Here is a 461373-nt window from a genome sequence, read left to right on the forward strand (position 1 = left end):
GTGAGCCAGAACTCATCTTCTTTGCTCGAAACCTGGCGCCAAGTTGTTGCCGATCTCACAACTTTGAGCCAGCAAGCGGACAGTGGATTCGACCCATTGACGCCAACTCAACGTGCATATTTGAACCTGACGAAGCCGATTGCCATCGTCGATGGCTACGCCGTGCTGTCCACACCCAACGCGATGGCAAAAAATGTCATTGAAAACGATTTGGGCGATGCTTTGACCCGTGTGTTGTCGCTGCGCATGGGCCGATCATTCAGCTTGGCTGTCAGTGTGGAGCCTGAGCAGGAAATTCCAGAAACCCCAGCTCAGCAGGAGTTTAAATATCAGCCTGACGCACCTGTGATCTCTTCCAACAAGGCGCCAAAGCAGTATGAAGTTGGTGGTCGGGGAGAGGCGTCGACAAGCGACGGCTGGGAACGTACCCACTCTGCACCGGCTCCCGAGCCGCACCCGGCACCTATCGCCGATCCTGAGCCAGAGCTGGCCACCCCGCAGCGCATTCCGCGCGAAACCCCAGCTCACAACCCTAATCGGGAAGTGTCCCTCAACCCGAAATACACTTTTGAAAGCTTCGTGATCGGGCCGTTCAACCGTTTCGCCAATGCAGCCGCAGTTGCTGTGGCGGAAAGCCCAGCGAAAGCTTTCAACCCGCTGTTTATTTCCGGCGGTTCCGGCTTGGGCAAAACTCACCTGCTGCACGCAGTAGGAAATTATGCTCAAGAATTGCAGCCTGGCCTGCGGATTAAGTACGTCTCAAGTGAGGAATTCACCAACGACTACATCAACTCCGTGCGAGATGACCGCCAGGAAACCTTCAAGCGCCGCTACCGCAACCTGGATATCCTCATGGTCGATGACATCCAGTTCCTGGCTGGCAAAGAAGGCACCCAGGAAGAGTTCTTCCATACCTTCAACGCATTGCACCAGGCAGATAAGCAAATTATTTTATCCTCGGACCGCCCACCCAAGCAGCTGACCACGCTGGAAGATCGCCTGCGCACCCGCTTCGAAGGTGGCCTGATTACTGATATTCAGCCACCTGACCTGGAAACTCGCATCGCGATTTTGATGAAGAAGGCCCAAACCGATGGCACGCACGTGGATAGGGAAGTCCTCGAGCTCATTGCCAGCCGCTTTGAATCTTCGATCCGTGAATTGGAAGGCGCACTGATTCGTGTGTCTGCCTATTCTTCGTTGATTAATCAGCCGATCGATAAAGAAATGGCCATCGTGGCGCTGCGCGATATCCTCCCAGAACCTGAGGATATGGAAATCACCGCACCGGTGATCATGGAGGTCACTGCGGAATATTTTGAAATTTCCGTGGATACACTCCGTGGAGCAGGCAAAACTCGTGCGGTCGCGCATGCACGCCAACTGGCGATGTACCTGTGCCGCGAGCTCACCGATATGTCATTGCCCAAGATCGGTGATGTGTTCGGCGGAAAAGACCACACAACTGTCATGTACGCGGATCGGAAGATTCGCCAAGAAATGACAGAAAAGCGCGATACCTACGATGAAATCCAGCAACTTACCCAGCTGATTAAGTCGCGCGGACGTAACTAAGACCTGTTTAGCGTGGCGCTAAATTACAAAATTTAGCTCTGCTGCTCTTGAAGACCCATCTTCGGATGGGTCTTTTTGTAATTTAGGGGTTGTGCAGGGATTTTGTGGATAACTTCCGATAAAAGCCCAGCTCACAAAGTTATCCACAACCTTATTCACAGCAGTGTAATTACAAACTTGTAATTCAGTGAGCTTTGTCACAGGAAATGTGATTCCGCGGAACTTTCCGCCCTGTGCACAACTCCCCAAAAATTGGGGATAAGCTGGGGATACATCTGCACAGACTGGGGATAAAATCCGTACCTTGAAATCTATCCACAGATAGACAAAGTTATCCACAATCAATTCACAACCCAGTTCACACGCCAGAATTCCGCGACTACCTTGTAAAACAATGGTCTATCCACAGTTTCAACAGGACTTACTGTTATTACCAATTTTTTACCTAGAAATTAACTAAAAGAAAGAGGGGGTGGGGAGAAAGCTTCGTGGGTGAGCTCAATGCTCACGAAACTTCAGCGAAAGCCTCGAGGAAATTGAAATTACAAATTCCAGATCCGCGAGGAACACAGGTAGGTTGGGTTTGTGTAATTCGGACTGAAGCCACCTGGAGGGTGAACCTTCTTCCAAGAAGTTTTCCCTATCGGTAAACGTCCGGGTTTAGTTAAACGATGAACTATATTTGATCTATATTTCCCAAGGAGCTTTAAAACAGCATGGAGTCACAAAACGTGTCCTTCCGTGTGGCCAGGGAAGACCTGGTTACCGCGGTAGCCTGGGTCGCTCGCAACCTGCCCACCAAACCGACTCAGCCGGTACTTCGAGCCATGCTGATCACTGCCGATGATGAGGGTCTTGAACTCGCCGGTTACGACTACGACGTATCCACCCGAGTTCGCCTCTCAGCTGAGGTTTCTCAGCCAGGTCGCATCGCAGTAGCCGGCAAGCTGCTGTCTGAAATCACAGGATCTTTGCCCAACAAGCCCGTTGATTTCCGCATCGACGGATCCAAAGCTTTTGTCACTTGTGGTTCTTCCCGCTTCGAGCTGCCACTGATCCCGCTTGATGATTACCCAATGCTGCCCAAGCTTCCTGCAGGTACCGGTTCCATCAACGCCAAGCTGTTCACCGAAGCAGTCTCCCAGGTGGCATCCGCTGCAGGTAAAGATGATTCTTTGCCGATGCTCACCGGTGTCAGCATGGAAATCGTGGGCAACCAGATCAACTTGGCTGCTACTGACCGTTTCCGCCTGGCGCTGCGCACCTTCGAATGGGAAGCAAACGACCCAGAGCTCAACGTTAAACTGCTGATTCCTGCCCGCACCCTGCTGGACAACGCGCGTTCTTTGGATTCCGGTCTCAACGATTCCATCGACATCGCTGTCGGTACCGGCGATCAGGTTGGCCGCGAAGGACTATTCGGCGTTCACACCGATAACCGCGAAACCACCACCAGGCTTCTCGACGCCGATTTCCCCAACATCGCACCACTGCTTCCCAAAGAGCACACCGCGATCGCATCAGTTGAAATCGCACCGCTGGTCGACGCCATCCGCCGCGTATCCCTGGTGGCAGAACGCAACGCTCAGATCGTCTTGCACTTCAGCGAAGGCCAGGTCATCTTGACTGCAGGCGCAACCGAGGCAGGCCACGCGGAAGAAACCCTGCCGTGTGCATTCACCGGCAAGGAACTGACCATCGCGTTCAACCCTGGCTACCTGAAGGATGGACTTTCTGTAGTTCCAACTTCTCGAGCAGTCTTCGGATTCACTGAGCCTTCCCGCCCAGCGATCATGATCCCAGAGCCTGAAGAAATGCCTTCCGCCAACGAAAATGGCATTTTCCAAACTCCGGACACCTATTTCACCTACCTGCTCATGCCAGTGCGCCTGCCAGGCTAAACACAAAAGTTTCACCCTTTTCGCGCCTGACTTTGTACACTTTTCAACCGACAAAGTCAGGCGCGTTATCCAATCCACTTCCCACCGACTAAAAGGAGGTCAGACCCGATGCACATCCGTTCTTTGGAATTACGTGATTACCGTTCCTGGCCTGAACTCAAAGTGGATTTGGAACCTGGAATTACAGTTTTTATCGGCCGCAACGGTTTTGGTAAAACCAACATCGTCGAGGCCATCGGCTATCTTGCGCATTTGTCATCGCATCGGGTGTCCTCTGATGCGCCATTGGTGCGGGCGCACGCTGAAAACGCCCGAGTTTCGGCGGTTGCTGTTAATCAAGGCCGAGAATTGGCAGCTCACTTGCTGATCAAACCCCATGCTGCGAATCAGGCAAGTTTGAATCGCACAAAAGTCAGGACTCCCCGGGAGCTGCTTGGTGTGGTGAAAACGGTGCTGTTTGCGCCGGAAGATTTGGCATTAGTCAAAGGCGAGCCAGCAGAACGTCGCCGCTATTTAGATGACATTATTGCCACTCGCCAGCCTCGGATGGCGGGGGTCAAGGCCGACTACGACAAGGTGCTGAAACAAAGGAACGCCCTGCTCAAGACCGCCACCATTGCGCTTCGTCGAGGTTACGGCACCGAGGAAGGCGCAGCTGCGCTGAGTACTTTGGATACCTGGGATGGCCAGTTGGCACGCCTGGGTGCTGAAGTGATGGCAGCCAGATTTGCCCTGCTCAATGAGTTGGGGCCGAAAATCTATGAGGCTTACACCACGATCGCCCCGGAATCCCGGCCAGCTGCGGTGAATTACAAAACCACCATCGATCAAGGCCTGTCGCAGTTTTCCGAATTCGATGCCGGCATCATCGAAGCCACGCTGCTGACAGAATTGGCAGCGAAACGTCAACGAGAAATCGAACGCGGCTCAAGCCTGGTCGGCCCCCACCGCGATGATGTCGATTTAATGCTCGGCGATCAGCCCGCCAAAGGCTTTGCCAGCCACGGCGAGACCTGGTCTTTCGCGCTTTCACTGCGAATTGCAGAATTTAACCTGCTGAAATCCGATGGCACCGACCCGATCCTCATCTTGGATGATGTGTTTTCCGAGCTCGACGCCGGCCGTCGCGAAAAACTCGTGGGCATAGCGCAAGAGGTGGAACAGGTGCTCATCACCGCTGCAGTCCACGACGATCTGCCGGAGAATCTCAAGAAAGTGCTCACTGCGCAGCACACCGTCACCGTCCAAGACACCGGCACCGGGCGGATTTCACTCCTGGATGTGCAACCATGACAGATCCAATTGAGCAGGCATTTGAACGCATCCGCGCCGAAGCCATGCGCAGAAATGGATCCGTTCCCGACCTCAATAAAAACGATGCTTTTCGACGCCCACCTGCGCCGAAAGGGGGCGTCGAAAAGCGCAAAAAAGGCCGTGCAAGCGGCCTAGACGGCCGCCAGAAACGATATGTGCGCGGCGCGGAGTCGCTGGGATCGGTGCTGAACAAGGAAATTCAGCGTCGTGGCTGGGGCAAAGACATTGCCGGCGGTTGGGTGACGTCCAACTGGGAAGAGCTTGTTGGCGCGAAGATTGCGCAGCATACGCGCGTGGAAATGATCAAAGATAAGAAGCTTTTTATCACTTGTGATTCCACAGCGTGGGCCACCAATCTGCGCATGATGCAGCGGCAAATCCTGCAGGTAATCGCTGAAAAAGTGGGTCCAAATATTATTACAGAGCTGCGTATTTTTGGGCCTCAGGCCCCAAGCTGGCGCAAGGGGCCGTTGCACGTAAAAGGACGCGGTCCGAGAGACACATACGGATAGTTTGGTGATAAAAACCGTCGAATTGGGGCCTATTTTGCCGTTTCTCGCGTTGTGCGTGGTACTACGTGGGGACCTAAGCGTGTAAGATGGAAACGTCTGTATCGGATAAGTAGCGAGGAGTGTTCGTTAAAAGTGGCAAACACTGAACACAATTATGACGCTTCATCGATCACCATCCTTGAAGGTCTTGAGGCGGTACGTAAGCGCCCGGGCATGTACATCGGTTCAACTGGACCGCGTGGACTGCACCACCTGATTTGGGAAGTCGTTGACAACTCAGTGGATGAGGCCATGGCTGGCCACGCCACCAAGGTTGAAGTGACCCTTCTGGAAGATGGTGGCGTTCAAGTTGTCGATGACGGTCGAGGAATTCCCGTCGATATGCACCCATCCGGTGCACCAACCGTGCAGGTTGTTATGACCCAGCTGCACGCCGGCGGTAAGTTTGACTCCGATTCTTACGCCGTTTCCGGTGGTCTGCATGGTGTTGGTATTTCTGTGGTGAACGCCCTGTCCACCCGCGTGGAAGCCGACATCAAGTTGCACGGCAAGCACTGGTACCAAAACTTTGAAAAGTCTGTTCCAGACGAGTTGATCGAAGGCGGCAACGCTCGCGGCACCGGTACCACCATTCGTTTTTGGCCAGACGCTGAAATTTTCGAAACCACCGAGTTTGATTTCGAAACGATTTCTCGACGTCTGCAGGAAATGGCATTCCTTAACAAGGGTCTGACCATCACCTTGACGGACAACCGCGCCACCGACGAGGAACTCGAGCTCGAAGCACTCGCTGAGCAGGGCGAAACCGCAACGGAACTATCCCTCGATGAGATCGACAACGAAACCGAACTCGTTGAAGAGACCACCGATGCTCCAAAGAAGCCAAAAAAGCGTGAGAAGAAGAAAATCTTCCACTACCCCAATGGCCTCGAGGACTACGTTCACTACCTCAACCGCAGCAAGACCAACATCCACCCTTCAATCGTGTCATTCGAGGCAAAGGGAGATGACCACGAGGTTGAGGTGGCAATGCAGTGGAACTCCTCCTACAAGGAATCCGTCCACACCTTCGCCAACACCATTAACACCCGCGAAGGCGGCACCCACGAGGAAGGTTTCCGCTCTGCGCTGACCTCCCTGATGAACCGCTACGCACGTGAGCACAAGCTTCTGAAAGAAAAGGAAGCAAACCTTACCGGTGACGACTGTCGTGAAGGCCTGTCCGCGGTTATTTCCGTGCGCGTTGGTGACCCACAGTTCGAAGGCCAGACCAAAACCAAGCTGGGCAACACGGAGATCAAATCCTTCGTGCAGCGCATGGCCAACGAGCACATCGGCCACTGGTTGGAAGCAAACCCTGCTGAAGCCAAGGTCATCATCAACAAGGCTGTCGGTTCCGCGCAGGCACGCCTTGCTGCTCGAAAAGCCCGTGACCTGGTCCGACGGAAGTCAGCAACCGATCTGGGTGGACTGCCCGGTAAGCTTGCCGACTGCCGTTCCAAGGATCCAGAAAAGTCCGAACTTTACATCGTGGAGGGCGACTCCGCAGGTGGTTCTGCGAAGTCCGGCCGTGACTCCATGTTCCAGGCAATCCTTCCACTGCGAGGCAAGATCCTCAACGTGGAAAAGGCCCGCCTAGACAAGGTTCTGAAGAACGCCGAAGTCCAAGCGATCATCACCGCACTGGGTACCGGCATCCACGACGAGTTCGACATCAACAAGCTGCGCTACCACAAGATCGTGCTGATGGCCGACGCCGATGTTGACGGCCAGCACATCGCAACGCTGCTGCTCACCCTGCTTTTCCGCTTCATGCCAGACCTCGTCGCCGAAGGCCACGTCTACTTGGCACAGCCACCTTTGTACAAACTGAAGTGGCAGCGCGGAGAGCCAGGATTCGCATACTCCGATGAGGAGCGCGATGAGCAGCTCAACGAAGGCCTTGCCGCTGGACGCAAGATCAACAAGGACGACGGCATCCAGCGCTACAAGGGTCTCGGCGAGATGAACGCCAGCGAGCTGTGGGAAACCACCATGGACCCAACTGTTCGTATTCTGCGCCGCGTGGACATCACCGATGCTCAGCGTGCTGATGAACTGTTCTCCATCTTGATGGGTGACGACGTTGTGGCTCGCCGCAGCTTCATCACCCGAAATGCCAAGGATGTTCGTTTCCTCGATATCTAAAGCGCCTTACTTAACCCGCCCCTGGAATTCTGGGGGCGGGTTTTGTGATTTTTAGGGTCAGCACTTTATAAATGCAGGCTTCTATGGCTTCAAGTTGGCCAATACGTGGGGTTGATTTTTTAAAACCAGACTGGCGTGCCCAAGAGCTGAACTTTCGCTAGTCATGGGCATTCCTGGCCGGTTTCTTGGCCTTCAAACCGGACAGGAATGCCCAAGTTAACGGAAAAACCGAAAGAGGGGCACGCCAGTCTGGTTCTCCCAAACTCAGGACAAATCCTGCCTCGGCGCCTGCGAAAAGTGCCCTCTCCTAAATCGTTTCTAAGGGCTCGTCAGACCCCAGTTGATACAAACATACATTCTGAAAATTCAGTCGCTTAAATGGGCGCAGCGGGAAATGCTGAAAACTACATTAATCACCGATACCCTAGGGCACGTGACCTCTACTGAACCCACCACCACAGCCCATGTTCCACTACCTGATGGATCTTCCACTCCAGTCCAAATTTGGGCGTCAGATAACAAAGACTCCCAACTGGTGATGCTGTGGCCAGGTTTCGGCATGGGTGGCTATTACTATCGTCCGCTTGCGGCAGCGCTAAATAAAGCTGGATTCCATGTGGCGATTGGTGAACTTCGTGGTCAGGGGCAAAGTTCCGCGAAGGCTTCTCGGAAAAGTCAGTGGGGATACCATGATCTCGCATCGGTAGATTTTCCGCTGCAGATTGCCGCTGCGAAAAAGGCGCTTGACCTGGAGGAAGGCCATCCCATGAGGTTTTTGTCGCATTCGATGGGTGGGCAGATTTCTTGTCTTTTCGCAGCGAGGCCGGAGGCTGAGAAATATAATCTTCGGGCGATTTTCGGGGTGGGTGCAGGGTCGCCGTTTAGGCCTACGTTTAGTCCGAAAATGGGGAAGCGTTTGGGATTGGGTGCGGTGCTGCTTGGTGGGATTGGTGGCCACATTGTGGGATTTTGGCCCGGCAAAGTTTTAGGAAAAGACCTGGTGGGTTATGGCCGACAATCGGGAACTCACATGAGGGAATGGCGTCGATTCCATAAGCACAATTCTTTGGACGATCTCACCGCGCAGGACATCAACTATGTGGAGGTGATGAAGAAGGTGAGCATTCCTATTACTTTTAGTCGTTGTCCTGATGATGAGGACTGCCCGCAGGCATCGATTGATGGGTTGGCGAGTTTTGTTCCCGCAGCGCAGATCAAAATGATAGAAATTCCAGAAGCCCTGGGACATAACCGGTGGGCTCGGGAACCTGAATCAACAGTGAAACTCTTCCTGGAACAAGCTCTTTAGTGACCGATGGAGCGGAGGTAGAGTTTGCGCCACTGGCGGACGAAGAATCCGATGAAAAACGCCGCGAACACTGTTCCTTCGCGCACGCCAATAAGTCCACCCATGGTGATCCAGGACAAAATGGCAGCGACGGAGACGAAAGTCCAGTCGACGATTTGTTTCATGGTGCCAAATTCCACGTTGGGAAATTTCTTCACCAGCGCAGAGACAATGCCTTCACCAGCGATGAAAGTGATGTTGGGGAGTACTTGAATAAAAACTCCGATCGACATCAAAATGGTGGACACAATAACCCAGATCCAGGCCACAAAATAATTGTCAGTTTGCGCCCAGGTGGTTAGTTGCAGGCTTAAATCACAAAGAAACCCAAAGAGGAATGCCCACAGGATTTGGACTAACATTTGTGGTTTGAACTGGGAACGCAGCACAATTATTTGGCACAGAATCATGAAGCCATTGAAGTAAATTGTGGTCCAGCCCAGGGATAATCCGCTGGCAGCAGTCCACACCACGGGAAGTGATGAAATTGTGGTGGTTCCTAGTCCTGCGTGGACGGTGATGCCGATGGCGAAGGACATAATAAAGATCCCGACAAAGAACATCGCCCATCTGGTGGGGAGGGAGAATCTTTGTGCGGGATCTAAAGGTTTCTTATTAGGGTTGCTCACCTAATTATTGTGCGTTCTTTTCGATCAACTGGCCAATTGCAGGAAGTTCCTGCTCGATTACTTTGGCAGCCTTGCCGCGCACGCCCTTGTAGACCTTGCCAAGTCCTGGAACGTTGATGCTCTCTGCGTTTTTGTCAGCAACGCTGAGAATCGCGTCGAGTGCGGTGGAGCTGTTGGCCTCGAGGTGGGCGCCGAAATCTGCGGCGGTGCCACCATTTTGGTATTCCTGCCAGAGTCCGTCGAGGGAGTCAGCGATTTCCGGGAGGAGGCGCCTGGAGCCTTTGGCTACGATGTCGGAGTCGATCTTGGTTGCAGCACCCATTGCGCCTTTGAGTGCGATGCCGCTGATGCCGGATTGCTTGCCCACGGTTTCTTCGATAAATGCTGACATATCTGCAATTGCTGCGTCGGCATTGGTGGAAACAAGTAAGTCCCTGAGTGAAGTCATGTTCTACATCTTAAGTGAAATGAGAAAAGACCGGCGTTCGACGCTTCGTTTAAGCGGACGCACGGTCATTCTCTTGAAAAAGCGTTGCAACCCTTCCTCCACAGAAACTGAAAACCACATCAGTCACTGCAATCACAACAGTCACAAAGCTTACATTTAGTAATATCGGCCCCGCAACATGGGTGGTAATTACACAAATGCCAACGGATCTTGACGGATCGGATGCAGCGCCACCTGGATGGCCGCGGTGCGGAGAATGTAGGCGTCTGCGCGTTGGATTCTCAGTTGGCTGCCGGTGTTTGCTCGGAGCTGGGTCACCACAATGCGAAGAGTTTCCGGATCCAGGGTGAAGGCTTCGCCGGCGAAGACGACGGCTTCGGGGTCGACAACATCAACGGCGGTGGTTACGGCGTCGGCAAGTTTGTGGGCGCGCTCGTTGAGGATCTGTCGTGCAAGCGGGTTGGTGTGGGAGAGTTGGACTAAATCGGAGAAAGTTGTTGGTGTGAGTCCACGTCGAAAAGCATCTTTTAAGGTATTTGTATTTCCGAACGCCGTCGGCGTGCGGCCGCTGTTGGGGCGGTGGACAGCGCCGTTGAAAATCCAGGCGTGGGAGACCATTTCGCGGGCGTAGAAATACAGCGTGGACTGCGTGGATTGGGTCAGTGGCGCGTTGATAATTTCCGAACCGGCCATCGCCGCAACACCTGATCCGATGGTGGCGGGGAAGGGGAGGTGTGCCCCAATTTCCACCTCTGACCAGCCATAATCTTCGGAAGTGACGGTTCCGTTGGCGCTTAAGTGGGCAGATAATGCCACGCCCACATTGCGGGGCTCGGGCAAGCCGGCGCTCAATGTTTGTAACCTATGTGCGACAAAATTCAGCGTTTCCGACGGCGTGGAGTGTGAAACTTCATGGTCCACGCGCTCATACCTAATCACTCGGCCGGCTAAATCGCACACCGCAAAATCCGTGCTGCGCAGGCCAATGTGCACTCCCCAGGCGGTGAGATGGCGGCCGTCGATGCCTAATTTTGTGCGCGGTCGCCCCGAGCGCGCCCCGGAATCCACTCGGGTTTCCTCCACGAGACCTGCATCAATAAGCGCTGACACATGCCGCGTGATGCCAGCTTGGGAGAGTTCAAGATCGCGTTGCAGAGAGGTGCGATCGGCGTCTGTGGCGCGAATTTGATGAAATACGCGCGCGACGGGTAGGTGGGGGGCGGTGATGTGAATGGGGAGTGTTCGCTGTGCAAGCATGAACACATGTTAGACCGTATGGTCTATTTGGGAATAGTTTAGATTCAAGAATTTAGCTGCGAAAACGTGAACAAATAGACCGTTCAGTCTATTTGTTGATCTCTAAAAGTACTCTCTGGGTGACTGCCGCGAAGGTCTCGTTTCGACCACTCAATGGCTTTAATGCTCTGATCATTTCAGAAACTTTTCCTGCCATCGCCTCAGCTGATCCAAAAACGCGCACGCCGTGGAAGTTGGCCGTGCTTACTGCTGCGGCGGCTGCAAGCGCTGCGAAATCCCGCACCACAACGCCGTGTTCCGCGCACACCTCATCGGCGATGGCCAGCACATTTTCCGCGCTTAAGCCCTTCATCGGGCTTGCCTAATTCGCTTTTCGACGCCCGCATACTCGTGCAGCATCGTCCGGGCGAGCCCGGCGATCTCAGCGTCGTCGACCGCCCTGCTTGCTGCCGCAATGATTGCTCGCGTGGCAGCTTCCTGTTTGCTGCAGCCTTGGGTCCTGGCAAGCAGGGTGAGGGCGCGGTCCTGGGCGTCGTTAAGCCTTAAAGTCATTGCCATGCCCAAAATGGTATCGCTTTGATACCAATTTTGGGGCATGCAAGGCGTTAAAACGGCCTGTGGACTAAAATCGGTAGGGTTGACACGAAGAAAGGTGATCAGTGAGCGACGACAATACCGGACAATTTGACCGCGTTAATCCCATTGATATCAATGAGGAAATGCAGTCGAGCTACATCGACTACGCGATGTCAGTCATCGTCGGACGTGCCCTCCCAGAGGTGCGCGACGGCCTGAAGCCAGTCCACCGCCGCGTCTTGTACGCGATGTTCGACAACGGCTACCGCCCCGACCGCAGCTACGTGAAGTCTGCAAAACCAGTGGCAGACACCATGGGTAACTTCCACCCACACGGCGACACCGCAATTTATGACACGTTGGTGCGCATGGCTCAGCCATGGTCCATGCGATACCCGCTGGTAGACGGCCAGGGTAACTTCGGTTCCCGCGGCAACGACGGCCCTGCAGCAATGCGTTACACCGAGTGCCGCATGACCCCACTGGCCATGGAGATGGTGCGCGACATCCGCGAAAACACCGTCAACTTCTCACCAAACTACGACGGTAAAACCCTCGAACCAGACGTTTTGCCATCGCGCGTTCCAAACTTGTTGATGAACGGTTCGGGCGGCATTGCGGTCGGCATGGCCACCAACATCCCACCGCACAACCTCAACGAGCTTGCCGACGCCATCTTCTGGCTCCTGGAAAACCCAGACGCCGAAGAATCCGAAGCTCTCGAAGCCTGCATGAAGTTTGTGAAGGGCCCAGACTTCCCAACCGCTGGCCTCATCATCGGTGACAAGGGCATCCACGATGCCTACACCACCGGCCGCGGCTCCATCCGCATGCGCGGTGTCACCTCCATCGAGGAGGAAGGCAACCGCACCGTCATCGTTATCACCGAGCTGCCATACCAGGTCAACCCGGATAACCTGATCTCTAATATCGCGGAGCAGGTGCGCGACGGCAAGCTCGTGGGCATCTCCAAGATTGAAGATGAATCCTCCGACCGCGTCGGCATGCGCATTGTGGTCACCCTCAAGCGCGACGCAGTTGCCCGCGTGGTGCTGAACAACCTGTTCAAGCACTCCCAGCTGCAAGCCAACTTTGGTGCGAACATGCTCTCCATCGTCGATGGCGTGCCACGCACCCTTCGCCTGGACCAGATGCTGCGCTACTACGTGGCACACCAGATCGAAGTCATCGTGCGCCGCACCCAATACCGCCTCGACAAGGCTGAAGAGCGCGCCCACCTCCTCCGCGGCCTGGTCAAGGCCCTGGACATGCTGGACGAGGTCATCGCGCTCATCCGCCGCAGCCCAACCCCAGATGAAGCCCGCACCGGCCTCATGTCGCTTCTCGACGTCGACGAGGCGCAGGCTGACGCAATTCTGGCAATGCAGCTGCGTCGCCTGGCGGCACTGGAACGCCAAAAGATCATCGATGAGCTCGCTGAAATCGAGCTGGAAATCGCTGACCTGAAGGCCATCCTGGCAAGCCCAGAACGTCAGCGCACCATCGTTCGCGATGAGCTGACCGAAATCGTGGAAAAGTACGGCGACGAGCGTCGTTCCCAGATCATCGCTGCCACCGGCGACGTGTCTGAAGAAGACCTCATTGCGCGTGAAAACGTTGTCATCACCATTACCTCCACCGGTTACGCAAAGCGCACCAAGGTCGATGCCTACAAGTCGCAAAAGCGTGGCGGCAAGGGTGTTCGTGGCGCAGAGCTCAAGCAAGATGACATTGTTCGTCACTTCTTCGTCAGCTCCACCCACGACTGGATTTTGTTCTTCACCAACTACGGTCGCGTGTACCGCCTCAAGGCATTCGAACTTCCAGAGGCATCCCGCACCGCACGTGGACAGCACGTGGCCAACCTTCTGGAATTCCAACCTGGTGAGCAAATCGCCCAGGTCATCCAGTTGGAAAGCTACAACGACTTCCCATACCTGGTGCTCGCAACCGCACACGGTCGCGTGAAGAAGTCCCGCCTGCTCGACTACGAATCAGCACGTTCCGGTGGCCTCATCGCCATCAACCTGAACGAGGACGATCGCCTCATCGGCGCCGCACTTTGCGGTGAAGAAGACGATCTGCTGCTGGTCTCTGAATTCGGACAGTCCATCCGCTTCACCGCCGACGATGAGCAGCTCCGCCCCATGGGCCGCGCCACCGCCGGTGTCAAGGGCATGCGCTTCCGCGACAACGACCAACTGCTGTCCATGTCCGTGGTCCGCGACGGCGAATTCCTCCTCGTTGCCACCTCCGGCGGCTACGGCAAGCGCACCCCACTTGAGGATTACTCCACCCAGGGCCGTGGTGGCCTCGGCGTGGTGACCTTCAAGTACACCCCGAAGCGCGGTCGCCTCGTCAGCGCCATCGCAGTTGAGGAAGATGACGAGATCTTCGCCATCACCTCCGCCGGCGGCGTTGTTCGCACCGAAGTCAAGCAGATCCGACCATCCTCCCGTGCAACAATGGGTGTTCGACTGGTCAACTTGGAAGAAGGTGTAGAACTGCTTGCCATCGACAAGAACGTCGAAGACCAGGGCGAAGCATCCGCAGAAGCAGTAGCAAAGGGTGCAGTCGAAGGACCAGCATCCAAGACTGCTGCCGAAGAAACCGACTCCGTTGACAACGGATCCGACGAAAACGGCGAGGAATAATTTATGGCATCCCGAGAAGTATCCATCACCCGAATCTCACCACTAGCAACCTTCCGAGTTGCACTGGCAATGTCCATCATCGGACTCGTGGCGTGGATCATCTGCGTAACCGTCCTCTATTTCGGACTTAACGTGGCTGGCGTCTGGCAGAACTTCAACGATGTCATCGGCGGTGTTGGTGCAGAACAAACCATCACCTTCGGGCTCGTCCTGAGCATTTCCGCACTTCTGGGAGCTATCGGAGCGATTACCGTCGCTGTGCTTGCACCATTGTGTGCAATCATCTACAACTCGATTGTTGACCTCTTCGGTGGACTGCAGATTCAACTGCAAGAAGAAGTAGACTAACCTCTGAAACACAAACCCCTAGACACTGCTAAATATAGCCTTTGAACAGGGGATTTGTTGTATTGTTAACTTGAAGGTAGAGTCTTATCTCGTTCCTAGAGGGGCCTATAGCTCAGTCGGTTAGAGCGCATCGCTGATAACGATGAGGTCGCAAGTTCGATTCTTGCTAGGCCCACCAGGAACAAAAAAGGGGCATTAGCTCAGTTGGTAGAGCACCTGCTTTGCAAGCAGGATGTCAGGAGTTCGATTCTCCTATGCTCCACAGTTTTCCCGGTTCATCTTGTTTAAGGTGGGCCGGGATTTTTGTTTTTTAGTGTTTCTGGGATACCTCGGTGGCACTCCGGCGGCACTCTGGGTCATTGGAAAGCTGTGTGTACTTTCGACAACAAGATTTGGGCAAAATGGTGGTCAAAATCAGGAAATCTTGTTGTCGAAAGTACAACTGGGTCTTCGGTTCTATCCGAGGTGGGTGAGTAGGGTGCCTGCAAGTGCGATACTGGTGACAAGTGTCGTGGATCCGAAAGCCAGAATGAAAGGCTTGACCCCAACATGGATCAGGTTCTGGATTTTTACGCCACACCCGAGACCAAACATTGCTGCAGAGAGCAAGGCTGTCTGTAGGAAACCTCCAGCCGCAATTACCTCGTCTGGGAGCGCAACAGTGGAGCGCAAAACTACCATCGCCAAGAATCCAAGGATAAATAGGGGAACGACCGGTGGTCTCTTTCCATCGGGGGACGTGTAACCCTGGCGGCGCTGGCGAAAACTTAAAATGGCAGCAATGGGTGCAAGTAGGAGTACTCGGGCGAGTTTCACCACAACTGCAACACCTAATGCTCCACCACCAATGACTCCTCCAGCTGCTACTACTTGGGCGATTTCATGGATGGATCCGCCTGCCCACATCCCACCGATTTCAGGGGATAACCCCAAGACTTTGGTTGCGAATGGGATAAAAGGAATCATCAGCGTTCCGAAAATAACAACAAGTGCAACCGCAGTAACGACCTCTTCTTCTTCGGAATCAGTTACTCCTTCAACACCTGCCACGGCCGCAGCGCCACAAATAGAAAAGCCACAAGCAATCAACAGAACTTGGGTTGGTTTCATTCTGAGCAGGTGTCCCATGAGGATGGTCCCAAAAATACCACCGGCAACGATGCACACAATCACCGCCAGCATGGGGAAACCAAGTGACAAAATATCTGAGAAAACTAACTGCAGACCAAGGAAGACGATTCCCAGCCGCAAAAGCTTTTTCGACGCCAACGTGATGCCGGGTGAGGTCGATGCTGGGAGCTGAATCAGGTTGGTCAGGATGATGCCAAGAATGATCGCGACGATAAGCGGACTCACACCAGAGAAAAAGTGATTCACGATCATAGCGATGAGTACCGCAATGGAGCATAAGAGCAGGCCCGGGGTGTACTTCTGGAGGACTCCGGTGCGAAGTTGGGTAAAGGGCGGCGTCGATTCCAGAAGGTTTGTAGACATGCTTCAAGGTTGCGCTAATTGAAAAGAACGCGGTAGACGGTACTTTCATATCCACCCATATAATGTTGATATGGATAATGGGTGGCCGAACCTGCAAACTCTCGCACTCTTTGTGGCGATTGTGGAAGAGGGGAGCCTCGGTGCCGGTGCTCGAAAAGTCGGAATGGCCCAACCTAATGCCAGTCGGGCTATCGCAGAGCTTGAGGCAGACATGAAAGCCGAATTGTTGGTACGTCATCCTCGAGGATCACATCCAACAGCTGCTGGACTTGCGCTTGTTGAGCATTCGCGCGATCTGCTTCAATCTGTACAAGAATTTACTGAATGGGTGACAGAGGGACGAACTGAGCAGCCGCTGAAATTGCATGTTGGGGCCAGTATGACCATTGCCGAGGCTCTACTTCCAGCTTGGGTTGCGGACATGCGCACGCGTTTTCCTGCCTGCCGTGTCGACGTCTCTGTGATGAATTCTTCTCAAGTAATTGAAGCCGTCCAGAAAGGGCACTTGCAACTAGGTTTTATTGAAACACCGCATGTTCCCGTACGGCTTCATGCTCGTGTGGTGCAAGAGGACAAGCTGATTGTGGTGATTTCTCCTAATCATGAGTGGGCTAATCGCACGGGTAGGATCAGTCTTCGGGAGTTGTCGGAAACTCCGCTGATAGTGAGGGAAGTCGGCTCAGGTACCCGAGAAGCATTACAAGAATTACTTGCGGATTATGACATGGCTGAGCCGATTCAAGTGTTAAACAGCAATGCTGCGGTACGTGTTGTTGTTGAAGCAGGGGCAGGTCCTGCAGTACTTGGTGAATTAGCCTTGCGTGATCATCTTGCGCTCGGCAGGCTGTTGAGTGTGCCATTTGAAGGCAGTGGAGTTACTCGTCCTCTTACAGCTGTGTGGAGTGGACCCCGCAGATTGCCGATTCTAGCGGGAGAATTAGTGTCCATCGCATCGAACCACATCTGATTTTGAGCCCTGGCTAACGGATTGTTTTTGACAGATTGGAATGACAATAATGAACGAGATTCCAGAATGGTTGACTCTTGTATCTGTTGAAGCAGGAAAGAGACTTGGGCTGCCTGGGCCATTGGTGTTTCCGCCGGAGTTGGTCACTTTGGCAGTTGAAGGGATTGAGCTTATTGAACTTGAGCCTTCATGGACTTCTGATTTTCCTCTGCCGGAATTCGGGTTCCTAGCTGCGGATATGGTTGATTTCTATGATGATTATGAGTTTAGTGAATGGATTCCGGGTGCGTGGCCTCTTGCTTTAGATGGTGGAGGAGGTTTCTTTTGCCTTGATCTCCGTGCTGCCAACGCTGATGGAGAGATTCCTGTTGTGTGGGTGCATGCCAGCAACTTGGGTTGGGGTGATGATGAGGCAGTACGCGTAGCTGCCTCGTTGGCAGATTTGTTGAGTCCGTCGAAATAGAAGAATTAGCATTTACCGGAATTGACGGTAAATAGTGATGCCGTGGAATTATGGAGAAGTTGGGCGGATGGAAGTTTTTGATCATTTTGCTGAAGTCGTCAAAGCTATGGGGCGCTCGTTATTTTTCCAGCGCTGCCCCTGACGCGAACTAATTCCAATACTGCCTCGCTCCAAAACTAATAATTAGCGAGGGTTAATAACCCATCCACTTTCTTTGGGTCGCTGAGCTTCTTCTTTTCGCTTTTGTCGTTTGTTCCAGAAGTACAAGAACAAGCCAGCGGCGACAATGATCAATGCGATGTCAAAGAGTGGTGACCCGAGTGAGAATGTGGCTTCCTGTAGCCAGATCTGGGTGTCCATTGGAACGAGCTCCGGCATGCTGACAAGGCCGTTCGTGGACCAAAAGAGGATTCCGACAGCGATGATCAGGGCACCGCTAATGACAGAAACAATGTGCCACTGCCTGCCCAAGAAGGTGAATTCCCGGCCGCGGAGCATCTGCTGTCCACGCTGTCCGAGTTTGGCCCAGAGCGCTGCAATAGCCATCAGGGGCAGCACCATTCCCGCACCATAAGCACTCAAAATGAGTGCTGAGGTGATGGAGTTTCCACTGGTGGCAGCCAAAGTAAGAACGGCGCCGAGGATTGGTCCGGAACAAAAACCGGCAATACTACTGGTCATTCCTAGTAAAAAGCTCTTTCCTAGACCTGAGGTCACAGTGGCCTTAGATTGCAGACGATCTAATCCTGGGAGTGCTTTTCCGAAGTCGAATCCGCCGCCGAAGATCTGGACAAAACCTAGGATAATCAGCACGATCGATGAAACCACGATGATGGTCTGGCGTTGGGTGATAAACAGCTCGCCGAGGATTCCCGCACCAAGGCCAAGTGGCACGAGAAGTACTAGAAGTCCTGCGTAGAACACAACACCGTGAAGGATCATGCGCGGGCCAGCACCCACTGAGGATGCAAAAAATGCTGGTAAAAGGAGTGCGGCACAAGGGCTAAGTAGCGCGAGTGTGCCACCGAGAAAAGCTGTAACTAGGCCGACATCCACGGTTTATTCTTTCGCTGCCAGTGCTTGCTCGAAGGCGGCTTCAAATACAGAAGCAGGCTGAGCGCCCATGATTGGCTGGCCACCTAGGAGGAAAGCTGGGGTGGAGTAGGCGCCAAGATCGATTCCCAGCTGTTGATGTTGCGCAATTGCGACTGCAGTTTCAGGGGATTGGAAATCGGCAGTGAATTTCGATTCGTCTAGTCCAAGGTCACCAGCAAGCTTAATAAGTCCCTCTTCGCTGAGCAGGTCTTCGCTGGGTTTTTCACCGTTGGCAAAGAGTGCGTTGTGGTATTCCAAGTATGCGTCCTGCAAACCCGCAGCGTATGCCGCGCGAGCTCCACGCTCAGATGGTTCTCCAAAGATGTTCACTTCACGCCATTCAATGCGGAGGTTTCCATCTTCCACATGCTTCATCATCTGTGGCAGGGTTTCATCGCTCCACTTTGCACAGAACGGGCATTGGTAGTCGGAAAACACCACTAACCCAACAGGTGCATCAACGTCTCCCACCGCAACAGGGTCGGAAGGGTCGCGTGCTTCCACGCTGGTCAGATCGGAGTCCGCAGCACCAGAAGCGGAACCCGAAGCAGCAGTCGAAGCAGCAGCCGAGTCCGAAGTCGCAGCGGCTGAAACGCCCTCGGCCGTATCACTCGCATTTCCTCGGTACATCAACAGAACAACTGCGATGAGGAGCACTGCAATGATGACGACCAGTGTCGGTACGAGCCACTTTTTACTCTGTTGGTTCACTGAATTCTCCTTAACCATCCCTGCTGGGAAGCCCTCAACTAAAAGCCCTCAACTAAAGTCGCCTAGCTAAAAGCCATGAATAAAACTCAACTATGGCGACTATGCCACATAGTCGACTACCTTGCATAGTTGACTATTTGATTGAGTTGAACTGTGTCAGTGTATGAAGAGAAAAATGAAGAGAAAAACAGCTGCACATGGTTTCAAAAGATAAGGAAGTGAAGCATGAGCATCGAGCCAGGAATCCCCACGCTTGGACCGCTTGAAGAACAAGTCATGCACATTCTGTGGGATCACGGAAAATTGACAGTCCGTGAAGTCATCGAATTCCTTCCAGGTGATCCTGCGTACACAACGATCGCAACCGTCCTGCGTCACTTGGGCAGAAAAGGCATGGTCACCACCGTCAAAGATGGTCGGACTGCCCGGCACAGCGCGTTGATGAACAGGGAGCAATACACCGCCGGCATCATGGACCAGGTGCTGTCGACCAGTCGGGATCGCAGTGCATCGATTCTGCATTTTGTGGATACAATCACGGCAACTGATCGCGAGCTGCTTCTGGAGTACCTGCAACAGCAGGAGGGTAGGAAATGACTGCGGCTTCGGCGTTAACTGTAGCGCTCATAATTGGGATTTCACTGGCTGTCATTGGAATTTTTGGTCCTGCGCTTCTTCGCCACGCAGCGCCAGCGCTGGCTAAAACTCCGCACCTAGCAGTGGCGTTGCTCATCGGCGGTATCCTCGTTTGGCCAACCACGCTGCTTGCCTTGAGTCTTGCGTTGGCGTGGGTGTTGGTAGGTCCAGCGCTTCTTCCACAAAAAGCTGCTTTAGTTTGTGAACAGTGCTTGACCGCGGCTAATCCGTTTTCGGTGGAGTCCATTCAGACGACGCTGCCCACCGTGCTGCTCCTGGTTATTCCGACGGTGATTGCGGCGATGTGCACCGTCGGCATCGCGGCGCAGTTTATGGCCCGGGTGCGGTGCTCCCGTTCCACGGCGGCGCGTGTGCAGCATGAAGCTTATCGACGCCCCCTTCTCGGCTACAACGTTTCCGTTGTCCACGATCACCGTCCTTGGGCTCTGACGTTTTCACCTCGTCTTGGAGGAATAACCCTCTCTTCAGGGGCGATTGATCAGTTGGCTGATGATGAACTCGAGGCAGTCCTTGCCCATGAACAGGCCCACATGGATCAACGACACCACATTGTCACCGCATTGGTGGACAGTATCGCAGCACAACTGCGATGGGTACCGTTTATTCGAGAAGCCGCAGAAGTCCTGCCGGACTATTTAGAAATCGCTGCTGATCAACAAGCCTGCAGAAAAGTAAACACCACGGCGTTGGTTCGGGCTCTTTTAGTTTTGGGGGAGAAGAAGATACCGACAGGAACCATTGGATCAGCTGCCGGAACGTTGTTTGCTGCAGGTCCTGGACGTATTCCGCATCTGGTGGGTTCATCCACAGGGCGGAAAGGGTACGTTCCGGCTCTTGCAGCAGGTAGTCAGATTCTACTGTTGGGATTTGTCAGCGTTATTGTGCTGCTGTCCTATGCAATTGCACTACTAACCGGGTGTTCCCTGCCGTAAAACTAGTCCAGCGATTGCAGTCGTTCGAGCATTCGTGGATCACGGTGGGTGAATCCCGCAAGGGGTTGTTGCTTGTCTAGGGCGGCGATACCCGCCATTTCTTCATCTGTGAGTGTGAAATCAAAGACATCGATATTTTCACGTAGTCGTTTAAGAGCCTTTTGAGAACTCATCGACACAAGCACTCACTGTGAAAAATCGATGCCTTAAAACGGCACCGGTGGGTTCTTCAGAACATACGGGGCTAAAACCCACCACACCCTGCGCATGAACTTTTGGTGACCAACCAAGCGGTACTTTTCCTACCCCGGTAGACACTTAAGTATCTGAAAATAATACCTTTAAACAGGAGAAGTAGTGTTTCTATCCGCATACCGCGCACCGATTGCCGCAGGCACCGTCGTCGCCGCTGCTCTGGCAGGGGTTTCTATTGTCCAGGCGCAGGAAAATATCTCATAGTTCAACATCGCAAATATCACCGACTTCCACGGCTATATCTCTGCAACTGCAGCTCACCCCGGTGCAGCAATGCTGAAATGTGCAGTCGATGAAGCCGCTGGCGGACGCGCCCAAGCTTTCGTATCCTCAGGCGATAACATTGGTGGCAGCCCGTTCCAATCCTCCATTCTTGGTGATGAACCCACCTTGGAAGCACTCAACCAAATGGGTCTTGATTACTCAGCAGTGGGCAACCACGAATTTGATAAAGGCTACGCAGACTTAAGCAGTCGAGTCGCTGACCTTGCTGATTTTGATTATCTCGGCGCAAACGTTGAGGGCGAAAACCCAGATCTTGCACCATATGGAATTTCTCACCTTGATGGTGTGAAGGTTGCTTTCGTAGGCACCGTATCCCAAGAAACTCCGATGTTGGTCAATTCTGAAGGCATTGAGGGAATCACGTTTACTGACCCACTTGAAGCAACCAACCGTGTAGCTGATGAACTCGTGGGAAGTGGCGCAGCAGATGTTGTCGTTGCGCTTTACCACGAAGGCATTACCGGCACCGAAGCATGGTCAGAAAATATCGACGTTGTTTTCGCAGGTCACACCCACTAAGTTCGTGATCTAGGAACCGACAACGGTCCACTAATCATGCAGTCTGGAAACTACGGGCACGCACTTGCCGATGTAGATTTCAGCTTCAACCACGACACCGGTGAGCTCACCGTAGATGATGCCCGCATGCTCGGAGTCGACGATATCAACGCGTGTGAAAACCCAGATGACACCATTGCAGATATTGTTGCTCAGGCGGAACTTGATGCTGGTGAAGCCGGCAAAGAAGTAGTAGCGACCATCGATGGCGATTTTCTCCGCGCCAGCGACGAAGGAGCAGAATCTGGCTCCAACTACGGCGCTGAATCCCAGCTCGTCAACATGATTGCCAGTGCTGTGCGTTGGTCCATGTCCACCAATACCGCCACCACCGCAGACATTGGGCTTATGAACGCCGGAGGACTCCACACTGACCTATTCAGCGGCGATGTTACCTACGCCGAAGCTTTTGAAATCCAGCCTTTCTCCGGTGAAGATTCATTTGTCACCCTCAAGGGATCAGACTTCAAAGATGCCCTTGAGCAGCAGTGGGAAGAAGGTTCTGCACGACCAGTGGCAGCACTTGGCGTATCCGACAACGTTTCCTACACCTACGACATCAACCGTCCAATCGGTGACCGCGTCACTTCCGTGACCATTGATGATACCCCACTTGATCCGGAACGCGACTACGTTGTTGCAGCTTCCCTGTACCTCCAGTCCGGCAACGAAGGTATGACCGCACTGACCCGCGGAACCGCACCTGCACAAACCGGCATCGTGGATGTACAGTCCACCATCGGATACTTGTCCAACAACAATGTCACCCCACGTACTGGTCAAGCCCAGATTTCCATCACCCCATCCGGTGAGTTCAATGCGGGTGAAACCATCACCCTTGACATGGCAGGACTCCGCTACACCCAAGGCGACACTGCCACGGAAGTAACTGTCAGCCTTCGAGAAGAAATTGTTTCAGCACCAATTGATCCTCAGCTCGGAGAAGCTGGCTTTGGCGAAGCTGGAACCGCGACAGTGAGCTTGGACATTCCTGCAACCCTTTCAGGTACTCAAAACCTCGTTGTCACCACCGATACCGGCACCCGTATTTCCATGCCAGTTGAGATTGTTGGCGCAGAACAACCAGCACCGCAACCAGCAGGTTCCTCTGTTTTAGGAACTGGAGTGCTCAGTGGACTCCTCGGCATTGTTGTAGGAATTCTAGGAATGGTCGGTCTGGTGAACTGGATTGACCCAAGCTTCATTCAACAGATCCAGCAGCAAATCTTTGCTTAAATTTAGTAAAAAGCATGCATCTAGCTGCGGATTTTTAAGAAACGTAGCCTGGGTGTAAAATTTAAAGAGCAAGTTTTTACAACTTGCTCTTTAGCTCGGGGCATTAGCTCAGTTGGTAGAGCACCTGCTTTGCAAGCAGGATGTCAGGAGTTCGATTCTCCTATGCTCCACAGTTTTCCCGGTTCACCTTTGTTGGTGGGCCGGGATTTTTACTTGCTTTTACGGCGTGTCGTTGTGGCATCGATTCCGGTGTCATAGGTAACCGGGCGCCCGTAGTGGTCGTGTGGTTGTTCTTGTTGGATCAAGTCGGGGACGTTGGCGAGTCCGTCTTGACCCCAGTTTTGTTGCCTGGCAATCGCGACCGGGTTGCTGGGCAACAGCGTGAGGATTAACAGCTAATGGCGGAGTCGAAACGTCTGCATGGTGGGCTAGTTACCCCTTTAAGCTCGCGATTTGGTAGTTGCAACTCCAATCGGTAGAGTTTGGGATTGTTCCTAAAGGGGCCTATAGCTCAGTCGGTTAGAGCGCATCGCTGATAACGATGAGGTCGCAAGTTCGATTCTTGCTAGGCCCACCAGGAACAAAAAAGGGGCATTAGCTCAGTTGGTAGAGCACCTGCTTTGCAAGCAGGATGTCAGGAGTTCGATTCTCCTATGCTCCACAGTTTTCCCGGTTCACCTTGTTGGTGGGCCGGGATTTTTGTTGTTTAGATTTTTGAAAGCACACTTTTGTCCCTTAACTAGTGCGTGTGTACATTCGACACCAAGATTTGGGCAATATGGTGCCCAAAATCAGGAAATCTTGCTGTCTAATGCACAACGGAAAACTGCTCACGGACGAACTAGTTGTAGCGAGCGTATTCTTTGTGTTCTCTCACGACAGGAATACTGCTATGGCGATCGAGTCCATCGCGTACACCAGTGAAGCACTCTCAACCGGCAGTGGCCGGCTGGGGCATGTGCGCTCCACAGATGGTGCGCTCGAATTTGAAATGACACCGCCAAAGGCTTTGGGCGGATCCGGTGAAGGCACCAATCCAGAACAGCTGTTCGCGGTAGGTTACGCAGCCTGTTTCCACTCTGCCATGCACTCTGTCGCACGCAGCCGCAAGATCACTCTTGAAGACACAGCGGTTGGTGCCCGAGTTAGCATCGGGCCAAACGGCGCTGGTGGATTTGAGATTGCCGTAGAACTCGAAGTATCGATTCCTCAATTGCCACAAGCAGAAGCCCAGGAACTTGCTGATGCCGCGCACCAGGTGTGCCCGTATTCCAACGCCACACGAGGCAATATCTCGGTAACTGTGTCAGTCATCGACGAAGAGGCTTAAAACCACAGGATTAACAAAACTCTCAGTTTCTACACTGAGGGTCTTGGTCTTTAGAGCGAGGGACGCGCTACATTGACCTGAAGTGGTGGAGGTAGGCGTCGAGAAGCAAATTCTTTTTGTTCGCTGACACCGGTGAGTTCGTTGGTGGGTCAAGCCTTCAAGTACGCTCGGTTGCGGCTTGATGGTGGAGCAGTTGCAACCACAAGACCTGCTTCAACAAGGCCACGAAGCAGCGGCCGAAGAGACGATGCAGTTTTCCCTGTTTTTGTGGCAATTTCTCGAATTGTGACAGGAGTTGTTTTATTGATTGCATCTAAGACTTCTTGTTCGCTTTGAGTTACATTCACAGACGATGTCGCAAGCTGATATTGGTTCTGTAAGTTTTGGTTTAGAACGCCCCGATCAACCAAAGCGTCAAGTAAGCTGCGCATGTCTTCTGAATCATGACCAGTTTGATTGCGGAGATCTCGAGACGTTACCGCTCCAAGTTCTTTTGCGAGAACAAGAGCAATGCCTTGTGTGTTAGAAAAATCTGATCCGAGTTTTTCTACAAGCCATTCACTTGTTTGGGCATCTAGAAGACCGTGACGGCTGAGTTCGACAGTGACGCTAGAAATATCAATCTTAAAATTCGGTACCGGAAGTCCCGCTTCACGCATCAAATTGAACATTCGGGGAACGCCAGTACCGTTGCTTTCAGCAAGTACTCCTTGTACTTCATGTGTCCATGGAATATCCATTAGGATTCTTGAAAGCACACGATTTCTTGGTTCAGAGTATCCGTCCAGTATTGACTCTGGGCGTTTACCATTGGGTAATCCACCTGGACTCGTGATCTCAACTCGATCCTTATAGATGTCTACATGAATTGCTTCATTTTGAGCTAGCTCAGAATAATCACGGTGAAGTACGGCGTTTGCTAGAGCCTCTCTCAAAACTTCTTCTGGGATTTCTAGAACATCTTTACCTGAGAGTCCTTCAACGACGCGGCGTACACGTAGGTTTCGTTTGATGGCAGACATAGCCTCTTGAACCATCTCGAGAAGATTTCCCTCGCAGATTTTTCGGTCTTCAAAACGAATTGAGGTACCGATTGGTGACTTATGCAGACCTGGATGTACGGCAACATCAATGATCACTCGGGGGAAAAACTGTTGAGGATAGCTTCCGAGAGCCAGTAAGCCAGCAATCGTCAGTTCTCCCTTTGATGTAGTGATATTTTTGCGCAGTAACCAGTTATCGTCTGTTCCAAGGGAGCGACTATTTGACTCAATTAGGCGCTGCTTAAATGACGCCGCGAGCTGATTGTTGAGATCGTCGATGCTTGAATCTGGAACTGGATTTCTATCTGTTTTGGTTTGAACAAACCTATTTTGGAGCTCGTAAATTTCAAGATGACTGAGCTTCCGGTCTTCATCGCCAACGCGTTTGAAGCTGCCATTAGTGATTCCGACGGGAAGATAATAACAGGGCCCGTTCACTGACAACGGTGAGACTGAAACTAAAACAACTTCAGCACCATCAACAGTCATTTCATGAATTTCATGATGGGGCACTGGTTCCACTTTTTGGGCGTCGCGATCTTGTGGATTTAAACCTGCACGAATGAACTGGATACTCGCCTGTGAATCAAATCCTTCAACTGGAGTGAAATCTGGTTCGCTTAGCCCCAATAGGATGTATCCACCGTTGGTGTTTGCGAATGCGCTTAATGATTCCCAGAAGCTTTTTGATCCTTTGCTTAAAGGTAACCGACCCCAAGATTTCACTTCTACGGTTTCATCGTCTTTTCCGTTTTTCCTAAGACGCTCAAGGTCTTTCTCTAATTCGAATGGTTCCACGGTGGCGAGTGCCCCACAATCTATTAAACGTATTAGGTATCCCTGTCAGTCTACTTCACTGAGACCCTCAGTTTCTACACTGAGAGCGTCACTTTATACACTGAGACCCTCAGTTTCTACACTGAGGGCGTCACTTTATACACTGAGACCCTCAGTTTCTACACTGAGGGTCTTAGTTTTTTTAGTGAGGAGCGCGCTACGTTGACCTGAAGTGGTGGAGGTAGGCGTCGAAAAGCAATTTCTTTTTAGCCGCTCACTCCGGTGAGCTCGTTGGGGGTTCCTGGCAGGGTGGCGCTGGCAAGGATGTTGCCGTTGGCCAGGTCAACAACATGGAGTTCGTTGTTTGATGGGTCGGAGACGTATGCGCGGTCCTTGTTGATGAACAGGGTTGGGCGTGCTTCTTGCCATACTTCTGGTTCGGTCCAGGCATCGATGACGGGGTAGGTGTTGGTGATGGCGCCGGTGTTGGCATCGATGATGTGGAGTGCGCCGTCGGTGCCTAGAACTACTGCTTCGCCTGCAGGGCCACGGCCAAGTGAGCGGAAGGAGTAGGAGGTGCCGAGGTCAACGAGGGTGAGCTCGCCGGTCTCGGTGTTGGTGAGGGAAACGCGCTCTGGGCGCTCCAAGTCGGCGTCTTTATCTACCTTGTAATCGCCGAGGACGACAGGAGAGACGTCGCTGCCTGATTGGTTGCCGATGCGACCGTAGGAATCAGGTGCCTGGACCTTGGTGAACTCGCCGTCCTTGTAGATCAGTACACCGTCTTCACAGCCAACTGCGATGGCGTCACCGAGTGCTGCGCTTTCACCGTGAACGCCGGGGCACTGTTCGTTGCGGGCGATTTCTTCACCGGCTGCGTTGAATACGACGGCGCCGTTGCGGGAATCCTCATCGCCCAAAGTGTGCAGCAGGTCGCCGTTTTCGAGGACTACTGCCACGCCGTGGTGGGCTTTGAGGGCGTTTTTGATCTCAGGTTCTACTTCATCGCCCTTGAGGAGGGAAGCGGTGTCGAAGATCTGGATTTTGCCGTCACCATCGCCGAACAGCACGGTCTTGCCGGCGTGGTTCACTACATGACCAGGCTTATCGGTGGAGTAGGTGATGTCGGTGAGTTCTGGGGTGGCGGTGTAGCTGTGGGTGTGATCGCCGTGTGGTTCGGTCCATGCGCCGGTATCAAAGAGCTGGAAGCCGCCACCTGTGGAGACAAATACGTGGCGTCCGTCTCCTGCACTGTTGAGGCGGTTAAAACCTGCTAGTTCGGTGTCTTCCAGGATTTCCAGAGTGTTGGCGTCGAGGGTAATGATGCCACCGTCGTAGGTGGTGACGATGCGGGCCTGCGGGGAGGACACCTCAACGGCAGTGCTGCTGCCTTCGGCTTCGTGGCCATCATGATCGTGTGCCTCGGAGCTTGCTGTTGCAGAGCTAGACGCAGTTGCAGTATCTGCAGAGCTGTCAGTGCCACAGCTTGCCAGCAGGATAGATGCGGTGGATACCGCAGCAATAAGAAGTAGCTTGGAGTTTTTCATGGTTCTCCTTTTAGTAAAACATTTAGTAAAACGGGGACTGTTTAAGACTGTTTAGGACTGTTTAGGACAAAGTGCTTGCAATGCGCTCGGCATTGATTTTTTGCATGCTGATGTAGGTGGGTGCTTCACCATCTGCATCGGTGAGTGATTCCGTGAAAATGGACACCACTTGAACATCAATGCCAGCGTTGCTGGCCAACACTTCAGCTAACCGTTGTGGGCTTGAGGTATCGGTGAAGATTGCGGGAACATTGTTGTCTTCGATGGCGGTGGAGATGTCATTGAGGTCAGATGCTGAAGGCGCCGCCAATGTGCTTCCACCTGGGATGATGGTGTCAATGACGGTGTAGTTAAACCGGCTGGCCAGGTATCCAAAAACATTGTGATTGGTTACCAGCTTGCGGTTTTCTGGGGCCACGCCGCTGAGCAATTCGGTGACTTCCTCATCAAGGGCAACAAGTTCCTCACGGTAGTGCTGGGCTGATTGTGTGATCGATTCAGTCAGGGAAGGATCGAGTTCTTTGATCAGTTCAGCTTCTATAACTTCCGTGGCGGCGATCATGCGCGCCGGGTCTGTCCAAAAGTGAGGATCTGGAACGCCGGGGGAGTAGTCAATGACATCGATGTGTTCGCCGACTTCCAAGACGGGAACCCCTTGGCTTTTGGCATTGTCCACATTGGATTGAAGGCCCTCTTCAAGTCCTAGTCCATTGGCCACGATGAGATCGGCATGTTCCATGGCAGCGGCGTCTTGTGCTGAGACTCCGAAGGAATGTGGATCTGCGTTGGGTTTCATGAGTACTTGGACATCTGCGGAATCTCCCACGATATGGCTTACAACATCACCCAGGATGTTGGTGGTGACCACAATGTCAGGGGTGTCATCTACAGCGGAACAGGCGGTGATACCAAAAGCTAGTGAGGCGGCAACGGCTGGAACAGCTAGTAGTTTTCGGAAATTTTTCGCGGAGGAAGCCCCAAAGAGCTCCCCATTATTGAAAATGTCTTTCAGTATCACGCGGTGAAGTTTAACCTACTAATGGCACTCTTTGTCAATAAGGTGGCAAAAAATATCGCAGCACTTAACAAAGTGATAGTGGCTCCCGCGGCAGTGCTTGCGTGCCAGCTGATTAAAAGCCCGAGGTAAATTTCCGCGCATCCAAGAAGCGACGCGACGATCATGATCAGTGAAATACTTGCTTTGTCTTGCACTAAAAGTGCAGCCGTGGCGGGCGGACCAATGAGAAGTCCAAACACTAAAAGCGTTCCCACCACCTGAAACGACACCACCGTAGCTAATGCGATCAGTGCCAGCATGAGTAGGTGTGCAAAGCGGGGATTGAGTCCTAAGGTGTGAGCTTTACGCTCGTCGAAAGCGAGTGCAGTGAACTGTCGGTGGAAGAGAAAAATAGTCAATCCACCCAACACTGTTGCAATGGCGATGATGAATATATCCGAGGGTCGCACGCCAAGAATGTCTCCAAAAAGGAAACTGGTGAGGTCTACGGCGTGGGAATCGGAGTGGGACACAATAACCACGCCGAGGGAAAGCATGGTAATAAATTGCAGGCCAATGCTGACGTCTTGGGAGAGGCTGGATTTTCTGCTGGTCCACACCACTCCGGCTGACATGATTAATGCGCTGATTGCTGCGCCGAACATGAGATTTCCGCCCAATAGTGATGCCGTGGCTACTCCGGGGAGCAAGCCGTGCGACATAGCGTCGCCGAAAAAGGTTAGCCTGCGCAAAATAACCCACGTTCCAATGAGTGAGCATAAAATTGCGGCCAGGCATCCGGCGACCAGGGCGCGGGAGATGAATGAAACGTCAAAAGGCACTATGAGGGCGTCAGTAAAAAACTTCATTTGAAAATGATAACCGTTATCATTAAGGAATGGCAGAACTCAGCGTCCGGAATCTCACATGCACATACGGCAATCACATCGCGCTCAACAACATCACGGCACGCTTCCCAACCGGAAAAATAACTGCCCTCATCGGCAGCAACGGCTCCGGAAAATCCACACTGTTGGAAACTTTGGCGGGCATGCTGGCACCCCGCAGCGGAAGCATTAACAACCTTGTGCCAGAAATCGCGTTCGTCCCCCAACGCAGCCACGTCTCCCATAATTTGCCCATCACGATCAGACAAACAGTCAGCATGGGGCGATGGTCAGCCAAGAAAAACTGGCAACGACTCACTGCCGCAGATTGCAACATCGTGGACAGCTGCCTCGACCGGCTCGAAATCTCCGGCCTCGCCGACCGCCCCCTCGGCGAAGTATCAGGCGGGCAGCGCCAACGCGCCCTCATAGCGCAAGGTTTAGCGCAACAGGCGCCCTTATTGCTTCTCGACGAACCCCTCGCCGCCGTGGACTCCCACGCGGCAAGTCTTATCGAAGATGTCATTAACCAACAACGCAACCAAGGAACCACAATTATTCTTGCGACTCACGATCTTGATCAAGCACATCAAGCAGATCAGATTATCGCCTTGGAAAAAGGAATCATAAAGCCACAGCGCAAAGCCACTGAATCAATAAAGAAGCGTTAATAAAGTTTGACTTGTGCCTCTGACCTGCGTTGACTTGAGTAAATGAAGCTACCAAGACTCGCCGCAGCGCTCATTGGTGCTGCGCTGTTAATCACGGGTTGTTCAGCTACCGGGGGAGCACCACGGGCAACAGATGGGGCATCAGGCGGAGGAACCGTCGATACGCCTCGGTTGGTTGTCGCGATGGTGAGCCACGGCGCGCCGGGCGATACTTTTTGGGATTTGGTCCGAAAAGGTGCTGAAGACGCCGCCCAAAAAGACAACGTTGAACTCCGCTATTCCTCTAATCCGGAAATCCCTGAACAATCCAACCTCGTGCAAAATGCCATCGATTCACGCGTCGACGGCATCGCCATGACCATGCCTAATGCTCAATCACTAGGACCGGTCGCTCAAAAGGCCGTGGATGCGGGCATTCCTGTGGTTGGTCTCAACGCTGGAATGAACGAATACCAAGATTATGGAATGACAGGATTCTTTGGTCAAGATGAATCCGTCGCAGGAGCATCCGCAGGAGCGCGCCTTGCCGAGGAAAACGCACAAAAAGTTTTGTGTGTGATCCATGAACAGGGCAACTCCTCCCAGGAAGCTCGCTGTGGTGGCGTGTCTGAAGGTTTGGGCAAACAAGTAGAAACCCTGTATGTCAACGGCATGGATCTCACCTCAGTGAACTCCACCCTGCAGGCAAAACTTGCTCAAGACCGCAGCATTGATTGGGTTGTGGGACTCCAGGCTGGTGTATCAATGGCTATTTCTGATGCGGCAGACGCTGCGAACTCAGAAGTAAAGATCGCCACCTTTGATACAAACGCACAGCTCATGACCGCTATTCGTGATGGCAAGATCCAATTCGCCATTGATCAGCAACCATATCTGCAGGGCTACATGGCCGTGGATTCGCTGTGGTTGGCGCACCGAAACGGCACCACTGTTGGTGGCGGACGACCCGTGTACACAGGACCAGCCATTGTGGATGCCACCAACGTTGATGTCATTGCTGAAGCCGTTGGGGAGGGTCTGCGATGACAAAAATCAAGAGTGGGGAGGCGTCGACAAGCATTGTTGAGCGCGCCTTAAAGCGCCCCGAACTGACCAGCCTGCTTGGCGCCGTGCTTGTTTTTACGCTGTTTATGGTGGTCGCGCCGGCATTTAGGTCATGGGATTCGATGGCGACCGTGCTGTATGCGAGTTCCACGATCGGCATCATGGCGGTTGCCGTGGGCCTGCTGATGATCGCTGATGAATTCGACCTGTCCACCGGCGTTGCCGTGACAACTGCAGCGCTGGCGGCCTCGATGTTTAGCTATAACCTGTGGCTGAACACCTGGGTGGGCGCGCTGATTGCATTGGTGATTTCGCTGGCCATCGGCTTTTTCAACGGCTTTTTGGTAGTGAAAACCAAGATTGCATCCTTCCTGATCACCCTTGCCACTTTCCTTATGCTGCAGGGTATTAATCTGGCGGTCACCAAGCTGATTTCCGGCACCGTGGCCACGCCAACCATCGCGGATATGGAAGGTTTTCCTTCAGCGCGTGCGGTGTTTGCCAGCTCGATTCCCATCTTTGGTGTGAATATTCGCATCACTGTTTTTTGGTGGCTGCTGTTTGTTATCGTCGGCACTTTTGTGTTGTTTAAGACGCGCATCGGCAACTGGATTTTTGCGGTCGGTGGCGATGAAGAGGCAGCTCGCGCAGTCGGCGTTCCCGTGCGTGGCGTGAAAATCGGCCTGTTCATGTTCGTTGGTTTTGCCGCCTGGTTTGTGGGCATGCACAACCTGTTCCTCTTTGATTCGATTCAGGCTGGTCAAGGCGTGGGTAATGAGTTCCTCTACATCATCGCTGCGGTGATCGGAGGCATCTCCATGACTGGTGGCCGCGGAACAGTGGTGGGCACAATGATTGGTGCACTCATCTTTGGAATGACCAACCAAGGCATTGTTTATGCAGGTTGGAACCCTGACTGGTTCATGTTCTTCCTCGGCGGCACCCTACTTCTGGCTGTTTTGCTCAATCACCGATTCGAGCGTTTCAACAAGGAGCGATCATGACAGACCTCATTCAACTCCGCGAAGTATCCAAAAAATACGGTGCTTTCCAGGCCCTCAACGACATCAATTTGAACGTCCGCGCAGGCGAAGTCACCTGTGTTCTGGGTGACAACGGCGCCGGAAAATCCACCCTCATCAAGATTCTCTCCGGCCTGCATCCCGCCACCTCCGGCGAAGTAATCGTGGCCGGCGATGTAGTGAATTTTGGATCCCCCCGCGACGCCCTCGACGCCGGAATCGCCACCGTCTACCAAGACCTAGCAGTGGTCGGGCAGATGAGTGTGTGGCGCAACTTCTTCCTCGGCCAGGAACTCACCGGCCGATTTGGCGTTCTGAAACAAGAAGAAATGCGCCGCATCACCGACGAACAACTCCGCGAAATGGGCATCGAACTCCGCGATGTCGACGTCCCTGTGGCCTCCCTTTCAGGTGGTCAACGCCAAGTTGTCGCCATCGCCCGCGCCATCTACTTCGGCGCGCGCGTCCTCATTTTGGACGAGCCCACCGCAGCGCTGGGCGTGAAACAATCTGGCATGGTGCTGCGCTTTATTGCCGCAGCACGCGACCGGGGGATCGGCGTCATTTTCATCACGCACAACCCCCACCACGCCTACCTTGTCGGTGATCACTTCATCCTGCTCAACTTAGGCAAGCAGGTCATGGACAAATCCCGCGCAGAAGTCGAGCTGGAAGAACTCACCCTCGCCATGTCCGGCGGCGGCGAGCTCGACTCACTCAGCCACGAATTGAAGCGTTAACCTACTTCTTCTTTTCGCTCTGGGTGCGCTGAGGTGCATTCTTCTTATCAAACTCAGCCTGAATGGCCTCAGCTTCCGCCTCTTCTGCCGCTTCCTGCTCCGCATCGGCCTCAGCCTCGAGCTCTGCCTCTAGTTCAGCTTCGGTTTTGGCTTCTTCTTCGGTGGTTTCTGCTGGAGTTTCGGTGGCCTCAGCTGGGGCTTCAGTGGTTTCTGGGCTTTCTGTGGAGTACACCAACTCTGGCTCCTCCACAGCAGCCTCAGCCACAACCTCAGGCTCATCCTGCTCCACGGCCTTCTTCAACTGAACCTCAACCCGTGGAGGCTGGGTGCCTGGGGTTTCCTTCTTGGTCTTGTTCAAAAACGCGTAGGCCACCGCGACGATGCCGGAGGTCGCTAGCGCCGCCAACGACAGATTGCGCACCCAGTGCGACTCCTTCTTTTCAGTCGCCTTGCGGGCTGCCTTAGCGGCCTTGTCTGCTTTTCGACGCGCCTTCCGGTTCAATTTCTTGCCCGATTCACGTGCGTCCTTCAACGCAGAAGTGCCCTGCTTGTCAGCCTCAGCGAGCGCCTTTTCCAGACGAGCACGAGCAGCCTTGGTGACATTTCCAGCCTTATCGCGCGACTCAGTATAAAATTCCTTCGCTGATTCCCGCGCAGTCTCTACAGCCTGCTCAGCTTTTGGTGCATATTCACCAGCAGCTTGGGACAACGCATCATAAGTCTCAGACACCTTGCGGTCGCGGTAATCCGCATAAGTTCCATAAGCTTTACGTGCGCCATCCACTACTAACTTGAGGTTGCCAATCGTGCTCATATTCAACTCTCCTTAAATTGGTCGCGTTCTTCTAAGACCCCACATTAGTAAAAGCATGGGACATGTGGTTGGCATTTCGCTCGATGTAGTTATGATGGGCGTTATGACTTCTAAGACCGCAACTGCGATTCTGCATACAAATCGCGGAGACATCACCATCGACCTGTTCGGCAACCACGCTCCAGAGACCGTCGCTAACTTCGTTGGCCTGGCACAGGGCACCAAGGACTACCAGTCCGCAAACGCTCAGGGCGACAGCGAAGGTCCGTTCTACAACGGATCTGTCTTCCACCGCGTCATCGACGGCTTCATGATCCAGGGTGGAGACCCAACCGGCACCGGCCGTGGCGGCCCTGGCTACACCTTCGCTGATGAATTCCACCCAGAGCTGCGCTTCGACCGCGCATACCTGCTGGCAATGGCAAATGCGGGCCCAGGCACCAACGGTTCCCAGTTCTTCATCACTGTGACCCCAACCCCTCACCTGAACAACGCTCACACCATCTTCGGTGAGGTCACTGACGCTGAGTCTCAGAAGGTTGTGGATGCAATTGCAACCACCGCAACCGATCGTTACGACCGCCCAGCTGACGCAGTTGTCATCGAGTCTGTAGAGATCACCGCGTAACAGCCACCTCTACGTACACTAATCTTCAGGTTATGCCGCAAGCCGGTATGACCTGATTTTTTTATGCCACAAAAACCTGTTGAAAGACCAGTTGAAGATTGTTGGATTCATGAATGTAGAACGGATTTATCGACAAGCGCCAGCAAGTACGTTGATCTCTTTAGCCATCATCGCTGTGTACGCAGTGACGGCCATTCAATCGAGATCAGTGACAGACAACCTGGGTTCAACCAGTATCGGTGACGCGTGGATTCTGTACGCACCGCTGATGGATGATGGTGGCTTTGGTCCACTGCGTGCCATCGGAGGAATGTTCCTGCACATTGGCCCCGGGCACATGCTGTTGAACCTTGTGTTGTTGTGGTTGCTGGGAAGAGAAATTGAACGAGACTTCGGTTCTGCGCTTTTCACTGCGATGTACTTTGTGGGCGGTATTGGTGCGTCTGCAGCTGTCATCTGGATGGATCCCTATTCACCGACAGCAGGTGCTTCCGGCGCCATTTACGCCATGATGGCTATTTTGGTGGGGCTTTTTGTGTTAAGAAGCGCGGATATCCGAGCACCCTTGATCCTTATCGCCATCAACATCGCCTATACCTTGATGTCCACCAATGTTTCTCTGTGGGGACACCTTGGAGGTTTGATCACTGGAGCTTTAATTACTTGGCCAATGGTTAAAGCGAAAACTCAAAGAACACGGTGGATTATCGTGCTCATTGGTTTTGCTGTAGTTGTGGCTGCTGTCATTCTAGGAATTGACCGGGTGTAGACACATTCCGCCCATTGCCCTCACCGGGGTCAAAAATTTGACATCCGGTGAGGGTATTTCTGTATCTATCGCTTGACAGGAATTGAACTAAATTACAATTTTGTAATTCACCGAGTGAATTAACCCCGTGTTAGCTTTTCCACAGAATGTGTAATTCCAAGTTTCCTCTTTGTACACATAACAACATTGAGCTTCCCACACGCCTGTGCACAGTTCTGTGGATGAATGTGGATAACTCACAACAGTTCAAGTTATCCACAAAAGTTATCCACACTGTGGATAGTTACATTTTTGTAATTTACCGATACATTGAGCCAATTTATTATTCGAACACGTAGATGGCTTGGAAACACTGACGTCAGCACCTGTACTATTCGAACAAATCACAACCCGGTGGAAACTGTTCACAGAGTTATCCACAGGCTGTGAAATGGTAGGTATACCTGACAGTGTCAGTCTAAAACTGTTCCATTCACAACTTGTTCCACAGCCTGTGGATAACTTGAGGAAAAGCGATTAACACACACTTGTCCACAGATCGATGTGTATAACTCCGAACCCCTGTGGATAACTCAGGGGGTAGGGATGCGCGCACAGTCAGCTTGGTACTGCATCGGTGTGCAACCATGAGTGGCGGTGAAAGCACGGTTGAAAGCAGGTAAGTGTGAGTATCCGAGGTTCCGTGCGACTACCCCCGGGCTTAGCCCTTTGCTTAATTGAATGCGCGCCAAAGTCATTCTTCGCAGAAGTCCCCAGCGCTGCACCGCAATGCCAGTCATGTGTGCAAACTCTTCCGCAATTCCGCCGCGAATAGCAGAAACATTAGTTTCTCGGGAGACTGCAAGATCAACTGCCAAAGAAATTAATTCATCATTGTGATTTTTGGTTGGCGTGTTTTTCGTGGAGCATTTTGGAAAAGGTAGGGAGAAGCACTGATCCGGGGCCGCTTTGTGCGGGTGAAAAGGAGTGTAGGCAGAAATCGTGCATTGCAAAAGCTGCTGAATAGAGCAATCAAACTGAATGATGTCCACATGTTGGGCACTGATTGAATGGGAATCTGGAACTTGGTAGCCCAACGGCAACATGAGTCCGCCCGCAGGAGTGTGAAGATCCAGGCGCATTCCAGCTGGAAGAATTAACCCTTCACCTTGATGAACAGTGAGTTCTCTATCAGCTACTCGAACGGTGGATGTTCCTTGAAAAGCCCACACCATGATGTGAGATCCATTGATCCGAGACCATGTTTCATTTGCTGGAATCTCTAAAGATGCGAGTTGGGGCAGTGGTGGATCAAGATGTTGCGGTTCTGGAAGTGTAAGAATCTGATTGGGTGAGATCCCCATATGAGTGCGAAATGCTTTGGAGAGGTTGCTTGCTCCAGAAAAACCAACGTGATGAGCTGCCCATTCTGCGCTGTCGCCATCGGAAAGATAGGCAACTGCAAGGCTTAACCGGGTGCGTGTTCTCCAGGTGCTGATGTTTAGCCCTGTTTCATCGAGAAAACGGCGCTGTGAAAAGAAACCAGACGATTCGGGTTGCAAAGCTTTCTGTGCAGTTCCGTCCCCGGACACTGATGGTAGTGCTCATCGCGGTTACGTTGGTGGTGATTCTTATTCATTTGAGTCTGACTGTTGGTTCCATCACTGCATCGCAGGCGTGGTCGGCGGTCGTAGGAGTGGGTGATGCTTCTGATATTCGTTCAGTGCAATCACGGCGCTTGCCTCGAGTGCTGACAGCGGTAGGAGTGGGCGCTGCGCTGGGATTATCTGGCGCTTGTTTCAGTCCGTGTCACGTAACAGTGCTGGGCTCACCAGACATCATTGGATTTACCACGGGAGCTGCCACAGCTGCGGCGATCAGCATTATTTTCTTTGATGCAGGTGTGGTCTTAACCGGAGTGGCAGCCATTCTTGGTGGACTTGCGACCGCAGTTTTTGTCTATCTCATGGCCAGACAAAATAGCAATACCGGCGGGTTGCGTCTGGTGTTGGTTGGTATCGGAACAGGTGCATTTTTGGGTGCTGCTCGTGATTTCTTCATGGTGCGCGCAGATATTACGGGTGCTTCGACGGTACAGCTGTGGTCTGCCGGTTCGTTGAGCGGGCGCGACTGGAATCATGCCCTGTTGGTGTTGATTTCGTGTGCAGTGATTGTGCCAGCACTGTGCATTATTGTCCGCCGTTTACGCCTGATGGAAATGGGTGATGATGCAGCTGGGGCACTTGGAATTTCAGTGGAGAGAACACGGTTGATAGCCATTTTGTTGGCTGTGCTGCTGGTGGGGATCGCCACCGCAGCTGCAGGTCCCATCGCTTTTATTGCACTGGCAGCACCTCAGATTGCCCGGGCTCTGGCCCGGGAGGATGGAGTGCTGGTGGCTGCGTCGATAAGCATTGGCTCTGGGCTGTTAGTTGCGGCGGATTGCCTAGAGCAACACGTTGATACTGAGCTGCACACGCCCGTTGGCCTGGTGACCAGTTTGCTGGGCGGGGTGTATTTGATGTGGCTTTTGAGCCGAAAGGAGGCATAAATGCTGCAAGCGCATGATCTCACGCTGAGTTACGGCGGGCGAAATATTGTAGAAGGGCTCAGTCTGGACCTTCCGGAAAGAGGCCTCAGCATCATCATTGGCCCCAACGGATGCGGGAAATCAACCGTTTTGAAAGCGTTGGGCAGACTGCTGAAACCACAATTGGGGAAGATCACGCTAGGTGGGCGAGATATTTCCAGCATGGGCACCAAGCATGTGGCGAAACACATCGGGGTGCTTCCGCAACCCCCATATGCGCCCGATGGGGTGAGCGTCACGGAGCTGGTCAGCCGCGGGCGGTATCCGCACCAACATCTGCTGTCGCAATGGTCAAAAGACGATGAAGCCATTGTGGCGCGCTCGCTGGCGGAAGTCGGCATGCACACCCATGCTGAGCATTTAGTGTCGGAACTTTCAGGCGGCCAGCGCCAACGGGCGTGGATCGCCATGGCGCTCGCTCAGGAAACAGACATTTTGCTTCTCGACGAGCCCACCACGTTCCTCGACGTAGCCCACCAAATATCCGTCCTCGATTTATGCTCCGACCTGCACCAACGTGGTCGCACCCTGGCCATTGTTCTACACGATCTGAACATGGCTGCACGGTATGCCACCCACATCATCGCCATGCGGGACGGCACCATCATCGACCAAGGAAAACCCGAAGAAATACTCACTAAAGCGCTGCTCAAAGAAGTTTTTGACCTCGACGCACTCATCCTCAAAGACCCCAACAACGGCCGACCACTCATCGTGCCCACAGACAGGAGAAACTCATGAAAGAAACCGACAACCTACTGCGCGAAAACTCCCACGACCGCGACATCTCTGAAATCGTCGCCACCATCACTGCCCTTGACCACCCATCACCCTCACTTCTGCGATTCACAGCTTTTGTTCCAGGATCAGCAAACAACCCAGTGTGGGCAGAAGCCAACGTGGCAATCAGGCTTTACCTCAGCGAAGAATTCGACGACGCCACCCGCGTCTACACCGTCCGATCCTTTGATGCCGCAACTGAAAGCATCGTGGTGGATGTGGTTCAACACCACCACGAAAGCCCCATGATGCGCTGGTCAGACACCGTAAAAATCAACGACACCCTCGTGCTCACCGGACCCCGCCCACACTTTGTCATCCCCGAAGGCGAACAAGCAGCACTCTTCCTTGATGACACCGCCATCCCCGCTCTCGCCGCTATTTTGGATCAATGGCCAACAGATCTTCGTGGCAAAGGATGGGTTGTCACTGACGATCCCGCAGCCTTCGATGAACTACCCAGCATCGACGGACTGGAACTGAACCTGCTCGCGCCGGGATCAGATCCAACTGTTCAGCCACTTGCCCAACAGGCATATGACCTGGAAAACCCAGAAACTTACGTGGTGTGGGCAGCCGGCGAGCGAGATGAAATAAAATCCATCCGCAGGCACTTCCGCAAGCAGGTGGGATTGGAAAAAGATGCAGTGGCCGTGTTTGGGTACTGGAAATACAACACCACCAACACTCAGATCGATGCAGTCCGCAAAGAAAACTACATGAAGATGCTCTCTGAAGGGCTACAGCTGGAAAACTTCGACGACCTCTCATTGGAGATTTAAGGGGTCGAGTTTTTAGAATGGGTGTTTGCATTGATTGGCGTCTGATGAGCTCTTAGAAGCGATTCTGGGAGGGCATGATTTTTGGGATTCGGAGCTGAATGTGGACTGATTTTGGGGGAACCAGACTGGCGTGCCCAAATGTCGTGTCTTCAGTCCACATGGGCATGCCTGTCTGGTTTCTCGGCTCTCAAACCGAACAGGAGTGCCCACGGCTGGCAAAAAGTTCAGTTCTTGGGCACGCTAGTCTGGTTTTACCTTTTTGAGTGCCCCGAACTGCCAAACGAGAGTGCCCATGAGGGGCTAAATCTGGATCCGCCCGCACAAAACAACTGCCGCAGCACAACGAATCAACGCTGTGCTGCGGCAGTCACTTTTTTGAAGGATTAACGCCAACCCATGGTCATGAGTAGGCCGATGATCATCAGACCGAAGCCGATGCCATAGTTCCATGCACCAAGATCAGCCATGAATGGGATCTGTGGGCCCACGAGGTAGTTAATGATCAACCAGGCTAGGCCGACGATCATGAAGGCAAACATGATGACCTTGTACCACATTGGGGTTCCGGCGGAATTGATCTTAACCGGGGTGCGGTTTGCGCTTGGGTTGCTTGAAACCGGTGCGGTCTCGTTTTTAGTTACTCTTGCCTTTGGCATTGTTCACACCTTCATAATTTATTGTCTTGGAAAAACCCCAGCAACTGGTACTTATCTTGTTTGAGCTTAACGTATCAGTTGCCGGGCCAGCTACCTTGACGGTTTCCTTGTTGGCTATTGCACGAGTGCAGCGAGATCGAATTCGAAGAGTCGCACTTGCACTTGGGCGTCTTTGCGGAAGAGGGTTGCAGGGGTTGGGGATTGGAATCCGATTTTGTTTTGATCCACGAGGGCTGCGGTGTGGATGGGGTCGCCGACGATCAGGGATTGATCTGGGGCGGTCCAGCCAGCAGCGCGGAGGGCACTGATGGCCTGTTCGGTGGACATGCGGGCGAGATCGGGGGCTTGGATGAGCATGCCGTTGGAGACTTCCACTGTGATGGATGAACCCTTGGGTAGTTCAGTTCCTTGGCTGGAAACTGAGAGGACTTCGCCTTCTGGTTCGCTGCTGTCTAAGTAGGAAGCTGTGGGGTTAAAGCCCATGGAGATGAGGTTTTGTTCTGCTTGTGACCAGTTCATGCCGGTGAGGTTGGGCACTCGGATGCTCTCGGTGCCTGAAGACATGGTTAGAGATACAGAGGAACCCACGACTACTTCTTGGCCGGCTTCGGGGTTTTGGTCGATGACGAGGCCAGATTCGACGTCGTCGGAGGTTTCTTCCCGAACGTTTTGGTTGAGTATGAGACCAACGTCTTCGAGGGCGCGGGCGGCGTCCTCAAGTGTCATGCCGGAGACGTCTGGGATGTTGATCATTTCTCGGCCGGTGGACACGGTGATGGTGACGGTGGCCCCTTGGCGGATTTCGGATCCAACGCTTGGGTTTGCTCGGATGACGAGGCCTTCGGCGACGTCGGCGCTGGCTTCTTCGACGATGTTGACAACAAATCCTGCTGCTTGAAGTTCTGTGAGAGCTTCTTGCTGCGGGAGGCCTTCCACATTGGGGATCGCGCTGGTTGCAGTGGAGGAGCTGTTGGCAAAGTAGTCGTAGGTGAAGGCACCGGCAACGCCGACGACACCTAGGGATAACACGATGGCCAGGGCGGTGAGGCCTCTGGATCCACGTTTACGCGAAGAAGACCCTGACCCCGTACTGGCCGCAGCCACGCCTGCGGCGGGGGCCACTTGGGTGGAGGTGCGCGTCGAGAAGCGAGTTTCGGGCTCTTCTGGGGTTTCTTCTGTTTCTACATGCGCGCGTGCGGCATGGGAGACTGCATTGCGGGATAGCCGGCCCAGGTCAGCGGCCATTTCGGAGGCTGTTTGGTAGCGGTCGGCGGGGTGTTTTGCCATGGCGGTGAGTACCACGGCATCCACGTTGACAGCAGAGGTCGGGGTGAGGTCCGCGATGAAATCCGAAGGAGGGGTGGGGTCTTCCTGGACGTGTTGGTAGGCCACGGCGAAAGGGGACTCGCCTTCAAAAGGTGGCTTACCGGTGACTAATTCGTACATGACGCAGCCGGTGGCGTAAATATCGGAACGCGCATCGGCGGGTTTGCCGCGGGCCTGCTCAGGGGAGAGGTACTGGGCGGTGCCGATGACTGCGGAGGTTTGAGTCATGGCGGAGGTGGAATCGTTGACCGCGCGGGCGATGCCGAAGTCCATGACTTTCACGCCACCGGTGTTGGTGATCATGATGTTGGCGGGTTTCACATCGCGGTGAATAATGCCGGCGTCATGGGATGCCTGCAGCGCTTCACACACAGGGATGAGGATGTTGGCTGCCTCAACTGGGGTGAATACGCCGTCTTCGGTGACAACTTCGCGCAGGTTTCGACCCTGCACGCGTTCCATCACAATGTAGGGAACAGAGGTGCCGTCTTTGTCTACTTCGCCGGTGTCAAAAACAGCGACGATCGAAGAGTGGCTCAACCTTCCGGAGTTTTGGGCTTCCCTGCGGAAGCGTTCTCGGAAATTGGGATCTTTCGCAAGGTCGATGCGCAGCATCTTTACCGCGACCTCCCGACCAATGAGCGTGTCGGTGGCCGCGAACACCTCGCTCATGCCACCGGAGCCGATGACGGCATCCAGTTCATAGCGATCAGCGATCACGAAGGTCACTGCGCTCCTCCTACATCCAATAGGCCATTTACGGCGTCGATTAAATCATCAGCCGGTGCATTAGTCTCAACTGGAACGCTAGCACTCGTCCTAGGTGTAGAGGTAGGGATTTGAGGCACAGTTCGGCTACTTGTTGGAGCTTCCGTGGTTGGTTCCTCGGATGTGCTCTCTTCACTTGTCGTCGGACGGTGTGAAGTTGTTTCAGGTTCGGTGAATGTTGACCGTGTTGGAGGCGTTGGCGGTACCCACTGAGAGGTGGTTTCCTCCACGGTTGGGGTGTATGTTTCCGTAATGGTTTCAGGTGTGGTGGTTTCTTCCGGAGTGTCGTTGAACAAAATTCCGGTGGTGCCCGCATAGATCACCGCGCCAATAATCACGGCAAGCAAAGCTGCGATGAACAGACCAATGCCAATGCCGGAACCGCGTTTCGGGGCCGCTTCTTGGGTGATTGTTGCAGGCCGGGCCACCCTGCCCAGCATCGCCGTTGATTCGCTTGGCGACGGCGCCTCCGCCTGCGCCATCATCGCGCTCGTGCGCGGTTGAGGCGGGCGCTTGCCAAGGCGCACAGCAGAAACAGCTAGCGCCATTTCATTTCCATCAGGGAAACGGCGACCCGGATCCTTGCGCAACGCAATGCCAATCAACTCGCGAGTCTGTGCCGAAATGCTGGTGGGCATCTGCGGCGGAGCTTGGTTGATGTGCGCGATCGCCACAGACACCGAAGAATCTCCAGTGAACGGGCGGCGGCCAGCCATCATCTCATAGCCGACCACACCGAGAGAATAAATATCAGAAGCCGCGGTGACTTCCTTGCCCTGGGCTTGCTCAGGTGAAACATATTGAGCAGTACCCACCACCATGCCGGTGCGGGTCAAAGGCACAGCAGCGGCAGCCTTAGCGATACCAAAGTCCGTGATCTTCACAATGCCATTGGCTGTGATCAGCATGTTGCCCGGCTTGATATCGCGGTGCACCATGTCCATCCGGTGAATCACCGACAAACCATGTGCCGCCTGTTCCATCACATCAAGAGCCAGGTCTTCCGGCAGTCTGCCTTCGCGCTCTAGAAGATCCGCAAGCGATTCACCGCGGACAAATTCCATGACGATGAAGCAGAAAGTATGCCCAGCAGGGTCTGGAACCTCACGGTAGTCATAGGTGGCCACCACGTGTTCAGAATCGATATTCTCAGCCGCTTGCGCTTCATTGCGGAAACGGTTCAAGAACTCCTGGTTGTCGGAAAATTCCGGGCGCAGTACCTTGATGGCTACTTCGCGATCATTGACCACATCATCTGCGAGCCATACGGTGGACATGCCACCGTGTCCGATGATCCACTGCAGACGATAATCAGCGCCGATGAGTTCTTGGAGTCGATCTTTTCCAGTGATGTCTTCTTGACTCATATTTTAAAATCCTCCGGCTGCCTGAAGCACAGCTCGGCCAATTGGGGCTGCGACCTGACCACCAGTTGCACTGGTGCCAAATCCACCGCCGTCTTTCACCAACACAGCAACAGCAATGTCGTTGTTGAATGCCACGTACCAGGTGTGTGGTGGTGTGTTTTCATCACCATGTTCCGCGGTACCAGTCTTGGAAGCGATCTGAATTCCGGTGTAGCCCGAAGTATTGCGCTCTGAGGCTTCCATCAAAGTCTTCAACTGTTCTGCAATTTCTGGCTCGACTCCACCAACTGATTTCGGCTTGTGGGTGCTCAGTTCGCTCAGGTCCTGACCGGTGACGCGGGATACCAAATATGGTTCCATGCGTACGCCACCGTTGGATACGGTTCCTGCCATGACAGCGGCCTGCAGCACGTTCATTTGCACGTCGCGCTGGCCAATGCTGGATTGTCCAAGGGCGGCATCGTCGGGGATTTCACCCAAGCCGCCAGGAACGTTATCTAGTCCCAAGCTGTAGGTTTGTCCCACTCCGAAGTCCTCGGCAGACGCGCGCAAAGCATCCGCGCCAACATCAATGCCGGTCTCCACAAACGCAGTATTGCAGGAGAGCTGGAAAGCGGTGAGCAGGGTAGTGGTGCCACCGCCCGCACATGTCTGACCGCCGTAGTTGGTCAAGGTGGTGTTGGTGCCAGGCAGGGTCACTGCTGCCTCTGCAGTCACGGTGGAATCAGCAGAGTAGCCGTTTTCCAAAGCTGCCGCAGTAGTGATGATCTTGAAAATAGATCCAGGAGGCAGTGATTCCTGCGTTGCATGGTTGAGCAGCGGTGCACCTTCAGTGGAGGTGTACTCAGCCCAAGCGTCCTCTGCGGTTGCTGGATCCACGATCTGGTTGGGGTCATAGCTTGGCGATGACGCCATGGCCAGCACCTCACCAGTGCTTGGGCGAAGCGCCACCACAGCACCCTCGTAGCCGCTTTGGCTCAGCTGTTCATAAGCAGTTTGCTGCGCATTGGGATCCAAGGTCAGCTCAATGTTTGCGCCATGGGTAGGGCTGCCAGAAATGACATCCAGCCACTGGGAGGTAAACAGGGAAGAGTCACTGCCGTTGAGGATAGAGTTGTATCCCAATTCCAGGCCAGCTGCTCCATAAACATCAGAGAGGTAACCAACCACCGGTGCGTAGGCAGTCGGGTTGGTGATGTAGCTGCGCTGGTAAAAACCCTGATCGTCCTGGGAGGACTCTGCGAGTACTTGGCCACCAGTTGAAATCTGTCCACGCGGAGTGGACTTCGCCTCCAGGAAACCACGTGCGTTCAGTGGGTTCTGAGCAAGATCATCGTCCCTAAAAGCCTGAATCCAGGTGAGGTTTGCTACGAGCACCAAGATCAGGAGCAAAGAGAAGAGGGATGTGATTCGAATCGAGCGGTTCACGCAGCCACCTCCGATGCTTGCTTGGACATGACAGGTCGGCGGGCACTGTCAGAAATACGCAAGATGATGGCCATCAGAATGTAGTTAGCCATCAGGGATGAACCACCCTGGGACATAAACGGAGTGGTCAAACCTGTCATGGGCATCAGTGAAGAAATACCTGCCACGACGACGAAAATCTGGATCATGATGGTCATCGACAGACCAGATGCCACGAGCTTTCCGTAGCTGTCACGAGCCAGGGTAGCGGTGCGCATACCGCGGGTGACAAACACACCAAACAGCACGATGATGGCCGCCAGGCCAATCAGACCAAGCTCCTCACCAATGGCTGCGAGAATGAAGTCCGAGTGCACGACAGGGATCATGTTGGGGTAACCCTGACCAATGCCGGTGCCGGTGATTCCGCCCCAACTCATGCCAAACAAGGACTGGGACAGCTGGTAACCGGTGGTGTCATAGTGGGCCACAGGATCCACGAAGTTTTGCACGCGTTCCTGAATCTTGCTTGAAACTTGGTACACCGCGAACGCGCCGACAGCCACCAACACAGCACCAATCAACAGCCAGGAACCACGGCCGGTAGCCAGGTACACCATGGCCAAAACGGTAGTGAAAAGCAGCAGTGCAGGACCGAAGTCGTTGGCGCCAGCCATGATCAAAATAGCCAACGCCCACACCACAAGAATCGGCGCGAGGTCACGCAAACGAGGGAAATCCATGCCGAGGAAACGGTAGCCCGCAACAGTAAACAAAGCACGCTTGGTGGCTAGCAGCTGAGCAAAGAACAGCAGCAGCAAAATCTTGGAGAACTCACCTGGCTGGATGGAGAAAGGTCCAAGCCAAATCCAGATGCGGGCTTCCACGCCGCCTGGCTGCGGCCACACGAGAGGCAGCGCCAGCAGCACGATGCCCACCACACCGAGGAGGTAGGAATAACGCGAAAGCGACTTGTAATCACGCAACAGCAACAACACAGCCACCATCAGCGTGACGCCAACAACCGTCCACATCAATTGGCTATTGACCGTGCTGTAGCCCGTGGCCTCATCAAGGCGATAAATCATCACCAAACCAATGCCATTGAGCACCGCCACCACAGGCAGCATGATTTGATCAGCAAACGGCGCCACCCATGCCATGGCTAGGTGCGCGACGATGAAGATACCGATATATCCGCCCATCAGCATCAAAATATGGGTACCCAACTCATTGCCCATGGCCAGCTCGAGGCTGATGAACATGATCGACACAACGAGTGTGGCAAGTATCAGCAGCCACATTTCCGTGCGACGAAGCTTTAATCGTTCAAGCGTGTTCATGAGACCTCCCTACAATTGACTCCGGGTTCGTTTCTATCGCCACCGGTTGTTACTTCTAAGTTCACGCACACTGGCAAAGCTTGAGCAGCCAGCCGTTGCATTTGCGCCTGGACCTCGTCATACGACCCAGACGGTAATCCTGCGACACTACCGCGAACAGATGCCGGTAAATCATCCAATTTGAAAGACGTACCGTTTTCACAGGATTCCTTGAGTGACAAGGTGCCAGCTTCATTCAGGCACGCCACCTGGAATTGCGAATGTAAATCCTTGCCAAAGATGCGGTAATCCACACCGTGTTCCACGGTGATGGCTTCCTCATCATTGACCGCGACGTAAAAAGTGCTGTCAATACGGGAGTAGCCCCACCATCCTGCGGCAACTACACCGATGAGGATGACCAGGGCTACGATCAATACCGCAAGTTTGCTGGAACTTTTCTCTGGTGGCTCCTCAATTGTGGGAATATCCTCCGTTCCAGCATCAGATATCTTTGGTGCCGGATCAATCACTTGAGCTCGCCGTGTGATCGCCGCAGCGCGTCCCGCAGCGGTATCAGGCCGCGGATCTTCAGGCTGCTCACCATTGAGCGCACCAGCCGTGACAGGCACTGATGCTTCCGCTGCTGCTTCCGCCTCGGTGACTTCTACAACATCGGCCACAATGACCGTCACATTGTCCGGACCGCCAGAACGCAGCGCCAACTCCACCAACTTGGTGGACGCATCCTGCGGGGTGCCTACACGCACTGTTTCTTCAATCGTGGAGTGTGTAACCGGATCTGATAGACCATCAGAGCACAACAACAAACGATCCCCAGGCAAGGCCGGGAATTGCTCCAGAGTGGGCTCCACAGGATGGCCGGTGTAAGCCTTCAGAATCAAAGAACGCTGAGGGTGAGTTGAAACATCTTCTGGATCAAGCTTGCCCTCAGCGACCAACGACTGCACAAAAGTATCGTCGACTGTAACCTGTACCAACTTATCGTCGCGAAGCACATAACCACGACTATCGCCGACGTGGCACATTGCCAGGTCACGCCCGTTAAACATGAACGCCGTCAACGTAGTGCCCATGCCGTCGCGCGCCGGGTCTTCGGCGATGCCCTCAGCAATCGCCGCGTTGGCTTCGCCTGCCACCATGCCCACCAGCGCCAACATATCGTTATCACCAGGATCAACATCAAGCGCACGCAAATGGTTGATCATGGTTTGGGAAGCGATCTCACCAGCAGCATGGCCGCCCATACCATCAGCCAGCGCCAACAAATGCGGGCCAGCGTAAGCGGAATCCTCATTGTTCCCGCGCACTAACCCTCGGTCAGATGCCACCGCATATTTAAGTTTCAACATCAGGGAACAAGCCTCACTGTTGTACGACCAATACGGATATCCGTGCCCACCGCAATCTGCTCAGGCTGATCAATGCGCGTACCACCGACAAAAGTGCCGTTGCGCGAATCCAGATCCTCCACAAACCACTCCGAACCACGCTTAAACACCCGCGCATGCATGCCGGAGGCGTAATCATCGCCCACCACAAACGTGCACTCAGGGCTACGGCCCATCGTCATATCCTCCGACACCTCAATCGAGGAGCCCGCCAACGGGCCCTCGACCACCGTCAAAAGACGAGGCGGGCTGGAGCGATTAAAAGCCCGGGCAAGGCCCTGCGGTGCCGCGACGGAGGAGCTGCTTGTCGACGCTTGACCCGTCACTTTCAAATCTGCCCTCATAGCGCGCAGCGCCATCAAGACGAAAAACCACAACACCACAAGCAAAGCGATGCGAAGCCCAAGAAGGACCAGAGAATCCATTGATCAACCTCTCCCTCTAGGGACTAACAATACGAACTTCGATATTGGAATGACCCACCGTAATGACATCACCATCAGCCAACAACCAATTATCCACAGGAGTGTCATTCACCGTGGTGCCATTAGTCGACTTCAAATCAACCAAAATGGCATCCCGGCCATCCCACGTGATCTCCACATGCTGACGAGACACACCAGTATCCGGCAAACGAAGATCCGCATCATTACTACGACCAATGATGTTCGAACCCTCCCGAACCAAATAAGTCCGGCTCGAACCATCCTGCAGCAGCAAAGTCACCGTAGGGCCCGCGGGCTTCATCGCAGCCTGGCGATTCGCATCAACCTGAGACTGCGGCACACCCTGAACCAAAGGGCGATCCGCTGATTGCGCCGGCAAAAACTCCGTACCAGTGTAAGGGGAACTGTCAGACACGTTCTTAGACTCACTTTCTGCGACAGGCAGGATGCCGTCGCCTTCCAAAGGCAGATAACCGCTACTTAACTCCGGATCCGGATCCTTCTCCGAAACCGACTTCAACTGGCCCGTGTGCAACGAAGAATCCTCTTCAATCAACACAATCACCGGCCCAACCAACGTCCAGCCACTGTTCCTGCAGAACCTCATCATCTGATCACCAAAACGAGCCGGCTGATCAGGAAAACGATCGACAAGATTACTAAAATCGTTCGGGCTCACCGAAACCTTAAAAACATTCGGCGCCTCAACATAGCCAAACTCAGTATGAACCACATTGTCCTCAGCCTCTTGCTTCAAAAGCTCCTCAAGCTCAGCCGGAACAACGCGACCACGGAAAACAAACGCCAACGCATTATCAAGGCCGCGTTGCATAGAACTGTCCAGCTTGGCCAAACTGTTCATAGCATTAGCTATCCGATTCGAAGTAGCCATAACTTTGCGACCTCCTTTTCTCAATAAGTTGGGTGTTCCATAAGTGTCTTCTCCTAGAAAACGCCTAAGGGCATGGCTTTGTCCCTCCCTGTGACTGAAATTCCATTTAGAAAAACCTTCACACGGTCTAAACCAAAGCGCACGATAGCGTCATTATAGAGGTGAACGGCGCCAGAGTTATAGGCCAAACCACCGGGATGCATAAATTTACAACTTTGTTGCCATTCAGGAAACCGCTATTTAGCTGCCGATTTGGTATTCAACGCCAAGTGCGTGCTATCTTTAACAAGTCGCAAAAGACACCCTGCCCGGGTGGCGGAATTGGCAGACGCGCTGGCTTCAGGTGCCAGTGTTCGCAAGGACGTGGGGGTTCAAGTCCCCCCCCGGGCACCAAGAGCGGTTCTCGAACTGCACAGGCCGGAGATCACAAACTCGAAAGAGACTGTGATCTCCGGTTTTGTTTGTCTTTGAGTATGACTGTGAAATGTGATGGATTTATTCGAAAGGGGAGGAGTCTTCTTGGAGGTAGGGGCGCCCTGATTGGAACCGCCAGATGGTGTGGTCGAGGTAGATGTAGTTGACGCACATAATGTCCGCAACTTCCTCAATCAACCGTGAAGCTTCGTGCCTGGAAATCTCTTTCGGACGCTCGAGCACGTGAGTGACGAAACGGACGATCATTCGGTCTGCTTTCACTCCTGGGACACCTACGAGCATAAGGAAGTAACTCCAGGTCAACGCACTACTTTGGCCGGTTATCATCAACCATTCTCTCGCGATATCTGAGTGTTCACGGCTTTCGCGCGAATCGAACCTGCCGACAACATCGCTGATGGATTCGATGGAATGACCCGCAAGTACCTTTGCTGCTTCCAAAGCTGCGTATGCCTTATAGGGTGCGTGAATCTTGGAGGAAGTTCTCCACCGATTATTCGTTTTGAGAACAAATTCGTCGACCCCTCCCCACCGGTAGAATGTCTCGATGAGATCAGTGGCAGTATCGGCTTCAGGGTGTGATCCTTCATTTGCGCGCAGCCCGCAGTATCGATTGACAAGGTTGAGTACACCTGTATAGCGATTACCAGTCGAGTAAATGGAGTCAAGAATCGCTAGGGCAATGCTTTGGTAGCCTTCAGGATGAAACCATCTTTCAGGGTCAACACCAAAGTGTGAAGTGATGTAGTTTAACAGCTTCTGAACGTCTTGCTCATGAATCAACGGAGTTCCTATCTGTGCTAGTGGAGCTAGATAGATAGGATGTACTTTCGTCCCTGATTGACGACGGAAAATCTGCAGGATTTGAGGGGCGGTAAGACCTGAGAAAGATGCTCAATTACCCCTCTGAATGAAGTTTATTTCTGGCTAAGTTGCGTGTCTTGTTTTGCGCTGATGGCTTCGTTTACACTTTGATCGCTTTCGCTTCTAAGAGTGGCGAGTGCAGCAGAAAGGCAAACCTGCTCTTCAAATCCAAAGACCCAAATGAAGTATGGAGAAAAATAATCTTTCTTGGAAAAGTGATATCCCCTAGTAGGTAGCCTCAAGGGGTATTCAAATTTGAAGCTGGCTACATCCACTTTTCAATTTCCGGGTTTAACCACATCGGAATCTCCGCGGCGTAGTCCAATAATTCCTCTAAATCTGCCGGAGCTTTTAGACCATCGAATGCATTTCTCCAATGTATCTTTTGCGGAGCCTTGAGATCGATCTTCCAAATAAACCCATCACCTGCCATCCAGTCGGCATACATTAGCTCTACTGCCCCAAATTCGATATTGTCAGGAATGTATTGGGGGTAAATCTTGCAAAAGTAGCCCACGAAAGTCGCACCATCCATTGGCGCAACTCTTCTTGGATCAGCCCTAAATACAACTATGAGACAGTCGTCCTGTACCCATGTTGCAGCCATGGTCAGAGTCGGCCACGTTGATTTTTTGTATGGGTCGTAGGCGTTTTCTGACGGGATGAGATCTTCAAACAGCTGTGACATGCGGAAGACTACTTTTTCAAAGTCAAGATCATAGTCTGCTTTGTAAGTCATGATTACTGATCTTATCTCAGCACACAGTTGCGTTTGGGAAATACGGCGATGTCAGGTTTTCTCACTGAAGTCGGTGTTAAGAAGTCGAACTTAACGCAGACCTACTCCACAACTGCAGCTCCCAAAACACAAAAAATCCACCACAAACATCCCAGTGTTTGCGGTGGATTTGTAAAGGGGCAGATGCTAGCCGGCGTAAGGATCCCGGATACCGATGTACTGCACGGAGGTGTACTCCTCGATTCCTTCGAGACCACCTTCGCGGCCCATTCCGGATTGTTTTACGCCACCAAAAGGTGCAGCAGCGTTAGAGATGACACCGGAATTGACGCCCACTAGGCCGAACTCGAGACCATCGGAGACGCGGAAAATACGTGAGGTGTCCTGGGTGAACACATAGGAGGCCAGTCCGTATTCGGTGGAGTTGGCTAGACGCAGGGCTTCTTCCTCGGTTTGGAAGGTGACGATCGGTGCGACGGGACCGAAGATCTCTTCGTTCAGGATAGCCGCATCTGTTGAAACTCCCGTGAGCACCGTTGGTTCGTAGAAGTAGCCTGCACCTGTGCCGGCCTTGCCGCCGGTGAGGACGGTGGCACCTTCGGCGACGGCGGCGTCGACAAGCGATGCAACGCTGTCTCGTGCTTTTTCCTCAACCAGGGGGCCCACGGTGACGCCTTCGTCGAGGCCGTTGCCTAGGACTTGCTCTTCAAGGCGGGCAGCGAAGCGACGGCCGAATTCATCGGCGACGGATTCGTGGACTAAGAAACGGTTGGCTGCGGTGCAAGCTTCGCCGATGTTGCGCATTTTGGCACCCATGGCACCTTCGATCGCGAGATCTAGGTCGGCGTCCTCGAAGACAATGAAAGGTGCGTTGCCACCAAGTTCCATGGAGGTGCGCAGAACTTTATCGGCAGCCTTTTTGAGCAGCTGCTGGCCAACTGGGGTGGAGCCGGTGAAGGAGACTTTACGAAGGCGATCGTCTTCCATAATCGGGTTGGAAATCGCAGAGGCGGAAGCACCGGAGACCACATTGAGGACACCTGCTGGAAGACCGGCATCAAGCATGGTCTGAGCAAAATACTGGGAGGTCAGCGGGGTAAGTCGAGCTGGCTTGAGCACCATGACACAACCTGCAGCGATCGCAGGTGCGACCTTGCGGGTAGCCATTGCTAGTGGGAAGTTCCATGGGGTGATCAGGAGGCACGGGCCAACTGGCTTGAGGGCGGTCAGCATCCGCAAGTTGCCTTCTGGTGTGGTTCCGTAACGGCCATACAGACGAACTGCTTCCTCAGAGAACCAGCGCAGGAATTCGTTGCCGTAGGTGACTTCGCCGCGAGCTTCAGCCAAAGGCTTGCCCATTTCCAAGGTCATGAGGGTGGCGAACTCTTCTGCACGTTCTGCTACGAGCTCAAAACCGCGGCGTAAAATATTAGAACGCTCGCGCGCTGGCATCCTAGCCCACTCGGCCTGAACAGCGCATGCAGCATCAAGAGCAGCCAGTGCATCCTCGGAAGTAGCAGACGCGAGCGTTGCGATTGTTTCACCCGTCGCTGGGTTTTCCACATCGAAAGTACCGCCGTCGGATGCTTCCACCCAGGAATCACCAATCAGTAGACCCGTGGGGACTTTGGCAAGTAGTTCGGAGACATTAATAGTCATGATGCGTTATTTTCCTTCACTTTTCGTATCCAGCAGCGTTGAGTTGCTGGACATCGGCACCGACTCGGACAAAGTTGGCGCCGGCGTCGAGGTAGTCCTGTGCTTAGTTCAAATCAAAGGCATTGACACCCACAGGTTTACCAGCATCACGGAAAGTTTGGATGGATTTTTACTCCGGCCACAACGTCTGGCTGGAAGCTCAGCCACGTGCTTTCTGGTCGTGCGCCACGACGAGCACTACCCAGCTGCGGCAAACCTCATTGCTTTCGATAAGGGATGGTCCACCCTCATCGCCCCTCAGCTGGAAGATCCAGAGGCGGAGGAGTTCACCGCCGGATTCCTCACCGAATACCAGGACAATCTGATCACTGCGGGCATGGAGCACCAGGCGCTCGCGAGCGGCTTCCCGGTGGGGCGTCGCTTCAAGTCCGATATTGCTTTACGACGCTGCGATGCGGTGACCACCCACATCGGCCACGAACACTCCGCCGATGGTCACTGGAGGATCTACGTATTCGCTGGCCAAGCCACCCCACAAGATTCCGAGTCTGCACTGAACAAGTGGGCGCAGTGGATGGAGGAAAGCGAAGACTCACCACTCAACCGCTTCACCCCAGAAGCCGGCGACCGCAACGCAGTCTTCGATATCAAGGCTACCTACCAGCAGCATTACCACTCCTTCGACCTGTTCGATGCGCCAGAGGTCTTCTTCCCACGAGTTGGACCATACAAGCTGCAAAACCTCGAAAACGTTTGGACCGCACTGGATTCCCAAGACATCTTTGAGTCCCGTGGCATCAGTCGCGATGGCGCAATTGTTGTCGTTCGCCCAGACCAGTACGTCGCAGCAGTCCTCCCACTCGAAGACACCGCAGCACTGGCTGAGTTCTTCAATGGCAATCTGCTTGAGCCATAAACCCTAAATTCTAGGAACGATTCCCCGGAACCTTGAGTGGTTTCGGGGTTTTGTGCTTTTTCGACAGAATGAGTGAACCTGCGCTTGAACTATACCCCCTGGGGTATTACTGTAGATTCTCAATACCCCGAGGGGTATCTAGTTTTTACGTTGAGAAGGAGAGCTCAGTGCTTATTGAACGCATCTACGACGAAGACCTTGCGCAGGCCAGCTATTTCATTGGCTGCCAAGCCCACAACACCGCAGTCGTGGTTGATCCGCGTCGCGATATTGCCGTCTATCTGGACATGGCCAAGAAAAACGGAATGGAGATTGTTGGAGTTACCGAAACCCATATCCATGCGGACTATTTGTCAGGAACCCGTGAGTTAGCTGCTGCAACTAATGCCACCATGTACGTCTCAGGGGAGGGCGGCGCCGATTGGCAGTATGAATTCGACGCCGAGCGAATATGCGACGGCAGCGAGATTCGCCTGGGAAATCTGGTGCTCACAGCTGTTCACACCCCAGGCCATACCCCGGAACACTTATCGTTCCTGCTGAAGGACGGCGCGTTCGCAGATGAGCCAGGATTCATGCTCACTGGCGATTTCGTTTTCGCGGGTGATCTTGGCCGACCAGATTTGCTCGATGAAGCAGCTGGGGGAGTGGACACTCGTTTTGAGGGGGCTCGCCAAATGTTCAAGAGCTTGAAGGAAAAATTCCTGACATTGCCTGATCACATCCAGATCTTCCCTGGTCATGGTTCCGGTTCCGCGTGTGGCAAAGCCTTGGGTTCGGTTCCTTCAACAACACTTGGATATGAACGTCAATTTGCGTGGTGGGGAAAGTATCTGGAGGCAGATGATGAACAAGGATTCATTGATGAGCTTCTGGAAGGCCAACCTGATGCACCTGCATACTTCGGCAGGATGAAGAGGCAAAATAGGCAAGGGCCCGCAATTATGGGCGCTCGCGAGCTGTTGCCACAGCTGGAAGCTTCTGATCTGCACGACGTCATTGTTGTTGATACCCGCTCAGCCGATGAAGTTCACCAGGGCACTGTAGCTGGTGCAGTGAATATTCCTGCGGGCAATTCGATGGCGAAATTTGGCTCGTGGACCGTTGATCCCGAGAAGGATTCCCGAGCTTTGGTTCTGCTCGCGGCAAGCCAAATTGGTGCCATGGAGATGTGGGACCACATGGTTCGCGTGGGAATCGATAATGTTGCTGGTTTTATCACCAACTTTGATGGGGTGGACCTAGTTGCACCGCAAACTGTGTCCCCAGATCAGCTGGATGAATTGGAATACGATCTACTTCTTGATGTCCGCAACCGCAGTGAAGTCGAAGAAGGCTACATCCCAGGAGCACTCCATATTAATGGTGCATCCGTGCTGTGGAATCTGGAGAAACTGCCACGTGACGGAAAGATCGTGAGCTACTGCAAGAGTGGAACACGCAGCTCAATCGCCGCAAGCACCCTGCGTAATGCTGGTTTTGATGTGGTGGAACTTCAAGGATCCTATGACAACTGGGTCCGGCACAACGCACAATAAACAATAGTAAAAGGAACCCTCACGGATTGTGAGGGTTCCTTTTTTTGGGTTTCGCCGGAGGGAGACGTCGAAAAGCTTATAAAAGCTCCAAGCCGAGCACGAACACGCCCATGACCAGCACGAACACCCCGAACCCTTTGCGGAGCAAAGTCTCAGGCACGCGCCCCGCAAGGCGCGAACCGGCAAGCGAACCGACGATGGCGGCCGCAGTCACCATCAGCACCAGCCCCCAATCCAGCTGCACGCTGGTCAGATACCCGGCAAGCCCCGCAAACGACTTCATCGTGATCACCACCAACGACGTGCCCACAGCCACCGGCATCGACAGCCCGCCGAGCAGCGCCAGCGCCGGCACCACCAAAAAGCCGCCGCCCGCACCAACAAGCCCGGTCACCGCGCCGACCACCAGGCCATCAACAAGGACGCGCCAAAGAGAGCTTTTCGACGCCCCCTTCTTCTGCTTACGCCCCCGCAACATCGCAGTCGACGTGGCGATCATCATGAGCGCAAACGCGATCATCAAAATCGTGCCAGGAATGTAGCCCCCGAGAACGCCACCGCCAAACGCGCCAACCATGCCCGCGGCACCAAACAGCAGGCCAGTCTTCCACCGGACCCGCCCATTTCTTGCGTGACTAATGGCACTGACCAGCGACGTTGTGCCCACAATAAACAGCGAGGCGGCAATAGCTTCACGAGGCTCCAACCCCGCCACATACGTCAGAATTGGAACAGTGAGGATCGAACCACCACCGCCCAACAGTCCTAGCGAAATGCCAATAAAAAGAGATAGAAAAAGAGTGAGGAGCAAAACGGCGGTCATTGGGGACTTCCTACTTAATCGGCAGATTGTTTTGGTACCACGCACTCATTCCGCCAGTCATAGAGTACGCGGTATATCCCGCCTGTTTAAGTGCATTTGCCACCTGTGTACTGCGGTTACCGCTGCGGCACACCACAATGACCGGCCGATTCTGATCTAGCTCTTTGAAGCGAAAGTTGAGCTCACCCATGGGAATATGTACTGCCTCGGGGATTATGCCCTCGGCAATTTCAAAATTTTCGCGCACATCCAGGATCTGATCCAAATTTCGGCGCTTGTTAGTTTCAGTAATGGTGATAGACATTTAGTTCTCCTTAGGGCTTGGAAGCTTGCTCAATGTCTCGGTTTCGGTAGGAACTGGCTTAGTTTTATTCCACGGCAAGGCGGACAGAGCTTTGCCCATGGCACAGGTGTTGGAAACGCCAGAAAATGTCAGACCCGCACCAATAATTCCCGACAGGGTGCGAACTTTTGGTGAAAGGAATTTACCTCCCGCAAGCCCTGCGAGCACCAATGATCCAGCGGCAAAACGCACCTGACGTTCGATATCCCACACCTGGGTTCCGCGGACCACATCACCGTCAGCCTTAGCAAAACTATTGATGCCACCCTCCAAAACAGCCACGGTGGAAATTCCCAAAGGTGCCAGCTTTTGTTGTGCCTGACCTGCTCGAATGCCGGATTGACACACCAAAACAACATGTTCTCCAACACGAGAGGAAATCTCTTCGGAATGCTCAGCAAGTGTAGTTAGAGGCACGTTGTAAGAGCCTTTAATGTGCAAATTTGAAAACTCATGTGCAGTGCGGACGTCAATGACGGTGAGTCCTTCATGCTTATCGATCCACGATTTTAGAGTCTGTGCATCTACGGAAGTAATCGGTTGAGCGGAAGTCATACCTTGTCCTTTTCAATCTCAAAGTGATGGGCGATTCCAAGTGTGCCATATACCCTGGGGGGTATTCAAGATAGGGGTGGGGGTATACTGTGGGATCAACGTTCCAGGGCAACAAAAGGAGAAAAAATGCAACTCAATCCTGATGAGATCACCCCAGTGCTCAACCGACTCAAGCGCGCCCAAGGTCAACTCACCGGAGTAATCCGAATGCTTGATGAAGGCGAAGACTGTAAAGCCGTAGTCACCCAACTTGCCGCAGTCACAAAAGCGCTGGACAGGGCAGGCTTCGCCATCATTGCCACAGGTTTGGAACAGTGCCTCACCAACCCTGATGGCGACATGGACAAAAAGGAACTAGAAAAACTGTTCCTGTCGCTGGCTTAACTATGGCCTAGTTCAGGGCGTTTGGGTGTTTCGGGCGTCAAGGGGCGACTTCACGTGTGCTGACTTCTCATGCTCAACTTCTTATCCTCGGCTTCGCTGGGAAAGCCCGGGTTTACCTAACGAAGTCGGCGACGTGAAGTCGTCCTTTTGATTAGGTGTTTAAGTTCGAGACCTTTAGTTCGATTTCACGGTACCGATTTCGCAAGTTCGATACCTTGGCGCTCAATTTCTTAAGAGCGATTTCGGTCGGTTTTTGGCGTTTTTCCTAGTGGTCTCGAAGGTAAGAAATTGAGGATGCGAAACTGTAAATGCGAAATCGCTGTTGAGAAATCGAACTTTAGGTAACCGGCGGGAGCTGAACCTTTTCAAAACCTCTCAAAACCGGGAGCCCCCGCTCTAACCCCCACTAGGTGCACTGATACCTTTGCACTAATGAGAACTGTTTTTCAATTGGTGCAGGATTTCCACAAGGAAGCTAGGGGAGAGGGGCTTCCAATCAAGTGGGGTCCATCGCGTGGAGAATTTGGCATGCTGGAGTTTCCTGCAGATGTCATTCCCGAGAACATCAAACACATTGCGCAGACAAAGTTCCAGACTGAAGCAACTTCGGTGGAGGATATTCGTCGTGCGATTAACCTGCTGAGTGATCAGGCGGAGCGTGCGGGTGCGTCCTTTAATCCTGGTTTCATTCTTGCGCAGGTGGGCTCCACCATCGTGGAGGTTTATGGCGGTGCTCCGGTTGCTTGGCTGGATGCGGTTGAGCTGTTGATTAGTCCTGATGTGGAGTGGGTTGGGGTTCATGGCTCAAGGAAGCTCGATATTAATGTCAGCGGAGAATTGTCCGGGGTGATTTCTGCTGGTGACAAGTTGGGTGAACTGCTTGGCGATGATTGGACAATCAACATTGTTCACGGCGAGTACAAAATCCAGATCGAAGATGCTCGACCAAGTACTGCATTCCTTGCGGACGCGACTGAACTGATTAATCAGGCAAACTCTGAGATTGTTCCGTTCCATGTTCGGATGCTCAGCAACTCGAAAATTGTGATGTCTGGCTTTAGTGATTATTCACTAGCGGGTGATGCGATTACATCTGCGGGAAAACTGGCTGAATTGGCGAGGCCTTTTGCCCACTGGAAAGAAAACGTCATTCCTACGATAGAAATAGCCATGGACTATGAACCATCACCGGTGGCAGATCTTTGGCAGGGAGATTCTTCGGAGACACCTGAGCCTTTCGACGATTTTGAGCGCTTATTGCGGGAAGAAATGCTTATTCCTGAGATTTAGCTGGTCATAGACCTGCTGTTTTCCTATAAGGGTAGATGGCAGGTAAACAAACTCTTAATTTAATGAGACGTAAGTAGTTGATAGTTAGGGGAAATACTCCCAAATCCTCACAGGAAACGCTCTGAATTCTTTCAAAAAAATGTTTCATGCTTATTGGCATGAGCAATCAAACAGTCAATCAAGCAGTGTCGTCAGGGGTGAAAGCATCCCCGCACAGGTTCAATCGTTTTGAAATCAAATACTTGATTACAGAGCAAGATGTACCTGCACTCCGCGAGCAGTTGGCAACGAGGATGAGCACGGATCCGCTTTCCCCACCCGGAGGCTACCGAGTGGAATCCCTTTACTTCGATTCAGCCGATTTACGGTGCTACACCGAAAAGATCGAGGGTCTGAAATTCCGAAGGAAACTACGGATCCGTACCTACGGTGATGGAGTGCTCACTCCAGAATCCACCGTGTCGGTAGAGATCAAGCAGCGGGTTAACAAAGTAACTCAAAAGCGTCGGCTGGATTTGCCCTTTATATATGCGCTCGCCCTGGGCGATAGCACGGGCGCCGCGGTAGGCGAGCAGGTGGACGTCGAGAAGCTTCTTGAAATCTCTCCGGAAAACCAGCACGCTTTGATTCACGAAATGGCGTCGTTTGCTAAAAATTATCGGCTGCGACCCATCGCCACCACGAAGTATCACCGCGAGGCATTCGTCGGCGCTGATGCGGAGGAAAGTTCGCGAGTCACCATTGACCACGGTGTTTCAGGCCGTGATCGTGATTTTCTGCTTGGCCAAGACCTTGAAGACCGCCCAACGGTGGCGCAAGGATTGGCAGTCGTGGAAATCAAATGCGATGAACGCGTGCCGTTTTGGCTCACTGATATGACTGCTCAACTGGAAATGTCCGTGATTCGGATGTCCAAATACTGCGAAACCATCGAAGCGTTTCACAACCGTCCGGCATCAGCTTTCGGCGCTGTCGACCCCATCTTCTAAACAAGAAAGGCCCCTCCAATGTTGAGCGATCTGAGCTCCATTTTTGACTTCCAAGACCTCTCCGGCACCTTCTCTGTCGTCGACGTTCTCATCACTTTGGTCTTGTCCTTCGTCCTGACCTCCATCGTGGGTGTGGTGTACCAAAAGACCCACCGCCACATCTCCTACAGCCAGTCATTCGTACAAACGTTGGTGCTGGTGGGAATGGTCATTGCAATCATCATGCTGGTGGTCGGCTCCAACATTGCACGTGCATTCGCCCTGGTTGGCGCGCTTTCGGTGATTCGATTCCGCAACGCAGTGAAAGAAACCCGAGATGTGGGCTTCCTTTTCCTTGCCATGGCAATCGGCATGACTTGCGGTACCCGCTTCTACGTTCTGGCGATCGCTGCAACCATCGTTGTCTGTGGCGTTCTGTTCATCATGTACCGCTTCGACTGGTTCAAGGCTGATATCCAGCGCCAGGTCATCAAGGTGCAGGTCCCAGCCGATGGACAAGCTGATTCCGGCAGGTCCTACGCAGAAGAAGTTGAACTGATCCTCGCACAGTACTGCACTTCCTTTGAGATGATGTCCGCTGAATCTGTCCGCGGCGGAGCCCTGACCGAGTTCTCCTACACCGCTCAAATGCGCAAGAACGTGAAGCCACATGAGCTGGTCGCCAAGATGCGCGATGTGAACTACGGCCAAAAAGCGACTGTCCTGACCGGTCACGATCAAACGGATGTATAGAAAATGCCTAGCTTTAAATCTGCTCGATGGAGGATGAACAGACGCCTCTTCCTAGGAACTTCCGCAGCTATCATCGCTGTCGGTGGCGTGCTCGGTGGAGTGCAGGTTGTACCTTATATTTCCTCTGGTGAAATCCAAACGTCAGCATCATCGACTGCCACGATCGATGTCGGTGCAGGCAATGTCGATATTTTTGATACCTCCGTTTCCCATGAAATCAGCCTGCAGGTTTCGCAGGAAAGCCTCGATGAGATGCTCGCGGACTATCAAGAAGACGGTTCCAAAACCTGGGTGAAAGCAACCATCACGATTGATGGCGTGACCATTGAAAACGTCGGCATCCGCCTCAAGGGCAACTCCACGCTGTCCGGGTTGGGTCGAACATCTGAAGAAGGCGGACCTCAGGCACCAGAAGGCGTCGAAGAGTTTACAGATCTCAGTGAAGAGGAAATCGCCCAGTTTGAGGAACAGTTCGCGGCGCAGCAAGAGACTACTGACGCTTCAGAGACCGGTGAAACTGCGGAAAATGAAGAGACTCGCGGCCCCGGCGGTGGCATGGGTGGTGGCGGCATGGGTGGCATGACTTCGGTCGATGCCGACGATGTCAGCACCTGGCCACTTCTGATCAGCTTCGACAAATACGAAGACGGCCGCGTCTACCAAGGCATGACCCAACTGGCACTACGCCCCGGCACCACCGTGGTCAACGAAGCAATGGCGCTGGCCCTGACCGCAGAAACCGGCCAGGTCTCGCAGCAATCCAGCTTCACAACGTTTTCGCTTAACGACGAGCCCTCCACCACTCGACTCCTTTTGAAGCACCCCGATGAAAATTATGCCGACGCGCTCGGCAACGGAGTCCTCTTCAAAGCAGATTCCAACAGTTCCTTCACCTACCAAGGCGAAGACCAAACTGAATACGACGGACAGTTCAAGCAGATCAACGGTGACGGCAACGGAGACATCCAACCGATCATCAACCTGCTGAAATGGCTCGACACCGCAAGCGATGAAGAGTTTGCTGAACACCTCTCTGACTACGTCGATGTGGAAAGCTTTGCTCGCTACGTTGCCACTCAAAACCTGTTGGTAAATTCCGACGACATGGCTGGTCCCGGTAGTAATTACTACCTGTGGTACGACTACGACACCGGCCTGATCAGCGTGATCTCTTGGGATTTGAACCTCGCAATGTCCGGCTCAACTGATGCTGGCCCAGATGATGAAATCTCCATGGGCGGAGGTGGCGGTGGCGGAATGCGTCCTGGTGGAACGACCGACACTGAAATTGAAGGTACTGCGACCGAGGATATGCCTGACATGGGCAATATGCAGCAACGTGAACGCCCTGAAGGAATGCCAGACATGGGTGAGATGCCTGATATGGGTGACCGGGAAGGCGGTGGATCGATGGGAGGAAACCAGCTCAAGGAACGTTTCCTCGCTTCCGATGCATTCACGGAAATCTATGAGCAGGTGTACTGGGAGCTGTATGAAGAAATGTATGGTTCCGGAACTGCCATCGAGTTGTTGGATGAGATTGCAGCGTCAATTCCAGAAACTGATGCGGTGACTGCAGATGAGATCGCTACGGAAGTGGCGTCAATGCGGGAATGGATCACTGCCCGCACAGAAGCGTTGGCTGCTTTGCAAGAGTGATCAAACTAGAAAACCAACAAGCCCTGGAATTTCCGAGGCCTGTTGGTTTTTCGGTTTTTGTCTCACATCCACTTACTGCGTTTGAAGATCCAGTACAAAAGGAGGGTGAATCCGAGCATTGCTAAGAGAGCCAACGGGTAGCCAAACGCCCAGTGAAGTTCTGGCATGATGTCGAAGTTCATGCCGTAGATGGAGGACACGAGGGTTGGGGCGAAGATGATGGCGGCCCATCCGGAGATTTTCTTCATGTCTTCGTTTTGGCGTTGGGCTACAAGGGTGGCGTTGACGTTCAAAATTTGGGATAGGGATTCGCGGTATTCGGAGACGCGGGTGTTGTCGCGGGTGAGGTGGTCGGCGACGTCGTCGAGGTAGGCGCGGAGTTCTTCGGACATGCCACTTCGGATGAAGTCTTTGTTGAGGCGTTGCACCACTTCGGTAACTGAGCTGGTGGTGTGCTGCATGTCGATGATTTCTTGGGACAGGTTGTAAATACGTTCGGCGACGGCGGCGTCGCCGGAGAACACCTGGCGCTCAATCTGTTCCTGGTCGATGGCGATGCCTCTAAGAACGGGGGAGAAGCCGTCGACGATGGCGTCGACAAGCCTATAGGCCACGGCGCGGGGGCCGGACGAGAGTAACTCGGCGTCGGCAAGCAATGTTTTTATGCGCTTATCGATCTCCTCGGGGTTGCTGAAGCTGGCGGCGCTGGTGCCGTCAATCCATTGGTTATCCTGGCACAAAATGGCTATGGCCTGAGGCTTCATGAGGATGTGGAATTCGGAGAAGTCCACCTCTTCGCGGGAGTCGATGTAGCGCGCGGAGCGGATCGCGATAAAAATGATGTCTTCGTAGCGGTCTAGTTTTGGGCGCTGCTGACCAAGGAGCAAGTCTTCTACGATGGTGGGGTGGAGGTCCCAGGCCTCTGCCAATTCCTCGATTGCGGGCTTGGATGGCGCAGGGTACAGCGACATGACCATGCGGTTGGAGGCGCCTTCGGCGAATTTTAAACCGTCAGCAACAGTGGCACCCAGCGGTGGGCGCTTCGGGATGCCGTCGGTGACATAGCGGGTCAGCGGAGAAACCTCTTCAGGTACAGGAGTTGAATTTGCCGAATCAGGAAGGTACCGACGTCTGAGCATATCCCGTCTGCGGATCGCCCCGTTGATGTCGTAATTCTTTGGCATTTTCAACTCCTTCAACAGTTCTGGACAGCAATTTCTACTAAGTCAGTATTGCCGATGAAGTAAGAAATGGCCTATTCGAGAGCTATTCTGACGATCCTTCTAGCTCGGTCAACCTTTCCCGCAGGCCTTCGGGAAGCGAATTAAACCACTTCTCCTCTTCGCCAGGTTCCATGAGGAGACGGCCATATTCCGTCATATTGGAACCAGGAATCTCCGTTATATATACCCATACTTCTTCATTGGGGATCCCAAGAATCAGCGCGATCTCTTGTGTCAGCCGAAGCAGAAGTTCCTCTTTTTGCTTCTCTGTACGCCCCGAACGAATCGTTGCTTGGACCCAAATGTGGTTTTCCGACGCCGACTGCGCCGCAATGAAATAAGAATCAGGCTCCACCTCATTGAAAATCACCTGCACCAAATACTTGGGAGCATGCGCTAATTCATGGTGGGCATCGGTGATTGCCTCAGCGATGCGTTGCTTGGCTTCCCTAGAAATGCGAATTCTTTGCGACCAACAAGTATAAGTAGGCATGTGCGTGAACCTCTTTCATTTTGGAAAACCTGGAAAATTGAGAAGCTATCCCTCATCATAGTTTTAAATCTGGGGCAGAGGCGGGAATTTAAACACCTCTGATACAGCGTTTACTGGCTATAGTGTTGCGCGTGCCAAATCGAGTTCCTGTGTCAACCATTCCGCTGAATCGTCTAGCCGTTATCGCTGCCATCATTGGTGTCGGTACCGGGCTGTTTGTTGCTGCACTGAACTGGTCTGCCATTGGCGTGGAGCGTTTAGTTTATGGCGCTGACCATTTGCATAATTACAATCCGGTGGCCAATGTGTCGCCACTTCGCCTGTCCATCACGGTGATTGTGCTTAGCGTGGTGGCCTCCTGGGCGTGGTTTTTTGTGCACCGCACGGGGCCGAAAGAGGTTTCGATTGTGGGTGCGATCCGGGGCGAGAAGATGCCGATTTTGGAGACCATAGCGTCCGCATTTTTGCAGGTCACCACGGTTGCTGCGGGTGCGCCGGTGGGTGCAGAGAACGCTCCACGTATTGCTGGAGCCTTGGTGGGAGAGCGGTTTAGTCGGTGGTTGCAGCTCGATATTGATGCAAAGCGCATCTTGGTGGCCTCTGCCGCGGGAGCTGGTTTGGGAGCAAGCTTCCACCTTCCCCTAGCAGGCGTGCTGTTTGCCCTTGAGGTCCTACTGGTTGAGGCCTCCACTCGGACCGTGGTTATCGCAATTATCACCACGACCGCCGCCGTTGCCACCACTGGATTTTTCGTGCAAACCCCAGATGTGTTCAGCACTGTCCCGCTGACGGAAAGCCCATGGATGCTGCTTGCCGCGATGGTCACCGGAGTAGTCGCCGGCATGTGCGGGCACTGGTTTTCAGCGGCGGCGCACAAAATGGCGCAGGCCTCGCCCAAGGGTGTGAAGATTTTGTGGCAGATGCCGTTGGGTTTCGTGGTGATCGCTGCGGTGATTTATTTCTTCCCCGAAACCCTGGCGAATCCCCGTTGGCTTGCCGATTCCATGCTCGGCGATGGCCTGATCCTCAGCACCATTTTATTGGTACTTGTTCTGCGCACCGCCATGTTTTTGCTCGCCTTCCGCGTGGGCATGGTCGGCGGTAACCTGATCCCCGCATTCGCACTCGGATCCATGGTCGGTGGGGTAGTGGGTGCTGTATTGGAACCCATCACTAACGTCCCGATCGCCGCTTTTGCGCTGCTTGGCGCCGCCGCATTTTTGTCCACCACCATGGCAGCGCCACTGTTCGGGCTCATCGCCGCAGTGGAATTCACCGACATGGAAGCCCAAGGCTACCTTCCGATTTTCCTCGCAGTAGCCTCCGCGGTCCTCGCCGTGCGCGTGTGGTCTGTCATCGCCAAGCACGAGCTCCGCGCCATCCCGATCACGTACGCGAGCTGGACGGGCGAGCTTAAATAAGCTTGTCGACGCCTCCCTCCACCTTCTATTTAGTAAACGCTTTTCAGACTGTCACAGACTCCTGAGCTTCCAGCGCACGAGCCTTGTCTGCTTTTTGCACCCGCAGCCACACGACAAATCCCCAGCTGACAAACGCACCGTACACCAGGTAAAGCACCGCGGATGGGTAGTAGCCAGCAGTCAAAAGTAGAGGAACGCCAACTATGTCGACGGCGATCCAGATCAGCCAGAACTCTGTCCATCCGCGAGCCATTCCGTAGGTAGCCAGGATTGAGCCGACGAAAATCCACGCGTCGGCCCATGGCCCCCAGGAGCCGAGTGCTTGGAAAATCCAGGCAAAGCTGAGTGTTCCCACAACCGCCGCAATCACAATGCCGGCGCGTTCTTTGGTGCTTGCCCAGCGAGGAACCACTGCTACTGCATTTTCTGGGGTGAGTGCGCGACGTTTTGCGGCCGACCATTGGTACCAGCCATAACCACTGACGATGATGAACATGATCTGGCGACCCGCTTGGCCGTAGAGATCGAGGTTTTGTGGAGTGTGGAAAAGGCCGCCCATAAATACTGTGAACAGCAGCGCGTTGCCTATGATGCCGATGGGCCATGCCCACACGATGCGTCGCATTCCTGCCCACGCGCTAAATAATCCGAAAACGTTGCCGATGATTTCGCGCCACAGAATCGGAACTCCGCCGATCCATAGTGTTGCGTCTAATAATTCGGTTATAGGATTCATGATCTTGTCCCCTTTTCAAAGGATTTAAAAGCATGTAATCCTCGGGGCCTTAATTCCGGGTTCGCCAAAAATCAGCGAAACCACGGTTCTCTTGCATCCGGACTATGACCGTCGGCTCCGGAATTTAACCGGATCTGCTGACCCACAAACCATTGCTAGTTGGTGGCGCTCGCGGGCTCAACTAGTCATATCTGATGATTCGTCTTACCGCCGGTGGGGAATTTCGCCCCGCCCTGAGAACAAAACTCACTATAGCGCTTGACGCGGAAAGTGTGAAGCATATGAACCGTCCTGGTTGAAACTGAACGATTGGTGACCGGCTCATGAAAACTTGACGAGTCCCCGGTATTCGCCAGCGGTGACTACTACCGTGGGCGACAAGCCCACTTAGAGGAGGACTTGTGACAACCACCTATCCAGATTTCCTTGGAAATTCTTCGCTCCAAACAGATACGGAGCACTGGGAAATGGAAGGAGGTGCGCAGGAAGTCTCTGTTACTTATGTTTTGGACACGTCAGTGTTGCTGTCTGATCCGTTGTCGTTGACACGGTTCGCGGAGCACGATGTAGTTCTGCCAATTGTTGTAATTACGGAATTAGAAGCCAAGCGTCATCACCCGGACCTTGGCTTTTTTGCTCGCCAAGCGCTTCGGATGCTGGATGAGCTGCGTGAGATCCATGGGGATTTGTCCAAGCCACTGCCAATTGGCGATGAAGGCGGACACATCCATGTTGAGCTGAATCACCAAAACACGGGGTCCTTGCCCGTGGGATTCCGCCTTGGTGACAATGACACCCGCATCCTTGCAGTGGCCAAGAATCTGCAGGAAGAGGGCCACAATGTGGTTCTGGTGTCGAAGGACCTGCCGATGCGGATTAAGGCGTCGGCAAGCGGAATCGCCGCACAGGAATACCGCGCTGCCCTGGCGCGCGACCGTGGTTACACCGGCATGACCCACGCCAATATCACCGATGACCAGCTCAGCGAGCTCTACGACACCGGCGAGGTGCGCATTGAGGAGCTCGAAAAGCTGCCCGTCAACCACGGCTTCACCCTCAAATCCAACAGCGGTTCGGCGCTTGGTCGTATGAATTCCGACAAGATCATCGAGCTTGTCCCCGGCGACCAGCAGGTATTCGGTATCAGCGGGCGTAGCGCTGAGCAGCGGGTTGCCATTGATTTGCTTAACGACGACGCCGTCGGCATCGTATCCATCGGCGGCCCCGCGGGTACAGGTAAAAGCGCACTCGCACTGTGTGCCGGCCTGGAAGCTGTGATGGAGCGTCGCATTCAGCGCAAGATTATCGTGTTCCGCCCACTCTTTGCCGTTGGCGGACAGGAACTTGGCTACCTGCCTGGCGACCAAGAAGAAAAAATGGGGCCTTGGGCGCAAGCGGTTTTTGACACCCTAAGCTCCATGGTCAGCCAAAACATCATCGATGAAGCCCTCTCCCGCGGCCTCATCGAAGTTCTCCCACTTACTCACATCCGCGGACGCTCACTCCACGATGCTTTCGTCATCGTCGACGAGGCCCAATCCCTAGAACGCAACGTGTTGCTCACCATGCTGTCTCGCATCGGCCAGAATTCCCGAGTAGTTCTCACCCATGACGTAGCGCAGCGCGACAACCTGCGCGTTGGTCGCTACGACGGCATCGTCTCTGTGGTGGAAGCACTCAAGGATCACGAACTGTTTGGCCACATCACGTTGCAGCGTTCCGAACGCTCCCGAATCGCTGAGTTGGTCACCCAAGTTTTGGATGCGCCGTCTCTGTAGTCGCGCAGTCTGTGGCGATTTAAGGGCTTGGGGTCGCTCAATGACCTGTTGCCCTGGTTTGGGAAAGTTAGGGCTTCAGGAGCGATTCTAGGAGGGGTCGATTTTGGGGCCATTGGGGCTGTTGTGAATCCTGGCAGTTTGCAGGGCAAGGATCTACCACGTTTGAGCGGAAACCTCGGATCTGTGGTGGATTCGTGCAAGATTGGCCTCTGAACTTGCAAAAATCCACCACGTTTTGGCTGATCAGAGCGATTTGTGGTGAATCCTCACCATTACTGCTGTCGAAGGTGGGAAAGGTTGAGGAGCGCCAAGACTATCGAGCTCACTAGGGCAGCGCCCGCATATGAACCAATAGCGATGAAGATAAGCCCGACTCCCCAAAGGCCTGTCTCATCAAAGGGGGCCGAGATGGCGGCGAATGCAGCGCCGATGGCAAGTGTGAGGCCAGCCGAAACTCTAGTGATTACCCGCTTCGCAGTTAATCGCTGCCTATAGCCCCAAAAGGTGAGTGCGGCACAAATTAGGACGAAGTTGGTGCAAGCTCCGATAACTTGCATCTGGGAGAACTCATTTGCTCCAGTGAAAACAAGCCACACCGCAGCGAAAATGATGCCAACAATGAAACTGCGGAATCCTAGGCCGTACTCACGATTGCTCATAGTGGGTGATCATATTAGAAAACCCCTCTTCCCCGTGCACAGAACAACACGGGGAGGAGGGGTTTGGCGTCGAAAAGCTATTTTATGCGCTGAGTGGCACGACGCCGATGAAGAGGGCTACGGCGAGCATCGCGATGGACACGATGCAGGCGCGCCACAGAACCTTCTTGTGGTGGTCGCCAAGGTTGACGTTGGCGAGGGAAACCAGCAGGAGGATCGCTGGGACCAGCGGGCTTTGCATGTGAACGGGCTGGCCAGTGATGGATGCGCGGGCCATTTCCACAGGCTCGATGCCGAAGTGGGAAGCACTTTCTGCAAGGACTGGGAGGATGCCGAAGTAAAAGGCGTCGTTGGACATGAAGAACGTCATTGGGATGGACAGCAGGCCGGTGATAACTGCCAGGTGAGGGCCCATTGCGTTCGGAATGACGGTGGTGATCCAGGTAGCCATCGCGTCGACCATGCCGGTGCCGCTGAGGACGCCGACTAGGACGCCTGCGGCGAGAACCATGGAGACAACGCCGACGATGCTGGAAGAGTGCGCCAGCATTTCGGTTGCTTGGTCCTTGACCTTAGGGAAGTTCACTGCAAGTGCCAGTCCGGCGCCAGCCATGAAGACGAAGGCCAGTGGGAAGATATCGGCAACCAGGAGAACCATGACGACCAGGGTCAGGACTGCGTTGAACCAGAACAGCTTCGGTCGAAGTGTTGCGCGGTGTGGATCGAGCAGAGTGTCGGTCATGTTCTCGGTGAGGGTGGAGTCGTCGAGGTTGATGTGCTGCTCGGTTTCAACTTCGCGGTCCTCAACAAGTACGCCACCAGTAGGTCCTGGCTTTGGAGCGTCCTTTGCCTTGCCCAGTCCGCCGAGGCCTGGGAAGCCCTTCTTGTTGGAGCTGGAGCCTGAGCCCGTTCCTGTTTCTGGGGCGTCGAGTCCTGGCCCACCGAAGCGGGAGGAGTCAATCTTGCCCAGGCGCTTGCGCTCGGAGAGACCGAGGAACCATGCGAACAGCAGGCAGATGACAACGCCGGCGATGAGGGAAGGAACCATTGGTACGAAAACATCTGCTGGCTCGAGGCCAAGTGCTGCGGCTGCGCGGACGGTTGGGCCACCCCAAGGAAGGATATTCATGGTGCCGTTGATCAGGCCGGCAGTACAGGTGAGAACCACAGGGCTCATGCCAAGGCGCAGGTAGATGGGCAGCATCGCGGAGGTGGTGATGATGAAGGTGGTGGAGCCGTCGCCGTCGAGGGAGACAACACCTGCAAGTACTGCGGTGCCGATGACGACCTTTGCGGGGTCATCGTGAAGAACGCGGGTGATCACGCGGATCAGGGGGTCGAAGAGTCCGACGTCGATCATGATTCCGAAGAACATAATCGCGAACATCAGGAGTGCCGCGGTAGGCGCCATGTCCTTGATGGCGTCAAGCGCCATGTCACCAAGGCCGAGTCCTGCGCCGGCGATGAGACCGAAGATGGTGGGGACCAACAGCATGGCCACCATTGGGGTGAGTCGACCCAGCATGATCAGGGTCATGAAGGTGAGGATCATGGCGAAGCCAAGGACTACCAGGATGCCATCTGAGGGGGTGTGGCTGAGCGTGTAGTCAGCGGCTAATGCCGTGACTTGTCCTGAAGCCAGGAGAAGTGTTGAGCTGCTCATTGCTGCCCTTTCTGTGTTTCTCGAAACTTTGAGATCCCGAGTGTTCTGTGTTGCTTGTGGGAGTATAAGGTGGCGCGTGTCACGCACAGAAGTGTTTGGTGCATTGCCTGAGGTAGTGCGCAAAATAAGACTTTTGTGCATTATGATCAGAATTGTTGGCCTGGGACTTCGCTTCACGCTCTGCTGATAATCGCCCCCGGGGGTAGACATGTCTGTTGGTGGATCCGACTGGAAAAACTTCAAGGAGGTGGACATCATTCGCTTTGCTACCCGAATACTGGTGATTCAAGTGGCTACCGTCGCGTTGGTGGTAGCTATTTGCACCGGAATTTTCGCAGTTTTGATGATGGATCAGATGAAAACTGAGGCCGAGCACACAGCGCTGTCCATCGGACGTTCGGTGGCATCCAACCCGCAGATCCGCGAGGAAGTAGCGCTTGATACTCAAACAGGAGCAAACCCATCGGCCGAAGAATTAGCCGATGGAGATATCCAAGCGGTTGCACAGGCGGCCAATGAACGCACTGGAGCTTTGTTTGTCGTTATCACTGACGGTTTAGGTATCCGCCTGTCCCACCCAGATGAGGAACGTCTGGGGGAGCAGGTGAGCACTAGCTTTGAGGCTGCCATGCGGGGTGAAGAAACCATGGCGTGGGAGACTGGGACCCTCGGTGCGTCCGCGCGAGCAAAAGTGCCTATCTTTGCGCCGGATTCTAGTGTTCCAGTCGGTGAGGTCAGTGTTGGGTTTGAGCGAGACAGTGTGTATTCCCGCCTGCCCATGTTCCTCGCCGCCCTTGCTCTTATTTCTGTGTTGGGAATCCTTATCGGCGTGGGTGTAGCCATGGGCATGCGACGCCGTTGGGAACGCGTGACCTTGGGTTTGCAGCCGGAGGAGCTAGTGACCCTTGTGCAAAATCAGACTGCAGTCATCGATGGCATTGATGAGGGCGTGCTGGCGCTGAGCCCAAACGGAACAATTGGGGTGCATAATGAGCAGGCGCAATCCATGATTGGTGCAGGTCCTATGAGTGGCAGGACGTTGAAAGAACTAGGGCTTGACCTGGGTCTTGATGGCGTTGTATTGCATGGTCAGCATCCGGAAACCGTTGCCCATAACGGCAGGATCCTCTATCTGGATTTCCACCCCGTGCGCCGTGGGGATCAAGATTTAGGCTACGTGGTAACCATCCGCGATCGTACCGACATCATTGAACTCAGTGAACGCCTCGACTCTGTGCGCACCATGACCCACGCACTCCGCGCCCAGCGCCACGAGTTTGCCAACCGCATCCACACCGCAACAGGGCTTATCGACGCCGGCCGCGTCCACGACGCGGCAGAGTTTCTAGGCGATATATCCCGCAACGGGGGACAGTCACATCCATTGATCGGATCAGCGCACCTCAATGAAGCATTTTTGAGCTCATTTTTAAGTACTGCTTCTATTTCGGCATCTGAAAAGGGCGTTAGTCTGCGCATCAACTCTGACACGCTCATCCTTGGCACTGTTAAAGATCCAGAAGATGTAGCAACCATTTTGGGTAATTTAATCAACAATGCCATCGACGCCGCGGTGGCAGGTGAAGCCCCACGGTGGATTGAGCTTACGTTGATGGATGATGCCGATACGCTGGTCATTTCTGTTGCAGATTCTGGTCCTGGAATCCCAGAGGGCGTGGATGTATTTGCCACAGCCACCCAGATAGGAGACTCTGAAGATAATGAACGCACCCACGGGCATGGCATTGGTCTAAAACTGTGCCGGGCTTTGGCTAGATCACATGGTGGCGATGTCTGGGTGATTGATAGAGGAACCGAAGATGGCGCTGTATTTGGAGTGAAACTACCGGGAGTAATGGAGTAATGGATCAAACACTTAAAGTTTTAGTAATTGATGATGATTTCCGCGTCGCCGGCATTCACGCCTCCATCGTTGATGCGTCCCCTGGATTTTCGGTGGTCGGTACCGCGCGTACCCTCGCAGAGGCAAAAACCCTGATCGCCACATTTTCCCCGGATCTCCTACTTGTTGATGTCTACCTCCCCGACGGCGATGGCATTGACCTCGTGGGCACCTCCAATATTGATGCGTTTGTGCTCAGCGCAGCCGATGACATCAAAACAGTTCGACGCGCCATGCGTGCCGGGGCACTCGGATATCTGCTCAAACCATTTCCCCAAAAACGTCTCGTGGAACGCCTTGACCGTTACGTCCGCTACCGCCATGTCTTATCCGGCACCCAAGGACTTTCCCAAGACAAAATTGACCAGGCAACCGCAATCCTCAACGGCACCCAAGCGCCGGTCACCGTCTCTAGATCCGCCACAGAGCAATTACTTCTCGACGCCCTGGAAGGCCAAGAACTCTCCGCAACAGAAGCTTCCGAAGCTGCCGGAGTTTCACGTGCCACAGCACAGCGCAGGCTGGCAGCGATGGCTAGCCAAGGTGTGATCCAGGTTCGCCTTCGGTACGGACAGTCCGGGCGACCAGAACATCTATATTCAAAGCCACTGCTCTAGTAACCTTTGTGGATGTCCACCTCGGTCAGCATCTTTTCTCCAGCGAGAAACCGTCGGTAGTTTTCTGCCACCACTGGGGCAAGCATGCGATCCATCGAGGTCAACGTGTTGGCTACGTGCGGGGTAATGATCACATTGCTGCGCCCCCACAGTGGATGATCGTCCGGCAATGGTTCAGGATCGGTGACATCTAAGCCTGCCCCGGATATTTCTTGGGCATCTAAGGCGTCAACTAATGCTTCTGTATCTACTACTTCTCCGCGAGCCACGTTGATCAAAATTGCAGTGGACTGCATTGCTTTAAGCTCTGCTTTTCCGATCAGATGATAGGTGTCTGCGGTAAGCGGTACGCACAACACCACATGGTCGGCGTCGGCAAGTACTTGGTGCAGGTTGGATATAGGTTCCGTTGCATCAAAATCTTGGGTGGGTGTACCGGTCCTGCTTACTGCTAAAGACTTTGCGCCAAAAGGTTTCAACATGGCTGCCAGATGTTTACCGATTCCACCAGCTCCCACAATGGCAACTGTTGCACCATCAAGCCATCTGGTCTGCTGATCTATTTGAGTGCTTGGTGCCCAACTATCGGCACGCACCATGGTGGGGTGCATATGAATCAGTCCCAGCAAAAGAGCCATTGCTGCTTCGGCTACCTGTTGGCCATACACCCCTGATGCATTTGACCACCGGCGTTTGTCATCAATCTGCCCAGCTGTGAAATATGCGTTGAGCCCCGCATTGGGAAATTGCACCCACCTCACTCCGTCGGGAAGTAGGGGAAATTCTGTGCCTGGTGTTTGAGTGAAGACAAACCCCTCGGCTTTTTCGAGGGAGTCCACTATTTCTGCGCCTGCCTCCTTAAGGGCCTTGGTGGTGAGTGGATAATCGCCAAAACCAACAAAGATTTTCATGGGCTCCAGGATAGGTTGTTGGTGTGAGGTTGGGTTTTGTCATCCTGAATGCTTCATTTCTACCCTCGTGGGTAAAGTTGGTGCCGAATCAACAATCTCTTTTGGAGGAACTTTAATGAGCATTTCCAACGCAATCCTGCGTGGTGTGTCTGGCGCTTATATTCTGCAGTCCGGCTACGGAAAACTTGGATTGCCTAATGAGGCCGCTGCTGGCATTCAGGGTCTAGCTGCAACGGGTATCCCAGCGGTGGCTGATATGGATTCAGATACTTTCGGTAAGTTTGTTGCCTACTCGGAGTTGGGTATCGGTGGAGCTTTGCTTGCTCCATTTATCCCTAGCCGTCTTGCAGGTTTGGGTCTTGGTGCTTTCTCTACAGGTTTGTTGGCCATTTACTTCCGTAACCCAGCGATGACTCAAGACGACGGAATCCGCCCTTCCCAGGATGGAACCGGATTGTCTAAGGATCTTTTCCTTGCTGCTATTGCGGGTGCTTTGGTGTTCGCACCTGCTAAGAAGCGTAAGAAGGCGAAGAACAAGTCTAAGTAAGCTTGCTTGAACGGCGCTTGTTAGCAAGGCCGTTCAACCGCGCTGTTAATCAGCCATTTTTGAACAGTGTTCAAAAATTCTTGAACACTGTTCAAGTCATGGGTTAAGGTTGTCGTTTAAGGCACGTGTCATTTTGCATGCGCGTGCCCAATTCTTCTTAAGTGTGCTCAATTTTTAAGCGCGCAGTTATTGACAACCAGCCTCTAGGAGATCCATGACCATCCCCGGCACCATCCTTGACACCGCCCGCACCCAAGTTCTGGAACAGGGAATTGGCCTTAATCAGCAGCAGTTGATGGAGGTTCTCACCTTGCCTGAAGAGCAAATCCCAGACTTGATGGAATTAGCCCACCAGGTTCGGTTGAAGTGGTGTGGGGAAGAAATCGAGGTCGAGGGCATTATTTCCCTCAAAACTGGCGGTTGCCCTGAAGATTGTCATTTCTGCTCACAGTCTGGGTTGTTTGAATCGCCGGTGCGTTCGGTGTGGCTGGATATTCCGAATCTGGTTGAAGCCGCTAAACAGACCGCAAAAACTGGCGCTACCGAATTCTGTATCGTCGCCGCAGTCAAGGGGCCTGATGAGAGGCTCATGACCCAGCTGGAGGAAGCAGTCCTCGCGATTCACTCTGAAGTTGAAATTGAAGTCGCAGCATCGATCGGAACGTTAAATAAGGAACAGGTGGATCGCCTCGCTGCTGCCGGCGTGCACCGCTACAACCATAATTTGGAAACTGCGCGTTCCTATTTCCCTGAAGTTGTCACCACTCATACATGGGAAGAGCGCCGCGAAACTTTGCGCCTGGTGGCAGAAGCTGGAATGGAAGTCTGTTCCGGCGGAATCTTAGGAATGGGCGAAACTTTAGAGCAGCGCGCCGAGTTTGCCGTGCAGCTGGCGGAGCTTGATCCGCACGAAGTCCCCATGAACTTCCTTGATCCTCGCCCGGGCACCCCATTTGCCGATAGGGAATTGATGGACAGCCGTGACGCTCTGCGCTCTATTGGTGCGTTCCGCCTTGCGATGCCTCACACCATGCTTCGTTTTGCTGGCGGTCGCGAGCTGACTTTGGGCGACAAGGGTTCCGAGCAAGCCCTCCTGGGAGGCATCAATGCGATGATCGTCGGAAACTACCTGACTACGCTCGGCCGCCCAATGGAAGATGACCTCGACATGATGGATCGTCTCCAGCTGCCCATCAAAGTCCTTAATAAGGTCATCTAAGAAGCACGCGCATGAACGACGATCTCCAAATGGCCATGATTCTGGCAGACACCCCGATCTTTCATCCAAACACCGGCAAGCCCTTCGATGGTGAACATAAGCTGTCGCCCTCTGCGCGAGCAGGTTTGGAAGCACCCCGTTATTGCCAGCTCTGCGGTCGGCGCATGAAAGTCCAAGTCCGCCCCGACGGGTGGGACGCCTTATGCTCCCGCCACGGTTTCGTCGACTCCTCTTATCTAGGGCGCCGATAATGCGTGGCCATCTCATTGACGGTGACGGCCGCTGCATCCACTATCACGGACCCTTCGACGTCGTCGGCAACAAATGCGCCACATGCAACGAGTGGTGGGCGTGTCATCGCTGCCACGAGGAGATTGCCAATCATCCTTTCGGGAAGATGCTTATCGACGCCCCGAGCTCCCTTCAATGCGGCCACTGCGGGGAGCTTATGGCCTACGGGGTGCAAAAATGCCCGCGATGCGGGCATAACTTCAATCCAGGGTGTTCACTCCACACTCCGCTGTACTACGAAATGCCCTCTTGACCTGGGAAGTTGCGGACTGTTGTGCGGATGTGTAAATTAATTCCAGTCAGCGCGACCAACAACGCCCCAACACATAAGAGATTATGTGGACAGTGAGGCGGATCTAGGAAAACAAACGCTCGACAAACCAACAACACTTCATCGAAGTCAACAAACACCGATTTGGTGAAAGTAAACAAGATGAAGTAACGTTGAACAAGCTGCTTACGAGACACCGAGCAAGGTGATCAAGTTAGTGTGCGTATGTTGTTTGAGAACTCAATAGTGTGCCATTTATTATTTTTGTCACTACCACAGATCACCTTGGGTGATGTGTGGTGGGTCATGCCGGGTGGTGGATCGCCAAATTATCCATCACTGTAAACAATAATCTTATTGTTGGCATGATTTTGTGGGTCTGCTTGTTCCCCGTCAAGGGACTAGGCCCACGTTGAAGACACGATGATCCTTATTTGGGTTGTGGTGTTTTTTTAGAATCATTATTTTTTGATAATGCCAGTAACACCCCATTATCTGATCGCACTGTGTGTGGTTGGTGGGGGTGTTGTTGTTTTTGTCAGGTGTTGGGCTTTTCACGGCCTAAACAATCTATTTATTGTTTTTTTGTGGAGAGTTTGATCCTGGCTCAGGACGAACGCTGGCGGCGTGCTTAACACATGCAAGTCGAACGCTGAAACCAGAGCTTGCTTTGGTGGATGAGTGGCGAACGGGTGAGTAACACGTGGGTGATCTGCCCTACACTTTGGGATAAGCCTGGGAAACTGGGTCTAATACCGAATATTCACACCACCGTAGGGGTGGTGTGGAAAGCTTTATGCGGTGTGGGATGAGCCTGCGGCCTATCAGCTTGTTGGTGGGGTAATGGCCTACCAAGGCGTCGACGGGTAGCCGGCCTGAGAGGGTGTACGGCCACATTGGGACTGAGACACGGCCCAGACTCCTACGGGAGGCAGCAGTGGGGAATATTGCACAATGGGCGCAAGCCTGATGCAGCGACGCCGCGTGGGGGATGAAGGCCTTCGGGTTGTAAACTCCTTTCGCTAGGGACGAAGCCTTATGGTGACGGTACCTGGAGAAGAAGCACCGGCTAACTACGTGCCAGCAGCCGCGGTAATACGTAGGGTGCGAGCGTTGTCCGGAATTACTGGGCGTAAAGAGCTCGTAGGTGGTTTGTCGCGTCGTCTGTGAAATCCCGGGGCTTAACTTCGGGCGTGCAGGCGATACGGGCATAACTTGAGTGCTGTAGGGGAGACTGGAATTCCTGGTGTAGCGGTGAAATGCGCAGATATCAGGAGGAACACCAATGGCGAAGGCAGGTCTCTGGGCAGTAACTGACGCTGAGGAGCGAAAGCATGGGTAGCGAACAGGATTAGATACCCTGGTAGTCCATGCCGTAAACGGTGGGCGCTAGGTGTAGGGGTCTTCCACGACTTCTGTGCCGCAGCTAACGCATTAAGCGCCCCGCCTGGGGAGTACGGCCGCAAGGCTAAAACTCAAAGGAATTGACGGGGGCCCGCACAAGCGGCGGAGCATGTGGATTAATTCGATGCAACGCGAAGAACCTTACCTGGGCTTGACATGGACCGGATCGGCGTAGAGATACGTTTTCCCTTGTGGTCGGTTCACAGGTGGTGCATGGTTGTCGTCAGCTCGTGTCGTGAGATGTTGGGTTAAGTCCCGCAACGAGCGCAACCCTTGTCTTATGTTGCCAGCACATTGTGGTGGGTACTCATGAGAGACTGCCGGGGTTAACTCGGAGGAAGGTGGGGATGACGTCAAATCATCATGCCCCTTATGTCCAGGGCTTCACACATGCTACAATGGTCGGTACAGCGAGTTGCCACACCGTGAGGTGGAGCTAATCTCTTAAAGCCGGCCTCAGTTCGGATTGGGGTCTGCAACTCGACCCCATGAAGTCGGAGTCGCTAGTAATCGCAGATCAGCAACGCTGCGGTGAATACGTTCCCGGGCCTTGTACACACCGCCCGTCACGTCATGAAAGTTGGTAACACCCGAAGCCAGTGGCCCAACCTTTTAGGGGGGAGCTGTCGAAGGTGGGATCGGCGATTGGGACGAAGTCGTAACAAGGTAGCCGTACCGGAAGGTGCGGCTGGATCACCTCCTTTCTAAGGAGCTTTATTAACCCACATCAGACTGTGTCTGGTTGGTGGGTTGTTGGTGTTGGAACCCGTATGTGGTTGCCATCAACATATTTTAATCGGGTGGAGATGACCCCTCGGGTGACAACAACAAGACCACATGGTCTTGAACAATGAGTGGCATGCTGTTGGGTGTCTGGAATGACATCGCAAGCATCACCTTTTGGTGGTGTGTGTGGGTTGTTTCTAACATCGAGCATCGTCAACACGGGTAGAGAATGTTGTGTTCTTTGGTTGTGGTGGGGGTGGTGTGTTGTGTGAGAACTGTATAGTGGACGCGAGCATCTTTATTTTTTTGTTTTTTGTTGTGTGATACCGAACGCGCCCGCACTTTGTGTGTGGGTTATAGTATTTTGTTTGTTGTTTTGTAGGGCACACGGTGGATGCCTTGGCATATCAAGCCGATGAAGGACGTGAGAGGCTGCGTTATGCCTCGGGGAGTTGCCAACTAAGCGTTGATCCGAGGATGTCCGAATGGGGAAACCCAGCCGCAGTGATGTGTGGTTACCTGCCAGTGAATGTATAGCTGGTGTGGAGGTTTACACGGGGAAGTGAAACATCTCAGTACCCGTAGGAGAAGAAAACAATTGTGATTCCGTTAGTAGTGGCGAGCGAACGTGGATGATGGCTAAAACTTATGTGTGTGATACCCGGCAGGGGTTGCATGTAGGTGGTTGTGGGGCAATGACGTTCATATTCTGCCGGATGTGGGCATGTGCTGCGTGGTTAGTGGAAGTGGTGTGGAAACACCTGCCGTAGAAGGTGAGAGTCCTGTACACGAAGATCATGGTGGTGTGTGTGGTTGTTGATACCCCGAGTAGCAGCGGGCTCGTGGAATCTGCTGTGAATTAGCCGGGACCACCCGGTAAGCCTGAATACTTGATATGACCGATAGCGGATTAGTACCGTGAGGGAATGGTGAAAAGTACCCCGGGAGGGGAGTGAAATAGTACCTGAAACCGTGTGCTGTCAATCCGTCAGAGCATCCTTTGTGGTGTGATGGCGTGCCTTTTGAAGAATGAGCCTGCGAGTCAGCGGCATGTCGCGAGGTTAACCCGTGTGGGGTAGCCGTAGGGAAACCGAATCCTAACGAGGGTGATTTTAGTGGCATGTCTTGGACCCGAAGCGGAGTGATCTACCCATGGCCAGTGTGAAGCAGCTGTAAGAGGTTGTGGAGGCGCGAACCCACTTAGGTTGAAAACTGAGGGGATGAGTTGTGGGTAGGGGTGAAAGGCCAATCAAACTCCGTGATAGCTGGTTCTCCCCGAAATGCATTTAGGTGCAGCGTCGTGTGTTTCTTGCCGGAGGTAGAGCTACTGGATGGTTTAGCGGGACCAACATCTTAGCGACATCAGCCAAACTCCGAATGCCGGTAAGTTAGAGCACGGCAGTGAGACTGCGGGGGATAAGCTTCGTAGTCGAGAGGGAAACAGCCCAGATCGCCGGCTAAGGCCCCTAAGGGTGTGCTAAGTGGAAAAGGAGGTGGGGTCGCGAAGACAGCCAGGAGGTTGGCTTAGAAGCAGCCATCCTTGAAAGAGTGCGTAATAGCTCACTGGTCGAGTGATTCCGCGCCGACAATGTAGTGGGGCTTAAGTACACCGCCGAAGCCGCGGCAATGATCTTTATAGGATTGTTGGGTAGGGGAGCGTCGTGCATGCGTTGAAGCTTTGGGGTGACCTTGGGTGGAGTGTGTGCGAGTGAGAATGCAGGCATGAGTAACGAATGATGCGTGAGAAACGTATCCGCCGGATGACTAAGGGTTCCTGGGTCAAGTTAATCTTCCCAGGGTGAGTCGGGGCCTAAGGCGAGGCCGACAGGCGTAGTCGATGGATAACGGGTTGATATTCCCGTACCCGAGTATGAGCGACCATGGTGAATCAGTGATACTAACCACCCATAAGCACCCGCGAAAAGGCTTTGCTTTTTTGTGGTGTGTGGTTGCGTGGGACCTGATCTGGTAGTAGCTAAGTGATGGGGTGACGCAGGGAGGTAGCTCAGCCACTTATTGGATTGTGGTGTAAGCGTGTGGCACGCAGTGTTGGTAAATCCGCACTGTTTTTGTGTGAGGCGTGATGCGGAGCCCGTAAAGGGTGAAGTGGGTGATCCTGTGCTGTCGAGAAAAGCCTCTAGCGATGTTGATATTCGGCCCGTACCCTAAACCGACACAGGTAGTCAGGTAGAGAATACTAAGGCGTTCGGGTGAACTGTGGTTAAGGAACTCGGCAAAATGCCCCCGTAACTTCGGGAGAAGGGGGGCCACGGCGTGTGAACAACTTTTCGTTGGGAGCGTGTTGTGGTCGCAGAGAATAGAGGGAAGCGACTGTTTACTAAAAACACAGGTCCGTGCGAAGACGTTTAAGTTGATGTATACGGACTGACGCCTGCCCGGTGCTGGAAGGTTAAGAGGACCGGTTAGGAAAACTTGTTTTTTCGAAGCTGAGAATTTAAGCCCCAGTAAACGGCGGTGGTAACTATAACCATCCTAAGGTAGCGAAATTCCTTGTCGGGTAAGTTCCGACCTGCACGAATGGCGTAACGACTTCCCTGCTGTCTCAACCACAGGCCCGGTGAAATTGCAGTACGAGTAAAGATGCTCGTTACGCGCGGCAGGACGAAAAGACCCCGGGACCTTCACTATAGCTTGGTATTGGTGTTTGATTCGGTTTGTGTAGGATAGGTGGGAGACTTCGATCATATGACGCTAGTTGTGTGTGAGTCGTTGGTGAAATACCACTCTGATCGGATTGGATGTCTTAACCTTGGCCCATGATCTGGGTTGGGGACAGTGCCTGGTGGGTAGTTTAACTGGGGCGGTTGCCTCCTAAAATGTAACGGAGGCGCCCAAAGGTTTCCTCAGCTTGGTTGGTAATCAGGTGGTGAGTGTAAGTGCACAAGGGAGCTTGACTGTGACACTGACAGGTGGAGCAGGGACGAAAGTCGGGACTAGTGATCCGGCACCTACTTGTGGTTGTGGTGTCGCTCAACGGATAAAAGGTACCCCGGGGATAACAGGCTGATCTTCCCCAAGAGTCCATATCGACGGGATGGTTTGGCACCTCGATGTCGGCTCGTCGCATCCTGGGGCTGGAGTAGGTCCCAAGGGTTGGGCTGTTCGCCCATTAAAGCGGCACGCGAGCTGGGTTTAGAACGTCGTGAGACAGTTCGGTCTCTATCCGCCGCGCGCGTTGAAACTTGAAGGAAGGCTGTCCCTAGTACGAGAGGACCGGGACGGACGTACCTCTGGTGTGCCAGTTGTTCCGCCAGGAGCAGGGCTGGTTGGCTACGTACGGGAGGGATAACCGCTGAAAGCATCTAAGCGGGAAGCCTGTTTCGAGATGAGGTTTCTTTTGAGGTTCCCTAGAGATTATGGGGTTGATAGGCCAGATCTGGAAGCACTGTGAGGTGTGGAGGTGACTGGTACTAATTTACCGATAACAACAAACCATTTATGGTTTGGTGTAACGCAACGTAACGAAAACAGAACAATATGTGTTCGCGTCCATTATGCAGTGTCTGACACAGCACAACCAACCTGTTGGTTGGTTTGGTGTGTGGTTGTGTCGGTGGTGATAGTAGCAGGGAAACGCCCGGTCCCTTTCCGAACCCGGAAGCTAAGCCTGGTTACGCTGATGGTACTGCACTCGGGAGGGTGTGGGAGAGTAGGTTACCGCCGACCAAAAACTTAAAATAGTATGGATAAGCCCAGAAACACTGTGTGTTTCTGGGTTTATTCGTGTTTGAGGGGGTGTGGTGGATACACATGGTTGTGTGTTCACTACACCCTCTCTTTTTTGTGTTTGTGGGGGTCTTGGGCCCCTTGTGCACGTGGCACCTGCGCCTGGGGGCAAGCGTCGACAAGCAAAAAGCTCGTACCTTCTTTATTTGAGGAGGTACGAGCTTTATCTGTCCTGGTGAAGTTTTAGATTTTTACAGCGATAGCTGGCTCAGGAAGGGTGATGCTGGTTTGTGAGACTTTGCCAGCGGCTTTTGGAATAAGGACTGCTGCGGTGATGGTGGCTGTTGCTGCGAATACAACGTTGATGCCAAGTGAAACTGTTCCGGCGAGTGCGACGTCGGAGTTGATGGAGGTGCCGTCGCGAAGTGCGAGGAACACTGAAGTGGAGATTGCGATGCCGAGTGCTGCGCCGAGGGAAGAGGACATCTTGAATACACCTGCACCAGCGCCGGTACGGTCTTTGGGAAGTGTTCCAAGCGCAGTATCGGTGACTGGGGTGGCGAAGAGTCCGAGGCCAAGGCCATAAAGGGAGAAGCCGGCGAGGGAGATGACGATGTACGTTGACTCGCTGACCGCGGTGATCATTAGGAGGGCGGTCGCGGTCGCTACCAAGATGCCAGCGGTGATGATCACTGCTCGGGCGCCAACTTTCTGCATGGCCTTTTCTCCAACTCGAATGAAAAGGATGACAAAGGCTGCGAAGCCGATGCTGGTGAGTCCCGAGATTGTTGGGGAGACACCCCATCCCATTTGCTGAACCCACATGACAACGGCAACTACTCCGCCAGTAGCGCTCATAATGAAGTTGGTGATGGTCGCACCGCTGAAGGCGTGGTCTTTGAAAAGGTTGAAGTCGAGAACTGGCCAGCTGGCGATGCGTTCAATGAAGACGAAAACTGCAAGAAATGTCAAAGAAACGGCAAGGAGAGTCCAGGTCATCCAGTGCGTCCAGCCAAGTGATTCACCTTGGGTAATAAACAATTCAAGAGATAGAACACTGAGGGCAAGAACGATGATGCCACTCCAATCCAAATGCATGCCAATGGATTGAGCCGGACGGGATTCCGGGATGTGGCGGGTAAGGGCAATAGCAACGATGGAGACGATCGCGCAGAGGGCGAAGATTCCTCTCCAACCAAAGGGGCTTGCTACAACAAGACCCGCGAAAAGCGCGCAGAATCCGGTGCCACCCCATGAACCAATGGACCAAATGGAGACTGCTCGTTGGCGGTCAGTACCTAACCAATATGTCTTAACTAATGCTAGGGATGCAGACATGATGGCCGCTGCTGCCAGTCCTTGGAGAACTCGGCCGGTGATCACCATTTGGGTGGCTAAAGAAGTCGTTGCCGTGGCGATGAGGAGAGATCCCAGGATGTTAAGGATGTTGCCAATCATCATGATTCGTACTCGGCCAAAGACATCTGCGATGCCGCCGGCTGCGACGATAAATGTTCCACAGAATAACGCGGCGGCCACGACAGCTATGTTCATGGTGCCATCGCTCATCCCTAAATCAGTTGCCATATCTGGGCCGATATTTAGGGTTGACTGAGCAAAAAGCCAAAATGTGAGAACTGATAAAACTATGCCGATGAGGGCTTTATCATCGCCTTTAAAAGATGTGTAAGACATCTAAACTCCCTTTTCTATCAATCTATAGAAACTTGCAAAATCGACTTTAAGTCATACTTTCTATAGATTGATAGAAATGTGGGGAGTGCCACAAAATTTAAGGAGGCCCAACTGGGCTGTTAGATGTTCCAGTCCACCTGTTCGGGCTCCCTGGAGAGCACCTTTTTGCCGCGGTGGATGCTCAAAAGTACGGAAGCTTTTCTCTGTACAGCTTCCTTCTCGCTGCTCGCATCAAGAACCAGCAGGTTCGCCGGGGAGTTTTCTGCAATGTCGTAATTGTCCAGGCCTAGGTTTCCGGCTGGATTGGTGGTGATGAACGATAGTGCATTCTTCAAGTGGCTGGCTGTGAGCATGTGGGACACGTGTAATCCAGAATCGAGAATGCGGAGTAGATCTCCATCGCCCATGGGGTAGAAGGGGTCATTGAGTGAGTCCTGGCAAAAACTTACTGGAATTCCCCATTCGGTAAGTTGCTTTACCGGTGCAACACCTCGGGGGACGGGTCCTTGGAAACCAAGTCCTTGCAGATGGAGGTTTTCATTGGGGCATACTGCAAAACGAACCTTTGATGCTGCGAGCTTGGGTAAAAGTCGCGCCATGTAGCCAGGTGAGTAATAGGCCATCGCCACAGAATGAGACACCACGGTTTGTGCGCCCATGTCACGTTTTGCGGCTTCTGCGGCGAGGACTTCGACAAATCGGGAATGTGGATCGTCAATTTCATCAGTGTGGATATCGATGGGGGCTGAGTGCTTCTCTGCAAGGTCGAACAGCCATTTCACCGACTCGACGCCATCGTCTCGGGTGGGTTCAAGGTGTGGGATGCCACCAACGACATCTGCACCTGCAGACATTGCATCTGAGATTAGCTTCTGGCCACCTTCGTAGGCGTAAATGCCATTTTGCGGGAAGGCGACAATCTGGATATCGCACCACTCGCGGACTTCATCGCGCAGCTCCGCAATTGCTTCGAATCCAGCAAACGTGGGATCGGTGACATCTACGTGAGTGCGGATGAAACCAACGCCGTGTTCTGCTGCCCGACGGGCTGCCTGGAGGGCCTTCGCTTTAATGTCTTCTTTGATGTGGAAGCCTTGGGTCTTGCGGTCGGCCCAGATTTCGATGGCTTCAAAAAGTGTGCCGGAAGAGTTTTCGCGAGGGATTCCAGCGGTGTTTGCGTAGTCAAGGTGGATGTGTGCTTCGGCGAACTGGGGTGCGACCAGTCTTCCTGCGGCATCGTAATCGTCCGCGCGGTGATCTTCTTCTGATCGAATTGAAGAGGGGGTAATCGAGGAAATTTTTTCACCCTCTATGGTGATATCAACTAACTCTGCGTAGTTCTTAACCTGGGCGTTTGTAATGCGCACAAGAACTCCATTTCTACATGTCAAGGCATATTTTCAAACTCTGGAGGATCCAGATGCTATCTATTCTATTGCTTGACAGGTATTAGTGTGGAGTTAAATAAAAATGGTGAGCTGTCGTAGATAGTTTCTCAGCATTGCCTCTGCGTCGGGGACCTCCGCTTAGCCTTGTCCGAGAACCTCGATAGTTTTCATCGGGGTTGAGGTGGTCGAGGTAACTGGTCCGAGGACAGCTGCAGTATCGGTGATGGATGCGTCTGGAGTGTCTCCCGCTCCACTGACCTCAACTGATGATTCTGGGGGCTTCGCCTTCACCAGCCAGTTGCTATCCGTTAGGCTGAGCTTCATTTCCGCCGGAGACATCTGCTCCAGAAACGGCTGACGCATCCCCAACTGTTCCTTTGAGTCCGCAGCTTTCTGCTGCTGTATCCACTTGTGCCAAAGTAGCAAGGGTCTGATTTCCACGATCATGAAATACAGCTAGAGCTTGGGCTTAGGCAACTTTGTTTTGATAATCCGCGTCGTTGGTCCAATAGGCTTCCACTGTGGCACAAGAAATTTCACCTTGAGGGACTTGGCTCAGGAGAGCACCAACTGCGAGTGGGGTAAATAAGCGGGCAGAGAACTTAAGCATGGGAAAATAATGCATTTTGACTAGCGTACTTCTGCCTAGCATGCACAAAGCCCCCACGCGGATCTCCGTGAGGGTTAAGGGATGTGAATAGATTTAGATCTTGATTCCGAACTGTGCCAAGAACTGTTGGACGATTTGGTATAGATCTGGCAGCTGAACCCCGCCAACTCCTGGAACTTCAATGGTGAAAGTTGGTGATCCTGCAGGTGCAAGGTTAACCACAGGGGTAGCTGCTGGTGCTGCTGGTGCTGCTGGGGCAGGGGCAGTCTGAGAAGTGCCGGTGTTATCCTGCGGTGCAGGTGCTGGAGCGGCAGGCGCAGCCTCAGTTGCCTCAGCCTGCGCAGCTACGGTGCCGCCCTTGAGTCCGCAGCGGTTTGCTGCTTCGTCAACGCGTGCGAGAGCTGCCTGGATCTGTGGGCCGCGGGAGTCAAACATTGCCAAGGCGTTGGCCTGTGCAACCTTGCTGTTGTAATCAGCTTCGGTGGTCCAGTACTTTTCAGCCTGGGAGCAGCTGATCTCACCGGATGGGAGGGCTGCGAGGGCGTTGTCGACGATGTCAGCGGATGCGATTGCAGGAGTTGCAAGGGTTGCTGCACCAACGAAGGTTGCGGTGAGGGCTACGGTCTTGGTTTTTGCAGAGTTAAGAAAGCTCATAACCAATAACCATACGGATGTAACTGAAATACACCAGTGTTGCGGGTGAGAATTCACTAACAGTTTAATAAACCGAGATGTGGCTTAGGATAGGGGAGTGTTTGATGAACTCACTGCTCGTGCCCACAATTCAGCGCTGAGGTCTATTGCTCGCGTCGTCGCGGAGACGGTAGAGCCAATGGGGGAGGATGTGGCGAGGGTGGGCGTCGTAAAGCAATTAAAGGCCGGGAACGTGCTGGCGGTGACTGGGGCTGGGGTGTCGACGGACTCGGGCATCCCTGATTATCGCGGCCCGAAGGGCAGCTTGAGCAGGCATCGGCCGATGACGTACCAGGAGTTTCGGCATGATCCGGCGGCGTCGCATCGCTATTGGGCGCGGTCGTTTGTGGGGTGGCGGGTGATGGATCAGGCGCGGCCGAATCGAACGCACTACGCCATGGTTGAGCTGGAGCAGCATGGTTTTTTAAGTGGTGTGGTCACCCAAAATGTCGATGGTTTACACGCGGAAGCAGGCACGAAAAACCTGGTCGCGCTGCATGGTGATCTCGCCCATGTGATGTGTTTGAACTGCGGTTTCGGGGAGGATCGACACCTCTTTGATGAACGTCTCGAAGCCGCCAACCCCGGCTACGTCGCTTCCATTCGCCTGGAACCGGGCGCAGTCAACCCCGACGGCGACGTCTTCCTCGACGAAGAACAAGTACGCCGCTTCACCATGATCGGCTGCTTGCGCTGCGGCTCGCTCATGCTCAAACCAGACGTGGTTTACTTCGGCGAACCCGTGCCCGCCGCGCGCAAAAAAGATTTAAAAAAGCTTCTCGACGCCTCCTCCAGCCTCTTAATCGCCGGCTCCTCCCTAGCCGTCATGAGTGGATACCGGATCGTCATCGAAGCGCAACGTCAAGGAAAACAAGTGTCTGTCATCAACGGCGGCCCAGGTCGGGCGGATTCCCGCGTGGACATTTTGTGGCGCACCCGCGTTGCACCGGCCTTTGATGACATTTTGGACGCGCTGGACCTTTAGACTTTTGGTGGCTTAAGTTCGATTTCACGGTACCGATTTCGCAAGTTCGGTACCTTGCGCTCAATTTCTCAACGGCGATTTCGGTTTTTGGTGGTTTTCCTAGTGATCTCGCTCTTAAGAAATTGGAAGTATGAAATCGAACTTAAGTGCGGAGACCTCCGCCCAGACACGGCTACACGAGTGCTACAGTTCGACTTCACGTGCGCTGACTTCTCATACTCAACTTCTTAACCTCGACTTCACTCGGAAAAGTCCGCAATCCGGAGTGGAGTCAGCACACGTGAAGTTGAGCTTTAGACAACCACCAAAACCCCTAGTTCTCCGCAGTCTCGGAAATCTCCACCAATTTGCTCAAATCCGCCCTGACCAGTGCGCGTACGCGGGGATCGTAAGGCATTGCTTCGTGGAGCACGACTGAATTGGGGTCGAGGTTTTCCACCCAGATGTTTTGGACCCGCTTGAGTTCTTCGGGGTTCCGGGCCTCTAGGAAGCAGGTTTCAGGGGGCTGAATCACGGTGTCAAAGTGGGTGGCGATGCACAGATATGTCACGTCTGGATCCAAATCGCCGCCTTCATTGATGGCGTTGATGGTGTCGTGTCCGCGGATCATTTCAAATCCAGCTTCGCCGAACCATGATTGAACGACAGAATTAACCACACTTTCGCCACGATTGTTACGGATTAGCGGGCTGACGATTCCGCCCATGGTGGTGCCGTGATTGGGGACAGCGAGGGAGACCATGTGTTTGACTTTGGATGCACCACCCAAAACACGCATCCAGTATCTCAGCAACACGCCGCCTTGGGAGTGGCCAACGACAATGACTTTTGAGGCTCCTGTAGCAAGCAATACTGTATCTATATAGGCGCCAATTTGTGCGGATGATTCTGCGACTGAACCGGTGGCGCGTTGGCCAAATTCGGGTGCAAACACTGCCCAGCCGTCGCGGCGTAGATCGGCTCCCAAGTCTTGCCAATCACCTTTTGTTGATCCAGTTCCGTGGACTAATACCACTGGCCAGGGGCGGTCTTCGGTGGGGCGGGCGCGCCAATCGTCTTCAAAAAGTCCACGTGAACGTATGCGCGCGAGCATCGGCAAGGAATCTGTTTTGTCTTCGTTGAGTTTGCCGCGGTTTTTGGGATCACGGTAGAAATTTATCGCAATCTCTTCCACTACATCGTCTGGCAAGGCATCGGCCTGCGGGGCGTTATCAGTGGGGAGGTTTTTCCACACGGACCTTAACGCGTTTGTGAGTTCTCGGCGGAGATCATTGAGGGCGTCAACCATGTCCCCAACTTAGCCGAGGCGTGCCACCCGGTCGAGCTCTGCGCGTACGATTTCGATCACCCTGGGATCGCGCACCATATCGTTGTGGGCAATCATTGCGCGCGGGTGTTCATCTTCGACCCAAATATTGTGGACTCGATTTGGATCATCGTCCTCGTTGACCTCCAAAAAGGCCACCTCCGGAGGTTGGATGAAAGGATCAAAATGGGTACCAATGCAGGTGTAGGTGACGCCTGGATCGAGGTCCCCACCGTCGGCCAAAAACTCGATGATGTCGTGTCCGCGCAGCTGTTCAAAACCAGTGGGCCCGAATAGTCTGTGCATCAGCTTTTCGATCGTTCCCTCTCCCGATTTCACCTTCGTCATCGGGTTTAAAATGCCTCCCATGAGCGTTCCGTGATTTGGCGTAGAGATGGAAATCATGTGCCTGACCTTCATGTATCCGCCGTAGGTGCGCATCCAATACCGCGCCACGACACCGCCTTGCGAATGCCCAACCAGCACAATCTGCGCAGCGCCCGTCACCAACAAAACGGCATCAATATACGCACCAATTTGGGCAGCCGACGCCGCAATTGGCTCGGTGGCACGCGTTCCAAAGTCAGGGGCAAACACGGCCCAACCTTTGCTGCGCAGCTCAGCGCCCATTTCCTCCCATGAACCCTTGCTGGCCCCGGATCCGTGAATTAGCACGATCGGCCACGGTCGCGCACCACTTGGTCGCGCCCGCCAATCATCCTGGAAAAACCCCTTCGGCTTCAGCCGCGCCGTCAGGGGCAGGGTGATATTTGTTGCGTGATCGTAGAGTTCTTGGGTGAATTCCTCCGCAAAATCCTCGCGCGGATTCCGGCGCACCTTAGCCACCCCACGTGTAATCGCGCGCTTGAACAAACCAGAATTTTCCTGGGACATGTGCTCACACTAGCGCCGTAGGCCGGCTTGCGCTCGGCAAGTGTTTTGCTTATCGACGTCTCCCCACATAACAATCCCAACTCGAAGCACCAACGATTCAAGCCTTATCAGTTTTGTACAGGAAAATAGTGCAAAAATGGGGTTTAAGCTTCGTGGAGAGGATTGTCATCATGAACAACGTGCAACAGTTTCATCGATTTTTTGATGATTCCGCAGTCTATTATCCCTGCTTCGTCCCGCTTGACCGAGCCATCGGCGAACACTTTGATCGTCAGAACAAACCGATGTCCAGATTCATCGGAACGCTCATTCTGCCGTTAGCCAAACTGGAAGAAGCCGCCCAATACACCGGCGATGAAGTCCTTCGCGTGTCGGCAGTAATCAGTACTGATGGGCTCGCTGATCTGCGAAGGGATTTTTACGAACTCCCCAACATCGACATCGCCTCGGTGGAAATCAAGCTGGTCGGCGCAGCCCTCACCAACACCGCTTGGTTGGGAGATGTGGAAAAACTCATCCAACAACATCGCAACACTTTCGTATGGGTTGAGATTCCGACAGCCCTGGTCACCGCAGATATTGTCCGAAAACTCCGCCACATGGGAGCTGGCCTGAAATACAGAACTGGAGGTGATAGGGAAGAGCTCTTCCCCTCACCGCAGGACTTGGTCACTGTGCTGCGCACCGCCATCGATGCTGCATTGCCGTTTAAACTCACTGCAGGCCTGCATCGTGCTCTCAGGTATCGTGACGAGAAAACCGGCCGACTTCACTTCGGATTCCTCAACATTGCAGCCGCCGTGGCGACACTTCGTGCTGGAAAAGGCGAGGCAGAGGCACTGAAGATCCTTGAAGGCGATGATGCCGCTCCGCTTATTCACGCACTACAAAGCGGCGAAAACTGGCGGGATTCCTTCCGCAGCTTCAGTACCTGCAATGTTGTTGAACCACTCAACACTCTGATTGATCTTGATGTGTTGGCGGAAGGAGACGTACATCCCTAAGGATCGACGCTAGTTAGATCGGTTTTTACGAACCTTGGATGCGCGGTTGGAGTCGAGCAGTTTCCTGAGCAACGACTCCAATAAATCCTGCTCGATGTCGGTCAGGGTGCCAAACCACTCGGATTCCAAAGCATTTTGGCGGGTGGCTGTTTTCTGAATGTATGTAGTGCCTTTTTCGCTAAGGCTTAAAACCTTTGAGCGTCGATCATTTTCTGCCGTCACCTGCACAATCAGAGATTCAGCGAGCAATGGCTTTAACAGGTTAGAAATCGCAGACTTTTTCATTCCAGTCTTGTCAGTCACCTGGAGTGGACTCATCGGGCCATCAGTCCACAGTGAAAAGAGAATTCTATAGGACGCCAGACTTAGCCCATCAGGCCGATGAATTGAAGAGTCCGCATCATAGGCCAACAGATGTGCCACCTGATTTAGAGCGACAGAAAGCTGGTGTGCGTTTTCATTTCCATCCGGTAAAAGCATGTTGAAATGGGAGTCGGCCTGTCGGGGGTGTTCATCTTGAGTCATCGGTGCAAGCTTACGTCAAAATCAATAAAAGGCCGGTACACGGCGGTTTTATGCTTCATTTTTAAGGGGGTAGATATGCAGATGTAGCGCTACTTTCCTCTCAAAGGAAAGCAGTATATTGTCGGTTTTTTAGAGGCTCTCCCAAATATTGCGTTGGGGGAGCTAAACTAATTTCTGTTACCTGACAGAAAGGGGCAAAATTGCATATCACTCCTCGTGAACAAGAAAAACTGATGATCGTGGTGGCGGCTGACCTTGCACGTCGCCGTAAAGATCGCGGCCTAAAACTTAACCACCCAGAGGCCGTCGCCCTCATCACGTATGAACTGATTGAAGGCGCCCGTGACGGACGCACAGTCGCAGACCTTATGAGCTGGGGAAGCACCATTTTGACTAGGGATGATGTCTTAGAAGGCATCCCAGAGATGATCCCTGACATCCAGGTTGAAGCAACGTTTGATGACGGCACCAAGCTCGTCACCGTGCACAATCCCATCCGATAACCCTTGATGTTTTTAGGAGTTTTGTCATGATCCCAGGCGAGTACATCCTGTCCAGCGAATCACTCACCGGAAATGTTGGGCGCGAGGCCAAAACCATCGAAATCATCAACACCGGTGATAGGCCTGTGCAGATTGGTTCGCATTTCCACTTCGCTGAAGTAAACCCCAGCATCAGCTTTGATCGCAGTGAAGGTTACGGCTTCCGCCTTGATATTCCATCCGGCACCGCGGTGCGCCTCGAGCCAGGCGATGCCCGCACCGTCAACCTTGTTGCCATTGGCGGTGACCGCATTGTTGCAGGTTTCCGAGATCTCGTCGATGGGCCGTTGGAGGACCTCAAAGTCAACGTGTGGGAGGGACGCGAAGACGGTTGGCGTCGTTCCTCAGCTGCTGGTGATGCTCCACAAGAATTGCCACAGGTCGAAGCTGCTGAACGTGGCCGGAAACTAGATGACGCCACTGATGTGGACACAAATGTGGGCACAGAAGAAGGCTTTGAAGAAGGTCGAAATTAAATGAGTTTTGAGATTTCCCGCAAGCAGTACACCGACCTTTATGGTCCAACCGTTGGCGATTCAGTACGTCTTGCTGATACTGAGCTTTTTCTCTGTGTGGAAAAAGATTACGCAGCAATCGGCGAAGAAGTAGCATTCGGCGGTGGCAAGGTCATTCGTGATGGCATGGGCCAAAATGGCACCTTGGTTCGCGATGTAGATATTCCCGATACCGTCATCACCAACGTCATCGTCCTTGACTATACGGGTGTGTACAAAGCTGACGTTGCGCTTCGAGATGGCAAAATCTTCCGAATCGGAAAGGCCGGAAACCCGAATGTCATGGAAAACGTCGACATCGTCATCGGCGTTGCCACCGACATCATTGCTGGTGAAGGCAAAATCCTTACCGCAGGTGGCATCGACACGCACGTGCACTTCTTGGGCACAGACCAGGTCAACACTGCATTAGCATCAGGTATCACCACGATGATCGGTGGAGGCACCGGCCCAAGCCAGGCGTCGATGGCTACAACTGTCACGCCAGGTCAGTGGAATACCTACAACATGCTTAGTGCTTTTGAAGGCATGCCCATGAACTTTGGCATTTTGGGTAAAGGCCATGGTTCTTCCAAATCTCCGCTGGCTGAGCAGGTTCGTGCGGGTGCAATCGGTCTGAAAATTCACGAGGACTGGGGTGCCACACCATCGTCGATCAACACTGCCCTAGAAGTAGCCGATGACATGGACATCCAGGTGGCACTCCACTCCGATACCTTGAATGAGGCCGGTTTTGTGGAAGACACCATTGAAGCCATTGCGGGCCGAGTCATCCATACCTTCCACACCGAAGGTGCTGGTGGTGGACACGCTCCTGACCTAATCCGAGTGGCTGCTCTGCCAAACGTGTTGCCTGCATCCACCAACCCAACGCTCCCATACACCCGAAACACTGTTGAAGAGCACCTGGACATGGTGATGGTTGCCCACCACCTCAACCCAGATATTCCAGAAGACGTGGCTTTTGCGGATTCCCGAATTCGTGCCGAAACGATTGCAGCCGAAGATGTGCTTCACGATATGGGTATCTTCTCTATCACCTCTTCGGATTCCCAGGCGATGGGCCGAGTAGGAGAGACCATCACGCGCACGTGGCAGGTCGCCGACCATATGAAACGCACCCGTGGATCACTAACGGGAGATGCTCCATACAACGACAACAACCGCTTGCGTCGATTCATCGCAAAATACACCATCAACCCTGCGATTGCGCACGGTGTGGATTATGTTGTCGGTTCAGTGGAGGAAGGCAAGTTCGCTGACCTCGTGCTGTGGGATCCAAAGTTCTTTGGTGTGAAACCTGATCTGGTGATCAAGGGTGGGTTGATGGTCAATTCCCTCATGGGTGATTCCAACGGTTCCATTCCAACTCCGCAGCCCCGCACCCTGCGCAATACTTGGGGTGCGTTTGGCCAGGCAGTTTCCAGAAGCTCCATTACATTCCTATCCCAGGACGCTATCGATGCAAATGTTCCTGATCTGCTGAATCTGAGGAAGCAGATCCGGGGCGTTCGAGGTGTAAGGAATCTGACCAAACGAGACATGAAACTCAATGCAGAAATGCCTGATATTCGTGTCGATCCAGAGACCTACCAGGTGTTTGTCAACGGTGAGTTGATCACCAGCAAGCCAGCAGAGACAGTGCCAATGGCACGTCGCTACTTCTTGTTCTAATCCGCCAACAAGGAAGGAAGATCCATGATTATCACTGCGATCGACACCAACATCTACGATCAACCGGAGTTTGTTGAAGGACGCGATGTCATCGGTGTGCGCTTTGAAGATTTAGTTTTGGATAAGCGCATTCAACGGGTTGCACTCCCCGGAGGAGAAGAACTGGGGTTGCGGTTAAACCACGGGCATCCGATTCTGCGTGAAGGTGATGTGTTGAAAGCTGATGATAAGACGGTATTTGTGGTGGAGATTATCCCCACGGATGTTTTAGTTATCACGCCAAGCGATATTCACCAGATGGGATTTGTGGCGCACTCCCTGGGAAACAGGCACCTGCCAGCACAGTTTTCCAAGCCAGGTGAATTGACAGAGAAGGCAGCCATGATCGTGCAATACGATCACACGGTGGTCAGCTTCTTGGATGAGCACGGCATCGAGTATCAGCGCACCGAACTTGTTCCGCCAATTCCTTTCAGGCATAGCGGGCACACACATTGATGGATCTTGACGCTGATTTTCTGCTGTTGCATTTATCGGATTCAGCACTTCCAACGGGAGCGTTTGCGCACTCATTTGGATTTGAAACTTATATGGATGCAGAGCGAATCACCAATGCAGAGGAGTTCCAAGACTGGCTGAAAGTCCTGCTTAAGGTGCAATTGACCAGCTCTGATGCTTTGGCAATGAGGATGTTTTACGCCACCCCGACGGTGTCTGAGCTGAAACGGCTGGATGAGCGCCTTTTTGCTGGAACTCCGGCGAGAGAAATTCGGGAAGCTAATGCTCGAATGGGTACGCGCATGGCAGAGATCGTGGCTGAAACCTACTCCGTGCCCCTGATTGTTGAGTATCTCGAATTGATTCAACATCGAGAGCTATCAGGGCACCCGGCTTTGGCTTTGGCTCTTGCCACCCACAGCGCGGGGATTGATGTGGATCGAGCAATCCACGCTCACCTCACGGCAACGGTGAGTTCGCTGATCCAAAATGCGGTTCGTGGCATCCCACTGGGGCAAATGGCAGGTCAGCGGGTGATGTTCGCCATGCGTGAGCATATCGGTGCGGCCGTGAAACGTAGCGCGAACTTGGATGAGATTGATTTCTGTTCGGGTGATCCAGGCTTGGATATTTCACAAATGGTTCATGAAACCCAACGCGCACGACTATTTATGAGTTAAGAAGGAGAAAAGAAACATGGGTCCAATCAGAATCGGCGTAGGCGGGCCGGTCGGCGCCGGAAAAACGCAGCTGGTAGAGCGGATTACGCGAGCGCTTATCGACGAAGTCAGCATGGCTGCAATCACTAACGATATCTACACCATTGAAGACGCCAAGATTCTTGCCGCCAATGGAGTGCTGCCAGAAGAACGCATTGTTGGCATTGAAACTGGAGGATGCCCACACACTGCGATTCGTGAAGACACCTCCATGAATGATGCAGCGATCAAAGACCTTGTGGAACGCTTCCCAGATCTGGAACTCATCTTTGTGGAATCTGGTGGAGATAATCTCTCTGCAACGTTCTCGCCAGAGCTGGTGGATTTTTCCATCTACATCATCGATGTTGCCCAAGGTGAGAAGATCCCGAGGAAAGCTGGCCAAGGCATGATTAAGTCGGATTTGTTTATCATTAATAAAACTGACCTTGCCCCATATGTTGGTGCCAACCTAGATGTCATGGTGGAAGATGCCAAAGCATTCCGCAAGAACAAACCATTCTGCCTGACTAATCTGCGCACCGATGATGGTTTGGATAAGGTCTTGGAATGGATCCGCCATGAGGTGATGATGCAGGACTTGCAGGAAGCCTAAATGACACAAACCCAACCAGTGGGAACCCTGCGACTGACCATCGATGATCAAGGACCCCAAGGTCAAAGCCGTGCGGTGGAGCAATTTCACCAGGGTGCGCTTCGAGTCATCCGGCCACACTACTTGGATGATTCCGGACAGGTTTGCTACACCATCATTGCCATTGGTGGCGGATACCTGGGCGGCGATGTGTATGAGCAGCAATTCACGATCAAAGACAACGCAAAAGCTTTGATCACCACGCAATCGGCCACCAAGATTTATCGCACACCGCAAGGACCAGCCACGCAGCACACCGAAATCAACGTCGGTGAAAATGCTGTGCTGGAATACTTGGCGGATCAAACCATCGCGTACCGGGAGGCCACCTATCATCAATTCACCAAGGTGGCGCTGCACCCGAGCGCAACGTTTGTGATGAGCGAACAAATCACCCCAGGCTGGCACCCCGACGGCAAACACTTTGCTTACGATGAAATGCGTCTACACACCGAAATCACGGACTCCACCACAGGGCGACTCGTGCTCTTGGATAATTTACTGCTCCGGCCGGACTCCCGAGAGGGAAGTTTTGGGTGGACGGAACAGTACACACATTCAGGGCAGATGATTGTGATGGGGGAAGGCGTCGATAAGCAGCTTGTTGCTGAGCTGAATGAGCAACTTGCCGCGCACCCTGATGTGTACGGCGCCGTCAATTTCTTAAGCGCGCCGGGCACGTTACTGCGCGGATTTATTGCGCGCACGCTGAGCAACCGCACTGAGGAGTTGATTAACCTGCACGAACACATTGCGTCGCTGTTGCGCGGGCGGTGGCGCGGGCAGGAACCGGTGAATTTGCGGAAGTACTAGACGGCGTCGAGAAATCGAAGCACCCTGGCGGCAAGGCCTAAGGGGTGCTCGAAAATTGCGTAGTGTCCGACATCGTGGAGTTCTTCAACGGTCAGATTTTGATAGATCGGGCCGAATGCGGATTCCACGGCAGTTTTAGTGACCGCGGGGTCGAGATCGCCGGTGAGAATGTACACGGGCAAATCTTGGGTGCCTAAATCCGCTGCGAAATTACAATCAGCCCACGCAAAAAAGTACTTTTCAACGGCCTCTGGAGTGGAATTCTGCACCGTCGAGTCGGTGAGATCATCCAACCACGCGGCAGGTTGGCGAGATCCTGAGGTGAAATCGATGATGGCTCGCCTCGAGTCCGGGTTGTGCCCTGCTGAGGTGAAAAGCTTCCGAGAATCCTCATCGAATGGTGTTCCAGCTGCAGCAACGGCAGAAATTCCAACCAGTGAAGCGATGGGGGTGGCGCTGTCTGCAAGGACTTTCTGCATGAACACTCCACCCATGGAATGGCCCAGGATGGAAACCTTTTCTGCCTCAATCGAGTCGATGTATGCAACGATATCCGCTGAAATTTCCTCCAGAGTAAATTCTCCTGCGTCGTCTTTTCTGTTGCCGTAACCTCGGTAATCCCAAAAGTGCCAGGTGTAGTTGCCGAGGTCAAGATAGTCAGCGAAAGCTCCCCAGCCCGCAGCATGACCAAACCAACCATTTAAGACAACCACATGATGAGGTCCTGAACCTTTAATAAGTGCAGACATGTCAGCTCCTGAGAGTGTGAGAAACATGGGACGTGCTACTAGATTTGCATCCCAAAGTACTTGAACTTTTGCGCTGCTGCAGTCGGGGTATTCACTTTGGCTGGTAACCTGTAGACAACATGGCCGGCCCTCCCTATTTAGGGATGGGCCGGTTCTTAATTGGGTTGCTAACTAGAATTTCAGGTCGTAGGTAGAAATCTAAACCACATACCCGCGCTTGATTTGTACGCCGCGGATTACTGCGGAGCCAAGGGCGAGCGCCGCCAGCGCGTACAGCGGAATGGAGGCGCCAAGGTGCGGGAGGAGGGCGTCGAGAAGCACTGGCAGCCCGAATCCCAAATACGTGAACACATAATAGATGCCGATGCCGGTGCCACGTCGGTTGAGTGGCGTGTAAGTTTCGATGCTGAGGAGGCCTTCGCGCAGGCAGAGGCCATATGCGGTGCCGAACAGGATCGAGGCGATAACGAAAAGCCACACTGGAATGGAGTCGCCACCAAAAGCTGCCAGCGCAAAACCCGCGAGGGCACACAGCGCGCCCACGATTCCGGAGCCACGACCCCACGCGAATTTCCTACCTAAAAATTGTGCGATCAGGCCTGCGCTGAAGGCGATCGCCGCGCCGATTCCGGGGAGAAGAATGGCGTTGCCGAAGGTGGAGTCGATGCGCGCGGACATCACGATCAGGGAGGTGGTGATGCAGCTGAACACCCAAATTGCCATCGGCAAGGACACCGCGAGGGCCTTTTTCATGCTTCGTTCGTGTTTGATTCCGCTGGATGCGCCAAGTGCGCTCGGGGTGCTGCGGGCATCGCCAAGCGCAAATCCCACAACCACCGCGATCAGCGAGAGGGCAACGCTTATGGCAAAGGGCGTAATAATGCTTGTCGACGCCATCCCCAACCCACTTGTCACAATCGGCCCCATCATGAAACCGGCGGTCAGAATAATGCCGGCCAATGTCACGCCGCTTGCTCCGCGCAATCTGCCCGCCCATGCGGTGCCCGCGCTGACGACTAATCCAACGCCCAGACCAACGATGAATCGTCCTACCAGGAGGGAAGGACCATCATGAAACGCTAAAAGAGAAAGGTTTCCAAGCGCAGAAAGTACACCTCCGGTGAGTACCACCATGCGGGCACCAAAACGGTCGGCAAGCACACCGCCTGCGAGCAAACTTGGAAGAAGTCCCAGTGCATAAATACCAAAAGCGCCGTTGACCAGCACGCTTGATACGTCTAATTGTTCACGGATCAACACCAACACTGACGCGAAATGATTGGCTGCCCATCCTGCAGTAAACAGCAGGATGGTAACACCTATGAAGACGCGATTGGCGTTTCCTGATCTCATGGGTGCTCACTTTAATTCATAAGCAGCATGTTTTCTTGGGATTTCTTGGGTTCTTGGGCGGTCTGTTTCCCTCAACCAAACCAGGTGACCAAAGGAGTGTATGTCGAGGTTCCCTTGGTCATATGGGCTGGTTCTGAAGTCTGATAACCGTCCCATATGACCAGTGGCGGGCTAGCCGATGCGTTTTCGGTCACCTGGTTTGCTCGGCCCTCAAAGAGGAGAAAAACTGCCCCTCGGTCTAAAGAAAGTGCCCTTCCAGAATCGCTCTCAAGCGCCTAAAGCAGATCTGCCTAGACCGACACCCATTCTGAAACTTCGACTCTTTAAACGGCCGTTACTCCAGAAGCTGCTGCTTTTCCTGCGCCTGCTGCTCCCAGTACTGCGACTTCGCGGAATCGCCGAAATCTTCATAGATGGAAGACAGTGCATTTGCGTAGTACAGTGCCTGCTCAGTGGGGATGCCTTCAACCCTGAATGCAGATTCCAGCAGGCTTGCGCCGTCAGTTTCGTGGCCCAATTGGAACAAGTACTGTGCACACTGCTCCAACTGGGCAGCTGCATTGGAAGGGTCATCGTTTTGCATGGCCAGGGCAGAAGCGTCGGCTGCTCCGCTGATGCAATCTTCAGGGCGGGCAAAAGTGAAGTATGCGCGGTTGAGGGATTCCTGCACGTATAGCTTCTGAGCTGTGGTTTCTGCGAGTCCCATTGCGGTGCCCAGGGTTTCCAGCGCTTCGGTGGAACCGAGGTCTGCCTGGACGATGGCGATGCTGTCCAGCAGTTTCAGTTCAGCTTGGTGTTGATCATCAAGCATTTGAGCATAGGGGAGAGAGTGGTTGAGCTCCTCCAGCAGTTGCTCGTGCATGTTTTGGGTGTAGAGGACATCCGTGATCATGGTCATCGCTTGGACTGCGAGTTCGAAGTTGCCGAACCCTGCGGCGTTTTCGCGAGCGTGGCGCAAAATTGCTGCGGCAGCCTGGGGGTCGTGGATAGCAACGGTAGCACCCAAAGGAAGGAGTGCTTCAGTTTCAAGTTCATCAAGTGTCAGATTCTGCTCGAATTTAGGCAGCAGCAGCTTTTCCAGGATTTCGCGGGCTTCAATTGGTTCAACCTGGGCGAGTTGCATGCCCAATCGCAGTTCTTCCTCACGGTGGGGAAGTCCTGCCGCTTGAAGTTCCTCGAAAGCGAGTCGTGCCATTTCAATGGAGCGTTCCTGCCTGCCCACAAATGAGTAAAGCTGCGCGAACTGGCTGGCGGTGCGGGCAGTGGTTTCACGCATGCCGGCGCCGATCATGTACCCGATAGTTTCATCTAGGATGGCTTCGCCGTTTCCGGTGTCTTGAACAACGGCATGTTGGCCGAAAATGCTGTCCAAGGCGAGTTCTTGAACAAAGTTTCCCTGTGTACGAAGCTCCTGGTAGCGGGCTACGTCGAGGTTCTCCGGGCTTTGAGCAAGCAAGATGGTGAACTCGGAGAACTGGGCCTCGAGGTTTTCGAATCTCAGCTCAGGATGGGAAGCGGTTTCCTCGATGATCTTGCGGGCGATTGCAAGTGGCTCGTCGTTTTCCTCGCCGTATGGAACAAGATCGATGTTGTCCAATGCCATTTGATTGATGACTGCCCAAGACCTCAAGTCATCGCGAATCAGTTCCGCTTCGGTGAGGTAAGTCTGGACATCGGGGTTATTCAGCTGGTCAACAGTCTGGGATTCCAAGAAATCGACAGCGCGGTAGCCCTGGCGGCGAAGCTCCGAAAGGAAAAGTTCGCGTCCTTCTGCTTCTTTTCCAGGCTGATCAAGCAAGGTGATGGCATAAGCCAGACGCTCATAATCAGAAAGCTCCGCGAGCTCGTCGGCGTTGAGCAGGAATCGCTGCGCATCGGAAAATGCCCTCTTACCATTGGCGATGCAGAAACGGTACAGTTTGTCCTGAGCATTCGCAGGCTCAGATGGGGTCGCGGTTTGCGCCTTGAGCAGCAAATTGGAGCCGCCCAATCCCACTGGAATATCCAGGGTGGAATTAGCAATTGAGGCCTCGAAACGCTTCATGAAATTGTCGTTGCCATTGCGGGCGTCATACTCGCGCGCCAGGTTGCGCGCCAATTCCAGGCAGCGTTCTTTAAGCTTTTCGACGTTCAGATCCTCATCGTGGCCAAACACCTCTCCAGTACCGGAGACAACAAGATCCCCGAAACCTGCGCGTTCAGTGGAGGACAGCAACGTGTAGGCGCCCAAGTAAAACTGGAAATGTCCCAGAGTTGCCAAAGGATCCGTGATCAAGCGGTGCTGGTAACGGGTGAGAAAGCCCAAGCCCCTGGAATGGTTTCCAGTGATGCCGAGGAATTCTAGGTGGCGTCCAACGGAATCAAGGGACTGGAATTCTGGGTTTGCCTTCGCACTGACATCTTGCAGGTAGCGGGCATAATCAGCATCGCCGGACTTAAGCACACGCAGCATGAACGCAGCGAGGGTGGTCTCTGGTTCCATGACGCAGCCGATGGATCCGTAGCTGATGATTTGGGAGACGAGGTTTTGGGTTTCGTCGTAATCATCTGCTGCCATTGCGAGTGCCGCTTTTCCTGCAATTTGGCAGGTTGGGCAGTCGTCGAAGGGATCGTCGTGCTGGGAGGCGTCGATAAGCTCTTGCAGCTCTAGCGCACGCTCGAGGGAGCCGTTCATCAGGGCGTCGTCGCGGCGCTCAATATTAATCGCGATGCGCGGGATACCCGCGCGCGTGAAGTGTTCATCCATCTGATCGAGCATGTTGTCCATCTGCTCACGGGTGAACAACACTGAGCTAATGACCAGGTTGAGGGCGTTTTTGTACAGCCAAAAAAGATCCGGGTAGGAACCGTCGCCCTGGCCTGGGAAGCGAGCCGGATCGCGGTCATGCATGCCGACAGCTGCGGAAAAGTGGGTGAGCATTGAGGTGTGATCCTCGTTGATATTGCCCAGCGTGGCCAGAAACAGTCGAGCTTTAAACTCAGTATCTTGATCTTCGGTTTCCTGTGCCACGCTCAATGCAAGTTGAAAAGCTTCCATCTGCTCATCGTTCATGGGCATATCAATTGCACGATCTAGCAGCGCAGTCGCCGACTGCTCAAAGGCATAATCCATGCCCTCGAGATTAGCGGAGGATTGTCTTAGATATCGGATGACAAAGACAAAGAAACCAGATCTGCCAGCGAATCATTAAGCAGCGCGCGTTCCTTCACCCGCAGTGGCCTCTTGCTGGACAACAATGCCTGAACGTAGAGCAAACGCACCGTGCGCGACACCACGGCGGTGTCATCAGTGGACGCCAATTTCCTGACCAGCGAATTGTTCCAATTCAAGCACAACGCCGACAGTCCCTGATCCTGTGGAATGTTGGCTGTTTGACGGCTCAACGTGTTATCCACCGTTGCCAAAATGTCAGCCCAACGATCAGTGGTTGCGCTTTGTGTTTCATTGCGATCCCGTGAGGCCTGCGCCTTGGAATCAATGATCACCACGGCAGGAACATCTGCGGGTTCAAAAACCCTCGTTGCGCCCTTGATCTGAAAATCCTTCAATGATTCCGTGACCTGCGCATCCAGTGCCTTGGCTTTCTCAATGTCCTGCAGCGGCGGAAGCTCCATCAGATCCATGGATTCGCGCAGGTCAGCAGTAGATACCGTAAGCGGTGGGTAGTGAACGGGAATGAGCCGAGCCAGATCGCTGTCGTGAATGTAGCCGCCATTAATAATCAAGGTGTCCGGGCGCGCAATGGTGTTGAGCTGCCTGAAATCATCCAACGTGGTAGCCAGCTGCAGCGACACATCCTCGGTGATGGACAACGTGGTGATCTCACCGATCGAGATGCGACCACGGGAGGTCTCCAAGGTGAGAAGACCCAACATGGTTTCAGCCAGGTCCGCGTCCGATTGGCACAGCTCGCGCAGGGCAAGATCATGAATCGCAGTAAATTCCCGCACGCGGTGAGGCTTGGTCATGGCGAGATTAATCAGCCACGATTTAATGCACTCACCGATATGTTCCCTGGTTGCCGCGAACGCGGTGTCATCCATGAGCGCTTCACGCGATGCGGTGGGTTCCAAATCGGTTGAATTGATTTCACATTCCACAAAGAACGCCCAGTTGGGCAGCACCGTGGAAGGCCCATCAGAGACCAACATGCGGTTGACATAAATACTGTGACGCCTGGACATATGCGGAGCCTGGGCCTCCGGCAATACATAAGCCACACCCTCGATGCCAGGACCGGTGAGATCGATGACATCAAAAGGAGTTTTACCAAGGCGCTCCCGGCCGGCATACAGCCTGTGCTGCTGATCAGTATCCTTTGCAAACACCGGCGATGTAGTGATGGTGGTGTTTTTCTCACCCTGCACCACAATAGGAATCGGCAGGTAGCGGCCATAATTACTAGCAATGGTGACCACGGAATTTTCCGTCAGCAACGTGCGCTCATCAGGGCGCGGAGTCAGGTGCACAGTCGTGCCCACCGGAATGACATCCGTTGCGTCATCCCCAAGAATCTCCAGGTTAAAGGTGCCATCCGCATGACCAGTCCACCGAATCGCCGACGCACCCTCCGCATGCGACACCATGGTGATCTCATCCGCCACCATGAAACAACTAAGCAGCCCGATGCCAAATTGCCCCAGGCGACCTTCCCGCTGCAGACCGAATTCATCGCGTTTCGACGTCCGCCCCACCGTCGCCAGCAATTCCCGCGCCTCCTGCGCGGTCAGGCCCGTACCATTATCAACCAGTGAAAACGTGGCACGATCCTTGGTCACCGGCCGAATACGAATACTCGGCTCGTAGCCCTCCTCACCCTGTTCAGAACGTGCAGTACAAGCATCAACCGCATTCTGCAGCAACTCACGCACATACACCCTCGGACCGGAATAAATGTGGCGACTCAAAAGATCAACAACGCCGCCGAGGTCAACTTGGAAATTATCACGTGAGGATTCTTGCATACGCCTATAAAAGCACAGTTTTGAATCCACAGGGCATCAGGGCGTGCAGAAAGATAGTGTGGTGCGCATGGAAGCAACAACGATCGATGACGCAATCGCGAAGCTCATTGACATCTACGACACCTCGACCAAACTGGCCAAAGAAACCCTCAACAATGAGGACTACGCCGCATACGCCGATGTTGTTTACCCCAAACTCACCGTTGACGTGCTGGAATGGAAACCCATCGACCGCACCGAACCCTTCGGCTATGTGGATCGAGCCGGGCGATACTCCGCCACCTTGTCCAAACCACGCGTGATTGAGCGTTACCTCCGCGAACAACTCGAGCGTCTCACCAGTAATTATCCCTGCAAGATTTACGTATCTGAGTCAGATATCCGCATCCCACCGGAGTACATTCGCGGCGCACCTTCCGCTACCGAAGCTCGCCGTGCTGGTGATGTTGCAGATATCATCCCACGCCCCACCCTGGATGAAGTCCACGACGCAATTATCGACGGCGACTGGCACGCCTTCAACGGCCCCGAACTCCCGCTTTTCCACTTCGGGCCGCAACGCTTCGACATCGCCTGCGCCCGCATCGAGCACTACACCGGCATCAACGTGGAACACGTGCAGAAGTACATTCTGTTCACCAACTACGCCATGCACACCACCGAGTTCGTGCATTTTGCCATGTCCGAACTCACCTCGGAAGACTCCCGCTACGTGGGTCTATCCTTGCCAAACGGGCAGGTAATTGACCGAGAGACCGCCACCAGCCTCGGTACGGAAACCCTTGATCTGACTAGCCGTTTCCAAATGCCTCGTTACGATCTCATCACCGAAGCCGGTGACGGTATTACCATTATCAACATCGGTGTGGGCCCATCCAATGCAAAAACTATCACCGACTGCCTTGCTGTGCTCCGCCCAGAAGCCTGGGTGATGATCGGCCACTGTGCTGGCATGGACGCCCGCATGCGCATCGGCGACCTCATCCTTGGCAACGCCTACCAGCGCGAAGACCACATTCTGAATACCCGCATCCCACTTGGTAATCCGATCCCGGCAATACCAGAAATCCAAAAAGCTCTAGAAGCCAGCGTCGACGAAATCTACGGATCCGACAACAGCCTCATGCGCACCGGTACGGTCTTATCCACCGACGACCGAAACTGGGAATGGCACACCCCAGAAAACCTCTGGAACTGGCTCAAAGGATCCACCGCCGCAGCTGTTGACATGGAATCTTCCACCTTGGCCACCAACGGATATCGATACCGCATTCCATACGGCACCCTGCTGAGCGTCTCTGACCTGCCACTACACGCAGTGCCGAAACTTCCCGCGCAAGCGCAGGCGTTTTACTCCAACTCCAAGGAAGCCCACGTCATGTGTGCTGTTCGTGCAATGGAATACCTGGCAGTAGATCCTGAACGGTTGCGTACCCGTAAACTGCGCAGGACCTTGGGTGAGGTGCCGTTTCGCTAAAGTCTCGGAGAGTTAGGCCAGTTGCGCGGCCATTTTTCAGCCGCGTGACGTGTCGCATCGCCGAAACCTTGGCCCACTGACCTGATCACTCGGTTGAGAGGCGTGGCAATACAAACAGCACCGAGGATGCGTCCGTTAACAATGATGGGTGCACTCGGTGCGAAGGAAGGTGTCGGCGTCGGTAAGCGCCATCATGTCGCCTCCGTTGCCGGTGACAAGCACGGTGAGGCACTCTTGCCCAGCAGCTGTGGCGACACCTACGGCGGTGGGGAAGCCGAGGCCGATGGATTGAAGGCGGTTCCCAAAAGCACGATGCTGTCTCGTGATTCCAGGTCGAAGTAGGTGTTGGCCCCTCCGATGAAGTGTCCGCCATCGGAGGCGACGAACTTGTTAGCTGGCAAAATACCGTTAAGTTGGCGCATGAGGCTGTGTGGATCGAGTCGGCCGTCGGCTGCAAGGGCGTCGCCGCCAGGGCATGTCAGAGGATTATCGTCCAGGTATAGCCGGCGCGGTGCGTGGAAATTTTGTGTACGAAGCTTTAAAAGCACTGCGGCTACAACAGTTGTGTTATCTGCGCTAATGAAATGGTTAATGCGCGGGTTGGTGGTCTGTGTTTCAAGATCCACTTGGAGCACTTCCGCGAGTTCACCGAAAGCCTCCCCGAATGCCATGGTGAATTGGTTCAAACCGGCGCCCAGCACAAGCGCCACGTTGGCTCGGCGTATTTCTGAAGCTGCACCGGTCGCAGCGAAACCTCCACATACGACCAGGTCGCGAGAGTTTCCTGAGGGATGGAAGAATCCTCGGGCGGGCGCGCTGGTGGCTACATCAGCTGCCAAAAGATCTGCTAATTCCAGGATGCTTTGCTGTGCTTCGCGTGTGCCACGACCTGCAAGAGGGAGGGGATTTTGGGCATTGCGTAGAGCTAGGACAAGGTCGGTGACATCGGGAGTTTCTGAAATCCGGGGCGCAGCAGGTATGTAGTCACTGTTGGATCGGTGGCTGTGGCAGCTGCTAGGTCATAGGGGATTTCCAGGATCACGTGTGTGTTTTCCGGCGTATTATTCCAAGCCTGAAGAGTTACCGCAGCAACGTCATCTGCATGCACGGTGAAGGTTTCCACACCTACGGCACGTGCGAGTCCTTGCCGGTCAATGTCGAAACAGCGAGGCCCGGCGCTCGGGGCAGTGCCCACAACTAAAAGAAGTGGGATACGGGAGAGGGCGACGTCGGCAAGCGTGGTCATGGTGTTGGTGAAACCAGCACCATAGGTGGTGGTAGCGACCGCCGGGCGGCGGGTGACGCGGTGGTAGGTGTCCGCGGCGGCCACGGTTTCAACTGTGGGGCGGACGGTGATGATGCCTCGCCCGAGGCGTTCTAGGGCATCGACGAACCAGGCGTTTCCGTTGCCCATCAGGTCGAAAACGTGATCGGTGCGGGGCATAAGAGTTCGGGCGATAGTTTCTGAAATTGAGTACACAGTGGTCTCCAGTAAAAGGAAAATTTTGAGGGCCAGATGTGTCTCTGCCCGCTTGAATTCAACTGGGCTCTTGTTACTGGCACTAATGTTCCTTTTTCAAACACTGGATCAGAGTACTTCGCCAGAAAACTGGATCAGTTGAACCTGACCGCCGACATGTTCAGATTGGAACGCGACAAAAACTGCACAAGTTCTTAGCCTAGTCATCGGGCGAGTGGCTTTCCGTGCGCGTGCTTAAACTGCTGCGATTTCAACGTCAGCAAGATCATTGCCGGAAGTGTCATCGAGGTCTATTTTCCATTTCAGCTGGCCGTCGTCTTCGTCTAATTCAACAGAATCAATAATTCCGTCTGGGTATTGATCCAGCGCTAGGCCAATGGCTTGAGCTGCGGTGACTGTGGCTGCGTGAGCTTCGCGGATGTCGTCATCATCATCGTTGTCGCGGTCGTCGGTATGGATCTGGCCACTGGTGGTGACATCAAGTTCAAGGACTTCTTGGCCAACCACAACATCGACTTCGTATTGATCGGAGGAGTCTTCGCGGTCAATGTCGGTGATGATCCTGTCGGGGTATTGGGCAAGGACGATGTCGATGATGTCGAATACCGGATCGTCATCAATCACGGCAGAGGTGGCGGTACTTGAGGAGGTAGAAGTGGTGGCATCTACTGCAGAAGCAGTTTCGCTGGAAATGGTGGATTCTGCTGTTCCAGTATCGGTGGAGCTGCAGCCAGCGAGGATAAGAGGAGCGGATATGAGCGCGAGGAAAAGTTTTGCGTTCTTCATGTATTCAACCCTATGAAGTGAATATGAAATGAAGATGAGAGGTTGTTTTAGGTGGCAAAACGGGGGTATCAGCAGGCTGAGGGGAAAGCGTGTGCGCTGCGCTTTTAACAATTTCAGCTGCGTAAAAAGGGGTGCGGTGGTTAAAAATCCATATTTGGGATTATGTTGGGGGCCACATCTGAAAATAGTTGCTGGGATCCATCACACCTACGATGCGAAACGGCACCCACACCGCTGATCTTGAAGGAGAACCACCATGACGTCGATGAATCTGCCTATTGAGTTGGCTACGCTGTCTGACCAGGCTGTGGACAAGGTGCGCTCCTGGCTGGAGTACAGCAAAAAGGAAAGCGTGCCCAATGCCGATGCGAAGCGTCTAGCTGCAGTGTTGCAGGATCCTAATGGTTTGGAATTCACGGTTGGTTTCGTGGATCGAGTGGTTCGAACTGAGGATCGTGAAGCGGCAGCGCATGCGTTGTATGAGTTGGGCAAGATTGCTCCGTCGACGATGTCCTTTTTGGATCGGGCGCAGATTCAGGCCGGTTCTTTGGTGGGGCGGGCGTTGCCGCAGGTTGTGGTTCCTGCGGCGCGGGCTCGAATCCGGCAGATGGTTGGGCACATGATTGTGGATGCCCGCGACAAGCAGTTCGCCAAGGCTGTCGCTGAGATTCAGTCGGATGGGCACCGCCTGAACATCAATTTGCTAGGTGAAGCGGTGTTGGGCCGAAAGGAGGCAGCGAAGCATTTGGATGACACGGTGCGGTTGTTGCGCCGTCCGGATGTGGAATATGTGTCCATCAAGGTCTCTTCGGTGGCATCGCAGATTTCGATGTGGGGTTTCGAAGACACCGTTAATTATGTTGTGGAACAGCTGACACCTTTATATATAGAGGCCGCGCGGGCGCCGAAAGGCACGAAGTTCATCAACCTGGACATGGAGGAATACCGCGATCTGCGCCTGACTATGGAGGTGTTCAAGCGGCTGCTCTCCAATCCAGAGCTGCATGAACTAGAAGCCGGAATTGTGTTGCAGGCGTACCTTCCCGATGCCCTCGGTGCAATCCAGGACTTGGCGCAGTTCGGCCGCGAGCGCGTCAACACAGGCGGGGCGGGCGTTAAGGTTCGCCTGGTCAAGGGTGCTAATTTGCCTATGGAGCACGTCCACGCGCAGATCACCGGCTGGCCAGTTGCCACAGAACCTTCCAAACAAGCCACCGATGCCAATTACAAGCGCGTCCTCTATTGGACGATGCGCAAAGAAAACATGGAGGGCCTGCGCCTGGGCGTTGCCGGCCACAACCTTTTCGACATAGCATTCGCACATTTGCTCTCTGTGGAGCGTGGGGTAGCGGACCGTGTGGAGTTCGAAATGCTGCAGGGCATGGCGTCCGATCAGGCGCGCGCCGTCAGCGTTGACGTCGGTGAGCTGCTGCTTTACGTACCAGCCGTGCGCCCACAAGAATTCGACGTGGCCATTTCTTACCTCGTGCGCCGCCTCGAGGAAAACGCCGCGAGCGAAAACTTCATGTCCGCCATCTTCGACCTCGACGCCGACAACCCGTCCTTCAAGCGAGAGGAGAGCCGCTTCCGCGCCTCCATATCTGACCTCGCCACGCTCATCGACGTGCCCGCGCCCGGCCCCAACCACACACAAGACCGCAGCAAAGAGACGCTTCTCGACGCCCCCCTCGTCCCATTTATCAACGAGCCCGACACCAACCCAGCGCTCATCCAAAACCAACAGTGGGCCACAAAAGCCGTCGCCACCGCAGCAGAGCCCGGTTGGTTGGAAAAACAAACAAAGCCGGAGGTGTTGGAAGAGGGGGACGTCGACAAGCTAATTAACGATGTGCGCGACGCTGCTGAAGCGTGGGCAGCGCGCCCAGCCCGTGAACGCGCTGAGATTTTGTACAAGACCGCCGAGATTTTGCGCGTGCGACGCGGACACCTGATCTCAGTGACGGCCGCGGAGGTGGGCAAAGCTGTGGAACAAACCGACCCGGAAATCTCTGAAGCCATTGATTTCGCCCGCTACTACGCGCATTTGGCCCTGGAATTGGACGACGTAGACAATGCGGAATTCACCCCAGATCGCGTCGTTGTGGTGACCCCGCCCTGGAATTTCCCCATCGCGATCCCCGCTGGATCGACTTTCGCAGCACTCGCGGCGGGCGCTGGCGTGATCCACAAACCCTCAAAGCCTAGCCAACATTGCTCCGCTGCAGTGGTCGAAGCCCTCTGGGAAGCCGGCGTTCCCCGCGAGGTTCTGCATTGCATTTACCCAGCTAATCGCGATGTTGGATGTGCGTTGATCAGCCATGAACACGTCGACCGCGTCATTTTGACCGGCTCCTCCGAGACCGCCGCGATGTTCTCCTCCTGGCGACCAGAACTCACCATCAACGGCGAAACCTCCGGCAAAAACGCCATCGTGGTCACCCCATCTGCCGACCGCGACCTCGCCGTCGCCGACCTGGTGAAATCCGCCTTCGGCCATGCAGGACAAAAATGTTCCGCAGCCTCCCTCGGCATCTTGGTAGGCAGCGTCTACGAATCAGAACGCTTCCGGAAACAGCTGGTAGACGCCGCATCCTCACTCATCGTCGACTGGCCTACCAACCCCTCCGCAACCGTCGGACCACTCACCGAACTCCCCAGCGATAAACTCCACCACGCCCTAACCACCCTCGAAGAAGGAGAAAGCTGGCTGCTGAAACCCCGACAACTCGACGACACCGGCCGACTCTGGTCACCCGGCATCAAAGAAGGCGTCAAACCAGGAACCTTCTTCCACCTCACAGAAGTATTCGGACCAGTCCTCGGCCTGATGAAAGCCACCGACCTCAATGAAGCCATCGAATTCCAAAACGGCAACGACTTCGGACTCACCGGCGGACTCCAATCCCTCGACGCCGACGAAGTCCGCACCTGGCTTGACCACGTCGATGTCGGAAACGCCTACGTCAACCGCGGCATCACCGGCGCCATTGTCCAACGCCAATCCTTCGGAGGCTGGAAAAAATCCTCCGTCGGCCTCGGATCCAAAGCCGGAGGACCCAACTATGTCATGCTCATGGGAACCTGGGCCGACGCGCCAAGCCACCACGCCCCACGCGAAACAAACCCGCTGATCAGCAAACTGGATCTCCCCGGAGAAGAGCTCGAATGGCTCGAAAAAGCCAACGCCAGCGATGAAACAGCATGGAACACGGAATTCGGCAGCCCACGCGACCCCTCCGGCCTCGATGTAGAAGCCAACATTTTCCGCTACCGACCAGCAGAGGTAGTACTCCGACTCGACGATTCCGCCACACCCCGAGAAACTGCCCGCGCATTGTTGGCAGCCCGTCGCGCCGGGGTTACTCCGCGAGTTCTTCAAACACCAGGTGTTTCAGAGCAAGTCCGCGAAGTATTGTCCGCTGCTGGAGTGAGTGCAGAAACAGTCGATGATTCGGTATTTATTTCCAACGTGTTGCGCGGCGAATACGACGAGAACTCCAGCGTCCGAGTCCGCTACCTGGGCAAAGTTAGCGACACTGTCCGTGAACGCCTATCTGTACGGCCCGAAGTTGTTCTGCTTGACGATGCAGTAACTGCCTCCGGTCGAGTTGAATTACGTTACTGGCTCAAAGAACAAGCAATTTCCATGACGTTGCACCGTTTTGGAAACCCAGTTGCGGCCTTCCACGAGTTGGCGGAGGAACTTAAACGTTGATCGTTTTGCGCATGGGTCGCTGCGTGCCGATTTAAGGGCTTCGTCAGTCGCAGCGACCTGTTGTCCTGATTTCAGTTCTGAAGGCTCTTAGAGGCGATTCTAGAAGGGGTCGAATTTGGGGCCATTGGGGCTGATGCGATTCCTGGCAGTTTGCAGGGCAAGGATCCACCACGTTTGAGCGGAAACCTCGGATCTGTGGTGGATTCGTGCAAGATTGGCCTCTGAACTTGCAAAAATCCACCACGTTTCGACTGATCAGAGCAATTTGTGGTGGATCCTAACCAATCTGGCAGTGGGGTCGGTGAATTCATTATTGGCGGGCTTTTCAAAGGTCATATGTCGATTTTGGGGCGAAAAATCGACACGTTTTCTCGATGTGTTTAAGACATCAACATATGGCTTGTGCTACTGAAAGATTTTTCTTCTGAAATTCTGTAGAAACGCTCCTATGCTCGGGGCAGTAAGTTGTGAGCATAGGAAATGGAGCACGGCGTGACCGTTATTAAAGGCACTGAATTTGATGTTTTCCCACTAAACCTCGGTGGAAATACCTTTGGCTGGACCTCGAATAGGGAACAGACCTTCGCGGTTTTGGATGCATTCGTGGCAGCGGGAGGAAACTTTGTTGACACCGCCGATTCTTATTCTGCATGGGTTGAAGGCAATGAGGGTGGCGAGTCGGAGCGGGAGCTCGGCGCGTGGATTAAGGAACGTGGCGCAGACAAGCTGATCATTGCTACCAAGTCTGGTGCGTTGGAGCCTGTTGCTGGTCGTTCCCGTGAGGCAACTTTCAAGGCTGTCGAGGGTTCCCTGGAGCGTTTGGGCGTGGAATCGATCGATATTTTTTACTACCACTACGACGATGAGGCAGTCAGCATTGATGAGCAGGTTGCTATCGCTAATGATCTGATTGCACAGGGCAAGATTAAGCACCTCGCATTGTCTAACTACAGCGCGGAGCGTTTAGCTGAGTTCTTTGAGAAGTCTGTAGGCACTCCAGCGCAGCCGGTTGCTCTGCAACCGCACTACAACCTGGTGTCGAGGAAGGATTATGAGGAGAACGTGCAGCCACTCGCCGAGAAGCATGGCGTTGCAGTCTTCCCTTATTTCGCGCTTGCCGCGGGTCTTTTGACCGGAAAGTACACCTCCAAGGAGGATATTTCGGGTAAAGCGCGTGCGGGGCAGTTGGATCGTTACGCCAGCGATGAGGCGTTTGCCGTGGTGACAGAGTTGCGTGCTGTTGCCGATGAGTTGGGTGTTGCGCCAACGACTGTGGCGCTTGCGTGGTTGGTTGCGCATGGTGTGACCGCACCGATTGCGTCCGTGTCCAAGGTAGAGCAGTTGAAGGATTTGATGGCTGTGAAGGATGTGGAGCTGAGCGCTGAGCAGCTTGCACGTTTGGATAAGGTTTCGGAGCCTTTCGCTTAAGCTCTCCTCAAAAGTAAGTGATGCAAGTCATAACATTTGCATTACGGTTGCCTTATTTACCGATATTTATTCGGTGAGTTACTTAGTCTGGCTGGCATCGCCGGAAAACCGGACCGAGGTTTTCCGCATGACTGCAAAGGTCTGAGAAATGAGCTCAACAACCTCAAAAACCTCAGAAAGACAACAGCCAGACGCACCGACGAGCAAGCTCAGTAAATGGAGCGATAAATTTCTCAATGGTGTGGAAACACTTGGAAACAAGCTGCCCACACCATTTACGCTTTTCTTGATACTTTTCCTGATCACGGCGCTGGCTTCATCGATCATGGCGTGGATGAACGTATCCGTGATTGTTCCAGGCTCTGATGAGGAACTATTTGTAAAAGGCCTGTTCACCGGTGAAGGCCTAACCTGGTTGACTACGAATCTCGGGGCAAACTACATCGGGTTCCCGCCGTTGCTCACCGTGTTGCCAATTCTGTTGGCAGTGGGTGTTGCTGAACGTTCCGGCATGTTGGCTGCGCTGATTAGGAAACTTTTTGGTTCGGCGAAAAAGATCGTTTTGCCATATGCAGTCGGTGTGATTGGCGTGACCGCGTCGATCATGGCGGACGCTGCCTTCGTGGTGGTGCCACCTTTGGCCGCGATGGTGTTTAAAGCTGCTGGTCGGCACCCTGTGGCTGGGCTATTGGGTTCGTTTGCAGCTGTGGGTGCAGGATATTCCACAGCGATTGTGCCCACCAGCCTTGATGCACTTTTTGCGGGAATTACCAACGCCGTGATGGAGACACTTCCAGGCATTGCGACAACTGAAGTCAATCCGGTTTCTAACTATTACTTCAATATTGCATCCTCGATTGTGTTGGGTCTGTTATGTGGTTTCCTCATTGATAAGGTGCTGGAACCTCGGATGTGGCGTCAGAAAATCGCTACGGAGTATGCAGAAAGCATTGAACCCACCAGCGCAGCAGATGATGAGGAAATCTCTGCAACCCTAACCGCACAGGAAAACCGCGCGCTGACAATTTCCATGTGGACCACCCTGGCGACGGCCATCATCGTGCTGGTTGTGGTGCTGATTCCGGGATCCCCATGGAGAAATGAGGATGGTGGATTCTTGCCTACCTCGCCACTGCTGAGCTCTGTGGTGTTTATTGTATTTTTGTTTTTCATGGTGATGGGCCTGGCCTACGGCATGGTGGTGGGCACGATCAAGAACATGGATGATGTCGTGAACATGATGGGCGAAGCAATCAAGGACATGATTGGTTTCTTGGTTTTGGCCTTCATTTTGGGACAGTTTGTGGCGCTGTTTAACTGGACGGGCATCGGTACCTGGACTGCTGTTCAGGGTGCTGCGGGATTGGAAGCGATCGGGCTTACCGGATTCCCTGCGATCATTGCATTTATTATTTTGGCGTCATGTTTGAACCTGCTGATTATTTCCGGCTCTGCGATGTGGACGCTGATGGCTGCGGTGTTCGTCCCGATGTTCGCTCTGCTTGGCTATGAACCATCATTCATTCAGGCAGCATTCCGCGTGGGTGACTCGGCAACTCAGGTGATCACACCGCTGAATCCGTACATGATTGTGATCCTCGGTTTGCTCCGTCGATACGAACCGGATGCAGGTTTAGGCACCTTGATGTCAAGGCTTATCCCATTTGTGATCCCTTTCTGGCTAGCCTGGGCTACATTGTTGGCAATTTGGTTCTACGCCGATTTGCCGCTTGGACCTGGCTCTGCGATCTTCCTCGAAGGATAAGTTTTCATGAGTACTGACAATTTTTCTCCACAAGTTCCGTCGACTGTGTATTTGGATTACATGGAGCAAGGGATTGCCGCGCGCAAAGCGGAGGCAGAATCTAACGCCAGCACGAAGGGGGAGAGCCCGGATTATCCAGGCCAGCAGGTTATTTGGCGCCTGATCCAGGAAGCAGGGGAGTCGTTGCGTGATGAACTGCGCACACTGGCTTTCACGCTGCACGACCATCCGGAAGAAGCGTTCGAGGAGGTGTTCGCCACCGAGGAAATCACAAAACTTCTGCAAAATCATGGTTTTGAGGTTCAGAGTGGAGTTTATGGTGTTAAAACCGCTCTAGAAACTAGTTTTGAAACCCCTGGTTATGATCCAGCGCAGCACCCAAGCATTGCGATCTTGGCGGAATACGATGCCCTTCCAGAGATCGGCCATGCATGCGGGCACAATATCATCGCAGCAGCTGGTGTTGGCGCATTTTTAGCTGTCACCAACATGATCAAAACTGCCGAAGTGAAAGGCGTGGATCACCTCGACTTTGAAGGCCGGATCGTGCTGTTGGGAACACCTGCTGAGGAGGGGCATTCCGGCAAGGAATACATGATCCGAAATGGCGCATTCGATGGCATTGATGCGTCGATTATGATGCACCCCTTTGGCTTCGATCTGGCGGAGCATGTTTGGGTGGGCAGACGTACCATGACGGCGACGTTCCACGGTGTCTCTGCACACGCGTCTTCGCAGCCTTTCATGGGTAAAAATGCCCTCGACGCTGCAAGTTTGGCGTACCAGGGCTTCGGAGTTTTGCGTCAGCAAATGCCACCGAGCGACCGCCTTCACGCCATTATTACGGAAGGCGGAAACCGGCCAAGCATCATTCCAGACACTGCAACGATGTCGCTGTACGTGCGTTCTTTGTTGCCGGAAGCACTCAAAGACATATCGAAACGCGTGGATGATGTGCTCGATGGGGCGGCCTTGATGGCGGGGGTTGGCGTCGAAAAGCAATGGGATGTGCACCCAGCTAGCTTGCCCGTGCGCAACAATCATGTGTTGGCGCGGCGTTGGGCAAAAACGCAGAATCTGCGTGGTCGAACGGCGCTTTCGGAGGGTATTTTGCCCGACACTCTGGCAGCATCGACTGATTTTGGCAATGTCTCGCACCTGGTTCCGGGCATTCATCCGATGGTGAAAATTTCTCCGGAAAACGTTGCGCTCCACACCAAGGAATTCGCCGCTTATGCGCGCACGGAAGAGGCCATCGACGCAGCCGTCGACGCCGCAATCGGGCTGGCGCAAGTCGCCGTTGACGCGCTTGCAGATCCGCAAATGCTTATCGACGCGACCCTCGAGTTCACCAACTCCGGCGACGTACTTAAAGTAGGGGACTATTTGGCTTAGGCAACGACTCCGAAACCTTCAAGAACGTGTGGCACTAACAATTGCGGACTATCCTTGGGAACTGTTTTAGATTTTATTCAGGGTAGGGAGATTGTTGTGGATGAACGAAGCCGGTTTGCGCGCAGCGTTTTCCCGGACGGTGAAGAACCAGATCCACGTTTCACTTTGGCCAATGAGCGCACGTTTCTAGCATGGACGCGTACGTCTTTGGCGTTTCTTGCCGGTGGTATTGCTTTTGAGGCGTTCCAGATCAGTGGACTATCGGATACTGTCCGTACAACAATCGCGGTTTTTATCATTGCGGTTGGCATGATCATTGCCGCTGGTGCTGCGGTGAGGTGGATGAATGTGGAGCGTGCAATGCGTAAACAGAAGCCACTTCCCGTACCTGCGATTATTCCGTTTCTGTCTATTGCGGCTTTGGTGGCCTCTGCGGCTGTCTTGGTTCTGATTATTGTTCAGTAGCTATGCGCATTCATGAGGATCCAGGTTTGCAGCCTGAACGGACTGTGTTGGCATGGAATCGTACGACGGTGTCCTTGGCTGTGTGTTCGGCAATTTTGCTGAGGTGGACTAATTTCTATGGGATTTTTGCACTGCTGCCGGTGGTGATTCTCAGCGGAATGGCGATTTTCATCTTGTTTACGCAGCGGGTTCGTTATGAACGTCAGGCTATCGGGCTTGCGGATAATAAATTGCCACCTAATATAGTTGGGGTTGTTTCTTTAACGGTGACACTTTTGGCGTTCGGGGCCGCTGGAATTGTATTCGTCTTCATTGATTAAAACGTTTGTGTTGCAAAGTAGTAACAGGTCTATAACTTTTGTAATGAGGGGTTTCTTCTTTGCGATATTGATGCGATTATGGCAACTAACGCCCAAGGGATTGGGTTGGTAAGGCTTCTGGTTGGTGTCGCGATTCTTGCTAGCGTATTGGATGAGCAATGAGCCCATTGTCCTCCAGTCAGAAGAAACCCCTCACCGGGTTACACCTAAACCCGGTGAGGGGTTTTTGCTGCGTCAGTTTGGGTCTAGTTTTAAGCCCTCAGCAGTCTATGAGCAGTTTAGGACAGTTCCGCTGGAGCTTCCTGTAGCGGCATAGTCGTCCAGGTGCCATTGTCATAGGTGGCAACGGAAGTCGGGACAATCGACATTGAATTGTTCGGGTTGCGCCGGTAGATAAGCACGATGCTCTCTGAAGAAGTTGCTGACATAACCTCGCCCTGGTGTCCCTCGGCGATACCCAGGCTGGGAAGCTCGGCCCCGCTGACCTGGTCGAAGAAACATATGTGAGTGTCTTCCGACAGATAAGCAACCGTCCCCTTGCTCTTCCATCCGGATGCGGAGATATCTAGCTCTTTGGTAGAAATGACCTCCAGTTTGGAGTTGAGCCGGTATTCCTCTACCCACCTGCCCACGATGTATTCATCACCGATCTGAACCACAGAACTGATGGTATAGCCGTTGGGCGGGAGTTCACCGATGTCGACGCCACCGGTCGCATTAACTCGACCGAGGGCGGTGCGTCTACTAGTTTCCACCTGCAGCTCAAACAGACCTTGGCCACGGACAGCGACGATCTCCCAGGGGGAGGGGACCTGAGGCAGATCGGTTGCCCGGGTGGGAGGAGTCCAATCAGGAGCTTTAGTGGCTACTGCTTGACCAGGTGTGAGAATCCAACCACTCTTCCCACTTGCCGCTACGGCTCCTAATTGTTGGTCGCTGTGCAGCTCAAGGACGTACGATCGATCTCGCAGTGGTGCTGGGACTAAAGTCTGCCCCAAGTATCGGCCGGTCGTGGTCTCCCAGCAGCGGGCTACCGGAAAGTGCACGTCACACAGCCACAATTTGTCACCCGCCACAATAGGATCGACAGCAGTGAAGACGTCACGTCTAAGCGGAGGCGGAACAGCTCCATCCAACGTGACGTCTAAAACGACATCGCGGATCCACCAATCTTCCGAGTGATAAGCCGAAGAAGTATTGTCTATCTCCTGCCACAAACGCTCGTTGGTGCCACTTGTGCCGATACCAGCGAAAATACGCTCTACCCGTAGATCTGTGGGAACATCAACAATTCCGTAGGCGGAATAATAAAACCACCCCTGGATCTCTGCATCTCCACGTTTTGGGATGGGAGTGTAGGCCAGCGCCGTCCACCCATCACCAGTGAGCAGGATTGGCCACTGGGGCATACCGTCATCGCCTGGACTAGCTTCTTCCCCAAGGTTGCGTACCCGGCCCCGGCGTCTGGTTGTCATTCCTTCGAGTGGCACAGGGGAGGAGCTAATTCCCAAAGTAAGTCGCACAGATTGTCCTTGACGGTAGTCAGGGAAATCACCTTCGAGTGCTATCTCATTGACGAAGACTCGTAGTCTGCGAGGATCTTCAGACTGCGGCGGCAGTGACTGAATGTAACCGGGTATTTCAGCAACATCAGGGGCAGTGTGTGGTGTCGAATCTGGATAATGGAATGGTTCCCAGGCTCCGTCCCAGGAAGGATTAGGAAGAGTGTCAGGAAAAGAAATCTCCGTGGCTTCGAGTCGTTCTTGTCCAGTCTCCACTGCAAGGATGACACCGTGTTCCTGGTCGATTTCAAGACTGACCAATCGACTTGGGTCCTGCCCTCCTGAAGTAGGTTCCTCACGGAGGATCCAGGTGGGGCGTCCAGCAATCTCTCCCGCAGTGATCTTATCCGCGTGAAGGTGGTGGGATAAGGACCGGGAGATGGAATGCTGTTGAAGAACCCAGGCCAAGGCGCTCGGGCAGATGATATCCCGAGGACCCAATCGAACAGGTGGGTCAATGGGTTTATTGAAATTCTCAAATACCCAGCAATGATGCTCGTTGCGGCGCAGAATATCGCTACCGTTACGCAGGACGTGGAGGCTGTTAGGGCTGCGTCGTATCTCGACTTCATCGGGATCGACGAGGAAGATCATCGTCTCGCCCACGATATACCCGCCACTAAAAGACATTTTCCCGGCCTCCAAGGAAGAGGCAGTGAGGGTCATGATCACTGATTGTCGCTCACCGCGACGAAGCAGAACATGGATGTCGGTGATCGTTGGTGCCATGCTGCACAGTATAGAGAGTTTTCTGGCCAGGACTTTTAGCAATGGTTGGTCGTGTGACGTGATGGTTTCCCGCAGTGTCAGAGCCTAGCGTGGGCCCAGTGCCTCTAAATTTAAGAAGTAGCCTAGAAGTGCCTGATTATTGATGCAGCCTGTTAGGGTCTGCCCCGAGTTGGAGAAATTTTTTTAACAATCCTTTCACTTGGGCAGGCCTTTTGGGGATGTTTAGAACTGCTCAGCAACCATGAAGAGTTAACTTCGTTGCTCGTCAGGGGCGGGAACAGTAATAACCTGCACGCCGAGATCCCGGATCTCGGCGAGAATCTCCCGTGGCGCATCGGAGGTTGTGACCAGCTGGTGTAAGTCCGCGACGTCTGCGAAACGGAAAGTGGAAACGTGGTTGAGTTTACGGGCGGACACCACAAGGATTCGTCGGGTGGCAGCATGGATGGCTGCGCGCTTGTTTTCCGCATCGTCGTAGGTAGTGGTGGCCAACCCGTGCTCCAGTGATGTAGAGCAGGAACCGAGGATCACGACATCGGCGGAGAAATCTCGTAACGCGGTGATCACAGCCGGGCCAGATAAGGCGAGTGAGTCGTTTTCCACGGGGCCGCCGGGGATGAAAACGTTGGTGCCAGCTCGGCTTCCCAGGGCGACCGCCGAATGTAGAGACAGACACAATGCCGTGATGGGACGCCCCGCCAACTCTTGGGCCACTGCCTGGCAGGTGGTGCCGTTGTCGAAAATTACTGCTTCATCATCAGCGATTAGTTGGGCGGTGGCCTGGGCCAAAATGCGTTTGGCCTCTCGGTCCTCAGCCTGGCGCACGGCAAACGGTTGGGGAGTACCGCGTTTGGGCACACGTTTCGCTCCACCGTGGGTGCGGGCGAGGAAACCTGCTTGCTCTAGCTCGACGAGATCCCGGTGAATGGTCACCGCGGAAACCCCAGTTAGTTCAGTAAGAGCATCAATGCGTGTGATTCCGGGGCGGTCGATCGTTCGCATGATCACTTTGTGTCGTTGTTCGCGCTCCATGTGATCAGAATTCGCTAATTCCTAAAGAATGTCAACCCTGACCTAACCGAATGAACACTGGTTAAAATGCCTTTTCGTGCAAATTCTGGGGTCACGGGACAAGTGGGAATACCCCGCCGTATAGGGGTTTAAATGATCATTTTTAGTGACCGAATAATCATTTACACTGTGGCCTATGAACAACCAAGAAGGCATTCAGAAGTCGATGGTGACCAGCACAGTTACCAGTGGGAAAGTGGTTCCTACCAGTCAGTCGGATAAACGGTGGGCCCTGAGGTGGGAGTGGTTTCAACGCACCGGCCTGAAGATAACTGGCCAGTTTTTGGAGAGATAAAAACGCCACTTTGGTGTCGATAACACCGAACTTCCGAACATAAAAGATGCGTTGGTGCTCTCTGCACAATGTTTCTTTCGGAACTATTCTGGCGACCATGCGAATTGAAATCACAAGCGTATTTGTTGATGACCAGGCCAAAGCACTCGATTTCTACACCACGAAGCTCGGATTTGAGCTCAAACACGATGTAACTGCTGGTGACTACCGCTGGTTGACTGTTGTTGATCCAGAAAACCCAGATGGTGTGCAGCTTTTGTTGGAACCAAACCAGCACCCAGATGCAGCGACTTACCAAGCTGGAATTAAACGAGACGGTATTCCCGCTACACAGTTTTATGTTGATGATGTGCAGGAAGAATATGACAGCCTCAAGGATAAAGGCGTGGATTTCATCATGGAACCAACCGATGTGGGCCCTTCAGTGATTGCCATTCTCGATGACACCGTAGGAAACCTAATTCAGATTGTTCAATTGAAGCAGAACTAACCCCGTGGAATGACAAAATCTGTCAACCGAGCAGAGTTTCTCTCAAGTTTTGACCAAGGGGTGTTAAATTCCAACACCGCAATGGCGCTGGTGGGAAACTTTTCTTCCATCTGATCCCAACCGGGATGTTCATCGCGGATGCCAAAATAATGGGCTAGTTCTTCCACGCCTGGCCAGTGCCCGATGAGTAGGGCGGTACCAACTACATCTGGGAGCCCTGTTATTAAATGTTTAAATTCAGACACTTGGTTTTCATAGATGTCATTGTGGAAGCTAGAGCCTTTGGCGGTTGCGCCACCAAGCTGGACGCGTTCCCACGTTAATTGTGTGCGGGTGGCATCTGAACACAGCACATGATCAATTTCGCCGATGTTGCCAGCTAGCCATTGGCCAGCTGCCACGCCATCGCGAAGCCCACGTTGATTAAGTGGGCGTTTATGGTCGAGTACTCCGGTGGACCAGGAAGATTTGGCGTGTCTAAGGATGACGAGGCGATGTGTGGGAGACATGCCTCAACCCTAGCGCGCAACGGATTTAGACAGTTACCTGCGTAAGAAGTGCATCGATGGTTGCTTCCGCGCCACGGTCATGAAGGGAGGACAGTGTCTCGGAGTATGCCTTGGTGAATGGTTCAGCATCGACCAAGTCTCCGAAGATTCCACGGTCGCGGATGAATGACAAAATATCGGTGCGATTTCCTGATGCGTTTTCTTGGACGCGCTCACTCAAACGGTCAACAATCTTTATTGGGTTGCCCTGCTCGTCGGTGCCTTCTGCGTAGCGCGCCCAGGATGCGACGATGGCTGCAGAAAGTGTGACGTCGCGGCCTGCTGCGAGGTTTTCGCGTACGACTGGCAACAGCCACTTTGGAATGCGGTCGGAGGATTCCGCACACAGGCGCGGTACGGTGTCTTTGACTGCGGCGTTGCCGAATCGCGCGATGAGTTGGCGTCGATAAGCATCTAGATCGACACCTGGAAGTTCCTTGAGGGTAGGGGTGGCTTCGCGCTCCATGTAAGCCAGGAGGAAATCCTGGAAGCGGGTATCCGCCATGACGTCGTGGACCATGTGGTGGCCAGCCAAGTGGCCGAAGTAGCAAAGTCCCTGGTGGGAGGCGTTGAGCAGGCGCAGCTTCATTAATTCATAAGGCTCCACGTCGGAGACGACCTGCACGCCAACCTCCTCGTACGCGGGGCGGCCCTGGGTGAAGGCATCCTCGAGGACCCATTGGGTGAAATCTTCAGAAACCACTGGCCACGCATCGATGTAGCCGATTTCCTTGATGTCATCGCGGTCGCCGTCGGTGGTTTCAGGGGTGATGCGGTCCACCATGGAGTTGGGGAAGGCCACGTTGTTTTCCACCCATTCGCCGAGCTCAGAAGACACGGAATGTGCGAAGGCGAGGAAGAAACGCTTAGCCAGATCGCCGTTGCCTTGGATGTTATCGCAGCTCATGATGGTAAATGGCGTAGATCCTGATTCTTTTCGGGAAATCAATGCGGCAGTGATCAACCCAAAGAAGGTCTGCAAAGTGGAAGTATCGCCCGCCTGCAGGGCTTCGCGGTCAGCAACGATTCGAGGGTTGGTGTGGTCGAAATCTTCTGTCGCCGGATCGATGTTGTATCCGCCTTCAGTCACCGTGAGGGAAACAATGCGGATGGAGTCCTGCGCGAGGGTTGCAACGGCCCGTGCTGGGTCCTCGGGAGCGAACACGTAGTCAATGATGGATCCGATGATTTTTTGATCAAGAGTTCCATCAGGAGCTTTAGTGGTCAGGGTATAAAGGTGATCTTGGCTGGCCAGGGCATCGCGCATGCGCACATCGGAAGGCATGACACCCATGCCGATGATGCCCCAATCCAAGGCCTTGCCCTCATTCATCAATTCATTGAGGTACATCGCTTGGTGAGCGCGATGGAATCCGCCAACACCGAAGTGGACAATGCCCGGGGCGACGTCAGCGCGGTTGAACGCTGGGATCTGCACTCCGGAAGTCGAAGCGATTTCCTGCAGGTTTTCAGTGTTGAGCTGGAGTGGGGTGTTCATGGTGGAAAAGATCCTTTCAAGGATGGGTTTAGCTCGAAAAACAGTTAGGCGTTTGCGTTTACATCTGCAAGGTCTTCGATGTGGGCGTCTTCAGCAAGTGCTGGCACTCCGTCGAATCCTGGTTGGGTGCCGCGAAGTTGAAGAGTCATCCAACCGGAGAGCAGGTAGAGGGCGATCATGACCAGGATCAATCCGGTTGGACCAATCAGTGGGTGGAAGACTGCAACCAGGAGCGGTCCCACAGCTACAGCGCCACCAACGCCGAGGTTGTATGTGGCCATCGCTGCGCCGGGGTGCTTGGGATCAAGGGAGACAGCGATTGCGGAAAGTGGCACGAAGCCCGCGAGGGACACACCAAAGAGTGCGCCGGCTGCGATGGTGATTCCGAAAACGACACCGTTGGACATGCCAGCCTGAACGCCGAACATCGGAATGAAGTAAACCAACGCGAGGGTGACTGCGCCACCGATTGATCCGCCCCAGAACACAGTTCGTGCCCAACCGTGGCGGTCGCCGAAGCTACCGAAGAAAGGATTGAACGGCAGGTTGACTGCGTAAATTACAGTGGTGAGGATGAGGAACCAGCTTAGCTGCCACTTCAGATCGTCAGTGAAAAATGATGGGAAGAACACAGCCATCGCGTAGGTCGGAATGGAGTTGATGGTGCGGATGTAGGTGACAAAACGTGCACGTCGATCATTGCGCAGAAGTTTGAAGCCCTGGCCAAGTGTTTGCTTCACATCGTCGGGGTTGGCAACCAGTGGGTGGCGTCCGCGACGTTCCTTCACTCCCAGCAGTGCGATGAGCGATCCGATGACCACCAGCACGAGGGAAACCCACAACGTTTCATAGAAGGTCAAGTTCACGTACTGCATGGAAATGGTGGCAACCAGCGCACCCAAGGTAGGAAGACCTGCAGAGAAGGCAACGTAGAACCAACCCACACCGGTACCCAATTGCTTAGGTGAGGCAGTTGCGGTGATCCACACCAAGAATCCGTAGGCGAAGAATGGATAACCAAAGCCGCGGAGACCATAAGCAAGGAAGATCAACCAAGTATGGTCGGTGGTCAGTGCCACGGTGAGGAAGATCAGCTCAAAGACGATCCAGATTGAAGCACCGAGGATCATCACTTTTCGTGGACCCCACAGGTCCGAAAGTGCCGCCGCGAAGAATGCTGCGATCGCCACGGCAACACCGTAAACAGTCACCAGGGTTCCCGCGAGGGAAACGCTGAAACCATGTTCGGAACTGAGGAAAGGTTCCAAAATGTTGGTTTCGACACCGTCACCGATCATGAAGATGGTGAGGCCGATAAATCCGAAAATCAAGGGTCGGGGAATGCCGAGACGTTCGAGCAACCCGCTTTGCTGTACTGACATGTGTTCACCTTTGTTTTAAATGTTGAGTCCAGCGCTAAAGCATCAGAAGCCAAAAGCCAGAAGCTAAAAACACTGAGAAACCGTCACGTTAAATCCGTGTTAGATTCAACAAAATCTGGCTTAGCTTCAGCGCTGAACTCACAATTCCGATTAGTTCGTGGTGCGAATCACGTGAAACTAACAACAATCTAACGCCATCATGTTATAAAAAAGCAAGACCTAACATAAAAATGTTAGAAAGTGCTGGATCTAACAACATTTCCGTGGTAACTTTTTCACATGTCCCAAGTGATTCCCGCCAGCTCACAAGAAAAGCGTCGTGAGCGCATCGTTTCTTATGTCACCCGTCATGGATTCGCTCGTGTTGAAGCATTAGCTGAGCTTTTTGAGGTCAGCGCAATGACCATTCACCGTGATTTGGAGGCGCTGGCTGCAGACAATTTGGTGGAGCGCATTAGGGGTGGCGCGCGTTCGGTGTCGCCGTCGATGAGTGAGTTGGCAGTGGAGCAGCGTCGGCATTTGCATCGCACTGTTAAAGAGGCGTTGTGTACTGCAGCAGCACGGTTGATTCCGGAGGGCGCTGTGGTGGCGATTGATGATTCCACCACGTTGGAGTCTTTGGTTGAGAAGTTGCCGCAGCGGTCACCATCGGCGTTGATTACGCATTCTTTGAAGACAATGGCGGATCATCGTGTGCGCGCCGGGATGAGCGATATCCGTTTGATTGCGTGTGCGGGATTGTATTTCGCGGAGACTGATTCTTTCTTGGGCAAGGCAACTTCAGCGCAGTTGAATGAGCTGTCGGCGGATATTTCTTTTGTTTCTACGACTGCGGTGCGCGCTACGGGGGAGGTTCCGGCGCTGTTTCATCCTGATATGGAGGCTGCTGATACGAAGCGGGCGTTGATTGGGATTGGTAGCGTGCGTGTGTTGGTGGTGGATTCTAGTAAATTTGGTTCGGCTGGTGTGTTCAAGGTTGCTTCGATTGAGGAGTTTGACCACATCATCATTGATCAGCAGTGCACCCGTGAGCAGCGGGATCTTTTGCGTAATTCGCGCGCGCAGATCCATGTGATTGACCACAATGGTGATGAAATTTTGGATACCCCAACGGAAGAGGATTTTTAAGATGGCTTTGGTTCTTGGAATCGATAGTTCCACCCAATCCTGCAAGGCTTTGCTTGTCGACGCCGCCACCGGCCAGGTTATCGACGAAGGCCGCGCGAGTCACCCGAGCGGGTCGGAGGTAGATCCACGTGCGTGGATCGCTGCGCTGGATCAAGCTACCGAGGGGTTGTTAGAACGCGCGGACGCTGTATCTATTGCAGGCCAGCAGCACGGCATGGTGGCGTTGGATGAAAACGATGAAATCGTTCGCCCGGCGTTGTTATGGAATGACACTCGTTCTGCCCAGGCTGCGTTGGATCTCAATGAGGAGATCGGCGGCGATCAGGCTGCGGTAGATGCCACGGGAAGTGTGTATGTTGCTTCTTTAACTGCCACCAAAATGCGGTGGATGCGTGATCATGAACCAGAAAATGCAGCGCGCACGGCGTCGGTGATGTTGCCTCATGATTTCCTCACCTGGCATTTGATGGGACGCGGACGCAAAGTCACCGACCATGGTGATGCTTCTGGAACGGGCTACTACAGCACGCGTGATCGTGCGTGGCGCACCGATCTAGCTGCCTTGGCGCTGGGCCATGAGGTGGAACTTCCTGAACTCCTGGCCCCAAATGCGATTGCGGGAACAACTCCAGGTGGAGTGAAAGTTGCTGCAGGCACGGGAGATAATGCTGCGGCTGCGCTTGGCCTTGATTTGCAGCCTGGTGATGTCAGCGTGTCGATCGGCACCTCTGGCGTTGCCGGCATGACCGTTCAACATAGCGTCCACGATCCATCTGGTTTGGTCACTGGTTTCGCCGATGCCACGGGTGCGTATTTCCCGCTGGCCTGCACGCTTAATGGCGCACCGGTGTTGGAATTCGGCCGCCGCATTCTGGGCGTGGAATGGGAAGAGTTCGATGCGCTTGCACTGGCTGCTCAACCCGGTTCAGGTGGCGTGACGCTCCAGCCTTATTTGGAGGGCGAGCGTACGCCGAATCGTCCCGCAGCACGTGGCGTTTTGGCTGGACTAAACTGTGCAACGACCCGCGAGGACTTTGCCCGAGCAACTGTTGAAGGCTTGTTGTTGGCATTGGATGATGCTGTAACGGCGCTGGTTGAGGCCACGGGAGTGCCCGTTCAGCGCATCCAGCTCATCGGTGGCGGCGCGCGTTCACAGGCGGTTCGTGAGATTGCCCCTGAGATTTTCGGCCATGAGATTGTGGTTCCAGAACCCGCTGAATATGTGGCGTTGGGTGCAGCTCGTCAGGCGGCATGGGCGCTGTCGGGTGAGGCCACGCCACCGCAGTGGCCAACTCCCGGTTCCGATCCGCACCGCGCACCTAAAAACACTGAGCTGAGCACGCGTTATGCGAAGCTGCGTGCTGCAACGCAGGGTTGGTACTAGAGCTCGATATTGTCGATCAACCGCACCGGCCCCACGAAAATCGCGCCGACCACCAACGCTGGTTGGGTGAGCAGGCCGTCGATTTCTAATGGTTCGAGGGTGGCTGGATCGACAATTTCCAGGTGATCCAAGCGCACGCCGTCGGCGCTGGCCAAGGTGTCGCGCGCACCTTGGATATCTAGCGCTTCACCAGCTGCTTTTCGACGCTGCAACCCACTCAACACCTGCGGCAGCACCAGAGCTTGCGCTCGCTGATCCGCAGAAAGACGTTGATTGCGGCTGGATTCGGCTAAGCCATCGGCGCCACGAATAATCGGAACGGGACGAATCTCCACGGGAATGTCTAGATCGGCAACCAATCGCCGAATCACCGCAACCTGCTGAGCATCTTTTTGTCCAAAATATGCACGATCAGGGCGCACCAAATTGAACAGCTTCGCCACCACGGTAGCCACACCATCGAAATGGCCAGGCCTGCTGGCACCCTCCAATTTTGTTCCGATGGAACCGGTGCGCGCCCACACTAGTGGCAAGCCACCGGGGTACATTTCCTCCACATCGGGTGCGAACACAATATCCACACCTGCCTCTTCAAGCAGTGCTAAATCGGCGTCGAGTTGGCGGGGATAGTTGCGGTAATCATCGCAATCACCGAGTGCTTCAAACTGCAGGGGATTGACAAAAATACTGGCTACAACAGTGTCGTTTTCAGCGCGTGCTGCTTTAACCAACGAGGCGTGTCCGCTGTGTAGCGCACCCATGGTGGGGACGAGCCCGACGGATTTGTGGTGGAGGAGGGCGTCGATAAGCGCCTGCTTTGTGGTTGCTACCTGCATTAAAAGGACTCCGCTTCGCCTGGGAAGGTACCCGCGTGGATATCGGCGATGTAGGCCTGCGCGGCGTCGTGCAAGGAATCGCCCAAGGTGGCGTACTCGCGGACGAAGCGTGGCTTCTTGCCGCGGTTGAGGCCGAAGGCATCCTGCCACACCAAAACCTGCCCATCTGTGCCATTGCCGGCACCGATTCCGATAGTGGTGATGGAAAGATCCTCGGTAACCTCGCGCGCTGCCTCTGCTGGAACCATCTCCAACACAACCGCAAACGCACCCGCCTGCTCCAACGCGCGGGCATCGGCGATGAGCTTTCCAGAACTCGCGCCACGACCCTGAACCACGTGGCCGCCCAAGGAATGCTCGGACTGCGGGGTGTACCCGATGTGGCCGACAACCGGAATTCCAGCATCAACAATGCGTCGAATCGTCTGCGCGATCTCCACGCCACCCTCGATCTTCACCGCAGCCGCACCCGTTTCACGCATGACCCGGATCGCGGACTCCACCGCCTGATTTGGGCTCACCTCATAGGTACCAAACGGCAGATCAACCACCACAAGCGCACGCTTCGTAGCGATCGTCACCGCCTTGGCCAGCACAATCATCTCATCCAAGGTGATCGACAAGGTGGTATCGCGACCCAGCACAACGTTGGCAGCGGAATCACCAACAAGGAGCATATCGACGCCAGCCTCATCAAAAATGCGCGCCGAAAGCGCATCATAGCTGGTGAGAACCGAAACTTTCTGGCCGTTTACTTTAGCTTCGCGGAAATGACGGGTGCGGATTTTCTTTGCATCAATGCCTGACATGGGCATGAGTATAGATGTGATGACCAGCTCAGAATAAATAAATTCCGATTTGATTCACTGTTCAGGGGTGTTGCTCGATTAAGTTCTCGTTATGGAGTCAAATTTTTACCTCAAGACCTACTATCTCACGACCTTTATCCGTGAGCGCAAACCGCAAAGGGCGTTTGCTGACCTCGTGAACTAATTCCATTTCTCGGAGAGTTCTAAAATACCTCGTTGCAGTTGCCTTAGAAACTTTAAGAAACTTTGCTGCCGATTCAAGTGAAAGTGTTTCGTCCTTACCGAAAAGCTGAATCTGGCCGAGAATGTACAACAGATTGATCTGATGGTTCTTAAAGGAATTGGTACCCCGAAGCGTTTTAATGGCGTCCTCAAGGCTTGCCAAAAAGTCGATTCTTTGTTTTATATTCTCAATGAGACCTTCTTGCGCTGCAATTAACAGCTCAAGCATGGAAATAACAAACGGTGTTCCGTCTCCGCGATTTAATCGGTGTTCTACGGCATGAAACGCTTTGTAGTACTTGTTTCGAAATTGATTAATTGCCGAAGACATTGTCAGTGCTGTAGCAGGGGAGAGAATTTTGCTTAATTGTATCCCGAGAAGGTAGCGCCCAGTTCTTCCGTTTCCATCATAAAACGGGTGAATTGATTCAAACATGAAGTGTGACATCATGATGCCAACAAGGTTGGATTCCTCTTCTGAGTGCGCCAGCTTAATAATTGCGTTGATTCCTTCGATGATCTGTGATTCTGGAGAAAAACCTGAATGAATCACTTTTTGCCGACTATCGCGGATTTCCACGGGTCCTTGGCGGAAAATCTCACCATCTAATTCATTTTCTTTACCTAGCTCGCCGTGCATTAAATGGTCATAGAGTTCTCGAAGTTCACTTGGGCTTTCCGGAAAGGATATTTTACCTTCGGCAAGTGCGAGGTAAAGGTGTGAAATTTCCGAAAATCTCTTTGGCTCACTAGTGGAAGATTCATCAAGCGCTATTTCAATATCCCGACGAGTTGAGTGAATATTTTCAATCTCATTTGTTGAAATCACTTCATCGATTGTGAGTGAGCGGTAATAATGTCGAATGACACCGGGTGGGAGCCTTGACCAATAGTAGAGAATTGTCCTCTCTAAATTATGGCTTCTTTCGGTTAGTCGATAAACTTCCGGGGTAATAAGACAAAACAGTGGGTTATTTTTAACCTTAAATTCCCATTTAAGTGCTGCTTCGGAATTGAATCGACTTTGATATAGCGTCTCTGCTGCGGATTGATGTAGAGCTTAGTGATCCTTCTCCAGAGTCCTGTAGTCCATGTCAAATCCTTTATAAACAAAAATGGCCAATTTGCAGTTTAGAAGTTGCCTTAACCGTTCTTAATTGACAAAAGTTGTCATTTTGTCAATTAAGGTATTTAAGACTTTATCTTTAATTTACAAATTAAGCTTGTTTGTTAAATAGGAAACTTACCGGAATTAGTGGATTGAGTTACTCCTTCGGATACCCTCGGCGACCACTGACTGTTGGATCATTGGGAATCCAAAATCTTAAAAGTGCTTCGGTGTTCTTGCTGATGCCAATGCGGGGGCCTCGCACAATTTCGGGTGTTTCAACACGGTCAGAAATTAAAAATGAGGGACCAAAAACTGAAGCATGGTTGTCGCTGATTTCTAAACCGAGCGCTTGTCCAAAATTTCCTGGGCCTTGCGCAAGACGTGCATGAGGAATTCCTTCCCCTCGTCGGCTCTGTGCAATTGATTCCCCTGAAACCACTTCACCAGCACGAAGAAGTACGCCTTGACCTGTTCCTTCTGGCCCGCACACAATATTTCCCGCTCGGTGAATCCCATAAGAAATATAGACGTACATGTGACCACCGGGGCCAAACATCGCGGCATTCCTTGGGGTTTTGCCACGGTAGGTGTGTGCAGCTTCGTCGGTCGAATCTAAATATGCCTCCACTTCGGTGATACGAATACCAACGCCTCCATGTGTGAGTGTGCATCCCAGAAGTTGTGGGGCAACAATATCGGCGGGTTGGAGGAAGTCGATAGGCATGGCGCCGATTCTAGGTCGAACTGATCTAAAGTCCCACCACGCAAAAGTAACCAAGGCGTACATCTACCCGGCACTTTAAGATCAGTGGCATGAGCACTTCTTTTGAGTCCATTCCCGGAGTTACTATCTCCGCTCGAAAAGCCTTGAGCACTGCGGGGTTTAAAGATCTGGAATCGCTTGCAGGTACCAATTACGAAGAAGTGGCTGGTCTGTCAGGAATTGGCGCACGTACTTTGGAGCGATTGCAAGCAGCGCTGGTGGAGAAGAGAATGAGCTTTGGCGGTAAAGTGCCAGAGGCAGAACAGCGCACCGCGACGTGGACAACGCTAGATTCTGCAGCACCAGAGGCAACAGAAACCTCAGAATCCCCAGAGTACTTCATTCAAAACCTAGACATTCCTCGCAGAATTACCCACGGCCGGTTGTTGTTGGAAATTTTCAACAGAGCGACAGGCCAGAAACCTTATGTAGCAGGGTCTTCGATTGTTGGTTATGGGCGAGTTCATTATCGCTATGCCACGGGTAGGGAAGGGATCACTATTCGTGTGGGTTTCAGTCCGCGAAAGGCAAAGATTTCACTTTATGGACTAACCAGTGCGCCTGCGTCTCGAGAACTTCTGAAGAAATTGGGTAAGCATTCTGTTGGTGTGTCCTGCCTATATATCAACAAACCAGAGGATGTTGATCTTGAGGTGCTTGAGGAAATGATCCGTATTTCTTGGGAAGCGGAACCTGGCGAATGTTAAATCTCAACCTTTAACAAAGTGCTGCTTCCAATTCGGCGCGGATGAGTCGTCGAGCAGCCCGCGCATCGGAACTGATTCCCCCTAGGTTAATAAAGGCGTGGATCTGTCCTTTGAATTCAGTCATCGTCACGGAATTTCCAGCCTCTAGTAGAGCTTGTCCATAGGCTCGCACTTCATGGGCTAACACGTCGCATTCGCCGTACACAATGGTGGTGGGTGGGAGGTCGCTCAAATCAGATGCCAGTAGCGGTGAGAGTCGAGGGTCGGTGCGGTCGTGCCCATCGGCATATTGTTCGATGTAGCGTTCCATCGCGTCCTTTGTCAGGTAGCAATCTTTGCCAAATGTGAGATAGCTCGGCGTAGATGTAGTGGAAACATCAGTTACCGGAAAAATAAGCACCTGGTGAGCCAATACAGGAGTAGAACCCACAGCCCGTTCACGCAGCTGTTGTGCAGTAACCGCGGCAATATTTCCACCGGCACTGTCACCGCCAATTGCCACTCGGGAAGTATCAATACTCAGCCCAGACACCCCATCCAATACGGCACTGACCACTGCAAACGCGTCGTCGATAGCCGCTGGAAATGGGTGTGCGGGTGCAAGTCGGTAGTCCACGCTGATGGCGATGATCGGCAGGCCAACCACTAGAGAGTGAACCGTGGCATCGATCATGTTGAGGGTGCCGCCGGACCAGCCACCGCCGTGGAAGTACACCAAACACGGCAAATCCCCAGCCCCAGATAAAGGCGTATAAACCCTCACCGGCACCCCAGCAATATCTTGATCTGTCGCCACATGGGTTGCATCAGCCTCTGAAACAGGAGCGTCTTTACCAAAACTCACCTGCTCCTCCGCGCTGAGAGTGGGCAAGGTATCGATATAAAACTGCGCATCTGGGTGAAGGAGCATAACGACAATCCTAGAAGCCTTAGGCAAGAAATTTGGTTGAGTTTTCGATCTCTACGACGCGTCATCTCAATTCCACCTAGGCTTGGATGCAGGTTAGAAAGGAGCCTTCGATGTCTAAGACTCGTACTTTTCTGTTTGATCTTTATGGTGTTCTCATCAAGGAGCATGGTGCGGCGCAGTTTGAGCGGGTTGCGCGTGCGGTGGGGGAGCCGTCCAAGAACGACAAGCTGCATGAGGTTTATGAGTCGCTTCGTCTGGATCTGGATGCCGGCCGCGTGAGTGAGGTGAATTATTGGAATCAGATCAAACTATTGGTGGGTTTGGAGTTTTTGGATATCCAGGAGGTCATCGCGGCTGACTACAGGGGCCTTTATGAGCGTGATCAGGACATGGTTGATTATGTGTTGTCGTTGAAGGCGAAAGGCCACCGCATCGGAATTTTGTCGAATATTCCGGAGGGGTTGGCCAAGCTGTTGAAGGAGCACAATTCGGAGTGGCTTGATCAGCTTGATGCGGTGACTTTGTCGTGCGATATTGGCGCGGCGAAGCCGGAGCCGAAGTCTTTCCATGTGGCACTTGAGGCCCTTGGTGAAAAAGCTGAGGATGTGACCTTTATTGATGATCGCGTGCGTAACATTGAGGCAGCGCGCGAAGAAGGTCTCAGCACAATTCACTTCACTGGCTTAGATTCCTTAAAAGAAAGCATTCAGGAATGACACCTCAACCACTGATTTTGCCTTTCGGCGATAAAGTTCCGCGGATCCATGAAAGCGCATGGATTGCCCCGAATGCCACGATTATCGGGGATGTCGAGATTGGCCCGGATGCGTCCATTTTTTATGGCGTTGTCCTGCGCGGTGACGTCAACAAAATCACCATCGGCGCCCGCACCAACGTCCAGGACAATTGTGTTCTCCACGTCGATGGCGATGCGCCGTGCACCCTCGGCGACGATGTCACGGTCGGCCACATGGCGCTTGTTCACGGCGCGACGGTGGGCAACGGCACGCTTGTCGGCATGAAATCTGCGCTGCTTTCCGGCAGCCACGTCGGCGCCGGCGCACTCATTGCCGCTGGTGCGGTGGTGCTGGAGGGCCATGAAATCCCGGCGAAAGCTTTAGCGGCCGGGGTTCCGGCCAAAGTGCGCAGATTGCTTGACGACGCCCAGTCCCAGTCATTTATCCCCCACGCGGGCCGCTATGTAGAAACATCAAAAGCCCAGGCTTCCATCGCGGAAGCACTGAGCTTAGATGAGGTTAGGGTACGAGAGTAAGTGGCTCGTTGAGTAGTCGATCAAGTGCGACTGCTCGAGCTGCTGCGCGGACGTTTTCCCGGTGGGTGGGGATCAACCGGAGCTCAATGTCTGCGTCGTATTCCTTCTTCAATTGGGAAGCGAACACCGACCGACCTTGTGGATCTTCGGAAAACGCCGATCCCGAGAGAACCAGGGTGGATGGCTTAACTGTTTCGGCAGCTTCTGCGGCAGTGTGAGCCAGCAGGGTCGCGCGATCGTTGAGGAATTCCCGTGCGGTTTCATTGTCTTTAGCAATGGTGACTAGCTCACCAAGGCTGTTGGCAAAGATACCCTGATCAGAAACCCTGCTTAAGAAACCTTGGGTGCTCAGCGCATCTTCGGCAGCCATGCCCAAAGTATCCAAACCTGATCCACGAGTTGTAGCCAGTGGTCCAATGACATGTACTCCCAAATCATTGCTGTAGGCCGCGCCCACAGAGTCATCGGCGTAGAAGGTCAAGGTGATGGGAGTTGGCTGCTCAGGGTGGGGAAGTGGGGAAGCCTGCAGTTCAGAAGCTGCGATGGCAGGAATTGCTGATGCCACGGTTGCTGGAACGCTGAATTGGTAGTTCAGGCGGCCAGCGATATCAACGCCATCCCAGCCCAAGTTGCTTGCGGTGACAACGCCTGCGTTGGTGACTTTTCCTGAGGTGGCAACACCAATACCTACCAGTGGTAGATCAAGACCAGTGGTGAGGCGGTTGACACCAGCAATGAGGTGTTCGATGAAAGTGTCTGGATCTAAATCAGCTGCTGAGATTTCCAGCATGGCATCACGAAGGGTGCGACCCTTGGTATCAAACAAAGCGACGTAGGAAGACTTGGTGCCGATTGCCACGCCTGCATGAATCCATGGACTTGGAGCGAGTTCTAGAGGAATATTGGGACGACCAGGGCCCGATGAGAGTGTGAGATCAGGGCGTTCACGAACCAAACCTGCCTGCATTAAAGCGGTGACTGCGCGGGTGACAGTCGGTTGGGACAGACCTGTGGCCTCGACCAGCTCATTTCTAATGAGTTGCTGGCCGAGGCGGATATGGTGCATGCACTTTGCAGCCGGGGTAGAGGGGCGGGCAAAGGACGCAGAGAAGTGGGCCTGATTGGGCATAGGTAAACCATAGCCAATCATAGACAACGCTGTCTAATAGGGGTCTTGTTATCTAGACCGCATTGTCTGTAAATGGGCATGGATAAGTATTTAGATGCCGGTAATTTTTGGTTTCTCGTATTTCCAGAATTTAGGCACCGCCACCATACAAATTGCAGTGAGTACAACCACCGCTACTCCGCCCCATAATACCGTCCAACCTGCGCCGAGGGGCTCAGCGGCCCAACCGTGAAGGACGTCAGCTAAACGAGGTCCACCCACCACGACGATGATCCACACACCTTGGATTCGGCCCTGCACATGTTCCGCAGCAGACTGCTGCAAAATAGCGTTTCGAACTGCCGAGCTGAACATGTCAGCCATGCCACCAATGACCATCATGATGATGAACATCCACGCCCACGCAGTCACCGCGCCGGGGCTGACAACAATTGCCACACCACCCAAAGCAACGGCTGCGCCCCAGGCGATGATGCACCAATAAACTGCAACACCCTGGCGGCTAATCCGGGCCACCCAACCAGACAGCACGCCGCCAAGAACTGCGCCAACAGCCATGGATGAGTACATGAACGCCAGCATCGTTGCACCGGCGTCACCCCCACCGAAGTTCACTTCTGCGATCTCGGGGTAAAGCGCACGTGGCATGCCGAAAATCATGGCGATAAGATCCAGCACCATCACCATCAACAACACGGGTTGGCCAGCCAAATACTTCAGGCCATCCACCACACTGGCGAAACCAGCCTTCATCACCTTGCCGGATGGCTTGATCGAAGGCAGTGACCATACAGCCCACAGTGTGGGGATGATGGAGACAACATCAAGGAAATACAGCCACCCGAAACCGATCAGCGGAATCAACGCACCTGCGATCAGCGGGCCAACGATTGCGCCGGTCTGCATGAGCAGCATATTCAGTGATGTTGCCGACGCTAATTGATCAATCGGCAAAATACTTCGAAGGATCGCCGTTCGGGTGGGTTGATTCACCGCGAAAAATGCCTGCTGTAAAGAAAAGTTTATTAACAGGAGCCAAATATTCTCATTGCCTAAAATGGTCAGCACCCAAAAACCGGCAGTGGTGACACACATGCCGATCGTGGTGCAGATCAGCACGATGCGTTTATCAAAAGCATCCGCAATGGATCCACCATAAAGGCCAAAAATAACCAAAGGAATAAGGCCAAAAAGCCCGGTCAAGCCCACATAGCCGGAGGACCCAGTCATTTGGTAAATCTGCACCGGAACGGCAACAACAGTTAATTGGGCACCAATGACGGTGGCAACATTGCCAAGCCAGAGGCGTTTGAAGGCCGGTTCTTTCAGCGGTCTGGTGTCAGCGAAAATATCTCGGAAACTCACCAGGTAGAGCTTAGACCTCTTTGTTGGGCCTATTTGTTAGTAACCTCGGCGATCCTCCACAGACCAAGCGCCGCTGACAACGGCTGTGGTGTCACCGCGCAGCAGATCCTCAATTTCTGAGGCGGCGTGTAGAACAACATCTAGTCGGAAACCAGCAGGAAGTGGCGTCCCCTCTTTGAGAAGGGCATCGCCGAAGAAGGAACCACCTCGACGGGTCGGGCCGCCGACGCGAGCGATGGCCAATGCCCCCGCGGTCTCGGCTTCAATGAGCATCGTGGTGGAATCAGCGTCCTGAGATGCGCAGGTTGTCGACCATACCTGGGGGACATGATGGCAAAACACGTGGCCAAGGCACATGACGATTTCCGCGAACGCATCGCGACCAAGATGCTTGCCGACGCGAAACTGGTACCAGGCGTTGTCCGGCGTGACAGTCGAGGGCGGGGTATCCCCGACGATGACTGGTGGGTGGGGGAGTTCGGCCCAGCTTGCGGCGTCGACAAGCGTCTTTTCCCAGGTGGCAACCGCGCCAATTTTGGCTAGGTTGCCCAGCATGCGGGCGGTGTCGTCGGTAAATGAGGGGTGAAAGCCTGCGTAGCTGGGAGTGGCGTGGAAGGGACCGCGGTGGCGCCTGGAAGCGTCAATGTGTGGATCGGTGAGCGGAGCGTGGCGTGGATTGAGGTGGCACAGCAGTGGTGGCGTAAGGGGGGTCGCGCAGGTCACTGAGCAAAATGGGCAGCGTGTCGGGGGATTCGGGAAATCCCATGATGTCCCATTCGAGGGCGGGGCGAAGATCGATGTGGTGGAGTGCGTGCTTGACGCCTTCAAAGCTCTGGAGCTCAAAAACCCGCATTGGCCTGGCTAATTGCACCGCGGCCTGGGCTGCGTGGGCAATGGGGTAGTGGGGCCAGGCGCTGGCGGTGGCGTAAATGAGCTGCTCGAGGCGGCTTTTACGGCGCGGATTGGTTTCGGTGCTAACCATGTCAGAGATGGAGCGAAGGACGGTTGCGGTCTCAGGGTGGTTCATGGCGGTGCGGGCTCCCAACTGTTGATTCACATTCATTGGAAATAAGGTTAGCCTAACCATTTTTTGCAGTCTAGGGATTTATTGAAGTTTCGCCGCGTGTGCGGTTTTTATTGTGTTTTTATGTATAAATAAGTTAATTACGCCTTTTTTACCTAGGCGGACTAGCTGGTGATTCAGTAGGATTTCATTTCGAATAGATGTGGCTGAAGACAAGAATGAATAGCATTCATCTCGTCGAATTTCATGTAGAAATTTGTCCCCCTTTTTTTTGATGTGAAAGTTGAATCGGTAAGCTCCTGTGAAAATTAAATCCGTATTTTTGAGCACCGCTTTAAGCGCTTCCTTACTGCTCGGGATCACCCCACCCGTGCTGGGAGCAACGATCAACCCCAGTTTGCCTCTTTCTGCGTTGAGCTCCTCGGACGATATCGCCGTACCCAACTTCGCCAAAGAATTACCGTTAGCTTTTGATGTACCAGCAGGCACTGTTCCCCAAAGCTTGAGTGGAACGCTGCAGATTCCTGCCGAGTTTTCTGGCGGCGTCGTGGAGTTTTATGACGGTGACCGGCTCTTTCACACCCTGCGCCTAGAAGTTAATGATTCCCGAGCACACATTGAGGTTCCGCTGCAAAGCGTTCCTGTCGAAGACGGCCGCGCCACCTTTTGGTTGCGCGCCATGTTGGATCCTGTAAACAACCAGTGGTGCTACGAGGAGCAGGAAGTCCGCTTCTTAGACGGAAACGTCACCTTTGAAGGGGCGACGATTAACCCAGCTGTGGTGGCTGATTACTTCCCGTCAGTGCTGCGCGCGTTGACAATTTACGTCCCGGAAAACCCCTCTGAGGCAGTACAAGAAGCCACGTTAGAGGTTGCGACCTCCCTGGATTCGGTGTACCGAAGATCAGGTCTGGATGTCAACGTAGAAACGCTTCCAACCGGCACCGATGCTCCTCCTACACGTCCTCAAGATTTTGAACGCCAGATTGTGCTGGTTGACGAGGCAACAGAAAGTAACACGCAAAAAACCGAATTGGTCAATCCCGGCCAAGACAATGCATTCTTGCGCCTGAACGGCAACGCCGACGAGCTTTACGATCAAGCGCGCTTGCTTACCGACGCAACCCTGCCACTTGCCGTAGACACCGAAGTAACGGCCTCAGGTTTTGGTGATGTGCCCAACCTTTCTACAGATGTGGCCACCCTCCAAGAACTGGGTATCACGCAGCTCACCTCTGAATCAGTTGCGCGCACAAGCGTCACCTTGGGCATTGAACGCTCCCGCCTGCGGACCTACTCGCAGTCCATGGACCTGCACATAACGGGAACCTACACCCCATTGCCACCCCAAAATGCAGGACAGATCACGTTCTCCATTGGTGACACCGTGTTGGACTCCTTGACCACCGATGACACTGGCATCATTGACCGTGAGTTCAACGTTCCTGGAGACTTGGTCAACCGCTACACGGCGATCGTCGTGGAATTCACCAGCACCGGCGACGTTAATTGTGGGGTCACCCAGCCCGTAGGCCTCAACATTGATTCCGACAGCCTTGTCACCTCCCAACATTCAGATGTTCCTGTACTCAACGGCTTCCGGTCCCTACCGCAGTCCTTCCAACCTCGTGTGGACGTGGCGTTTGCTGATCCCAGCGTGCAGGAACTCTCCCGCGCTGTCAGCGTAGTGTTGGGAATTCAATCTATGAGCTCCCAGCGCATCCGCCCACACCTGGTTAACTGGGATGAAGCCGTAGCCAGCGAGCGCCCAACAATTTTCATTGATGCTGCGGGCGCAAAGACTGATCAAGTGCCAAGCTACCTCGCCCAACAAGGCCAAACCCTAGAGATCACCAGCAAGAACGACCAAAATGCGGACGGCGAACAACTCACCCGATCCCTGCAAACCAACGCTGCGCTTGTTGTCGGTTCCATTCAGGCCGTGTGGGATGCCGATAAGAAGCGCACGGTGATTGTGGCAAGTTCCCAGGACAACCCCGCCGATTTGGATGCCTTGATTTCGTGGATGGGAGAAGACCGCGAACGCTGGAGTGATCTCAACGGCGACCTGATTGTCAAAGTCCGAGACCGCGAACCTGTGCAATTGACCACCGTGGAAGCCCCAGATCAGCCTGGTCGATCGGCCACAGCCTTTATTGCGATCGGCGTCAGCCTTGTGGTCATTGCCCTGATTGTCGCAGCCGTGGTGTCAGTGTCCAGGCGTTCGCAAAAAGGATACAAATGATTTCTTCTTTACCCAGTAGAACGCAGGGGAGGAGGTTGGGTCCATGAGTAACCCGTCGCTAGAACCTCTAGAACCGATCGAGCTTTCTGACGGTACTGAAATTGAAGTTTCAGACGTTGATCCAGAACCGCAAGCTGGCAATGCGCAGATGGAAGTACCCAGCTTACGGACATATGTTTTTCGCGGAATCATTGCCATTGCCTGTTTGATCATTGGTTTTTATGAGAGCTTTGTGCTGATGTGGCAAAACCTCCGAATCGGCGTGGCCAACTACTCACTACTTGTGGTGCTCATGGCGATCGTGTTGTTTATCGGACTGGACCGCAAGCGTGCTCGTGCATTGAACATTCACGACCGCGAAGTCGACTACATCATTGGTGGCATTGTCGTACTGATAGCCATCACGATTAAGAGCCAGCTTCTGCCACGTTTTGTGGACTGGGAAACTCTGCTGCGCTTGGATATGTTCGCACTGTTATTCTTTGCGTTTGGTATTTCCGGCCTGGTGTTTGGCATGCGCTCTACCTTTTCTTTTGCACCCGGCTGGATTTTGCTGTTTGGCTACAACGCGGTGGCACACCTGATCATCTCGGTGATTTTCGGTGGTGGCTTTTGGGGCCCGGTGATGGCAAACATCATTGGACTGTCTCTTGCGGTGTTGGTGTCCTCCAACAGGGACCTGGTTCAGGCCACCTATTTGGCACTGATGACGGTGTTGTTTGGCGTCATTATTGCCATCATCGTGTGGGCGCTGACCGATGGCAGTAAGTTCCTCACCTTGGTCCCAGCAGTGCTGGCAACCATCACTGTGGTGTTGGTGTCTTCGCGTTGGAGGCTTGGTCAGTGGAAAATTCGTCGTAGACAACCCACGGTGGAAAAAGCCGGACCCGCGCTTATCGCGGTCGTGGTTGCGACAGCACTCTTGGCGTGGATTCCTACTCCTTATGTGGAGCGCGTCAACAACCTCCCCGGGCTTCAAATGCTGGCAAAGCCTGCCCCAGGTGTTATCGCACCTATTGGTTGGCACATCGACGATGTGCAGTATTACAACTGGGCTTCGCGCTACTTCGGCCCCGGTTCCTCTCTGCTTAGGCAGACGATGACGGCAGATCATTACAACGAGGCGTGGGATCCAGATGGACTCGACCGAACTGTTGTGGTGGATACCCTCCAATCGGCGGAACGGTTCCAGCAGCGTGCCTTTGGTGACGAGACGCTGTATTCCACTCTGAGAGGTCGAAAGTCAGATACCGTCCAGGTGGATCTGGGATACGGCGTGGACGGACGCGCCTACACGGTGCTCGATGAAACTGACTTCTTGACGTACACCAAGCTGGTTTTTGAATGGCAGACCACCAACAACACCGTGGAGAAGATCTCCGTCATCGCGGTGGATGATCACCGCGCAGAAGCGAAGTTCCCGGAGCTTGCACCATCGGTTACCAGAATGTTTATCCAGGTGGCTACCATTTTGTTCCGTGGAAATGACGTGACCATCGATACCAATACCCAATTGAAAGATCTTGACCTGGTCAGCCAAGTTGGCCGTCAGATCGTGGCAGAACAACAGGTGGGGAGGTCATGATGGAACAAGATCTCAGCTACCGTGAAATTCTTCCCCTCAACGCGAGTGAGGAGAAGAAAAAGGCTGCACTGATTGATGCCATTGAAGGGTTAAGGGTGCGCGATCCGCTACTCTCTGCCTCGATTGCATTTACTAGAGGGCAGAAAGTCGCCTTCATTGCTGTGGTGGTGGGCTTTATCTTGATGCTCATTTTTGCTCGGCAAGCAGCACTTATTGGACTGTCAGCAACGTGTACGTTCATGTACCTCATTACATTGTTGGACAGATTTATCATGTTTTCCAGAGGTATCCGCGCGGAATCCATCATCCAGGTATCGGATGAAGATGCGCTGGCTTTCCCTGAGGACAAGCTGAAAACCTACACGGTGTTGGTGCCCGCCTATGGCGAACCTGAGGTGATTGCGCAGCTGCTGGCATCCATGCACGCTTTTGATTACCCCAAGCATCTTCTGCAGGTATTGCTCATGTTGGAGGAAGATGATCTGCCCACGATCGCCGCGGCAGAGGCAGCGGGAGTGGATCAGGTGGCAACGATCATTAAGGTGCCGCCAGCGCAGCCCCGCACCAAGCCGAAGGCCTGTAACTATGGATTGCACTTTGCCACGGGGGAAATTGTCACGATCTTTGACGCGGAAGACATGCCAGATCCCCTCCAACTGCGTCGCGTGGTGGTGGCATTTGAACGCTCGGCTTCCAATACGGTGTGCGTCCAGTCAAGGTTGTCGTATCGAAACGCCAGGCAGAATCTGCTAACTGCGTGGTTCACCATTGAATATGACGTGTGGTTTAACTTCCTGCTGCCAGGCGTCATGCGCATGAACGCACCTGTCCCATTGGGCGGTACCTCCAACCATCTGCTCACGGGTGTCCTGAAAGATCTCGGCGCGTGGGATCCTTTCAATGTCACAGAAGATGCGGACCTCGGCGTACGCATCGCGGCAAAGGGATATTCCACCGCGGTGTTGGATTCGGTGACGTGGGAGGAAGCAAACTCCGACACCATCAACTGGTTGCGCCAGCGTTCTCGCTGGTACAAGGGCTATCTGCAAACATGGCTTGTGTATATGCGCAGGCCAAAGTGGTTAGTCCAAGAGCTTGGCATCATTCCTGCTGTGCGTTTTACCTTCCTCATGGCAGGCACCCCGATCATTGCGGTGCTCAATCTGCTCTTTTGGTACTTGTCGCTCACGTGGATTCTGGGCCAGCCCGGCACCATTGAGCAGATGTTCCCACCTGCGGTGTACTACCCAGCGTTGGTGTGTTTGGTGGTGGGCAATGCTGCGACCATCTTTATGAATCTCATTGGCTGCCGGGAAGGCCGCGACCCCTTGCTGCTCATCGCGGTTCTCACGTTCCCGCTGTATTGGCTGCTCATGAGCATTGCAGCGTTGAAAGGCACGTGGCAATTGATCACGCGACCATCCTATTGGGAGAAAACTGCCCACGGATTGGAGGCGTAAGCGGTGCCCATCGTCAAACCAATGCCGGCACTGCCCAGGCGCGCGCCCGTCCTGGCGAGTTCGCAGATCGAAGGGTTTGAACACCGTAGAGGGTGGCGTCGACAAGCAAATTTCTGGTTTGCTGCAAGCCTTGCCCTGTACTGGTGCGCCGCGCTGTGGATCGCGCTGGACGTTGGGTATTTCTGGGGCGACGCGCTCTCGCGCACCCAGGGCGCCCTATCCGCGCTGTACTCGCGCAACCCCACGTTGTCGGCGATCGGTTACGTGTTTACCCCTCTGACCACCGTGTTGCAGATTCCATTGGTGGCGCTGAGCCCCTGGGTCCCGGAATTCACGCGCGCCGGGTTGGCAGGCGCATTGGTGTCATCAGTGTTCATGGCGGCTTCAGTGAGGCAATTGTGGTTGATTGCCAGCGAGCGTAACATCCGGTATTGGCTCGCGGTGGTAGGCCTTCTGTTGTATGCACTTAACCCAATGATCATCCTGTACGGCGCGACGGGAATGAGCGAAGCTCCGTTCATTTACGCCACTCTCTGGGCGGTGCGCAGGCTGATTCGCTGGACTTCTACCGACGACGTCCACGACCTCATTACCTGTGGTTTTGCGTTGGCATTGGCGTTTTTAGCGCGCTATGACGCCCTCATCATGGCCTTCGTAGCCATGTGGACTGTCGGATTTATGACATGGCGCGCACGATACCGCCGTGGCTTCCGCGACCGCATCGGATTCGCACTTGTCGACATGCTGCTCCTCGTCTGGCCGATCGGCTTCGCCTTCGTCGCCTGGACTGGCGCCAGCTGGCTCACTACCGGCGAACTCTTTGCCCAATTCACCTCCACAGACGGCAACGCTGCGATCATCGCAGCATCCGGCGGCGGCGCCATAGGGCCCCAAGCGCTTTTCGACGCCTCCGTCCGCACCTTCCTCATCTCCCCAGCTCTCCTACTCGTCGCAGTAGTTGCAGTCTTTTTTGCTTATCGACGCCGCGACCCCGAACCCATCATCCCCTTAGCTCTCATCGGCTCTGTGGTGTTCTTCCAAATCATTACCTACTCACTTGGATCTACCTTCGGCCTGCTGCGCTTTTTCCTCACCGCCCTGCCGCTCACCATTATCTTGCTGTTCCAAATTATCCCGCCCCGCCACCGATTCCCCTCACTGCGACCAGGTGCGTGCTACCGCGATCGCGTCACCGGCAAGTACGTGCCCAAAACAATCACCGGTGTTTTAGTTCTCGCGATCTTCGGCGGCACCGGCATCACCCTGTACGGCATGAGCAGTGCTAACTGGGCGCCCCAGGAATATGCCATCCAAGAACTAGTTTTCAACATGGGATCGCCATCGCAGGACGCCGTCCACACCCTGAACACCTTCTCCACTGAAATGGATGTCGCCGATTTCGTCGACTCCCTAAACCTTGGAGACGGCGAAGTCCTTCTCTCCACCACCTACGGCTTCGCCGTCCTCACCGCATCAAACAACCAAAAGCAATTCATCATCCCCTCCGACGAAGACTTCATCACCACCCTCAACGAACCCGCTGAGCACGGCGTTAAGTACATCCTCGCCCTCCCACGCGAAGGTCGCGGCGCCACCGACCCGATCAACCTGCGCTACCCAGACATGTATGAAACCGGCAGCCACATCGCCACGATGGAAATCGAATTCATCAATCAAGGCCAAGGACAACCAAATTGGCGCCTCTATCGGGTGCTCACCACACCTGAACAGTCGTAGACTCTTTGTAACTACCGTTGTTGTTTTTCCATATCCAGGAGAGTCATGGCCCGCAAGCTGAAGGACAAACTTCCCCGAAGTTTTGACAAAATCGTCGAATCGGGCGATTTTGACGCTTTCAAAGAGGTCTTCACCGAGCGCGCCCTCGACGCCAAAAACCGTCATGGCAACACTGCCCTCCACATGCGTGGAGTACCTGAAGAATTCAAGATTTGGATGCTTGACCAGGGCCTCGATGTGGATATCCGCAACGAAGACGGCGACACCCCGCTGCACGTGCACTCCCATGACTGGAACTTAAGCCCCGATTTTCTGCTCAAACGCGGCGCCGATGTCTGCGCAGTCAACAATGAAGGCGAATCGGTTGCCTACTCCGCTGCCTTCTTCCCAGAAAACCTCAAAAAGCTTATCGACGCCGGCGCCGACCCCTACTCGCGCGCCAACGACGGCACCACGCCGCTGATGCGTGTCATTCGAAGCGCCGACACCGGACAAATCATCGAACTAGCAGAAATAACCAAGCTACTTTCCGGCACAGAATTCACCGACGCAGAATTCCGAGAAACCCAAGAACGCATCATCGCAATGGGTGAAAGATTCGAAGATGTCCGGGAAGTCTACAACGAAGAATCCGTCGACCAAGCATCTGCGGACATGATCTGGCTCTACGATCGTTTCGACATCCCCGAAGAACTCCGCGCCAACACACCAATTTTGCACGACGGAGTAAGCCCAATAGAACTGCCTGGGGATACCTGGCAAGAACAATTCATCGAAGGCTACGATCTCCTCGTTCCCGCAATGGGCAAAGCGAAATCCCTGCAAGGCGAAGCCATCCGAATTGCCGGACGAGTATCCAACGAATTTCACGGCAACGGTGGCGTCAACTGGGACAAAGACTTCAAACGCATGGCCAAATCTCTCAACCACATTTGTGAGCAGGGCGTTCCTTTGGGTGAGCCAGAATTAGAAGAACTGGCTGCGGCCGTTAAATCAGTGCGCAAAGGAGAACCCACCGAGGAGGAGATCGACACCCTTCCACGGTTGGCCACCAAATGGGTCGCACAAAACCCACAACCGCTGCCACTGGGAGAGGTTGACTACAAGCGCTGAACGTTGAGTTTGAGTTTGGTCCATTGAGGGGTAAAGGCTTACCTCTCGACTAGGTGGGGTGGGCGTAGAGCGCCTATTCTGATTGATCGTGTTAACCATCGCTATTGTACTTCTCGCGTCAGTCCTCATCGGTGCTCTTCTCCAACGCATGACAGGATTGGGCGTCGGTCTAGTTACCGGCCCAGTCCTGACTTCTTTGTTAGGGCCGCTAGCAGGCGTGACCATGGTGAATGGTCTGTCCATCATCAACGCGGTGAATAATGCGTGGTCGGTGCGCAAACGCACTGACTGGGCCAAATTCCGAATTCTTGCCGGCGCTTTGGTGCTTGGTTCTGTTCCTGCTGTTGCAGTGGTGTATTTCCTTAACGGACCATGGCTGTTGATTTTCGTTGGTGCGATGGTGCTGCTCGCGTTGGGTGTTTCCCTGTTCCCAACAGAGAAATTCGCACTCAAGCAAGAAGCTAAACTGCCTATGGTCATCTTCGGCATGATTGGTGGATTCATGTCCACTGTTGCAGGCATCGCAGGGCCATCCCTGACTGTTTATGCGCGCCTGAGCCGCTGGGATTACCGCGACTTTGTGGCCACCTTGCACCCAGTTCTACTCGTGGCCAACACCGTATCGTTCCTGCTCAAGGTTATCTTGATCGGTGGACTCGATTTCGGTGGCGCACCCGCATGGCTCTGGATCGGTGCCGTAGCGATGATCTTTGTCGGTGCTTGGTTGGGTGAAATCGTCAACGCTAAGGTGTCCACCCCAATGGCCAAGCGCATCGCTACGCTCCTGGCAGCAGCTGGTGCCGCAGTGGTGTTGTTCCGAGGCATCATGGAATTGGTTTAGCGGTCTTAATTGGTGGGAAGTTGAGCAGAAGTTAATCGGTCTCGAGGTTTTTTCGAGACCTTCGTATCCCATCAAATCCCAGTAACGCCAGGGCGCACGCCAGTAGTGAGTAGACAATGGCGTCGCTGAGATTCAACGTTTCACCAAGTAATAGTGCTGCAACAAACAGCAAGATTGGTTCACCATAACTGAGCAGGCCAAACATCGGCATACTAAGCAGAGTTGAGGCGGCTAGATACAACGCCATAGCTAATGCGCCAGCGAGGCCCGCCAGAATAACCATTGACAACATGGCGTTAGACAGCGGATCCTCGACAGTGGCGAGCATGAAAAATGCCAGGGGACTTAACGCTAAAACTTCTGCGCCGTAAGCAAAAGCGTTGTTCAGCCCCGAGTATTTACGAAGCGCAAAATACAGTGCATAACCCGCAGCGATGGCAAAAGTTACCCACGATAATTGCGCACTAATGACAAATTTCAAGGTTACTGCGATCAGCGCGATTCCCACCGCAATCCACTGCAGCCTGGTGATGTAATCAGCGAAGAAAAACCGCCCCACAATTACTAGGAAAATGGGCAGTAACAGGTAACCAAGTGAGGCATCTAAAGCATGACTCTTAGGCGACCAAGAAAACAGCCACAGCTGAAGCGTGATGAGTACAACGAGGAAGATAAAGTACAGAATTTGACGAGGTTGGGACCTTAGTGTGTCCCAAAATTCCTTAAACACCTTCCGACCAGCAGGGTGCAGAAGGGCAAGCAAATAGCATGCCGCTGTTAGAAGGACACGCCAAGCAACAAGTGTTTCCGCCTTTGCCTCAATCGCCCCAGAGATGAAAAAGATCGCTCCGAACAAAGCGGATGCGAGAACAGACGTGATGACACCAGCGGAAGATGTACGATTTGTTGCCACTATCAGCTCCTCGTTTCCTTCATTAGCTTCGCATATGTCTGGATCTTATTGGATGTATGAGTCAGAGATCAGGGAGATCGCGCACTAACCGAACCTGGCCAGTGCAACAGGATTATGTTTAAAGCATGGATCTTGCACTGGCTCAGGTTGATTCCACCGTTTCGGGGCTTTATGACGCCCTCGATCTCATCGGCGTGCTGCTGAACGGAATAATCGGTGGAACGATCGCCAGGCAACGAGGCTATGACATCATTGGCTTTCTGTTCCTGGCGTTATTTTCTGCGCTGGGTGGCGGAATGATCCGTGACATGCTGATTCAGCAGGGGACTGTCGCGGCGATCGATAATCAGATCTACCTTGCGCTCGCGTTTTCTGGCGCGCTGATTGCCATGGCGGTGAACTTTAAAGGCAGGGTGTGGGAGCTGTTTAAAGTTCACGGCGATGCCATTGTGTTGGGCGTCTGGGCGGTGACGGGTTCCGTGAAGGCGATGAATGCGGGGGTGGCTCCGCTGCCGAGTATTTTCATGGGCGTGCTCACCGCGGTGGGTGGTGGCATGGTGCGTGATGTGGCTACTGGCCAGACGCCGACGATTTTTGGTGGCGGAACTCTTTACGCTGTGCCTGCGACGCTTTCTGCCACGTCAATGGTTATTTTTCATAGCTTTGACCAGGTAATTCTGGGTATGATTATTTCACCGTTCTTGGGTATCGCGTTGGCGGTTACTGCGTATTGGTGCGGTTGGGTCATTCCGGTGAACACGGATTTCGCGCCGGTGAATCTGACGGTCAGCCAATTGCGGGCAATGCTGTCCAAAGCGGAGCGTAAAGATAAGGATCAGAAATGAAAACTTATGCAGTACTAATTGCGGTGGCAGGGTTGGCACTTGCTGGGTGTAGCTCGTCGGCTCCTGGAATCTGGCGTGCCACTGAACCCGCAGATGCCTACCTTGAAATAGCCGATGACGGCACGCTGTCCGGAACCGACGGCTGCAACAGACTTTTTGGTGGCTGGGAAAAAGACGGCTCTACCATCACTTTCGGCGCCATCGGTATGACAGAAATGTACTGCGAAGGCGTCAACGATTGGCTGTCCCAGATGCACACCGCCACCGTCACCGATGCCACCATGACCATTTTCAACGAGGCCGGCAGCAATATTGGCGAGCTAAAACGCTAAATGCTTCTCGACGTCAAAAGCCCGGATCCAGGTAGTGCTTCCGCAAGATCGTTGCCGAGCGCAACGATGCGGTTGTCGGCGTCCACGTGCACAATCTTTGGCTCATACGCCTTGGCTTCCGCATCAGTTGCCTGAAGGTAGCTCATGATGATCACAAGATCGCCAGGATTAATAAGGTGTGCAGCGGCACCATTGATGCAAATATTGCCCGTTCCGGCGTCGCCCACAATGACATAAGTTTCCAGACGAGCGCCGTTGGTGATGTCTACGATGGCAACTTTTTCGCCTTCGATCAATCCGGCGGCGTGAACCAGGTCGGCGTCGATGGTTACAGAGCCAACATAATCTAGATCAGCTTGAGTGACAGTGGCTCGGTGAATCTTACTTCCGAGGATGGTGCGCAGCATGTCCTGTGGTGTCCTTATGGGGGTTGTCCTGCAAGTTTTAGAAATCATAGCGTGAGATGACAAGGAAAGGAATATTTCGATCCGGCAACAACCCCCGCGTCAGGTGGGATTATGCCGAAAAAATCGCTACGATAGCCACTTATGACTCTTCAGAGTTCTGATAAACGTTCTCCTTCACTGTTAGACGCCTCCTCCGAGGTCTTTGTCCATGATTTGGCAGCTTTGTCTCCCACTGATGCCACTGCATGGGGTATCTCAGGCTTCGAAGGTGATCTTCAGGATTTCTCTCCTGACTATTGGAATGCCATCGCCGAACGCAACCGCGACATGGTTGCCGATGTTGATGCTTTTGATGACGGCACTGATGACAACGATGACGAAGAAGATTTCGATGACGTTGACCGCGTCACCGCTGATGTTCTCCGTGATCGCGTATGCCTGGATCTGGCCCTGCACCACCAGGGCGAAACCTTAGCGAATCTCAACAACATTGATTCCCCAGTCCAGACCATCCGCGATACCTTCCTCATCATGCCCCGCGAGACGGACGATGATGTGGAAAATCTCCGCGAACGTCTCTCCCGCGTCCCCGACGCTCTCCACGGATACTGTGAATCACTCGCTGAGGCTGCCAGCCAAGGCCATGTTGCAGCGGTCCGCCAGGTGGAAGAAGTGGTGTCGCAATGTGAGGACCTCGCTGATGAGGACTCCGTTTTGCAGCACCTTGGCTTGGATGAAAATGATCCAGTAGTTGTAGAGGCCCAGGAAGCTTTTGCACGAGTTGCCGGTTGGTTAGCAGAGCAACTGGCTCCGCATGCTCCTCATGTGGATGCGGTTGGCCGGGATCGCTATGAAATGTTCTCCCACCTGCACGTCGGCGAGTTTGTAGATCTGGATGAGGCTTACCAATGGTCCCTGGAACAGCTGCGTGACATTGATGCTCAGCAGCTTCAGGTAGCCCAGCAGCTGTACGGCCCTGGCACCACGATCCGTGAGGCCATGAAGAAGCTCAATGCTGATGAGCGCTACCTCATCCGAGGCACTGATGCTCTGCAGGAGTGGATGCAAAAGACCGCTGATCAGGCAATCGCTGATCTAGATGGCGTTTCCTTCAACATTCCAGAGCAGGCTCGACAGGTTGAGTGCCTCATCGATCCTGCTGGAACTGGCGGCATTTTCTACACCCCACCAAGCGATGATTTCTCCAGGCCTGGCCGCATGTGGTGGTCTGTGCCTAAAACCCAGGAAGTCTTCCACACCTGGCAAGAGCTCACCACCGTGTTCCACGAGGGTGTTCCTGGCCACCACCTGCAGATCTCCCAAACTTTGGTGGAAAAGGATCTGAACCTGTGGCGTCGAGTCGCTTGCTGGAACTCTGGCCACGGTGAAGGTTGGGCGCTGTACGCAGAATCTCTCATGAAGGAATTGGGATACCACGAAGATCCAGGCAACCTCATGGGCTACCTTGATGCTCAGCGACTCCGTGCAGCCCGCGTGGCCATTGACATCGGAATTCACCTGAACAAGAGGAACCCAGAGTGCACCGGCCTGTGGGATGCGTCTTATGCGCGCAGCTTCCTGCGTGAAAATACGTCCATGAATGAAGATGCGCTGTACTTTGAGCTCAACCGTTACCTTGGTTGGCCAGGTCAGGCCGCATCGTATGCCATTGGTCAGCGACTCTGGTTGAACCTGCGCGATGAGGCCATTAGCCAGGGGCAAACCTTGGCGCAATTCCACAGCAAGGCATTGTCCTATGGCAGCATCCCGATGGGCATTTTGCGCGATCAGGTGCTGAACTAGAAGGCCTTTAACGATCCCTACGCAAAATGCGTCGCAGTAGCGTGGGGATCAAACCGGCGATGGTCAAGATTGCCAGTAGTCGAATGATCTGGATCGTGACCACCACCGGGCCTGCAGATCCTTCCGAGGACAGCGCCAACACCGTCTCCAGAGCTCCAGGGCTGGTTGCTAGGTAAGCCTCGAAGAAGCTGATATCCAACCACCAGGTGAGCAGCCCCGCCGCACCTGCGCACACCGCAAGCAGCGCGAAAATAAACAAGAACGTGGCCGGAAGCTGCTTAGAAAACACCTTCAGCGCGGTCATATTCAAGGCACCGCCACACATCCAACCGATCGCCATGAACGCGATAATCTTAAACACGGTTGGCGGTTGCAGGCTGAGATCATCTGGAATCACAAAACTCACCAGCACGGTCAGGATCAGCGGCCCCATCACCGCAGGGGCAGGCAAGCGCAGCAACCTGCCGAGAGGTTCGCCGGCCAGCACAATACCGAAGAGCACCAGCAGCGATAAAACGCTTATCGACGTCCCGAACTCTCCCAAACTCAACACGTCCAACCATTTCTCAGGCGGCGATCCCAAATCCGCCCCGCCAGGGACGAAAAAGTGCGTCACCAGCGGCAACGTCATGGACACAACCAACAACCTGAGGTACTGCGTCAGCGCCACATAGCGGAAATCAGCGCCCAACTCTCGGGCCAGAATCGGCATCACCGACGCGCCACCCGCCAGCATGGACAGCACACCAGTTTCCGGCAAAATCTCCGGCCTGGATCTTGCCAGCAACAAACCACCAACGATGCCTACCGCGATGGTGAAAAAGGAAATCACAAGACCCGGGATGAGGAAACGAACAAGTTCCGAACCAGAAGAACTAATCAAAGGCAGCGCCGCCAGCATCGCCACGATTGAGCGACCAAAAACATGCACCCCCTTGGCCATCGGAAGATCTTGCCCTGTGGTCAGCGCACATACACCGGCAACAAGGATCGCCCCGAGGATCCATGCGGCTGGCACACCCCACATAGTAAAAAGCCACCCCACGGCTAGCGACAGCGGCGCTACGATGCACCAACGAAGTGCAATAACCTTGCGGGATGGCTTCTCTGGAATTTGTTCGTGGGGGTCTGGTTCTTTATCGCTCAATTGGGCACCGGACTCCTTGATCCACGTTTATTTCATAATGTCGCTTTCACTTTAGCAGCGGAATCGGTCAACACTTCATAGGAGTCAGGCGTGATCAGCACTGGTAAAACATCAGGATCGGTAGCATAAAAGCGAACCTCATTCTCACCAGGAACAACCACAAGCCTATTGACAGTGATGGGCTTAGTGATGCTGGTGGGCGCAATCATCGTGGTGATCAACGGCTGCTTGCTGGCTGTCACCGAGAGTTCACCGTCTTGAGCCTGGGTGATTTCAAGTTTCGCGGCTTGTTCGTGAGCGCCGTCGAGAAGCTTCCAGGTCACCGGGAAAGTCGCAGCACAGCTGGCGACGACGTGCGCTTCGGTGGAGGGCTCATCGAAAAGCACGCAGGTAAGCTTTTGCTCGTCGCCCATGTCAATGGAATAGAGTCCGTTTCCAGCTGTCGCCGGGGTGGCAGCGATCGCGGGCGTGGCGGCGGTGAGCAGGACCAAAGCTGCGACCGCAGCGATTGTTTGATTACGCATATGAATCATCCTTAACCGTCCAGAAATACTGGTGATTCCCATGCTAATCCGCGAAAATGGCACTTCAACAGCCATATACTTTAAACAACACAAATGATGCAAGACTGATACCGGGATGTGATAGGAGCGCACCACATGGGGTTGGAATTAGCAGCTAGCGGGTGGGGCATCCTCATCGCAGGCGCCGCCGTAGCCGGATGGATCGACGCAGTAATCGGCGGTGGCGGACTCGTCCTCATCCCGCTGATCCTCGCGGTCATGCCGCAACTCGCACCTGTGACAGCGCTGGCCTCCAACAAACTGGCAGCCGTCACCGGCACGGCATCGGCGGCATTCACCCTGGTCAGGCGCGTCAAACCCGACAAAAAACTGCTTGCGCTCTACGTTCTGGTGGCAGCTGTGTGCTCCGGTGCAGGCGCCCTGGCTGCGAGTCTCATTGACAAACAAATCATGCGACCGCTGATCATCGTGTTGATGCTGGTCGTTGGCCTGATCGTGGTGTTCAAACCAAACTTCGGAACCGGCGAAAGCAAAGCCCTGCCCACCGGATGGAAACGCTGGGCCGCCATCGTTGCAGTCGGACTCATCGCAGCCTACGACGGCATCTTCGGACCCGGAACCGGCATGTTCCTCATCATGGCGTTCACCGCACTGCTCTCCCAAAATTTCCTGTCCTCCGCAGCCATGGCGAAGGTCGTAAACACCGCAACAAACCTGGGTGCGCTAATTGTATTCATCATCGGCGGCCACATGTGGTGGACCCTAGGACTCGTGCTGGCAGTCGCCAATGTCGCAGGCGCACAACTCGGTGCCCGAACGGTGCTTGGTGGCGGTACCAGGCTAATTAGATACGCACTACTAACCCTGGTTGTCGTCATGAGCGTCTACCTCACCTGGCAACAAATCCAAGGAATGTAGATAAGTCGGGGCAAACTCTAAGAAATCATCCTGGTTTGTGGCAGGGAACATTCCTAGGATGGGAGGCATGGCAAAGACAAAACTAGAAAGCATCTCCGAGCGCAACTCGGATGATCCGCTTAGTTACCCCGACCTGACTCTTGCACCAATATCCACAACAGTCACAGTCGTGGTCGCCGAAGACACCCCAAACGATAACTTCTCAGAACTTCTCCTCGGCGCAGCAGAATCAACCCGTCTTTTAGGACTCGACGAGCTCCACATCATCGCTCCATCAGTCCACCTACCCGCTCTCGCAGTAGCAGCCGCCGACATCGCACACCATCTGCCAGAGAAATTCCAATTCTGTGAAGCCGAAACCTGCACTCATCTCCACCCCGACGATGACACCTATCTCACGGCTGAATCCGTTGCTCAATTGGGTACGAAGCTGAAGTCTGCGTAGTTGTTAGGAGCCACCACAGACCCGTAGATTCTTGGGCGGTGTGGTGAATCCTTGCCCTGGAACCTTGCGGGAGACTCTCAGAAATGAGTCATTGGGGCTTGGGGTGTGGTGAAACGCAAACATCCGTCCCCGGACCGCGGTAAAAGGCCGATTTTGATCGAAAATTCCTGCTAATCCGACATTGAAATACAAATACTCGTTCGCTTTTAAGTTTTCTCGGTGATCCGTAACGAGAAGTTGAACAGCAAACCCGCAGCAACTGTTCAGAAATCACAACAGTCCCAATGACCTCAAAATCGGCCCCTTCTAGAATCGCCTCTCAGGGCCTTTGAGCGCTAAATTGGGGCAACAGGTCACTGCGTACAAAGAGGGCCTTAAATCGGCTCACATCAAGTCGTGCCAAAACTACATGCGATTCTTGGTGCGCGCAGTGGCAGGAGCGGTCCATGGATCCTCCGGCCACGGGTGTTTGGGGTACCGGCCCCGCATTTCTGCACGGACTTGGCTGTACGGGCCAGACCAGAAACTACGCAGGTCATCGGTAACTGCAAGAGGTCTTCCCGCAGGTGACAGGAGATGAAATTGCACCGGGATTCCGCAGAGCTGCGGGGATTCTTCTAATCCGAAGCATTCTTGTAATTTCACTCGTATAACTGGCCTGCCTGATGAATAATCTAGTCGGTGCTGATTCCCGCTGGGTACGGATAGGTGGGAAGGAGCGAATTCTTCAAAGTTGGTTGCTTCAGGCCAGGGGAGAAGTCGCTGGAGTGCGGGATACATATCGATATTGTTTAGTCGTGTTCCGTGGCTGAGCGCCTCAATTTCTGGAGATAACCACAGGTGCGGGTCCGCAGTTTCAATATCTGGCCAGGGTTCGCCACGGTGTTCGTGGATGAATTTCAGTCGGTCACGCAAGGATGCCGCTTTGTCGGAGAAGTGGAATAGGTCGATTCCGCCTTTGGCAAGGGCTGTGGCGATTGTTTCCGAGGCTTCGGCGGGTGTTGGTTTTGTCGGAGTGGAACTTAATTCGATCGCGCCTGCTGCTTTGACCTTCCGGGCTTGGACTTTTCCGTTGACAAAAATCGCGCGGGTTTCTTCCACGACTCCGATGATGTCTATGGCATCGTCCTCTGAAATGCGGGCGGCGGCGCGGATGATGGCAGAATTTTGTGAGCGGTTAATTGCAGCAACGGAGATCCATTCGGCATCTTTGAGATCTGAATCCATGAGGCGTGCGCGGGTTCCACTGGCTAAAAGGTATTCTCCATTGTCTATTTTTCGGCCGATGAGCTGCGGGAATGCAGCGCCTACGATTTGCCCCGCACTCGCTTTTCCAACCGACGCAGGTGCCAAACGGCGAAGGCGTTCCACTTCACGCTTGTCGGGTTGTTGCTTTTCGACGTCCCCCTGCGGGTTTTCGGACACCACCGCCAAGATTTTTGCGGATTGTTCACCGAAGCGGAGGAGAGAAGCGCTGAGTTGAGGGCAGAGGGGAAGCGTCGATAAGCGATGTCCCAGGCTCGTGATAGCGTCACCTTCAAGCGCGCCGATGAGGCGCAGGATCTGTTGTGCAGCCGTCCAGGCTGCGTGAGGGGGTTGATCAAGAAGCGGTAAATCCGCAGGTGACGTTCCCCATTGGGCGAGCCAGAGGGCTGCTTGGGTGAGGTCAGCGGAGCTGATTTCTGGTGTCACAAATCGTGGGAAGTGGGAGAAGTCTTCTTCGGAATAGCATCTGATTATTTGTCCTGGTCCTTCACGGCCAGCGCGACCTGCGCGTTGGCCTGCTGAAGCCTGCGCGCAACTGCTGGTGATCAGTCCTGTCATGCCGCGGGCAGAGTCTCGTTTGGGGCTTCGTGAGAGGCCGGAATCCACCACGATGCGAACTCCAGGCACAGTTAGGGAGCTTTCCGCAACGGGAGTGGAGACAATGATGCGCTGCTGTTGTGACGGTGCGAGGGCGCGGTCTTGTTCGGTCGGGCTGAGTTGGCCATGAAGTGGGAAAACATTATTATGGCCGAGCGATTTGAGCGTGCTCATTACTCGATCAATTTCACGCACACCTGGGACGAAAATGAGTGCAGAGTGCTCTGAATGTGTCACCGCATCGTGAGTTTTCTGCGCCATGTGGTCGAGGAAATCCCAGTCGACACCTTTTGCATTGAGGCGAGGCGCGCGGGCTGGAGCATAAGAAATGTCTAAGGGGAAAATCGGTGCTTCAACACTAAGGACCTGAGCGTCTAATAAGTTTGCGAATTTATCTGAATCTAAGGTTGCGGACATGGCGATGAGGGAGAAATCGTCGCGCAGTTGACTGAGTTCAGCAAGCATTCCTAGCAGTAGATCGGAATCGAGTTGACGTTCGTGGACTTCATCGATAATCACAGCGCCGATGCCGGGTAATTCTGGGTTGTTTAAGAGCTGGCGGATTAACACACCGGGGGTCATAAATTGCACGTGGGAGCCTGAAATATGTTCACCACGCACGCTGAATCCCACTTTTGTTCCGAGCTGGCTATCATCTAGTTGGGCGAGTCTGCGAGCTGCTGCTCGGACGGCCACACGACGAGGTGCCGTTACTAAAACCTTGGTTGGGGTGGCATTTCCCGCTCCTTCATTACATAAGATGTTAGCTACTAATGGGGGGAGAAGTGTCGTTTTTCCTGTGCCGGGAGGGGCCTGAATGACAAGGTTTTTAGGTCCGGCCGAAAAAGCTTCTTGCAGGTGAGGGATAATATTTTCTACGGGCAGGCCCGTGGAAATGCGATTTATAAGAAAATTGCCAATTCTTGAACTCATCAATTGCCTGTACATTAAGAATTTGCTGAGTGAACACATCTTTTTCCTAACTTCTACAGAGAAACCTAAGGCGATGATGTGTTTTCTAGCGGGTTGTGGAAAGTAAATTTTTCCTTCGTGGCGAAGCGGATATCCCCACAAAGAGATGTCATTTTCTAACGTAAGGGCACTGTCCTTTCAAGAGTTGCGCCAGGGGTTGTGCTCTTATATCTAACCGTATCGACAAGATTCATTATGGAATGGAAAGTAGGAAAGTCATTGTGGGCTGTGCTGAGAAACAAGACTTCACCAAACTTTTATCAAAACAAAAGACCAGGTGGACTCCCACAGCACTGATTTCTCTCGGTTGTATCGTTGTCGCTATTTTAGCTTTAGTAGTTTTCCATGGTTCTTCCAGGTCGTGCATCTTTCACCAAGTAATTTGCCCTTTGATTCTGGGAATTTCTGGAGCAATTGCAGGAATCGTCGCAAAGAAACCACTGCTGACTGGCATTAATCTCGGCTTCGCATTCTTCTTAGTGCCTGCGTATTTAATATTTTTCGGCAATATTTTCTGACAGCCTAGGTGATTTTGTAGGAAGAATCCCCAACGCATCCACGGAAGCACCTTCTGGCAGCTGCGAACGTTCGAGCCGGCTATCATCACGTTTCCGCACTACTCGCGCAGGGTTGCCCACAGCAATAGAATCATCCGGAATATCCTTGGTCACCACGGCCCCCGCGCCAATCACACACCTATCGCCAATGCTCACGCCACCAACGACGGTGACATTTCCACCCAGCCACGTATCCTCGCCAATGGAAATGGGTGCGCCATTTTCCCACCCACCGGAGCGCATTTCCCAGTCATCGACCGGGTGACCTGCGGTGAAGAGCTGACAGTTTGGCCCGAGCATGCTGCGTGCCCCGATGCGAACCGGTGCGATATCTAAAATGGTGAGGCCAAAGTTGATGAACACATGCTCGCCGATCGTGGTGTTGAAGCCGTATTCAATGATGGCTGGCGCTTTGATCGTGCAGGTTCCGCTGGCAGGATTTAGTACAGTTCTTAGTATTTCGGCAGTTCGTGCGGGGTCTGTAGGTCCAATTTGGTTGTATTCGTGGAAAAGTAACGCTGTTTTTTGTGCCACTTCTTCACGTTCCGCGCCGGTAGCCACGTACCAATCGCCGCTGCTCATTTTCTCGATAGATTCAAAGTCATTGTCCATATCCTCCATTGTGCAGGAGAACTTTAGTGCCTACGCTTTTCGACGATCCCCTCCACCAACTTCCCAGACCACCGCGCAGGGTTGCAGCTGGCGTGGTGCACCTGCCCAACTTCCTCGGCTTGGCCGAGCAAAAGGCACTGGTCGCCCAGGCTCGAGACCTTGCGCGTGAAGTTGTGGGCACACCGTTGGCGATGGTCCGACCCAAGCTGAAAAGTGGTCAGATGAGTGTCCATATGTTGCATTTAGGAAAGTACTGGGCATCCAATCCTTATCGCTATGTGGATGTCGTTGATGGTTTTCCAGTGCCACCACTGCCGGATTCTTTCGTGGACTTGGCACACCGAGCATTGCTGTCTGCAGGATCTTTAAGCAATTCACTTCAGTCTTGGTCGGAGGCATATCGAGCAGAAGCGGCATTGGTGAATTACTACTCGCCAGATGCTTCAATGGGCATGCACCAAGACGCTAATGAAGAATCGGAAGCCCCTGTGATCTCCCTATCGATCGGTGATACCGGAATCTTTCGACTGGGCGGCACTCTAAACCGCAATAAACCGTGGACAGATATCCCACTAATGAGTGGTGATCTCATCGTTTTCGGAGGTGCAAACAGGCAAGCATTTCATGGCATTCCCTCTATTGAGGCCAATACTGCACCTGCAGGATGCGGGTTGAAAGAAGGGCGAATCAACATCACGATCCGCCAACTTGCACTATAAAACTCCAGGTAGAGGTATGTCTCGGGGGTGAAATAGCCCCGCAATGTCCCATGCTCAAATTATGGTTCGCGCCATGACAACAAACAAAGCTAATCCAAATGAACTTGTAATCTGCGCTGATGAAAAGTCACGGCCCCGCTGGGCATCTAGAAGTGAGCTGTGTTGGGAGTATTTCGACAATGAGTGGGGCAGACCTCCGGTGGATCTCAATGCTCTTTTTGAGATCTTGACGTTGGTAGTTTTCCAAGTGGGTGTCACCTGGCATGCTGTGCTGTCCAAACGGGAAGGGTTCCGTCAAGCATTCGCCCAATTCGATGTTGCAAAAGTAGCCGCCTTCAATGAGGACGACGTGGAACGCCTACTTGATGATCTACAGATTTTTAGAAACCGAAGAAAAATCAACGCTGCCATCACCAATGCCAAAGCGTTGCTGGAGTTAAACGATGAAACAGGCACCTTTGACTCAATTATTGCCGACCACTCAACTGACGCCACAGCCATGGTGAAGCATCTCAAAGCCTTGGGCTTTACCCATATCGGACTGACCTCCTTGAGCATCCTCCAGCAGGCCATTGGGGTCACAGAGCTGAAGGCTGCCTAAGATATAACTCCGATGACAACAGCACAGTTTCTAGCGCTTTTTCTGGTGTGGATCGCAGCAATTGCATCCCCTGGGCCAGACCTTTTCCAGATCATCAGGCTAAGTGCCAAAAACCGCCGTGATGGCGTACTGACTGCCGTAGGCATCATGGTGGGAAACTCCATCTGGATCATAGCCAGCCTCCTTGGGCTCTCGGCACTGATCTCCACGTATCCAGCAATTTTGAACCTGTTGCAGCTCGTCGGTGGCGGTTATTTGACCTGGATGGGCATCGGGGCGGTGAGGTCATGGTGGACGAAACGCTCCACACAGCAAGCTGCAGCGGATTCTCAAGCTGTAGAGAATACGTTGGTGACAGCCACGGCTGCATCTGTCGGAGTGTGGCCAGCTATTCGATCTGGCATTGCTACCAACTTGTCCAACCCCAAAGCTGTGCTGTTTTTTGGTTCCGTTTTCGCCCAATTTGTTAGACCTGACATGGGAATCGGGTGGAGTATTTTCATTGGAGTCTTCCTCACCCTCACTGGCCTGCTGTGGTTTGTGGGGTTCGCCGTCTTGGTCCGCAAACTAGCCGCTGGCCTCACCCGAAATGGAGCCATCATCGACCTGCTAACGGGGGTGATTTTCATCGGGCTGGGAATGTTCATGATCTTCGAGGGGGTTGTAGGAATCGGTGGCAGGGTAGTGGGTTAGCCCCGCCCCCAGGACGTCACTAGACTTAGGCACTATGCAACCTGAAGAAGTGCACATCAAGGACGAGACCATCAAGTTAGGTCAGTTCATCAAATTGGCCAACCTTGTCGAATCAGGCGGAGCGGCCAAAGATGCCATCGCTAACGGTGATGTCACCGTCAATGGTGAAGTGGATACCCGAAGGGGTAAGACACTTCGCGATGGCGATGTGGTGTGCATCGGCGAGGTATGCGCGCAGGTGTCTACTGGTGACGCAGCCGACGACGATTATTTTGACGAAGCCACCGCAAACGATGACTTCGATCCCGAAAAGTGGAGGAACATGTAATGCCAGCCTTTGAGGCAATGCCAGGAATGCCGTATTGGATCGACCTGTCCACCTCGGACATTGCAAAATCTGCACACTTCTACGAAAACGTTCTCGGCTGGGAAATTGAAGAAGTCAACGATGGCTACCGCATGGCTCGTCTGCAGGGACTACCCGTGGCAGGGCTGATCGATCAGCGCGGTGAATCAAGCATCCCGGATACCTGGATTACCTACTTCCTCTCCTACGATCTGGATGCCACTGCAAAGAAGATCGCAGAACTGGGTGGACGAATTCTGGCCGAGCCAACTGACGTGCACTTGGGACGCATGATCCTAGCTGTTGATACTGCCGGCGCACTGTTCGGCGTTATTGAGCCAGGCAGCGAGGAATCATTCGTCGCTGCTGGTGAACCAGGCACATCCGTGTGGCATGAACTCACCACTGTCTCCAAATATTCCGAAGCTATCGATTTCTACGGTGAGCTGTTCACTTGGACAACCTCTGAAATGGCTAGTGCTGAAGACGATAGTTTCCGCTACACCACCGCATTGGCTGACGGTTCCGCCTTTGCTGGAATTTTTGATGCCAAAGGCCACTTCCCACCTCAGGTTCCAAGCTTCTGGCAGTCCTACCTTGGCGTGCTCAACGCCGATGATGCTGCAGCGAAGGCCAAGGAATTTGGTGGCGATGTTATTCGTAAGCCATGGGACTCAGAATTTGGCCGCATGGTTCTCATCTCTGATTCCACTGGTGCCACAATTACCTTGTGTGAAGTAGAGGAATACGTCGAGGAAGCAGCAGAAGGCGATGATCTCTTCGACATCGATCTCAGTGCTTTCGAAGAGCAGTTCCGCAAGCAAGAAGGACAGTAATCCTACAGCGCCATGGAGGAATTAGAATTTGATGAGCTCACCTCCATGGTGCTCGACTGCGCAGACCTCATTCCGCAGGGAAAAGTAGCAACCTACGGGGACATTGCCAAAATAGTAGGAACTGGTCCGCGTCAGGTCGGCCGGATCATGGCGACCGCTGGGCAATTCACATCTTGGTGGAGGGTGGTTCGCTCTGATGGTGGCTCCCAGGTAGCGGGCACCGCGCGGTCTAAATGGGCAGAGGAAAATATTGCGTTTTCAGAGCTCAGCGCACCAAAAGTGAGAATGCAGCAGCATCGTCTTTCTGAAGAAGAACTAGAAACTATCGCAGGGAAGCTTCAACAAATAGCTGACTAGCCATCATTGGTAGTTCCTAATTGTTTCCGTACAGTATAGCTCCAGCACAACTTCTGAGTGCAAGTTTTTTATAACAGGGCAGTAACGTTTACTGGTATGAAAACTCCCCGTCTGCTGAAGATCCTCAGCGCGATGGTGGCTGTCACTGGACTTCTCATTCCAACGGTGGTCCCCATGGCCGCCGCTGATGCTGCTGAACTGTCCGACAACGTTCCCGATCGCACCCAAATTGCCATCATCAACCCTGATGGCAGCGTGCAAGAATCTGACAACGCCGAAGAATCCCGCCCGGCATTATCCCTGGCCAAGCTGTATTTGGGTTATTATGTGTTGGCTCAAGGCGCGGAAGAAGATATTGAACTAGTCCCAGATATGATCCGCTACTCTGATGATTTCACCGCGGATTATTTGGAGAGCGAATACCCGGAAGCAATTCCTGAGGTTATTGATGCCTTCGATTTGGAAGACACCGAATGGGCTGGTTTCTGGGGCAATGCAACTACCAGTGCGGTGGATATTGCGACGTTTGTAGCAGCACTCATCGACGATCCCACGGCGCAGCCCTTGCTTGACGCAATGTCTGACACCGCTGAGTATGCGGCGGATGGCTACGCCCAGAACTTTGGCACTTTTACATTGTCCGATGTCACCGGTACTAAATTTGGTTGGTCTGATTCCCTCGATGTGCATTCATCGGTCAGCTTTGGCCCTGGTTTTGTGATCGCTGCCAACACCTACGGTGACGCCGAAACGCTCACCGAAGATGTCCAAGATTCCGTGTCTTCGCTGTATCCGGAGGAAGTAACCACCGCGATCGAGGAGCAGGTGGATCAGCTGTGTGAGTGCGCTGCAGAGACTACGCATTTGGGAATGCACACTGGCGCGGAGCTGAAAGCACAGCTTGAGGGCACTATTTATGGAAAAACCCTCAGCTTTTTACCTAATTCAGCCCCAGCGCCAGCGTTTATTTACAACCTGCTGGCACATTAGCAAACAGTTTTAAGGAACTCCGCCACGTCGGTGATTTTTTCGCGCGCGACCTTCGGTGTGGAAATACGGTGGCGGGAAACGTATTCCTTCACGGTCGCGTCGCCAAGCTCTCCTGGCCGCTCCGCGATCTCATCCTGCGCCGCGATCTGCACAAAGGTCGTCGGCCACGCAGCCGCCGCGGGCACTACAGCGTCTCCACGAATTTCGGCAGGGAGCTTCTCGACGCTACCCAGGTCCGGAAAGGTGAGGACCAGGGCGTCGAAAAGCGATGCATTAATCGCGGCTAACGCCGCGCCCGAGGAATAACCCCAACCCGTGATCGACACCGGATTATGGTGGCGGGCGTAACCGACCGCCTTGCCCACAACCTCATTCATATCGTGGAGGTTATGGCCTGGGGCCAGCGGATAGTCCAGGTCAAGGATGGTTGTGCCGGACAATTCCGCAGCTGCCGCGACCTCTGGACGCCACTGGAACTCCAACGCATCACCGGAACCGCGCCACCAACCACCGCTGTGGAACGATACAGCCCAGCGGCCCGTCGGATTCGACGGGTGGAAAATCGCGCCTCCGACCTCCGGGACGTCATCGACGCTCACACCACCGATAAATGCGACACCCGGCATGGAATGATCAAGGCCAGAACCCAACATGATCATCGCAGTATGCGTGGTGCGATCGGGAAGATGTGCAATATAGCGGTCTGCTGGATCAGGATCGCCGGCGCCACCTGCCCAAGGGGGCGTGAAATCTGGAACAGGGTAGTGCGCATCAATATACGATCCGAGCTGCTCCAGCTGTTCTTCTTCAGAAAGCTGACGATCCTTACCGCCAACCTCGAACTCCTCACGGAAGCGTGCTTCCTGATCTTGTTCAGTTTCTTGTGGGGTGTTGTTTTCAGCCATGGGCACAACCTTAGTGCGTGCGCTCACGTCGCTGGTTGGAAAGTGAAAATATCAACAGTGTTTTGGGTGGGGGTGAGATTGGAATGATTTCGGCCCGGGCGCTCGAAAACCGTGATAGACACAATGAACCGAGCAAATCCGCCAGGAAATAAATTAAGTAAGGAATATCCATGAGTGAAACCCAGTCGAATTCAGTGTCAGCGGTAATGCCTGCGCAGCTCCCTCCAGGGCCTGCCGAGCGTACTGTGTACTCCTACGGTGTTCGCGCAGGGGATCAGTTGCACATTTCAGGAATGGTGGCTTTTGATTCTGACGCGAATATTGTCGGCGAAGGGGACATTGAGGCGCAGGCTGAACAAGTCTTTAAGAACCTGCAAGCAGTAGTCGAGGAGGCAGGAGGAACGATCAACAACATTGTTTCCACCACTACTTATCTTGCCGATGTCACCGATGCTCCCGTTGTTAACGCTGCTCGCTCCCGCTATTTCACCGGAGAAGTATTGCCCACCCACACCGTAATTGGAGTTGCTGCTCTTGCTCGGCCACAGTTTCTAGTCGAGATCTCAGCGGTGGCCTATTTGGGGGACCTTTCAAAAGACTAGATACATGATTATTTTTGCATTAACCCCAGGTAGGGGCATTGTCGCAAAGCCCAACTACAGCAAGGTGCGTACGCTGGTGGCCAACTGAATACGTTTGAGGAGAAGGTTTTCTATGAGTGGCACCGCCATCATGTACGACACGACAGTTGTTCCATCGAAGAAAGAAATCGCGCAGGCTTGGACTGGTTATGTGGATCTTCAGGGAAGCTACCGCCTGGTAGATACGGTGGATGGGGAAGTTGGCGTTGAGGTGCTGATTTCCAAGGATCGGGAGGGGCGTTTACTCCAGATTCCGTTTAGTTATCGTTCGGCAGAGATTAACCCAGAGCAGACACTTTCCACATTGGAGCATGGTGTGTTGGGCAAGCGTTGGGTGACTAATGCGTTGGGTGACCCGGTGGCAGTGCGGGAGTTTATTCGCACTATTTTGACGGGCGATGATGGTGCAGCTCGTAGCGATGGCGTGAAGGGCTATCTGGATATTAAAGGTTCCGGCGATGCTGAGTCGGTGGATTTACAGGATGTAAAGCTTACTGAGGTTACAAGGCAGCGTGCGATTGGTTCGGTAACCATCAACGGTGAGCGAAAGCAATTCTCGCTGCGGTTGCCTCAGTTGCTGAAGAATTTCAGGGAGACAGCGGCGGGCCATACAGCTACGACTCTTCGTATTGTGGCGACTCATCCGGAAAAGGACGATGTTGAGCTGCTGGTCGCTGAGTTCAACTGGATGGAATAATCCGAGACAGCTCCTGAAAGCTAAAAAGCCCTCGCCCCGAAATCCATCGGCGCGAGGGCTTTTCAATACCAACTAACAACTACCAGATAGCTAGGCGCTCTTCTGGCTTGATGTACACAGGTGCATCTTCGGGGACGTCGAATGCTTCGTAGAATTCAGCGACGTTTCCGGCGATGACATTGCAGCGGAATTCTGCAGGGGAGTGTGGGTCGATGGCCAGGTATTGGACGGCCATCTGTGGGCGGATTTTGGTGCGCCACACGCGAGCCCAGGACAGGAAGAGGCGTTGGAGACCGTTGAATTCTTGCTCGGCCAGGCCTTCCTCGGCGCCTTCTGCTTCGAATTTTTGGACTGGTGAGGTTTCAAAGGTTTGGCCACGGTCTGCGAGGTACTTTTCGTAGGCAACGACAGCGATGCCCAATCCGCCGAGGTCACCGATGTTTTCGCCGAGAGTGAATTCACCGTTGACGCCGTCGGTGTCGATTCCTTCAGAGGTCAGGACGGCAGGGACGAGTCCGCTGAATTGGGTGACCAGACGTGAGGTGAGCTGCTCGAATGCGGAGCGGTCTTCGTCGGTCCACCAGGAGTTGAGGTTGCCGTCGCCGTCGTATTGGCTGCCTTGATCGTCAAAGCCGTGGCCGATTTCGTGTCCGATCACAGCACCGATTGCACCGAAGTTTTCTGCGGCTTCTGCTTCGGGGTCGAAGAATGGTGCGCGCAGGATGGCTGCGGGGAAGGTGATGTCGTTGACCACGGGGTTGTAGAAGGCGTTGACGGTTTGTGGGGTGGTGACCCATTCGTCGCGGTCGGCTGGTTTGCCGATCTTGCCCAGCTCATAGTCATGGAGGAACGCGGAGCCCTTGCGGGAGTTGTCCACCAGGTCGGAGCCGAATTCGAGGCCTTCGTAGGAGCGCCACTTGTCGGGGTAGCCGATTTTCGCGTTGAATTTGCCCAACTTTTCCAGGGCACGCTCGCGGGTGGCGGGCGTCATCCATTCGAGGTTGGAAATGCGATCACGGTAGGCGGCAACCAGGTAGTCGACGAGCTCAAGCATGTGCTCCTTGGAGCTTGCAGGAAAATGCCTTTCGACGAATCGTTGCCCGATTTCCTCGCCCACCATGCGCTCTGCCAGGCCGACAGCACGCTTCCATCGATCTTTTTGCTCGGTGGCGCCGGACAGTTTGGTGCCATAGAAGTCGAAGTTTGCTTGGCTAATTTCCTCGGTCAACAGTCCTGCTCGAGACCTCAAGATGTGCCAGGTTGCCCATAGCTGCCAATCGGGGAGGCGGTCGTCGACAAGCAAGCCGTTGAGGTGGTCGAGGTATGACGGCATCATCGATACCAGGCGCTGGTCCGGGAGGCCTGCGGAACTGAGCAGCGTGCGGACCTTTGGTGGCAGCGCGCCGAGTTCGGTGGGGTTGTAGGTGGCTACGGCGTCGCGGGTCTTCACGACATCCCAGTGGCCAGCAGCGATTTCCGTTTCCAGGGCGACAATTCGTGCGGCAGCGGAAGCAGCCGACAGACCGAAGAGGCGGCTGTTATCCAAGTAGCCGAGCATGCGCTCAACGTGCTCTTTGTAGGCCGCGAGAGTTTCGGCGTGTGCCTCCTCGCGGTAATAAGCCTCATCGGGCAGGCCGAGGCCGGACTGGATGACATAGGCGACGGATTCGTTGGAGGAAGAATCCTTCTCCACCCAGAAACCTACTGGCGCGCCAACGCCTTCACGGTCCAGTTCGCCGAGAGCAGCTGCGAAAAACGATGAGTTAGCAACAGACAGCCTGTTCAGATCCGCATCGAGCGGTGCAACACCAGCAGCGTTGATGGCGTCAGTATCCATAAATGAGGCATAAAGTGTGCCTGCGCGTCCAGTGTCTTCCTTGACGATCTCATGGACGTCTTCTTCAGCATCATCGCGCAGCTTGTGGAACGTGCCGTCCACCGCGCGATCGTCGGGAATGATGTGGGTGTCAAGCCACAGGCCATTGACAAAGCGATAAAGATCCTTCATGTGGCCTACTCTAGGGGATTTACCGCCACAGGGTTTGTGGTTGGTGCCACAAGTGGGTTGAGCGTTGGGGATCATGTCCACCCCAGAAGGTAGCCTGTCAGTGTGAGCGTAATCGAGGGCAAGTACCAGCTGAAACCTCAAGGCCGAGGTGGCCTGTGGTGGTCAATCGTGGGTGTGGCAGTTGTTTTGTTGCTGCTTCCAACGTTGATCAACCTGGTGGTTCCGGATAAAGCCAATGACTACAAGCAGCTAGAAATCGATCTTCTGGGTGTGGATTGGTCAGTGCCAATCACCACGGAGGAATCCGCTGCGGTGCTGTGTGAGGAAACATCTGATGAAATCACACAGAAGTATTGGGACTGCAACGGGGACACCACGGTGGTGACCATGATCGTCGAGGGCGTGAAAGATCCGTCCAATACGTTGCGTCGCATGGTGGGTTCATCGCTGATAACCAGTGTGGATGACAGCCTAGAGGCAGTATCTAGCGAAGATGGCCGTGCGCATGCGTTGTATGTGCCAGGTCAGCAAGAAGGATCTTTGTGGACGCTGCCTATCGTGGCACTGAGCGTGCAGGGTTCGGGTGATTATGAAGACCTCACAGCGATCGCAATTATCAACGGCACCTCGTTGGATTATTACAGCACCCACATTTGGTCCAGCATGGCCGCTGACCGCGGGTTGCCGTACCAGCAGGACTTCCCCCTGATGCTGGAAGAGGAGCCATGGCAAGACACCCCCGGCGGGGATCGTCCCTTCGAGCTGCCCAATGATTTCTTTGATCAGTACCCCGATCTTTTTGGCCCAGGCTCCGTCATTCCCAACCTTGAAGGAGAATCCCTATGAGTCGCATGTTTAGCATCACCTTGTGGGTTGCCATCCTCCTCTCAACCCCGGCGCTGTTTTTGAGCTTGGCCACGTTCATCTTCGTGGATGGCATCTCTGTCCTCGTGAATATAGTGTTCGCGGTGCTCTACTTGGTAGTCATTGTTTTCCTGTTAAGTCGCACCCCGCTGTGGCCACGTTTTAAAGGCTCCGGCAGCAAGAAGGGAGGCGGATTCGCGTGGGCGGCGTCATCATTGTTGTGGGGCGCGTTCGTTGGTTTCGGCATCGTCATGTTGTTTGCCGGTCCGGTCATGGATCTCACGGACAAACTCGGCTGGGATTTCGTTGCCATGAGTTTCACCGGAGCGTATCCAGAAGAAATCGCCAAAGCGTTAGGCGTTGCCATCATCTTGTTGAGCTTCCGCCAACTCAACCGTCCGTGGCATGGATTTATCACCGGCGCGCTAGTGGGCTTAGGTTTTGAGGTCAACGAAAACCTCCTCTATGGCGCCACCGGTGCAATCATGGACCCCAACGCTGACCTCGACGGCGTCCTTATGATGTGGCAATACCGCACCATGTTGGGCCCACTCATCCATACGTTGCTCACCGGATTCGCAGGTTACGGCATCGCGTTGGCATTCTTCCGCGCACGAAAAACAGTCGCCTGGCGCTGGGGCGTGGCGATCGGTTGGACTCTCATCGCCTTCGCACTGCATTTTTCATGGAACCTGATGTGGGAAAACGTAATCGGTTCCTATGTCACCATCATCGTGGTCAGCGTTGTCATGTACGGTCTGGCTATCTACATCCTCTGGAGTAATTGGGCCGAAGCCCGCAACGACTCCAGCTACGCTTTCGTCCCGGGAATCATCACAAACACCAAAGATTTATCGCTTCTTGACGCCCCCATTCCAGTAGGCGCTGAGGTTCCCGAGTCGCGCATTCCCCAACAGATAGAGGAACCCAAGGCGGAGAACTAGCTTTCACTCGCTCTCCATCCGCTGGACCAAACCAGGTGACCGAAGATCCCATTTTCTTAAGTGGGTCGGTCACCTGGTTTGGTTTTACAGTCTAGAAACCAGCCCATGTGACCGAAAATCCAAAGAACCCCACTCCGTTGGCCGTATGGTCTGGTCGGGGCACCTTCACGTAAAAAACTTGCACTCAAACCCTGGGAACTCGACCTCACAGAATCGCTTCTAAGGGCCTTTCAGGGTGTCATCGATACCAATGCTCGTTTGAGAAACTCGACGCCTTGGAGCGCTGCTGCATATCCAGACCAAAGACCCTGAAATTCAGCATCCGTTTGGTCTGATAGAGCAGTTTTCCAGCCTTGAAAATGCCATATCAGACCAAGAGCTCCAGTTCAGAAGGGCTCTTTGGTTTATTTCTTACCTGGCCACCAGAGTGGTTTCAAAGTTGTACATATCTGGGCGGTAGCAGTGGCTTCCCAACTCGATTACTTGGCCGGAATTATCCAATGCAACGCGTTCGACGGTGAGAAGTGGTCCGCCGTCTTCGATGTCGAGGAGGGTGCTTTCTTCACCGACTGCTCGGCGCGCACCGATTTTCTGGTTGGCGATTTTTAAGACAACACCTCGGCTGCGCAGCGCATCGTAGAGTCCACCCTTTTCTAGTTCGTCGAGGGAGACGTCGTTGAACGCTGGGGGGAGGTAGTTTTCCAGGATCGCTACGGGGATGTCTCCGGTGGAGCGGAGGCGGCGGATGAGGAGGACTTCGTCACCTGCGGAAACTCCGAGTTTTTCTGCGATGGCGGAACTTGCTGCAAGGAGGCGGTGCTCGAGGACTCGGGTTTTGGGGTCCAGGTTGGCGTTTTTGAGGTCGTTGAAGAAACTGGTCAGTTCGACTGGGCGGGTGACGTGGCTTTGGACGACCTGGGTGCCAACACCGCGGCGGCGAACTAAGAGGCCTTTGTCTACGACTTCTTGGATGGCGCGTCGGACGGTGGGGCGGGATACGTTGAGGTGTTTCGCCACGGAGATCTCGTTTTCTAGGCGTGCTCCGGGTGGGAGGACTCCGCTGCGGATGCCGTCTTCGAGGCGTTGGGCTACTTGGAAGTAGAGGGGGATTGGTCCGTTGCGGTCGAGGTCTTCGAAGAGTTCGGCTGGCCAAATGGGAGCTTCGGTGGTCATGATGTCTCCTTTCGTTGCCCACCCAACAAGCTCATGTAAATGTGTTAGGACATTTGAACAATGTAACTGAGTTGCGGGTGGTGGTCTTGGTAAATCCGTGTTCATGCAGGACTTTTGTGTCATCCAGGGCTTTTATTGATCTGACATTATCACTTGCATTAGGGAATGAGTAGCGAAACTTAGTGAAAAGGGCAGAGTTTGCAGGTCATAACGTGCAACTTTGTTAACCCCGCACCTTCCAAAGCGAGGGGGTTTTCGTCGACAAGCAAAATCTTTGAATGAAAACCGGGGCGTTGCCCTGGGGTTTTGCGCGTTTTCGGGAATCGTTTTAGAAAATTTTCGGAAATGTATTGCTTTGTCAGGACAATGTGTTATTGTCATGACATGCGATCGTGAGGGTCGCCACATTCCATCAAAAATGAGTGAAGGGTTGCATCGCCACATGACTAACTTGACGAGCACTCACGAAGTCCTAGCTATCGGCCGCTTGGGCGTAGATATTTACCCACTTCAAAGTGGAGTAGGACTGGCCGATGTTCAATCTTTCGGCAAGTACCTCGGCGGAAGCGCAGCAAACGTTTCTGTTGCAGCCGCCCGCCATGGACACAATTCCGCACTGCTGTCCCGTGTGGGAAATGATCCTTTCGGCGAGTACCTGCTTGCTGAGCTGGAGCGTTTGGGCGTGGACAACCAGTACGTTGCCACCGATCAGACTTTTAAGACCCCAGTGACCTTCTGTGAAATTTTCCCACCGGATGATTTCCCACTGTACTTCTACCGCGAACCAAAGGCTCCGGATCTCAATATTGAATCCGCAGACGTCAGCCTGGACGATGTGCGCGAAGCCGATATTTTGTGGTTCACACTCACTGGTTTCAGTGAAGAGCCAAGCCGCGGCACACACCGCGAGATCTTGACTACTCGTGCGAACCGTCGCCACACCATCTTTGATCTGGACTACCGACCAATGTTCTGGGAATCCCCAGAAGAGGCCACCAAGCAGGCGGAATGGGCGTTGCAGCATTCCACGGTGGCGGTTGGCAACAAGGAAGAATGCGAAATCGCAGTGGGCGAGACCGAGCCAGAGCGCGCGGGCCGAGCACTGTTGGAACGCGGTGTGGAGTTGGCCATCGTCAAGCAGGGACCTAAGGGTGTCATGGCGATGACCAAGGACGAAACCGTAGAAGTTCCTCCGTTCTTCGTCGATGTCATCAACGGTCTTGGTGCCGGCGATGCATTCGGCGGCGCGCTGTGCCACGGTCTGCTCTCTGAATGGCCGTTGGAAAAGGTTCTCCGTTTTGCCAACACCGCGGGTGCGCTTGTGGCGTCCCGTCTTGAATGCTCCACCGCAATGCCTACTACCGATGAGGTGGAAGCCTCCCTCAACCAGAAAGTCTGATATGACTCCTCCGATTATCTCCCCAGAGAGCTTTGAAGCCCTAAGGCGGATGCGTGCGGCTGAACCCACGATGGTGGCGGAACGTTTCAAGCAGCGCCGTAAGCGTGAACTGCTCGGTGAGGACGGCAAGCTGTTTATCGTGGCTGCCGACCACCCAGCGCGCGGCGCACTTGCTGTTGGCGACAATGAAACCGCCATGGCTAACCGCTATGAACTGCTCGAACGCATGGCTATCGCACTGTCTCGCCCGGGTGTGGATGGTGTGCTGGGAACTCCAGACATCATTGATGATCTGGCGGCGCTCGGACTGCTCGATGACAAGATCGTGGTTGGCTCCATGAACCGTGGTGGCCTGCGTGGCGCTTCCTTTGAAATGGATGATCGCTACACCGGCTACAACGTGTCCTCCATGGTTGATCGTGGCGTGGATTTCGCGAAAACCCTAGTGCGCATCAACTTGAGCGACGCCGGAACCGCCCCGACCTTGGAAGCCACCGCGCATGCAGTCAATGAGGCTGCAGCAGCACAGCTGCCCATCATGCTCGAGCCGTTCATGAGTAACTGGGTAAACGGCAAGGTGGTCAATGATCTTTCCACCGATGCAGTTATCCAATCTGTCGCCATTGCTGCTGGTCTGGGCAATGATTCTTCCTATACCTGGATGAAGCTTCCAGTGGTGGAGGAGATGGAGCGCGTCATGGAATCCACCACCATGCCAACCCTGTTGTTGGGCGGCGAAGGCGGCAACGATCCAGATGCCACCTTCGCATCCTGGGAGCATGCACTCACCCTGCCGGGTGTGCGTGGCCTGACCGTGGGACGCACTCTGCTGTATCCGCAAGACGGCGATGTCGCCGCCGCTGTTGATACCGCAGCGCGACTTGTTCACACAGATATTCAACAATTCACTTCGCAGAGCATTTAAGGAATTTACACACATGTCTGAACCACAAACCATCTCGCACTGGATTGACGGCGCGATTTCCCCATCCACTTCCGGCAAGACCGCTCCTGTCTACAATCCTGCAACTGGCCAGGTCACCGCCAATGTTGCGCTGGCTAGCCAGGAAGAGATCGATGCCACCATCGCTTCTGCCACCAAGGCTGCTAAGACGTGGGGCAACCTGTCTATCGCTAAGCGCCAAGCTGTGCTTTTCAACTTCCGTGAGCTGCTGAATGCTCGCAAGGGTGAGCTGGCGGAGATCATCACTGCAGAGCACGGCAAGGTCTTGTCCGATGCCATGGGTGAAATCCTGCGCGGCCAGGAAGTCGTGGAGCTTGCTACCGGTTTCCCACACCTGCTTAAAGGTGCGTTCAACGAGAACGTCTCCACCGGCATTGATGTGTATTCCTTGAAGCAGCCACTGGGTGTTGTCGGTATCATCAGCCCGTTCAACTTCCCTGCGATGGTGCCGATGTGGTTTTTCCCAATCGCAATCGCTGCAGGCAACGCAGTTATTTTGAAGCCTTCAGAGAAGGATCCTTCGGCAGCGCTGTGGATGGCTCAGATCTGGAAGGAAGCTGGTCTTCCAGACGGCGTATTCAACGTGCTCCAGGGCGACAAGCTGGCTGTTGATGGTTTGCTGAACAGCCCTGATGTCTCTGCGATTTCCTTCGTGGGTTCCACCCCAATCGCAAAGTACATCTACGAGACTTCCGCGAAGAACGGCAAGCGCGTCCAGGCGTTGGGCGGCGCGAAGAACCACATGCTGGTGCTGCCAGATGCTGATCTGGATCTGGTTGCCGATCAGGCAATCAACGCAGGTTACGGCGCTGCCGGTGAGCGTTGCATGGCTGTTTCTGTGGTCTTGGCTATTGAATCTGTTGCCGACGAGCTCATTGAGAAGATCAAGGAGCGCATCGACACCCTGCGCATCGGCAACGGTGCCGGCGACGAGCAGGGCGAGCCGCACCTGGGCCCACTAATCACCGACGTCCACCGCGACAAGGTCGCTTCTTATGTCGACATCGCTGAGGCCGACGGCGCCAAGATCATCGTGGACGGGCGTAACTGCGCCGTAGACGGGCACGAGGAGGGCTTCTTCTTCGGCCCTACGCTTATCGACGACATCCCACTCACGTCCCGCGCCTACACCGAAGAAATCTTCGGCCCGGTCCTCTCTGTCGTTCGTGTCGCATCCTTCGACGAGGCAATTGAGCTGATCAACTCCGGTGAATTCGGCAACGGAACCGCAATCTTCACCAACGATGGTGGAGCGGCACGCCGCTTCCAGCATGAGATCGAAGTGGGCATGATCGGCATCAACGTACCAATCCCAGTGCCTGTTGCGTACCACTCCTTCGGTGGTTGGAAGAACTCCCTCTTCGGTGACGCCAAGGCATATGGCACTCAAGGTTTTGATTTCTTCACCAGGGAAAAGGCGATCACCAGCCGTTGGCTCGACCCAGCAACCCACGGTGGCATTAACCTCGGTTTCCCACAGAACGATTAATTGAAGGAGAGCACAGGACTATGCGTTGGTTCCATAAGAAGGGCGAACTGGCCCGAGATGGTTGGCAAAGCGTTGTCGATGCCACCACCCCAGGTTGGGAATATACCGGCATCCGCATTGCCGAACTGGGCAGTGGTGAATCGCTTGAACTGAATGACACTGGTGTGGAACGCATCTTCATTCCACTTCAGGGCAGCTTCGATGTTGCCCACCATGGTCAGGTGACCCATCTTCACGGAAGAAAGTCAGTCTTTGATGGACCAACCGATGTGCTCTACCTCCCCACTGGACAAACAGCAACGCTCAGTGGTCAGGGACGAGTCGCCGTGGCGGAAGCTCCCACTCAGGAACCCAAGGAGTGGAAGTACATCGCTCCAGCAGAAACTCCTGTGGAGTTGCGTGGAGCTGGCCGCTCGAGCCGACAAGTCCACAACTTTGGCACCCCGGAAGCTCTCGATGCTGCTCGACTAATCGTGTGTGAAGTAATCACCCCAGGTGAAAACTGGAGCTCTTACCCTCCACACAAGCATGATGAGCACATCCCAGGACACGAGTCCAAGCTGGAGGAAATCTACTACTTCGAAAGCGCCCCATCGCGAGTTGGTGGCAGGGCCGAAGCAGCAGAAGGAGCTTTCGGAATGTTTTCCACCTACTCCTCACCAGCGGGGGAGATCGATATCAACGCCATGGTGTACAGCGGCGATATCGCGCTAGTTCCTTTCGGATACCACGGCCCTGCCGTGGCAGCACCTGGCTATGACTTGTACTACCTCAACGTCATGGCAGGACCTGATCCGGAGAGAATCTGGCTGATTAACGATGACCCAGCGCACGCCTGGGTTCGAGATACATGGACCGGGCAAGCATTTGATGATCGCTTGCCATATGAGAACGCAAACAAGGAGGGATAAAATTTCATGGCTGAAACGAAGAGAATGACAGTTAGCCAGGCACTGGTTGAATTCCTTGGTCACCAGTGGACTGTCGACGGCGATATCCGCGAGCGCACCATTCCAGGCATGTTCGGAATTTTCGGACACGGAAACGTTGCTGGCATTGGCCAGGCACTCAAGCAGTACAACGTTGAACAACCTGAGCTCATGCCGTACTACCAGGCTCGTAATGAGCAGGCGATGGTGCACCAGTCTGTTGGATATGCACGCATGCACCGCCGTCGTGGCACATACGCATCTGCCGCATCTGTTGGACCCGGCGCGACCAACCTGTTAACCGGTGCGGCTCTTGCTACCACCAACCGTTTGCCAGCGTTGCTGCTGCCTAGTGATACTTTTGCCACCCGCGTGGCGGATCCAGTGTTGCAGCAGTTGGAGCAGCCATGGGATATCGGGCTGACGGTTAATGATGCTTTCCGCCCTGTGTCTAAGTTCTTTGATCGGGTGCAGCGCCCGGAGCAGTTGTTCTCTATTGCGTTGGCTGCGATGCGTGTGTTGACTGATCCCGCAGAAACCGGTGCGGTCACCATTGCGCTTCCAGAAGATGTGCAGGCTGAAATGCTCGATGTGCCGGTGGAGTTCTTGCAGGATCGTGAGTGGCACATTAGGCGCCCACGTCCAGAGCGTGCTGCGTTGGCTCGTGCGATTGAAGTCATCAAAAACGCTAAGAATCCGATGATCATTGCTGGTGGCGGAGTGTTGTACTCCGATGCGGAAACGCAGCTGCAGGCACTTGTGGAGCAGACTGGCATTCCAGTGGGTACCTCCCAAGCTGGTGGTGGCGTGTTGGCGTGGGATCATGCACAAAACTTAGGTGGTGTGGGTGCCACCGGAACGTTGGCTGCCAACCGCATTGCGGGTGATGCTGATGTGATCATCGGTATCGGTACTCGTTACAGCGATTTCACCACCGCATCTCGCACTGCGTTCCAAAACCCTGATGTCACCTTCATCAACATCAATGTTGCTTCCTTCGATGCTTACAAGCATGGCACTCAGTTGCCTGTGATTGCAGATGCACGCGAGGCAATTGTGGAGCTTGCTGAAGCCCTGCAGGGATTCACCGTGGCAGAGGATTACGCGCAGCGCATCGCGAAGGAAAAGGCTGCGTGGGACGCAGAAGTAGATAAGTCTTTTGCCCCCTCCGGTCTTGCGCTGCCTGGACAGCCGGAGATCATCGGCGCGGTGCAGGCGTCGACAAGCGAAAAAGACGTCATTGTGCAGGCCGCTGGATCCTTGCCTGGTGACCTGCACAAGCTGTGGCGTGTGCGCGATGCGCTGGGCTACCACGTGGAATATGCGTTCTCGTGCATGGGCTATGAAATCGCGGGCGGTATCGGCGCGAAGCGTGGACTTGATGCCGCAGGCGATGACCGCGACGTGGTGATCATGGTTGGTGATGGGTCCTACCTCATGCTCAACACTGAGCTGGTCACGGCCGTGGCAGAAGGTATCAAGGTGATTGTGGTGCTCATCCAAAACCACGGTTATGCCTCCATCGGCCACCTGTCTGAAACTGTCGGTTCGCAGCGTTTTGGTACTTGGTACCGCGAATATGACGCTGAGGCGAAAAACTTCCAGGGCGAGCAGATTCTGCCTGTTGACCTGGCGATGAATGCACGCAGCTACGGCATGGATGTCATTGAAGTGGAACCAAGCGCGAATGCGATCGAGGATCTCAAAGCAGCGATGGCAACCGCGAAGGCTTCGGAGAAATCCACCTTCATCCACATCAACAGCGATCCGTTGATCTACGCACCAGACGGTGCTGGTTGGTGGGACGTGCCGGTGTCGGAGACGTCCACTCTGGATAGCACCAACGCGGCTCGTGAAGATTACCTGAAAAACCAAGCCCTCCAGCGTCCGCTGCTCGGCTAAACCAGTTGGCTAAACCAAAACGTATTTAAGGAGAAACACCATGACCACTTCTGTACCTGCATCCACCAAAGCTTCATCTGTGGCTGGCGAAAACCCAGGCCTGCGCATCGGCACCGCACCTGACTCGTGGGGCGTGTGGTTCCCAGAGGATCCAAAGCAGATCCCTTGGGAGCGTTTCCTCGACGAGGTCGTCAAAGCTGGCTACACCTGGATCGAGCTTGGCCCATACGGCTACCTGCCAACCGATGCCAACCAGCTTGAAGATGAACTGGGCAAGCGCGGCCTGAAGCTGTCCGCTGGCACCGTGTTCACCGGATTCCACAAGGGTGAAGAGCAGTGGAAGCGCGCCTGGGATCAGGCTCTCGACGTTGCTGGTCTTGCTTCCAAGCTGGGTGCTGAGCACCTCGTTGTTATCCCTGACCTGTGGCGCTCCGACGCAACCAGCGAAGTACTGGAAGCTCGCACCCTTGATGATGAGAAGTGGGCAAAGCTTGCCGCCGGTCACGACCGCCTGGGCAAGGCGCTGCTGGAAGAGTTCGGCATGAAGCAGCAGTTCCACTCCCACGCTGACAGCCACATCGGCACCACCCGCGAAGTACTGCGTTTCCTGGAAGAAACCGATGCGCGCTACACCAACCTCTGCCTCGACACCGGCCACTTCGCCTACTACGGCGGCGACAACGTCAAGCTCATTGAGCAGCACCCAGAGCGCATCGGTTACCTGCACCTCAAGCAGGTCGATCCGACTTTGCTTTTCGACGTACTAAAGAACGACACCCCATTTGCCGAAGCCGTAGCCCAAGGCATCATGATCGAACCACCACACGGCATCCCAGACTTGGCCCCAATCATCGAAGCTGTCTCCAAGATCGACTCCGAGATCTTCGCCATCGTGGAACAAGACATGTACGGCTGCGACATCGATTACCCATTCCCAATCGCTGAGCGCACCCGCAAGCACATCTTCGGCTGCACCCACTTCGCACGCGTCAACTAACCACTTAAATCATCTCAAGGAGTACAAAAATTATGAGCAAGAGCCTTCGCGTTGGAGTTGTCGGTGCAGGAGCCATGGGTGCTGACCACATCGATCGCATCAACAACCGCACCTCTGGTGCACACATCTCTGCCATTATTGAGCCCGACGCAGCACGTGCCGCTGCAGCTGCAGAAGACGCGCCGGGTGCACAGGCCTTCACTCGCATTGAAGATGCTATCGCAGCCGATGCTGTCGACGCAGTGCTGATCGCCGTACCAGGTCAGTTCCATGAGCCAGTACTTGTCCCAGCACTAGAAGCAGGCCTTCCCATCCTGTGTGAAAAGCCACTGACCCCAGATTCTGAATCCTCACTGCGCATCGTCGAGCTGGAGCAGAAGCTGGACAAGCCACACATCCAGGTTGGTTTCATGCGCCGCTTCGACCCTGAGTACAACAACTTGCGCAAATTGGTGGAATCCGGCGAAGCTGGCGAACTGCTCATGCTCCGCGGCCTGCACCGCAACCCAAGTGTTGGTGAGAGCTACACCCAGTCCATGCTGATCACCGACTCCGTCGTCCACGAATTCGATGTCATCCCATGGCTCGCAGGCTCCCGAGTTGTCTCCGTTGAAGTGAAGTACCCAAAGACCTCCTCACTGGCGCACTCCGGCCTCAAGGAACCAATCCTGGTGATCATGGAGCTCGAAAACGGCGTGCTTGTCGACGTAGAGATGAACGTAAACATTCAATTCGGATACCAGGTAGCAACCGAAGCGGTCTTTGAAAAGGGACTTGCCCGCATCGGCCAGCCATCCGGAATGCAGCGCTGGCGCGACGGTGAATTCCTGATCAACGAACACACCGATTTCACCACCCGTTTCGCTACCGCCTACGACCGCCAGATCCAGAGCTGGGTCGACGCAGTCCACGAAGGCACCCTGGTCGCAGGCCCTAACGCATGGGATGGTTACCTGGTTGCACTGTCATGCGAAGCTGGTGTCAAGGCACTCGACGGCGGCGTCATCCCAGTTGATGCGGCACCTCGCCCAGATTTCTACGCTTAAGGAGTTTTGAACGTGGTTCGTATTGCTCTTGATCCCACCCCCTTCCACCATGATTACGATCTGTTGGATTTCCCCGACGTCACCGCACGTTTGGGGTATGAATACATGCAGCTGACCCCTCATGTAGATTTCGGTCCTTTCTTCCGCCACCCCAAGGCAGACGATGATCTCGTGGCAGCCCTGAAAAAGCGTGCCAAGGATGCCGGAGTCACCATTCCTGCACTGTTGCCAGTGCAGCGTATTTCCTGGCCGGAGGAAACCCAGCGTGTTGCAGCAGTACGCAACATCAAGCGCATCATCCAGTTGGCCGTTGATCTGGAAGTAGACACCCTCAACACGGAGTTTTCTGGACGCCCAGAACGCTCCGAGGATTCCGAAGATGCCTTCTACCGCTCCATGGAAGAACTCCTGCCAATCCTGGAAAAAGAGGGCATCAAGTTCAACATCGACCCACACCCTGATGATTTCGTGGAAAACGGTATTGAAGCATGGCGAGTCATCCGCGGTCTGAACTCCAAGCAGGTGGGCTTTGTTTACGTGGCACCTCACTCATTCCACATGGGTGATCAGGCTGAGGCAATCCTGCCAGCAGTAGGCGATCGCCTTGGGGCTGTGTACCTGTCAGATACCTTCGACCACCACAAATCCCACGGCCTGCGCTACATCACTAACCCTCCAGGCAACGCAGTGCGCGTGCACCAGCACCTAAAAATCGGTGATGGCGATGTGAACTTTGAAGAGATCTTCTCACTGCTGCGCTCTACCGGTTACCTTGACCGTGAAGATGCACTGTTGGTCTCCAACGTGTTTGCAGAAGATGAAGCAGCAGATGAAGTATCCCGCTACCAGCTGGAGAAAATCCGCTCACTCATCGAAAACGCATAGAGTTATCTCGAAACTACCAAGACGGTTTCTTTTCTTTAGATCTAAGGAGGAGAGACCGTCTTTCACCCTTTCATCTGATTGGACATCGACGCCATGCGCAATGATCGGTCCTTTAGCGTTCCCATTGCGCTACTTGCCGCGGGAGCACTGTTTCTAGAAATCCTCGACGGCACCATCCTGACAACCGCAGTGCCAGCTATTGCTCGTGACTTCGGTATTGACGCCGTGGATGTCAGCATTGCACTGGTTGCTTACTTGGCAGCCGCAGCAGCTGGCATTCCGGCTGCAGGGTGGCTAGCGGATCGATTTGGTGTGCGCAAAGTCCTGTTGCTGGCTTTAGCGGTGTTTACTGCAGCCTCCTTGGTTTGTGCAGTGGCGCCGGGGCTGACTGTGCTTACCGGTGCTCGCGTTATCCAAGGTCTTGGTGGTGCACTACTCGTCCCAGTCGGGCGATTAGCAGTAATCCGGGGAACGGATCCCAAAGATCTCCTTGATGCCATCGCGTTTTTAACCTGGCCAGCTCTGGTTGCCCCAGTGATCGCCCCACTTCTGGGAGGTCTTCTTGCCGATACCATTGGTTGGCGATGGATCTTCCTCCTCAACGTGCCCTTAGGAATCATCGCGATCATTGCTGGACTATTCATCCTGCCCAAGAACACTGCCGTGAATGTGAAACGATTTGATCTTCCAGGTTTCCTCGGCGCAATGCTGGTGATGGTGGCGCTGACCGTGGCTGCGGAGTTAATTTCCAGGGGAAGTTCGGCTGAACTTACTATCGCTGCATGCCTCGTCTTAAGTGCTGCGGTGGTATGCGGTTTTGTAGTGCGCTGGCTGCGAGTTCCAGGCCGACTTTTTGATCTCAGCATCATGCGCATCCCAGGTTTCCGAGTGGGTAATTCCTCCGGAAGTATCTACCGCTTGGTAATCACCGCAGCACCATTCATGTTCACTTTGCTCTTCCAAGTGGCGTTTGGGTGGTCTGCAACATTAGCGGGTGCCATGGTGGTCGCACTATTCGCAGGCAACGTGGCAATCAAACCTTTCACCACGCCGATCATTAAACGCTGGAATTTCAAACCAGTACTGGTCTTTTCTAACGCTGCTGGCGCCTTGGTATTGGCAACTTTTTTGTTCGTTCGTGCAGATACCCCACTGGTTCTCATCGTGCTGCTGCTCTTTGTTTCGGGCGCATTAAGGTCCCTCGGTTTCAGCGCCTACAACACCTTGCAGTTTGTCGATATCTCACCAGAACAAACCAGCAACGCCAACGTGTTATCAGCAACCCTGCACCAACTAGGCATGTCTTTGGGTATTGCGGTAGCAGTCATCGCCATGTCCCTTGCACCCACCGCCAACTGGGCATTCCCACTGGCAGCAGCGTTGTTCCTCATTCCTCTAATCGGCGCACTATCTTTGCCTCGCGACGGCGGTGCCCGAGCCTTTTCCTCCTCTTAGAAACCCACTTCTGAAAGGTATAAAAACATGACTATTCGAATCGGACTCGTTGGCTACGGTGTCGGCGGCAGGCTCTTTCACACCCCTTACATCCAAGCTTCTACGCACTGCGAATTAGTAGGCGTAGTTGCTCGTTCCGAAGGCACCAAAGCAGCCGTTGCAGAAGATCTTCCAGATGTTGCCATCGTGGGATCGCTGACAGAACTCCTCGAACTGGGCGTCGATGCAGTGGTGATCTCCACCCCTCCAGCCACGCGCCGGGAACTGGCCTTGGAAGCAATCAACGCAGGTGTCGCAGTGGTTGCCGATAAACCGTTTGCACCATCAGCCGCAGATGCCATGGAACTTGTCGAAGCCGCCGAAAAGGCTGGAGTGCTGCTCAACGTCTTCCACAACAGGCGCAACGACACCCACATTGTCACGGCACTGGGAATCCAAGAAGAACTTGGTGCGATGCGTGGACTGGACCTGCGACTAGACCTGATCGAACCTGATTCCTTGGAGGCAGGTCCTGAAGGTGGTTTGCTGCGCGATCTGGGCTCACACGTAGTCGATCAGACCCTGGTTCTCATGGGGCCGGCTACCTCTGTCACCGCCCAACTTGGATCCATCGACCTTCCAGAAGGCCCAACCAACGCAAGGTTCCGCATCGTGTTGGAACATGAATCGGGCGCCGTATCGCACATTTCTGCCAGCAAGATTGACCGCTTGGAGTCCTGGGAAATCCGCTTGGTGGGCGAGCGCGGCTCCTACGTATCCAACTACACCGACGTGCAGACCGTGGCGATCAAACAGGGACTTCGACCAACCAATGACCGCGAACACTGGGGCTACGAATCGGAGGAGCGGTGGGGCACCTTGGTTACCGATGAAGGCTCAAAGGTGATTCCTTCAGCACAAGGCGATTACACCCGCTTCTACGATGCCTTTGCCTTGGCTGTGGAAAACGGTGGCGCAGGGCCGGTGCCTGCACGTGAAGGTGTTGCAGTGCTCAAGGTGTTGGATGCTGTAGCCCAGAGCGCTGCGGAAAAACGCACCATTGAGTTGAGCTAAGGAGAAGTGCTGCTGGCTGCTAGCGGTAATTAGACGTCTGTCTCTAGGGATGCCGCATCCCGCCGGCGCTCCTAGAGTCCGTTTGTAAAACCTAGAATTCCGAATACGTTCCGAATAGGGTGGGGGTATGAGTAAGATAGTTGATCTGCGCTATGGGACCCGGCGTTCCTCGGAGTTGAGCAAACGCTCTGCTGAAGTCTTTGCCGAAGCTGAAGAACATCCCATTACTGTGACACGTCGTGATGGTGAAGCGTTGGTATTGATGTCGCAGCGCGAAGCTGACGGGCGAGCCCGCCTGCTGGAGTTGGCTGCACAGTTAATTACTGTGGCCACTGATCATCAGGGCACGTTAGCCGAACGTATGGCGAAAGTATTCCCGTGGATGCTGGCCCTGTCAGTGGCGGATCGTGAGGCGTGTGCCCGTGAGATTCTTGACGCTGCACGAGCATCGTTTGCAACCGAACAACCTCACCTCGCTCTTACTGAACTGACCTCATGGAAAGAAACAGCAGCAGCTGTTGCTGCTGGATTGAGTAACACTGATCTGCAGTGGTACGACGATCCGCATCTGGTGGAGCGTCCCTAAGCGTGGCTGGAAAGAAAAGCGAGTTAGTTCCTCGCCCGCGCAAGAAAAACGAATTCGAAAGCCGCTTTGCTACCACTCACGCAGCAAAAGGGTGGCGAGATTTAGTGGCAAGCATCCGTAACCCCATGGCAGAGACGTGGGATTTTTTGACCGTGACGCCGCTGTTGACCACGCCGACGAACTACCGACTTAAAGGTGAATTGGGTATCGTTCACCATAATGGGAAGGCGCATGATCGGTGGCAACATAAATCTACTGCGAAAGGGTCTGCTCGAATCTGGTTTTATGTTGAGAAGAACACTGTGTTCCTCGAGCAGGTCCATACCCATCATCCTAATGAGACGAAGTAATCCCTCATTAGGAAGTCCAAGTATTTGGGGTAGCTATCCACGTGGCGCGCACGTGCCCCGTTCAATCAGCGAGGGCTGCAACGTATGCATGATCTCCGGGTGGGGTGCCTCGGGATCAAGCATGCTCAGCAACAAGAGAGCGGCGTTGTAGCCGACGCCGATGCTGTTGTCGTCGATGGTGGTGAGGTTGATCAGTCGGGTTTGGGCGAGGGGAGTGTTGTCATATCCGATTATTGATAGATCTTCAGGTACGCGTAAACCTAGTTCACGGGCGGCACCGAGTGCTCCGATGGCGGTGATGTCGTTTGAGGAGAAAATGGCGGTGACCTCCGGGTGCTCTTTGAGTAGTGCGAGGGTTTCGGTGTACCCGGCGTGCTCAACGGCGGGGCCGAGGTAATCGTTGGAAAGCGGCTCCAGGCCATGTGCACGCATGGTTGCCTCAAAGCTTTCGAAGCGTCGTAAGCCAGCGCCGCTTCCCACGCGTAGGTGGGCGATGTGGGTGTGTCCAAGATCGATGAGGTGTTTTGTGGCTATTTCTGCGCCCCGGAAGTCATCGTTGGCCACTGAATCATGGGTGCTGGCTTGGGTGATTCTGGTGCCTGCGATGACAAATGGGGGTAGGGAATCGGGGACAGTGAAATCGGGGATGTCTTGGGCGATGATGATTCCATCGGGGCGCATTGATAGTGCACTGGTAATGGGATCGGTGCCGGCTTGAGAGGTTAATGAGTCAATGACGGACAGTCGGTACCCCTTGGGGGTGAGCACATCGCTGAGGCTTTGAATCAGGTCGATGAACCACGGGTTGGAGTAGTCGTCGATAAGCACTGCAATGAGCTGCGTGCGCTTGGCCGCAAGGTCTGATGCGGCGCGATTTGGCTGGTAGTTGAGCTTTTTTATCGCGGTCTTGACCGCGGCTTCGGATTCTTTGCTCACGTTGGGGGAGCCGCGAAGCACGAGAGAAACCAAGGATTTGGAGACGCCTGCGGCTTTGGCGACGTCATAAATTGTGGGGCGGGATGTGCTCATCTTCTGTGATTTTCTCTTGAACTATTGACAGGACATTTAAACAAATATAGCTTGTGTTGGAGCGCTCCAATTGCGTAGTGGATCACAATACCGGATCCACATGGTCTAACAACACATCATCTTTTTCGAGGAGGTCATAGTGACTCAGCAAGAACTTCGCGTAGCTGTCATTGGTGCAGGCATGGCAGGCAAAGCACACGCAGCGGGCTACCGCACCGCATCCAGCATCTACTCCACCACTCTGCCCAACATCCGTTTGGTTTCCATCGCGGATGCCAACGTGCAGCTAGCTGAAGAAACCGCAGCACGCTTTGGCTTTGAGCGCTTTGATACCTCTTGGCAGGCGATCGTTGAGGCCGATGACATCGATGTTGTCAGCGTCGTGGTGGCTAACTTCCTGCACCGCGAAATCGTGGAAGCACTTCTGGCATCCGGCAAGCATGTGCTGTGCGAGAAGCCACTGTCAGACACCATCGAAGATGCAGAAGCCATGATTGAGGCAGCCGGCCGTGCAGCAACAAATGGCACCATCGCCCGCATCGGACTGACCTACCGCCGTTCCCCAGGCGTGGCACACATCCGTGATCTCGTGCAGTCCGGCGAGCTTGGCAAGGTTCTACACGTCACCGGCCACTACTGGACCGACTACGGATCCAATGCACAGGCACCAATCAGCTGGCGTTACAAGGGGCCAAACGGCTCCGGCGCACTGGCAGATGTGGGAAGCCACCTCACCTACCTGGCAGAATTCGTTGCAGGATCTGACTTCGCCGCCGTCCGTGGTGGCCAGTTGTCCACCGTGATCACCGAGCGCCCCAAGCCACTCGGCGCGATTGTCGGCCACGAAGGCGGCGCAGTTTCCGATGAATACGAAGCAGTGGAAAATGATGACATTGCATCATTCTCCGGATCCTTCATCGGTGGCGGAACCGCAACCCTCCAGGTCAGCCGCATTTCCCAGGGACACCCAAACACCCTAGGTTTTGAAGTGTTCTGTGAAAAGGGCTCCGTGCTCTTTGATTTCCGCAACTCAGGCGAATTCAAAATCTTCACCCCAGCAACCTCCGGTGACATCAGCCAAGAAGCCGGCTACCGCACCATCACCATCGGACCAAAGCACCCATACTGGCGCGGCGGCCTTGCAATGGATGCACCAGGCGTGGGAATTGGCCAAAACGAAGGCTTCGTTTTCCAGGCGCGCGCATTCCTCGAAGAAATCGCAGGAATCTCCGAAGCTGAAAGCCTGCCACGCTGCGCAACTTTGGAAGAAGGGCTACACAATATGCAGCTCATTGATGCTGTATCACAGTCAGCTGCAGCAGGTGGCGAAACCGTTGCGGTCCCAGCGGCTGCTCTGATCCCTGCAAACAACTAGAAACTATTCAGAAAGCATCACCATGAAACTCGGTCTCTACAACGCGATCTTCCACGACCGCACCCTGCCAGAAGCGCTCGCAGCCATCAAAGCTGCAGGTCTCACCGGAATTGAACTCAACACCGGCGGATTTTTGCCTGCAACCCACATCCCGACCATCGATGACATCCTGGTCAGCGATGATGCCCGCGATGAATTCCTCGGGATTTTCGAAGGCACCGGCGTCGACATCTACGGCCTTAACTGCAACGGCAACCCGCTTCACCCCAACAAGGCGATCGGGGACAAGCATGCCGAAGACATTCGACGTTCCATCCGCCTCGCAGAGCGCCTCGGCCAAAACCGTGTGGTCACCATGTCTGGTCTTCCTGGTGGCGAACCAGGCGCGAAGTACACCAACTGGGTTGTCAACGCGTGGAACTCCGCAGCCTTGGATGTCCTTGATTACCAATGGGATATCGCAGCTGAATTCTGGCGCGAGACCGACCGCTTCGCCGCAGATCACGGCGTGAAAGTGGCTCTTGAGCTGCACCCACAGAACATCGTGTTCAACTCCGCTGACGTGCATAAGCTCATCGATCTCACCGGCGCCACCCACGTGGGCGTCGAACTGGATGCATCACACCTGTTCTGGCAGCAGATGGACCCAATCGCTGTGATTGATCACCTCGGCGAGCTCATCTTCCACGCCGCCGCCAAAGACGTGCGAGTTAATAAGGAATGGGCTCAGCTCAACGGTGTGCTGGACAACAGCTTCCGACGCCTTGACCCATCCGAAAACCGCACCAACTTGGGCGGCGACGAGTGGGCGAATGAATGGCCAAAGAACTCTGCTTGGGATTTCGTTGCTCTGGGCCGCGGTCATGACGTTGCTTACTGGACCGAATTCCTCCGCGCACTTCACCGCGTCGATCCAAACATGCTGGTCAACATCGAACACGAGGATGTTTCACTCGGTCGCGAAGAAGGCGTCAACGAAGCCGCTAAGGTGCTGATCGAGGCCAACAAGGCACTCGAAGAGTCCCTGGTTTCTTAAAAAAACTACGCCTGCCCCGCAACGCTTGCGGGGCAGGTTGCGCTTTTAAAAAGATGCTTATCGACGCACCCCTCCTTCTGCATATACGATCGAGCACATCTAACAAAAGGCAGGGGTTCAGGCATGTATTCCAACAATTTGTTTCTCTTATCCGTGTCTGAAGATAGTGAAGAATATGAATGCTGCGTCGGCCTATTAGATGGTTCAGATGGACTTGCTTATATCGAGAAGCTTCTCAAAGGAAGAAGGCTGAAGAATCATCATCTAGTGTGGGATCAGATTGATAAGGCCACTATCGCTCGTGAACCAATACACAAAGGGCAATTGGTTCATCTGATATTTTTGACCGCACTAACCACACCTGGCGAATTCTCCTTTGTTTACCCAGGTCAAAACCTTATCGAAGCAACACTTGAAAAAGATTATGCTGCACTTGTACTTGACGAAGAGCGCAAACAATTTGTACCTGAACTGATTCAAATGTGGTCACTCCCCGTCGGGTGGGTCGCTCCTGGGCTTGAAGATTTCTTGTATCGCAATTCGGAGTGGTACTAAATCTAACCTGACTTTCACCATTTTGTTCGGTCCCGAGTTCCGACCTGATCAGAGCATTGATTGCACACTGACCGTTGGACGATACATGTGCTTTAAGTTCGATTTCTCACCGTCGATACCGCTAGGGAAACAGCCAAAAACGGCACGAAATTGGAGTCGAGAAATTGAGTTTGCGGTATTGCTGTTGCGAACTCGATACCGTGAAATCGAGATTAATAAACCACGGCGTTTATCGCTTGTTTAAGGTGTTGATTTTTTCCGATGGGTGCTTGTATCACTCGAGGGCTTAAAGGCCTTGAGAGGCGATTCTGGGAGGTTACTTTTTCGGGGCCTTTTGAGCAGTTTTTCACCGCAGTTCATTTGGAGACCAAGGATGATTGTAGGGGACTTAGTTTTGGTCATATATGACGTTTTATTTGATCTGGTGACCAAGGATCTTTGATCATCCTATGTATTTGGTCGTATATGCCGGTTTTGGAAGATTGCCGCAACCAGATCATTAATTTTTCGCAGCTCAGGAAAAACATTGTGTGTGAGGAGGGGTGAAGTGTGCTGACCTTGCAATACTGGGAGATAAAACGACATAAGTGTGTTAGAAAGTGTGCCGGATTGTCTGCTTTTACACCCCAATTTTGAAAAGAAAGTTTCCCATCAGCGCAGATTCATGGCAGACTAGACGTTAGTCGCGATTTCTATTCGCAGTGTTTAGGCGCTGATAAGAGATATAACTGTGAGCGCCTAGTTTTCCTTTACCCTGCAGCATCTGTGAAGGTAGATGGTTTGACGAGGAGTTCCAACGACTCGGACGCTGGTGAATCATGCTGGCGAACGTAGCATCACCTGATTAGGAAAAGGTACAAATATGGCACAGGGTACTGTGAAATGGTTCAACGGCGAAAAGGGATTTGGTTTCATCGCTCCCAACGATGGCTCCGCAGATCTCTTCGTCCACTACTCTGAGATTCAGGGCTCCGGTTTCCGTAATCTTGAGGAAAACCAGCCAGTTGAATTTGAGGTCGGCGAGGGCGCCAAGGGCCCACAGGCTCAGCAGGTTCGTGCTCTCTAAGCTCTAACTGCTAGCTAAAAATTCCGCTTCGTCCTTTTCGGACGGGGCGGTTTTTTAATGGGTGGATTGTGCCCCTCGAGATCGCTCAATCGTCTTTATTTTCAATTCATTAAGTCGTTGACAATTCGTAAAATTGCGTCTAGAACTAATGCTATAACGGGGAGAATGAAAAGCTTTACGCACACTGCTCACTTGGCGCAGTCTGGAAATCCGAGGAACATTTCACAAGCAGAGGGGTGGTTGCTTGTAGTTCAATCTATGGGAATTGCTGTATTGCTTGCAGTTAGTTTTCAGTCCCATTTGTGGGAGTGGGGTGGGATCATAAGGATGCTCGCCCAAATCGTATTTATTATCTTGATTATCTTGGTGTCTAGAGGGCTTGCGAAGACTAGGCGGGTTCATCCTCGGGGATTTAAATGGCGTCTTACCTGCGCAGGAATCTTACCGGTAGTTGTGGCAGTGATTGGTGGATGGTTCTGGACGGCTCCCACATTTCATGACACATCGTGGATAATTACAACAGCAGTGGCAGTGGGAGCAAGCCTTCCTGGTGCTTTGGTTGGTTTGGAATTAGTGGTTAGAGGAAACAAGTGAATCTCGAAGAAGCACGAATCGCTTTGAATGACACCATTCATTCACCTGTTCGTCTGGCGTTGATGGCCGCGTTAAATTCTGTTGATTCAGCTGATTACCAAAGTCTTCGTGAAGAACTGGGCGTAAGCTACTCGTTGCTTTCTAAACACGCTGCAATACTTGAACAAGCCGGTTATTTGAAAATTTCCAAAGCTTTTGATGGACGAACACCCATCACTCATCTGAATTTAACTCGTGATGGACGGCAGGCTTTTCAAAGTTACCTTTCTGCGCTGGATCGGTTGGTACGGGGGTTAACAACCTAGCTTTGTATCTGAAGGCTTCGGAGATTTCCTGTATACATCAACAATTGCCCTTTAACCAGGAGTATTCTTAGCTTCTATGACTCCTGATCTTGCAGCTTTTCTGGACAAACTTTATGCCGAGGGGCAGGAATTTGATGCAGAGCAACCGGATCGGCTTGATCGCAGGAGAAACCTTGAATCTGAAAGCGCTGCGCTACTTCGCTCGCTCATCTACGGAATTAGTCCAAAGTCAGTTCTCGAGCTAGGCACATCCAATGGTTACTCGACTATTTGGATGGCAGATGTCGTGAATTTAACAACAGTAGACAATGATCCTGAGCGGTCTTTGGATGCTGCAGCAAACCTTCGCGCCGCTGGAGTTGAAGAAAAAGTTCAACGAATCGTCGCCGATGGAGCAACCGTACTTGCCGATTCCGCCGATGAACAATGGGATTTCATTTTCCTTGATGCCGAACAATCACTCTATGTAAATTGGTGGCCTGACCTGCAATGAGTTCTAGCAAATGGCGGCTTGTTAGTGGTTGACAATGTTCTGTCGCAGGCCGATCAGGTTGTGTCATTCCGAGAACACGTTGATCAAACTGAAGGGCTCCGATCCCTGGTTCTTCCCATCGGTGCGGGACTTCTCATTATCGCTAAACAAAGCTAGGTGACGGTGTCCTGCTGAGCGAGAGAGATTACCCGCGCTAGACCCTTTCTTCAGCTCTTTTCCACACGCATGCGTAGCGTTCCCGATCTGGCCAACGAGGATCCCGCTCTTTTGGCGAGATAACAAAACCAAGTTTGCGATAAAAATCCACCGCGTCATCATCGGTCTCTAAATAAACCTCTGGGAAGCTCGTCGCCACAACGTTTAGAAGCTGGCTTCCTAGGCCCATTCCTTGATGAGATTCCAGGACCGCGATGTACTCAATTACCGCCCGAGTTGGTTCATTGAAATAGGACGCAAACGCGATGGGGGAAGCATCCTCAAAGATACCGATGGTGGTCATCTGGGAAATCTCATGCGTGATGGTGTGGTCTAATTGTGCTGCAGAATAGCCGGAAGCAAGCCACAAAAGGTGAGCGAACTCAGCGGATTGCATGGCCTCTGGGCTGAAAATTTCAATTTTCATTATTGTGCGCCTCTACCTTTAAACCTTTGGAGTTGTCCCACGGACAATGAGCTGCCCCGGAATGCTTAAGTGGTTTTCGGGGAGTGGGGCGGCGTCGAGAAGCGTTAAAACCTGCGTGGCAGCTGCGGCGCCCATGGCTGGGAGGTCTGGTGCGAAAACGGTGATGCCAGGGCCCCACACTGCGAGCCATTCGGCGACGCCGTAACAAGCAAGTGCCAGGTCATCCGATATTTTTATGCCGTTTTCTTGGGTTGCTTTGAGAACTCCTAGAGTTAATTGCGTGCTCAGGGGCACCACGATTTGAGGGAGATCATTGCGGAATTCTGCGAATGCTTCATAACCGCCGGTGGGGGAGTAGCGGGAGTGAACTACCCGGAATCGTAGTTCTTCGCGGATTCCGCGTTGTGTGGCTTCGGTTTCGAGGGCGTTGATGAATCCGGCTTTGCGGTCTCGGGCGGTGCTGAGCTCAGCAGGACCGACAATGATACCTATATCTCGGTATCCCTGATCCAAAATATGAAGAGCAAGTTCCTTCAAACCAGTGGCATCATCGCTGGTCACAGTAGGTCGGTTGAGATCGCTACGACGATTAAGCTCGACCACTTTGAAGCCCTTTGGAAACTTCGCTTGGGGATTAACTGGAGCGTGCACCACTGCATCTACCTGGCGGTTGAGCATGGATTCGATAGCTCGACGTTCCTTTTCTGCGTCGTTTCCAGTTGTGGAAACAACTAGTTGGTATCCGGATTTGTCTAATTCATCTTGGAGGACAGTGGCGGATTCGGTGTAGAACTTATTGATAATGCCGGGAACGATCAGGCCAACGGTGCGGGTCTTGTTTTCCCTAAGTGCACGAGCCATGGCGTTGGTTCGGTACCCAAGTTTCTCGGCGGCGGCGAGTACTTTGTCACGGGTTGCTGCATCAACGGAACCTCGTCCAGAAATTGCGCGAGAAGCAGTACCGTAACCTACTCCAGCTTCACGGGCGGCGTCAGTTAACTTCACATTCACACCGTTAAGCCTATGCGTTGGGGTAAAAATTATGGCAGATTGGTGCTTAAGTAATGGACTGTTTTCACCCTTTAAACTTCTAGATTTAAACACGAGGGGTTTCGGTAGCACGGTTTAGTAACTTGTCAAAGGCTTGCAAATACCCACTGCTACTACTCTGATGGCGATTAAGCGAACTTTACTATGACTCGAAAATTTAGAAGACTCCACGATCTCGGATATTTCATCATTCCGTTTGTTGAATTTTTAAGTATTGCGGCAGGATACTTTCTTATTAAAACTGCAGCGGATGAGTTTGGAAAGCTTAATTTTATCGGGACGATTCTCGTAGTCGGAGGGGTCGTTTCCCTGTTTACCGGGTGGCCACTTCTATTCGCAAGAGTGAATGATTTTAGGTGGGATGCAGTTTACCTTGTGGGTGGAGCGGTATTTTTAGCATTCCTTTTTCTGGGGCCAAAGGAAATGACAGTTCTTGGACTGGTGGCGATGTTTGCTGGTCCGGGAATGCTAATAGCAGGGTTTTCATATCTGAGTCGTCGTATTATTGCGTATTTTGTGGAATTGAGGCGGTTGCAACCTAGTGATTAAGAGGCTGTGATCACACCATGGCTTGAAGCAAATGGAGAACAGCTTGAAGCGCCACAAATGCTCATACGGTGTCTGCAAGAAAGACATTTGTAAAGCTGCTGGTAGCCCAGGTAAAAAATGAAATCACTGCAATGCGTGGATAGTCCTGGGAAATATGCTCACAGTGGCGGTTGAATTTAAACAAAAGCGTTGCGCGTGTGGCATTGAAAGCGGTGGAACTACCTATTGGATATGAGTGTGCTTCACTCCCGAATTCGGTGATTTGGAATCCAAACTTTAAAGAAAAACACCGCTGCCCCTCCACCTGCGCGAAGCAGGGGAGGGGCAGCGGCTGAGAAAAATCTGGAGCGTGTTATCTATGCAGTGTCTGGGTTTTTAGTGCACCTTTCCTTTTCGGATGTCCTTGTTGAAAATGACACCGGAAGTAACATCCTCATCAATCTCCTCCAAGGTACGTCCACGAGTTTCAGGAACCTGGGTGTAGATGAAGATCAAGGCAACCACACCGATTCCGGCGAACATGAAGAAGGTTCCGGTTAGTCCTACTGCTTCCATGATGGTTGGGAAGAACAATCCGAGGAACGCGTTTGCGATCCAGAGGAAGAACACTGAGATACCGATTGCGAAACCGCGCATTGCCAGCGGGAAGAGCTCAGAGAGCATAACCCAGGTAGCTACGTTGAGGAAGGTCTGCATGGATCCCACGAAGACCACAACCAGAGTCAAGATAACGTAGGGGCGAAGAGGATCGCCGACTGGGAATGCTACGGATGCGATACCGATCAATACGTGGCTAATGGTGGTGAGAGAATAACCGGTAATGAGGGTGGTACGGCGGTTGATACGATCCATCATCCACAGTGCGATGAATGCACCGACAACTGCGATCACTCCTGGCGCCACGTTGGCGATCAGAGCTGCATTCTCGGAGAAACCAGCCTCAATGAGAACAACCTGGCCGTAGTACATGATGGAGTTGATGCCGGTCAGCTGCTGTGCGACACCCAATCCGATACCTACCAGGAGGATGCGCACAAGCCACTTGCTGGACAAAATTTCCCTTAAGCCCATGGACTTCTCGGAAACGGCGTGCTCTTCTCTTGCTAGGTGTTCAACATCAGCAACTTCTGCATGGGCACGTTCTAGAGGGCGAATGGTTTCAAGAACTGCGCGAGCCTCATCAATGCGTCCTCGCTCAACAAGCCAGCGTGGGGATTCTGGAACTCGGAGCATTCCAAAGAAGAGGGCAATTGCTGGGATTGCGGCAATTGCCAGCATGTAGCGCCACACACCATCGTGGTGTCCAAAAACATTTCCAATAATCGCATTGATGACAAAAGCTGCGAGCTGACCAACAACAATCATCAACTCATTACGGCCAGCCAGTGAGCCACGGATTTCAAAAGGAGCAAGTTCAGCCAGGTAGACAGGGACAACAGTGGAAGCGCCACCAACTGCGAGTCCAAGAAGCACACGTCCGACAACCATTACTGCAAAAGATGGAGCAAACACGCAGATCATGGTGCCGACAAAGAAAGCTACTGCAAGTGAGATGATTGTTTTCCGGCGACCCCAGTTGTCGGAAATGCGACCGAAAAACATCGCACCAGCTGCTGCACCAAACAGCAGGGAAGAAGTTACAACACCCTCGGTGAACGCGGTTAGTCCGAGCTCACGTGTCATTGGGTTGAGTGCACCGTTGATTACTCCGGTGTCATATCCGAAGAGCAGCCCACCAAACGTCGCAACTAGTGCAACGTAGAATAGCCGCTTTCTATACGGACCTTCTGTGAGTGGGGGCAGCTTCTTACTTTTTTCAGGGCTGTCGGCCTGAATGAAGGTACTAGCCATCTTGTCTCCTAAGTTTGTCGTGCCCTTACTTGGAGGTGCAGGGTCACGAAACACGATGTAGTAGGCAGTGATTCACATCACCAATGTCTTTAATCGTGGCAGACACGATATGTCCCGTCAATCGTACATAACAAACTTTTTTTGAATACTTTTGAGTAATTGGTAATACTTAGGGGTGGGGGTGTCTGCTTGGGTATGGTTTTCCATTCGGGATTTTCAGCAGGGGTGTGGCTGTTAGCTGCGGTTTGATGCAGGAGTTATGTGGTTAATGTCAGAAACTGCCCCCTCTGGAAATGTTGGAGCATGGGAGTTTCTGGATAAGGGTGCGGGGGTGGAGGGGGTAGTGATTGGGGCTGTTTGACACCTTTGTTAGGTGACATTGTCACCTCATTCACTGCTTAAAGATCCTAATGTCATTACAAAAAGCGTGCGAGGAGCGGACATCGGGAATGGTGGGGCGATAATCGCCCGTTTAAGCGGCTCGAGACGTCGATCGACCACTTGTGTCAAAGTGGGCACAAATTGCCGTCAGGCGGCGCTCTGGAACGTCATCATTTTGGGACTGGTGGGGCGAATGTGAAACCTGGGTGTTTGCTGATCAATTTTTCACCACAGGCGTGAGGTCTGGCCATAAAGTCGAACGAATTTTTGCATCAAACCCTAGGCGGGTTCAGGGGGTGAATGCACCACGAGCAACCCGAAGGGTGCGAAGTGGGCATTCGTAGAACAATCCCAGAGGAAAGCCGTACGGCTTTCCTCGACATGATCAATCAAGGTATGTCAGGTCTTGCTGCGTCTACAGCGGTCGGGGTCAGTGAATTCACCGGGCGAAAGTGGGCGAAGGCCGCCGGGGTGAAACTGACCCGCGGCCCGCGAGGTGGCAATGCTTTTGACACCGCCGAGAAACTTGAGATTGCAGCCAGCATGCTAGAGAAAGGATGCCTACCCCGAGAAATCGGCGAGTATGTCGGCATGACTCGGGCCAATATATCCCTATGGCGCAAACAAGGCCCAGACAAGCTTCGCCAACGCGCAGCCACCTTGCGCACCGGCAAGCGAGCAGCTGAATTCATCCACGCCCCGGTGATGGGCCCTTATTATGGGCCACGCACACTCCATCAAGTGTTGCGTGAGGACTACACAACACTGTTTGACGAGTTATCTGCGTTGGGGTTGCCAGCACAGGTGTGTGGGGCCTTACTTCATCTTGCTCCACCACCATCATTACGCTTTTCTTATATGTCGTGTGTAGTGCCGTTATTTGCTGATGAAATCAAAGTCGTAGGACAAGGCACACGATTATCGTTAGAAGAGAAAATGATGATCCAACGTTTCCATGACACCGGGGTCAGTGCAGCAGAAATCGGTCGACGCCTGGGTCGGTGTCGGCAAACAATTTCCAGGGAACTTCGACGTGGTCAAGATGATGATGGACGTTATCGTGCACGCGACTCCTATGAAGGTGCGATCAGGAAACTAGCGCGTCCGAAAACACCGAAACTTGATGCCAATCGTAGGCTTCGGGCTGTGGTGGTCGAGGCGTTGAATAATAAATTATCTCCGGAGCAGATTTCTGGTCTTTTAGCCACCGAGCATGCTAACGATAGCTCTATGCAGATTAGTCATGAAACTATTTACCAGGCGTTATATGTTCAAGGTAAAGGGGCGTTGCGTGATGAATTGAAGGTGGAGAAATTTCTTCGTACCGGTCGGAAGGGACGTAAACCGCAGTCGAAGTTGCCATCGAGAGGTAAGCCGTGGGTGGAGGGTGCGTTGATTAGTCAACGCCCAGCAGAAGTTGCTGATCGTGCTGTGCCTGGGCACTGGGAGGGCGATTTAGTAATTGGTGGTGAAAACCAAGCGACAGCGTTGGTGACGTTGGTGGAGCGCACGAGCCGGTTGACGTTGATTAAGCGGTTGGGGGTTAATCATGAGGCGTCGACTGTGACGGATGCGTTGGTGGAGATGATGGGTGATTTGCCGCAGGCGTTGCGTCGGAGTTTGACGTGGGATCAGGGTGTGGAGATGGCAGAGCATGCGCGGTTTAGCGTGGTGACCAAGTGTCCGGTGTTTTTCTGTGATCCTCATTCGCCGTGGCAGCGTGGGTCGAATGAGAATACGAATGGATTGGTCAGGGATTTTTTCCCGAAGGGCACTAATTTTGCTAAAGTAAGTGACGAAGAAGTTCAGCGGGCACAGGATCTGCTGAATTACCGGCCGCGGAAAATGCATGGTTTTAAAAGCGCGACGCAGGTATATGAAAAAATCGTAGTTGGTGCATCCACCGATTGAATTCGCCCTAGGTTGGATGCAAAAATCCACCACAAACATGTGGTCAGTCCACATGAATTGAACGAATTTTTGCATTTGGAACCGGCATGTCCCGATACCATCAAAAAACCTCACCGCGCACCCAAGAATCTCCTTAATGGCCCTCGATTTGGCGTTCCAACTCTTTGATTCGGATCCGCAGGGCCTTTTTCTCATCCCAATTGGCGGTGACATCGCGGAGAAAAGCTGCAACGCCTTCGATTTTTCCGGAATCGTCCTTCAGGATGGTGATGGAGAATTCCAAAGACATTTTGGATCCATCGGCACGAATGCCTGGAACGTTAAGCGGTTCGGAGCCATAGCGAGTTTCGCCGGATTCCATGACGCGATCCCATCCGTCCCAGTGGGCCTTGCGGTGTTTTTCGGGAATGATGATGTCGAGTGATTTTCCAAGGGCTTCGCCGGCCGTGTATCCAAAGAGTTTCTCGGAGCCGCCGTTCCAGAGTCTGATTATTCCATCGCGGGTGGCGTAGATGATTGCTTCTTCTGTTTCGGTGACAAGTCGGGCTGCGATGGTGTCAAAATCGACCATTTTTATCTTCTTTCACGGGGTGGATAGGCGAACATCTTCTACCATATCCTGTGATGTGTAACACAAGAGCGTAATCTGACCTCCCGTTTTCCTATAGGTTGATCGAAAGTAACCCTTTTGTTACTTGCGTTGCAGGTAGTGTCCCTGATTTTCTTATTATCGAACGATTGATAGAAACAGGATTAAAGTGAGGTATCCCGCATGAAACCACAAGGACTCTACAACCCTGCGCATGAACATGACGCCTGCGGTGTGGCGTTTATTGCGGATATCCACGGTCGACCCAGCCGCAGCATTGTTGATCGTGCACTTGAGGCGCTTCGCAACATTGACCACCGAGGTGCCGCCGGTGCAGAGAAGAACACTGGCGATGGTGCGGGCATCCTCATGCAGATTCCGGACGGCTTTTATCGTGAAGTATCTGGCATTGAGCTTCCTGAGGCAGGGGAGTATGCCACTGGTATTGCGTTCTTGCCTCGCGGTCGCATGGCGATGATGGATGCTCAGAAGGAAATTGAGCGCATCGCAAAGCAAGAAGGTGCCGATGTGCTTGGTTGGCGCATGGTTCCTTTTGATTCTCGTGATTTGGGTTCCATGGCTGAGGAGGCGATGCCTAGTTTCGCGCAGATTTTCCTTACTGTGCCTGGAAAATCTGGTGAAGATCTTGACCGTGTGATGTTCTTTATCCGTAAGCGTTGTGAGCGTGAGCTGGGCACCACCAATGGTCGCGATACGGTGTATTTCCCGTCGCTATCTTCACGCACCATCATTTACAAAGGCATGTTGACCACTCTGCAGCTTGAGGGCTTCTTTGAGGATCTGGGTGATGCTCGCCTGGAGTCGGCCATTGCTATTGTGCACTCGCGTTTCTCCACGAACACTTTCCCAAGCTGGCCGCTGGCGCACCCGTACCGTTTCGTTGCCCACAACGGTGAGATCAACACTGTGCGTGGCAATGAAAACTGGATGCGCGCCCGCGAGGCGCTTATCAAAAACGACAAGCTGGGCAATTTGAGCAGCGTGCTGCCTATCTGCACCCCGGAGGGCTCGGATACCGCGCGTTTCGACGAGGCTTTGGAGCTTTTGCACCTGGGCGGATACTCACTTCCGCATGCTGTTGCGATGATGATCCCTCAGGCGTGGGAACACAACAAGACGCTGAGCCCTGAGCTGCGTGATTTCTACGAATACCACTCTTGTCTGATGGAGCCATGGGATGGTCCTGCAGCGCTGGCATTTACTGACGGTCGTTTTGTGGGTGCCGTGCTGGACCGTAATGGCCTGCGACCTGGGCGAATCACCATTACTGATTCGGGTTTGGTTGTGATGGCTTCTGAATCGGGAGTGTTGGACTTGAGGGAGGAGAGCGTCGTAAAGCGTACTCGCGTACAGCCTGGACGCATGTTCCTTGTTGACACTGCCGAGGGCCGCATCGTTGAAGACGAGGAAATCAAGCAGAAATTAAGCGAAGCGCAGCCATATGGTGAGTGGATTCGCGATAATTTTGTGCATCTGGATCGTCTGCCTCAGACACGCTACAACTACATGGCGCACTCTCGTGCTGTGTTGCGTCAGCGTGTTTTCGGAATCACTGAAGAAGATGTGGATTTGTTGCTGCTGCCGATGGCCCGCCAGGGTGCTGAGGCGATTGGTTCCATGGGTTCGGATACGCCAATTGCGGCGCTATCCCAGCGACCACGCATGCTTTATGATTTCTTCGCGCAGCGCTTTGCTCAGGTGACAAACCCACCGTTGGACTCTATCCGCGAAAAGCCTGTGACCAGCATGTTCACTTTGTTGGGTGCGCAGTCTGACGTGCTCAATCCGGGTCCTGATGCGGCGCGACGTATCCGTTTGGAATCGCCGATCATTGATAACCATGAGCTGGCCACCTTGATCAATGCCAACGCGCATGGTGAGTGGGATTCCTTTGGTGCTGCTGTAATTTCTGGTTTGTACCCAGTGGCTCACCATGGTGCCGGCATGAAGGCTGCGATTGCTCGTGTGCGCCGCGAGGTTTCTGAAGCAATCCGCAATGGCAAGACGTTGATCGTGCTGTCGGATCGTGAATCTGATGAGCGCATGGCACCTATCCCTGCGCTGCTGCTGACTTCCGCTGTGCATCAGTACTTGGTGCAGCAACGTACCCGTACCCAGTGCTCCCTGGTGGTGGAATCCGGCGATGCCCGCGAGGTTCATCACCTGGCGATGCTCATTGGTTTTGGTGCCGATGCGATCAACCCGTACATGGCATTTGAAACCATCGATGAGCTGCGCATGAAGGGTCAGTTGGGTGATCTTTCTTTGGATGAGGCATCCCGAAACTACATCAAGGCAGCCACCACTGGTGTGCTGAAGGTGATGTCCAAGATGGGCATTGCAACGGTGTCTTCGTACCGTGGCGCGCAGCTTGCCGATGTCACTGGTCTGCACCAGGATCTCCTGGACAACTACTTCGGTGGTATTGCTTCACCAATTTCTGGCATCGGTCTGGATGAAGTTGCAGCTGACGTAGAAGCTCGTCACCGCAGCGCATTTTTGCCACGCCCTGAAGAGCACGCTCACCGTGAATTGGATTTGGGTGGTGAATACAAGTGGCGCCGCGAAGGTGAATACCACCTGTTCAACCCAGAAACCATCTTCAAGCTGCAGCATGCAACGCGTTCTGGCAGCTACGAGATTTTCAAGGATTACACCCGCAAGGTTGATGATCAATCCACTCGCTTGGGTACTATTCGTGGACTGTTTGAGTTCAGCACGGACCGCAAGCCAATTTCGGTGTCTGAGGTGGAGCCGGTCAGTGAGATCGTGAAGCGTTTCTCCACTGGTGCGATGTCTTATGGCTCGATTTCTGCTGAAGCCCATGAGGTCTTGGCCATCGCCATGAACCGACTGGGCGGTATGTCCAACTCCGGCGAAGGTGGCGAGGACGCCCGCCGATTTGATGTGGAACCCAACGGTGACTGGAAGCGCTCTGCCATTAAGCAGGTGGCCTCGGGACGTTTCGGCGTGACCAGCCACTACTTGAACAACTGCACCGATATTCAGATCAAGATGGCACAGGGCGCAAAGCCCGGTGAAGGTGGCCAGCTGCCACCAAACAAGGTGTACCCATGGGTTGCAGAAGTCCGCATCACCACCCCAGGCGTTGGTCTGATTTCCCCTCCACCACACCACGATATTTACTCCATTGAGGATCTGGCTCAGCTGATCCACGACCTGAAGAACGCTAACCCACGCGCACGAATCCACGTGAAGCTAGTGGCAGAACAAGGCGTGGGCACCGTTGCCGCAGGTGTGTCCAAAGCACACGCTGATGTGGTGCTTATTTCCGGCCACGATGGCGGAACTGGCGCATCTCCTTTGACCTCCCTGAAGCATGCCGGTGGTCCATGGGAGTTGGGCTTGGCTGAAACCCAGCAAACGTTGCTGCTCAACGGCCTGCGCGATCGTATTCGCGTGCAGTGCGATGGTCAGCTGAAAACTGGCCGAGACGTGGTTATCGCAGCTCTTCTCGGTGCCGAAGAATTCGGTTTTGCCACCGCACCGCTGGTGGTTGAAGGCTGCATCATGATGCGCGTCTGCCACCTGGACACCTGCCCGGTGGGTATCGCTACCCAGAACCCGGATTTGCGTTCCAAGTTCACCGGCAAGGCTGAACACGTGGTCAACTTCTTCACCTTCATCGCCCAGGAAGTCCGTGAGTACTTGGCACAGCTTGGTTTCCGCTCTATTGATGAAGCCGTCGGACAAGCCCAGGTGCTGCGCAAGCGTTCCGGAATCCCAGCTGATTCCCGCGCAGCACACCTGGATTTGAGCCCAATTTTCCATCGCCCAGAAACTCCACACTTCCCAACTCAGGATGTGCGTTGCACCAAGACCCAGGAACACAGCCTAGAAAAAGCCCTGGACAACGCATTTATTGATAAGGCTTCGGACACGATCACCCGTGCCGCAGCGGGTGTGGAAACCAGCATTGTTATTGATAGCTCCATCAGCAACGTCAACCGTTCAGTTGGCACGATGCTGGGTTCTGCAGTCAGCCGCGTGGCTGGTGCCCAAGGTTTGCCAGACGGCACCATCACCTTGAATCTTCAAGGCTGCGCCGGTAACTCCTTTGGCGCGTTCATCCCACGAGGCATCACCATCAACCTCACCGGCGATGCCAATGACTTTGTGGGCAAGGGATTATCTGGCGGAAAGATTGTGATCAAGCCTTCCGCTCAGGCTCCGAAGCAGCTGAAGAACAATCCAAATATCATTGCCGGAAACGTGCTTGGATACGGCGCAACCAGTGGTGAATTGTTCATTCGTGGCCAGGTCGGCGAACGTTTCTGCGTCCGTAACTCTGGCGCCACCGCAGTGGTTGAAGGTATCGGAAACCACGGTTGTGAGTACATGACTGGCGGCCGAGTCCTGGTTTTGGGCCCGGTTGGTGAGAACTTTGGTGCCGGCATGTCTGGTGGCATTGCATACCTGGCTAATTCCCCGGACCTAAACCAGAAGATCAATGGCGAATTGGTGGATGTTGTTCCACTGAGCGCTGACGATCTGACGTGGGCTGATGAGCTCATTGCTCGCCACCGCGAACTCACCGGATCCGAGACCAAGCTGCGTGCACAAGATTTGGTGAAAATCATGCCGCGCGATTTCCAAAAAGTACTCAACATCATCGAAACGGCCCACGCTGAGGGCCAAGACCCAGCAATCAAGATCATGGAGGCAGTGAGCTAATGGCCGACCCACAAGGATTCATCAAATACTCCCGACGCGAGCCTGCACACCGCCCGGTCCCGCTGCGCCTCATGGACCACTCCGAGGTCTACGAAAAGGCACCGGCAGGTCAGATCGAGGAACAGGCTGCCCGCTGCATGGATTGCGGTGTCCCGTTCTGCCACGAAGGCTGCCCACTGGGCAACATCATCCCTGAGTGGAATGATCTGGTACGCCAAGGTCGGTGGAAGGAAGCCTACGATCGCTTGCACGCGACCAACAATTTCCCCGAGTTCACCGGCCGTTTGTGCCCCGCACCCTGCGAAGGCGCCTGCGTGCTCGGTATCAACGATGATTCTGTCACCATCAAAAACGTTGAGCTGGAAATCGTCGAAAAAGCATTCCGCGAAGGCTGGGTGCAACCAGTAATCCCATCCATGTCTACCGGGCTGTCAGTCGCCGTCGTCGGTTCCGGCCCCGCTGGCCTTGCCGCCGCGCAGCAGCTCACCCGCGCAGGCCACAGCGTTACCGTCTTTGAACGCGACGACCGCCTCGGCGGCCTCATGCGCTACGGCGTGCCAGAATACAAAATGGAGAACCGCTGGATCGACCGCCGCATCGAGCAAATGGAAGCAGAGGGCACAACTTTCCAGGTAGGCACCTCGCCGCGCGCCGCTGAACTAGCGCTTTTCGACGCGATCCTCCTCGCAACCGGCACCCCAGTGGCCCGCGAACTCTCAGTTCCAGGCCACGATCTCAACGGCATCCATGCGGCAATGGATTACCTCACCGCCCAAAACCGCATCAACGAAGGCGACGGTGAAGTCTCTCCAATCAACGCCAAAGGCAAGAAAGTTGTCATCATCGGTGGCGGCGACACCGGCACCGACTGCTTCGGCACCGCACTGCGCCAAGGAGCAGAATCAGTCACCCAATTTGATATCCGCCCCCGCGCTCCTTTCCAGCGCGCCGATTCCACCCCATGGCCGATGTACCCCAACCTCTTCCGCACCGCAACGGCTCACGAAGAAGGCGAATACATCATCACTGGCGATGAATCAGCCGATGAAATCGCAGCCCTGGGCCTCGCCGAACGTGCCGCAGGCTCCACGCTTGGTGAACGTAAATTTGCTGTCAACACCGTGGAATTCCACGGCAACAACGGCCACGTCACCGGACTCACCGGCAACCAAATCCGAGTTGTCAACGGCAAACGTGAACCAATCGAAGGCACCGAATTCCCCTTCGAAGCAGACCTCGTTCTTGTTGCACTTGGCTTCACCGGCGCAGAACAAGGCGGATTGGCACACGAACTAGGCGTAGGTTTCGACGACCGGGGCCGCATCCTCCGCGATTCCGAATACCGCAGCCCCACCAACTCCCGCGTTTACATCGCAGGCGACAACGGCCGTGGCCAGTCCCTGATCGTGTGGGCAATCGCCGAAGGCCGCGCATGCGCCGCAGCTATCGACGCCGATCTCATGGGTGAAACTGCACTCCCTGTAGCAGTTGCACCACAGGACGTGCCGCTGGCTGTCTAGCTTGGGTAGAAAATGCTAGAAACCACCATCAGTAATTGGTGGTTTCTAGCGTTTTACGGGATGCATCATCGCATAGACAGCACTGGCTAGTCCTAGCAGGGCAAATACTAGATAAACAGCAGCTGATGCCAGCGCAAAAAGAACAGAACTCGACCACACCACAAGTTGAATTGCCGCTGCTCCAAAGAGAATCACGACTGCAAAACCAACAACTGGGGACGTGGTGATTAACCACAAAGGTCGTCGGGCTCTGGTTTCTTCAGAAGATCGGAAGAACCTGGTCAGCACATAAATTGAAATCGTTCCAAGGATTGCTCCCAGTGCTTAAACCTCTCGAATGCTGTCTGGGAACACGGAAGCGGCGGCAAAAGCCCCGAGGAATAAAACGATGAATACCGCCAGGAGAGAACCGATCTTTGTGGTGGCGTTGTACATCATTCCGGGTATTATCTTTCCTTGCCGTTTTACGAACCAATAGCCCATGTGTGGACAGGTTGGCCGCTTTCTTGATTCTGTAAATACTGTTGCAACATTGCTGCAAGACCTGCTTTTCGAGCATCGGAACCCGGCATGCTTCCGTGTGCTTCCAGCTTGTTGAGGCTACGCAACTGCCAGGTGGCACCGTTTTGGCGGGACTTCGCGCGTTCGGTGATGATGCCCAGGTATTGGTCGATAAGGTCTTTGTTTACTTCGAGTCGTTCCAGTCCGATTCTGGCTTGAGGGATGAGGTGCTCTTGGACCAGATTCGCAACGTTGACTTGTCCGAGGGTTGGCCAGGTCATGCGGGCGAACAGCCCTGAACGTGCACCGGATTGGAAGTTCTTTTCCGCATCAGGGAATAGGAGACGTGACCAGACAGGGCGGTTTTCCTCGGCCAGATATTTAACCAAACCGTAGTAGAAAGCGGCATCGGCGGTGATGTCGATGGGGGTGGGACCTGCAGGTAGGAGACGGTTTTCCAAACGCAGATGAGAGCGCTCTTCCCCCGGTGCGTAAATGGGTCGGTTCCAGCGCCACACCGTTCCGTTGTGGAGATTGAGGTAGTGGAGTGCGGGGGATTTTCCCTTCATCATTGGTGTGCCAGACAGGGCGCGGGATTCTGCGATGAGAGGGGAGAAGTAGCGTACGTTTTCTTCGAAAAGATCAAAAACACTGGTGATCCATCGTTCGCCGAACCATACTCTGGGGCGGACTCCTTGATTCACAAGTTCAGGAGTACGCGTATCGATAGCTTGTTGAAACACTGGAATGCGGCTTTCATGCCACACCCGACGGCCTAGGAAAAGTGGGGAGTTGGCGGAAAGAGCTGCTTGAACACCAGCTATTGCTTGCGACGCATTCCACGCTGCAGCAAACTTATTGGGTGCTAATTGCAGGTGCAACTGAATAGACGTGCAAGTTGATTCGGGGGCGAGATCAGTGAAATCGTGGATGATTTGTTCACGGTCGGCGATGTTGATGTGCACTAACTCGCCACGCGATTCCATCACCGCATTGCTCAGCGCACGGTAGCGGTTTTCTTGGGTCATCCATGCCGGATCTTCGAGGAATTCTGGGGTGATGGTGGGCAGCGTGCCGATCATCGCCACGTTCACGTTCTCCGATGTGGCGGCCGCGCGCACGCGACCTAGACGCGAGGTGATGCCTTGCTCGAGGCGTCGTAAAGCATCGCCTTTAACGGATAGTGGCGGGTGGTTCATTTCAACATTAAAGTTACCGATCTCCGACTGGTACTCATCGTCTAAATGGGAAAGCACCGCGTGGCCTGCCAAAGCAGGTTGCATATGCTTATCCACGAGGTTGAGTTCCAACTCGAGGCCGATGGAACCCTGATCCTCAAAATCGGAATGCTGCAAATGCCGATCAAAAATCTCAAGATCTTCCATGAGCAGCTGGCGATAACGCGTGCGCTGCTGCGGAGTGTACCTGTCAGTACTTACTGATTCGCCCATAACTTAGAGCAAACCACAAAAAATGGTGCTGGGTAAGGATACTAATCAGGAAATTTCCGCGCGATAAACCCGGGCGACTAATTGAGTGCGCGATCTGACTTTGAAAATATCCAACAACTGGGACACCGTCTTCTTCACTATCGCCATCATTTTGCAAAAATCTTGGTGTCGTGCTCGCTGGCAGGGGTTAAACACCAATGGATGTTTCCCAACAGACCCCCTAAACCACAAAAATGCGGCCACTCTTCAAAGGAGTGACCGCATCTACTTAAAAACTTCCAGTACTGAAGGTCTTATTCATCTACCTTCATATGCCCTGGATTCCAGAGTCCGGAACGTTGGATGGTTTCAAGGTTGATGTCTGCAACCTTAGGTGCATCGCCGTTGGAGTTGGTGCGCAGCGAGTAGCGTTCGATGGAACCCCAGTCGCGGCCCCAGTCGTTGCGGAGGTAGGACGGGATTTCGTAGGCGTTGTTTACTGCTTCGGCCGTGCCCATGGATCCGCCGCCTGCCCAGTCTTGGAATGGGGAGAGGGTGGATTTTCCGCCGTGGTCTGGGGAGATTCGGTATTCAGGAATCTCGGTGACTCCGGCGTAGTGGTCGAAGGTGCGTTGGCATGGGAATTGCAGGCCAACTGCCCAGTCGAGGAGTCCTGGGGTTTCGGATCCGATGACGTTGTTCAGAGAATCTAGGTTAGGTACGCGTGGTGGCGTCAGTGCTACCCATTGGTCTTCGTCGAGGTTGACGTCGGTGGCGACGATGCGCACGACGTCCGCTTCTTCTGGGAGTTGGTCAAGTGGGTAGCGGAGGTTGCGCCAGGATGGCTCGGGGCCGATGTCGTACATCATGGCTTCGCCGAGGTCTTCAACGTCGCCGTTATCGCGAAGGCGACCGTATTCGAGCATGACGGATTGTCCGGATTGGCGGACGCCGTTGATGTCGTAGTGTTCGATGCGACCTGCTGCAGATACCACGATGATGGGTGCTTCTTCGGTGGCTTCTGGGATTTCGTACCAGTCGGTGGTGATGTTTGCTGGGTTTTGGGTGCCAGCGGACCAGGAGCCGACGACTGGAACTTGGGTGTAGTCCAGGTTGAATGGCAGGCGGGCGTTGGAGCCGTTGATGCCTTCGGAGCCTCGGACACCGCCGGTGTTGCCGGTGGATTGTCCGGATGATTCGTCGGATCCGCCGGTTTCGGTGGAGTCGTCAGTGTTGGCAATGGCACCAACAGCAGACAGGTCTGCTTGGTCCTGGCTGATTGATGGTGGGATGCCGGCAGCACTAAAGCCGCGAATATCTTCGGATTCCAGGGACTCGCCAAGTGTGGAGTTCACTGGAGTGAGGAAGGAATCGTTGGAGTTGGTTTCCAGCATGGCGTCGGAGGCAAGGCCACATGTGTTGCCGGTCAGGGAGCGGAGGTTGCCAAGACCCACGGAGTACGCGGGGTATTGGTCCACAAAGCCTTTGCCCATGGATGCGCAGGTAATCAGCACAACGAGGGCGGACACTCCTGCGATAGGGGAGGCCGCAAGGCCGGTGAACCTGGAGGCACGCTCGCGCTTTGCTTCATCTTCCGCCACGAGTTCGCCCATGGAGTGATTGGTTTCGGCTTGCGCGGTTTTCACATCGTGGACAAAGGATTGAATAACACCGATGATCAGCACGATCACGGCGATCACGAGCACTACGGTGGATGCTTCGATGCCCTTGATCTGGATGGTTTTATCCCACCATGGCACGGCGTAGCTGGAGGTGTACCAGAATCCGTTCACGCCTGCGAGAGCCAGCGCCAGCAGGAAGAGGAACGCACCGATGGAAATGGTGCGCATGCGTGGTGATTTCACCGCAACATAGGACAGCCCCACGGCAGCAAGTCCGGCCAATGCGCCGGCAAGTCCTGCGTAGACACCGAAGTGGTGAGTCCACTTGGTTGGGGTGAACATCATGAAGAACATGGTGCCGAAAATGACCATCATCAAACGCAGTGATGGTCCCTTCGCAGCGCCTGGAATGCGGCCGTAACGCAGGATCGCGATGACCACAATAGCCAGACACGCCATGAGCATCAGCACAGCAAAACGGCGGGTGAAGGAACCATCAACGGTTTGTTCCATGACGGTTTGGTAGCGCACATATTCGTGGTACCAGGTCAGTGCCGGGCCCTTCGCGGAGCGCACGCTGATGGATTCCATGACGGTTGACAGAGTCTGATCGCCAAAAACGGCGATGAGAATCGCGGTGCCAGACGCAAGGAATGGGGCAAGCATAGCCATCGAAGCGCCAAAGACTTTGCTTTTCGACGCCCCCCTCGACGCCCCAATAAGCGGCAAGCGCCTATAAAGAATGCGAATCAACGCGGACAAACTGACCAGCAACGCAGCAACTGCCATTAGACCGGTGGGGCCTGATGCCAGGGAAATGGTGGCGATAATGACACCAATGGCAGCGGGCAACAACCTGGAGGTAGCGATAGCGCGCTCGAAGGAAACCCACGCAAGTAGAGCTCCCATCGCGATGATTGGCTCTGGGCGAGTGCCGTTGTTGTATGGAAGCCAGAACGCCAGGAACACCATGGCTGCAGACCAGTGCGCAACGCGGCGACCGTTAACCAATGAGCCAAACCGTGGCATGACCTCTCTGGTGATCACGAACCACATGATCAGTCCAGCGAGCAATGCGGGTAGACGAAGCCAGATTGATGAGGTTGAGATGTAGGCCATCAGAGCCAGCAAGTCGTAATATGGTGCGCCGAATGGTGATTCTGGGACACCGAACCAGCGGTAGTAGTTGGCCATATAATCCGCGTTCTGGGACACGCGGGCCATGGTCATGATGAAGCCGTCGTCAGAGGTGTTGGCGCCAAGGAAGTGCCAGAACACCAAAATCGCTACGACAACACCATCAAGTGGCTTCAGCTTGTACCAGTTGGCAGGCAGGAAGCGGTGTGCTTTTCGACCATCCAAAATATCCATGCGGTGCAGTGTCCACAGGGAGACCAACACAGACGCAAGGCCAATGAAGATGGCTGCGTACTTTAGAAGGCTGGGGGATGAAGTGAAGCGGGAGTTGATCTCAATATCAACGTTTAAGCCCGCTGAGGCCAGGGCCGATGCGGTGGAGGGGTCGTCGACAAGCTCGGTGTAAACGCCGGTGACCTGAGGCCGCTCATCGCCTTCGGTCTCGCCGCTGAATGCCGTGCCGGTGATTTCCGCGCTGGTGGTTTCCTCGGTGGAGGAAATCTCTAGGATCGCATCATCTGGCAGACGGTTCACCTCTGTTGGTGAAAGATCCAACAGCACCTCACCGCGAACAATCACGTCAAGGTTACCGTCGATGGTGCGCACAAACAGACCACGGTTGGTGGCGTCCGTACTGTCCAGAGGCAACGTGCCCATCACCAACGACTGATTGTCATTGAGACTGTCCAGCGCGGACACAGGGATGGACGCATCCATCGACTGCGGTGCGTAGGAAATCAGCGGGGCGTTAACGCTGGAAAGCTCACCATTTTGTGGCCATGACAGCGAAGACTGCACCTGGTTCACTGGCAGGAAAGGCAACAGCACAAACATCAACAGGCCAAGCAGACCTGATGAGATAGCCAGTTTCTTCAGCCAGCCCGGGGCAACCTGCGGGGGTTCTTGCGCAGAACCCTTTAGTTTCTTCGACTCAACTACATCTGACACGTTGATCGAGTCTAGTTGATGGCCCCCATTACCACCGACTTGGCGCATAGGGCTTGGGTCGTTTGGTGAGGAATTACTCATTGTGCGTTACCACCACGAAAGGTCCCACTTGCTTGGTCTGCCACATCTGATCAAATGACTCCGGGTTAAAGTACACGCCGCGGAAGCGCACGTTTGGATTGTTCGGGTACAGATCTTCAGCCACGTCGTATTTCCAACCGGCGTCAGGATCATCGATGGAGCCACGGAAGATGAACACCTCAGGGATCGTCCATGGAGAGGTGTTCAAGGCGTCGCTGAATTGTTGAGGATCAGCCAACTCATCCCAGCTTCGGATCGCGAGATCTTCGATGAATGCGTTCCTGTTTCCGAACTCACCAAGCGGGTTGGCGTAGTGGGAAGTAAAAGCTTGGTATCCGCGATAAGGGTAGTAGGACATGAAATCGAGTTCGTCTGTCAGCACGACAGTTTCGGAAGGCTCGAATCCTTGATCAAGCAGATGATCGTTGATGTCCTTGTAATAACGTGCAGCTCCGGCCGGATACAGATCCGCGCGCTCGCCGTAGCCATCAGTATCGGTATAGGCCAGATCGATAGCTCGTGCGTTCTTCTGCGGCAGATCTTGCGCGTAGTAGAGGCCGCCAAGCAGCACGAGGACCACAATTAGATTGGTCAGATGGGTGGCCGTGCGCTCTGTGATTTGGGTGGGGTAGAGCTGATACACACTGGCAAGGCGGAAATCTGCAATGCCCAACACTCCAGCCGTGGCAAAAATAAGCACCAGCACCGTATCAAGACGGAATCCAAGCAACGTGTTGCCCAAAAGCGTGATCGCCATGGACATGCCCATCCAGGCATAAAACACTGCGATGCCGACCCACATCGCGCGCACCTCATTGTTGTGGAAACGCACCACCAAATAGATCAGGCCAACAAGACACAACAGTCCCACAACGCTTGATGCCAAGAAAGGAACCGGGAATTGGGTGCCTTCAAGAGGCAGGTAGTGTGTTGCGGAATCGCCAGAGCGCTCCGCTCCGTTGATGGAGGCCAGAAGGTAAGGACCCCAAGAAATCAACGCAATGACAATGGATCCACCACCCAGCACTGCAAGCCACAGCAGTGGTTTGATGGAGCGCTGCACAATAGCCGCCACCACGATGCACACCGCGACCGCAGAAAGCGCGATAGCACCGGTGAACAAAGTATAGAAAGTAGCCGAAACACCCAAGTAAATAATGCCGCCGGCAAGCGCAAACTTATCGCCCTTGGCAATGCGGGAAGCCAGCACGAGCATCGCTGGAATACCCATCGCAACGATTGCAGCGTAGGGCTCTTCGGAATTCATCGCCAAGATAATGCAGGTTGTCACCAACGCAATGCCTGTTGCCACCGGCAGGGAACCGGTGATGCGCTGCCACACTGGAACTAACACAGAAGCAGCAACTGCCATGGACACAATTGCCCATGGCTGGAAAGCTTCCCAACCGGGCAGCCCCAAAAGATTGGCCAAGCGACCACCGAGCCAGAACCATCCAGCAGGGTAGAAGGTAGGCATATCGATGTAGTTCATGTCCGACAAGCCGATATCGTCAGCCATGCGGGTTAAAAACTGAGTTCTAAAGCCCTGGTCAACGCTGATTCCGTCCAAATACAGGCGGGTCGCAGACAGCGGAATAGCCAACACCGCAACCACCAGCGCAGCTGGGCTTAAGTAAGACGCCAGATACGTCAGCGCCGTCCGCCACTTGGGCCTTGGCTTGACGTCCTCCAACTCCCACCGCGGATTGCTCTGATGTTCATCGCGCAGCCACAGCCACGTCAAAAAACCCGTGACAATCAAAACCGCAGCGATGGTGGCAGAAGCAACAGCCCTCGTGACATTCGATGGGCCGAAAGCTGGAAGGTTTGTTTGTTTTAAACCCATCCACAACACCAAAGCAAATGCGAAAGCCAGGATGGCAGCTCCCACAATTGCAACAAGTGTAGCTTTCCTGTTTAGACGATCAGGCCGATACACTTCGCCTTCAGGCACACGTGATGGACCATAAGGATTCAAATCCTCATGAACCACGACTGCACCTTCATCTTCAGAGGTGTTAATCATGATAGAAGTCTTTCATACTCAACGAGCATTGCTGGGATCGAGGAGCAAAATTACAAGTATGTATTAATGAGTCTCACGTGCTATCTGCTTTCAGAGCTTGCCATATGTAAAACCCGCCATCCTTTAAAAATTTTGAGGACGGCGGGTCGCGTAACTTCCGTAACTTCCGTTAGAACGGCAGCTTGCGGAAGATTGCTCGCGGAATGAATTGGAACGCAAAAGAGACGTACTGGAACAGTGGGTGGACAAAGATGATGTCCTTCTTGTTCACCACTGCATCATAAACAGCATCTGCCACGTCTTCGCGGTTGACGGTCAGTGGGGCTTCGCCACCATCTGCGGACATCTTGGTGCGTACCTGGCCTGGGCGAACCACCAATACGTTGGCACCGGATCCACGCAGGGCTTCGCCGAGCTGGGTGTAGAAACCGTCGAAACCTGCCTTGGCGGAGCCGTAGACAAAGTTGGAGCGGCGGACTCGCTGGCCTGCCACAGAGGACAATGCCACGATGGTGCCGTGGCCCTGCTGCTCAAATTTCTGGCCCAGCAGTACACCTACGGAAACGCCGGCGGTGTAGTTCACGGTGGTTGCTTCCACTGCTAGTGCTTGGTCGCGCCACTGTGCTTCGTTGTCGCCGAGGATGCCGAAAGCCACGATTGCTACGTCAACGTCGCCGTTTTCAAAGGCTGCGTCGATGGCTGCAGGGTGGGATTCGGTGTCGAGCGCATCGAAATCAACAACAGCAACGGAAGCAGCGCCAGCTGCTTTGATCTCTGCGACTGCTGCGTCCACGCGTGGGGAATCTTTACGCGCTGCCAAGGTCACATGGGATGGACCCTGCTTGAGGAAGCGGGAGACAATGGAAATACCGATCTCAGAGGTTCCACCAAGAAGGAGAATGTTTTGGGCTTTGCCCACTGCGTTAAGCATTGTTTAGTTCAAGCCCTTTCTTAAGAAAGCTCAAGTCGGCGGGACATGTCAGATGCAAAGACTCCGGTTGGGTCGATCTCATTTCGAGTCTTCAACCAGCCTTCCATACCTGGGTACATGGCGTGGAAGTTCTCTGCGGAGGTGCGGGATTCCTTGGCCAGGTAGAGGCGGCCGCCGAATTCCATGACGCGCTTGTCCAGATCGTCCAAGAAAGCTCCCAGACCTGGGCGGATAGGGAAGTCAACGCAGACGTTCCAGCCTGGCATTGGGTAGGACAGTGGTGCGCGGTTGCCTGGGCCAAACAGTTTGAACACGTTGAGTGCGGAGTAGTGGCCGGACTTTTGCATATCGCGGATGATGTCCTTGAAAGGCTCAACAGCTTCTGTGGGGACCACGAACTGGTACTGCAGGAAGCCCTTGGAGCCGTAGCCACGGTTCCATTCGCCGATCAAATCCAGTGGTTGGTAGAACTGGGTGAGGTTTTTCACCTGGTTTTTCGCTGGTGCACCCATGGCGTAGTAAGCCACACCGACTGCGGAAAGGGTCAGCTTGTTCAAAGTCCAGGATGGGAAGATATCTGGAACCTTCATCAGCTGTGGAGCATTAAACTTCAGTGGATCCTTGGCCAGCTTTGGTGCCAATTCTTCCAGCTGAGCAAGTGTTGCCAGGGAACCACGGGAGATGGTGGAGCGGCCAAGCTTTGGCTCAGGGCTGATGACATCGAACCACGCAGAAGAATAGGTGTAGTTGTGCTCTGATCCGTCGGAGTGGAACGCAACGGTTTCTTCCAAGTTGTTGGTGCGGTCGGTGTCCGCAATGAAGTAGGCGGTTTCCGTCTTGGTCATGCGGATGCGTGCACGGACGATGATGCCGGTCAGGCCCATGCCACCAACGGTTGCCCAGAACAGGTCGCCCTGTGGGTCTTCGGCGGTGCCTTCTGGCTCGAGGTGCAGGATGCGTCCGTCTGCAACGAGGAGTTCCATGGAGACCACGTGGTCGCCGAAGGAACCTGCAGAGTGGTGGTTCTTACCGTGGATGTCTGGTCCGATTGCGCCACCGATGGTGACTTGGCGGGTGCCGGGAAGGACAGGAACCCAGAGGCCATATGGCAGGGCAGCCTTCATGAGCTGATCGAGGGTGACGCCGCCATCTACATCGACGATCGCAGAATCAGGATCAATCGAGTGGATTTTGTTCAGTGGCTGCATGTCAATGACAAGGCCACCGGCGTTTTGGGCTGGGTCACCATAGGAACGACCCATGCCACGGGCAATCACGCCGCGCTTGAGGTAGTCCGGCTTGGAGTCGTTTTGTTCAGCGACTTGGCGGACTGCATCCACAATGATGTCTAGGTCTGGGGTGGTAAGTACCTCAGCGGTGGTGGGGGCTGTGCGGCCCCAACCGTTCAGTTTCTGAGCTTCTAGGGGAAGGGCTCCGTGGGCACCGGCCGAAGCGCCGGAGCTGGACGTGCCGTGAGAACTGTTCATCGCCTTTAAAGGTTACCCCCGAAAATTTTCAGGTGGTGAAGACAAGCGTGAAATCGTCCAATCTCACATTTATTGCCTAAAGATCCATGAGTTCACGAATCTCTGCGGGGATTTCTTCCTGGGAGCTAATTGTTGGGCCGTCGTATTCCCGAAGCAGGCGGTAGACCTCTGAACGTGAGGTGCTATCGAGCAGGGGGAGTTCCTGGGCGAAGAGGCGGGTCATGAAATCGTTAAGCGGAAGGTTGGTGCGTTCCGCCGCGATGTGGACCTCGGGAGCCTTGGCTTTTTTGAATCTTTCAAACATGCCCACCACCTTAATCAGTGAGTAGTCTTGGCAACATGGATACCAGGATGAGATTGCAGGTAGCAGCAGGTTCCGCGCTGATTGGTGCTGGGGTTGCGGTTAATGATTACGTACAAAGCCCAGTCCGCCGGGCCATCAGTTATGGTGCGTTGGCGCTTTCTGGGGCGACGGTGATTGCGATGGGTCAGGACCCGACTGGGGAGCGGTCCATCATTGCGAAAGATTCCGCGACGATGGTTGATCAAATCCGCCAGGAGATCGGCGATTTGGGTGTCACGCCTGGTCCAGAATCTGATGTGGATGCCATCACGGAGCGAGGTCCGCTGGTGACGTGGCTGTTGCTTGCTGTTTTTGTCGTGGCATTTTTCACCTTGGCGTATTTCTCCATGCGCATGGATGTGGCGGTGATGAGAAGGATCGCTAAGTTCTTTGAAAAACGTGGCGCTTCCAGGCCATTCACCTGCACTGGCATGGTGTACGCCGCTTTTATTTACGCAATCTGTGAGCTGGAGGCCCGCACAAAATGACCTATCCCGTGTTGAGTGTTTTGGATAATTCTGGCGATCACAACATCATCTGGCATGTGCAAACTTATCCCGCGGCGCTGCCCACCGGGGCGTGGATTGCCGATGAGCAACAACTGACTGACCTGCTGAAAGACACAGTAGTGTTCCTTACCCCTGGGAGCACCGCTCCGGAAAATGCCCCCGTGGCGACGATAGAAGGGGTGCGGGTTGACGTCGATAAGCAGGTGGCAGAGTACAACAAACATGGGATCCGCCTGCCCAGCTTGGGCGCGCGCACTGTGGAGGCGCAGTACCGCGGCGAGCCGGAGGCAGAGGCTGCGTGGCGCACGGCGATGGAGCTCGTAGAGATCGCAGGCGGCTGGCTAGAAATTGAAGCCAAGCGCCGGGCGCGGAAGGCGCTGGCTGAGGCCTTCGGCGCGGAGGTCCAGCCACTGCCGCTTGACACCGAATAGGACAAATGGGTCTATCCTGGGGCGCATGCCCACGAATTATGCACGCGACAACGTCATTTCCTTGGCGTCTGCCCGCGAGCAGCGTTCCGGGAAACCCGAGCCCAAACCCGAACTAACACTCATCGTCCGCGCCACCAACGTGCAAGCGGACGGCGAGGTCCACAGGCAAATTGGGTTGAACTCGGCGATGAGCCTGGACGAGCTGCACAATGTACTCAACATCGTTTTCGGTGTTGGCGGCGAGCAGTCACCCTGGCGTTTCGAAGACCAATTCCACCAACCCAGCGCCCCCGACACCAACCTCGGCGAACTCCTGCCCGAACCCGGCGACTTCCTGTTTTACTTCTGGGGCCTGTGGCAATTCAACCTGCAATGCGTGGAAATGTACCCGCGCGACAACGGCACCCCGCGCGCGCTGTGCATCGGCGGCTCCGGCGGCCTCGGCGACGACTTCGACCAAGCCACCATCAACGCCGAACTCACCGGCACCGACACCATCCGCGACGTCCTCTCCGGCGTGCGCCCCGAAGTCATCGACCTCGTCGACCGCACCGGCGTCTTCGACTTCATCCCACTGCTCCAAGCGCTCGACCTCAAAAGAGAACCGCTTATCGACGCCACCCGCTACCACACCTGCCGCACGCTGCCAGTGGAAAACAGCGCCGAAGCCTCCGACGCATTCTGGTCCTGCGTACTCGCCCTGTCCTGCCTCGGAAACGACGAACTTTTCATCGAAGTGATCGAATCCACAATGAGCACCCTCGGCTGGGTCGCCGACGACGGCTCCCCACTACGTGCACCAGAGATCACCAGCGCCTGCGAAGCCTCCCTGAAGATACTCGCGGAACTCGGTGGCTACGGCCCAGAGCGGCTTGCCCCCGTGGATCGCCTGGACATTTATAGGGAGCTGCTGTGTTTCTAGGTATTGTGTAACCTCGTGTCCGAAAATCTTGATGTTACGATCGTCCGACCAATGAGCCTGAAAACCCAAGCTTTCCGGTTCATCCTCACCGGTGGCCTCTCAGCCATCGTGGACCTCGGCCTGCTGTCACTTTTGCAGCTAGTGTTCGGCCTTCCCGTACCTGTTGCCCGCACGATCTCCTTCATCGCCGGCACCACCACCGCCTACATGATCAACCGCCGGTGGACCTTCCAAGCAGAAAGCTCCACCTCCAGGTTCCTTGCTGTGGTGGCCCTCTACGGCGTGACCTTCCTGATCAACATTGGACTGCAAACCCTCTGCTCCGCATTGTTTGAGAATTGGGGCTGGAACGAAGCCGTCGCGATGGTGGTCGCCTTCGTGATCGCCCAAGGCACCGGAACGGTCATCAACTTCATCGTCCAAAGAACCATCATTTTCCGAGTGAAGTAAGGTACCCCTCATGAAGACCTTCAATCCCACCATGATTGCCGGACTCATCGGCGTACTCTACTTCGTGCTGCTCACCCTGATTTTCTCCATCCAAGACATGGAACTAGCAGCAGAAATCGCCTTCGGAATCGTCACCATCGTCGGCCTGATCGCGGTGTGGGACAACTTCCGCGACCGCAACAACTCCACCTGGAAAACCTGGACCGGCCTCGTCGGCGGACTGCTAATCGCCGTCCCCGGAATCTGCCTTCTTGTGGGAAACCTCGTGCTCCTCGCAGTCGACGGCAACCCCTCAACCATGGTGAACACCCTGCTCAGCGTCGCAGGGATCGGCGCGATCTTCCTCCTTCCGATCGGCATCATCATGTGCCTCATCGCCGGATTCAACCGCTACTACGCAGCCCTTAAGGTCTAAAATGCCCGGTCTAGTTCTCTCCACAAACGTCGCCCATATCCAACAAGACCCAGGTGGCGATGACCGCATCAGCGGCATCAACAAACTCCCCGTCGCCACCGGCATCGATGTATTCATCCCCGGACCCAACTACGGCGACGGCTCCGGCGTAGTCGGCGACGCCATCGGCGATTCCCTCCACCACGGCGGCGCCCACAAAGCCATCTACGCCTACAGCCGCGAAGAACTCGACTTCTTTGACCCCACCTACCGCAACGGATACTTCGGCGAAAACCTCACCACCAGCGGAATCGTGTTGGAAGACCTCCTGATCAACCAACAAGTGCGCATCGGCACCACGCTGCTCGAAGTCTCCATTCCCCGCCGACCCTGCCGCACGTTCGCCCACTGGCTCGACATCAAAGGCTGGCTAAAAACCTTCACCCAACGCGGCCTCCCCGGCAGCTACTTCCGAGTCATCGAAGAAGGCCACATCAACCCCGGCGACCCCATTGAAGTTCTGCAGGCCCCCGACCACGACATCACCATGTCCATGGCCTTCCGTGCAAAAATGGGAAACAAAGACCTCGCGCGCCGGGTTGTTGCAGCCAACTGTCTCCCAGCGCGCTACCACGAGGAACTACTAAAACTGATCTAGGGCCTATTGAATTTCTCGTCGCGGCCCAGTTTGTGCAGGCGCAGCCACTCCCGGAATCCCTTCACATCCCGTTTCTGAACCAGGAAGAACCACGCAAAGCGCGCATATTCCTGAGGGAGAAGCTTGCGCATTCCCGGCTGGCTCATCAGGTAGCCACGGTTGCGGTAGGTGAAAAACCTCTTGAAATCATTATCCGGATACTGCGTATGCATCCGCCCACCCAGAATCGGCTTGAACTCATCAGAACCATCCGGGTGCAAATACGCCGTGGTCAAACACGTACCAAACGGCAAACCGGAACGCACCAAACGGCGGTGATACTCCACCTCATCGCCGCGAATAAACAGTCGATAGTCCGGCACGCCAATGCGCTCCATTGCATAAGCGCTGATCAGGGCACCATTGAACAAGGAGGCGATGCCCGGCAGCAAATCATCCTCCGGGTTGGCTGGATCAATCAACTCACTGCGCATCCGACGCCACTCCAAGCCCCGACGCAGCGGAAATGCCAACCGCTCCGGATCATCAGCATTGCATACCACCGGAGAAACCTCCTCCAGATTATGCCGAGAAGCGGCGTCGATAAGCGTCTTCAACACCCCTGGCCCCTCCGGCCGGCCGTCATCGTCTGCGCACCACACCGCGTCCGCCCCCAGCGCCAACGCCGTCAAAAAACCAAAAGCAAAACCGCCACCGCCGCCCAAATTGGTGCGCGAAGGCGTGTAAACGGCACGGTCTCCCGCCACCTCTAAAACCAGCTTCTCGACGTCCGGATCCGCCCCATTATCCACCACCACAATGTGTTTCACCGGATAGGTTTGATTGGCAACAACCTCGAGGGAATGCCGCAGCAATTCCACACGATTGTGGGTCACAATGACCGCTGCGACGTTGATGCCCGGCTGGAGGCGGGTAGTGGTTTGTGCCATGGCATACATCTTGCCACGCCATCACAAATCGCTCAGATTAACCCGCCCCTTCGGCGACTCCAACACCAACTCCAACAACGGCTTACCCTCCTGAAAAATTGCAGGCTCTGGCAGCTCATCCGGCTCACTATGGCCATAGACCGTGAAACTGTGAACACTGACCTGGGGTTCTGTGACCTTGGAAGGATGCGGCGACCCCAACCAATCAATCGCAAACGGCACCGGCGCAAAATCCACACCCGGCTCCGGCAAAATCAACCGCCACGTCAGCGTCGTCCCCTCCGGAGTGTGCCTGCTCATCAACTGCGACTGCGTCCCCCGCTTAGCGGCGAGAGCCTCCAAATCATCCGGACGCACACACCACGCCGCCACCCTCGGCTCCGTCGACTGCGTCGTAGCGATCGCGAAATTATCCTGCGTCACCGCGTCCGCCTCAGGATCCGGGCCAATCAACTCCAGGTACGACCCCTTTGGCTCTTTTAGTGGCACCAGCGCGTTCGCCGTCCCCGTATCGTGACGACCACCCGCCACCGCCTTAACCCCCGTCAACTTCTCAAACCGCGACACCAGATCTTTAAGGTTTGGCGCTGCAATAACAATGTGATCAATCTGCGTTCCCATAGGGTCATCCTAGGCGTTTCTTGGCGGTGGCTTTGGTTGCTTTGGTGCGGCGGCGGGCGAAAGTGGGCGGGCTTGTTGCTGGGATCGTCGCTTCGAGTGGCTAACTTGCCCTGTTTGAACCGCCCGATCACAACAGGGCGGGCTTGGTGCGGGGAAGGTCAGTTTTGGCGGGGAGTCCGCCTTGCTTGGTACACCAGCGAACGAAAGTGGGCCAACTTGCCGCCAGGCCGGTCACCTCCAGTGGCTAACTCGTCTTGTTTTGGTGTGGCGGCGGGCACAACGAGGCGGGTTTAGTGCTGGAGTGGTTGGTTTCGGCGACTAACTCGCCTTGTTTGGCGCACCCGCGCAGAACAGGGCCAACTTGCCGCCAGGGTGGTCACCTCCAGCGACTAACCGCCCAACCGCGCAAACCCGAAACGCAGGAGCTACTTTTCTTCTTCCATGCGGGTGAGGAGTCTGCGGACGTGGTCGCCGGCGCCCTTGCCTTCGTAGGCTTCCACCACGTCTGGAACTAGTCCCGCTTCGCGGATTTGTCCGTGGTCGACCCAGAGTGCGGTGTTGCAGAGTTGGGCGAGGAAGTCGTTGGAGTGGGAGGCGAAGACGAGGATGCCGGATCGTTCGACGAGGGCTTGGAGGCGGTCGCGGGCTTTGGCCATGAAGGCGGCGTCGACGGCGCCGATGCCTTCATCAAGAAGCAGAATTTCGGGCTCGATGGAGGTGACCACGCCGAGGGCTAGGCGGATGCGCATGCCGGTGGAGTAGGTTCGGAGAGGCATGGAGAGGTATTCGCCGAGTTCGGTGAAGTCGGCGATTTCTTCCATTTTGGCTTTCATCTGTTTGCGGGTTTGACCGAGGAAGAGGCCGCGGATGATGATATTTTCGTAGCCGGAGATTTCTGGATCCATGCCGACGCCGAGGTCGAAGACGGGGGCGACGCGTCCACGGATGTCAGCGCTTCCGCGGGTGGGTTCGTAGATGCCGGAGAGGAGTCGCAGGAGGGTGGATTTGCCGGCGCCGTTGTGGCCGACGAGTCCGACCCGGTCACCTTCGCGCAAGTGCAGGTTGACGTTCTTCAGCGCTTCGACGACTACGACGTTGTCTTGATTGCGCCCGATTGCTCCGCCGGCTGCGCCGAGGAAGGCTTTCTTCATGGAGCGGGATTTGGCGTCGAAGATGGGGAAGTCGACGCAGGCGTTGTATGTATCGATGGATACCATGTGGTGCTCCTTATACCCAGTAGCTGACGCGGAATCGCCATTGCTTCATCGCGAGGAGAGCAAGGCCAAGGCCGACGAATGTGAAGGCGAGGACGATCCACCAGTGGTAGGCGGGGAGGTCGGCGCCGACCATGGGGGCGCGGACAATTTCGAGGTAGTGGTAGAGCGGGTTGAGTTCGGCGAGGCGTGCGCGGTTGCCGATTTCTGCGCTCTGGGATTGCAGGGTGGAAGTCATCCAGACGATGGGGGTGACGTAGAAGAGGAGTTGGGTTCCGGCTTCTAGCAGCGGGGAGACGTCGCGGTAGCGGGTGGCGATGATGCCGAAGAACATGACTACCCACACGCCGTTGATCACCAGGAGGAACATTGCGGGGATGATCAGGAGGACGTCCCAGCCGAGGGGTCGGGGGAAGATCATCATGAGAATGACCCAGATGACCAGGTTGTGGGCGAGGAAGAGGGCTTGTTTCCACACGAGTCTGTACACGTGGACGGACAGCGCCGAGGGGAGCTGTTTGATGAGTCCCTCGTTATCTATGAAGATGTCGGAGCCTTCTTTGATGCATCCGGAGATGAAGTTCCAAATGATCAGGCCGACGGTGACGTGGGGCAGAAATTCCGCGATGGGGATTTTGAACAGCACGGAGTACAGCAAGCCGAGGGCGAGCGCCATGACACCGGTGGCGATGGTGATCCACAGGGGCCCAAGGACGGATCGCCGGTAGCGTTGCTTAATGTCTTGCCAGCCGAGTTGCAGCCACAACTCATGTTGCTTGAATCCGCGGACGATATCGTTCCAGGCAGCGCCAAAGGTCATTGACTGGGAATTCGGAACTGTGTCCGATTTCACGGCAGTGATTCTGGCGATATCAGCCTGGAGGTCTTTCTGCTTCGATTGTTCCTGCACATAAGACACCCTAGTGGTGGTGGAGTGATTTTTGGGTATCGACGACAGGTGAATTCATGCACGTTTGAGTGTCCCGTGTGTGGGGTAATGTTGTCCAAGAGAGTGGAAGGAAATGCTGTGGCGGTTGAAAGGAGTGCCTTTCGTGGGTTTTGATGTGGCCAGGGTTCGGGGGCTTTATACCTCTTTGGGCGATGGCTGGACGTACCTTAATTCACATCAAATTCCGCAGGTTCCGGAGCGGGTGGCGTCGGGAGTTGCGGCGGCTTTCCGCACGCATGCGCAGATTTCTGAGGTGACGTCGCAGCCGATTGCGGTGGATCAGTTGGAGGCTGCTCGCGAGGCAGTTGCGTCGTTGGCGGGTGTGGATCCGGACTGTGTTGTGCTGGGTCCCACGAGGCAGTTTTTGGCTCATACATTGGCGCGCGGTTTGGGTGGGTTTGTACGTCGAAAAGCGGGCGTGGTGTTGTCGCGCGCGGACGCGGACTGGCTGACCGCGCCGTTCCGCTCCCTCGACGGCGTTTTTAGCTGGGCCGAGCCCGATTTGGGCACCGGCATGCTGCCGGATTGGCAGTACGAGAAGCTTGTTGACGGCTCGACGCGCCTTGTCGTGCTCAGCGCCGCGCACCCGCTGCTCGGCACGGTCGCCCCAGTGGGCAAGATTGTGGATAAAGTGCGGGCGCGTTCGCGTGCCTGGGTGCTTGTCGACGCCACCACCTACGCAGCCTACCGCCCCCTGCGCCTAGACGAGTGGGAAGCCGATATCGTCATGCTTGATCTCGGCGAGTTGGGCGGCCCGCAGATTTCGGCGTTGATTTTCCGTGATACCTCGATGTTCCCGCGCCTGGATCGCACCGTTCCACTCGAACTGCCCGCAAGCTCCCTGCCGCATGGGCTGCTCGGCGGCGTGCCCAACCTGGTGCGGCACCTGGGAAACCTGGATGAAAACGCCCCGTCCGTCGTTGAGGCGATGGGGGAGATGGCGAAATTCCACAAGGGACTTTTTGAGCATCTTGTGGAATCGCTCGAAGGACTTCACGCGGTGCATATCGTGGGAATTTCCGGCGATGCCGCAGGTCAAGACGCCGCGTTCCTGGATCGAGTGCCCCGCTTGACCTTCACCATGGAAGGCGTGCCCGCAGATATGGTGTACCGCCGATTGGTGGACAATCGTTTGATCACTACCGTCAGCCCTGCTGACCCGCTGCTCGAAGCAATGGGTGTGACTGAAGCTGGCGGATCGATCACTATCGGACTAAGCCCGTTTAGCACCTACTATGAAGTGGATCAGCTGACCAGGGTGCTGGCATCGCTTGCCTAAACCGCAAGCACGAGCTTGCCGGTGATGGTGCCGTCTTGAATTTTCTGCAAGGCGGCGGCTGCTTCGGCTAGCGGCAAGGTGTGGTCGATGTGAGGGGTAATTTCCTTCGATTGCAGCAGCGGCCAAATATTTTCGACAGTGCTGCTGACAATCCGAGCCTTATCCGCCTCATCGCGACCACGCAGCGCAGTGGCAGAAATCGTGCCTCGCTTGGCCAAAAGATGACCCAAATTCAGCTCCCCTTTCACGCCACCCTGCATCCCGATGACTACCATGTGCGCGTCCTTGGCCATCGCCTTCACATTCTGTGACAAATACTTCGCACCAATAATATCGAGAATGACATCCGCCTTGTTCTTCAAAACCTCGGCGAAATCTTCCTCCTTGTAATTGATGAGGATATCGGCCCCTAAGTTCTTACAGGTTTTTAACTTTTCAGTTGAACCGGCAGTCACCGCAACCGTCACACCCAGAGCCTTGCCCATCTGAATGGCAAACGTTCCGATACCGCCCGCGCCACCATGAATAAGGAAAGTATCCTCCTTCTGCAAGCCCGCCAGCATGCCGATATTCGACCACACCGTGCACGCAACCTCCACGATCGAGGCCGCTTCCACAAAGCTGTAACCCTCTGGAATTGGCATCAACTGACCTTCCGGAACCGCCACATATTGCGCATATCCACCGCCAGTGAGAAGGCAAGCGACTTCCTGACCCACTGTTTGCCCAGTGTCGCCGGCATCCACGATCACACCCGCACATTCCAGCCCGAGAATCTCCGAAGCCCCCGCCGGCACAGGATAATTTCCCTGCGTCTGCAAAAGATCCGCACGGTTAACGCCCGCAGCCTTCACCTCCACCAGCACCTCACCTGGCTTCAGGGTCGGGACGGGGACTTCCTGTAATTCCAGAGAAGCAGTGACCTTCTCCTCAGTTTGGACGATGGCTTGCATGGTTTGGCGCGTGGTTTTAGTCATGCATTCGAGGGTAGCCGGTTATTCCAGATCGTTGCGCCGATTGACGTCAGAGTTGCCACCACATTTAGCCCCGCACCAACACCAACAATGACCATCACTAAGCCAAACGCCGACAATCCGGTTTCATCCTGAGGAATGGCATCCATGGCCCACGCGAAACTAAACCCCGACGCACCACCCAACGCCGAATAAAACGGACCAGACGCAGTCCACCTAGTCCACAGACCAAGAATCACAGTGACCGCGACCATCGTGACACCACAAGCAACAACCTGCCACGGACGATACGGACCTTGCATCTGCCCAAACTCATTCTCGTAATAACCACCCCAACTCAACCACACAAACCACACGATGAGCCCCGCAACAAAACCAAGCAACAACCCCAACCCAATACCCGGACGACGACCAGACCGCGGCACTTCCTTAGCCAACTTGTGCACCGCAAACACAATGAGGAAAACCACCAGAACCGGCACACCAATCATGGCTGCAGCGATGATGGCGATCTTTAACACATCCATGTAATTCCCCCTGATTAGGTGATTTAGTATGTTCGAGACTATCGGGTATGATTTCAACTTGTCGCAAATATCAATTTTTGATGTTTGAGTCGCTGGAGACGTGACAGAGCGGCCGAATGTACTGGTCTTGAAAACCAGCGATGGGAAACCATCCGAGGGTTCAAATCCCTCCGTCTCCGCAAATAGCCCCCGTTTACGCAGGTAAACGGGGGTTTTCTGATTCTTGGGCGGTCGGGGCTTTATCCGAAAGCACTGTTGCCTAAACTAGGGCACATGGCCCTGCACACGCACAAGATAGACGGCGAGACCTACGCTTTTTCGTGGTCACCCACGCAAACGCTTCTCGACGCCCTCCTCCAGGCCGACCTACCCGCCCGCTATTCCTGCATGGAAGGCCACTGCGGAACTTGCCAATGTACGCTGACGGGAGGGCCCTCGCACATGCTCAACAATGAAGTACTGAGCAACTACGAGATCGTCTCCGAAAACCAAGTGTTGGCCTGCCAGACAATCCGAGACGCTGACGGGCCATACCACTGTTCCTTCGATGACTAGCTCTTCTTGATCACTTCCATCGCTTCGTGATAGTTGGATGTAGCTGCATCTTTGCCGTTCCAGCACGCAATATTACGAACCTCTGGCATCATGTCGCGGTGGAACACAGGATCCAGACCAGCCTTCTTCTGAATGGTGTAATTCTTAAGCAACTTCACTGCAACGCCACCCAGCGGAATGATCGCCGCCAGGTTAATGAGCACCATGATGCCAGCGAAAGTATCACCCAAAGCCCAGATCAACGGCACCGAAGCAACCGCGCCAGAGAACACGCTGAGCAGCACCAAGAGTCGGAAAACAGTCATGACAGTCTTCGAATCGGTGAAGTACTGAATATTCGCCTGTGCCAAGTAGTAGTTACCCAGCACGGAAGAAAACGCCAGGAAGAACATCACTACGGTAATGAAGTGGGTTCCCCAACCACCAACAACGCTAGCCAGCGCGGACTGAGTCAAAGAAGAAGACTGAATATCGCCGGTCGCGTACTCCACTCCAGACAGCAGGATGACAAAAGCGGTAATGCTACAAACGAGCAGGGTGTCGAAATATACGCCCAGAGTCTGAACCAAACCCTGCTTCACAGGGTGAGACACAGTCGCGGTAGCAGCAGCGTTCGGGACAGAACCCTCACCAGCCTCATTGGAGAACAGTCCACGGCGCATACCGTTCATAAACGCCAACCAGAACGCGCCCCACACCGACGCAGTAGCAACCGGACGGAAACCAAAAGCACCAGCAATGATGTCGTTGATCATGGTCGGAACCTGCTGAATGTTAATCACAATCACCACCACACCCACAATGATGTACGCACCCGCCATGAACGGAACCATCCACTGCGTCACGTTTGCGATACGCTGCACGCCGCCAAAAATAACCAGCGCAGACAATCCAGCCATGCCCAAGCCAACAAAAGCCTTTGCAGTGGTAGAAGGGGTGCCGAGTGATACCGTAATCGCCTCAACAACCGCGTTGGACTGCAAAGCGTTGTACACAAAACCAAAGGTCAACGTGATGGCGACACCGAAAACAACCGCAAGCCACCGAGCATTCAAACCAAGCGTCATGTAGTACGCAGGGCCACCGCGATAGCTGTCGCCGTCCTTCACCTTCCACAACTGTCCAAGAGTCGACTCAATGAACGATGTCGCACCGCCAACCAGCGCAATGATCCACATCCAGAACACTGCACCCGGTCCACCCAGAGTGATCGCCAGCGCAACACCCGCAACATTCGCCGTACCAACTCGCGACGCCGCAGAAATCGTGAACGCCTTAAAAGCCGAAATGTCCTGCTTGTCCGCGAACTCCCCATCCTTCGCAGGCTTCTCGACGACCGCTTTGAACATCTCCGGAATCATCCGAATCTGAACCAGCAACGTACGCCCACCGAAATAGAGGCCAGCAGCAACGAGCAAGAAGGGCAAGATCATCCACAAATTGTCATTAATGACATCAGTGATGAAGGTCTCCAATAATTCCATGCGAAAAATACTACGCGCGTGTTACCCGATTTTTAGTAAATCCCTAGCCACTGGCACTGGATTGTTATAGCCCGGAGGTGTAAAGCAAGGCAGATTAGCTCCCTGGGTGGGCGGCTCCGGAGGGGAGTCTGCCCGGCTTCGCCCGCTGTGGTGCAAACAGGGCGGGTTTCAGCTCGGGATGGTCGCTTCGACGCGCGAGCTTGCCTTGTTGTGTGCGCGGCGGGTCAATCAAGGCAGGCTTCGGCCTGGGATAGCCCTTCCCGTCGAGGAACCCGCCCTGTTTTGCCCGGGCGGGAATCCACGCGCGCGAAACCGGGCGGATTAGCCTCCCGAATGGCTGCATTCGCCGACAAGTTCGCCTTGTTTTGCACGGAGCGGGGACAGCCTGCTCGAATTCAGGCGGGTTAGCTTCACAGACGGCCGGTTTCGCCGATGAGTCCGCCCCGTTGTGCACACGGCGGGTCAAACAAGGCAGGCTTTGGCCCGGGACAGCCCCTCCTGCTGAGGAACTCGCCCTGTTTTACACACGCGGCGAACGAAACACGGCGAACTAGCCCGCCAAATGGCACCCCCGGCTGGGAAACTCGCCTTGTTTTGCACCAACAGGGAACCTGGAGCGCAGTTTCGGGGTCTAAGTAGGTATGGGAGAAAAACGGCGGATGTGGACGGCGAAGGAACTGATCGGGATGGGGTATTCGCGGCGGAGGATCAACAGTTTGGTGAAGGAGGGGAAGTTACACCGGGTGTTGAGGGGTGTGTATGCGTTGGATCCGCCGTCGGGGGAGGTTGTGTGGTCGGCGATTCGCCTGGTCAGGCCGGGTGCTCTGTTGGATGGGAAGTCGGCGGTGGAGGTTTATCAGGGGGTGTCGTTGTCGTTGCCTGTGCGGGTGAGGGTGAGTACGTCGAATGTGTTGAGGGGGTCGCGGAATGTGGTGGCGCGGAGGTCTCAGAGGATGGATGGGATTGCTCATCGGGGGTTTAGGGTGGTGTCGTTGGTGGATACGGTTGCGACGTGTCTTGATGAGCGGAGTGTGAATCCTTCTGACCTGCGGAGATTAGTGGAGGAGAGGTATAAGTCGGGGAGCGGGGTGAAGCAGATGGCGCATGATCTGAAGTTGTTGAGAACGCGGAGGAAGGCGCAGCTGCGGGAGTTTTTGGAGGAGTGTATCTATGGTTTGGACAGTGGTCTGGAGAAGGTGATGGTGCAGGAGCTGCGGGATGCTGGGTTTCGGACCAGGCAGAATGTGGTGGTGGAGGGGTATCGGTGGGATATTCAGGTGGTGGGTGTGGCGCTGATTGATGTGGATAGCAGGAAGTATCACCAGGCGAATAGGCGGAATTTCATCATTGATCGCTGGAAGAGCAATGAAGCCGTGGTACAAGGCCATGTGCCGTTGAGGTTTACGGATGATTGTGTGAATTATGCGACGGGGGAGATCATTAAGTTGGTGAAACAGGTGGCGGAGTTCAAACGGAAGCATCCGCGGAGGAGGGTGAAAACGCAAGGCGTTGGGCCGGTGTTTAGGTGGCACAACGCCTTGGTTTTACCCTAGGGAATCTAGCCAGCCTTCGATTCCGCCGTCGAGGCTGCTCATTCCGGTGTAGCCTGCGGATTCTAAAATTGCGATGGCTTGTGCGGAGCGGACACCAGCTGCGCAGTAGACGATAACCTCTTTACCTGCGGAAACGGAGGGTGGGATGGCGCCTTCGCGGATGGCGGACAGTGGGGTGTTGTGCGCGCCGGGGATGGAGTAGGCGGAGAATTCGGAGGGTTCGCGGACGTCGATGAGCGAAACGCCGTCAACCAGCGCGGAAACTCGAGGAACATCGAGCACCTCACCAAAACCGCCAGAAATCCCCGAAACACCAGCAGACCCAAGCACCCGTTCCAGCACCTCCGGCGAACCGACGACGGGGATGTATTCCCAGGTGCCGTCGAGGGAGGAGTAGTAGCCGAGTTTTCCGATCAAGGGTGTGCCCACGCCGGTGATGATTTTCAGGGCTTCCATGGCCATCGCGGAGCCCATTACGCCGACAACTGGACCCAAAACGCCTGCTTGGGAACATGATGGGACGGATCCGGGTGGTGGCGGGGTGGGGAAGAGGTCTTCGTAGATGGGGCCGTGGCCGGCGTGGAAGACGGAGAGTTGGGCGTCGAAACCCAGGATGGATGCCCAGACGTGGGGGATGCCAAGTTTTGCGGCGGCCCAGGATGCGAGGTGTCGGGTGTCGAAGTTATCGGAGCCATCCAAAATCACATCGGAATCTGCCAGCTCAGAAAGTGCATTTGACCAGTCCAGTCGCCTGACAGAAACCGTCACTTTAACGGAAGGGTTCAGTGCCAGCATTGCTTCGCGCGCGGACTCGGCCTTGGGTGTTCCAACGCCAGCGGTGGTGTGAATGACCTGGCGGTGGAGGTTGGAGAGGTCGACGAGGTCATCGTCAATGATGTGGATGTGGCCGACGCCAGCGCCAGCAAGGTAGAGCAGGGCGGGTGACCCGAGGCCGCCTGCGCCGATGACGGAGACCTTAGCGTCGAAAAGCGATTGTTGTTTTTGCTGGCCGATTTCGCCGAGCATAATTTGGCGGCGGTAGCGGGCGATGTCGAGGTTTTTCACAGGCCGACCCAATCGGTGGAGCCGTCGAGGCGCGTTTGCTCTTTCCAGATCGGGACCTGGGCTTTGACGGCGTCGGCGAGGTCGGAGCAGGCGGCGAAGGCGTCGGCGCGGTGGGCGGAGGCGGCGACGACGAGGAAGGCGGCGTCACCGATTTTCAAGGCGCCGGTGCGGTGCGCGGTCCAGAGGCGGGTGCGCGGGTGTTTTTCAACGATGGAGTCCGCGACAGCAGAAAGGACCTGCGGCGCGGTGGGATGCGCGGTGTAGGTCAGGGAGGTCACGCGGGCGCCGCCGTCGTGGTCGCGGACGATGCCTTCGAAGGTGACCAGCGCGCCCATCGCCTCTGTGCAGACGCCGTTTTTGGCGGCGTCGAGCAGCGGTTCGAGGGGGTCGGTGGTGAGGAAAGCGTCGATGAGTTTGCCGGTTTGTTCGGCGACGTAAGCGGGGTCAGTGTTCATGGTGGCCTTGCAGAGTTCCAGTGATGTGATCAATGAGTGGGTCGAGGACAGCGGTGGCATCGCGCGCCGCACCCGTGGAGCCGGGCAGCGCCATGATGAAACTGCCGCCGATGGTGCCCGCGACGGTGCGCGACAATACTGCGGTCGGGACGGCGTCCATGCTGTAATTCCAAAAAGCGTGGGCGATGCCGGGGATTTCTTTGTCGAGGCGCGGGATTAAAGTGTCCACGGTGATGTCATCAGGCGTGAGTCCGGTGCCGCCTGAAATAAGTACTACCTGCGGAAATTCCAGCTCGTCCAGGAATGCGGGCAGGTTGGCGTCCGCCACGATCACGGGGGCGGGTGTGTCAAAACCTTTTGCACGCAGCCACGACACCAAAATTGGGCCAGAGCGATCCTCATACACCCCGGCAGCGGCGCGAGTGGACGCAACGATAACCAGAGCTGTCACTGAACAGACCAATCCCCAGATTTACCGCCAGTTTTCGACAGCACACGAATGCCATCAATCACGGCCATCTTATCCACAGCCTTGATCATGTCGTATACCGTCAGCGCCGCAGTGCTCACGGCCGTCAACGCCTCCATTTCCACACCAGTAACCCCACGCGTTTTCACCGAAGCCTCAATCCGAACACCATCAGTAAGCTCAAAAAAATCCACAGTAATTTTGCCCAGCGGCAACGGGTGGCATAAAGGGATAATGTCCGGCGTCTTCTTCGCACCCATGATACCCGCAATCCGCGCCACAGGTAGCGCGTCGCCTTTAGGCAGACCAGCACTAAAAAGCTGCTTTACGACGTCCCCCCTCATCTTCACAAACCCTTCGGCAACAGCAGTTCTCGATGTTTCATTTTTGCCCGTCACATCCACCATATGTGCGGAACCGTCTGCTCGAACGTGGGTGAGCTCGCTCATTAAATTAACTCCTGTTAGTTGAATGGGTAAATCTTAACGATGTCGTTTTCCTCCACCGTAGTCCGCGCCGGGATCCTGATCAGACAGTCTGCGGTGGCAGCTTGAACCAGCAGGTGGGAACTGGTGCCCAGGAGAGGCGTGGCGAGGACGTGGCCGTTGCGGTAACTGATGGTGCCGCGAAGGAATTGCTCGCGATTGTCTTGCAAGCCCTGGACCGGAGCGGTGATGCGGGCATCGAGGTGGCGGAGCGGCTGGCGGTTGAGCGCTGGCGCGACGAAAAGTGTGAAACTCACCAAGGTGGAAATCGGATTTCCGGGAAGTGAAATGACAGGAGTTTCAGCAAAAGTGGAGATGCCTTGAGGACCGCCAGGCTGCTGATCGACATGTCCAAACCAGGAGTTCGGGGTGCCTTCGAGGATCTGCCTAAACACCTCAAATTTACCGTGGCTGATACCACCAGAGGTGATGATGACATCCGGTTGATACTGGTCAATGGCGTTTTCCAGTTCAAAGCGGAGTCGTTCAGGATCGTCGTTGGTGTGCAGTCCCGCGATGACCTCGATATTGTTGCGGGCGCACAGGGAACGAAGCAGAGGGCCGTTGGCATCAGGGATCGTGGCGGGTCCGTGCTGTTCTGAAATTTCAGACCCGCCGGTGATGATGAGGACACGTGGCTTTGCTGCGACTTCAATGCTCTTGATCGACTGACTAGCCAACACCCCGATGTGCACCGAGTTAAGCTCCGTACCTGCTGGAATGATCTCGTCGCCGGCAGTAATATCCGAACCCTGCAACCGTATGAACTGACCTTGCGGGGTGGCGGGGATTTCTACCTGTGGGGCGTCGAAATTTCCCGGTGTGGTTTTCTCCACAGGAATGATCGCGGCGGTGTTTTTAGGAAGGCGCGCACCCGTCATAATCGGCGCGATGTCTTTTTCGATGCCTCGTGGGTACCACTGATCAGGATCATGACCAGCGGGAATGGTTGGACCGACTGCGAAGGTGCCACCGTTAAGATGTGAGGGGCCAAGCGCGAAGCCATCCATTTGGGAATTATCAAAACGTGGCGAATCCCACTGCGCAGTGACCGCTGAAAACGTGCGGCGTCCCAACGCTTCGCGCAGATTCACGAACGTGGACTTTTGTGGGGGAAGCAGCGCTGAAATTTCTGCCAAATGTTGCTCCGGCGAACGAGACATCAATTAAACCTTTCTCACCTTGGAAAACAATCGTAACGCTCCGATGGCTCCAATGATGAGGACATAGACAGCCAAAAGCATAATCACCGCTCCCAAGGCTTTATCCATGTCATTGGAACTCAAACCAAGCTCAATATGCAACGGAATGGTGCGGGTAACACCTGCAATATTTCCAGCAAAAGTCAGTGTCGCACCATACTCGCCCAAGGCCCTGGCGAATCCCAAAATCATACCGGTGAAAATTCCAGGCATCGCCAGCGGAATGATCATCTTGTGCATGATCTCCCAGCGGGTTGCGCCTTCAGTAGCTGCGATTTCCTCAAACTGTTTTGGAATGCCACGCAGTGCAGTAGTCACAGTGGAAATGAAAAATGGCAACGCTACAAACACCTGGGCAAACACCACAGCCGTGGTGGTAAATGCAATCGGCAATCCAACCTGATCAAGCCAAGAACCTAAAAAACCACGCCTGCCCCACAGAAAAGTCAGCGCCAAACCAGACACCACCGGCGACAACACCAAAGGCGCATAAACCAGCACCGTCAAAACTGATGTCACCCTGGGGTGCGAACGCTCATATAAATGCAGCGCCAACGCTAGCGGGAAACCCACAATTGCGCATAGCGCGGTAGAAAACAGAGCAGTTCCGATAGATAACCGTGCGGTTCCTAAAGATTCCGGCGCGGTAAGCAACTCCCAAGACCGATCCCAGGGGATCTGCAACAGCAAAGCAAAAATAGGTCCAATGATCAGCAGCATGGCCAGGGTGGCTGGGATGAGCAACCACCCTGGGAGGATATGATTCTCGCTTCGACGAGCCTTTTTAGTTTGTGCCAAAACCATAGCTGGCAAGGATCTCCTTGGCACGATCGCTGCTGAGGAACTCTGCGAAAGCCTTCGCTACCTCGTTGTCTTCACCGGTGGTGGTCAATGCCATTGGGTATTCGTTGGCGTCGATACCTTCGAGTTCAATGACAGTGTTGTCCTGAGTTTTAGCCAAAGACTGAGCGTCGGTTTGGTAAACAAAGCCCGCATCAACTGCACCGGTGGAAATCTTCGTGGCGACATCAGCAACATTGGCTTCCTCAGAGCTGGTGTTCAACTCGATGTCTGCGTAGTCCAAAGCCTCGTGGGTGATGGTTCCACATGGAACTTCAGGGGCGCAGATAGCAACGAGGGAGTCCTTGACGTCGGCAAGCTCTGAAATTTCGCCGGGGTTGCCGTCTGCGGTGACCAGCACCAGCTTGTTGGTAGCGATGACCTTCGAGGTTGCGCCGGCAAATTCTGGAAGTGCCAGCGCATCGTCCATGTTGGCGATGTCCGCAGAAATGAACAGATCAGATGGTGCGCCTTCGCTGATCTGGCGAACCAGCGCGGAAGAACCAGCGAAGTTAAACTCCAACTTTGCATCAGGATTGTCTTCGTTGAACGCAGCCGCGAGATCCTCAGCAACGTTGGTCAAAGACGCCGCAGCGAAAACGCTAGCGGTTCCGGAAACCCCAGCTGCTTCGGTAGCAGAGGCATTCTGGGTGGTAGTGCTTGCGGTGTCTGAAGAAGAGCACGCTACGAGTGAGATACCCGCCGAAATAGTGATGAAACTGTAGAGAGCTCGACGGATACTTTTGTTCACCTGAGTGCCTTTCCTACGGTAAGTTCAGTACTTAATCAGCATAACTGTGGGGTGGGAAACTTTCAGTGGGATTGGGTGGAAATTAAACGCTCCTTGTTTAAGTACTGCGCCTTTCCTACGATTAGTTCAGTACTTAATCCAGAGGGAAGTTTCAACAACATGGACATTCATTATTTTGCGGCAGCTCGGGCAGCTCGTGGGGTGGCGCAGGAAACTGTGGCACCAAGTGAACTTACACTCAGCGATCTGCTGAAACAGCTCGGTGAGCAGCACACTGAAACCACCGCAGCGGGCATGACGTTGGCGCAGGTGTTTGATCGCTGCACCTTCCTTATCGATGGCCGTTCGGCTGATTCTTCCGCCTCGCTCAGCGGGGCATCACGAGTGGATGTGCTCCCTCCTTTTGCAGGCGGCTAGAAACTAAACACCTTCTTCTGGGTTAGCGTGACGCTTTCGCCGACGTCGAATTTTTCCTCCGACACGGCGTGCCCCTCGGTGGTTTGTACAAGCCACTCGCGGCCCAAATACGTCACGGCTTCCACGGTCGCAGTGCCACCGCGGGCGAGCTGGGTGTCTTCGGGTCGCCATGCCTCCACGGCGTCCCCACGCCGGCGCACATTGAGCTCGGTGGGGGAGAGGAACTCGGCTATTTCTAGGGTTTTTGGCTTTTCGACGAGCTCCTCCGCCTCACCAACCTGCGCGACTTGGCCATCTACCAGCACGACAATTTGGTCGGCGAGCGCGAATGCCTCGGATTTGCTGTGGGTGACGTATACAAACGTCAGTCCCAACGATTGTTGAATTTTGCGCAGATCGGCCACAATATCGCGGGCTAAGGCTTGGTCGAGGTGGGCCATCGGTTCGTCGAAAAGGTAAACCTCTACGTCTCTGACCAGTGCTCGAGCAATGCCGACGCGCTGTTTTTGCCCGCCGGAGAGTTCGGTAATTTTCCGGCGGGCGAGGGGAGCAATTTCGAGCATTTCCAAAACATCACTCACCCGCTTTTTCACCACCTCATCTGCAGTATTGGTGGCTTTGAGCTTGAGCGGAAATGCCACGTTTTCCCACACATTAAGGTGCGGATACAAAGGCGAATCCTGGAAACACAGCGCAGTGTCACCCAGCTTGGCGATCTTATTCCCAATGCTCACGGTGCCTTCATCGGGTGAATCAAGGCCTGCCAGCAAACGCAGTAACGTGGTTTTACCGCTCCCGGACGGCCCGATGATGGCGGTGATGGAGCCTGAGGGGACGGTCAATGACACATCGTTCAAGGCGATGGCATCGCCGAAAAACCTTGATACGTGTTCAATGCTCAGATCCGCCATGGTTAGTCCTTTTTTGCACCGAGGAGGCCGGTAATGGGGCCAAGAACCCAGTTCACTAACGCCAGCACAATCGCACCCCAGAAGGCCGCACCGAAGGTTTCAATGCGTAGACCGAAACCGATCAAATCTGACACATACTCCGCCAGCAGCATGATTACCGCGTTGATGACCAGCGAGAACAGACCCAAGGTGATGATTGTCAACGGCAAACCAAGCAGCTTCAAGACGGGTTTCACCGTGGCATTCAACACGACAATGATTGCTGCCACCGCCAGGAATGTCAGCAGATTGTCGTGCTGACCGTCCTGATAGAGAGGTGTGGTGGGAAAACTCAGGGAGATGCCGTCGATAAGCTTAATAACCACCCACAACGCCACCGCGCCTGCTGCGGTGCGCACCGCAAAACGCCAAAGACTACCCAGCATTGATGGCCTCCCACGCGCGCAGCAGCTTGTCAGTTTCCTCGGCGTTGGTCACCGAAATGCGCGCACCCTCGGGGAACGCGCGAATCACGATGCCGTGCTCGGCCAATTTAGCCGCCAACTCAGCGGCGCCCTCGCCCGGCAGCCAGACGAAATTGGCCTGCGTCGGCGCAGCACCAAGCGCTGACACCACAGCATCACGCTTTTCGACGGTTTCCTCCACCCGTTCCATCAACTCATCGGCAGAATTCAAACTCGCAAGCGCTGCCGCCTGAGCTGCTGAATTCACCGCGAAAGGAATAGCCACCTTATTCATCGCTGCGATGATCTCTGCGTTTCCGAAGGCGTAACCAACACGCAAGCCCGCCAGGCCATACGCCTTGGAGAACGTGCGCAAACCAATCACGTTGTCGTGGCGGTGGATTTCCTCAGTGGCAACTGGGGTGTCGTCCGCGCGGTTGAACTCAAAATAAGCCTCATCCAGCCCAACAACGACATCGTTTGGAACCTTTTCCATGAAATTATCAAACTGCGCCTGGGTGATGGTGGTGCCCGAAGGATTGTTGGGGTTGCAGATGAAAATGAGGCGGGTCTTATCAGTGATCGCGGCTGCCATCGCATCAAGATCATGATTCTGATCAGCAGTCAGCGGAATGGCAACAGGAGTGGCGCCCGCGACCTGCGCGAAAATTGGATAAGCCTCAAAGCTGCGCCATGGAAAAATGACCTCATCGCCCTGAGCGCACGTTGCCTGAACCAGCTGTTGACACAGCGCAGACGAGCCGCAACCTACCGTGACCTGGTCAAACTCAACCTCTAAATGCTCTGCAAGAGCCTCACGGAGCTCAACCGCACCCATATCCGGGTACCGATTAGCCCCCCAAGTAGCCTCCGTCACCGCATCAACTGCTGCCGGGAGAGGGGAAAAACTAACTTCATTACTAGATAACTTCGTAGCATCAACAAGACGACGGCCAGGGACATAAGTAGGGATAGTTGCCAAATCTGCTCTAATCATGATTTACACAGTACTAGCCCCTATGGACACGCATCCGATTAAGTCATTTACCTGCAGGTTTGCTGAAATTTAGCAAGAGGGGGTACTGTAACATATCGGTTCTATCGGCCAGCCCGAGCGAACTAAGGAGACGTGCCAGAGCGGCCGAATGGGACTCACTGCTAATGAGTTGTCCTCTTAACGGGGGACCGGAGGTTCAAATCCTCTCGTCTCCGCTCTAGCTTGATTTCGGTCAAGCGAGAAAGCGCCCGTAGCTCAACGGATAGAGCATCTGACTACGGATCAGAAGGTTGGGGGTTCGAATCCCTCCGGGCGCACAAGTAAAACCCCAGGTAAACACGCTGTTTGCCTGGGGTTTTGTCATGCTTGTCAAGTATTTGGTGTTTGTAATTTAGGACAGGGACGCGGCGTGGAACTTAAATAAGACGGAACTGATTGCTGTTTGTCTGCTTCTCGAATGCCGTTGTTTTAGAGCAAAAACGATGGGGGTAACCGTGTCACCCGGTCTTGCTAAGGTAAAAATCACGGGTTATTTTAATAGGTGGAAGCGGGGCATGAAATAGGGTCCTCAGCACCAACCGCTAAAGCCCGTGCATTAAGTACGGGCTTTTGTCGTTGTGAGGGGGAATTTTGCTTCTGGGTTATATTGACGAAGTGGGTGAAACTGGGGCATTCGTTTCTCGACAGGATCCTCGATACAAGACATCACCGGCCTTCGGGTATGCCGGCTTCTTGATACCAGCTGAAAACGCTCGGGCGTTTGGTTCTGAATTTACAAAACAAAAGCGAATCCGTTTTTCCACGGAAATAGTTAATGCACCTAATCCTGCAAGGTGGGAAGTGAAAGGAGCCGACCTCTTTCGTCCGGATACTCCAATTGTCCGACCTGAAAACCTTAGAATTTTTGGTTCTCTGGTAGAACGTCTTCAAAAACTGGGTGGACATCTATTTTATTACGTCGATGAAAAACCAATCGGGACTCCACGACAGACGAAACTAGATCAAGTAGGACGTGAACGGGAAGCAATGCGTGAGACACTCAATCGTCTCGCAACTCAGGCGAATCGCGAAGATAGAAATCTAATGGTTCTGGTCGACAGCATCAACGAAAAGTCTAGGAAAGAGCGAATCGCTGAAATGTATTCTCATATCTTTTCTAGATCGGGAGAGCATCCAGAAATGCGTTCAATCGTTGAACCTCCCATGCATGTTGATAGTGCATTGTCGTCGAACATTCAGTTTGCGGACTGGATTGCTGCCTATGTTTCACGTGCTATAGATAGGCAACTAATTGAAGACTCCAGATATCAATGGATAGCGGACGATATAAGTACGTTTAAAGTTTATGGTTCATTCACTTTGGAGTCTAAACTGCATCTCTTACGGAATCGTCCTTGTGAAGATTTCAATACGAGCGACATATTAAAGAGAAATCGACCTATGTTTAGTTTTGATGCAGCTACTGCGATTGGTTCTCGCGTGGGGGTTGCGCGGGCGATGCAAATCAAGGCGGCTTCTGACAGGGCAAACTCTCGTTAGCTTTTAGTGAGGATAACAAGTCCTTCACTTTGGAGTTGTGGCGTCTTATCAGCACAACTCCAAAGCGATGAGCCTGCCACAGCAGTTACGCGACCTGGTAAATACGAATCTCTGGATCAGCCTGCAATAGTGGAGCTAGACCACCGACAACATCGGCCGTGAACAGTTCGCTGACAAGATAATCTTCAGCATTAGCTACGGTGTCACAGCCGTGGAGCACCTGCACGTCTTCTTCTCGGATGAGGAGTTCTTTGCTTGTAGCGCCAGCAATTGAGCTGAGGAATGGTTGCTTGTATTCCTGGTAGACGCCAGCTGCTGATGGGCGGCCTTCGTCATTGATTTTCAAGGTGATCTCTAGAAATGCTGCCATCGTATGACTCACTTTCGTATCAAAAATGCGCTTTTGGGTGCTGCCGGGACTGCCCCGGCACTCACTTCACGTTATGGCGCAGAGGAAAGTTTGAGTAGGTGATTTTGATGAATGTGACCATAAGTAATAGTTATGATCAGCTTTCGGTTTCAGTGAGTAGGCGCGCGAGTTTCTCTATATCTTCGGATAAATTTGTTCCAGGTGACCACACTGCTTCGTAGAAGATTTCCACGTCGAGGCCTTGTTCGCGGAGTGGTCAATGGGGTGCTGTAGGGGAGCTGAGTTTAGAAAGTGGAAGCATTGCAGATCCGAGTCCAAGTGTGGCCCACTGTTCGAGTACTTGGTAGCTGGCTGCTTCGCCGGAATAGGCGTTTAATGCCAGGTCATTTGTTTCAAACAGTTGATTGGTGAAAGTGGTTAAACCGCATGTGTCGGGTACCAGAATGAACGGTTCGTGCTGAGTCTCGCGAAGTTCTATGGGGTCGGTGCTGTCCTGGGTGGATTCGACGATAACGACTGGTTCGGAGTCAATGATGCGGTGTTCAAAATGGGGTAGTGGTTTCACTGCGGGAATGAGAATTACATTAAGTTCACCTGCAAGAAGTCCTTCATGTAGTTCTTTCATGTTTGCTTCGCGGAGTACTAGGTCGTGTGCTGTGGGAAGCTCACGAACCGCGGTATATGTTCGTGCAACCAGTTGAGGGTTGATAAGTGGGGAGATTCCAACTCGAATGCTGCGTGCTTCTGAGTTAATCAAACGGTGCGCTTCCGCGGTGATTGCGTCGATTTCAGTCAGCGCGCGTTGGATCAGGGGGAGGATGTGGAGGCCAAAGGACGTCGGGGTGACGCCTTGAGTAGATCGATCGAAGAGTTGTTCACCGAGCCGATCTTCCAGTTTGGCGATGCCGTTGGATAGCGCAGGTTGGGTGACTCCGTATTCGCGGGCTGCTGCGCTGAATGAGTGAGTTTCTGCGACGGCCTGCGCATAGCGGAGCCCTTCAAGGCTGAGCCGTTTGGTCATAACTATATGTTATCCCCCTTATTCAGAGTGATGGTCTACCGGAGAAGTACCCAGACCAATAGCATCGACCAACGATAGCGCGCTCAGAAGTTCTTTAGTGAAAGCAGAACCAAATGCCCAAATACATTGCCATGCAGGTATCCGAATCCGGTGCACCGTTAGCCGCGAATCTCGTGCAACCTGCTCCGTTGAAATCGAGGGAAGTCCGCGTGGAAATCGCTGCTAGTGGTGTGTGCCATGCAGATATTGGCACGGCAGCAGCATCGGGGAAGCACACTGTTTTTCCTGTTACCCCTGGTCATGAGATTGCAGGAACCATCGCGGAAATTGGTGAAAACGTATCTCGGTGGACGGTTGGTGATCGCGTTGCAATCGGTTGGTTTGGTGGCAATTGCGGTGACTGCGCTTTTTGTCGTGCAGGTGATCCTGTGCATTGCAGAGAGCGGAAGATTCCTGGCGTTTCTTATGCGGGTGGTTGGGCACAGAATATTGTTGTTCCAGCGGAGGCTCTTGCTGCGATTCCAGATGGCATGGACTTTTACGAGGCCGCCCCGATGGGCTGCGCAGGTGTGACAACATTCAATGCGTTGCGAAACCTGAAGCTGGATCCCGGTGCGGCTGTCGCGGTCTTTGGAATCGGCGGTTTAGTGCGCCTAGCTATTCAGTTTGCTGCGAAAATGGGTTATCGAACCATCACCATCGCCCGCGGTTTAGAGCGTGAGGAGCTAGCTAGGCAACTTGGCGCCAACCACTACATCGATAGCAATGATCTGCACCCTGGCCAGGCGTTATTTGAACTTGGCGGGGCTGACTTGATCTTGTCTACTGCGTCCACCACGGAGCCTCTTTCGGAGTTGTCTACCGGTCTTTCTATTGGCGGGCAGCTAACCATTATCGGAGTTGATGGGGGAGATATCACCGTTTCGGCAGCCCAATTGATGATGAACCGTCAGATCATCACAGGTCACCTCACTGGAAGTGCGAATGACACGGAACAGACTATGAAATTTGCTCATCTCCATGGCGTGAAACCGCTTATTGAACGGATGCCTCTCGATCAAGCCAACGAGGCTATTGCACGTATTTCAGCTGGTAAACCACGTTTCCGTATTGTCTTGGAGCCGAATTCATAATGCCAACAGCAAGCCCAATTTATGATGTCGTTGTCGTCGGAGCCGGCATTTCTGGCCTCATCGCCACGCAACTGTTGGACCGCGCAGGTCTAAACATCAAATGCTTCGAAGCCTGCTCAAGAGTTGGCGGCCGAGCAGTGTCTGTCCAACAGTCCGATTTGTTCCTGGACCTCGGCGCAACATGGTTCTGGCTCAACGAACCACTTGTGCAGCAACTCGTCAATAATCTCGGCCTCGGCACATTCCCTCAGGCCATCGAGGGTGATGCGCTTTTTGAGACGCTTGTCGACGCCCCGAGCCGCCTGCGGGGTAACCCCATAGACGCTGCTTCAGGCAGGTTCCAAGCAGGGGCCTCCTCGCTTGCGCTCGGGCTTGCAGCCCAGCTCAAGCCAGGAGTTTTAGAACTCGGGGACCCCGTCCATTCTCTCAGTGAGGAAGATGGGGAAATCGTTGTGAAGTCTTCCAAACAGATTGTGAGGGCAAAGCACGTCATCATTGCGGTTCCACCGGCACTCGCTGCCGAGTTGATTGGTTTCACCCTAGATTTACCAGCTGACGTGCGAAAAGCAGCGCATCCACAACATATAGCTGTGATGAATTGGGCAAAGGAGAAATACACCTTACCCACACAAGCCGCATCGGCTGGGGGTTTTGGGCATGAGCTGTTCCAACAACCACTCGGACATGGGCGAATTCATTGGGCATCAACGGAAGTTGCCACTGAGTTTGGTGGACACCTTGAAGGCGCAGTTCGTGCAGGAATTCAGGCTGCGCTTCAAACAGGATTTAATCTAAAATCTTAAACCTCGTATTTTCCCTGATAGGCTCAGATGCGCCTGAAATCGGGCTTGTTGAGGGGAGAGGTGTGTGACATGAAAGAGTTGGAACTGGGCGAGGCGAGGGACGTCGCTGCAACGTTGGAAGCGATGCCGATCCAGGAGGTTATTGATCAGGTTGAGCGAACTTCTATAACTAAAGGTGCGGTACTGCTGCGTCTGCTCAGTAAAGATCGATCGTTGTTGGTCTTCGATGCTCTTGGTCCGCGACTCCAGGCTGATCTCATTGGTGCTTTTCAGGATGCGGAAGTGCTGGATTATTTCGCTGACCTTGACCCTGATGACCGCGTTTCACTGCTTGATGAGCTGCCGGCGTCGATCGCTGACGAGTTGCTTCGCAGTCTCGATCCGCAGGAAAAGCAGGTCACGGAGCTGGTCTTGGGTTACGCAAAGGGGTCGGTTGGACGTTGGATGTCGCCCCAGGTTTTATTGCTTTTCGACGACATGTCCGTCGCCGAAGTCTTAGATTTTGTGCGCAATCATGCTGCTGAGGCTGAGACGATTTATGCCTTACCTATTGTGAACCGTGCTCGCCAAGTGATGGGCGTGGTGTCGTTGCGAAAGCTGTTCATCGCAGATCCCACTCTAAAAGTCTCGGAAATCATGGTGCGTCCTGTTTCGGTGTTGGCGTCCGCGGATATTGAAGAAACCGCCCGCTGGTTCCTACAGTTGGACCTCGTTGCGATGCCCGTTGTGGATGAATCGAACATGCTCTTAGGAGTGCTGACCTTCGATGATGCGCAAGACATCGTGGAGCAAGCCGACTCTGAGGACTCCGCTCGCAGTGGTGGTTCGGAACCTCTCCAGCAGCCGTATCTATCCACGCCGATTCGGAAACTGGTGAAGTCCCGCATCGTATGGCTTCTGGTTTTGGCAGTGTCAGCAATTTTGACGGTTCAAGTTCTTGATATTTTCGAAGCCACCTTGGTTGAAGCCGTGGTACTGGCATTGTTCATTCCTTTGCTCACTGGTACTGGCGGAAACACCGGAAACCAAGCTGCAACAACCGTGACCCGTGCGCTCGCATTGGGTGACGTCCGAAAATCAGATGTCTTCCGCGTCTTGGGCAGAGAAATCCGAGTCGGCCTCATGCTCGGGGCATTGTTGGGTGCCGTTGGATTTGTGATCGCATCGCTTGTTTACGGCATGCCCGTAGGCACTGTCATCGGTCTGACATTGTTGGCGGTGTGCACGATGGCCGCATCAGTTGGCGGAGTAATGCCAATTATTGCCAAGGCGATCGGAGCGGACCCAGCGGTGTTCTCTAATCCTTTTATTTCAACCTTCTGTGATGCAACAGGTTTGATCATCTACTTTGCAATTGCCAAGTTGGTGCTCGGAATCTAAAAGATTTTTGCTTTTCGACGTCCACTCCCAGTCCTTAACCGTATTGGCAAGCCTGCCAGCTTCGGCATTTCTATGAAGTTTCTCTGTCGCGGTTAATCATCAAATTTGGAGCAAAGTTCAAAAAATTTTACTTCGCGTAACCATTGCACATTGGGGTGGGGCGGGTGTAATGCAAGACTTAGTAATATTTACCTACCGCCAAGAAACTAGTGGTCAGGCCAATCCTTTAAAAAGGTGTGATGATTGACGGGGGAGGGGCTGAACGTGATCTTTCTACCAATTCGCACTGCGAACGTTAATATTCCCTCGTTGGCTTACATGGTCATTGATGACCGGGCTGAATATGTGAGAAAATCCATCCCTTCTTTAAGCAAGGGAGTGAATTACAGAAAAGGATTGTTCAGCAATGAGCACACCTGACATTAAAGAAGGCTCGGCAGAATCACCGGGCGAAGTAATGGTCGTTGGAGACAGGCGAGAGTGGCGTCGACAAGCAACCGGCATCATTGCCGGCCTCGTCTTAGCCGCCCTGGTCTATCTTCTCTTCCCCTCGAACTCCGTGGAAACCGTCATGCAATCCAGTGGCGTCGATCCAGAAACTGAATACACCAACAACGCGATGCGTCTTACTGCTGCAGTCACAATCTTGATGGCAGTGTGGTGGATGACAGAAGCAATCCCACTAGCAGCAACCGCACTTATCCCGTTGGTTGCATTCCCTGCTTTCCAGGTTGTGGACTTTGGGAAGGCAGCAGCTCCGTATGCCAACCCTACGATCTTCCTCTTCTTGGGCGGCTTTCTTATGGCACTTGGCCTGCAGAAATGGAACCTACACCGACGTATGGCTCTAGCGGTCGTGCTAGCTGTTGGTACTAAGCCAAAGCAATTGGTCTTGGGTTTTATGGTGGCAACTGGATTTTTGTCCATGTGGGTGTCTAACACTGCAACGGCCGTGGTTATGTTACCGATCGGTATGTCGGTACTGGCACTGACCGCTGAGACTGTGGGCGGAATGAAAAACCAAAAGAAATTCGCCACTGGACTCATGCTGTCCATTGCTTATTCTGCTTCCATCGGTTCACTCGGCACCTTAATTGGCACGCCACCCAATGCCTTGCTTGCTGCGTATATGTCTGAATCGCATGATATCCACATCGGATTTGGTCAGTGGATGATTCTTGGTGTACCAATTGCTGTCGTCTTCACCATCATCGCGTGGCTTGTGTTGACCACCGTGTTCAAGCCAGAAATGAAAGAAATCCCTGGCGGACGTGAACTGATCAAACGTGAAATCGCTGAAATGGGGCCGTGGACTGCACCTCAGGTCACAGTGGGTGTTATTTTTGCGGCAGCTGCACTGGCTTGGGTCTTCATTCCATTAACTCTAGATTGGACCGGTTCCCAGCTCTCTATCAATGACTCCCTCATTGGCATCGCTGCCGGCCTGCTGATGTTTATCGTTCCCGCTAACTTTAAAACCGGCGAACGCATTCTTGATTGGCGTACTGCAGGCGAACTTCCATGGGATGTTCTCTTGCTTTTTGGTGGCGGGCTTTCACTTTCTGCGATGTTTACCAGCACGGGACTTTCCCTATGGATCGGTGAACTAGCTAAGGGACTTGATGCCCTTCCAATCTTCATTCTCATCTTCGCCATTGCTGTCCTGGTGTTGTTCCTGACCGAGTTCACCTCCAACACCGCAACAGCGGCAACCTTCCTGCCAATCATGGGTGGCGTCGCCGTAGGTATCGGACTGACCGCAGGTGGCGAGCAGAATGTTCTGCTGCTGACCATCCCAGTCGCACTGTCCGCAACCTGTGCGTTCATGCTTCCAGTGGCAACGCCTCCAAACGCGATTGCATTCGGCTCCGGCTACATTAAGATCGGCGAAATGGTCAAGGGTGGTCTGTGGCTGAACATCATCGCAGTCATCCTCATTACGATTTTCACCTACTTCGTAGCGATCCCACTCTTTGGCATCATGCTTTAAAAGTTAACAGGCCCGCAGTCAACGTAAATGGCGTTGAACTGCGGGTTTGTTGTTCTTTCTGAAGCTGTGTAAAGTAATCGTCGTTGCAGAGAACGCCACACGGTAAACAATCTGCACTGCGCCCGTAGCTCAACGGATAGAGCATCTGACTACGGATCAGAAGGTTGGGGGTTCGAATCCCTCCGGGCGCACAGTTTAAAACCCCAGGTTGATTAAAAAGTCAGCCTGGGGTTTTCGCGTGCGCCGGTGTGTACTTTGTGCACGTTCGACACCAAGATTTTGGCAAAATGGTGGCCAAAATTAAGAAATCTTGGTGTCGAATTCACATTAGGAATCGCCTGAGAATCATCAGCCGATAAAACTAGAACACTTCGATCCGTGCGCCGAGGGTTTCAGCGTGGATGAGCTGCTTCTCCCAGTTTGGTGTGCCCGGGTGGAGACGGAGCACTGGCCTGGATGAGGTGATGGTAGGGCTAACGGATTCTTTGGCGCGTCGCTGGCCGGAGCGGGCTTCGTAGCGGATGCGGGATCGGTAGCCGTTGTCGGCAAGTTGCTCGATGTTTGGCTGTTCTGCGGTGAGGCCTTCGCGGGCTTCGTGGAGGATCGCCAGTGCTTCGTCGAGGGCTTTGACCAGTGGGCCGGCGTTGCTTTCACACATGGCGCGGACGAGTCCTGGGTCGGTGCCTGCAACGCGGGTGGAGTCGCGGTAGCTGCCAGCGGCTAAAGAGAGAGACAGTGCGCCACCGTTGTCACCGACGATGGCGAGGGTTTCAGCCAGGATGTGTGTTAAATGAGACACTCGTGCTGCTGCTGCATCGTGTGGGCCAACTCGGGATGGGACAACTTCAGCGCCCACGGCGAGTGCCATTTGGACGACGTCTTTCCAGATGCTGATCCAGGTGGAGTTGATGTCGGTGCCGTCGAAAAGCTGGTCGAAGGTGACCACCCATACTGCTCGTTTGAACAGTCCGTCCATGGATGCGCTCCAGCCGGAGTTGGCGGTGCCTGCCATGGGGTGGGATCCCACATAACGGTGTTGCATGTTGCGGGCTTTTACTGCGTCGTAGACGGCGGTTTTTACGGATACGACGTCGGTGAAGCCGTTGTTTGGTGCGTGGGTGTGGACGGCGTCGAGAAGCGAATCGATTGCGGTCATGGGGACCGCGAGGACGATGAGCGCATCTTCGGCGGCTGCACGCTGGAGGGTTGCTTCAAGATCGGCGGAAACGTCGAAGCCTTCGTCGACGGCTGATTTAGCGCCGGAGCGTGAGCGGTTGTAGCCGAAGACGGAGTGGTTGGCTGCATGGAGGTCGCGGAGGAGGGATCCGCCGATGAGGCCGAGGCCCAGGATGCATACTGGGCGGGAAATGTCTTTGGTAGTCACCTGACAAGTGTGGCACATACCTACTACGGTTATCTCTATGAACACTGAAGAGGATGGCCTGAGCTTTGCAGTTACGGCTACCTTAGTTGAAGGTAAATGGCAGGTACGCGAGTTTGAGGATCACTTCTCCAAGCTCTCTACCTCTATTAATGCGGTTCGCTCGCTGCGTAGCGAGGGGCCGGCGTTTGCGCTGTTGTGCGTTGATGATGAATATTTTGTGATGGTGCGTCCCACCCCAAGTAGGGTATTCCTTTTCCTTTCGGATGCGCCGATGGCTGTCGACGATGATTTCGCCGCCGCGGTGATGGATGAACTCGATGCGGATCTTCCAGATATCAACCCTGATGATTTGGACGACATCGATCCATGGCCAGAAGGTGATTTCGATATTTTGGCGGATTTGGGGCTGTCTGAGGAGGTTCTTTCCGTGATTTGCGATGACATGGATTTGGATCCTTCCGAACAATTGCTGCGCATCGCGGAAGAACTCGGTTTTGATAATGATCTGGCTCGGGTGGTGGGATTCGACTAGTGGGCGTTTTACCTGTGCAGGCGCGCATCAAAGACGATGAGCGCCGCATGCGCCATGCTTTGGATATTGCTCGCCAAACCCCTGAGGGGGACGTTCCCGTTGGCGCCGTCATTTACGCGCCGACCGGGGAGATCCTGGCGACCGCAACGAACCGTCGAGAAGCAGACCGCGATCCCACGGCCCACGCCGAAATTATTGCTTTACGACGAGCCGCCCGCCGTTTTTCCGACGGCTGGCGGCTGAGTGACTGCACCGCGGTGGTCACCTTGGAGCCCTGCAGTATGTGCGCCGGCGCCTTGGTGGGTGCTCGAATCGGACGCATCGTATTCGGAGCATTTGAGCCCCGAACCGGCGCCTGTGGATCTGTATTTGACGTGGTTCGAGACCCCGCGGTGTTGCACAAAGTGGAAGTCAGTGGAGGAATCCTCGAGCCTGAATGTGCTGCCTTGATGACCGAATTTTTCGAACTTCACAGGTAACGGATTTATATCAATTTCAGGGCGTGGCGAGCTTTTAGTGATTCACGCTCCTACGGTGGGTATCACAAATACCTCAACTAGAAGTAGGAGATGAGCACCACATGAGCGATTTTTCCAACAAGGCAGAGGACCTCACAGGTAAGGCTAAAGAAGGATTCGGCGAGGCAACTGATAACGAGTCCCTCGCTGATGAGGGCCGTGCGGATCAGGCTAAGGCAGACATCAAGGATGCTGTCGAAAACGCCGGTGAAAAGGTAAAGGACGCAGCTAACAAGGTTCTGGGTGCGTTCAAGAAGGACGACTAATCCCGTACTTGTTCAGGATTAGAAGCCGAACTCTGGATTTGTTTGGCGCGCAACCATTCCGATAGACTGATCGGCGGTGGCGTGTCCGAGCGGCCGAAGGTGTTCGCCTCGAAAGCGAATGTTGGGTAATCCCCAACCGGGGGTTCAAATCCCCCCGCCACCGCCAGTGTAAGAACCGGCTCTTAAGCAGTTTGTAGCTGCTTAAGAGCCGGTTTTTTTGCATTCTTAACCAATAAGTGCGGATGAATTGCTCTACTCTGTGGTCATGAACCTTGCACTTTTCTTTGCAATTGCTGTGACCGCTTTGGTCGGTGTTTCTTTGCTGCGGAAGCAAGCCTCAGAGGAGCGGGTGTTTCCGTGGTTTTGGGTGTTCTTTCCGTTGACGCTCATGTCGATTTCCGGAATTTTGATGAAGCCTGAGTCGCGGACTTCTTTCGATTTCGGATGGTCAATGTATGAGCCGTCCATTTACTCCAACGAATTCCAGCCAGATTTCTTCGATCTCTTTAATTCCTCCACAATTTCTTTAGTCACTTATGTTGTCACGCTGCTTGTGGGAGTAATTGGTTCTGTGATCGCGTGGAAGAAGCGTCGGATCTAGGAGATTTTCTCGGATTCACAGCTACCGCAGGTAAGTTAGTGGGGCGTGAAAAAATAGCTCATTTAAGAGGAGAAGCAACCCCGTGGCGAAATTGCTATTCAGGTTGGGGCGATGGTCCTATAATCGCAAGTGGATTGTGATTTCGGCATGGCTACTTATTTTGGCCATTGTTGGTGGTCTGGCCCTGACGATGCAGAAGGGGTTCAGTAACTCTTTCACTATTGAAGACACCCCTTCGATTGATGCCACTGTTTCTCTGGTTGAAAATTTCCCTGATCAGACGAACCCGGTGACGGCCGCCGGAGTTAACGTGGTTTTCCAATCCCCGGAAGGAACCACGCTTGATGATCCTCAGATGATGACTGCGATGGATGCAGTCGTTGATTACATTGAGGACAATTTGCCTGATTTTGGTGGGGGAGAGCGCTTCGGCAATCCTGTTGAGGTGTCTCCTGCGTTGGAAGAGATGGTCATCGAGCAGATGACCAGCATGGGGCTTCCTGAGGAAACCGCTGCAAAGGATGCTGCCAATCTGGCGGTGTTGAGCGAAGACAAAACCATTGGCTACACCTCTTTCAACATTGATGTTGAGGCCGCAGAATATGTGGAGCAAAAACACCGCGATGTGATCAACGAAGCGATGCAAATCGGTGAAGATTTAGGTGTCCGGGTGGAAGCCGGTGGACCTGCTTTCGGTGATCCAATTCAGATTGAAACCACCAGTGAGATCATCGGTATTGGCATCGCGTTCATCGTGTTGATTTTCACCTTTGGTTCTTTGATTGCTGCAGGCTTGCCTTTGATTACCGCGGTGATCGGCGTGGGCATTGGTGCGCTGGCAATTGTGCTGGCCACGGCGTTTACTGATCTCAACAATGTGACTCCAGTGCTCGCAGTGATGATTGGCCTGGCCGTGGGCATTGACTACGCGCTGTTTATTTTGTCTAGGTACCGTGCGGAGTATAAGCGCATGCCACGTGCCGATGCTGCCGGAATGGCGGTGGGCACAGCTGGTAGTGCGGTGGTGTTTGCTGGCGCGACGGTGATTATCGCGCTGGTAGCCCTCATCATTGCGGATATCGGATTCCTCACGGCCATGGGTATTTCTGCGGCGTTTACGGTGTTCGTGGCTGTGCTCATTGCGTTGACGTTTATCCCGGCGCTGTTGGGTGTGTTTGGTGGTCATGCGTTCAAGGGCAAGATCCCTGGAATTGGTGGAAACCCAACGCCAAAGCAGACGTGGGAGCAAGCGCTTAATCGTCGTTCCAAGGGTCGCTCATGGGTCAAGCTTGTACAGAAAGCACCGGGTCTTGTGGTGGCAGTGGTGGTCTTGGGTCTTGGTGCCTTGACCATTCCTGCAATGAACCTGCAGTTGTCACTGCCTTCTGACTCCACCTCCAATATTGATACCACTCAGCGTCAGTCGGCTGATTTGATGGCAGAGGGCTTTGGCGCGGGCGTTAATGCGCCGTTCTTGGTCATCGTCGATACGCATGAGGTCAATGCTGATTCCACCGCATTGCAGCCACTGATTGAGGCACAGGAGCCTGAAGAGGGCGAGTTCGATCGGGAGCAGGCGGCTCGTTTTGCTACCTATATGTATGTCACCCAGACCTACAATTCCAACATCGATGTGAAGAATGCGCAGATCATCAGCGTCAATGATGATTTCACTGCGGCGCAGATTCTCGTGACTCCATACACCGGACCTGCGGATAAAGAGACCCCTGAGTTGATGCACGTGCTGCGTGCGCAGGAAGCTCAGATTGAGGATGTTACGGGAACTGAACTGGGTACCACTGGGTTTACGGCGGTTCAGTTGGACATTACTGAGCAGCTGGAAGACGCAATGCCGGTTTACCTCGCTGTGGTTGTTGGTTTGGCTATTTTCCTCCTCATTCTGGTGTTCCGTTCCCTGCTTGTTCCGCTGGTTGCTGGCCTTGGCTTCTTGTTGTCTGTGGGTGCGGCCTTCGGTGCGACGGTGTTGGTCTGGCAGGAGGGCTTCGGTGGCTTTGTGAACACCCCTGGTCCGCTGATTTCCTTCATGCCGATCTTCCTCATCGGCGTGACCTTCGGTTTGGCCATGGACTATCAGGTGTTCCTTGTGACTCGCATGCGCGAGCACTACACCCACCACAATGGCAAGGGACAGCCTGGTTCCAAGTACACCCCGGTTGAGCAGTCAGTGATTGAAGGCTTCACGCAGGGCTCCCGCGTGGTTACAGCAGCGGCACTGATCATGATTGCCGTGTTCGTGGCGTTTATTGATCAGCCGTTGCCATTTATTAAGATCTTCGGTTTCGCGTTGGGTGCGGGCGTGTTTTTCGATGCTTTCTTCATTCGCATGGGTCTGGTCCCCGCGTCGATGTTCCTGATGGGCAAGGCCACGTGGTGGATGCCTAAGTGGCTGGATCGAATTCTGCCAAGTTTGGACATTGAAGGCACCGCACTGGAGAAGGAATGGGAGGAGAAGCAGGCTGCACGTTAGACTTGGCACCTATGTCAGATCTTTCATTCACCCTCAACAACAAGCTTGCCGATGACGCCCCCGGCAAGCATGGTCGTACAGGTGTAATCCACACACCTCACGGTGATATTGCCACCCCTGCTTTCATTCCTGTGGCTACCAAAGCCACGGTGAAAACCCTTACCCCTGAGCAGATTCGGGAGACCGGCGCACAGGCTATTTTGTCCAACGCCTACCACCTGTATCTGCAGCCTGGCCCCGACATCGTGGACGAGGCTGGCGGTGTGTCTGCCTTTGAGAACTGGCACGGCCCCACCTACACCGACTCCGGCGGATTCCAGGTCATGAGCCTGGGCTCCGGCTTTAAAAAGGTGCTGGCCATGGACACCACCAACTTGACGCGCAACGATATCAAGGCGGCTAAAAAAGAGCGCATGGCGCTTGTCGACGAAGACGGCGTGGATTTCAAATCTGTTATCGATGGCTCAAAGCACCGATTCACCCCAGAAGTCTCCATGCAGATTCAGCACCAATTGGGCGCAGACATCATCTTTGCTTTTGATGAACTGACCACCTTGGTTGATACCTATGACTACCAGGTGGAATCTGTGGAACGTACCCGCAGGTGGGCACAGCGCTGCCTCCTGGAGCATGAACGTTTGACTCAGGAACGTGTGGATAAACCACTGCAATCCCTATGGGGAGTGGTGCAGGGGGCGCAGTTCGAGGATTTGCGTCGACAAGCAGTAAAAGGCCTGTTGGACCTGGATCGCCAGGCCGCCGACGAAGGCCGTCGCGGCTTCGGCGGTTTCGGCATCGGTGGCGCCCTAGAGAAGGAAAACCTGGGCACCATCGTGGGCTGGGTGTGCGATGAGCTGCCCGAGGACAAGCCACGTCACCTGCTGGGCATTTCCGAGCCGGACGATCTGTTCGTGGCTGTCGAAGCCGGTGCGGACACCTTTGACTGCGTGGCGCCGACTCGTTTGGGTCGACGCGGCGGTGTCTACACGCTTGATGGACGCATGAATTTGACCGGTGCGCGTTTCAAGCGTGACTTCAAGGGAATCGATGAGGAAGTCGGCGGATACGCCAGCGAGAACTACTCCCGCGCGTACATTCATCACCTGCTCAAAGCGAAGGAATTTTTGGCCGGCACGCTGTGCACCATGCACAATCTGCACTTCATGATCACCTTGGTGGATAAGATTCGTGCCAGCATCGATGATGGCACGTACTACGAATTCAAGGAAGAATTCTTAGGCCGGTACTACGCGTCGAAGGTTTCATAACCTTCGCGGCGTTTCACCCACCTAATGACTGCGTAGGTGATGGGCATGAGGATGACCTCTAGAAGGGTTTTCCACACGAAGCCCACCACAACGTAGTTGATGAAATCCGGGGCGGTGGCAATACCGATCACTGGCGCTGCGATGGCGCAAAACAGCAGGGTATCGACAAATTCTCCGACAACGGTGGAACCAATCAGGCGCGCCCACAGGGACTTTTCACCCGTGCGCTTTTTGATAGCCACCAGAACTTTGGCGTTGAGCAGCTGACCCACAATATAGCCCGCCAGTGATGCCACGATGATCTGTGGAACAAGGCCGAGCGTTGCTTCGAAAGCTTCTTGGCCTTCCCAGAAACTTGCGCCAGGCAGCCAGATGGAAATGTAGAAAGACAGCGCCGCGAGCATCGTGATGCCAAAACCAGTAAGAATGGCACGACGAGTGGATTTGAAGCCGTAACATTCGGCTAGAACATCGCCCAACACATATGAGATGGGGAAGAGGAAGAACGCACCGTCTGTCACCAACGGGCCGATTTCTACGCCCTTGGTTGCGGTGATATTTGAAATTAGAAAGACTGCAACAAACAGCGCCAGCAAAATGGGGTACAAGCTTGGCTGAATGTGAATGAACGTGGAGTTTCCGGACGCAACGGGGGTTTTCTTGGCTGCGCCCTGCCCAGGTTGAGGCTGGGTTTCTGGGGTGTGTGATTGATTTTGCACGTCCACAACCATAGCCAGAAAACGTGGATGAAAAAACTCTCATGTTGGTTTCATCGTGGTTTCATGAGGCGGGATTTAACTAGAGATTGTTAGCCAATCGGCCAGACACTTCCTCCTAGAAAGGTCCCTCCTCATGACCATTGCTCTTGAACACCCAGTACTGCACTCCACGGCGATCGCGTTGCCTGCTCGTTTTCAGGCGAGCTATACGACGCGTTTGGTGGCGGTGGGCGTCGATAAGCGTCCTTCTGATTTTTGGTTGGAAACAGCCGGCACGCCGCAGGCGGGCGATGTGGTGATTGCGCGGGTGACGGCGATTAATAATCACAAGCGGGTGGAGACGCCGGAGTCGCGCAAGGCCATTTTGTTTGAGGGGGTGTTGGTGATGTTGGCGTATGGGCACCGGTATGCGGCGGATCAGTTTTTAGCGCATGTACCGGAGGATTTGGGGCCATGCCATTTGGTGGCGGCTGGTGGCATCGCGGGAACGGTGACGGCGCTGCACGATCGGGTGGATGAACCCACAGAGATTGAACCGTTGGGATTGCTCACCAATGCGCGCGGAACTGTGAATGTACGGGACTTTGCGGCTTTTGATAATCCTTTGAAAGTGGAGGCTCCCAACAAGCGTGCGCAGGTGATCGCGGTGCTGGGAACGTCGATGAACTCTGGAAAATCCACCACGCTTGCCTGCTTGGTCAATGGTTTGGCTGCGGCGGGGCAGAAGGTGGCGGCTGGAAAGATCACGGGCACTGGTGCTGGAAATGACCGCATGATTTATCACGATGCTGGTGCTCACAGCGTTATTGATTTCACCGACTTTGGCTACCCAACTACGTTCAAGCTGAATTTCGCGGAGATTCGTGCGCTGAGCGTCAACATGATTAATGTGCTGGCTGATTCTGGTGCGGATACCGTGATCGTGGAAATCGCGGACGGAATTTATCAGGGCGAAACCTCGCGGCTGTTGCGCGATCAAGTGTTCCAGGAAGCCGTGGATCATGTGGTGTTCTCCGCTGTTGATGCCTTGGGCGCGAAGGCCGGTGTGCAGGAACTGCAGGCGGCGGGGCTTCATGTGGCTGCGGCCTCGGGAGTGATGACGGCTTCGCCGCTGGCCACCGCGGAAGCTGCCGCTGTGCTTGAAGTTCCAGTGGTGCCCACTTTTGATCTCACCAACCCGGAGATCGTCACAGCGGTGCTAACGGATCATGCCTAGCTTATGGCGTGCTCGTCGCAGACTTTTGCTCATTGCCCTAGGTGTACTTGGTGTGCTGCAGGCACTGCTGGCGATCATGGTGTCGTTGAGCGTAGCCGCCATACTTGAGGGAAACCGAGCACTTGTTGGATTGCTGCTTGCTACCACGTTGGGTTTGGGGGTGGCGCAGTGGATTCAAAAAGTAGTGGCAGAAGATCTAGGCCAGCATTATGTGCATGAGGTGCGTCGTGAATTGGTGGGTGCTGCGCTGGTGCCTGGAAATACGGCCTCGTTGGGCGTGACTGTCACCCGAGCCAGCAATGATCTCACCGCGGTGCGCAATTGGGTGGCTTTGGGCATTGTTCCGATGGTCACCGGGCTGCCGTTGATTGCGATTGTGCTGGTGGCGTTGTTTATCCAAGATCTCCGCACAGGCGTGGCTGTTACTGTGCCACTGCTCATGTGTGTAGCCGTGCTGCCGGTGGTGGCGCGGTGGACTTTGAAAAGAGCACGTGAACTACGCAAAAAACGTGGACGCATGGCTGCGCGGATCGCAGATTCTGTCATGGCTGGAGAATTACTGCACGCAACAGGAGCAATAGACCGTGAGCTCAATGCAGTCACCCGAGATTCCGACCGAGTGGTGATAGCTGCTGTAAGACGTTCCTGGGCCACCGGTTTTAGCCGCGCATTGATGGCCATGGCAGCCTCGCTTGGCACTGTCAGCATTGTGATTTCTGGCCACCTGGAAGTAAGTGAGGTTGCGGGAATAATGATGCTTCTTGGCGTTCTTGCCACTCCAGTTGCAGAACTTGGCCGCGTGGTGGAATATCGCCAAAATTATAAAGCCGCGACACGCATCCTGATTCCACTTCTGCAACGAGGCTCAGAATTTAAACACTCCCAACAAAAACTACCCGGGTTGCAAGCAACAGAAGGAATCCCCGGTGTCTATGTCAAAGGTATTTCCGCCCTTCCTGGAGAACGGATCTACCTCCACGGCTCTGCAGATGCGACGAGAAAATGGGTCACCTCGTTGTCTGCAATGGAGGAAGGCACAGATGTAATAGTCAACGGTCAAAGGCTTTCGCAGCTTCCTTTGAAACAACGACGCGCCCTCATCGGAATCGCCTCAGCACACCACCACTTAAGCCGTGGTTCAGTATCGCGCCTGGTTGGTTTGCGAGTGCCGGATGCCACCGTGGAAGAAATTGAGCAAGCACTGGAACAAGTTGGTCTGAACAACACCGGGAAACAACGCTTGAAAAACGGCGGACACCCCTGGAGTACTTCGCAGATCAACAAACTGAAAATTGCCAGCGCCACCCTTCGAACCCCACCGCTTTTGGTACTTGAAGGCATCACCCCTGAAAACCTCCTCAACTATCCCGGAGTGATCATCTCCACCGTTCAGGAGAACCCATCCGAAACATGGCGGCAAGTGAACATCTAATCTAGAAACATGGCAGGACGATACGCACCATCACCAAGCGGCGACCTTCACTTTGGCAACCTCCGCACAGCACTGCTGGCCTGGCTGTTCGCGCGCTCCGAAGGAAAAAAATTCCTCATGCGGGTCGAAGACATCGATGAACAACGCTCATCCAAGGAATCCGCCGAAAGCCAACTCGCAGACCTATCCGCCCTGGGTCTCGATTGGGATGGCGACGTCCTCTACCAATCCACACGCTACGACGCCTACCGCGCAGCCCTTGAAAAACTAGACACCTACGAATGTTATTGCTCGCGCCGGGACATCCAAGAAGCCTCGCGGGCACCCCATGTGGCTCCGGGAGTGTATCCGGGAACGTGTAGGGGATTGAAGGAGGAGGAACGCGTCGAAAAGCGTGCAACCTTGGCTGCGCAAAACCGGCACCCCGCCATCCGCCTGCGCGCGCAGGTAACCTCGTTTGATTTTCACGACCGACTTCGCGGCCCACAAACTGGCCCCGTAGACGATTTCATTCTGCTCCGCGGCGGGCAGGAACCCGGATGGGCATACAACTTAGCTGTCGTCGTCGACGATGCCTACCAAGGCGTTGACCAGGTAGTCCGCGGCGACGACCTACTCGATTCCGCCGCGCGCCAAGCCTACCTCGGCTCGCTGCTGGGCACCCCCGCGCCCGAATACATTCACGTGCCGCTCGTGCTCAACGCCCACGGCCAGCGCCTCGCCAAACGCGACGGGGCAGTGACGCTTAAAGAAATGCTTATCGACGCCCCCCTCCACACCATTTTCTCCCGCCTCGCATCATCGCTCGGCTACGAAGGGGTAAATTCCGCACCCCAATTGTTGGAAATTTTCGACCCCACAACCCTCAGCCGGGAGCCGTTTATTTACTGAGGCTCAGAGGGAGGGGTCATTCCATCTGGAGGAGTCATGCCGCCTGGTCCTCCTTGTCCACCGGGGCCTCCCTGGCCTCCACTTGGCATGTTCATGGACTGATTCTGTTCCGTGGTTGGATCAATCGGCACATCAATCGAGGCAATGAAACCGCTGGTAGCATCACCGGTCAGGTTAGCCATCTGCTGATCCCAACCATCGGAGAAGACATTGTCCGACTCCAACGTGATGTTATTGAGGTTGGTCAAAGAATCTCCATACACATCAAGTGCATACACCGATGCTGCTGATGCTTCATCCAAGGCAATCTGCGACGTCAAAATGTTGTTCGTGGAATCCGTGATGCTGTCTCGATCCGGGAACACCTCGAAATGAATATGCACCCAACGGCCCGCATAACAACCAGGGAAAATGGTATCGAACGTGACCTGGCCATACTTATCGGTAATCTGCACACCGCGTAAATAGGTCTCATCTTCCAGCTCAGAGTCGTACATCGAATATCGACCCGGCGCATCACAGTGCCACACGTACACCGCAGCACCCTCCATTGGCTGATTGTTGTTGTTCATGTCCAAAATGGTCATAGTCAACGTCAGAGGTACGCCCTCTGCCACGGTGTCAGAATCAATCGACTTGGTGATGTCCTGGCGCTCCACACCGGAGACCTCCAACACATCCGGACCATTCGAACCATCGCCCGGGTACGGACCAGCAGTCTCCGACTTCATCTCAGTCAAAGTCTCTGCTGCTGCACTGGTGGTTGCAGCTGCGCTGCTGGACGCGCTTGAGGTGCTCGATGCCGCGGAAGAACCAGAAGGTGAACAAGCAGCAAGTGCCACACCTGCTCCACCAACACCGATGAATCCCAAAACCTTCCTGCGGGAGAAAACGGTTCCCAGGTCAAATCCCAAACCCTGATCTTCCAAGTCCTCGGATTGATTAGGGAGGACCCTGCCTTCAAATTGACGCAACTGCTCAGCCATGGCTTTTCTAGCCTTTCATGTTCGGACGTTTACGCTGATAGAGACATGCTAAGAAAAGATTCTGAATGGTTCCTGAATGCTTACTGGGTAGATTTTTCTAGATTTTTGCCAATTGACCTCTTGGCTGTATGGGGTTGTGGGAATTTCTGTACGTAAGGCGCGTGTCCTGCCATTTGAGTGGGGAAGTTCCGAGGTTGTGCTGGTTTGGCATAATGAAGCTTTGTTTCTCAAGTCACTATTTAATTTAGTTGGGGCGATTTAACGGGTCGAATGCTCGAGGAGGGTATTTGTATGGGTGCTGTGATGTTGGTAGCTCAGGAGCGATTCTGAAGGGTCACTTTCGAAGCCTTCAATTGGGAATTTTGGGCTAGATTCGGCGGGCCGCATATCTAGGCCAAACGGCGGTTGGGGATTGGGACCCTTGGTTCCAAACTGCAGTATTGGCGCGTGAATGCGCTCGCTGCCAGGGGTTTGTGAACCAGGGGGCGATAAGAACACATGCTAACTCAAGCACTTAACAGCGACGCTACACCACCAACCCTCTCCTGTACAGACCCATCATCACGCGCACCATTAAGACGCACCACACCAGCAACTTCCTGAACCACCGGCTGCTCCACATACCGCTGCGGGAACTGCCGGTAATGGGCATCCAACGCCTGCACACGCAACCTATGAGCCGCCCTCCAACTACCATCAAACACCGACTGCGGAGTATGCCCAGCCACACCAGAATGCGGATGAACCGTGTTGTAATACACCACAAACTCCTCCACCCACACCCGGGCCTGATCCATCGATGCAAACACCTTCGGATAAAACGGCCGATACTTCAACGTATGAAACACCGACTCCACAAACGCATTATCATCACTCACCCGCGGCCGAATCAACGACAACGCCACACCATGATCCGCTAACAACCGCCGCACCCTCGTCGATGTCATCGCCGACCCATTATCCGAATGCACCGTCACCACACCCGGATTATCCGCTAACACCTGCGTTAACAACTCCACCGCGGTGGAGGTATTTTCCGTCGGCGCGACCTTCGCCCCAACAATCTTGCGGGAAAACAAATCAATCGCCAGATGCAACGCATAGGTCTTACCACGTACCAGCGACGGCAAGAACGTCACATCCCAACACACCACCTGACCAGGCTGTGTTGCTTCCAACCTCGGCTTAACCCGTGGCGTTGGTGATCGTTTCCCCGGGGACAGGGCACTGACTCGGTCTTTGTGTAACAACTTGTGCTGCTTGGCAACACGCCACCATGTACGTAGTGATGCGCGGTAGATGCCTTTGTTAAACAACATGTTAAACACCCCACTAACGCTCAGTTGTGGGTACGCGGTGATCGCATCAACAATGAACTGGCGTTCGTGTTCTGCCAACGCTTGACGCACCGACGACACTGCTGGCTCCTTCCCCTGCCAAGGCTCTGGTGTGGGTTCCACACCAGGTGCTGTTGGTGCTGGCACGGCCTGCAGGACAGGTTTCGGTGCAGGACGGGGACGCGGCTTGTTGCGGTAATACGCCGTTGATTTCGACAGCTTGATCAGCCGTAATGCCTTGTTATGGCTCAGCCTGGCACAGGTGGTGAGATCTGTGATCAAGGTGTTTTCTTCCTTGAGTCCTTGATCAAAGGCGCGTTGCTCATCCACGTTTAGGTGGCGTCCTCCTCGTCTAAGCCCTCGCCAGGATTGGGCCTGGTCCCAATAGCTTTTCCCAAGATATCGATCACCATTTGATTCTGATGGTCTTTTTGCTTGTAGTGCGCGAGTTCTTTCTTCAGCGCTGCGATTTCTTTGAGGTACTCGTTTTCCATGATCGTGGCTCTTTCTAGTTGTTGGGCAATCATGTGGCGTAGTCGAACGATTTCGACCACGGTTCGGGTGGTCATCAACCCGATCTGGCGGGGTGAGATATCAGCGTCTAAGTCCCCGTCGGTCATAGCGGCGCACCAGGCCATGATGGTGTGCTTACGGAGTTGGTAAAACGTGAGGAATTGCTGGCCCTGACCGTGTGGTTGAGCTAAGTATCCTATGACCAGGTCACGTTTGTCATCAGCCGTTAGTGTGGTGACATCGTCGACTGGGGCTGTACTTATCGATCATCCCGACTACTGGACGAGAATTACCGGCGATGGGGCAAACCAAGTGGCCGAAGAGCCCCTAATTGAGAGATTCTCGGTCATATGGGACCGTTTCCAGACCTCAAAACCATCCCATATGACCGACGGCAGTGAAATTCGGCGTTCATTGGTCACCTGGTTTGGGCTTGCAGGGTATTGCAGGGACTCACCAGAGAAAAGCACACATTTTGTCCCTTAACCACCAAAGAGAATCCCCAATACATGAAAAAACCAGCTCCCCACCGAAGTGAGAAGCTGGTTCAGTTTGCGGAGGATAGGGGATTTGAACCCCTGAGGGATTGCTCCCAACCCGCGTTCCAGGCGAGCGACATAGGCCGCTAGTCGAATCCTCCAGCTAGAACGGCTGCAACGCATGGCTGCTTTGTTCTGGGGATTAGATTACACAAAAGTCGTTTAGAAACTCAAATCCGCTCGCAGTTGGCGTTTTCTGGGGCGGTTCAGCTAGAGTTATGCGAAGGATCCCGTGCGGCGTTTATCTTGTGAACTCCCCCAGGGCAGGAATGCAGCAAGGGTCAGCGAGCTCTGACGGGTGCGCGGGATCCCCTAAAACGTCTAGAGTAGTGGCTTGAGGTCACTGCTCTTTTTTTGTGCCCTTTTTTGGTCCGTCTATTTTGCCACCACATGCGGAGGTACGCAGTTATGAGTTCAGTTTCGCTGCAGGATTTTGATGCAGAGCGAATTGGTTTGTTCCACGAGGACATTAAGCGCAAGTTTGATGAGCTCAAGTCAAAAAATCTGAAGCTGGATCTTACTCGCGGTAAGCCTTCGTCGGAGCAGTTGGATTTCGCTGATGAGTTGTTGGCGTTGCCTGGTAAGGGTGATTTCAAGGCTGCGGATGGTACTGATGTCCGTAACTATGGCGGGCTGGATGGCATCGTTGATATTCGCCAGATTTGGGCGGATTTGCTGGGTGTTCCTGTGGAGCAGGTCTTGGCGGGGGATGCTTCGAGCTTGAACATCATGTTTGATGTGATCAGCTGGTCGTACATTTTCGGTAACAATGATTCGGTTCAGCCTTGGTCGAAGGAAGAAACCGTTAAGTGGATTTGCCCTGTTCCGGGCTATGATCGCCATTTCTCCATCACGGAGCGTTTCGGCTTTGAGATGATTTCTGTGCCAATGAATGAAGACGGCCCTGATATGGATGCTGTTGAGGAATTGGTGAAGAATCCGCAGGTTAAGGGCATGTGGGTTGTTCCGGTGTTTTCTAACCCGACTGGTTTCACGGTGACAGAAGACGTCGCAAAGCGTCTAAGCGCAATGGAAACCGCAGCTCCGGACTTCCGCGTTGTGTGGGATAATGCCTACGCCGTTCATACGCTGACCGATGAATTCCCTGAGGTTATCGATATCGTCGGGCTTGGTGAGGCCGCTGGCAACCCGAACCGTTTCTGGGCGTTCACTTCTACTTCGAAGATCACTCTCGCGGGTGCGGGCGTGTCGTTCTTCCTCACCTCTGCGGAGAACCGCAAGTGGTACACCGGCCATGCGGGTATCCGTGGCATTGGCCCTAACAAGGTCAATCAGTTGGCTCATGCGCGTTACTTTGGCGATGCTGAGGGAGTGCGCGCGGTGATGCGTAAGCATGCTGCGTCGTTGGCTCCGAAGTTCAACAAGGTTCTGGAGATTCTGGATTCTCGCCTTGCTGAGTACGGTGTCGCGCAGTGGACTGTCCCTGCGGGCGGTTACTTCATTTCCCTTGATGTGGTTCCTGGTACGGCGTCTCGCGTGGCTGAGTTGGCTAAGGAAGCCGGCATCGCGTTGACGGGTGCGGGTTCTTCTTACCCGCTGCGTCAGGATCCGGAGAACAAAAATCTCCGTTTGGCACCGTCGCTGCCTCCAGTTGAGGAACTTGAGGTTGCCATGGATGGCGTGGCTACCTGTGTGCTGTTGGCAGCAGCGGAGCATTACGCTAACTAAAAGTGAATACAGCGGAGACAGCACATTGGATTAACCGTCTGCTTCCTGGGACACCGGAATTCCACCAGGTTGGCGCGTTTAAAGTGGCAGGTTACACGCTTGAGGATGAATCAATTGCGTGTTCTGTCAATTTCGGGCGCGTCAACACCGGGCTGGTCACGGAAGGCGGCGCGGAAACGGTCGATGTGCGAAGTGAGATTTTGAGCCTGGCCAGGGCCGACGTGTCCGTGCCTGGGCGCGCCGTCGGCGCTGCTGCAACAATGCTTCTCGACGCCTCCCTCTCCTTCAAATCCGCCACCGATTCCAGCGTCACTCCCATGCATGCCCAACCGGGACAGATCTTGCCGTGCGTAGGAATTATGGCGAATCTTCCCCAAGAGGGTTTTTCTGTGGTGCACGGAATTTTGGCGGATCCCCGCATTTGGGGCCCGGAGATTCCGTATGTTCGTGAAGAAGCAGGTCAAGTAAATGTGGAAGCACCCGACGAGGCTGGCGATCTAGCCCGATTGACGTTGCCTCTGCAGTTGATCCTGCTCACGGAGGAAGAGTTTGCCATCGCTCTCAACGAGGGCAGCGACGTCATGTTCGAACGAATGGCGGAGCAAGAAGTCGATCTTCTGGATCTGAAACGTTAAGACGGTAGGCTCAATTCCGTGGCTTTGTATAGCAAGTATCGACCGGCAAGTTTTGGTGAACTAGTTGGGCAGTCGCAAGTGACTGACCCTCTGTCCGCAGCTTTGGATAGCGGGCGCATCAACCATGCGTACCTTTTTTCGGGTCCGCGTGGTTGTGGCAAGACGTCGTCGGCACGCATCCTTGCCCGGTCCCTCAACTGCGTGGAAGGCCCAACTTCCACGCCGTGTGGGGTGTGTAATTCTTGCGTAGCGCTGGCCCCGGGTGGCCCTGGAACCCTTGATGTAACAGAGCTCGACGCCGCGAGTAACAATGGTGTCGATGACATGCGTGAACTGCGCGAACGCGCGAACTACGCCCCGGCGGAATCTCGCTACCGCGTGTTCATCATTGACGAAGCCCACATGATCAGTACCCAAGGCTTCAACGCCTTGCTGAAAATCGTTGAAGAGCCACCAGCGCACCTGATTTTCATCTTCGCCACCACCGAGCCGGACAAAATGATCGGTACGATCCGTTCCCGCACGCACAATTACCCATTCCGCCTGCTCACCCCAGGGGATATGCGCAAAGTGCTGAAAAATGCGGTCGATGGCGAAGGCGTCCACGTCGACGATTCCGTTTACCCACTGGTCATCCGCGCCGGCGGCGGCAGCCCCCGCGACAGCCTCTCCATCCTCGACCAGCTCATCGCCGGCTCGGGCCCGGAGGGCTTGACATATGAGCGCGCCTTGCCGCTGCTCGGTGTCACAAGCTTCACGCTTATCGACGATTCGATCCATGCCCTTGCATCTAAAGACAACGCAAGCATGTTCACCACGATCGATAACGTCATCGAAGAAGGCCTCGAACCGCGACGCTTCACGATCGACCTCCTCGACCGCCTCCGCGACTTGATGGTCCTCCAAGCCGTCCCAGAAGCACTAAACCTCGGGCTTGTCGACGCCCCCACCGACCGCGCCGACGCCCTAATCGAACAATCCACCCTGTTCAAAGGCAACGAGCTCGCCAACCTAGCCTCCATGGTGAACTCCGGACTCGACGACATGCGTGGTGCCACCTCACCGCGCCTCCTTCTGGAAATCCTCTGCGCCCGACTGCTCCTGGCAAGCAATACCGTGGCAGGTCCAGCGGTCAGTAGTTCGACTGACGCTGCGCCTGCAGCTACTCCGGGTGGTCTCACTGGTATTGCTGCTGCCCGCGCGAAAGCACGGGAGTATGGACAGAAGAAGGCAGCTCCAGCTCCTGCACCAACTCCTGCGCCCGAGCCAGTGCGCGAACAGTCTCTTGCACCAACGCCTGAACCAACGCCAGCGGCTGAACCTACATCTCAGCCCGCGCCGGAACCGGAACCCGCCAGGGAACCAGTGGTGGAAGTGCGGGAGGCGAGCGTCGAAAAGCAGCCTGCAAGCAGTGATCCCCTCGAAACCATTCGAAGCCGCTGGTCAGAGCTGCGCAACATCGTGGAAAAACAAAGTGTGCGCACCTCAATCATGCTGACCGAAGCGCGAGTTTTGGGACTGCGAGGCGATACCCTCGTGCTCGGTCACAGCACCGGGGCGTTGGCTGCGCGTTTGAACGCTGCTGATCACAACGGAATTTTGGTCAAGGTGTTGGCTGAGGAAACTGGTCTGCAGCTCAAGGTCGAATGCATTGTGGGCACGAACCCAGCCGAAGCTGGATTTACCGCCCAGCCTGCTGTGCAAAAGAGCACGTGGAACCCCAACTACGACTCCAAACCAGCCACTCCAAGTGCGCCTGCGCAGCCTCAGACGCCTAAGCAAGAATCCGTGCCCACCGAGCCAGAGGAGCCTGAGAGTTCGGCTGAAACTTCGGGATGGGGGCAACCGGTAAAAATCGGTGGGCCAGCACCTGAGGCACAGACTCCAACGCCTCCGCCTGCTCCGGTGGTTCCGGCTACTCCTGCTGCTCCGGCTGCGGGTGCTGCGAAACCAGCGTGGAAGGAACGCGTCGAACAAGCCGCGGCAAATGCAGCGCAACAACGTCAGCATCGCCAGGGCAGCTCCGAGCCCTTCGAGCGGGGTGTTCCGCTGCCACCAGAACCTGACCTGCCACCGGACCCCTATGGATACCCAGCTGACGAGGGTTTCCCCGAACGAAACCAAGGGTTCCAGCAACAGCCAGCGCCTCCCGTTGAGCAACCAGCTCCTGAGCCTGCGACGGAGCCAGTTCCAGCAGTTGCGCCTGAGCCGGAGGTCAGCCAGCTATCTGAAGAAGAGCAGCTGATCCGCGAAGCAGACGAAGAGCCAGGTGAAATGGATCGTCGTGATGCGAAAACCATCGCGATGGAACTGCTTGCTCAGGAACTCGGCGCGAAACCTTTGTAAGACTCGTTTGTAAGCCGAGAGCGAACCTGCCAAAAGTAAGGGGCGGGTTCGCGGTGACGTCGGTAGGATCGAGCGAAGAAACCAACAAACTTCTTAGGAGCCATTCTCATGACCCAGCCAGATATGTCCCAGATCCTCGCCCAAGCTCAGCAGATGCAGGCTCAACTACAGGCCGCTCAGCAGGAAATCCTGGCAACCACCGTTGTCGGAAATGCAGGAAACGGGCTGGTTACCGTCACTATGGCCGGCAACGGCGAGGTCTCCGCAGTGACCGTTGACCCAAAGGTCGTTGACCCTGAAGATGTCGAAACCCTACAGGACCTTCTGCTCGGTGCATTCAAGGATGCCCATAACAAGGTCGCAAACGTTGCTGAAGAGAAGATGGGCCCACTATCCCAGGGCATGGGTGGCCTCTTCTAATTAGTTGCTAAACGCAGGGCCGGGTTCTCGATGAACCCGGCTTTTGTCATGTATGCGATACTGTTCCTTGTCCAATTTTTAGTTCAGATAGGTAGTGTAAGACGTGTTTGAAGGCCCACTCCAGGATCTCATCGACGAACTTTCTCGTCTCCCCGGCGTCGGCCCCAAAAGTGCCCAACGCATCGCATTTCACCTGCTCAACGTAGATCCTTCCGACATTACCCGCCTTCAGGAAGCCCTCGGAGGCGTGCGTGATGGCGTCCAATTCTGCCGCATCTGCTGCAACATTTCCCGCGAAGAAGTCTGTCGCATCTGCTCCGACTCCGGACGTGACGGCGGAACAATCTGTGTCGTCGAAGAACCAAAAGACATCCAAGTTATCGAGCGCACCGGCGAATTCTCCGGCCGCTACCACGTCCTCGGCGGCGCCCTCGACCCGCTGGCCAACATCGGCCCCCGCGAACTCAACATTTCCACGCTCCTGCAGCGCATCGGCGGCGTCCTGCCAGACCGTGAGCTCGCAGATTCCACGCCTGAAAATAAGCTTTTCGACGCCACCCCCACCGTCCGCGAAGTCATCCTCGCAACAGACCCCAACACCGAAGGCGAAGCCACCGCCTCATACCTCGGCCGCCTCTTGAAAGACTTCCCAGATCTGGTAATTTCCCGCCTCGCATCCGGAATGCCACTAGGCGGCGACCTCGAATTCGTCGACGAACTCACTCTCTCCCGAGCATTGAGTGGCCGCCTGCAGATCTAGCCCCTCCTTTACAGGCTGGCTTTTGATCGAAGTGGCCCGTTTAACGGTCGAGCTTGCCCTGCTTCGCGCGCCGGGTGTAAACAACAAGGCGAACTGCCGCTCCGAACGGTCAGCTTTGACCACTAACTCGCCTAGTTATGAGCCGCGGATGTTCACAAGTGGGTGACCTTCACTCGGAAACGGTCTGTTCGACGGAGAAGCTCGACTTGTTTTGCTCGTGGTGAACACAACAAGGCGAACTGCCGCTCCGACCGGTCGGCTTGAAGAGCTAGTCTGCCTCGATTTGCTCGCGGTGAACACAAGTGGGCAACTTCACCCCGGAATGGTCCCTTCGGTGGAGAAGTTTGCCTTGTTTCGCATACTGGCGATCACAAGTAGTCCAGCTTCGCCTCGAAACGTTCCATTCGGCAGGGAAGTTCGCCTTGGTTGGTACGTGCGTGAAAACCGGGTCCCCTCATTTCGAGTAGACCCGGTTTAGAAGGGGCTACGCCAGGCGTTCGGCGCGGAGGCGGTCGATGACGTCGATGTCCAAAGGCTCCAGGTCTTTCAGCGCGACACCCATTGCTTTTGCGAGCATGAGGTCGGCGAGTTGGGGGTTTCGGGCGAGTGCGGGGCCGTGCATGTAGGTGGCGATGATGCTGCCTTGGACGGCGCCTTCGGCGAATTGTTGGCGTTGGTCGTCGGTGTTTTCGGAGGCTGCCCAGACATCGGTGTTGCCTTCGCCGCGGACGACTCGGCCGAGTGGTTCGGCGTCGGGGCCGAGCAGGGTGGCGCCCATGTGGTTTTCGAAGCCGGTGAGTCGTTCGGTCAGCTCGGCGGTGAATCCGGCGCGGGTTGGTGTCGTTTCGACTTCTCCGATGGCGCGTTTTTGTAAAGAGACGGTGGTGGCGTCGATAAGCCCAAGGCCGTCGATGACACGGCCGGCGGCGCGGAAGGAGTCGCCGAGTACCTGGAGACCTGCGCAGACTGCGAAGATGGGGCGGCCTGCGGCGGCTGCGGTTTGGAGGCCGCCGTCTTTGGTGAGGTGTTCGGTGGCAAGGATCTGTGCGGTGTCCTCGCCGCCGCCGAGGCAGTAGAGATCAAGGGTGGAAGGGACGGCGTCGTCGAGGGTGACGCGCTGGATTTCAGCATTAATGCCACGCATGCGTGCGCGTTGGCGCAGGACTAGTGCGTTGCCGTCGTCGCCGTAAGTTCCGAGGACGTCGGGGAGGATGAGGCCGATGTTGAGGGTGGTCATTATTGTTCGGTCCCTTTCTCCAGAGCCTTTTTGAGGTCTCGGAATGCGGTGTAGTTGGCGAGGACTTCGATGCGGCCAGGAGGGCAGGCTGCGATGGCGTCGACGGGGTTGGAGATGAGTTCGTGGTCGATTTCGGCGTAGGTGAGGCGGACTGCCAGGTCGGTGCCGCGCTCGCCGGAGGCTTTGACGGAGAGGTTTTCGAAGTCTTCGAAGCGGACGTCCCAAAGCCAGGAGAGGTCTTCGCCGTCGGCAACCTGGCCATTGACGACGATGACTAAGCCATCAGCTGTGCGATCAACCATGGAGAGGGCTTCTTGCCAGCCTGCTGGGTTTTTGGCGAGCAGGAGGTGGACCTTGTGTTCACCGACAGTGATGGTGGAATAGCGTCCAGCAACGTTGTTGACGGAGTTGACTGCGGGCAGTGCGGAGGAAACGGGCACATTAAATACGGTGGAGGCTGCGATTGCTTGTGCCGCGTTGCCACGGTTGGCCTGACCTGGGAGGTTGAGATCCAAGGTGAGATCGCCGGATGGTGAATGGATGGTATCACCGTCAACCTCCCATGAGGGGGTGGGGCGTGCGAAGGTGCGGCCGTCGAGAAGCGTCTTTTCGGCGCTCCAGTGGCGTCCGTCGTGGAGGATGCGGGATTCGGTGCGTGGGCAGGTGGCGGATTCACCTTGCCAGCCGGTGCCGGCGCCGACCCAGATGACGTTTTCGGCGTCGAAAGCCACGGAGGTAACGAGGACGTCGTCGCAGTTGGCGATGACGGTCATCTCAGGTCGAGAGCGCACGGCATCGCGCAGGACACGTTCGATTTTGTTAATTTCGCCAACGCGGTCGAGCTGGTCGCGGGAAAGGTTGAGCAGCACGAGGGCGTCGGGCTTGAGGCGTTCGATGGCGGCGGGTACGTGCAGCTCATCGACTTCCAAGACCACGTGTGAGGCGTTTCGGCCAGCGAGCAGCGCAGAAATGATGCCGGCGTCCATGTTGTCGCCGCCTTCATTGGTGGCGACGGTGTAAGTGCTGCGCATCGCGGCGGCCAGCATGCGGGTGGTGGTGGACTTGCCATTTGTGCCCGTGACCAGCACTGTTGGGCGGTTGTTGATGAGGTTGGACATGATGTCCGGGTCTACCTTGCTGGCCACCAGTCCGCCGATCATGCCACCGGATCCGCGACCTGTGGCTTTGGACGCGGATGTCGCAACTTTTGCTGAGATGATGGCGGCAGCGCTGCGTAAACGGCGTAGGGGTGCAGGCAGTGAAAGCTTCATGAAAAACGAGTCTAGTTAAGCAAGTGGCACTAGCGCTTTTCGACGTCCACTTTCTTCCCTTCTTTTACCCTTTTAACAGCTGCTAAGAAGGCAACATCGGACAGCAGCGGAATTCCTTTACGCTGGGCATGCATCGCTTTGCCGTCAATGTCGCGGGTTTGATTGCACACCACCACTGAGGTTTGCCGGGTGAGCTTCTCAGAATAGGACAAATCTGCATCGACGCACGCTTGGATAATGATGTCCGGATCCATCTCAATTTCCGGCGCGACCACAACTTCCATCCCAGCGATCAGCGTCTTTCCCGGCTCATACGTACCAGGGTTGACCAGCGTTGGCGAAGCTTCCTGCGCCTGCACCCGGATGATCGAGCGTTGCAAACCAAACTTATCGGCGCGCAAGGACTGGGGATCGATTTCCGCCAGCGGTCCTGACTGCTTCAACGCACCATAAAGCCGTGCCACAAGCAAAGTTTCTTCGCGGCACAACTGGCGGTGCGACACCTGCGCGCGTTCCACCGACGCCTCCGCTGCAGGCGCGTCAAGGCCGAGGGTGTGTGCGACACCCCGGATGCGCACGTCGTCTAAAGCGATTGCTTGTCGACGCGCCGATGCAAGCGTATCGACGATCACCAGCGGCTTTGGGATGTGCCCCACGCGCTGCCTGCGGCGTCCGCGACCACCACGGCGATTTCCACGATTGCTGTTGCGATTGGCGCGCGCAGCATCATTCATAGCGCGCTTGGCTTCGGAAACAATAAAGCCCCAACTTCGCGCAGCATTGTGGATCAACAGGGTACGACCATCGATGAGGCGGTCCAAGCTTTTCAAAATCTGGCCGAAACGCTTAGCGCTGGCAAATTCTTCCTCTGTCACGCCATGAAGGTGGAAGGGGCCAGGATCAGTTTTGGAATCCAACACGGCATGAAAAGTTTCCACCGGCTCCAAATTAGGGGACAGCGTTACCAAATCAATGGTGACCATGCGTGAAGTCGATGGGTGGATTCCACTTGATTGAATGCTGACGGAAACAAAAGGAGCCGCCTCAATAGCTTCTTGGCGCTCAGCTTCGATTCTTGCGGCGTGATCTTGTGATTCCGAAGTGGTGCTCATTTTTACAACTCTAGTTGCTTAGAGAGGTTTCACAGCATTTCAAGGCATGCAAATGGTCGTTGATGGTTGTAGATGACCAAATCCATAGGATACCCGGGCATTTTCGATCACCTGGTGAAGAAAGGTTTAAAAACTGATGGTTGCACGCCCAGCTTGCGCAATCTAATGGGTGAAAAGCGCCGGGACTCGTTGGTACCAGACATAAGGCCCCAGAAAGCATGTTTTTTCAAGTTTTTGGGTCTCATGGTTTGGTCGCTCTCAAATTTCGACTTTGGCCTGGGTAGGTTATATCCCCCAGAGGTGCTTCTAATGGGTTTTGAGGGCCTTGGGCATACGAAAAATCATTTGAGAAAACTCGAGGCATGAAACAGGCTCTATATTCCTATCACCCACGAAACCGGTGGCAAGAATTTTCAACATCGTGGAATTCTTGCCACCGGTTTGTAGAGCCTAGGGGGAGGCGTCGTAAAGCTTAAACGCCGCCAGCCAGGACTGCCTCGTGGTTGACGTCCAGCGCGCGGTTTACGGCGGAGGTCACTGCCTTCAGCGAAGCGTAGGTGATGGAGCCAGCGATGCCGACGCCCCAGACCTTGCGGCCGTTGACCTCAGCCAGCACGTAGGCGGCTGCTTCTGCATCGTCGCCCGAGGTGCGGGCGTGCTGGTTGTATTCCTGGATCTCAACGTCGATGCCCAGCTTCTCCAGCGCGTTGGCGTAAGCGGCCAGTGGGCCGTTGCCGCGGCCATCGACGGTGACGTCCTTGCCGTTGTGGATGAGCTCGGCGGTGATGGATGCATCCTCGTTTTCGGTCTGAGCGTTCTCGACGCGCAGCGCGATCTGCTCAACTGGTGCGGTGCGCTCCAGGTACTCGGTGGCGAAGATATCCCACATTGCCTTGGAGTTGACCTCGCCGCCCTCAGCGTCGGTGACGTTCTGGACAACGGTGGAGAACTCAACCTGCATGGAGCGAGGGATCTGCAGACCGTGATCGGTCTTCATGATGTAAGCAACGCCGCCCTTGCCGGACTGGGAGTTCACGCGGATAACAGCCTCGTAGTCGCGACCGACATCCTTTGGATCGATAGGCAGGTAAGGAACCTCCCATTCGGTGTCGCGCAGCTGCTCCCAAGAAACTTCAGTGGAGCTAGCACCTGGCTGAACCTTGGCAGCCATGGCGTCCAGACCCTTGTTCACAGCGTCCTGGTGGGAACCGGAGAAAGCGGTGAAGACCAGGTCACCGCCGTATGGGTGGCGCTCAGGAACGCGCAGCTGGTTGCAGTATTCAACGGTGCTGCGGATCTGGCGTATATCGGTGAAGTCCAGCTGAGGGTCAACGCCCTGGGTCAGCATGTTCAGTGCCAGGGTGACCAGGCAGACGTTGCCGGTGCGCTCGCCGTTGCCGAACAGGCAGCCTTCGATGCGGTCAGCGCCAGCCATGTAGCCCAGCTCAGCTGCGCCAACGCCGGTGCCACGGTCATTGTGCGGGTGCAGGGACAGGATAATGGAATCACGACGGTTTAGATTGCGGTGCATCCATTCAATGGAGTCTGCGTAAACGTTAGGGGTGATCATCTCAACGGTGGAAGGCAGGTTGATGATCATTGGGTTCTCAGGAGTTGGATCCATGACCTCAACAACTGCGTCCACAACTTCCTTGGCGTACTCAACCTCAGTGCCGGTGAAGGACTCAGGGGAGTACTGCCAGCGCCAGTTGGTGTCTGGGTAATCCTGAGCGATGGTCTTGATTAGTTCAGCGGCATCGGTAGCCAGCTTCTTCACCTGCACCTTGTCCATGCGGAACACCACGTTGCGCTGCAGGATGGAGGTGGAGTTGTAGAAGTGCACGATAACGTTTTTTGCGCCTTCGCAAGCTTCAAAAGTACGGCGAATCAGGTGCTCACGAGCCTGAACCAGAACCTGAATGGTGACATCGTCAGGGATCATGCCCTTTTCGATGATCTCACGAACGAAATCAAAATCAGTCTGGGAAGCTGAAGGGAAACCGACCTCGATTTCTTTGAAGCCCATCTGAACCAGCAGCTCAAACATGCGGCGCTTACGCTCAGGAGACATCGGATCAATCAGAGCCTGGTTGCCGTCACGCAGGTCAACAGCACACCACTGAGGTGCAACGGTGATTTTTTTATCTGGCCAAGTGCGGTCCGGCAGAGAAATATCTTCTACCTCAACCTCGAAAGGCATGTAGCGGTTAACTGGCATTGAGGAGCCACGCTGCTTATTCCATGCTGGCTGGCCTTCGTTGCGAGGCCCAACTGGGGTTTCGATCTTGGCAGGTGCGGAGATGAATGCATCGTTAGGAGACATTGTGTTCAACCTTCTTAAAAAGTTTTGGGTGGGTCCACGACCGGCAACACCAAACTCCGCGACGGGATGCCGGTCGTGTTAAGACCTCTGGGACCCGCCGCGGCGAAGAAGAAGTAGATTCGCACGCGAAGTCATGTGGTGAAGCATACAACAACTTTGTGGTGTGGGTAGCAACTCGGGGGAGTTTTCTTTTAAAAAAGCTTTTCGACGCCCAGTTCCAGTGCTGTCATGTCTCGGGGGGAACTTTGGAGTTTTACCTTTTCGATCCGGCCGGCATTGTGCTTGTACGAGACAGTGCAATGGTGGAAACAATCATCACCAGTAGTGCGATGCCCATGGCGATCCATTCCCAGTCCACGACTTGGAATTTTTCGCCCAGAACCAAGTAGCCCAAACTGAAGGCAACAATTGGTTCGGCAATGGTCATGGCGGGTAGCGATTTTTGTAGTTCGCCAGCGTTAAAGGAATACTGCTGCACGATTGTTCCAAGTAATGCGGTGAGGATTAGGCCGTAGCCTTCCCAGTTCAAGATGAGTCCCGTTATGCCTTGATGGACAAAAAGATCCACCGCGGCTTTGGACATCACTGCTACGTAGCCAAACAATGCACCCGTCACAAGACCAAGGATGAGGGCTTTGTCCTTCTTTAATACGTATTCCGCAAGCAGCCACATTCCACCCATTACTGCAACGCCGACTAAAAGTACTGGAATCCATCGATCGAGTGGGGGGTGGGGGTTTCCGGGAAGGGGGCGTCCCAAAACGATCATGATGCCCACGGCTACGGTGAGGAGGGTAGCCCAGAAGATTTCAGTTCGGCGTAGTCGGTAGCCATTGAATCGTGCTGAGAGCGGCAGCGTGAACATCAGCGACAGGACAAGCACTGGTTGCACTACCAAGAGGGTGCCGAAACCAAGTGCTACTGTTTGTAAGAAATATGCCAGCATCGCGGTACTCATGCCTGCCCACCACATCGGTGTCATCAGAGCATTGAGTAAAGGTGAGCTCCTTAGGGAGCCATCTTTTGGGGTGCGGAGCGCGATCCGGTGTCTGACCACGGTGCCCCATGCGATTGTTAATGCCGATGCTAGGGCGAAAAGCACGGCGAGCAGATTGCTTTGCACTTGATTCAGGGTAGTTGACTAAAGAGTTGCTCGCGAAGTAGCACCTGTCACTTTTGTCTCAAATATTAAATCGAATATCAATATATGGTCTGTTTATTGGAACGCGTCCCAGTGGCTGAGACGCATCCGCTAAAGCCCCAGGAACCCTGTGCAGAAAGAAAACACTCCTCTGGCTAGGTAGACACAGTTTATAAAGGTAGAGTTGAGCGGGTAACTGTCAGCACGTAGATCGAAAGGTGCACAAAGGTGGCCCTGGTCGTACAGAAATATGGCGGTTCCTCGCTTGAGAGTGCGGAACGCATTAGAAACGTCGCTGAACGGATCGTTGCCACCAAGAAGGCTGGAAATGATGTCGTGGTTGTCTGCTCCGCAATGGGAGACACCACGGATGAACTTCTAGAACTTGCAGCGGCAGTGAATCCCGTTCCGCCAGCTCGTGAAATGGATATGCTCCTGACTGCTGGTGAGCGTATTTCTAACGCTCTCGTCGCCATGGCTATTGAGTCCCTTGGCGCAGAAGCCCAATCTTTCACGGGCTCTCAGGCTGGTGTGCTCACCACCGAGCGCCACGGAAACGCACGCATTGTTGATGTCACTCCAGGTCGTGTGCGTGAAGCACTCGATGAGGGCAAGATCTGCATTGTTGCTGGTTTCCAGGGTGTTAATAAAGAAACCCGCGATGTCACCACGTTGGGTCGTGGTGGTTCTGACACCACTGCAGTTGCGTTGGCAGCTGCTTTGAACGCTGATGTGTGTGAGATTTACTCGGACGTTGACGGTGTGTATACCGCTGACCCGCGCATCGTTCCTAATGCACAGAAGCTGGAAAAGCTCAGCTTCGAAGAAATGCTGGAACTTGCTGCTGTTGGCTCCAAGATTTTGGTGCTGCGCAGTGTTGAATACGCTCGTGCATTCAATGTGCCACTTCGCGTACGCTCGTCTTATAGTAATGATCCCGGCACTTTGATTGCCGGCTCTATGGAGGATATTCCTGTGGAAGAAGCAGTCCTTACCGGTGTCGCAACCGACAAGTCCGAAGCCAAAGTAACCGTTCTGGGTATTTCCGATAAGCCAGGCGAGGCTGCGAAGGTTTTCCGTGCGTTGGCTGATGCAGAAATCAACATTGACATGGTTCTGCAGAACGTCTCTTCTGTAGAAGACGGCACCACCGACATCACCTTCACCTGCCCTCGTTCCGACGGCCGCCGCGCGATGGAGATCTTGAAGAAGCTTCAGGTTCAGGGCAACTGGACCAATGTGCTTTACGACGACCAGGTCGGCAAAGTCTCCCTCGTGGGTGCTGGCATGAAGTCTCACCCAGGTGTTACCGCAGAGTTCATGGAAGCTCTGCGCGATGTCAACGTGAACATCGAATTGATTTCCACCTCTGAGATTCGTATTTCCGTGCTGATCCGTGAAGATGATCTGGATGCTGCTGCACGTGCATTGCATGAGCAGTTCCAGCTGGGCGGCGAAGACGAAGCCGTCGTTTATGCAGGCACCGGACGCTAAAGTTTTAAAGGAGTAGTTTTACAATGACCACCATCGCAGTTGTTGGTGCAACCGGCCAGGTCGGCCAGGTTATGCGCACCCTTTTGGAAGAGCGCAATTTCCCAGCTGACACTGTTCGTTTCTTTGCTTCCCCACGTTCCGCAGGCCGTAAGATTGAATTCCGTGGCACGGAAATCGAGGTAGAAGACATTACTCAGGCAACCGAGGAGTCCCTCAAGGACATCGACGTTGCGTTGTTCTCCGCTGGAGGCACCGCTTCCAAGCAGTACGCTCCACTGTTCGCTGCTGCAGGCGCGACTGTTGTGGATAACTCTTCTGCTTGGCGCAAGGACGACGAGGTTCCACTAATCGTCTCTGAGGTGAACCCTTCCGACAAGGATTCCCTGGTCAAGGGCATTATTGCGAACCCTAACTGCACCACCATGGCTGCGATGCCAGTGCTGAAGCCACTTCACGATGCCGCTGGTCTTGTAAAGCTTCACGTTTCCTCTTACCAGGCTGTTTCCGGTTCTGGTCTTGCAGGTGTGGAAACCTTGGCAAAGCAGGTTGCTGCAGTTGGAGACCACAACGTTGAGTTCGTCCATGATGGACAGGCTGCTGACGCAGGCGATGTCGGACCTTATGTTTCACCAATCGCTTACAACGTGCTGCCATTCGCCGGAAACCTCGTCGATGACGGCACCTTCGAAACCGATGAAGAGCAGAAGCTGCGCAACGAATCCCGCAAGATTCTCGGTCTCCCAGACCTCAAGGTCTCAGGCACCTGCGTCCGCGTGCCGGTTTTCACCGGCCACACGCTGACCATTCACGCCGAATTCGACAAGGCAATCACCGTGGACCAGGCGCAGGAGATCTTGGGTGCCGCTTCAGGCGTCAAGCTTGTCGACGTCCCAACCCCACTTGCAGCTGCCGGCATTGACGAATCCCTCGTTGGACGCATCCGTCAGGACTCCACTGTCGACGATAACCGCGGTCTGGTTCTCGTCGTATCTGGCGACAACCTCCGCAAGGGTGCTGCGCTAAACACCATCCAGATCGCTGAGCTGCTGGTTAAGTAAAAACCCGCCATTAAAAACTCCGCTTGAGTGCTACACTTTAAGCGGGGTTTTAATGTTTGAGGGGCGATGGGGGTCGAGCTTGTGAAGTGGAATTTTCCACAAGTTTTAAGTTTCTTTAGCAGGGGAAACACTGCTGATAGCACTAGCGATAAAGAACATGAAAATGCAACGGAGCTAGCGGCCGAAGCTTTAGCGGATGTCATTTTTCAGTGGAAAAACTGGGTCTACCGACGCGTTGATAGTGTGCATCCATCCGAAGGAGCTCGAGGGAGACTCAGACACTCCATGGATTGCGAACCTCCACCTGACCCACGGCTTGCGTACAACGAAGTTGAACGCCGTTATAACGATATTAATGACGTAAAGGGACAACTAATGGTCCCGCTAGCGTTCATTGAAAAAGGCCCGATGCGTCATCTTGATGTCTGGAGAAATGATGGGACGAGCATTCCTGTCCTTGGTTCGGAAGAAACTGGTGAACTAATGGTGGCTGTCCTCATGCTGTTTTTGAAGAAAAATGGCATCGAGCGAACATCTGAACTTGAAGATGCGATGCGTGCCCTTGTGATATCAAGAGAAAAGGGAAACCTAGCAAAAGCAACGAACCTAATTGAAAGTGGGGTGTGGGAGGGCAAAACATTATGGGATAGTAATGATCCTGCAGTGAGATTTGATGTGGGAACAAAAGACTTGCTTTTGAATCTATCTACTGATTTTTTGTTGATCGGTTTGTTGCCCGCGGAAACTTCTGGAATCAGGCAAGTTTTAAAATTTTCATATCACTGGGTGGTTGAATTACCTGACAGAGGGCTTCTTAGATCATTGTGGGGTAGCGTGTGTGTCGCATTTCGAGCAGCTCCAATGGAAATTGAATTACCAACACATATGCCCACGGATGCGAAATCGTACCATCTTGAATTCCACACACCGCCTGAGTTAGATACTCAAGAGTTATCGCTTCCAGTTGATTCCAAGAATAAGGGCCATCGGGTCGGCTATCCAACTGACTCTAGTAGGACACCTATCGCCCATGTGCACTCGCATTTTTCCGAGATAATGACCACAAATGCAAAAGTAAAATTGGAGGTTCCCAAAAGGGGAATTTGGGTTACTGCACTTTTATCGAATGCACTAACAGCCGGAATTTTTATCCTAGCCTTGTTGCTACCCAATGCAACTGATGCTTTGCGTAGTGTTGGAGGAAATGCAGCGGCCTTGATGCTTGCAGCGCCGGCAGTATTTGTAAGCTTTCTCATCTTTCCTAAAGAACATATTTTTGTATCTTCCATGCTTAATCCGCTTCGTATCGTCGTAGGAATATGCGCACTACTGCTCTTTATGATGGCAGGAAGTCTTGTGGGTGGGTTGGAGCGACCATTTCTTATTCTTCTGTGGTCATTTGGAGCTGGGTTTTCATTGCTAGTTGTTAGCGCACTAGTACTAGGTCCACTCCTAGGAAAGTTTTTTGAGAGGTTGCACCTGCGCCCTAGTACTAAGAACTGATGTAGAGTTTGTGGAAAGATGAGTTAGAAATCCCAGGTTGTAGACGTCGTGGGCGATGCACCATTACTTTTAAATAAGTAAGACTCTTAAGGATAAATATGGGAAAGATTAGAGGAAGCGCACCTCGAAGAGCTGTCGTTCGGGGCGGGGTTATTACTTCCATTGCTGGAGGAAAATCATCTGCGAGCGTAAAAATTAAAGATTCAGTTTTAGATAAAAACAAAGTGTTGATGCGGTCAAAGGATTCTAGGGTGGGTAAGAGTCGCTTTGATCGAGCAGCAAAATAGAACTGTAAATTAGCAATCTGGTTAAGGGATTACGCCGTTGACGTAGCTCATCTGCTAACCTTGGGCGGATTTGCCATCTTCGGCTGAGGAATCACCGGTAGCTGTTGCAGCAATGAGGTCCGCTCTGGCGCGGGCTACGCGGGAACGGATTGTTCCGACTCGGACGTCGGCGATTTTTGCGGCTTCTTCGTAGGTGTAGCCCAACACTTGGGTGAGGATGAGGGCTTCGCGGCGTTCGGGTGGGAGGGCGTCGATAAGCGTGCGCACGTCGATCCACTCGGACCAGATGCCTGCGTTGCTCGCGTCGGTGGCACCGGTGTCTTCGTATTCGACGATGGATTTGCGGGGGCGTGCCATGTCGTGTCGGATGTTGTCGACCCAGACGCGCCGGGCTAGCGATAGTAGCCAGGTGCGCGCCGAGGAGCGCGCTGCGAAGCGGGGGAGGGCGCTCATGACCCGCAGATAAGTTTCTTGGGTTAGATCGTCGGCGATTTCGTGGCCGCCAAGGTGGGCGAGGAGACGCCAGACATCGTCTTGGGTTTCCCGGATGAAATCGGTGAGAGCTGCGCGGTCGCCACGGCCGGCGGCTAGGGCCAGCTCGGTGACGTGGGCGTCGTTACGCTCTTTTGACTTCACAATTGCTCAGAATACCAGTTCAGACCGGGGTCACCATAAAGGTGTGTAGGGGGTGTCAAAGTGGGCAAAAAGTATCATACTTTTGTCTTTTTGCTGGCAGTTTACGTAAGGGCTGATTATTTGGTGGCGCGAAGTGACATTCTGATGTAGACTATCAATCAGACTTAATCCATAGGTAACCCTCATAAAAGGAAGGAATGCTAATGTCTGAGAAGTCAGCAGCAGACCAGATCGTAGATCGCGGAATGCGTCCAAAGCTTTCTGGAAACACTACCCGCCACAACGGAGCACCAGTTCCATCTGAGAACATCTCCGCAACCGCAGGCCCACAGGGTCCAAACGTTCTCAATGACATTCACCTCATTGAAAAGCTCGCACACTTTAACCGCGAGAACGTTCCAGAGCGTATCCCTCACGCAAAGGGCCACGGCGCTTTCGGTGAGCTGCACATCACCGAGGACGTATCCGAATACACCAAGGCAGACCTGTTCCAGCCTGGTAAGGTCACCCCGCTGGCTGTTCGCTTCTCTACTGTTGCTGGTGAGCAGGGCTCCCCAGATACCTGGCGCGACGTCCACGGCTTCGCTCTTCGCTTCTACACCGAAGAGGGCAACTACGACATCGTGGGTAACAACACCCCAACCTTCTTCCTTCGTGACGGCATGAAGTTCCCGGACTTCATCCACTCACAGAAGCGTCTCAACAAGAACGGTCTGCGCGATGCAGACATGCAGTGGGATTTCTGGACCCGCGCACCTGAATCTGCACACCAGGTGACCTACCTGATGGGTGACCGCGGTACCCCTAAGACCTCCCGCCACCAGGACGGCTTCGGCTCCCACACCTTCCAGTGGATTAACGCTGAAGGTAAGCCAGTTTGGGTTAAGTACCACTTCAAGACCCGCCAGGGCTGGGATTGCTTCACCGATGCAGAAGCAGCAAAGGTTGCAGGCGAGAACGCTGACTACCAGCGCGAAGACCTCTACAACGCTATTGAAAACGGCGACTTCCCAATCTGGGACGTCAAGGTTCAGATCATGCCTTTCGAGGATGCAGAGAACTACCGCTGGAACCCATTCGACCTGACCAAGACCTGGTCCCAGAAGGATTACCCACTGATCCCAGTCGGTTACTTCATCCTGAACCGCAACCCACGCAACTTCTTCGCTCAGATCGAGCAGCTTGCACTGGATCCAGGCAACATCGTTCCTGGCGTCGGCCTGTCCCCAGACCGCATGCTCCAGGCACGTATCTTCGCATACGCTGACCAGCAGCGTTACCGCATCGGCGCTAACTACCGCGACCTGCCAGTGAACCGTCCAATCAACGAGGTCAACACCTACAGCCGCGAAGGTTCCATGCAGTACATCTTCGACGCTGAGGGCGAGCCTTCCTACAGCCCTAACCGCTACGACAAGGGCGCAGGCTACCTGGATAACGGTACGGATTCCTCCTCCAACCACACCTCCTACGGCCAGGCTGATGACATCTACGTCAACCCAGACCCACACGGCACCGACCTGGTTCGTGCTGCTTACGTCAAGCACCAGGATGATGACGACTTCATCCAGCCAGGCATCCTATACCGCGAGGTCCTGGATGAGGGCGAGAAGGAGCGATTGGCAGACAACATCTCCAACGCAATGCAGGGCATCTCTGAGGCAACCGAGCCACGCGTCTACGACTACTGGAACAACGTTGATGAGAACCTCGGCGCTCGCGTCAAGGAGCTTTACCTCCAGAAGAAGGCTTAAGTCCTTCTGATTTAAAATGAGGGCCTATCCACCAATGGTGGATAGGCCCTCATTCGACTTTGAAGCTATTGAGAGGAAATTAGCTAGACAGCAGATCCGCAATTCCCAAGGTCACTGCAGTGGAACCAATGGCGGTCGAGCCGAGTCCAACGGCAAAGAAACCAGCGGTGCTCTGAATTGCTCCTTCAACCTGCGCAGCCTGAGCAGCAGGCAGGAAGCTCAACAGATCGGTGGCTTCTTGTGGAAGCTGGATCCCAGAGCTGAGGTTGGAGGAACCAGCAGTCGAGCCAGCTTCCTGTGCGCTAGCGACTCCAGTGCCACCAGCCAGGGCGGCGGTAGCGATTGCAATTGCTGCGATTGATTTCATACGCATGGGATCAGTCCTTCACTAGATGAAAAAGATTCATGCTTCAAAATGCATGCTTCACACCTGGGGGCGAGCTGGTTTCACCACTTTCATAGCAAAACGTGATGAGATCTTTGCAATTCCTGGCACGGTTTGAATGTGACTGGATAAAAATTGCTCATACGCCTCCAAATCAGCAACGCCGATGCGGACAAAATAATCTGGCGAACCAAAAAGCCTGTGCAACTCCAGTACTTCATCATGCTGCGCAACGGAGCTTTCAAAATTGTCTACAGTGGAGCGGTCGAAGTTGCTGAGAGTGACATCCACGGTCACCTCAAATCCACGATTCATCACCGCAGGGTGAATGTCCGCGCTGTAGCCCAAAATGATTCCTTCGGCTTCCAAACGCTGCACCCTCCTCAAGCAAGGTCCCGGAGTGAGATGCACCTTGTCAGCCAGTGCGAGATTTGAGATGCGCGCATTCGCGCTAAGCTCCGCAATAATTGCGCGATCAATGGAATCTAGCTTCATATATTGCACAATAGCCTAGTTGAGGTGCGCAAACTGGCAACAAAACTACCCGGCAATTGTGTGATGATTGTAGTGTGCAAAAAACGCAAGAGATTCATTCAAGCCTGGAGGTGTCGCCATCCAAGGCAGCCCTGGAACCAGATGATAAAGGTTATCGGCGCTACGAAATCGCGCAAGGTCTAAAAACCTCCCTTGCTGCAGGTTTGGGCATGTACCCGATTGGTATTGCGTTTGGTCTCTTGGTTATTCAATACGGCTACGAATGGTGGGCAGCCCCACTGTTTTCCGGCCTGATTTTCGCGGGCTCCACCGAAATGCTGGTCATCGCCCTCGTTGTGGGCGCAGCGCCCCTGGGCGCCATCGCGCTCACCACATTGCTGGTGAACTTCCGCCACGTATTCTATGCGTTTTCATTCCCGCTGCATGTGGTCAAAAACCCCATTGCCCGTTTCTATTCGGTTTTCGCGCTTATCGACGAAGCCTACGCAGTCACTGCGGCCAGGCCCGCAGGCTGGTCGGCGTGGCGACTTATCTCAATGCAAATAGCGTTTCACTCCTACTGGGTATTCGGCGGTCTCACCGGAGTGGCGATCGCAGAGTTGATTCCTTTTGAAATTAAGGGCCTCGAGTTCGCCCTTTGCTCTCTCTTTGTCACGCTGACTTTGGATTCCTGCCGAACGAAAAAGCAGATCCCTTCTCTGCTGCTCGCAGGTTTGAGCTTCACCATTGCTCTTGTGGTAATTCCAGGTCAGGCCCTATTTGCGGCGCTGCTGATCTTCTTGGGTCTGTTGACCATCCGGTACTTCTTCTTGGGAAAGGCTGCTAAATGACAACTGATTTCTCCTGTATTCTCCTTGTTGTCGCAGTATGTGCAGTCATTACTTTTGCGCTCCGGGCGGTTCCGTTCTTAATCCTTAAGCCCCTACGTGAATCACAATTTGTGGGCAAAATGGCGATGTGGATGCCAGCAGGAATCCTTGCCATTTTGACCGCATCAACGTTTCGCAGCAATGCGATAGATCTGAAGACTCTAACCTTTGGTCTCATTGCCGTTGCGATTACAGTGGTGGCGCATCTTCTTGGCGGTCGACGCACCTTGTTGAGCGTTGGCGCTGGCACCATCGTTTTTGTTGGACTGGTGAATCTTTTCTAAAACTGCATAAATAACAAAAATCCGCATGCCCTCAATTTGAAGGGGATGCGGATTTTTTAAGGAACCTAGAAAAGGCTTAAGCAGACAGCGCTGCAGAACCAACAGCTCCCAGACCAAGGAATGGAAGAACGATTGGAAGGATGATTCCAGCGGTACTGTTCAGTGCCACAGAACCAGCGGTGCTCTGGATAGCGGACCCTGCATCGCCGTAAGTCATACCTGGCACGAAGTTCTGCACGGTGTGGACGAATTCTTGAGGGATCTCAATCGTGGAACTAGGGCTAACCTGCTGAGCATTAGCAACGCTTGCGGTTCCACCCCTGATCATTGCGGTGGAAAGTGCGATAGCTGCAACTGACTTGAAACGCATTGGGACTCCTAAAAAATATTGCATGGGAAATATACTTGCCCCTACGAGGACAATGTATGAAACTTGATAATTCCCTGCAATAGAATGTGTTCTATATCTATTTATTTTTATCCGATTTGCAGGATTGTGCGCAGGTTGGTGAACGTTTCTGGCTGGACCTGATGAAAGACGGTTCGTCCTTCGGGGATTCTTACCAATAGACCAGCGTCAGTCATCTTTTTTAGGTGGTGGGAGATGGTGGGTTGACTTAATCCCATGATTTCGGTGAGTTCGTTGACCGTAGTGGGGGTGCAACCTTCTGCTGCAAGATGGGACAGGATTCTTAAACGAACTGGCTCACCGAGCACTTTGAAAATCTCGGCGTAGCGTTCGGCATCGTCCACGCTGAGTGGTTCTGCTGCCAGTGAGCAACACTCTGCGGAGTTAATGAGCGGTAGGTGGATGGGTGCGGTCATGTCCGTCATTATATATTGACGCACATCGATATTGAAGGTATTTTTATATCGGCAAACATCAATATGATTGAAGGCTGGCTCATGACCCTTACTAAAGAGCATTCGACACCTCGAGCGGCTGGCTCAATGTCGTTTCTTGACCGCTGGTTAGCTGCCTGGATTTTCTTGGCTATGGCTGCTGGGTTGTTAATCGGCAAGGTCTTTCCAGGAATTGGGGCGCTTTTGAGCGCGGTGGAAATTGGTGGAATTTCCATTCCAATTGCTATCGGTTTGATCGTCATGATGTATCCACCTTTGGCCAAGGTGCGCTACGACAAAACTAAAGAAATCAGCACAGACCGCGCTCTCATGGTGGTGTCGATTATGTTGAACTGGATCGTTGGACCAGCACTTATGTTTAGCCTGGCGTGGCTGTTTCTTCCAGATCAACCAGAGCTTCGCACTGGGCTAATTATCGTGGGCCTTGCGCGCTGTATCGCGATGGTTTTGGTATGGAGTGATCTCGCTTGTGGTGACCGGGAAGCAACTGCTGTGCTGGTTGCAATCAACTCGGTGTTCCAGATCCTTATGTTCGGTGTGCTTGGTTGGTTTTACCTGCAGATTCTTCCCTCGTGGCTGGGATTAGACACCACGTCGGTGACTTTCTCTGTGGTATCAATCGTGACTTCCGTTCTCGTGTTCTTGGGCATACCACTTGTAGCTGGAGTTTTATCTCGCGTCATTGGTGAAAAAACAAAGGGACGGCGCTGGTACGAGGACACGTTCCTGCCTAAGATTTCACCCTTGGCGCTGATTGGCTTGCTATACACAATTGTTCTGCTGTTTTCGTTGCAGGGGGATGAAATCACAGCGCAGCCTTGGACAGTAGCTCGTCTTGCATTGCCGCTGCTGATGTACTTTGTGGGCATGTTTTTCATTTCCCTGGTGGTATCCAAACTGTCCGGGTTAACTTATGAGCGAGCTGCTTCCGTGTCTTTTACTGCAGCAGGAAACAACTTTGAATTAGCGATTGCGGTATCGATCGGAACCTTTGGTGCGACATCACCGCAGGCATTAGCTGGAACGATCGGCCCTTTGATTGAAGTCCCAGTATTAGTCGGATTGGTTTATGTCATGTTGTGGCTTGGACCAAAAATCTTTAAAAAGGAGAATGCAGGATCATGAAATCAGTTTTGTTTGTGTGCGTCGGTAATGGCGGAAAATCACAGATGGCGGCGGCGCTGGCACAGAAGTATGCATCAGATTCAGTAGAGATCCATTCTGCTGGAACCAAGCCTGCACAGGGGCTAAACCAATTGTCTGTGGAATCCATCGCTGAGGTGGGCGCTGATATGTCGCAAGGAATTCCCAAAGCGATCGATCCGGAGCTGCTGCGCACTGTCGATCGTGTGGTTATTTTGGGCGATGACGCACAGGTAGATATGCCTGAATCTGCACAGGGCGCTCTTGAGCGTTGGTCAATTGAGGAACCGGATGCTCAAGGTATGGAACGTATGCGTATTGTGCGGGATCAGATCGATAACCGAGTCCAAGCTTTGCTAGCGGGATAATTACCGAAAAAGGGGCATGTCAGCAATAACTTGTTGGCACGCCCCTTTTTTTCTAAAAGCAGTTTATTTGGATCGTCTGTTATCCACTACGGTCACACCATAGATGGCGCGTCCCATGTAGTAGGAACCAACGGAACCGATGACCCAGACGCCGATGATGGCGATGATCGCTCGGATGAAATTGTTGGGGTTAAATCCGTCGACGGACCAGGTGTGAATCAGCAGCGCAATGATGAGCAGCGGTATGGAGACACCCACGGTGGTGCCAAGCAGGTTGGCTCGGGTGAGCGGATCCGGTGCGCGCCACAAAGCGATTGCAGTACCTAGAGAAAACAGGCCTGCGAGGATCACGAGGATGGAGACGATGATCTCTGGAATGGTCATTTACCTGCGTCCCTTCGAAATGATGCGAGCCATGGACAGGGTTGGAAGTACGCCGCCGAGGACTGCTGCGAGAAGAGCAATCTCAAAGGCGATTGAGGTTGGGTTGTTGAGCACCCAGATGAGGTAGATCGCGATCATAGAGTAGAAAACCATGTCGGAAAGCACCACGCGGGTGAGGAAATCTTTGGTGCGCAGAATAAGGACCAGGGCAGATAAGAGGGAGAACGCAAACATGCAGATGCCAACTGTGGTGACAATTCCAAAAGCAGTCATGTTGTTTTAAAACTCCCTCTTGTCTTGGCTGACGGTGTTTTGGGCGGTGTCAGCGATCTCGCGACTTGGCCACTCAGCATCGCTGGGGCGGATCTCCTTGTAAGGGCCTTGGCCTGGGACGCCGTGGTCAATTGAAGCGACCGAAGGGACGAGGCGTTGTTCCATATCGGCGATGGATTCAAAAACTTCTACTGGATCGGAACCAAACACTGCTTGGATCAGCAAAATGGTGGGGTCGCCGGGCTTGCGGGGTTCGCGTAGGCCAAGGGACAGGGTGGAAGGAGTCGCGGTGATGCACGTTGACAGGGCTGCGATCTGGAAGTCCGTGGTCACTCGAAGTGGGTAGCGGATAACAACGGGGTTGAAGCCGGTGTCCTTTTTTACCGCAGCGGTGATCACGCTGAAGCCAGAGAGGAAAATCTGGCCGATCAGCCATGGGATGAATTTCAGGGCGTTAAGCATTAGTTTCCTCCCTGGTAGCTAGGGCTTGGCACTCCGATGGCATTTTCACCGAGCACAGCCTGTTGGTATGCATCGGTGTTCAAGAGGCCGTCGGTGGCGGTGAGGGTCGCGTCGATAAGCGGGCCCGCGAAGATGAACATGCCTACCGATAAAATGATCAGGCTGAGCGCTGGGGCGATTTTTGCTGGGCTGATGCGCAGCTGCGGCGAGACGCCGCGCTGGTGCATTGCGCCACCCCAGAAGACTTCACGCCACACGCGGATCATCGAGAGCAGTGCGCCGAGGCTGGCGATGATGATGGCGGCGATTGCGATCCATGCTGCAATATTGCCGACGCGGGCGATCTCGAGCAGGATGAGCGCTTTGCCCCACATACCGGAAAACGGTGGGAAACCGACAACAGAGAAGGCACCTGCAGCGAACACTGCTGCGACGACGGGTTCGCGGCGTGCAAGGCCAGACAGCTTGGACAACATACCGGTGCCGTAGGTTTCTTCGATTGCGCCGGAAGTGAGCACCAATGCGGCGATGGTGATCATGTGGTGCAGGGTGTACAACAGACCAGCGGCAAGTGCGCGCTGTGGATCGTCAGAGGTAAACGCCATCATGATGAGAATAAATGGCATGCCGTTGACCATTTGGTAGGCAAGGACGCGACGGATGGAGTTTTCAGCAAGTCCAGCGAAGCCACCGACCAGCATGGATATCACCATGAATGCGACAATCAGCCAATTCCACGTGGGATCCATGTCAAAAATGTGGACCCAAATGCGATAGAGCATGTATACCGCGACTTTGGTGTGCAAACCGGAGAACAACCCCATCACAGCTGCTGATGTACCAGGATAGGTGCGTGGCAGCCATGTGTGCACTGGGAATACACCGGCTTTAACCGCGATGGCAATAACCACGATGCCCATTGCGCTGGCAACCAGGGGGTTGCCCTCTACGACATCTTGCAGAGCTGCGATGTTGACTGAGCCTATGACACCGTAGACGATTCCCACACCTGCAACCAGCAATGTGGAGGCAGAGAGATTGACTAGTACGAAGATTCGTCCAGAGGCTAGGCGCGCCCACGTTCCGGTCATGGCGATCAAACCATAGGAAGGCAGCAGCATCACTTCGATGAACACAAAGAAGTTGAACAGATCGGCAGTCAGCAGAGCACCGTTGACGCCCGTGATCAGCATCAATGTGAGCGCTGGATAGAAACGCGCGCGGGTTTCACCGACGATGGTGGCAAACCAGTTGGCAGCCACCGCAACGATCGAGGTGGTGATCAACATGATGGCGCTGAACGTATCGGCAGCAAAGGGGATTGCCACGCCACCGACATAAAGGCCCACGTTGTGAGCAATCGGGCCGTGTTCAGCGGTGTGTGCAAACAACCAGATGCCAGCAAAAATACCCGCGAAAGGCACGATGATGTGCAAAATATCGCGGATGAGACGCCACGGCAGAAGCACCGCAATGGCAGAGGCAGCAAGGGGAACTGCAACGAAAATAGGAAGGAGAACATCCATGGCCATTTAAGCTTTATCCTCCTGATCTGTTGGGTTGGTGACTGAACGAGCGCTAGTAGTCAAAGGCGATTGATCGTCATCTGGTTCGATGGACCGGGTGTCGTCGCTGCGTCCCAGTGCTGCCAAGGCCAACATGATGGTTGTGGTGGCCATCGCGATGACGATGGCGGTGAGGACGAAGGCCTGGGGGAGTGGATCGGCGGCGTCGGTAAGCGGGGTCCTGTCGGGGAAGGCTTCGCCGCGCCACGTGGGCACACCGGCGTACAGGATGGTCAGGTTCGCTGCGTGGCCGATCAGTGACATGCCGAAGACGATGCGCACCATTCCGCGTTGCTGAATGAGGTAGACACCTCCACCGAAAAGTATCGCGACTGTCAGTGCGAGAATCATCGGTTTGCCTCCTCTTTGTTATCGCCTGCGGGGTTGATGGGTTCGGGCCAGTCTTCATCGCCTTCTGGTTCGGGTTCAACCGTTGGCGTTGCTGGCAGTGGGCCACTTCGGCGGGCGTAGTCCAGATCTGCAATGTCGGTACCTGGGCGCAGGTATCCGCCCAGGCCGTTGATTGCCATGGACACCATGCCCAACACGGCCAGGTACACGCCGAGGTCGAAGATCATCGAGGTGGTCCAGTGCTGGCCTACGAAGTTGAAGTGGATGGCGTACAGGAAAGAACCGTGGGTGAGTCCCAGTACGCCCGAGAACACTGCCATCAAGATGCCCGCACCAGTGAGAATGAAAGGAACATTCGGGCGGAAAATGCGGCCATCTTTGGCCTTGGACAGGTACAGGAGCATCAGCGCGCCACCGGCAATTAGGGCTGCGATGAAACCGCCTCCCGGATCATTGTGTCCACGCATGAACACCATGAAGCTCAAGAAGCATAGCGCTGGAACCAGCACCTTAAGCAGCATGCGCAGCGGAATGGAGTTCAACTGTGATTGGCCAAAGGGGCGAGGGTGGGTGCCCTTGGCAAACGGATGACGAGGCATGGAAGCCACCATCGCACCGATGACGACAGCTGCCATGCCAAGCACGGAGAGCTCGCCCAACGTATCCAGTGCACGGAATTCCACGAGGATGGTGTTCACCACGTTGGCGCCAGAGGTGATCTCTGGACCTTGGTTGAGGTACCACATGGCCAGCTCAGAACGTTCGTGACGGCCAAGCAATCCCCACACCGCCATGAATGCGGCGAAGGCAGCAAGGACGGCGACAAGAACGGTGCTGCGCCTTCTGCTGGGCTTGATGCGCTTGAAGTTGGCAGGCTGGTGCCGGACAACCATCATGATGATTACCACGACGAGGCCTTCTACCAGGAACTGGGTAAGTGCAACATCGGGAGCGCCCAGAAGTAGCATCTGGAAGGAAACACCCACACCAACGGTACCCACAAGCACGGCTGCGCTGAGGCGGTTTCGGGTGGTGAGCAGGCCGAAGACAGATAGCGCGATGATGGCAAGCGGAATGAGGTCGATCCAACGATCAATTCCCGGTTGCTTTGGTGCAAGCTGAACCGAGGGGTGAATGGTGGCAAAAGCAGCCAGCGCCCAGAGCAGCACGATGAGGCTGACCAAGTGCCTGCGTGGGCTCATCGAATCAGCCATGCGACCGAAGAATTTACCCAGCAAGTTGGCTCGGTAAACCAGCATCGATAGGATGTCGTTGCCTGTGGCGATGGGGAAAGGGCTGGTCTCGGCGATTTTCCACAGCTCTTTGCGGAACAGCACACCAAGGATTCCGGCCACCAGCACACCCAAGGAAATCAACAGTGGGGTGTTGATGCCGTGCCACAATGCCAGGTGCATGTGCGCCGCTTCCCCCGCGGCGGAGGTGGCTGCGGCGGAGACGGGGGCGTCGAAAAGCGAAAGTACTAGGACTAGTGGCAGAGACATAAGTCCAGGCAGGGCGGCCGGAAGCCAGAGGGAGACGGGGGCTTCCTTGACGTGTGACATGTCGCGTGGGCCGTCGACGAATGCGCCGAGCACGAGTTTCGCGGAGTATGTGAAGGTTAGGACCGCGCCGATTGCTGCGCCGACCAGCAGTAATACAACATAGGAGTTGCCGATGGGGGCGTCCATGAACGCTGTGATCATGCCTTCTTTGGACACGAAGCCGAGCAACGGCGGAACCGATGCCATCGACAACGCACCTATTAATACAGACACAAACGTGAACGGCATCTTCTTGACCAGGAAACCGAGGCGACGAATATCGCGCGTGCCAGTCTGGTGATCAATCACGCCAATGAGCATGAACAACGAGGACTTAAACAGCGCGTGGCTGAGCGTGTGCACAATGGCAGCGCCGAGCGCGAAAGGAGTGCCCACGCCGATGGTCGCTACGATCCAACCCAAATGCGACACCGTGGAATATGCCGTGAGCTTCTTCAGATCGGTCTTCTGCACCGCGAAATACGCCGACATGATGGCCGTACCCATGCCGACGATAATCAGCAACCAATTCCAGACCGCAACATCATGGAACACAATGCTAAAGCGCAGCAACAGGTAAATACCCGCCTTGACCACGGCCGCAGCGTGCAGGAACGCCGACACTGGGGTGGCCGCAGCCATCGCCTCAGGCAGCCAGAAGTGGAACGGGAACTGTGCGGACTTAGTGAACGCGGACATTGCAATCAGCACCGCAATAACACCCGTGAGCACTGGCTTCTCCGCCCAGAAATCAGAGTGCAAAATACCATCGAGGCTGGTGGTGCCAGCTTGGGTCGCAGCAATCGCCACCGCAGTAAGCAGCGTGAGGCCGCCGAAAAACGTCAAAATCAACGTGCGGATCGAACCAGATTCACCAGAAGAACCCGAACGCGCAATCAACATGAATGACGCAAGCGAGACCAGTTCCCAGCCGACGAACAACACAAAGACATCATCGGCAAGCACGAGCAGCAAAATGGCAGCGGTAAACGCCGTCATGATGGTGTAAAAACTCGTGTTGCCCTTCTTCCGCGGCAAATATTCCGCCGAATACACAAACACCACAGCGCCGATAACCAGCGCCAACAGTGCAAAGAACAAACTCAACGCATCAGCGCGCAAGGCAAACTTGACGTCGACACCCGAGCCGAGAATATCCCTCACCCACGTGATATCCCAGGTCAGCGCCTGACCATCCAAAATTGGACCAGCCTCACGCACCAAAAAATATGCGGCGACTGCAAAGATTACAGCCAAAGGCCATCCAGCTTTTCGATCAATCACCTTGACCGAAATTGGCGCCAAAAATACTGAGATCACAGCAAGCGCCACAACAAATAGCAAACTCATGCATTATCCCTAATCGCCCATAGAACCCTCGCCACCGCCAAAACGATTTCAGTGACACGGGAGGGCATTTACCCTTTAAATTGACTATTTACAAAACTACTTGATGAGTTAGCAAGAGCACATTTCGGTGCGCCTCCCTGCTAAACCTCGAAACAATAACTAGATTGCACACTATGTCTGCCGCTGCTTCTCGATCAAGAAACATCTTGACTGCCCTCCTGCTATTGGTCCCGCTCATCGCAGGTACCATCTACGCCTCCGCCATGGGCTTGGACGTCTCCCGCGCATGGTCCTCAGCAGATGAAGTAACGGGGGCACCTGCAGCCTCCGTAGCCACCAACAACCAGGAGCTTATCGAAGCCCGTCGCGCCGCCGGAGAAGCCGGCGCCCAAGCGGGGTTCCTCACCTCAGGAACTGAAGAGCTAACCAGCGGAACACAAGAGCTTATCGACGGCGCAGCCCCACTCGAAGAAGGCGTCTCAGCCGCGGCTGACGGTGCAGCGCAACTCCACGATGGCCTCATCCAACTCCAGGCCGGCACTGGACAAATGGGAACCGGCGCCACCGAAATTGCCGACGGCGTCCAAAACGCAGTCGAACAACTTGGCGGTCTTGTCGTTGTACAGCAGCAACTCTTAGGCGCCCTCAACGAAGCAGACAAACAACTCGCCTCGAGCAAAATCCCCGAAGCCGAAGACCTGCGCAAACAAATCACCGAAGTCCGAGGACACCTCGAAAACTTCGGCATCTCCGTAGAAATGACCGACCAACTCGATCAACTACGTTCCGGCACCCGCGACCTGGCTAACCAACTCGCAGTCCCCGGCTACGGATTCCACGATGGTATTTACAGCGCCACCAATGGAGCAGCCGAATTATCTGCAGGTTTGCAAGAGCTAGAAGCAGGCGTTGGGACTGCCGTCGAAGGCTTCACCGCACTCGATGAAGGTGCAAACCGATTAGACTCCATGGCCACCCTCAACGAAGAAAAAACCTCCGCAGTCCAACGAGCCCTCCCGGTACCCCAAGTACCCGCCGGCACAATCGAAGGCACCGCAGACGAAGAACGCACCAGCGCACTAGCGCCCATGTACGCCTTCTTAATTTCAGCATTGGTCATGCTGGCCGGTGCAGCACTTGGATGGGCAACACTAAAAAACAAGTGGCTGATGGCCTTTGCTGTCATTGGTGTCACTGCAATCGGTGGCATTATCTTGTTCACCGTAGCTTTGGGCATATCCATTGGAGCTTTGTTTGGAGCCTTAGGAATTTTGCTTCTTGCCACTGTTGTTGCCGGTATTCTCTCCCGGATTTTGCTTGACGTGTTGGGAACTACCGGGGCTATTGTGGTTTCTGTTCTGGGATGGGTAGCCCAAGCTGCAGTAATTGGCCATGTATGGAGTGTTACCGCTGTATCCGATATCGCACTTGTTTGGCGAGTCGTCGCAGGCATGATGCCACTGCATTATCCAACCTTTGCAGTGACCTCCATTGGTAATGGCGGATCAGCTGCAGCTATCTGGATGTCTGTTGCTGTCTTGTTGGCAATGGGAGCGATCGGAGCTGTTGCGCTTCGGAAGCCAAAGGCGGTTGCGGTTGAGGTTGAAGAAGCTGTTGATGCTGATGCAGACCAAGCAGCCTCGGAATCCTGATGGTTTTGGTCTGATTCGACCTGTTCTAGGCCTAAAAAGTTAAAGAAAAAGACCAAGAGCCCTATGTTTTTATGGTGCTCTTGGTCTTTTTCAGTGATGCCGTTAGCCCACCGTTTGCATGGGTAACCTTCGGCGTCGCTGAGCCTGCTTTCGGCGGAGAGAGCTATTGATCTGTTGTATCAGGTTGTTCCAGGAATTCGGATTCTGCAGAGTTTTTGATGTCACTTCTAGGACATCCCATCCCGCACTTTTCAGAGCATTCTTCCGATGAGAATCTTTCTCTCGCTGCTCAGAGGTGTAGTGCCATCCGCCGTTGTATTCGAGGGCAACCTGCCACAGCGGATCTGCGAGATCTAGAAAATAGGATTGACCGTCGTATTCAACATGAATCTGTGGGATGAAGCCGTGGTAACCCAGTGAATGAAGTCTGACCCGAAGTCGTGATTCTTGCGGAGATTCAGCAAAAGGATTGGCGTATTGAGTGTGTTTCTTAAGTTTTGGCTCTTGTATGAGTTCTTGGAATAATTCGGGGCGCTGCCTGATGAGATGATCGATGAGAGCTACTTGGTCTTCAAAGTCGTTGAGAGAATGCAGGTCGAAGACGTCTTGGATCGCTTGAACATCATTAACGAACCTAATGTTGCCACTGAGCAGGGTGTTTTCTGGTTCAATCCGCCTGAGAATTTCACCTCGTGAGCAGTCCCTCCTGTTTAGATCTCCGGAAACACTGATGATTGGCATCCACTGATCGTCTAAAAGCTGATAGCCACGTTGCTTTAATGCTGCATATCCGCGAAGTACTCCTTCTGGGCATCTTTTGAGCAGTGCTTGGGTCACTAAGTTGGGATCGTTGATTAGATCGTTTTTTAGATAGACGAAGCCAGTAATTTTGGTGAAGAGTTTGTTAAACGTTCTTCTTGAATATTCGTGGGCAAGTTCTTTATATGTGACAGGTTTTTTCGGTTCCATACTCTAGTTAGACTGCGATCTCGAGCAATTGGTTCCGAGGCTCTAGAAGCTCGTATAAGGCGTCGAGTTTTTCGAATGAACGTTCCCCTGGGAGTGCTTGTGTTCGTGCTTCTAACGGCCACACAGCGAGTTGGGATTTTTGGGTTCCGAGCTGGCTTTTTGGTCAGATTGCGGTATTAGGCCAAAAGCCCTTGCGCCTTTGTACTCTTTGGTTCAATACGACACTTTGGAGGGCTAGAAATGTGAAATCTGAACCAAAAGACAGCGTAGGTTTTAGGTTTTTGGTCTCGTTCTGCAGTTAGCGCAGCCGGTAGCCAGATCCTCGGATGGTTTCGACCCGATGGGCACCGATTTTCTTCCTCAACGCGCGGATATATACGTCCACCACGTTTGAGCCGGGGTCCCAATCCATGTCCCACACCAGTCGGAGGAGTTGGACTCGGGAGAGGATTTGCCCTGGGTGTCGCATGAGGGTTTCGAGCAGATCGACTTCGCGGCGGGAAAGGTCGTGCCAGGAGCCGTCGATGAGCACACGCTGGGTACGAAGATCGAGCTCCAAATCGCCGTTTCGTAGCACGCGCGCATCGGTCGGCGTTTCCTGAGGAGTGTGTTTGGCGAGGCGGAGTTTGATGCGGGCCAGTAATTCTGCGAATTGGAATGGTTTGGGCATGTAATCGTCGGCGCCGCCCTCGAGGGTGCGGAGGCGGTCCTCGATGTTGGTGCGTGCCGTGAGCACAATGATAGGTAGCGTGACCTGCAGATTTCTTAATTGCTCTAGGACATCCGTGCCGTCCATGTGGGGGAGGCCGAGGTCTAAAACCATGAGATCGAAATCGCCGGAATGTGCGCGGGCGAAAGCTTCGGCGCCGGATTCGGTGACCTCGCATTCGAAGCCTTCGCGGATGAGGCCACGAACGATGAAATCTGCGATGCCGGCGTCATCTTCAGCGAGCAGGATCTTGCTCATGGGTGTATTCCTTTGATTGTTCTGGTGCGGGGATTTCCAGGCCGAAAATGGATCCTAGACCTGGTGTGGAATTGACGAAAGCTCGGCCGCCGTGGGCTTCGCCGATCGCCTTGACAATGGATAATCCCAGGCCAGCGCCACCGGGACGCCGTGAATTTTTTTGGGAGCCTCTGGAGAAGCGATCGAACAGGGCTTCTTGTTCATCCATATCAACACCGTTTCCTTTGTCACGAACCCAAATGCGAAAAATGCGGTCGGGGCCAGACCCCCTGAAATCTGAACCCAACTCCACCACATCATCGCTGTAGCGCAACGCATTGCCGAACAACTCCAGCACTGCCTCGGTGACCCGCTGCTCGTCGAGGCTGACGAGGCCCTCGGCGGCGTCGACAAGCAAAATTCGGTCGCTGATGGTGCGGGCTTTGTCTTCGATATCGATTGTTAAATCCGTGACATCCGTGGGGTGGGCGTGGATGAAGGTGCCAGAATCGGCGACTGCGAGGGTGAGCAGATCATTGACCATTCGCGACATTCGATCCAACTCAGTGGTGGCCAGCTCAATCGACCGCGCTTGTTCCTCCGGCGGGGTGGTGGCGAGAAGCTCTAACTGGCCACGCACCACTGTGATCGGGGTGCGCAGCTCGTGGCCGGCATCATCAACGAACTGGCGCTGATCGTTATACGCGATTTCGATGCGATCCAACATGGCATTAAAAGTCCTGGCCAGCTGCGCAATCTCATCACGACCCTCCACAGGGACGCGCCAGGTGAGATCCGAATTACTGATCTTTGCGGACACGGAACTCAATTTGCGGATCGGGGCAATGATCTGGCCCGCAATCAACCAAGCAATCAGAATTGAGGCAATCAAACCCCCTGTGCCGATCAAAATAAGAATCTGGATCTGGCCGTTGACCTGGTCTTTAAGATTATCAGCGAAGAATGCGACAACGAACTCACCATCGGCCTCACCGGAAGCAGTTTGGAAATTCACCTTTCCCCAGTGAGTGGTTCCGCGTTCAAGATCGCTGAAAACTCCAGAATTCAGCGTGGTCTGTCGGATTTCCGAAATCAACGGATCGGAGTGTTCCAAAGGAAGCGGATGGGCGCCACTGAGCTGGGAGTAATCAACCTGAATGAGCTCTCCGGGGAAAATGCCGACAATGGCTTCATTTTCATCCGGAATCTGCCTCGACAGGTAAACCTCCATCAGGCGATGACCTGACTCAAAAGGCTGCGCAGTTGTTGGATCAATTCCTTCGGCTGCAAAGCGACGAAACTCCTCAATTTCCTGCTCAACTGCCGAGTTCGCGGTGTTGGTTACCTCTGAAAGCAGCACCGAACGGGTAATGATCACAACGCTGGCTAGGGTCAAGAAAACAACCGCTGTCATCCACAGGACAATTCGCCAGCGTAGCGATGCAATCAAAGGAGTTGATTTAGCCATGAAATAGAAAGTGCCTCAGGGGTTAGTTAGTCGTCGTCCCAGTCGTCGTCGAAGTCATCATCGTCGTCGTCCCAGTCATCGTCATAGTACTGATAATTGAGTGGAACTTGTGGGGCTTGAGGAATTTGAGCGGGGGCAGGAACTGGGGGTTGTACTGGGGATTCTTGAATTTGTGTGGTTGGTTCTTCCGGAGATTCTGTAGCAGGGGGCTCATACGCGGAAGTTGTGGGAGTGGAACGCTGGTTGACCGTGGCGGGTTCACTTTCCACATTAGGGGTAGCACGATTATTTGCCAGTGCAGATCCTCCGATGGCAACGAGTACGAGCAGAGCCAGAATCGTAATCAGTGGGGCGAAACGGGGGAGTGATTTCATTGGGGGTTCTCCTTTGATCAACTCAATCTGTATTCCATTGTTAGGCACCAAGATGAAATGAAGATGAGAATTTTCACTCCAAGTGCGCGAGGTTGCGGTTTGGGGCGGAATCATCAAGAAATTGCCAGGATTGATCATTAATATCGGCTCATTAAGGCTCTTTTTAATGAGAGGGATTCCCATTGAATGATCAGTTGGTGAGTTGGGTGGAAACACTCATGACAGCATCGGTGTTTTATCCGGTGCTGTCAGTTGTGGTGCTCATCGACTGCATTTTGCCGCTTATCCCCAGTGAGACTGTTCTTGCTTTGGCAGGGGCGTGGTCAGGAGCTCGGGGAACTCCAAACTTGTGGTTGGTTATTTCAGTAGCAACGTTGGCCGCGATCATTGGTGACAACCTGTGTTATTTCTTTGGCACGCGGTTGATCAATATGGTGAACAGGATTCCGGGAGAATCGAGGCGCGGAAAAGCGCTGGAGTGGGCGCGGAAGAACCTTAATGAACGGGATGTTTCGACAATCATTATCGCCCGCTTTATTCCGTGGGCTAGGTGGTTTGTCACCATCATTTTGGGATCTGTGGGATATTCCTGGTCGAGGTTTATCGTGTGGGATTCCATTGGAGCGCTAATTTGGGCAACCCAGGCAACTTTGTTGGGTTATGTGGGCGGATGGCTTTTCCAAGAACAACCGTTGATCGGCCTGGTTGCAGGCGCAGCTTTGGGAATCTTCTTCGGGTTCTTTTTGCAGTGGCTCAACAAAATGTGGGAGAGGCGTCGTCTGGCGAAAGTGGCTGCAGAATGAAAATCAGGCCAGACAGTGGGAACACTATCTGACCTGGGTTTTAAGTTGTCGGGATAACAGGATTCGAACCTGCGACCTTACCGTCCCGAACGGCACGCGCTACCAAGCTGCGCCATATCCCGAGTTACTGGAATCAGTACAGGAAATCACTGTAGTCCTGTGGGTTTTTCAGGTCAAAGTGCCTGTTCAGTGATCTTTATTAGGGTGGCGCTGGGTCGGCAGAAGATGCGGAATGGGACGAATTTTGAGGTGCCGAGGCCGTTGGAAACGTGCATCCACATGTCGCCAAATTTGTTGAGGCCGGTGGCGCGTTTGCGGTCGATTCCACAGTTGGTGACAATTGGCTTGCTGCCCGGAAGACAAAGCTGACCGCCGTGGGTGTGGCCGGAGAGGGAAAGCTGGTAGCCGTCGGCTTCGAACTGAGCGAGGACTCGAGGTTCTGGTGCGTGAAGCAACGCTATGGACAGATCAGCGTCCACGTTTGGTGCCCCTGCGATCTCTGTGTAGTCGTCGAGGTCATGGTGGGGGTCATCAACACCTGAGATGGCGAGGCGGACGGAACCTACTTGGAATTCGAGTCGCTTTTGGTTGGCGTCTTGCCATCCGTGTTCGATGAAAGCAGCTCGCATGGCTCGCCAGGGGAGGTCGATGTGGCTCACTTCGCGTTTTTTACCGAAGAGGTAGCCGAAAGGATTGACGGGGCGGGGTGCCCAGTAATCGTTGGTTCCGAAGACGAACGCGCCGGGGCGGTTCATCAGTGGGCCGAGTGCGCGGAGGACGTCGGGGACTGCTTTTTCATCGCTAAGGTTGTCACCGGTGTTGATCACCAAATCGGGGCTTAGTGAATCGAGTGCGGAGACCCATGCTTTTTTGGTTTCTTGGCCTGGGATCATGTGGAGATCAGAGATGTGGAGAAGGCGGAATTCCTTCTTTCCACGGAGCGTTCCAGGCTTCAAAATTGGCAGTTCTACTGTTTTGAGCTCGAATTTTTTGAGCTCTGAGTATCCCCATGCAGCGGTGGCGATACCAGCTCCGAGTAGGGCTGCACTTGAAAAAGTGAGTGTTTTAGCGATAGTTGACACCTTATTCACCCTACCTGGGGAGTACTCTGGGCAAACATGAGTGAACTAAAAGACAAAATCCGCGCAGATCTGACCACCGCTATGAAGGCCCGCGACAAGGACACCACTGGTACCTTGCGCATGCTGCTTTCCGCATTGACCCAGGAAGAAACATCGGGAACCAAGCACGAACTCAATGATGAAGAAGTGTTGAAGGTGATTGCTCGTGAGATTAAGAAGCGTCGCGAGTCCGCTGAGGTGTACACCGAAAATGGTCGTCAGGAATTGGCTGACGTTGAGCTTAAAGAGGCTGCCATTTTGGAGGGCTACCAGCCTGAGCAGCTTGATGATGATCAGCTGAACGCGCTGATCGATGAGGCTATCGCTGAAGTCGGCGGCGAGGCCGATATGAAGAAGATGGGCCAGATCATGAAGGCTGCTACCGCTAAGGCTGCTGGCCGTGCAGATGGAAAACGACTCTCCACCGCAGTGAAGAGCCGTTTGAGCAACTAGGTATTTCTAGCGGAAGAACTGGTTGATGGCGTCATTGATGGCGTCTTCAATGGTTGTTCCGCGGTTGTTTGTTGATGGAGCAGGGGTGTCTCCATCGTCGCTGTCATCATTGTTGGTGGCAGCGGGGGCAGGGCTTGTGCCGTCGGAGATGTCCAAAATGACGGTTCCACCGTCGATAAGCACTGCACCCTGAGGGGTTGCGCTGACTACGGTGCCGCGCGCGCTGCCGGCGCCGGAGACTGAACGCGTGGTGACCTTGTAGCCTTTGGCTTCGAGGGTGCGTCGAGCGGAGGCTTCGCTTTGGCCGACAACCTGGTTGAGGAGTTCGCCGGAAGTGCCGAGGCGGAATGAATCGCTGCTGGATGGCAGTGTTCCTTGCGAAGCTGCGGGGACGTTGCTTGCCATGTTAAACCATGTTTGAGCTGGTTCGTTACCGCCGAAGAGGTTACCGCTGCTGCACTGGCGGACGGGGCCGCTGCACAGTGGGGTGGTGGAGGTGCCGTCATTGTAGATGTATGGAGCTGCGGCAAAGTTGCTGTTGAAGCCCATAAATGCTGAGGACTGGTTGGACTCGGTGGTACCGGTCTTCGCTGCGGTTGGCAAGGACCATCCGTACATGCTGGCTGCAGAGGCCGCAGTTCCGCTGACCGTATCCTTGCTCATGCCGACGGCCAAAGCTGAAGCCGTTTCGGCATCGATGGCGCGCTCACATGCAGGGCGGTCAATGTAGACTTCGTTGCCTTCACGGTCATGGACGCTGGCGATGGGATTGGGTTCGCACCACATGCCACCGGATGCAATGGTTGCAGCAACATTGGACAATTCAAGAGGGTTAACAGCGGTAGGTCCAAGAGTGTAAGAACCGAGGTTGTTGTCCTTCATGTAGTCCGCGATTGAGCTTTCGCCGTCGAAGGAACCTTCATCGGTGTAGCTTCGCAGGCCCAGCTTTACTGAAAGATCCACAACGGTGTCCACGCCAACCTGCTCGATCATTTCAACGAATGCAGTGTTGGGGGACTGCGCGAGAGCGTCCTGCAGAGTCATGCGAGGCGCGTAGGATCCTGCGTTTTCCACGCAGTAAGTATTTGCGGGACAGTTCGCGGCACCGCCGGAGCCCATGCCCTTGACCTCATATCGAGAAGGAACATCCAACATGGTGTCTAGGCCAGCGCCCTGCTGAATGGCTGCAGCGGCGGTAAAGATCTTGAAAATGGAACCGGCACCATTACCCACACGGGACGTTGCCTGAGGCAGCATCGTTTCACCAGCATCCAGGTCAAGGCCGTAGTTGCGGGAAGAAGTAATAGCCAAAATATCGCGGGAGTTCTCGCCAGGCTCAATGACGTTCACAACTTCAGCGACACCTGGGGTGGTTGGATCAACGTGGGAGGACACCGCATTGTGCGCTGCATCCTGAACATCTGGATCCAAAGTCAATTTGATGGTGTAGGAGTCCTTCGCCAGCATATCTTGGGTGATTCCCTGCTCAGAAAGATATTGCAGAGCGTAATCGCAGAAGAAACCACGATCGCCAGCGCCGATACAACCATTGGATAAGCCTTGCGGGGTTTCCAGGACACCCAAAGGTTCCTGCTGGAAAGCCGAAGCCTCGTCTGGGGAAATCGCGCCAGCATCAGCCATAGCGCCCAAAACAGTATTACGACGCTCAAACACAGCATCGTGATTGGTGTATGGATTGAGATAAGACGAAGACTGCACAATGCCCGCGAGCATCGCAGACTGTGGAATGGTTAACTCGGCAGCCGACGTACCGAAATACGTCCGCGCCGCAGCCTCAACACCATAAGCACCATTACCAAAAGGAACAATGTTGAGATAACGAGTCAGAATCTCATCCTTCGACAACGTCTTTTCCAAATCAGACGCCATCTTCATCTCACGGAGCTTACGAGGGATGGAGGTTTCCACAGCAGCAGCCTGCTCCGCCTCATCATCAGCTTCCACCAACAGCAAGAAGTTCTTCACATACTGCTGGTTAATCGTCGAAGCACCCTGCTCCACGCCACCCGCAGCCAGGTTCGTCAGGATTGCACGACCAAAGCCCTGCAAATCCACACCATCATGCTCATAGAACCTGCGATCCTCAATCGAAACGATCGCATCCTTCATCGACGTAGAAATCTGATCACCCCCAACCTCAAACCGCCGCTGCGCATAAATATAAGCAATCGGCTGGTCAGTGGAATCAGTAATCGTCGTGACGCCCGGCCCGCGACCATCCGTCAGATCTGAAAGGTTGGTCTGCATCGTGTCATTGGTACGCGCAACCGCAACGCCAGAAAGACTAGCGAAAGGCACAAGTGCGAGCGCACCAAGGACGCCAGCGGCGACTGTAGATGCAACGAGCTTTGTCAGAGAATTCGTGGTGGACACTCCAACAGCCTAGCGATAACCCCGGGAATCGTGAACCCAAGACTCCAACAATGTCAGCCAATCTTTATTTATTCGACTGTGCGTTACTGCTGACAGTCGGCATGCTTTGGGAATCCACCAGGCAAGCTATAGGGGACTGTAGAGCTGACGTTCGGAAAACGTGCAGAAAACCACGAACTGCAGTCCGGAAAGCGCCCCACTGGCCCTTCGCCGGCAGCCACAGAGGGGTTAGACCATTTATTCGCAACTGTGCTTACACCCAAGAATTCTCCAACAAGAAAAATCCCTCTATCAACATTTTAAGTGAATGACCTTAAGGGTTTGCGGAATGCGATCCATGTTCCAACTCGCCTCAAGCGGTATGTGTGAAGCAGGTTTGAAGCCAGTGATGACCTCTGATGGGGTTAGTTTGTGGCAATTTCGGGGCTGGCTGAAATGCCTAATTTTCCAAAACTGAATTTAATGAGTTGAGCTGTGGTAAGACTAGTGAACTGCAGATATGTTGGACAATTGTAAAGTCCTCTCGTTGGAGGCTTGGCAGTGTGGCCATAAAAGTATTGCCCCCGTTGGTGTGATGCATTCGACAGCAAATTGGCTGTGTGACTACACTTGCGAGTGTATTAAGTATTAGGCCGTGCATATGTAGCGCATTTTAAGGAGATTGTCATGACGTCTGTGATTCCAGAGCAGCGCAACAACCCCTTTTATAGGGACAGCGCCACAATTGCTTCCTCGGACCACACAGAGCGTGGTGAGTGGGTCACTCAGGCAAAGTGTCGAAATGGCGACCCAGATGCATTGTTTGTTCGTGGTGCAGCGCAACGCCGAGCAGCAGCAATTTGCCGCCACTGCCCTGTAGCCATGCAGTGCTGCGCCGATGCCTTAGATAACAAGGTGGAATTCGGAGTCTGGGGAGGCCTGACCGAGCGCCAGCGCCGTGCATTGCTTCGAAAGAAGCCGCACATTACTAACTGGGCTGAATATTTGGCTCAGGGGGGCGAGATCGCCGGGGTTTAATTAATTTCAAGGGCTGGCCATTAACGTGGTCGGCTTTTTTGATTCAGGGCGCACCCCAGGCGCACCCCAGGCGCACCCCAGCGCACCACAGGCGCACCCCAGCGCACCACAGGCGCACCAGCCCAGCACAAGAGCCAACGCAAGTGTCAGGCACGCCAGCAAAGGGGCTAGCAAGAAGCACGCCCCCGAAGCCTTAGAAATGCGTTCCCCGGTAGGATGATTGCCATGACTAAATGGGAATACGCAACTGTGCCTTTGATTACGCATGCAACTAAGCAGATCCTCGATACTTGGGGTGAGGACGGCTGGGAGTTGGTCTCGGTCATGCCTGGTATGAACCCTGAGAACCTCGTTGCTTACATGAAGCGTGAGGTGGCTTAGTTCTTATGGCTTCTAATTCCGAACGCCTTGCAGAGCTGGGCATTTCTCTTCCTTCCGTTGCAGCGCCTGTTGCTGCGTATGTTCCTGCGATTCAGACCGGTAACCAGGTGTGGACTTCTGGTCAGCTGCCTTTCGTTGATGGTCAGCTTCCGGCCACCGGCAAGGTTGGCGCTGAGGTTTCCGCTGAGGATGCGGAGAAGTTGGCTCGTGCGGCTGCGCTAAACGCTCTTGCTGCGATTGATGCGCTTGTTGGCATTGATAAGGTCACTCGCGTTTTGAAGATTGTTGGTTTCGTGGCGTCTGCTGATGATTTCAGTGGTCAGCCTGCTGTCGTCAACGGTGCTTCCAATTTGATGGGTGAGGTTTTCGGCGAGGCTGGGGCGCATGCGCGTTCTGCTGTGGGCGTGGCGGAGTTGCCGCTCAACTCGCCTGTCGAGGTCGAGGTTATCGTCGAGATCGCGCAGTAGCACGCTTTTCGACGCAAAATGCCGGTTCCGCACTTCGTGCGAAACCGGCATTTTTAAATTGACCCTATCGTCCCCTTAGTGTTCGTAAGTAGAAAGATCGTGGTCTTTTGATTCTCTGGTGATTGCGATGGCGATGATGGACACTAGGGACATCGTTGCGAGGAAGACGATGACTGGGGTGACAGAGGTTCCGCCGCCTGGTCCCGCGTAGAGGCTAGCCAGGATGGTTGGGGTGAATCCTGCACCGATGAGCGTGGCCAACTGGTAACCCAGGGATGCGCCTGTGTAGCGCGCGGAGGTTCCGAATTGTTCGGAGATAAACGCTGCTAGTGGGCCGTAAAGCATGGCGTGGAGTGCGAGCGCGATGGTGAATGCCGAGAGCAGGATGAACCAGTTGTCTGAGGTGAGCATCCGGAAGAATGCCGGCAGGTAGGCCACGAACAGTACGAGCGCGATGATCATGACGGGTCGGCGTCCGAAGAGGTCGGATACGCGACCGAAGAGGATCACAAAGAAGACAGAGAACACTGAGGCGACTGCGAAGGCGTAGAGGACGCTGGATCTTTCGATGCCGGATTGTGTTGCGTAGCTGATGGAGAAGGTGGACAAGAGAACTTGAAGTCCGAATCCTGATGCGCCGCCAAGCATGGTCAAGATCAGTGCCTTTGGTCGGCGAAGAACCTGCAAGAGGGGGACTTTACGTTCGGTTGGCTTGGCTTTTTCGGCGGCCGCTGCAGCTGCGAACAGTGGTGATTCGCTAACTTTCGCGCGGATAACCAAGCCGACAATCAGCAGAACGAAAGAGAGCAGGAATGGGATGCGCCAACCCCATGAAAGGAATTGCTCCTGGGTGAGAACAGCAGATGCGGTACCGAGCGCGAAGGTTCCCAGTGCAGCGCCGGTTGGTGCACCAGCGTTGGTGAAGGAGGCGGCGAATCCGCGCTTCTTGGAATCTGAGTGCTCGAGCGCCATGAGGGCAGCTCCGCCCCATTCGCCACCGACAGCGATGCCTTGGCAGATGCGCAGCATGATCAGGATTACCGCGCCCATGCTTCCGATCATTTCAGCGCTTGGGACAAGGCCGATGCATGTGGATGCCACACCCATGATGAGCATGGACAACACAAGCATCTTCTTGCGTCCAAGACGGTCACCGAAGTGTCCGAAGATTGCTCCACCAAGTGGCCTAGCTAAATAACCTGCGGCGAAGGTTCCGTAGGCGGCAATGGTTCCAGCCAGCGGATCGAGATTGGTAAAGAACACTGCGGGGAATACCGTCGCGGAGGCTGCGGCATATAACAGGAAGTCATAGAACTCGATCGTGGAGCCCAAGTAGCTGGATATAATCGCGCGCCGGGATTCTGATTTTCTTTGCTTCGGGCTGAGGTTTTGTAATTCAGCGATCGGCGAAGCTGTGGAAGATGTAGTCATTGCGTTCTCCAAGTGTTTTCAAAGTGACGTTGGGGGGTTTATGAAACGGGGATGGTGAAGTCTCGCAGGATGTTCTTTTGGATTTTGCCTGTGGCGTTGCGGGGGAGTTCTTCGATGATGTGGATTTCTCGTGGAAGTTTGTATCTGGCTAGGACACTGCCTAGTAGTTCTCGTAGTTCCGGTCCGGTTGGTGGGTTGGTCAGGTAGCTTTCTCGGATGGAGACAAAGGCGATGCCAGTTTCGCCCCATCGTTCATCGGGGACTCCGATGACTGCGGCATCAAGGACTGCTTCCAGTTCCTGGAGTGCTTGTTCGACTTCTGCGGGGTAAATGTTTTCGCCGCCGGAGATGTACATGTCTTTGATGCGGTCTTTGATGGTGTAGTAGCCGTCTTCATCTTTGATGGCGATATCTCCGGAGTGGTACCAGCCATTTTGTAGTGCGCTGGCGGTGTCTTCTGGTCGGTTCCAGTATCCGGTCATCACATGTGGTCCGCGGATGAGAACTTCGCCGGCCTCTCCGGTGGGGACTTCTTCGCCGGTTTTCGGGTCCACTAGTTTGATGTCGGTGAAGAAGTGGGCTCGACCTGCGGTTCCAAGGTGTGTGCTTGTGTCTGTTGCCTCGAGGATACAGGCGCCCGGTGCGGTTTCTGTCATGCCGAAGCCTTGGACAATTTTTACGTCGCGTCCTTGCCAGATTCGCAGCGCACGTTCGCTAAGGGGAGAGCCGCCCACCATGATGGCGCGAAGGGAAGAAAGGTCGCGTTCGGCAAATGATGGGTGGTTGGACAACATGTCGATCATCGCTGGCACCATGAAGGATTCGGATACCTTGGAGCGTTCGATTTCGTCGAGGACGTGCTCTGCCCGGAATTCGCGGTGGATGATCACCTTTCCGCCCTTCATCATCACCGGGATGGTGGTCATGTTGAGGCCCGCGATGTGGAATAACGGCGCAGTGGATAAAAGTACCGCGCCTTGTTCAATTTCCTGGCTGAGCAGGGCATTGAAGTAGTTAAAGAAGAGGTTTCGGTGGGATAACATGGCGCCCTTTGGGCGGCCAGTGGTTCCGGAGGTGTACATGAGCAGCGCGATGTCATCATCGCTGACTTCTAGGTCGATGTCGGCGTCGCTCGCCGCTTCAATAAGCGCTTTTCGACGCAAACCTGGACCCTCATCGCCTTCAACGGCCACCATGATGATCTCTGGATGGAGTTCTTGGAGGTAAGTGGCGTGCTCGATGAGGTCGATTCCGTAAAACACGATGCTCGCACCGCTGTCTTGGATGATGTAATCGATTTCGTTTGCCGATAGGCGAGGGTTAACAAGCACGGGTGTTGCCCCAATGAGGTTCGTTGAAAAGAACACTTCTAGCAGGGCAGGGTGGTTGAATCCGACATAAGCTACTCGATCTTGGTGCGCAACGCCGAGGTCTAGAAGAGCATGTCCAAGCCGATTGACTCGTTTGCTGAATTCTCCGTAGGTGATGCTGGTGCCTTCGAATTCGATTGCAGTGGACTCTGGTCGAACAGTTGCCCTGCGTCGTGGGTAGCTTCCTATTCCGAGGTTCACTTTCATTCTCCTTTGTGCTTTAGATCACGTTTGAAGTCATTAAAAGCGTAAACGTTTAAAAAGTCAATCGTTTAAAAAACGTTCTATAGGAAAATTCATCACTCCACAGGGTTTCGGGGGTGGTGATAATCGCTCTTAGCTGCACCTTTGTGGATCCTTGCAATAAGTTTGCCCCCGATCTTCACAATTGTGCCGATCTCTAATTGGCATGAAAAAACCGGCCATGTGAACATGGCCGGCGTGGTTAAGAGACTTAAAAGGCGATTTTGAGCAGCAGTTCCCTTAGTTGTTCTTGCTCGTCGGAGGTGAGGTTTTTTAGAGATTCACCCTCGGCGATGAGGAGGCGTTTGGTGGCTTCGTCGTGAATTTCCAGACCTTTTTCGGTGGCGATGATGATCTTCGAGCGCCTATCCCGGGGGTCAACTTCCCGGGCCACTAATCCGCGCTTTTCTAGGAAATCGACCAAGGCAACAATCTGACTTGGGTCTAGGTCGAGAAATGCTCCCAATTCTCGTTGGGTTGGTTTTAATCCGCTGGCCGCTAGGGACAGTGTGGAGTATTGGCGAACTTTAAGTCCGAGGTCGACTAAGGCTTCGTTTCCTTTGGCGGATCCCTTGGCTCGTGCGCGGGCAGTGAGGAATTGAATCTGCTGGGACAATTCGGCCTCGAGGAATCGTTCTGGTCCGCCAATGATCTCGGCGGTGGGGTTGCTGGTGGTCATAGTGGCTCCATGTGAACTGGCTGAAAAATAGTTTCGATCTTCAATCATTTGAACATGCATGCATTCTGTGCGTCAAGCGAACGATGTAAGTTTTCAAAATTAATAGTTGACATTTTCAACGTTATGAGTTTTCATTGGTATCACGCCCCGACGAAGTGTCTGGGATCACAAACCTTCAAAGGAGTTTGAAATGTCTCTCAATGGAAAAGTCGCCATCGTTACCGGATCTGGTGCAGGACTTGGTCGTTCCTTCGCTCAGGAGCTTGCCCGTCAGGGTGCATCTGTCATCGTCAATGACGTAAACCAGGCAGCCGCAGATGAGACTGTCGCAGCAATCACCGAAGCCGGCGGCAAAGCCGCCGCCGTTATCGCCCCCGTTGGACCCTCTGAAAGCGCCGCATTGCTGGTGCGGGAGGCCGTCGACAAGTTCGGTTCTTTGGACATTCTTGTCACAAACGCGGGCATCCTTCGTGATAGGTCCCTGCTGAAGATGACGGACGATGATTTCGATGCAGTCATTAACGTGCACCTCAAGGGCACTTTCACCTGTGTTCGCGAGGCATTTGGATACTTCAAGGAGAATGGAATCGCGGGGCGCATCGTCACGATTGGTTCTCCCACCGGGCAGCGCGGCAACTTCGGACAGAGCAATTACGCTGCAGCTAAGGCGGGCATTGTGGGTATGGTTCGCACGTGGGCGCTGGAGATGAAGCGCGCAGGTGTCACCATTAACGCGATCATTCCGGAAGCAGCCACCGATATGACCAAGACGGTGCCATATTTCCAGAAGGCTGTAGAGGCCGATGAGCGTGGCGAGGCCATGCCAGCATTCTTCCGCGAGACCCTAGGTTTTGGCACTCCTCAGGATGTTGCGGGACTTGTGGCCTTCCTTTCCTCTGATGAGGCAGCGAATATTTCTGGACAGGCCATCGGTGCAGGCGGCGACCGCATGCAGGTGTGGAAGCACCCAGAGCCAGCAGTTACTGAATTTAACCCAGGTGGCTGGACCTATGAAGCACTGCAGGAACGTGGCAAGAACATTATTGAGGGCAACCTGCAGTCCGTCGGTGTCGTTTTCCCTGAACTGCCGGCAGAGCTTCAGCCACAAATCCCAGTCAAGGCATAACACCGCACACCAAGAATTTTAGGAGGGGTCATGAGCAACAACGTAGTGAAATATGAGTGCGCGGTCGACGCCGACAACATTGTCGCAGTCGATATGCATGTGCACTTGGAAGTCGACAGCTGCGGACACAAATCGATGCCGGCAGACATCATGGCGGCATCCTCGAAGTACTTTAAGACCGCGGAACGAACTCCCTCAGCAGATGCCATTGCTGATATTTATAGGGAACACAAGATGGCGGCGGTGGTTTTCACCATCGATGCGCGGACCCAAATGGGGCATCTGCCGAACTCGATTGATGATTTGGTGGCAAGCTGTGCCCGCAACAATGACGTGCTGATCCCTTTTGGCAGTGTGGATCCTCGTACCGGCGAGGACGCGCTGGTGGAAGCTCGCCGACAGGTGGAAGAACTCGGGGTGCGAGGCTTCAAATTCCATCCATCGGTTCAAGGATTCGACCCATCCGCGCCAGAGTTCTACCCACTGTGGGAATTGCTCGAAAGTTTTGGATTGCCATGCGTGTTCCATACCGGACAAAACGGCATGGGTGCAGGTCTTCCAGGTGGTCGAGGCATTAAGCTGCGCTTCTCCAACCCAATGTTGCTTGATGATGTTGCGGCGGACTTCCCGAACCTGACCATCATCATGGCGCACCCTTCTGTTCCTTGGCAGGATGAGGCTAACTCGATTGCCACCCACAAGGCCAATGTGTTCATTGATCTTTCCGGCTGGTCGCCGAAGTATTTCCCAGAGTCTTTGGTCAGACAGTCCAATAACGTGCTATCCAAGAAGGTGCTGTTTGGCACGGACTTCCCGCTGATTACCCCAGAGAAATGGCTTGCGGCTTTCGCGAATCTGCCACTGAAGGATGAGGTTCGTCCGGGAATCCTCAAAGACAATGCGGTGAAGGTACTTGGCCTAGCCGCTAGCACTGAGCGCGGATCTCAAGCAGAAAAGGTCGTGCAACATGCGTGATCCCATTCAAGGTGCTGTTATTCCTTCTGATCTTTTTGGTTTCGCAGAAGTTCTCACCGAAGCCGAACGCGCAGTTCTTCTGGAAACCCGCAGGGTGCTTGAGGAAGAGGTGAAGCCTTATATTAATGAGGCCTGGGATAAGGCAGTCTTCCCCGATGAGATCGTGCAGCCCCTCCAAGATCTGCAATTGCTTGATCCGCCTGCACTTCGGGAAGCAGGGGAGTCGGTTCGAGACATTTTCACTGGTTTCCGCAATTTTGAACTCGCGCGCTGTGACATCAATGTTGGTACCTATTACAACGCATCTGCTGGTCTCTTCCGAACGGCCTGCATGGTTGGTGGCTCCCCGGAGCAGGCGCAGCGATTGGATGCGCAGATCAAATCTGGTGAGGTCAAGGGCGTTTTTGCACTGACGGAACCTGATCATGGCTCTGATATCGCAGGTGGTCTGGCAACCACGGCCACTAAGGACGCAGACACCGGCGAGTGGATTATCAATGGTGAAAAACGGTGGATCGGTGGTGCTTCCACTGCTGATTTGATCGCTACCTTCGCCAGGGATACAGCCGATAACCAGGTGAAATGCTTCCTCGTGGCACCTCAGGCAGAGGGCGTGTCCATGGAGATTATTGATCGCAAAGCCTCACTGCGCATCATGCAAAATGCACACATTACCTATAACAATGTCCGGGTGTCTGGGGATGCGCGGCTGCACAACATCAATTCTTTCAAGGATGTTTCGGAATGCCTGCGCCGTATGCGTTCCGATGTGGCGTGGATGGCGGTCGGTGCGCAGGCAGGTGCCTATGAAGCAGCCGTGAAGTATGTGCGCAGCAGGGAACAGTTTGGCCGTCCGATCGCGGGGTTCCAGTTGATTCAGGAAAAGCTCGCGCTCATGCTGGGCAATCTCACGGCGTCGCTGGGCATGATGGTCAAACTCACCGATCAGCAGCAGGCGGGAATTTTCAAAGAGGAAAACTCCGCGCTGGCGAAAATGTTTACCTCGCTCAAACTTCGGGAGACCGCTAGTTGGGCGCGGGAAATCTGCGGAGGCAACGGCATCATTTTGGACAACGATGTTGCCCGGTTCCATGCCGATGCAGAAGCCGTCTATTCATATGAAGGCACCCACGAAATCAATGCACTCATCGTTGGTCGCGCCATCACGGGCGTCAGCGCTTTTATCTAACACACTTTTAAGGAGAACATCATGACTACTTCCACCACCCCAAACACCATCGTTTCTTTCGAAGACGCACCAACCCTCACCGGCCAGGACCTGGGCTTTTCGCAGTGGCGCACTGTCACCCAGGAGATGGTGAACACCTTCGCGGACGCAACTGATGATCAGCAGTGGATTCACACTGATCCTGAGCGCGCCAAGGACGGTCCTTTTGGTGGCGCAATTGCCCACGGTTTCCTCACCTTGTCCATGATCATTCCGTTCTGGGGCGAGCTTCTCGATGTCACCGGCGTGACCACCAAGGTGAACTATGGCCTGGATAAGGTGCGTTTCACCTCTCCCGTCAAGGTCGGTTCCCGCATCCGCATGGGCGCTGTGGTCCGTGAGATCTCTGAGGTGAAGGGCAATGGCCTGCACCTGGTCGCCGATGGCACTATTGAGATCGAAGGGCAGGAGCGCCCGGCCGTCGTAGCTACCTTCCTCACCCGCTTCTACGCTTAAAAGCTTGCTTCTCGACGCAAAAACCCATCCGGCGCATCCCTTCAATGTTAGGGGTGCGCTGCTATTTTTCTCCCCAGTTCTACGAAATGACTTATTGTGACTAAGCTTGAGCGCATGGAGCATCCTGCTTACAGCCAATTGCGGCCGGTTACCCCGTCCGCATCTGTTGTTTTGTGCCCTAATCCCGGTTACAGCTCGCTGGAAGGCACTAATTCTTGGGTTATCCGGGCACCAGAAGACCCCCGGAGCATTGTCATCGATCCAGGTCCTGAAGATGAGGGCCACCTTAACGTCTTGCATTCCAAGGCTGAGGAGGTGGGTTTGATTCTTCTGACCCACCGTCACTATGATCATGCTGACGGCGCACAGCGTTTCCGTCAGCTGACCAATGCACCTGTGCGTGCGATGGACCCTTCGTACTGTGCTGGTGCGGAGGAGATTCATGATGGTGAGATCATCACGATCGACGGTGTCACCCCACAGATTGAGGTGGTGGCCACACCTGGTCATACCCGTGATTCTGTGTCTTATTTCATCTGGAGTGGAGTCCCTCATGAGTCCACTTTGGAGGGCATCGTTTCTGGCGACACCATTGCGGGTCGTCACACCACGATGATTTCAGAGACCGACGGCGATTTGGGTGAGTACCTGAATTCTTTGGCCATTTTGGAGGAGCGCGGCAAGGATATTCCGCTGCTTCCAGGACATGGTCCAGATGGACAGGACGTGTCCTCCTTCGCGCGTAAGTACATTGAGCGTCGTGAGCTGCGTCTGAACCAGATCCGTGAGGTATGGGAGACCCGTGGCCGTGACGTGTCCATGAAGGATCTCATCGACGCCATCTACGATGATGTTGATCCAGTTCTGCGTGGTGCAGCCGAGCAGTCCACTCATGTGGCTATTCGTTACCTGCAGGCTCAGGAAGCTTCCGCCTCAAACTAAACACTTTTAACTAAACAACAAAGAAAGCGCCTAATCAGTATGAAACTGATCAGGCGCTTTTTAGCGCTTTGGTGATTATCGAGCGCGACGTGCCAAATGCTCGGTGTCCACAATGAGGACGGACTTGCCCTCGAGGCGAATCCAGCCACGGTGTGCGAACGTTGCAAGAGCCTTATTCACAGTTTCACGGGAAGCACCGACGAGCTGTGCGATTTCTTCCTGAGTGAGGTCGTGGTTCACGCGCAGCGCGCCAGCTTCTTGGGTGCCGAAGCGGTTAGCCAGCTGCAGAAGGGTCTTAGCAACGCGGCCTGGGACGTCGGTGAAGATGAGGTCAGCCAGGGAAGCGTTGGTGCGACGCAGACGACGAGCCAGAACGCGCAGGAGCTGCTCAGCGATAGCTGGGTGGTCAGCTACCCAGTTGCGCAGCATGTCAGAGTTCATGGTTGCTGCATGAACTTCGGTGACACACACTGCAGAGGAGGTGCGTGGGCCTGGGTCGAAGATGGAGAGCTCACCGAACATGTCGGAAGGACCCATGATGGTCAGCAGGTTTTCGCGGCCGTCCGGTGCGTGGCGCGCAAGCTTCACTTTGCCGGAGGTGATGATGTAAAGGCGGTCACCTGGCTCGCCCTCGTCGAAGATGGTTGCTCCGCGTGGGAAGCGAACGGTCTCCATATCCTGGATGAGGTTATTGACTGCCGTTGGGTCAACGCCTTGAAAAATTCCGGCGCGCGACAGGATCTCCTGTACACCTTCCACTGCTTTTCTCCTTCATCTGCACACATCTTGTTTGAGTCCGGATGAGTGGCAACACCTGGGGTGTTAGGGTTTGAGATAAAATCCGGATGACACCTAACTGGAGGCATCTATTAATGTGGCAAAGACCACTCTACTATGCAATTGGTCACCATGTTAGTGCATTTGGCTAAAATGTCACACTTTAGAAACCGTAATTTCAATATTCACAGATTGCTGGCAGCCAAAGTTTATTTTGAATAAATCTTTCAAAATAACCCTTATTTAGGCAGCTGATGCTTCCTGCACGTCACCGTCATTTAAGTTTTCTGCACCGATAGCGTCCTTTGCTAACTTTACCTCAGTGTTCTGCGGAGCGTTGGAGTGCAGGAAAGAAGACTCGATTCGCTCCATCGCAAATGCAAAAAGCATCAGCAAGAGCGGGATGATCACCACAAGCAAACCTGTCATGGGAGTCATTCTAATGATGAATCAAATCCGCGCTAACTTAAGGGTATGGGTTCCATTACTCCGCAGAAGCGGCCTCGCGTGGGGTCTCACATCGCGAACAAGGGTCAAGAGACTGATATCGGGCGAAAACGCCGAGCTCGACGCATCAATCGCACACTCACCGTGGCATATCCGGATGCGCACTGCGAATTAGATTTCACCAATCCGCTAGAACTCACGGTCGCCACCATTTTGTCCGCCCAGTGCACGGACGTTCGCGTGAACCAGGTGACGCCCGCGTTGTTCAAGCGCTATCCGACGGCCACAGATTACGCCAACGCCGATCGCACGGAATTGGAGGAGTTCATCCGTCCGACAGGCTTTTACCGCAACAAGGCCACTTCTTTAATCGGCCTGGGTGAGGCACTAATTTCGCTTCACGACGGCCAGGTCCCCGGTACCCTTGAGCAGCTAGTTGAGCTGCCGGGGGTCGGGCGGAAAACCGCCAACGTGGTGCTGGGAAATGCTTTCGGTGTTCCGGGAATCACGGTGGATACACACTTTGGCAGGTTGGTGCGTCGCCTGAAGCTCACTGATGAAGAAGATCCCGTCAAGGTGGAAAAAGTGATGAACGAACTCATCGAAAAGCCTGAGTGGACCATGTTTTCACATAGGCTGATCTTCCACGGACGTAGGATATGTCATAGTCGACGCGCCGCCTGTGGAGCCTGCATGCTGGCAGCTGATTGCCCATCCTTTGGTTTGGAGGGGCCGTCAGATCCATTTGAGGCGCAAAAACTCATTAAAAGTGATGATAGGGAGCACCTGCTGAAAATGGCAGGAATGTAGAAAACAAATGACAAGCAGTGCAAAGTGGTCCATCGTTGGAGTTGTCGCCATCCTGGCTGTGATCGTTGCGTTAATCCCGCAGCTTGTGGGTGGAGAAAGCGCAGAGGAAGCGCAGGGGGAGACGTCGACAAGCAAAATTACGACGCGTCCTGACTGCGTGGCCTCTGGCGCGGCGGGTGTGGATCTGCCCTGCTTGGGCGGCGCCAACGGCGTCGGCAACGAGCTGGCCACCGTGGTGAATCTGTGGGCGTGGTGGTGCGAACCGTGCCGCGCGGAGCTGCCGATTTTTGATGAATTCGCCACCACCCACCCCGAACTCAACGTCATTGGCGTGCATGCAGACCAAAACGCAGCCAACGGCGCCGCACTCCTTGAGGATCTGGGCGTGAATCTTGCAAGCTACCAAGACGATTCCAACCTGTTCGCAGGCACCCTTGGGCTGCCGGGCGTCGTGCCGATCACCATCGTGGTTTCTCCAGACGGCAATGTAGTGGACACCTTCCCGCAGCCTTTCGAAACCATCGATGACCTCGAAACCGCTGTGGCAGGGGCGCTGCAGAATGCGTAACTACCCTGATTTACCGCATGATTTCCCAGGTCAAAACACAGAGCTCACCCCCGCAAAGGCACCCGTGTGGATGCACCGACTCTTAGACCGCATCCACACCGGCCGCATGGCCAACCCGCTGGACGGTGCGGAAACGCTCGGCGACACAGACTCCGAAAAGCGCGCTGCCGTGCTCATGCTATTTTCTGGCTCGGAAACCTCCTTTGACCTGCCCAATGACGCCTCCGTGCTGCTGACGCACCGCACCCCGACGATGCGTTCCCATGCAGGTCAGATTGCCTTTCCCGGTGGCCGAATCGACCCCACCGATACTAACGCCGTGGACTGCGCCTTCCGCGAGGCCTGGGAAGAAACCGGGCTGGATCGCCGCACCGCAACCCCATTAGCCCAGCTCAACGAGGTGCACATCCGTGCCACCGGATACCCCGTCTACCCAATCCTTGGACACTGGCACACCCCATCACCCGTCGCCGTGGCCAGCCCACACGAAACCGACGAAGTTTTCGACGCCCCACTCTACGACCTCATCGACCCCAAAAACCGCCTCATGGTCGGCTGGCGCGAATGGCACGGACCAGCGTTTCGAATCAACGACTACATCATCTGGGGATTCACCGGCGGACTACTCTCCGCGATCCTCGACACCGCCGGCTGGGCCACCGAATGGGACACCGACCGCATCTTCGACCTGGAAAATACATTGTCAACATCTCGCAACAATGAGCGTATGCGTTAGGCTGACGGGCTCCGGTGGCCTAAAATCGAAGCGATCTAAAAATTTGGCAGTTAATATTATCGATTTTCGAAAGCGTAGAACACCAAACCATTGTTGAGCCCCAGCCTGGTCGTCGATGCCGTCATCGTCCTCGTTATGGCATTCGCCCTGTGGGGTGGTTGGCGTCAAGGCGCCTTCACCTCGCTGCTGTCCACCGTCGGCGTCGTTTCTGGCCTGGTAGTTGGCGCAGCAGCAGCTCCATTTGTCATGGGTCTCACCGATTCCACCGCGCTTCGCTTCCTCCTGGCGATCGGCACCGTGGTGCTGCTGGTTGGTTTGGGAAATCTCATCGGCGCCCACTTGGGTGCTGCGATTAGAGACAACATCAAATTCCGAAGTTCCAGGACCTTAGATTCTGGGCTCGGCGCCATTTTCCAAGTATTGGCCACCTTGATCGTGGTGTGGCTCGTCGCAATTCCCCTGGCCACAGGCCTCCCCGGAACTGTCGCCAGCGGAATTAGAGACTCCCGCATCCTGGGCTTTGTAGACAAATACACCCCGCAAGGCCTAGATACCCTGCCCTCCAAAATCGCTGCGATGCTCAGCGAATCCGGCCTCCCACCACTGATTTCCCCCTTCACCGGCGGATCCTCGGTGGAAGTGGACGCCCCCGAAATCAACGTCACCAACGTTGACCTAGTCGAAGCAATGCGCCCGTCCGTCATCCACGTGATGGGTGACGCCCAAGAATGCAGCCGCCGACTCATGGGTTCTGGCTTTGTGGCATCCCCCGACTACGTTGTGACCAACGCCCACGTTGTTGCAGGTACCTCCACCGTCAGCCTGGATACCATGATCGGAACCCGCTCCGCAGAGGTAGTGTTCTACGACCCGAACCTGGACATCGCAGTCCTTTACAGCCCTGACCTCGGCTTGGATCCACTGCCGTGGGCATCCACTCCGCTAGACACTGGCGATGAAGCAATCGTCATGGGATTCCCACAGTCCGGACCTTTCAACGCCTCCCCAGCCAGGGTCCGCGAACGCATCATGATCACCGGCAGCAACATTTACGCCAACGGCCAGCACGAACGCGAAGCCTATTCAGTCCGCGGATCCATCCAATCTGGAAACTCCGGCGGCCCAATGACCAACGAAATGGGTGAAGTGGTTGGTGTTGTCTTCGGCGCAGCGATCGACGGCTCCGATACCGGTTACGTTCTCACTGCCGAAGAGGTACAGGAGCGGATCGGCGACATCACCGCGCTGACTCAGCCTGTCGATACGATGCAGTGCGCGGTTTCTTAGTCGTCGGGAGCTAGGACCAGACAGGGATGCCCACGATTGCGGTTTTTCCGTTGCGTGGGCAGTGTGGTTTGGTTTTGGGGGCTCGGAACCGGTCACAGATGCCCACGATTGCGGTTTTTCCGTTGCGTGGGCAGTGTGGTTTGGTCTTGGCAGTGAATCGCCCAATCCGAGATAGATACGACCAATCCTGTGTGGCGTTTTAAGGGCCTGGAATAGGAGAGGTGTCTATTGGTATGGGTCGGGGAATCCCAAGCGCTTAGAGGGGCATATAGGGAGTTTTGGTTTTTGAGTGACTAGGGGGAAATCCGTGAGGTTTGCGGTCGAACTAGATGAAACCAGACACACGTGACAAAAATTGCTAAAACATCTAAGTTTTGGCACGCCTGTTTGGTTTCGAGTCGCTCAAACCAGACACACGTGACAAAACCTGGCGAAAATCTTGATTCTTGTCACGCCTGTCTGGTCCGGTCAATGCGCCGGGGTAAAACCAGGGAAAAACCACTAATTCACGCCAAAATCATGCGACCTTCTGACGCCAAATGAGCAGCAGCGCCTCAGCCACAGTGCTTAAAACGTGGTGCGCGCGAACTCTGCGATGGTTGCTGCAAATTCGGAAGGGTTCTCGAGGTAGGGGAGTTCGTAGCCGCCGGGGATCGCGATGGTGGTGAATGGCCCTGTCGTTCGAGTGCGCGCAGTATTGGCTAGATGTTCCCAGCGTCGAGTGTTGGTTCTGAGCAGCCACACCGGTGCGGAGACTGTTTTGCTGGGGATCGACCCAACGAGGTAGCGGTTGGTGCGGATGATCGGGGTGATGGTGTGGTCGATCGATAGTGCTTTTTTGCGGAGGAGCACTGTCTCTGTGAATGCGTTGCTGCGCTGGTAGGACGAGGACGTGTTGTTGACGATCTCACGTCGAGCTTCGCTGGTGATTCCGAAGTGGAAGAGGTTATGCAGGAATGAGGGCAACCGAAAAGGAGCAAGTCGGCTGAGGTCAGAGACGTGTAGGTGGGGTTTTCGTCGGATGGCGCGTCGCATGTCAAGGGGGTGGATCGCGCCGAGGGAAATTAGGCCGCGGACCCGTTCGGGGTACATGGAAGCGATAGCCCAGGCGATGCTGGCGCCGGTGTCGGAGCCGACAAGAAGTGCGTCATCGTGGCCGAGAGCTGCGATAACGCTGCTGAGTTCTCCGGCTGCGTGGCGGAGGTCGTAGCCTGTTGGGGGTTTGTCGGACATGCCGTAGCCGCGTAGATCGATGGCGGCGACGTGGAAGCCGGCATCTGCGAGTGGGCCGATGACTTCGCGGTAGTCGTACCAACCGCCGAAAGCCCCGTGGATCAGAAGAACCAGGGGTTTGGTGGGGGAGCCTGCCTCTGCTAAATGGAGGCGAATGCCACGTACGGAGACGTGATCGTGGGTGAACGGTCCGTCTAGGGCAATGATGCCGGGGGAGCGTTCAATCGACGCGATTGTGCTGCTCAGGCGCCGTTTGGCGCCTGTGGCTTTGGAGCGGCTGCCGGGGATGAGGCGGGTGAGGGGAGACGTCGAAAAGCTAAAAAAGGCCATCGAAGTCTCCTTTTTTAGTGGTCGCCAGTGATGGCGCCGGGGCTGTGGAAGGACGCGGAGGTGTAGAGGCCACGCTTGTTGGCCTTCTCCAGCTTCTCGGATGCCTGACCTGGGACCAGGTTCTTCAGTTGGTTGACCGATTGGATGGTGTTCTTCGGAGCGCCCATCTTCTTCACCTTGCGCCAGCCGAACAGTGCGAGAGCTGCGGCGATGACCAGCATGAAGAGGAACACGATGAGGAATGCTGCCCAAGGCTTAATCCACTCGCTCAGCAGTGCTGCGACGAAGAAGAAAAAGAAGAAGGAGCTGTACAGTGCGATTACGCCAGCAACGCTGAATGCGCCGCCGCCGATGGCAGCTTTCTTGGCTTCGCCTGCGAGTTCAGTCTTCGCCAGCTCAACTTCTGCGCGGAAAAGGCTGGACATTTGGGAGGTTGCGTTGGAGATCAGCGTGCCGATGGAGGCTTCACCGCTAACGCTGGTATCCACATCGCTGAGGGGAATTGAATCCACCTTAGGTGCAAACGTGCTGTTACCGTCAGTAAAAAGGCCGTCTTTGTTGCTCACGTGGAAGCTCCTCCAGTGTTTAAAATTAGCGTTCGTTATTCCCAATCGTGCCACGAAATCTCATCTTGGGTGAAGTTTAGCGTGACTGGACATTCGATATACATATTAAACGATGCTTGTCGACGCCCCCACCCACCATGCCACTAACTGCTGTCAGGTGAGGCTCAGGCCGATCCGCGCCGTGCGCGTTTCATCCACCAGATACTACCTGCTGTAACAGCTGCGATGCCGGCAACAACTCCGGTTCCGATGCCGACGTCGCGGGTGCTGGGCATTTGGAACAGCGGTTCAGGGTTTTTGAAGCTTAAGATTTTCCACCCCTGTTCAAGGGCGATTTTCTTCAGCGCGCGGTCGGGGTTGACGGCGGCCGGGTTGCCGACAGCTTCCAACATGGGCAGGTCCGTGAAGGAATCGGAGTAGGCGAAGCTTAAGGAAAGGTCGTAATTGTTCGCCTCGGCGAGATCCAGGATGGACTGCGCTTTAGCGTCGCCTTTGCAGTAAAACAGCACTTCACCGGTGTACATACCGTCGTGGGCTTCAAGCACGGTGGTGACAGTTTTATGTACACCCAGTTCGCGGGCGATGGGTTCCACCAGTTCTTTCACAGAGGCGGAAATGATGATGACATCGTGGCCGAGCTCCTGGTGGTGCTCGATCAGTTCGCGGGCCTCTGCGTAGATGGTGGGAGTGACCACCGAATGCATGGTTTCCTCCGCGATCGAGCGCACCTGTTGGACTTCCCAGCCGCGGATCATGGCGGTGAGTTGGTCGCGGGTGTTGTCCATTTGTTCACTGGTGTGGCCGGCGAACATGTACGTTGCTTGCGCGAGGCTTAATTGCAGGGCTTCGACAGGGGAGATGAGCCCGCTGTTCATGAACTCACGGCCGTAGGCGTAGGTGGAACTCATGGCGATGATGGTCTTGTCCAGATCGAAAAAAGCAGCCACCTTTGTGGGGGTGGTCGCAGTGGTGCCCTCTACTTTTTGGGCGGGATCTGGGTGCTTCACACCGCATAGTTTAGCGCTTTTTGGCAACTTTCCAAGACTGAGAAAGAAACTAAAGTTACCAATGAGATTGAAGTGACGTGCTGGGGTTGCGCATTGGGAATGTAGAAGGCGTGCGGGAAGTGTCATTTGCCACACTGTTAAGTATTCGTGTTATTCGAATAAATAATCGGGTTTGATGTTGTCTTGTGGCGTTTGATATGCCATAATTTCAGGTGCAAGGCCCCGATATACAGTGTGGCCTGCCCCGGCACAATCCCCCCCCGTTGCCGGGTTACTGACGGCCCGCGCACACCCCCCCCGAGGCGCGGGCCGTCCCTTATTTTCTAAACTAGTGCCCTTAGCAGATTTTCTGTGCCTCTGCATTCGAAAGTGAAAATTATTCACAGGTGAGCGTATCGCGGGCGGTTGAGAGGTGAGTTATCCACAGGCCGCAGAGGGGGTCGTTGAAAGCACGTAAGCCTCAGGCCACAGTAGGTGCCATGAACACCATCACACACCAAGCAATTCTCATCGCAGTGGAAGATCCGGTCCTGCACCCAGAGGCCATGCACGTAGCTGCAGCCACTGGTCGGCCGGTTATTGAAACAACAAATTTGATGGACATCTCCAGGCATTTTCACCGCACATCGGCAGTGCTCATTGATGCGTCGATGGCCTCTCAATTATCACCTGGGAAACGCCGCGACAGGGTGTTTCTTCTCGATTCTGATCCAGGGCCCTCTGATTGGAAAACGGCGATGAAAATCCACGCTGAGCAAGCCATGTTGCTTCCCGCTCAGGCAGGGGAGTTGCTCAGCGCTTTAGGCAGAGATGACAAACAACTGCCGGTGGCTTCGGGCCATGTCATCGGTGTTGCCGGGGTGGTGGGAGGAACAGGCGCGAGCACGTTTGCTGCGGCGCTCGCAAAGCGGCGTGCGGAGTCAGTCACCACTGTGCTTATCGACGCCGACCCTTCCTCTGGCGGCATCGACCTGTTGCTAGGAATCGAAGATGTGCCCGGCGCGCGGTGGCCTGATGTGGGGTTGCGTCGCGGAACTGTCCAGGCTGCTGATGTGTTGAAAGCGCTGCCGAGCACTCCTGATGAGGTCGTGGTGTTGTCTACGGCGCGGTCTAATATTCTGGATCCTTTTGCATTATCCGAGTCTGATGTTTCGGCGGCGATTGATTGTTTCTTAAGCGCCGATAGGTCGGTGGATGTGGTGGTGGATCTGCCTCATGCGAGAGTGCATCCAGATATTGCGGAGCGCTTATCCCACCTGGTGTTAGTCATCCCTGCAGAGGTCCGAGCGGTGGCTGCTGCCAGGGCTCGGTGTCTGGAATTACAACAATTGCATGTATCCATCACGTGCGTGTTGAGGCATCGCGGGTGGTCAGGTTTGGATGTTGCAGAAGTGGAAGAGATTTTAGGTGCGGATATTACCGCGGAGGTTGGCTCGATCCAGCGGCTGGCTAAGTCCGTGGAGATGCATGGGCTGACCGGTTCTTTGCCGAGGGTTTTAAGCTCAGCATGCGACGCGGTCCTCGGGGAGGTGGCGGCATGACTGACATTGATCTGGTGGTGGAAAACGTCCAAAGGATTATCGCCACCAAAGAGACACCGCCGACCTCTGCGGAAATAGCGAGCCTGATTCGGGAACAAGCAGGCGTGATCAGTAACGAGGACATCGTGATGGTGTTGCGTCGACTGCGCAGTGATTCTGTGGGCGTGGGACCGTTGGAATCTCTGCTTGCGCTTCCTGGCGTGACGGATGTGTTGGTTAATGCCCATGACAGCGTGTGGATTGATCGCGGTCAGGGCGTGGAGAAAGTCGACATGGATCTGGGCTCAGAGGAGGCGGTGCGTCGCCTTGCCACCCGGTTGGCGTTGACCTGTGGCAGACGCTTAGATGATGCGCAGCCTTTCGCTGATGGCCGAATCACCAGGGACGACGGCAGCGTGTTGCGCATTCACGCGGTGTTGGCACCCTTGGCGGAATCCGGCACGTGCATCAGTGTGCGAGTACTGCGTCAAGCACGGCTGAGCCTTGATGATCTTATCCAAAGCGGCACGGTGCCTGAGGACATCGCGCCTGCGCTCCGGAACATCATCAATCAACGGCGCTCGTTCCTTGTTGTCGGTGGCACCGGCACAGGGAAAACCACATTGCTGTCCGCGATGCTCACCGAAGTTCCCGCTGATCAACGAATCATCTGCATCGAGGACACCGCAGAGCTTCATCCCGGCCATCCAAGCACCATCAACTTGGTGTCTCGCCAAGCAAACGTCGAGGGCGCCGGCGCCGTGAGCATGGCGGATTTGTTGAAACAATCGCTGCGCATGAGGCCTGACCGGATTGTCGTCGGAGAGATTCGCGGTGCGGAAGTCGTGGATCTTTTGGCTGCGATGAATACCGGACACGACGGCGGTGCTGGCACCATTCACGCGAACTCCATCTCTGAAGTTCCCGCGCGCATGGAAGCTCTTGCGGCGACCGGCGGATTGGACCGCATGGCATTGCATTCTCAACTCGCGGCCGCAGTGGACATTGTGCTGGTCATGAAACACACCCCTTTTGGCCGCAGGCTAGCTCAACTCGGGGTGCTCCGCGGAAATCCTGTGACCACGCAGGTGGTGTGGGATTTGGACCACGGCATGCACGAAGGGAGCGAAGAGGCATGGTTTATGCCCTAGGCCTTCTTAGCGTGGCGGTGTTGATCTCTGGTTCAAGGGGCCCCGGCGCGCGTACCAGGCCACCAACACCTGGGAATGGCGTCCATCTATTCGCCCTAATTGCACTATTTTGCCTGGCCACAGTGCTATTTATCGTCGTTGACGCCTACACGATGATCGCCGGCATCATCATCGCCACAACTCTATTCTGGTATCTCCGCCAGACACACGCCGCAGCCCAACGCACCAAACAATCCCTCCAATTAGCCAGCTTCTTAAGCCTCTGCGCAGGCAATTTACGCGCCGGGGTCACCATGGTCGACGCCATGGACTACGCGCTCGACAACACCACGCCGGACAAATTCTTAAGCCCCACGTTGCAGACCGCAGCCAGGCAGGCGCGCTCGGGCGGCAGCGGGCCGCGAGTGCTTATCGACGCCTCCCTCCCCGATCTTCAACGCCTCGGCCATTTGTGGGAAACATCAGAACGACACGGCATCCCGCTGGTCGCCCTCATTGATCAAATGAGGTCCCGGATTTCATCGAAGCAACGCCACGGCGAATCCACCCGAGCTGCACTCCAAGGACCGCAAGCAACCGCAGTGATCCTTACCGTGTTGCCACTAGCAGGAATGCTCATGGGCACAGCCATGGGAGCAAACCCCCTTGGGCTACTCACCGGTGGTGGGATCGGTGGGTTCCTGCTTGTCATCGGTGTGGGCCTCGATGCTGCAGGGTTTGTGCTCACCCACAAAATTCTCCAGAGCGCGAGCCCCTCATGATTACAGCACTAGTTCTTGCAGCAGTGGCCATGTTCCTCGGTTCACCCAACCCTGGAGTTCGCGGTGGATTGATAAGCCCCAAATCCGGTAAAAGCCTGCGTATCCGAGCTGGCCCAAAAAAGCTGGGCAACGCTGACCCAGTGGATGTCTCTGCAGATATCGAACTGTTTTCAGCGTGTTTGGATGCGGGTTTAAACACACGTGATGCAGCGCAGGTGGTGGCTCATGTTGCAGCCATTACGCACCGCGAACTGTGGACACATGTGGTGGCATTGCTATCGATTGGAGTGAGTGCCCCTCAAGCATTCGCCCTGATGGCAGGAGTTGATGGGCTGGATGAACTAGCCAATTTAGCCACCGTGTCGCACAGGTCGGGCAGTGCATTAAGTGATGGGTGCAGGAACATTTCCACCTCGTTGTTGGCCTCTGCTGGTGACAAGCGCACCGCCGCAGCAGAACGCGCAGGAGTGTTCATCGCCCTGCCACTTGCTCTGTGTTTCCTCCCCGCATTCATGATTGTCGGGCTTGCACCAGTGGTGCTCAGCTTGGGTACGCAACTTATCAATTTCTAGAAAACACACACAGGAGAAAAATCATGTCCAACAATCTCGAACTACTTCGACTTCGCACTCGCGCCATTCTTGCTCAAGACGATGGCCTCACCACCGTTGAATACGCCTTGGGAACTTTAGCTGCCGCAGCTTTGGCCGCTGTTTTATACATGGTGGTCAACAGCGACGCCGTGTCCTCGGCGTTCGAATCAATTATCAGCGATGCCTTGAGCGCACGACCGTAACCGATGAGAACAAAACAGCAGCGTGAACCACCGGAACTGTGCAGCGACGATGGCTCTGTCAGTATCGAAGCAGCTCTCGCATTGTCATCGCTGGTGATCGTGTGCGGGTTGATCATTGCAGCAATGGCCACCTTGGCGGCGTATCTTGCAGCTGTTGATGCTGCCGGCGCTGCTGCCAGGGCGCATGCCATTGGGGAGAGCTTCGAACCGGCACGAGGACACGTCGATATGCATGAAGCAGGGGGAATGCTCACCGCAACAGCCACTATCCCGGCACCGATTGGGCAGGTGAGCGCGAGTGCGGTGTTCCCGGTGGAAAACTAGCTGTGCAAATGACGAAGGCTACATGACCATCGCCAGCGCTGGTGTCGCCTCCATCCTCATTAGCCTGCTGGTGGTGCTGGCCTGGCAGGCGGGAAACCTCGTGGCCAGGGAACAAGCACAGGTAGCGGCCGATGTTTCAGCTGTTGCCGGAGCCTACGCCTTTGCCCGCGGGGAACTACCCGACGCTGCCTGCGCCACCGCGAAACACACAGCCGAAGCAAACAACGCACAACTAGAAAACTGCGCAACAGAAGGGGAGGATCTCACGCTCACCGTCACCGTTCGTGGACAAGAAGCCCACGCAAAAGCAGGACCTTTATGAGGTTCCCAACAAGGTCACCATCGCACCCAGTAACTTGATGGCACCTGCCTTATCCAACGGATTGTTTCCATTGCCGCATTTCGGGGACTGCACACAGCTCGGGCACCCAGATTCACAGCTACAGCTGCGGACGACCTCAAATGTGGCCTCAATCCACTGGGCGAAACGTCGAAAACCAGTATCCGCAAAACCAGCTCCGCCGTCCATACCGTCATAGACAAACACAGTGGGGTAGCCCGTATCCGCATGAAGTGCCGTGGATACGCCGCCGATATCCCAACGATCACACGTCGCAAGCAGCGGCAACATACCAATCGCCGCATGCTCCGCTGCGTGAAGAGCACCGGGAATATCAGCGGCGGGAATGCCCATCGCTTCCAACGCCAACGGATCAATCGTGTACGCCACCGCACGAGTCTGAAGAATTTGAGGAGGAAGATACAACGGAGTCGCATCCAACGTGGTGCCATCACTAAGGCGGGTGACATAGCCAGTCACACGGTCGGTGACCTGCACCTCTACGTTGGCGACCCACAAACCACCACCAGCATCAAAAACCTCGTCCTCCAACGGGGCAGAGGTAATCCTGATGTCCGTGTCACTTCTGGCATAGGTGGTGTAATCAGGCAGCTCAGGCCTGGCCAGTGCCAGATTCTCCTCCAAATCCAACTCATCAATGACAAAGGATTCACCCTGGTGGAGATACACCGCGCCGGGATGAGTCTGCGACATCGCCTTCGCGGAATCGATGGTGCCTAACAACCGGCCGTCAGTGATATCAACAATCATGAACTCCGAACCAGACCCACCACGCAAACTCACCTGCTGGTGTGCCGAATCAGGACTCAGCTCATCCGGATCCTCTGACATGGGCTTTTCCACCGCAAACCAGCCACGCGGACGCTTGCGCAACAGCCCTTCAATCTCGAGCTTCTCCACCACCTTTTGGGCACCAAACGCCGCGACCTCCGCCTCTGTCAGAGGCTTTTCCACCGCAGCGCAATAAACATGACCCCGAATAACATGCGGATTCGTCGGATCAAACACCGCAGCCTCAACCGGCTTCTCCAACAGGGCTGCCGGATGATGCACCAAATACGTATCCATCGGCTCATCACGAGCAACAAGCACCACCAACGAACCCTGCCCACGCCGACCAGCTCGCCCCGCCTGCTGCCAAAACGACGCCACAGTTCCTGGAAAACCAGCCGTGACCACAGCATCCAGTCCACCGACATCAATGCCCAGTTCAAGCGCATTGGTGGAAGCAACACCGAGGAGGGTGCCGTCGTCAAGCAATCTCTCCAACCTACGGCGGTCCTCCGCCAAGTACCCCGCCCGGTAGGACGCGACGCGCCGGGCGAAATCGGGGCGGCCCAGCGTGCTGAGCTCTTCCTGCGCGCGCAGGGCAACGATTTCTGCTTGTCGACGTGAACGGACGAACGTCAACGTGCGTGCACCCTCGGAAATGAGCGTGGCCATAATGTTTGCTGCTTCGGTGCTGGCTGCGCGACGCACCGGCGCGCCGTTCTCGCCCTCGGCGCCTTCGATGAAACCGGGCTCCCACAGCAAAACGGTGCGTTCACCCGTCGGGGCGCCATCTTCCGTCACTGCTTTAACCGGCGCGCCCAACAATCTGGAAGCATGAATTTCCGGATCGGAGCTGGTCGCGGACGCCAAAATGACCGTCGGGTGGGATCCATAAAACGCGGCGATGCGCAGTAGACGACGAAGCACCATCGACACGTTCGCGCCAAACACACCACGGTAGGCATGGCATTCATCAATCACGATGAACTTCAAATGGCGCAACAACCTGGCCCAGCGGGGATGATTCGCCAGCATCGACGCATGCACCATATCCGGATTGGTGAACACAAAACGACTCAAATCGCGGATGCCGGACCGCGCCTCGGAGGGGGTATCGCCATCGTAGGGCGCCGGATTAATCGGGTGGAAATCCGGAATGTCGCGCAGCAACGTGGACGTGGAGGTTAGCTGATCAGATCCCAAAGCCTTGGTGGGAGTTAGATACAACGCACAGGCGGTAGGATCCGTGCCGAGCGCTGACAAAATGGGCAGCTGATAACCCAAAGATTTTCCCGAAGATGTACCGGTGGCAACCACCACATGCTGGCCATTCCACGCCAGATGTGCGGTCTGCTCCTGGTGGGAAAAGAGCTTATTGATACCACGATTCACCAACGCATCGCGCAGGCTAGCAGGTACCCAACTCGGCCAATCGACGTATTTAGCTTTCGATGCGGGCAACGTCACCATATGAGTGAGCGTCGATTCGGAGTAACGTTTGGAAACGATTGCGGCCAGCTCTTCACCAAAGCTGGGCCTCATAGCTTGAGTCTTTTCACTCTCAAAATCGGGGGTAGTCAAGAATTTACCCCCTTTCGCTGGGCTGTATAAATGGGACTGACCTGCCAAAACGTAAAACTAATCCTAATAGACTATCGCTTGGGCTTTAAACGTGAAAGACTTGTTCCCAGGTCGCAGTTTCAGTGCGCAGTGTTCAACGCTCGCAAGGATAGACGTGAGCGTTCGGCATTCATACCGTCGGCGTTCGTTCAAGAAACGGCCAGATGTTGCTGTTCGAGCTCATGCAAGAGTGGAACATCGAACCCGGTAGTAATTCCAATCAGTAAAGGTAAGACAAATGGCACAGGGCACTGTTAAGTGGTTCAACCCAGAGAAGGGCTTCGGCTTCATCGCTCCTTCCGACGGATCCGCTGACGTTTTCGTCCACTACTCCGAGATCGAGGGCAACGGCTTCCGTACCCTCGAGGAGAACCAGCTCGTCGAGTTCGAAATCGGCGAGGGCGCTAAGGGCCTTCAGGCTCAGGCTGTTCGTGCAATCTAATTGCATCTGAGTTCGAAACCGGTAACTTTTGTAAGTTGCCGGTTTTTTTAATACCTAAAACAGGTGGGGCTAGAAGGGCCGTTTTATTCGTCGGCGTGTTCTTCCATGCGTACTTTGGGCACCAAGATTTCGGGAAAATGGGGCCCAAATCGGAGAAATCTTGGTGCCGAATTCACACTCGTGCTGCGATTGGCGGGAATCTGAATTTTTGCCACGGTGCAAAAATGAAATAACCCTCCCACATCCTCCCACGCGGGCTTGAGGTGGGAAAGTGTGCACAAATATCCAACTGGGATTTCTAAGCCTTTAAAACGGCAACTGGAGTGAGCTACGGGGGTAGTGGATTTTCGTCCTGGAGTGAATTGGGGTTGGAATCTGCGCGGAAATCACCCGAATATGGCTAGGGTGTGCAGGAGACCCCATTTATACTGTGTACCGTGTTAGGGAAACGCGTCGTGTAAAACTGTCGTGTACAACAACTTAAGACAGCACACGAAGTGTATGTTCTTCCCCCGCGAAGAGCACCGGATTCAGTGAAAGCTACTCACTTGTGGTTATGCTTTCCAAGAGTGAACGTTTACATGTTCGATAATTTTCGACATAGTGGGCACAGACACGCAATAAGAACAGTGGCTTTCTGAAGTGTTCTAAAAGGAACATGAAGGGGGTCAAGGCAGTTAACGAGAGGGATGCATTCCCGTGGCAGATACCGCAGGCACCACAGGATCGAAAAAGAAGTACTTGGTGATCGTCGAGTCGGCGACCAAGGCTAAAAAGATTCAGCCTTACCTTGGCAACGACTACATCGTCGAGGCCTCCGTTGGTCATATTCGTGATCTGCCACGTGGCGCTGCTGACATCCCTGCAAAGTACAAGAAGGAGCCTTGGGCTCGTCTTGGTGTGGACACCGATCGCGGTTTCGCGCCGCTTTATGTGGTGAGCCCCGATAAAAAGAAGAAGGTCGCTGACCTCAAGGCGAAGCTCAAGCTCGTTGATGAGTTGCTGCTGGCAACAGACCCCGACCGTGAGGGCGAGGCGATTGCGTGGCATTTGCTTGAGGTGTTGAAGCCGACTGTTCCTGTGCGTCGCATGGTGTTCAATGAGATCACGAAGCCTGCCATTTTGGCTGCGGCGGAAAACACTCGTGAGCTGGATGAGAACCTGGTGGATGCGCAGGAAACTCGTCGTATTCTGGACCGTTTGTACGGCTATGAAGTCTCTCCTGTGCTGTGGAAAAAGGTCATGCCGAGGTTGTCGGCGGGCCGTGTGCAGTCGGTGGCAACCCGTGTGATTGTTGAGCGGGAGCGCGAGCGCATGGCGTTCGTGTCGGCGGATTATTGGGATCTGTCGGCGGAGTTTAATGCGCGTGAAAACGGCAAGGCGGATTCGGATAACCCGTCGTCGTTTACTGCGCGTTTGTCCACGATTGATGGAAACCGTGTTGCTCAAGGCCGTGATTTTAATGATCGGGGAGAGCTGACCTCGGAGGCTGTCGTCGTCGATAAGCAGCGTGCTGAGGCGTTAGCCGAGGCTTTGGAAGGCCAGGAAATGGCCGTCGTTGGGGTCGAGGAAAAGCCGTACACCCGTCGCCCTTATGCGCCGTTTATGACCTCTACGCTGCAGCAAGAGTCTGGCCGCAAGCTGCATTACACTTCTGAGCGCACGATGCGTATTGCGCAGCGCTTGTATGAAAACGGCCATATCACTTATATGCGTACTGACTCGACCTCGTTGTCGGAGCAGGGCATGAAGGCTGCGCGCGATCAGGCGTTGGAGCTGTACGGTGCGGAATATGTTTCGCCGAGCCCACGTACCTATGACCGCAAGGTGAAGAACTCCCAGGAGGCCCACGAGGCGATTCGCCCAGCTGGTGAAACTTTTGCGACCCCGGGCCAGCTGCATGGCCAGTTGGATGCGGAAGAATTTAAGCTCTATGAGCTGATTTGGCAGCGCACTGTGGCCTCCCAGATGGCCGATGCCAAGGGCACGTCCATGAAGGTCACCATCGGTGGCACCGCGAAGACCGGCGAGAAGACTGAGTTCAACGCGACCGGCCGCACGCTGACTTTCCCTGGCTTCCTGCGCGCTTACGTGGAAACCACCCGCACCGCCGATGGCCGCGACGTAGCTGACAACGCCGAAAAGCGTCTGCCACTGCTGTCTGAGGGCGATCTGCTCAAGGTTTTGAGCATCGAAGCCGATGGTCACAGCACCAATCCACCTGCGCGCTACACAGAGGCGTCGCTGGTGAAGAAGATGGAAGATCTGGGCATCGGCCGTCCTTCCACTTATGCATCGATCATTAAGACGATTCAGGATCGAGGCTACGTTTATTCGCGTGGCAATGCGCTGGTGCCGTCCTGGGTCGCGTTCGCCGTGGTCGGATTGCTTGAAGCCAACTTCACCTCGCTGGTGGATTACGATTTCACCTCCTCCATGGAAGATGAGCTGGACAACATCGCCGCAGGTCGCGAGGGCCGCACGGAGTGGCTCAACGGTTTCTACTTCGGCGATGCCGAAGCGGATCAGTCCATGGCTGAATCAGTTGCCCGCCAGGGCGGTTTGAAGGCGCTTGTCGACGCGAACCTGGAGCACATCGACGCGCGTTCAGTAAACTCACTCAAGCTTTTCGACGACGCCGAAGGCCGTGCCGTGAACGTTCGAGTCGGACGCTACGGTCCGTACATCGAGCGCATCGTGGGCACCACCGCGGAAGGCGAGCCAGAATTTCAGCGCGCCAACCTACCTGAGGAAACCACGCCTGATGAGCTGACCCTCGAGGTCGCTGAGAAGCTCTTCGCTACCCCACAAGGTGGACGTGAACTGGGCATTAACCCAGCAAACGGTCGCATGGTGGTGGCTAAGGAAGGCCGCTTTGGTCCATACGTGATCGAGCAGGTCACGGACTCAGAGCGCGCTGGCGCCGAAGCCCAAGCAGAAGAAGTCGTTGCAGCGGAACGAAAAGCTGAAGACGAACAACGTGCCACCGATGGAATGCGACCCAAGAACTGGGAAACCAAGACTGCCGCAAACCAGAAGGAAAAGCGCATCAACCAGCTGGTTGAGGAAAACCTCAAGCCAGCGACCGCATCCCTGTTCAGCGGCATGGAACCTGCAACCGTGACCCTGGAAGAAGCCCTCAAGCTGCTGTCCCTGCCACGCGAAGTAGGTGTCGATCCTTCCGACAACGAAGTGATCACCGCTCAAAACGGACGATACGGCCCTTATCTGAAGAAGGGTAGCGACTCCCGTTCCCTCAACAGCGAAGAGCAGATCTTCACCGTCACTTTGGATGAGGCTCGCCGCATCTACGCCGAACCAAAGCGTCGTGGACGCGCCGCTGCTCAGCCACCACTGAAGCAACTTGGCGACAATGACGTTTCCGGCAAACCAATGACCGTCAAGGACGGACGTTTCGGCCCATACGTCACCGACGGCACCACCAACGCGTCACTGCGCAAGGGCGATGTTCCAGAGTCCCTGACCGATGCGCGTGCCAACGAGTTACTTTCCGAGCGTCGTGCCAAGGAAGCAGCAGATGGCGGAGCTCCTGCGAAGAAGACGTCCACTAAAAAGACTGCAGCCAAGAAGACCACGGCTAAAAAGACAACAGCTAAGAAAACCGTGAGGAAGGCTCCGCCGAAAACCACCAAAAACGTGGTGAAGGCCGGCGCTAAGAAGAAGTCCTAAAACATGCTGAACGGGTTCGTGACCAAAACACGCCAAGGTGCATCTGCGCTGGTGAAAGCCGTGTCGAAATCAGGGTCCGAACCCGAGCGGGCCGCCTTCGTGGCAGCGGCTGGTGCACATGTGTGCGCCAGCCTAATGGGGGTTTCCAAAGTAAAGACTCTGAGCAAACCCACCCTCATGCCACTTCTTGCAGGTAGGGTGCTGCGTTCTTCCTGTGGTTCTTTAGAAAAGGGTCTCGGGTTAGTTGGCCTTGCCAGTGGTTGGGTAGGGGATCTAGTGCTGATGAAGCCGGATTCACTGCCTAAAGGTGCGGCTGGTTTTGCCTTCAATCACGCCGCGTACATCGCATTGTTGCTGCGCAGGGGAGCTAGGCCAAGTGCGGTGCGTGCAGGAATCCGGGCAGTTCCTCTCCTGGGTGCCGCAGGTTTTGCAGCTATCCGTGAACCCAAAATGCTCCCCATCGTTCTTGGATACGGAGGCCTGTTAGCTACCACTTCCATGCTGGCCGATGACTCTAAACTTCACGATTCTTCCAACCTCGCGAGCTTTGGAATGGGCCACGGTGGCAACTTATTCTTGATCTCTGATGCGGTACTTTTTGCCCGTGAGCTCTTCCTTGAGGATGGCACTGTTGCTGCACAATTCGCAGATGGAGCAGTGATGGGAACGTATACAATTGCTCAACTTTTGCTAGTAGATGGGTTGTTTTCGGACTAGCTCATTGGTGTTGCCAAGAGAAAAATCCCCCGTCTCACAGTGTGAAACGGGGGATTTTTGCGTCGAAAAGCGTATTAGGACCTATCCGCCAACGTCGGCCGAATAGGCCGCGCAATCTGCGTCATCTGGCTACGTCCGCGCAGCTCCACGGACTTCATGAGCGTCCAGCGAGCCTGCTCCGCCTCGTTGGCCTCACGCAGCGTGGAAGCGTTGGTGACGGTGCGGCCTGGGGTCGTTTTCGCGATCTCCGTCAGGCGCGCAGCCTGGTTCACCGCGTCGCCGATCACAGTGTACTCAAACCTCGCGTGACCGCCGATATGACCAGCAACGACATGGCCAGCAGCCACACCAATTCCGGCCTTGAGCTGGAGATCTTTCAGCTCTGCGCGGAGCTCACGGGCAGCCGCAAGCGCATGACCGGTGGCATCAGACAGGGGCAGGGGAGCGCCGAAAATCGCCAACGCCGCGTCACCCTGGAACTTGTTGATAACACCCTTGTTGCGGTGCACAACCTCCACGACGTGCTCGAAGAACTCATTGAGCGCCTCCACAACCTCTTCAGGAGTGTGGTTGACGGCAAAGGTAGTGGAGCCGATGACATCGACAAACAACACGGCAACCTTACGGTCCTCGCCACCCAGAGTGGGGCGTTCCTCCAGCGCACGCTTGGCCACTTCAGCGCCCACGTAGCGACCGAAAAGGTCACGGACGCGCTGACGTTCACGCAGGCCACGCATCATCTCATTGAAGCCAGCCTGAAGCACACCGATCTCAGAGCCATCATAAATATCAACCTGCACATCGTTTTCACCACGACGAACCCTGTTGATGGCCTCCTGAAGTTCCCGAATCGGATCCACCACAGAGGACACCACAAGCCGGTTGCCCAGGTAACCCGTGACCAACGATGCAAACGCGAGCGCTGCGATGGCAGGCATAATTCCGGAGGCATCAGAGCCGAAAATGCCCTGCGAGTAGCCCCAAATAAGCAGCAGAATTCCCATCACTGGAATGCCCAACGTCAGCAACCACGTCATACGCAAGCGCTGGCTCACAGGTGGTTCCAGCGTGGAATCCTCAAATCGACGCGCCAGGGCAGACGCAGCAACCGGACGCACCAAACGCTCAGCCTCAAGGTAGGTGAGCAGCACGACGATTGCGGCAGCCATCAACGTGGAAAACGCCACGACCAGCGCCAAACTGGTAGACACACTGGCCGAAATCAACGTTGCAATTGCAATGCCGATTAACCACACCACTGCGCACAGAATTGCCTGGTAGATGGGGATGCGCATAACCAAGTTGCGCACCATATTTCGGTCATGATCTTCAGGGCTTCGCTGCCAATCAAGCACCGGGCGGAACATCAAAAATGTCACCAGCATGCCCGCGACAATGGCGAACGCCAGGTATGCGAAACCAACAGCTGGCAGATACGAGATCTCAGCGTTGAAATTTGAAGCATCTGGCTGCGGAATGAGGAAGCGCACAAACAGCATTACTGCGAGCGCACCAAACACATTCGTGCCGAGCACCGTCGCAGCATACAGCGGCCACGATGTGCCCCACAGCCATTTCAATGCTCTAAGCAATCGACTCATGCTCAATACTCTAACGTGCCGGTGCGACATCGCGAGGATGTAGTGAGGAAGTAGTGTAGAGATCGTGACTAATTCGAGTGTGTTTGACAGTCTCGCCGGCTCCAAAACAGTGTCCAAGACGCTTTTCGACGCGGCCTCCAGCGCGCGTGCCCTTGTCCGCGCCCGAACCACAGAACGTGCCCGCGCCCGGGCAGAACACCAAAACCCTGCAATGATCCACGACTCCGGCTTTGCCCAGTCATGGCTGTTTACAGGCCCTCCCGGATCGGGACGTTCTGTGGCAGCCAAGGTTTTCGCCGCTACGCTCGTATGTTCGAATCCGGATGTTGTGGGCTGTGGACAATGCGAGGATTGCCGCGCCGCCATGGGAGGCAGCCACCCCGATATTGAACACATCGTCCCGCAGCAATTGTCTATCGGTGTTGATGCAGCTAGAGAGGTCATCAAAGCCGCAGCGGTCAGTCCTGTTGCAGGAAACTGGCGAGTCGTCATCTTCGAAAACGCCGACCGACTCACCATGCAAGCCGCCAACGCCTTGCTGAAAACCGTGGAGGAACCAACCGAAAGCACCGTGATGATTCTGTGCGCACCCACCACAGACCCCCGCGACATTGCGATCACCCTCCGCTCCCGCTGCAGGCACCTCTACATTCCCACCCCCTCCATCGCGGAAGTCGCACGAATCCTCGTAGCTGAAGGCAACGTCAGCCAAGCGGATGCAGAATTAGCGGCGGCTGCCTCAGGCGCTCACATCGGCAGGGCTCGATACTTAGCGCACAACAACGCCGCCCAACGCAGACGCGCCAGCATCCTCAACCTGGCCGAATTAATCTTCCACGGTGATGTCGCCTTCCGCTCCGTAAACACCTTGGTCAAAATGGTGGAAACCGAAGCCAAAGACAGCAACAAAGAAAAAGAAGAAGCCGAACTCGAAGCCGTAAGAATCTCACTCGGCATGGGGGCCAAAGGCAAAGGTGTCCACAAAGCAGTACGTGGAGGAGCGGGAGATTTCAAAGCACTCGAAGACCAACAAAAACTCCGACGCACCCGATTCCTCCGCGACAGCCTCGACCTCGCACTCGTCGACCTAGCCGGCATCTACCGCGATGCCATCATCATTTCCTCCCAAGCCCAAGTCGGACTCACACACCCCGATATGGAAGGCCTCTCCCAAGAACTCGCAACAAAAGTAAGCCAAGAAGGACTCCTGGCATGCCTCGACGCGATCTCCAAATGCCGCGAATCCTTCGGCTTCAATGTACGACCCATCGTGGCCATGGACGCCCTGGTAGGACGCCTGCGCAAAGCCTACAAAGTGTCCTAAACACCCCAAATTATTGAAGTCAAGAACACATCAGGTAAAGTAGCCAATCGGTAAATAGTGAAGTTAAATTTCTACAGTATTTCCGTGCCGCTTTAGCTCAGTCGGTAGAGCGTCTCACTCGTAATGAGAAGGTCGCGAGTTCGATTCTCGCAAGCGGCTCCACATAAACCCCAGGTCAAACAAGGTTTGAGCTGGGGTTTTCTGAATGGGTGGGCGGAGGCCGCGCAATTTTCGGGTTTTACTGCCTGGATTCCATTTACGATGGAACATTTTTGAAGAATACCTCGTTGAATCTAGTGCAAGTTCCAGCGAAAACCTTCCAAAACTGACCAAGTTTAAGAAGATTCGCTACCCTATGAATCAGTTGTAGGAGTAAGAGGGGAGTTAGAGATGAAGATCAGAAGTGCACGTGAAATCGCGGAGTGGTTCGTTGCCTGGGGAGATGAACTCGATGCTGAAGTCTCCCCTTTGAAATTGCAGAAGCTCCTTTATTACTCCCAGGGTGAGCATATAGCTGCAACAGGGCGAAAACTTTTCTCGGATAAGATTCTGGCGTGGCAGCACGGACCTGTCACTCCGGGCGTTTATTCAGATACAAAATCATACGGCCGAAACCCAATTGATCCTGATGAGTTTGTGTCAGATGAATTTAACTGGGATGACTACTCAGATGTGTCAGATGAGCTTGTAACCGTATGGCGAAAATACGGCATCTATTCGGCGTGGGCACTGAGGGAAAAAACTCACAGTGAATCGCCGTGGCTCGATGCCTGGGCACAAGGGCAAAATATTGAAATTACAGATGCTGCGCTGAAAGATTTCTTCTTGGTGCATTAGAAATTTGAAAAAGAAACGAAGGTATCGCGGCCAACCGCCAACAGATAAACCAAGCATTCCTCCATCAGGGCCACCACGAGATCCTGGTAATCCAAAAATTAGCTTTCGTCTTATTTAACCTCGTTGGGGAGTTGAAGAACTAAATGCAGATCAAGCTAGAGCGTTTCTACTGAAGTGGGAAAAACGTTCCTCAATGACGTGGAATGAAATTATGATGGCCCACAAGCATAGCCTAGGTTCGGAAACGCTACCAGCTAAAAGCATTATTCCCGACTTGCCGGAATGGATGGATTCTAGTGAGAAGTTACTAGTTTTAAGGCATGAAGGTCGCCTACCTCAAGTTGGTATCCGCATCGGAGATACGTTTGAAGTCATTTGGATTGAGCCTGAATTTAATGCTCTTTATTCGCATGATGGCAAGAACCGGCGGTAAGAGTAGAGATGATAGCAAACTGATGTTCGCCTTGCTTAGAGGACTTGAAAGTTTAGATTCGGTGTAGCTGAACAAGCACTTATGCACTTCCTGCAGGGCACCAGGTTAAGGCAGTCAGTCATTATTATCGAAAACCCACGACTAACAAAAGGCCTCCACCATGAAAACTGCTTCTGATCCGATTGACTGGAATCCGCAGCGCATCGCTGTTTCTGGCGTGAGTGGTGTGGGAAAAACGACGTTGTGCAAGCAAATCGCTGCACTTTCAGGATTCCCTCGGGTGGAGTTGGACAGCCTTTATCATGGGGAAAATTGGGTGCCGCGTGAGACTTTCGTTGCAGAGGTACAGGATTTCATCAAAGGTCCACAGTGGGTGATGGAGTTGCAGTATCGGCAGGTTCGTCCACTCATTGTGGAGCGGGCGGATACGGTGCTGTGGTTGGATTATTCGACACCGAGGCAGATGTTTCGGTTGATTAAGCGAACTATTCCGAGAAGTTTGTTTAAGACAAAGCTGTTTAATGACAATATCGAGCCGCCTCTGTGGACGATTTTTAAGGATCCTGACCATATTGTGCGGTGGGGTTGGCAGACTAGGAACTCGTTGAAGAAGGTCACGCCAACCTTCGAGGGACGGTTTGCTCCGCTGACAGTGGTGCGCCTGAGCAGCCCAAAAGAGACAAAGCGCTGGTTGAGGGCATATGGGGAAAGCGTGAAACTCTGATAGGGTGCCATATCCATGGCAGAAAGTTTTATAGAGGTCTCGGCGGGGCATGCGGATCGGCGGATAGATAAGTTTTTGCGGGCACAGCTAAAGGGCGTGCCCGCGTCGTTGATTTTCCGTCAAATGCGTAAAGGCGACATTCGGGTGAATGGTCGTAAAGTGGATCCGAATTACCGGTTGCAAGAAGGCGACCGAATTCGAATGTGGCAGATGGATTTGCTGGCAGATTTGCCGCCACCGGTCGTCGATAAGCATATTTTTAAGGCTGTCGCAGACAGCGTGCTTTTTGAGGACGCCGAATTACTGGTGATCAATAAGCCAGCTGGAATTCCTGTGCACGGTGGCACGGGGCACGGCGGTGGCGTGATTGAGGCGCTGCGGCAGAAGTTTCCGCAGGAACGCGACCTGGAATTGGTGCATCGTTTGGATCGGGACACCTCAGGTTTGTTGCTGGTTTCTAAAACGACATCTGTGTTGCGCGAGTTGCAGGAAATTTTGCGAGACCGCGAAGAGGAGATTTTTCGGGGGTATTTACTCAAGGTCGAGGGGGCTTGGCCTGGCGATTTGCGACAAATTGATGTGCCGTTGAAGCGGACGGAGACAACTGTTGTGCCACATTCGGATGGTTTGCGGGCGCGGACGTATTTTGAGGTTGTAAAGCGTTTGCCGGGTGCGACCTTGGTGAAGGCGCAGTTGGCGACCGGGCGGAAACATCAGATTCGGGTCCATGCGCAGTATGCGGGTCACCCTATTGTTGGCGATCCACGATACGGGTCGCGTGGGGGCAGAGCTGCGACGATGCATTTGCATGCGGCGGAATTGGTGGCGCCTCGTGGGGCGGGGAAGCGTCAGAAATTCACTGCACCGTTGCCGAAGGAGTGGGGTATGGGACGGGTCTGAGTCGGGCCTTCGTGGAATCGCACTTTTTAGGCCAAGAGGCGCTTTTCTGAGGGAGGTTTTGGTCTCTTTTGCACTTTTTAACGCGTCGAAAAGTGAAATAGAGACCAAGGACCGGATTTCTAAGGTCGCGTTTGGTTTAATACGGCATCTGGCCTGAAAGGACAGTGTGGAACCCAAAAATCATGCCCTCGCAGAATCGTGTTTAAAGGGTTAAAACGCCTCGACCCACACTCTGACCCATCCGTGAAACTAGACCTCTTAAAACGACTTCTGGTTGGTGAGGTGTGAAAACCGCACTGCGGGGCCCAATTCACAAAAATCCATACGAGTGTGCACACCCGATTTTCACATCGCTTCGAGACCTCCCTTTTTGACACCTTAATTGTCTAACCCCGTATAGGTGAGAAATGTTGGACAAGTGTCTGTTTTTTGTGGGGGAAATCTGACTACGATGGTAAGAAATAAGGAAAGAGATTACCATTATGTCTCAAGAGCGGCCTCAAATCGGCTCCCGCCTCTCTCGTGTCATTGAACAAGACGGCCTACAATTCCGCGATCTCGACGGCGACGGCGTACTTGCACCTTATGAAGATTGGCGTCTAACCCCAGCAGAGCGTGCCGCTGACCTGGTGAAACGTATGAATGTGGAAGAAAAAGCGGGCCTGATGATCATCGGTTCGCACTACCCCGGATACTCGCCTTTGGCGCCGGAGAGTGAAGGCAAAGACGCGGAAAAGTGCGAGCCTTTGCTGAACCCTGTCGATATGTGGCGTGAGGATAACCCGATCACGGGTGTTCCTTTCACCGAGCCTGTGCTGGCAACTTCTTCCACTGAAAATGCCATTAACCTGCGCAATCAGCGTTACTTAATTGTTCGTGACAACCTGCCAGCTCGTGGGCTTGCTACTTGGACCAATGCTGTTCAGGAAGTCGCGGAGCGATCCCGTTTGGGTATTCCTGTTGCGTTTGCGTCGAATCCTCGTAACCACGTCGCGCTCGTTGCGCAGTTCGGTGTGAACGAGTCCGCGGGTGTGTTCTCTGAGTGGCCTGGCGAGCTGGGTCTTGCTGCGCTTCGCGATGCTGAACTGATGGAGACTTTCGGTACCGAGGCTGCTAAAGAATGGCGTGCCGGTGGTGTGCACAAGCTGTACGGTTACATGGCTGACCTCGCTTCTGAGCCTCGTTGGTCCCGCTTCAACGGTACTTTTGGTGAGGATCCGGAGTTGATCTCTGATTACATCGCTGCTGTTGTGCGTGGTTTGCAGGGCCCTGAGCTGTCCAAGAATTCCGTGTCGACCACCATTAAGCACTTCCCAGGTGGCGGCGTGCGCCTCGACGGCCACGATCCTCACTTCCACTGGGGTCAGACCAATGAGTACCCAACCGAAGATGCGCTGGGCAAGTACCATCTGCCTCCTTTCCAGGCAGCTATCGACGCTGGCTGCGCCTCGATCATGCCTTACTACGCACGGCCAATGAACAACTCCGCCAACCAGCTCGATCAGCAGCTGTGGCAAAACCCGACCACGCAGTTCGAAGAGGTTGCGTTTGCCTACAACCGCACCTTCATTCAGGATTTGCTTCGCGACGCCATGGGCCACCGTGGGTACGTCAACTCCGACTCCGGCGTCATCGACGCCATGATGTGGGGCGTGGAGGAACTCAGCGAGCCAGAACGCTTCGCCGCAGCAGTGCGTGCAGGCACCGACATTTTCTCCGACATGGCTAACCCACGTCGACTGCTCGAAGCAGTTGCTGAGGGACACCTTGATGAGTCAGAGCTGAATCAGCCAGTCCAGCGACTCCTGGAGGAAATCTTCCAGCTTGGTCTGTTTGAGAACCCATATGTCTCTGAAGATGAAGCAGAAAAGATCATTGGTGCGCCAGAGGTTTCTGCATTGGGCAACAAAGCACAGCTTGATTCCGTCACCTTGCTGCGTAACAACCCCATCCGTGCTGCCACTGGATCCTGCAGCAAGCCTGAAGATCTACCCATTGGTTACTGGCCGTACCAAGATCGACGAGGTTCAACTACAGCTGGAAGCAGCCATTCGCGCAGAACTCCCAGGGGTAACCTTGGTGTCTTCCGAGTCAGAAGCAGATCTTGCAATCGTGTGGGCTCGCCCTGAAATTGCACTGTTTGAAGATGACCTCGAAGGTGTTTCCCTCTCTGTTGACCCTCGTGCCAATGGTGTCGATGTGGAACGCGTTCAGGCTGTGGAAGCTGCAGTCCCAACCATCTTGGCTGTGAACTTCACCAACCCTTGGGTGCTGTCTGAGATCGAGCCTGGTGCCGCTGCCGTGGTGGGCACTTTTGAGATCAAGCCAGAGTTCCTTCTCAAGGCTTTGACTGGTCAAGAGGGAGGACCAAAGGGCAAGCTGCCATTGACTGTTCCTGCTTCCATGCAGGCGATTGCTGATTCCCCTCGCGATATCCCAGGCAAGTTCCTCGATGAGTCTTACACCTACGTGGACTCCGCAGGGATGGCCTACAAGTACGGTCACGGACTTAATTTCTAGATTGTAGGTAGTCTCGTGGGCACAACTGAAATCTTATTGAAAAGGAGTGTCCATGAGCACTGTAGTGCCTGGAATTGTCGCACTGTCCAAGGGTGCACCGGTAGAAAAAGTAAACGTTGTTGTCCCTGATCCAGGTGCTAACGATGTCATCGTCAAGATTCAGGCCTGCGGTGTGTGCCACACCGACTTGGCCTACCGCGATGGCGATATTTCAGATGAGTTCCCTTACCTCCTCGGCCACGAGGCAGCAGGCATTGTTGAGGAGGTAGGCGAGTCCGTCACCCACGTTGAGGTCGGCGATTTCGTCATCTTGAACTGGCGTGCAGTGTGCGGCGAGTGCCGTGCATGTAAGAAGGGCGAGCCAAAGTACTGCTTTAACACCCACAACGCCTCTAAGAAGATGACCCTGGAAGACGGCACCGAGCTGTCCCCAGCACTGGGTATTGGCGCGTTCTTGGAAAAGACCCTGGTCCACGAAGGCCAGTGCACCAAGGTTAACCCTGAGGAAGATCCAGCAGCAGCTGGCCTTCTGGGTTGTGGCATCATGGCAGGCCTTGGCGCTGCGGTGAACACCGGTGATATTAAGCGTGGCGAGTCCGTAGCAGTCTTCGGCCTTGGTGGCGTGGGCATGGCAGCTATTGCTGGCGCCAAGATTGCTGGCGCTTCCAAGATCATTGCTGTTGATATCGATGAGAAGAAGCTGGAGTGGGCGAAGGAATTCGGCGCAACCCACACCATTAATTCCTCTGGTCTTGGTGGCGAAGGTGATGCCTCTGAGGTCGTGGCAAAGGTTCGTGAGCTCACCGATGGTTTCGGCACCGATGTCTCCATCGATGCGGTAGGCATCATGCCGACCTGGCAGCAGGCGTTTTACTCCCGTGACCATGCAGGCCGCATGGTGATGGTGGGCGTTCCAAACCTGACGTCTCGCGTAGATGTTCCTGCGATTGATTTTTACGGTCGCGGTGGATCCGTGCGCCCTGCATGGTACGGCGACTGCCTGCCTGAGCGTGATTTCCCAACTTATGTGGATCTGCACCTGCAGGGTCGTTTCCCACTGGATAAGTTTGTTTCTGAGCGTATTGGTCTTGATGATGTTGAAGAGGCTTTCAACACCATGAAGGCTGGCGACGTGCTGCGTTCTGTGGTGGAGATCTAAATGGCTCACGACGGATTGCGCGTAGAAAACATTGTCACCTCAGGCATCTTTGCCCTTGATGGTGGCGAATGGGAAGTCGACAACAACATCTGGGTTGTGGGAAATGATGATGAGGTTTTCATCATCGATGCGGCACACACTGCAGCACCCATCATCGAGGCTGTCGGTGGACGTGCTGTGAAGGGCATTTTGTGCACCCACGCACACAATGACCACATCACTGTCGCACCAGAGCTATCCAAGGAATTTGATGCACCAATCTTCGTGCACCCAGGTGACCAAATGCTGTGGGAGGAAACCCACGGAAACCTGACCCACGAGGATTTGGCAGATCAGCAGAAGTTCCAAATCGCTGGAACTGAACTGATCGTGCTTAATACCCCTGGACACTCACCTGGATCCAGCTGCTTCTACCTCCCTGAAGCAAACGAGCTCTTCTCTGGAGACACTTTGTTCCAGGGTGGGCCGGGAGCAACTGGCCGTAAGTACAGCTCCTTTGACACCATCATTGAGTCCCTCAAGACCTCAATTTTGGATCTACCAGCGGAAACCACCGTGCGCACTGGCCATGGTGATCACACCAGTGTGGGGGCTGAGGCTCCACACTTGGAGGAATGGATTAAACGCGGGCACTAAGCCCCGAACGATTAGTAGGCTTGGGCACCATGGATCTTAAACTTGGTGGCCAAGTCATACTTGTTGTTGGCGGTGCAGGAACTATTGGTTCTGAAGTTGTAAAACTCTTAACTGAAGAAGGCGCAACCGCGGTAGCGGCGTCGAGAAGCACGCCCTTATCTATTGACGCTTCGGATGAAGCGTCCGTCCGTGCGGGCATTGATCAGGTGATCGCAGAACATGGTCGCCTGGATGGGCTGGTTGTTTCTTCTGCACCCGCTGCGCAAACGCTCAGCGCGGAGACAGCAGATGATCCGGACACTGTGTTGGCTGCTATTGAAGGCAAAGCCATCACGTTTATGAAGGCTGCAACCGTGGCGCTCGAGAAGATGCGTGAGGCTGGACATGGGCGCATCGTTGCACTTTCCGGCATGAACTCATACAAAACATTGAGTACTACTGCGTCGGCGCGAAATGCTGCGCTGAATGTCGTGGTGAAAAATTTGGCGGATCGTCACGCGGGCACCGGAATTACAGTAAATGCGATTAGCCCGGGATTCGTGGTAGCTGAGCCAGACGCTGAGGTAAACCGCGCAAATGGTGACACCACGGTGGAGGAGGTCGCGGAGGCGATCGCGTTTTTGTTGTCGCCGCGCACCGCATCAATTTCTGGAGAGATTATTTCGGTGGGACATAAGGCGAAGGGCATCATCCTTCCTTAGCTCGCGTGAGCTTCCCAAGCGTAAGCACCCCCGTGTGAGGGCATAACGGCCGTTCTGTTAAAGATTGGTCTGGCCATTTCCTCCATATGGGGGTGTCCGCGCTTAACATGTCTGACATGGTGGCGAACAAACGGGCACAGCGTAAAGTCTGGCTAGCGGTAGCTTTATCGGTCTTTACGGTCGCGTGGGGTGGCAATGAATTCACTCCCTTGCTGGTGTTTTACCGAGGTGAAGGGTTCTTTAGCAACCTGTTCATCGACCTTTTGCTGGTGTTTTATGCCATCGGAGTAGCGGTAGGTTTGCTGGCAGCTGGTCCTTTATCTGACCGCTATGGCCGACGTGCCGTCATGTTGCCTGCGCCATTGATCGCGATCTTGGGTTCCGCGTTGATTGCCTCGGGTGAAGAAACCGCCATCCTGATTGCCATTGGTCGAGTGCTGTCGGGAATTTCGGTGGGCATGGTGATGACAGCGGGAGGTTCCTGGATTAAGGAGCTTTCATCGTCGCGGTTTGAGCCAGGGGTGAAAACCAGTGCTGGTGCAAAACGCGCATCGATGTCTTTGACCGGTGGTTTTGCGCTCGGCCCAGCGCTTGCTGGTGTGATGGCACAGTGGCTGCCACTACCTGGACAGTTGGCATATGTTTTGCACATTATTCTCACTCTGATTTTGTTCCCGTTGCTTATTACAGCGCCGGAAACTCGTCAATCAGCGCACCTGAAAACTAAGGGATCATTCTGGTCAGATGTGCTTGTGCCATCTGCACTAGACAAGCGATTCTTGTTTGTGGTTGCTCCAATTGGACCGTGGGTTTTCGGTGCGGCCTTCACTGCCTACGCAGTTTTGCCGTCGCAGCTGCGTGACATGGTTTCTGCACCCGTTGCGTATTCTGCGCTGATCGCTTTGGTTACCTTAGGTTCTGGATTTGGTATCCAACAATTCGGTCCTCAAATCATGGGCACCTCTAAAACTCGCGGGCCGATTTTGGCCATGTTCGTCACAGTCATCGGCATGATCGGCGCGGTGATCGTGGTGATGAACCCTCATCCATGGTGGGCGCTAGTTGTCTGCATGGCCCTCGGTCTGTCTTATGGCCTGTGTATGTTCATGGGGTTGGCGGAAACTCAAAACATTGCTCCACCTATTGATATGGCAGGCCTGACGGGTATTTTCTACTGCCTGACGTACGTAGGTATGGTCTTTCCAGCCTTGATGACCTGGTTGAATCAATGGCTCAGTTACCCGTTCATGCTGGGCTTTGGTGCGGTGATGGCAACTATTTGTCTGATCATTGTGAGTTTTAGTGCACGCCGATTCTGAGAAACAACTAAAGTGAGCCACATGCGCACAGTAGTTACCGGCGGTGCCGGCTTCATCGGATCCCATCTCGTTGACCTTTTGATCAAGGAAGGCCACGAGGTCGTTGTGATCGATAACCTCTCCCGCGGACGCCTGGAGAATCTCTCCGATGCGGAAGCCACCGGAAAACTCACCTTTGTGGAAGCCGATCTTCTCGACGTTGATTTCAACGAGTTTCTAGGAACCCACAAGCCTGAGGTTATTTTCCACCTGGCAGCGCAAATCGATGTGCGCCACTCTGTTGTAGATCCTCTTCACGACGCCGAAACCAACATTTTGTCCACCATCCGCATCGCTGACGCTGCCCGCCAGCACGGTGTTCGCAAGGTTGTCTTTACCTCCTCAGGCGGTTCCATTTACGGTGAGCCTTCGGAATTCCCAGTTGATGAAACCGTGCCAGTGGATCCACATTCCCCTTATGCGGCATCCAAGGTGTCCGGTGAAATTTACCTGAACACCTTCCGCCACCTGTACGGCTTAGACTGTTCTCACATCGCACCGGCAAATGTTTACGGCCCACGCCAAGATCCACACGGTGAAGCAGGAGTTGTGGCCATTTTCGCGCTGCGACTTCTGGGAGGCCTGGACACCAAGGTATTCGGCGACGGCGGAAACACCCGCGACTACGTCTACGTCGGTGACGTAGTTCGTGCTTTCTACCTGGCTTCTGGGGAAATCGGTGGGGGAGAGCGCTTCAACATTGGCACCTCTGTGGAAACCTCTGACCGCCAGCTGCACACCCTCGTGGCCACTGCGGCAGGTTCCAAAGATGATCCTGAATATGCACCTGCACGTCTCGGCGATGTGCCACGCAGTGCACTCAGCTTCGGCAAGGCCAAAGAGGTGCTTGGTTGGGAGCCTGAGGTGAACATCGAACAAGGTGTGGCCAAGACTGTGGAGTACTTCCGCACTCACTAGGGGAAAATCCACCACAAATCGCTCTGATCAGTGGAAACGTGGTGGGTTTTTGCATTTTCCGCACTCAAAAACGCAAGGATCCACCACAGATCTCAAGATACTTCAGGGATGTGGTGGATCCTTGCCCTGGAAGCTCACAGCTACCCCGAAGGGATTGATGGGGCGCGCTGACGGGGAAAATTCGTCCCCGTCACGCGATAAAAGGCCGATTTTGGTCGAAAATTTGCGCTAATTCCGGGCTATTATGCAAAAACCCGTTCGATTTAGGGACTCCTGGGCGATTTGGGGCGAAAAGTTGATCAGCAAACCTGCTGCAAATCTGCAGGAATCACACCTGCAACACCAGCCCCAAAATGGACCCCCTCTAAAACCGTCTCTAAGCGCTCAAACGGTCCCGACCTATACAAACACTCATTCGATACAATTCAAGCCCTTAAATTGCCTCCAGAGGCCAAGCGCTTTCCTAAGCGGGGTCAGAACCCTGGGAATCCTCCGGCAGCACCACATTTTGCAAAGCGACAGCGCGGGCCAGCTTGGAATAACGCAGCTCTTGTTCACGGAAACGCACATAACTGGACAGCGTGGTGAACATAAATGCCACAACCAGGGCGTAAAGCATTAGGTCGGTGCCGCGGTCCACGCCCACAAAGTTGGCTAGTTGGGTGAGGTCATCGGGGCGGAGCACTGCCCATACTGCGGCGAAAATGAATACTACGAAGCCGATTTTCACCCATGCTTTGGCGCGGGCTTTGCGGCGGTTTCGGAGGAAATATAGTGCCAGTGCTGCGGTTGCCAGGAGAAGCAGTATCTGGATGATGATTTGGGTGGTGGTCTGCGTCATGGGAGTCTCCTCGCTAGGAAGCCGTCGGCCAGGATGTTTACGCCGTTGAGCAGGGATTGCCCCTTGCTCATGGAGTATTCGGTGTAGAGGATGTCTACGGGTTCTTCTGAAATGCGCCAGCCGCGTTCATCGATTTGGTCGACGATTTCGGATGCATGCGACATGCCGTTCATGCGGATGTTCATTTCCTGCGCCACTTTTTGGTTGAATACGCGCAGGCCGTTGTGGGCGTCGGTGAGCCCAAGTCGGCGGGTTTTCGGTGACAGCAGGACCACGGTGCGCAGCACAAGGCGCTTGATTAGTGGCACCTGGTCATCGGCTTGGCGTGGGCGTCCAAAACGCGTGCCGACGATAATGTCCACGTCCTCGGCACGCAGTCGCTCCACCATGCGGATAACGTCTTTCACTTGGTGTTGGCCGTCGGCGTCGAAAGTTACAAAGTATTTTGCACCGGGTTGCTTGCGGGCGTATTCGATGCCGGTTTGGATCGCGGCACCTTGTCCGAGGTTCACGGGGTGGTTGACCAGGTGTGCGCCGGCCGCATGGATTTCTTCCGCGGAGTTGTCCGGGGAGCCATCGTTGACCGCAACAATATTAGGGAATGTTTTGAGTGCGTTCTCTAAAACTTCCCGGATAACTGTTGCCTCGTTATAACAAGGTACGACTAGCCAGGTGTCTTTAAAGTCGCTGTTTTTTGATGCATCCATGATAGGAATAGAGCCTAGTGCATGATGGCTGATTTTCCTGTTAGGTGCCACCGACCCCAGTGATGATAACTTGATTGTCATGAAATCCATTGATCTTGAGCAGCTGGCGGGCACGCAATCGCGCACGTATCAATCGCGAAAGATCACCGATGAGATGGTCGCCCGGCCGGTGCATGTGGCGATCGCGTTGTGGGAAGTGCCGTGGGAGTCGGCAAAATCCGGCAAGATTGAGGGTTGGGTCATTGCCGTGGATTCGCCGCGTGGGCGGTTTGTGCGCAGCGGGCAGACCAAAAATGGCGACGCCGTCAACCGGACTGTGTCGATGCTGAAATCAGCGTTGAAAGGGGTCCGCGGGAAGGCGTGGATTGTAACTGGGCGTCGACAAGCAGCTTTACGCGCAGCCCTGGTGCGCGAAAACTACCTGGTCACCGGAAGCTTCGCCGAGCAAAATAGGGCCGGCGTGAAGGCGTCGGCGATCTCGCGCCGCGCCGAACAATCCGCGCTCTACAAGGCGAAAAAAATCGGCGAATTCGCCGAGCGCGCCCCACGCGTCAAAGAGCGGCAAGAGGCACATTGGTGGCCACGGTTGTCACGCACGCAAGGCACCGCAGGCGTTTTACGCTTAGCGACGGACGCCTCTACCGATGGGGTCTTCCGCGGCGCCATGTGCTTCGTAGCCTCAAACGGCGACTACCTCCTGGAGACCCAAGACACCACCGCAAGCTCCGACGAATTAGAACTCGAAAGCATCACCCACGCCCTGATCTACCTCAAAACCATCGGCGCGACCCAAGCCATCATCGAATCCGACAGCAAAGCCGCACTTGAAGCCATCGACTTCATCCTCAACAACCGACCGCGCCGGGGCAGGTGGCGCGGCATCACCGCATGCGCCCGCAACCGGTTCCGGGATGCCTGGGAAGCGCTTATCGACGACTGCGTTGTGGAATTATCCCGCGTACTAGGGCACGCCGGGGATCCACTGAACCAAGCAGCCGACCAAATCGCATACATGGGCATGCGCGCCGTAATTTTTGAACAAAAATCCGCACACCCCACATTGCTCAAAGGAATTGACAAGGCGCTTCGCAAGGCCGAGTAAGGTGGGCAACGAGTCGGTGAGAGTATGAGGAATATTTGATGAGCAACAAACGCATCGGTGTAGTGATCGTTTCCTACGGACACGAACAAGATGTTGCCAACCTGGTAGACACATTTGCAGATCAGCTGAAAACTGGTGACCGCGTAGTTGTCGTGGACAACCGCAAACCTTGGGTGTTAAAAGACGCCGTGGGGGAGCGCCTGGAAAAACACGGCGCAGAGATCATCAACCACGACAACGGTGGTTTCGCCGCTGGCTGCAACGTGGGCGCAGCGCACATCGTGGATGACGTTGACCTGCTGTTCTTCCTCAACCCCGACACAGTGATCGACGATCCCACCCTGTTCAATTCGCTGAGACGCGTCGATGAACAGTGGGCAGCATTCATGCCGTACCTGCTGCTTCCTGACAGCACCATTAACTCCGCAGGCAACGCCCTGCATATTTCCGGACTGTCGTGGGTGACTGGTCTGGATGAAAAACCAGTTGAAGGCTCATCTGAAGTTACCGATATTTCCATTGCCTCTGGCGCCTGCCTTGCCGTGCGCGTGGACTGGTGGAAACGCCTCGGTGGCATGGAAGAACTGTATTTCATGTACCACGAAGACACTGACTTCTCCGCCCGCTTGCTGCTGGCCGGCGGTCGAATTGGTCTCCTGCATTCCGCGTATGTCACCCACCATTACGACTACGCCAAGGGTGACTACAAGTGGATTTACATCGAACGAAACCGACACGTTTTGCTGCTCAGCGTGCTGCCGCTTCCATTGCTGTTCGTGCTGATCCCGCAGATCCTCGGTGTGAACCTGGGACTGTGGGCGATTGCCGCAAAGGAAAAGAGGGTCGGACTCAAGGTGAAGTCCCTTCGCCTCCTGATCCGCGATCTACCAGCGATTTTCAAACTGCGTAGGAGCACGCAGGAGCTTGCCGAACTCACACCATCGCAATATCTGGCAAAAATGGAATGGCGCCTAGACAATCCCAACCTAGGCAACATTGGATCCAACAAGATTGTTGCGACTGGATATAAGACCTATTACAAGTTGTGTATGAGTATCCTGAAATTGCTCGCTTAACACCCCATAAAGAGGGTGAAGATTTAAGTTCAGGTGCGATCTGGGTGAACAGTACATAAATATCATCTTTCGCTAATGGAAAGCCCCAGCTCACCGAATTCTCCATTCGTTTTAATTGCTTCGTTAATTAAAACGCCATATAAAAACCGGCGCATTGCCGGTATTTTTCCAGGAGAATTTAATGAAGAGGCTTTCCCGTGCAGCCCTCGCAGTGGTCGCCACCACCGCAGTTAGCTTCAGCGCACTCGCAGTTCCAGCTTTCGCAGACGAAGCAAGCAATGTTGAGCTCAACATCCTCGGTGTCACCGACTTCCACGGACACATCGAGCAGAAGGCTGTTAAAGATGATAAGGGAGTAATCACCGGTTACTCAGAAATGGGTGCCAGTGGCGTTGCCTGCTACGTCGACGCTGAACGCGCGGACAACCCAAACACCCGCTTCATCACCGTTGGTGACAACATTGGTGGATCCCCATTCGTGTCCTCCATCCTGAAGGATGAGCCAACCTTGCAAGCCCTCAGCGCCATCGGTGTTGACGCATCCGCACTGGGCAATCACGAATTCGACCAGGGCTACTCAGACCTGGTGAACCGCGTTTCCCTCGACGGCTCCGGCAGCGCAAAGTTCCCATACCTCGGCGCAAACGTTGAAGGTGGCACCCCAGCACCTGCAAAGTCTGAAATCATCGAGATGGACGGCGTCAAGATCGCTTACGTCGGCGCAGTAACCGAGGAGACCGCAACCTTGGTCTCCCCAGCAGGCATCGAAGGCATCACCTTCACCGGCGACATCGACGCTATCAACGCAGAAGCAGATCGCGTCATTGAGGCAGGCGAAGCAGACGTAGTCATCGCATTGATCCACGCTGAAGCCGCTCCAACCGATCTATTCTCCAACAACGTTGACGTTGTATTCTCCGGACACACCCACTTCGACTACGTTGCTGAAGGCGAAGCACGTGGCGACAAGCAGCCACTCGTTGTCATCCAGGGCCACGAATACGGCAAGGTCATCTCCGACGTGGAGATCTCCTACGACCGCGAAGCAGGCAAGATCACCAACATTGAGGCGAAGAATGTCTCTGCTACTGACGTTGTGGAAAACTGTGAGACTCCAAACACAGCAGTCGACGCAATCGTTGCAGCTGCTGTTGAGGCCGCTGAAGAAGCAGGTAATGAAGTTGTTGCAACCATTGACAACGGCTTCTACCGTGGGGCGGATGAAGAGGGTACGACCGGCTCCAACCGTGGTGTTGAGTCTTCCCTGAGCAACCTCATCGCAGAAGCTGGACTGTGGGCAGTCAACGACGCGACCATCCTGAACGCTGACATCGGCATCATGAACGCAGGCGGCGTGCGTGCGGACCTCGAAGCAGGCGAAGTTACCTTCGCAGATGCATACGCAACCCAGAACTTCTCCAACACCTACGGCGTACGTGAAGTGTCTGGTGCGCAGTTCAAAGAAGCACTGGAACAGCAGTGGAAGGAAACCGGCGACCGCCCACGTCTGGCATTGGGACTGTCCAGCAACGTCCAGTACTCCTACGACGAGACCCGCGAATACGGCGACCGCATCACCCACATCACCTTCAACGGTGAGCCAATGGATATGAAGGAGACCTACCGCGTCACAGGATCATCCTTCCTGCTCGCAGGTGGCGACTCCTTCACTGCATTCGCTGAAGGCGGCCCAATCGCTGAAACCGGCATGGTTGACATTGACCTGTTCAACAACTACATCGCAGCTCACCCAGATGCACCAATTCGTGCAAATCAGAGCTCAGTAGGCATCGCCCTTTCCGGCCCGGCAGTTGCAGAAGACGGAACTTTGGTCCCTGGTGAAGAGCTGACCGTCGATCTTTCTTCCCTCTCCTACACCGGACCTGAAGCTAAGCCAACCACCGTTGAGGTGACCGTTGGTACTGAGAAGAAGACTGCGGACGTCGATAACACCATCGTTCCTCAGTTTGACAGCACCGGCAAGGCAACTGTCACCCTGACTGTTCCTGAGGGAGCTACCTCTGTCAAGATCGCAACTGACAATGGCACTACCTTTGAACTGCCAGTAACCGTAAACGGTGAAGGCAACAATGATGACGATGATGATAAGGAGCAGCAGTCCTCCGGATCCTCCGACGCCGGTTCCCTTGTAGCAGTTCTCGGTGTTCTTGGAGCACTCGGTGGCCTGGTGGCGTTCTTCCTGAACTCTGCGCAGGGCGCACCATTCTTGGCTCAGCTTCAGGCTATGTTTGCGCAGTTCATGTAATAACTTGTAGTAAATAAATCGGGCCTTCCCAAAAGATTCTTTCTTGGGAAAGGCCCGATTTTGGTATTTGAGGTCTTTTAGTGGAGTGTCTTAGACATTTGTCGCAACACTGACTAACTGGCGGTCGTATTTGTCAGTTGTCGCACTTTCAAGCATGACCCACGCAGCATCTTCATATGAGGTGTACATTCCGGTTTCTCGATTTACTCGAACAACACGATTCTCAAGCTTACTGCGTGCCCCTTGAGCATCCATAAGGGAAGTGACGGGAAACTGTCTTTAAGCCCTGAACGTAAGAGATCAACGATGCTAGTGGACAGTCTTTAGATGCCTTTCATCGCATAGATTATTAAAATGCAATTACCAGCCAGATTTGGTTGATGAAGTCACTGTTGTTCGGGGAATATTTCAGCGATAAGTCTCTGTTGTTCTTCTTGTTGTTTTTGTAAGGCTTTCCAAGCGGTACTATTTTGGGCTGTTTTAATGTCCGCAGTGAGACGGTTGGATTTGTCTACTATTTTCATGAATTCTTTAAATTTTATACCTCCTGCAATGAAAGCTGCGACTACAAGTATGAGTCCAAGCACAGCTCGTGTGCCGTCGTCAAAGATAAAGCTGATTGCGTAGGCTAGTAGGGCGACTGCGATGATGTAAATTCCCAGTATGAGAGCTATTTTCTTGCGCACTACTTTTCGGTCTTGCATCAAGCTGTAAATGTGGGGATCGATGGGGGTTTCCATGATGGCTCCTTGGAGGATTGGTTTCCTTGTTTATTGCTTTATGTATTTGCTGCCGTCTCGTGGGTTGTGAAAGTTCAAATATCGATTGAGCACGCGGTCCCATGTGACAATTTTCTGTTTCTGGATTGGTATATGCAATCGGGGGTCATCCCCACTTGCGCGGGGAGGATCCTTGGCTGAAAGCTGGCCGACCCATTCAAAAGGGACCATCCCCACCTGGGTGGGGAGAACGCGTCCCCGACGTTTTTAACAAGCTTGTTGACGGGATCATCCCCACCTGGGTGGGGAGAATGCTAATTAACCAGCAGAAATGTTGAATCCAAAGGCTATTTTACATCACTTAGATTTTGAATCAGAGTGGTACTAATTTCTGAGAAATATAAATGGTTCCAAATTCTTGTATTGAATAATTGAAACCCAAAAGCGGTGCCGGAGGAACCGACACCGCTTAAAAGTAACTCTCCAAAGCCAGGGATAAAGTCTGAACTTCAGTAAACCTAAACCGCCTCAACCTCAGCAAACGAAGCAGTATCAATGACAACGCGGAACTGAACGTCGCCGGCAACAACACGGTCGTAGGCTGCATCAACATCGTTGACGCCGACAGTTTCGATCATCGCACCGAGGCCGTGTTTTGCACAGAAGTCGAGCATTTCCTGGGTTTCAGGGATGCCGCCAATGTTGGATCCGGTGAGGACTTTTCCGCCGCCGATGAGCGCACCGAAGCTCAGTGGCTGCTTCTCTGGTGGCAGACCGACAACAGCCATGACACCGTGTGGCTTGAGAAGGCTCAGGTACTTGTCGACTGGGATGGATGCGCTAATGGTGTTGAGGATGAAGTCGAATTCACCGGCGTGTTCGGTGAAGAAATCCTCATCAGAAGTCGCAAGCGTGCGAGCTGCGCCGAGTTCCTTGGCAAGTTCTGCCTTGCGCAGGGAACGGGACAGAACGGTAACCTCAGCACCCTTGGCTGCAGCGATCTGGACACCCATGTGTCCGAGTCCGCCGAGGCCCATGACTGCTACTTTGTCGCCTTCTTTAACGTTCCAGCGAGCGATTGGGGAGTAGGTGGTGATGCCTGCGCACAGCAGTGGTGCTGCGACATCGAAGTTAAGTTCCTCTGGGATGCTGCACAGGAAACGTTCGTTGACCACTACCTTTTCAGCGTAGCCGCCTTGGGTGATGGTGCCGTCGACGTCGTTAGAGTTGTAGGTTCCGACGTTTCCGCGAAGGCAGTTGTTTTCAAATCCTGCGACGCACTGTTCGCATTCGCCGCAGGAGTTAACGAGGCAGCCGACGCCCACGCGGTCGCCGACTTTCCATTTGGTTACATCGGATCCAACCGCAGAGACAACGCCTGCGATTTCGTGGCCGACGGTGAGCGGGAAGTGCGCCTCGCCCCATTCGTTGCGGATGGTGTGGATATCGCTGTGGCAGATGCCCGCAGCTTTGATATCAATAACCACATCATCTGCGCGTGGGTCACGGCGTTCAATGATCTTGACCTCGAAAGGTGCTTCTGGGCCGGACTTTTGTAGTGCTTTTACTGAGATACTCACCCCAGTTAGCCTACCGAAAAATCAAAAGCGCCTACGAGCGCTTCTCGACGCACCCCTCCACAACCACACCGTAAATTACAAAGCTCTCAGCAGGTAGTTTCCGTAGCCTGATTTCTTCAGTTCCTCACCAAGCACTGTGAGTTCTTCAGCTGTGATGAAACCTTCGCGGTACGCAGCGACTTCGGGGGATCCGATGATGTTGCCGGTACGTTTTTGCAGGACCTCAACATAGGAAGACGCCTCGGACATGGAATCGATTGTGCCGGTATCTAACCAGACATCGCCACGGTCCAGGCGCTGCACAGTTAAAGCACCTTGCTGGAGGTAGGCATCGTTAACGGAGGTGATTTCCAGTTCGCCACGCGAGGAAGGCTTGATTGACTTGGCGATGTCCACCACGCGATTGTCGTAGAAATATAGTCCTACCACGGCAAAGTTGGATTTTGGCGCGGTGGGCTTTTCTTCAATAGACACCGCCTTATTAGCAGCATCAAATTCCACCACGCCATAACGCTCAGGATCGGAGACCTCATAAGCAAAGACAATGCCACCGTCGGGGTTGGAGCACTGCTTTAGTGCGTGGCCAAGTTGTGCGCCGTCGAAGATGTTATCGCCAAGCACCAACGCGACGTCGTCGTCACCGATGAATTCCTCGCCGATGATGAATGCTTGGGCTAGTCCGTCGGGGGAGGGTTGGACGGCGTAGGTGAGGTTGATGCCCCAGGAGGAGCCGTCGCCAAGCAAGCGTTCAAAGGAGGCGCTGTCTTCAGGGGTGGTGATAATCAGGATGTCTTTGATGCCGGCCTGAATGAGCGTGGTCAGTGGGTAGTAGACCATGGGTTTGTCGTAAATCGGCATCAGTTGCTTGGAGATGCCCTTGGTGATGGGGTAGAGCCGGGTGCCGGAGCCACCTGCGAGGATGATGCCTTTCACTTTGAGAGTTCCTTGAGGTAGTCGTTGAGGCGGGTCTGCCAGGTCGGTGCGCTAAATCCGGTGGCTTCGATTTTGCCGAGATCCAAAACGGAGTTCAGTGGGCGGGGCGCTGCGTCTTTGTTGGCGAAGTACTCGGCGGTGCTCACGCCGGTAACTTTGGTGGGGTCGGAAAATACTGCGCGGGCAACATCGGCCCAGCTTGCGGGTTCGCCGGTGTTGGTGAGGTTGTAGGTGCCATATGCTGCACCCACTTCCAAAAGGTGCGCGATGCCGGCTGCGATGTCTTCGGTGAAGGATAGGCGGCCGATTTGATCATCAACTACTGATGGTGCGATGCCGCGTTCGTCGAGGGATTTCATGGTGCGGACAAAATTATTGCCATCGCCAATCACCCAGCTGGTGCGCACAATGTAGTGGCGCGGTGCGGTGGTGGCTGCGATGTCGCCGGCTGCTTTGGATTGGCCGTACACGCCGAGTGGGGAAAACGGTGCGTTTTCATCGTAGGATTCGGCCGCACCGTCGAAGACATAATCTGAGGACACGTGCACGAGGGTGAGGTTGTTGTCGCGCGCGATGGTCGCGAGGTTAGCCACTGCCGCTGCGTTGATGTCCCACGCTGCTGCGCGGTCGTGTTCTGCCTGGTCAACGGCAGTGTAGGCGGCGGCGTTTATGATGGTGGAGTATTGTTTCCACGCGCGAGCCTCGGTGAGATCTGAGGTGATATCGAGTTCTTGGCGCGTGACAAATTCCGCGTCTGGGAACTGCGCGCGTAGCGCGGTTCCCAGTTGTCCGCCGGCGCCGACCACGAGAACCTTGCGGGCGGGCAGGGGGGTGGCGTCGATAAGCGCTGGATGTTTTTTATCTTTTTCGGAGATCTCGGTGATGGGCAGCGGCCAGTCGATCATGTTGAGGTTGACGTTGGCGTAATGCGCGTCGGGGGACCAATGATCGTTGACGAGGTAGGTGTACAGCGTGCCGTCCTCGAGCGCCTGGAAGCCGTTTGCCACACCACGCGGGACGTAAACTCCCACGTCAGGGGTAATTTTTTGCGTTACGACGTTACCGTACGTGCTCGAGCCCGCGCGCAGATCCACCCAAGCTCCGAAAACGGAACCCACCGCGACGGACACAAATTTATCCCACGGCTCAGCGTGCATGCCGCGAGTCGTGCCGGCGGTGGCGTTGAAACTCATGTTGTTTTGGACGGGGCCAAAATCGGGCAGCCCCAGGTTGGTCATCTTGGTGCGCTGCCAATTTTCCTTGAACCAGCCGCGGTTGTCGCCGTGGACGGGGAAATCGAAAACCAGTAGGCCTTCGATGTCGGTGGTGTGGGAGGTGAGTTGTTTACCGTATTCCATTATTGTCCCTGCTTAGCGTAGGTAGCTTCGACGTTGTTCTTGGCAGGGCGCCACCAGGCCTCGTTTTCGCGGTACCAATCGATGGTCTGCTCTAGGCCTTTGCGCATGCCGGAATCAACGTCGGTGTATTTAGGTGCCCAGCCGAGCTCGGTGCGCAGCTTGGTGGAATCCATGGCGTAACGCATATCGTGGCCGGGGCGGTCTGCGACGTGCTCGTATGCGTTTTTGTCGAGGCCCATGAGTTCACAAATAAGCTCGATGACCTGCTTGTTATTCACATGATCGTTGTCGGCGCCGATGATGTAGGTTTCGCCGATCTTGCCCTTACTCAGGATCAGGTGGACGGCGTCATTGTGATCATCGACGTGGATCCAGTCGCGGACCTGCTCGCCGGTTCCATAAAGTTTTGGTGTCAGGCCGGCCAGAATATTGGTGATCTGGCGGGGGATGAACTTTTCAATGTGCTGGTAGGGACCGTAATTGTTGGAGCAGTTAGACATGGTTGCCTGGATTCCGAAGGAGCGGATCCATGCGTGTACCAAGTGATCAGACCCTGCCTTGGTTGCAGAATATGGAGACGATGGCTTGTAGGCGGTGGTTTCAGTGAAGCGGTTTGGATCATCCAGCTCTAGATCGCCGAAGACTTCATCGGTGGAGATGTGGTGGAAGCGTTTGTTGTGCTTGCGGACTGCTTCTAGCAGGACAAAGGTGCCGATGAGGTTAGTGTGAACAAACGGGGAGGGGTCGTTGAGGGAGTTGTCGTTGTGGGATTCTGCTGCGAAGTGGACTGTGATGTCGTGGTCTTTGACCAGGGAGTCGACTAATTCAGCATCGCAGATATCGCCTTCGATGAGGGTTACTTTGCTGTCGGGGAGGCCTTTGAGATTGTCGGCGTTTCCTGCGTAGGTGAGTTTATCCAGCACCGTGATGTGGGTGTATTCAGGGTGCTGCTCTACGGTTTGGCGGACGAAGTTGGCGCCGATAAATCCGGCACCTCCGGTCACAAGCAAAGAAGTCATGCCGTCTACCTTAGTTCGTCCGGGCGAGCTGGCAGAGTTAGTAGCTGTTGTCGATGCGCCTATTCTGCAAACGACCAGGGTGCTCCGGCTGTTCATTAGGGAATCCGGTAGCAATAACAAGGGCGATTGCACGATCCTCACGCCCGCCGAGACCGATTGCTTCCTTCACTTTTTCCTCATCCCAACCAGTAGTCGGGCTGGTACTCAAACCCTCCGCCTGGGCAGCCAGAATTAGAAAAGCCGCCGCGAGGCTGGCATCCCTCAACGTTGCTTCGCGTGCCTGCTGAATGCTGCGACCGTTGATGAATCCCGCGACACGTTCAGCCCTTTCCGTACCAAGAATCTCTTCCAAATCCTCAGGCTCGTTTTCCACGCGGGCAACCGCAATGAAAGTTACAGGTGCGGTGAGGAATTGTTTCTGATGGGAGGCCTCGTAAAGCTTCTGCTTCTGTGCGGGATCAGTAATCACAACAATTTCACGTTGCTGCGCATTGAACGCACTGGGTGCCTCCAGGGCAAGGTCAACGATTTTGTCGATCAGCTCAGGGGTAGGAGCTTCATCGGTGTATTTGCGGGTGGCGCGGCGGTTGGTAATCGCCTCGACGACTGAAAGTGACATTTTTTATCCTTTTTATGTGTTGGAAACAGAGTCATGGTAGGTCGCCTTATTTGTCAGTGCAAGGGTTTTATTAGCTTTTGGAGATAGTTTCTGGCTGGTTGAAATAGTTGACATCTGTGCAGGTTGGGGGCTTTTGTTTCCGACTTGGGGTTATGTGAAGTGGGGTGCTGTGTGGCGTTTTAAGCGGTCGACTGTCTGCGGCGACCTGTTGTCCTAGTTTTGGCGAGTTGGGTGCTTAGAAGCGGTTTTAGCGGGGGTCGAATTTGTGACGATTGGGGCTATTTTGATTTCTGCTGGGTTGCTGTGGGCTTGCTGATCAACTTCTCATTCCAACGGGGCCTCACGCCCTCAAACGGGGACGAGTTTTCGCATTATACCCCGTGATTAGCGCAAATTTTCGATTAAAAATGGCCTTTTCCCTCTGGCTGGGGACGGATTTTCGCAACTTCAGACAGTCACGTGTCGGGTGGGGTGTGGGAGGACCCATGTAGGCGGCGCCTACTGGGTGATGATGGTTAGGATTCTCCATTTTTAGGATGCCACCTCGAAAAAATGGTGAATCGGCACGCTTTTAACCTCTCGAAAGTGTGCCAATTCAACATACTCTGCGCCCACCTTTCGGAAAATGGTGAATCCTAACGGCTTTAGGGGCCTGTAAGGCGAAACTTATTGCGGGGGTACGTCTTGGGGAAAGAGTTAAGGATAACCTTGCCTTAATTATTTGAGTTACAGTAATTTAAGTGAATGCATTTTTGTCTCCTGCCTCTGGCCAAACCTGCCAAAGTTGTGGCCCCGCTCCTCGGCGTCGCACTCCTTCTAAGCTCCTGTTCTTCAACATCTTCCGATGAATCAATCCAACCTGAAGTTGCCAGCACTGGATATTCAGTGGAGCACGCAATGGGCACCACCGAAATCCCTGAAACCCCAACGCGTGTGGTCGTCATTGATTCCCCACACCTCGACGCACTTTTGGCTTTGGGAATTACTCCAGTCGGAGCTACGGAATCTGGATCCGAAAATGGTTTCCCCGCCTACTTGGCTGACGAGCTAAAAGACACCGAATCTGTTGGGCTGACATCTGAGCCAAATTTGGAAAAGATCGCCGCACTGGATCCGGATTTGATCATTGGCGCAAAGGTCCGCCACGAGGCTATTTATGATCAGCTTTCAGACATCGCACCAACCGTGATGTCCGAAGGTTCCGGCACAAACTGGAATGAACAGGCAGAAATCACTGCGGCAGCAGTAAACAAGTCTGATGAGATGGACAAACTGATCTCAGACTTGGACACCCGTGCCACAGAGCTTGGTGAAGAGATCGGTGCTGACGGACAAACCGCTTCAATGGTTCGATTCCGCACGGACAACTTCAGGCTCTATGGTCCCGAGACCTTCTCTGGTTCAGTTCTGGAACAAGTTGGATTTGACCTGGGGGAACGTGATTGGAATGAGTACTCCATGATGGAGCTATCCTCAGAAAACTTTGGGCAGATCGATGGAGACCTTATTTTCTACACCATCCCAGGATCCCCTGAAGCAACCACTTATCCAAAGATTTCCGAACTGTGGGTTGATTCACCAGCAGTTCGGCAAGGTAGAACTTACGAGTTTGAAGACGAAACCTGGATGGTCGGCATCGGTGTATTAGGTGCCAATGAAATCTTGGATGACCTGGAAGAAACTCTGAGCTAGTTTCCTTTAGGCCAAGCAACCCCTCGCCGTTGTCCCTCCGCATATTAGGAGAGTCTCGATGACGAGGGGTTCTTCTTATTCGAAGAACTGTCTTCGAAGCACTATCTACTCAAACTCGAATTCGAGCTCAATCTTGGTGTCTTCGTATCGATCTGTATCGAGTTTCTCGGTGAATTCGTGGAGCAGGTCGTTGTAGAAATCAACCGCTTGATCTTCCAACATTTCCCGGTTAGTGGTTACTTGCTCGACGAAGTTCTCTTGGCTCATGATCTCAGAAACTACTTCTGCAGTATCGATATCGTCAGTGCTGAAACTGATCCAACCGTCATCTTCGGCTATGGTCTTAAACTTTAGATCGTCGTATCCGATGAAGATGAACTCAGGGATAGTGATGGAAAGCTTATTGTCACCTGCGGATTTGATTTCAACATCTGAGGCATCGATTCCGAGTTTTCCGGTGTAGCTGTATTGGACGTGCACGGTCTTTTGCGTGCCAGGAATACGTTTTCCACGAATTGTACGTTCAACGGTTTTCTCATGGATTCCAAGTGCTCCGGCGCTGAGAAGGACGATTTCTTCTTCGCGCTGGAGAGCTCTGATGACCATGGAGTCATTGACTGTTGTGCGAGTTGAAGATGATGTCTGCTCACCGTTTTGCGAGTTAATTAGCAGCAAAATACCGCCAGTTACTACACCGATCAGTGCGATTAGCGCGAAGAGCCTAAGGAATAGCCTGTTTGGAAGCACGTGTTTTGCTTTCTATGAATGTGGTGGGCATTCAGTCTTCCGCGGTCTTCTTGCTATGGAATTGCAGGTGGTGTGTGGAAACTTAATGCGATATTGAGAGGATGTGTGGAATAGTAGCAACTTGTTTAACAAAGTAAAACTGAACTACCACGTTTTTCACAGGGACTTTTGCTCTTCTAAGCAATCGAAATCCCCCAATCAAACCAAACTATCCCGCAGTCAAAACCCGATTCCGATCCCCACCAACAAACGCTCCCATGTGTACCAGCAAACCGCAGAGTGGGCCAACAATGAGCGCAAGGCCAGCAGCGACGCCCAAATCAAAAGGTCCCAGCAAGAATCCGACGGCAACAACAGTGGCAACAACCCATCCGGTGAGATAGATCCCGTGACGTTCAAAGGCGATCGCCGCGCAGCCGGACACCATCAATGAAGCGGTGGTGGTGGCGCCTAAGGTGAGCATCGCGAGTAGCCAGCCAGGGACCGCGAAGAGTTCCTTTTGGAGTACAACGTCCAGGATCCATGGGCCAACTAACCATGCAAGACCAGCTCCAACAAGTCCGACTGCCCACACAATTGCCAACGGACCCGCCAAAGTTTTCAATGGACCGGACGTACCTTTGACAAAACGAACGATGATCGCCGATTGGAATTGCTGCAGCGGAACCAGCAGGGGAGCGCGGGTCAGGATGACGGCGTAGGAAACAGCGGCCATCGAAACCCCTCCTGCAACCGCTGAAGGGTTCGTGAATTTCAGCAGGGTCGGGAAACCAGTAATCAGCACTGCCGTGGCGCCGGATGCTGCCATCGCAAGCAGAGCCTGTCGGATGAAAACGCCCCGTGAAACATCAGCAACCGATCCCAAAACGGAACGCACCGAACCGAAGCACAGCACGATGACCAGCCAGGATATTGATCCCACAACGGTGATGATCAAGAACGCCAGCAATTGATAACCCAGCAACCAGGCGGCAACAGCTAAAACCATGCGCACGCCGGTGTCCAAAGAAATCAGCGAGGCATACTCTTTCCACAATTGGCAGCCGGACAAAATGCCGGAGATTGTCGCTTGGATCGCGTAGCTAGCAAGACCTACAGCAAGTAGCCCAACACCAACACCTTGCAAATTACTTAAAAGCTGGCCGATCCACAGCGGCGCCGAAGCGCCAAGCACCACGAGCACTATCGCCGCAACCACGAAGCTAAACAAAAACGGCCTAAATCCAACAACAGAACCAGCACGCCCACCACGAGAACCACCACGAGAACCGGCCGTCACCGCGCGGGTCGTCTCCTGCGTCAACCCAGTCAGCACTCCGGTTCCTGCAAAGAACAGACCCCAGTAGGCGGTGAATTCTTCGGAAAGTTGGCTGGAATCACCAAGGGCCCAGGCAGCGATGATGATGACGACGAACCCGGAGAGACCTGCGATGATTGTGGCCAGCGTCAGATAGCGCACTAGTCCAAACCACCAGAAGGAAACTCCGGCAACTCCAGATCGCGAAGCCAGGACTGCCACACTGCATCTAAAGCTGCGTGGTCTGTGGAGACTGCGTAGAGGTGTCGTTTCAGGTCGCGGGGTTCAACGAGTCCGTGTCGGCCTTCGGCAACGTAGGAGCGCACAGCTTTGAAGAATGCATCATCGCCAAGCAATTCCCGCAATGCATGGACAGTCAGAGCGCCGCGCTTGTAGACGCGGTCGTCGAACATATCCTTCGCGCCGGGGTTGGCCAGCAAAATATCCTTCGGCAGCGCCTCCAGGCCTCGATAGAATTCCAACGCACTTTCCGCAGCCGACTTAACTCCAGCTGCCTCAAACCAGAGCCATTCCGCGTAACAGGCGAAGCCTTCGTTGAGCCAGATGTCGTTCCATTGGGCGAGGCCGAGTGAGTTGCCAAACCACTGGTGGGAGAGTTCGTGGGCGATGAGTCGTTCCCAGGTTCCTTCGCCGGTGGCGTGGTTGGCTCCGAAGCTGGAGAGGCCTTGGGCTTCGAGTGGGATTTCGAGTTCGTCTTCGGTGATGACTACGCGGTAGCTGCGGAATGGGTAGGGGCCGAAGAGTTTTTCGTAGGCGTCTAACATGTCGACTTGTTTGGCAAAGTCCTCCAAAATCCGAGCCCGCAAGGCCGCATCCCCCACAGGCACATACGCCTCCACCACAACGCCCGATTCCGAAACGCCCAGGGATACAGTGTCGTATTCTCCGACGTGGACGGCTGCGAGGTAGGTGGCCATGGGTTCGCGGGATTGGTAGTGCCAGGTGGTCATGCTGCCACTGACGTGTTTTGAGATTAAATCACCGGTGATAATGGCGGCGTATCCGTTGTCGGTGTGGAAGTGGACGTCGAAAAGCGCCTTCTCGTCGGGCGTGTCGTCGCAGGGGAACCAGCTCGGCGCGCCGTTTGGCTGGGCGGCGACGAGGGCGCCGTTGTCGAGCTCTTCCCAGCCGATCATGCCCCATTCGCTGCGCAGGGGGCGCGGGTTGCCGCGGTAGCGGATGGTGAGTGAAAATTCCTGGTCAACCGGGATTTGGTTGCGGAAGGTGATGCGCAGTTTGCGGCCGGCGTGGCGGAAGCGCGCGACTTGGATGTGGGTGCCGGCGGTGCCTTTGGCGGTGACTTTTTCCACGCGCAGGCTGCCGCCGAGGTCCAGGGTCAGCGCGTCGAGCGCACGGTAATTATCCATGTGCAGCGTTGCGGTGCCCATGAGCAGGTTGGGTGCTACGCGGTAGGTGAGATCAAGCTCGTAGCGTCGGATGTGGAAGCCTAAGTTGAAATCAATTCCTGTGTAGGAATCGCGTGTACCAGGGACCGGGGTGGAGCGCAGCCTTCGCATAATCATAGGTATTAAATGCTACCCTGCTGATCCAAAGTCTTCTCGATCCAGGTGTAGATCAGCGATTCCACAAACGCGGTCTGCTTGTTATCCGCCGCGCCGGCATGGCCGCCCTCGGTGTTTTCGTAGTAATCCACGGCCTGGCCCGCATCAAGCAAAGCTTGAGCAAAAAGGCGCGCGTGCGCGGGGTGGACGCGGTCGTCCCGGGTTGAGGTCGTCACCAATGCGGGTGGATAAATTCGCTTCTCGACGCCCACCACCGCCTGCACCGGCGAGTACTGCTCAATCACCGCCCGTTCCTCCGGATCGTCAGGGTTGCCGTACTCCGCCATCCACGAAGCACCCGCTGACCAGGTGTGATAGCGCAACATATCAGCCAACGGCACCTGCACAACTGCCGCACCGAATGCTTCTGGGTACTGAGTTAACGCGCCACTTGTCAGCAAACCACCGTTGGATCCGCCACGAATCGCAATCTGCTCCGGCGTTGCGTAGCCGCGCTCCACAAGGTCGGCGAGCACCGCGCGGTGATCCTCCCACACCTTCATGCGGTTCAGCTTGGTTGCCTGCGAATGCCATTCCGGACCGAATTCACCGCCACCACGCAGGTTGGCTTCCACAAAGTAGTAGCCCTTTTCCAACCATGCGATGCCGCGGGTCGGGGAGTGGCTTGGGGTAAGGGAAACCTCGAAGCCGCCGTAGGCGTGGACCAGGGTGTTTTGTGGTTCCTCCTCGAAGGCTCCTGTAATAAAGTACGGAATCTTCGTTCCATCCGCCGAGGTTGCCCAATGCTGACGAGTCTCCTGACCAGCATTTTCAAACTGCAACGGCGCCTTCTTCACAGCCTCAAGCGCACCAGGCAGCTCCGCACGCAGCAACGTTGGCGCTTCGGTGAAACTCGCTGCCTGCACCCAAATTTCATCGCCATCCAACGGGGAGGTAGCAACCACATGCGCGGTGACATGCTCTGGGAGGTCAATGTGTTCATGCTCCGTTGTCGGATCATTGAGCGGCACTGTGACGATTTCTGTGGAGACATTATTAAGGAGCGTTAAAACCAGGAAATTCTTTGTCGTGGCCAATCCCTGCAGCGACGTCGACTCAGTAGGCGTAAACACAGGCTGAAAATCGCGCCCGCCCTCAAGGAACTCCTTTAACAGCAGCACTCCCAAGCCACCTGCTGGAATCCCAGCGAAATCCGTCCGAGGACTCACAAAAATCCACTGCTTCTTCACAATGACATCGCAATCGGTCGGCACATCAAGCTTGACCAGGCCACCCTCGGTTTCCAGCGACGTCTCCGAATTATAGAAATCCAACGACCTTGACACAAACGTCCGCTCAAAACCAGGTGTTGAATCCCGCCACGCATGAGTCGCCACATCCTGACGCGACCCCTCAAAGAACAACTCCGCCTGCTCAAGCGGAGTCCCACGCTTCCACGTGAGCACCCGCGCCGGGTACCCAGAATCCGTCAGTGACCCCTCGCCGGTATCCGTGCCCACCAGCAACGTATCCAGATCAACCCACGTGACATCGGACTTCGCCTCCTCCAATTCAAACGGCGAATCATCCACGAAAGCAGCCGTGGCCAGATCAAACTCCCTAATCACCGTCGCATCAGCCCCGCCCCGCGAGAACTTCACCAACGCCCGATCAAACTCCGGCGAGCGCACAACCGCGCCCTTCCATACCCAGTTTTCGCCCTCATCCTCCGCCAACGCATCCACATCAATGAGCACGTCCCACTCCGGCTGGTCACTTTCATACGACTCCAACGTGGTCGTGCGCCACACTCCACGCGGATGCTGCGCGTCCCGCCAAAAGTTGTACAGCTTCTCACCGCGCCGGCTCACGTAGGCAATGCGATCATCGGTGTCCAACGCAGCCAGCAGCCTGGCTTCCAGGGCGTCCTTGGCTGGGCTTTTTAGCTTTTCGACGCTTTCCCCCGACCATTTTTCCGCCCACGCGAGCGCTTCCGGGGTGTCAATGTCTTCGAGGAACGTGTAATCAGTCATGAAGTTCAGGTTAGTGATCTTTTGACCGGCAGGTTTTTTAAGGCGGCTTCCGAGGGCGCCTCCAATTGGATCAGCCGACGTAAACGTGAACCGAGTAGTACCGGCCGTTTTCAAAATCTACGCGCACTCCGATTTCCCCGGTGTCTTTTTCATCATACGGGTTTGGCCCTGAATTGTAACGCCAGCAGAATAAGGAATGTAGATTCGGCTGGTCACAAGTCTGCAATGAAGAGCCCCTAAAGGAGCGCTCCCCGCATCGCGGGATGGACTCTTCTGTGTCGGTGGTTTTGTGTACCCGATTTCTTATACTTTGGGCAGTTAATTGTTTTGATGAATGCGGTGCCCCAAGTAGAGCGATAGTCTCTTTGCAAGCCAGACTCTACGGATAGGCAGCTTAAAATTACATATGAGGCGGTGAGTTTACTCAACTCACCGCCTTAAAAGGCTTAGATCAAGGGACTCATGACCTCCGAGGCCCTAAGAGTCTTAGCAACTCCCGAAGATCCCCAAAACCCAAACTACCTAGGGCGTGATTCGCAGCCGATGCCGTCGCGGTCGCGGTCGAGGTGTGTGCCGTAGCCTGGATCGCTTTGGCGGATGGACCTTCCCAGGACGTTCCATACTTCGGTGCAGTTTTTGTAGGTGCGGTTGGTCTGTACTGGGGCTGGAGCAGGCGCGACAACCTGGGGAGCGACAACCTGGGGCGCGACTGCCTGAGGGGCAGGAGCGGGAGCAGGTGCTGGGGCAGGCGCCTGAGGTGCCAGTGCAGGGGGATTTGGAATGATTCCTGGGAGGGGATTTGGGATCATGCGCTGTTGTACTGCCCAGTGCACACCACTTGCGATAAGTCCGCCGACTGCAGCGATAGCTGCGATGCCGAAGATGATGTCCCGGTTGGAGATGTCAGAATCTTCGGAATCCTCTGAACTTCCTGAGCTTGTGCCGCTGCTCAGCTCAGATGACACGGAGGCGTCAGTGTCTGTGTCCACGGTTTGCGCCTGCACTGGTGAGATGGCGGAAAAGGCGATCGCGGTGGTCGCGAGCATGGTGATGAGGGTTTTACGCATGCCAATCATCTTTGCACGAGCTGTCAAAATTATTACTATTTTCTGTCAGCGCTCCCCTTTTTTTTGGGTGTATAGGAGATGCTATTTTCCGGGCATCTAGCGCGCAGGCACCCCGGTAAGCTACATGTCCGGTGCAAGCTTTTTGCTTATCGACGCCCCCTCAACCACAATCCACCCAGCCCCAATGCAACTTTATTTAGATACCAACCGCATTATATTTACCTCGCGGGGAGACGAAATTAGGTTGGGTTGGATGAAAACGATTTACACACAATGCCACCGGCTGTTCATTATCTATGCAAGATGGAATTAATTTGAAAATCTTTAGGATGAAGTTGATTCGGAGTGTTTATAACTGGCTGGGATAGTGTCAGACCCCGGCAACTGTGACGTGGCCGATTGGTTACCAAACACTCTTGTTCAGAAGCTTCTGGGCTAAAAGAGAGTTGTGTAATGCCACTTTCACACATAGCCGGTGAGTGCTGTAAATGATTACGGGGAATTTAACTATTATGCTCTTTATCTTCCGTTTTTCTGGTGGTCAGAGCATCATCGGCAAGCGCAGAAAGGTGAAACAAACTGGTGAGGAGAGAACCATAGATAGGCCACTTCTTTGAAGTTAATTGTTGATCCTCACTCATCTCACTTGAAAGTTTAGAGAGCCGGTCGCGGATAGGATCTATTTCCTGATTCGGATCTGCGAGCAAAGCTCCGGCATCGTGCATAAGGGATACCCACTGTTGCTGGAATACTGGATCCCAGTCGGAATCTATAATCGGGGTATCACGAAGAGTACGGGCAAGGTGGCGTAAATGAGCGATCCCTTCATCAATGCTGGTGAGGTTTGATTCATAACTTGTTTCCGTAGGCTGGGGGCGGCCCTCTTGGATGCGGATTTTACGAGGATTAACTCGACGGCTTTCGCGAGCGAACCGCACGGAGTGCCACGCTTTTTCTAGGTCATTGTTAATAGAATTAATTTCTTCCAGCCACTCATCTGCATTGTCGATATTCCACTTTTCTGCAAGCTCATCGGCCATTTTTTGTAAAACCTCACCCATCCTCCGATCTAAGTTTCCTACCACCATGTTTGCCTCCTGGTCGCGTAAGGGAGGAAAGATGATGAGGTTGATGGCTATGGCAACAGCCACGCCGAGCAGGATCTCTAAAATACGGTCGTATAGAAGGGGTTGTTGATCATCAAACCCGGAGGCAAGAAGAAAAATGGATGTAGTAGCAATACCTATTCCTTCCGCGCGGAGCTTTGGTACTCGTGCACCTATTAATCCTATGACCATTGCAAGGCCAAAAGTCCACACACTGACGTCTAAGTAAGTGCCTATGACAAAGGAAAGTCCAACTCCGATGACAGAAGCAATTGCAGTCTGAATTCCACTGATAAAGGTGTGGTAGACGGTGAATTGCATCGTCATTAACGCTACCCAGGGAGCTAAAAAGGGTAGTTGGGAGTTAAGGAGGTTAACCGAAATCCACCACGTGACTGTCGCAGCAAGTGCTGATTTAAAAACCTGCAGTGCATCTGATTGGACTGCGGGTGAGCGAATTTTTTCCATTAATGGGGTGGTTATTTCAGCCACGAGTCTCTCTTCAACGGGGATGGTTTTACAGAAGCCTATCCGAGTTCCCGTCGAAAAGGCCGAGCCTAGTATGGCGAGGCAATAAAGATGGCAAAACCGGCTGCCTTTTATATCTAAAAGGCAGCCGGTTTCAATGTTAAATCTGTTTCTAGGCCTCTAGCTCAAACGCACGAGCGAAGGTGGTCCAAGATCCGCGGAGGTCATCTTGCCACCAGCCCCATGAGTGGGTGCCGGTTGGGCGGAGGTTCCAGTCGGCTGGGATGCCGGCGGAGTCAAGTTTTGCCTTGAGGTCGTGGGTGCACTTGTTGGTTGCAGCTTCGATGATGCCGCCGGTTACCACAGTTTCTGCCATTGCGATGGACTGAACTTGTTGGTTGAGTCCTTCGAAGCGTGGGCTGTCGACGGATTCCCATTCACCAGCAAGGCCGGATGCGTTGGAGACGTATAGTTCGGTTCCGCGTAGTTTGTCGGAGTTGATCAGTGCGTCGTTGTAGATGTTGTATTCGCCACCACGTGGTCCCCACATTTGTTCTGGGGTTGCGTTGCCGCGGTCAAGGGTGAGTTTGAGGTATTCCCATGGGAGCAGGCTTGAGGTTGCTGCGCATCCTGAGAAGGATGCTGCTGCGTCGTAGAAGCCTGGGAAGTGTTGTGGGAAGAGTAGGGAAGTAGTTGCGGACATGGACATGCCAGCAATTGCACGCTGACCGTCAGTGTTGAGCTTTTCTTCCAATGGTCCTGGAAGTTCCTTCACCAGGAAGGTTTCCCACATTTGCTTGCCACCGAGGGACGCATTCTCTTCTACCCAGTCGGTGTAGTAGGAAAACTTGCCTTCCATTGGAATAACAACGTTAACGTTCTTTTCTAGGTAGAAATCCAGAACGTCAGTCTGCATAACCCAGTTAGCGGCACCTTCGCCACCGTCGCCACCGTTAAGAAGGTAAATCACAGGACGAGGACCTGCGGACTCATCGGCAGTTATAACTACCAGTGGCACATTGCGGTCCATGGAAGGGGAGTATGCCCACATTTCTTTGACGCGCTCGTCTGCTGCGTTGACGTGTGCGCGCCAGCGAGGTGCAGAGGCTTCATCTGCAGGAGCACTATCGGAGATGGTGGATAGTGCAGTATCGCCAGCAACGTCTGCTGGGGTTACTTCGGCAGCGCCTGCGGTGGATGGCGTGACAATGGTGGACATCGCAATTCCCAGCGCGATGGCTGGTGCAGCGATGCGGCGAAGAAGCTTCATACGTCTTTCCCTCGTGAACTTGTGGTTGGTAGCCCTGACCTCGCCATTACATGACCAGTTAGGGACTGCAGGGCCTAAACCCACTAATCGACAATATAAACCAAAGCTGTGTGTTCAGCCCGTTGTGGGTAAAACTAGCAGCTAAAAGTTGCGCCAAAGATTGTGGTGCACCTTTAATTTACATCTATATTTCAAGCTATTACGTTAACAGGCGCTTTACCTTTTCGAAATAACGAGCCAAAAATCTCTGAACCCAGGCACAACCTCCAATCCCAACAAACCCAGCGAACACCCCCAAATCAAAACCCAGCCCAACCCATACCTTTAAATTCAGATCCTCACCCCTCACAGAGCGTCCAAGCAGCACCCCAACACCACCCCTCTCAAATAGCCCCACACCCCACAAACGCCTTTGGAGTCTAAGAAATGCTAAGGTCAGCCCAAAAACTACCTAAAATCTCCATAAGAGTAACGCCTGCTATGTCTCTTAAATTTCATGTCCTGCCCCACAAATTTGGAAATTGCGCTGAACTAAAATCAATTTCAAGCTAAATTAAGGAACCTGAGCTTCTGACCTATTCAGCGCTGGATTTTTTCTGGCATTTTCTTGGCAGTCAGTGAGTTGCTAACGTTCTATTGGTTAAAAATTGATCTGCAAGAGGACTGCAAAATATGGAATTAAGGGAATACGCGACAATCCTGATGAAGAATTGGGTGTTGATCGTTATCGCATCCATTCTTGGAATTGCAGCGGGCGCTGGTTTTTCCCTTCTAGCTACACCGGAGTATCAGTCACGTACTCAGTTGTATGTATCGGTGCGGTCGGGGGCTGGGACAACCTCTGACATGGTTCAGGGTGCTAACTTTTCGCGTCAGATTGTGAATAGTTATGTTGATGTCATTAAGACGGGTGTTGTTCTAGAGCCGGTTGTTGATGAGCTTGGTCTGGAGTTGACGGCTAACCAGTTGAGTTCTCATATCAGTGCGGCTTCTCCTGCTGATACTGCGTTGATCAACATCACTGCTTCTAGTCCTTCTCCTCAGCAGGCGGCTGAGATCGCCAATGCAGTGGGGGAGAGTTTCAAGAATGTGATTCAGACTGAATTGGAACCAGACTCCGGCGATGGCATGAGCCCGATTAACCTGACTACTACTCAGGTGGCTCTGGAACCATCTTCTCCGGTCAGTCCTAATGTGATGATGAATATCCTCCTCGGCCTACTTGTAGGTCTTGCAATAGGTGTTGGTATTGCAGTGCTTCGCGCGGCTTTGGATACTCGTATTCATTCCTTGCGCGATATTGAAGAGGTTACTGATAAGCCACTTTTGGGCGGAATCATTGCGGATTCTGAAGTTGAGAAGCACCCGTTGATCATTAAGCACAAGCCGCATAGTCCTATTGCGGAGTCCTTTCGTGCGTTACGTACTAACCTGCAGTTCCTTAACGTCGGCGGCTCATCTTCAGTATTTGTTATCTCCTCTGCTAATCCTGGTGAGGGTAAGTCAACCACTTCTGTAAACCTAGCTTTGGCGCTTGCAGAGGCCGGCTCCCGTGTAGCGCTGATCGAAGCTGATCTTCGCTTGCCACGAGTGAGCAAGTACCTCGGAGTTGAGGGCAACGCAGGTCTGACTGACATTCTCATTGGCAAGGCCGAGGTTAATGATGTGTTGCAGCGTTGGGGTAGGACTCAGTTGTACTATCTCCCGGCAGGGCGCATTCCGCCGAACCCGAGTGAGTTGCTTGGTTCAGCTGAGATGGAAAAGGTCATTGCGGAGCTTGAGGAAAGCTTTGATTATGTGATCATCGATGCCCCTCCGGCGTTGGCGGTTACCGATGCTGCAGTTATTGGTCATGGCAAGGCTGGCATCCTGATTGCGGTCTCCGCAGGTTCTACAAAGAAGCCTGAGTTGGAAGCTACGCTGTCCACGCTTGAGAATGCGGATGCCAATGTTGTTGGCGTTGTCGCTACGATGCTCCCGCCTAAGTCTGTGGCTGGTTATGGCTACGGAAATTACGGCTACGGCGACACCTCCAAAATCAATGCCCCTAAGCCCGACAACACCGAACTAACCACCACCGATGCTTCCAAGGCCAACAATGAGCAATAGCTTCACTATTCTCACTGTCTGTACTGGAAACATTTGCCGCTCCCCGTTAGCTAAGCAGCTACTTGAACTTGAGCTTCCGGGGGCAGATATAATCCGCGTTGATTCCGCCGGTGTTCAGGCGATGGTTGATTCGCCTATGCCGGAGCAATCTTTAGAAATCGCACGTAAACAGGGCATAGAAAACCCTGAGGAGCACCGAGCTAAGCAGATTACTGAGGAGCTTGTAAACCAATCTGATCTGATTCTTGCGATGGATCGGGGGCATCGAAAATCCATTGTCCAGCTAAGCCCGCGTGCAACCCGTAAGGTTTTCACTGTTGTTGATCTTGCCAGGTTAATTGAGGCAACAACTGATGCTGATCTGCAGGAAGAGCTCAATCTGGCAGGGGATTCCGTGATCGATAGGCTGCATGCGACAGTTGAGGCTGCTCGTCTTAGCCGCAGTGAATTGAATCCTCTGGATAACCTCGCAGATGAAGATATTGTTGACCCGTACGGAAAGAGTCAATCGGTTTATGAGGCATCGGCGAGTCAGCTAATTCCAGCTATTCGTTTGATTGCTTCTTATTTGAACAAAGCACTGGAGTCTGCGTAATGGCGAGGAAGTATCGGGTGGGTCAACGCCAACGTGGTTGGTCTATATGGTTAAGCATTCTTGTTATTGTCGTGCTTTTGGTTGGGGCTGGAGCGCTTTCGGTTTTTGCCCTTAAAAGCGTAAAAGAAAACGATAAAAACGAAGGCTTTTCGACGACTAAAGCTGCCTCCGTAGAGCAAATAAGCTCTGAAACTTCCGAAGAAAGCCCCGAGGAAGCACCGGCAGAGATTTCAGAGTCGGAAGAAATCTCTGCTGAGCAGGCCTCGTTGCCACTCGTGGCGCCACAGCGGCAGATTGCACAATTTGAAAATCTAGCTGTGCGATCCCAAGTTGGTACGTGCACTGATCCTGGAACACTCGAAATCTCCACTGATGGTGGACAAGCTTGGTCCACATCAGCGTCATTTACAGCAACCACGGCGACACAAGTGCTTCGCTTGATTCCGGTGAGCACTTCAAACATCTTTGTTGTTGCACTGAATGCTGATTGCGAGCCACGGATTTACGGAACAACTGATCAAGGTGCAACGTGGCAACAACCAGTTTCAGCAGTAGGAACCTGGTACTTAGATCCTTCTAACCCAACGCAGCTAACGGCTCCCGGTGGGGCTAAAGCAATTAGCTGTGAGGCAATCTCGATCGCCCCAAGAACTGACAGCAACGTTGATGTGCTGTGTGCAGATGGATCGCTGACTTCCACCTCTGATGGAGGAGCAAGCTGGTCAGAGCCCGTTGCGGGTGCTGGTGTATTTAATGTCGCGCACTCAAATGGTGATTGGTTGCTGATCGCTCAAGACCCTGATCAATGCACAGGAATCCAACTAAGTGACACTCTTCCTGTTGCTGAGGGAGCTACATGCGTGCATGCTGAACTCGGTGAATCCGATGCCGGACAGATCGCAGCAACTCAATTTGGAGATTCAGTTTTAGCCTGGGTTGGCGAAACCCAATTTATTTCAAAAGATGGTGGACAAACATGGCAATAAGCATTGGTAAAGCAGGACAGAACTTAAAAGGGTCAGTGCCTATCGGAAAAGTCCTTTTTCTCATTGATGCCCTTGCCTGGATTTCTGCACTATTTATCGGTGTGGTTTTGCGGTATGAATTCAATCTGAGTTCTATCAACTGGAGTGCGTTTGCATGGTTCGGGCTTGCTGCAGTTATTTTGCAGTTTGTTCTCGGACTTTCTCTCCATCTTTACCGCAAGGGATTACGTCACCTTTTCGGTAGCTTCGAAGATACACTAAACGTTTCTATCTCGGTCATTGTTGTCGGTGTTGTCCTTTGGATCGCCTCACTATTTGTTGGTCAGCGTTGGGAAATCTCACGCGGTGTCATGCTGCTAGTTATCCCGCTTGCTCTCGTATTCGTATTGGCAGTGCGTTATCTCGCGCGTATGCGAGTTGAGCGTCTTCGTCGTCCGGCTGCGGATTCCACACCAGCATTGATTCTTGGTGGTGGATACATCGGTACCAACCTGATCCAGTGGATGATGTCCGATCCTAAGTCGCCTTTCCGCCCAGTCGGCGTTATTGATGATAACCCTGAATTAGCATGGCAACGCGTACGTGGTGTGCCGGTTCTTGGCAAGTTTGATGATATCGCCCAAGTTGCATCAGACACTGGCGCAGAACTTCTTATCGTTGCTATTGGTGATGCCGACTCTGCACTTTTAAGGCGTGTCCAAGATACCGCTAATAAAAATGGTCTTTCAGTAAAGGTAATGCCGGCTATTGACCGCGTCGTTTCTAAGGGCGTTCGTGGAAACGATTTGCGTGATCTCTCTATTGAAGATTTGCTTGGACGTCAACCTGTTGAAACCAATGTTTCAGAAATTACTGGCTATCTAACAGGTAAGCGTGTTCTTGTTACCGGTGCAGGTGGGTCAATTGGTTCCCAGCTATGTACGGAAATTGCCAAATACGGACCTGCTGAGCTTATGATGCTTGATCGCGATGAGACTGGTTTGCAGCAGGTTCTGATTAACGTTGCTGGTAACGGTTTGTTGGATACGGATGCTGTGGTTCTTGCGGATATCCGCGAAGCAGACGCGATGAAAGAGATTTTTCTCAAGCGTAAACCAGAAGTTGTCTTCCATGCAGCAGCATTAAAGCACTTGCCAATGCTGGAGCAGTATCCAGATGAGGGCTGGAAAACAAACGTTCTAGGAACTCTTAACGTTCTTGCTGCCGCAGAAGCTGTTGGTGTTGAGACTTTCGTCAATATTTCCACCGATAAGGCAGCTAATCCAACCAGCGTCTTAGGGCACTCAAAGCGAGTCGCTGAAAAGCTGACTGCCTGGTATGGACAGAATTCCACCAGCAAGTACCTATCGGTTCGATTTGGAAACGTCATTGGTAGCCGTGGATCGATGCTCCCGACTTTCACCAGGCTAATCATGGAAGATAAACCGCTAACAGTGACGCACCCGGATGTCACTAGGTTCTTCATGACAATTCCTGAAGCTTGCCAATTGGTCCTGCAAGCCGGTGGTATTGGACGTTCCGGCGAGGTTCTCATCCTTGACATGGGTGAGCCTGTAAGCATCCTTGAAATTGCACAGCGCATGATCGCAATGTCCGGTAAAGATATTGACATCGTGTTCACCGGCCTTCGCGAGGGCGAAAAGATGCACGAAGAGCTGGTTGGTGATGGTGAAACCGAAGATCGTCCATTCCACTCAAAGATTTCGCATGCACATGCAGAAAGCCTCGCTCCTAATAATCTCGATAGAGATCGATTTATGCAACGTGCTGGAAAACTAGCTTCAACAGATTCGGAGATCATCTAAATGACTAATGAACGAATTTTTCTATCATCGCCAGATGTAACACAGTTAGAGGAAGACGCATTGGTACGCGCAATCCGATCAGGATGGATTGCACCGCTTGGTCCAGAAGTTGATGCGTTTGAGCAAGAACTTGCTGAGTATTGTGGCCGCAAATATGTTGTTGCACTTTCATCGGGTACTGCAGCCCTCCACTTAGGTCTATTAGCACTAGGCGTTGGAGAAGGAGACTTGGTTCTTACATCATCAATGACTTTTGCAGCGACCACCAACGCAATTGTTTATACGGGTGCTGAGCCAATTTTCGTGGACTGCGATGAATCTGGAAATATGGATCCAGATCTTTTAGAAAAAGCCTTTGCTGAGCTAAAGAGTGAAGGAAAGGAAGTAAAGGCTGTAGTACCTGTCGATCTACTTGGCAAAGTTGTTCAGCACGAGAAGATTAAAAAGATTGCTGATGAATACGGGGCAGTAGTGCTTTCTGATGCCGCTGAATCCTTGGGCGCCATTCGCAATGGAAAGTCTGCTGCAGCATATGGAGTGGCGGCAGCGGTTTCCTTCAACGGAAACAAAATTATGACTACCAGCGGTGGTGGAGCTTTGTTAACTGATGACAAGGATATTGCAGACAACGTCCGCTATCTTGCGACACAAGCTCGCCAACCTGTAGTTCATTACGAACACACCGATGTTGGGTATAACTATCGCCTTTCAAATATCCTCGCTGCACTGGGACGAGCTCAACTTTCCCGACTCGACAAGATGATTGAGCGTCGACGTCAACACCGTGCGTTCTATCGAGAATTGTTTGCAGGTGTTTCTGGAGTAGAGATCTTTGGCGAGCCATCAGGGGTCGATGGTGGCGACACTATTGATAATTTCTGGCTCACTTCTATTCTTATTGATAAAGAAGTTGCGGGATTTAGCTCTGAAGATCTTCGATCAGTTCTAAATCAGGCGAATATTGAGTCTCGTCCCTTGTGGAAACCAATGCATCTCCAGCCAGTATTTAAGAAGTATCGTAGCTTCACCAATGAAGAAGGACAGAGGCTATTTGATTCAGGGCTTTCTCTCCCAAGCGGTTCAGTACTTGATAATGCGTCAATGAATCGTGTTGAGACTACAATTGGCCAGTTTTTGGAGAGTCAGCATGCGATCTAAGTACAAAAACTATGGCGTAGTAAAACGTGCGATTGATATTGGGGTTAGTGGCGTAGGGCTGATTATCTCTGCGCCGATTCAGCTGGCAATAGCAGCAGTTGTATTGAGAGCTCATGGTCGTCCGATTCTATTTCGTCAACCACGACCTGGGAAAGACGGTGTGGTATTTGAGATGATTAAGTTTCGAACCATGCTTGAACCAGATGAAAAACATGTAACTGATGAACAGCGTCTAACTAAAGTTGGAAAGCTTCTGCGGGAAACGAGTTTAGATGAGTTACCTACACTCTGGAATGTATTTAAAGGTGATATGAGCCTTGTAGGGCCTCGACCTTTGCTTGTTAGCTATCTGGAACATTACTCTTCTGAACAAGCTCGACGCCATGAAGTTCGTCCTGGGATTACTGGTTTGGCTCAGGTGAATGGCCGTAATCAAACTACTTGGGATGAACGACTTAAGTTGGATGTCGAATATGTGGATCGCTGTAGTTTGAAACTAGATTTCAAAATATTAATCGCCACTGTAAAAACAGTTCTTTCTAAAAAGGGCATTAGTAATGAAGGTCATGTCACGATGCCATCCTTCATTGAAGAAAGAAAATAGCAGGTAAAAATTTTACTTTCTGTATAGAGATGCGCCACCAATTTTGGTGCGTAAAAAGGCTCGACCCTGAGCAATTCTTGGGCTCGAGTCTTCTTATAGTTTACAGATGTAAAATATTTTGCATCTGAGCAGTTAGAAACGGTATGTCGGTAGTAACCGATACGATTTATTGAAGCTATTTAGTAATTGAGGACAGGTGTGTCAATGATACTAAGAAATAGGTCACGTTGTAGATCTTCTAGAGAGAATGTGATTCTCTTTGGGGCTACGACAGACATGTCAAATATTTTTTATGAAGGGATCCTGCAGAATCTAATTCAAGATGGGTGGGATGTGCACCTTGTTTCAAATCCAGGCCCAGTTGGGAAGAAATTACTGAATGGTAAAGCTCATACTATCGAGATGTCTAGAGAGATTTCAATAGGTACCGATGTTAAATCATTATTTAATTGGGTGCTATTGCTTAGGAAAATTCGTCCAAGAGTGCTGATAGTTGGAACTCCGAAAGCTTCATTGCTGGGAGTCGTGGCAGCACGAATTGCTCGAGTGCCACGAATTGTCTATGTGGCACATGGGCTGCGCTCTGAAACTGTTTTAGGCTTAAAAAAGAAGATTCTAGTGTTTTTGGAATATTTGACCCAGTTGTTTGCACATCAAACTTTGGCTGTAAGTCATTCTCTGAAGAAAGCAATTGAAGATGCGCACCCTCGTTTTAAAGGAAGAGTGCAAGTCTTAGGTTATGGCAGTATGAATGGAGTTGAGCTTGATCGCTTTAGAGTTCCATCCCTTGAAGAGAAATTATCTGCTCGTAATGCTTTAAACCTGCCTAGTAAATCTGTCATTGTTGGTTTTGTCGGCAGAATAAATAAAGATAAGGGAGGAGATCTTCTCGCTGCTCTTACAAAACATGAGGCTTTTACCCGATTGCGACTGCATCTCTTAATTATTGGTGAATTGGAAGACGATGACTTGCGAGAAGCATTCATTAAATTAGTTAATGAAGGGCAGGTTACGATTACAGGATGGATTGATTTCCCTGAAGAACCATTAGCTGCAGTTGATGTTTTGCTTCACCCAACTCAGCGAGAAGGTTTAGGTATGTCTTTGCTGGAAGCTCAGGCTATGGGAGTGCCTGTATTGACGAATGCTGTGACTGGAACAGTTGATGCAGTAACAAGTGGAGAAGGTGGCTTTTTTGCCGATGACGATTCTGTTGAGTCCTGGGTTTCTAAGATTGATTTATTAGTTTCCGATCCTAAGTTAAGAGACCGGATGGGACGTGCTGGTCGCCAGTTTGTGTCAGCTCGTTTCAATCGTGATGATGTCGCAGCTCGTTTCAGTCATTTCGTGGAACAATTCAAAAAATAGGGCTCATTCAATTTCAATATTCAGATAAATGGGAAGGGGTTCTTTTTTCAACTTTTACCTATTGGTGCGAAGAATCAGATCCACCCTATTGATCTGAACATTAAAACGAAATGTAGCTAATTTAGATCGCGAATTTATATGGAAGAAGACCGATGGCAAATACTAGAGATGAAGCTACTGAAGTACCTGAAGATGGCTCTTTGAGGAAGGGCGCAGCTCGGGGATCCGCTATCACTTTAGTAGGGCAGATTACGAGAATTTTGATTCAGTTACTCAGCGTAATCTTACTAGCTAGATTAATTCCTCCTGCAGATTTTGGTTTATACGCTATGGTCCTTGCAGTTTCAGGCGTGGCTCAGATCTTTCTCGATCTAGGGTTTTCTATGGCGGCCCTGAGATCACGTGATCTAACTAAGCAACAACATTCAAATCTATTTTGGATTAATACTTCCGCTGGTTTTCTTCTATTTATTATTATTTTTTCACTTGCGATTCCTTTAGCAACTTTCTATGGAGATGATCGATTAATAAGGGTTACACAGTGGATATCTATTGTGTACCTGTTGGGGGGAATCACTGCTCAGTTTAGGGTCCATTTAAATCGTCACCTGCGATTTGGAGCTTTATCTCTTGCAGATGTTTTAGCACCGTTGGTAGCTCTCGTAGTGGCCGTAATTATGGCAATGAAGGGTTATGGAGTTCAAGCTCTTGTGGTTCAAACAATATTGAACTACTTAGTTATGCTGGTTTTGGTTGTCGTGATGGCCCGGTGGGTTCCGAGTTTTCCTCGTAAGACTCCCGGTATGAAGCCATTGCTTACTTTTGGTATGGGACTTGGCGCGACTAGATTCTTATCTTATTTAACTCAAAATATTGATAGTATTATTATTGGCCGGGTGATGGGGCCAGTTCAGCTCGGGTTTTATGATCGTGCATTTAGGCTGGCAGTCGCACCTGTTGTGCAAATTAGTTTCCCATTCACACGTGTAGCAATACCATTTTTAGTTCGTGTAATGGATGATGGAAAAAAGTATGTTGCCGCACTACGTGAAGCTCAAATGGTCGGCATCTATGGAACTGCTAGTTTTCTTTTGGTTTTTGGCGGTATGGCTACACCAATTGTGACCTTAATTTTTGGTCCTGATTGGGTAGAAGCGGGACTTCTGATGACAATTCTATGCATAGGTGCAATATTCCGTACATTGCAACAGGTTGCTACTTGGGTATTTATGTCAAAAGGACTGTCCGGGGCATTGCTGAAGCTAAATCTTGTCATGCAACCGGTGATCGTATTGTTAATCATCGGTGGTGCTCGATGGGGCACGGTTGGTGTTGCATGGGCAGGGACTCTGGGATACTTTCTGTTTTGGTTGGTCTCAATAGCTTGGGCAAGTTATGCCACTAATTTAAATTTGTGGAGTTTAGTCACAAATCCTCTAGAGATTATCGGTAAATTTAGCCTTCCTGCGGGGCTTATTACTTTTGCGATTTCGTCAAATTCATCCCTTTCGCTATTAACACAGTTCTTGGCATCTATTGGTGGTGCATTGATTTGGTTTGTATTCATTTATTGCATCTCAAAGAAGATTAAAAAAGATATTCGCCGACTAGTTGGAATCGGAATGCTAGTTTTAAAGAGGCGTTGAGGGGTAGTATCGCGTAAGTTTATTAGTGGTTAGCGTAGATTTTTCGAATTGAAGATGTTTCTGAAAGGTATTTAGATATGTATGCAGAAATTAATGGCGGTTTTATTCCAGAGGGCACCGTGCGGGTAAGCGGCGCAAAAAACTCTGCTACTAGACTTCTCGCGGCGGCACTGCTAACCGATGAGGTGGTGCATCTTGGTAATTTCCCAACCAAGCTTGTGGATGTTGAACATAAAATTCGCTTTATTGAAGAGCTTGGCGGAAAAGTGCATGTCGACCATGATGAGCAAATTTTAGTAGTTGATGCTAAGGATCTTGCAGCGCGAGAAATGACTACTGATGAACTGAATATTCCGATTCGAACTACTTATCTCCTAGCAGCAGCGCAGATTGGGCGTGGGGAAATTGCTCGAGTTCCTTTTCCTGGGGGGTGTGCTATTGGAGGAGGTCCTGCTGGCGGACGAGGATATGATCTTCATCTTATGGTCTGGGAACAGCTAGGTTGTAAAATTCTTGAAAAAGATGATCACATTGAAGTAACTGCACCCCAGGGCTTTATCGGGGGAGTTATTGACTTTCCTATTTCTACTGTGGGAGGCACTGAAAACGCGTTACTATGCGCAAGTATTGCTTCAGGGGATACTAAAATTGCCAATGCTTATATTACCCCTGAGATAACTGATCTTATTGAACTTCTGCGACGTATGGGTGCGGAGATCACTGTCTACGGTACCAGCCGTATTCATGTAAAGGGTCGAGCAGGTCTTTTGCAGGGCGCATATATGGACGTAATGCCGGATCGTATTGAGGCATTGACGTGGATCGTGTATGGAATTATTTCAGGCGGAAGGATTACCGTCGAAGGTGTTCCATTTAGCTCGATGGAAGTTCCTTTTATCCACCTTGAGAAGGCTGGAGTGGATCTTTTCCGTAATTCAAGTTCCGTATATATTACACCAGAATGCTTGCCTTCAGGCTCAGTTCAGCCATTTGAGCTAGCGTGTGGAACTCACCCCGGAGTAATTTCGGACATGCAGGCACTTTTTGTTCTTTTAGGATTAAAAGGTGCAGGAACTTCACGCGTCTATGACTATCGATACCCAGAAAGAATTGCATTTGTTGAGGAATTGACAAATCTAGTTTCGGGCGACAAATTAAGTGCAGAGGCTGGCAAGATCACTATCCAGGGAGATGCTACTTTCCGGCCAGGATATGCGAACTCAACTGATCTACGTGGTTCTATGGCTGTTGTTTTAGCGGCGCTTTGCGCTGATGGAAAGTCCACGATTAATAACGTCCATATGGCGTTACGTGGGTACAACGAGTTGGATAAAAAACTTCGTTTACTTGGTGCGGATTTAACTATCAGAGAAGGCGAAGTTCCTTCACCTTAAGAACGAAAGTTTTACATTGAATGATTTTAAGAAAGTCTCCGAAAGTCTTGAGACCGCATTGCGTAATGAGTTCGACTTTCGGTTCGCTACCGAAGTCTCATTGAAGGAGATATCGCGTTGGAGGATCGGAGGTCCTGCAGCTGTATTTGCTGAGCCTAGTTCTATTAATGAGATCTGTGCTCTTCTTGCATTCATGAAAAATCGTCCGGAACCAGTAGTAGTTGTTGGCGGTACTTCCAATATTCTTTTTGATTCAGATGGCTTTGGTGGCTTAGTTATAAAGTTGGGTGAAAATTTTAGCAACTTTATAATTGAAGGCAGCCGTATTCGTGCTCAAGCTGGTGCTTCGGTACCTCAACTAGTGCGTGCTGTTGCGACCGAGGGGCTGGAAGGAATAGTTCATGCGGGCGGAATACCTGGAACTGTAGGTGGCTTAGTTGTTATGAATGGCGGAACCCAGCGTCGTGGAATCGGTGAGCATGTCACTAAAGTATTAGTAACAGATGCTGAAGGCAGTATCCGAGAACTGAACGCAAATGAATTGCAGTTTACGTATAGAAACTCCGTACTTAAGAACTCTGAAACTACTGTATTAGAAGTCGAACTTCTTCTGAAGCCAGGAAATGCTGGAGAATTGTTGGCCGAATTGGAAACGATTCTAGATCAACGTTCTCAAAAGTTTCCTGAGGATCTTCCAAACTGTGGATCGACATTCCTTTCAGATCCCGCTATGTACAGTATTGTTGGTCCTCCTGGTAAGGCCATAGAAGATGCAGGATTAAAGGGACTTAGACGCGGTTCTGCAGAAATTTCCATGCAACATGCGAATTTTATAGTCAATCATGGGGATGCATCTGATGATGACATCTTGTGGTTGATCTCTGCTGTTCGAAAGGAAGTTTATAGCAGAACTGGTTTTGTAATGGATTGTGAAGTTTTATATCTGTCATATTCTGGTGATTTTCGCCCTGCTCATGAAGTGGCGGACGAGCAATGGCCCGATATAGATTTAGTAAGGAACTAAAATGCCAAAAGTAAGTGTGGTTACTGGTTTTTATAACCGCTGTGAGCATTTAGAACGAACCATTGAGTCTATTCTTAACCAAACTTATAGCGATTTTGAATTAATTGTTTTTGATGATGCATCGACAGATGGAACAGCTTCACGATTGTTAGAGTTAAAAGAAAAATATGATGATCCGCGTTTCCGATTTATCATTCATGAAGAGAATAAAGGTTTCGTAAAAGGGTTATCAGAAGCAATTTCTGGAGCTAAAGGGCAGTATATTGCAGTCCAGGGATCAGGCGATGTATCTCTTCCTCGCCGTTTAGAGCTTCAGGTAGAGTTTCTAGACGCGAATCCTTCGGTAGGTGCTGTGGGTGGTGCTATCTATAATATTCAAGAAGATACGGGAACACGCAACCCACAGAGATTTGAAAAGCCAATTGCTACATTCGATGATTTATTGACATCTAATCCGTTCACTCACGGAGAAGTGATGTATCGCTTAGACCTTTATAAGAGTATAGGTGGGTATCGAAGTGGCTTTACTTTTGCTCAAGATCGTGATTTATGGTTGAGGATGGCGAAAAAAGCAGATCTGGGTATCATTCCAGATTTTCTTTATCACCGTTACACACTTTTAGATGGTGTCTCTTTCGTCCCGGATAAAACTATACGTCAGCGATGCTTTTCAGAAGCTGCGGTGCGACTGGCATTAATGCCAGAAGAGGAAGGAGCTTTAGCCTACTCTAGGCTGGAAGCTGAAGGGCCTACTGCCGTAGTTCCTATCGCTGATAGAGCTGTTCAGAAATTTGTCCCTAAAGCGGCTATTCGCTTATGTCTATATGGTGCTCCGGAAACTGGTTTACACATGGCTCGAGACTATATCCAGAACCCTCTGCGCCGTACCATAGTTGTAGTTTTGATCAGCATCTATTCGTCTAGATTAATTAAGCCTCTTCAAGATATTCTATATAAGTCTATTTTTAAGGGGGTCTCGATTTCTAAACCTATTAAGAGTTCACTCGTGAAGTTTACAAGAAGAATTCAAGGGAAGTAGCGAAAAACCGCATCTACCAAGGTAGTCTACCTTGGAGCGCAAGTTCCTAGTAGTGCTTTGTTCGGAGAGTACGGACACAGTATGGACAATAGTCCAACAACCTAATGCAGCGGTCTGGTGTTGGGCAAGTATGACATAATAAAAACTTACTCCGCCTTGCGCGTGTTTGGGTCGGCAGCCAACCGTTGGGTGGTGGCAAACAGATGCGCCAGGGTCACTAACACCGTGTGGTGATCCTAGTCTAACCAGCTGCACCCGGATCTGACCCCTGTTTGGCCGTCACCTAACATCCCAACAACAAGGAATCGAAAGGCAATCTGCCACCTTGCCAAGCAAGTCCTACACAGAGGAGTTCAAGCTCGACGCCGTCGCCTTGTACGAGATCTCCCCATAGGTTTCAATCCGCATCATCGCCACCGACCTCGGGATCAGCCGGTTTTGTCAATATTTTATCTGCCAAAAGAGCGCGACGGGTTCAGCTGGGCAACACAACATGTAGGAGCTCAGTGTGAAGATGGAGGTTCCTACAGAACCATCTGAACACGCTGGGATCCACGTCTTGAAGCCTACTGGGAACCTAGTCGCGGACACTCCGATAAGGTGCGGGACCACATCCTCTGCTGGCTCGTTGATCTTCCGTCGTCGACTTCCGCATCCGCCTGGATGCCCGCGTACTCCGCTTCCTATGCACAGCTATGTCGTGTACGAGGAAGATCTTCCACAAATCCTGTACTGCGCGGATGACTGATCCAAGTTCAACCACCGGGGCACTGCTAGATCTTGCAGCGCTTGGTGATTGACGGATGAGTGTGTCTGCCACGGCTAAAGCACTGAAGATCGGCTGGGAACTAGTCAACCAGGTTGCACTCGATGCTTGCCGACAGCTCATTTACAACGACCCGCGCCACCTTGAAGTCGATGAACATGTATGGAAGTATACTCGAAAGCCAGGTTAGCCGTCGAACCTGGTGACCATCTTCGTCGGCCTCACCTCGCTGGGGGATGGGGAGATGGCCTGCTTGACTGCTGGAGGACCGCCCAGGCCGTACTGCGTACCTGGCTGCCGGAACGCGACCAAAGAGTGATGGATCGCTTTCACGTAGAGCATCTGGCGACGGACAATCTCACCGGGTGCCAGCAGTGACTTTAACGAGAGACCACCGGATCCCGCGGGCACAAAGATAACCCCCTGTACAAATACCGCCGTACGCTTTTGACCTGGAAGAATTATTTCACGCAGTGGCAGAAACGAGGACTCGTCATGTTGTGGGCCACCGATGATGACTACGTGGCTTTAGATCTGACGTGGTTGTTCTATCAAGACATGATTGCGGCGTATGGGAATCCGTAGAAATCAGAGGAAAAGAAGCTGATGAGAAGGGGATCAACAGCCTGCGCAAAGGCCTACCAGCGAGAATGGACGAGCTTGCCCAACTGGGGCACACCTTGTGGCGTCGGCGTAAGAACGTGTTGGCGTCCTTCAATATCGGTGCATCCAACGGACCTGTCGAGGCCATCAACGGCAGACTTGAGCACCTGCGCGGGATCACCTTGGGGTTCAGGAACCTCAACCACTACATCTTGCGGTGCTTGATCCAAGCCGGACAACTGCAGAGGAAGATCAATGTACTCTAAATCCGAAGAGTTGGCAAAGATCATCGTTGATGAAGTCGTCGAGGTCACCGCGGGCGCGAGAAACCTGTGAGGTGTTCATATCTCAAAAATTACGCGGGGAAGGAGACCCGCGGACGAGAGCTGACAAAGCGCTACTTGAACAACTACCTCTTACTTAAAAGGCTCACCATTTGAGGCAACCAACTCATTCCATAATGCGCTAGAGAGACTACGAGCATACGTAGCGGTCAAATGATGTGAATCCCTGTATACCAAAACATTTCCGATAACAGCGGAGCAATATTCTTCCGGACAAATCCAATTACTCAAATCCAATACAGGCACGTCTATATTTTGAGCTGCAGTTTTTTGCTGAGGATGAGCTTCAGTCCCAAGCGCAACGCTCCGGTGAACTGAACATTCTGAGAGATTATCGCGGTTTGATGCTACACATTCTGGGATATCAATTTGCGGCCGAGGAGTATCAAGAAGTACAGAAATAGAAACACCTGCATCTTTTAATGAATTCCATGCCATTTCATATCCTTCGGAAACGGTTCCCGTCGCGACACTATCGATTAACGGATTTGCAGAAGCGTAACGTTGGCTACTTACAATCACATGATTTGGTGCAGAAGGTCCAGTTAGCTTAGCAAGTAATTTTTCATTCCACTCATAGCATTCTGCATAAAAAGTTTCACCAAGTTTGATCGCAGTGCTTATGAGTGGACACTGTGACTTTGTATAAACTTCCAATCTCCACCCCTGTGCTTCAGCAATTGGTTCCAAGGCAGGAAGCCAATGACCAGCGTGGGAGTCACCGACAAGTGCTACAGAAAAATCAGAATTTTTATCACCATAAACACATGACTCAGGACTAGTCTCATTGACTTCTTGGTGACAACCCGCTGCATAGTTACTTGGGTAATCTCGTTTTGCCTTAGCAGTCGTCGGATAAAAATTATCTACTCGATCAACAACCTCACCGGCATCCGGATCCACTGTCAACGCCTCAGCGCCAAACAGATTCTTTGCTGCTTCTTTTTCCGACTCCTTATTTACAGCGGTTGGATCATACGGGGTCAAACTAAATTGGGGTGGCGCAGCTTGGCTTCTATTTGGAGATAAAAAGAGGAGGATCCCAGCAGTCGCCGATACCGTCATCAAAATAACTCCAAAGGCCACTGCTTTTCTTGCGTCAGCCTTGATTGCTGACCAATTACGCATTGGATTCTCAATGAAATGATAACTTAGCCAAGCAGGGATGAAAGAGAACCCGATAATTAGGAGACCTTGCCAAAAGTGCATTTCTCCATTGAAATAATAAATCCCTACAACGATCAATGGCCAATGCTATAGATAAAGCGAATAGGAAAGATCTCCGATCCAACGCATAGGTTTAACTTTTAGAAGTACACCTACACCTTTTTCCGCACGACCTCCCATGCCACCAATAATTACAGCTGCTGCACCTAATGTTGGCACCAGCGCGGCATAGCCGGGAAAAACTGTCTGAGAATCAAAAGTCACTCCAGCTGCTACGATGCTTGCTAATCCCATTACACCAAGCGCATATCCTATCGGAGCTGAAATTCGTTCTAATTGGAATGAAAAAGAGGCGAGAATCGCGCCTATTCCAAGCTCCCACAGGCGTGTCGAGGTAATGAAATATGCGGGTGCCGGATTGGTGTATGAAAAATAAATGGAAAAGCAAAGAGAAACTAACGTTATAAGTACAGCTGCTAAAGCGATATAACGCTGCAGCCAACGAACTTTGTTTAGTTTCGTGCCACTAGTTTCCTCTGAGTCCAGTGTAAAACGATGCCGACTGAAATACAACAACCCAATAAGTAGCGCTGGCCAGAGGATATAGAACTGCTCCTCCACAGATAAGGTCCAATAATGCTGAACTGGACTGGCAGCAGCTTCTGCATTCAAATAATTCGTATTTGAGGCAAAAAGCCAGTTTACCAAATACACTGAACTTGCAATGATCTCAGCACCGATAAGCATCCACCGGGTATCAGGCAACACTAAAATCGTAATTAGGGCCGTGAATACCAAAACGGCTGTGGCTGCTGGCAGAATTCTCCTAATCCGGCCCGCATAAAAGTTAATTAAACTAATTTTTCCCTTTTCTAGACAAGACCTGATCAAGTGTCCAGTAATCAAGTAGCCAGAAATTACAAAGAAAATATCAACACCCGTAAAACCTCCGGAAAGCACGGAGCCATCGCCAGCATGAAATATCAATACTAAAAGTACCGCGACGGCTCGCAGTCCTTGAATGTCGGGACGGAAATGACTTTTCGAAGCTTGTTGTTTAGCAGTTGCCGTCGATGTAGTCATAAAAACCTTCCGTATGATTCTTTAATTCTGAATTGCAATAATCTAATCAGTTGAATGTTGCTGGCAATTTTAGCGTAGACAAATTGATTTAAAACTTCGAAGATCATACGCTTATTGCACCTTCGTATATGCATTAAAGATCGTAAGCTATTGGCTGTAATTGTGCAGGAAGAATATACATGGATCTGGCTCCTGCTTGGTAGACACCTAATGTCCCAACAATTTGGGACAAAAAGGTAACCTACCGATCATGGCAACTAAGACCTAATCCGACGTCGTTGGTTCAGGATGCGTTGATGATGGCTAAAGACCAACTAGACATCGTAAAGGATGCTGTGTTCCACTGAAGAACATGGCAGTGTGTACACCTCGCAAGTATTCCAGGACATCTGCACAAAGTCGGGTGGTTTGTCAGTTGATGGGTGCTGTGGGTATCGGTGCGGATAATTCGCTGGCTTCAGTCGTTTAATGCCGCATTCAAGCGGGAAGTTCCGCGCAGGATTCCAAGACGTTTGCGAACCAGTTGGTGTGCCGTCGGGAGGTATTTGAAGTGGTGTACCAGGTACAACACGAGTCTTAGGCAATCCTGGTGTGGTCATCTCACACCTGCGATGTATGAGATTCGGGGTTCTGCTATCCTGAAATCTGCTTCTTGATTAAATTTCCTGTGTCTACTTTCCAGGGGTCAGGCCCCATAATTAGCGTCTAAAGTTTTTGCCGTGGATTCTTCATGCCTCTTTAAGGAGAATATTGAAAGGTTCACCACAGTGTTCAAAAAGGCCACAATATTTTCAAATCGTCTCTCCTTTAACTTCTCTAGTTGCTGAGGGCGAAATATTAAGTGAAACTAGAACGAGGTCGGAGAGTGTAATTTAATTTAGTGGAGATTGCATACATTACGTTCCAGCCCGTTGAAATAAAGCCACAATAAAAGCTAGTAAGCTAATCGCAAATAATTGTATTGCGAATCACCTTTCTTTCCGGCCGGAATCAATCTCAGCGTTCTATACTCGTCAAGGGCCTTCGATAAAACAAAGACAATTTTCCCCCGACGGGACAATCTGAAAACTTGCTGTATCAATAAAACACGAAAAGGAATACTTTTATGAAAATTGCCGTCGCAGGGCTCGGATATGTTGGGCTTTCAAATGCAGCTCTCCTCTCTAAAAATCATAAAGTTGTTGCAGTTGACATTGATGAAGAACGAGTGAAACTAGTTCAAGAATTTCGTTCGCCAATTGTCGATAGCGATCTCGAAGAATATCTGTCCACTAAGCCTCAAAACTTAACTGCCACAACGGACGCCGAAGCCGCTTACAAAGGCGCAGATTTTATTGTTATTGCAACGCCAACTAATTACGACCCAGAGTCAAACTTTTTTGATACTTCCAGCGTTGAGTCCGTAATTGAGATAGTCCTTAAGGTTTCTCCTGGATCCACAATCGTAATTAAATCGACTATCCCTGTTGGTTTTACATCGGAACTACGCATTAAGCATCCAGAAGCTTCGATTATTTTTTCACCTGAGTTCCTGCGTGAAGGCCGAGCATTCTACGACAATCTCTACCCATCCAGAGTTGTCGTTGGTGATCGCAGTCCTCTGGGGGAAGAATTTGCGACTCTGTTAGCTGAGGGGGCAAAAGAAAAGCCTCCGATTCTACTTACGGACTCAACTGAGGCAGAGGCGATTAAATTATTTTCTAATACATATCTTGCACTGCGAGTTGCTTTTTTCAACGAACTGGATACTTATGCGTCTGTTCGAAGCTTGGATACTAAGCAGATTATTGAAGGGGTAGGGCTCGATCCACGTATTGGATCTCATTACAATAATCCTTCATTTGGATATGGCGGATATTGTCTTCCGAAAGATACGAAACAGCTTCTCGCCAACTATAAGGATGTCCCGCAGAATCTAATCTCTGCAGTAGTCCAAGCAAATAAGACTCGTAAGGACTTTATTGCAGAGGATATCCTCAGTAAATCACCTACTGTAGTTGGAATTTACCGCCTTGTAATGAAGTCTGGATCAGATAACTTTCGTTCTTCTTCTATTCAAGGAGTCATGAAACGAATTAAGGCCAAGGGAATCGAAATTGTAGTATTTGAACCGAATCTCGGAGAAGAAACTTTCTACAATTCGAAGATCCTTAATGACATCGAAGAGTTTAAGGATTACTGCGACATCATTATTGCAAATCGTCCAACCGATGAGCTTTCTGATGTACCAGAAAAAGTTTATACACGTGATATTTTCCAGCGTGACTAAGTGGAAAGAATCTTTTGTTGATGACCCGCTACAAATCATGAGTCCCTAACAAATCTTCAACTAGTGCCATACACGAGACTTGTGTAGGGCACTAAGTCATTCCAGTTAAGTCTACAGCTACACAAAACTTGTTTTGGACGTGTATTTTGAAGCGGCGTGGGTAACGATCGTGAAGCAGCATGATGAGTGTCGTGAAGCACCAATAAACGCCAGAACCTACACTTTCTAATACCTACCCCCGACATCAAAGTCGAGGCGGAAAATTGAAAATATCGGCACGGTGATCAATTCCCGGTCGATCACAGCCATGCACTAACAAGGTAATTCCTACAGAACCATTCAATCTCGATGCGGTGCTGCACACGTAACGATCTCTAAAGCTCAGAAAGCACTTGACCGAAATTGATCCGCGCTTTCTTTAAACCCCACAATTCTTAACAAGCGGTACTGCGATTCCGCGTATGTGGTGTGCTCTATCACGACCTTGTGCACAACGTCGCGATAGAGCACACCCGCTGCGCAGAAAACCGGTACGACATAGCCGAATACAGCGTATGCGGTTGAAAGCCACCTGGCGTTAAAGCGTTTCTTACTGATTGATGCTGGGGTGGGTACTGCTTCATGATGTCCACTCAAGTGCTTCACGATCGTTACCACGTCGCTTCAAAATGCACGTCCGGAACACAAAACTGAATCAGCCTGAGTTTTTCGGCGGCAAAGGGTAGAAAATCCTTTTCGGGTGTGTTGCGCTTGTCAAGCACCCCAAAACTTGACGTGTGGATTCGTATTATCAGTTTCATAGCGTGTTAAAATCACCTTAACGAAGCAATCGTTGTCAATGAGGAGTAATAGCAGACAAAGTTACCACTACTTTGCTGGTTGTTTATTAACTTTTCTTGATTTTGAAGAATGGGCATTTTGGTTAGTGGAAGCTAGTGAAGAGGATCCAATAATGACCACTAAGGTTAAACCTATCCAAAAGTTAAAACTGACGGCCAGACTGCCTGATACCGAGGAACAAATCACTAAGAATATTAGACTGGCTCGTCCGAGATAATTGATTTTTCGAAAGAGATAAATCAAGGTTGCAAACAGGATGAATATAGGGAGAGCACCATATGCTACCCACATTTCAAGAAATAGATTATGTGGTGACAGGAATTTATCCGAGCTACTAATCGAATAAAAACTATGCACTTTTTCCATTCCAACTCCGGTCAGCGGGCTGGTTAGAGCTAGGTCGATAAATTCTTGCCAAATATGGAGACGCGCTACAGAGTCTTCACTGTAATAAAATGATTTTATGGCGTCTCTGGAAAGTATAATTACGGGTCCTACTAGCAAGGGGCCCCAGACTATAATTCGATTTCGAACTCTATAATCTTGCAAGCGGTGTGTAGAAGATTTTGTAGTGTTTGCGTATAGGAAAGCAACTGCAAGAGCAATAATCGGCCCCCATGATAGTGCACTTAGTAAACAAACTAGAAGGATGGAACTAACGAAAAGGGTAAATTTCGGAGTGCTTCGTTTGGTTATATGTAGAAGCCAAACCCCGAAAATTGCTAGGCCTAAGAACTGAGAAGCGAAAATAGGATTGGCACCAAATGCTCCGGCTTTCAAATGCAAAGCTCCGCCACCAGCAATTCGTAATAATTCTCCTACTCCGTAGATTGATACTCCGGTTGAAAAACCCCAAATAATATGCGGAATATTATCTCGGAAAGAACTGGTTACTAAGAAAAGGAAGCCAGTAACAATGGCGCCGAGTAATGTTCGAGTTTCTGATGCGCTTTCATTATTTATCCATTCGATGATGAAAATGGCAGGAATCAGTGAAAGAAAACCTGAGTACTTGGTAAAAATACTAGCATCAGGAAACTTCTTCTTTCGGAAAATTAATATAAGCAGGCATAGAACAAGGACACCGATAGTTAACGCAAAGCCTGCTAGAGATGGTGCAATTCCGGGGAGGGAATGCCATACGCCAACTATGAGACCCGCTACAAAGCTTGGTAGCGAGAGTATGAGGATTGTCGCAAGGAAAATTAGACTTCCGACAGCTAAAGGCTCACGAAGCACGGAACATCCTTAAAGTATTTCTGGTTATTGACTTGTGTAATGTGAGTTTCTTCAAGACAGCCCCCTCATTTCTTTTACTAGGGGCAACATCATTGATGCACATACCACTTATCGGCACTGGGCGGACTGTTGACTAGCAGGATGCTACGAAATCTTTGGAAAAGAATAGCTAGACCGATGTTAGATGCGGTCCGGGGTGTATCCCGTCATGAATCCTGCTTTACGCAACCCCAAGTATCGAGTAACTTGAGCGCCATACCATATAAAATTTAAGAATATTTGTCGAACTGGTGACCGCTTTAAGAACGAAGCAAGTTCCATCCTTCGTTTTAGTATGATCCAGGTATATTTCTTAAATGGGGAGGTTTTCCTGCTGTGCTGGCCACCATGAATGCGGTATGAGCTAAGGCTTTCGTCAAGGTATCCGATTGCTCCAATTTTGGAGAGCCTAAGGAATAGCTCATAGTCCTGGGATCGAGTCATCTCCAGAGAGTATCCCCCGATCTGTTCAACAACTTGTTTGCGGTACATAACTGAGGAGTGAATGATTGGGTTCTTCACTAACAGGATTTGTCTGATGTCCTGGGAAGTTGGAAGGTCAGCTGATTGTCCAAAGATTTTCCCATGTTCATTAATGTGCTTTGTTTTTGTTGCAACGCAAATAATGTATGGATGGTTCCTGAGAAATTCCTCTTGCTTGGATAAGCGGCTGGGAGCAGCGAGATCGTCTGAATCTAGTCGTGCAATTAGCTGTCCATCAGACGCTTTGATTCCATTGTTTAAGCTCGTGGGGGTACCTTGTCTAATTTTTTGCTCGACAATTTTAATGCGTTCATGTTCTTTTACCCATTGGGGAACATCCTTAATGGGCGCCCCGTCCAGAACTAGGACTATTTGCCAGTTTTCATAGTTTTGTTCGCAAACCGATTTAATAGATTGACTGCAATATTCGTCATAAGCGATTGTTGGGATTACTACACTTATTAATGGAGCGGAACTAGTCATGGTGGCTTTCTTTGAGAATATTTTTCGCTGACTGCTTTAATTTACTTGATGGGCAATAAGCTTACATCGAAATATTGAAGAATAGCTTCTCCTCTGGGGCATAAGAGAAAGAGGCAATTTGCTTCTAATTTTGTTTTTGCTCTATTGAACAGGGCTAGCTTGATATCTGGCTCTGAGCGGGATTTATAGACCCTTTCAGGATCTTTTTCAAAATGTAATTCATTTATGGTTGCGAATTATGATCGCTATATGCTTTTAGTAAAGAGAAGATGTGTTGAAGGAGAGGTTAGAGAGATAAGGCTCTATTTGATCATCTGCAGATAGATACGTGTTTTCAAGAACTTGCAATTAAGAGGGAAGATGGTTGCTCAAAACTCAGTCGTAGTGATAGGTGCATCTGGATTCGGTAGGGAGAGTCTAGACGTTCTCGAAGCAATGAAGGAAGCCGGACATTCGTTAGAGATAATTGGAGTAGTTGATGACAATCCTGCTGCAATCAATTTGCAGCGTCTTGCGGAGCGAAAAATCGAATATCTAGGAACTTTAAAAGAATGGATTGAGGGATCTCCCAAGTCGTGTAAGTATGTGCTTGCGATTGGAAACCCAACGATTCGCCATAAGCTTTCTGCTCTTTTAGACAAGTCTGGTTTCGATGCATTTACGGCGGTGCATCCCTCTGCAGTGATAGGAAGCCAAGTAGTGTTTGGGTCTGGGGCTGTTGTATGTTCTGGGGCCGTGATTTCGACCAATGTAAGGCTTGGTGTGCATGTGCATATCAACCCAAATGTGACAATCGGGCATGATTCAATTCTTGAAGACTATGTTTCGATAAATCCGGCTGCAACAATTTCGGGTGAAGTCCTGATCATGGAAGAAACTCTTATTGGAGCTGCGGCTACAGTATTGCAAGGACTGACTATCGGGAATAGGTCGTTAGTGGGTGCATCTTCGTGCGTCACTAAGGATATTTCTGCAGGGAAGGTAGTTAAGGGTATTCCTGCGCGCTAAAAAAGTAGAAATTATCGACCTTTAACGCCATTGTGATTAGTATTTTGGCGTTGCCTCCTGAGCGACTTGCAAATAGTTCATTTCGGCAGAGTGCTAACGGTTAGGCACTATTTTCCGTTAGTTCTTTTGTAGTCCCGACGCATCTAAGCCGAAACAGCTAAAAGTCGCACAGGGCCGTGTAATGCCCGTAAGAGATATTTAAGGAATCTAAACTATGCCAATTCATGAACAGATCATCTTCTTCATCAACGAAATCTTAGGTTACGGCCTGCATGCTGGATCCTCCGCATTCAGTAATCTTTCCCACAGCATCGGCTTGTTCTAAAACAGCACGGTGCTTAGACCGTACATAAAACACCTGCATTTCTGTGCCCATTTGGGCCCGGATGTGGGTGTTTTTCATTTTCTTCCACTCTAAAATTAAGTATGGAAAACCAACCGCACCCGGATGCACGACAATGACCCACTAAACACGTATCCTTGAATGCGTGACTGAACATTATGACGTAGTAGTACTCGGAGCCGGCCCCGGTGGCTATGTCTCCGCCATCCGTGCAGCGCAGCTTGGCAAGAAGGTTGCTGTAATTGAGAAGCAGTACTGGGGTGGTGTTTGCCTAAACGTGGGCTGCATTCCTTCCAAGTCTCTGATCAAAAACGCTGAAGTTGCCCATACCTTTACCCATGAGAAGAAGACCTTCGGCATCAATGGCGAAGTGACCTTCAACTATGAGGATGCTCACAAGCGTTCCCGTGGCGTTTCCGACAAGATCGTTGGAGGCGTTCATTACTTGATGAAGAAGAACAAGATCATCGAAATTCATGGTCTTGGAAACTTCAAGGATGCTAAGACTCTTGAGGTCACCGACGGTAAGGATGCTGGCAAGACCATCACCTTTGATGACTGCATCATCGCAACCGGTTCGGTAGTCAACACCCTCCGTGGCGTTGACTTCTCAGAGAACGTTGTGTCTTTTGAAGAGCAGATTCTTAACCCTGTTGCGCCAAAGAAGATGGTCATTGTTGGTGCAGGCGCAATTGGAATGGAATTCGCCTACGTTCTTGGTAACTACGGTGTAGATGTAACCGTCATCGAGTTCATGGATCGTGTGCTTCCAAATGAAGATGCTGAAGTCTCCAAGGTTATTGCAAAGGCCTACAAGAAGATGGGCGTTAAGCTTCTTCCTGGCCATGCAACCACTGCTGTTCGGGACAACGGTGACTTTGTCGAGGTTGATTACCAGAAGAAGGGCTCTGACAAGACAGAGACTCTTACTGTTGATCGAGTCATGGTTTCCGTTGGTTTCCGTCCACGCGTTGAGGGATTTGGTCTTGAAAACACTGGCGTTAAGCTCACCGAGCGTGGCGCAATCGAGATCGATGATTACATGCGTACCAACGTCGATGGCATTTACGCCATCGGTGACGTGACCGCCAAGCTTCAGCTTGCTCACGTCGCAGAAGCACAGGGCATTGTTGCCGCAGAGACTATTGCTGGTGCAGAAACTCAGACTCTTGGTGATTACATGATGATGCCACGTGCAACCTTCTGCAACCCACAGGTTTCTTCCTTTGGTTACACCGAAGAGCAGGCCAAGGAGAAGTGGCCAGATCGTGAGATCAAGGTTGCTTCCTTCCCATTCTCTGCAAACGGTAAAGCAGTTGGCCTGGCAGAAACTGATGGTTTCGCAAAGATCGTTGCTGATGCAGAATTCGGTGAGCTGCTCGGTGCACACCTGGTTGGAGCAAATGCATCAGAGCTCATCAATGAATTGGTGCTTGCTCAGAACTGGGATCTCACCACTGAAGAGATCTCTCGTAGCGTCCATATTCACCCAACGCTATCTGAGGCAGTTAAGGAAGCTGCACACGGTATCTCTGGACACATGATCAACTTCTAGAATCCACCTCGTTGGCCCTGTTTCTGTATGGAAACAGGGCCAAAACCGATTTTCAATCCAAACCGAGTGCTGGTTAGTGCTCATACTCACACAAACTTTTCGATTATCAAAGAGAATTATTTCTAAAATTCGGTATCGTCTAAGAAATGAGTTTGCCAATAGCTCAGCATCAAAATGCTGTAAAAACTGTCGTGGTACCAGCTGCAGGAATGGGAACACGGTTCCTTCCTGCAACGAAGACAATTCCAAAGGAGCTTCTTCCTGTAGTTGATACCCCGGGTATTGAACTTGTTGCCAAAGAGGCTGCTGATCTTGGTGCAACTCGGTTAGCAATTATCACTGCTCCGAACAAAGACGGAATTCTTAAACACTTCGAGGAGTTCCCTGAGCTTGAGGCAACTCTTGAGGCTCGCGGTAAGACTGATCAACTGAATAAAGTTCGAGCAGCTCGAGAATTGATTGCAACAGTTCCAGTGGTTCAAGAAAAGCCATTGGGGCTTGGTCACGCTGTTGGCCTTGCTGAGTCTGTGCTCGATGATGATGAAGATGTTGTGGCTGTCATGCTGCCAGACGATTTGGTGCTGCCATTTGGTGTGACCGAGAGAATGGCAGAAGTTCGCGCTAAGTTTGGCGGATCTGTTCTTGCAGCAATTGAGGTGGCTGAAGATGAAGTCTCAAATTACGGAGTATTTAAGCTCGGTGAACTCGATGCAGAGTCCGAAAGTGAAGGCATTAGGCGTGTTGTAGGAATGGTTGAAAAGCCTGCGCCTGAAGATGCACCATCAAGGTTTGCCGCAACGGGCCGTTATCTACTTGATCGAGCTATTTTTGATGCACTGCGTCGAATTGAGCCTGGTGCTGGTGGAGAACTGCAATTAACAGATGCCATCGCATTATTGATCGAAGAAGGCCATCCGGTACACATTGTGGTTCATGAAGGAAAGCGCCATGACCTTGGTAATCCAGCTGGGTACATTCCTGCTGTTGTGTACTTCGGACTTCGTCATGCAGAGTACGGTTCCAAGATTCACCGTGCGGTGAAGGAAATACTCGCTGAGTTTGAATCTTAAAAAGGAAACCGCCTTCCACATTGTGGGAGGCGGTTTTCTCATGCGATTAGAATCTTATGCCATGGCTAAGAAAGTAGACACCTCGAACGCTACCCCCGCTCTAGCCCTTCTTACGGAGAGGCAGATTCCTTTTGAGCTGGATGTTCATGATGTAGATCCAAAATCATCAAAGGGCTTTGCATTGGATGCCTCTGAAGTAATGGGTGTGGAGCCGGAAGTGGTGTTTAAAACGCTCATGGCAGATATTGATGGTGAACACGTGGTCGCGATTGTTCCAGCCAGCAGAACGTTGAATCTCAAGCAGTTGGCTAAGGCTGGAAAAGGTAAGCATGCAAACATGATGGATCGCAGCCGTGCACAGGTAGTTACGGGGTATGTCCCTGGTGGAATCTCACCGATAGGGCAGAAGAACAAGCACCGCGTGTTTTTGGATGAGTCTGCAATTCTCCAGGAGCGAATCTACGTCAGCGCAGGGCGACGCGGGTGGTCCCTGATTATCGCCCCGGATGATGTTCTTCTGGCTACCGATGGTGTTTACGCGGATATTGCTGATCATTCATAAAAGGTAAAACCCACCCCCGCAGGGGTGCGTCGTAAAGCAAGCTCCTTTTCTTAGTACGGCGCGATAGTGGATTCGTGCGCGTCGATGTTGATGCGGCCGTGGACGGATGGGAATGCGCGCTGCGCGCAGTTCTCGCGGGTGCACACTCGGCAGCCGGACCCGATGGGGGTGGCGGTGGAGAGGTCCTGGAGGTTGAAACCGCGGGAGTACACAGTGCGGTCGGCGTGGCGCGCTTCGCAGCCCAGGCCGATGGCGAACATTTTGTCTACTTCGCCGAACCGGGCTTCGTGGTGTCGCACGGTGCGTGAGATCCACAGGTAGTTGCGTCCGTCGGGCATTTGCGCGAATTGGCGGAGCACTTGGCCGGGGTTGGTGAAGGTTTCAAACACGTTCCACAGGGGGCAGGTGCCGCCGTAGTGGGTGAAGTGGAAGCCGGTGGCGGATTGGCGTTTGGACATGTTGCCGGCGCGGTCGACGCGCACGAAGGTAAAGGGGATGCCGCGCAGGTTGGGGCGCTGCAGGGTGGACAAGCGGTGGGCGGTTGTCTCATAGCCCACGCCAAAGAGTTGGCCTAGGTACTCGATGTCGTAGCCGGATTTTTCGGCCTCGGAGTGGAAGATTTTGTAGGGCAGCATCACGGCGGCGGCGAAGTAGGAGGCCACACCGCGGATGGCTAGGGTGCGGGCTTCGGGGGTGGACCAGATGCCGTCGTCAACGATACCTTCGATGAGGTCGTTGGCTTCTAGGTAGCCGAGTTCGGTGGCCATGCGGAAGGCGCGTTGCCCGGGGTTGAGGCGTGCGTGGATTGTCAGCAGACGCGTCTCGGGGTCGAAGTGGTGCAGCGTGCCGGATTCCTCTTTGGAGGAGGTGATGGTGACATCGTGATCCATTTGCAGGCGGCGGGCGATCGAATCTTCCATGGCGCGGGAATCGTACGGCTGCCAGCCCAGTTGCGCGGCGATGGCTTCGGCGCGGCGGTCAAGGGCATCGAAGTAGTTTTGGCGGGCGTAAATGAAATCGCGGACCTCTTCGTGCGGCATGCTCACGGCCTCCGCGATGGGACGGCGTTCCTCAGGCGTGTTGGTGCGATTATCCACTGCGATGGAGAACTTATCGCGCACGTTTCGGTAACGCTGGTGCATTTCCACCATCGCGCGCGCTAGTTGGGGGTGGTTGTACACCATCTCCGAAAGCTCTTGCAGCTCCACGTTCGCAGGATTGATCTCCCGGTCCAGCATGACGTCTTGGACCTCGGCGAGCAGGCGGGAGTCATCGTCGCGGGAGAAAAACGTTGCGTCTACGCCGAACGCCTCGGTGATGCGCAATAACACCGGTACGGTGAGCGGGCGTACGTCGTGCTCAATCTGATTTACATAACTTGCAGATAAGCCAAGGGTTGCTGCTAAGGATGCCTGGCTCAGGTCTCTTTCGCGGCGCAGTTGGCGCAGCCTGGACCCCACATATGTCTTTCCCATGGCGCAACTATAGCGTGATCACCATCACCTTAACCACTCTTGGCACTGAGGTGTTGCAAACTTGTTGATTTTCGCTTTTCGACGCAGCCCGCCGCCACCAGGTGCCCGGCGTGGTCGGGCCACATCCGCCCCGGGAACTTTTTAGGCACCTACGGTGCAACTGTTGGGATAATTGTGTCACCTGCGCAAAGTTGCTCCCTGGATCGGAAGGTTGGGCTGTCTAAACTTTTTGGTTGATACCAAACGGGGTTAGAAACTGTTCGGATCGGTATCCTGTGAGGAAGCTCACCTTGGTTTTAGAATGTTGAAAAGGCCTCACGTTTCCGCAGGTAGAGCACACTCAATTAAATGAGCGTCAAACGACAATAAAGTAAGGCTATCCTAATAAGTGGGGTTTTATGTCTCTAAACAGCCAGTTGGGGGTCATGGGGGAGCGCCCCGTGACTGGTTAATGCCCCGATCTGGGACGTACAGTAACAACGACACTGGAGGTGCCATGACTGTTAGAAATCCCGACCGTGAGGCAATCCGTCACGGAAAAATTACGACGGAGGCGCTGCGTGAGCGTCCCGCATACCCGACCTGGGCAATGAAGCTGACCATGGCCATCACTGGCCTAATGTTTGGTGGCTTCGTTCTTGTTCACATGATCGGAAACCTGAAAATCTTCATGCCGGACTACGCAGCCGATTCTGCGCATCCGGGTGAAGCACAAGTAGATGTCTACGGCGAGTTCCTGCGTGAGATCGGATCCCCGATCCTCCCACACGGCTCAGTCCTCTGGATCCTACGTATTATCCTGCTGGTCGCATTGGTTCTGCACATCTACTGTGCATTCGCATTGACCGGCCGTTCTCACCAGTCCCGCGGAAAGTTCCGCCGTACCAACCTCGTTGGCGGCTTCAACTCCTTCGCGACCCGCTCCATGCTGGTGACCGGAATCGTTCTCCTTGCGTTCATTATCTTCCACATCCTCGACCTGACCATGGGTGTTGCTCCAGCAGCCCCAACCTCATTCGAGCACGGCGAAGTATACGCAAACATGGTGGCTTCCTTTAGCCGCTGGCCTGTAGCAATTTGGTACATCATTGCCAACCTGGTCCTGTTCGTCCACCTGTCACACGGCATCTGGCTTGCAGTCTCTGACCTGGGAATCACCGGACGCCGCTGGAGGGCAATCCTCCTCGCAGTTGCGTACATCGTTCCTGCACTGGTCCTGATCGGCAACATCACCATTCCGTTCGCCATCGCTGTTGGCTGGATTGCGTAAAGGTTAGGAAGAATTTATGAGCACTCACTCTGAAACCACCCGCCCAGAGTTCATCCACCCAGTCTCAGTCCTCCCAGAGGTCTCAGCTGGTACGGTCCTTGACGCTGCAGAGCCAGCAGGCGTTCCCACCAAAGATATGTGGGAATACCAAAAAGACCACATGAACCTGGTCTCCCCACTGAACCGACGCAAGTTCCGTGTCCTCGTCGTTGGCACCGGCCTGTCCGGTGGTGCTGCAGCAGCAGCCCTCGGCGAACTCGGATACGACGTCAAGGCGTTCACCTACCACGACGCACCTCGCCGTGCGCACTCCATTGCTGCACAGGGTGGCGTTAACTCCGCCCGCGGCAAGAAGGTAGACAACGACGGCGCATACCGCCACGTCAAGGACACCGTCAAGGGCGGCGACTACCGTGGTCGCGAGTCCGACTGCTGGCGTCTCGCCGTCGAGTCCGTCCGCGTCATCGACCACATGAACGCCATCGGTGCACCATTCGCCCGCGAATACGGTGGCGCCTTGGCAACCCGTTCCTTCGGTGGTGTGCAGGTCTCCCGTACCTACTACACCCGTGGACAAACCGGACAGCAGCTGCAGCTCTCCACCGCATCCGCACTACAGCGCCAGATCCACCTCGGCTCCGTAGAAATCTTCACCCATAACGAAATGGTTGACGTCATTGTCACCGAACGTAACGGTGAAAAGCGCTGCGAAGGCCTGATCATGCGCAACCTGATCACCGGCGAGCTCACCGCACACACCGGCCATGCCGTTATCCTGGCAACCGGTGGCTACGGCAACGTGTACCACATGTCCACCCTGGCCAAGAACTCCAACGCCTCGGCCATCATGCGTGCATACGAAGCCGGCGCATACTTCGCGTCCCCATCGTTCATCCAGTTCCACCCAACCGGCCTGCCTGTGAACTCCACCTGGCAGTCCAAGACCATTCTGATGTCCGAGTCGCTGCGTAACGACGGCCGCATCTGGTCCCCTAAGGAACCGAACGATAACCGCGATCCAAACACCATCCCTGAGGATGAGCGCGACTACTTCCTGGAGCGCCGCTACCCAGCATTCGGTAACCTCGTCCCACGTGACGTTGCTTCCCGTGCGATCTCCCAGCAGATCAATGCTGGTCTCGGTGTTGGACCTCTGAACAACGCTGCATACCTGGACTTCCGCGACGCCACCGAGCGCCTCGGACAGGACACCATCCGCGAGCGTTACTCCAACCTCTTCACCATGTACGAAGAGGCAATTGGCGAGGACCCATACTCCAGCCCAATGCGTATTGCACCGACCTGCCACTTCACCATGGGTGGCCTCTGGACTGACTTCAACGAAATGACGTCACTCCCAGGTCTGTTCTGCGCAGGCGAAGCATCCTGGACCTACCACGGTGCAAACCGTCTGGGCGCAAACTCCCTGCTCTCCGCTTCCGTCGATGGCTGGTTCACCCTGCCATTCACCATCCCTAACTACCTCGGCCCATTGCTTGGCTCCGAGCGTCTGTCAGAGGATGCACCAGAAGCACAGGCAGCGATTGCGCGTGCACAGGCTCGCATTGACCGCCTCATGGGCAACCGCCCAGAGTGGGTCGGTGACAACGTTCACGGACCTGAGTACTACCACCGCCAGCTTGGCGATATCCTGTACTTCTCCTGTGGCGTTTCCCGAAACGTAGAAGACCTCCAGGATGGCATCAACAAGATCCGTGCCCTCCGCGATGACTTCTGGAAGAACATGCGCATCACCGGCAGCACCGATGAGATGAACCAGGTTCTCGAATACGCAGCACGCGTAGCCGACTACATCGACCTCGGCGAACTCATGTGTGTCGACGCCCTCGACCGCGACGAGTCCTGTGGCGCTCACTTCCGCGACGACCACCTCTCCGAAGATGGCGAAGCAGAACGTGACGACGAAAACTGGTGCTTCGTCTCCGCATGGGAACCAGGCGAGAACGGAACCTTCGTCCGCCACGCAGAACCACTGTTCTTCGAATCCGTCCCACTGCAGACAAGGAACTACAAGTAATGAAACTTACACTTGAGATCTGGCGTCAAGCAGGCCCAACTGCGGAAGGCAAGTTCGAAACCGTCCAGGTTGACGACGCCGTCGCGCAGATGTCCATCCTGGAGCTGCTTGACCACGTAAACAACAAGTTCATCGAAGAAGGCAAAGAACCATTCGCGTTCGCCTCTGACTGCCGCGAAGGCATTTGTGGTACCTGTGGTCTCCTCGTGAACGGTCGCCCTCACGGCGCCGACCAGAACAAGCCTGCCTGTGCGCAGCGCCTGGTCAGCTACAAGGAAGGCGACACCCTCAAGATCGAACCACTGCGTTCCGCCGCATACCCAGTGATCAAGGACATGGTCGTCGACCGCTCCGCACTGGACCGTGTCATGGAACAGGGTGGCTACGTGACCATCAACGCAGGTACCGCACCTGACGCTGATACCCTCCACGTCAACCACGAAACCGCAGAACTCGCACTTGACCACGCAGCCTGCATCGGCTGTGGCGCATGTGTTGCTGCCTGCCCTAACGGCGCAGCACACCTGTTCACCGGCGCAAAGCTTGTTCACCTCTCCCTCCTCCCACTGGGTAAGGAAGAGCGCGGACTGCGTGCACGTAAGATGGTTGATGAAATGGAAACCAACTTCGGACACTGCTCCCTCTACGGCGAGTGCGCAGATGTCTGCCCCGCAGGCATCCCACTGACCGCTGTGGCAGCTGTCACCAAGGAACGTGCGCGTGCAGCTTTCCGAGGCAAAGACGACTAGTCTTTAATCCAAGTAAGTACCGGTTCAGACAGTTAAACCAGAAAGACGAGTGAACACCATGTCCTCCGCGAAAAAGAAACCCGCACCGGAGCGTATGCACTACATCAAGGGCTATGTACCTGTGGCGTATAGCTCTCCACACTCATCCCTCGAGCGCAGCGCAACCTGGTTGGGCATGGGATTCCTCCTCACTGCTCTGGCAGGCGTTGGCGCAGTCCTCTTCGCAGTCGGCGCAAACAGCGTTGGCCAGCAGCAGGAACACTGGGTCCTCTACAGCATCATCGGTGTTGTATTCGCCGTTGTCTGCACAGTTTTGGGCACCGTCCTGATCATCAAGGGCCGAGCACCTTACAACCGTTACGTCAAGGAAACCGGCCGTACGCAGTAGTTTCTGTATGCAGGTTCTTTGACTAGCACCTCCAACAACACCCTTTCTTCCATTTATGTGGGGGAGAGGGTGTTGTTTTGTTTTTGCTTGGAGTTCCCTGGAGCCTTCATCGACAGCCCCCAAGCCCTCGAAAACGCCGAAAGCAACCCACTGTGGAGCCAACTCCCCGCAGTCAAAAACGGTCAACTCTGTACCACGGAAAACCTCACCCCATGGATCCTCACCGGACCAGCAGCAGCTGAGATTGTGACCTCTGACCTCGAGGCATGTTTCGCTGCTTAGGAGACATGGAAGATTGGTGGAAATTGGGTCGTGCAGAAGGATGCTTGGAGATATAGGATACGCAAGTTCGAATTCTCGGCGGAGTAGTTCGTGCAAACTTGTCATTTTAAATTTTTTCCTGAGGAGGCGACAGGGATGTCTTTCGAGTTTGAATCCCCAATTTATGGGTTTCGCCGGAGGTTGGCGTCGATAAGCAAAAATCTTTGCCCGTATTTGGTTGCCAAACGTGCGTGCTAGGTAATTGCAGCTTCACTTGTATCACTCAGGGTGATACAAGTGAAGATTTTGCTGGGCTAAACCGGCAGTGCCTCACCCTGAACTACTTTGAAGGGTTTGAACACACCGTTTTTGCCGGGACCGATGCTGAAAAGGTGCTCGGGATCCATGACGTGGCTGCGGTCGGTGTAGGAAAGTAGGTATTCATCAAAGGCGGGGAGGGTTAGTTCCAACGCTAGTGCATCAGAAACCTCTGCGTCTGTGACATCATCTGCCCAGGTAGGGATCCACATTTCTTCACCATTCGGGCCTTCAACAGAGTGAATCAGTCCATCCGAAGACACGGCAGCGATGCCTTTCTTTACATCACGCACAGTCAGTCCGGTCCACCACACCAGATCTTTCACAGTGGCAGCACCACGGGAGTGGAAGTAGCGACGGGTCATCTCTGTGAGCGCTTCGTCGCCGTTAAGTGCTAGGGAAAGGGGGCAGATGGAATCGAGAAGCACAAAGGAATCTTCCGTTCCGATGGGCGGGCCTTGTACGATGTCACCTTCGCCACCGAAATGCCGGAGTAAATGTTGGCCTCTGTGCTCGCCGGGGTCAACGTCTACGGATCGGAAAATTTCGTAGGCCTGGGTTCTGGATACGGGGGATTTTTCGGCGGCGGTTGTTAGTGCGTCGCGGGCGCGCTGGACTGCGGCGCTATCAAGCGAAAGGCTGGAGCGGCGCTTGGCTGAAGCAGCCAGGATGCGTGGGGAGCATAGTAGCGTCATCCAGCGGACGTCTTCGGCGGCAAGTATTTGGTGGGTGCCGCGCTGCGTCCAGCTGCGGATGAGCAGTGACTTTCTTAATGCCGTGGCGGCGTCGGCGTTTTCCGAGCGGGTGTCTAGCGCAACGAGTGCGGAACCGCGTTGTTGGGCCTGGCTGGCGAGCATGTGTTTTGCCACGTCGACGGCATTGCGCTCGGACTTAAAATTCAACGCCGCAGATGGTGCAAGCAGCTGTGAAATGAGGCGTAGGGCGCGGACGCGTTCCAGAGAAAGTGCAGGCATAACCCCTAAAATACCCTGATCTTCCCCCGTGTCCTGCCCCCGTGTCCACCCCTGCGTACATAATAGGACGCATGGGAAAACATGAGGTTGCTCAGCAGACGGTTCCGGGTCCTTCGCCGGAAATGGAAGCGCAGCGGCGTAAAGAGTTGCGCAAGCACAAGGCCATTGCCACTGGCCTGTTGATTTTTGCTGCCGCTGTATATTTTCTTTGCCGTTTCGTGGAGACCCGTCCGGGTGAAACTGCAGCGTGGGTAGGTTTTGTGCGCGCTGCGGCAGAGGCCGGAATGATTGGCGGGTTGGCCGACTGGTTCGCGGTCACCGCGCTGTTCCGTCATCCATTGTGGCTGCCTATTCCGCACACTGCGATTATCCCGCGCAAGAAAGACCAGTTAGGTGAGGCCTTAAGCGGGTTTGTGGGGGATAACTTCCTAAATGCCCAGCTCATTACGGAAAAAGTCTCTCAGGCGCGGATCCCAGAGCGCGCCGGGGAGTGGCTCGCCCAGCCGGAAAACGGGGAGAAAGTTTCGCGCGAAGTCGGCAAATTGACCGCTAATATTGTGCGCGCAATCGATCCGTCAGATGCTGAAGCGGTGATTAAATCTGCGGTGATCGACAAGCTTGCGGAACCCACCTGGGGCCCACCAGCTGGGCGGTTGCTGGAACAACTCCTCGCCGAAGGCAAAGCCGAACCAGTTGTCCAGGAACTCGCGCAGTGGCTGCACAAAAAGGCGTTGGGCTCCGAGCCGCTGATTGATCGCCTGCTCAACGAGCGCCGCCCGATTTGGGCGCCGAAATTCACTGCGCAGCTGGTCAGCGGCAAAGTCTATGACGAGGTCATAAAATTCACTGAAGCCGTCGCTGCCGATCCTAACCACGAGGCCCGCAAATCGCTGCGCCGATTCCTTAATAAATTGGCGCAAGACCTGCAGCATGACCCAGGCATGATTATTAAAGTTGAAGAAATCAAACGCGACATCATGGGCTCCGGCGCCATCGCGCAAGCCGCGCCAACCATCTGGGCGTCAGCCTCCGAGTCGCTCATTGAATCCGCAGAAGATGAGTCATCAATTCTGCGTCGCAAAATTGCCGAAGCAGCTACCAGCTGGGGTCAAAGATTGCTTGTCGACGACTCCCTCCGGCATTCACTCGACACCCGGATTACCGGCGCCGCTGCTTTCCTCGCCGACAATTACGCCCCCGAAGTCACCGGCATTATCTCCGAAACCATTGAACGATGGGACGCTGAAGAAGCTTCAGAGAAAATCGAACTCATGGTGGGCAAAGACCTCCAATACATCCGCCTTAATGGCACAATTGTAGGTGCATTAGCAGGACTGGCCATTTACGCTATTTCCCATATCCTCTTCGGAGCTTAACTAGGAGTAACCATCATGTCCGATGCAAAAGACGATTCCATCTTGTCCAAGTGGAGCAATGCAGCTTCCGAGCTCAGCGGTGCCGTCAGTGGAGTAGCGAAGAAGCTCCGTGAAGAACTCTCTGAGAAGGAAACCTTCAGCAAGCTTAAAACCGAAGCCAGCGAAGCCGTCGATCAAGCAAAGTCCGGCTCCTACCTAGATGCCGGTAAGGAATTCGCCCGCGACGCCGGATCCATCATCAAAGATGCAGCCAAAACCGTCAAAGGTGCCGTCAGTGATTCCGATAAAAACGACGTGAAATCCGCCTTCGGTAACGCCGTGGAAGCTTCCCGCGACAAGTTCGATGACACCCTCGAAAAGCGCAAGGCTAAGAAGGATTCCCCAGAACCAGGCGATGACGATATCATCGATGGAGAAGTAATTCCTCCGCAGAATTAAGGAAGTCGGTTTCACCCCATGGATATTTCCATGCTCAACGTAATAACGAGCTACACCATTTGGGCCATTTTTGCCATCATCGGCATCTGCGGATTCGTTGGTGCCTTCTTGGCAGCCACCACCAGAGAAGATGCCTTTGAGGTTGCTGATCGCCAAAAGAAAATGGTGTGGGTAGCAATCCTTATCGCATCCGGATTTGTCCTCACCGCGCTAGGTCCATCGATTCCGATCCTGCCATGGGTCGCCATCATCATGATCGGCCTGTACTGGTTTGATGTTCGCCCGCAAATCAAGAGCATCCTTGAAGGTGCCGGCGGCTGGTAAAAGCTCCCTGAACTGCGAAAATTCCCCTACATCCCGTAGGGGAATTTTTTCGGCCCATGTGCGGTTGTGTCCTAAGTCATTGATGTCACCTAACGCCCCTAAGTTCACTCGGTGCAATATTGCACTGAGTGCAAGTTTACACTAGGTTTACTTCAGTGGATATTGAAGAGCAGCCCTCGTTAAGAGAAATCAAGCGCCAAATGACCCTGGAAGCGATAGAAGATAACGCAACCAGGCTCATTCTGGAGCGTGGCTTCGACAATGTCACAATCGAAGACATCTGCGCAGAGGCAGGGATATCCAAGCGCACATTCTTTAACTACGTGGAGTCCAAAGAGTCTGTGGCCATCGGGCACACAGCCAAGCTCCCAACGGATGAAGAACGTGAAGCATTCCTGGCTACGCGTCATGAAAATATTATCGATACTGTATTTGACCTGGTAATCAACCTCTTTGGCAACCACGACAACTCCAAGTCTGGAGTTGCAGGCGACATTATGCGTCGACGCAAAGAGATCCGGGTGAAGCATCCAGAACTGGCAGTGCAACATTTCGCCAGGTTCCACCAAGCACGCGAAGGGCTAGAACACCTAATTGTTGAGTACTTCGAAAAATGGCCAGGCTCCCAACATCTAGATGAGCCTGCAGATCGAGAAGCAATCGCCATAGTTGGCCTGCTGATCTCGGTCATGCTTCAAGGTTCTCGTGAATGGCACGACATGCCACAAGGCACGCAAGCTGATTTCCAAGCCTGCTGTCGCAAAGCAATTAAAAATACTTTTCTTCTTAGAGGTGGATTTTCAGAATGACATCACAGGTCAAGCCGGACGACGAACGTCCGGTAACAACAATTTCAAAAAGTGGTGCACCTTCGGCCCACACCTCAGCACCATATGGTGCAGCAGCAACTGAAGAAGCTGTCGAGGAAAAAACCAAAGGTCGCGTTGGATTTATCATCGCAGCCCTCATGTTGGCGATGCTTCTTAGCTCCTTGGGTCAGACCATTTTCGGTTCTGCCCTGCCAACGATTGTTGGTGAGCTTGGCGGCGTTAACCACATGACCTGGGTGATTACCGCCTTCCTCTTGGGCCAGACCATTTCATTGCCTATTTTCGGCAAGTTGGGTGACCAGTTTGGTCGCAAATACCTCTTCATGTTTGCCATCGCACTGTTCGTGGTGGGTTCCATCATCGGTGCTTTGGCTCAGAACATGACCACCTTGATTGTGGCTCGTGCACTGCAGGGTATCGCCGGTGGTGGCTTGATGATTCTTTCTCAGGCAATTACCGCTGATGTCACCACCGCCCGTGAGCGTGCAAAGTACATGGGCATCATGGGTTCCGTTTTCGGACTGTCCTCCATCCTTGGCCCATTGCTTGGTGGCTGGTTCACTGACGGTCCAGGCTGGCGTTGGGGTCTGTGGTTGAACGTTCCAATCGGCATCATCGCACTGGTTGCTATCGCTGTGCTGCTGAAACTTCCAGCTCGTGAACGTGGCAAGGTCTCCGTTGACTGGTTGGGAAGCATCTTCATGGCTATCGCCACCACCGCATTTGTCCTCGCAGTGACCTGGGGTGGCAATGAATATGAGTGGGCATCACCAATGATCATCGGTTTGTTCATCACGACATTGGTCGCTGCGATAGTGTTCGTTTTCGTCGAAAAGCGTGCTGTTGACCCACTGGTCCCCATGGGCCTTTTCTCGAACCGCAACTTCGTGCTCACCGCCGTCGCCGGTATCGGCGTAGGCCTGTTTATGATGGGCACCATCGCGTACATGCCTACCTACCTGCAGATGGTTCATGGTCTGAACCCAACGCAAGCTGGTCTGATGCTGATCCCAATGATGATCGGCCTGATTGGTACATCCACTGTGGTGGGCAACATCGTGTCCAAGACTGGCAAGTACAAGTGGTACCCATTCATCGGCATGCTCATCATGGTCCTTGCCCTAGTACTGCTATCGACGCTGACACCTTCGGCAAGCTTGGCTCTCATTGGACTGTACTTCTTCGTCTTCGGATTCGGCCTGGGCTGTGCAATGCAGATTTTGGTTCTCATCGTGCAGAACTCCTTCCCAATCACCATGGTTGGCACCGCGACCGGTTCCAACAACTTCTTCCGCCAAATCGGTGGAGCAGTAGGTTCCGCACTGATCGGTGGCCTGTTTATCTCCAACCTGTCCGACCGATTCACCGAAAACGTCCCCGCAGCAGTGGCTTCCATGGGTGAAGAAGGCGCACAATACGCCTCAGCAATGTCCGATTTCTCCGGTGCATCCAACCTCACTCCACACCTTGTTGAATCACTTCCACAAGCACTCCGTGAAGCAATTCAACTTTCTTACAACGACGCCCTGACACCAATCTTCTTGGCGCTCACCCCGATCGCAGTAGTCGCCGCGATCCTCCTCTTTTTCATCCGTGAAGATCACCTCAAGGAAACGCACGAATAATGACACACGAAACTTCCGTCCCCGGACCTGCCGACGCGCAGGTCGCAGGAGATACGAAGCTGCGCAAAGGCCGCGCGAAGAAGGAAAAAACTCCTTCATCAATGACGCCTGAACAACAAAAGAAAGTCTGGTGGGTCCTCAGCGCGCTGATGGTCGCCATGATGATGGCCTCCCTTGACCAGATGATTTTCGGCACAGCCCTGCCAACAATCGTCGGTGAACTCGGCGGCGTTGACCACATGATGTGGGTCATCACCGCATACCTACTTGCCGAAACCATCATGCTGCCGATCTACGGAAAGCTCGGCGACCTGGTTGGACGTAAAGGTCTCTTCATCGGAGCCCTCGGCATCTTCCTGATCGGCTCCGTCATCGGCGGGCTTGCAGGAAATATGACCTGGTTGATCGTCGGCCGTGCCGTACAGGGCATCGGTGGCGGTGGACTGATGATCCTCTCGCAGGCAATCATCGCGGACGTTGTTCCAGCACGTGAACGTGGCCGCTACATGGGTGTCATGGGTGGAGTCTTCGGACTCTCTGCAGTTCTTGGCCCACTACTCGGTGGCTGGTTCACCGAAGGACCAGGCTGGCGCTGGGCATTCTGGATGAACATCCCACTGGGAATCATCGCCATCGGTGTCGCCATTTACTTCCTGGACATTCCAAAGAAGAGCGTCAAGTTCCGCTGGGATTACCTGGGCACTTTCTTCATGATCGTTGCCGCAACCAGCCTGATCCTGTTCACCACCTGGGGTGGATCCCAGTACGAGTGGTCTGATCCAATCATCATTGGACTGATCATCACCACCATCGTTGCCGCTGCACTGCTGGTTGTTGTGGAACTGCGCGCAAAAGATCCATTGGTTCCAATGTCCTTCTTCCAAAACCGCAACTTCACGCTCACCACCATTGCAGGCCTGATCCTGGGTATCGCAATGTTCGGCATCATCGGCTACCTTCCGACCTACCTCCAGATGGTCCACGGAATCAACGCCACCGAAGCCGGCTACATGCTGATCCCAATGATGGTCGGCATGATGGGTACCTCCATCTGGACTGGTATCCGCATCTCCAACACAGGAAAGTACAAACTCTTCCCACCAATCGGCATGGTGGTTACCTTCGTGGCACTGATCTTCTTTGCCCGAATGGAAGTGTCCACCACCCTGTGGCAGATCGGAATCTACCTCTTCGTCCTCGGCGTCGGCCTGGGTCTAGCCATGCAGGTTCTGGTCCTGATCGTTCAGAACACCCTGCCAACCGCGGTGGTCGGATCCGCAACCGCTGTGAACAACTTCTTCCGTCAAATCGGTTCCTCACTCGGATCCGCGCTGGTCGGTGGCATGTTCGTTGGCAACTTGGGAACCCTCATGGAAGAAAGAATGCCAGCAGCCATGGCACAACTTTCACCAGAAGAACAAGCCGCCATGGCAGCCCAAGGCGGACTGGACTCCAACGAATTGACGCCGGCAATCGTCAATCAATTGCCAACCGCGCTCCACGATGCGTTCGCCGGTTCCTACAACGACGCACTCATCCCAGTGTTCTACGTGATGATGCCACTGATCGGCATCGCGCTGCTTCTCTTGCTGTTTATTAAGCAAGAAAAACTACGCGAAACCACCACAGACTAAACACAAAACAAATGAGACCTACCCTCGGGTAGGTCTCATTTGTTTAGGGTCGCGTCGAAAAGCAAAAAGCCTTAATCAAAGACAACCGTGCGGTTACCGTAAACCAGCACCCGGTCCTCCAAGTGGAAACGCAAACCGCGAGCCAGCACCTGCTTCTCCGCATCGCGGCCCAAACGCTGCATCTCAGTCGGCGTATCCTTATGCGTCACACGAATAACATCCTGCTCAATGATCGGACCATCATCCAGATCCCCAGTCGCATAATGGCAGGTCGCACCAATCAACTTCACACCACGGCTATACGCCTGATGATACGGGCGCGCACCCATAAACGACGGCAAGAAACTGTGATGAATATTCAACACACGACCAGCCCACATCTCACACAAATCCGGCGGCAAAATCTGCATAAAACGAGCCAAAACAATCGCATCCGGATCATAACCATTCACAATCTCAGCGACCTGGTCAAACGCCTTCCGCTTACCAACCGCATCCTTAGGAAACGGCACATGGAAAAACGGAACATTATGGTTCTCCGCAATATAACGCAAGTTCTCATGGTTACCCACAACCGCAACAACTTCCATCGGATAATCATTCTCAGCCACACGACCTAACAAATCGTGCAAGCAGTGGCCCTCCTTAGACACCAACAACACAGCCTTCTTCACCTGCGCAGTGTCAGTGAAACTCCACTTAGCCCTCGGGCCGAACTCCTCCGCAAGCGGAGCGAACTCCTCCCGCAACTGCTCAATCGTGGTATCAATCGACTCAGCGCGAATCGCCTGACGAGTAAAGAACCAATTCGAATCAGGATCCGTGAAATATCCAGCCTCAGTAATCCAACCCCCACGCTCAGCTAGGAACGACGACAACTTCGCCACAATTCCAGTGGAGTCAGGGCAGCCAAAAGTGAGCACAAACTGACGCTCTTCAGGCGCAGCGCTCGGACGATTACGAACTTCAGGAGAACTCGGGGTCATTCGTTGCATTCTACCCTGGAAATTTTCCCACACTAAGTCAGGTCTAAGTAGGGTATGGATATGACGATTTCCCGCTCCACCATGGCCCAAATCCTTGACTACACCCTCCTCGGACCAGAAGTAACCAACTCCGAACTGGCCGCATTTATAGATTCCGCAATTGAGCTGGGAGTCGGCACGATCTGTGTCCCCAACAGCATGGTCAACCTAACTGCAAAAGCCCAAGAAGCTGGAATTCGAGTGGCCACCGTCGCAGGATTCCCGCACGGCAAAACCCCCGCGTTGGTGAAAGCCGCCGAAGCGCGCCTTGCCGTACAGTCCGGAGCTTCCGAAGTAGATGTTGTTTTGGATATTGCGGTAGTGAAAGAGGGAGATGCCAATAGGTTGCTGCAGGAAATTGTGGCAATCAGGGAGGCTGTTCCATCTCCTGTGGTGCTGAAATTCATCCTCGAAACAGCTGTTGTGAGTGATGAAGCAATTGTGACTGCAGTGAATGCGTTGATTGCTGCTGGTGCTGACTTCGCTAAAACTTCCACGGGATTCCACCCAGCGGGAGGGGCAACTGTTGAGGCTGTTCGGGTGATGGCTTCGGCTTCTCGGGGAAGGGTTGGAATTAAGGCTGCCGGTGGGGTGAAAACTTGGGAAGATGCGGTGGCGTTTGTTGAAGCAGGGGCTACTCGCATTGGAACTTCTAATGCGGGAGCCATTTTGGAGGGTGCGCCGGAGTAGTTTGGCGTTCTAATCGGGACTGATGGGTAATTGAGGGCGGTTAAGAGGGTTCGAAGTTCGATTCGGGGGTCGGGCTTCGGGGCAATGCAAAAATCCACCACAACCTGCAGGAATGTTGAGATCTGTGGTGGATTTTCCCGCTTTAGAGGCCTTGGGATGCAAAAATCAGACCGATTCTGCTGCGAGGCTGCTCGTTGTGGTGAGTAGTTGATCAGGGAACTCACAGACTCCTGGGGTGGGGTGAAAGGGGCTGAAAAATAGCCTTGCATGCAAAATATTTGATGCTTTGTGTGCCGTTTTAAGAGCTTGAAGGCGAGGAACTGACACTAGAGCTCATTTGGAGAATTGGGCGCCTTAAACGGGAGGGAACCGAATCGGCGGAATCACAGTCTAACTTAAGCATGAAGCCAATTAGATTTGAAGATGTCCAGCATGAAATGAATAGAAGACAGTTCTCTGCAAAGTACACAAGAGTAGTGGGAACGTTTTGGATTAAGAAGGAATATGCGGAAAATCCGGTTGTGGTGGCAGATGCGCTATTGCGGAGATTTCCCAACGGTGTAATCAGGGGATTCACTGCACTGATTGTGAGAGGATACTCCCTGTTGGATGAACCTCGAACGGCGGAAATTAGCGTCCCGAGGGGAGCGAGCCATGTGACTGTCCTTTTGGGAAAAGTCGTGCGCCACAAAATGCCAGAGGTGCATGTGGTGAAGGGGAGGCGCTGCGTGAGTGTTGCCCAGGCGCTGTTGGATGAGTTTCCCGCGATGGTTCTGGAACAGCAGGTGGCATTGGTAGACCATTTGGTGAGGCAGAATGAGGATCTGTACAAGCAGCTGCAGCAGGTGAAAGCGCTAAAGGAAGTGATGCGGCTGGTGAATCCGATGGCGGAGTCGAGGCCGGAATCGATGCTCAGGGTGAGGCTTCGTCGTGAGGGGATTTGGGGGTTTGAGCCGCAGATTCCGGTGGAGTGTGATGGGGTGACGAGGTTTGTGGATTTGGGAAACCCGAAGCTTCGGATAGCGCTCGAGTATCAGGGGGCTGTGCATTTTGAGGATGCGGAGAAGAGGTCGCAGGATAGTCGGCGGGTGAATGAGTTGAGGGCTGCGGGGTGGGTGGTGATAGAAGTAACCTGGCCTGATCTTGCGGATCAGGCCAGGTGGGGGAGGTTGCTTACTGAGTTAAGGAAGCAGATCGGGCGGGCAGAGGAGGAAAGGAAAATGAGGAGGACACCGATTCCAATGCCACCGGATCCGTTTAGGCCTTACTGAAGCGGGCGATGGCGTCGGAAACTTCTTTGAGTTTTGCGTCGAGTTCGTCGCCGCCGAGGTCAGCTGCTTCTTTGACACAGTGAGCGAGGTGATCGTCGAGGAGGCCGAACGCCACGTTTTTGAGTGCGGAGTTCACTGCGGAGATCTGCGTGAGGATGTCGATGCAGTATTGTTCCTCGTCGATCATGCGGTGAATGCCTCGGGTTTGGCCTTCGATTCTTTTGAGGCGTGCGAGGTAACGCTGCTTTTCTTCGATGTAACCGTGGGTGTGGCATTCGCTGTTGGACATTAGTTGCTCCTTGCTTTGAATCCTCGCAGACGCAAGGAATTGGAGACGACGAAAACTGAACTGAAGGCCATCGCAATGCCGGCAAGCATTGGGTTGAGGAGTCCGATCGCCGCTACTGGGATTAGTGCAACATTGTAGGCGAAAGCCCAGAAAAGGTTTCCCTTGATGGTGCCGAGGGTTTTACGGGACAGTCGGATGGCGTCGACTGCGGATCGGAGGTCGTTGTTCATGAGGGTGATGTCGGAGGCTTCGATGGCTACGTCGGTGCCGGCTCCCATGGCGAGTCCGAGGTCAGCTTGGGCAAGAGCTGCGGCATCGTTGACGCCGTCGCCGACCATCGCAACGTTTTTGCCTTGTGCTTGGAGGGCTTCTACGTTTTGGACTTTTTCGTGGGGGAGGACGTTGGCGATGACTTGGTCGATGCCGACTTCAGCGGCTACGGATTTAGCTGCGCCTTCATTGTCTCCGGTGAGTAGGATTGGGGTGAGTCCCAGTTCCTTGAGTCCGCGGATTGCTTCGGCGGAGGTGTCTTTGACGGTGTCGCGGACCGTGATTATTCCGGAATCTACGCCGTCAATCGTGACGACTACGGGGGTTCCGCCGATTTTTTGGGCGTGTTGGAAGGGGTGGAGGAGGGCGTCGATAAGCGTGCTTGAAGGCCTGCCCACGCGGACCTCGTGTCCGCGGACTACACCGGTGACTCCCTGACCTGCGGTGTTTTGGAAGTCGGTGACTTGCTCGTGTTCGGCGGCCTTGGCGATTGCCTGGGCGATGGGGTGTTCGGAGGCGGACTCGACGGCTGCAGCGAATTCGAGGATTTCGGTTTCGCTGTAGTTGATGGCGGTGACGTCGGTGACGGACATGGTGCCGGTGGTGACGGTGCCGGTTTTGTCGAGGACGATGGTGTCGACTTTTTTGGTGGATTCGAGGATTTCAGGGCCCTTGATCAACAGACCGAGTTGCGCGCCGCGGCCGGTTCCGACCAGAAGTGCGGTTGGGGTTGCCAGGCCGAGGGCACAAGGGCAGGCGATAATGAGGACGGCGACTGCTGCGGTGAATGCTGGGGCGAGGCCGGCGTCGGTGAAGACGAGGTGCGCGATCAGCGTCGCAATAGCAATTACGATGACAACGGGAACGAAAACCTGCGAGATTTGGTCAACAAGACGCTGGACAGGGGCCTTTTTGGACTGTGCGTCCGTGACCAGTTTAGCCATTTGCGACAGGGTGGTGTCGGCGCCGATGCGGGTTACTTTCACCATGAGGCGGCCGGAAGTGTTCAGCGTTGCGCCGGTAACTTTGGAGCCCTTGGTGACTTCAACGGGGATGGATTCGCCGGTGAGCATGGATTCGTCGACTGCGGAGGAACCTTCGACGACTTCACCGTCGGTGGCGATTTTCTCGCCGGGGCGGGTGATGAAAACGTCGCCGAGTTTAAGCTGATTCACAGGAACGCGGACTTCGGCGCCGTCACGTAAGACGACTGCATCTTTGGCGCCCATGTCCAGCAGCTTGCGCAGAGCTTCCGAAGATTGGCCCTTAGCTTTTGTCTCAAACCAGCGTCCAAGCAGCAGGAACGTAATAACGACCGCGACGGTTTCGAGGTAAATCTCATCCATCGTGGAGGCCGACGGCAGCAGGTGCATCTCCATCTTCATGCCAGGGTGACCAGCATTTCCAATGAACAAAGCCCACAGGGACCACAGGTAAGCAGCGGACGTGCCGAGTGAAACCAGGGTGTCCATGGTGAAGGAACCGTGCTTCAGGTTTGCCCACGTTGCCTTGTGGAACGGTGAACCGCCCCAGAAGAAAATCGGGGTGACCAAAGTGAGTACGGCCCACTGCCAGTTGTTGAATTGCAGCGCCGGGATCATGCTGACCAAAACCACAGGAACTGACAACAGTGCAGAGACGATCACGCGGTGTTTCAGGTCGGCTGCTTCGTGGTCGCGAGCTGCGTCGATGCGGGACTGGCCGCTGTCAGCTGGAGCGTTGTCCTCTTCTGATTCGGCAGCTGCGGAAGCCATCGTGAAAGCACCGTAGCCGGTGTCCTCAACAGTCTTAATCAGCTGTTCAGGGCTGACCTTTGAGGGGTCGTAGCTGACCTGTGCGGATTCCGTCGCGTAGTTGACGGTTGCTTCAACGCCGTCGAGCTTGTTCAGTTTGCGCTCGACGCGGGCGGAGCAAGAAGTGCAGGTCATGCCGGTAACGCCGAGGTCGACGTCAATGAAATTCAGTGCCGCCGGGATTTTGGCGGGTGTCTGAGCCATGGGATCGCTCCTTCTGCGAGTATGTTTACATGACTCACTGTATACCCCCTAGGGGTATGGGTCAACCCTTCGCGGGAACATGCCTGGCGTAAACCACGTGAGGGTCATTGCAATTACTGCCGCGATAATCGAGCCCCATGTGGCGTCGACGAACCTGTATATCGCGAAACTAATCGCCGCGATCAGGAACCAAATTAGCGGCACAAAAATGGATGTTCGATTATTGCGTGTGATTTCCTCATCAATCCAGCCTTCCTGTGGAAACCTGGCGCGCGCTTCTCGACGAATCCTCCTCGCCGTTTTCGACGCCGGCACGAAGGTGGCAAACAAGACCAAAACGAGACCCACTCCTGTAATAAGTAGGTCCCCACTTGCCGCGCCGAAAGCGATGGTACCTGCAGCAACACATGCCGCAAGACGTTCACCGAAAGTGATGGGAATGGGCGTTAATGGATCTACGTCCGGATAGAGATTGGGGAAAGCTGCATTTTGAAAAGTCATGATGGCGTCTCGGGCTCTGTGAAAGGTCGGGGGGAATCAACCTTTTGGCGGGTTCTGAAATTGAAACAATTTAAGTTAGCATAGCCTTAACTTCATTTGTGCGTTGATTACTTTGATGCAAACAAAATGATGGCCTGCCCCTGAAACTTTTACGGCTTTCAGAGCGCAGGGCATCATTTTCTTGTGTCGCCAACACTTGAGAAAAATTGCGGAAAAGGACACTGCTGTTCATGAAACTTGCACCTCGTATGCGGATGAGGAGCCCCAAAACTTTCGCGGCCCTCGCCTCACTTGCTTTAGTCATAGGTCTCGGCCAGGTACCGATCGCCCAAGCTCAAACCGAGTATCGAACCGCCTCCGACGGTTCCCTGAACTGGGGATTTAGGCAATCGTTCCGCAATTACATCCAAACCGGCGTGGCCAAAGGTTCCATCACGCTTGGCGACGGCGCATCCGACAACGGTGGCAACTTCGCATTCACCCCACGCACCAACGGCACCACCGTGACCAGCGATTCCCAAGGCACCGTGGAATTCAACGGCTCCGTGCACTTCCTCGGACACCAGGCAGAGGACAAATGGATCCTGGACACCACCATGTCTGACATCAAAATGGTGTTCAACGGATCCTCCGCGCAGCTAGTTGTGGATTTGGTTGCCCGCGAATTCAAGGGCACCACCTACGATGACATCGGCGAATACATCATCTCCGACGACATCGTGCTTGCCGACGTCTCCCTCAACTCCGCCGCCGACTTCTCCCAAGATTCCATCGACCTGTCCGGCACCACCGACCTCACCGCAGCTGGCGCCCAAGCTTTCGGAGGATTCTACGAAACCGGCGAAGCCCTCGACCCGACCGGCGGCAGCCTGACCATTTCCTCCACCACCACCGCGCCATCGACCAGCACGACCTCCACCTCTGCCTCAACTTCCGGTGGAACCGCCGACTGTTCCTCCGGCGCATTGGGTGTTGTCACCACCGGAACCAACGACGGCATGCTGGGCACCATCCAGGAAGTAAACAACACCTTCGCGATTTGGAACAACCTCATCGTCAACACCGAGCGCATGTTCTGCAACATTGATACCCTCAAGGCGCGCTTCGACACGGATGATTCCAGCGATTCAGCGACCTCTGCGACTTCTGGGACTACTGCGTCCACCGGCACCACCGCTGCAACTACCGCGGGAACCACGGGTACCACTGGAACTGCCAGCACCGCTTCCGGAACTTCCGGAACTTCCGGAACCTCCGGCACCGCAGCAACTGTCGCTGGCACCACCCCAACTGACAATGGCGTTTGCACCGCTTCCGGATCTTTGGGCGTGACCCAAGCATCTGCGCAGTGGGGTGTGAAGGCGTCCTTCCAGAACTACATTCGCGGATCGATCGCCAACGGTAGCTGGACTCTCAACGGCGTTGGTTTTGATAATCAGCAGTTCCAATTCTCTGGAAATTCCGGAGCAGTCGACGCGGAAAACAAGACCGGCAGCATCAATTTCCCTGGTTCCATCCACTTCACGGGTCACGGCGGAATCTTGGACATGCAGATCGCAAACATTGAGATCAGCTTCAACGGCAACTCCGGCGAGCTGATTGCGGATGTCGTTTCCTCTGACATGGATGGAAATTCCACCAACTACGGTCGCACTGTCGTGGGCACCCTGAACTTCTCTGCGTTGAATGTTTCTGCAACGGAAGCTTCCGGTTCCGCTTCGGTGTCCCTGTCACAGTCGGGTTCGCAGGCGTTCGCTGATTTCTACACCCCAGGCACCCAGTTGGATCCGATCAGTTTCAGCGCAACTTTGGGCGGCGACGCCAGCTGCGCCACCGGATCCACCTCGACCACAGGCGCTGCTGCCACCGCGAACACTGACAACACCGAAGGTGTTGCCGGCGAGGAATCCACCACCCCCGCTAACCAAAACAGCCAGTTCCAAATCCGCCAGGCCGCTGCAGATTCCACCGGACTGGATACCACCACCACAATGTTGCTCATCCTCGCGGCGTTCGTTGTCGCAGGTGGCTCCATGACTCGCTTCACCGTCGGCAACCCGACTGGAAAATAAGGCTTCACATGAATAACGCTTTTCGACGCACCCTTACATCCGTAGTCCTCGCCGCTAGCTTGGCCTTAACGGCCTGCGCAAGCTGGGATTCACCTACGGCATCTTCCAATGGTGATCTGATTGAGGAGATCCAGGCAAGCTCCACCTCAACAGATCCGCGCACCTTCACAGGCTTGAGCATCGTGGAAGATATCGGCGATGTGGTTCCCGTAACCGACAACGCCTCACCAGCTCTGCCAGTTTCTTTGACCGACGCTGATGGCAACGACGTGGTGGTGGAGGACGTGTCCCGCATCCTCCCACTGGATCTCTACGGAACCTATTCCAAAACCATCGCTGGCCTGGGACTCGTGGACAATATTGTGGGTCGTACTGTTAGTTCCACCGAGCCTGCATTGGCGGACACTGAGGTGGTCACCACTGGCGGACACACCCTCAATGCTGAAGCGATCCTTAATTTACATCCGACTTTGGTGATCATCGACCACTCGATCGGCCCACGCGAAGTCATCGATCAGATCCGCGCAGCTGGTGTCGCCACGGTGATCATGTCGCCGCAGCGTTCCATTGCCTCAATTGGCGACGACATCCGCGACATCGCCTCCGTCGTTGGACTTCCTGAAGAAGGGGAGAAGCTCGCGGAACGTTCCGTTGCTGAAGTCGAAGAGGCCAGCACGGTTGTCGATGAACTCACCCCAGAAGATCCCCTCAAAATGGTATTCCTCTATGCCCGCGGAACTGGTGGAGTGTTCTTCATTTTGGGCGATGCCTATGGTGGACGCGATCTCATTGAAGGCCTGGGCGGCGTCGACATGGCTGCTGAAAAGGGCATCATGGATCTGGCACCAGCCAACGCGGAAGCACTTGCCGAACTAAATCCAGACGTCTTCGTGATGATGTCGGAAGGACTAGTCTCGACAGGAGGTATCGACGGTCTTATGGAACGCCCCGGCATTGCTCAGACAACCGCCGGACAAAACCAACGAGTACTGGCGCTTCCCGATGGTCAATCATTGGCCTTTGGTGCCCAAACTGGCGAGTTGTTGCTCCGCGCATCCCGCGAACTGTATGTGCAGGGCGGCGAGTAGATGGTTGTGAAGGAGGTTGACGTCGAAAAGCAAAAAGCTGGCCGGGTGCCTGGTGCTATAGCTAAGCGTCGGACCGTGCGGATTGTGCTGTTTGTCGCGCTGGGCGCGATCGTGATTGCGGCGTCGCTGTGGTCGATTCTGGTCGGCCAATACACCATCCCGATTCGCGATCTACCTGCGATTTTAGCCTCCGGTCCGACCGGTGCGCAGACGATGGCGGAACAAGTCGTGTGGCAAATCCGCATGCCGCGCATCGTGCTGGGACTGCTCGTGGGTGCCGCTTTGGGCGTGGCCGGCGCGCTGTTGCAGGCGGTGTTTTCCAACCCGCTGGCGGAACCGTCGATCATCGGCGTGACCTCCGGCGCGGGCGTGGGTGCTGCTGCGGTGATCGTGTTTAACCTGACATTTTTGGGCACATCCACCGTCGCAGTCGGCGCGTTTATTACCGCGGTGATCACCACGATTTTGGTATATCAGCTGGCCAGAAGCCGTGGACGTGTGCAAGTGATCAACCTGATCCTCACAGGCATCGCCATTAATGCAGTATCCGGCGCGCTGACCTCGTTCTTCATCTACATCGCGCCGACGAGCTCCCGCGAAGAAATTATTTTCTGGCAGATGGGTTCCCTCAACGGCTCGCAATGGGCGCACGTCAACGTGGTGTTTGTGATCGTGACAATCGGCCTCGTCGCCGCATTTGGCCTGGGCAAACAGCTCGATGTGCTGGCGCTCGGCGAAAGCGCCGCCGGACACGTCGGCCTCAACGTGAAGAAACTGCGCATCATCGCGATCGCCGTATCCACCCTCCTCACTGCCGGTGCCGTCGCATACGCGGGACTAATCAGCTTCGTTGGCCTGATCATCCCGCACCTGCTTCGCACAGTCACCGGACCTGCCAACAAAATCCTCGTACCAGCCTCCGCACTGGGCGGCGCAGCACTGATCAGCGTCTCTGACATCCTCGCCAGAACGCTCATCCCATACGCTGACCTGCCGATCGGCATTTTCACAGCGCTGGTCGGCGGCCCAACATTCTTCATAATGTTGCGCCGAATGATGAAAAAGGGCGTGCACTAAATGGCCATTGTTTCCCTCGACAACGTCACCGTATCCATTGAAGGAAAAAAGCTTCTCGACGCCGTCTCCCTCAAGGCCTACCCCGGGGAAGTGTTGGGACTCATCGGCCCAAACGGTGCCGGAAAATCCACTCTGCTGAGTGTCCTTTCAGGCGATCGGCTTCCCGATTCAGGCGAAGTCAACGTCGGTGGCTTAGATCCCGCAACAGCAGCGGCATCCGATATGGCCAGGGTGCGAGCAGTCATGCTTCAAGATGTCAGCGTGGCATTTTCCTTCCTCGTGTGGGACGTCGTAGAAATGGGCAGGCGGCCGTGGCAGAAGGCGTCAACCCCCGAAGAGGATCATGAAATCATCGAAGCAGCGCTTGCCGCCACCTCGGTATCGCACCTTGCCGAACGTGAAATCACCACACTGTCAGGCGGCGAGCGGGCACGCGTTGCCTTGTCCCGTGTCCTTGCTCAGCAAACCCCCATTGTGCTGTTGGACGAACCAACAGCCGCGATGGATATCAGCCACCAAGAACAAACTCTGGGCACAGCGCGAGCACTGGCAGCCGCCGGGGCAGCAGTGATTGTGGTCCTTCATGATCTCAATGCGGCCGCTGCATATTGCGACAGCATTGTGTGTCTCAGTGATGGTCGAGTGATTGCCTCCGGTTCTGTTGATCAGGTGTATTCCACGGAAACGCTGTCCCGTGTTTACGGTTGGCCTATCAGGGTCGATCATAGTGGAAAATATGTTCGAGTGGAGCCGGACCGTTCTGAGGCGAATTTACCCTCCGTACTACAGGTGAAAAATACGGTTTCACCAGCTTAGATACATGACTAACTAAGGTTACCCTACCCTCTTTGGGGTAGGGCTCTTCCATTTTTGCCAGGTTAGGTTAAGCTAATCTAGTTTTTATTGCGTTATCGAACAGGAGAACAAAAATGAACAAGCTTGCCACCCGTGCGCTCGTTGCTCTCACGGGATCCGCCATCGCCATGACCGGCCTCACCGTAGTCTCGGCTAATGCAGCCGAGAAAACCGGCAAATGCCGCGTTGTCACCACCACAGGAACCGCCGACTGGTCAGTGCGTGAATCATTCAACAACTACCTTGAAGGTCCAATTGCAAACGGTGCAGCATACAAATACCACGGTGGCATCGAGGTCCGTGACGGTGTAGAAACCACCGGCACGAAGTCAGCTCGCGAGTTCACCTGGCCAGTACTTGGCAGCGAAGAAGGAGCCGTCAAACTTGGCGGTGGCGTTCACTGGACCGGACACAATCACTACTCCGGCGACGACGAGTCCCAGGCGCCAGACAACTTCATCCTTGATCTCGACTTCTCCAACCCAACCGTCAAATTCGATGGCAACGAGGGCACCCTGCTTGTCGACTTCAAGTCCCGTGAGTTCGTTGATACCAAGACCGTCGCTGACTTCCTCACCGGAACTCAGGCAGAGTTGGCTACCATCACTTTCGATGAGCCAATCGACCTGACCCAGGAGAACGTCACCGTCACCGGCCAGACCAAGCTGACTGCAACTGGTGTCGATGTCATGGGCACCTTCTACCCAGAAGGTGAAGCACTTGCGCCAATCACTTTGAACCTCACCAACGAAGTTGTATGCGACGAGCCTGAAACCCCCGTTGAGCCTGAGGTTCCTGTAGAGCCTGAGACTCCAGTAGATCCGGAAACCTCGGTCGACCCAGAGACTCCAGTAGATCCGGAAACCTCGGTCGACCCAGAAAAGCCTGGCGATGACAACAAGGATGACGGAAGCAACAGCAGCAGCAACGGCGATATCCTCGGAATCTTGGGCATCCTCGCAGCGCTTGGTGGCGTTGGTGCACTTGTGTACAACTTCCTGGTAGCTAGCGGATTCCTTGCAGCGTTTAAGTAAATGAATCGTTTTCCTAGTGCCTTATTAGCAGCCTCTGTCGCGGGGGCTGCGTTGGCCATTCCAGCGACCTCTGCACATGCAGCAGAATCTATTTGTACATTCACCGGCGATGTTGGGTGGAATGTGCGCGATTCTTTCAACAGTTATCTTTTGGGAAACATCGCAAATGGTAGTGCTTATAAATATAAGGGCGGGTTGGACGTTCGTGACGGCGTCCAGACCGACGGTAACGGCAAAACTCCAGCACTGACCTGGCCAGTTGATTCGGTGACGTCTTCGAAGATTTCCACTTCCGGAGGCGCGCACTGGACCGGACACAACCTGTACCCCGGTGATGACCTCGCGGAAGTCCCTAACAATTTCACGTTGGATCTTGATTTTTCCAACATCACTGTGGAGCTGAGTGGTTCTACAGGTCGGTTGTTGGTGGATTACACATCTCGGGAATACATCAACACCCACACGTTGGGTGAGTTTCAAACTGGTGAACAGGCTGAGCTTGCCACGATTACTTTTGCCAAAGCTCCAGACCTCACCTCTAATTCAGTCAACGTGACTGGCGATGTGGCATTGACTGCTGATGGTGTGGAAGTTTTCGGTGGTTTCTACACGGCAGGGGAGGAGTTGGCGCCAATCACGCTGAATCTCACTGCAGATGAGGGATGTGGATCGACCCCCGAGCCGGAGGACCCAGAAACCCCTTCTGCATCGTCTTCTGATGTCAGCAGCAGTTCCTTCGGGGATACGATTACTCAGGTGTTGTCGATTGGTTCGATGGTGGGCATGGCTGGTTTGTTGTTCACGATCGTGAATTACTTCATCCAAAGCTTCGCCCCATAAACCCATAAACCCATAAACCAGAAAAAAATCGCTGTCACCGTAGAGGTGGCAGCGATTTTCTTCGTTTAGGACTAAAAGTCACAGACGCGAAAGCGCTCTTTACTGTGCGGCTTCTAGGGTCTGGATGTTGATGTTGTCTCCGGTCAGGGTGACGTTGATGCCAGCGTCGACAACTTCGAGGCTTTGGATTTGCAGGCCACCGGCTACTTCATTGATTGATGATTGCAGTGCGTCGGTGAGCATTTGGGAGATTTCATCGGGGAGGCCGAATCCGAAGAGTTGGGAATCTACGATCTCAAAGCCGAGTTGGCCGTTCGTTACGATGGGGTGCAGTGAGGCTCGGGCGGCGCCGTCGGTGAATTCAACTTCGATGGTTTGATTAGCTGCATCGGAAGTAATGTCGGTGACTTTGATGAGTTCCTGGATAAGCTGTTCTGCGAATCCTTGGGAGGTGCTGTTCCCGCCGGTTGCTTCGGCCATCTGCTGTTGGATGGTTGCCAGGATGAAATCGTCGGTTGCCAATGTGGTTAAGGTGAGGTGGTCTGCGACTGGGTTGTCGCGGTCACCGATATCAAGCCCTTGGAGTTGGATAGTTGACTCTGGTGTGCCACTGATGGAGGGGACACCGTCTTGGTTAGTGATGGATACGGAGTCGGGGGTGTCGATTGTGACTTCATTGATGCTTCCCCGAGCGATGCCTAACAGGAGTGGGGATGCGCCGAAGCTGATGGAGGGCTCTTCAGTTGCAGAGATTCCTTGTGAGGAAGCCTGAGCTTGGAACTCATCTTTCAGTTGTTTTCCGATCATGAAGCGCAGCCCGAATTCTGCTACCAGCACGAGCAGGAGCAGGATCACCACGATGGTGAGCAGGACTTTAGGTAAAGCAGATTTCTTTGATTTAGCCACGCCCACTAGTGTTCCTTATCCGGCTGAGGTTGGAAAGTTGCAAACCAGGTTAATCACCTAAAAGGTTCCTGTCAGCACGCGTAAAACAATTAAGGCGCCACCGTTTCCCACGGTACAGTCAGCAGGCTATCGCCCACGCGTCGCCTGGACACTGCGATGGGCCAACCTTGGTCGATGAGCATCTCGCGGGCTTTTTCCCAGCGCACGCGCGGTCCGTGGGGTTCCCAGCCGGCGCAGTAGTCCCAGGCTAAATCAGCGGCTGCTAGCAGTGCGTGAATCTTTTCACCAGGAATGTTGCGGTGGATGAGCATTTTGGGCAGTCGTTCGGCCACATCGGAGGGGGTGGAGATTCCCCAAGGATCCCATGCAAGGGTGAGTTCTTGTGGGCCGTCTGAGTTAAGTGTGATCCAGGTGCAGCGTTTGCCGATTTCATCGCAGGTGCCTTCGAAAAACAGTCCGCCTGGGGCAAGTCTGGAGGTGACGGTTTCCCATGCGGCTTCGACTTGGTCCACGTCGTATTGGCGCAGCACGTTGAAGGCGCGCACGAGTTGTGGGGTGTAGCCGGCAAGTTCGAATCCGCCGAGTTCAAAGGACACGCCGTTTTGGGGTTCGAGGACTCGTTCGGGGTTGATTTCTAGGCCGATGACATCCATGTCGGGTTGGAGGCGGTGGAGCCAACGTCCCCATTCGACGGTGGTTGTGTGGCTGGCGCCGTACCCGACATCTAACGCCAGGGAAGTGGCGTCGAGAAGCGAACGTATTTTGGGATGATGAAAGCACCACCGATCGAAGCGCCGTAGGCGGTTCACACCGGTGGTGCCGCGGGTGATCACGCCGATTGGCTTCTGCTTTCCGTTTGCACCCTTGCGGAAAGAGGCGCGCAGATTGTGGGCGTGATCAGCCATTTAGAGGTTCTCGGAGATCCACTTTTCGGTCAGAGCGCCTTCGTTTGCGAAGAGCTCGCCGAGTGCGTCGGCAACCTTAGGCTCGATTGCAGGGCCCATGAATGGGATGTTCACGGACACTTCGTTGCTGTAGTCGAAGGTGGTTGCTGCGTCGTCGCCGTTGATGGCGATGGTGCCCTTGAAATCAACAGGGGTGCCCTTGACGTCAGCGTTGTACTCGACGGTTGTGGCGTTGTTGGTCAGTGCAGGAACCGTGAGGACTCGCTTGACCTTCAGTGCCTGGCTGATCATTGCGCGAACTGCCTCTGGGAGGACCTCGAGTGGGAGGACCTCAAAAAGGGTTGCGGTTGCGCCACCGTCAGCTGCGGTGAACTCGTTGACCTCGCCAGCTTCGGGGGAGAGGTTCTCTGCGATGTATGCCCAGTAGGCTTCGGTGGTCAGTGCTTGGTGCACCTTGCCGACGGGCTGATTGATCGTAATGGTGTTTTCTGTACGCGTTGCCATGAGGATAAGACTACCGTTAGTGGGGTGTTGGATTCATCGCTAGCCCAGGAAATCGCCGCGATCGACGGCGTCGAACTCGATTCGGAAGTCACTTTCGCCGATCTGACGACCCTCCGCATCGGCGGAAAACCCCGCAGCGCCGTACGTTGCCAGACCACGGAGGCGCTGGTCAGCGCCATAAAATTGCTTGACGACGCCTCCCTCCCCCTCCTCATCGTCGGCGGCGGGTCCAATCTCGTCGTGGCCGACGGCGATCTGGATGTTATTGCCGTCATCATCGAAACCGACGACGTCTCCATCAACCTCACCGACGGTCTCCTCACCGCCGATGCAGGCGCTGTTTGGGACGATGTTGTCCACCTTTCGGTGGATGCCGGCCTCGGTGGAATTGAATGCCTCTCCGGAATCCCCGGCTCCGCCGGCGCCACCCCAGTCCAAAACGTGGGCGCCTACGGCACGGAAGTTTCCGATGTACTCACCCGCGTCCAGCTTCTCGACCGCACCACCCACCAAGTCTCCTGGGTCGACGCCTCCGAACTCGACCTCTCTTACCGATACTCCAATCTCAAATTCACCAACCGCGCAGTCGTCTTGGCGATCGAACTCCAGCTCCTCACCGACGGATTGTCCGCGCCGCTACGTTTTGGTGAATTGGGACGTCGATTAGCGATCTCCGAGGCCGAACCCCACCCACGTCGCCCCGTCCGCATGGTCCGCGACGCCGTCCTAGAACTCCGCCGCGCCAAAGGCATGGTCGTGGAACACACCGACCACGACACCTGGTCCGCCGGATCCTTCTTCACCAACCCAATCGTCGACCCAGCCCTTGCCGACGCAGTCTTTGAAAAAGTCGGCGAACCCACCATGCCCCGCTTCCCAGCCGGCGATGGCAAAGAAAAACTCTCCGCAGCCTGGCTCATCGAACGCGCCGGCTTCAAAAAGGGACACCCCGGCGCAGGCGCAAAAGCCTCCCTGAGCACCAAACACACCCTCGCACTCACCAACCGTGGCGACGCCCGCGCCTCCGACCTCGTCGCATTAGCCAAAGAAATCCGCGACGGAGTCCTCGAAACCTTCGGCGTCACCCTCGTCCCAGAACCCGTCTGGATTGGAATCAGCATCGATGACTGAATTTTCCGACGTCCCTGGCACCGCCGCCCCACTGCACAGGGCGTTGGAAAATGCCGGATACTCCACTTTAGAATCCCTCGACGGTGTTCCCTACAAGACGTTGATTGCCCTGCATGGTGTCGGAAAAACTGGCCTCGGCAGGATCCAGGCAGCATTGTTGGAACGTGGCCTTTCCCTGGGGGAAGAAACAAAAGGCGCCACCATCACCCCAGGTCACACCGGTAAAGTGGCCTCAGATATCAAAACTCACATCACTTCCGTGGATCCCGTCGCATACGTCGATGGTCTAGAGGGGCGTCGGGTTGCTCACGGGCACCAATTGCTATCGATCTTCGGTCGCGTCACCGGCGCGGAACCCAAAATGTGGGGACCCTCCATGATCGGATACGGCTCAGTCCACTACGTTTCCCACACCGGAAGGGAAGGCGATTGGTTTCAGTGTGGTTTCAGCCCGGCGAAGTCCAAAATCTGCCTGTATGGCCTGAAGGATTCGCCTCGCGGTGAGGAATTGCTGCAGAAACTTGGAAAATACACCGAAGGCCGCGGATGCGTGTACATCAATAAACCGGAAGACATCGATTTGGATGTTTTAGAGGCCATGATCAGCGAGTCATGGGCCGGCCAAGGCTAGGTTGCAAATCCCCACCACAAGTTGCTCTGATCAGCGATTTTGTGGTGGATTTTTGCGTCTCCGCCACCTGAAACCGCAAGGATTCACCACAGATTCGAGTTTTCCTTTGAAACGTGGTGGATCCTTGCCCTGCAAACTTTCAGGAATCACACCAGTCCCACTGGCCACAAATGGGAAACCCCTCAGAATCGCTTCTGAGGGGTTATCTAGCGCCAGTTGGGGTAAGTGCCCATTTGGGAAACTCGACCTCTTAAATCGGCGTCTACTTGCCGAGCTTCTTCAACGTCCACTCGTGCGGGGCCTGAGTTGCAAATCCCCACCACAAATTGCTCTGATTAGTGGATTTGTGGTGGATTTTTGCGTCTTCGCTATCTGAAACCGCGAGGATCCACCACAGATTCGAGTTTTCCTTTGAAACGTGGTTGATCCTTGCCCTGGAATCTTTCAGGAATCACATCAGTCCCACTGGTTACAAAGTGGAAACCCCTCAGAATCGCTTCTGGGGGGTGAACTAGCGCCAGTTGGGGTAAGTGCCCATTTGGGAAACTCGACCTCTTAAATCGGCGTCTACTTGCCGAGCTTCTTCAACAACTCCGCCTGCACTTCACGACGCCTAATCTTGCCCATCTGATCCCGCGGCATCTCCTCAAAGTGGTAGAAAGTGCGCGGAACCTTGTAGCGGGTGAGGTTCTTGCGGGCGAATTCCTTCAGGCCATCCGGATCCAGCGCTGCACCTTCCACCAAAGTGATGGCAGCAACGACGTTTTCGGAGCCGTCTTCACGCGGGATACCAACGACTGCGGAATCTTCAATGTCTGGGTGCTCTGCGAGGACTTCTTCAACCTCAGCTGGGTACACGTTGAAACCGCCAGTGATGATGACTTCCTTGATGCGAGCAACTAGGCGGATGAACCCGTCTTCTTCCATCACTCCGACGTCGCCGGTGCGGTACCACTCGCCGTGGAAGCTGTTCTTGGTGGCTTCTTCCTGGTTGAGGTAACCCTTGAACACCTGTGGGCCCTTGACTAGGACTTCGCCTTCGCTGCCGTCGGGCATGGTTTCGTCGAGGTTTTCTGGGTTTGCGATGCGCACGATGGTGTCGGGGAAGGGGATTCCTACGTAGCCTTGGCGTCGGTGATCGCTCATGGGGTTACCCACGATGATGGGGGAGGTTTCGGTGAGGCCGTAGCCTTCGACGAGGCGTCCGCCGGTGTGCTTTTCCCAGCGTTCAACGGTGCGCTGGGAGAGTGTGGATGCACCGGAGAAGGCGTTGCGGACTCCCTTGATGGGGATTCCTTCTTTTTCGGAGGCGTCGACGATTTTTTCGTAAAGGGTGGGCACGCCTGGTAGCCAGGTTGGGGTGTGCTTTTTCATTACGTTCATGATCAGGTCGATGCGTGGGGTGGGAAGTAGCACCATTTCGCCACCGATGAACACGGACAGTGTGCCGACCATGGTCAGACCGTATGCGTGGAACATTGGTAGGGCTGCAAGCATGCGTTCTGGTTTGTCTCCGAGACCTGGAACCCAGTGCTTTCCTTGGAGGAGATTGGAGAACAGGTTTCCGTGGGTGAGCTGGGCACCCTTGGGGCGTCCGGTGGTGCCGGAGGTGTAGAGGATCAGCGCGACGGATTCTTTGGTCACGGTGGGTTCTGAAACTACGTCGTCGCCGTCGCCGCCCATTGCTGCGCTGGTCAGGGTTTCAAAAGGAACGGTGTTGGGGGCTGCGCCGGAGAGGGATTCGCGGCTCTTGCGCAGTGCAGGGATTGGGAGCCGAAGTGCTAGGCGCTGGAGTGGTGGCATCGCGTTGATCATGTTGACCGACACGATGGTTTCCAACTGGGTCTGTCCACGTAGCTGTTCGACGGTGGGGGAGGCTTTGTCCCAGACGATGGCAACGCGGGCACCGTGGTCTTTGAAGGGTTCGAGCAGTTCGTGGGCGGTGTAGAGCGGGTTGTGCTCAATGACTACTGCGCCGAGTTTCAGCACTGCGTAGAAAGCTGCGATGTGCTGTGGGCAGTTGGGGAGGATAATCGCTACGTGATCGCCGGGGCGGACACCTAGTGCGCGCAGGCCAGCGGCAGTTTTGCGGACTTCTTTGTCCAGTTCACCGTAGGTTTGTGAACGACCGAAAAAGTAGGTGGCTGGCTTGTCTGCGTTGATGGCCAGGTTGTTGTCGTAAACGTCCAGCAGGGTGGTGTCGCCATATTCCAGCGAGTGTGGCGTCCACTCTGGGTAGTGCTGGAGCCATTCTTTGGTTTCGTATGCTGACATGGTGTCCCTTCAACTGCGTTGCTTTAGTGCCCTTTAGTATATAGAGACGTCCCGCTGCTTTCTTCGGCGATCTAGAATGTGGGCATGCGCGTAGCTATGATTTCCATGCACACCTCTCCATTGCAGCAGCCCGGAACTGGTGATTCAGGCGGCATGAACGTCTACATTCTTTCGACCGCGACTGAGCTAGCGAAACAGGGTATCGAGGTCGATATTTACACTCGTGCCACGAGGCCTTCTCAGGGTGAGATCGTGAGAGTAGCTGAGAATTTGCGGGTCATTAATATCGCTGCGGGGCCGTATGAGGGGCTTTCCAAAGAGGAGCTTCCTACTCAGTTGGCGGCGTTTACCGGCGGAATGTTGTCGTTTACGCGCCGGGAGAAGGTTACTTATGATCTGATCCATTCTCACTATTGGCTGTCTGGTCAGGTGGGGTGGTTGCTGCGCGATTTGTGGCGGATTCCCCTTATTCATACGGCACACACTTTGGCGGCGGTGAAGAATTCTTATCGGGATGATTCGGACACTCCGGAGTCGGAGGCGCGTCGCATTTGTGAGCAGCAGCTGGTGGATAACGCTGACGTGTTGGCGGTGAACACTCAGGAGGAGATGCAGGATTTGATGCATCACTACGATGCGGATCCGGATCGGATTTCTGTGGTGTCACCGGGTGCGGACGTGGAACTTTATAGCCCTGGAAATGATCGCGCGACGGAACGTTCCCGTCGTGAGCTGGGCATTCCGCTGCACACAAAGGTAGTGGCTTTTGTGGGTCGGTTGCAGCCGTTTAAGGGCCCGCAGGTGCTGATCAAGGCGGTTGCGGCGTTGTTTGATCGCGATCCGGACCGAAATCTGCGCGTCATTATTTGTGGCGGCCCTTCTGGTCCGAATGCGACACCGGATACCTATAGGCATATGGCAGAGGAACTGGGCGTCGAAAAGCGAATTCGCTTTTTGGACCCGCGCCCGCCGAGCGAGCTAGTGGCCGTGTATCGGGCGGCGGACATCGTGGCCGTGCCAAGTTTTAATGAGTCCTTCGGACTCGTCGCCATGGAGGCGCAAGCCAGCGGCACACCGGTCATTGCGGCCCGGGTTGGCGGCCTGCCCATCGCAGTCGCGGAAGGGGAGACGGGATTGCTTGTCGACGGCCACTCCCCGCATGCCTGGGCCGACGCCTTAGCCACACTCTTGGACGATGACGAAACGCGCATCAGAATGGGTGAAGACGCCGTCGAACACGCCAGAACATTCTCCTGGGCGGCCACCGCCGCACAGCTATCGTCGCTGTACAACGACGCTATTGCCAACGAAAATGTCGACGGTGAAACGCATCACGGCTAAGTAAACGCGCGTCGTGGAACATAAAGTGGCAAACTAGTACCTATGACTAACGGAAAATTGATTCTTCTTCGTCACGGTCAGAGCGAATGGAACGCATCCAACCAGTTCACTGGATGGGTCGACGTCAATCTGACCGAACAGGGTGAGGCTGAGGCCAAGCGCGGAGGCGAACTCCTCGTCGAGGCAGGCGTCCTCCCAGGCGTTGTATACACCTCCTTGCTGCGTCGCGCGATCCGCACTGCAAACATCGCACTGAACGCTGCAGACCGCCACTGGATCCCAGTGATCCGCGACTGGCGCCTCAACGAGCGTCACTACGGCGCACTGCAGGGCCTTGACAAGGCTGCAACCAAGGAAAAATACGGCGACGACCAGTTCATGGAATGGCGCCGCTCCTACGACACCCCACCACCAGAGCTCGCGGATGACGCAGAGTACTCCCAGGCAAATGACCCTCGTTACGCGGACCTCGACGTAGTTCCACGCACCGAATGCCTCAAGGACGTTGTGGTTCGTTTTGTTCCTTACTTCGAGGAAGAAATCCTGCCACGCGCAAAGAAGGGCGAAACCGTCCTCATCGCAGCACACGGCAACTCCCTGCGTGCGCTGGTTAAGCACCTTGACGGCATCTCCGATGCTGATATCGCAGAGCTCAACATCCCAACCGGCATCCCACTGGTCTACGAAATCGCCGAAGACGGTTCCGTAGTAAACCCAGGCGGCACCTACCTCGATCCTGAGGCAGCAGCAGCCGGCGCAGCAGCAGTAGCAAACCAGGGTAATAAGTAGCTATTTGTAGGTGAGCACTCTTCTTGCTTTCGTATTGGGCGTGGTCCTCATGGGCCTCGCCCTACCTGCGTATACGAAAATTAAAGATCGGATGCGTCGCCACAAGTCCGCGGTCACCCTGTCCGAAAACCAGGTCACCACGGTGGGGCAGGTCCTCCACCTGGCGATTCAAGGCTCCCCAACGGGAATCACGGTTGTCGATCGCACCGGCGACGTCATCTTATCCAACGGCCGCGCCCACGAATTGGGCATCGTCCACGAAAGATCCGTCGACGGCAACGTTTGGCGCGTCGCCCAGGAAGCCTTCCAAGACCAAGAAACCCACTCACTCGACGTCCACCCAGACCGCAATCCGCGGCGCCCGGGTAGTCGCATCACCGCAGTGCAGGCAGTGGTCAAGCCTTTAACGCTTATCGACGATCGTTTCGTGATCATCTATGCCTCCGACGAATCCGAAAACGTGCGCATGGAATCGGCACGCCGAGACTTCGTCGCAAACGTCTCCCACGAACTGAAAACCCCCGTCGGCGGCATGGCACTCCTCGCGGAAGCCCTCATGGAATCCTCCGACGACCCAGAACAAGTCGAATACTTCGGATCCAGGCTCCACCGCGAAGCCCACCGCATGGCCGACATGATCAACGAACTGATCTCCCTTTCCAAACTTCAGGGCGCCGAACGACTCCCTGATATGGAACCCGTCCAGGCTGACGACATCATCAGCGAAGCCATCGAACGCACCCAACTCGCCGCCGACAACGCCAACATCGAAATCATTCGCGGCGACCGCACCGGCGTTTGGGTAGAAGCCGATCGATCCCTGCTGGTCACAGCCCTGGCGAACCTGATCAGCAATGCAATCAACTACTCACCAAAATCAGTCCCCGTCTCCGTTTCACAAAGCATCCGAAACGACGTGGTCATGATCCGAGTAACCGACCGTGGCATTGGCATCGCACCCGAAGACCAAGGCCGAGTTTTCGAAAGATTCTTCCGCGTCGACAAAGCCCGCTCCCGCCAAACCGGCGGAACTGGCCTTGGCCTCGCGATAGTCAAACATGTCATGGCTAACCATGGCGGTAGTATTAGTTTGTGGTCACGTCCTGGAACAGGCTCCACATTTACACTTGAACTCCCTGTATACCACCCAGAGTCCAAGGAACCGGCAGGATCTAAGCAGGGACCTAGTTTGGATTCACCTATTCGTACGACTGCGTCCAAAGCATCTGGGCGCCGAAAGGAAAAATCATGACGAGAATCCTGATCGTTGAAGATGAGGAATCGTTAGCAGATCCTTTGGCCTTTCTTCTTCGCAAAGAAGGTTTTGACACCATCATCGCCGGTGATGGCCCAACCGCACTTGTGGAGTTCAGTCGCAACGAAATCGACATCGTCCTCTTAGACCTCATGCTCCCAGGCATGTCTGGCACCGACGTATGCAAAGAACTCCGCAGCGTATCCACTGTTCCCGTCATCATGGTCACCGCCCGCGACTCCGAGATCGACAAAGTTGTTGGCCTCGAACTCGGCGCCGATGATTATGTAACCAAGCCATATTCTTCCCGCGAACTCATCGCCCGCATCCGCGCTGTCCTGCGCCGACGCGGAGTTACTGAAACCGAAGCCGAAGAATTACCACTTGACGATCAAATCCTCGAAGGCGGCCGCGTCCGCATGGACGTCGATTCCCACACCGTCACCGTCGGTGGCGAACCAGTGAGCATGCCACTGAAGGAATTCGACCTTCTGGAGTACCTCCTCCGAAACGCCGGCCGAGTCCTCACCCGCGGACAGCTCATCGACCGAATTTGGGGCGCAGATTACGTCGGCGACACCAAAACCCTCGACGTTCATGTCAAAAGGTTGCGTTCCAAGATCGAAGAAGAGCCATCTCGCCCTCGTTACCTCGTGACCGTGCGTGGATTGGGCTACAAATTCGAGCTGTAGGGCTCTGTTAGGCCCTGTTGGGCGCTCAACTTAGTTAAAACCAGACACACGTGCCCACGGTTCGGGTTTTCCGAGTTGGTGGGCACTCTGGTTTGGTTTATCGCTTTCGAAACCGGTCCCAGTTGCCCAAGTGTTTCGATTTGAGGATTCGTGGGCACACCTGTCTGGTCGGGGTGAAAAGTTGGCCTTGGACCTGAAAATGTCGACTCGCTGTATGGCCGTTAGACGCACTTCCGTGATCCACTTTAGGGGAACGTTCCTTCGAAAAACTCGACCGCTTAAACGGGCTTCTAGAGTGTTGATGCTTTAAGGGGCCGTAAATGTAGGGTTCTTTGGATGGGAGCTAAGGCCAGGGCTCACTTTTGCTTTGATCGGGAGGCTCCAAGCCAGCAAACCAGACACACGTGCCCGCGGTTCGGGTTTTTCGAGTTGGTGGGCACTCTGGTTTGGTTTATCGCTTTCGAAACCGGTCCCAGTTGCCCAAGTGTTTCGATTTGAGGATTCGTGGGCACGCCTGTCTGGTTGGCCAGAAAAACTGGCCTTAGACCCAAAAAACCAGACTCGCTGTATGGCTGTTAGACGCGCTTCCGTGACTCACTTTAGGGGAACGTTCCTTCGAAAAACTCGACCCTTTAAACGGGCTTCTAGAGCCTTGGAACCATTTGGACTTCTTCGGAGTCTAACCAGAGTATGGACAACAATAATTCCTACCTCTGGCCAGTAACCTACGACGAAGTCTCCCATGAATTAACCAAGTGGAAGTTCTACAAACACTTCACCAAAATCTCAGGATCGGTGTATTTAAAGAACGATCTGATCGATGATCCTGTTTTAGTCACCCAAGCACTCATAAAGAGATGCCCTCAAGGAGTGCTGAGGGGATATGCGGCATTGAATCGAAGAGGATATCAACTATTCGACGACCCTTGGATGCCCATAATTAGCATTTCGGGTGAGCCTCGCACGAGAAAAACAACCAACGTCGGAAAAATCATTCGTCGCGAAACCCCTGAAAATCTAAGGCGTAGTGGGGAATTCACGCTCGTGAGTGATTCCCAAGCACTTTTGGATGTGTTTAGTTTGCACGGGCTCGATAGTTTTGAGCATCAGGTGGCGTTGATCGATCATCTGATTAGGCAGTGTCCGGATTTGAAGGATGAGATCAAAAAGGTTCCTGAACTGCGGAAACATGCGGAATTTACGGATGAGTTTGCGGAGTCGCCACCGGAGTCGAGATTGCGGGTGCGTCTTCATATGCAGGGGTACCGGAATTTTATGCCGCAGGTTCGTGTGGAATTGGAGGGGAGGAGGTTTTATTTGGATTTGGCGGATCCGGTGTGGGGTGTCGCGTTGGAATATAACGGTGGGTGGCATTACACCGCTGAGCAGAGGTCGAAGGATGCGTTTCGGAAGAATGCTCTGAAGAATGCGGGGTGGGATGTTTTTGAGGTGACTTCTAAGACGTTGCAGAGTCAGCAGGCGTGGGATTATTTCTTTCAGCAGGTCAGGGTGGCGATTCAGCGGAAGTATGCGGATCGTAAGAGGAGGTTGCCGATGCAGACTGTTAGTTGATTGCTTCCAAAGGGGAGATTCGGGAGGCTCGGTTGGCTGGGATGAGGGCTGCTATGCCTCCGATGATGATTGCGGAGATGAGCATTAATCCGATTTGGGTCCAGGGGAATTCGACGGGTGCCATGCCTCGGGTGCGGAGACAACTGACGATTGCCCAGCCGATAAATGTACCTAGGAGGAGTCCGTGGATTGCGCCGTGGATGGAGAGGATGACGGATTCGAGGGTAATCATGCGGCGGATTTGTCCTCGTTGGACGCCGGTGGCGCGGAGGATTCCGATTTCGCGGGTGCGTTCGCTGATGGAGAGGAACAGTGTGTTGACGATTCCCAGGACTGCGATGATCACTGCCAGGGCGAGCAGTCCGTAGATGATGCCGAGCAATTGGTTGATTTGGGTGCCGAGGCTTCCGCGGAATTCATCTTTGGATTTCACTTGGACGATGAGGAAGGGGGCTACGGCGTCGACGAGGATGTCGCGGAGTTCTTCGTTGGTGGTGGAGCCGTCGCCGTTGACGAAGATTTGGGACCGGTGGTAGGTGTCCGCGGAGGTGAGGACTCGGTTGGTGGCGGCTGCGTTGACCATGAGGTGTCCGACGAGGTTGGTTTCTGCGTAGATGCCGGTGATGGGGACGCGGATGCCGTCGTCGGATCCGTAGGGGTTGACGGTGACGGTGTCGCCTACTTCGAGGTCGGATTGGTCGGCGTAGGTGGTGGAGATCATGACGCCGGGGGTTTCGTCGTCGAAGGCGTCGCCGGAGCGGACTGCGAGGTCGAGGAACTGAGAGAGGTCGCCGTCGAAAATTGTGGTGTTTTCGTTGTCCCATCCGTTGACTTGGACGCTGCCGGTCATGAGGGTGCCCACTTTGCCGACTCCGCGGGTTTGTGCGATTTCCTGTGCGACGGCTGCGGACATGGACAGTGACCTTGAACCGCCGGCGGGTTGTCCAGGGATCATGGTGCCACCGATGCTGTCGAGGACATATGGGGATTTGATGGTGGATTCCATGGACCCGAAGACGCTGGCGCGGGTGGTGGCGCCGATGACTCCAACGCAGGCGACGAGGCCAACGCTCAAAGTGACGGCCAGTGCGGTGGTTGCGGAGCGTCGCGGATTGCGCAGGGTGTTGCGTTGTGCGAGCTTGCCGACGGCTCGGAACGGCGACATTATCGCCACGCCAAGAGTCTGAGAGGTCGCCACCATCAGTGCGGGACCGGACAGGGAGAGTGAGAAGAACACTAAGAGAAGTCCAGCGCCGATGAATGCGAGGCGTGTTTCTGTTTTGAATTCATCTCCGTTGATGGCGGATACCACGGCACCTGCGATCGTCAGGCTGATTCCAAGGGTGAGCATGACGGCGGCGACGAGGAAGCGGATCCTTCCGAGGGCGTCGCTGCGTGCATCGGAGGATTCGAATGCTTGGACTGGTGGGAGGTTACCGGCGCGGTGAGCAGGCGATATGGAGCTTAGTACGGTGGCAGTGACGGCGAAGAGGACAGGGAAGATGAAGGATCCGGCGTTGTAGGTGATGTCGATGGAGGAGAGGGTGTCGCCGAATTGGTTGAGCACTTGGACAAGTGCATTGACCACTCCGAAGCCAACTGCGATGCCGATGAAACCGCCGATAAGTCCGACGAATACTGCTTCCATAATCACGGAGAATCCGATTTGGAACGTGGAGACACCAATGGAACGGAGGAGGGCGAATTCGCCGGTGCGTTGGGCGACGATCATCGCGAAGGTGTTGGCAATGATGAACGAGCCAACAATCAGTGCGATCGCGGCGAATGCCAGGAGCACGTAGGTCATGAACTCCAGTTGGCGGGCGGTGTCGCCGGTGGTTTGGTCGATGATTTGCTCGGGCAGCAGGGGCAGGAGGTCGCGGTGGTTTTTGCCGATGCGGTTGCGGACTGCCATGGGGTCGGCGCCGTCGTTGACTGCGATGGTGATTTGGCTGGCGTCGGTGCCGTTGGTGAACAGTTCGACGTAGCGCTGTGGGGTGAATCCGACTCCGACCCAGCCTGCGACGTCGGTGTTTGATTCGAAGGTTCCAGACAGGGTGGCGTCGATGCGTTCGGTGGGTGTGACGATCGTTAGGTGATCACCGAGGGAGAGCCCGCCACGTTTGGCGGCCGAAGCGTTGACTACTACCTCGTCGGGTTTTGTGGGGAAGTGGCCGTCGATAAGCGTTGGCTCGGGCGAGACCCACTCGCCCTGCGGATAAATGGCTAGCGGGTGCGTGCCGGAGCTGCCTGCTTGCAGGGGATTGCCGTCGGAGTCGGTGAGGATCAGCGCGGATTGGCCGGTCATGGTGGTGCCGGAGGGCATGCCGGGGCCGTCGCCGATGATGTTGACGGCGCGGACTTCCGGATACTGCTCAATTTCGGCGATGACGGAGAAAGGTACGCCGTCGGGGTTGTTTTGTTGCGCGATAACGCCCACGTCAACGCCCTCCACGCCGGCATCAACGATGGAGGAAAATGTTCTTTCAAGGGAATGTGTGAGGAGGAGGGAGCCACACAAAAATGCGGTTCCTAGCACAACCGAAAGCACTGTTAATGCCATGCGGAGTTTATTCGCCACAACGCTGCGCCACGTGATGGTGCGCAGCGGCGAATTTAGAAAAGCCTTAGCCGTTTTTAAGACGGTGATAATTTTCCTCCTTGGTGAACTCCTTAAAGTTTAACCGCGAGGAGTCTCATTATTGTTACTCGCAGAAGCTGGGTGCTGGGCTCGCAAATGTGCTGGGATGGCTGATCGTGCTTCCAAATATTTACGTAACACCTCGTAGGAGTTTGGTCCCATGAGTGCACGGAGTTCTGTTTCCTGTGTTTTCCACATGGGTTCGGCATTGGTGTGGCAGCGCGGAGAGGTGGTGCAGTACCAGTCGAAATCCTCGCCGCCGTTGCCCCAGCCGCGCCGGTTGTATTCAGTAATTGTGGTGCGCAAGATTTCTTGCCCGTCGGGGCGCTCTTCCCAGGCCTCCAGGCGGCGCAGCGGGAGCTGCCAACAAACTTCAGGCTTGACGACGGTTAGATCCTCATTTGCGTTCACGCCCCACTGATGCAGCGCACACCCCGCGCCTGTTTCCCAACCCGCCCTGTTGGCAAAAATACAGGCGCCGTTGACCACAGTTGTCTTCAAAGCGGGCTCGGGATTGCCGTCTTCATCATCTAATTCATCCCATGTCAGCCACGGCTCAATGTCGGTGCCGTCATCGGATGCTAAAAACGAGTCCGTGGAGGCGGGGCGTAGCTGCCAATACTTAGCGGGCATCTGAGCAACGGCATCATAAAGCTGATCTCGATCTGTCTCATCTGCTAAGAATGCACCGTGGCCGCAACAACCCACGTCGGCGTTTTCGGAATCAATACCTAAACAATCGGGGGTACCAAAGGTGCAATTCCAATTAGACTCAAGCCACGTTAAATCGATGCTAAATACATGCTCAATATCAGTTGGATCCGTGAATTCATACCATTCACGTGGGAAATCAAGAGGGAGTTCCTCCCCAGCACGAATCGATGCCGCCGCTGGCGAAGACTCGGGGAAACCTAAAAATACCGAAGAAGAATTTGACCGATTCACACTTTGCCACCCTAGACCGTCTAACCTTTAGGTGTGAGATTAGGTGTATTAGATGTGGGCAGCAATACTGTCCACCTAGTTGCAGTAGACGCGCGTCCCGGTGGACACCCCACCCCGATGAGCAATTGGCGTACCCCACTGCGCCTTGTTGAGCTTCTTGATGACTCCGGGGCGATCTCCGAAAAGGGCATCAACAAACTCACCTCAGCAGTCGGGGAAGCAGCAGACCTAGCGAAAACGCTCGGCTGCGCTGAACTGATGCCATTTGCTACATCGGCAGTCCGCTCCGCCACCAACAGCGAGGCAGTGCTCGACCACGTGGAGAAGGAAACCGGCGTCCGCCTGTCCATCCTTTCCGGTGAAGACGAAGCACGCCAAACTTTCCTCGCAGTTCGACGTTGGTATGGATGGTCCGCAGGGCGCATAACTAACCTCGACATCGGTGGCGGCTCCCTGGAACTATCCTCCGGAACCGACGAATCCCCAGACCTCGCGTTCTCACTGGATCTGGGTGCGGGCCGCTTGACCCACAACTGGTTCGACACCGATCCACCGGCACGTAAGAAAATCAACCTCCTGCGCGATTATATCGATGCGGAACTTGCAGAACCCGCCCGCCAGATGCGCACCCTAGGGCCCGCGCGCCTGGCAGTGGGAACATCCAAAACTTTCCGCACCCTGGCACGACTGACTGGTGCTGCGCCCTCATCCGCAGGACCACACGTCACCCGAACCCTCACCGCGCCGGGTCTGCGCCAGCTGATCGCATTTATCTCACGAATGACTGCGGCGGACCGCGCTGAGCTGGAAGGTATCAGCTCGGATCGGTCACATCAGATCGTGGCAGGTGCGCTAGTTGCGGAAGCTGCGATGCGTGCGTTGGATATTGACAAGGTAGAAATTTGTCCGTGGGCACTTCGTGAAGGTGTGATCCTCACCAGGATCGACAAAGGACTCGAGTAACATTTACCCGGAAAGGAGTTGGCGAAAATGAGTGAAGAGAAACTCACAGTCGCTGAGCTGATGGCGCGTGCCGCGAAAGAGGGACGCTCCACCGATGCTCCCCGACGACGCAGGCGCCGCAGCATCGAAGACGGTGGCGTATCCGTTGCTGAGCTGACCGGCTCCATTCCTGCCGTTAAGGAAAAGCCCGCGGAGTCCAAGCACTCCAGCGTGCCCATCGATGCACCAGCAGAACCTGAGGTTGTTGAGGCCCCCAAGCCTGAGCCCGCCGAAGAAGTAGAAGTGGCTTCGGTGGAGGGCGACGTCGATAAGCAGGAAACCCCTGAGCGTCCGGCGCCGAGCAACGAAGAAACCATGGTGCTGCGCATCGTGGATGAAAAAGATCCAATTAGCTTGACGACGGGCGCGTTCCCCGTGGTTCCGGCAGTTGCCGCCAAGCCGGCGCCCGTAGTGCGCGCGGAGAAGGACGCCGATGTGGAGACTGCCGTAAAGGCAGATTTCGCAGAGGTGGAAGTCGATAACACTGACACCACGCAGATGGCTGTGGTGGAAGAAGTTGACGAGGAGCCAGAGCAAGAAAACAAAATGTCCGTATTCGCGATCATCATGATGGCGATCGTCGGAGTTGTTCTCGGTGTCGTTGTATTCCTCGGCTTTGAAATGCTGTGGGAGCGCCTGAACAAGTGGATCGTCGCTGTTCTGGCAGTCGGCGTGACCTTGGGAATGGTGGGCATCATCCACGCTTTGCGCACCTCACGTGATGGTTTCAGCATGGTTCTCGCAGGAATCGTGGGCCTGGTCATGACGTTCGGGCCGCTGGCAATCGTCATGTAATTTGTCGTTTTGGGCCCCCGCTGCTGCAAAACAGGGGTGGTTAGTGGCAGTGTGGGAACCATGACAACAATTGCTGTAATCGGCGGCGGACAAATCGGCGAGGCTTTAGTCTCAGGTTTGATCGCGGCCAACATGAATCCACAAAATATTCGCGTCACCAACCGTTCGGAAGAGCGCGGCCAAGAGCTGCGTGACCGCTACGGCATCCTCAACATGACGGATAATTCCCAAGCCGCAGACGAAGCCGACGTGGTGTTCCTGTGCGTGAAGCCGAAATTTATCGTCGAAGTGCTCTCCGAAATCACCGGCACTTTGGATAACAACTCCGCACAAAGTGTTGTGGTCAGCATGGCCGCAGGCATCAGCATCGCTGCCATGGAAGAAAGCGCCTCTGCGGGGCTCCCCGTCGTGCGCGTCATGCCGAACACTCCAATGCTCGTGGGCAAGGGCATGTCGACTGTCACCAAAGGCCGCTACGTTGACGCGGAACAGTTGGAACAAGTCAAGGACTTGTTGAGCACCGTTGGAGACGTCCTCGAAGTCGCGGAATCAGACATCGACGCAGTCACCGCGATGTCCGGATCCTCCCCTGCATACCTGTTCCTTGTGACCGAAGCGCTCATTGAGGCAGGAGTTAATCTAGGCCTGCCCCGCGCGACCGCTAAAAAGCTCGCTGTGGCCTCATTCGAAGGTGCTGCAACCATGATGAAGGAAACCGGCAAAGAACCCTCAGAATTGCGCGCAGGCGTTTCCTCACCCGCAGGCACCACCGTCGCAGCCATCCGAGAACTCGAAGAAAGCGGAATCCGAGGCGCTTTCTACCGCGCAGCCCAAGCTTGCGCCGACCGATCTGAAGAACTCGGAAAGCGCTAGAAACCGTTATTTCCCCGTTATCAGCTCGTTGTTTAGGAAGAAATTCACGAAAACGTTTTTCTTCCACCAACTCCAATGACCTGCAGATTCACATTCGAAACTATTAATAACGGGCGAAACACCCGCGTGTTTAAACAACAATTGTCGCACTATTCACACAAATCACGCTAAGCTGAACCAGGCAAAAGCGTGATCGTACTGCGGGAGGGGAAGCCCGCAGCGCGCGAATTGCTGAAGGGTAATGATATATATGGCTAGAGAAGATAACGGAACCTTCCTGACAGTCGCCGAGGTCGCAGAAATCATGCGCGTCTCCAAAATGACTGTCTACCGATTGGTTCACTCCGGAGAACTCCCGGCAGTTCGCGTGGGACGATCATTTCGTGTCCACGAGAAAGCTGTCAACGAGTACCTGGACTCCTCCTTCTACGAGGCTGGCTAGACTCCACAACAGCAAAAACCTCTCCACGTAACTCCCGGATAACACCTCCGAAAGTGACGTAGAGAGGTTTTTCTGTTTGTTCGCCCGGCATGATGATTTTGGGGTTTTGTTGAGGTGTTTTTGAGGTGTTTTTGGTGCTCAATAGTCTTAAAGGTAAGATGGAAAAATCGTGCCAGCGCACACCCTTGGAAATGCCATCGCGGATACTTCCGATGGTGTAGCACGCGGGTTAGATTTTTGCTCGCGATCCGAAAGTGCACTTCGGCAAAAAGTGCTGGCAGGTTTTGTACGTACAACATCGATTTAAGCGAGGGAAACCGTAATGGGTTCTGTCATCAAGAAGCGCCGCAAGCGCATGTCCAAGAAGAAGCACCGCAAGATGCTGCGCCGTACTCGTGTCCAGCGTAGAAAATTGGGCAAGTAAGCCTTCAATTGAGCTTCAAACTAGCACCGCCTTTCGGGGCGGTGCTTTTTTGTGTCTTGGGTGGGGTGCGTTGGGGATTTTTTATGGGTTCTTTGTGGGTTCGGGGGTCTCAAACTCCCCGGGAAAGCGATTCGGGTGCTGGGGTTTTGGAAAACGTGCGTATTGAACCAAGGAGCACTTCTCTGGACGAGCTTTTGGTCTGAATCTGCAGTTTCGCCGCCTCGAAATGTGCAAATGAGACCAAGGACCGGCTTGGCCCAGGTAGTTTTGGTTTAAAACGGCAGTCTGCTCGAAACAGCAGCGAGGAACCCAGAGATCATGACCTCTCAGATTGGCGTTTAAGCGCTTGAAACGCCGAAACCCGCACTAATCCCATCGGAGAATTCGGACCTCTTAAAACGGCTCCTGTGCGTTATTGTTTTCTCCATCGGCGGCGTAGTCTCCAGCCGGCGACACTGAATGCGGCGGTGACCAGGGCGGGGATTCCGTATTCGCGGGTGGCTTTGCGGATGCTTCGGAAATCGCGGACGTCCCAGCCTCGGGTTTCGGCTTCTTTGCGGAGTTTGGAGTCGGGGTTTACTGCGACGGCGGTGCCGACCATGGAGAGCATGGGGAGGTCGTTGATGGAGTCGGAGTAGGCGGTGCATCGGGTGAGGTCGAGTTGTTCGATGGATGCGAGTGCTGCGACTGCGTGTCTTTTGCCGGGTCCGTGGAGGATGTCGCCGACGAGTCGGCCGGTGAATACTCCATCTTTTGCTTCTGCGACTGTGCCGATCGCTCCGGTGAAGCCGAGGCGTTGTGCCAGGATTTGGGCGAGTTGGACGGGGGTTGCGGAGACGAGCCAGACTTGGTGGCCGGCGGCGATGTGCATGTCGGCGAGTTGTTTGGTGCCGGGCCACATTTTGTCGGCCATGCGTTGGTCGACGATTTCTTCGCAGAGGTCAACTAGTTCTTGGACGGGGCGGCCTTTGATGAATTCGAGGGCTTGTTCGCGGCCGCGGGAGACGTCTTCGGCGTTTTCGGAGCCGGTGAGTTTGAATTTCACTTGTTTCCACACCACGGGGAGGATTTCTTTGATGGTGAAGAATTTCTTCCGGAAGAGTCCTTGGGCGAAAACGATGAGGGAGGAGCCTTGGATGAGGGTGTTGTCGACGTCGAAAAATGCTGCGGCTCCGACATCTTGGGGGACATCGGGATCGGGGATGCTGACGTGGATGGCGCCGGCAGATTCGATGGCGCCGGCGACGGCGTCGACACCTGCGTTGAATTCGTTGAGCTCCATGCCGTAGATCGCTGCGACGGCTTGGGTTGCTGCGGCTTCACCTGCTTGGCGCTGGGCGGCATCGTTTATGGGGGCGGCTGCGTGGTCTTCGAAAAAGCGTCGTAGATTTCCGCGGGATGCGCTCCAGCTGGCGAGGAAATCCTCTGGGGTGCCGATGGCGGCGTAGTCCCAGTTGTGGTTTCTTCCTTCAGAGCTCATGAGACAAACAAAAACCTTCCTGGTTCATGAGCGCACAGACGCCAAACCGATAATGGATATCTCCATTGAGTATCGTATCCATGGTAAAGCTTTCGGGGCGGATACGCTCGCGAAGGGTAGTGAAATGTGAGGGAGTGGGCGCAACCATGGGCCATTCGGTGGAGATCATTGTTCGGGACAATTGTGGCTCGTGTGTTCGGGTGAAAGCCCAGATTTTGCCGATTGTTGAGGCTGCCGGAATTAAACTCACTGAGCGAAATGTTGATCAAGATGCGAGCCTTAAACTGGAATTCGGTGATCGCGTGCCAGTCATTTTGGTAGATGATGAAGAGTTCGCATGTTGGGAAGTGGATAACGACGAGTTAGCCAATGCTTTGTTGTGATGTCCGCGAATGAAAGCTACCGTATTTTAATCAACTAGGATTCATTCTTTTGGTGGATCAAAGGCTCCGTTGAAAGTCGGGTGGAATGGTGAGTGTACTCATCGTAGGGATGTCGCACAGGTCTGCGCCTGTGTCGCTTCTTGAACGTCTGAGCATGGATGATTCAGTACGTGGTGAAACAACTCAAGCACTCCTGGGTAGGGCGTCTTTAAGCGAGGCCCTCATTGTCTCTACGTGTAACCGCCTGGAGGTCTACACCGTCACTAGCAGTTTCCATACTGGTGTTAATGATGTGGTGGAGGTTCTCCATGAGGCAAGTGGCGTAGATATTGAAACTTTGCGCGGATATCTTTATGTCCGTTACGCCGATGCTGCTGCTGAACACATGTTGGTGGTGACTTCCGGGTTGGATTCCATGGTGTTGGGTGAGCAGCAGATCATTGGTCAGGTGCGCACTGCGTACCAAGCAGCTAATGAATATGGTTCTGTCGGTCCTGCTTTGCATTCACTTACCCAGACCGCGCTGCATACCGGCAAGCGCGTGCATTCGGAGACTGCTATTGATGATGCTGGTGCATCGATGGTGTCTTTCGCTGTGGATCGCGCGTTGGTGCAGATGGGTCTTGATTCGGAGGCAGAAGCCCCACTATCTGGCAAGACAGCCTTGGTGTTGGGCGCTGGCGCGATGAGTTCTCTTGCAGCCACTCACCTTGGTCGCGCTGGAATTTCCAACTTGATCATGGCCAACCGCACTCTGGAACGTGCCGAAAGGCTTGCGGAGCATTCCCTAGAAGCCGGAGTTCCTGCAGAGGTTGTGGAATACGATCAGCGAGCTTCCGCCTACAATCGCGTTGACCTGGTAGTTTCCGCCACGGGAGCGGATGATTTCACCGTGAAGCCTGAGGATATTCCAGAAGGTGCTTCGTTGATGTTGGTGGATTTGTCCATGCCACGAGACATCGATGATGCTTGTGCGGATCTGCCGGGCGTTGATTTGGTGAACATCGAACGCCTGCACAAGGCCTCCCGTGAGGGTGGATCGGGCATGGCGCCAAGCGAGGAAGAAGCTTTGGCGATTGTTCGGGAAGAGTTGGATTCTTTCACCTCTGAGCAGCGCATTCGCGATATCGTTCCAGCTGTGTCCGCGTTGCGCAGGCAGGCCGCGTCGGTGGGAAGCGATGAATTGGATCGACTCCGCCAACGTGCCCCCGGGATTTCCGAGGTGGAATGGGGGGAAGTGGAGAAAACAGTGAGACGGGTCGTCGATAAGCTTCTTCATGAACCCACTGTGCGCGTCAAGGAACTGGCGGCCCGGTCCGGCAGCATCTCTTATGATTCAGCTCTGCAAGAGCTGTTCGGTTTGGAGTCGCTGGCGAGCACCGCAGCACCGGCAACCACGTCCGTCAACGCGTCAGAACTGCCGGATGCGGGTATCGTCGCATTCGTGAACGCACCTTCTGCCACACAAACGAGGGAGTAACATGACCTTAAAAATTGGTACCCGAGGATCCAAACTTGCCACCACCCAAGCTGGCACCATCCGCGACCAGCTGAAACACTACGGACGCGACGCTGAACTGCACATCGTGACCACCCCTGGTGATGTCAACATGTCCCCAGTCGAGCGTATCGGCGTCGGCGTGTTCACCCAGGCGCTGCGCGATGTGTTGCATTCCGGTGAATGCGATGTGGCTGTGCACTCCATGAAGGATCTGCCGACCGCCACCGATCCTCGATTCCACCTGGTCGTGCCAACTCGTGCGGACTCGCGCGAGGCCCTTATCGCCCGCGACGGCCTGACTCTGGCTGAGCTTCCAGAAGGCGCAAAGGTGGGAACTTCCGCTCCTCGACGCATCTCCCAGCTCAAGGCAATCCGCCCTGACCTGGAGATTCTCCCACTGCGCGGAAACATTGACACCCGCATGGGCAAGGTCACCTCCGGTGAACTCGATGCTGTGATGCTCGCCTACGCAGGCCTCACCCGCGTCGGCATGCAGGACCGCGCAACGGAAGTTTTCGACGCCGACATCATCATGCCCGCCCCCGCACAGGGCGCACTTGCGATCGAATGCCGCGCCGACGACACTGAAACCGTCCGCGCGCTCAACATGCTGATGCACGCCGACACGTTTGTTTCCGCGGTTGCAGAACGCACCGTGCTCAACCGCCTCGAAGCTGGCTGTACCGCGCCTGTCGCAGCGCACGCCACCTTGGACGGCTACTCCGGCGACACCATGACTCTCACCGCCGGCGTCTACGCACTTGACGGCTCTGACCAGCTGGTATTCTCCGCCGAAGGTGACGGCGCCCGCCCAGAAGAGCTCGGCGAGCTCGTTGCACAACAGCTTATCGACGCCGGAGCCGCCAATTTGCTCGGCGACCGCAGCTAATTAGGGCCCGAAATTTCCATATTGAGGGCGTAGCGAAAGAATGTGCGAATATCCACCACAAATGGCTGATTAGGGGGCGGTTTGTGGTGGATTTTTGCAACTTCCACGGCCTGTGGTGCAAAAATCTGTTCGATTTTAAGGTCTGGCCACAGGATTGTGGTGAATCCTTGATCAGGGAACCTGCAGGAATCACACCTGTCTCATTCGCAACAAACCGTAGGTGCCTCAGAATCGTTTTTAAGGCCATAAACGGGCCTCATCCATATGTGGACCTATTTTGGGGATGTTGACCCCTTAAAGTGAATTGTTTGGGAATACTTATGTGACTCGCAGGTATTTGGGGGCGTTACATGCCACAATTGGTGGGGTCGTTTAACCGCCGCACAGTCGGCAGAAAAGAGCTTGATCGTTGTGGCTGAGTTGAGAATCAATAATCGTATCGTGACTGTTCATTTGTCATGGTGGGAGAAGTTGAGTGCTAGGCGTAGCCATTTGAGGATTCCTCGGAAAGCAATCCGGAACATTCAGGTTGTAGACAATGTCATCAGTTCAGTTGACCGTCCCATTAAGCGCACTGGTCGTTTGCGTATTCCGGGGGTCTTTGTGGCTGGCACTCATGCGTATGTCAATGAAACTCTTTCGGAAAATGAGTTCAGCATGTGCCGAAAGAATGAACCTGGTTTGGTCATTGAGCTGGAGAACATCAGCATCGATCGCATTGTCATTTCCACACCAGATGCCCACCGCTATGCGGATGAGCTCATGGCGGCTGTTTAGAACTCAGTTTCCGTCAATAAATTTCTGGATCAGGGCCTTCACCGCGGGGGTGGGTTGGGGGTTCCAGGTGATCCAGGTGCGAACAACAAGGTCATTTCCGGAGGCGTCTTCGCCTTCGATGGGGACCCATTGCCAGCTGGGGAAGTTGGTGCGGGCGGATTCCTCTGTTGTGAGTGCGACATCGGCCTGGACAAGGTCTGCGATCAGTGAGCTATATTGCCCAAATTTTCGGAAGATCCACGTGGCATTAACTCCTGCGGCGAGCATGGCGTTTTTGAGGATTTCTTCCTGAATTCTTACTTCACCGCGGGAGTGTGCGAGGACTCGAAGCCCTTCAAGATCGAAGAGTGTGGCGTTGTCTTTTCCTGCGACTTTTTGGTGCAGTTCGGAGTTTTTTCGGACGACGATTCCCAGTTCTTGTTCGTGGACAAGTGTGGTGGCAAAGGCCTCGCTTTGGCGTCGACAAAGGGCGATGTCGAGTTCGCGTTGTTTAAGAAGTTTTAGCTGATCATCGGTGGGGGATTCGATCAGTGAAATGCGGGTCTCGGGGCCTAAATCGATGAGTTGGCAGCGCAACCAGTCGATGGGGATTCCAGGGGGAACTCCGATGTTGATGCTGGTGATGAGGTGCTCACCGGATTGGATTTCATCGACTACCGATTGCATCCTGCTAAGCGTTCGGAGGGCTTCTTCGTGGAGGATTTCTCCGGCCTTTGTGAGGGAGACACCGCGGGAATGGCGTTCGAAGAGTGGAGCTCCGACGGATTTTTCAAGTGCGGAGATCTGTCGGCTGAGAGCGGGTTGGGAAATGAGGAGTTCTTCGGCGGCGCGGTTGATCTGTCCGTGTTGGGCTACTGCGATGAAAAATTCGAGCTGATTGAGGTGCATGTGTGCTAAACCTTTCGGCCGGTATGCAAGAGATGGATATCACGGTTAATGTTTATGCATTTGTACTATAGATCACAATTGCTTAGAGTTCAGGGAAAGGGTCATACATCCACCCCTTCTGAGAAGTTAAAAGTAGGGACGCCAACACAATTGGCAGAATTTAGAACTTCAATGCATTACCCACAATTTCAATCGGTTTATACAACCAGCCTCTAACTGGCAACAGGACTGCAGACAGAAACTGTTGCTGGAACCTTCGATGAACAGGATCGACAATGAGCGAACAACTTCAGGGTGTAACTCACTCCGAATCAACTCCGGGCAAGACGCCCAAGCGAGCAGCACTATCCAGCTGGATCGGCTCAGCTCTCGAATACTACGACTTCGCTGTTTACGGAACCGCTGCAGCGCTGGTTCTTAACCACCTCTTCTTCCCAGCTGATACTTCACCAGGCATCGCAATTTTGGCTGCGATGGGTACCGTGGGTGTTGCTTATGTGGTTCGCCCTCTTGGTGCGCTGATCATGGGTCCATTAGGTGACCGTTACGGACGTAAATTTGTCCTCATGCTGTGCCTCTTCCTGATTGGAGCATCCACTTTCGCAGTTGGCTGCTTGCCAACATTTGATCAGGTCGGTTACTTGGCTCCGGCACTGTTGGTGCTGTGCCGTGTGATCCAGGGACTGTCTGCATCCGGTGAGCAGTCCAGTGCGATTTCCGTTTCTTTGGAGCACGCCGATGAGCGTCACCGCGCATTTACTGCTAGCTGGACTCTTCACGGAACCCAGTTCGGTACCTTGCTGGCAACCGGAGTATTTATCCCATTCACCTTGTTCCTGAGTGAAGATGCTCTAATGTCATGGGGTTGGCGCGTTCCGTTCTGGCTGTCCGCTGCTGTTGTTTTGGTTGCTTTCCTCATCCGTCGTGGACTGGAAGAGCCACCAGCATTCCGTGAAAACAAGGAAGCAGTTGCAGGCGCAGCATCTCCACTGGCGATGACCTTGCGTTACCACAAGGCGGCGGTTGCTCGCGTTGCTATTGCTGCGATGATCAACTCCGTGAACATTGTGTTTACTGTGTGGGCACTGTCGTTCGCCACCAACATTGTTGGCCTGGATCGTTCAACTGTTTTGCTGGTTCCAGTTGTTGCGAACTTGGTTGCACTGATTGCGATTCCTTTGTCCGGCATGCTGGCTGACCGCATTGGTCGCCGACCAGTGTTCATCATGGGTGCCATTGGTGGTGGCCTGGCCATGAACGGTTACCTGGGAGCTATCTACTCCGGCAATTGGACCATGATCTTCTTCATGGGCGTGTTGATGTCTGGTCTGCTGTACTCCATGGGTAATGCCGTGTGGCCAGCGTTCTACGCAGAAATGTTCCCAACCTCTGTGCGTGTCACCGGCTTGGCTCTTGGAACTCAGATTGGTTTCGCAGTCTCTGGTGGTTTCGTCCCAGTTATCGCATCCGCGCTTGCTGGTGATCAGGGTGACCAGTGGATGAAGGTGTCCATCTTCGTTGGTGTTGTTTGTGTGATTTCTGCACTGGTTGCCATGACCGCTAAGGAAACCAAGGCTCTGACTCTGGATGAGATCGATGCTCTGCACACTGCTGGTGGTGAGGCCGCAGACCTGGCAGCCGCAAGCAAAGCCTCCGAGGCCCAACTCGCGGCTCAGTAAAACCAAAAGGAATCTTTGACCACATGCGTACATCCATTGCCACTGTTTGTTTGTCCGGAACTCTTGCTGAAAAGCTGCGCGCAGCTGCAGATGCTGGATTTGATGGTGTGGAAATCTTCGAGCAGGACTTGGTGGTTTCCCCGCATTCGGCAGAGCAGATTCGTCAGCGGGCTCAGGATTTGGGATTAACCCTGGATCTGTTCCAGCCGTTTCGAGATTTCGAAGGTGTGGAAGAAGAGCAGTTTCTGAAGAATCTGCACCGCTTGGAAGAGAAGTTCAAGCTGATGAACAGGCTTGGCATTGAGATGATCTTGTTGTGTTCCAATGTGGGCACCGCGACCATCAATGATGATGACCTTTTCGTGGAGCAGTTGCATCGTGCAGCAGATTTGGCTGAGAAGTACAACGTCAAGATTGCTTATGAAGCGTTGGCGTGGGGCAAGTTTGTCAATGATTTTGAGCATGCGCATGCACTTGTGGAGAAGGTGAATCACAAGGCGCTGGGAACCTGCTTGGATACGTTCCATATTCTTTCCCGTGGTTGGGAAACCGACGAGGTGGAGAACATCCCTGCGGAGAAGATCTTCTTTGTTCAGTTAGCGGATGCGCCGAAGCTGAGCATGGACATTTTGTCCTGGTCGCGTCACCACCGTGTTTTCCCTGGTGAAGGCGATTTCGATCTGGTGAAATTCATGGTTCATCTGGCCAAGACGGGTTATGATGGCCCGATTTCTTTGGAGATCTTCAACGATTCCTTCCGCAAGGCCGAGGTTGGTCGCACCGCGATTGATGGGTTGCGTTCTTTGCGTTGGTTGGAAGATCAGACCTGGCATGCGCTAAATGCTGAGGATCGTCCAAGCGCTCTTGAACTGCGTGCACTTCCTGAGGTCGCGGAACCTGAGGGTGTTGATTTCATTGAGATCGCCACTGGACGTTTGGGTGAGACCATTCGGGTTCTTCATCAATTGGGTTTCCGCTTGGGTGGTCATCACTGCAGTAAGCAGGATTACCAGGTATGGACCCAGGGCGATGTGCGCATTGTGGTGTGTGATCGTGGGGTCACCGGGGCTCCAACCACGATCTCTGCGATGGGCTTTGACACCCCCGATCCAGAAGCTGCTCATGCCCGTGCGGAATTGCTGCGGGCTCAGACAATTGATCGTCCCCACATCGAGGGCGAAGTTGACCTAAAAGGTGTGTACGCACCGGATGGGGTGGAGCTGTTTTTCGCGGGGCCGAGCCCCGATGGAATGCCCGAGTGGCTGCCGGAATTCGGCGTCGAAAAGCAAGAAGCTGGTCTCATTGAAGCCATCGACCACGTCAATTTCGCCCAGCCGTGGCAACATTTTGATGAGGCAGTGCTGTTTTACACCGCGCTGATGGCGTTGGAGACTGTGCGTGAGGATGAGTTCCCGAGCCCAATTGGTTTGGTGCGCAATCAGGTGATGCGTTCGCCGAATGATGCGGTGCGGTTGCTGCTCAGCGTGGCGCCGGAGGACGGTGAGCAGGGAGATTTCCTCAACGCGGCCTACCCGGAGCACATTGCGTTGGCCACGGCGGACATCGTGGCGGTGGCTGAACGTGCGCGCAAACGAGGCCTGGATTTCTTGCCCGTCCCAGAGAATTACTACGACGATGTGCAGGCGCGTTTTGATTTGCCGCAGGAATTCTTGGACACACTCAAGGAAAACCACCTGCTTTACGACCGCGACGAGAACGGCGAATTCCTCCACTTTTACACCCGCACGTTGGGCACGCTGTTCTTCGAAGTGGTGGAACGCCGCGGCGGTTTTGCAGGTTGGGGCGAAACAAACGCTCCGGTGCGGTTGGCGGCGCAGTATCGTGAGGTGCGGGACCTCGAGCGGGGAATCCCAAACTAGCATCCCGAACTAGCCCCCCAACAACAATTAGAAATGGAACCTAAAATGCCTGGAAAAATTCTCCTCCTCAACGGCCCAAACCTGAACATGCTGGGCAAACGCGAGCCTGACATTTACGGACACGACACCTTGGAAGACGTCGTCGCGCTGGCAACCGCTGAGGCTGCGAAGCACGGCCTTGAGGTTGAGGCGCTGCAGAGCAATCACGAAGGTGAGCTAATCGATGCGCTGCACAACGCTCGCGGCACCCACATCGGTTGCGTGATTAACCCCGGCGGCCTGACTCACACTTCGGTGGCGCTTTTGGATGCTGTGAAGGCGTCTGAGCTTCCTACCGTTGAGGTGCACATTTCCAATCCGCATGCCCGTGAAGAGTTCCGCCACCATTCTTACATTTCCCTCGCCGCGGTCTCCGTTATCGCTGGCGCTGGCATCCAGGGTTACCGTTTCGCGGTCGATATCCTGGCAAATCTCAAAAAGTAGAAAGCCCAAAAATATGAACGACAGTATTCTCCTCGGCCTAATCGGCCAGGGCCTCGACCTATCGCGCACCCCCGCAATGCACGAGGCGGAAGGCCTCGCGCAGGGACGTGCGACGGTGTACAGGCGCATCGACACGCTTGGGTCGCGTGCTTCCGGGCAAGATTTAAAGACGCTTCTCGACGCCGCCCTCTACCTTGGCTTCAACGGCCTGAACATCACTCACCCGTACAAACAAGCAGTATTACCCCTGCTTGACGAAGTCTCCGAACAAGCCACCCAACTCGGCGCAGTGAATACTGTCGTTATCGACGCCACCGGCCACACCACCGGCCACAACACCGACGTCTCCGGATTTGGCCGCGGAATGGAAGAAGGCCTCCCCAACGCCAAGCTCGATTCCGTCGTGCAGGTCGGCGCCGGCGGCGTAGGAAACGCAGTGGCATACGCCCTGGTCACCCACGGTGTGCAGAAACTTCAGGTCGCTGACCTCGACACTTCCCGCGCGCAGGCACTGGCAGATGTCATCAACAACGCAGTCGGCCGTGAAGCCGTCGTGGGAGTAGACGCCCGCGGCATCGAAGACGTCATCGCCGCCGCCGACGGAGTAGTCAACGCAACCCCCATGGGAATGCCAGCACACCCCGGCACCGCCTTTGATGTCAGCTGCCTCACCAAGGATCACTGGGTTGGCGACGTCGTGTACATGCCCATCGAAACTGAACTTCTCAAAGCCGCCCGTGCCCTCGGCTGCGAAACCCTCGACGGAACCCGCATGGCAATCCACCAAGCCGTCGATGCCTTCCGACTGTTCACCGGCCTCGAACCCGACGTCTCCCGCATGCGGGAAACTTTCCTGTCCCTCTAAAAGAGTCAGTAAAACCTCGACGCTTCGACCGTTTCCTTCGCTTCCTTCAACCCTGCCCCGGTAAGTTCACGGTGACGTTTGATCGCCGCGATCTTCTTACCCTGCTGCAGGAGCGCCACAACGTCAGGATGTAACCCTGATTGTGGTCTTTGCAACGACAGCGGAATCGAAGAATCACCCCCTAGCTGAGCAATGATCCGATCTTGCTCAGCTAGTCTGCGTTCAAGAGCAGCAACACGAGCTTCCAAAGCACTGAGATTTACGTCTTTTCTGCCAAACATGCCCCCACAATAGGTGAGTGCTTAGTTTCGGGGGTGTCCCATGCTCAACTTCGCGTCATACGACTTCAGTAGGAAATCCGGTGATCGCCTAATGAAGTCTACACATGAGAAGTCGCCCTTTAAGGTGATCAAATGCCTCTTTGGCTCACCAGCAGTCGAAAACCAAACCAGGTGACCGAGATTCCCTGAGGAAAAAGTTTTCGGTCACCTAGTTTGGTCTGCCTAGATTCACAGTAAAGAACCCGGAAAACATGCCCTCGCAGAATCGCGTCTAAGCCCCTAAAACGCCTCGACCCATACTTAGACCCATCCGCGAAATTGGACCCCTTAAAATTAGGCGTCAGTATTAGGCCAAGGAGCACTTTTCTTGGGGAGCTTTTGGTCTCAAACTGCAGTTTCGTCGCCTCGAAATGTGCAAATGAGACCAAGGCACCACATCGCCGCCGCCGTTTTGGTTTAATCCGCGCGGTAGACCATCGGGTTGTCGATGCTGAGCCCGATGGTTTCGCCGATTTCGGGGAGGGAGCAAGTGATGGACATTCGGAAACTGTGTCCGCTCTGGGTTTTCGCGGTCACGGAATAGGACGTGACCTGGAACAGCACCGAGGTGATCTCCGCGAAAATGTAATCGGGGTGATGAGCGGGGCCGATGTCAACGGAGTGGGGTGGGATCGCGATGTCGACGAGGTCGCCGTCGAAAATGTCATCAATCGCCTGTACTGCGTCTAGATCCCAAGAAGTATCGAGATCAGGACACATCACTCTGCCATTTCGAACAATTCCATTCAGGACGGTGGCGTCGACGATGAATCGGGCAACATCGGCAGTAGCGGGGGCGGAAAGGAGCTCAGTAGGGGTGGCTACCTGTTGGATTCGACCGTTGCCGAGTACGACGATGCGGTCAGCGATGGAGATCGCTTCGGCGCGGTCATGCGTCACGTGCACAGTAGTGAGGCCTTCGCGCCGGGTCAAAGATACGAGTTCGCGTCGTAAAGCGTCTCGCAGCGGTTCGTCGAGGGCGGAGAGGGCCTCGTCGAGAAGCAGCACGGTGGGGTCGGCGATGATGGCGCGCGCAAGCGCCACCCGCTGACGTTGACCACCAGACAGGCTGGCCGGTCTGCGACTGCCGAACCCCTCAAGCCCCACCAGCGCGAGCGTGCGCTCCACGCGTTTGCTTATCGACGCCCCCTTCTGACCACTTCGCGCCAGCGGGTATCCCACATTCTTGGCGACCGACATATGCGGCCACACCGCATGCTGCTGAAACACCATGCCCATGCGACGGCGCTCCGGCGGGACATGCGTCATGTCTTCGCCGCCGATGAGCACACTGCCGGAACTTGGCTCCACAAACCCCGCGATGGTGCGCAACATGGTGGTTTTACCGGACCCCGACGGCCCGATGAGCACCACAAATTCTTCCGGCTCAATTTTCAAATTGATATCTTGCAGCCCGAAGGTTCCGTCGCGGAAGCTCACGCTTAAATCGCGCAATTTGATCGATGACACCTAAAACTCCTTCTGGCTGCGCACCGTCAACGCGAGCGCCACGATACCGATAATCGCAAACATCAACGACAACGCCGATGCCTGATTGTAATTTCCCGCCTGCTGCAAATTGAACACCTGCACACCCAGGGTGGTGGTGCCCGGCGCGATGAGCAAAATGGACACGGTTAACTCTCGAACCGCAGTTACCGCAACCAGCACTGCGCCGGCGAAAGCTGCGGGAATTGCCATCGCTCCGGTGGTGTCCATGATGGATCGTAATCTGCCTGCGCCGCTGATTCGTGCGGCTTCTTCGATTGCTTCGGGTGCTTGACTGAGTGGTCCGCGTACAGCTTGGACAACCAGCGCGGTAAAAGCACACACATATGCACCCAAAATCACCCAAGGTGTGTTGTAAATTCCGGTGTATCTGCCCAAAATGAGCCAGCCGACGCCGATGATCATGCCCGGCAGTGCGGTGGGAAGCAGCACAGTGAGTGTCAACGGTACGTTGGCGAAATGCTGGGTTCGGGTGATGAGCACTCCGATCAGCCATCCCAGCACCCCACAGATTAGGGCTGCACCCAGGGATAACATGAGGGAGTTGCTGAATCCTTCGATTACTCGTGGATTGCTCAGTGCTGCTTCAAAGTTGTTGAGCGTGATGTTGTCTAGGTTGAACGGCACACCTGGGGCAGGCAGTAATGCTCTGTATGCCAGACCCAGCAGCGGGGCGGCGGTGATGATCAACGCGATGATCCACGTGATCACGCTGACTGGGATTCGTGATTTGTTGAGAGTAAAGCGATGCGGTGTTCCTGCGTCTTGCAACTTTGATGCCGCGTACAAAGACACCAGATAATCCGCGGTTACTGCTGCGATTCCCAGGAACAACAACACGATGCCAATGGTGGATACCACCTGCAATGGATTGCTCACGGTGCCGGATTCCATGAAGCGATAAATCATGGTGGCTAAGGTTTCAAAACGCGCTGGCGATCCCAACAGAGCTGGAATGCCAAAGTCGGCGAGGTTCGCCACTGTGGTAAGAGTAAACGCCGACAACAATGCAGGTTTGAGCAGTGGGAGTGTGATGGTGCGCAACACCGTAAAAGTATCCGCCCCCGCGATCCGTGCAGCTTGCTCCAAATCACTAGGAAGTTGCCTCAGAGCTGCCGAAACAATGATGTACACAGTGGGATAGGAGTGCACAATCAACAAAAATGTCACACCATCAGCGCCGTAAATATCCCACACTTCCGTGCCGAAAAACCGGTTGATGCCCTGGTTCTTCCCGAACAGCTGCAACCACGCAATAGCCCCAATAAACGGAGGGATCAACAGCGGGGATAACAAAAATAACCGCAACGCGGTGCGCCCGAAAACATCAGTTCGGTCCAGCGTGAGAGCCATGATCGTGCCGATAATGGTCGCGCCCACCGCAGAAAGCACTGTTGTATAGGCGGAATTCCATAGGGCTTTGCCCAATCCGGAATCCCACAGAGCAGGAAACTGATTGCCTCCCAACGCCAAGCCCACCACCAGCGCCAACGGAGTGATAAACAACCCCGCGACAATCAGCCACACACCCAGACGCATGAAAGACAAAGACGTCAACGCAGAGATGTGAAAGCGCTGCGTCGACGTATTTGAAGGAGATAACTGCATAGGAAAACTAGTTCATTGCGTTTTGGAAGAACTCAACAGCAGCCGCCTTATCAGCGGTTACAACCTCCAGGTCAGGGGTCATGAGCTCGATGTCAGCCAACTCGGGGGTGCCCTCTGGAGTTCCGACATCTTCACGCACTGGCAGGTATGCCTGCTCAACTGCGATTTCCTGGCCTTCAACAGACAGCAGGAAGTTGATGTAGCGCTCGGCTGCTTCCTTCTTTTCAGAATCAGCGAACACACCTGCAGGCTCAGTGATGTAAGGAGAACCCTCCGATGCGTAGATGGTGTCGATTGGAGATCCAGCAGCAGCCAAGTCGCGCACCAAGTAGTCCACCACGATGCCCACTGGGTGGCCACCGCCAGCGATCTCCTGGGAGGTTGGGCCGTTGGACTGAGCGATCATTGGTTGGTTTTCACCCAAGGCGGTGATCCAGGCTTCGCCAAGCGCAGGGTCGTTCTTCCACACAGAAGCATTGAAGGCTGCAGCACCAGACACAGCTGGATCCGGCATGACCAGTTGGCCTGCATACTTAGGATCAGTCAGATCAGCCCAAGACGTAGGAAGCTCAGCCTGATCAACAACTTCAGTGTTGTATGCAATCACGGTTGGGATGATGCGGGTGCCTACATAAAAGTTCTCAGCATCCAGAGCCTCTTCAATGATGTCGGAAGTCTCAACATCTTCCAGCTCTGCAAGGTCGCCCTGTGCTGCATAAGTTTCAAAGGTTGCAGCATCCGCAGCCCACAACACATCAGCCTCGATAGAACCGGATGCCTTTTCAGCTTCAATGCGAGCAGTCAGATCGCCAGTACCAGCGCGGTACACCTCAACCTCAATATCTGGGTTGGCTTCCATGAACGCCTTGTTGATCTCATCGACCTTTTCCTCAGGCTCAGAGGTGTAGACGGTGATGGTTACTTTTTCACCGGCTGCATCGGATGCGTTAGCGGAAGAGCTTGCAGTGGTGGTCTCTGCGGTGGAAACGTCCTCAGAAGGTTCAGAGCAAGCCACGAGGAGAGCAGCGGAAGCGCCGAGTGCAAAAACAGTAACGGCAGTGCGCTTCAAAGGGTGCTTCGAAGACATGAAAATAAGGCCCTTCTTGAAATTTTAAGGAGTGTTTGGGGGAGGAAATAACATCTTTACATGAATGGGCGCATTTCGCAGGACTTATGGAAATGTCTGCACGTTTGGCGATGTTTCAGTTAGACCTTGAAGGGGAGACCTACATGAAGAGAGGTATTTCACGGATTCAATCCCTTAGATCGGGAGCCCTACAAGCAACTGCAATCTGCAGTGAACTGCCCAACAAAGGGGTGGGTTATGTGGGTAGGGAAAAGAATTATTTGTACCGCTGGCGGAACATCAAAAAGTGTTTGTGCTGAATCTGCCTGAACAGCTTGTATGGTGCATGAAAGGTGTGACCCAGGCTGCTAAAAGGGGACCTAATTAATAGGCCAAAAATGCCGTTTGGTAAAAGCAAGAATTGAAGCGGTTTTTCAAAACAGGCATGACTCAATTATCGTGTATATACCACACGGTAAACACCTGTTGAGAGGGTGGTCGGTTTTTACGCCACCAATGTTTGAACTGGCCGTTTTCTTTGAAAATCGCGCTCGGTTTGGATGCCCTCGTAAAATAAGGTGCAAATATTGTGCGCCGACCAGTTATGTCCTCATCCGACGGCGGTCAGTGTGCTTCATTAAATTGTCGTGGACAATCCCGGATCGAAAATTTGATTCGGCTTTTTTCATGGCTGTTGATGGAGTACGTTGGTCGTTTTCGAGACAAGTACTAGAAAAGATATTGATGACTATCGCCCATAAGCCCGAGATGGCTGAAACTACCGGGATCGAGACCAACCAGGTTTCCGAAACCATCGGGGTTGAATCGCTCACGCACGGAAACTTACGTCCTGTTTCATCTTTTGAGGGACAGCATGAGGGACAAACGGAAGAGTTACTTCCAGGCAAAGTCATTTTTGTTGGGGCCGGTCCCGGTAACCCTGATCTTCTTACAGTTCGTGCCCGTGAAGTTCTGGGCAACGCGGTTCGTGCGATTACTGATGAACAAGTACTAAGCGGCGTTCGAGCTTTTGTCGCCACTGAAATTCCTGTGCCGGAAGATAAGCTTCAGGCTGCGGAAGATGAGTACGAGCGCATCTGCATTGAAGCGAAGGAGAACGGTGCACGCCGTAAGCCTCCTCGTCCAGCACCACCAACCGCTGCAGAGATCACGGAAGTTTCTGAGGCGACTCCAGCTCAGATTGTTGAGCTTGTGCAGGATGCTCTTTCTTATGGTGGAGATGTTATTCGTCTTGTCACCGGCAACCCATTGAGCAGCGATGCCACACTGGCTGAGATCTCTGCAGTTTCCGAGGCTGGCCTGGAGTTCCAGGTGGTTCCAGGTATGTCTTTGCCTGCAACGGTTCCTGCATTTGCGGGAATTGCGTTGGGTTCTACCTACACCGAAACTGATGTCAACGGTCAAAACTTGGACTGGGATCAGTTGGCTAGCGCACCTCAGCCTTTGGTGCTGCAGGCCCGCGTGGATGACCTTTCCCGTATTGCACAGGAACTAAAGGCCCGCAATATGTCTTTGGAAACTCCTGTTTCTGTCACCGCTAACGGCACCACCCGTTTGCAGCGCACCTATGACACCACTTTAGGTCTGTTGCACAAGCTTGATGCTGAACTAAGCGGACCTTTGGTTGTTACCTTGGGCAAGGGTGTGGATGATCGCTCCAAGTACTCTTGGTGGGAAAACCGCGCTCTGTACGGTTGGCGTGTGCTGGTGCCTCGCGCTCGGGAGCAAGCGGCATCCATGTCCGCACGTCTGAGCAGCCACGGCGCTATCCCGCAGGAAGTCCCTACCATTTCTGTCGAACCACCGCGCAACCCAGCGCAAATGGAACGCGCCATCAAGGGCATCGTCGAAGGACGCTACCAGTGGGTTGTCCTCACCAGCGTCAACGCAGTGAAGGCAGTCTGGGAGAAAATCACCGAATTCGGCCTCGATTCACGTTCCTTCGCGGGCGTCCGCATCGCCGCAGTCGGTGAAAAAACCGCCGCTGAGATCCGCGCGCTCGGCATCACGCCGGAGCTTCTGCCTGCACGTACCAGGCAAAATGCGCAAGGGCTTGTCGACGTGTTCCCCGAATATTTCGAAGAACTCGATCCAGTCGGCCGTGTCCTCTTGCCGCGCGCAGATATCGCAACCGACGTGCTTGTCGACGGCCTGACCCACCTTGGTTGGGAAGTCGAAGACGTGGTGGCTTACCGCACCGTCCGCGCAGCACCACCAAGCGCTGATATCCGAGATATGATCAAGACCGGCGGATTTGATGCAGTTGCCTTCACCTCTTCGTCGACCGTGAAGAACCTCGTTGGTATCGCGGGTAAACCACACCCACGCACCATCGTCGCGTGCATCGGACCCATGACTGCAGCGACCGCTGAAGAACTGGGACTGCGCGTTGATGTCATGCCAGAGATCGCCGAAGTACCAGAACTGATCGACGCTCTTGCGGAACACGTGGCGGATCTGCGCGCTAAGGGCGAGCTGCCGCCGCCGAGGAAGAAACGCAGGCGTCGAAAAGCGTCTTAAAAGGTTTTTCACTAGGGTGTTGTCCATGGACATCCAGCAGCTAGACGCCGAAACAACAGCATGGAAAGACAGCCTCCTGCGCGCCGCACAGGAGGCTGGTTTTCATTTTGAGCCACCGAAACTCTTCGAGGATTTTGAGACCATGGTGGAGCAGTACAAGCAGGCAGCTGCGAGCGACCCGGACATTGATGTCACTGATATTCAGCAAATGTGGGGCATCGTGGTGGGGGAGTACCTGCGCGAAAAAATGGGCATGGAATGGGTCGTCATCACCGATGACTACGGCACTGACCTCGCGATTCTAGCCACGGCACCCAACGGGGACCACGTATATTCCTGCCCCATCATCGTGGTGGGCAAGCGCTTTTCACCCGACTATGAACCTGGTCAGCTGGAGTTTTTCTGCAATCAATTCATGGTGACGTCGCTCGCTCAACTGCAGTGAAAATAGTAGCGGACGTGGTCGTGTCCACCGCTGACTCTATGATTGGACAAAGGACCTAGAAATTTCAAGAGAGCAAAGGTTACAAGCAATGAGCACTTCTTCTGATTACTCCCACGCACTAATTCGTCGTCCGCGCCGACTTCGCGCCAACCCTGCGATGCGGGAACTAGTCGCGGAAACCGCATTGCGCCCGGCGGATCTTATTCTGCCAATGTTCTTTGCGGATGGAATCACTGAGGCACGTGAGATCTCCTCCATGCCGGGCGTTTATCAGCACACTGAAGATTCGCTGCTGCGTGCCGCCCATGAGGCTTTAGATGCTGGTGTTCGTTGCGTTGATCTGTTCGGTGTTCCAGTGGATGCGGACAAGGACTTCAATGGTTCCCAGGCATGGTCTGAAACCGGTGTGTTGAACCGTGCACTTTCATCGCTGCGTAAGGAATTCGGCGATGACCTGCTGATTATGGCCGATACTTGCCTTGATGAGTTCACGGATCATGGTCACTGCGGCGTAGTTACCGAGGACCGCCATGGAAACGCAATCGTGGACAACGATGCCACTTTGCCGCTGTACCAGCAGATGGCTGTTGCTCAGGCTCGTGCCGGTGCACATATTGTGAGCCCTTCCGGAATGATGGACGGCCAGATCGCTGCTATTCGTGCAGCGTTGGATGAGGAAGGCTACCAGGACGTCGCCATCATGGCGTATTCCGCTAAGTATGCATCAGCATTCTTCGGACCTTTCCGCGAAGCAGTGGGATCCTCCCTCCAAGGCGATCGACGTACCTACCAGCAAGATCCTGCGAACCTGCGTGAGTCTCTCCTTGAGGCAGAGCTAGATATCGCAGAAGGAGCGGACTTCATTATGGTCAAGCCTGCACTGCCATACCTTGATGTGCTGACCCGCATCGCTGATACCTCACCTGTCCCAGTGGCTGCCTACCAAGTTTCTGGTGAGTACGCGATGATCCAAGCAGCAGGCCGCAACGGTTGGGTTGACCTTGATGCAGTGATGATGGAATCTTTGACCTCCATCAAGCGTGCCGGTGCAAACCAAATCCTCACGTACTTTGCCGTTGACGCTGCCCGCGCACTGCGAAACGCTTAACAAGAACTAACTGATTAGTAGGACTCCCCATGAGCATGCTTCCCAATCTCACACCGAAGAAATCTGCCCCGCCTTCATCTTCTGCTTCTGCGAAAAATGCTGGAGAAAAGAAGGAAGACACCGTCAAGCTCCTGATTCAGATGTGGGCTGTGATGATCGGTTTGGAGCTGCTGCACCAGATCTTAAACGTGGTGATGAGCTTTACGGACCCGACTGCGCTGCGGACTGTTGCCAAAGAACAAGCAGCAGCACAGGGGCTTTCCGATGGCATTGTTAACGCCACAGTCATCGCAGCAATCTTGGTCATGGGATTCTTCAACCTCATTGTGATTGCCATTTTGTCCTGGATGGTGGTGATGGTGAAAAACCGTTCCAAACGCCTACCGACGGCATTCTTGCTGCTCACCATCTTCAGTTTCTTCTTTATCCTAAGAGTCTTGATGCTGTTTTTCGCCTCACCTGGTGGGACTGATGTTCCAATGGCACTATTTGCTATCGACGGTTGTGTACAAATCCTCGTCGGAGTGAGCGCCGGTGTGGCATATGCGCTCTCGCGCACTGAGCAGCCTGTCAAAATGCTCACCGACTACGCACCAGAAGACGCTAAACGGTAAGTACTGAAGAATTTTTAAAGACGACGGAGATTTCACCACAATGCCAAGCATGTTCCCATCACCCGCAACTGGCGGAGATGACATCAACCGACGCCCCCTGAATGAACCAAACGCAGATGCAACCACCATCCCCACTGCACTAAAAGTGGTGTTCTGGATGCTGTTTGCCACTGCAGCGTTCATGATTTTTACAGGCCTGGTGATGTACACCGCCGGATACACGGGACCTGATGATGTGGATGAGAGCTACAAAGCCGTTGTGGTGAACAACCAGGAGTTCATCGGTGGCATCAATGCCTTTGCTGGCGTCGTGATTGCTGCACTTACTTCACAACTGCCAAAGGGCGGCAAGAATCCGCGCCGTCTTTTGTTGGCCATCATGTTGTTGGTATTGCTGACAGATCTGTTGTCTTTTGCCACCCGCGCTGGAGGCTTCGCACTCGCAATCATCGCAGTCTTGTTGGCTTTGGAAGCACTCTTGATGTTCCGCCCAGCAGTCAATGATCACATTGACCGAAATCATATGGCTCGTGTAATGAATCGCGAGAAGTAGAACGGTTCGACCGTACTTTTTCGCTACCGTGAGTCTTACCGTGAGCCTTATACTGTGAGGACATTAAAAGTGACACCTCTTTTTCTATCTTTTACAACCCAAGAAGGTTTATCGTGAGCACACCGGATTCTTCCTCGGTGGACAAGGCCGTAAACACTGCTATCTCTGACGCCAAAACAGCGGCGCTCAAGGCAGGTGTTGGATTGAACCGAGCCACCGCCTCAGAAGAAGAGGAAGATTTAAGCTCAAGCATTAAGGTTTCTTTGGCCTTTGAGCTCGAGGGGTTAAGCAATGCACCATCGTTGATGGTGGTGGAAAAAGCCCTAGAGAAGATCCCCGGTGTATCCGCGGATCTGATTTACCCTTCACAAACTGCATGGATTACAGCAACTGATCGGGTACATCCCGAAACCCTCATTGAGGTGTTTGAGCAGTTCGGCATCAAAGCACACCTTTCTAATTCATCGCTGCTGCGCAGGCATCAACAGCTCAGCGCGGAAGTAAATAGGGAAGCACGCCTTGATCGTTACCGCTCCCGAATGGATGCCAAGCGAATCTCGCCTCGTGTGCGAAGGCATAACCGACAAGAAATGGTACATGCGGTACGCGCTCGTGAAAGTGGTTGGATTAAACGCAGGAATCACACCACCTCGCAGCATGAAGACCCAATGTCGGGCGATGTGCTGTTCACCGCCCGCGCACTGATTACACCTAAGCGTTTGTGGGTGTCGTTGCCGTTTGCGCTCATCGTATTGGCGTTATCGTTGAATCCTTCGTGGCAGTTTGATTATTGGCAGTGGTTGTCCGCTGTGTTGGCTATTCCTGTGGTGGTGTGGGGTGCCTGGCCGTTTCACCGCGCTGCAGCAGGCGGTATTCGTCGAGGAATTTCCGCTCTTGATGCGACCAGCTCAATCGCTATTGCTGCTGCATACGCGTGGTCTATCGCCATGCTGTTGTTTGAAACCCCAGGAGGTAAATCCTGGCGGTCATATCCGTCCTGGTTCGCTTTTGACCACGGCACGTTGACCCAAAACGAGATTTATTTTGATGTGGCCTGCGGAATCACCGTGTTGCTTCTTGCCGGACGGCTGCTGACAAGGCGTCGAAGCCAATCCAGTTTGTTAGCGGAACTTGGTCGCCTCCAAATCGATCCACAGCGCATTGTCACTGTGGTGCGTAAACACCGATTGAAGCGCGTAGTCCAGGAACTGAACATTCCAGTGCAGGAAGTCCGTGTCAATGACGATGTGAAAGTTCCACCTAATACCACGATCCCTGTGGATGGCACTGTCATCGGTGGCGGTTCGCGGATCGCAGCTAGCATCATCATGGGACAAGACCAGCGTGATGTAAAAGTAAATGACAAAGTTTTCGCCGGCAGCCTCAACCTCGAATCCGAAATCAAGGTTCGTGTTATTCGCACTGGTCACCGCACCCGCATCGCCGCGGTACATAGGTGGGTTAAAGAAGCGACGTTGAAGGAAAACCGCCACAATAGGGCAGCGATCCGTTCGGCCGGTAACCTTGTGCCCATCACGTTCACCCTTGCTGTGGTGGACTTCTGTCTGTGGGCACTGATCTCTGGAAACATCAACGCTGCATTTACCACTACCTTGGCTGTCCTTGCGTGCGTGGCTCCGGTGGCCTTAGCGTTGTCTGCTCCACTTGCCACGAGGAATTCCATCGAAGCTGCAGCACGACACGGTATTTTGGTCCGCTCTGGTGAAATTTTCCGAGTTCTCGATGATGTGGATACTGCCGTATTTAATCGTGTGGGCACACTAACCGATGGCGAAATGACAGTGGAAACCGTCACAGCAGACAAAGGCGAGGACCCAGAACTAGTGCTGCGTGTCGCCGGGGCGTTGGCCATGGAATCCCACCACGCGATTTCCAAAGCACTGGTGAAAGCATCCCGTGAAGCTCGTGATACCGGCGCCGGTGGTGAAGATGTCCCACACTGGATTGAAGTAGGCAACGTGGAAATCACCGAAGCCGGCTCATTCCAAGCAACCATCGAGCTGCCACTGATCAAACCATCTGGCGAAAAAATCATGCGCACCACAGAAGCACTCCTGTGGCGACCACGATCCATGACAGAAGTCCGTGAGCACTTAAGCCCCCGACTAGTGGCAGCAGCAACCTCAGGTGGCGCACCACTGATCGTGCGATGGAAAGGCAAAGACCGCGGAGTTATCACTCTAAGTGACCACGTGAGATCAGATTCCTCCGATGCGATTATTGCGATTGAAGAACAAGGCATCGAGACCATGATGCTTTCACGTGATACTTACCCGGTGGCACGTCGATACGCAGACAGCTTAGGCATCACCCACGTCTTGGCCGGCATCGCGCCGGGCAAGAAAGCCCAGGTCGTCCGTGCAGTCCACACCCGCGGATCCACTGTCGCGATGATCGGCGATGAATCAGTAATGGACTGTTTGAAAGTCGCTGACGTGGGTGTACTGATGGGCGTCGATCGTCCCTCAGATCTGCGTGATGATTCCGATGACCCGGCAGCTGACGTTGTGGTCATGCGCGAAGAGGTCATGAGCGTGCCGACGCTGTTTAAACTGGCTCGACGCTACGCCAAGTTGGTCAATGGCAATATTGCTCTGGCCTGGATCTATAACGGTGTTGCCATGGTGCTTGCAGTGTCTGGCTTGCTGCATCCAATGGCTGCGACCGTGGCTATGCTGGCGTCTTCGCTGCTTATTGAATGGCGCTCGGGCAGGGCGCGCAAGTACTAACCAGCAATTCCCAAGCCCAAAAACCCCTCCCATATAGTTCTTTTTACTGATGCATTGTCCTCAATTAGGTGTGGCTTCTTTTCCTAAATTGGGATAAATGGGGCAAGATTGAGCGCATGTCTGCTCTTACTATTCCAGCTGCGCGTCGCACGCTAAATAACGCGCCCATTATTGATGCCGCTAATGGCAAGACCCCGACTCGCACTCCGGTGTGGTTTATGCGCCAGGCGGGTAGGTCGTTGCCTGAGTACAAGAAGGTCCGTGAGGGAATCAGCATGTTGGATTCCTGTTTCATGCCGGAGTTGTTGGCGGAGATTACTTTGCAGCCGGTTCGTCGTCATGATGTGGATGCTGCGATTTTGTTCTCTGACATTGTGGTGCCGTTGCGTGCTGCGGGTGTTGGTGTGGAAATCGTGGCGGGTCGTGGACCTGTGTTGGATGCGCCGGTGCGGAGCCGTGGGGATGTGTTGAATCTTCCTATTTTGGAGGGCAACGTTCCGGAGGTGGAGCAGGGTATTGGCATCATTTTGGATGAGTTGTCTGATTCTCAGGCGTTGATTGGTTTTGCTGGTGCGCCGTTTACGTTGGCGAGTTACTTGGTTGAGGGTGGTCCTTCCAAGAATCATGAGAAGACCAAAGCAATGATGCATGGTGATCCTGAGACGTGGCATGCGTTGATGGCTCGTTTGGTGCCGACGATTGTGAATTCTTTGAAGTCGCAGATCGATGCGGGTATCGATGCGGTGCAGTTGTTTGATTCGTGGGCTGGGTTCCTCACTGAGCGTGATTACACCGAGTTCGTGTTGCCGTATTCCACTGAGATTTTGGAGGAAGTGGGCAAGTACCAGCTGCCTCGTATTCACTTTGGTGTGGGTACTGGTGAGTTGCTTGGTGCGATGAGCAAGGCTGGCTCAGAGGTCATGGGTGTGGATTGGCGGGTGCCGTTGGATAAGGCTGCGGAGCGTATTGCTGCGGTATCAGGTCCTAAGGTGTTGCAGGGTAACCTCGATCCTGCGTTGTTGTTTGCGGGTCGCGCACCTTTGACTAAGGAAATTGAGCGCATCAAGGCAGAGGCTCAGACTGCTGTTGATGCAGGTCATGCAACGGGCCATATCTTTAACCTTGGTCATGGTGTGCTTCCTAATACGGTGGCGGAAGATATTACTGAAGCCGTCTCCATCATTCATTCTTAAACTAAGAGGAGTTTCATGCGTTTTGCCATCATCGGTGCAGGCCTTGCGGGTCTGACTGCTGCATATGAGATCCATAAAGCTGATCCCACTGCCCAAATCGATGTGTTGGAAGCAGGCGAACGCATTGGCGGCAAGCTTTTTACGGTGCCGTTTGCTTCCGGACCTACCGATATTGGAGCGGAGGCGTTTTTAGCTGCGCGTTCCGATGCGGTGGAGTTTTTTACTGAGCTTGGGTTGGCTGATTCTTTGGTCAGCCCGTCTGCTGCGAAGTCTCAGT

424 protein-coding genes, 14 tRNA genes, 3 rRNA genes, 1 other RNA gene, 3 pseudogenes and 1 riboswitch (1 of these 446 only partly in view) are annotated in these 461373 nt (G+C 53.9%); of the genes and pseudogenes, 264 read left to right on the forward strand and 181 right to left on the reverse strand.

Going from position 1 to position 461373, the window contains the following annotated elements; all coding sequences use genetic code 11:
- From dnaA to CGL_RS00030, 6 genes are all read left to right on the forward strand, one after another.
- Window positions 1–1575: a chromosomal replication initiator protein DnaA gene (gene dnaA / locus CGL_RS00005; RefSeq protein WP_011013309.1), complete on the forward strand. Its 1575-nt coding sequence runs from the start codon at window positions 1–3 to the stop codon at window positions 1573–1575.
- Between the two features lie 716 nt (window positions 1576–2291).
- Window positions 2292–3476, forward strand: coding sequence for a DNA polymerase III subunit beta (gene dnaN, locus CGL_RS00010; protein ID WP_003855336.1), 1185 nt, complete (start codon window positions 2292–2294; stop codon window positions 3474–3476).
- A gap of 108 nt (window positions 3477–3584) precedes the next feature.
- A complete protein-coding gene (gene recF / locus CGL_RS00015) occupies window positions 3585–4769 on the forward strand; it encodes a DNA replication/repair protein RecF (RefSeq protein WP_011013310.1) in 1185 nt (394 codons plus the stop codon).
- The gene (locus CGL_RS00020) at window positions 4766–5302 is read left to right on the forward strand and encodes a DUF721 domain-containing protein (protein WP_003855338.1); all 537 of its coding nucleotides are present in this window, start codon (window positions 4766–4768) and stop codon (window positions 5300–5302) included. The genes recF and CGL_RS00020 overlap by 4 nt, the downstream gene beginning before the upstream one ends.
- Before the next feature lie 132 nt (window positions 5303–5434).
- Window positions 5435–7489, forward strand: coding sequence for a DNA topoisomerase (ATP-hydrolyzing) subunit B (gene gyrB / locus CGL_RS00025; RefSeq protein ID WP_011013311.1), 2055 nt, complete (start codon window positions 5435–5437; stop codon window positions 7487–7489).
- A 340-nt stretch (window positions 7490–7829) separates the two neighbouring features.
- Window positions 7830–8798: an alpha/beta fold hydrolase gene (locus CGL_RS00030; RefSeq protein WP_011013312.1), complete on the forward strand. Its 969-nt coding sequence runs from the start codon at window positions 7830–7832 to the stop codon at window positions 8796–8798.
- Here CGL_RS00030 and CGL_RS00035 read toward each other — a convergent pair.
- From CGL_RS00035 to CGL_RS00055, 5 genes are all read right to left on the reverse strand, one after another.
- Window positions 8795–9376 (reverse strand): YczE/YyaS/YitT family protein, encoded by a 582-nt coding sequence (locus CGL_RS00035; protein ID WP_003855341.1) that lies wholly within the window; start codon window positions 9374–9376, stop codon window positions 8795–8797. The genes CGL_RS00030 and CGL_RS00035 overlap by 4 nt on opposite strands.
- A gap of 94 nt (window positions 9377–9470) precedes the next feature.
- Window positions 9471–9914 carry a DUF6918 family protein gene (locus CGL_RS00040; protein ID WP_011013314.1) on the reverse strand — a complete coding sequence of 148 codons (444 nt, stop codon included), beginning with the start codon at window positions 9912–9914 and terminating at the stop codon, window positions 9471–9473.
- Between the two features lie 189 nt (window positions 9915–10103).
- Window positions 10104–11177: a transcriptional regulator SsuR gene (ssuR, locus tag CGL_RS00045; protein WP_011013315.1), complete on the reverse strand. Its 1074-nt coding sequence runs from the start codon at window positions 11175–11177 to the stop codon at window positions 10104–10106.
- A gap of 82 nt (window positions 11178–11259) precedes the next feature.
- Window positions 11260–11523 (reverse strand): hypothetical protein, encoded by a 264-nt coding sequence (locus CGL_RS00050; RefSeq protein WP_003855344.1) that lies wholly within the window; start codon window positions 11521–11523, stop codon window positions 11260–11262.
- Window positions 11520–11729 (reverse strand): hypothetical protein, encoded by a 210-nt coding sequence (locus tag CGL_RS00055; protein WP_003855345.1) that lies wholly within the window; start codon window positions 11727–11729, stop codon window positions 11520–11522. Before CGL_RS00055 ends, CGL_RS00050 begins: the two co-directional genes overlap by 4 nt.
- Window positions 11730–11890: 161 nt before the next feature.
- On the opposite strand from CGL_RS00055, the gene gyrA reads away from it, so the two are divergent.
- The 4 genes from gyrA to CGL_RS00075 all read left to right on the forward strand — a co-directional run bounded on the left by gyrA (window position 11891) and on the right by CGL_RS00075 (window position 15011).
- Window positions 11891–14401, forward strand: a complete 2511-nt coding sequence (gene gyrA, locus CGL_RS00060; RefSeq protein WP_208396445.1) for a DNA gyrase subunit A — start codon at window positions 11891–11893, stop codon at window positions 14399–14401.
- Window positions 14402–14404: 3 nt separating this feature from the next.
- Entirely contained in the window at window positions 14405–14749 is a 345-nt protein-coding gene (locus tag CGL_RS00065) for a DUF3566 domain-containing protein (protein ID WP_003860996.1), read from the forward strand.
- A gap of 101 nt (window positions 14750–14850) precedes the next feature.
- Window positions 14851–14927 (forward strand) — tRNA-Ile (locus CGL_RS00070).
- Window positions 14928–14938: 11 nt separating this feature from the next.
- Window positions 14939–15011: transfer RNA gene (locus CGL_RS00075), tRNA-Ala, on the forward strand.
- Between the two features lie 194 nt (window positions 15012–15205).
- On the opposite strand, the gene CGL_RS00080 is transcribed toward CGL_RS00075, so the two are convergent.
- The gene (locus CGL_RS00080; RefSeq protein WP_011265442.1) at window positions 15206–16243 is read right to left on the reverse strand and encodes a YeiH family protein; all 1038 of its coding nucleotides are present in this window, start codon (window positions 16241–16243) and stop codon (window positions 15206–15208) included.
- A gap of 70 nt (window positions 16244–16313) precedes the next feature.
- On the opposite strand from CGL_RS00080, the gene CGL_RS00085 reads away from it, so the two are divergent.
- Window positions 16314–17210, forward strand: coding sequence for a LysR family transcriptional regulator (locus CGL_RS00085; protein WP_011013318.1), 897 nt, complete (start codon window positions 16314–16316; stop codon window positions 17208–17210).
- Window positions 17211–17259: 49 nt separating this feature from the next.
- Window positions 17260–17673, forward strand: a complete 414-nt coding sequence (locus tag CGL_RS00090; RefSeq protein WP_011013319.1) for an SMI1/KNR4 family protein — start codon at window positions 17260–17262, stop codon at window positions 17671–17673.
- Window positions 17674–17856: 183 nt separating this feature from the next.
- Here CGL_RS00090 and CGL_RS00095 read toward each other — a convergent pair whose 3' ends face one another.
- Together CGL_RS00095 and CGL_RS00100 are read right to left on the reverse strand one after the other, a co-directional pair.
- On the reverse strand, window positions 17857–18729 hold the full coding sequence (locus CGL_RS00095) for a cytochrome c biogenesis CcdA family protein (RefSeq protein ID WP_011013320.1): 873 nt from the start codon (window positions 18727–18729) through the stop codon (window positions 17857–17859).
- Between the two features lie 3 nt (window positions 18730–18732).
- A complete protein-coding gene (locus tag CGL_RS00100; protein WP_011265444.1) occupies window positions 18733–19479 on the reverse strand; it encodes a DsbA family protein in 747 nt (248 codons plus the stop codon).
- Between the two features lie 225 nt (window positions 19480–19704).
- On the opposite strand from CGL_RS00100, the gene CGL_RS00105 reads away from it, so the two are divergent.
- A complete protein-coding gene (locus tag CGL_RS00105) occupies window positions 19705–20076 on the forward strand; it encodes a BlaI/MecI/CopY family transcriptional regulator (RefSeq protein WP_011013322.1) in 372 nt (123 codons plus the stop codon).
- Complete coding sequence (locus tag CGL_RS00110) at window positions 20073–21068, forward strand: M56 family metallopeptidase (protein WP_011013323.1); 996 nt, start codon at window positions 20073–20075, stop codon at window positions 21066–21068. The genes CGL_RS00105 and CGL_RS00110 overlap by 4 nt, the downstream gene beginning before the upstream one ends.
- Window positions 21069–21070: 2 nt before the next feature.
- Here CGL_RS00110 and CGL_RS00115 read toward each other — a convergent pair whose 3' ends face one another.
- Complete coding sequence (locus CGL_RS00115) at window positions 21071–21241, reverse strand: hypothetical protein (RefSeq protein WP_174694926.1); 171 nt, start codon at window positions 21239–21241, stop codon at window positions 21071–21073.
- Window positions 21242–21563: 322 nt separating this feature from the next.
- On the opposite strand from CGL_RS00115, the gene CGL_RS00120 reads away from it, so the two are divergent.
- The 3 genes from CGL_RS00120 to CGL_RS00130 all read left to right on the forward strand — a co-directional run bounded on the left by CGL_RS00120 (window position 21564) and on the right by CGL_RS00130 (window position 23572).
- Window positions 21564–22127 (forward strand): metallophosphoesterase, encoded by a 564-nt coding sequence (locus tag CGL_RS00120; protein ID WP_231838301.1) that lies wholly within the window; start codon window positions 21564–21566, stop codon window positions 22125–22127.
- A 36-nt stretch (window positions 22128–22163) separates the two neighbouring features.
- Window positions 22164–23402: a 5'-nucleotidase C-terminal domain-containing protein gene (locus tag CGL_RS00125; RefSeq protein ID WP_011013325.1), complete on the forward strand. Its 1239-nt coding sequence runs from the start codon at window positions 22164–22166 to the stop codon at window positions 23400–23402.
- A 97-nt stretch (window positions 23403–23499) separates the two neighbouring features.
- Window positions 23500–23572: transfer RNA gene (locus CGL_RS00130), tRNA-Ala, on the forward strand.
- A gap of 39 nt (window positions 23573–23611) precedes the next feature.
- On the opposite strand, the gene CGL_RS00135 is transcribed toward CGL_RS00130, so the two are convergent.
- Window positions 23612–23779, reverse strand: a complete 168-nt coding sequence (locus CGL_RS00135; RefSeq protein ID WP_011265448.1) for a hypothetical protein — start codon at window positions 23777–23779, stop codon at window positions 23612–23614.
- Window positions 23780–23902: 123 nt separating this feature from the next.
- Between CGL_RS00135 and CGL_RS00140 the strand changes: the two genes are divergently transcribed.
- From CGL_RS00140 to CGL_RS00150, 3 genes are all read left to right on the forward strand, one after another.
- Window positions 23903–23979 (forward strand) — tRNA-Ile (locus CGL_RS00140).
- An 11-nt stretch (window positions 23980–23990) separates the two neighbouring features.
- Window positions 23991–24063, forward strand: a tRNA-Ala gene (locus tag CGL_RS00145).
- Window positions 24064–24294: 231 nt separating this feature from the next.
- On the forward strand, window positions 24295–24732 hold the full coding sequence (locus CGL_RS00150) for an organic hydroperoxide resistance protein (RefSeq protein WP_011013326.1): 438 nt from the start codon (window positions 24295–24297) through the stop codon (window positions 24730–24732).
- A 149-nt stretch (window positions 24733–24881) separates the two neighbouring features.
- Here the strand turns inward: CGL_RS00150 and CGL_RS00155 are convergent, their stop codons facing one another.
- From CGL_RS00155 to aztB, 4 genes are all read right to left on the reverse strand, one after another.
- Window positions 24882–26573: an ATP-binding protein gene (locus CGL_RS00155; protein WP_011013327.1), complete on the reverse strand. Its 1692-nt coding sequence runs from the start codon at window positions 26571–26573 to the stop codon at window positions 24882–24884.
- A gap of 245 nt (window positions 26574–26818) precedes the next feature.
- Entirely contained in the window at window positions 26819–28099 is a 1281-nt protein-coding gene (gene aztD, locus CGL_RS00160) for a zinc metallochaperone AztD (RefSeq protein WP_011013328.1), read from the reverse strand.
- A 61-nt stretch (window positions 28100–28160) separates the two neighbouring features.
- Window positions 28161–29117 carry a metal ABC transporter substrate-binding protein gene (locus CGL_RS00165; RefSeq protein WP_011013329.1) on the reverse strand — a complete coding sequence of 319 codons (957 nt, stop codon included), beginning with the start codon at window positions 29115–29117 and terminating at the stop codon, window positions 28161–28163.
- Window positions 29114–29965 carry a zinc ABC transporter permease AztB gene (aztB, locus tag CGL_RS00170; protein WP_011013330.1) on the reverse strand — a complete coding sequence of 284 codons (852 nt, stop codon included), beginning with the start codon at window positions 29963–29965 and terminating at the stop codon, window positions 29114–29116. Before aztB ends, CGL_RS00165 begins: the two co-directional genes overlap by 4 nt.
- Window positions 29966–29994: 29 nt before the next feature.
- Between aztB and aztA the strand changes: the two genes are divergently transcribed.
- From aztA to CGL_RS00190, 4 genes are read left to right on the forward strand one after another with little or no spacing between them, the layout of a single operon-like run.
- Window positions 29995–30654: a zinc ABC transporter ATP-binding protein AztA gene (gene aztA / locus CGL_RS00175; protein ID WP_011013331.1), complete on the forward strand. Its 660-nt coding sequence runs from the start codon at window positions 29995–29997 to the stop codon at window positions 30652–30654.
- A gap of 42 nt (window positions 30655–30696) precedes the next feature.
- The gene (locus CGL_RS00180; RefSeq protein WP_011013332.1) at window positions 30697–31680 is read left to right on the forward strand and encodes a substrate-binding domain-containing protein; all 984 of its coding nucleotides are present in this window, start codon (window positions 30697–30699) and stop codon (window positions 31678–31680) included.
- Entirely contained in the window at window positions 31677–32702 is a 1026-nt protein-coding gene (locus CGL_RS00185) for an ABC transporter permease (protein ID WP_003855379.1), read from the forward strand. The genes CGL_RS00180 and CGL_RS00185 overlap by 4 nt, the downstream gene beginning before the upstream one ends.
- Entirely contained in the window at window positions 32699–33460 is a 762-nt protein-coding gene (locus CGL_RS00190; RefSeq protein WP_011013333.1) for an ATP-binding cassette domain-containing protein, read from the forward strand. Before CGL_RS00185 ends, CGL_RS00190 begins: the two co-directional genes overlap by 4 nt.
- Before the next feature lies 1 nt (window position 33461).
- Here CGL_RS00190 and CGL_RS00195 read toward each other — a convergent pair whose 3' ends face one another.
- Entirely contained in the window at window positions 33462–34274 is an 813-nt protein-coding gene (locus CGL_RS00195) for a hypothetical protein (protein ID WP_011013334.1), read from the reverse strand.
- 91 nt (window positions 34275–34365) lie between these two features.
- On the opposite strand from CGL_RS00195, the gene CGL_RS00200 reads away from it, so the two are divergent.
- Both CGL_RS00200 and CGL_RS00205 read left to right on the forward strand, forming a co-directional pair.
- The gene (locus CGL_RS00200) at window positions 34366–34902 is read left to right on the forward strand and encodes a peptidylprolyl isomerase (protein WP_031512456.1); all 537 of its coding nucleotides are present in this window, start codon (window positions 34366–34368) and stop codon (window positions 34900–34902) included.
- A 109-nt stretch (window positions 34903–35011) separates the two neighbouring features.
- Window positions 35012–35671, forward strand: a complete 660-nt coding sequence (locus CGL_RS00205; RefSeq protein ID WP_034983883.1) for a rhomboid family intramembrane serine protease — start codon at window positions 35012–35014, stop codon at window positions 35669–35671.
- A gap of 572 nt (window positions 35672–36243) precedes the next feature.
- Here CGL_RS00205 and CGL_RS00210 read toward each other — a convergent pair.
- Both CGL_RS00210 and CGL_RS15565 read right to left on the reverse strand, forming a co-directional pair.
- Entirely contained in the window at window positions 36244–37014 is a 771-nt protein-coding gene (locus tag CGL_RS00210) for a helix-turn-helix domain-containing protein (protein WP_231838302.1), read from the reverse strand.
- 36 nt (window positions 37015–37050) lie between these two features.
- A pseudogene (locus CGL_RS15565) lies at window positions 37051–37242 on the reverse strand (AraC family transcriptional regulator); the annotation flags it as partial.
- 2 nt (window positions 37243–37244) lie between these two features.
- On the opposite strand from CGL_RS15565, the gene CGL_RS00215 reads away from it, so the two are divergent.
- Genes CGL_RS00215 through CGL_RS00225 form a run of 3 tightly spaced genes read left to right on the forward strand, consistent with a single transcriptional unit; the run spans window position 37245 to window position 39802 of the window.
- The gene (locus tag CGL_RS00215; RefSeq protein WP_011013337.1) at window positions 37245–38201 is read left to right on the forward strand and encodes a FecCD family ABC transporter permease; all 957 of its coding nucleotides are present in this window, start codon (window positions 37245–37247) and stop codon (window positions 38199–38201) included.
- Window positions 38202–38981 carry an ABC transporter ATP-binding protein gene (locus CGL_RS00220; protein WP_011013338.1) on the forward strand — a complete coding sequence of 260 codons (780 nt, stop codon included), beginning with the start codon at window positions 38202–38204 and terminating at the stop codon, window positions 38979–38981.
- On the forward strand, window positions 38978–39802 hold the full coding sequence (locus tag CGL_RS00225) for a siderophore-interacting protein (protein WP_011013339.1): 825 nt from the start codon (window positions 38978–38980) through the stop codon (window positions 39800–39802). Before CGL_RS00220 ends, CGL_RS00225 begins: the two co-directional genes overlap by 4 nt.
- A 383-nt stretch (window positions 39803–40185) precedes the next feature.
- Here the strand turns inward: CGL_RS00225 and crgA are convergent, their stop codons facing one another.
- From crgA to CGL_RS00265, 8 genes are all read right to left on the reverse strand, one after another.
- Window positions 40186–40458, reverse strand: coding sequence for a cell division protein CrgA (gene crgA / locus CGL_RS00230; RefSeq protein ID WP_003861074.1), 273 nt, complete (start codon window positions 40456–40458; stop codon window positions 40186–40188).
- A gap of 114 nt (window positions 40459–40572) precedes the next feature.
- Complete coding sequence (pknB, locus tag CGL_RS00235; RefSeq protein WP_011013340.1) at window positions 40573–42513, reverse strand: Stk1 family PASTA domain-containing Ser/Thr kinase; 1941 nt, start codon at window positions 42511–42513, stop codon at window positions 40573–40575.
- The gene (locus CGL_RS00240; RefSeq protein WP_011013341.1) at window positions 42510–43919 is read right to left on the reverse strand and encodes a serine/threonine-protein kinase; all 1410 of its coding nucleotides are present in this window, start codon (window positions 43917–43919) and stop codon (window positions 42510–42512) included. The genes pknB and CGL_RS00240 overlap by 4 nt, the downstream gene beginning before the upstream one ends.
- 3 nt (window positions 43920–43922) lie before the next feature.
- Window positions 43923–45347 (reverse strand): penicillin-binding transpeptidase domain-containing protein, encoded by a 1425-nt coding sequence (locus CGL_RS00245; protein WP_011013342.1) that lies wholly within the window; start codon window positions 45345–45347, stop codon window positions 43923–43925.
- Complete coding sequence (locus CGL_RS00250; RefSeq protein WP_011013343.1) at window positions 45344–46669, reverse strand: FtsW/RodA/SpoVE family cell cycle protein; 1326 nt, start codon at window positions 46667–46669, stop codon at window positions 45344–45346. Before CGL_RS00250 ends, CGL_RS00245 begins: the two co-directional genes overlap by 4 nt.
- Window positions 46666–48021, reverse strand: a complete 1356-nt coding sequence (locus CGL_RS00255) for a PP2C family protein-serine/threonine phosphatase (RefSeq protein WP_011013344.1) — start codon at window positions 48019–48021, stop codon at window positions 46666–46668. The genes CGL_RS00250 and CGL_RS00255 overlap by 4 nt, the downstream gene beginning before the upstream one ends.
- Complete coding sequence (locus CGL_RS00260; protein WP_003861086.1) at window positions 48021–48485, reverse strand: FHA domain-containing protein FhaB/FipA; 465 nt, start codon at window positions 48483–48485, stop codon at window positions 48021–48023. The genes CGL_RS00255 and CGL_RS00260 overlap by 1 nt, the downstream gene beginning before the upstream one ends.
- 16 nt (window positions 48486–48501) lie before the next feature.
- The gene (locus CGL_RS00265) at window positions 48502–49398 is read right to left on the reverse strand and encodes a DUF3662 and FHA domain-containing protein (protein ID WP_011265452.1); all 897 of its coding nucleotides are present in this window, start codon (window positions 49396–49398) and stop codon (window positions 48502–48504) included.
- 306 nt (window positions 49399–49704) lie between these two features.
- Between CGL_RS00265 and CGL_RS00270 the strand changes: the two genes are divergently transcribed.
- Window positions 49705–49791: transfer RNA gene (locus CGL_RS00270), tRNA-Leu, on the forward strand.
- Between the two features lie 102 nt (window positions 49792–49893).
- Here CGL_RS00270 and CGL_RS15570 read toward each other — a convergent pair.
- The 3 genes from CGL_RS15570 to CGL_RS00285 all read right to left on the reverse strand — a co-directional run bounded on the left by CGL_RS15570 (window position 49894) and on the right by CGL_RS00285 (window position 53095).
- Window positions 49894–50616: a hypothetical protein gene (locus tag CGL_RS15570; RefSeq protein WP_011013346.1), complete on the reverse strand. Its 723-nt coding sequence runs from the start codon at window positions 50614–50616 to the stop codon at window positions 49894–49896.
- Window positions 50617–50962: 346 nt separating this feature from the next.
- Entirely contained in the window at window positions 50963–51436 is a 474-nt protein-coding gene (locus CGL_RS00280) for a hypothetical protein (RefSeq protein ID WP_011013347.1), read from the reverse strand.
- A 186-nt stretch (window positions 51437–51622) separates the two neighbouring features.
- Window positions 51623–53095 carry an NAD-dependent succinate-semialdehyde dehydrogenase gene (locus CGL_RS00285; RefSeq protein ID WP_011013348.1) on the reverse strand — a complete coding sequence of 491 codons (1473 nt, stop codon included), beginning with the start codon at window positions 53093–53095 and terminating at the stop codon, window positions 51623–51625.
- On the opposite strand from CGL_RS00285, the gene CGL_RS00290 reads away from it, so the two are divergent.
- A complete protein-coding gene (locus CGL_RS00290) occupies window positions 53094–54011 on the forward strand; it encodes a phenol 2-monooxygenase (protein WP_208400605.1) in 918 nt (305 codons plus the stop codon). The genes CGL_RS00285 and CGL_RS00290 overlap by 2 nt on opposite strands.
- Before the next feature lie 167 nt (window positions 54012–54178).
- A complete protein-coding gene (locus CGL_RS00295; RefSeq protein WP_011013350.1) occupies window positions 54179–55549 on the forward strand; it encodes an MBL fold metallo-hydrolase in 1371 nt (456 codons plus the stop codon).
- 76 nt (window positions 55550–55625) lie between these two features.
- Here the strand turns inward: CGL_RS00295 and CGL_RS00300 are convergent, their stop codons facing one another.
- The 3 genes from CGL_RS00300 to CGL_RS00310 are packed head-to-tail and all read right to left on the reverse strand — an operon-like array spanning window position 55626 to window position 57270.
- Window positions 55626–56372 (reverse strand): sulfite exporter TauE/SafE family protein, encoded by a 747-nt coding sequence (locus CGL_RS00300; protein ID WP_011013351.1) that lies wholly within the window; start codon window positions 56370–56372, stop codon window positions 55626–55628.
- Between the two features lie 10 nt (window positions 56373–56382).
- The gene (locus CGL_RS00305; protein WP_011013352.1) at window positions 56383–56676 is read right to left on the reverse strand and encodes a rhodanese-like domain-containing protein; all 294 of its coding nucleotides are present in this window, start codon (window positions 56674–56676) and stop codon (window positions 56383–56385) included.
- Complete coding sequence (locus CGL_RS00310; protein ID WP_011013353.1) at window positions 56677–57270, reverse strand: rhodanese-like domain-containing protein; 594 nt, start codon at window positions 57268–57270, stop codon at window positions 56677–56679. It lies immediately after the preceding gene.
- 126 nt (window positions 57271–57396) lie between these two features.
- Between CGL_RS00310 and CGL_RS00315 the strand changes: the two genes are divergently transcribed.
- The 5 genes from CGL_RS00315 (at window position 57397) to CGL_RS00335 (ending at window position 62324) form a co-directional block, all read left to right on the forward strand.
- Window positions 57397–57654: a metal-sensitive transcriptional regulator gene (locus tag CGL_RS00315; protein ID WP_011013354.1), complete on the forward strand. Its 258-nt coding sequence runs from the start codon at window positions 57397–57399 to the stop codon at window positions 57652–57654.
- A gap of 432 nt (window positions 57655–58086) precedes the next feature.
- A complete protein-coding gene (locus CGL_RS00320; RefSeq protein ID WP_011013355.1) occupies window positions 58087–58944 on the forward strand; it encodes a hypothetical protein in 858 nt (285 codons plus the stop codon).
- A 146-nt stretch (window positions 58945–59090) separates the two neighbouring features.
- Entirely contained in the window at window positions 59091–59933 is an 843-nt protein-coding gene (locus tag CGL_RS00325; protein ID WP_011013356.1) for a polyphosphate polymerase domain-containing protein, read from the forward strand.
- 18 nt (window positions 59934–59951) lie between these two features.
- Window positions 59952–60665, forward strand: coding sequence for a DUF4956 domain-containing protein (locus tag CGL_RS00330; RefSeq protein WP_003855408.1), 714 nt, complete (start codon window positions 59952–59954; stop codon window positions 60663–60665).
- Window positions 60666–60698: 33 nt separating this feature from the next.
- Window positions 60699–62324 carry a CotH kinase family protein gene (locus CGL_RS00335; protein WP_011265453.1) on the forward strand — a complete coding sequence of 542 codons (1626 nt, stop codon included), beginning with the start codon at window positions 60699–60701 and terminating at the stop codon, window positions 62322–62324.
- 62 nt (window positions 62325–62386) lie between these two features.
- Here the strand turns inward: CGL_RS00335 and CGL_RS00340 are convergent, their stop codons facing one another.
- Complete coding sequence (locus tag CGL_RS00340; RefSeq protein WP_011013358.1) at window positions 62387–63508, reverse strand: magnesium and cobalt transport protein CorA; 1122 nt, start codon at window positions 63506–63508, stop codon at window positions 62387–62389.
- 82 nt (window positions 63509–63590) lie between these two features.
- Window positions 63591–64040, reverse strand: a complete 450-nt coding sequence (locus tag CGL_RS00345) for a tautomerase family protein (RefSeq protein WP_003855411.1) — start codon at window positions 64038–64040, stop codon at window positions 63591–63593.
- Window positions 64041–64189: 149 nt separating this feature from the next.
- Between CGL_RS00345 and CGL_RS00350 the strand changes: the two genes are divergently transcribed.
- Entirely contained in the window at window positions 64190–65461 is a 1272-nt protein-coding gene (locus CGL_RS00350) for a chloride channel protein (protein WP_172820766.1), read from the forward strand.
- 43 nt (window positions 65462–65504) lie between these two features.
- Here the strand turns inward: CGL_RS00350 and pnuC are convergent, their stop codons facing one another.
- Window positions 65505–66197 (reverse strand): nicotinamide riboside transporter PnuC, encoded by a 693-nt coding sequence (pnuC, locus tag CGL_RS00355; RefSeq protein ID WP_011013360.1) that lies wholly within the window; start codon window positions 66195–66197, stop codon window positions 65505–65507.
- A gap of 81 nt (window positions 66198–66278) precedes the next feature.
- Window positions 66279–66442: riboswitch (FMN riboswitch) on the reverse strand.
- Between the two features lie 156 nt (window positions 66443–66598).
- Between pnuC and CGL_RS00360 the strand changes: the two genes are divergently transcribed.
- Window positions 66599–67975 carry a PhoH family protein gene (locus tag CGL_RS00360; RefSeq protein WP_011013361.1) on the forward strand — a complete coding sequence of 459 codons (1377 nt, stop codon included), beginning with the start codon at window positions 66599–66601 and terminating at the stop codon, window positions 67973–67975.
- A 272-nt stretch (window positions 67976–68247) separates the two neighbouring features.
- On the opposite strand, the gene CGL_RS00365 is transcribed toward CGL_RS00360, so the two are convergent.
- Window positions 68248–68634 carry a hypothetical protein gene (locus CGL_RS00365; RefSeq protein ID WP_011013362.1) on the reverse strand — a complete coding sequence of 129 codons (387 nt, stop codon included), beginning with the start codon at window positions 68632–68634 and terminating at the stop codon, window positions 68248–68250.
- An 82-nt stretch (window positions 68635–68716) separates the two neighbouring features.
- The gene (locus CGL_RS00370; protein WP_011265455.1) at window positions 68717–70297 is read right to left on the reverse strand and encodes a CitMHS family transporter; all 1581 of its coding nucleotides are present in this window, start codon (window positions 70295–70297) and stop codon (window positions 68717–68719) included.
- A gap of 208 nt (window positions 70298–70505) precedes the next feature.
- Here CGL_RS00370 and CGL_RS00375 point away from each other — a divergent pair, with 208 nt between their 5' ends.
- Both CGL_RS00375 and CGL_RS00380 read left to right on the forward strand, forming a co-directional pair.
- Window positions 70506–72161: a sensor histidine kinase gene (locus tag CGL_RS00375; RefSeq protein ID WP_011013364.1), complete on the forward strand. Its 1656-nt coding sequence runs from the start codon at window positions 70506–70508 to the stop codon at window positions 72159–72161.
- Entirely contained in the window at window positions 72161–72817 is a 657-nt protein-coding gene (locus CGL_RS00380; RefSeq protein WP_003855418.1) for a response regulator, read from the forward strand. Before CGL_RS00375 ends, CGL_RS00380 begins: the two co-directional genes overlap by 1 nt.
- Here CGL_RS00380 and CGL_RS00385 read toward each other — a convergent pair.
- The gene (locus CGL_RS00385) at window positions 72814–73728 is read right to left on the reverse strand and encodes a D-isomer specific 2-hydroxyacid dehydrogenase family protein (RefSeq protein WP_003861134.1); all 915 of its coding nucleotides are present in this window, start codon (window positions 73726–73728) and stop codon (window positions 72814–72816) included. The two genes, CGL_RS00380 and CGL_RS00385, sit on opposite strands and share 4 nt — an antisense overlap.
- Before the next feature lie 115 nt (window positions 73729–73843).
- Here CGL_RS00385 and CGL_RS00390 point away from each other — a divergent pair, with 115 nt between their 5' ends.
- The 7 genes from CGL_RS00390 (at window position 73844) to rrf (ending at window position 81873) form a co-directional block, all read left to right on the forward strand.
- Window positions 73844–74275: a hypothetical protein gene (locus tag CGL_RS00390; RefSeq protein WP_011013365.1), complete on the forward strand. Its 432-nt coding sequence runs from the start codon at window positions 73844–73846 to the stop codon at window positions 74273–74275.
- A gap of 214 nt (window positions 74276–74489) precedes the next feature.
- Window positions 74490–75494, forward strand: a complete 1005-nt coding sequence (bioB, locus tag CGL_RS00395) for a biotin synthase BioB (protein WP_003861135.1) — start codon at window positions 74490–74492, stop codon at window positions 75492–75494.
- 11 nt (window positions 75495–75505) lie between these two features.
- Complete coding sequence (locus CGL_RS00400) at window positions 75506–75745, forward strand: hypothetical protein (RefSeq protein WP_011013366.1); 240 nt, start codon at window positions 75506–75508, stop codon at window positions 75743–75745.
- A complete protein-coding gene (locus CGL_RS00405; RefSeq protein ID WP_011265456.1) occupies window positions 75745–76038 on the forward strand; it encodes a CHY zinc finger protein in 294 nt (97 codons plus the stop codon). Before CGL_RS00400 ends, CGL_RS00405 begins: the two co-directional genes overlap by 1 nt.
- A 602-nt stretch (window positions 76039–76640) precedes the next feature.
- Window positions 76641–78164 (forward strand): 16S ribosomal RNA (locus CGL_RS00410).
- Between the two features lie 389 nt (window positions 78165–78553).
- Window positions 78554–81641: ribosomal RNA gene (locus tag CGL_RS00415) — 23S ribosomal RNA — on the forward strand.
- A 115-nt stretch (window positions 81642–81756) separates the two neighbouring features.
- Window positions 81757–81873 (forward strand): 5S ribosomal RNA (rrf, locus tag CGL_RS00420).
- Together the 16S, 23S and 5S rRNA genes form the textbook arrangement of a ribosomal RNA operon.
- Window positions 81874–82116: 243 nt before the next feature.
- Here rrf and CGL_RS00425 read toward each other — a convergent pair.
- The 4 genes from CGL_RS00425 to CGL_RS00440 form a co-directional block, all read right to left on the reverse strand.
- Complete coding sequence (locus CGL_RS00425; RefSeq protein ID WP_011013368.1) at window positions 82117–83568, reverse strand: MFS transporter; 1452 nt, start codon at window positions 83566–83568, stop codon at window positions 82117–82119.
- 119 nt (window positions 83569–83687) lie between these two features.
- Window positions 83688–84935, reverse strand: a complete 1248-nt coding sequence (locus CGL_RS00430) for an amidohydrolase family protein (protein WP_011013369.1) — start codon at window positions 84933–84935, stop codon at window positions 83688–83690.
- A 159-nt stretch (window positions 84936–85094) separates the two neighbouring features.
- A complete protein-coding gene (locus CGL_RS00435; protein ID WP_227747736.1) occupies window positions 85095–85319 on the reverse strand; it encodes a hypothetical protein in 225 nt (74 codons plus the stop codon).
- Between the two features lie 340 nt (window positions 85320–85659).
- Window positions 85660–86220, reverse strand: coding sequence for a hypothetical protein (locus CGL_RS00440; protein WP_011013371.1), 561 nt, complete (start codon window positions 86218–86220; stop codon window positions 85660–85662).
- A 178-nt stretch (window positions 86221–86398) separates the two neighbouring features.
- Here CGL_RS00440 and CGL_RS00445 point away from each other — a divergent pair, with 178 nt between their 5' ends.
- Entirely contained in the window at window positions 86399–87244 is an 846-nt protein-coding gene (locus CGL_RS00445; protein ID WP_162467700.1) for a Sir2 family NAD-dependent protein deacetylase, read from the forward strand.
- Between the two features lie 313 nt (window positions 87245–87557).
- Here CGL_RS00445 and CGL_RS00450 read toward each other — a convergent pair whose 3' ends face one another.
- Both CGL_RS00450 and CGL_RS00455 read right to left on the reverse strand, forming a co-directional pair.
- On the reverse strand, window positions 87558–88532 hold the full coding sequence (locus tag CGL_RS00450) for an esterase/lipase family protein (RefSeq protein ID WP_011013373.1): 975 nt from the start codon (window positions 88530–88532) through the stop codon (window positions 87558–87560).
- 9 nt (window positions 88533–88541) lie between these two features.
- Window positions 88542–89444: an esterase/lipase family protein gene (locus CGL_RS00455; RefSeq protein WP_011013374.1), complete on the reverse strand. Its 903-nt coding sequence runs from the start codon at window positions 89442–89444 to the stop codon at window positions 88542–88544.
- Window positions 89445–89614: 170 nt separating this feature from the next.
- On the opposite strand from CGL_RS00455, the gene CGL_RS00460 reads away from it, so the two are divergent.
- Complete coding sequence (locus tag CGL_RS00460) at window positions 89615–90448, forward strand: hypothetical protein (RefSeq protein ID WP_011013375.1); 834 nt, start codon at window positions 89615–89617, stop codon at window positions 90446–90448.
- A gap of 9 nt (window positions 90449–90457) precedes the next feature.
- Here the strand turns inward: CGL_RS00460 and CGL_RS00465 are convergent, their stop codons facing one another.
- Window positions 90458–90973 carry a MarR family winged helix-turn-helix transcriptional regulator gene (locus tag CGL_RS00465; protein ID WP_011013376.1) on the reverse strand — a complete coding sequence of 172 codons (516 nt, stop codon included), beginning with the start codon at window positions 90971–90973 and terminating at the stop codon, window positions 90458–90460.
- A gap of 200 nt (window positions 90974–91173) precedes the next feature.
- Between CGL_RS00465 and CGL_RS00470 the strand changes: the two genes are divergently transcribed.
- Genes CGL_RS00470 through CGL_RS00500 form a run of 7 tightly spaced genes read left to right on the forward strand, consistent with a single transcriptional unit; the run spans window position 91174 to window position 96368 of the window.
- Entirely contained in the window at window positions 91174–91476 is a 303-nt protein-coding gene (locus CGL_RS00470; protein WP_003857708.1) for an urease subunit gamma, read from the forward strand.
- A gap of 26 nt (window positions 91477–91502) precedes the next feature.
- Complete coding sequence (locus tag CGL_RS00475; protein WP_011013377.1) at window positions 91503–91991, forward strand: urease subunit beta; 489 nt, start codon at window positions 91503–91505, stop codon at window positions 91989–91991.
- Window positions 91992–93704: an urease subunit alpha gene (gene ureC, locus CGL_RS00480; protein WP_011013378.1), complete on the forward strand. Its 1713-nt coding sequence runs from the start codon at window positions 91992–91994 to the stop codon at window positions 93702–93704.
- A gap of 24 nt (window positions 93705–93728) precedes the next feature.
- Window positions 93729–94202 (forward strand): urease accessory protein UreE, encoded by a 474-nt coding sequence (ureE, locus tag CGL_RS00485; protein ID WP_011013379.1) that lies wholly within the window; start codon window positions 93729–93731, stop codon window positions 94200–94202.
- Window positions 94202–94882: an urease accessory protein UreF gene (locus tag CGL_RS00490; RefSeq protein WP_011013380.1), complete on the forward strand. Its 681-nt coding sequence runs from the start codon at window positions 94202–94204 to the stop codon at window positions 94880–94882. Before ureE ends, CGL_RS00490 begins: the two co-directional genes overlap by 1 nt.
- A 16-nt stretch (window positions 94883–94898) precedes the next feature.
- Window positions 94899–95516: an urease accessory protein UreG gene (gene ureG, locus CGL_RS00495; RefSeq protein WP_003857703.1), complete on the forward strand. Its 618-nt coding sequence runs from the start codon at window positions 94899–94901 to the stop codon at window positions 95514–95516.
- On the forward strand, window positions 95517–96368 hold the full coding sequence (locus CGL_RS00500; protein ID WP_011013381.1) for an urease accessory protein UreD: 852 nt from the start codon (window positions 95517–95519) through the stop codon (window positions 96366–96368).
- Here the strand turns inward: CGL_RS00500 and CGL_RS00505 are convergent.
- From CGL_RS00505 to CGL_RS00520, 4 genes are all read right to left on the reverse strand, one after another.
- Window positions 96365–97117, reverse strand: a complete 753-nt coding sequence (locus CGL_RS00505; protein ID WP_041625295.1) for an alpha/beta fold hydrolase — start codon at window positions 97115–97117, stop codon at window positions 96365–96367. The genes CGL_RS00500 and CGL_RS00505 overlap by 4 nt on opposite strands.
- 198 nt (window positions 97118–97315) lie before the next feature.
- Window positions 97316–98470, reverse strand: coding sequence for an MFS transporter (locus tag CGL_RS00510; RefSeq protein WP_011013383.1), 1155 nt, complete (start codon window positions 98468–98470; stop codon window positions 97316–97318).
- Window positions 98471–98804: 334 nt separating this feature from the next.
- A complete protein-coding gene (locus CGL_RS00515; protein WP_011013384.1) occupies window positions 98805–101582 on the reverse strand; it encodes a hypothetical protein in 2778 nt (925 codons plus the stop codon).
- 26 nt (window positions 101583–101608) lie between these two features.
- Window positions 101609–103435, reverse strand: a complete 1827-nt coding sequence (locus CGL_RS00520; protein WP_011013385.1) for an HSP90 family protein — start codon at window positions 103433–103435, stop codon at window positions 101609–101611.
- Between the two features lie 67 nt (window positions 103436–103502).
- On the opposite strand from CGL_RS00520, the gene amn reads away from it, so the two are divergent.
- On the forward strand, window positions 103503–104912 hold the full coding sequence (gene amn, locus CGL_RS00525; RefSeq protein ID WP_011013386.1) for an AMP nucleosidase: 1410 nt from the start codon (window positions 103503–103505) through the stop codon (window positions 104910–104912).
- Window positions 104913–105169: 257 nt separating this feature from the next.
- On the opposite strand, the gene CGL_RS00530 is transcribed toward amn, so the two are convergent.
- The 3 genes from CGL_RS00530 to CGL_RS00540 form a co-directional block, all read right to left on the reverse strand.
- The gene (locus CGL_RS00530; RefSeq protein ID WP_306556812.1) at window positions 105170–105892 is read right to left on the reverse strand and encodes a hypothetical protein; all 723 of its coding nucleotides are present in this window, start codon (window positions 105890–105892) and stop codon (window positions 105170–105172) included.
- Window positions 105838–106392, reverse strand: coding sequence for a thiamine pyrophosphate-binding protein (locus CGL_RS00535; protein ID WP_011013388.1), 555 nt, complete (start codon window positions 106390–106392; stop codon window positions 105838–105840). Before CGL_RS00535 ends, CGL_RS00530 begins: the two co-directional genes overlap by 55 nt.
- Window positions 106393–106626: 234 nt before the next feature.
- Window positions 106627–107178 (reverse strand): PepSY domain-containing protein, encoded by a 552-nt coding sequence (locus CGL_RS00540; protein ID WP_011013389.1) that lies wholly within the window; start codon window positions 107176–107178, stop codon window positions 106627–106629.
- Between the two features lie 265 nt (window positions 107179–107443).
- Here CGL_RS00540 and CGL_RS00545 point away from each other — a divergent pair, with 265 nt between their 5' ends.
- From CGL_RS00545 to CGL_RS00570, 6 genes are all read left to right on the forward strand, one after another.
- Window positions 107444–110893 (forward strand): bifunctional proline dehydrogenase/L-glutamate gamma-semialdehyde dehydrogenase, encoded by a 3450-nt coding sequence (locus CGL_RS00545; RefSeq protein WP_172820765.1) that lies wholly within the window; start codon window positions 107444–107446, stop codon window positions 110891–110893.
- A gap of 480 nt (window positions 110894–111373) precedes the next feature.
- Window positions 111374–112321, forward strand: a complete 948-nt coding sequence (locus CGL_RS00550; RefSeq protein ID WP_003858893.1) for an aldo/keto reductase — start codon at window positions 111374–111376, stop codon at window positions 112319–112321.
- A gap of 148 nt (window positions 112322–112469) precedes the next feature.
- Complete coding sequence (locus tag CGL_RS00555) at window positions 112470–114086, forward strand: AbgT family transporter (protein ID WP_011013391.1); 1617 nt, start codon at window positions 112470–112472, stop codon at window positions 114084–114086.
- 6 nt (window positions 114087–114092) lie between these two features.
- Window positions 114093–115481, forward strand: coding sequence for a M20 family metallopeptidase (locus CGL_RS00560; RefSeq protein ID WP_011013392.1), 1389 nt, complete (start codon window positions 114093–114095; stop codon window positions 115479–115481).
- A 96-nt stretch (window positions 115482–115577) separates the two neighbouring features.
- Window positions 115578–115946 carry a YidH family protein gene (locus tag CGL_RS00565; protein ID WP_003857248.1) on the forward strand — a complete coding sequence of 123 codons (369 nt, stop codon included), beginning with the start codon at window positions 115578–115580 and terminating at the stop codon, window positions 115944–115946.
- A gap of 2 nt (window positions 115947–115948) precedes the next feature.
- A complete protein-coding gene (locus CGL_RS00570; protein WP_003857246.1) occupies window positions 115949–116266 on the forward strand; it encodes a DUF202 domain-containing protein in 318 nt (105 codons plus the stop codon).
- A 278-nt stretch (window positions 116267–116544) separates the two neighbouring features.
- Here CGL_RS00570 and CGL_RS00575 read toward each other — a convergent pair whose 3' ends face one another.
- Window positions 116545–118557 (reverse strand): ATP-binding protein, encoded by a 2013-nt coding sequence (locus CGL_RS00575; RefSeq protein ID WP_227747737.1) that lies wholly within the window; start codon window positions 118555–118557, stop codon window positions 116545–116547.
- A 249-nt stretch (window positions 118558–118806) separates the two neighbouring features.
- Window positions 118807–119589: a DeoR/GlpR family DNA-binding transcription regulator gene (locus tag CGL_RS00580; protein ID WP_011013394.1), complete on the reverse strand. Its 783-nt coding sequence runs from the start codon at window positions 119587–119589 to the stop codon at window positions 118807–118809.
- Between the two features lie 431 nt (window positions 119590–120020).
- On the opposite strand from CGL_RS00580, the gene CGL_RS00585 reads away from it, so the two are divergent.
- Entirely contained in the window at window positions 120021–120413 is a 393-nt protein-coding gene (locus CGL_RS00585) for a VOC family protein (RefSeq protein WP_003863690.1), read from the forward strand.
- On the opposite strand, the gene CGL_RS00590 is transcribed toward CGL_RS00585, so the two are convergent.
- The 3 genes from CGL_RS00590 to CGL_RS00600 are packed head-to-tail and all read right to left on the reverse strand — an operon-like array spanning window position 120410 to window position 123841.
- On the reverse strand, window positions 120410–120922 hold the full coding sequence (locus CGL_RS00590) for a SixA phosphatase family protein (RefSeq protein ID WP_011013395.1): 513 nt from the start codon (window positions 120920–120922) through the stop codon (window positions 120410–120412). The two genes, CGL_RS00585 and CGL_RS00590, sit on opposite strands and share 4 nt — an antisense overlap.
- A 25-nt stretch (window positions 120923–120947) precedes the next feature.
- Window positions 120948–122459, reverse strand: coding sequence for a mannitol dehydrogenase family protein (locus CGL_RS00595; RefSeq protein WP_011013396.1), 1512 nt, complete (start codon window positions 122457–122459; stop codon window positions 120948–120950).
- Window positions 122460–122503: 44 nt separating this feature from the next.
- Window positions 122504–123841 carry an RbtT/DalT/CsbX family MFS transporter gene (locus CGL_RS00600; RefSeq protein WP_003857230.1) on the reverse strand — a complete coding sequence of 446 codons (1338 nt, stop codon included), beginning with the start codon at window positions 123839–123841 and terminating at the stop codon, window positions 122504–122506.
- Window positions 123842–124120: 279 nt separating this feature from the next.
- On the opposite strand from CGL_RS00600, the gene CGL_RS00605 reads away from it, so the two are divergent.
- Window positions 124121–124969, forward strand: coding sequence for a DeoR/GlpR family DNA-binding transcription regulator (locus tag CGL_RS00605; protein ID WP_011013397.1), 849 nt, complete (start codon window positions 124121–124123; stop codon window positions 124967–124969).
- A 1-nt stretch (window position 124970) separates the two neighbouring features.
- On the forward strand, window positions 124971–126353 hold the full coding sequence (xylB, locus tag CGL_RS00610; protein WP_011013398.1) for a xylulokinase: 1383 nt from the start codon (window positions 124971–124973) through the stop codon (window positions 126351–126353).
- Here the strand turns inward: xylB and panC are convergent.
- From panC to CGL_RS00630, 4 genes are all read right to left on the reverse strand, one after another.
- Window positions 126350–127189, reverse strand: a complete 840-nt coding sequence (panC, locus tag CGL_RS00615; RefSeq protein WP_011013399.1) for a pantoate--beta-alanine ligase — start codon at window positions 127187–127189, stop codon at window positions 126350–126352. The two genes, xylB and panC, sit on opposite strands and share 4 nt — an antisense overlap.
- On the reverse strand, window positions 127189–127998 hold the full coding sequence (gene panB / locus CGL_RS00620) for a 3-methyl-2-oxobutanoate hydroxymethyltransferase (protein ID WP_011013400.1): 810 nt from the start codon (window positions 127996–127998) through the stop codon (window positions 127189–127191). Before panB ends, panC begins: the two co-directional genes overlap by 1 nt.
- Window positions 127999–128095: 97 nt before the next feature.
- On the reverse strand, window positions 128096–129049 hold the full coding sequence (locus CGL_RS00625; protein ID WP_011265465.1) for a Fic family protein: 954 nt from the start codon (window positions 129047–129049) through the stop codon (window positions 128096–128098).
- Window positions 129050–129485: 436 nt separating this feature from the next.
- Window positions 129486–130055, reverse strand: a complete 570-nt coding sequence (locus CGL_RS00630) for a DNA-3-methyladenine glycosylase (protein ID WP_011265466.1) — start codon at window positions 130053–130055, stop codon at window positions 129486–129488.
- Between the two features lie 89 nt (window positions 130056–130144).
- Between CGL_RS00630 and CGL_RS00635 the strand changes: the two genes are divergently transcribed.
- On the forward strand, window positions 130145–130801 hold the full coding sequence (locus tag CGL_RS00635; RefSeq protein WP_011013403.1) for a DUF1801 domain-containing protein: 657 nt from the start codon (window positions 130145–130147) through the stop codon (window positions 130799–130801).
- A gap of 10 nt (window positions 130802–130811) precedes the next feature.
- Here the strand turns inward: CGL_RS00635 and CGL_RS00640 are convergent, their stop codons facing one another.
- Entirely contained in the window at window positions 130812–131711 is a 900-nt protein-coding gene (locus CGL_RS00640; RefSeq protein WP_011013404.1) for an alpha/beta hydrolase, read from the reverse strand.
- Window positions 131712–131821: 110 nt separating this feature from the next.
- On the opposite strand from CGL_RS00640, the gene CGL_RS00645 reads away from it, so the two are divergent.
- Both CGL_RS00645 and CGL_RS00650 read left to right on the forward strand, forming a co-directional pair.
- Window positions 131822–132427, forward strand: coding sequence for an HAD family hydrolase (locus CGL_RS00645; protein WP_011013405.1), 606 nt, complete (start codon window positions 131822–131824; stop codon window positions 132425–132427).
- Complete coding sequence (locus CGL_RS00650; RefSeq protein WP_011013406.1) at window positions 132424–132984, forward strand: gamma carbonic anhydrase family protein; 561 nt, start codon at window positions 132424–132426, stop codon at window positions 132982–132984. The genes CGL_RS00645 and CGL_RS00650 overlap by 4 nt, the downstream gene beginning before the upstream one ends.
- Here CGL_RS00650 and CGL_RS00655 read toward each other — a convergent pair.
- The 4 genes from CGL_RS00655 to CGL_RS00670 form a co-directional block, all read right to left on the reverse strand.
- The gene (locus CGL_RS00655; RefSeq protein WP_006283847.1) at window positions 132968–134113 is read right to left on the reverse strand and encodes a winged helix-turn-helix domain-containing protein; all 1146 of its coding nucleotides are present in this window, start codon (window positions 134111–134113) and stop codon (window positions 132968–132970) included. The genes CGL_RS00650 and CGL_RS00655 overlap by 17 nt on opposite strands.
- Window positions 134114–134203: 90 nt before the next feature.
- Window positions 134204–135478, reverse strand: coding sequence for an MFS transporter (locus CGL_RS00660; RefSeq protein ID WP_011013408.1), 1275 nt, complete (start codon window positions 135476–135478; stop codon window positions 134204–134206).
- A gap of 36 nt (window positions 135479–135514) precedes the next feature.
- The gene (locus tag CGL_RS00665; RefSeq protein ID WP_227747738.1) at window positions 135515–136201 is read right to left on the reverse strand and encodes a hypothetical protein; all 687 of its coding nucleotides are present in this window, start codon (window positions 136199–136201) and stop codon (window positions 135515–135517) included.
- The gene (locus tag CGL_RS00670; protein ID WP_020948494.1) at window positions 136119–136541 is read right to left on the reverse strand and encodes a hypothetical protein; all 423 of its coding nucleotides are present in this window, start codon (window positions 136539–136541) and stop codon (window positions 136119–136121) included. The genes CGL_RS00665 and CGL_RS00670 overlap by 83 nt, the downstream gene beginning before the upstream one ends.
- A 262-nt stretch (window positions 136542–136803) precedes the next feature.
- Here CGL_RS00670 and CGL_RS00675 point away from each other — a divergent pair, with 262 nt between their 5' ends.
- The 6 genes from CGL_RS00675 (at window position 136804) to CGL_RS00700 (ending at window position 145483) form a co-directional block, all read left to right on the forward strand.
- Window positions 136804–138747 (forward strand): membrane protein, encoded by a 1944-nt coding sequence (locus CGL_RS00675; protein WP_011265468.1) that lies wholly within the window; start codon window positions 136804–136806, stop codon window positions 138745–138747.
- Window positions 138748–138790: 43 nt separating this feature from the next.
- A complete protein-coding gene (locus CGL_RS00680) occupies window positions 138791–140332 on the forward strand; it encodes a hypothetical protein (protein ID WP_011013412.1) in 1542 nt (513 codons plus the stop codon).
- On the forward strand, window positions 140329–141792 hold the full coding sequence (locus tag CGL_RS00685; RefSeq protein ID WP_011265469.1) for a glycosyltransferase: 1464 nt from the start codon (window positions 140329–140331) through the stop codon (window positions 141790–141792). The genes CGL_RS00680 and CGL_RS00685 overlap by 4 nt, the downstream gene beginning before the upstream one ends.
- A gap of 3 nt (window positions 141793–141795) precedes the next feature.
- Window positions 141796–143529, forward strand: coding sequence for an ArnT family glycosyltransferase (locus tag CGL_RS00690; protein ID WP_011265470.1), 1734 nt, complete (start codon window positions 141796–141798; stop codon window positions 143527–143529).
- 45 nt (window positions 143530–143574) lie between these two features.
- Window positions 143575–144642 (forward strand): ankyrin repeat domain-containing protein, encoded by a 1068-nt coding sequence (locus CGL_RS00695; protein WP_011013415.1) that lies wholly within the window; start codon window positions 143575–143577, stop codon window positions 144640–144642.
- A gap of 82 nt (window positions 144643–144724) precedes the next feature.
- On the forward strand, window positions 144725–145483 hold the full coding sequence (locus CGL_RS00700; protein ID WP_003857192.1) for a sulfite exporter TauE/SafE family protein: 759 nt from the start codon (window positions 144725–144727) through the stop codon (window positions 145481–145483).
- Window positions 145484–145514: 31 nt separating this feature from the next.
- On the opposite strand, the gene CGL_RS00705 is transcribed toward CGL_RS00700, so the two are convergent.
- A complete protein-coding gene (locus CGL_RS00705; protein ID WP_011013416.1) occupies window positions 145515–146396 on the reverse strand; it encodes an EamA family transporter in 882 nt (293 codons plus the stop codon).
- A gap of 125 nt (window positions 146397–146521) precedes the next feature.
- Here CGL_RS00705 and CGL_RS00710 point away from each other — a divergent pair, with 125 nt between their 5' ends.
- Both CGL_RS00710 and CGL_RS00715 read left to right on the forward strand, forming a co-directional pair.
- Window positions 146522–147241: a trimeric intracellular cation channel family protein gene (locus CGL_RS00710; protein WP_011013417.1), complete on the forward strand. Its 720-nt coding sequence runs from the start codon at window positions 146522–146524 to the stop codon at window positions 147239–147241.
- Window positions 147238–147573, forward strand: coding sequence for an META domain-containing protein (locus CGL_RS00715; RefSeq protein WP_003863712.1), 336 nt, complete (start codon window positions 147238–147240; stop codon window positions 147571–147573). Before CGL_RS00710 ends, CGL_RS00715 begins: the two co-directional genes overlap by 4 nt.
- On the opposite strand, the gene panD is transcribed toward CGL_RS00715, so the two are convergent.
- A complete protein-coding gene (gene panD, locus CGL_RS00720; protein WP_003857183.1) occupies window positions 147570–147980 on the reverse strand; it encodes an aspartate 1-decarboxylase in 411 nt (136 codons plus the stop codon). The two genes, CGL_RS00715 and panD, sit on opposite strands and share 4 nt — an antisense overlap.
- Before the next feature lie 141 nt (window positions 147981–148121).
- Between panD and CGL_RS00725 the strand changes: the two genes are divergently transcribed.
- Window positions 148122–149783, forward strand: coding sequence for a DUF885 domain-containing protein (locus tag CGL_RS00725; protein ID WP_011013418.1), 1662 nt, complete (start codon window positions 148122–148124; stop codon window positions 149781–149783).
- Window positions 149784–149790: 7 nt separating this feature from the next.
- On the opposite strand, the gene CGL_RS00730 is transcribed toward CGL_RS00725, so the two are convergent.
- Together CGL_RS00730 and CGL_RS00735 are read right to left on the reverse strand one after the other, a co-directional pair.
- Window positions 149791–150930: an AbrB family transcriptional regulator gene (locus tag CGL_RS00730; protein WP_011013419.1), complete on the reverse strand. Its 1140-nt coding sequence runs from the start codon at window positions 150928–150930 to the stop codon at window positions 149791–149793.
- Window positions 150931–150962: 32 nt separating this feature from the next.
- Window positions 150963–151454, reverse strand: coding sequence for a hypothetical protein (locus CGL_RS00735; protein ID WP_011013420.1), 492 nt, complete (start codon window positions 151452–151454; stop codon window positions 150963–150965).
- A 135-nt stretch (window positions 151455–151589) separates the two neighbouring features.
- Between CGL_RS00735 and CGL_RS00740 the strand changes: the two genes are divergently transcribed.
- Window positions 151590–152372 carry a TSUP family transporter gene (locus tag CGL_RS00740; protein ID WP_003863714.1) on the forward strand — a complete coding sequence of 261 codons (783 nt, stop codon included), beginning with the start codon at window positions 151590–151592 and terminating at the stop codon, window positions 152370–152372.
- A gap of 67 nt (window positions 152373–152439) precedes the next feature.
- Window positions 152440–152817, forward strand: coding sequence for a hypothetical protein (locus CGL_RS00745; protein WP_011265472.1), 378 nt, complete (start codon window positions 152440–152442; stop codon window positions 152815–152817).
- A gap of 405 nt (window positions 152818–153222) precedes the next feature.
- Here CGL_RS00745 and CGL_RS00750 read toward each other — a convergent pair whose 3' ends face one another.
- Together CGL_RS00750 and CGL_RS00755 are read right to left on the reverse strand one after the other, a co-directional pair.
- Window positions 153223–155613 (reverse strand): ATP-dependent RNA helicase, encoded by a 2391-nt coding sequence (locus tag CGL_RS00750; protein WP_011013422.1) that lies wholly within the window; start codon window positions 155611–155613, stop codon window positions 153223–153225.
- A 530-nt stretch (window positions 155614–156143) separates the two neighbouring features.
- On the reverse strand, window positions 156144–156821 hold the full coding sequence (locus CGL_RS00755) for a sugar O-acetyltransferase (protein WP_020948495.1): 678 nt from the start codon (window positions 156819–156821) through the stop codon (window positions 156144–156146).
- Between the two features lie 26 nt (window positions 156822–156847).
- Between CGL_RS00755 and CGL_RS00760 the strand changes: the two genes are divergently transcribed.
- From CGL_RS00760 to CGL_RS00790, 7 genes are all read left to right on the forward strand, one after another.
- Window positions 156848–157540 (forward strand): alpha-ketoglutarate-dependent dioxygenase AlkB family protein, encoded by a 693-nt coding sequence (locus CGL_RS00760; protein WP_011013424.1) that lies wholly within the window; start codon window positions 156848–156850, stop codon window positions 157538–157540.
- Window positions 157541–157613: 73 nt separating this feature from the next.
- Entirely contained in the window at window positions 157614–158141 is a 528-nt protein-coding gene (locus tag CGL_RS00765; protein WP_227747739.1) for a DNA-3-methyladenine glycosylase I, read from the forward strand.
- A gap of 12 nt (window positions 158142–158153) precedes the next feature.
- Window positions 158154–158834, forward strand: coding sequence for a LysE family translocator (locus tag CGL_RS00770; RefSeq protein ID WP_011013426.1), 681 nt, complete (start codon window positions 158154–158156; stop codon window positions 158832–158834).
- A gap of 34 nt (window positions 158835–158868) precedes the next feature.
- On the forward strand, window positions 158869–159162 hold the full coding sequence (locus CGL_RS00775) for an RNA-binding S4 domain-containing protein (protein ID WP_003857164.1): 294 nt from the start codon (window positions 158869–158871) through the stop codon (window positions 159160–159162).
- The gene (locus CGL_RS00780) at window positions 159162–160016 is read left to right on the forward strand and encodes a VOC family protein (protein WP_003857162.1); all 855 of its coding nucleotides are present in this window, start codon (window positions 159162–159164) and stop codon (window positions 160014–160016) included. Before CGL_RS00775 ends, CGL_RS00780 begins: the two co-directional genes overlap by 1 nt.
- 12 nt (window positions 160017–160028) lie before the next feature.
- Complete coding sequence (locus CGL_RS00785; protein WP_003863721.1) at window positions 160029–160373, forward strand: MGMT family protein; 345 nt, start codon at window positions 160029–160031, stop codon at window positions 160371–160373.
- A 96-nt stretch (window positions 160374–160469) separates the two neighbouring features.
- A complete protein-coding gene (locus CGL_RS00790) occupies window positions 160470–161363 on the forward strand; it encodes a hypothetical protein (protein WP_011013427.1) in 894 nt (297 codons plus the stop codon).
- Here CGL_RS00790 and CGL_RS00795 read toward each other — a convergent pair.
- Window positions 161360–162268 carry an alpha/beta hydrolase gene (locus CGL_RS00795; RefSeq protein WP_011013428.1) on the reverse strand — a complete coding sequence of 303 codons (909 nt, stop codon included), beginning with the start codon at window positions 162266–162268 and terminating at the stop codon, window positions 161360–161362. The genes CGL_RS00790 and CGL_RS00795 overlap by 4 nt on opposite strands.
- A gap of 170 nt (window positions 162269–162438) precedes the next feature.
- Here CGL_RS00795 and CGL_RS00800 point away from each other — a divergent pair, with 170 nt between their 5' ends.
- Both CGL_RS00800 and CGL_RS00805 read left to right on the forward strand, forming a co-directional pair.
- Window positions 162439–162870 (forward strand): RidA family protein, encoded by a 432-nt coding sequence (locus tag CGL_RS00800; RefSeq protein ID WP_011265478.1) that lies wholly within the window; start codon window positions 162439–162441, stop codon window positions 162868–162870.
- Between the two features lie 112 nt (window positions 162871–162982).
- Entirely contained in the window at window positions 162983–163606 is a 624-nt protein-coding gene (locus CGL_RS00805) for a CG0192 family protein (RefSeq protein WP_003863725.1), read from the forward strand.
- Between the two features lie 79 nt (window positions 163607–163685).
- Here the strand turns inward: CGL_RS00805 and CGL_RS00810 are convergent, their stop codons facing one another.
- Entirely contained in the window at window positions 163686–165614 is a 1929-nt protein-coding gene (locus CGL_RS00810) for a M13 family metallopeptidase (protein WP_011013430.1), read from the reverse strand.
- Window positions 165615–165716: 102 nt separating this feature from the next.
- Between CGL_RS00810 and CGL_RS00815 the strand changes: the two genes are divergently transcribed.
- Together CGL_RS00815 and CGL_RS00820 are read left to right on the forward strand one after the other, a co-directional pair.
- Window positions 165717–166460, forward strand: coding sequence for a hypothetical protein (locus CGL_RS00815; RefSeq protein WP_011013431.1), 744 nt, complete (start codon window positions 165717–165719; stop codon window positions 166458–166460).
- Window positions 166457–167422 (forward strand): PrsW family intramembrane metalloprotease, encoded by a 966-nt coding sequence (locus tag CGL_RS00820; RefSeq protein ID WP_011013432.1) that lies wholly within the window; start codon window positions 166457–166459, stop codon window positions 167420–167422. Before CGL_RS00815 ends, CGL_RS00820 begins: the two co-directional genes overlap by 4 nt.
- A gap of 411 nt (window positions 167423–167833) precedes the next feature.
- Here the strand turns inward: CGL_RS00820 and iolR are convergent, their stop codons facing one another.
- Complete coding sequence (gene iolR / locus CGL_RS00825; RefSeq protein WP_003857140.1) at window positions 167834–168595, reverse strand: GntR family transcriptional regulator IolR; 762 nt, start codon at window positions 168593–168595, stop codon at window positions 167834–167836.
- Window positions 168596–169037: 442 nt separating this feature from the next.
- Here iolR and iolC point away from each other — a divergent pair, with 442 nt between their 5' ends.
- The 12 genes from iolC to CGL_RS00885 all read left to right on the forward strand — a co-directional run bounded on the left by iolC (window position 169038) and on the right by CGL_RS00885 (window position 181650).
- Window positions 169038–169994 (forward strand): 5-dehydro-2-deoxygluconokinase, encoded by a 957-nt coding sequence (gene iolC / locus CGL_RS00830; protein ID WP_003857138.1) that lies wholly within the window; start codon window positions 169038–169040, stop codon window positions 169992–169994.
- A gap of 49 nt (window positions 169995–170043) precedes the next feature.
- On the forward strand, window positions 170044–170919 hold the full coding sequence (locus CGL_RS00835; protein ID WP_003857137.1) for a class I fructose-bisphosphate aldolase: 876 nt from the start codon (window positions 170044–170046) through the stop codon (window positions 170917–170919).
- 13 nt (window positions 170920–170932) lie between these two features.
- Window positions 170933–172447 carry a CoA-acylating methylmalonate-semialdehyde dehydrogenase gene (locus CGL_RS00840; RefSeq protein ID WP_011013433.1) on the forward strand — a complete coding sequence of 505 codons (1515 nt, stop codon included), beginning with the start codon at window positions 170933–170935 and terminating at the stop codon, window positions 172445–172447.
- A 20-nt stretch (window positions 172448–172467) separates the two neighbouring features.
- Complete coding sequence (gene iolB / locus CGL_RS00845) at window positions 172468–173358, forward strand: 5-deoxy-glucuronate isomerase (protein ID WP_003862468.1); 891 nt, start codon at window positions 172468–172470, stop codon at window positions 173356–173358.
- A gap of 6 nt (window positions 173359–173364) precedes the next feature.
- Window positions 173365–175278 carry a 3D-(3,5/4)-trihydroxycyclohexane-1,2-dione acylhydrolase (decyclizing) gene (gene iolD, locus CGL_RS00850; RefSeq protein ID WP_011013434.1) on the forward strand — a complete coding sequence of 638 codons (1914 nt, stop codon included), beginning with the start codon at window positions 173365–173367 and terminating at the stop codon, window positions 175276–175278.
- Window positions 175279–175318: 40 nt separating this feature from the next.
- Entirely contained in the window at window positions 175319–176275 is a 957-nt protein-coding gene (locus tag CGL_RS00855; RefSeq protein WP_011013435.1) for a sugar phosphate isomerase/epimerase family protein, read from the forward strand.
- 32 nt (window positions 176276–176307) lie between these two features.
- The gene (locus tag CGL_RS00860; protein WP_011013436.1) at window positions 176308–177321 is read left to right on the forward strand and encodes a Gfo/Idh/MocA family protein; all 1014 of its coding nucleotides are present in this window, start codon (window positions 176308–176310) and stop codon (window positions 177319–177321) included.
- A gap of 12 nt (window positions 177322–177333) precedes the next feature.
- Window positions 177334–178206 (forward strand): sugar phosphate isomerase/epimerase family protein, encoded by an 873-nt coding sequence (locus tag CGL_RS00865; protein ID WP_011013437.1) that lies wholly within the window; start codon window positions 177334–177336, stop codon window positions 178204–178206.
- A 93-nt stretch (window positions 178207–178299) separates the two neighbouring features.
- Window positions 178300–179661: an MFS transporter gene (locus CGL_RS00870; protein ID WP_041625642.1), complete on the forward strand. Its 1362-nt coding sequence runs from the start codon at window positions 178300–178302 to the stop codon at window positions 179659–179661.
- A gap of 27 nt (window positions 179662–179688) precedes the next feature.
- Complete coding sequence (locus tag CGL_RS00875; protein ID WP_011013439.1) at window positions 179689–180714, forward strand: Gfo/Idh/MocA family oxidoreductase; 1026 nt, start codon at window positions 179689–179691, stop codon at window positions 180712–180714.
- A gap of 127 nt (window positions 180715–180841) precedes the next feature.
- Complete coding sequence (locus CGL_RS00880; protein WP_011013440.1) at window positions 180842–181300, forward strand: prevent-host-death protein; 459 nt, start codon at window positions 180842–180844, stop codon at window positions 181298–181300.
- Window positions 181301–181302: 2 nt separating this feature from the next.
- Entirely contained in the window at window positions 181303–181650 is a 348-nt protein-coding gene (locus CGL_RS00885; protein ID WP_011265482.1) for a hypothetical protein, read from the forward strand.
- A 33-nt stretch (window positions 181651–181683) separates the two neighbouring features.
- Here the strand turns inward: CGL_RS00885 and CGL_RS00890 are convergent, their stop codons facing one another.
- Entirely contained in the window at window positions 181684–182679 is a 996-nt protein-coding gene (locus tag CGL_RS00890) for a LacI family DNA-binding transcriptional regulator (RefSeq protein ID WP_011013442.1), read from the reverse strand.
- Between the two features lie 139 nt (window positions 182680–182818).
- On the opposite strand from CGL_RS00890, the gene CGL_RS00895 reads away from it, so the two are divergent.
- The 6 genes from CGL_RS00895 to CGL_RS00925 all read left to right on the forward strand — a co-directional run bounded on the left by CGL_RS00895 (window position 182819) and on the right by CGL_RS00925 (window position 188103).
- Window positions 182819–184054 carry a Gfo/Idh/MocA family protein gene (locus CGL_RS00895; protein WP_011013443.1) on the forward strand — a complete coding sequence of 412 codons (1236 nt, stop codon included), beginning with the start codon at window positions 182819–182821 and terminating at the stop codon, window positions 184052–184054.
- Window positions 184055–184076: 22 nt separating this feature from the next.
- On the forward strand, window positions 184077–185090 hold the full coding sequence (locus CGL_RS00900) for a sugar phosphate isomerase/epimerase family protein (RefSeq protein ID WP_011013444.1): 1014 nt from the start codon (window positions 184077–184079) through the stop codon (window positions 185088–185090).
- A gap of 123 nt (window positions 185091–185213) precedes the next feature.
- Window positions 185214–185645, forward strand: a complete 432-nt coding sequence (locus CGL_RS00905; RefSeq protein ID WP_011013445.1) for a hypothetical protein — start codon at window positions 185214–185216, stop codon at window positions 185643–185645.
- A gap of 862 nt (window positions 185646–186507) precedes the next feature.
- Complete coding sequence (locus CGL_RS00910) at window positions 186508–186711, forward strand: cold-shock protein (RefSeq protein ID WP_003862487.1); 204 nt, start codon at window positions 186508–186510, stop codon at window positions 186709–186711.
- A 590-nt stretch (window positions 186712–187301) separates the two neighbouring features.
- The gene (locus tag CGL_RS00920) at window positions 187302–187610 is read left to right on the forward strand and encodes a winged helix-turn-helix domain-containing protein (RefSeq protein ID WP_003862490.1); all 309 of its coding nucleotides are present in this window, start codon (window positions 187302–187304) and stop codon (window positions 187608–187610) included.
- Between the two features lie 76 nt (window positions 187611–187686).
- Window positions 187687–188103, forward strand: coding sequence for an O-methyltransferase (locus tag CGL_RS00925; RefSeq protein ID WP_011013446.1), 417 nt, complete (start codon window positions 187687–187689; stop codon window positions 188101–188103).
- Between the two features lie 193 nt (window positions 188104–188296).
- Here the strand turns inward: CGL_RS00925 and CGL_RS00930 are convergent, their stop codons facing one another.
- Both CGL_RS00930 and CGL_RS00935 read right to left on the reverse strand, forming a co-directional pair.
- Complete coding sequence (locus CGL_RS00930) at window positions 188297–188725, reverse strand: GNAT family N-acetyltransferase (RefSeq protein ID WP_011013447.1); 429 nt, start codon at window positions 188723–188725, stop codon at window positions 188297–188299.
- 18 nt (window positions 188726–188743) lie between these two features.
- The gene (locus tag CGL_RS00935) at window positions 188744–189736 is read right to left on the reverse strand and encodes a LacI family DNA-binding transcriptional regulator (RefSeq protein WP_011013448.1); all 993 of its coding nucleotides are present in this window, start codon (window positions 189734–189736) and stop codon (window positions 188744–188746) included.
- A gap of 183 nt (window positions 189737–189919) precedes the next feature.
- On the opposite strand from CGL_RS00935, the gene CGL_RS00940 reads away from it, so the two are divergent.
- A complete protein-coding gene (locus CGL_RS00940) occupies window positions 189920–190324 on the forward strand; it encodes a hypothetical protein (protein ID WP_011013449.1) in 405 nt (134 codons plus the stop codon).
- Window positions 190325–190699: 375 nt separating this feature from the next.
- On the opposite strand, the gene CGL_RS00945 is transcribed toward CGL_RS00940, so the two are convergent.
- Entirely contained in the window at window positions 190700–192175 is a 1476-nt protein-coding gene (locus CGL_RS00945; protein WP_011013450.1) for a sugar porter family MFS transporter, read from the reverse strand.
- 1086 nt (window positions 192176–193261) lie between these two features.
- Between CGL_RS00945 and CGL_RS00950 the strand changes: the two genes are divergently transcribed.
- Entirely contained in the window at window positions 193262–194467 is a 1206-nt protein-coding gene (locus tag CGL_RS00950) for an IS30-like element ISCg2 family transposase (protein WP_011015431.1), read from the forward strand.
- Between the two features lie 133 nt (window positions 194468–194600).
- Here CGL_RS00950 and CGL_RS00955 read toward each other — a convergent pair whose 3' ends face one another.
- A complete protein-coding gene (locus CGL_RS00955; RefSeq protein WP_011013452.1) occupies window positions 194601–195038 on the reverse strand; it encodes a PAS domain-containing protein in 438 nt (145 codons plus the stop codon).
- Between the two features lie 201 nt (window positions 195039–195239).
- Here CGL_RS00955 and gltB point away from each other — a divergent pair, with 201 nt between their 5' ends.
- Both gltB and CGL_RS00965 read left to right on the forward strand, forming a co-directional pair.
- Complete coding sequence (gltB, locus tag CGL_RS00960) at window positions 195240–199772, forward strand: glutamate synthase large subunit (protein WP_011013453.1); 4533 nt, start codon at window positions 195240–195242, stop codon at window positions 199770–199772.
- Window positions 199772–201292, forward strand: a complete 1521-nt coding sequence (locus tag CGL_RS00965) for a glutamate synthase subunit beta (RefSeq protein WP_011013454.1) — start codon at window positions 199772–199774, stop codon at window positions 201290–201292. Before gltB ends, CGL_RS00965 begins: the two co-directional genes overlap by 1 nt.
- Before the next feature lie 464 nt (window positions 201293–201756).
- Here CGL_RS00965 and CGL_RS00970 read toward each other — a convergent pair whose 3' ends face one another.
- The 6 genes from CGL_RS00970 to CGL_RS00995 all read right to left on the reverse strand — a co-directional run bounded on the left by CGL_RS00970 (window position 201757) and on the right by CGL_RS00995 (window position 211759).
- Window positions 201757–203244, reverse strand: a complete 1488-nt coding sequence (locus CGL_RS00970) for a glutamate-cysteine ligase family protein (protein WP_011265489.1) — start codon at window positions 203242–203244, stop codon at window positions 201757–201759.
- Window positions 203245–203537: 293 nt separating this feature from the next.
- Window positions 203538–206978, reverse strand: a complete 3441-nt coding sequence (locus CGL_RS00975; RefSeq protein ID WP_011013456.1) for an arabinosyltransferase domain-containing protein — start codon at window positions 206976–206978, stop codon at window positions 203538–203540.
- Window positions 206979–207003: 25 nt separating this feature from the next.
- Complete coding sequence (locus CGL_RS00980) at window positions 207004–209037, reverse strand: galactan 5-O-arabinofuranosyltransferase (RefSeq protein WP_011013457.1); 2034 nt, start codon at window positions 209035–209037, stop codon at window positions 207004–207006.
- Between the two features lie 169 nt (window positions 209038–209206).
- Window positions 209207–209968 (reverse strand): decaprenylphospho-beta-D-erythro-pentofuranosid-2-ulose 2-reductase, encoded by a 762-nt coding sequence (locus tag CGL_RS00985; RefSeq protein ID WP_011013458.1) that lies wholly within the window; start codon window positions 209966–209968, stop codon window positions 209207–209209.
- 20 nt (window positions 209969–209988) lie between these two features.
- Window positions 209989–211455: an FAD-binding oxidoreductase gene (locus CGL_RS00990; RefSeq protein WP_003863441.1), complete on the reverse strand. Its 1467-nt coding sequence runs from the start codon at window positions 211453–211455 to the stop codon at window positions 209989–209991.
- A gap of 76 nt (window positions 211456–211531) precedes the next feature.
- Window positions 211532–211759 carry a hypothetical protein gene (locus tag CGL_RS00995; protein ID WP_003857667.1) on the reverse strand — a complete coding sequence of 76 codons (228 nt, stop codon included), beginning with the start codon at window positions 211757–211759 and terminating at the stop codon, window positions 211532–211534.
- 47 nt (window positions 211760–211806) lie between these two features.
- On the opposite strand from CGL_RS00995, the gene CGL_RS01000 reads away from it, so the two are divergent.
- Genes CGL_RS01000 through CGL_RS01025 form a run of 6 tightly spaced genes read left to right on the forward strand, consistent with a single transcriptional unit; the run spans window position 211807 to window position 215162 of the window.
- On the forward strand, window positions 211807–212286 hold the full coding sequence (locus tag CGL_RS01000; protein ID WP_003863438.1) for a hypothetical protein: 480 nt from the start codon (window positions 211807–211809) through the stop codon (window positions 212284–212286).
- The gene (locus CGL_RS01005) at window positions 212283–212738 is read left to right on the forward strand and encodes a hypothetical protein (RefSeq protein ID WP_011013460.1); all 456 of its coding nucleotides are present in this window, start codon (window positions 212283–212285) and stop codon (window positions 212736–212738) included. Before CGL_RS01000 ends, CGL_RS01005 begins: the two co-directional genes overlap by 4 nt.
- A gap of 25 nt (window positions 212739–212763) precedes the next feature.
- On the forward strand, window positions 212764–213660 hold the full coding sequence (locus CGL_RS01010; RefSeq protein ID WP_011013461.1) for a hypothetical protein: 897 nt from the start codon (window positions 212764–212766) through the stop codon (window positions 213658–213660).
- A 15-nt stretch (window positions 213661–213675) separates the two neighbouring features.
- A complete protein-coding gene (locus CGL_RS01015) occupies window positions 213676–214110 on the forward strand; it encodes a GtrA family protein (protein WP_011013462.1) in 435 nt (144 codons plus the stop codon).
- Window positions 214111–214120: 10 nt separating this feature from the next.
- The gene (locus CGL_RS01020; RefSeq protein ID WP_011013463.1) at window positions 214121–214525 is read left to right on the forward strand and encodes a hypothetical protein; all 405 of its coding nucleotides are present in this window, start codon (window positions 214121–214123) and stop codon (window positions 214523–214525) included.
- A gap of 1 nt (window position 214526) precedes the next feature.
- Window positions 214527–215162 (forward strand): MOSC domain-containing protein, encoded by a 636-nt coding sequence (locus CGL_RS01025; RefSeq protein ID WP_003857654.1) that lies wholly within the window; start codon window positions 214527–214529, stop codon window positions 215160–215162.
- Here the strand turns inward: CGL_RS01025 and CGL_RS01030 are convergent.
- The 4 genes from CGL_RS01030 to CGL_RS01045 all read right to left on the reverse strand — a co-directional run bounded on the left by CGL_RS01030 (window position 215159) and on the right by CGL_RS01045 (window position 218836).
- Complete coding sequence (locus CGL_RS01030) at window positions 215159–216100, reverse strand: galactofuranosyltransferase GlfT1 (protein WP_011265494.1); 942 nt, start codon at window positions 216098–216100, stop codon at window positions 215159–215161. The two genes, CGL_RS01025 and CGL_RS01030, sit on opposite strands and share 4 nt — an antisense overlap.
- A gap of 12 nt (window positions 216101–216112) precedes the next feature.
- Window positions 216113–216712, reverse strand: a complete 600-nt coding sequence (locus CGL_RS01035) for a VOC family protein (RefSeq protein ID WP_011013465.1) — start codon at window positions 216710–216712, stop codon at window positions 216113–216115.
- Between the two features lie 425 nt (window positions 216713–217137).
- On the reverse strand, window positions 217138–217929 hold the full coding sequence (locus CGL_RS01040) for a galactan export ABC transporter ATP-binding subunit Wzt/RfbE (protein WP_011013466.1): 792 nt from the start codon (window positions 217927–217929) through the stop codon (window positions 217138–217140).
- Between the two features lie 10 nt (window positions 217930–217939).
- Window positions 217940–218836 (reverse strand): galactan export ABC transporter permease subunit Wzm/RfbD, encoded by an 897-nt coding sequence (locus CGL_RS01045; RefSeq protein ID WP_011265495.1) that lies wholly within the window; start codon window positions 218834–218836, stop codon window positions 217940–217942.
- Between the two features lie 142 nt (window positions 218837–218978).
- Between CGL_RS01045 and CGL_RS01050 the strand changes: the two genes are divergently transcribed.
- Window positions 218979–220154, forward strand: a complete 1176-nt coding sequence (locus CGL_RS01050) for an aminotransferase class V-fold PLP-dependent enzyme (RefSeq protein WP_020948496.1) — start codon at window positions 218979–218981, stop codon at window positions 220152–220154.
- Here the strand turns inward: CGL_RS01050 and CGL_RS01055 are convergent.
- Both CGL_RS01055 and CGL_RS01060 read right to left on the reverse strand, forming a co-directional pair.
- Window positions 220151–221107 (reverse strand): NAD(P)H-quinone oxidoreductase, encoded by a 957-nt coding sequence (locus tag CGL_RS01055; RefSeq protein ID WP_011265496.1) that lies wholly within the window; start codon window positions 221105–221107, stop codon window positions 220151–220153. The genes CGL_RS01050 and CGL_RS01055 overlap by 4 nt on opposite strands.
- A gap of 20 nt (window positions 221108–221127) precedes the next feature.
- Window positions 221128–221655 (reverse strand): hypothetical protein, encoded by a 528-nt coding sequence (locus CGL_RS01060; protein WP_011013470.1) that lies wholly within the window; start codon window positions 221653–221655, stop codon window positions 221128–221130.
- 94 nt (window positions 221656–221749) lie between these two features.
- Between CGL_RS01060 and CGL_RS01065 the strand changes: the two genes are divergently transcribed.
- A tRNA-Ser gene (locus CGL_RS01065) sits at window positions 221750–221834 on the forward strand.
- 94 nt (window positions 221835–221928) lie between these two features.
- Complete coding sequence (locus tag CGL_RS01070) at window positions 221929–222210, forward strand: 2Fe-2S iron-sulfur cluster-binding protein (protein ID WP_003857637.1); 282 nt, start codon at window positions 221929–221931, stop codon at window positions 222208–222210.
- Here the strand turns inward: CGL_RS01070 and CGL_RS01075 are convergent.
- The gene (locus tag CGL_RS01075; RefSeq protein ID WP_003863416.1) at window positions 222207–223694 is read right to left on the reverse strand and encodes an alanine/glycine:cation symporter family protein; all 1488 of its coding nucleotides are present in this window, start codon (window positions 223692–223694) and stop codon (window positions 222207–222209) included. The genes CGL_RS01070 and CGL_RS01075 overlap by 4 nt on opposite strands.
- A gap of 659 nt (window positions 223695–224353) precedes the next feature.
- On the opposite strand from CGL_RS01075, the gene CGL_RS01085 reads away from it, so the two are divergent.
- The gene (locus tag CGL_RS01085) at window positions 224354–225247 is read left to right on the forward strand and encodes a type IV toxin-antitoxin system AbiEi family antitoxin domain-containing protein (RefSeq protein WP_011013471.1); all 894 of its coding nucleotides are present in this window, start codon (window positions 224354–224356) and stop codon (window positions 225245–225247) included.
- Here the strand turns inward: CGL_RS01085 and CGL_RS01090 are convergent.
- Genes CGL_RS01090 through modA form a run of 7 tightly spaced genes read right to left on the reverse strand, consistent with a single transcriptional unit; the run spans window position 225239 to window position 230514 of the window.
- Window positions 225239–226312 (reverse strand): ThiF family adenylyltransferase, encoded by a 1074-nt coding sequence (locus tag CGL_RS01090; RefSeq protein WP_011013472.1) that lies wholly within the window; start codon window positions 226310–226312, stop codon window positions 225239–225241. The genes CGL_RS01085 and CGL_RS01090 overlap by 9 nt on opposite strands.
- Complete coding sequence (locus CGL_RS01095) at window positions 226309–226767, reverse strand: molybdenum cofactor biosynthesis protein MoaE (RefSeq protein ID WP_011013473.1); 459 nt, start codon at window positions 226765–226767, stop codon at window positions 226309–226311. Before CGL_RS01095 ends, CGL_RS01090 begins: the two co-directional genes overlap by 4 nt.
- Complete coding sequence (locus CGL_RS01100) at window positions 226757–227218, reverse strand: MogA/MoaB family molybdenum cofactor biosynthesis protein (protein ID WP_011013474.1); 462 nt, start codon at window positions 227216–227218, stop codon at window positions 226757–226759. The genes CGL_RS01095 and CGL_RS01100 overlap by 11 nt, the downstream gene beginning before the upstream one ends.
- Window positions 227215–227685 (reverse strand): cyclic pyranopterin monophosphate synthase MoaC, encoded by a 471-nt coding sequence (gene moaC / locus CGL_RS01105; RefSeq protein WP_011013475.1) that lies wholly within the window; start codon window positions 227683–227685, stop codon window positions 227215–227217. The genes CGL_RS01100 and moaC overlap by 4 nt, the downstream gene beginning before the upstream one ends.
- Window positions 227686–227699: 14 nt before the next feature.
- Window positions 227700–228884 (reverse strand): molybdopterin molybdotransferase MoeA, encoded by a 1185-nt coding sequence (locus CGL_RS01110; RefSeq protein WP_011013476.1) that lies wholly within the window; start codon window positions 228882–228884, stop codon window positions 227700–227702.
- 3 nt (window positions 228885–228887) lie between these two features.
- Complete coding sequence (locus CGL_RS01115; RefSeq protein WP_011013477.1) at window positions 228888–229727, reverse strand: molybdate ABC transporter permease subunit; 840 nt, start codon at window positions 229725–229727, stop codon at window positions 228888–228890.
- Window positions 229708–230514 carry a molybdate ABC transporter substrate-binding protein gene (modA, locus tag CGL_RS01120; RefSeq protein ID WP_011013478.1) on the reverse strand — a complete coding sequence of 269 codons (807 nt, stop codon included), beginning with the start codon at window positions 230512–230514 and terminating at the stop codon, window positions 229708–229710. Before modA ends, CGL_RS01115 begins: the two co-directional genes overlap by 20 nt.
- Window positions 230515–230673: 159 nt before the next feature.
- Here modA and CGL_RS01125 point away from each other — a divergent pair, with 159 nt between their 5' ends.
- Window positions 230674–230931: a MoaD/ThiS family protein gene (locus CGL_RS01125; protein ID WP_003863405.1), complete on the forward strand. Its 258-nt coding sequence runs from the start codon at window positions 230674–230676 to the stop codon at window positions 230929–230931.
- Here the strand turns inward: CGL_RS01125 and CGL_RS01130 are convergent.
- Genes CGL_RS01130 through hisC form a run of 3 tightly spaced genes read right to left on the reverse strand, consistent with a single transcriptional unit; the run spans window position 230928 to window position 233282 of the window.
- Window positions 230928–231842 (reverse strand): ABC transporter ATP-binding protein, encoded by a 915-nt coding sequence (locus CGL_RS01130; RefSeq protein ID WP_011013479.1) that lies wholly within the window; start codon window positions 231840–231842, stop codon window positions 230928–230930. The genes CGL_RS01125 and CGL_RS01130 overlap by 4 nt on opposite strands.
- A gap of 2 nt (window positions 231843–231844) precedes the next feature.
- Entirely contained in the window at window positions 231845–232267 is a 423-nt protein-coding gene (locus tag CGL_RS01135) for a phage holin family protein (RefSeq protein ID WP_011013480.1), read from the reverse strand.
- The gene (gene hisC, locus CGL_RS01140) at window positions 232257–233282 is read right to left on the reverse strand and encodes a histidinol-phosphate transaminase (RefSeq protein ID WP_011013481.1); all 1026 of its coding nucleotides are present in this window, start codon (window positions 233280–233282) and stop codon (window positions 232257–232259) included. The genes CGL_RS01135 and hisC overlap by 11 nt, the downstream gene beginning before the upstream one ends.
- 126 nt (window positions 233283–233408) lie before the next feature.
- Between hisC and CGL_RS01145 the strand changes: the two genes are divergently transcribed.
- The 3 genes from CGL_RS01145 (at window position 233409) to CGL_RS01155 (ending at window position 234821) form a co-directional block, all read left to right on the forward strand.
- Window positions 233409–233497: transfer RNA gene (locus CGL_RS01145), tRNA-Ser, on the forward strand.
- Between the two features lie 29 nt (window positions 233498–233526).
- A tRNA-Arg gene (locus CGL_RS01150) sits at window positions 233527–233599 on the forward strand.
- Between the two features lie 313 nt (window positions 233600–233912).
- Window positions 233913–234821 (forward strand): DUF3800 domain-containing protein, encoded by a 909-nt coding sequence (locus CGL_RS01155; protein ID WP_011013482.1) that lies wholly within the window; start codon window positions 233913–233915, stop codon window positions 234819–234821.
- 85 nt (window positions 234822–234906) lie between these two features.
- Here the strand turns inward: CGL_RS01155 and CGL_RS01160 are convergent, their stop codons facing one another.
- Complete coding sequence (locus CGL_RS01160) at window positions 234907–235191, reverse strand: hypothetical protein (RefSeq protein WP_011013483.1); 285 nt, start codon at window positions 235189–235191, stop codon at window positions 234907–234909.
- A gap of 256 nt (window positions 235192–235447) precedes the next feature.
- Window positions 235448–236212 (reverse strand): LysR family transcriptional regulator, encoded by a 765-nt coding sequence (locus CGL_RS01165; RefSeq protein ID WP_011013484.1) that lies wholly within the window; start codon window positions 236210–236212, stop codon window positions 235448–235450.
- Window positions 236213–236325: 113 nt separating this feature from the next.
- Here CGL_RS01165 and CGL_RS01170 point away from each other — a divergent pair, with 113 nt between their 5' ends.
- From CGL_RS01170 to CGL_RS01190, 5 genes are all read left to right on the forward strand, one after another.
- Complete coding sequence (locus CGL_RS01170) at window positions 236326–237345, forward strand: alcohol dehydrogenase (protein ID WP_011013485.1); 1020 nt, start codon at window positions 236326–236328, stop codon at window positions 237343–237345.
- Window positions 237345–238148 carry a flavin monoamine oxidase family protein gene (locus CGL_RS01175; RefSeq protein ID WP_011013486.1) on the forward strand — a complete coding sequence of 268 codons (804 nt, stop codon included), beginning with the start codon at window positions 237345–237347 and terminating at the stop codon, window positions 238146–238148. Before CGL_RS01170 ends, CGL_RS01175 begins: the two co-directional genes overlap by 1 nt.
- A gap of 69 nt (window positions 238149–238217) precedes the next feature.
- On the forward strand, window positions 238218–239528 hold the full coding sequence (gene mgtE, locus CGL_RS01180) for a magnesium transporter (RefSeq protein ID WP_003863396.1): 1311 nt from the start codon (window positions 238218–238220) through the stop codon (window positions 239526–239528).
- A 406-nt stretch (window positions 239529–239934) separates the two neighbouring features.
- A complete protein-coding gene (locus CGL_RS01185) occupies window positions 239935–241518 on the forward strand; it encodes an SLC13 family permease (protein WP_006285466.1) in 1584 nt (527 codons plus the stop codon).
- Between the two features lie 118 nt (window positions 241519–241636).
- Window positions 241637–241709, forward strand: a tRNA-Arg gene (locus CGL_RS01190).
- Between the two features lie 170 nt (window positions 241710–241879).
- Here the strand turns inward: CGL_RS01190 and CGL_RS01195 are convergent.
- Window positions 241880–242902, reverse strand: coding sequence for a prephenate dehydrogenase (locus CGL_RS01195; protein ID WP_011013487.1), 1023 nt, complete (start codon window positions 242900–242902; stop codon window positions 241880–241882).
- A gap of 37 nt (window positions 242903–242939) precedes the next feature.
- On the opposite strand from CGL_RS01195, the gene CGL_RS01200 reads away from it, so the two are divergent.
- From CGL_RS01200 to tgt, 7 genes are all read left to right on the forward strand, one after another.
- Window positions 242940–243434, forward strand: coding sequence for a tRNA adenosine deaminase-associated protein (locus CGL_RS01200; RefSeq protein WP_003863394.1), 495 nt, complete (start codon window positions 242940–242942; stop codon window positions 243432–243434).
- Window positions 243434–243913: a tRNA adenosine(34) deaminase TadA gene (tadA, locus tag CGL_RS01205; protein WP_003855650.1), complete on the forward strand. Its 480-nt coding sequence runs from the start codon at window positions 243434–243436 to the stop codon at window positions 243911–243913. The genes CGL_RS01200 and tadA overlap by 1 nt, the downstream gene beginning before the upstream one ends.
- A gap of 101 nt (window positions 243914–244014) precedes the next feature.
- The gene (locus CGL_RS01210) at window positions 244015–244218 is read left to right on the forward strand and encodes a CsbD family protein (protein WP_003855652.1); all 204 of its coding nucleotides are present in this window, start codon (window positions 244015–244017) and stop codon (window positions 244216–244218) included.
- Between the two features lie 75 nt (window positions 244219–244293).
- A tRNA-Ser gene (locus CGL_RS01215) sits at window positions 244294–244384 on the forward strand.
- Between the two features lie 81 nt (window positions 244385–244465).
- Complete coding sequence (locus CGL_RS01220; RefSeq protein WP_011013488.1) at window positions 244466–244819, forward strand: hypothetical protein; 354 nt, start codon at window positions 244466–244468, stop codon at window positions 244817–244819.
- An 82-nt stretch (window positions 244820–244901) separates the two neighbouring features.
- A complete protein-coding gene (locus CGL_RS01225; protein WP_011013489.1) occupies window positions 244902–247307 on the forward strand; it encodes an MMPL family transporter in 2406 nt (801 codons plus the stop codon).
- An 11-nt stretch (window positions 247308–247318) separates the two neighbouring features.
- The gene (tgt, locus tag CGL_RS01230; RefSeq protein WP_011013490.1) at window positions 247319–248575 is read left to right on the forward strand and encodes a tRNA guanosine(34) transglycosylase Tgt; all 1257 of its coding nucleotides are present in this window, start codon (window positions 247319–247321) and stop codon (window positions 248573–248575) included.
- Here the strand turns inward: tgt and CGL_RS01235 are convergent.
- A complete protein-coding gene (locus CGL_RS01235) occupies window positions 248554–249306 on the reverse strand; it encodes a queuosine precursor transporter (RefSeq protein ID WP_003863385.1) in 753 nt (250 codons plus the stop codon). The two genes, tgt and CGL_RS01235, sit on opposite strands and share 22 nt — an antisense overlap.
- Before the next feature lie 121 nt (window positions 249307–249427).
- Between CGL_RS01235 and CGL_RS01240 the strand changes: the two genes are divergently transcribed.
- Genes CGL_RS01240 through gluQRS form a run of 3 tightly spaced genes read left to right on the forward strand, consistent with a single transcriptional unit; the run spans window position 249428 to window position 252833 of the window.
- The gene (locus CGL_RS01240) at window positions 249428–250510 is read left to right on the forward strand and encodes a DUF1611 domain-containing protein (RefSeq protein WP_011013491.1); all 1083 of its coding nucleotides are present in this window, start codon (window positions 249428–249430) and stop codon (window positions 250508–250510) included.
- Entirely contained in the window at window positions 250503–251942 is a 1440-nt protein-coding gene (locus CGL_RS01245) for an ABC transporter transmembrane domain-containing protein (RefSeq protein ID WP_011265504.1), read from the forward strand. The genes CGL_RS01240 and CGL_RS01245 overlap by 8 nt, the downstream gene beginning before the upstream one ends.
- Before the next feature lie 9 nt (window positions 251943–251951).
- Window positions 251952–252833, forward strand: coding sequence for a tRNA glutamyl-Q(34) synthetase GluQRS (gene gluQRS, locus CGL_RS01250; RefSeq protein ID WP_011013493.1), 882 nt, complete (start codon window positions 251952–251954; stop codon window positions 252831–252833).
- On the opposite strand, the gene CGL_RS01255 is transcribed toward gluQRS, so the two are convergent.
- From CGL_RS01255 to CGL_RS01270, 4 genes are all read right to left on the reverse strand, one after another.
- Window positions 252827–253819 (reverse strand): intradiol ring-cleavage dioxygenase, encoded by a 993-nt coding sequence (locus CGL_RS01255; protein WP_011013494.1) that lies wholly within the window; start codon window positions 253817–253819, stop codon window positions 252827–252829. The genes gluQRS and CGL_RS01255 overlap by 7 nt on opposite strands.
- Before the next feature lie 506 nt (window positions 253820–254325).
- Window positions 254326–255486 carry an IS3 family transposase gene (locus CGL_RS01260; protein WP_011265505.1) on the reverse strand — a complete coding sequence of 387 codons (1161 nt, stop codon included), beginning with the start codon at window positions 255484–255486 and terminating at the stop codon, window positions 254326–254328.
- Between the two features lie 2 nt (window positions 255487–255488).
- Window positions 255489–255776: a hypothetical protein gene (locus tag CGL_RS01265; protein WP_231838282.1), complete on the reverse strand. Its 288-nt coding sequence runs from the start codon at window positions 255774–255776 to the stop codon at window positions 255489–255491.
- Window positions 255777–256224: 448 nt separating this feature from the next.
- Window positions 256225–256309, reverse strand: a tRNA-Ser gene (locus CGL_RS01270).
- Between the two features lie 120 nt (window positions 256310–256429).
- On the opposite strand from CGL_RS01270, the gene ffs reads away from it, so the two are divergent.
- The 6 genes from ffs (at window position 256430) to CGL_RS01300 (ending at window position 262058) form a co-directional block, all read left to right on the forward strand.
- An RNA gene (gene ffs / locus CGL_RS01275) (signal recognition particle sRNA small type) lies at window positions 256430–256526 on the forward strand.
- Window positions 256527–256598: 72 nt separating this feature from the next.
- On the forward strand, window positions 256599–257897 hold the full coding sequence (locus tag CGL_RS01280; RefSeq protein ID WP_217994320.1) for an aspartate transaminase: 1299 nt from the start codon (window positions 256599–256601) through the stop codon (window positions 257895–257897).
- Window positions 257898–257899: 2 nt separating this feature from the next.
- Window positions 257900–258532 carry a suppressor of fused domain protein gene (locus CGL_RS01285; protein ID WP_011265506.1) on the forward strand — a complete coding sequence of 211 codons (633 nt, stop codon included), beginning with the start codon at window positions 257900–257902 and terminating at the stop codon, window positions 258530–258532.
- Between the two features lie 18 nt (window positions 258533–258550).
- Window positions 258551–260878: a DNA polymerase III subunit gamma and tau gene (locus tag CGL_RS01290; protein WP_011013499.1), complete on the forward strand. Its 2328-nt coding sequence runs from the start codon at window positions 258551–258553 to the stop codon at window positions 260876–260878.
- Window positions 260879–260986: 108 nt separating this feature from the next.
- A complete protein-coding gene (locus CGL_RS01295; protein WP_003855676.1) occupies window positions 260987–261298 on the forward strand; it encodes a YbaB/EbfC family nucleoid-associated protein in 312 nt (103 codons plus the stop codon).
- A 103-nt stretch (window positions 261299–261401) separates the two neighbouring features.
- Window positions 261402–262058 carry a recombination mediator RecR gene (locus tag CGL_RS01300; protein WP_011013500.1) on the forward strand — a complete coding sequence of 219 codons (657 nt, stop codon included), beginning with the start codon at window positions 261402–261404 and terminating at the stop codon, window positions 262056–262058.
- Window positions 262059–262542: 484 nt separating this feature from the next.
- On the opposite strand, the gene CGL_RS01305 is transcribed toward CGL_RS01300, so the two are convergent.
- The 5 genes from CGL_RS01305 to CGL_RS01325 form a co-directional block, all read right to left on the reverse strand.
- Window positions 262543–263295, reverse strand: coding sequence for a type 1 glutamine amidotransferase (locus CGL_RS01305; RefSeq protein WP_011013501.1), 753 nt, complete (start codon window positions 263293–263295; stop codon window positions 262543–262545).
- Entirely contained in the window at window positions 263295–264566 is a 1272-nt protein-coding gene (locus CGL_RS01310; protein WP_011013502.1) for a Mur ligase family protein, read from the reverse strand. Before CGL_RS01310 ends, CGL_RS01305 begins: the two co-directional genes overlap by 1 nt.
- Before the next feature lie 29 nt (window positions 264567–264595).
- Window positions 264596–265678 (reverse strand): DNA polymerase III subunit epsilon, encoded by a 1083-nt coding sequence (locus CGL_RS01315; protein ID WP_011013503.1) that lies wholly within the window; start codon window positions 265676–265678, stop codon window positions 264596–264598.
- A gap of 472 nt (window positions 265679–266150) precedes the next feature.
- A complete protein-coding gene (leuA, locus tag CGL_RS01320; protein WP_015439406.1) occupies window positions 266151–268001 on the reverse strand; it encodes a 2-isopropylmalate synthase in 1851 nt (616 codons plus the stop codon).
- A 253-nt stretch (window positions 268002–268254) separates the two neighbouring features.
- Window positions 268255–269124: a DMT family transporter gene (locus CGL_RS01325; protein ID WP_011013505.1), complete on the reverse strand. Its 870-nt coding sequence runs from the start codon at window positions 269122–269124 to the stop codon at window positions 268255–268257.
- A gap of 246 nt (window positions 269125–269370) precedes the next feature.
- On the opposite strand from CGL_RS01325, the gene CGL_RS01330 reads away from it, so the two are divergent.
- From CGL_RS01330 to CGL_RS01340, 3 genes are all read left to right on the forward strand, one after another.
- Window positions 269371–270636: an aspartate kinase gene (locus CGL_RS01330; protein WP_003855724.1), complete on the forward strand. Its 1266-nt coding sequence runs from the start codon at window positions 269371–269373 to the stop codon at window positions 270634–270636.
- Window positions 270637–270659: 23 nt separating this feature from the next.
- On the forward strand, window positions 270660–271694 hold the full coding sequence (locus tag CGL_RS01335) for an aspartate-semialdehyde dehydrogenase (RefSeq protein WP_011013506.1): 1035 nt from the start codon (window positions 270660–270662) through the stop codon (window positions 271692–271694).
- Between the two features lie 66 nt (window positions 271695–271760).
- A complete protein-coding gene (locus tag CGL_RS01340) occupies window positions 271761–273197 on the forward strand; it encodes a hypothetical protein (RefSeq protein ID WP_011013507.1) in 1437 nt (478 codons plus the stop codon).
- Between the two features lie 341 nt (window positions 273198–273538).
- Here CGL_RS01340 and CGL_RS01345 read toward each other — a convergent pair whose 3' ends face one another.
- The gene (locus CGL_RS01345) at window positions 273539–274120 is read right to left on the reverse strand and encodes an RNA polymerase sigma factor (protein WP_011013508.1); all 582 of its coding nucleotides are present in this window, start codon (window positions 274118–274120) and stop codon (window positions 273539–273541) included.
- Window positions 274121–274365: 245 nt separating this feature from the next.
- Here CGL_RS01345 and CGL_RS01350 point away from each other — a divergent pair, with 245 nt between their 5' ends.
- Window positions 274366–275874, forward strand: a complete 1509-nt coding sequence (locus CGL_RS01350) for a catalase (RefSeq protein ID WP_374057883.1) — start codon at window positions 274366–274368, stop codon at window positions 275872–275874.
- Between the two features lie 79 nt (window positions 275875–275953).
- On the opposite strand, the gene CGL_RS01355 is transcribed toward CGL_RS01350, so the two are convergent.
- Window positions 275954–276247, reverse strand: a complete 294-nt coding sequence (locus CGL_RS01355) for a hypothetical protein (protein ID WP_011013510.1) — start codon at window positions 276245–276247, stop codon at window positions 275954–275956.
- A gap of 51 nt (window positions 276248–276298) precedes the next feature.
- Window positions 276299–276754: an Lrp/AsnC family transcriptional regulator gene (locus CGL_RS01360; RefSeq protein WP_011265509.1), complete on the reverse strand. Its 456-nt coding sequence runs from the start codon at window positions 276752–276754 to the stop codon at window positions 276299–276301.
- Between the two features lie 74 nt (window positions 276755–276828).
- Here CGL_RS01360 and brnF point away from each other — a divergent pair, with 74 nt between their 5' ends.
- Both brnF and brnE read left to right on the forward strand, forming a co-directional pair.
- The gene (brnF, locus tag CGL_RS01365) at window positions 276829–277584 is read left to right on the forward strand and encodes a branched-chain amino acid exporter BrnF (RefSeq protein WP_011265510.1); all 756 of its coding nucleotides are present in this window, start codon (window positions 276829–276831) and stop codon (window positions 277582–277584) included.
- Window positions 277581–277907, forward strand: coding sequence for a branched-chain amino acid exporter BrnE (brnE, locus tag CGL_RS01370; protein WP_011013513.1), 327 nt, complete (start codon window positions 277581–277583; stop codon window positions 277905–277907). The genes brnF and brnE overlap by 4 nt, the downstream gene beginning before the upstream one ends.
- Before the next feature lie 76 nt (window positions 277908–277983).
- Here the strand turns inward: brnE and CGL_RS01375 are convergent, their stop codons facing one another.
- Together CGL_RS01375 and CGL_RS01380 are read right to left on the reverse strand one after the other, a co-directional pair.
- Window positions 277984–278277 carry a hypothetical protein gene (locus CGL_RS01375; RefSeq protein ID WP_011013514.1) on the reverse strand — a complete coding sequence of 98 codons (294 nt, stop codon included), beginning with the start codon at window positions 278275–278277 and terminating at the stop codon, window positions 277984–277986.
- A gap of 107 nt (window positions 278278–278384) precedes the next feature.
- A complete protein-coding gene (locus tag CGL_RS01380; protein ID WP_011013515.1) occupies window positions 278385–278732 on the reverse strand; it encodes an ArsR/SmtB family transcription factor in 348 nt (115 codons plus the stop codon).
- A gap of 126 nt (window positions 278733–278858) precedes the next feature.
- Here CGL_RS01380 and arsB point away from each other — a divergent pair, with 126 nt between their 5' ends.
- Together arsB and CGL_RS01390 are read left to right on the forward strand one after the other, a co-directional pair.
- Window positions 278859–279896, forward strand: a complete 1038-nt coding sequence (arsB, locus tag CGL_RS01385) for an ACR3 family arsenite efflux transporter (RefSeq protein ID WP_011013516.1) — start codon at window positions 278859–278861, stop codon at window positions 279894–279896.
- Window positions 279893–280282 (forward strand): low molecular weight phosphatase family protein, encoded by a 390-nt coding sequence (locus CGL_RS01390; RefSeq protein WP_003863342.1) that lies wholly within the window; start codon window positions 279893–279895, stop codon window positions 280280–280282. Before arsB ends, CGL_RS01390 begins: the two co-directional genes overlap by 4 nt.
- 63 nt (window positions 280283–280345) lie before the next feature.
- On the opposite strand, the gene CGL_RS01395 is transcribed toward CGL_RS01390, so the two are convergent.
- Genes CGL_RS01395 through CGL_RS01415 form a run of 6 tightly spaced genes read right to left on the reverse strand, consistent with a single transcriptional unit; the run spans window position 280346 to window position 286208 of the window.
- Window positions 280346–280666: a Na+/H+ antiporter subunit G gene (locus CGL_RS01395; protein WP_003863340.1), complete on the reverse strand. Its 321-nt coding sequence runs from the start codon at window positions 280664–280666 to the stop codon at window positions 280346–280348.
- Entirely contained in the window at window positions 280667–280939 is a 273-nt protein-coding gene (locus CGL_RS15510; RefSeq protein WP_011013517.1) for a cation:proton antiporter, read from the reverse strand.
- Between the two features lie 6 nt (window positions 280940–280945).
- Window positions 280946–281401: a monovalent cation/H+ antiporter subunit E gene (locus tag CGL_RS15515; protein ID WP_011013518.1), complete on the reverse strand. Its 456-nt coding sequence runs from the start codon at window positions 281399–281401 to the stop codon at window positions 280946–280948.
- On the reverse strand, window positions 281401–282927 hold the full coding sequence (locus tag CGL_RS01405; protein WP_172820762.1) for a monovalent cation/H+ antiporter subunit D family protein: 1527 nt from the start codon (window positions 282925–282927) through the stop codon (window positions 281401–281403). The genes CGL_RS15515 and CGL_RS01405 overlap by 1 nt, the downstream gene beginning before the upstream one ends.
- 6 nt (window positions 282928–282933) lie before the next feature.
- Window positions 282934–283317, reverse strand: a complete 384-nt coding sequence (locus tag CGL_RS01410; protein ID WP_011013520.1) for a cation:proton antiporter subunit C — start codon at window positions 283315–283317, stop codon at window positions 282934–282936.
- Entirely contained in the window at window positions 283314–286208 is a 2895-nt protein-coding gene (locus CGL_RS01415; RefSeq protein ID WP_011013521.1) for a DUF4040 family protein, read from the reverse strand. The genes CGL_RS01410 and CGL_RS01415 overlap by 4 nt, the downstream gene beginning before the upstream one ends.
- A 173-nt stretch (window positions 286209–286381) precedes the next feature.
- On the opposite strand from CGL_RS01415, the gene CGL_RS01420 reads away from it, so the two are divergent.
- On the forward strand, window positions 286382–287860 hold the full coding sequence (locus CGL_RS01420) for a YhgE/Pip domain-containing protein (RefSeq protein WP_011013522.1): 1479 nt from the start codon (window positions 286382–286384) through the stop codon (window positions 287858–287860).
- 102 nt (window positions 287861–287962) lie between these two features.
- Here the strand turns inward: CGL_RS01420 and CGL_RS01425 are convergent, their stop codons facing one another.
- From CGL_RS01425 to CGL_RS01440, 4 genes are all read right to left on the reverse strand, one after another.
- Window positions 287963–288829, reverse strand: coding sequence for an endonuclease domain-containing protein (locus CGL_RS01425; RefSeq protein ID WP_011013523.1), 867 nt, complete (start codon window positions 288827–288829; stop codon window positions 287963–287965).
- 298 nt (window positions 288830–289127) lie between these two features.
- Window positions 289128–289796, reverse strand: coding sequence for a response regulator transcription factor (locus CGL_RS01430; RefSeq protein WP_011013524.1), 669 nt, complete (start codon window positions 289794–289796; stop codon window positions 289128–289130).
- Complete coding sequence (locus tag CGL_RS01435) at window positions 289774–291243, reverse strand: sensor histidine kinase (RefSeq protein WP_011013525.1); 1470 nt, start codon at window positions 291241–291243, stop codon at window positions 289774–289776. The genes CGL_RS01430 and CGL_RS01435 overlap by 23 nt, the downstream gene beginning before the upstream one ends.
- Before the next feature lie 26 nt (window positions 291244–291269).
- Complete coding sequence (locus CGL_RS01440) at window positions 291270–291617, reverse strand: hypothetical protein (protein WP_011265513.1); 348 nt, start codon at window positions 291615–291617, stop codon at window positions 291270–291272.
- A 182-nt stretch (window positions 291618–291799) separates the two neighbouring features.
- Between CGL_RS01440 and CGL_RS01445 the strand changes: the two genes are divergently transcribed.
- Window positions 291800–292420, forward strand: coding sequence for a DedA family protein (locus CGL_RS01445; RefSeq protein ID WP_011013527.1), 621 nt, complete (start codon window positions 291800–291802; stop codon window positions 292418–292420).
- A 48-nt stretch (window positions 292421–292468) separates the two neighbouring features.
- On the opposite strand, the gene CGL_RS01450 is transcribed toward CGL_RS01445, so the two are convergent.
- Together CGL_RS01450 and CGL_RS01455 are read right to left on the reverse strand one after the other, a co-directional pair.
- Window positions 292469–292542: transfer RNA gene (locus tag CGL_RS01450), tRNA-Pro, on the reverse strand.
- Between the two features lie 51 nt (window positions 292543–292593).
- The gene (locus CGL_RS01455) at window positions 292594–293502 is read right to left on the reverse strand and encodes a metallophosphoesterase (protein WP_011013528.1); all 909 of its coding nucleotides are present in this window, start codon (window positions 293500–293502) and stop codon (window positions 292594–292596) included.
- Window positions 293503–293538: 36 nt separating this feature from the next.
- Here CGL_RS01455 and CGL_RS01460 point away from each other — a divergent pair, with 36 nt between their 5' ends.
- Complete coding sequence (locus CGL_RS01460; protein ID WP_003863321.1) at window positions 293539–293994, forward strand: GatB/YqeY domain-containing protein; 456 nt, start codon at window positions 293539–293541, stop codon at window positions 293992–293994.
- A gap of 6 nt (window positions 293995–294000) precedes the next feature.
- Here CGL_RS01460 and CGL_RS01465 read toward each other — a convergent pair whose 3' ends face one another.
- Complete coding sequence (locus tag CGL_RS01465; RefSeq protein ID WP_011013529.1) at window positions 294001–296388, reverse strand: transglycosylase domain-containing protein; 2388 nt, start codon at window positions 296386–296388, stop codon at window positions 294001–294003.
- A gap of 666 nt (window positions 296389–297054) precedes the next feature.
- On the opposite strand from CGL_RS01465, the gene whcA reads away from it, so the two are divergent.
- From whcA to CGL_RS01480, 3 genes are all read left to right on the forward strand, one after another.
- Window positions 297055–297405: a WhiB family transcriptional regulator WhcA gene (gene whcA / locus CGL_RS01470; RefSeq protein ID WP_003863319.1), complete on the forward strand. Its 351-nt coding sequence runs from the start codon at window positions 297055–297057 to the stop codon at window positions 297403–297405.
- A 225-nt stretch (window positions 297406–297630) separates the two neighbouring features.
- A complete protein-coding gene (locus CGL_RS01475; protein ID WP_003855791.1) occupies window positions 297631–297786 on the forward strand; it encodes a DUF4177 domain-containing protein in 156 nt (51 codons plus the stop codon).
- A gap of 5 nt (window positions 297787–297791) precedes the next feature.
- Window positions 297792–298253, forward strand: a complete 462-nt coding sequence (locus tag CGL_RS01480) for a RidA family protein (RefSeq protein ID WP_003855793.1) — start codon at window positions 297792–297794, stop codon at window positions 298251–298253.
- A 75-nt stretch (window positions 298254–298328) separates the two neighbouring features.
- Here CGL_RS01480 and CGL_RS01485 read toward each other — a convergent pair whose 3' ends face one another.
- The 3 genes from CGL_RS01485 to CGL_RS01495 all read right to left on the reverse strand — a co-directional run bounded on the left by CGL_RS01485 (window position 298329) and on the right by CGL_RS01495 (window position 301976).
- Window positions 298329–299684: an MFS transporter gene (locus CGL_RS01485; RefSeq protein WP_011013531.1), complete on the reverse strand. Its 1356-nt coding sequence runs from the start codon at window positions 299682–299684 to the stop codon at window positions 298329–298331.
- A gap of 38 nt (window positions 299685–299722) precedes the next feature.
- The gene (locus tag CGL_RS01490) at window positions 299723–301261 is read right to left on the reverse strand and encodes an acyl-CoA synthetase (RefSeq protein ID WP_011013532.1); all 1539 of its coding nucleotides are present in this window, start codon (window positions 301259–301261) and stop codon (window positions 299723–299725) included.
- Window positions 301262–301508: 247 nt separating this feature from the next.
- Window positions 301509–301976 carry a MarR family winged helix-turn-helix transcriptional regulator gene (locus CGL_RS01495; protein WP_011265516.1) on the reverse strand — a complete coding sequence of 156 codons (468 nt, stop codon included), beginning with the start codon at window positions 301974–301976 and terminating at the stop codon, window positions 301509–301511.
- A gap of 190 nt (window positions 301977–302166) precedes the next feature.
- Here CGL_RS01495 and CGL_RS01500 point away from each other — a divergent pair, with 190 nt between their 5' ends.
- The 5 genes from CGL_RS01500 (at window position 302167) to CGL_RS01520 (ending at window position 306703) form a co-directional block, all read left to right on the forward strand.
- On the forward strand, window positions 302167–303102 hold the full coding sequence (locus CGL_RS01500; protein ID WP_011013534.1) for an SDR family NAD(P)-dependent oxidoreductase: 936 nt from the start codon (window positions 302167–302169) through the stop codon (window positions 303100–303102).
- A gap of 30 nt (window positions 303103–303132) precedes the next feature.
- Complete coding sequence (locus CGL_RS01505) at window positions 303133–304077, forward strand: 4-hydroxyphenyl-beta-ketoacyl-CoA hydrolase (RefSeq protein WP_011013535.1); 945 nt, start codon at window positions 303133–303135, stop codon at window positions 304075–304077.
- Window positions 304070–305266: an acyl-CoA dehydrogenase family protein gene (locus CGL_RS01510; RefSeq protein WP_011013536.1), complete on the forward strand. Its 1197-nt coding sequence runs from the start codon at window positions 304070–304072 to the stop codon at window positions 305264–305266. The genes CGL_RS01505 and CGL_RS01510 overlap by 8 nt, the downstream gene beginning before the upstream one ends.
- 21 nt (window positions 305267–305287) lie before the next feature.
- Entirely contained in the window at window positions 305288–305761 is a 474-nt protein-coding gene (locus CGL_RS01515) for a MaoC family dehydratase (RefSeq protein WP_003863309.1), read from the forward strand.
- A 114-nt stretch (window positions 305762–305875) separates the two neighbouring features.
- Window positions 305876–306703 carry an MBL fold metallo-hydrolase gene (locus CGL_RS01520; RefSeq protein WP_020948499.1) on the forward strand — a complete coding sequence of 276 codons (828 nt, stop codon included), beginning with the start codon at window positions 305876–305878 and terminating at the stop codon, window positions 306701–306703.
- 75 nt (window positions 306704–306778) lie between these two features.
- On the opposite strand, the gene glxR is transcribed toward CGL_RS01520, so the two are convergent.
- Entirely contained in the window at window positions 306779–307462 is a 684-nt protein-coding gene (glxR, locus tag CGL_RS01525) for a CRP-like cAMP-activated global transcriptional regulator GlxR (protein WP_003855810.1), read from the reverse strand.
- Window positions 307463–307723: 261 nt separating this feature from the next.
- Entirely contained in the window at window positions 307724–307909 is a 186-nt protein-coding gene (locus tag CGL_RS01530) for a hypothetical protein (protein WP_011013538.1), read from the reverse strand.
- A 45-nt stretch (window positions 307910–307954) separates the two neighbouring features.
- Here CGL_RS01530 and nth point away from each other — a divergent pair, with 45 nt between their 5' ends.
- The 4 genes from nth (at window position 307955) to CGL_RS01550 (ending at window position 311328) form a co-directional block, all read left to right on the forward strand.
- Window positions 307955–308737, forward strand: coding sequence for an endonuclease III (gene nth, locus CGL_RS01535; protein WP_011013539.1), 783 nt, complete (start codon window positions 307955–307957; stop codon window positions 308735–308737).
- 7 nt (window positions 308738–308744) lie between these two features.
- Window positions 308745–309305 (forward strand): TlpA family protein disulfide reductase, encoded by a 561-nt coding sequence (locus CGL_RS01540; RefSeq protein ID WP_011013540.1) that lies wholly within the window; start codon window positions 308745–308747, stop codon window positions 309303–309305.
- Window positions 309298–310041, forward strand: coding sequence for an NUDIX hydrolase (locus CGL_RS01545; RefSeq protein ID WP_011013541.1), 744 nt, complete (start codon window positions 309298–309300; stop codon window positions 310039–310041). Before CGL_RS01540 ends, CGL_RS01545 begins: the two co-directional genes overlap by 8 nt.
- Window positions 310042–310131: 90 nt before the next feature.
- Window positions 310132–311328: a MarP family serine protease gene (locus CGL_RS01550; protein WP_011013542.1), complete on the forward strand. Its 1197-nt coding sequence runs from the start codon at window positions 310132–310134 to the stop codon at window positions 311326–311328.
- A gap of 567 nt (window positions 311329–311895) precedes the next feature.
- Here the strand turns inward: CGL_RS01550 and CGL_RS01555 are convergent.
- The 3 genes from CGL_RS01555 to CGL_RS01565 all read right to left on the reverse strand — a co-directional run bounded on the left by CGL_RS01555 (window position 311896) and on the right by CGL_RS01565 (window position 314464).
- Entirely contained in the window at window positions 311896–312891 is a 996-nt protein-coding gene (locus CGL_RS01555; protein WP_011013543.1) for an alpha/beta fold hydrolase, read from the reverse strand.
- Window positions 312892–312905: 14 nt separating this feature from the next.
- A complete protein-coding gene (locus CGL_RS01560) occupies window positions 312906–313457 on the reverse strand; it encodes a phage holin family protein (protein WP_011013544.1) in 552 nt (183 codons plus the stop codon).
- 164 nt (window positions 313458–313621) lie between these two features.
- The gene (locus tag CGL_RS01565; protein WP_011013545.1) at window positions 313622–314464 is read right to left on the reverse strand and encodes an HAD family hydrolase; all 843 of its coding nucleotides are present in this window, start codon (window positions 314462–314464) and stop codon (window positions 313622–313624) included.
- 479 nt (window positions 314465–314943) lie between these two features.
- Here CGL_RS01565 and ssd point away from each other — a divergent pair, with 479 nt between their 5' ends.
- The 7 genes from ssd to CGL_RS01600 are packed head-to-tail and all read left to right on the forward strand — an operon-like array spanning window position 314944 to window position 319338.
- A complete protein-coding gene (ssd, locus tag CGL_RS01570; protein ID WP_011013546.1) occupies window positions 314944–316005 on the forward strand; it encodes a septum site-determining protein Ssd in 1062 nt (353 codons plus the stop codon).
- On the forward strand, window positions 316002–317135 hold the full coding sequence (locus tag CGL_RS01575; RefSeq protein WP_011013547.1) for a TadA family conjugal transfer-associated ATPase: 1134 nt from the start codon (window positions 316002–316004) through the stop codon (window positions 317133–317135). Before ssd ends, CGL_RS01575 begins: the two co-directional genes overlap by 4 nt.
- On the forward strand, window positions 317120–317896 hold the full coding sequence (locus CGL_RS01580; RefSeq protein ID WP_011013548.1) for a type II secretion system F family protein: 777 nt from the start codon (window positions 317120–317122) through the stop codon (window positions 317894–317896). Before CGL_RS01575 ends, CGL_RS01580 begins: the two co-directional genes overlap by 16 nt.
- Complete coding sequence (locus CGL_RS01585; RefSeq protein ID WP_011013549.1) at window positions 317893–318468, forward strand: type II secretion system F family protein; 576 nt, start codon at window positions 317893–317895, stop codon at window positions 318466–318468. The genes CGL_RS01580 and CGL_RS01585 overlap by 4 nt, the downstream gene beginning before the upstream one ends.
- Window positions 318469–318491: 23 nt before the next feature.
- Entirely contained in the window at window positions 318492–318692 is a 201-nt protein-coding gene (locus CGL_RS01590) for a DUF4244 domain-containing protein (RefSeq protein ID WP_003855827.1), read from the forward strand.
- 3 nt (window positions 318693–318695) lie between these two features.
- On the forward strand, window positions 318696–319016 hold the full coding sequence (locus CGL_RS01595) for a hypothetical protein (RefSeq protein ID WP_003863285.1): 321 nt from the start codon (window positions 318696–318698) through the stop codon (window positions 319014–319016).
- Between the two features lie 22 nt (window positions 319017–319038).
- Complete coding sequence (locus tag CGL_RS01600; protein WP_003855829.1) at window positions 319039–319338, forward strand: Rv3654c family TadE-like protein; 300 nt, start codon at window positions 319039–319041, stop codon at window positions 319336–319338.
- On the opposite strand, the gene CGL_RS01605 is transcribed toward CGL_RS01600, so the two are convergent.
- Window positions 319333–321690 carry a DEAD/DEAH box helicase gene (locus CGL_RS01605; protein WP_011013550.1) on the reverse strand — a complete coding sequence of 786 codons (2358 nt, stop codon included), beginning with the start codon at window positions 321688–321690 and terminating at the stop codon, window positions 319333–319335. The two genes, CGL_RS01600 and CGL_RS01605, sit on opposite strands and share 6 nt — an antisense overlap.
- A 316-nt stretch (window positions 321691–322006) precedes the next feature.
- Between CGL_RS01605 and CGL_RS01610 the strand changes: the two genes are divergently transcribed.
- From CGL_RS01610 to CGL_RS01620, 3 genes are all read left to right on the forward strand, one after another.
- The gene (locus tag CGL_RS01610) at window positions 322007–322210 is read left to right on the forward strand and encodes a cold-shock protein (protein WP_011013551.1); all 204 of its coding nucleotides are present in this window, start codon (window positions 322007–322009) and stop codon (window positions 322208–322210) included.
- A gap of 699 nt (window positions 322211–322909) precedes the next feature.
- Window positions 322910–325900, forward strand: a complete 2991-nt coding sequence (topA, locus tag CGL_RS01615) for a type I DNA topoisomerase (protein WP_011013552.1) — start codon at window positions 322910–322912, stop codon at window positions 325898–325900.
- Window positions 325901–325918: 18 nt separating this feature from the next.
- Window positions 325919–326617, forward strand: coding sequence for a lysoplasmalogenase (locus tag CGL_RS01620; RefSeq protein ID WP_231838283.1), 699 nt, complete (start codon window positions 325919–325921; stop codon window positions 326615–326617).
- Between the two features lie 74 nt (window positions 326618–326691).
- On the opposite strand, the gene CGL_RS01625 is transcribed toward CGL_RS01620, so the two are convergent.
- Window positions 326692–328218, reverse strand: coding sequence for a class III adenylate cyclase (locus CGL_RS01625; protein WP_020948500.1), 1527 nt, complete (start codon window positions 328216–328218; stop codon window positions 326692–326694).
- A 64-nt stretch (window positions 328219–328282) separates the two neighbouring features.
- Here CGL_RS01625 and CGL_RS01630 point away from each other — a divergent pair, with 64 nt between their 5' ends.
- The 12 genes and pseudogenes from CGL_RS01630 (at window position 328283) to CGL_RS01685 (ending at window position 339728) form a co-directional block, all read left to right on the forward strand.
- Window positions 328283–329542: a DNA polymerase III subunit delta' gene (locus CGL_RS01630; RefSeq protein WP_011013555.1), complete on the forward strand. Its 1260-nt coding sequence runs from the start codon at window positions 328283–328285 to the stop codon at window positions 329540–329542.
- Window positions 329543–329628: 86 nt separating this feature from the next.
- A tRNA-Thr gene (locus tag CGL_RS01635) sits at window positions 329629–329704 on the forward strand.
- Window positions 329705–329932: 228 nt separating this feature from the next.
- On the forward strand, window positions 329933–330379 hold the full coding sequence (locus CGL_RS01640) for a Panacea domain-containing protein (protein ID WP_011013556.1): 447 nt from the start codon (window positions 329933–329935) through the stop codon (window positions 330377–330379).
- A 193-nt stretch (window positions 330380–330572) separates the two neighbouring features.
- Window positions 330573–330812, forward strand: a complete 240-nt coding sequence (locus CGL_RS01645; RefSeq protein ID WP_011265526.1) for a hypothetical protein — start codon at window positions 330573–330575, stop codon at window positions 330810–330812.
- 160 nt (window positions 330813–330972) lie between these two features.
- Window positions 330973–331536: an adenylate kinase gene (locus tag CGL_RS01650; protein ID WP_011013557.1), complete on the forward strand. Its 564-nt coding sequence runs from the start codon at window positions 330973–330975 to the stop codon at window positions 331534–331536.
- Window positions 331537–331551: 15 nt separating this feature from the next.
- The gene (locus CGL_RS01655; RefSeq protein ID WP_011013558.1) at window positions 331552–332436 is read left to right on the forward strand and encodes an RluA family pseudouridine synthase; all 885 of its coding nucleotides are present in this window, start codon (window positions 331552–331554) and stop codon (window positions 332434–332436) included.
- 482 nt (window positions 332437–332918) lie between these two features.
- Window positions 332919–334956 (forward strand): annotated as a pseudogene (locus tag CGL_RS01660) (glycoside hydrolase family 3 protein).
- Between the two features lie 52 nt (window positions 334957–335008).
- Window positions 335009–336115 (forward strand): S-(hydroxymethyl)mycothiol dehydrogenase, encoded by a 1107-nt coding sequence (locus CGL_RS01665; RefSeq protein WP_003863269.1) that lies wholly within the window; start codon window positions 335009–335011, stop codon window positions 336113–336115.
- Window positions 336116–336751 (forward strand): MBL fold metallo-hydrolase, encoded by a 636-nt coding sequence (locus CGL_RS01670; protein WP_011013561.1) that lies wholly within the window; start codon window positions 336116–336118, stop codon window positions 336749–336751.
- 29 nt (window positions 336752–336780) lie between these two features.
- Entirely contained in the window at window positions 336781–337452 is a 672-nt protein-coding gene (locus tag CGL_RS01675) for an SDR family NAD(P)-dependent oxidoreductase (protein ID WP_011013562.1), read from the forward strand.
- A gap of 86 nt (window positions 337453–337538) precedes the next feature.
- Window positions 337539–338771, forward strand: a complete 1233-nt coding sequence (locus tag CGL_RS01680) for an MFS transporter (protein ID WP_011013563.1) — start codon at window positions 337539–337541, stop codon at window positions 338769–338771.
- Window positions 338772–338792: 21 nt separating this feature from the next.
- On the forward strand, window positions 338793–339728 hold the full coding sequence (locus tag CGL_RS01685) for a GDP-mannose 4,6-dehydratase (RefSeq protein ID WP_011013564.1): 936 nt from the start codon (window positions 338793–338795) through the stop codon (window positions 339726–339728).
- A gap of 463 nt (window positions 339729–340191) precedes the next feature.
- Here the strand turns inward: CGL_RS01685 and CGL_RS01690 are convergent, their stop codons facing one another.
- Together CGL_RS01690 and CGL_RS01695 are read right to left on the reverse strand one after the other, a co-directional pair.
- The gene (locus CGL_RS01690) at window positions 340192–340569 is read right to left on the reverse strand and encodes a DUF2304 domain-containing protein (protein ID WP_011013565.1); all 378 of its coding nucleotides are present in this window, start codon (window positions 340567–340569) and stop codon (window positions 340192–340194) included.
- Entirely contained in the window at window positions 340566–341276 is a 711-nt protein-coding gene (locus CGL_RS01695; protein WP_011013566.1) for a glycosyltransferase family 2 protein, read from the reverse strand. Before CGL_RS01695 ends, CGL_RS01690 begins: the two co-directional genes overlap by 4 nt.
- Window positions 341277–341355: 79 nt before the next feature.
- Here CGL_RS01695 and CGL_RS01700 point away from each other — a divergent pair, with 79 nt between their 5' ends.
- The 3 genes from CGL_RS01700 to CGL_RS01710 all read left to right on the forward strand — a co-directional run bounded on the left by CGL_RS01700 (window position 341356) and on the right by CGL_RS01710 (window position 345720).
- Window positions 341356–342378: a ribonuclease HI gene (locus CGL_RS01700; protein WP_011013567.1), complete on the forward strand. Its 1023-nt coding sequence runs from the start codon at window positions 341356–341358 to the stop codon at window positions 342376–342378.
- 38 nt (window positions 342379–342416) lie between these two features.
- Complete coding sequence (locus tag CGL_RS01705) at window positions 342417–343454, forward strand: glycosyltransferase family 2 protein (protein WP_011013568.1); 1038 nt, start codon at window positions 342417–342419, stop codon at window positions 343452–343454.
- A gap of 181 nt (window positions 343455–343635) precedes the next feature.
- Window positions 343636–345720 carry a bifunctional metallophosphatase/5'-nucleotidase gene (locus CGL_RS01710; RefSeq protein ID WP_011013569.1) on the forward strand — a complete coding sequence of 695 codons (2085 nt, stop codon included), beginning with the start codon at window positions 343636–343638 and terminating at the stop codon, window positions 345718–345720.
- Window positions 345721–346106: 386 nt separating this feature from the next.
- Here CGL_RS01710 and CGL_RS01720 read toward each other — a convergent pair whose 3' ends face one another.
- From CGL_RS01720 to CGL_RS01745, 6 genes are all read right to left on the reverse strand, one after another.
- Complete coding sequence (locus CGL_RS01720; RefSeq protein WP_011013570.1) at window positions 346107–346460, reverse strand: hypothetical protein; 354 nt, start codon at window positions 346458–346460, stop codon at window positions 346107–346109.
- A gap of 497 nt (window positions 346461–346957) precedes the next feature.
- A complete protein-coding gene (gene fudC / locus CGL_RS01725) occupies window positions 346958–348019 on the reverse strand; it encodes a furfural detoxificationalcohol dehydrogenase FudC (RefSeq protein ID WP_011013571.1) in 1062 nt (353 codons plus the stop codon).
- Between the two features lie 75 nt (window positions 348020–348094).
- Window positions 348095–348952, reverse strand: coding sequence for a glucose-1-phosphate thymidylyltransferase RfbA (rfbA, locus tag CGL_RS01730; RefSeq protein ID WP_011013572.1), 858 nt, complete (start codon window positions 348950–348952; stop codon window positions 348095–348097).
- Window positions 348949–350310, reverse strand: a complete 1362-nt coding sequence (locus CGL_RS01735; RefSeq protein ID WP_011013573.1) for a sugar nucleotide-binding protein — start codon at window positions 350308–350310, stop codon at window positions 348949–348951. Before CGL_RS01735 ends, rfbA begins: the two co-directional genes overlap by 4 nt.
- Entirely contained in the window at window positions 350310–351329 is a 1020-nt protein-coding gene (gene rfbB, locus CGL_RS01740) for a dTDP-glucose 4,6-dehydratase (protein WP_011013574.1), read from the reverse strand. Before rfbB ends, CGL_RS01735 begins: the two co-directional genes overlap by 1 nt.
- A 37-nt stretch (window positions 351330–351366) precedes the next feature.
- Window positions 351367–351948: a nitroreductase family protein gene (locus CGL_RS01745; RefSeq protein ID WP_011013575.1), complete on the reverse strand. Its 582-nt coding sequence runs from the start codon at window positions 351946–351948 to the stop codon at window positions 351367–351369.
- Between the two features lie 744 nt (window positions 351949–352692).
- On the opposite strand from CGL_RS01745, the gene CGL_RS01750 reads away from it, so the two are divergent.
- Entirely contained in the window at window positions 352693–353640 is a 948-nt protein-coding gene (locus CGL_RS01750; protein WP_011013576.1) for an ABC transporter substrate-binding protein, read from the forward strand.
- 105 nt (window positions 353641–353745) lie between these two features.
- On the opposite strand, the gene CGL_RS01755 is transcribed toward CGL_RS01750, so the two are convergent.
- The 7 genes from CGL_RS01755 to CGL_RS01785 all read right to left on the reverse strand — a co-directional run bounded on the left by CGL_RS01755 (window position 353746) and on the right by CGL_RS01785 (window position 363151).
- Window positions 353746–354387 (reverse strand): hypothetical protein, encoded by a 642-nt coding sequence (locus tag CGL_RS01755; protein WP_011013577.1) that lies wholly within the window; start codon window positions 354385–354387, stop codon window positions 353746–353748.
- A gap of 208 nt (window positions 354388–354595) precedes the next feature.
- Window positions 354596–355846 carry a hypothetical protein gene (locus CGL_RS01760; RefSeq protein ID WP_011013578.1) on the reverse strand — a complete coding sequence of 417 codons (1251 nt, stop codon included), beginning with the start codon at window positions 355844–355846 and terminating at the stop codon, window positions 354596–354598.
- Complete coding sequence (locus tag CGL_RS01765; protein ID WP_011013579.1) at window positions 355846–357228, reverse strand: M1 family metallopeptidase; 1383 nt, start codon at window positions 357226–357228, stop codon at window positions 355846–355848. The genes CGL_RS01760 and CGL_RS01765 overlap by 1 nt, the downstream gene beginning before the upstream one ends.
- A 5-nt stretch (window positions 357229–357233) precedes the next feature.
- Window positions 357234–359240, reverse strand: a complete 2007-nt coding sequence (locus tag CGL_RS01770) for a prolyl oligopeptidase family serine peptidase (RefSeq protein ID WP_011013580.1) — start codon at window positions 359238–359240, stop codon at window positions 357234–357236.
- 518 nt (window positions 359241–359758) lie between these two features.
- On the reverse strand, window positions 359759–360307 hold the full coding sequence (locus CGL_RS01775) for an excalibur calcium-binding domain-containing protein (protein WP_020948502.1): 549 nt from the start codon (window positions 360305–360307) through the stop codon (window positions 359759–359761).
- Window positions 360308–360810: 503 nt separating this feature from the next.
- Window positions 360811–361905: an FUSC family protein gene (locus CGL_RS01780; protein WP_011265531.1), complete on the reverse strand. Its 1095-nt coding sequence runs from the start codon at window positions 361903–361905 to the stop codon at window positions 360811–360813.
- A gap of 148 nt (window positions 361906–362053) precedes the next feature.
- Entirely contained in the window at window positions 362054–363151 is a 1098-nt protein-coding gene (locus CGL_RS01785) for an alpha/beta hydrolase (RefSeq protein WP_011013583.1), read from the reverse strand.
- A gap of 672 nt (window positions 363152–363823) precedes the next feature.
- On the opposite strand from CGL_RS01785, the gene CGL_RS01790 reads away from it, so the two are divergent.
- From CGL_RS01790 to CGL_RS15580, 12 genes are all read left to right on the forward strand, one after another.
- A complete protein-coding gene (locus tag CGL_RS01790; protein ID WP_011013584.1) occupies window positions 363824–365260 on the forward strand; it encodes a polysaccharide biosynthesis tyrosine autokinase in 1437 nt (478 codons plus the stop codon).
- A complete protein-coding gene (locus CGL_RS01795; protein WP_011013585.1) occupies window positions 365250–365855 on the forward strand; it encodes a low molecular weight phosphatase family protein in 606 nt (201 codons plus the stop codon). Before CGL_RS01790 ends, CGL_RS01795 begins: the two co-directional genes overlap by 11 nt.
- The gene (locus CGL_RS01800; protein ID WP_011265532.1) at window positions 365855–366841 is read left to right on the forward strand and encodes a WD40/YVTN/BNR-like repeat-containing protein; all 987 of its coding nucleotides are present in this window, start codon (window positions 365855–365857) and stop codon (window positions 366839–366841) included. Before CGL_RS01795 ends, CGL_RS01800 begins: the two co-directional genes overlap by 1 nt.
- Window positions 366832–368646 (forward strand): polysaccharide biosynthesis protein, encoded by a 1815-nt coding sequence (locus tag CGL_RS01805; protein ID WP_011265533.1) that lies wholly within the window; start codon window positions 366832–366834, stop codon window positions 368644–368646. Before CGL_RS01800 ends, CGL_RS01805 begins: the two co-directional genes overlap by 10 nt.
- Window positions 368647–369804: a DegT/DnrJ/EryC1/StrS family aminotransferase gene (locus tag CGL_RS01810; RefSeq protein ID WP_011013588.1), complete on the forward strand. Its 1158-nt coding sequence runs from the start codon at window positions 368647–368649 to the stop codon at window positions 369802–369804.
- Complete coding sequence (locus tag CGL_RS01815; RefSeq protein ID WP_011013589.1) at window positions 369794–370408, forward strand: sugar transferase; 615 nt, start codon at window positions 369794–369796, stop codon at window positions 370406–370408. Before CGL_RS01810 ends, CGL_RS01815 begins: the two co-directional genes overlap by 11 nt.
- A 276-nt stretch (window positions 370409–370684) precedes the next feature.
- Window positions 370685–371776, forward strand: a complete 1092-nt coding sequence (locus tag CGL_RS01820; protein ID WP_101677576.1) for a glycosyltransferase family 4 protein — start codon at window positions 370685–370687, stop codon at window positions 371774–371776.
- A gap of 152 nt (window positions 371777–371928) precedes the next feature.
- Window positions 371929–373422, forward strand: a complete 1494-nt coding sequence (locus CGL_RS01825) for a lipopolysaccharide biosynthesis protein (protein WP_011013591.1) — start codon at window positions 371929–371931, stop codon at window positions 373420–373422.
- 77 nt (window positions 373423–373499) lie between these two features.
- The gene (locus CGL_RS01830; protein ID WP_011013592.1) at window positions 373500–374816 is read left to right on the forward strand and encodes a UDP-N-acetylglucosamine 1-carboxyvinyltransferase; all 1317 of its coding nucleotides are present in this window, start codon (window positions 373500–373502) and stop codon (window positions 374814–374816) included.
- Between the two features lie 16 nt (window positions 374817–374832).
- Entirely contained in the window at window positions 374833–375840 is a 1008-nt protein-coding gene (murB, locus tag CGL_RS01835) for a UDP-N-acetylmuramate dehydrogenase (protein ID WP_011013593.1), read from the forward strand.
- Between the two features lies 1 nt (window position 375841).
- Window positions 375842–376879 (forward strand): glycosyltransferase family 2 protein, encoded by a 1038-nt coding sequence (locus CGL_RS01840; protein WP_011013594.1) that lies wholly within the window; start codon window positions 375842–375844, stop codon window positions 376877–376879.
- 803 nt (window positions 376880–377682) lie between these two features.
- On the forward strand, window positions 377683–377835 hold the full coding sequence (locus CGL_RS15580) for a transposase (protein ID WP_011013595.1): 153 nt from the start codon (window positions 377683–377685) through the stop codon (window positions 377833–377835).
- On the opposite strand, the gene CGL_RS15585 is transcribed toward CGL_RS15580, so the two are convergent.
- Window positions 377832–378056, reverse strand: a complete 225-nt coding sequence (locus CGL_RS15585) for a hypothetical protein (protein WP_041625327.1) — start codon at window positions 378054–378056, stop codon at window positions 377832–377834. The two genes, CGL_RS15580 and CGL_RS15585, sit on opposite strands and share 4 nt — an antisense overlap.
- Before the next feature lie 239 nt (window positions 378057–378295).
- On the opposite strand from CGL_RS15585, the gene CGL_RS15590 reads away from it, so the two are divergent.
- Entirely contained in the window at window positions 378296–378514 is a 219-nt protein-coding gene (locus CGL_RS15590; protein ID WP_227747642.1) for a transposase, read from the forward strand.
- A gap of 150 nt (window positions 378515–378664) precedes the next feature.
- Here CGL_RS15590 and CGL_RS01850 read toward each other — a convergent pair whose 3' ends face one another.
- Both CGL_RS01850 and CGL_RS01855 read right to left on the reverse strand, forming a co-directional pair.
- Entirely contained in the window at window positions 378665–379837 is a 1173-nt protein-coding gene (locus CGL_RS01850; RefSeq protein WP_011013596.1) for an SGNH hydrolase domain-containing protein, read from the reverse strand.
- 9 nt (window positions 379838–379846) lie between these two features.
- Window positions 379847–380842, reverse strand: coding sequence for an acyltransferase family protein (locus CGL_RS01855; protein ID WP_011013597.1), 996 nt, complete (start codon window positions 380840–380842; stop codon window positions 379847–379849).
- A 272-nt stretch (window positions 380843–381114) separates the two neighbouring features.
- Here CGL_RS01855 and CGL_RS15595 point away from each other — a divergent pair.
- Window positions 381115–381498 (forward strand): annotated as a pseudogene (locus tag CGL_RS15595) (IS3 family transposase); the annotation flags it as partial.
- 449 nt (window positions 381499–381947) lie between these two features.
- A complete protein-coding gene (locus CGL_RS01860) occupies window positions 381948–383111 on the forward strand; it encodes a nucleotide sugar dehydrogenase (protein WP_011013598.1) in 1164 nt (387 codons plus the stop codon).
- Between the two features lie 867 nt (window positions 383112–383978).
- On the opposite strand, the gene CGL_RS01865 is transcribed toward CGL_RS01860, so the two are convergent.
- Together CGL_RS01865 and CGL_RS01870 are read right to left on the reverse strand one after the other, a co-directional pair.
- Complete coding sequence (locus tag CGL_RS01865; RefSeq protein ID WP_011013599.1) at window positions 383979–385190, reverse strand: O-antigen ligase family protein; 1212 nt, start codon at window positions 385188–385190, stop codon at window positions 383979–383981.
- Window positions 385191–385370: 180 nt separating this feature from the next.
- Window positions 385371–386195: a glycosyltransferase gene (locus tag CGL_RS01870; protein WP_011013600.1), complete on the reverse strand. Its 825-nt coding sequence runs from the start codon at window positions 386193–386195 to the stop codon at window positions 385371–385373.
- Between the two features lie 360 nt (window positions 386196–386555).
- Between CGL_RS01870 and CGL_RS01875 the strand changes: the two genes are divergently transcribed.
- The 4 genes from CGL_RS01875 to ybaK all read left to right on the forward strand — a co-directional run bounded on the left by CGL_RS01875 (window position 386556) and on the right by ybaK (window position 390733).
- Complete coding sequence (locus CGL_RS01875) at window positions 386556–387203, forward strand: acetyltransferase (protein WP_011013601.1); 648 nt, start codon at window positions 386556–386558, stop codon at window positions 387201–387203.
- Between the two features lie 488 nt (window positions 387204–387691).
- Complete coding sequence (gene lpdA / locus CGL_RS01880; RefSeq protein WP_011013602.1) at window positions 387692–389101, forward strand: dihydrolipoyl dehydrogenase; 1410 nt, start codon at window positions 387692–387694, stop codon at window positions 389099–389101.
- A gap of 146 nt (window positions 389102–389247) precedes the next feature.
- Window positions 389248–390171, forward strand: coding sequence for a UTP--glucose-1-phosphate uridylyltransferase (locus CGL_RS01885; RefSeq protein ID WP_011265539.1), 924 nt, complete (start codon window positions 389248–389250; stop codon window positions 390169–390171).
- Between the two features lie 40 nt (window positions 390172–390211).
- On the forward strand, window positions 390212–390733 hold the full coding sequence (ybaK, locus tag CGL_RS01890; protein ID WP_011265540.1) for a Cys-tRNA(Pro) deacylase: 522 nt from the start codon (window positions 390212–390214) through the stop codon (window positions 390731–390733).
- A gap of 50 nt (window positions 390734–390783) precedes the next feature.
- On the opposite strand, the gene ramB is transcribed toward ybaK, so the two are convergent.
- Window positions 390784–392208: an acetate metabolism transcriptional regulator RamB gene (gene ramB, locus CGL_RS01895; RefSeq protein ID WP_003859703.1), complete on the reverse strand. Its 1425-nt coding sequence runs from the start codon at window positions 392206–392208 to the stop codon at window positions 390784–390786.
- A gap of 496 nt (window positions 392209–392704) precedes the next feature.
- Here ramB and CGL_RS01900 point away from each other — a divergent pair, with 496 nt between their 5' ends.
- Genes CGL_RS01900 through CGL_RS01920 form a run of 5 tightly spaced genes read left to right on the forward strand, consistent with a single transcriptional unit; the run spans window position 392705 to window position 396935 of the window.
- Window positions 392705–393478: a succinate dehydrogenase cytochrome b subunit gene (locus CGL_RS01900; protein WP_003855465.1), complete on the forward strand. Its 774-nt coding sequence runs from the start codon at window positions 392705–392707 to the stop codon at window positions 393476–393478.
- A gap of 16 nt (window positions 393479–393494) precedes the next feature.
- On the forward strand, window positions 393495–395516 hold the full coding sequence (locus CGL_RS01905; RefSeq protein WP_011013606.1) for a fumarate reductase/succinate dehydrogenase flavoprotein subunit: 2022 nt from the start codon (window positions 393495–393497) through the stop codon (window positions 395514–395516).
- On the forward strand, window positions 395516–396265 hold the full coding sequence (locus CGL_RS01910) for a succinate dehydrogenase/fumarate reductase iron-sulfur subunit (RefSeq protein ID WP_011013607.1): 750 nt from the start codon (window positions 395516–395518) through the stop codon (window positions 396263–396265). The genes CGL_RS01905 and CGL_RS01910 overlap by 1 nt, the downstream gene beginning before the upstream one ends.
- 58 nt (window positions 396266–396323) lie before the next feature.
- A complete protein-coding gene (locus tag CGL_RS01915) occupies window positions 396324–396653 on the forward strand; it encodes a hypothetical protein (protein ID WP_011013608.1) in 330 nt (109 codons plus the stop codon).
- 18 nt (window positions 396654–396671) lie between these two features.
- Window positions 396672–396935 (forward strand): hypothetical protein, encoded by a 264-nt coding sequence (locus tag CGL_RS01920; protein ID WP_011265543.1) that lies wholly within the window; start codon window positions 396672–396674, stop codon window positions 396933–396935.
- A gap of 293 nt (window positions 396936–397228) precedes the next feature.
- Here the strand turns inward: CGL_RS01920 and CGL_RS01925 are convergent, their stop codons facing one another.
- A complete protein-coding gene (locus CGL_RS01925) occupies window positions 397229–398206 on the reverse strand; it encodes a winged helix DNA-binding domain-containing protein (RefSeq protein WP_011013610.1) in 978 nt (325 codons plus the stop codon).
- A 71-nt stretch (window positions 398207–398277) separates the two neighbouring features.
- Between CGL_RS01925 and CGL_RS01930 the strand changes: the two genes are divergently transcribed.
- From CGL_RS01930 to CGL_RS01955, 6 genes are all read left to right on the forward strand, one after another.
- Complete coding sequence (locus CGL_RS01930; protein ID WP_011265544.1) at window positions 398278–399582, forward strand: DUF445 domain-containing protein; 1305 nt, start codon at window positions 398278–398280, stop codon at window positions 399580–399582.
- 15 nt (window positions 399583–399597) lie between these two features.
- Window positions 399598–400020, forward strand: coding sequence for a CGLAU_01105 family protein (locus CGL_RS01935; RefSeq protein ID WP_011013612.1), 423 nt, complete (start codon window positions 399598–399600; stop codon window positions 400018–400020).
- An 18-nt stretch (window positions 400021–400038) separates the two neighbouring features.
- Window positions 400039–400344, forward strand: coding sequence for a DUF2516 family protein (locus tag CGL_RS01940; protein WP_011013613.1), 306 nt, complete (start codon window positions 400039–400041; stop codon window positions 400342–400344).
- A 155-nt stretch (window positions 400345–400499) separates the two neighbouring features.
- The gene (locus CGL_RS01945; protein ID WP_011265545.1) at window positions 400500–401153 is read left to right on the forward strand and encodes a TetR/AcrR family transcriptional regulator; all 654 of its coding nucleotides are present in this window, start codon (window positions 400500–400502) and stop codon (window positions 401151–401153) included.
- The gene (locus CGL_RS01950; RefSeq protein WP_003859734.1) at window positions 401150–402799 is read left to right on the forward strand and encodes an MDR family MFS transporter; all 1650 of its coding nucleotides are present in this window, start codon (window positions 401150–401152) and stop codon (window positions 402797–402799) included. Before CGL_RS01945 ends, CGL_RS01950 begins: the two co-directional genes overlap by 4 nt.
- A complete protein-coding gene (locus tag CGL_RS01955) occupies window positions 402799–404433 on the forward strand; it encodes an MDR family MFS transporter (protein ID WP_011013615.1) in 1635 nt (544 codons plus the stop codon). The genes CGL_RS01950 and CGL_RS01955 overlap by 1 nt, the downstream gene beginning before the upstream one ends.
- Window positions 404434–404504: 71 nt before the next feature.
- Here CGL_RS01955 and purU read toward each other — a convergent pair whose 3' ends face one another.
- Window positions 404505–405419, reverse strand: coding sequence for a formyltetrahydrofolate deformylase (purU, locus tag CGL_RS01960; RefSeq protein ID WP_011013616.1), 915 nt, complete (start codon window positions 405417–405419; stop codon window positions 404505–404507).
- A gap of 60 nt (window positions 405420–405479) precedes the next feature.
- On the opposite strand from purU, the gene deoC reads away from it, so the two are divergent.
- Together deoC and CGL_RS01970 are read left to right on the forward strand one after the other, a co-directional pair.
- Window positions 405480–406148 (forward strand): deoxyribose-phosphate aldolase, encoded by a 669-nt coding sequence (gene deoC / locus CGL_RS01965; RefSeq protein WP_011265546.1) that lies wholly within the window; start codon window positions 405480–405482, stop codon window positions 406146–406148.
- 401 nt (window positions 406149–406549) lie between these two features.
- The gene (locus CGL_RS01970) at window positions 406550–407419 is read left to right on the forward strand and encodes a hypothetical protein (RefSeq protein WP_011013618.1); all 870 of its coding nucleotides are present in this window, start codon (window positions 406550–406552) and stop codon (window positions 407417–407419) included.
- Here the strand turns inward: CGL_RS01970 and CGL_RS01975 are convergent.
- From CGL_RS01975 to CGL_RS01985, 3 genes are read right to left on the reverse strand one after another with little or no spacing between them, the layout of a single operon-like run.
- Window positions 407406–407708, reverse strand: a complete 303-nt coding sequence (locus tag CGL_RS01975) for a metal-sensitive transcriptional regulator (protein WP_003855480.1) — start codon at window positions 407706–407708, stop codon at window positions 407406–407408. The genes CGL_RS01970 and CGL_RS01975 overlap by 14 nt on opposite strands.
- Window positions 407708–409975, reverse strand: a complete 2268-nt coding sequence (locus CGL_RS01980; RefSeq protein WP_011013619.1) for a heavy metal translocating P-type ATPase — start codon at window positions 409973–409975, stop codon at window positions 407708–407710. Before CGL_RS01980 ends, CGL_RS01975 begins: the two co-directional genes overlap by 1 nt.
- Window positions 409976–410023: 48 nt before the next feature.
- Window positions 410024–410476: a hypothetical protein gene (locus CGL_RS01985; protein WP_011013620.1), complete on the reverse strand. Its 453-nt coding sequence runs from the start codon at window positions 410474–410476 to the stop codon at window positions 410024–410026.
- A 230-nt stretch (window positions 410477–410706) separates the two neighbouring features.
- On the opposite strand from CGL_RS01985, the gene CGL_RS01990 reads away from it, so the two are divergent.
- The 6 genes from CGL_RS01990 to CGL_RS02015 all read left to right on the forward strand — a co-directional run bounded on the left by CGL_RS01990 (window position 410707) and on the right by CGL_RS02015 (window position 417442).
- The gene (locus CGL_RS01990) at window positions 410707–412548 is read left to right on the forward strand and encodes an HtaA domain-containing protein (protein WP_011013621.1); all 1842 of its coding nucleotides are present in this window, start codon (window positions 410707–410709) and stop codon (window positions 412546–412548) included.
- Window positions 412549–412556: 8 nt separating this feature from the next.
- Complete coding sequence (locus CGL_RS01995; protein ID WP_003859750.1) at window positions 412557–413636, forward strand: heme/hemin ABC transporter substrate-binding protein; 1080 nt, start codon at window positions 412557–412559, stop codon at window positions 413634–413636.
- Window positions 413637–414713, forward strand: a complete 1077-nt coding sequence (locus tag CGL_RS02000) for a FecCD family ABC transporter permease (RefSeq protein ID WP_003859752.1) — start codon at window positions 413637–413639, stop codon at window positions 414711–414713.
- The gene (locus CGL_RS02005; protein WP_011013622.1) at window positions 414714–415529 is read left to right on the forward strand and encodes a heme ABC transporter ATP-binding protein; all 816 of its coding nucleotides are present in this window, start codon (window positions 414714–414716) and stop codon (window positions 415527–415529) included.
- Between the two features lie 113 nt (window positions 415530–415642).
- Complete coding sequence (locus tag CGL_RS15805; protein ID WP_011013623.1) at window positions 415643–416602, forward strand: HtaA domain-containing protein; 960 nt, start codon at window positions 415643–415645, stop codon at window positions 416600–416602.
- Entirely contained in the window at window positions 416603–417442 is an 840-nt protein-coding gene (locus tag CGL_RS02015) for an HtaA domain-containing protein (RefSeq protein ID WP_011013624.1), read from the forward strand.
- 99 nt (window positions 417443–417541) lie between these two features.
- Here CGL_RS02015 and CGL_RS02020 read toward each other — a convergent pair whose 3' ends face one another.
- The 3 genes from CGL_RS02020 to CGL_RS02030 form a co-directional block, all read right to left on the reverse strand.
- Window positions 417542–418354: an LmeA family phospholipid-binding protein gene (locus CGL_RS02020; protein ID WP_011013625.1), complete on the reverse strand. Its 813-nt coding sequence runs from the start codon at window positions 418352–418354 to the stop codon at window positions 417542–417544.
- An 83-nt stretch (window positions 418355–418437) separates the two neighbouring features.
- Window positions 418438–419253, reverse strand: a complete 816-nt coding sequence (locus CGL_RS02025) for a class I SAM-dependent methyltransferase (protein ID WP_011013626.1) — start codon at window positions 419251–419253, stop codon at window positions 418438–418440.
- Entirely contained in the window at window positions 419254–419757 is a 504-nt protein-coding gene (locus tag CGL_RS02030; RefSeq protein WP_003855491.1) for a DUF2505 domain-containing protein, read from the reverse strand.
- 24 nt (window positions 419758–419781) lie between these two features.
- On the opposite strand from CGL_RS02030, the gene CGL_RS02035 reads away from it, so the two are divergent.
- Both CGL_RS02035 and CGL_RS02040 read left to right on the forward strand, forming a co-directional pair.
- Complete coding sequence (locus tag CGL_RS02035; protein ID WP_003855492.1) at window positions 419782–420888, forward strand: UDP-N-acetylmuramate dehydrogenase; 1107 nt, start codon at window positions 419782–419784, stop codon at window positions 420886–420888.
- Window positions 420881–421519 carry a DUF1801 domain-containing protein gene (locus CGL_RS02040; protein WP_011013627.1) on the forward strand — a complete coding sequence of 213 codons (639 nt, stop codon included), beginning with the start codon at window positions 420881–420883 and terminating at the stop codon, window positions 421517–421519. Before CGL_RS02035 ends, CGL_RS02040 begins: the two co-directional genes overlap by 8 nt.
- A 567-nt stretch (window positions 421520–422086) precedes the next feature.
- Here the strand turns inward: CGL_RS02040 and CGL_RS02045 are convergent.
- Window positions 422087–423793, reverse strand: coding sequence for a long-chain-fatty-acid--CoA ligase (locus CGL_RS02045; protein WP_003855494.1), 1707 nt, complete (start codon window positions 423791–423793; stop codon window positions 422087–422089).
- A gap of 84 nt (window positions 423794–423877) precedes the next feature.
- On the opposite strand from CGL_RS02045, the gene mshA reads away from it, so the two are divergent.
- From mshA to CGL_RS02070, 5 genes are all read left to right on the forward strand, one after another.
- Window positions 423878–425134, forward strand: a complete 1257-nt coding sequence (gene mshA / locus CGL_RS02050) for a D-inositol-3-phosphate glycosyltransferase (protein ID WP_011013628.1) — start codon at window positions 423878–423880, stop codon at window positions 425132–425134.
- Window positions 425135–425176: 42 nt separating this feature from the next.
- Window positions 425177–425923, forward strand: a complete 747-nt coding sequence (locus CGL_RS02055; RefSeq protein ID WP_003855496.1) for a phosphoglyceromutase — start codon at window positions 425177–425179, stop codon at window positions 425921–425923.
- Window positions 425924–425933: 10 nt separating this feature from the next.
- Entirely contained in the window at window positions 425934–427175 is a 1242-nt protein-coding gene (locus CGL_RS02060) for a sensor histidine kinase (protein WP_003855497.1), read from the forward strand.
- Window positions 427172–427870: a response regulator transcription factor gene (locus CGL_RS02065; RefSeq protein ID WP_011013630.1), complete on the forward strand. Its 699-nt coding sequence runs from the start codon at window positions 427172–427174 to the stop codon at window positions 427868–427870. Before CGL_RS02060 ends, CGL_RS02065 begins: the two co-directional genes overlap by 4 nt.
- A gap of 690 nt (window positions 427871–428560) precedes the next feature.
- Complete coding sequence (locus tag CGL_RS02070) at window positions 428561–429442, forward strand: hypothetical protein (RefSeq protein ID WP_011013631.1); 882 nt, start codon at window positions 428561–428563, stop codon at window positions 429440–429442.
- Here CGL_RS02070 and CGL_RS02075 read toward each other — a convergent pair.
- Window positions 429435–432005, reverse strand: a complete 2571-nt coding sequence (locus CGL_RS02075) for an ABC transporter permease (protein ID WP_011013632.1) — start codon at window positions 432003–432005, stop codon at window positions 429435–429437. The genes CGL_RS02070 and CGL_RS02075 overlap by 8 nt on opposite strands.
- A 117-nt stretch (window positions 432006–432122) precedes the next feature.
- Window positions 432123–433028, reverse strand: coding sequence for a hypothetical protein (locus CGL_RS02080; RefSeq protein ID WP_011013633.1), 906 nt, complete (start codon window positions 433026–433028; stop codon window positions 432123–432125).
- Window positions 433029–433061: 33 nt separating this feature from the next.
- Here CGL_RS02080 and CGL_RS02085 point away from each other — a divergent pair, with 33 nt between their 5' ends.
- From CGL_RS02085 to CGL_RS02105, 5 genes are all read left to right on the forward strand, one after another.
- A complete protein-coding gene (locus tag CGL_RS02085; RefSeq protein ID WP_011265553.1) occupies window positions 433062–433991 on the forward strand; it encodes a Ppx/GppA phosphatase family protein in 930 nt (309 codons plus the stop codon).
- A gap of 27 nt (window positions 433992–434018) precedes the next feature.
- On the forward strand, window positions 434019–434825 hold the full coding sequence (locus CGL_RS02090; RefSeq protein WP_003855504.1) for a hypothetical protein: 807 nt from the start codon (window positions 434019–434021) through the stop codon (window positions 434823–434825).
- A gap of 60 nt (window positions 434826–434885) precedes the next feature.
- Window positions 434886–435698 carry a pyrroline-5-carboxylate reductase gene (gene proC, locus CGL_RS02095; protein ID WP_003855505.1) on the forward strand — a complete coding sequence of 271 codons (813 nt, stop codon included), beginning with the start codon at window positions 434886–434888 and terminating at the stop codon, window positions 435696–435698.
- Between the two features lie 250 nt (window positions 435699–435948).
- Window positions 435949–436140 (forward strand): helix-turn-helix domain-containing protein, encoded by a 192-nt coding sequence (locus tag CGL_RS02100; RefSeq protein WP_003855509.1) that lies wholly within the window; start codon window positions 435949–435951, stop codon window positions 436138–436140.
- A gap of 322 nt (window positions 436141–436462) precedes the next feature.
- Complete coding sequence (locus CGL_RS02105) at window positions 436463–436564, forward strand: 30S ribosomal protein bS22 (protein WP_003855542.1); 102 nt, start codon at window positions 436463–436465, stop codon at window positions 436562–436564.
- A gap of 412 nt (window positions 436565–436976) precedes the next feature.
- Here the strand turns inward: CGL_RS02105 and CGL_RS02110 are convergent, their stop codons facing one another.
- The gene (locus CGL_RS02110; protein WP_003855543.1) at window positions 436977–438044 is read right to left on the reverse strand and encodes an HAD-IB family hydrolase; all 1068 of its coding nucleotides are present in this window, start codon (window positions 438042–438044) and stop codon (window positions 436977–436979) included.
- Window positions 438045–438190: 146 nt separating this feature from the next.
- On the opposite strand from CGL_RS02110, the gene CGL_RS02115 reads away from it, so the two are divergent.
- The 4 genes from CGL_RS02115 to CGL_RS02130 all read left to right on the forward strand — a co-directional run bounded on the left by CGL_RS02115 (window position 438191) and on the right by CGL_RS02130 (window position 441594).
- Complete coding sequence (locus CGL_RS02115) at window positions 438191–438427, forward strand: glutaredoxin family protein (protein WP_003855545.1); 237 nt, start codon at window positions 438191–438193, stop codon at window positions 438425–438427.
- A gap of 88 nt (window positions 438428–438515) precedes the next feature.
- Window positions 438516–439907 carry a glutamyl-tRNA reductase gene (locus CGL_RS02120; RefSeq protein ID WP_011265556.1) on the forward strand — a complete coding sequence of 464 codons (1392 nt, stop codon included), beginning with the start codon at window positions 438516–438518 and terminating at the stop codon, window positions 439905–439907.
- A 1-nt stretch (window position 439908) separates the two neighbouring features.
- Window positions 439909–440817 (forward strand): hydroxymethylbilane synthase, encoded by a 909-nt coding sequence (gene hemC, locus CGL_RS02125; protein WP_011013637.1) that lies wholly within the window; start codon window positions 439909–439911, stop codon window positions 440815–440817.
- A 411-nt stretch (window positions 440818–441228) separates the two neighbouring features.
- Complete coding sequence (locus tag CGL_RS02130) at window positions 441229–441594, forward strand: hypothetical protein (protein WP_020948509.1); 366 nt, start codon at window positions 441229–441231, stop codon at window positions 441592–441594.
- A gap of 3 nt (window positions 441595–441597) precedes the next feature.
- On the opposite strand, the gene CGL_RS02135 is transcribed toward CGL_RS02130, so the two are convergent.
- The gene (locus CGL_RS02135; protein WP_003855552.1) at window positions 441598–442482 is read right to left on the reverse strand and encodes a LysR family transcriptional regulator; all 885 of its coding nucleotides are present in this window, start codon (window positions 442480–442482) and stop codon (window positions 441598–441600) included.
- A gap of 275 nt (window positions 442483–442757) precedes the next feature.
- On the opposite strand from CGL_RS02135, the gene CGL_RS02140 reads away from it, so the two are divergent.
- The 4 genes from CGL_RS02140 to CGL_RS02155 are packed head-to-tail and all read left to right on the forward strand — an operon-like array spanning window position 442758 to window position 447389.
- Window positions 442758–444161: an MFS transporter gene (locus CGL_RS02140; RefSeq protein ID WP_011013638.1), complete on the forward strand. Its 1404-nt coding sequence runs from the start codon at window positions 442758–442760 to the stop codon at window positions 444159–444161.
- 23 nt (window positions 444162–444184) lie between these two features.
- Window positions 444185–446041 carry a dehydroshikimate dehydratase QsuB gene (qsuB, locus tag CGL_RS02145; protein ID WP_011013639.1) on the forward strand — a complete coding sequence of 619 codons (1857 nt, stop codon included), beginning with the start codon at window positions 444185–444187 and terminating at the stop codon, window positions 446039–446041.
- A gap of 45 nt (window positions 446042–446086) precedes the next feature.
- Window positions 446087–446524: a type II 3-dehydroquinate dehydratase gene (aroQ, locus tag CGL_RS02150; protein ID WP_003860435.1), complete on the forward strand. Its 438-nt coding sequence runs from the start codon at window positions 446087–446089 to the stop codon at window positions 446522–446524.
- Between the two features lie 13 nt (window positions 446525–446537).
- On the forward strand, window positions 446538–447389 hold the full coding sequence (locus CGL_RS02155) for a quinate/shikimate dehydrogenase (NAD+) (RefSeq protein ID WP_011013640.1): 852 nt from the start codon (window positions 446538–446540) through the stop codon (window positions 447387–447389).
- Between the two features lie 5 nt (window positions 447390–447394).
- Here the strand turns inward: CGL_RS02155 and CGL_RS02160 are convergent, their stop codons facing one another.
- The 4 genes from CGL_RS02160 to CGL_RS02175 all read right to left on the reverse strand — a co-directional run bounded on the left by CGL_RS02160 (window position 447395) and on the right by CGL_RS02175 (window position 451913).
- Complete coding sequence (locus CGL_RS02160) at window positions 447395–447670, reverse strand: ribosomal protein bL12 (RefSeq protein ID WP_011013641.1); 276 nt, start codon at window positions 447668–447670, stop codon at window positions 447395–447397.
- A gap of 456 nt (window positions 447671–448126) precedes the next feature.
- Window positions 448127–449179 carry an ABC transporter ATP-binding protein gene (locus CGL_RS02165; protein ID WP_011013642.1) on the reverse strand — a complete coding sequence of 351 codons (1053 nt, stop codon included), beginning with the start codon at window positions 449177–449179 and terminating at the stop codon, window positions 448127–448129.
- A complete protein-coding gene (locus tag CGL_RS02170) occupies window positions 449180–450826 on the reverse strand; it encodes an ABC transporter permease (protein ID WP_011265558.1) in 1647 nt (548 codons plus the stop codon). It abuts the gene before it with no gap.
- 7 nt (window positions 450827–450833) lie between these two features.
- Window positions 450834–451913 (reverse strand): ABC transporter substrate-binding protein, encoded by a 1080-nt coding sequence (locus tag CGL_RS02175; protein ID WP_011013644.1) that lies wholly within the window; start codon window positions 451911–451913, stop codon window positions 450834–450836.
- Window positions 451914–452636: 723 nt separating this feature from the next.
- On the opposite strand from CGL_RS02175, the gene CGL_RS02185 reads away from it, so the two are divergent.
- From CGL_RS02185 to CGL_RS02220, 8 genes are all read left to right on the forward strand, one after another.
- Entirely contained in the window at window positions 452637–454433 is a 1797-nt protein-coding gene (locus CGL_RS02185; protein ID WP_011013645.1) for a bifunctional uroporphyrinogen-III C-methyltransferase/uroporphyrinogen-III synthase, read from the forward strand.
- 25 nt (window positions 454434–454458) lie between these two features.
- Window positions 454459–454878, forward strand: coding sequence for a DUF3806 domain-containing protein (locus CGL_RS02190; RefSeq protein WP_011265559.1), 420 nt, complete (start codon window positions 454459–454461; stop codon window positions 454876–454878).
- A gap of 88 nt (window positions 454879–454966) precedes the next feature.
- A complete protein-coding gene (gene hemB, locus CGL_RS02195) occupies window positions 454967–455986 on the forward strand; it encodes a porphobilinogen synthase (protein WP_011013646.1) in 1020 nt (339 codons plus the stop codon).
- A 29-nt stretch (window positions 455987–456015) separates the two neighbouring features.
- Window positions 456016–456600, forward strand: coding sequence for a hypothetical protein (locus CGL_RS02200; RefSeq protein ID WP_003860456.1), 585 nt, complete (start codon window positions 456016–456018; stop codon window positions 456598–456600).
- Between the two features lie 40 nt (window positions 456601–456640).
- The gene (locus tag CGL_RS02205) at window positions 456641–457153 is read left to right on the forward strand and encodes a hypothetical protein (RefSeq protein ID WP_011013647.1); all 513 of its coding nucleotides are present in this window, start codon (window positions 456641–456643) and stop codon (window positions 457151–457153) included.
- 113 nt (window positions 457154–457266) lie between these two features.
- Window positions 457267–459903, forward strand: a complete 2637-nt coding sequence (locus CGL_RS02210) for a heavy metal translocating P-type ATPase (RefSeq protein ID WP_011013648.1) — start codon at window positions 457267–457269, stop codon at window positions 459901–459903.
- A gap of 116 nt (window positions 459904–460019) precedes the next feature.
- Entirely contained in the window at window positions 460020–461096 is a 1077-nt protein-coding gene (gene hemE, locus CGL_RS02215) for a uroporphyrinogen decarboxylase (RefSeq protein ID WP_011265560.1), read from the forward strand.
- 15 nt (window positions 461097–461111) lie between these two features.
- A protein-coding gene (locus tag CGL_RS02220; protein ID WP_011013650.1) for a protoporphyrinogen oxidase crosses the window boundary here: on the forward strand, window positions 461112–461373 show its 5' portion. The gene runs 1085 nt beyond the window's last position; 262 of the gene's 1347 nt are visible here — the first part of the coding sequence; the start codon lies at window positions 461112–461114; the stop codon falls past the right edge of the window.

Origin of the sequence: Corynebacterium glutamicum ATCC 13032 (genome assembly GCF_000011325.1) — a bacterium.
Classification (GTDB): Bacteria; Actinomycetota; Actinomycetes; order Mycobacteriales; family Mycobacteriaceae; genus Corynebacterium; species Corynebacterium glutamicum.

Coding starts and splice junctions, on each gene's coding strand:
- dnaN (WP_003855336.1), top strand. CDS start 2,292: ATGGAGTCACAAAACGTGTCCTTCCGTGTGGCCAGGGAAGACCTGGTT.
- CGL_RS00310 (WP_011013353.1), bottom strand. CDS start 57,270: ATGACTTCCGCTCAACCGATTACTTCCGTAGATGCACAGACTCTAAAA.
- xylB (WP_011013398.1), top strand. CDS start 124,971: ATGGCTTTGGTTCTTGGAATCGATAGTTCCACCCAATCCTGCAAGGCT.
- CGL_RS00640 (WP_011013404.1), bottom strand. CDS start 131,711: ATGCTCCTTCACCCAGATGCGCAGTTTTATATCGATACCTTGCCCACT.
- CGL_RS00560 (WP_011013392.1), top strand. CDS start 114,093: ATGAGTACTGACAATTTTTCTCCACAAGTTCCGTCGACTGTGTATTTG.
- CGL_RS02205 (WP_011013647.1), top strand. CDS start 456,641: ATGCCAAGCATGTTCCCATCACCCGCAACTGGCGGAGATGACATCAAC.
- ureG (WP_003857703.1), top strand. CDS start 94,899: ATGGGTCCAATCAGAATCGGCGTAGGCGGGCCGGTCGGCGCCGGAAAA.
- CGL_RS01495 (WP_011265516.1), bottom strand. CDS start 301,976: ATGACCACCAGCAACCCCACCGCCGAGATCATTGGCGGACCAGAACGA.
- CGL_RS01310 (WP_011013502.1), bottom strand. CDS start 264,566: ATGAAGCTTTCACTGCCTGCACCCCTACGCCGTTTACGCAGCGCTGCC.
- CGL_RS01805 (WP_011265533.1), top strand. CDS start 366,832: ATGGCAATAAGCATTGGTAAAGCAGGACAGAACTTAAAAGGGTCAGTG.
- CGL_RS01305 (WP_011013501.1), bottom strand. CDS start 263,295: ATGACCACCCTCAACATCGGCCTCATCCTCCCCGACGTCCTCGGAACT.
- ureC (WP_011013378.1), top strand. CDS start 91,992: ATGAGTTTTGAGATTTCCCGCAAGCAGTACACCGACCTTTATGGTCCA.
- CGL_RS00460 (WP_011013375.1), top strand. CDS start 89,615: ATGAACAACGTGCAACAGTTTCATCGATTTTTTGATGATTCCGCAGTC.
- CGL_RS01060 (WP_011013470.1), bottom strand. CDS start 221,655: ATGGATGTGTTAAAGATCGCCATCATCGCTGCAGCCATGATTGGTGTG.
- CGL_RS00435 (WP_227747736.1), bottom strand. CDS start 85,319: ATGCGTCAGCCGTTTCTGGAGCAGATGTCTCCGGCGGAAATGAAGCTC.
- CGL_RS00425 (WP_011013368.1), bottom strand. CDS start 83,568: ATGTCTTACACATCTTTTAAAGGCGATGATAAAGCCCTCATCGGCATA.
- CGL_RS00020 (WP_003855338.1), top strand. CDS start 4,766: ATGACAGATCCAATTGAGCAGGCATTTGAACGCATCCGCGCCGAAGCC.
- CGL_RS00110 (WP_011013323.1), top strand. CDS start 20,073: ATGACTGCGGCTTCGGCGTTAACTGTAGCGCTCATAATTGGGATTTCA.
- leuA (WP_015439406.1), bottom strand. CDS start 268,001: ATGTCTCCTAACGATGCATTCATCTCCGCACCTGCCAAGATCGAAACC.
- CGL_RS00380 (WP_003855418.1), top strand. CDS start 72,161: ATGGATCAAACACTTAAAGTTTTAGTAATTGATGATGATTTCCGCGTC.
- CGL_RS01440 (WP_011265513.1), bottom strand. CDS start 291,617: ATGAAATCACTCCCCCGTTTCGCCCCACTGATTACGATTCTGGCTCTG.
- CGL_RS00385 (WP_003861134.1), bottom strand. CDS start 73,728: ATGAAAATCTTTGTTGGTTTTGGCGATTATCCACTCACCACCAAGGCC.
- CGL_RS15510 (WP_011013517.1), bottom strand. CDS start 280,939: ATGACTGCTTTTGGAATTGTCACCACAGTTGGCATCTGCATGTTTGCG.
- CGL_RS02140 (WP_011013638.1), top strand. CDS start 442,758: ATGAGCGAACAACTTCAGGGTGTAACTCACTCCGAATCAACTCCGGGC.
- CGL_RS01795 (WP_011013585.1), top strand. CDS start 365,250: ATGAGCAATAGCTTCACTATTCTCACTGTCTGTACTGGAAACATTTGC.
- CGL_RS00555 (WP_011013391.1), top strand. CDS start 112,470: ATGAGCTCAACAACCTCAAAAACCTCAGAAAGACAACAGCCAGACGCA.
- CGL_RS01785 (WP_011013583.1), bottom strand. CDS start 363,151: ATGAAGCTTCTTCGCCGCATCGCTGCACCAGCCATCGCGCTGGGAATT.
- CGL_RS01070 (WP_003857637.1), top strand. CDS start 221,929: ATGGCCCTGCACACGCACAAGATAGACGGCGAGACCTACGCTTTTTCG.
- CGL_RS00715 (WP_003863712.1), top strand. CDS start 147,238: ATGAAAACTTATGCAGTACTAATTGCGGTGGCAGGGTTGGCACTTGCT.
- CGL_RS01930 (WP_011265544.1), top strand. CDS start 398,278: ATGGGAAAACATGAGGTTGCTCAGCAGACGGTTCCGGGTCCTTCGCCG.
- CGL_RS00125 (WP_011013325.1), top strand. CDS start 22,164: ATGCAGTCTGGAAACTACGGGCACGCACTTGCCGATGTAGATTTCAGC.
- CGL_RS00635 (WP_011013403.1), top strand. CDS start 130,145: ATGAGCACTTCTTTTGAGTCCATTCCCGGAGTTACTATCTCCGCTCGA.
- ureE (WP_011013379.1), top strand. CDS start 93,729: ATGATTATCACTGCGATCGACACCAACATCTACGATCAACCGGAGTTT.
- CGL_RS01720 (WP_011013570.1), bottom strand. CDS start 346,460: ATGGAAACCCCCATCGATCCCCACATTTACAGCTTGATGCAAGACCGA.
- CGL_RS01485 (WP_011013531.1), bottom strand. CDS start 299,684: ATGACTACATCTTCCACAGCTTCGCCGATCGCTGAATTACAAAACCTC.
- CGL_RS00300 (WP_011013351.1), bottom strand. CDS start 56,372: ATGACCGCCGTTTTGCTCCTCACTCTTTTTCTATCTCTTTTTATTGGC.
- CGL_RS01000 (WP_003863438.1), top strand. CDS start 211,807: ATGAGATTGCAGGTAGCAGCAGGTTCCGCGCTGATTGGTGCTGGGGTT.
- CGL_RS02170 (WP_011265558.1), bottom strand. CDS start 450,826: ATGCAGTTATCTCCTTCAAATACGTCGACGCAGCGCTTTCACATCTCT.
- CGL_RS00805 (WP_003863725.1), top strand. CDS start 162,983: ATGAGTGGCACCGCCATCATGTACGACACGACAGTTGTTCCATCGAAG.
- CGL_RS00250 (WP_011013343.1), bottom strand. CDS start 46,669: ATGAACACGCTTGAACGATTAAAGCTTCGTCGCACGGAAATGTGGCTG.
- CGL_RS00445 (WP_162467700.1), top strand. CDS start 86,399: ATGGGGGAGGATGTGGCGAGGGTGGGCGTCGTAAAGCAATTAAAGGCC.
- CGL_RS00980 (WP_011013457.1), bottom strand. CDS start 209,037: ATGATTAACACCTCTGAAGATGAAGGTGCAGTCGTGGTTCATGAGGAT.
- CGL_RS01405 (WP_172820762.1), bottom strand. CDS start 282,927: ATGGATGTTCTCCTTCCTATTTTCGTTGCAGTTCCCCTTGCTGCCTCT.
- CGL_RS02040 (WP_011013627.1), top strand. CDS start 420,881: ATGACTGAATTTTCCGACGTCCCTGGCACCGCCGCCCCACTGCACAGG.
- rfbB (WP_011013574.1), bottom strand. CDS start 351,329: ATGACTTCTTTGCTTGTGACCGGAGGTGCCGGATTTATCGGCGCCAAC.
- CGL_RS01410 (WP_011013520.1), bottom strand. CDS start 283,317: ATGATTCTCGCACTGACAGTCGCGATACTTTTCGGTGGAGGTGTCTAC.
- CGL_RS01035 (WP_011013465.1), bottom strand. CDS start 216,712: ATGGGAACGCAGATTGATCACATTGTTATTGCAGCGCCAAACCTTAAA.
- CGL_RS00455 (WP_011013374.1), bottom strand. CDS start 89,444: ATGTCCCAGGAAAATTCTGGTTTGTTCAAGCGCGCGATTACACGTGGG.
- CGL_RS00650 (WP_011013406.1), top strand. CDS start 132,424: ATGACACCTCAACCACTGATTTTGCCTTTCGGCGATAAAGTTCCGCGG.
- CGL_RS00255 (WP_011013344.1), bottom strand. CDS start 48,021: ATGTTGAAACTTAAATATGCGGTGGCATCTGACCGAGGGTTAGTGCGC.
- CGL_RS00285 (WP_011013348.1), bottom strand. CDS start 53,095: ATGACTATTAATGTCTCCGAACTACTTGCCAAAGTCCCCACGGGTCTA.
- CGL_RS01505 (WP_011013535.1), top strand. CDS start 303,133: ATGAGCAACAACGTAGTGAAATATGAGTGCGCGGTCGACGCCGACAAC.
- CGL_RS01110 (WP_011013476.1), bottom strand. CDS start 228,884: ATGTCTCGTTCGCCGGAGCAACATTTGGCAGAAATTTCAGCGCTGCTT.
- CGL_RS00280 (WP_011013347.1), bottom strand. CDS start 51,436: ATGACTTACAAAGCAGACTATGATCTTGACTTTGAAAAAGTAGTCTTC.
- CGL_RS15515 (WP_011013518.1), bottom strand. CDS start 281,401: ATGCTTAACGCCCTGAAATTCATCCCATGGCTGATCGGCCAGATTTTC.
- CGL_RS01985 (WP_011013620.1), bottom strand. CDS start 410,476: ATGACTTTTCAAAATGCAGCTTTCCCCAATCTCTATCCGGACGTAGAT.
- CGL_RS00055 (WP_003855345.1), bottom strand. CDS start 11,729: ATGGCAATGACTTTAAGGCTTAACGACGCCCAGGACCGCGCCCTCACC.
- CGL_RS01765 (WP_011013579.1), bottom strand. CDS start 357,228: ATGATTATGCGAAGGCTGCGCTCCACCCCGGTCCCTGGTACACGCGAT.
- CGL_RS00390 (WP_011013365.1), top strand. CDS start 73,844: ATGAGCATTTCCAACGCAATCCTGCGTGGTGTGTCTGGCGCTTATATT.
- CGL_RS01995 (WP_003859750.1), top strand. CDS start 412,557: ATGAATAACGCTTTTCGACGCACCCTTACATCCGTAGTCCTCGCCGCT.
- CGL_RS01625 (WP_020948500.1), bottom strand. CDS start 328,218: ATGAGTCGATTGCTTAGAGCATTGAAATGGCTGTGGGGCACATCGTGG.
- CGL_RS01745 (WP_011013575.1), bottom strand. CDS start 351,948: ATGTCACTTTCAGTCGTCGAGGCGATTACCAACCGCCGCGCCACCCGC.
- CGL_RS00375 (WP_011013364.1), top strand. CDS start 70,506: ATGTCTGTTGGTGGATCCGACTGGAAAAACTTCAAGGAGGTGGACATC.
- CGL_RS01340 (WP_011013507.1), top strand. CDS start 271,761: ATGGGGGTCGAGCTTGTGAAGTGGAATTTTCCACAAGTTTTAAGTTTC.
- CGL_RS01820 (WP_101677576.1), top strand. CDS start 370,685: ATGTCAAATATTTTTTATGAAGGGATCCTGCAGAATCTAATTCAAGAT.
- CGL_RS01910 (WP_011013607.1), top strand. CDS start 395,516: ATGAAACTTACACTTGAGATCTGGCGTCAAGCAGGCCCAACTGCGGAA.
- CGL_RS01135 (WP_011013480.1), bottom strand. CDS start 232,267: ATGCTGGGTAGTCTTTGGCGTTTTGCGGTGCGCACCGCAGCAGGCGCG.
- CGL_RS00840 (WP_011013433.1), top strand. CDS start 170,933: ATGTCTGAACCACAAACCATCTCGCACTGGATTGACGGCGCGATTTCC.
- CGL_RS00740 (WP_003863714.1), top strand. CDS start 151,590: ATGGGGTTGGAATTAGCAGCTAGCGGGTGGGGCATCCTCATCGCAGGC.
- CGL_RS01840 (WP_011013594.1), top strand. CDS start 375,842: ATGCCAAAAGTAAGTGTGGTTACTGGTTTTTATAACCGCTGTGAGCAT.
- pnuC (WP_011013360.1), bottom strand. CDS start 66,197: ATGAATCCTATAACCGAATTATTAGACGCAACACTATGGATCGGCGGA.
- CGL_RS01640 (WP_011013556.1), top strand. CDS start 329,933: ATGAAGATCAGAAGTGCACGTGAAATCGCGGAGTGGTTCGTTGCCTGG.
- CGL_RS00995 (WP_003857667.1), bottom strand. CDS start 211,759: ATGTTTGAAAGATTCAAAAAAGCCAAGGCTCCCGAGGTCCACATCGCG.
- CGL_RS00775 (WP_003857164.1), top strand. CDS start 158,869: ATGCAACCTGAAGAAGTGCACATCAAGGACGAGACCATCAAGTTAGGT.
- CGL_RS02030 (WP_003855491.1), bottom strand. CDS start 419,757: ATGGCAACGCGTACAGAAAACACCATTACGATCAATCAGCCCGTCGGC.
- gyrA (WP_208396445.1), top strand. CDS start 11,891: ATGCAGTCGAGCTACATCGACTACGCGATGTCAGTCATCGTCGGACGT.
- CGL_RS01510 (WP_011013536.1), top strand. CDS start 304,070: ATGCGTGATCCCATTCAAGGTGCTGTTATTCCTTCTGATCTTTTTGGT.
- CGL_RS01040 (WP_011013466.1), bottom strand. CDS start 217,929: ATGGTATCCATCGATACATACAACGCCTGCGTCGACTTCCCCATCTTC.
- CGL_RS01435 (WP_011013525.1), bottom strand. CDS start 291,243: ATGGCTAAATCAACTCCTTTGATTGCATCGCTACGCTGGCGAATTGTC.
- CGL_RS01380 (WP_011013515.1), bottom strand. CDS start 278,732: ATGACCGCACCCATCCACCTACCGCTCATTAACTCCGCAGAGTGTTGC.
- CGL_RS01025 (WP_003857654.1), top strand. CDS start 214,527: ATGCCCGGTCTAGTTCTCTCCACAAACGTCGCCCATATCCAACAAGAC.
- CGL_RS01555 (WP_011013543.1), bottom strand. CDS start 312,891: ATGGCCTTTTTTAGCTTTTCGACGTCTCCCCTCACCCGCCTCATCCCC.
- whcA (WP_003863319.1), top strand. CDS start 297,055: ATGACGTCTGTGATTCCAGAGCAGCGCAACAACCCCTTTTATAGGGAC.
- hemC (WP_011013637.1), top strand. CDS start 439,909: ATGACCTTAAAAATTGGTACCCGAGGATCCAAACTTGCCACCACCCAA.
- CGL_RS01020 (WP_011013463.1), top strand. CDS start 214,121: ATGAAGACCTTCAATCCCACCATGATTGCCGGACTCATCGGCGTACTC.
- CGL_RS02105 (WP_003855542.1), top strand. CDS start 436,463: ATGGGTTCTGTCATCAAGAAGCGCCGCAAGCGCATGTCCAAGAAGAAG.
- CGL_RS02185 (WP_011013645.1), top strand. CDS start 452,637: ATGACTATCGCCCATAAGCCCGAGATGGCTGAAACTACCGGGATCGAG.
- arsB (WP_011013516.1), top strand. CDS start 278,859: ATGTCGTTTCTTGACCGCTGGTTAGCTGCCTGGATTTTCTTGGCTATG.
- CGL_RS01475 (WP_003855791.1), top strand. CDS start 297,631: ATGACTAAATGGGAATACGCAACTGTGCCTTTGATTACGCATGCAACT.
- CGL_RS00080 (WP_011265442.1), bottom strand. CDS start 16,243: ATGTCTACAAACCTTCTGGAATCGACGCCGCCCTTTACCCAACTTCGC.
- amn (WP_011013386.1), top strand. CDS start 103,503: ATGGAAGCAACAACGATCGATGACGCAATCGCGAAGCTCATTGACATC.
- CGL_RS01085 (WP_011013471.1), top strand. CDS start 224,354: ATGTGGACGGCGAAGGAACTGATCGGGATGGGGTATTCGCGGCGGAGG.
- CGL_RS00225 (WP_011013339.1), top strand. CDS start 38,978: ATGAAAGAAACCGACAACCTACTGCGCGAAAACTCCCACGACCGCGAC.
- CGL_RS01425 (WP_011013523.1), bottom strand. CDS start 288,829: ATGGAACCGAAAAAACCTGTCACATATAAAGAACTTGCCCACGAATAT.
- CGL_RS00965 (WP_011013454.1), top strand. CDS start 199,772: ATGGCCGACCCACAAGGATTCATCAAATACTCCCGACGCGAGCCTGCA.
- CGL_RS01420 (WP_011013522.1), top strand. CDS start 286,382: ATGTCTGCCGCTGCTTCTCGATCAAGAAACATCTTGACTGCCCTCCTG.
- CGL_RS01280 (WP_217994320.1), top strand. CDS start 256,599: ATGCGGAGGTACGCAGTTATGAGTTCAGTTTCGCTGCAGGATTTTGAT.
- CGL_RS00795 (WP_011013428.1), bottom strand. CDS start 162,268: ATGGCTGAAAACAACACCCCACAAGAAACTGAACAAGATCAGGAAGCA.
- CGL_RS01610 (WP_011013551.1), top strand. CDS start 322,007: ATGGCACAGGGCACTGTTAAGTGGTTCAACCCAGAGAAGGGCTTCGGC.
- CGL_RS00780 (WP_003857162.1), top strand. CDS start 159,162: ATGCCAGCCTTTGAGGCAATGCCAGGAATGCCGTATTGGATCGACCTG.
- CGL_RS01650 (WP_011013557.1), top strand. CDS start 330,973: ATGAAAACTGCTTCTGATCCGATTGACTGGAATCCGCAGCGCATCGCT.
- CGL_RS01460 (WP_003863321.1), top strand. CDS start 293,539: ATGAGTGAACTAAAAGACAAAATCCGCGCAGATCTGACCACCGCTATG.
- panD (WP_003857183.1), bottom strand. CDS start 147,980: ATGCTGCGCACCATCCTCGGAAGTAAGATTCACCGAGCCACTGTCACT.
- CGL_RS00290 (WP_208400605.1), top strand. CDS start 53,094: ATGATGCGTTATTTTCCTTCACTTTTCGTATCCAGCAGCGTTGAGTTG.
- CGL_RS00510 (WP_011013383.1), bottom strand. CDS start 98,470: ATGAGATCAGGAAACGCCAATCGCGTCTTCATAGGTGTTACCATCCTG.
- nth (WP_011013539.1), top strand. CDS start 307,955: ATGGGTTCCATTACTCCGCAGAAGCGGCCTCGCGTGGGGTCTCACATC.
- CGL_RS02190 (WP_011265559.1), top strand. CDS start 454,459: ATGGACATCCAGCAGCTAGACGCCGAAACAACAGCATGGAAAGACAGC.
- CGL_RS00770 (WP_011013426.1), top strand. CDS start 158,154: ATGACAACAGCACAGTTTCTAGCGCTTTTTCTGGTGTGGATCGCAGCA.
- CGL_RS00600 (WP_003857230.1), bottom strand. CDS start 123,841: ATGTCAGTACAGCAAAGCGGGTTGCTCGAACGTCTCGGCATTCCCCGA.
- CGL_RS01055 (WP_011265496.1), bottom strand. CDS start 221,107: ATGCAAGCCATCGTCCAAACTGAGGAGAAGGTCACTGCTTCTCTGGAA.
- CGL_RS01075 (WP_003863416.1), bottom strand. CDS start 223,694: ATGGAATTATTGGAGACCTTCATCACTGATGTCATTAATGACAATTTG.
- CGL_RS00335 (WP_011265453.1), top strand. CDS start 60,699: ATGAACAGACGCCTCTTCCTAGGAACTTCCGCAGCTATCATCGCTGTC.
- CGL_RS00405 (WP_011265456.1), top strand. CDS start 75,745: ATGCGTGGCCATCTCATTGACGGTGACGGCCGCTGCATCCACTATCAC.
- CGL_RS00750 (WP_011013422.1), bottom strand. CDS start 155,613: ATGAGTTCAAGAATTGGCAATTTTCTTATAAATCGCATTTCCACGGGC.
- mgtE (WP_003863396.1), top strand. CDS start 238,218: ATGAAAGAGTTGGAACTGGGCGAGGCGAGGGACGTCGCTGCAACGTTG.
- CGL_RS00540 (WP_011013389.1), bottom strand. CDS start 107,178: ATGAAGAACGCAAAACTTTTCCTCGCGCTCATATCCGCTCCTCTTATC.
- CGL_RS00545 (WP_172820765.1), top strand. CDS start 107,444: ATGAATCTGCCTATTGAGTTGGCTACGCTGTCTGACCAGGCTGTGGAC.
- CGL_RS01810 (WP_011013588.1), top strand. CDS start 368,647: ATGACTAATGAACGAATTTTTCTATCATCGCCAGATGTAACACAGTTA.
- panB (WP_011013400.1), bottom strand. CDS start 127,998: ATGTCAGGCATTGATGCAAAGAAAATCCGCACCCGTCATTTCCGCGAA.
- CGL_RS01375 (WP_011013514.1), bottom strand. CDS start 278,277: ATGCGTTTCAAGTCAGTTGCAGCTATCGCACTTTCCACCGCAATGATC.
- CGL_RS00575 (WP_227747737.1), bottom strand. CDS start 118,557: ATGGCACCAACGATCACCGACATCCATGTTCTGCTTCGTCGCGGTGAG.
- CGL_RS00755 (WP_020948495.1), bottom strand. CDS start 156,821: ATGGACAATGACTTTGAATCTATCGAGAAAATGAGCAGCGGCGATTGG.
- CGL_RS00725 (WP_011013418.1), top strand. CDS start 148,122: ATGACTCTTCAGAGTTCTGATAAACGTTCTCCTTCACTGTTAGACGCC.
- CGL_RS01095 (WP_011013473.1), bottom strand. CDS start 226,767: ATGAACACTGACCCCGCTTACGTCGCCGAACAAACCGGCAAACTCATC.
- CGL_RS00710 (WP_011013417.1), top strand. CDS start 146,522: ATGGATCTTGCACTGGCTCAGGTTGATTCCACCGTTTCGGGGCTTTAT.
- CGL_RS00790 (WP_011013427.1), top strand. CDS start 160,470: ATGAAAACTCCCCGTCTGCTGAAGATCCTCAGCGCGATGGTGGCTGTC.
- CGL_RS01800 (WP_011265532.1), top strand. CDS start 365,855: ATGGCGAGGAAGTATCGGGTGGGTCAACGCCAACGTGGTTGGTCTATA.
- CGL_RS01670 (WP_011013561.1), top strand. CDS start 336,116: ATGGCTCACGACGGATTGCGCGTAGAAAACATTGTCACCTCAGGCATC.
- CGL_RS01130 (WP_011013479.1), bottom strand. CDS start 231,842: ATGGCGGATCTGAGCATTGAACACGTATCAAGGTTTTTCGGCGATGCC.
- CGL_RS00240 (WP_011013341.1), bottom strand. CDS start 43,919: ATGAGTCAAGAAGACATCACTGGAAAAGATCGACTCCAAGAACTCATC.
- tgt (WP_011013490.1), top strand. CDS start 247,319: ATGTCAGATCTTTCATTCACCCTCAACAACAAGCTTGCCGATGACGCC.
- CGL_RS00990 (WP_003863441.1), bottom strand. CDS start 211,455: ATGAACAGTTCTCACGGCACGTCCAGCTCCGGCGCTTCGGCCGGTGCC.
- CGL_RS00475 (WP_011013377.1), top strand. CDS start 91,503: ATGATCCCAGGCGAGTACATCCTGTCCAGCGAATCACTCACCGGAAAT.
- CGL_RS01645 (WP_011265526.1), top strand. CDS start 330,573: ATGACGTGGAATGAAATTATGATGGCCCACAAGCATAGCCTAGGTTCG.
- CGL_RS00975 (WP_011013456.1), bottom strand. CDS start 206,978: ATGCGCCAAGTCGGTGGTAATGGGGGCCATCAACTAGACTCGATCAAC.
- aztB (WP_011013330.1), bottom strand. CDS start 29,965: ATGAAGTTTTTTACTGACGCCCTCATAGTGCCTTTTGACGTTTCATTC.
- CGL_RS01030 (WP_011265494.1), bottom strand. CDS start 216,100: ATGTATGCCATGGCACAAACCACTACCCGCCTCCAGCCGGGCATCAAC.
- CGL_RS02115 (WP_003855545.1), top strand. CDS start 438,191: ATGGGCCATTCGGTGGAGATCATTGTTCGGGACAATTGTGGCTCGTGT.
- ssd (WP_011013546.1), top strand. CDS start 314,944: ATGAACACCATCACACACCAAGCAATTCTCATCGCAGTGGAAGATCCG.
- CGL_RS01265 (WP_231838282.1), bottom strand. CDS start 255,776: ATGACCGACGGGGACTTAGACGCTGATATCTCACCCCGCCAGATCGGG.
- CGL_RS00205 (WP_034983883.1), top strand. CDS start 35,012: ATGAATGTAGAACGGATTTATCGACAAGCGCCAGCAAGTACGTTGATC.
- CGL_RS01185 (WP_006285466.1), top strand. CDS start 239,935: ATGAGCACACCTGACATTAAAGAAGGCTCGGCAGAATCACCGGGCGAA.
- CGL_RS00200 (WP_031512456.1), top strand. CDS start 34,366: ATGATGGGCGTTATGACTTCTAAGACCGCAACTGCGATTCTGCATACA.
- CGL_RS15590 (WP_227747642.1), top strand. CDS start 378,296: ATGGACGAGCTTGCCCAACTGGGGCACACCTTGTGGCGTCGGCGTAAG.
- CGL_RS01160 (WP_011013483.1), bottom strand. CDS start 235,191: ATGGCAGCATTTCTAGAGATCACCTTGAAAATCAATGACGAAGGCCGC.
- iolB (WP_003862468.1), top strand. CDS start 172,468: ATGCGTTGGTTCCATAAGAAGGGCGAACTGGCCCGAGATGGTTGGCAA.
- aztD (WP_011013328.1), bottom strand. CDS start 28,099: ATGAAAAACTCCAAGCTACTTCTTATTGCTGCGGTATCCACCGCATCT.
- CGL_RS01355 (WP_011013510.1), bottom strand. CDS start 276,247: ATGCGTATGAAATCAATCGCAGCAATTGCAATCGCTACCGCCGCCCTG.
- CGL_RS00195 (WP_011013334.1), bottom strand. CDS start 34,274: ATGAGCACGATTGGCAACCTCAAGTTAGTAGTGGATGGCGCACGTAAA.
- CGL_RS02005 (WP_011013622.1), top strand. CDS start 414,714: ATGGCCATTGTTTCCCTCGACAACGTCACCGTATCCATTGAAGGAAAA.
- CGL_RS00180 (WP_011013332.1), top strand. CDS start 30,697: ATGAAGCTACCAAGACTCGCCGCAGCGCTCATTGGTGCTGCGCTGTTA.
- CGL_RS01125 (WP_003863405.1), top strand. CDS start 230,674: ATGGACATTCATTATTTTGCGGCAGCTCGGGCAGCTCGTGGGGTGGCG.
- CGL_RS00905 (WP_011013445.1), top strand. CDS start 185,214: ATGTATTCCAACAATTTGTTTCTCTTATCCGTGTCTGAAGATAGTGAA.
- CGL_RS00320 (WP_011013355.1), top strand. CDS start 58,087: ATGAGAACTGTTTTTCAATTGGTGCAGGATTTCCACAAGGAAGCTAGG.
- CGL_RS00900 (WP_011013444.1), top strand. CDS start 184,077: ATGAAACTCGGTCTCTACAACGCGATCTTCCACGACCGCACCCTGCCA.
- CGL_RS15805 (WP_011013623.1), top strand. CDS start 415,643: ATGAACAAGCTTGCCACCCGTGCGCTCGTTGCTCTCACGGGATCCGCC.
- hemE (WP_011265560.1), top strand. CDS start 460,020: ATGTCTGCTCTTACTATTCCAGCTGCGCGTCGCACGCTAAATAACGCG.
- CGL_RS01165 (WP_011013484.1), bottom strand. CDS start 236,212: ATGACCAAACGGCTCAGCCTTGAAGGGCTCCGCTATGCGCAGGCCGTC.
- CGL_RS01595 (WP_003863285.1), top strand. CDS start 318,696: ATGAGAACAAAACAGCAGCGTGAACCACCGGAACTGTGCAGCGACGAT.
- CGL_RS00800 (WP_011265478.1), top strand. CDS start 162,439: ATGAGTGAAACCCAGTCGAATTCAGTGTCAGCGGTAATGCCTGCGCAG.
- CGL_RS00370 (WP_011265455.1), bottom strand. CDS start 70,297: ATGAGCAGCTCAACACTTCTCCTGGCTTCAGGACAAGTCACGGCATTA.
- CGL_RS01515 (WP_003863309.1), top strand. CDS start 305,288: ATGACTACTTCCACCACCCCAAACACCATCGTTTCTTTCGAAGACGCA.
- gluQRS (WP_011013493.1), top strand. CDS start 251,952: ATGGCAGGACGATACGCACCATCACCAAGCGGCGACCTTCACTTTGGC.
- CGL_RS01775 (WP_020948502.1), bottom strand. CDS start 360,307: ATGCGTAAAACCCTCATCACCATGCTCGCGACCACCGCGATCGCCTTT.
- CGL_RS00940 (WP_011013449.1), top strand. CDS start 189,920: ATGACTCGAAAATTTAGAAGACTCCACGATCTCGGATATTTCATCATT.
- CGL_RS00860 (WP_011013436.1), top strand. CDS start 176,308: ATGAGCAAGAGCCTTCGCGTTGGAGTTGTCGGTGCAGGAGCCATGGGT.
- iolC (WP_003857138.1), top strand. CDS start 169,038: ATGACTAACTTGACGAGCACTCACGAAGTCCTAGCTATCGGCCGCTTG.
- CGL_RS01990 (WP_011013621.1), top strand. CDS start 410,707: ATGAAACTTGCACCTCGTATGCGGATGAGGAGCCCCAAAACTTTCGCG.
- CGL_RS00265 (WP_011265452.1), bottom strand. CDS start 49,398: ATGGCTACTTCGAATCGGATAGCTAATGCTATGAACAGTTTGGCCAAG.
- CGL_RS00985 (WP_011013458.1), bottom strand. CDS start 209,968: ATGCTTAACGCAGTGGGCAAAGCCCAAAACATTCTCCTTCTTGGTGGA.
- CGL_RS02200 (WP_003860456.1), top strand. CDS start 456,016: ATGAGCATGCTTCCCAATCTCACACCGAAGAAATCTGCCCCGCCTTCA.
- CGL_RS01750 (WP_011013576.1), top strand. CDS start 352,693: ATGCATTTTTGTCTCCTGCCTCTGGCCAAACCTGCCAAAGTTGTGGCC.
- proC (WP_003855505.1), top strand. CDS start 434,886: ATGACAACAATTGCTGTAATCGGCGGCGGACAAATCGGCGAGGCTTTA.
- CGL_RS02175 (WP_011013644.1), bottom strand. CDS start 451,913: ATGTCTTCGAAGCACCCTTTGAAGCGCACTGCCGTTACTGTTTTTGCA.
- CGL_RS00785 (WP_003863721.1), top strand. CDS start 160,029: ATGGAGGAATTAGAATTTGATGAGCTCACCTCCATGGTGCTCGACTGC.
- CGL_RS01360 (WP_011265509.1), bottom strand. CDS start 276,754: ATGAAGCTAGATTCCATTGATCGCGCAATTATTGCGGAGCTTAGCGCG.
- CGL_RS01170 (WP_011013485.1), top strand. CDS start 236,326: ATGCCCAAATACATTGCCATGCAGGTATCCGAATCCGGTGCACCGTTA.
- CGL_RS01915 (WP_011013608.1), top strand. CDS start 396,324: ATGTCCTCCGCGAAAAAGAAACCCGCACCGGAGCGTATGCACTACATC.
- CGL_RS00220 (WP_011013338.1), top strand. CDS start 38,202: ATGCTGCAAGCGCATGATCTCACGCTGAGTTACGGCGGGCGAAATATT.
- CGL_RS00820 (WP_011013432.1), top strand. CDS start 166,457: ATGAGTCGCATGTTTAGCATCACCTTGTGGGTTGCCATCCTCCTCTCA.
- CGL_RS01830 (WP_011013592.1), top strand. CDS start 373,500: ATGTATGCAGAAATTAATGGCGGTTTTATTCCAGAGGGCACCGTGCGG.
- CGL_RS00330 (WP_003855408.1), top strand. CDS start 59,952: ATGTTGAGCGATCTGAGCTCCATTTTTGACTTCCAAGACCTCTCCGGC.
- CGL_RS00585 (WP_003863690.1), top strand. CDS start 120,021: ATGCGAATTGAAATCACAAGCGTATTTGTTGATGACCAGGCCAAAGCA.
- CGL_RS01210 (WP_003855652.1), top strand. CDS start 244,015: ATGAGCGATTTTTCCAACAAGGCAGAGGACCTCACAGGTAAGGCTAAA.
- CGL_RS01390 (WP_003863342.1), top strand. CDS start 279,893: ATGAAATCAGTTTTGTTTGTGTGCGTCGGTAATGGCGGAAAATCACAG.
- CGL_RS01950 (WP_003859734.1), top strand. CDS start 401,150: ATGACATCACAGGTCAAGCCGGACGACGAACGTCCGGTAACAACAATT.
- CGL_RS01665 (WP_003863269.1), top strand. CDS start 335,009: ATGAGCACTGTAGTGCCTGGAATTGTCGCACTGTCCAAGGGTGCACCG.
- aztA (WP_011013331.1), top strand. CDS start 29,995: ATGGCAGAACTCAGCGTCCGGAATCTCACATGCACATACGGCAATCAC.
- CGL_RS00035 (WP_003855341.1), bottom strand. CDS start 9,376: ATGTCCTTCGCCATCGGCATCACCGTCCACGCAGGACTAGGAACCACC.
- CGL_RS00040 (WP_011013314.1), bottom strand. CDS start 9,914: ATGACTTCACTCAGGGACTTACTTGTTTCCACCAATGCCGACGCAGCA.
- CGL_RS01235 (WP_003863385.1), bottom strand. CDS start 249,306: ATGGTTGTGGACGTGCAAAATCAATCACACACCCCAGAAACCCAGCCT.
- CGL_RS00505 (WP_041625295.1), bottom strand. CDS start 97,117: ATGTCTGCACTTATTAAAGGTTCAGGACCTCATCATGTGGTTGTCTTA.
- CGL_RS01675 (WP_011013562.1), top strand. CDS start 336,781: ATGGATCTTAAACTTGGTGGCCAAGTCATACTTGTTGTTGGCGGTGCA.
- CGL_RS02025 (WP_011013626.1), bottom strand. CDS start 419,253: ATGGCTGATCACGCCCACAATCTGCGCGCCTCTTTCCGCAAGGGTGCA.
- CGL_RS00260 (WP_003861086.1), bottom strand. CDS start 48,485: ATGGATTCTCTGGTCCTTCTTGGGCTTCGCATCGCTTTGCTTGTGGTG.
- CGL_RS01790 (WP_011013584.1), top strand. CDS start 363,824: ATGGAATTAAGGGAATACGCGACAATCCTGATGAAGAATTGGGTGTTG.
- CGL_RS01530 (WP_011013538.1), bottom strand. CDS start 307,909: ATGACAGGTTTGCTTGTGGTGATCATCCCGCTCTTGCTGATGCTTTTT.
- CGL_RS00605 (WP_011013397.1), top strand. CDS start 124,121: ATGTCCCAAGTGATTCCCGCCAGCTCACAAGAAAAGCGTCGTGAGCGC.
- CGL_RS01335 (WP_011013506.1), top strand. CDS start 270,660: ATGACCACCATCGCAGTTGTTGGTGCAACCGGCCAGGTCGGCCAGGTT.
- hemB (WP_011013646.1), top strand. CDS start 454,967: ATGAGCACTTCTTCTGATTACTCCCACGCACTAATTCGTCGTCCGCGC.
- CGL_RS01955 (WP_011013615.1), top strand. CDS start 402,799: ATGACACACGAAACTTCCGTCCCCGGACCTGCCGACGCGCAGGTCGCA.
- CGL_RS02075 (WP_011013632.1), bottom strand. CDS start 432,005: ATGGCATTAACAGTGCTTTCGGTTGTGCTAGGAACCGCATTTTTGTGT.
- CGL_RS01315 (WP_011013503.1), bottom strand. CDS start 265,678: ATGAGCACCACTTCGGAATCACAAGATCACGCCGCAAGAATCGAAGCT.
- mshA (WP_011013628.1), top strand. CDS start 423,878: ATGCGCGTAGCTATGATTTCCATGCACACCTCTCCATTGCAGCAGCCC.
- CGL_RS02065 (WP_011013630.1), top strand. CDS start 427,172: ATGACGAGAATCCTGATCGTTGAAGATGAGGAATCGTTAGCAGATCCT.
- CGL_RS02045 (WP_003855494.1), bottom strand. CDS start 423,793: ATGTCAGCATACGAAACCAAAGAATGGCTCCAGCACTACCCAGAGTGG.
- CGL_RS00890 (WP_011013442.1), bottom strand. CDS start 182,679: ATGAGCACATCCCGCCCCACAATTTATGACGTCGCCAAAGCCGCAGGC.
- CGL_RS01900 (WP_003855465.1), top strand. CDS start 392,705: ATGACTGTTAGAAATCCCGACCGTGAGGCAATCCGTCACGGAAAAATT.
- CGL_RS00570 (WP_003857246.1), top strand. CDS start 115,949: ATGCGCATTCATGAGGATCCAGGTTTGCAGCCTGAACGGACTGTGTTG.
- CGL_RS00185 (WP_003855379.1), top strand. CDS start 31,677: ATGACAAAAATCAAGAGTGGGGAGGCGTCGACAAGCATTGTTGAGCGC.
- CGL_RS01710 (WP_011013569.1), top strand. CDS start 343,636: ATGAAGAGGCTTTCCCGTGCAGCCCTCGCAGTGGTCGCCACCACCGCA.
- CGL_RS02070 (WP_011013631.1), top strand. CDS start 428,561: ATGGACAACAATAATTCCTACCTCTGGCCAGTAACCTACGACGAAGTC.
- panC (WP_011013399.1), bottom strand. CDS start 127,189: ATGCAGGTAGCAACCACAAAGCAGGCGCTTATCGACGCCCTCCTCCAC.
- CGL_RS00855 (WP_011013435.1), top strand. CDS start 175,319: ATGACCACTTCTGTACCTGCATCCACCAAAGCTTCATCTGTGGCTGGC.
- CGL_RS01255 (WP_011013494.1), bottom strand. CDS start 253,819: ATGGCTGAGCAGTTGCGTCAATTTGAAGGCAGGGTCCTCCCTAATCAA.
- CGL_RS00450 (WP_011013373.1), bottom strand. CDS start 88,532: ATGGTTGACGCCCTCAATGATCTCCGCCGAGAACTCACAAACGCGTTA.
- CGL_RS00520 (WP_011013385.1), bottom strand. CDS start 103,435: ATGCAAGAATCCTCACGTGATAATTTCCAAGTTGACCTCGGCGGCGTT.
- CGL_RS01430 (WP_011013524.1), bottom strand. CDS start 289,796: ATGAGCAAGATCCTGCTCGCTGAAGATGACGCCGGCATCGCAGATTTC.
- CGL_RS01520 (WP_020948499.1), top strand. CDS start 305,876: ATGGAGCATCCTGCTTACAGCCAATTGCGGCCGGTTACCCCGTCCGCA.
- CGL_RS00630 (WP_011265466.1), bottom strand. CDS start 130,055: ATGCCTATCGACTTCCTCCAACCCGCCGATATTGTTGCCCCACAACTT.
- CGL_RS01500 (WP_011013534.1), top strand. CDS start 302,167: ATGTCTCTCAATGGAAAAGTCGCCATCGTTACCGGATCTGGTGCAGGA.
- CGL_RS00515 (WP_011013384.1), bottom strand. CDS start 101,582: ATGGATTATGCCTTTGAGCAGTCGGCGACTGCGCTGCTAGATCGTGCA.
- CGL_RS00765 (WP_227747739.1), top strand. CDS start 157,614: ATGACAACAAACAAAGCTAATCCAAATGAACTTGTAATCTGCGCTGAT.
- recF (WP_011013310.1), top strand. CDS start 3,585: ATGCACATCCGTTCTTTGGAATTACGTGATTACCGTTCCTGGCCTGAA.
- CGL_RS01245 (WP_011265504.1), top strand. CDS start 250,503: ATGCCTAGCTTATGGCGTGCTCGTCGCAGACTTTTGCTCATTGCCCTA.
- CGL_RS01490 (WP_011013532.1), bottom strand. CDS start 301,261: ATGAAAGTGAACCTCGGAATAGGAAGCTACCCACGACGCAGGGCAACT.
- CGL_RS02155 (WP_011013640.1), top strand. CDS start 446,538: ATGAACGACAGTATTCTCCTCGGCCTAATCGGCCAGGGCCTCGACCTA.
- CGL_RS02015 (WP_011013624.1), top strand. CDS start 416,603: ATGAATCGTTTTCCTAGTGCCTTATTAGCAGCCTCTGTCGCGGGGGCT.
- CGL_RS01825 (WP_011013591.1), top strand. CDS start 371,929: ATGGCAAATACTAGAGATGAAGCTACTGAAGTACCTGAAGATGGCTCT.
- CGL_RS01575 (WP_011013547.1), top strand. CDS start 316,002: ATGACTGACATTGATCTGGTGGTGGAAAACGTCCAAAGGATTATCGCC.
- CGL_RS00550 (WP_003858893.1), top strand. CDS start 111,374: ATGGAGCACGGCGTGACCGTTATTAAAGGCACTGAATTTGATGTTTTC.
- CGL_RS00950 (WP_011015431.1), top strand. CDS start 193,262: ATGGGCCCTTATTATGGGCCACGCACACTCCATCAAGTGTTGCGTGAG.
- CGL_RS00930 (WP_011013447.1), bottom strand. CDS start 188,725: ATGAAAATTGAAATTTTCAGCCCAGAGGCCATGCAATCCGCTGAGTTC.
- CGL_RS00655 (WP_006283847.1), bottom strand. CDS start 134,113: ATGCCCAATCAGGCCCACTTCTCTGCGTCCTTTGCCCGCCCCTCTACC.
- CGL_RS01700 (WP_011013567.1), top strand. CDS start 341,356: ATGAAATCCATTGATCTTGAGCAGCTGGCGGGCACGCAATCGCGCACG.
- CGL_RS01580 (WP_011013548.1), top strand. CDS start 317,120: ATGGTTTATGCCCTAGGCCTTCTTAGCGTGGCGGTGTTGATCTCTGGT.
- CGL_RS01860 (WP_011013598.1), top strand. CDS start 381,948: ATGAAAATTGCCGTCGCAGGGCTCGGATATGTTGGGCTTTCAAATGCA.
- CGL_RS01705 (WP_011013568.1), top strand. CDS start 342,417: ATGAGCAACAAACGCATCGGTGTAGTGATCGTTTCCTACGGACACGAA.
- CGL_RS01970 (WP_011013618.1), top strand. CDS start 406,550: ATGAAGCCAATTAGATTTGAAGATGTCCAGCATGAAATGAATAGAAGA.
- CGL_RS00970 (WP_011265489.1), bottom strand. CDS start 203,244: ATGGGCGAATCAGTAAGTACTGACAGGTACACTCCGCAGCAGCGCACG.
- CGL_RS01935 (WP_011013612.1), top strand. CDS start 399,598: ATGTCCGATGCAAAAGACGATTCCATCTTGTCCAAGTGGAGCAATGCA.
- CGL_RS01585 (WP_011013549.1), top strand. CDS start 317,893: ATGATTACAGCACTAGTTCTTGCAGCAGTGGCCATGTTCCTCGGTTCA.
- CGL_RS01200 (WP_003863394.1), top strand. CDS start 242,940: ATGAACACTGAAGAGGATGGCCTGAGCTTTGCAGTTACGGCTACCTTA.
- CGL_RS00590 (WP_011013395.1), bottom strand. CDS start 120,922: ATGTCTCCCACACATCGCCTCGTCATCCTTAGACACGCCAAATCTTCC.
- CGL_RS02110 (WP_003855543.1), bottom strand. CDS start 438,044: ATGAGCTCTGAAGGAAGAAACCACAACTGGGACTACGCCGCCATCGGC.
- hisC (WP_011013481.1), bottom strand. CDS start 233,282: ATGATTAGAGCAGATTTGGCAACTATCCCTACTTATGTCCCTGGCCGT.
- CGL_RS00670 (WP_020948494.1), bottom strand. CDS start 136,541: ATGAATGTGAATCAACAGTTGGGAGCCCGCACCGCCATGAACCACCCT.
- CGL_RS00345 (WP_003855411.1), bottom strand. CDS start 64,040: ATGCCTACTTATACTTGTTGGTCGCAAAGAATTCGCATTTCTAGGGAA.
- CGL_RS00465 (WP_011013376.1), bottom strand. CDS start 90,973: ATGACTCAAGATGAACACCCCCGACAGGCCGACTCCCATTTCAACATG.
- CGL_RS01240 (WP_011013491.1), top strand. CDS start 249,428: ATGACCATTGCTCTTGAACACCCAGTACTGCACTCCACGGCGATCGCG.
- CGL_RS01545 (WP_011013541.1), top strand. CDS start 309,298: ATGCGTAACTACCCTGATTTACCGCATGATTTCCCAGGTCAAAACACA.
- CGL_RS01885 (WP_011265539.1), top strand. CDS start 389,248: ATGAGTTTGCCAATAGCTCAGCATCAAAATGCTGTAAAAACTGTCGTG.
- CGL_RS00065 (WP_003860996.1), top strand. CDS start 14,405: ATGGCATCCCGAGAAGTATCCATCACCCGAATCTCACCACTAGCAACC.
- CGL_RS00210 (WP_231838302.1), bottom strand. CDS start 37,014: ATGGGGATCTCACCCAATCAGATTCTTACACTTCCAGAACCGCAACAT.
- bioB (WP_003861135.1), top strand. CDS start 74,490: ATGACCATCCCCGGCACCATCCTTGACACCGCCCGCACCCAAGTTCTG.
- CGL_RS00090 (WP_011013319.1), top strand. CDS start 17,260: ATGAACGAGATTCCAGAATGGTTGACTCTTGTATCTGTTGAAGCAGGA.
- CGL_RS01870 (WP_011013600.1), bottom strand. CDS start 386,195: ATGACTAGTTCCGCTCCATTAATAAGTGTAGTAATCCCAACAATCGCT.
- CGL_RS00085 (WP_011013318.1), top strand. CDS start 16,314: ATGGATAATGGGTGGCCGAACCTGCAAACTCTCGCACTCTTTGTGGCG.
- gltB (WP_011013453.1), top strand. CDS start 195,240: ATGAAACCACAAGGACTCTACAACCCTGCGCATGAACATGACGCCTGC.
- moaC (WP_011013475.1), bottom strand. CDS start 227,685: ATGAGCGAGCTCACCCACGTTCGAGCAGACGGTTCCGCACATATGGTG.
- CGL_RS00190 (WP_011013333.1), top strand. CDS start 32,699: ATGACAGACCTCATTCAACTCCGCGAAGTATCCAAAAAATACGGTGCT.
- CGL_RS01600 (WP_003855829.1), top strand. CDS start 319,039: ATGACCATCGCCAGCGCTGGTGTCGCCTCCATCCTCATTAGCCTGCTG.
- CGL_RS00325 (WP_011013356.1), top strand. CDS start 59,091: ATGCTTATTGGCATGAGCAATCAAACAGTCAATCAAGCAGTGTCGTCA.
- CGL_RS00685 (WP_011265469.1), top strand. CDS start 140,329: ATGATGGAACAAGATCTCAGCTACCGTGAAATTCTTCCCCTCAACGCG.
- CGL_RS01415 (WP_011013521.1), bottom strand. CDS start 286,208: ATGAGTTTGCTATTTGTTGTGGCGCTTGCTGTGATCTCAGTATTTTTG.
- CGL_RS01590 (WP_003855827.1), top strand. CDS start 318,492: ATGTCCAACAATCTCGAACTACTTCGACTTCGCACTCGCGCCATTCTT.
- CGL_RS01680 (WP_011013563.1), top strand. CDS start 337,539: ATGGGGGTGTCCGCGCTTAACATGTCTGACATGGTGGCGAACAAACGG.
- CGL_RS00835 (WP_003857137.1), top strand. CDS start 170,044: ATGCGTGCGGCTGAACCCACGATGGTGGCGGAACGTTTCAAGCAGCGC.
- CGL_RS00105 (WP_011013322.1), top strand. CDS start 19,705: ATGAGCATCGAGCCAGGAATCCCCACGCTTGGACCGCTTGAAGAACAA.
- CGL_RS00215 (WP_011013337.1), top strand. CDS start 37,245: ATGGTAGTGCTCATCGCGGTTACGTTGGTGGTGATTCTTATTCATTTG.
- CGL_RS00340 (WP_011013358.1), bottom strand. CDS start 63,508: ATGCCAAAGAATTACGACATCAACGGGGCGATCCGCAGACGGGATATG.
- iolR (WP_003857140.1), bottom strand. CDS start 168,595: ATGACCACCGAAGCTCCCATTTGGCCAGCCGAACTCTTCGAAGACCTC.
- CGL_RS15580 (WP_011013595.1), top strand. CDS start 377,683: ATGAGTGTGTCTGCCACGGCTAAAGCACTGAAGATCGGCTGGGAACTA.
- CGL_RS00910 (WP_003862487.1), top strand. CDS start 186,508: ATGGCACAGGGTACTGTGAAATGGTTCAACGGCGAAAAGGGATTTGGT.
- CGL_RS00115 (WP_174694926.1), bottom strand. CDS start 21,241: ATGAGTTCTCAAAAGGCTCTTAAACGACTACGTGAAAATATCGATGTC.
- CGL_RS00580 (WP_011013394.1), bottom strand. CDS start 119,589: ATGGAGCGCGAACAACGACACAAAGTGATCATGCGAACGATCGACCGC.
- CGL_RS01735 (WP_011013573.1), bottom strand. CDS start 350,310: ATGGAATACGGTAAACAACTCACCTCCCACACCACCGACATCGAAGGC.
- CGL_RS02100 (WP_003855509.1), top strand. CDS start 435,949: ATGGCTAGAGAAGATAACGGAACCTTCCTGACAGTCGCCGAGGTCGCA.
- CGL_RS00365 (WP_011013362.1), bottom strand. CDS start 68,634: ATGAGCAATCGTGAGTACGGCCTAGGATTCCGCAGTTTCATTGTTGGC.
- CGL_RS01940 (WP_011013613.1), top strand. CDS start 400,039: ATGGATATTTCCATGCTCAACGTAATAACGAGCTACACCATTTGGGCC.
- CGL_RS01605 (WP_011013550.1), bottom strand. CDS start 321,690: ATGAGGCCCAGCTTTGGTGAAGAGCTGGCCGCAATCGTTTCCAAACGT.
- CGL_RS02160 (WP_011013641.1), bottom strand. CDS start 447,670: ATGTTTGGCAGAAAAGACGTAAATCTCAGTGCTTTGGAAGCTCGTGTT.
- CGL_RS01655 (WP_011013558.1), top strand. CDS start 331,552: ATGGCAGAAAGTTTTATAGAGGTCTCGGCGGGGCATGCGGATCGGCGG.
- CGL_RS00810 (WP_011013430.1), bottom strand. CDS start 165,614: ATGAAGGATCTTTATCGCTTTGTCAATGGCCTGTGGCTTGACACCCAC.
- CGL_RS00955 (WP_011013452.1), bottom strand. CDS start 195,038: ATGGTCGATTTTGACACCATCGCAGCCCGACTTGTCACCGAAACAGAA.
- CGL_RS01540 (WP_011013540.1), top strand. CDS start 308,745: ATGACAAGCAGTGCAAAGTGGTCCATCGTTGGAGTTGTCGCCATCCTG.
- CGL_RS00695 (WP_011013415.1), top strand. CDS start 143,575: ATGGCCCGCAAGCTGAAGGACAAACTTCCCCGAAGTTTTGACAAAATC.
- CGL_RS00150 (WP_011013326.1), top strand. CDS start 24,295: ATGGCGATCGAGTCCATCGCGTACACCAGTGAAGCACTCTCAACCGGC.
- ramB (WP_003859703.1), bottom strand. CDS start 392,208: ATGGGAAAGACATATGTGGGGTCCAGGCTGCGCCAACTGCGCCGCGAA.
- CGL_RS00645 (WP_011013405.1), top strand. CDS start 131,822: ATGTCTAAGACTCGTACTTTTCTGTTTGATCTTTATGGTGTTCTCATC.
- CGL_RS01690 (WP_011013565.1), bottom strand. CDS start 340,569: ATGACGCAGACCACCACCCAAATCATCATCCAGATACTGCTTCTCCTG.
- CGL_RS00050 (WP_003855344.1), bottom strand. CDS start 11,523: ATGAAGGGCTTAAGCGCGGAAAATGTGCTGGCCATCGCCGATGAGGTG.
- CGL_RS02000 (WP_003859752.1), top strand. CDS start 413,637: ATGGTTGTGAAGGAGGTTGACGTCGAAAAGCAAAAAGCTGGCCGGGTG.
- CGL_RS00680 (WP_011013412.1), top strand. CDS start 138,791: ATGAGTAACCCGTCGCTAGAACCTCTAGAACCGATCGAGCTTTCTGAC.
- CGL_RS01480 (WP_003855793.1), top strand. CDS start 297,792: ATGGCTTCTAATTCCGAACGCCTTGCAGAGCTGGGCATTTCTCTTCCT.
- CGL_RS01975 (WP_003855480.1), bottom strand. CDS start 407,708: ATGTCCAACAGCGAATGCCACACCCACGGTTACATCGAAGAAAAGCAG.
- CGL_RS00315 (WP_011013354.1), top strand. CDS start 57,397: ATGCAACTCAATCCTGATGAGATCACCCCAGTGCTCAACCGACTCAAG.
- CGL_RS01875 (WP_011013601.1), top strand. CDS start 386,556: ATGGTTGCTCAAAACTCAGTCGTAGTGATAGGTGCATCTGGATTCGGT.
- CGL_RS00880 (WP_011013440.1), top strand. CDS start 180,842: ATGAGTAAGATAGTTGATCTGCGCTATGGGACCCGGCGTTCCTCGGAG.
- CGL_RS00500 (WP_011013381.1), top strand. CDS start 95,517: ATGACACAAACCCAACCAGTGGGAACCCTGCGACTGACCATCGATGAT.
- CGL_RS01010 (WP_011013461.1), top strand. CDS start 212,764: ATGCCCACGAATTATGCACGCGACAACGTCATTTCCTTGGCGTCTGCC.
- CGL_RS01905 (WP_011013606.1), top strand. CDS start 393,495: ATGAGCACTCACTCTGAAACCACCCGCCCAGAGTTCATCCACCCAGTC.
- CGL_RS01925 (WP_011013610.1), bottom strand. CDS start 398,206: ATGCCTGCACTTTCTCTGGAACGCGTCCGCGCCCTACGCCTCATTTCA.
- CGL_RS01685 (WP_011013564.1), top strand. CDS start 338,793: ATGCGCACAGTAGTTACCGGCGGTGCCGGCTTCATCGGATCCCATCTC.
- CGL_RS00925 (WP_011013446.1), top strand. CDS start 187,687: ATGACTCCTGATCTTGCAGCTTTTCTGGACAAACTTTATGCCGAGGGG.
- deoC (WP_011265546.1), top strand. CDS start 405,480: ATGACGATTTCCCGCTCCACCATGGCCCAAATCCTTGACTACACCCTC.
- CGL_RS00440 (WP_011013371.1), bottom strand. CDS start 86,220: ATGAGCTTTCTTAACTCTGCAAAAACCAAGACCGTAGCCCTCACCGCA.
- qsuB (WP_011013639.1), top strand. CDS start 444,185: ATGCGTACATCCATTGCCACTGTTTGTTTGTCCGGAACTCTTGCTGAA.
- CGL_RS02135 (WP_003855552.1), bottom strand. CDS start 442,482: ATGCACCTCAATCAGCTCGAATTTTTCATCGCAGTAGCCCAACACGGA.
- CGL_RS00595 (WP_011013396.1), bottom strand. CDS start 122,459: ATGAACACCCCACTCCAGCTCAACACTGAAAACCTGCAGGAAATCGCT.
- purU (WP_011013616.1), bottom strand. CDS start 405,419: ATGACCCCGAGTTCTCCTGAAGTTCGTAATCGTCCGAGCGCTGCGCCT.
- CGL_RS01695 (WP_011013566.1), bottom strand. CDS start 341,276: ATGGATGCATCAAAAAACAGCGACTTTAAAGACACCTGGCTAGTCGTA.
- iolD (WP_011013434.1), top strand. CDS start 173,365: ATGGCTGAAACGAAGAGAATGACAGTTAGCCAGGCACTGGTTGAATTC.
- CGL_RS01980 (WP_011013619.1), bottom strand. CDS start 409,975: ATGGCTCAGACACCCGCCAAAATCCCGGCGGCACTGAATTTCATTGAC.
- CGL_RS01115 (WP_011013477.1), bottom strand. CDS start 229,727: ATGGTTTTGGCACAAACTAAAAAGGCTCGTCGAAGCGAGAATCATATC.
- CGL_RS00400 (WP_011013366.1), top strand. CDS start 75,506: ATGAACGACGATCTCCAAATGGCCATGATTCTGGCAGACACCCCGATC.
- CGL_RS02090 (WP_003855504.1), top strand. CDS start 434,019: ATGAGTGAAGAGAAACTCACAGTCGCTGAGCTGATGGCGCGTGCCGCG.
- CGL_RS00745 (WP_011265472.1), top strand. CDS start 152,440: ATGGCAAAGACAAAACTAGAAAGCATCTCCGAGCGCAACTCGGATGAT.
- CGL_RS01005 (WP_011013460.1), top strand. CDS start 212,283: ATGACCTATCCCGTGTTGAGTGTTTTGGATAATTCTGGCGATCACAAC.
- CGL_RS00945 (WP_011013450.1), bottom strand. CDS start 192,175: ATGGCTAGTACCTTCATTCAGGCCGACAGCCCTGAAAAAAGTAAGAAG.
- CGL_RS01175 (WP_011013486.1), top strand. CDS start 237,345: ATGCCAACAGCAAGCCCAATTTATGATGTCGTTGTCGTCGGAGCCGGC.
- CGL_RS01815 (WP_011013589.1), top strand. CDS start 369,794: ATGCGATCTAAGTACAAAAACTATGGCGTAGTAAAACGTGCGATTGAT.
- CGL_RS00490 (WP_011013380.1), top strand. CDS start 94,202: ATGGATCTTGACGCTGATTTTCTGCTGTTGCATTTATCGGATTCAGCA.
- CGL_RS02055 (WP_003855496.1), top strand. CDS start 425,177: ATGACTAACGGAAAATTGATTCTTCTTCGTCACGGTCAGAGCGAATGG.
- crgA (WP_003861074.1), bottom strand. CDS start 40,458: ATGCCAAAGGCAAGAGTAACTAAAAACGAGACCGCACCGGTTTCAAGC.
- CGL_RS00875 (WP_011013439.1), top strand. CDS start 179,689: ATGACTATTCGAATCGGACTCGTTGGCTACGGTGTCGGCGGCAGGCTC.
- CGL_RS01395 (WP_003863340.1), bottom strand. CDS start 280,666: ATGACCATTCCAGAGATCATCGTCTCCATCCTCGTGATCCTCGCAGGC.
- aroQ (WP_003860435.1), top strand. CDS start 446,087: ATGCCTGGAAAAATTCTCCTCCTCAACGGCCCAAACCTGAACATGCTG.
- CGL_RS01295 (WP_003855676.1), top strand. CDS start 260,987: ATGACCCAGCCAGATATGTCCCAGATCCTCGCCCAAGCTCAGCAGATG.
- CGL_RS01770 (WP_011013580.1), bottom strand. CDS start 359,240: ATGACTGATTACACGTTCCTCGAAGACATTGACACCCCGGAAGCGCTC.
- CGL_RS00870 (WP_041625642.1), top strand. CDS start 178,300: ATGCGCAATGATCGGTCCTTTAGCGTTCCCATTGCGCTACTTGCCGCG.
- CGL_RS01350 (WP_374057883.1), top strand. CDS start 274,366: ATGCGTCCAAAGCTTTCTGGAAACACTACCCGCCACAACGGAGCACCA.
- brnE (WP_011013513.1), top strand. CDS start 277,581: ATGACAACTGATTTCTCCTGTATTCTCCTTGTTGTCGCAGTATGTGCA.
- CGL_RS00735 (WP_011013420.1), bottom strand. CDS start 151,454: ATGCGTAATCAAACAATCGCTGCGGTCGCAGCTTTGGTCCTGCTCACC.
- ybaK (WP_011265540.1), top strand. CDS start 390,212: ATGCGATTAGAATCTTATGCCATGGCTAAGAAAGTAGACACCTCGAAC.
- CGL_RS00305 (WP_011013352.1), bottom strand. CDS start 56,676: ATGTCTATCACCATTACTGAAACTAACAAGCGCCGAAATTTGGATCAG.
- CGL_RS01855 (WP_011013597.1), bottom strand. CDS start 380,842: ATGACTACATCGACGGCAACTGCTAAACAACAAGCTTCGAAAAGTCAT.